Source organism: Desulfopila sp. IMCC35006 (assembly GCF_005116645.1).
GTDB lineage: Bacteria > Desulfobacterota > Desulfobulbia > Desulfobulbales > Desulfocapsaceae > Desulforhopalus_A.
Genome location: NZ_SWCM01000001.1, coordinates 1 through 461373 on the forward strand (window position 1 = coordinate 1; position 461373 = coordinate 461373).

At 50.0% G+C, this 461373-nt stretch carries 410 protein-coding genes, 2 tRNA genes, 1 rRNA gene, 5 pseudogenes and 2 riboswitches (1 of these 420 only partly in view); of the genes and pseudogenes, 177 read left to right on the forward strand and 241 right to left on the reverse strand.

What is annotated here, in order from left to right; all coding sequences use genetic code 11:
• Window positions 1–194: 194 nt before the first annotated feature.
• The 8 genes from rrf (at window position 195) to dnaE (ending at window position 11240) form a co-directional block, all read left to right on the forward strand.
• Window positions 195–311 (forward strand): 5S ribosomal RNA (rrf, locus tag FCL47_RS00005).
• Between the two features lie 254 nt (window positions 312–565).
• A complete protein-coding gene (locus FCL47_RS00010; RefSeq protein ID WP_136811293.1) occupies window positions 566–2422 on the forward strand; it encodes a fructose-bisphosphatase class III in 1857 nt (618 codons plus the stop codon).
• 17 nt (window positions 2423–2439) lie between these two features.
• On the forward strand, window positions 2440–3387 hold the full coding sequence (locus FCL47_RS00015) for a fructose-bisphosphatase class II family protein (RefSeq protein ID WP_136811294.1): 948 nt from the start codon (window positions 2440–2442) through the stop codon (window positions 3385–3387).
• A 195-nt stretch (window positions 3388–3582) separates the two neighbouring features.
• Entirely contained in the window at window positions 3583–4239 is a 657-nt protein-coding gene (locus FCL47_RS00020; RefSeq protein ID WP_136811295.1) for an NAD(P)/FAD-dependent oxidoreductase, read from the forward strand.
• Window positions 4240–4427: 188 nt separating this feature from the next.
• On the forward strand, window positions 4428–5618 hold the full coding sequence (locus tag FCL47_RS00025; RefSeq protein ID WP_136811296.1) for an OmpA family protein: 1191 nt from the start codon (window positions 4428–4430) through the stop codon (window positions 5616–5618).
• A gap of 17 nt (window positions 5619–5635) precedes the next feature.
• Window positions 5636–6490: a motility protein A gene (locus FCL47_RS00030; protein ID WP_136811297.1), complete on the forward strand. Its 855-nt coding sequence runs from the start codon at window positions 5636–5638 to the stop codon at window positions 6488–6490.
• Window positions 6491–6864: 374 nt separating this feature from the next.
• Window positions 6865–7710, forward strand: coding sequence for a pentapeptide repeat-containing protein (locus FCL47_RS24685; protein ID WP_205747159.1), 846 nt, complete (start codon window positions 6865–6867; stop codon window positions 7708–7710).
• Window positions 7711–7712: 2 nt separating this feature from the next.
• A complete protein-coding gene (gene dnaE, locus FCL47_RS00040; protein WP_136811298.1) occupies window positions 7713–11240 on the forward strand; it encodes a DNA polymerase III subunit alpha in 3528 nt (1175 codons plus the stop codon).
• Window positions 11241–11260: 20 nt separating this feature from the next.
• Here dnaE and FCL47_RS00045 read toward each other — a convergent pair whose 3' ends face one another.
• The 4 genes from FCL47_RS00045 to xerA all read right to left on the reverse strand — a co-directional run bounded on the left by FCL47_RS00045 (window position 11261) and on the right by xerA (window position 14901).
• A complete protein-coding gene (locus FCL47_RS00045; RefSeq protein WP_136811299.1) occupies window positions 11261–11854 on the reverse strand; it encodes a hypothetical protein in 594 nt (197 codons plus the stop codon).
• 26 nt (window positions 11855–11880) lie between these two features.
• Window positions 11881–13284 (reverse strand): ATP-dependent protease ATPase subunit HslU, encoded by a 1404-nt coding sequence (gene hslU / locus FCL47_RS00050; RefSeq protein ID WP_136811300.1) that lies wholly within the window; start codon window positions 13282–13284, stop codon window positions 11881–11883.
• A complete protein-coding gene (hslV, locus tag FCL47_RS00055) occupies window positions 13281–13811 on the reverse strand; it encodes an ATP-dependent protease subunit HslV (RefSeq protein ID WP_136811301.1) in 531 nt (176 codons plus the stop codon). The genes hslU and hslV overlap by 4 nt, the downstream gene beginning before the upstream one ends.
• A 139-nt stretch (window positions 13812–13950) precedes the next feature.
• Window positions 13951–14901, reverse strand: coding sequence for a site-specific tyrosine recombinase/integron integrase (gene xerA / locus FCL47_RS00060; RefSeq protein WP_136811302.1), 951 nt, complete (start codon window positions 14899–14901; stop codon window positions 13951–13953).
• A gap of 306 nt (window positions 14902–15207) precedes the next feature.
• Between xerA and FCL47_RS00065 the strand changes: the two genes are divergently transcribed.
• Genes FCL47_RS00065 through dxs form a run of 3 tightly spaced genes read left to right on the forward strand, consistent with a single transcriptional unit; the run spans window position 15208 to window position 18261 of the window.
• Complete coding sequence (locus FCL47_RS00065) at window positions 15208–15456, forward strand: exodeoxyribonuclease VII small subunit (RefSeq protein WP_136811303.1); 249 nt, start codon at window positions 15208–15210, stop codon at window positions 15454–15456.
• Complete coding sequence (locus FCL47_RS00070) at window positions 15431–16327, forward strand: polyprenyl synthetase family protein (protein ID WP_136811304.1); 897 nt, start codon at window positions 15431–15433, stop codon at window positions 16325–16327. Before FCL47_RS00065 ends, FCL47_RS00070 begins: the two co-directional genes overlap by 26 nt.
• A gap of 29 nt (window positions 16328–16356) precedes the next feature.
• Window positions 16357–18261 (forward strand): 1-deoxy-D-xylulose-5-phosphate synthase, encoded by a 1905-nt coding sequence (gene dxs, locus FCL47_RS00075; protein WP_136811305.1) that lies wholly within the window; start codon window positions 16357–16359, stop codon window positions 18259–18261.
• A 29-nt stretch (window positions 18262–18290) separates the two neighbouring features.
• Here dxs and FCL47_RS00080 read toward each other — a convergent pair whose 3' ends face one another.
• From FCL47_RS00080 to nhaD, 3 genes are all read right to left on the reverse strand, one after another.
• Window positions 18291–19040 (reverse strand): TerC family protein, encoded by a 750-nt coding sequence (locus FCL47_RS00080; protein ID WP_136811306.1) that lies wholly within the window; start codon window positions 19038–19040, stop codon window positions 18291–18293.
• Between the two features lie 148 nt (window positions 19041–19188).
• Window positions 19189–20094 carry a Tim44 domain-containing protein gene (locus tag FCL47_RS00085; protein WP_136811307.1) on the reverse strand — a complete coding sequence of 302 codons (906 nt, stop codon included), beginning with the start codon at window positions 20092–20094 and terminating at the stop codon, window positions 19189–19191.
• A 129-nt stretch (window positions 20095–20223) separates the two neighbouring features.
• A complete protein-coding gene (gene nhaD, locus FCL47_RS00090; protein WP_136811308.1) occupies window positions 20224–21657 on the reverse strand; it encodes a sodium:proton antiporter NhaD in 1434 nt (477 codons plus the stop codon).
• A 233-nt stretch (window positions 21658–21890) separates the two neighbouring features.
• On the opposite strand from nhaD, the gene nhaR reads away from it, so the two are divergent.
• Window positions 21891–22805, forward strand: a complete 915-nt coding sequence (nhaR, locus tag FCL47_RS00095) for a transcriptional activator NhaR (RefSeq protein WP_136811309.1) — start codon at window positions 21891–21893, stop codon at window positions 22803–22805.
• 99 nt (window positions 22806–22904) lie between these two features.
• Here nhaR and FCL47_RS00100 read toward each other — a convergent pair whose 3' ends face one another.
• From FCL47_RS00100 to FCL47_RS00115, 4 genes are all read right to left on the reverse strand, one after another.
• Window positions 22905–23849, reverse strand: coding sequence for a methylenetetrahydrofolate reductase (locus tag FCL47_RS00100; RefSeq protein WP_136811310.1), 945 nt, complete (start codon window positions 23847–23849; stop codon window positions 22905–22907).
• 61 nt (window positions 23850–23910) lie between these two features.
• Window positions 23911–24594 carry a methylenetetrahydrofolate reductase C-terminal domain-containing protein gene (locus tag FCL47_RS00105; RefSeq protein ID WP_136811316.1) on the reverse strand — a complete coding sequence of 228 codons (684 nt, stop codon included), beginning with the start codon at window positions 24592–24594 and terminating at the stop codon, window positions 23911–23913.
• A gap of 102 nt (window positions 24595–24696) precedes the next feature.
• Window positions 24697–25134, reverse strand: coding sequence for a hydrogenase iron-sulfur subunit (locus tag FCL47_RS00110; protein WP_136811318.1), 438 nt, complete (start codon window positions 25132–25134; stop codon window positions 24697–24699).
• A complete protein-coding gene (locus FCL47_RS00115; RefSeq protein ID WP_153306341.1) occupies window positions 25134–29579 on the reverse strand; it encodes an FAD-dependent oxidoreductase in 4446 nt (1481 codons plus the stop codon). Before FCL47_RS00115 ends, FCL47_RS00110 begins: the two co-directional genes overlap by 1 nt.
• Window positions 29580–30370: 791 nt before the next feature.
• Between FCL47_RS00115 and FCL47_RS00125 the strand changes: the two genes are divergently transcribed.
• Entirely contained in the window at window positions 30371–31258 is an 888-nt protein-coding gene (locus FCL47_RS00125) for a hypothetical protein (RefSeq protein WP_136811323.1), read from the forward strand.
• Between the two features lie 290 nt (window positions 31259–31548).
• Here FCL47_RS00125 and FCL47_RS00130 read toward each other — a convergent pair whose 3' ends face one another.
• The 3 genes and pseudogenes from FCL47_RS00130 to tatC all read right to left on the reverse strand — a co-directional run bounded on the left by FCL47_RS00130 (window position 31549) and on the right by tatC (window position 34870).
• Window positions 31549–32556 (reverse strand): NAD-dependent epimerase, encoded by a 1008-nt coding sequence (locus FCL47_RS00130; RefSeq protein WP_136811325.1) that lies wholly within the window; start codon window positions 32554–32556, stop codon window positions 31549–31551.
• A gap of 49 nt (window positions 32557–32605) precedes the next feature.
• Window positions 32606–33877: a class II fructose-bisphosphate aldolase gene (locus FCL47_RS00135; RefSeq protein WP_136811326.1), complete on the reverse strand. Its 1272-nt coding sequence runs from the start codon at window positions 33875–33877 to the stop codon at window positions 32606–32608.
• 136 nt (window positions 33878–34013) lie between these two features.
• Window positions 34014–34870, reverse strand: a pseudogene (tatC, locus tag FCL47_RS25505) (twin-arginine translocase subunit TatC).
• Window positions 34871–34964: 94 nt separating this feature from the next.
• Here tatC and FCL47_RS00150 point away from each other — a divergent pair.
• Window positions 34965–35294 (forward strand): GIY-YIG nuclease family protein, encoded by a 330-nt coding sequence (locus FCL47_RS00150; RefSeq protein ID WP_136811332.1) that lies wholly within the window; start codon window positions 34965–34967, stop codon window positions 35292–35294.
• Here FCL47_RS00150 and FCL47_RS00155 read toward each other — a convergent pair.
• The 3 genes from FCL47_RS00155 to FCL47_RS00165 all read right to left on the reverse strand — a co-directional run bounded on the left by FCL47_RS00155 (window position 35265) and on the right by FCL47_RS00165 (window position 38553).
• A complete protein-coding gene (locus FCL47_RS00155) occupies window positions 35265–36332 on the reverse strand; it encodes a hypothetical protein (protein ID WP_136811334.1) in 1068 nt (355 codons plus the stop codon). The genes FCL47_RS00150 and FCL47_RS00155 overlap by 30 nt on opposite strands.
• Before the next feature lie 172 nt (window positions 36333–36504).
• Window positions 36505–37695 (reverse strand): VWA domain-containing protein, encoded by a 1191-nt coding sequence (locus tag FCL47_RS00160; protein WP_136811336.1) that lies wholly within the window; start codon window positions 37693–37695, stop codon window positions 36505–36507.
• A gap of 15 nt (window positions 37696–37710) precedes the next feature.
• Window positions 37711–38553, reverse strand: a complete 843-nt coding sequence (locus tag FCL47_RS00165) for a MoxR family ATPase (protein WP_136811338.1) — start codon at window positions 38551–38553, stop codon at window positions 37711–37713.
• 1013 nt (window positions 38554–39566) lie between these two features.
• On the opposite strand from FCL47_RS00165, the gene FCL47_RS00170 reads away from it, so the two are divergent.
• From FCL47_RS00170 to FCL47_RS00245, 16 genes are all read left to right on the forward strand, one after another.
• Entirely contained in the window at window positions 39567–40889 is a 1323-nt protein-coding gene (locus tag FCL47_RS00170; RefSeq protein ID WP_136811340.1) for a (Fe-S)-binding protein, read from the forward strand.
• Window positions 40890–40953: 64 nt separating this feature from the next.
• On the forward strand, window positions 40954–41826 hold the full coding sequence (locus FCL47_RS00175; RefSeq protein ID WP_136811342.1) for a methylenetetrahydrofolate reductase: 873 nt from the start codon (window positions 40954–40956) through the stop codon (window positions 41824–41826).
• A 100-nt stretch (window positions 41827–41926) separates the two neighbouring features.
• Window positions 41927–44971: an FAD-dependent oxidoreductase gene (locus tag FCL47_RS00180; RefSeq protein ID WP_136811344.1), complete on the forward strand. Its 3045-nt coding sequence runs from the start codon at window positions 41927–41929 to the stop codon at window positions 44969–44971.
• Complete coding sequence (locus FCL47_RS00185) at window positions 44971–45393, forward strand: hydrogenase iron-sulfur subunit (protein ID WP_136811345.1); 423 nt, start codon at window positions 44971–44973, stop codon at window positions 45391–45393. The genes FCL47_RS00180 and FCL47_RS00185 overlap by 1 nt, the downstream gene beginning before the upstream one ends.
• 51 nt (window positions 45394–45444) lie before the next feature.
• Window positions 45445–46113, forward strand: coding sequence for a methylenetetrahydrofolate reductase C-terminal domain-containing protein (locus FCL47_RS00190; RefSeq protein WP_136811347.1), 669 nt, complete (start codon window positions 45445–45447; stop codon window positions 46111–46113).
• Window positions 46110–47033: a methylenetetrahydrofolate reductase gene (locus FCL47_RS00195; RefSeq protein ID WP_136811349.1), complete on the forward strand. Its 924-nt coding sequence runs from the start codon at window positions 46110–46112 to the stop codon at window positions 47031–47033. The genes FCL47_RS00190 and FCL47_RS00195 overlap by 4 nt, the downstream gene beginning before the upstream one ends.
• Before the next feature lie 48 nt (window positions 47034–47081).
• Window positions 47082–47465, forward strand: a complete 384-nt coding sequence (locus tag FCL47_RS00200) for a PleD family two-component system response regulator (RefSeq protein WP_136811351.1) — start codon at window positions 47082–47084, stop codon at window positions 47463–47465.
• A gap of 72 nt (window positions 47466–47537) precedes the next feature.
• Window positions 47538–48056 carry a hypothetical protein gene (locus tag FCL47_RS00205; RefSeq protein WP_136811353.1) on the forward strand — a complete coding sequence of 173 codons (519 nt, stop codon included), beginning with the start codon at window positions 47538–47540 and terminating at the stop codon, window positions 48054–48056.
• A 25-nt stretch (window positions 48057–48081) separates the two neighbouring features.
• On the forward strand, window positions 48082–48588 hold the full coding sequence (locus FCL47_RS00210) for a hypothetical protein (protein ID WP_136811354.1): 507 nt from the start codon (window positions 48082–48084) through the stop codon (window positions 48586–48588).
• A gap of 107 nt (window positions 48589–48695) precedes the next feature.
• The gene (locus FCL47_RS00215) at window positions 48696–50231 is read left to right on the forward strand and encodes a PAS domain S-box protein (RefSeq protein WP_136811356.1); all 1536 of its coding nucleotides are present in this window, start codon (window positions 48696–48698) and stop codon (window positions 50229–50231) included.
• A gap of 435 nt (window positions 50232–50666) precedes the next feature.
• Window positions 50667–52409: a 4Fe-4S dicluster domain-containing protein gene (locus tag FCL47_RS00220; RefSeq protein WP_136811358.1), complete on the forward strand. Its 1743-nt coding sequence runs from the start codon at window positions 50667–50669 to the stop codon at window positions 52407–52409.
• Entirely contained in the window at window positions 52406–53338 is a 933-nt protein-coding gene (locus FCL47_RS00225) for a CoB--CoM heterodisulfide reductase iron-sulfur subunit B family protein (protein ID WP_136811360.1), read from the forward strand. The genes FCL47_RS00220 and FCL47_RS00225 overlap by 4 nt, the downstream gene beginning before the upstream one ends.
• A gap of 186 nt (window positions 53339–53524) precedes the next feature.
• Entirely contained in the window at window positions 53525–54286 is a 762-nt protein-coding gene (locus FCL47_RS00230; RefSeq protein ID WP_136811361.1) for an AAA family ATPase, read from the forward strand.
• Between the two features lie 189 nt (window positions 54287–54475).
• Window positions 54476–55141, forward strand: coding sequence for a phosphohydrolase (locus FCL47_RS00235; RefSeq protein WP_136811363.1), 666 nt, complete (start codon window positions 54476–54478; stop codon window positions 55139–55141).
• Between the two features lie 286 nt (window positions 55142–55427).
• The gene (locus tag FCL47_RS00240) at window positions 55428–56810 is read left to right on the forward strand and encodes a sigma-54 dependent transcriptional regulator (protein WP_136811364.1); all 1383 of its coding nucleotides are present in this window, start codon (window positions 55428–55430) and stop codon (window positions 56808–56810) included.
• A gap of 5 nt (window positions 56811–56815) precedes the next feature.
• Window positions 56816–58519, forward strand: coding sequence for a nitrogen regulation protein NR(II) (locus FCL47_RS00245; RefSeq protein ID WP_136811366.1), 1704 nt, complete (start codon window positions 56816–56818; stop codon window positions 58517–58519).
• A 52-nt stretch (window positions 58520–58571) separates the two neighbouring features.
• Here FCL47_RS00245 and FCL47_RS00250 read toward each other — a convergent pair whose 3' ends face one another.
• The 16 genes and pseudogenes from FCL47_RS00250 to serA form a co-directional block, all read right to left on the reverse strand.
• Window positions 58572–59210 carry a hypothetical protein gene (locus FCL47_RS00250; RefSeq protein WP_136811368.1) on the reverse strand — a complete coding sequence of 213 codons (639 nt, stop codon included), beginning with the start codon at window positions 59208–59210 and terminating at the stop codon, window positions 58572–58574.
• Window positions 59211–59212: 2 nt separating this feature from the next.
• Window positions 59213–60493, reverse strand: coding sequence for a UDP-N-acetylglucosamine 1-carboxyvinyltransferase (murA, locus tag FCL47_RS00255; protein WP_136811370.1), 1281 nt, complete (start codon window positions 60491–60493; stop codon window positions 59213–59215).
• A gap of 19 nt (window positions 60494–60512) precedes the next feature.
• Window positions 60513–61385, reverse strand: a complete 873-nt coding sequence (gene prmC, locus FCL47_RS00260) for a peptide chain release factor N(5)-glutamine methyltransferase (protein ID WP_136811372.1) — start codon at window positions 61383–61385, stop codon at window positions 60513–60515.
• Window positions 61386–61452: 67 nt separating this feature from the next.
• The gene (gene prfA / locus FCL47_RS00265) at window positions 61453–62523 is read right to left on the reverse strand and encodes a peptide chain release factor 1 (RefSeq protein ID WP_136811374.1); all 1071 of its coding nucleotides are present in this window, start codon (window positions 62521–62523) and stop codon (window positions 61453–61455) included.
• 129 nt (window positions 62524–62652) lie between these two features.
• Window positions 62653–62880: a 50S ribosomal protein L31 gene (gene rpmE, locus FCL47_RS00270; RefSeq protein ID WP_136811375.1), complete on the reverse strand. Its 228-nt coding sequence runs from the start codon at window positions 62878–62880 to the stop codon at window positions 62653–62655.
• Between the two features lie 194 nt (window positions 62881–63074).
• Complete coding sequence (rho, locus tag FCL47_RS00275) at window positions 63075–64325, reverse strand: transcription termination factor Rho (protein WP_136811377.1); 1251 nt, start codon at window positions 64323–64325, stop codon at window positions 63075–63077.
• 564 nt (window positions 64326–64889) lie between these two features.
• On the reverse strand, window positions 64890–65492 hold the full coding sequence (gene coaE, locus FCL47_RS00280) for a dephospho-CoA kinase (protein ID WP_136811379.1): 603 nt from the start codon (window positions 65490–65492) through the stop codon (window positions 64890–64892).
• Entirely contained in the window at window positions 65489–66466 is a 978-nt protein-coding gene (locus FCL47_RS00285; RefSeq protein ID WP_136811381.1) for an RluA family pseudouridine synthase, read from the reverse strand. Before FCL47_RS00285 ends, coaE begins: the two co-directional genes overlap by 4 nt.
• A gap of 55 nt (window positions 66467–66521) precedes the next feature.
• A complete protein-coding gene (locus FCL47_RS00290) occupies window positions 66522–67001 on the reverse strand; it encodes a CarD family transcriptional regulator (RefSeq protein WP_240744084.1) in 480 nt (159 codons plus the stop codon).
• Between the two features lie 292 nt (window positions 67002–67293).
• Window positions 67294–67887: an aminoacyl-tRNA hydrolase gene (pth, locus tag FCL47_RS00295; RefSeq protein ID WP_136811382.1), complete on the reverse strand. Its 594-nt coding sequence runs from the start codon at window positions 67885–67887 to the stop codon at window positions 67294–67296.
• A gap of 157 nt (window positions 67888–68044) precedes the next feature.
• Entirely contained in the window at window positions 68045–68650 is a 606-nt protein-coding gene (locus FCL47_RS00300; protein WP_136811384.1) for a 50S ribosomal protein L25, read from the reverse strand.
• A gap of 104 nt (window positions 68651–68754) precedes the next feature.
• Window positions 68755–69693, reverse strand: coding sequence for a ribose-phosphate pyrophosphokinase (locus FCL47_RS00305; RefSeq protein WP_136811386.1), 939 nt, complete (start codon window positions 69691–69693; stop codon window positions 68755–68757).
• Between the two features lie 42 nt (window positions 69694–69735).
• Window positions 69736–69810, reverse strand: a tRNA-Gln gene (locus FCL47_RS00310).
• 98 nt (window positions 69811–69908) lie between these two features.
• Window positions 69909–70694 (reverse strand): annotated as a pseudogene (gene ispE / locus FCL47_RS25510) (4-(cytidine 5'-diphospho)-2-C-methyl-D-erythritol kinase); the annotation flags it as partial.
• Window positions 70695–70719: 25 nt separating this feature from the next.
• Window positions 70720–71049 carry a DUF1844 domain-containing protein gene (locus FCL47_RS00320; protein ID WP_136811388.1) on the reverse strand — a complete coding sequence of 110 codons (330 nt, stop codon included), beginning with the start codon at window positions 71047–71049 and terminating at the stop codon, window positions 70720–70722.
• A gap of 30 nt (window positions 71050–71079) precedes the next feature.
• The gene (gene serA, locus FCL47_RS00325; protein ID WP_136811389.1) at window positions 71080–72672 is read right to left on the reverse strand and encodes a phosphoglycerate dehydrogenase; all 1593 of its coding nucleotides are present in this window, start codon (window positions 72670–72672) and stop codon (window positions 71080–71082) included.
• A 411-nt stretch (window positions 72673–73083) separates the two neighbouring features.
• Between serA and gltX the strand changes: the two genes are divergently transcribed.
• From gltX to feoB, 6 genes are all read left to right on the forward strand, one after another.
• Window positions 73084–74568 carry a glutamate--tRNA ligase gene (gltX, locus tag FCL47_RS00330; protein WP_136811391.1) on the forward strand — a complete coding sequence of 495 codons (1485 nt, stop codon included), beginning with the start codon at window positions 73084–73086 and terminating at the stop codon, window positions 74566–74568.
• Between the two features lie 111 nt (window positions 74569–74679).
• On the forward strand, window positions 74680–76365 hold the full coding sequence (locus FCL47_RS00335; protein WP_136811393.1) for a glutamine--tRNA ligase/YqeY domain fusion protein: 1686 nt from the start codon (window positions 74680–74682) through the stop codon (window positions 76363–76365).
• A 7-nt stretch (window positions 76366–76372) separates the two neighbouring features.
• Window positions 76373–76615, forward strand: coding sequence for a FeoA family protein (locus tag FCL47_RS00340; protein ID WP_136811394.1), 243 nt, complete (start codon window positions 76373–76375; stop codon window positions 76613–76615).
• Between the two features lie 129 nt (window positions 76616–76744).
• Complete coding sequence (locus tag FCL47_RS00345; protein WP_136811396.1) at window positions 76745–77056, forward strand: FeoA family protein; 312 nt, start codon at window positions 76745–76747, stop codon at window positions 77054–77056.
• A 311-nt stretch (window positions 77057–77367) separates the two neighbouring features.
• Window positions 77368–77550, forward strand: a complete 183-nt coding sequence (locus FCL47_RS25515; protein ID WP_136811397.1) for a FeoB-associated Cys-rich membrane protein — start codon at window positions 77368–77370, stop codon at window positions 77548–77550.
• Between the two features lie 7 nt (window positions 77551–77557).
• Entirely contained in the window at window positions 77558–79714 is a 2157-nt protein-coding gene (gene feoB / locus FCL47_RS00355; RefSeq protein ID WP_136811399.1) for a ferrous iron transport protein B, read from the forward strand.
• A 72-nt stretch (window positions 79715–79786) separates the two neighbouring features.
• Here feoB and FCL47_RS00360 read toward each other — a convergent pair whose 3' ends face one another.
• From FCL47_RS00360 to FCL47_RS00390, 7 genes are all read right to left on the reverse strand, one after another.
• The gene (locus FCL47_RS00360; RefSeq protein WP_240744086.1) at window positions 79787–80965 is read right to left on the reverse strand and encodes an amidohydrolase; all 1179 of its coding nucleotides are present in this window, start codon (window positions 80963–80965) and stop codon (window positions 79787–79789) included.
• Window positions 80966–80976: 11 nt separating this feature from the next.
• The gene (locus FCL47_RS00365) at window positions 80977–81408 is read right to left on the reverse strand and encodes a DUF4177 domain-containing protein (protein WP_136811401.1); all 432 of its coding nucleotides are present in this window, start codon (window positions 81406–81408) and stop codon (window positions 80977–80979) included.
• A gap of 57 nt (window positions 81409–81465) precedes the next feature.
• Entirely contained in the window at window positions 81466–82764 is a 1299-nt protein-coding gene (locus FCL47_RS00370) for a valine--pyruvate transaminase (protein ID WP_136811403.1), read from the reverse strand.
• A gap of 50 nt (window positions 82765–82814) precedes the next feature.
• Complete coding sequence (locus FCL47_RS00375; RefSeq protein ID WP_136811405.1) at window positions 82815–83738, reverse strand: hypothetical protein; 924 nt, start codon at window positions 83736–83738, stop codon at window positions 82815–82817.
• Window positions 83739–83813: 75 nt separating this feature from the next.
• A complete protein-coding gene (locus tag FCL47_RS00380; RefSeq protein ID WP_136811407.1) occupies window positions 83814–84020 on the reverse strand; it encodes a uracil-DNA glycosylase in 207 nt (68 codons plus the stop codon).
• Window positions 84021–84032: 12 nt separating this feature from the next.
• A complete protein-coding gene (locus tag FCL47_RS00385) occupies window positions 84033–84560 on the reverse strand; it encodes a histidine phosphatase family protein (RefSeq protein WP_136811409.1) in 528 nt (175 codons plus the stop codon).
• The gene (locus tag FCL47_RS00390; protein ID WP_136811411.1) at window positions 84557–85381 is read right to left on the reverse strand and encodes a ParA family protein; all 825 of its coding nucleotides are present in this window, start codon (window positions 85379–85381) and stop codon (window positions 84557–84559) included. Before FCL47_RS00390 ends, FCL47_RS00385 begins: the two co-directional genes overlap by 4 nt.
• Window positions 85382–85598: 217 nt before the next feature.
• Here FCL47_RS00390 and FCL47_RS00395 point away from each other — a divergent pair, with 217 nt between their 5' ends.
• Window positions 85599–86726, forward strand: a complete 1128-nt coding sequence (locus FCL47_RS00395; RefSeq protein ID WP_136811413.1) for a hypothetical protein — start codon at window positions 85599–85601, stop codon at window positions 86724–86726.
• A 24-nt stretch (window positions 86727–86750) separates the two neighbouring features.
• On the opposite strand, the gene FCL47_RS00400 is transcribed toward FCL47_RS00395, so the two are convergent.
• From FCL47_RS00400 to FCL47_RS00415, 4 genes are all read right to left on the reverse strand, one after another.
• Window positions 86751–87170: a hypothetical protein gene (locus FCL47_RS00400; protein ID WP_136811415.1), complete on the reverse strand. Its 420-nt coding sequence runs from the start codon at window positions 87168–87170 to the stop codon at window positions 86751–86753.
• Window positions 87171–87285: 115 nt separating this feature from the next.
• Complete coding sequence (locus FCL47_RS00405; protein ID WP_136811417.1) at window positions 87286–88236, reverse strand: DUF4340 domain-containing protein; 951 nt, start codon at window positions 88234–88236, stop codon at window positions 87286–87288.
• Window positions 88237–88331: 95 nt separating this feature from the next.
• Complete coding sequence (locus FCL47_RS00410) at window positions 88332–91220, reverse strand: Gldg family protein (RefSeq protein WP_136811419.1); 2889 nt, start codon at window positions 91218–91220, stop codon at window positions 88332–88334.
• A gap of 111 nt (window positions 91221–91331) precedes the next feature.
• Window positions 91332–92270 carry an ABC transporter ATP-binding protein gene (locus FCL47_RS00415; RefSeq protein ID WP_136811420.1) on the reverse strand — a complete coding sequence of 313 codons (939 nt, stop codon included), beginning with the start codon at window positions 92268–92270 and terminating at the stop codon, window positions 91332–91334.
• Window positions 92271–92857: 587 nt separating this feature from the next.
• On the opposite strand from FCL47_RS00415, the gene FCL47_RS00420 reads away from it, so the two are divergent.
• From FCL47_RS00420 to FCL47_RS00435, 5 genes are all read left to right on the forward strand, one after another.
• Window positions 92858–93940 carry a transglycosylase SLT domain-containing protein gene (locus FCL47_RS00420; protein ID WP_136811422.1) on the forward strand — a complete coding sequence of 361 codons (1083 nt, stop codon included), beginning with the start codon at window positions 92858–92860 and terminating at the stop codon, window positions 93938–93940.
• Between the two features lie 59 nt (window positions 93941–93999).
• Window positions 94000–94178: riboswitch (cobalamin riboswitch) on the forward strand.
• A 396-nt stretch (window positions 94179–94574) separates the two neighbouring features.
• Complete coding sequence (locus FCL47_RS00425) at window positions 94575–95177, forward strand: DUF3500 domain-containing protein (protein ID WP_136811424.1); 603 nt, start codon at window positions 94575–94577, stop codon at window positions 95175–95177.
• Entirely contained in the window at window positions 95062–95310 is a 249-nt protein-coding gene (locus tag FCL47_RS25520; RefSeq protein ID WP_370459538.1) for a DUF3500 domain-containing protein, read from the forward strand. Before FCL47_RS00425 ends, FCL47_RS25520 begins: the two co-directional genes overlap by 116 nt.
• A gap of 138 nt (window positions 95311–95448) precedes the next feature.
• Window positions 95449–95979, forward strand: a complete 531-nt coding sequence (gene sodC / locus FCL47_RS00430; protein WP_136811426.1) for a superoxide dismutase family protein — start codon at window positions 95449–95451, stop codon at window positions 95977–95979.
• A gap of 6 nt (window positions 95980–95985) precedes the next feature.
• Entirely contained in the window at window positions 95986–96582 is a 597-nt protein-coding gene (locus tag FCL47_RS00435) for a flavodoxin family protein (RefSeq protein WP_136811428.1), read from the forward strand.
• Window positions 96583–96625: 43 nt separating this feature from the next.
• Here the strand turns inward: FCL47_RS00435 and argJ are convergent, their stop codons facing one another.
• On the reverse strand, window positions 96626–97810 hold the full coding sequence (argJ, locus tag FCL47_RS00440) for a bifunctional glutamate N-acetyltransferase/amino-acid acetyltransferase ArgJ (protein ID WP_136811430.1): 1185 nt from the start codon (window positions 97808–97810) through the stop codon (window positions 96626–96628).
• Between the two features lie 421 nt (window positions 97811–98231).
• Between argJ and cls the strand changes: the two genes are divergently transcribed.
• The 3 genes from cls to ppk2 all read left to right on the forward strand — a co-directional run bounded on the left by cls (window position 98232) and on the right by ppk2 (window position 101711).
• Window positions 98232–99737, forward strand: coding sequence for a cardiolipin synthase (gene cls, locus FCL47_RS00445; protein ID WP_136811432.1), 1506 nt, complete (start codon window positions 98232–98234; stop codon window positions 99735–99737).
• Window positions 99737–100492: a YfcE family phosphodiesterase gene (locus FCL47_RS00450; protein ID WP_240744087.1), complete on the forward strand. Its 756-nt coding sequence runs from the start codon at window positions 99737–99739 to the stop codon at window positions 100490–100492. Before cls ends, FCL47_RS00450 begins: the two co-directional genes overlap by 1 nt.
• A 265-nt stretch (window positions 100493–100757) precedes the next feature.
• A complete protein-coding gene (ppk2, locus tag FCL47_RS00455) occupies window positions 100758–101711 on the forward strand; it encodes a polyphosphate kinase 2 (RefSeq protein WP_136811434.1) in 954 nt (317 codons plus the stop codon).
• Window positions 101712–101758: 47 nt separating this feature from the next.
• Here ppk2 and secA read toward each other — a convergent pair whose 3' ends face one another.
• The 6 genes from secA to FCL47_RS00485 form a co-directional block, all read right to left on the reverse strand.
• On the reverse strand, window positions 101759–104311 hold the full coding sequence (gene secA, locus FCL47_RS00460; RefSeq protein ID WP_136811436.1) for a preprotein translocase subunit SecA: 2553 nt from the start codon (window positions 104309–104311) through the stop codon (window positions 101759–101761).
• 132 nt (window positions 104312–104443) lie between these two features.
• A complete protein-coding gene (locus FCL47_RS00465) occupies window positions 104444–104689 on the reverse strand; it encodes a hypothetical protein (protein WP_136811437.1) in 246 nt (81 codons plus the stop codon).
• Between the two features lie 13 nt (window positions 104690–104702).
• Window positions 104703–106361, reverse strand: a complete 1659-nt coding sequence (argS, locus tag FCL47_RS00470; protein ID WP_136811439.1) for an arginine--tRNA ligase — start codon at window positions 106359–106361, stop codon at window positions 104703–104705.
• Between the two features lie 6 nt (window positions 106362–106367).
• Window positions 106368–107534 (reverse strand): alanine racemase, encoded by a 1167-nt coding sequence (gene alr, locus FCL47_RS00475; protein WP_136811441.1) that lies wholly within the window; start codon window positions 107532–107534, stop codon window positions 106368–106370.
• Complete coding sequence (locus tag FCL47_RS00480) at window positions 107516–107953, reverse strand: hypothetical protein (RefSeq protein ID WP_136811443.1); 438 nt, start codon at window positions 107951–107953, stop codon at window positions 107516–107518. The genes alr and FCL47_RS00480 overlap by 19 nt, the downstream gene beginning before the upstream one ends.
• 82 nt (window positions 107954–108035) lie before the next feature.
• Entirely contained in the window at window positions 108036–108221 is a 186-nt protein-coding gene (locus tag FCL47_RS00485) for a 4Fe-4S dicluster domain-containing protein (RefSeq protein WP_136811444.1), read from the reverse strand.
• Window positions 108222–108597: 376 nt separating this feature from the next.
• On the opposite strand from FCL47_RS00485, the gene FCL47_RS00490 reads away from it, so the two are divergent.
• Complete coding sequence (locus tag FCL47_RS00490; RefSeq protein WP_136811446.1) at window positions 108598–108939, forward strand: hypothetical protein; 342 nt, start codon at window positions 108598–108600, stop codon at window positions 108937–108939.
• 34 nt (window positions 108940–108973) lie between these two features.
• Here FCL47_RS00490 and FCL47_RS00495 read toward each other — a convergent pair whose 3' ends face one another.
• From FCL47_RS00495 to FCL47_RS00510, 4 genes are all read right to left on the reverse strand, one after another.
• The gene (locus FCL47_RS00495) at window positions 108974–110356 is read right to left on the reverse strand and encodes a cobyrinate a,c-diamide synthase (RefSeq protein WP_136811448.1); all 1383 of its coding nucleotides are present in this window, start codon (window positions 110354–110356) and stop codon (window positions 108974–108976) included.
• A gap of 100 nt (window positions 110357–110456) precedes the next feature.
• Window positions 110457–111128 carry a lysophospholipid acyltransferase family protein gene (locus FCL47_RS00500; protein ID WP_136811450.1) on the reverse strand — a complete coding sequence of 224 codons (672 nt, stop codon included), beginning with the start codon at window positions 111126–111128 and terminating at the stop codon, window positions 110457–110459.
• Window positions 111125–113143 (reverse strand): excinuclease ABC subunit UvrB, encoded by a 2019-nt coding sequence (gene uvrB / locus FCL47_RS00505; protein WP_136811452.1) that lies wholly within the window; start codon window positions 113141–113143, stop codon window positions 111125–111127. Before uvrB ends, FCL47_RS00500 begins: the two co-directional genes overlap by 4 nt.
• 139 nt (window positions 113144–113282) lie before the next feature.
• Complete coding sequence (locus tag FCL47_RS00510; protein ID WP_136811454.1) at window positions 113283–113477, reverse strand: ferredoxin; 195 nt, start codon at window positions 113475–113477, stop codon at window positions 113283–113285.
• Window positions 113478–113808: 331 nt separating this feature from the next.
• On the opposite strand from FCL47_RS00510, the gene FCL47_RS00515 reads away from it, so the two are divergent.
• The 3 genes from FCL47_RS00515 to FCL47_RS00525 all read left to right on the forward strand — a co-directional run bounded on the left by FCL47_RS00515 (window position 113809) and on the right by FCL47_RS00525 (window position 116781).
• Window positions 113809–115008, forward strand: coding sequence for an FprA family A-type flavoprotein (locus FCL47_RS00515; RefSeq protein WP_136811455.1), 1200 nt, complete (start codon window positions 113809–113811; stop codon window positions 115006–115008).
• 22 nt (window positions 115009–115030) lie between these two features.
• Window positions 115031–115513, forward strand: a complete 483-nt coding sequence (locus tag FCL47_RS00520) for a hypothetical protein (RefSeq protein WP_136811457.1) — start codon at window positions 115031–115033, stop codon at window positions 115511–115513.
• A 98-nt stretch (window positions 115514–115611) separates the two neighbouring features.
• Window positions 115612–116781 (forward strand): MBL fold metallo-hydrolase, encoded by a 1170-nt coding sequence (locus FCL47_RS00525; protein ID WP_136811459.1) that lies wholly within the window; start codon window positions 115612–115614, stop codon window positions 116779–116781.
• A gap of 248 nt (window positions 116782–117029) precedes the next feature.
• Here the strand turns inward: FCL47_RS00525 and FCL47_RS00530 are convergent, their stop codons facing one another.
• Window positions 117030–117935 carry an OmpA family protein gene (locus tag FCL47_RS00530; RefSeq protein ID WP_136811461.1) on the reverse strand — a complete coding sequence of 302 codons (906 nt, stop codon included), beginning with the start codon at window positions 117933–117935 and terminating at the stop codon, window positions 117030–117032.
• A 133-nt stretch (window positions 117936–118068) separates the two neighbouring features.
• Here FCL47_RS00530 and FCL47_RS00535 point away from each other — a divergent pair, with 133 nt between their 5' ends.
• The 3 genes from FCL47_RS00535 to FCL47_RS00545 all read left to right on the forward strand — a co-directional run bounded on the left by FCL47_RS00535 (window position 118069) and on the right by FCL47_RS00545 (window position 122633).
• On the forward strand, window positions 118069–118317 hold the full coding sequence (locus tag FCL47_RS00535) for a hypothetical protein (RefSeq protein WP_136811464.1): 249 nt from the start codon (window positions 118069–118071) through the stop codon (window positions 118315–118317).
• An 885-nt stretch (window positions 118318–119202) separates the two neighbouring features.
• Window positions 119203–121098, forward strand: coding sequence for a response regulator (locus FCL47_RS00540; protein WP_136811466.1), 1896 nt, complete (start codon window positions 119203–119205; stop codon window positions 121096–121098).
• A gap of 416 nt (window positions 121099–121514) precedes the next feature.
• Entirely contained in the window at window positions 121515–122633 is a 1119-nt protein-coding gene (locus FCL47_RS00545; RefSeq protein WP_136811468.1) for a hypothetical protein, read from the forward strand.
• Between the two features lie 122 nt (window positions 122634–122755).
• Here FCL47_RS00545 and FCL47_RS00550 read toward each other — a convergent pair whose 3' ends face one another.
• The 7 genes from FCL47_RS00550 to FCL47_RS00580 form a co-directional block, all read right to left on the reverse strand.
• Window positions 122756–123520 carry a glycosyltransferase gene (locus FCL47_RS00550; RefSeq protein WP_136811471.1) on the reverse strand — a complete coding sequence of 255 codons (765 nt, stop codon included), beginning with the start codon at window positions 123518–123520 and terminating at the stop codon, window positions 122756–122758.
• A 378-nt stretch (window positions 123521–123898) separates the two neighbouring features.
• On the reverse strand, window positions 123899–124948 hold the full coding sequence (locus FCL47_RS00555) for a glycosyltransferase family 10 domain-containing protein (RefSeq protein ID WP_136811473.1): 1050 nt from the start codon (window positions 124946–124948) through the stop codon (window positions 123899–123901).
• 123 nt (window positions 124949–125071) lie between these two features.
• Window positions 125072–126034: a putative transporter gene (locus tag FCL47_RS00560; RefSeq protein ID WP_136811475.1), complete on the reverse strand. Its 963-nt coding sequence runs from the start codon at window positions 126032–126034 to the stop codon at window positions 125072–125074.
• 96 nt (window positions 126035–126130) lie between these two features.
• Window positions 126131–127546, reverse strand: coding sequence for a DUF3999 domain-containing protein (locus FCL47_RS00565; RefSeq protein WP_136811477.1), 1416 nt, complete (start codon window positions 127544–127546; stop codon window positions 126131–126133).
• A complete protein-coding gene (locus tag FCL47_RS00570; protein ID WP_136811479.1) occupies window positions 127543–130233 on the reverse strand; it encodes a DUF2339 domain-containing protein in 2691 nt (896 codons plus the stop codon). The genes FCL47_RS00565 and FCL47_RS00570 overlap by 4 nt, the downstream gene beginning before the upstream one ends.
• 11 nt (window positions 130234–130244) lie before the next feature.
• Complete coding sequence (rph, locus tag FCL47_RS00575; RefSeq protein WP_136811481.1) at window positions 130245–130949, reverse strand: ribonuclease PH; 705 nt, start codon at window positions 130947–130949, stop codon at window positions 130245–130247.
• Window positions 130950–131445: 496 nt separating this feature from the next.
• Entirely contained in the window at window positions 131446–132492 is a 1047-nt protein-coding gene (locus FCL47_RS00580; protein WP_205747162.1) for a TRAP transporter substrate-binding protein, read from the reverse strand.
• Between the two features lie 380 nt (window positions 132493–132872).
• Between FCL47_RS00580 and FCL47_RS00585 the strand changes: the two genes are divergently transcribed.
• Complete coding sequence (locus tag FCL47_RS00585) at window positions 132873–133910, forward strand: TRAP transporter substrate-binding protein (RefSeq protein ID WP_136811483.1); 1038 nt, start codon at window positions 132873–132875, stop codon at window positions 133908–133910.
• 102 nt (window positions 133911–134012) lie between these two features.
• Here FCL47_RS00585 and FCL47_RS00590 read toward each other — a convergent pair whose 3' ends face one another.
• Window positions 134013–139181 (reverse strand): RecQ family ATP-dependent DNA helicase, encoded by a 5169-nt coding sequence (locus tag FCL47_RS00590; RefSeq protein WP_136811485.1) that lies wholly within the window; start codon window positions 139179–139181, stop codon window positions 134013–134015.
• A gap of 551 nt (window positions 139182–139732) precedes the next feature.
• Between FCL47_RS00590 and FCL47_RS00595 the strand changes: the two genes are divergently transcribed.
• Both FCL47_RS00595 and FCL47_RS00600 read left to right on the forward strand, forming a co-directional pair.
• Complete coding sequence (locus tag FCL47_RS00595) at window positions 139733–140212, forward strand: YbhB/YbcL family Raf kinase inhibitor-like protein (RefSeq protein WP_136811487.1); 480 nt, start codon at window positions 139733–139735, stop codon at window positions 140210–140212.
• 146 nt (window positions 140213–140358) lie between these two features.
• Window positions 140359–140901 (forward strand): flavin reductase family protein, encoded by a 543-nt coding sequence (locus FCL47_RS00600; RefSeq protein WP_136811489.1) that lies wholly within the window; start codon window positions 140359–140361, stop codon window positions 140899–140901.
• A gap of 133 nt (window positions 140902–141034) precedes the next feature.
• On the opposite strand, the gene FCL47_RS00605 is transcribed toward FCL47_RS00600, so the two are convergent.
• The 3 genes from FCL47_RS00605 to glnH form a co-directional block, all read right to left on the reverse strand.
• Complete coding sequence (locus FCL47_RS00605; RefSeq protein WP_136811491.1) at window positions 141035–141760, reverse strand: amino acid ABC transporter ATP-binding protein; 726 nt, start codon at window positions 141758–141760, stop codon at window positions 141035–141037.
• Between the two features lie 2 nt (window positions 141761–141762).
• Window positions 141763–142431, reverse strand: coding sequence for an amino acid ABC transporter permease (locus FCL47_RS00610; RefSeq protein ID WP_136811493.1), 669 nt, complete (start codon window positions 142429–142431; stop codon window positions 141763–141765).
• Window positions 142432–142511: 80 nt separating this feature from the next.
• Window positions 142512–143249, reverse strand: coding sequence for a glutamine ABC transporter substrate-binding protein GlnH (gene glnH / locus FCL47_RS00615; RefSeq protein WP_136811495.1), 738 nt, complete (start codon window positions 143247–143249; stop codon window positions 142512–142514).
• Window positions 143250–144269: 1020 nt separating this feature from the next.
• Between glnH and FCL47_RS00620 the strand changes: the two genes are divergently transcribed.
• The 6 genes and pseudogenes from FCL47_RS00620 (at window position 144270) to FCL47_RS00645 (ending at window position 149828) form a co-directional block, all read left to right on the forward strand.
• On the forward strand, window positions 144270–145238 hold the full coding sequence (locus FCL47_RS00620; RefSeq protein ID WP_136811497.1) for a calcium/sodium antiporter: 969 nt from the start codon (window positions 144270–144272) through the stop codon (window positions 145236–145238).
• Between the two features lie 196 nt (window positions 145239–145434).
• Window positions 145435–146004, forward strand: a complete 570-nt coding sequence (locus tag FCL47_RS00625; RefSeq protein WP_136811499.1) for a hypothetical protein — start codon at window positions 145435–145437, stop codon at window positions 146002–146004.
• A gap of 302 nt (window positions 146005–146306) precedes the next feature.
• Window positions 146307–146639: pseudogene (locus FCL47_RS00630) on the forward strand (mechanosensitive ion channel family protein); the annotation flags it as partial.
• A gap of 249 nt (window positions 146640–146888) precedes the next feature.
• Entirely contained in the window at window positions 146889–147245 is a 357-nt protein-coding gene (locus tag FCL47_RS00635; RefSeq protein ID WP_136811503.1) for a cupin domain-containing protein, read from the forward strand.
• Window positions 147246–147400: 155 nt separating this feature from the next.
• Window positions 147401–148903, forward strand: a complete 1503-nt coding sequence (gene ppx, locus FCL47_RS00640; RefSeq protein WP_136811505.1) for an exopolyphosphatase — start codon at window positions 147401–147403, stop codon at window positions 148901–148903.
• Window positions 148904–149348: 445 nt separating this feature from the next.
• Window positions 149349–149828: a hypothetical protein gene (locus tag FCL47_RS00645; protein WP_136811507.1), complete on the forward strand. Its 480-nt coding sequence runs from the start codon at window positions 149349–149351 to the stop codon at window positions 149826–149828.
• 128 nt (window positions 149829–149956) lie between these two features.
• Here the strand turns inward: FCL47_RS00645 and FCL47_RS00650 are convergent, their stop codons facing one another.
• A complete protein-coding gene (locus tag FCL47_RS00650) occupies window positions 149957–151009 on the reverse strand; it encodes a GlxA family transcriptional regulator (RefSeq protein ID WP_167496304.1) in 1053 nt (350 codons plus the stop codon).
• A 185-nt stretch (window positions 151010–151194) separates the two neighbouring features.
• On the opposite strand from FCL47_RS00650, the gene FCL47_RS00655 reads away from it, so the two are divergent.
• Entirely contained in the window at window positions 151195–151647 is a 453-nt protein-coding gene (locus FCL47_RS00655) for a PaaI family thioesterase (protein WP_205747163.1), read from the forward strand.
• Between the two features lie 49 nt (window positions 151648–151696).
• Window positions 151697–152692 (forward strand): 4Fe-4S binding protein, encoded by a 996-nt coding sequence (locus tag FCL47_RS00660; RefSeq protein WP_136811511.1) that lies wholly within the window; start codon window positions 151697–151699, stop codon window positions 152690–152692.
• Window positions 152693–152822: 130 nt separating this feature from the next.
• On the opposite strand, the gene FCL47_RS00665 is transcribed toward FCL47_RS00660, so the two are convergent.
• The 8 genes and pseudogenes from FCL47_RS00665 to FCL47_RS00700 all read right to left on the reverse strand — a co-directional run bounded on the left by FCL47_RS00665 (window position 152823) and on the right by FCL47_RS00700 (window position 159568).
• Entirely contained in the window at window positions 152823–153338 is a 516-nt protein-coding gene (locus FCL47_RS00665; RefSeq protein ID WP_136811513.1) for a hypothetical protein, read from the reverse strand.
• A gap of 522 nt (window positions 153339–153860) precedes the next feature.
• The gene (locus FCL47_RS00670; protein WP_240744088.1) at window positions 153861–154445 is read right to left on the reverse strand and encodes a formate/nitrite transporter family protein; all 585 of its coding nucleotides are present in this window, start codon (window positions 154443–154445) and stop codon (window positions 153861–153863) included.
• Window positions 154445–154597, reverse strand: coding sequence for a hypothetical protein (locus tag FCL47_RS00675; protein WP_167496305.1), 153 nt, complete (start codon window positions 154595–154597; stop codon window positions 154445–154447). The genes FCL47_RS00670 and FCL47_RS00675 overlap by 1 nt, the downstream gene beginning before the upstream one ends.
• Window positions 154598–155307: 710 nt before the next feature.
• Window positions 155308–156621: a S8 family serine peptidase gene (locus FCL47_RS00680; RefSeq protein WP_167496306.1), complete on the reverse strand. Its 1314-nt coding sequence runs from the start codon at window positions 156619–156621 to the stop codon at window positions 155308–155310.
• 206 nt (window positions 156622–156827) lie between these two features.
• A complete protein-coding gene (locus tag FCL47_RS00685) occupies window positions 156828–157016 on the reverse strand; it encodes a hypothetical protein (RefSeq protein ID WP_136811519.1) in 189 nt (62 codons plus the stop codon).
• A gap of 756 nt (window positions 157017–157772) precedes the next feature.
• On the reverse strand, window positions 157773–157976 hold the full coding sequence (locus FCL47_RS00690; RefSeq protein WP_136811520.1) for a hypothetical protein: 204 nt from the start codon (window positions 157974–157976) through the stop codon (window positions 157773–157775).
• A gap of 285 nt (window positions 157977–158261) precedes the next feature.
• Window positions 158262–158369, reverse strand: a pseudogene (locus tag FCL47_RS25525) (GFA family protein); the annotation flags it as partial.
• A gap of 308 nt (window positions 158370–158677) precedes the next feature.
• Window positions 158678–159568 (reverse strand): LysR family transcriptional regulator, encoded by an 891-nt coding sequence (locus FCL47_RS00700; RefSeq protein WP_136811522.1) that lies wholly within the window; start codon window positions 159566–159568, stop codon window positions 158678–158680.
• Between the two features lie 158 nt (window positions 159569–159726).
• Between FCL47_RS00700 and FCL47_RS00705 the strand changes: the two genes are divergently transcribed.
• Window positions 159727–161184, forward strand: a complete 1458-nt coding sequence (locus tag FCL47_RS00705; protein WP_136811525.1) for an MFS transporter — start codon at window positions 159727–159729, stop codon at window positions 161182–161184.
• A gap of 637 nt (window positions 161185–161821) precedes the next feature.
• Here FCL47_RS00705 and FCL47_RS00710 read toward each other — a convergent pair.
• Window positions 161822–162169: a hypothetical protein gene (locus tag FCL47_RS00710; RefSeq protein WP_136811527.1), complete on the reverse strand. Its 348-nt coding sequence runs from the start codon at window positions 162167–162169 to the stop codon at window positions 161822–161824.
• 870 nt (window positions 162170–163039) lie between these two features.
• Here FCL47_RS00710 and FCL47_RS00715 point away from each other — a divergent pair.
• The 5 genes from FCL47_RS00715 to FCL47_RS00735 all read left to right on the forward strand — a co-directional run bounded on the left by FCL47_RS00715 (window position 163040) and on the right by FCL47_RS00735 (window position 169679).
• Window positions 163040–164263, forward strand: a complete 1224-nt coding sequence (locus tag FCL47_RS00715) for an HD domain-containing phosphohydrolase (protein WP_136811529.1) — start codon at window positions 163040–163042, stop codon at window positions 164261–164263.
• Between the two features lie 341 nt (window positions 164264–164604).
• Entirely contained in the window at window positions 164605–166830 is a 2226-nt protein-coding gene (locus FCL47_RS00720; protein ID WP_136811531.1) for a DUF3141 domain-containing protein, read from the forward strand.
• Window positions 166831–167030: 200 nt separating this feature from the next.
• Window positions 167031–167378, forward strand: coding sequence for a hypothetical protein (locus tag FCL47_RS00725; protein WP_136811533.1), 348 nt, complete (start codon window positions 167031–167033; stop codon window positions 167376–167378).
• Between the two features lie 159 nt (window positions 167379–167537).
• Complete coding sequence (gene murB, locus FCL47_RS00730) at window positions 167538–168560, forward strand: UDP-N-acetylmuramate dehydrogenase (protein ID WP_205747164.1); 1023 nt, start codon at window positions 167538–167540, stop codon at window positions 168558–168560.
• A gap of 333 nt (window positions 168561–168893) precedes the next feature.
• Window positions 168894–169679: a P-loop NTPase gene (locus FCL47_RS00735; protein WP_136811535.1), complete on the forward strand. Its 786-nt coding sequence runs from the start codon at window positions 168894–168896 to the stop codon at window positions 169677–169679.
• Window positions 169680–169804: 125 nt separating this feature from the next.
• Here the strand turns inward: FCL47_RS00735 and FCL47_RS00740 are convergent, their stop codons facing one another.
• Window positions 169805–170743: a DUF882 domain-containing protein gene (locus tag FCL47_RS00740; protein WP_167496307.1), complete on the reverse strand. Its 939-nt coding sequence runs from the start codon at window positions 170741–170743 to the stop codon at window positions 169805–169807.
• Window positions 170744–170776: 33 nt separating this feature from the next.
• On the opposite strand from FCL47_RS00740, the gene FCL47_RS25275 reads away from it, so the two are divergent.
• Both FCL47_RS25275 and FCL47_RS00745 read left to right on the forward strand, forming a co-directional pair.
• Window positions 170777–170899 carry a hypothetical protein gene (locus tag FCL47_RS25275; protein WP_255580629.1) on the forward strand — a complete coding sequence of 41 codons (123 nt, stop codon included), beginning with the start codon at window positions 170777–170779 and terminating at the stop codon, window positions 170897–170899.
• 98 nt (window positions 170900–170997) lie between these two features.
• On the forward strand, window positions 170998–171249 hold the full coding sequence (locus FCL47_RS00745; protein ID WP_136811539.1) for a hypothetical protein: 252 nt from the start codon (window positions 170998–171000) through the stop codon (window positions 171247–171249).
• 67 nt (window positions 171250–171316) lie between these two features.
• On the opposite strand, the gene FCL47_RS00750 is transcribed toward FCL47_RS00745, so the two are convergent.
• The 3 genes from FCL47_RS00750 to FCL47_RS00760 are packed head-to-tail and all read right to left on the reverse strand — an operon-like array spanning window position 171317 to window position 173626.
• Complete coding sequence (locus FCL47_RS00750; protein ID WP_167496308.1) at window positions 171317–171895, reverse strand: lysophospholipid acyltransferase family protein; 579 nt, start codon at window positions 171893–171895, stop codon at window positions 171317–171319.
• Window positions 171896–171933: 38 nt separating this feature from the next.
• Window positions 171934–172986 carry a phosphatidate cytidylyltransferase gene (locus tag FCL47_RS00755; RefSeq protein ID WP_136811543.1) on the reverse strand — a complete coding sequence of 351 codons (1053 nt, stop codon included), beginning with the start codon at window positions 172984–172986 and terminating at the stop codon, window positions 171934–171936.
• Between the two features lies 1 nt (window position 172987).
• On the reverse strand, window positions 172988–173626 hold the full coding sequence (locus FCL47_RS00760) for a CDP-alcohol phosphatidyltransferase family protein (protein ID WP_167496309.1): 639 nt from the start codon (window positions 173624–173626) through the stop codon (window positions 172988–172990).
• A gap of 153 nt (window positions 173627–173779) precedes the next feature.
• Here FCL47_RS00760 and FCL47_RS00765 point away from each other — a divergent pair, with 153 nt between their 5' ends.
• Together FCL47_RS00765 and FCL47_RS00770 are read left to right on the forward strand one after the other, a co-directional pair.
• The gene (locus tag FCL47_RS00765; protein ID WP_136811546.1) at window positions 173780–174391 is read left to right on the forward strand and encodes a poly-gamma-glutamate hydrolase family protein; all 612 of its coding nucleotides are present in this window, start codon (window positions 173780–173782) and stop codon (window positions 174389–174391) included.
• A gap of 101 nt (window positions 174392–174492) precedes the next feature.
• The gene (locus tag FCL47_RS00770; RefSeq protein ID WP_136811547.1) at window positions 174493–175710 is read left to right on the forward strand and encodes an MFS transporter; all 1218 of its coding nucleotides are present in this window, start codon (window positions 174493–174495) and stop codon (window positions 175708–175710) included.
• A gap of 163 nt (window positions 175711–175873) precedes the next feature.
• Here the strand turns inward: FCL47_RS00770 and FCL47_RS00775 are convergent, their stop codons facing one another.
• Both FCL47_RS00775 and FCL47_RS00780 read right to left on the reverse strand, forming a co-directional pair.
• Window positions 175874–176590 carry a hypothetical protein gene (locus tag FCL47_RS00775; protein ID WP_136811548.1) on the reverse strand — a complete coding sequence of 239 codons (717 nt, stop codon included), beginning with the start codon at window positions 176588–176590 and terminating at the stop codon, window positions 175874–175876.
• Window positions 176591–176947: 357 nt separating this feature from the next.
• On the reverse strand, window positions 176948–177340 hold the full coding sequence (locus FCL47_RS00780; RefSeq protein WP_136811549.1) for a Rap1a/Tai family immunity protein: 393 nt from the start codon (window positions 177338–177340) through the stop codon (window positions 176948–176950).
• 968 nt (window positions 177341–178308) lie between these two features.
• Between FCL47_RS00780 and FCL47_RS00785 the strand changes: the two genes are divergently transcribed.
• Window positions 178309–178755 (forward strand): group II truncated hemoglobin, encoded by a 447-nt coding sequence (locus tag FCL47_RS00785; protein WP_136811550.1) that lies wholly within the window; start codon window positions 178309–178311, stop codon window positions 178753–178755.
• A 238-nt stretch (window positions 178756–178993) separates the two neighbouring features.
• Complete coding sequence (locus FCL47_RS00790) at window positions 178994–179797, forward strand: transporter substrate-binding domain-containing protein (protein WP_136811551.1); 804 nt, start codon at window positions 178994–178996, stop codon at window positions 179795–179797.
• Between the two features lie 120 nt (window positions 179798–179917).
• Here the strand turns inward: FCL47_RS00790 and FCL47_RS00795 are convergent, their stop codons facing one another.
• From FCL47_RS00795 to FCL47_RS24280, 3 genes are all read right to left on the reverse strand, one after another.
• Window positions 179918–182074, reverse strand: a complete 2157-nt coding sequence (locus tag FCL47_RS00795; protein ID WP_136811552.1) for a molybdopterin-dependent oxidoreductase — start codon at window positions 182072–182074, stop codon at window positions 179918–179920.
• 86 nt (window positions 182075–182160) lie between these two features.
• Window positions 182161–183387: an FprA family A-type flavoprotein gene (locus FCL47_RS00800; protein ID WP_136811553.1), complete on the reverse strand. Its 1227-nt coding sequence runs from the start codon at window positions 183385–183387 to the stop codon at window positions 182161–182163.
• 120 nt (window positions 183388–183507) lie between these two features.
• On the reverse strand, window positions 183508–183654 hold the full coding sequence (locus FCL47_RS24280) for a hypothetical protein (RefSeq protein WP_153306342.1): 147 nt from the start codon (window positions 183652–183654) through the stop codon (window positions 183508–183510).
• A 530-nt stretch (window positions 183655–184184) separates the two neighbouring features.
• On the opposite strand from FCL47_RS24280, the gene FCL47_RS00805 reads away from it, so the two are divergent.
• Entirely contained in the window at window positions 184185–184856 is a 672-nt protein-coding gene (locus FCL47_RS00805) for an outer membrane protein (protein WP_136811554.1), read from the forward strand.
• 204 nt (window positions 184857–185060) lie between these two features.
• On the forward strand, window positions 185061–186563 hold the full coding sequence (locus FCL47_RS00810) for an MFS transporter (protein ID WP_136811555.1): 1503 nt from the start codon (window positions 185061–185063) through the stop codon (window positions 186561–186563).
• A 75-nt stretch (window positions 186564–186638) separates the two neighbouring features.
• Here FCL47_RS00810 and FCL47_RS00815 read toward each other — a convergent pair whose 3' ends face one another.
• Entirely contained in the window at window positions 186639–187568 is a 930-nt protein-coding gene (locus tag FCL47_RS00815; RefSeq protein WP_205747165.1) for an aldo/keto reductase, read from the reverse strand.
• 21 nt (window positions 187569–187589) lie between these two features.
• On the reverse strand, window positions 187590–188870 hold the full coding sequence (locus FCL47_RS00820; RefSeq protein ID WP_136811556.1) for an NTP/NDP exchange transporter: 1281 nt from the start codon (window positions 188868–188870) through the stop codon (window positions 187590–187592).
• Between the two features lie 499 nt (window positions 188871–189369).
• Here FCL47_RS00820 and FCL47_RS00825 point away from each other — a divergent pair, with 499 nt between their 5' ends.
• Window positions 189370–190251, forward strand: coding sequence for a pseudouridine synthase (locus FCL47_RS00825; RefSeq protein ID WP_205747166.1), 882 nt, complete (start codon window positions 189370–189372; stop codon window positions 190249–190251).
• Between the two features lie 38 nt (window positions 190252–190289).
• On the opposite strand, the gene FCL47_RS00830 is transcribed toward FCL47_RS00825, so the two are convergent.
• The 3 genes from FCL47_RS00830 to FCL47_RS00840 all read right to left on the reverse strand — a co-directional run bounded on the left by FCL47_RS00830 (window position 190290) and on the right by FCL47_RS00840 (window position 192113).
• Entirely contained in the window at window positions 190290–190790 is a 501-nt protein-coding gene (locus FCL47_RS00830; RefSeq protein WP_136811557.1) for a flavin reductase family protein, read from the reverse strand.
• Between the two features lie 91 nt (window positions 190791–190881).
• Window positions 190882–191256, reverse strand: a complete 375-nt coding sequence (locus FCL47_RS00835) for a hypothetical protein (protein WP_136811558.1) — start codon at window positions 191254–191256, stop codon at window positions 190882–190884.
• Window positions 191257–191315: 59 nt separating this feature from the next.
• Window positions 191316–192113: a 4Fe-4S dicluster domain-containing protein gene (locus FCL47_RS00840; RefSeq protein WP_136811559.1), complete on the reverse strand. Its 798-nt coding sequence runs from the start codon at window positions 192111–192113 to the stop codon at window positions 191316–191318.
• Between the two features lie 210 nt (window positions 192114–192323).
• Between FCL47_RS00840 and FCL47_RS24285 the strand changes: the two genes are divergently transcribed.
• On the forward strand, window positions 192324–192467 hold the full coding sequence (locus tag FCL47_RS24285; RefSeq protein WP_153306343.1) for a hypothetical protein: 144 nt from the start codon (window positions 192324–192326) through the stop codon (window positions 192465–192467).
• 40 nt (window positions 192468–192507) lie between these two features.
• On the opposite strand, the gene FCL47_RS00845 is transcribed toward FCL47_RS24285, so the two are convergent.
• Both FCL47_RS00845 and FCL47_RS00850 read right to left on the reverse strand, forming a co-directional pair.
• Window positions 192508–194790, reverse strand: a complete 2283-nt coding sequence (locus FCL47_RS00845; RefSeq protein WP_136811560.1) for a cation-translocating P-type ATPase — start codon at window positions 194788–194790, stop codon at window positions 192508–192510.
• Between the two features lie 188 nt (window positions 194791–194978).
• A complete protein-coding gene (locus FCL47_RS00850) occupies window positions 194979–197504 on the reverse strand; it encodes a cache domain-containing protein (protein ID WP_167496310.1) in 2526 nt (841 codons plus the stop codon).
• On the opposite strand from FCL47_RS00850, the gene FCL47_RS24505 reads away from it, so the two are divergent.
• A complete protein-coding gene (locus FCL47_RS24505) occupies window positions 197446–197706 on the forward strand; it encodes a hypothetical protein (RefSeq protein ID WP_167496302.1) in 261 nt (86 codons plus the stop codon). The two genes, FCL47_RS00850 and FCL47_RS24505, sit on opposite strands and share 59 nt — an antisense overlap.
• 339 nt (window positions 197707–198045) lie before the next feature.
• Entirely contained in the window at window positions 198046–198438 is a 393-nt protein-coding gene (locus tag FCL47_RS00855) for a hypothetical protein (RefSeq protein WP_136811562.1), read from the forward strand.
• A 109-nt stretch (window positions 198439–198547) separates the two neighbouring features.
• On the opposite strand, the gene FCL47_RS00860 is transcribed toward FCL47_RS00855, so the two are convergent.
• The 5 genes from FCL47_RS00860 to FCL47_RS00880 all read right to left on the reverse strand — a co-directional run bounded on the left by FCL47_RS00860 (window position 198548) and on the right by FCL47_RS00880 (window position 205445).
• The gene (locus FCL47_RS00860; RefSeq protein ID WP_136811563.1) at window positions 198548–199063 is read right to left on the reverse strand and encodes a hypothetical protein; all 516 of its coding nucleotides are present in this window, start codon (window positions 199061–199063) and stop codon (window positions 198548–198550) included.
• A gap of 14 nt (window positions 199064–199077) precedes the next feature.
• The gene (locus FCL47_RS00865) at window positions 199078–202200 is read right to left on the reverse strand and encodes an efflux RND transporter permease subunit (RefSeq protein ID WP_136811564.1); all 3123 of its coding nucleotides are present in this window, start codon (window positions 202198–202200) and stop codon (window positions 199078–199080) included.
• Window positions 202201–202230: 30 nt separating this feature from the next.
• Window positions 202231–203583 (reverse strand): efflux RND transporter periplasmic adaptor subunit, encoded by a 1353-nt coding sequence (locus FCL47_RS00870; RefSeq protein ID WP_136811565.1) that lies wholly within the window; start codon window positions 203581–203583, stop codon window positions 202231–202233.
• The gene (locus FCL47_RS00875; RefSeq protein ID WP_136811566.1) at window positions 203580–204854 is read right to left on the reverse strand and encodes a TolC family protein; all 1275 of its coding nucleotides are present in this window, start codon (window positions 204852–204854) and stop codon (window positions 203580–203582) included. The genes FCL47_RS00870 and FCL47_RS00875 overlap by 4 nt, the downstream gene beginning before the upstream one ends.
• A 192-nt stretch (window positions 204855–205046) precedes the next feature.
• Window positions 205047–205445 carry a hypothetical protein gene (locus FCL47_RS00880; protein WP_136811567.1) on the reverse strand — a complete coding sequence of 133 codons (399 nt, stop codon included), beginning with the start codon at window positions 205443–205445 and terminating at the stop codon, window positions 205047–205049.
• A 241-nt stretch (window positions 205446–205686) separates the two neighbouring features.
• Here FCL47_RS00880 and FCL47_RS00885 point away from each other — a divergent pair, with 241 nt between their 5' ends.
• Window positions 205687–205884: a heavy-metal-associated domain-containing protein gene (locus FCL47_RS00885; protein WP_136811568.1), complete on the forward strand. Its 198-nt coding sequence runs from the start codon at window positions 205687–205689 to the stop codon at window positions 205882–205884.
• A 102-nt stretch (window positions 205885–205986) separates the two neighbouring features.
• On the opposite strand, the gene FCL47_RS00890 is transcribed toward FCL47_RS00885, so the two are convergent.
• Window positions 205987–206604, reverse strand: coding sequence for a hypothetical protein (locus FCL47_RS00890; protein ID WP_136811569.1), 618 nt, complete (start codon window positions 206602–206604; stop codon window positions 205987–205989).
• Window positions 206605–206643: 39 nt separating this feature from the next.
• Entirely contained in the window at window positions 206644–206976 is a 333-nt protein-coding gene (gene yciH, locus FCL47_RS00895; RefSeq protein WP_240744089.1) for a stress response translation initiation inhibitor YciH, read from the reverse strand.
• A 173-nt stretch (window positions 206977–207149) separates the two neighbouring features.
• Between yciH and FCL47_RS00900 the strand changes: the two genes are divergently transcribed.
• From FCL47_RS00900 to FCL47_RS00910, 3 genes are all read left to right on the forward strand, one after another.
• Window positions 207150–207959: a class I SAM-dependent methyltransferase gene (locus FCL47_RS00900; protein ID WP_167496311.1), complete on the forward strand. Its 810-nt coding sequence runs from the start codon at window positions 207150–207152 to the stop codon at window positions 207957–207959.
• A gap of 170 nt (window positions 207960–208129) precedes the next feature.
• Entirely contained in the window at window positions 208130–209764 is a 1635-nt protein-coding gene (hcp, locus tag FCL47_RS00905) for a hydroxylamine reductase (RefSeq protein WP_136811572.1), read from the forward strand.
• Between the two features lie 292 nt (window positions 209765–210056).
• Window positions 210057–210836 carry an ATP-binding protein gene (locus FCL47_RS00910; RefSeq protein ID WP_136811573.1) on the forward strand — a complete coding sequence of 260 codons (780 nt, stop codon included), beginning with the start codon at window positions 210057–210059 and terminating at the stop codon, window positions 210834–210836.
• A gap of 260 nt (window positions 210837–211096) precedes the next feature.
• Here the strand turns inward: FCL47_RS00910 and FCL47_RS00915 are convergent, their stop codons facing one another.
• Together FCL47_RS00915 and FCL47_RS00920 are read right to left on the reverse strand one after the other, a co-directional pair.
• Complete coding sequence (locus tag FCL47_RS00915) at window positions 211097–213103, reverse strand: methyl-accepting chemotaxis protein (protein ID WP_240744090.1); 2007 nt, start codon at window positions 213101–213103, stop codon at window positions 211097–211099.
• A 412-nt stretch (window positions 213104–213515) separates the two neighbouring features.
• Entirely contained in the window at window positions 213516–214172 is a 657-nt protein-coding gene (locus FCL47_RS00920; RefSeq protein WP_136811574.1) for a YkgJ family cysteine cluster protein, read from the reverse strand.
• A 166-nt stretch (window positions 214173–214338) separates the two neighbouring features.
• On the opposite strand from FCL47_RS00920, the gene FCL47_RS00925 reads away from it, so the two are divergent.
• Window positions 214339–214587, forward strand: coding sequence for a thioredoxin family protein (locus FCL47_RS00925; protein ID WP_240744125.1), 249 nt, complete (start codon window positions 214339–214341; stop codon window positions 214585–214587).
• A 33-nt stretch (window positions 214588–214620) separates the two neighbouring features.
• A complete protein-coding gene (locus FCL47_RS00930; RefSeq protein ID WP_136811576.1) occupies window positions 214621–215466 on the forward strand; it encodes a sodium:proton exchanger in 846 nt (281 codons plus the stop codon).
• A 24-nt stretch (window positions 215467–215490) separates the two neighbouring features.
• On the opposite strand, the gene leuA is transcribed toward FCL47_RS00930, so the two are convergent.
• Window positions 215491–217212 (reverse strand): 2-isopropylmalate synthase, encoded by a 1722-nt coding sequence (leuA, locus tag FCL47_RS00935; protein WP_136811577.1) that lies wholly within the window; start codon window positions 217210–217212, stop codon window positions 215491–215493.
• Window positions 217213–217778: 566 nt separating this feature from the next.
• On the opposite strand from leuA, the gene ilvB reads away from it, so the two are divergent.
• The 7 genes from ilvB (at window position 217779) to FCL47_RS00970 (ending at window position 223314) form a co-directional block, all read left to right on the forward strand.
• Window positions 217779–219479 carry a biosynthetic-type acetolactate synthase large subunit gene (gene ilvB, locus FCL47_RS00940; protein ID WP_136811578.1) on the forward strand — a complete coding sequence of 567 codons (1701 nt, stop codon included), beginning with the start codon at window positions 217779–217781 and terminating at the stop codon, window positions 219477–219479.
• 125 nt (window positions 219480–219604) lie between these two features.
• On the forward strand, window positions 219605–220090 hold the full coding sequence (gene ilvN, locus FCL47_RS00945) for an acetolactate synthase small subunit (RefSeq protein WP_136811579.1): 486 nt from the start codon (window positions 219605–219607) through the stop codon (window positions 220088–220090).
• 30 nt (window positions 220091–220120) lie between these two features.
• The gene (locus FCL47_RS00950; RefSeq protein ID WP_136811580.1) at window positions 220121–220765 is read left to right on the forward strand and encodes a phosphatidylserine decarboxylase family protein; all 645 of its coding nucleotides are present in this window, start codon (window positions 220121–220123) and stop codon (window positions 220763–220765) included.
• Between the two features lie 27 nt (window positions 220766–220792).
• The gene (gene rsmD, locus FCL47_RS00955) at window positions 220793–221422 is read left to right on the forward strand and encodes a 16S rRNA (guanine(966)-N(2))-methyltransferase RsmD (protein WP_136811581.1); all 630 of its coding nucleotides are present in this window, start codon (window positions 220793–220795) and stop codon (window positions 221420–221422) included.
• Window positions 221423–221473: 51 nt separating this feature from the next.
• Window positions 221474–221998 carry a pantetheine-phosphate adenylyltransferase gene (gene coaD, locus FCL47_RS00960; protein WP_136811582.1) on the forward strand — a complete coding sequence of 175 codons (525 nt, stop codon included), beginning with the start codon at window positions 221474–221476 and terminating at the stop codon, window positions 221996–221998.
• A 40-nt stretch (window positions 221999–222038) separates the two neighbouring features.
• Window positions 222039–222452 carry a ubiquinol-cytochrome c reductase iron-sulfur subunit gene (locus tag FCL47_RS00965; protein ID WP_136811583.1) on the forward strand — a complete coding sequence of 138 codons (414 nt, stop codon included), beginning with the start codon at window positions 222039–222041 and terminating at the stop codon, window positions 222450–222452.
• Window positions 222436–223314, forward strand: coding sequence for a cytochrome b N-terminal domain-containing protein (locus tag FCL47_RS00970; protein ID WP_136811584.1), 879 nt, complete (start codon window positions 222436–222438; stop codon window positions 223312–223314). Before FCL47_RS00965 ends, FCL47_RS00970 begins: the two co-directional genes overlap by 17 nt.
• 259 nt (window positions 223315–223573) lie before the next feature.
• On the opposite strand, the gene FCL47_RS00975 is transcribed toward FCL47_RS00970, so the two are convergent.
• From FCL47_RS00975 to FCL47_RS00985, 3 genes are all read right to left on the reverse strand, one after another.
• Complete coding sequence (locus FCL47_RS00975; RefSeq protein ID WP_136811585.1) at window positions 223574–226231, reverse strand: hypothetical protein; 2658 nt, start codon at window positions 226229–226231, stop codon at window positions 223574–223576.
• Window positions 226232–226244: 13 nt separating this feature from the next.
• Window positions 226245–226850 (reverse strand): ATP/GTP-binding protein, encoded by a 606-nt coding sequence (locus tag FCL47_RS00980; RefSeq protein WP_136811586.1) that lies wholly within the window; start codon window positions 226848–226850, stop codon window positions 226245–226247.
• Between the two features lie 92 nt (window positions 226851–226942).
• The gene (locus FCL47_RS00985; RefSeq protein WP_136811587.1) at window positions 226943–227341 is read right to left on the reverse strand and encodes a roadblock/LC7 domain-containing protein; all 399 of its coding nucleotides are present in this window, start codon (window positions 227339–227341) and stop codon (window positions 226943–226945) included.
• Between the two features lie 509 nt (window positions 227342–227850).
• Between FCL47_RS00985 and FCL47_RS00990 the strand changes: the two genes are divergently transcribed.
• Both FCL47_RS00990 and FCL47_RS00995 read left to right on the forward strand, forming a co-directional pair.
• Window positions 227851–228675 carry a TatD family hydrolase gene (locus FCL47_RS00990; protein WP_240744091.1) on the forward strand — a complete coding sequence of 275 codons (825 nt, stop codon included), beginning with the start codon at window positions 227851–227853 and terminating at the stop codon, window positions 228673–228675.
• Window positions 228676–228683: 8 nt separating this feature from the next.
• Entirely contained in the window at window positions 228684–229367 is a 684-nt protein-coding gene (locus tag FCL47_RS00995; protein ID WP_136811588.1) for a YggS family pyridoxal phosphate-dependent enzyme, read from the forward strand.
• Between the two features lie 63 nt (window positions 229368–229430).
• On the opposite strand, the gene FCL47_RS01000 is transcribed toward FCL47_RS00995, so the two are convergent.
• Window positions 229431–229676 (reverse strand): PxxKW family cysteine-rich protein, encoded by a 246-nt coding sequence (locus FCL47_RS01000; protein ID WP_136811589.1) that lies wholly within the window; start codon window positions 229674–229676, stop codon window positions 229431–229433.
• 346 nt (window positions 229677–230022) lie between these two features.
• Here FCL47_RS01000 and FCL47_RS01005 point away from each other — a divergent pair, with 346 nt between their 5' ends.
• From FCL47_RS01005 to FCL47_RS01015, 3 genes are all read left to right on the forward strand, one after another.
• The gene (locus FCL47_RS01005) at window positions 230023–231228 is read left to right on the forward strand and encodes a type II secretion system F family protein (protein WP_136811590.1); all 1206 of its coding nucleotides are present in this window, start codon (window positions 230023–230025) and stop codon (window positions 231226–231228) included.
• Window positions 231229–231338: 110 nt separating this feature from the next.
• Window positions 231339–231626 carry an integration host factor subunit alpha gene (locus FCL47_RS01010; RefSeq protein ID WP_136811591.1) on the forward strand — a complete coding sequence of 96 codons (288 nt, stop codon included), beginning with the start codon at window positions 231339–231341 and terminating at the stop codon, window positions 231624–231626.
• Window positions 231627–231779: 153 nt separating this feature from the next.
• Window positions 231780–232715 (forward strand): hypothetical protein, encoded by a 936-nt coding sequence (locus FCL47_RS01015; protein WP_136811592.1) that lies wholly within the window; start codon window positions 231780–231782, stop codon window positions 232713–232715.
• Between the two features lie 19 nt (window positions 232716–232734).
• Here FCL47_RS01015 and ribD read toward each other — a convergent pair whose 3' ends face one another.
• From ribD to FCL47_RS01115, 20 genes are all read right to left on the reverse strand, one after another.
• Window positions 232735–233841: a bifunctional diaminohydroxyphosphoribosylaminopyrimidine deaminase/5-amino-6-(5-phosphoribosylamino)uracil reductase RibD gene (ribD, locus tag FCL47_RS01020; RefSeq protein ID WP_136811593.1), complete on the reverse strand. Its 1107-nt coding sequence runs from the start codon at window positions 233839–233841 to the stop codon at window positions 232735–232737.
• Window positions 233822–234301 carry a transcriptional regulator NrdR gene (gene nrdR, locus FCL47_RS01025; RefSeq protein ID WP_136811594.1) on the reverse strand — a complete coding sequence of 160 codons (480 nt, stop codon included), beginning with the start codon at window positions 234299–234301 and terminating at the stop codon, window positions 233822–233824. Before nrdR ends, ribD begins: the two co-directional genes overlap by 20 nt.
• 221 nt (window positions 234302–234522) lie before the next feature.
• Entirely contained in the window at window positions 234523–234951 is a 429-nt protein-coding gene (gene rpiB, locus FCL47_RS01030; protein ID WP_136811595.1) for a ribose 5-phosphate isomerase B, read from the reverse strand.
• A gap of 44 nt (window positions 234952–234995) precedes the next feature.
• Window positions 234996–236237 carry a beta-ketoacyl-ACP synthase II gene (fabF, locus tag FCL47_RS01035; RefSeq protein ID WP_136811596.1) on the reverse strand — a complete coding sequence of 414 codons (1242 nt, stop codon included), beginning with the start codon at window positions 236235–236237 and terminating at the stop codon, window positions 234996–234998.
• 94 nt (window positions 236238–236331) lie between these two features.
• A complete protein-coding gene (gene acpP, locus FCL47_RS01040; protein WP_136812141.1) occupies window positions 236332–236562 on the reverse strand; it encodes an acyl carrier protein in 231 nt (76 codons plus the stop codon).
• A 96-nt stretch (window positions 236563–236658) separates the two neighbouring features.
• Window positions 236659–237402, reverse strand: coding sequence for a 3-oxoacyl-[acyl-carrier-protein] reductase (fabG, locus tag FCL47_RS01045; protein WP_136811597.1), 744 nt, complete (start codon window positions 237400–237402; stop codon window positions 236659–236661).
• Window positions 237403–237405: 3 nt separating this feature from the next.
• Window positions 237406–238593 (reverse strand): electron transfer flavoprotein subunit alpha, encoded by a 1188-nt coding sequence (locus FCL47_RS01050; RefSeq protein WP_136811598.1) that lies wholly within the window; start codon window positions 238591–238593, stop codon window positions 237406–237408.
• A gap of 20 nt (window positions 238594–238613) precedes the next feature.
• Window positions 238614–239393: an electron transfer flavoprotein subunit beta/FixA family protein gene (locus FCL47_RS01055; RefSeq protein WP_136811599.1), complete on the reverse strand. Its 780-nt coding sequence runs from the start codon at window positions 239391–239393 to the stop codon at window positions 238614–238616.
• A gap of 131 nt (window positions 239394–239524) precedes the next feature.
• Entirely contained in the window at window positions 239525–240673 is a 1149-nt protein-coding gene (locus tag FCL47_RS01060; RefSeq protein ID WP_136811600.1) for an acyl-CoA dehydrogenase family protein, read from the reverse strand.
• Between the two features lie 15 nt (window positions 240674–240688).
• Window positions 240689–241663: a beta-ketoacyl-ACP synthase III gene (locus FCL47_RS01065; protein ID WP_136811601.1), complete on the reverse strand. Its 975-nt coding sequence runs from the start codon at window positions 241661–241663 to the stop codon at window positions 240689–240691.
• Window positions 241663–242694, reverse strand: coding sequence for a phosphate acyltransferase PlsX (gene plsX / locus FCL47_RS01070; RefSeq protein WP_136811602.1), 1032 nt, complete (start codon window positions 242692–242694; stop codon window positions 241663–241665). Before plsX ends, FCL47_RS01065 begins: the two co-directional genes overlap by 1 nt.
• Window positions 242695–242703: 9 nt before the next feature.
• Complete coding sequence (rpmF, locus tag FCL47_RS01075; RefSeq protein WP_136811603.1) at window positions 242704–242892, reverse strand: 50S ribosomal protein L32; 189 nt, start codon at window positions 242890–242892, stop codon at window positions 242704–242706.
• A gap of 46 nt (window positions 242893–242938) precedes the next feature.
• Window positions 242939–243454 (reverse strand): DUF177 domain-containing protein, encoded by a 516-nt coding sequence (locus FCL47_RS01080; protein ID WP_136811604.1) that lies wholly within the window; start codon window positions 243452–243454, stop codon window positions 242939–242941.
• Between the two features lie 285 nt (window positions 243455–243739).
• Window positions 243740–244189 (reverse strand): cyclic nucleotide-binding domain-containing protein, encoded by a 450-nt coding sequence (locus FCL47_RS01085; protein ID WP_136811605.1) that lies wholly within the window; start codon window positions 244187–244189, stop codon window positions 243740–243742.
• Between the two features lie 8 nt (window positions 244190–244197).
• Window positions 244198–244806, reverse strand: a complete 609-nt coding sequence (locus FCL47_RS01090) for a phospholipid-binding protein MlaC (protein ID WP_136811606.1) — start codon at window positions 244804–244806, stop codon at window positions 244198–244200.
• Window positions 244807–244864: 58 nt separating this feature from the next.
• The gene (mlaD, locus tag FCL47_RS01095) at window positions 244865–245323 is read right to left on the reverse strand and encodes an outer membrane lipid asymmetry maintenance protein MlaD (protein ID WP_136811607.1); all 459 of its coding nucleotides are present in this window, start codon (window positions 245321–245323) and stop codon (window positions 244865–244867) included.
• A 43-nt stretch (window positions 245324–245366) separates the two neighbouring features.
• Entirely contained in the window at window positions 245367–246146 is a 780-nt protein-coding gene (locus tag FCL47_RS01100; RefSeq protein WP_136811608.1) for an ABC transporter ATP-binding protein, read from the reverse strand.
• A 120-nt stretch (window positions 246147–246266) separates the two neighbouring features.
• Entirely contained in the window at window positions 246267–247058 is a 792-nt protein-coding gene (locus FCL47_RS01105) for an ABC transporter permease (protein ID WP_136811609.1), read from the reverse strand.
• A gap of 471 nt (window positions 247059–247529) precedes the next feature.
• Window positions 247530–248585, reverse strand: a complete 1056-nt coding sequence (locus FCL47_RS01110) for an ABC transporter permease (protein WP_136811610.1) — start codon at window positions 248583–248585, stop codon at window positions 247530–247532.
• Window positions 248578–249633, reverse strand: coding sequence for a microcin C ABC transporter permease YejB (locus FCL47_RS01115; protein ID WP_136811611.1), 1056 nt, complete (start codon window positions 249631–249633; stop codon window positions 248578–248580). The genes FCL47_RS01110 and FCL47_RS01115 overlap by 8 nt, the downstream gene beginning before the upstream one ends.
• Window positions 249634–250090: 457 nt before the next feature.
• On the opposite strand from FCL47_RS01115, the gene rnd reads away from it, so the two are divergent.
• A complete protein-coding gene (gene rnd / locus FCL47_RS01120; protein WP_136811612.1) occupies window positions 250091–251227 on the forward strand; it encodes a ribonuclease D in 1137 nt (378 codons plus the stop codon).
• 74 nt (window positions 251228–251301) lie between these two features.
• Window positions 251302–251793, forward strand: coding sequence for a hypothetical protein (locus FCL47_RS01125; protein WP_136811613.1), 492 nt, complete (start codon window positions 251302–251304; stop codon window positions 251791–251793).
• Between the two features lie 25 nt (window positions 251794–251818).
• Here the strand turns inward: FCL47_RS01125 and FCL47_RS01130 are convergent, their stop codons facing one another.
• Complete coding sequence (locus FCL47_RS01130) at window positions 251819–252889, reverse strand: tetratricopeptide repeat protein (RefSeq protein WP_167496313.1); 1071 nt, start codon at window positions 252887–252889, stop codon at window positions 251819–251821.
• Window positions 252890–253077: 188 nt separating this feature from the next.
• Here FCL47_RS01130 and FCL47_RS01135 point away from each other — a divergent pair, with 188 nt between their 5' ends.
• Window positions 253078–254475, forward strand: coding sequence for a malonyl-CoA decarboxylase (locus tag FCL47_RS01135; RefSeq protein ID WP_136811615.1), 1398 nt, complete (start codon window positions 253078–253080; stop codon window positions 254473–254475).
• 142 nt (window positions 254476–254617) lie between these two features.
• On the opposite strand, the gene FCL47_RS01140 is transcribed toward FCL47_RS01135, so the two are convergent.
• From FCL47_RS01140 to FCL47_RS01150, 3 genes are all read right to left on the reverse strand, one after another.
• Window positions 254618–255280: a CBS and ACT domain-containing protein gene (locus FCL47_RS01140; RefSeq protein WP_240744092.1), complete on the reverse strand. Its 663-nt coding sequence runs from the start codon at window positions 255278–255280 to the stop codon at window positions 254618–254620.
• A gap of 75 nt (window positions 255281–255355) precedes the next feature.
• Entirely contained in the window at window positions 255356–256309 is a 954-nt protein-coding gene (locus FCL47_RS01145; protein WP_136811617.1) for a histone deacetylase, read from the reverse strand.
• Between the two features lie 110 nt (window positions 256310–256419).
• On the reverse strand, window positions 256420–257418 hold the full coding sequence (locus tag FCL47_RS01150; RefSeq protein WP_136811618.1) for a YhdH/YhfP family quinone oxidoreductase: 999 nt from the start codon (window positions 257416–257418) through the stop codon (window positions 256420–256422).
• Window positions 257419–258203: 785 nt separating this feature from the next.
• Here FCL47_RS01150 and FCL47_RS01155 point away from each other — a divergent pair.
• From FCL47_RS01155 to meaB, 9 genes are all read left to right on the forward strand, one after another.
• Complete coding sequence (locus tag FCL47_RS01155; protein WP_136811619.1) at window positions 258204–258839, forward strand: TetR/AcrR family transcriptional regulator; 636 nt, start codon at window positions 258204–258206, stop codon at window positions 258837–258839.
• 76 nt (window positions 258840–258915) lie between these two features.
• Entirely contained in the window at window positions 258916–260463 is a 1548-nt protein-coding gene (locus FCL47_RS01160) for an acyl-CoA carboxylase subunit beta (RefSeq protein WP_136811620.1), read from the forward strand.
• A gap of 15 nt (window positions 260464–260478) precedes the next feature.
• Window positions 260479–260895: an OadG family protein gene (locus tag FCL47_RS01165; protein ID WP_136811621.1), complete on the forward strand. Its 417-nt coding sequence runs from the start codon at window positions 260479–260481 to the stop codon at window positions 260893–260895.
• A gap of 22 nt (window positions 260896–260917) precedes the next feature.
• Window positions 260918–261325, forward strand: a complete 408-nt coding sequence (locus tag FCL47_RS01170) for a biotin/lipoyl-containing protein (RefSeq protein WP_136811622.1) — start codon at window positions 260918–260920, stop codon at window positions 261323–261325.
• 15 nt (window positions 261326–261340) lie between these two features.
• Complete coding sequence (locus FCL47_RS01175) at window positions 261341–262504, forward strand: sodium ion-translocating decarboxylase subunit beta (protein WP_136811623.1); 1164 nt, start codon at window positions 261341–261343, stop codon at window positions 262502–262504.
• 471 nt (window positions 262505–262975) lie between these two features.
• On the forward strand, window positions 262976–263596 hold the full coding sequence (locus FCL47_RS01180; RefSeq protein WP_136811624.1) for a TetR/AcrR family transcriptional regulator: 621 nt from the start codon (window positions 262976–262978) through the stop codon (window positions 263594–263596).
• 63 nt (window positions 263597–263659) lie between these two features.
• Window positions 263660–264064: a methylmalonyl-CoA epimerase gene (gene mce, locus FCL47_RS01185; protein WP_136811625.1), complete on the forward strand. Its 405-nt coding sequence runs from the start codon at window positions 263660–263662 to the stop codon at window positions 264062–264064.
• Window positions 264065–264165: 101 nt separating this feature from the next.
• Window positions 264166–266304 (forward strand): methylmalonyl-CoA mutase, encoded by a 2139-nt coding sequence (gene scpA / locus FCL47_RS01190; protein ID WP_136811626.1) that lies wholly within the window; start codon window positions 264166–264168, stop codon window positions 266302–266304.
• 126 nt (window positions 266305–266430) lie between these two features.
• Window positions 266431–267417 (forward strand): methylmalonyl Co-A mutase-associated GTPase MeaB, encoded by a 987-nt coding sequence (meaB, locus tag FCL47_RS01195; protein ID WP_136811627.1) that lies wholly within the window; start codon window positions 266431–266433, stop codon window positions 267415–267417.
• A 359-nt stretch (window positions 267418–267776) separates the two neighbouring features.
• Here the strand turns inward: meaB and FCL47_RS01200 are convergent, their stop codons facing one another.
• From FCL47_RS01200 to FCL47_RS24510, 8 genes are all read right to left on the reverse strand, one after another.
• Window positions 267777–269738, reverse strand: coding sequence for a pyruvate carboxylase subunit B (locus tag FCL47_RS01200; RefSeq protein WP_136811628.1), 1962 nt, complete (start codon window positions 269736–269738; stop codon window positions 267777–267779).
• Window positions 269739–269779: 41 nt separating this feature from the next.
• The gene (locus FCL47_RS01205) at window positions 269780–269983 is read right to left on the reverse strand and encodes a hypothetical protein (RefSeq protein WP_136811629.1); all 204 of its coding nucleotides are present in this window, start codon (window positions 269981–269983) and stop codon (window positions 269780–269782) included.
• A 113-nt stretch (window positions 269984–270096) separates the two neighbouring features.
• A complete protein-coding gene (locus FCL47_RS01210; protein WP_136811630.1) occupies window positions 270097–270381 on the reverse strand; it encodes an antibiotic biosynthesis monooxygenase in 285 nt (94 codons plus the stop codon).
• 40 nt (window positions 270382–270421) lie between these two features.
• Complete coding sequence (locus FCL47_RS01215; protein ID WP_136811631.1) at window positions 270422–271972, reverse strand: acyl-CoA carboxylase subunit beta; 1551 nt, start codon at window positions 271970–271972, stop codon at window positions 270422–270424.
• A gap of 64 nt (window positions 271973–272036) precedes the next feature.
• The gene (gene sucD / locus FCL47_RS01220) at window positions 272037–272909 is read right to left on the reverse strand and encodes a succinate--CoA ligase subunit alpha (protein ID WP_136811632.1); all 873 of its coding nucleotides are present in this window, start codon (window positions 272907–272909) and stop codon (window positions 272037–272039) included.
• 286 nt (window positions 272910–273195) lie between these two features.
• Entirely contained in the window at window positions 273196–274353 is a 1158-nt protein-coding gene (sucC, locus tag FCL47_RS01225) for an ADP-forming succinate--CoA ligase subunit beta (RefSeq protein WP_136811633.1), read from the reverse strand.
• A 102-nt stretch (window positions 274354–274455) separates the two neighbouring features.
• Entirely contained in the window at window positions 274456–276351 is a 1896-nt protein-coding gene (locus tag FCL47_RS01230; protein ID WP_136811634.1) for a propionyl-CoA synthetase, read from the reverse strand.
• 520 nt (window positions 276352–276871) lie between these two features.
• Window positions 276872–277036, reverse strand: a complete 165-nt coding sequence (locus FCL47_RS24510; protein ID WP_167496314.1) for a hypothetical protein — start codon at window positions 277034–277036, stop codon at window positions 276872–276874.
• Between the two features lie 46 nt (window positions 277037–277082).
• Here FCL47_RS24510 and FCL47_RS01235 point away from each other — a divergent pair, with 46 nt between their 5' ends.
• The 4 genes from FCL47_RS01235 (at window position 277083) to FCL47_RS01250 (ending at window position 283487) form a co-directional block, all read left to right on the forward strand.
• Entirely contained in the window at window positions 277083–278849 is a 1767-nt protein-coding gene (locus tag FCL47_RS01235) for a cache domain-containing protein (protein WP_167496315.1), read from the forward strand.
• The gene (locus FCL47_RS01240; RefSeq protein WP_136811636.1) at window positions 278846–280258 is read left to right on the forward strand and encodes a sigma-54 dependent transcriptional regulator; all 1413 of its coding nucleotides are present in this window, start codon (window positions 278846–278848) and stop codon (window positions 280256–280258) included. The genes FCL47_RS01235 and FCL47_RS01240 overlap by 4 nt, the downstream gene beginning before the upstream one ends.
• 268 nt (window positions 280259–280526) lie before the next feature.
• A complete protein-coding gene (locus tag FCL47_RS01245) occupies window positions 280527–281126 on the forward strand; it encodes an acetate uptake transporter family protein (protein ID WP_136811637.1) in 600 nt (199 codons plus the stop codon).
• Between the two features lie 477 nt (window positions 281127–281603).
• Window positions 281604–283487 (forward strand): GNAT family N-acetyltransferase, encoded by a 1884-nt coding sequence (locus tag FCL47_RS01250; protein WP_136811638.1) that lies wholly within the window; start codon window positions 281604–281606, stop codon window positions 283485–283487.
• A 208-nt stretch (window positions 283488–283695) separates the two neighbouring features.
• Here FCL47_RS01250 and FCL47_RS01255 read toward each other — a convergent pair whose 3' ends face one another.
• The 5 genes from FCL47_RS01255 to FCL47_RS01275 all read right to left on the reverse strand — a co-directional run bounded on the left by FCL47_RS01255 (window position 283696) and on the right by FCL47_RS01275 (window position 291710).
• On the reverse strand, window positions 283696–284355 hold the full coding sequence (locus FCL47_RS01255) for a site-2 protease family protein (protein WP_136811639.1): 660 nt from the start codon (window positions 284353–284355) through the stop codon (window positions 283696–283698).
• A gap of 151 nt (window positions 284356–284506) precedes the next feature.
• Window positions 284507–286543 carry an acetate--CoA ligase gene (acs, locus tag FCL47_RS01260; protein ID WP_136811640.1) on the reverse strand — a complete coding sequence of 679 codons (2037 nt, stop codon included), beginning with the start codon at window positions 286541–286543 and terminating at the stop codon, window positions 284507–284509.
• A 94-nt stretch (window positions 286544–286637) separates the two neighbouring features.
• The gene (locus tag FCL47_RS01265) at window positions 286638–287948 is read right to left on the reverse strand and encodes an OFA family MFS transporter (protein ID WP_136811641.1); all 1311 of its coding nucleotides are present in this window, start codon (window positions 287946–287948) and stop codon (window positions 286638–286640) included.
• A gap of 684 nt (window positions 287949–288632) precedes the next feature.
• Entirely contained in the window at window positions 288633–290885 is a 2253-nt protein-coding gene (locus FCL47_RS01270) for a nitric oxide reductase activation protein NorD (RefSeq protein ID WP_136811642.1), read from the reverse strand.
• Window positions 290886–290894: 9 nt separating this feature from the next.
• Window positions 290895–291710 (reverse strand): CbbQ/NirQ/NorQ/GpvN family protein, encoded by an 816-nt coding sequence (locus FCL47_RS01275; RefSeq protein WP_205747168.1) that lies wholly within the window; start codon window positions 291708–291710, stop codon window positions 290895–290897.
• Between the two features lie 357 nt (window positions 291711–292067).
• Here FCL47_RS01275 and ffh point away from each other — a divergent pair, with 357 nt between their 5' ends.
• The 17 genes from ffh to FCL47_RS01360 all read left to right on the forward strand — a co-directional run bounded on the left by ffh (window position 292068) and on the right by FCL47_RS01360 (window position 307180).
• Window positions 292068–293423 (forward strand): signal recognition particle protein, encoded by a 1356-nt coding sequence (gene ffh / locus FCL47_RS01280; protein ID WP_136811643.1) that lies wholly within the window; start codon window positions 292068–292070, stop codon window positions 293421–293423.
• A gap of 70 nt (window positions 293424–293493) precedes the next feature.
• Window positions 293494–293745, forward strand: coding sequence for a 30S ribosomal protein S16 (gene rpsP / locus FCL47_RS01285; protein ID WP_136811644.1), 252 nt, complete (start codon window positions 293494–293496; stop codon window positions 293743–293745).
• Window positions 293745–293975, forward strand: coding sequence for a KH domain-containing protein (locus FCL47_RS01290; RefSeq protein ID WP_136811645.1), 231 nt, complete (start codon window positions 293745–293747; stop codon window positions 293973–293975). The genes rpsP and FCL47_RS01290 overlap by 1 nt, the downstream gene beginning before the upstream one ends.
• Window positions 293976–294014: 39 nt before the next feature.
• Complete coding sequence (gene rimM, locus FCL47_RS01295; RefSeq protein ID WP_136811646.1) at window positions 294015–294557, forward strand: ribosome maturation factor RimM; 543 nt, start codon at window positions 294015–294017, stop codon at window positions 294555–294557.
• A 119-nt stretch (window positions 294558–294676) separates the two neighbouring features.
• Window positions 294677–295444 (forward strand): tRNA (guanosine(37)-N1)-methyltransferase TrmD, encoded by a 768-nt coding sequence (trmD, locus tag FCL47_RS01300; RefSeq protein WP_136811647.1) that lies wholly within the window; start codon window positions 294677–294679, stop codon window positions 295442–295444.
• Window positions 295444–296010 carry an RNA methyltransferase gene (locus FCL47_RS01305; protein ID WP_136811648.1) on the forward strand — a complete coding sequence of 189 codons (567 nt, stop codon included), beginning with the start codon at window positions 295444–295446 and terminating at the stop codon, window positions 296008–296010. Before trmD ends, FCL47_RS01305 begins: the two co-directional genes overlap by 1 nt.
• An 83-nt stretch (window positions 296011–296093) precedes the next feature.
• A complete protein-coding gene (gene rplS, locus FCL47_RS01310; protein WP_136811649.1) occupies window positions 296094–296447 on the forward strand; it encodes a 50S ribosomal protein L19 in 354 nt (117 codons plus the stop codon).
• Between the two features lie 90 nt (window positions 296448–296537).
• Window positions 296538–297206 (forward strand): ribonuclease HII, encoded by a 669-nt coding sequence (locus FCL47_RS01315; RefSeq protein ID WP_136811650.1) that lies wholly within the window; start codon window positions 296538–296540, stop codon window positions 297204–297206.
• On the forward strand, window positions 297169–297540 hold the full coding sequence (locus FCL47_RS01320) for a YraN family protein (protein WP_136811651.1): 372 nt from the start codon (window positions 297169–297171) through the stop codon (window positions 297538–297540). Before FCL47_RS01315 ends, FCL47_RS01320 begins: the two co-directional genes overlap by 38 nt.
• A 103-nt stretch (window positions 297541–297643) precedes the next feature.
• On the forward strand, window positions 297644–298663 hold the full coding sequence (pdxA, locus tag FCL47_RS01325) for a 4-hydroxythreonine-4-phosphate dehydrogenase PdxA (protein WP_136811652.1): 1020 nt from the start codon (window positions 297644–297646) through the stop codon (window positions 298661–298663).
• The gene (tmk, locus tag FCL47_RS01330; protein ID WP_136811653.1) at window positions 298660–299292 is read left to right on the forward strand and encodes a dTMP kinase; all 633 of its coding nucleotides are present in this window, start codon (window positions 298660–298662) and stop codon (window positions 299290–299292) included. Before pdxA ends, tmk begins: the two co-directional genes overlap by 4 nt.
• A 3-nt stretch (window positions 299293–299295) precedes the next feature.
• A complete protein-coding gene (locus tag FCL47_RS01335) occupies window positions 299296–301023 on the forward strand; it encodes a tetratricopeptide repeat protein (RefSeq protein ID WP_136811654.1) in 1728 nt (575 codons plus the stop codon).
• Window positions 301004–301825, forward strand: coding sequence for a DUF4292 domain-containing protein (locus FCL47_RS01340; RefSeq protein ID WP_167496317.1), 822 nt, complete (start codon window positions 301004–301006; stop codon window positions 301823–301825). The genes FCL47_RS01335 and FCL47_RS01340 overlap by 20 nt, the downstream gene beginning before the upstream one ends.
• A 163-nt stretch (window positions 301826–301988) precedes the next feature.
• Window positions 301989–304571 (forward strand): TIGR03960 family B12-binding radical SAM protein, encoded by a 2583-nt coding sequence (locus FCL47_RS01345; protein WP_136811656.1) that lies wholly within the window; start codon window positions 301989–301991, stop codon window positions 304569–304571.
• A gap of 19 nt (window positions 304572–304590) precedes the next feature.
• Window positions 304591–305826, forward strand: coding sequence for a D-alanyl-D-alanine carboxypeptidase/D-alanyl-D-alanine-endopeptidase (locus FCL47_RS01350; protein WP_136811657.1), 1236 nt, complete (start codon window positions 304591–304593; stop codon window positions 305824–305826).
• 211 nt (window positions 305827–306037) lie between these two features.
• Window positions 306038–306373, forward strand: coding sequence for a cytochrome c (locus tag FCL47_RS01355; protein WP_136811658.1), 336 nt, complete (start codon window positions 306038–306040; stop codon window positions 306371–306373).
• 384 nt (window positions 306374–306757) lie between these two features.
• Window positions 306758–307180 (forward strand): DUF2231 domain-containing protein, encoded by a 423-nt coding sequence (locus FCL47_RS01360; protein ID WP_136811659.1) that lies wholly within the window; start codon window positions 306758–306760, stop codon window positions 307178–307180.
• Between the two features lie 63 nt (window positions 307181–307243).
• Here FCL47_RS01360 and FCL47_RS01365 read toward each other — a convergent pair whose 3' ends face one another.
• Window positions 307244–308479 (reverse strand): isocitrate dehydrogenase (NADP(+)), encoded by a 1236-nt coding sequence (locus FCL47_RS01365; RefSeq protein WP_136811660.1) that lies wholly within the window; start codon window positions 308477–308479, stop codon window positions 307244–307246.
• A 305-nt stretch (window positions 308480–308784) separates the two neighbouring features.
• Between FCL47_RS01365 and FCL47_RS01370 the strand changes: the two genes are divergently transcribed.
• Window positions 308785–310374, forward strand: a complete 1590-nt coding sequence (locus FCL47_RS01370) for a peptide chain release factor 3 (RefSeq protein ID WP_136811661.1) — start codon at window positions 308785–308787, stop codon at window positions 310372–310374.
• Between the two features lie 18 nt (window positions 310375–310392).
• On the opposite strand, the gene FCL47_RS01375 is transcribed toward FCL47_RS01370, so the two are convergent.
• Both FCL47_RS01375 and FCL47_RS01380 read right to left on the reverse strand, forming a co-directional pair.
• Window positions 310393–310689 (reverse strand): DUF134 domain-containing protein, encoded by a 297-nt coding sequence (locus FCL47_RS01375; protein WP_136811662.1) that lies wholly within the window; start codon window positions 310687–310689, stop codon window positions 310393–310395.
• Between the two features lie 185 nt (window positions 310690–310874).
• Complete coding sequence (locus FCL47_RS01380) at window positions 310875–311264, reverse strand: NifB/NifX family molybdenum-iron cluster-binding protein (protein WP_136811663.1); 390 nt, start codon at window positions 311262–311264, stop codon at window positions 310875–310877.
• Window positions 311265–311642: 378 nt separating this feature from the next.
• Between FCL47_RS01380 and FCL47_RS01385 the strand changes: the two genes are divergently transcribed.
• The 4 genes from FCL47_RS01385 to hemB all read left to right on the forward strand — a co-directional run bounded on the left by FCL47_RS01385 (window position 311643) and on the right by hemB (window position 317002).
• Window positions 311643–312230: a DUF4390 domain-containing protein gene (locus FCL47_RS01385; protein WP_136811664.1), complete on the forward strand. Its 588-nt coding sequence runs from the start codon at window positions 311643–311645 to the stop codon at window positions 312228–312230.
• Window positions 312231–312238: 8 nt separating this feature from the next.
• Window positions 312239–314506 (forward strand): ATP-binding protein, encoded by a 2268-nt coding sequence (locus tag FCL47_RS01390; protein WP_136811665.1) that lies wholly within the window; start codon window positions 312239–312241, stop codon window positions 314504–314506.
• A gap of 88 nt (window positions 314507–314594) precedes the next feature.
• Window positions 314595–315962, forward strand: coding sequence for a sigma-54 dependent transcriptional regulator (locus FCL47_RS01395; protein ID WP_136811666.1), 1368 nt, complete (start codon window positions 314595–314597; stop codon window positions 315960–315962).
• Window positions 315963–316021: 59 nt separating this feature from the next.
• Window positions 316022–317002 carry a porphobilinogen synthase gene (hemB, locus tag FCL47_RS01400; protein WP_136811667.1) on the forward strand — a complete coding sequence of 327 codons (981 nt, stop codon included), beginning with the start codon at window positions 316022–316024 and terminating at the stop codon, window positions 317000–317002.
• 12 nt (window positions 317003–317014) lie between these two features.
• On the opposite strand, the gene FCL47_RS01405 is transcribed toward hemB, so the two are convergent.
• The 4 genes from FCL47_RS01405 to FCL47_RS01420 all read right to left on the reverse strand — a co-directional run bounded on the left by FCL47_RS01405 (window position 317015) and on the right by FCL47_RS01420 (window position 320857).
• On the reverse strand, window positions 317015–317422 hold the full coding sequence (locus FCL47_RS01405) for a VanZ family protein (RefSeq protein ID WP_136811668.1): 408 nt from the start codon (window positions 317420–317422) through the stop codon (window positions 317015–317017).
• 11 nt (window positions 317423–317433) lie between these two features.
• The gene (locus FCL47_RS01410) at window positions 317434–317943 is read right to left on the reverse strand and encodes an SEC-C metal-binding domain-containing protein (protein ID WP_136811669.1); all 510 of its coding nucleotides are present in this window, start codon (window positions 317941–317943) and stop codon (window positions 317434–317436) included.
• Window positions 317944–317970: 27 nt separating this feature from the next.
• Window positions 317971–320145, reverse strand: a complete 2175-nt coding sequence (locus tag FCL47_RS01415; protein WP_136811670.1) for an adenosylcobalamin-dependent ribonucleoside-diphosphate reductase — start codon at window positions 320143–320145, stop codon at window positions 317971–317973.
• 307 nt (window positions 320146–320452) lie between these two features.
• Complete coding sequence (locus FCL47_RS01420; RefSeq protein WP_136811671.1) at window positions 320453–320857, reverse strand: thioesterase family protein; 405 nt, start codon at window positions 320855–320857, stop codon at window positions 320453–320455.
• Window positions 320858–321165: 308 nt separating this feature from the next.
• On the opposite strand from FCL47_RS01420, the gene FCL47_RS01425 reads away from it, so the two are divergent.
• The 4 genes from FCL47_RS01425 (at window position 321166) to FCL47_RS01440 (ending at window position 324072) form a co-directional block, all read left to right on the forward strand.
• Window positions 321166–321678 (forward strand): TRAP transporter small permease, encoded by a 513-nt coding sequence (locus FCL47_RS01425; protein WP_136811672.1) that lies wholly within the window; start codon window positions 321166–321168, stop codon window positions 321676–321678.
• Complete coding sequence (locus tag FCL47_RS01430) at window positions 321678–322964, forward strand: TRAP transporter large permease (RefSeq protein ID WP_136811673.1); 1287 nt, start codon at window positions 321678–321680, stop codon at window positions 322962–322964. The genes FCL47_RS01425 and FCL47_RS01430 overlap by 1 nt, the downstream gene beginning before the upstream one ends.
• 64 nt (window positions 322965–323028) lie before the next feature.
• Window positions 323029–323457 (forward strand): universal stress protein, encoded by a 429-nt coding sequence (locus FCL47_RS01435; RefSeq protein WP_136811674.1) that lies wholly within the window; start codon window positions 323029–323031, stop codon window positions 323455–323457.
• A gap of 201 nt (window positions 323458–323658) precedes the next feature.
• Window positions 323659–324072, forward strand: coding sequence for a gamma-glutamylcyclotransferase family protein (locus FCL47_RS01440; protein WP_255580638.1), 414 nt, complete (start codon window positions 323659–323661; stop codon window positions 324070–324072).
• 74 nt (window positions 324073–324146) lie between these two features.
• Here the strand turns inward: FCL47_RS01440 and FCL47_RS01445 are convergent, their stop codons facing one another.
• The 9 genes from FCL47_RS01445 to iorA form a co-directional block, all read right to left on the reverse strand.
• Window positions 324147–324689 carry a cysteine hydrolase family protein gene (locus FCL47_RS01445; protein WP_136811676.1) on the reverse strand — a complete coding sequence of 181 codons (543 nt, stop codon included), beginning with the start codon at window positions 324687–324689 and terminating at the stop codon, window positions 324147–324149.
• 50 nt (window positions 324690–324739) lie between these two features.
• On the reverse strand, window positions 324740–325102 hold the full coding sequence (locus tag FCL47_RS01450) for an AraC family ligand binding domain-containing protein (protein ID WP_136811677.1): 363 nt from the start codon (window positions 325100–325102) through the stop codon (window positions 324740–324742).
• Between the two features lie 239 nt (window positions 325103–325341).
• The gene (locus FCL47_RS01455) at window positions 325342–325884 is read right to left on the reverse strand and encodes a chalcone isomerase family protein (protein WP_167496319.1); all 543 of its coding nucleotides are present in this window, start codon (window positions 325882–325884) and stop codon (window positions 325342–325344) included.
• A 293-nt stretch (window positions 325885–326177) separates the two neighbouring features.
• Window positions 326178–326807 carry a LysE family translocator gene (locus tag FCL47_RS01460; protein ID WP_136811679.1) on the reverse strand — a complete coding sequence of 210 codons (630 nt, stop codon included), beginning with the start codon at window positions 326805–326807 and terminating at the stop codon, window positions 326178–326180.
• A 31-nt stretch (window positions 326808–326838) separates the two neighbouring features.
• Window positions 326839–328137: a phenylacetate--CoA ligase family protein gene (locus tag FCL47_RS01465; protein WP_136811680.1), complete on the reverse strand. Its 1299-nt coding sequence runs from the start codon at window positions 328135–328137 to the stop codon at window positions 326839–326841.
• A gap of 133 nt (window positions 328138–328270) precedes the next feature.
• Window positions 328271–328702 (reverse strand): ACT domain-containing protein, encoded by a 432-nt coding sequence (locus FCL47_RS01470; RefSeq protein WP_136811681.1) that lies wholly within the window; start codon window positions 328700–328702, stop codon window positions 328271–328273.
• Between the two features lie 11 nt (window positions 328703–328713).
• The gene (locus FCL47_RS01475) at window positions 328714–330024 is read right to left on the reverse strand and encodes a phenylacetate--CoA ligase family protein (protein ID WP_136811682.1); all 1311 of its coding nucleotides are present in this window, start codon (window positions 330022–330024) and stop codon (window positions 328714–328716) included.
• Window positions 330025–330038: 14 nt separating this feature from the next.
• Window positions 330039–330620, reverse strand: coding sequence for an indolepyruvate oxidoreductase subunit beta (locus tag FCL47_RS01480; RefSeq protein ID WP_136811683.1), 582 nt, complete (start codon window positions 330618–330620; stop codon window positions 330039–330041).
• Window positions 330620–332401 carry an indolepyruvate ferredoxin oxidoreductase subunit alpha gene (gene iorA, locus FCL47_RS01485; RefSeq protein WP_136812143.1) on the reverse strand — a complete coding sequence of 594 codons (1782 nt, stop codon included), beginning with the start codon at window positions 332399–332401 and terminating at the stop codon, window positions 330620–330622. The genes FCL47_RS01480 and iorA overlap by 1 nt, the downstream gene beginning before the upstream one ends.
• Window positions 332402–332813: 412 nt before the next feature.
• On the opposite strand from iorA, the gene FCL47_RS01490 reads away from it, so the two are divergent.
• A complete protein-coding gene (locus tag FCL47_RS01490; RefSeq protein ID WP_136811684.1) occupies window positions 332814–333485 on the forward strand; it encodes a CBS and ACT domain-containing protein in 672 nt (223 codons plus the stop codon).
• Window positions 333486–333541: 56 nt separating this feature from the next.
• Here FCL47_RS01490 and FCL47_RS01495 read toward each other — a convergent pair whose 3' ends face one another.
• Entirely contained in the window at window positions 333542–334381 is an 840-nt protein-coding gene (locus FCL47_RS01495; protein WP_136811685.1) for a rubredoxin-like domain-containing protein, read from the reverse strand.
• A gap of 160 nt (window positions 334382–334541) precedes the next feature.
• Window positions 334542–336155 carry an AAA family ATPase gene (locus tag FCL47_RS01500; RefSeq protein ID WP_240744094.1) on the reverse strand — a complete coding sequence of 538 codons (1614 nt, stop codon included), beginning with the start codon at window positions 336153–336155 and terminating at the stop codon, window positions 334542–334544.
• A 784-nt stretch (window positions 336156–336939) separates the two neighbouring features.
• Between FCL47_RS01500 and FCL47_RS01505 the strand changes: the two genes are divergently transcribed.
• From FCL47_RS01505 to FCL47_RS01515, 3 genes are all read left to right on the forward strand, one after another.
• Complete coding sequence (locus FCL47_RS01505; protein ID WP_136811687.1) at window positions 336940–339942, forward strand: chemotaxis protein CheB; 3003 nt, start codon at window positions 336940–336942, stop codon at window positions 339940–339942.
• A gap of 409 nt (window positions 339943–340351) precedes the next feature.
• Complete coding sequence (locus tag FCL47_RS01510) at window positions 340352–341887, forward strand: bifunctional GNAT family N-acetyltransferase/carbon-nitrogen hydrolase family protein (RefSeq protein WP_136811688.1); 1536 nt, start codon at window positions 340352–340354, stop codon at window positions 341885–341887.
• A gap of 10 nt (window positions 341888–341897) precedes the next feature.
• Window positions 341898–342869, forward strand: a complete 972-nt coding sequence (locus FCL47_RS01515) for a zinc transporter ZntB (protein WP_205747170.1) — start codon at window positions 341898–341900, stop codon at window positions 342867–342869.
• A gap of 8 nt (window positions 342870–342877) precedes the next feature.
• On the opposite strand, the gene FCL47_RS01520 is transcribed toward FCL47_RS01515, so the two are convergent.
• The 4 genes from FCL47_RS01520 to FCL47_RS01535 form a co-directional block, all read right to left on the reverse strand.
• The gene (locus tag FCL47_RS01520; protein ID WP_136811690.1) at window positions 342878–343105 is read right to left on the reverse strand and encodes a hypothetical protein; all 228 of its coding nucleotides are present in this window, start codon (window positions 343103–343105) and stop codon (window positions 342878–342880) included.
• 349 nt (window positions 343106–343454) lie between these two features.
• Window positions 343455–344855, reverse strand: a complete 1401-nt coding sequence (locus FCL47_RS01525) for a sigma-54-dependent Fis family transcriptional regulator (protein WP_136811691.1) — start codon at window positions 344853–344855, stop codon at window positions 343455–343457.
• Window positions 344856–345090: 235 nt separating this feature from the next.
• The gene (locus FCL47_RS01530) at window positions 345091–346212 is read right to left on the reverse strand and encodes an NAD(P)/FAD-dependent oxidoreductase (protein ID WP_136811692.1); all 1122 of its coding nucleotides are present in this window, start codon (window positions 346210–346212) and stop codon (window positions 345091–345093) included.
• Window positions 346209–347051, reverse strand: coding sequence for a rhodanese-like domain-containing protein (locus FCL47_RS01535; protein ID WP_304992058.1), 843 nt, complete (start codon window positions 347049–347051; stop codon window positions 346209–346211). Before FCL47_RS01535 ends, FCL47_RS01530 begins: the two co-directional genes overlap by 4 nt.
• A 361-nt stretch (window positions 347052–347412) precedes the next feature.
• On the opposite strand from FCL47_RS01535, the gene FCL47_RS01545 reads away from it, so the two are divergent.
• Both FCL47_RS01545 and FCL47_RS01550 read left to right on the forward strand, forming a co-directional pair.
• A complete protein-coding gene (locus tag FCL47_RS01545; RefSeq protein ID WP_167496321.1) occupies window positions 347413–347835 on the forward strand; it encodes a PaaI family thioesterase in 423 nt (140 codons plus the stop codon).
• Window positions 347836–347856: 21 nt separating this feature from the next.
• A complete protein-coding gene (locus FCL47_RS01550; protein ID WP_136811696.1) occupies window positions 347857–349254 on the forward strand; it encodes a dipeptidase in 1398 nt (465 codons plus the stop codon).
• Between the two features lie 8 nt (window positions 349255–349262).
• Here the strand turns inward: FCL47_RS01550 and FCL47_RS01555 are convergent, their stop codons facing one another.
• The 10 genes from FCL47_RS01555 to FCL47_RS01600 form a co-directional block, all read right to left on the reverse strand.
• The gene (locus FCL47_RS01555) at window positions 349263–349496 is read right to left on the reverse strand and encodes a DUF3820 family protein (protein WP_136811697.1); all 234 of its coding nucleotides are present in this window, start codon (window positions 349494–349496) and stop codon (window positions 349263–349265) included.
• An 84-nt stretch (window positions 349497–349580) separates the two neighbouring features.
• A complete protein-coding gene (locus tag FCL47_RS01560; RefSeq protein ID WP_136811698.1) occupies window positions 349581–349844 on the reverse strand; it encodes a phosphopantetheine-binding protein in 264 nt (87 codons plus the stop codon).
• Between the two features lie 134 nt (window positions 349845–349978).
• Window positions 349979–351268 carry an ABC transporter permease gene (locus FCL47_RS01565; RefSeq protein WP_136811699.1) on the reverse strand — a complete coding sequence of 430 codons (1290 nt, stop codon included), beginning with the start codon at window positions 351266–351268 and terminating at the stop codon, window positions 349979–349981.
• A gap of 4 nt (window positions 351269–351272) precedes the next feature.
• Window positions 351273–352073 (reverse strand): ABC transporter ATP-binding protein, encoded by an 801-nt coding sequence (locus FCL47_RS01570; protein ID WP_240744095.1) that lies wholly within the window; start codon window positions 352071–352073, stop codon window positions 351273–351275.
• Complete coding sequence (locus FCL47_RS01575; RefSeq protein ID WP_240744096.1) at window positions 352052–353059, reverse strand: BtrH N-terminal domain-containing protein; 1008 nt, start codon at window positions 353057–353059, stop codon at window positions 352052–352054. Before FCL47_RS01575 ends, FCL47_RS01570 begins: the two co-directional genes overlap by 22 nt.
• The gene (locus FCL47_RS01580) at window positions 353052–353495 is read right to left on the reverse strand and encodes a hypothetical protein (RefSeq protein WP_136811701.1); all 444 of its coding nucleotides are present in this window, start codon (window positions 353493–353495) and stop codon (window positions 353052–353054) included. Before FCL47_RS01580 ends, FCL47_RS01575 begins: the two co-directional genes overlap by 8 nt.
• A 7-nt stretch (window positions 353496–353502) precedes the next feature.
• Window positions 353503–354141, reverse strand: a complete 639-nt coding sequence (locus FCL47_RS01585) for an acyloxyacyl hydrolase (protein ID WP_136811702.1) — start codon at window positions 354139–354141, stop codon at window positions 353503–353505.
• Window positions 354142–354268: 127 nt separating this feature from the next.
• Window positions 354269–355180 carry a polysaccharide deacetylase family protein gene (locus FCL47_RS01590; RefSeq protein WP_136811703.1) on the reverse strand — a complete coding sequence of 304 codons (912 nt, stop codon included), beginning with the start codon at window positions 355178–355180 and terminating at the stop codon, window positions 354269–354271.
• Window positions 355119–358181 carry an MMPL family transporter gene (locus tag FCL47_RS01595; RefSeq protein WP_136811704.1) on the reverse strand — a complete coding sequence of 1021 codons (3063 nt, stop codon included), beginning with the start codon at window positions 358179–358181 and terminating at the stop codon, window positions 355119–355121. Before FCL47_RS01595 ends, FCL47_RS01590 begins: the two co-directional genes overlap by 62 nt.
• Window positions 358182–358188: 7 nt before the next feature.
• Window positions 358189–358917, reverse strand: coding sequence for a glycosyltransferase (locus FCL47_RS01600; RefSeq protein WP_136811705.1), 729 nt, complete (start codon window positions 358915–358917; stop codon window positions 358189–358191).
• 95 nt (window positions 358918–359012) lie between these two features.
• Here FCL47_RS01600 and FCL47_RS01605 point away from each other — a divergent pair, with 95 nt between their 5' ends.
• Complete coding sequence (locus tag FCL47_RS01605) at window positions 359013–359381, forward strand: hypothetical protein (RefSeq protein ID WP_136811706.1); 369 nt, start codon at window positions 359013–359015, stop codon at window positions 359379–359381.
• Here the strand turns inward: FCL47_RS01605 and FCL47_RS01610 are convergent.
• From FCL47_RS01610 to thiM, 14 genes and pseudogenes are all read right to left on the reverse strand, one after another.
• Entirely contained in the window at window positions 359262–360224 is a 963-nt protein-coding gene (locus FCL47_RS01610) for a polyketide synthase dehydratase domain-containing protein (RefSeq protein ID WP_136811707.1), read from the reverse strand. The two genes, FCL47_RS01605 and FCL47_RS01610, sit on opposite strands and share 120 nt — an antisense overlap.
• Entirely contained in the window at window positions 360224–360700 is a 477-nt protein-coding gene (locus tag FCL47_RS01615) for a thioesterase family protein (protein ID WP_136811708.1), read from the reverse strand. Before FCL47_RS01615 ends, FCL47_RS01610 begins: the two co-directional genes overlap by 1 nt.
• A gap of 171 nt (window positions 360701–360871) precedes the next feature.
• Window positions 360872–362137 (reverse strand): beta-ketoacyl synthase, encoded by a 1266-nt coding sequence (locus tag FCL47_RS01620; RefSeq protein ID WP_136811709.1) that lies wholly within the window; start codon window positions 362135–362137, stop codon window positions 360872–360874.
• 10 nt (window positions 362138–362147) lie between these two features.
• Window positions 362148–363398 (reverse strand): beta-ketoacyl synthase, encoded by a 1251-nt coding sequence (locus FCL47_RS01625; RefSeq protein ID WP_136811710.1) that lies wholly within the window; start codon window positions 363396–363398, stop codon window positions 362148–362150.
• 6 nt (window positions 363399–363404) lie between these two features.
• Complete coding sequence (locus tag FCL47_RS01630; protein WP_136811711.1) at window positions 363405–364403, reverse strand: radical SAM protein; 999 nt, start codon at window positions 364401–364403, stop codon at window positions 363405–363407.
• Window positions 364404–364410: 7 nt separating this feature from the next.
• Window positions 364411–365463: a radical SAM protein gene (locus tag FCL47_RS01635; protein WP_136811712.1), complete on the reverse strand. Its 1053-nt coding sequence runs from the start codon at window positions 365461–365463 to the stop codon at window positions 364411–364413.
• Entirely contained in the window at window positions 365464–365730 is a 267-nt protein-coding gene (locus FCL47_RS01640; protein ID WP_136811713.1) for an acyl carrier protein, read from the reverse strand.
• A gap of 8 nt (window positions 365731–365738) precedes the next feature.
• A pseudogene (locus tag FCL47_RS01645) lies at window positions 365739–366083 on the reverse strand (3-hydroxyacyl-ACP dehydratase FabZ family protein); the annotation flags it as partial.
• A gap of 283 nt (window positions 366084–366366) precedes the next feature.
• On the reverse strand, window positions 366367–367713 hold the full coding sequence (locus FCL47_RS01650) for a glycerate kinase (protein ID WP_136811715.1): 1347 nt from the start codon (window positions 367711–367713) through the stop codon (window positions 366367–366369).
• A 32-nt stretch (window positions 367714–367745) separates the two neighbouring features.
• Window positions 367746–368699, reverse strand: a complete 954-nt coding sequence (locus FCL47_RS01655; protein WP_136811716.1) for an ABC transporter substrate-binding protein — start codon at window positions 368697–368699, stop codon at window positions 367746–367748.
• Entirely contained in the window at window positions 368696–369445 is a 750-nt protein-coding gene (locus FCL47_RS01660) for an ABC transporter permease (protein ID WP_136811717.1), read from the reverse strand. The genes FCL47_RS01655 and FCL47_RS01660 overlap by 4 nt, the downstream gene beginning before the upstream one ends.
• Window positions 369442–370218, reverse strand: coding sequence for an ABC transporter ATP-binding protein (locus FCL47_RS01665; protein WP_240744097.1), 777 nt, complete (start codon window positions 370216–370218; stop codon window positions 369442–369444). The genes FCL47_RS01660 and FCL47_RS01665 overlap by 4 nt, the downstream gene beginning before the upstream one ends.
• Window positions 370215–371750, reverse strand: a complete 1536-nt coding sequence (gene thiD, locus FCL47_RS25395; RefSeq protein WP_136811718.1) for a bifunctional hydroxymethylpyrimidine kinase/phosphomethylpyrimidine kinase — start codon at window positions 371748–371750, stop codon at window positions 370215–370217. Before thiD ends, FCL47_RS01665 begins: the two co-directional genes overlap by 4 nt.
• The gene (thiM, locus tag FCL47_RS01675) at window positions 371740–372546 is read right to left on the reverse strand and encodes a hydroxyethylthiazole kinase (protein WP_136811719.1); all 807 of its coding nucleotides are present in this window, start codon (window positions 372544–372546) and stop codon (window positions 371740–371742) included. The genes thiD and thiM overlap by 11 nt, the downstream gene beginning before the upstream one ends.
• Window positions 372547–372638: 92 nt before the next feature.
• Window positions 372639–372730: riboswitch (TPP riboswitch) on the reverse strand.
• Between the two features lie 234 nt (window positions 372731–372964).
• Here thiM and FCL47_RS01680 point away from each other — a divergent pair.
• On the forward strand, window positions 372965–374902 hold the full coding sequence (locus tag FCL47_RS01680) for a potassium transporter Kup (protein WP_136811720.1): 1938 nt from the start codon (window positions 372965–372967) through the stop codon (window positions 374900–374902).
• Window positions 374903–374937: 35 nt separating this feature from the next.
• On the opposite strand, the gene FCL47_RS01685 is transcribed toward FCL47_RS01680, so the two are convergent.
• The 3 genes from FCL47_RS01685 to FCL47_RS01695 are packed head-to-tail and all read right to left on the reverse strand — an operon-like array spanning window position 374938 to window position 377725.
• On the reverse strand, window positions 374938–376242 hold the full coding sequence (locus FCL47_RS01685; protein ID WP_136811721.1) for a TRAP transporter large permease: 1305 nt from the start codon (window positions 376240–376242) through the stop codon (window positions 374938–374940).
• Entirely contained in the window at window positions 376239–376754 is a 516-nt protein-coding gene (locus FCL47_RS01690) for a TRAP transporter small permease (protein WP_136811722.1), read from the reverse strand. The genes FCL47_RS01685 and FCL47_RS01690 overlap by 4 nt, the downstream gene beginning before the upstream one ends.
• Window positions 376751–377725 carry a DctP family TRAP transporter solute-binding subunit gene (locus tag FCL47_RS01695; protein ID WP_136811723.1) on the reverse strand — a complete coding sequence of 325 codons (975 nt, stop codon included), beginning with the start codon at window positions 377723–377725 and terminating at the stop codon, window positions 376751–376753. The genes FCL47_RS01690 and FCL47_RS01695 overlap by 4 nt, the downstream gene beginning before the upstream one ends.
• Before the next feature lie 337 nt (window positions 377726–378062).
• Between FCL47_RS01695 and FCL47_RS01700 the strand changes: the two genes are divergently transcribed.
• Together FCL47_RS01700 and FCL47_RS01705 are read left to right on the forward strand one after the other, a co-directional pair.
• Window positions 378063–378329 (forward strand): hypothetical protein, encoded by a 267-nt coding sequence (locus tag FCL47_RS01700; protein WP_136811724.1) that lies wholly within the window; start codon window positions 378063–378065, stop codon window positions 378327–378329.
• Window positions 378326–378517, forward strand: a complete 192-nt coding sequence (locus tag FCL47_RS01705; RefSeq protein ID WP_136811725.1) for a hypothetical protein — start codon at window positions 378326–378328, stop codon at window positions 378515–378517. The genes FCL47_RS01700 and FCL47_RS01705 overlap by 4 nt, the downstream gene beginning before the upstream one ends.
• 46 nt (window positions 378518–378563) lie before the next feature.
• Here FCL47_RS01705 and FCL47_RS01710 read toward each other — a convergent pair whose 3' ends face one another.
• The 6 genes from FCL47_RS01710 to FCL47_RS01735 form a co-directional block, all read right to left on the reverse strand.
• Window positions 378564–379526 (reverse strand): undecaprenyl-diphosphate phosphatase, encoded by a 963-nt coding sequence (locus FCL47_RS01710; protein ID WP_136811726.1) that lies wholly within the window; start codon window positions 379524–379526, stop codon window positions 378564–378566.
• A 35-nt stretch (window positions 379527–379561) separates the two neighbouring features.
• Complete coding sequence (locus FCL47_RS01715) at window positions 379562–380593, reverse strand: radical SAM/SPASM domain-containing protein (protein ID WP_136811727.1); 1032 nt, start codon at window positions 380591–380593, stop codon at window positions 379562–379564.
• A gap of 335 nt (window positions 380594–380928) precedes the next feature.
• Window positions 380929–382410: a B12-binding domain-containing radical SAM protein gene (locus tag FCL47_RS01720; RefSeq protein ID WP_136811728.1), complete on the reverse strand. Its 1482-nt coding sequence runs from the start codon at window positions 382408–382410 to the stop codon at window positions 380929–380931.
• Window positions 382407–383192, reverse strand: coding sequence for a lysophospholipid acyltransferase family protein (locus FCL47_RS01725; RefSeq protein WP_136811729.1), 786 nt, complete (start codon window positions 383190–383192; stop codon window positions 382407–382409). The genes FCL47_RS01720 and FCL47_RS01725 overlap by 4 nt, the downstream gene beginning before the upstream one ends.
• Window positions 383170–384417, reverse strand: coding sequence for a beta-ketoacyl synthase N-terminal-like domain-containing protein (locus FCL47_RS01730; protein WP_136811730.1), 1248 nt, complete (start codon window positions 384415–384417; stop codon window positions 383170–383172). The genes FCL47_RS01725 and FCL47_RS01730 overlap by 23 nt, the downstream gene beginning before the upstream one ends.
• A 24-nt stretch (window positions 384418–384441) precedes the next feature.
• Window positions 384442–384702 carry an acyl carrier protein gene (locus FCL47_RS01735; protein WP_136811731.1) on the reverse strand — a complete coding sequence of 87 codons (261 nt, stop codon included), beginning with the start codon at window positions 384700–384702 and terminating at the stop codon, window positions 384442–384444.
• A 300-nt stretch (window positions 384703–385002) separates the two neighbouring features.
• On the opposite strand from FCL47_RS01735, the gene FCL47_RS01740 reads away from it, so the two are divergent.
• The 3 genes from FCL47_RS01740 to FCL47_RS01750 all read left to right on the forward strand — a co-directional run bounded on the left by FCL47_RS01740 (window position 385003) and on the right by FCL47_RS01750 (window position 387781).
• Window positions 385003–385683, forward strand: a complete 681-nt coding sequence (locus FCL47_RS01740; RefSeq protein WP_136811732.1) for a trans-aconitate 2-methyltransferase — start codon at window positions 385003–385005, stop codon at window positions 385681–385683.
• Between the two features lie 207 nt (window positions 385684–385890).
• A complete protein-coding gene (locus FCL47_RS01745) occupies window positions 385891–387096 on the forward strand; it encodes a U32 family peptidase (protein ID WP_136811733.1) in 1206 nt (401 codons plus the stop codon).
• A gap of 271 nt (window positions 387097–387367) precedes the next feature.
• On the forward strand, window positions 387368–387781 hold the full coding sequence (locus FCL47_RS01750; RefSeq protein WP_136811734.1) for a desulfoferrodoxin family protein: 414 nt from the start codon (window positions 387368–387370) through the stop codon (window positions 387779–387781).
• A 106-nt stretch (window positions 387782–387887) separates the two neighbouring features.
• Here FCL47_RS01750 and FCL47_RS01755 read toward each other — a convergent pair whose 3' ends face one another.
• A complete protein-coding gene (locus tag FCL47_RS01755) occupies window positions 387888–388415 on the reverse strand; it encodes a gamma carbonic anhydrase family protein (RefSeq protein ID WP_136811735.1) in 528 nt (175 codons plus the stop codon).
• Between the two features lie 362 nt (window positions 388416–388777).
• Between FCL47_RS01755 and FCL47_RS01760 the strand changes: the two genes are divergently transcribed.
• Both FCL47_RS01760 and FCL47_RS01765 read left to right on the forward strand, forming a co-directional pair.
• On the forward strand, window positions 388778–388981 hold the full coding sequence (locus FCL47_RS01760) for a hypothetical protein (RefSeq protein ID WP_136811736.1): 204 nt from the start codon (window positions 388778–388780) through the stop codon (window positions 388979–388981).
• A complete protein-coding gene (locus FCL47_RS01765; RefSeq protein ID WP_136811737.1) occupies window positions 388965–389309 on the forward strand; it encodes a hypothetical protein in 345 nt (114 codons plus the stop codon). Before FCL47_RS01760 ends, FCL47_RS01765 begins: the two co-directional genes overlap by 17 nt.
• A 118-nt stretch (window positions 389310–389427) precedes the next feature.
• On the opposite strand, the gene FCL47_RS01770 is transcribed toward FCL47_RS01765, so the two are convergent.
• The 18 genes from FCL47_RS01770 to FCL47_RS01855 form a co-directional block, all read right to left on the reverse strand.
• Window positions 389428–390138, reverse strand: a complete 711-nt coding sequence (locus FCL47_RS01770) for an ABC transporter ATP-binding protein (protein ID WP_136811738.1) — start codon at window positions 390136–390138, stop codon at window positions 389428–389430.
• A complete protein-coding gene (locus FCL47_RS01775) occupies window positions 390122–390877 on the reverse strand; it encodes an ABC transporter ATP-binding protein (protein WP_136811739.1) in 756 nt (251 codons plus the stop codon). Before FCL47_RS01775 ends, FCL47_RS01770 begins: the two co-directional genes overlap by 17 nt.
• Window positions 390864–391727, reverse strand: coding sequence for a branched-chain amino acid ABC transporter permease (locus FCL47_RS01780; protein WP_136811740.1), 864 nt, complete (start codon window positions 391725–391727; stop codon window positions 390864–390866). Before FCL47_RS01780 ends, FCL47_RS01775 begins: the two co-directional genes overlap by 14 nt.
• Window positions 391728–391730: 3 nt before the next feature.
• Window positions 391731–392591, reverse strand: coding sequence for a branched-chain amino acid ABC transporter permease (locus FCL47_RS01785; RefSeq protein WP_136811741.1), 861 nt, complete (start codon window positions 392589–392591; stop codon window positions 391731–391733).
• A gap of 89 nt (window positions 392592–392680) precedes the next feature.
• The gene (locus FCL47_RS01790) at window positions 392681–393835 is read right to left on the reverse strand and encodes an ABC transporter substrate-binding protein (protein ID WP_205747171.1); all 1155 of its coding nucleotides are present in this window, start codon (window positions 393833–393835) and stop codon (window positions 392681–392683) included.
• Window positions 393836–393960: 125 nt separating this feature from the next.
• Window positions 393961–395472, reverse strand: a complete 1512-nt coding sequence (locus tag FCL47_RS01795) for a DHA2 family efflux MFS transporter permease subunit (RefSeq protein WP_136811742.1) — start codon at window positions 395470–395472, stop codon at window positions 393961–393963.
• A gap of 1 nt (window position 395473) precedes the next feature.
• Complete coding sequence (locus FCL47_RS01800) at window positions 395474–396634, reverse strand: HlyD family secretion protein (RefSeq protein WP_136811743.1); 1161 nt, start codon at window positions 396632–396634, stop codon at window positions 395474–395476.
• 15 nt (window positions 396635–396649) lie between these two features.
• Window positions 396650–397108 (reverse strand): MarR family winged helix-turn-helix transcriptional regulator, encoded by a 459-nt coding sequence (locus FCL47_RS01805; protein ID WP_136811744.1) that lies wholly within the window; start codon window positions 397106–397108, stop codon window positions 396650–396652.
• A 374-nt stretch (window positions 397109–397482) separates the two neighbouring features.
• Window positions 397483–397755, reverse strand: coding sequence for a hypothetical protein (locus tag FCL47_RS01810; protein ID WP_136811745.1), 273 nt, complete (start codon window positions 397753–397755; stop codon window positions 397483–397485).
• 469 nt (window positions 397756–398224) lie between these two features.
• On the reverse strand, window positions 398225–399118 hold the full coding sequence (locus tag FCL47_RS01815) for a lysophospholipid acyltransferase family protein (RefSeq protein ID WP_136811746.1): 894 nt from the start codon (window positions 399116–399118) through the stop codon (window positions 398225–398227).
• Window positions 399115–399819 (reverse strand): glycosyltransferase family 2 protein, encoded by a 705-nt coding sequence (locus tag FCL47_RS01820; protein WP_167496323.1) that lies wholly within the window; start codon window positions 399817–399819, stop codon window positions 399115–399117. The genes FCL47_RS01815 and FCL47_RS01820 overlap by 4 nt, the downstream gene beginning before the upstream one ends.
• A 17-nt stretch (window positions 399820–399836) precedes the next feature.
• Complete coding sequence (locus FCL47_RS01825; RefSeq protein ID WP_136811748.1) at window positions 399837–401558, reverse strand: DegV family protein; 1722 nt, start codon at window positions 401556–401558, stop codon at window positions 399837–399839.
• Window positions 401551–402942: an AMP-binding protein gene (locus FCL47_RS01830; protein WP_136811749.1), complete on the reverse strand. Its 1392-nt coding sequence runs from the start codon at window positions 402940–402942 to the stop codon at window positions 401551–401553. Before FCL47_RS01830 ends, FCL47_RS01825 begins: the two co-directional genes overlap by 8 nt.
• Window positions 402929–404209 carry a radical SAM protein gene (locus FCL47_RS01835; RefSeq protein ID WP_136811750.1) on the reverse strand — a complete coding sequence of 427 codons (1281 nt, stop codon included), beginning with the start codon at window positions 404207–404209 and terminating at the stop codon, window positions 402929–402931. The genes FCL47_RS01830 and FCL47_RS01835 overlap by 14 nt, the downstream gene beginning before the upstream one ends.
• Window positions 404206–404874: a hypothetical protein gene (locus FCL47_RS01840; RefSeq protein WP_136811751.1), complete on the reverse strand. Its 669-nt coding sequence runs from the start codon at window positions 404872–404874 to the stop codon at window positions 404206–404208. The genes FCL47_RS01835 and FCL47_RS01840 overlap by 4 nt, the downstream gene beginning before the upstream one ends.
• Window positions 404871–405464, reverse strand: a complete 594-nt coding sequence (locus tag FCL47_RS01845; protein WP_136811752.1) for an outer membrane lipoprotein carrier protein LolA — start codon at window positions 405462–405464, stop codon at window positions 404871–404873. Before FCL47_RS01845 ends, FCL47_RS01840 begins: the two co-directional genes overlap by 4 nt.
• On the reverse strand, window positions 405464–406201 hold the full coding sequence (fabG, locus tag FCL47_RS01850) for a 3-oxoacyl-ACP reductase FabG (protein WP_136811753.1): 738 nt from the start codon (window positions 406199–406201) through the stop codon (window positions 405464–405466). Before fabG (FCL47_RS01850) ends, FCL47_RS01845 begins: the two co-directional genes overlap by 1 nt.
• A 13-nt stretch (window positions 406202–406214) precedes the next feature.
• A complete protein-coding gene (locus tag FCL47_RS01855) occupies window positions 406215–406649 on the reverse strand; it encodes a hypothetical protein (protein ID WP_136811754.1) in 435 nt (144 codons plus the stop codon).
• A 191-nt stretch (window positions 406650–406840) separates the two neighbouring features.
• On the opposite strand from FCL47_RS01855, the gene FCL47_RS01860 reads away from it, so the two are divergent.
• The 5 genes from FCL47_RS01860 to FCL47_RS01880 are packed head-to-tail and all read left to right on the forward strand — an operon-like array spanning window position 406841 to window position 412721.
• Entirely contained in the window at window positions 406841–407107 is a 267-nt protein-coding gene (locus tag FCL47_RS01860) for a phosphopantetheine-binding protein (protein WP_136811755.1), read from the forward strand.
• Window positions 407104–409290: a beta-ketoacyl-[acyl-carrier-protein] synthase family protein gene (locus FCL47_RS01865; protein WP_136811756.1), complete on the forward strand. Its 2187-nt coding sequence runs from the start codon at window positions 407104–407106 to the stop codon at window positions 409288–409290. The genes FCL47_RS01860 and FCL47_RS01865 overlap by 4 nt, the downstream gene beginning before the upstream one ends.
• Window positions 409287–410639, forward strand: coding sequence for a lipid biosynthesis B12-binding/radical SAM protein (locus tag FCL47_RS01870; protein ID WP_136811757.1), 1353 nt, complete (start codon window positions 409287–409289; stop codon window positions 410637–410639). The genes FCL47_RS01865 and FCL47_RS01870 overlap by 4 nt, the downstream gene beginning before the upstream one ends.
• A 33-nt stretch (window positions 410640–410672) precedes the next feature.
• The gene (locus FCL47_RS01875) at window positions 410673–412163 is read left to right on the forward strand and encodes an NAD(P)/FAD-dependent oxidoreductase (protein WP_136811758.1); all 1491 of its coding nucleotides are present in this window, start codon (window positions 410673–410675) and stop codon (window positions 412161–412163) included.
• Between the two features lie 9 nt (window positions 412164–412172).
• Window positions 412173–412721 carry an isoprenylcysteine carboxylmethyltransferase family protein gene (locus tag FCL47_RS01880; protein WP_136811759.1) on the forward strand — a complete coding sequence of 183 codons (549 nt, stop codon included), beginning with the start codon at window positions 412173–412175 and terminating at the stop codon, window positions 412719–412721.
• A gap of 2 nt (window positions 412722–412723) precedes the next feature.
• Here the strand turns inward: FCL47_RS01880 and FCL47_RS01885 are convergent, their stop codons facing one another.
• From FCL47_RS01885 to FCL47_RS01895, 3 genes are all read right to left on the reverse strand, one after another.
• Window positions 412724–413893, reverse strand: coding sequence for a beta-ketoacyl-ACP synthase III (locus FCL47_RS01885; protein WP_136811760.1), 1170 nt, complete (start codon window positions 413891–413893; stop codon window positions 412724–412726).
• Between the two features lie 3 nt (window positions 413894–413896).
• Window positions 413897–415192, reverse strand: coding sequence for a B12-binding domain-containing radical SAM protein (locus FCL47_RS01890; protein WP_136811761.1), 1296 nt, complete (start codon window positions 415190–415192; stop codon window positions 413897–413899).
• A 749-nt stretch (window positions 415193–415941) separates the two neighbouring features.
• The gene (locus FCL47_RS01895) at window positions 415942–418104 is read right to left on the reverse strand and encodes a methyl-accepting chemotaxis protein (RefSeq protein ID WP_136811762.1); all 2163 of its coding nucleotides are present in this window, start codon (window positions 418102–418104) and stop codon (window positions 415942–415944) included.
• A 399-nt stretch (window positions 418105–418503) separates the two neighbouring features.
• On the opposite strand from FCL47_RS01895, the gene FCL47_RS01900 reads away from it, so the two are divergent.
• Both FCL47_RS01900 and FCL47_RS01905 read left to right on the forward strand, forming a co-directional pair.
• On the forward strand, window positions 418504–421653 hold the full coding sequence (locus FCL47_RS01900) for a hypothetical protein (RefSeq protein WP_167496324.1): 3150 nt from the start codon (window positions 418504–418506) through the stop codon (window positions 421651–421653).
• A 91-nt stretch (window positions 421654–421744) separates the two neighbouring features.
• A complete protein-coding gene (locus FCL47_RS01905) occupies window positions 421745–422989 on the forward strand; it encodes an OmpP1/FadL family transporter (RefSeq protein ID WP_136811764.1) in 1245 nt (414 codons plus the stop codon).
• Window positions 422990–423150: 161 nt separating this feature from the next.
• Here FCL47_RS01905 and FCL47_RS01910 read toward each other — a convergent pair whose 3' ends face one another.
• On the reverse strand, window positions 423151–423330 hold the full coding sequence (locus FCL47_RS01910; RefSeq protein WP_136811765.1) for a hypothetical protein: 180 nt from the start codon (window positions 423328–423330) through the stop codon (window positions 423151–423153).
• Window positions 423331–423884: 554 nt separating this feature from the next.
• Here FCL47_RS01910 and FCL47_RS01915 point away from each other — a divergent pair.
• Window positions 423885–424295: a hypothetical protein gene (locus FCL47_RS01915; protein ID WP_136811766.1), complete on the forward strand. Its 411-nt coding sequence runs from the start codon at window positions 423885–423887 to the stop codon at window positions 424293–424295.
• A gap of 209 nt (window positions 424296–424504) precedes the next feature.
• Here FCL47_RS01915 and FCL47_RS01920 read toward each other — a convergent pair whose 3' ends face one another.
• The 3 genes from FCL47_RS01920 to FCL47_RS01930 are packed head-to-tail and all read right to left on the reverse strand — an operon-like array spanning window position 424505 to window position 426950.
• Entirely contained in the window at window positions 424505–425254 is a 750-nt protein-coding gene (locus tag FCL47_RS01920; protein WP_136811767.1) for a ParA family protein, read from the reverse strand.
• Window positions 425229–426788, reverse strand: coding sequence for a CHAD domain-containing protein (locus FCL47_RS01925; protein WP_136811768.1), 1560 nt, complete (start codon window positions 426786–426788; stop codon window positions 425229–425231). The genes FCL47_RS01920 and FCL47_RS01925 overlap by 26 nt, the downstream gene beginning before the upstream one ends.
• A gap of 6 nt (window positions 426789–426794) precedes the next feature.
• Window positions 426795–426950, reverse strand: a complete 156-nt coding sequence (locus FCL47_RS01930; protein WP_136811769.1) for a ribbon-helix-helix protein, CopG family — start codon at window positions 426948–426950, stop codon at window positions 426795–426797.
• Between the two features lie 277 nt (window positions 426951–427227).
• Here FCL47_RS01930 and ppk1 point away from each other — a divergent pair, with 277 nt between their 5' ends.
• From ppk1 to katG, 4 genes are all read left to right on the forward strand, one after another.
• Window positions 427228–429441 (forward strand): polyphosphate kinase 1, encoded by a 2214-nt coding sequence (gene ppk1, locus FCL47_RS01935; RefSeq protein ID WP_136811770.1) that lies wholly within the window; start codon window positions 427228–427230, stop codon window positions 429439–429441.
• 55 nt (window positions 429442–429496) lie between these two features.
• On the forward strand, window positions 429497–429691 hold the full coding sequence (locus FCL47_RS01940; RefSeq protein WP_136811771.1) for a hypothetical protein: 195 nt from the start codon (window positions 429497–429499) through the stop codon (window positions 429689–429691).
• Between the two features lie 442 nt (window positions 429692–430133).
• Window positions 430134–430586, forward strand: a complete 453-nt coding sequence (locus FCL47_RS01945) for a Fur family transcriptional regulator (protein WP_136811772.1) — start codon at window positions 430134–430136, stop codon at window positions 430584–430586.
• Window positions 430587–430887: 301 nt separating this feature from the next.
• The gene (katG, locus tag FCL47_RS01950; RefSeq protein ID WP_136811773.1) at window positions 430888–433077 is read left to right on the forward strand and encodes a catalase/peroxidase HPI; all 2190 of its coding nucleotides are present in this window, start codon (window positions 430888–430890) and stop codon (window positions 433075–433077) included.
• Window positions 433078–433325: 248 nt separating this feature from the next.
• Here the strand turns inward: katG and FCL47_RS01955 are convergent, their stop codons facing one another.
• From FCL47_RS01955 to rnc, 3 genes are read right to left on the reverse strand one after another with little or no spacing between them, the layout of a single operon-like run.
• Window positions 433326–435311 (reverse strand): ABC-F family ATP-binding cassette domain-containing protein, encoded by a 1986-nt coding sequence (locus FCL47_RS01955; RefSeq protein WP_136811774.1) that lies wholly within the window; start codon window positions 435309–435311, stop codon window positions 433326–433328.
• Window positions 435298–436308, reverse strand: coding sequence for an elongator complex protein 3 (locus FCL47_RS01960; RefSeq protein ID WP_136811775.1), 1011 nt, complete (start codon window positions 436306–436308; stop codon window positions 435298–435300). The genes FCL47_RS01955 and FCL47_RS01960 overlap by 14 nt, the downstream gene beginning before the upstream one ends.
• On the reverse strand, window positions 436308–437033 hold the full coding sequence (gene rnc / locus FCL47_RS01965; protein ID WP_240744098.1) for a ribonuclease III: 726 nt from the start codon (window positions 437031–437033) through the stop codon (window positions 436308–436310). The genes FCL47_RS01960 and rnc overlap by 1 nt, the downstream gene beginning before the upstream one ends.
• A gap of 65 nt (window positions 437034–437098) precedes the next feature.
• On the opposite strand from rnc, the gene FCL47_RS01970 reads away from it, so the two are divergent.
• Window positions 437099–437174: transfer RNA gene (locus FCL47_RS01970), tRNA-Cys, on the forward strand.
• A gap of 225 nt (window positions 437175–437399) precedes the next feature.
• On the opposite strand, the gene FCL47_RS01975 is transcribed toward FCL47_RS01970, so the two are convergent.
• Entirely contained in the window at window positions 437400–439922 is a 2523-nt protein-coding gene (locus FCL47_RS01975) for a glycogen/starch/alpha-glucan phosphorylase (RefSeq protein ID WP_240744099.1), read from the reverse strand.
• A 386-nt stretch (window positions 439923–440308) separates the two neighbouring features.
• Between FCL47_RS01975 and FCL47_RS01980 the strand changes: the two genes are divergently transcribed.
• From FCL47_RS01980 to FCL47_RS02010, 7 genes are read left to right on the forward strand one after another with little or no spacing between them, the layout of a single operon-like run.
• Window positions 440309–440947, forward strand: coding sequence for a tetratricopeptide repeat protein (locus FCL47_RS01980; RefSeq protein ID WP_136811777.1), 639 nt, complete (start codon window positions 440309–440311; stop codon window positions 440945–440947).
• A 31-nt stretch (window positions 440948–440978) separates the two neighbouring features.
• Window positions 440979–442259 (forward strand): O-acetylhomoserine aminocarboxypropyltransferase/cysteine synthase family protein, encoded by a 1281-nt coding sequence (locus tag FCL47_RS01985; RefSeq protein ID WP_136811778.1) that lies wholly within the window; start codon window positions 440979–440981, stop codon window positions 442257–442259.
• A 26-nt stretch (window positions 442260–442285) separates the two neighbouring features.
• Window positions 442286–443446, forward strand: coding sequence for a homoserine O-acetyltransferase (locus FCL47_RS01990; RefSeq protein WP_136811779.1), 1161 nt, complete (start codon window positions 442286–442288; stop codon window positions 443444–443446).
• Entirely contained in the window at window positions 443433–444062 is a 630-nt protein-coding gene (metW, locus tag FCL47_RS01995; protein WP_205747172.1) for a methionine biosynthesis protein MetW, read from the forward strand. The genes FCL47_RS01990 and metW overlap by 14 nt, the downstream gene beginning before the upstream one ends.
• Window positions 444063–444105: 43 nt before the next feature.
• Window positions 444106–445083, forward strand: a complete 978-nt coding sequence (locus FCL47_RS02000) for a serine O-acetyltransferase (protein WP_136811780.1) — start codon at window positions 444106–444108, stop codon at window positions 445081–445083.
• A gap of 41 nt (window positions 445084–445124) precedes the next feature.
• Window positions 445125–446042 carry a cysteine synthase A gene (gene cysK / locus FCL47_RS02005; RefSeq protein ID WP_136811781.1) on the forward strand — a complete coding sequence of 306 codons (918 nt, stop codon included), beginning with the start codon at window positions 445125–445127 and terminating at the stop codon, window positions 446040–446042.
• Between the two features lie 40 nt (window positions 446043–446082).
• Window positions 446083–446979: a selenium metabolism-associated LysR family transcriptional regulator gene (locus FCL47_RS02010; RefSeq protein WP_136811782.1), complete on the forward strand. Its 897-nt coding sequence runs from the start codon at window positions 446083–446085 to the stop codon at window positions 446977–446979.
• A 7-nt stretch (window positions 446980–446986) separates the two neighbouring features.
• On the opposite strand, the gene gspE is transcribed toward FCL47_RS02010, so the two are convergent.
• The 12 genes from gspE to gspF form a co-directional block, all read right to left on the reverse strand.
• Window positions 446987–448681, reverse strand: a complete 1695-nt coding sequence (gspE, locus tag FCL47_RS02015) for a type II secretion system ATPase GspE (protein WP_136811783.1) — start codon at window positions 448679–448681, stop codon at window positions 446987–446989.
• A gap of 19 nt (window positions 448682–448700) precedes the next feature.
• Window positions 448701–450965 (reverse strand): type II secretion system secretin GspD, encoded by a 2265-nt coding sequence (gene gspD / locus FCL47_RS02020; protein ID WP_167496325.1) that lies wholly within the window; start codon window positions 450963–450965, stop codon window positions 448701–448703.
• A gap of 41 nt (window positions 450966–451006) precedes the next feature.
• Window positions 451007–451696 (reverse strand): type II secretion system protein N, encoded by a 690-nt coding sequence (locus FCL47_RS02025; RefSeq protein ID WP_136811785.1) that lies wholly within the window; start codon window positions 451694–451696, stop codon window positions 451007–451009.
• Between the two features lie 4 nt (window positions 451697–451700).
• A complete protein-coding gene (gene gspN / locus FCL47_RS02030; RefSeq protein WP_136811786.1) occupies window positions 451701–452585 on the reverse strand; it encodes a type II secretion system protein GspN in 885 nt (294 codons plus the stop codon).
• A 2-nt stretch (window positions 452586–452587) separates the two neighbouring features.
• Window positions 452588–453166, reverse strand: a complete 579-nt coding sequence (gene gspM / locus FCL47_RS02035; RefSeq protein WP_136811787.1) for a type II secretion system protein GspM — start codon at window positions 453164–453166, stop codon at window positions 452588–452590.
• A 2-nt stretch (window positions 453167–453168) separates the two neighbouring features.
• Entirely contained in the window at window positions 453169–454611 is a 1443-nt protein-coding gene (gene gspL, locus FCL47_RS02040; RefSeq protein WP_136811788.1) for a type II secretion system protein GspL, read from the reverse strand.
• A 3-nt stretch (window positions 454612–454614) separates the two neighbouring features.
• Window positions 454615–455649 (reverse strand): type II secretion system minor pseudopilin GspK, encoded by a 1035-nt coding sequence (gene gspK, locus FCL47_RS02045; RefSeq protein WP_136811789.1) that lies wholly within the window; start codon window positions 455647–455649, stop codon window positions 454615–454617.
• A complete protein-coding gene (locus FCL47_RS02050; RefSeq protein ID WP_167496326.1) occupies window positions 455646–456338 on the reverse strand; it encodes a type II secretion system protein J in 693 nt (230 codons plus the stop codon). Before FCL47_RS02050 ends, gspK begins: the two co-directional genes overlap by 4 nt.
• Before the next feature lie 13 nt (window positions 456339–456351).
• Window positions 456352–456783: a prepilin-type N-terminal cleavage/methylation domain-containing protein gene (locus tag FCL47_RS02055; RefSeq protein ID WP_136811791.1), complete on the reverse strand. Its 432-nt coding sequence runs from the start codon at window positions 456781–456783 to the stop codon at window positions 456352–456354.
• A 382-nt stretch (window positions 456784–457165) separates the two neighbouring features.
• Window positions 457166–457699, reverse strand: a complete 534-nt coding sequence (locus FCL47_RS02060) for a Tfp pilus assembly protein FimT/FimU (protein WP_136811792.1) — start codon at window positions 457697–457699, stop codon at window positions 457166–457168.
• 9 nt (window positions 457700–457708) lie between these two features.
• Window positions 457709–458179, reverse strand: a complete 471-nt coding sequence (gene gspG / locus FCL47_RS02065) for a type II secretion system major pseudopilin GspG (RefSeq protein WP_136811793.1) — start codon at window positions 458177–458179, stop codon at window positions 457709–457711.
• A 350-nt stretch (window positions 458180–458529) separates the two neighbouring features.
• On the reverse strand, window positions 458530–459747 hold the full coding sequence (gene gspF / locus FCL47_RS02070; protein ID WP_136811794.1) for a type II secretion system inner membrane protein GspF: 1218 nt from the start codon (window positions 459745–459747) through the stop codon (window positions 458530–458532).
• A gap of 729 nt (window positions 459748–460476) precedes the next feature.
• Here gspF and FCL47_RS02075 point away from each other — a divergent pair.
• Window positions 460477–461373, forward strand: the 5' portion of a protein-coding gene (locus tag FCL47_RS02075; protein ID WP_136811795.1) for an ExeA family protein. Its footprint extends 168 nt past the window's final position; 897 of the gene's 1065 nt are visible here — the first part of the coding sequence; the start codon lies at window positions 460477–460479; its stop codon lies off the right edge, out of view.

A 461373-nucleotide genomic window follows, 5' to 3' on the forward strand; every position in this document is an offset into this window, starting at 1 on the left:
ATACCTACTGATTACTCTACTATTTGATTATTTAGATACTCTTAGTGTTGCTATTGCGCAGCTTTAGCAACGCTTAGAGGATCTTATCCCCAAAGGGCGACTGAAAGGAGACCTTTAGGGACGAAATTTACACTATACTCGGGCTGGGGAAATAAAGTAATATTCCCCTACCCCAAACAAATTGATACAGATTTTACGGCGGTCATAGCAAAGAGGATCCACCCGTTCCCATTCCGAACACGGAAGTTAAGCTCTTTAGCGCCGATGGTACTGCACGGGCGACTGTGTGGGAGAGTAGGTCATCGCCGTTTTTTATAAAGCAAAAGCCCCAGCAGATTCCTGCCGGGGCTTTTGTCGTTTCATGCACTGTACCTCTCTAACACTTCTGCTCCTGGTATTCAGCATCTTCAATCAGATAAAATCGTTTGATTTTATAGGCAATTTGTCAATCTTTTGCTATAGTACACTAGTATTGGGGTGAGGTTGATACATTTGGAAATAGATTCTCGTTGATATTTCTCTTCGGGTTTTGGTTTTTTTTCATTCCTGCTATATAGGTGAAAATATGTCCCTTATCCAGTCGAAAAATAATGGCACAAGTCGAATCACCACAGTTAGAGTCAGTGAGATCGATAAACTTTCCAACCAACTGCTTGATCTCGATCTGGAGCTTAATTCAAATATCCCCACCACTCTATGGATCAGCGATCTACACGGAGAAGGCGACCGTTTTAAGTCAATACTTCGAGGTAGATTTGGCATGTTGTATCAAACATGCAAAGAGGCTTTACCCAATACCTTCAGTTCCGAAAAGATCCAGTATCTGACGAAAATTATCCGGAAACAACAATATTTTGATGATGAAGATATCCAGATGGATATGCAGGACGTGATACTGTGTCTCGTCGAAATATTAAAATATAAACTCACCAATATCCGATCCCAGGAACGCGAAGTATTCCGTCCTGAGTTCCGGGATGTCATCAATCGCCTTCTTGCCGGGTTACCAGTACCAGATCCAATTTTTGAAGAGCCGATAATATCCGACAGATTGATTTCGCATTTATCCCATGCTATTCGTCAGGTGTTGCTTGATCGCATTCAGGTCCTCGGGGATGTGTTCGACAGGGGTCCTCAACCGGACAAGATTCTCAGGATTCTCTCTTCCCACTTCTATCGAAGCGGGGTTGATTACGTGTATGGCAATCACGATATCCTCTGGATGGGCGCCGCATCAGGAAATCGCTCGCTTATCGCCGAAGCATTGCGTATTACCTGCCGTTATGATCATTTTGAATTCCTTGATCGATTACGCTTCGATACTTCCAAGCTCGCAGATTTTGCCGAACGGACCTATCCGGTTGAAAAAGTAACCGGCAATTTCAAGGCAAAAACCGATAAAGGCCGGTGTATGGAAAAGGCGTTAACGATCATCCAGTTTAAACTTGAAGAACAAACCATTCGTGACTTCCCGCAATATGAGATGGCTTCCCGCCTCTGGCTCGACCGACTGGTAGACATGCTCAAAACCGGGCAGACCAGTGGCCTGAACGATACACACTTTCCAACTCTCGATTATACTCATCCAGGACAATTGACGGATGAGGAAACGCTGATAATAGATGACCTGGTCATCCAGTTCACCACCAATCGCCACCTGAAACGTCTACTCCAATTCCTGTTCACCAAAGGAAAGACGTATCATATTCAGAATAATTTCCTCAATATACATGCCCTTATTCCGTCAACCTCCGATGGTGATTTTGAAGAATTCCTGGCACGCAGAGGGAAAGCCCTGCTTAATTTTATTCAGGATACTATTGCCAGAGTCGGCGACAATTACCTCCATGGCAAAGAGCAGCGACCGGAAGATCAAGCCCTCTTTTTCTATTTATGGTGCGGTCCCAAATCACCCTTTTTCGGCAAACATGCCATGAAGACTTTCGAGCGATATTTTCTAAGGGATAAAGCGACTCATACCGAGCGAAGCCTTTTCTGGCAGGACAACATGCAGACCGATGCCTTTAAGAAAAAATTACAGCAGGAATTCGGGGTGCAGCGAGTAATTTTCGGGCATACCCCGGTCAATTATAAAAAAGGGCTGCACATGGCCAGCGAGGATGGCGTGGCGATTAATGTCGATGGAGGATTTGCCGCCGCGTATTATAACAGGGGGCATTCTCTGGTCCATACACCGCATCAGTTATACGGCATTATTCTACCGACTCCTGATGAAATGAAAGAGGCAGAGAAAAAACTTGAGTCAGCACCTCTTGATATCGAACTCATCGATGAGTTCCGTCGGCCTATGAAAATCAGGGACACTATAGCCGGGAAAAAACTCATCCAGAAACGAGACGCTATCATGCTGCGCTTATCGGAATTGCGAGAACAGAACGGTTATCACCCATCCACCTTATAAACCCTTGCTGGAAGACTATGGATACTAACTACGGAATGGAAATTGTCCGGGCCACCGAGATTGCCGCATTAACAGCTGCGCGGCTGCAAGGTCTTGGCGACCATATTGATATCCTCAATCAGACCCGTAAAGCGATCACCAAGACCTTGAATCGCCTGGCAATAGAGGGTGTGCTGATCAATGACCGCTTTAACAAACGTCCCGAAGCCTTTCAGTTGCCAGCCGTTCTCGGCAAAGGTGGTGAAAAAACCGATATCATGGCAATAGCGCTTGAAGCCTATCGCTCGGCCGCCGACGGTAAAAATAACTCAACCTCTTTTGCGGTCATTGCCAAAGCCGGCTCCATTCAATCGGTTCCCAATCTCAATATGTATAAAATTGCCGTGGGCCCGCAGGTTGGTGAGGTTATTGACATCAATCAGCCACCCATCCTCAATGTCAAACGGGTTGCCAGGGCACTCAAAAAATACACCGAAAATGTGACCGTCTGTATCCTCAACCAAACCCGACATCGGCAGCTGATCCATGAGGTCCGAAGCTGCGGCGCCCGGATTAAACTCATCGATGAAGGTGAAGTGTCTGGCTGCCTTGCCGCAATAACCGGGGAGAAGGCTGATATTTATATAGGCTACGGTTATGCCCCGGAAGCAGTGCTGGTTGCCGCTGCGATCAGTTGCTTAGGCGGTTATTTTGAAGGCAAGATCTTCTATGAGAATGATCGAGATAAAAAAGAGGCAACAAAGCACGGTATTACTGATTTCGAAAAAATCTTTCGCGCGCAGGACCTCATCAGAAGCAAAGAAGTAGCCATAGCCGCGACCGGTATCACCGACGGAGAATTTCTTGAAGGAGTTCGATTTACCGCCAATGGTGCGATAACGAGATCTTTTGTTGCCCGCGGAGAAACCCATACCGTGCGACGGCTTGAGACCCGCCATTTCTTCGACTTCAAGCCTGTATTTTAACTGAACCGACCATTCGATGTTACCTCCAGCATTGAGTTGATTGATAGCTTGCACCCATTTGCTCCTGACTGTCTAAAAAGCTCGATGCAACAACAACATCTCTTCCTGAACATCGGCAGGAATCTGCCGAAACCGTCATAAATTTCATCAAATCGTATTTATAAATACTTCTCACGTTTTATAAGGAAAAATGCCATGCAAGTCACCCAACCGCACAATGCCATATTGCAAAGAGACAAGACAACCTATGCGATAGTACCGCGTATTCCCGGCGGCCTGCTCGACCGCGGCCATCTGCGAGCCATCGCCGATGCGGTGGAAAAATACGACATTCCTATCGTCAAACTCACATCAGGTCAACGCATAGCCCTTGTCGGTCTGAAAGAAGAAGATCTCCAGAACGTCTATCGGGATCTCGGCATGGATCCGGGTAAAGCGACCGAACTGTGTCTGCATTACGTCCAGGCCTGTCCGGGAACCGAGGTGTGCAGATTTGGGGTAAGGGACTCCTTAGGTTTCGGCATACGTATTGAGAATCTTTTAGCTGACCAGGAACTGCCGGCCAAACTCAAGATCGGTGTTTCAGGCTGCCAATTTTGTTGTGCCGAGAATTTTGTTCGGGATATTGGAGTGCTGGGAAAGAAAAACGGCTGGACAATTTCCTTTGGCGGCCATTCAGGAAATCGCCCTAGAATTGGCGATATTCTCGCCACCGATTTGTCAGACGAGGATGCAATTTCATTAATAATGCAATGTATCGATTTTTATAAAAAGAACGCTCGAAAAAAAGAAAGAGCATCCCGATTCATTGAAAGAAATGGACTCGAAGAGTTTAAAAACAGTGTCCTGTGATGGGTATTGGAATGCGAGCGGATACCACAAAAAAAAAGAGAAATTTGTTCATTTTAATAATTCTGCTTTGGTTGTCGACCACTTTGACGATATGATAAAAGAGTCATGGCGAAAAGACAAAACCAACAGGTACAACTGCCCCACTGCCCCACTGCAGAGCCCGGCCCCCAATAGAGCTGAATACTATAATGACAAATGCGCATTTACCTCAAGAAGAGACTTCTGCAAATTCTTCGCAGGAGGGTCTTCTTGAGATCACCGATTTCCCGTTAGGTTCAGGCAAGAACAGGTATGCTTCACATTTTGTCAATATCGACAGACGATCTCTGAGCAATACTGTTTTTCATATAGACGACAACACCTTTACCGCCTCCTTACCACGGGCATCGCACTGGTCTATAGCCTGGTCCGATTTGATGATGACCATGTTCGTGCTGTTTTTATCCATGTTTGCTTACCAGACGGCACATCAGGAATTTCTTGCCAAAAAGACGCCTGAGGTCATTGGCGGTGACACCACTGAAGCCCTGCAGACAGTCGACTCCAGTGGCGCTACCTTCCCCTTTGCCCCCATTTCACCCGGCCTGCCGCTTATCACCGCCGGAACAATTAAAAAAGTCGAAAAGATCCAAATTGAATCAGTCGATCCGGATACCGTTTACCAGCCGGAAGCCATGCCACCACCGACAAAATCCAAATCTGAATTAAGCAGTGAACCGGTATCCTTACCGGCCGCAGACGAGGAGCAGCAGGAAACAAAGGGCCTCAGTGCACCTCCCCCCACAAACGACTCTGCCCAGAATACTCTCTCCCCGACTCCCCCGCCAGCGGCAACGATCGTCGAGCCCAGCAGCCCGGTAAGCGAAGAGCCTCAAACAGAAGAGCCTGATCGATTCCAGGAAATCTATACGCTCAGTCAGGACGCTCTCAAAAACAATAGCCTTGATAAATTTGCTGCGATCGATATTGTACCAGACAAGACCATGCGCATAATTCTCACCGGCGATCTGCTGTTTGCCGTCGGGGAAAGCGAACTGTCCGATGCAGCCAGAACATCATTGCAGAAAGTGGTCGAGGTAATGCAGCATACTCCGTATATGATTAACGTCGTCGGGCACACCGACAATCTGCCGATGCGTTCGAATCGATTCAAGAGCAACTGGGAGCTTTCAGTGGCCAGAGCGAGTACTGTGGCTCGTTTTCTTATCGATGAAATGGGCATGAACCCCAATCAATTCGTGGTCAGCGGCTATGCCGCCTATCGCCCTATTGCGCCGAATACAACTGCTGAAAATCGTGCGAAAAATCGCCGAGTGGAAATCATCGTCTCCAAAAGACTCCCAAATCCTGTGCCCGCCACGGAACAAAACCTGAAGTAACGGTATCACCAATTTTTATGAAATATAAAAACCTCGTCGGACTCATCTTATGCAGTGCCCTTTTTATTGTCGGTTTTACTATAAACGGCAATATCAGCCTCTACTTCAATCTCTCCGGACTCCTCATTGTCATTGGCGGGTCCTTATCTGCAGCCCTGGTGAGTTTCAGGCTAGAACAACTGCATATTGTGACCAAAGTTCTCAGCGCCGCCTATCGAAAACCGATGATGAAAGAAACGGAGATCATCAACATCCTCATTGATTTATCCATTCGCTCGCGCATGGAAGGCATACTGTCTCTGCAAAACAAGGAAAACGAAACAACAATCCTCTTTCTGCGCAGAGCACTCGGTTGCATGATAGATGGCTATAAAATTGACCAAATCCGAGATATCCTCAACACAGAGATGTATTTTTTCCGCCTGAGACGAGAAGATTCAGAGCGGGTCCTGCGGGCCATAGCCGACTATCTTCCGGCGTTTGGGATTGTCGGCTCAGTCGTTGGTCTTATCACCATGATTGGGGGTATCGGTGACACCTCCGTCATACTGCAGGCCATTCCTCTCGCACTTACCTCAACCCTGTACGGTCTGATTTTTTCTAATTTTTTATTCTTACCCTTTGCCGCCAACGTCAAGGAGCGAACCAATCAGGAACTTTTATTACAAAAAATCATTATGGAAGGCGTCATCTCTATCAACTCTGAACTGAATCCGGTCATCCTGAAAACCAAGCTTGAATCCTTTCTCACCCCATCGGATCGCGAAATACAACTGGTTTCCTATGCTAAAATTAAAGAGAGGTTTAATATTGAGAGGGAACAGCAAAATCAAGCAAGAAACGAGGAACTGGATAATACGCCTCTCGTTTAAGATTGAGGTGCCGTATCGGCGAGAGGAGTGTTCTCCCGCGGCACTACAAAATTGCATTAACGCTATTCCCGCACCCCGAAAAAATGCCAAAACCTCCCCCCACGCTCTCGACAACAACATACAATTTAATAGTGCGGCAGGAGACCTGATCAGAGTATGGTGACTGGTGAAATGATAGTTTCCACAACGCCTCCCAGCATGTCTCGCCGACGGAGGGAATCATCGGCCTACTCAATATATATAACTGATTTTAAAGTACATATTGATCTGCACACGGCCTGAATATTTGGTGTGCAAAATCGTTTTTTCTATGCTATTTATTTGTACTCACCACAACTGATAATTCTTCTCAGTCACTGCACAAAGGAGTTAACGTGAAATCTCGAATCTGCCGATGGTTGTTAATTTTTGTCCTCAGCTCTCTCTGTGCCTGTGCTCCTGTGACCATGCAAAAACTGATAGACGCCGGGAAAGCACAACTTACCAAATTGGAATTACAGGAATTATTGACTGACAATACTCTTCATCTTGAATCGATTGACATGGATGCCAGGGTGCACTTTCTGCCTGACGGTCGCCTCAACGCAACAAGCCTGCAAGGGGAAAAAGATTCGGGGAAATGGTCTCTTTCTGCCGGTGATGAACTCTGTATGAAATTTGTTCACTGGTATTATGGCGATCTGAAATGCTATAAGATTTTCAAGGAAAAAAATTCTTATGTCTTTTTTACCTCGAATGGCGCGCGCTCTTATACCGCAACAAGGAAACCTGATAGTAAGGCCGAGGCAACAGGCCAGTCCCTGTCCGATGAGAGCAATACGCAAGCTCTGGATCAAGAGGACTCTCCTGCCGCCCCTATGAGCAAAGAGGAACAGGAACATACCCTGATAAGCCTTGCCCGCAATTGTCCCGACTGCGATTTGGCCGGCGTCACCCTGGCCGGCGCACAGTTGGTAGCAGCAAACCTAGCCGGCGCCAACCTGTCGGGTGCAGACCTTCATGCTGCCAATCTTCGACGGGCAAATCTAGCCGGTGCCAACCTGTCGGGTGCAAACCTGACGGGAACCAATCTGGCCGGTGCAGACCTGACAGGCGCTGACCTCAGCAACGCAGATCTCACCGGGAGTAATCTCATTCGAGCCAACGTTACCGGCGCAAAACTAAACGGTGCTGTCCTTTCCGGCGCCCATCTTGGAAGTATCCAAGGATATAAGGAATAATTATGAGTGCAGGCTTTACCCATCTCCACGTTCACTCCCAGTACAGTCTGCTGGATGGAGCCATCCGCATTGCCGACCTTTTGGAAAAATGTAAAGAATACGGCATGGACAGCGTCGCCCTGACCGATCACGGAGCAATGTTCGGAGCCCTTGAGTTTTATTCCAAGGCTAAAAAAGCCGGTATAAAACCGATTGTCGGTTGCGAACTGTACATAGCCCCGGGCGACATGCGGGTCAAAAAAATAGTTGATGGAACCATCGCCTACCATATCATCCTTCTGGCCATGAATCACACCGGCTACCAAAACCTGATGAAAATGGCCAGCATCGCTCAGTTTGAGGGATTTTATTATAAACCAAGAATTGATATGGATGTGCTGCGGGAAAATAACGAAGGTATCATTGCCATGACTGCCTGTCTGCATGGCCAAGTCCCCTATCTCATTGGCAAAAATGACATGGTCGGCGCCGAAAAAAAGGCCCGGGAACTGTTGGATATTTTTGGCGACCGTCTCTATTTTGAAATTCAGGAAAATGGTATCCCGGAACAACAGCAGGTCAACGACGGTCTCAAGGTTTTGAGCGCAAAAATGGGAATCAAACTGGTTGCCACCAACGACTGCCACTACCTCAATAGAGAGGAAGCGCACGCCCATGAGCTGTTGCTGTGCATCCAAACCGGAAAGACAATCAACGACCCAAAACGTTTTCGCTTTTCAACGGATGAATTTTACTTCAAATCCCCCGAGATTATGAAGAAAAGCTTCAACCATTGCCCCGAATCCATTGCGACTACCCAGGAAATTGCGGATCGCTGCAATCTTGAAATCAACTTCGGCGACTACTATTTTCCTAACTTTCCGATACCGGAAGGAGAAACCCTCGATTCGATGTTCAAAGATGCCTGTTGGAATGGACTCAAAGCTCGCTTTAACGATATGCGTGCAGCCGGTACGTTCAACGCCGAAGTCGAGAAAATTTACACTGATCGGCTGGCCATGGAGATCGACGTCATCAGTACGATGGGCTTTCCGGCCTATTTTCTGATCGTCGCCGATTTTATCAACTGGGCCAAGAAACATCACATCCCGGTTGGTCCCGGCAGGGGATCCGGTGCCGGGAGTCTTGCCGCGTACTGCATGCTTATCACCAATATAGATCCCATCCCTTATGGCCTTATCTTTGAACGTTTCCTTAATATCGAACGAAAATCGATGCCGGACTTCGATATCGATTTCTGTCAGGAACGACGTGGCGAAGTGATCGACTATGTCCGTCAGAAATATGGTGGCGCTGATCATGTGGCCCAGATTGTCACCTATGGTTCGATGAAGGCCCGGGGAGTTATCCGCGATGTCGGGCGTGCGCTCGATATCCCGTTTGGCGAGGTCGACAAAGTCGCCAAGCTCATTCCCGAGCAGCTGAAGATGACCATCAAAAAAGCGATGGCAGAAGAACCGAAGCTCCAGGAAGCCGCCGATCACGACCCCCGCATCGCCGAGCTTCTCTCAGTTTCCAAGACCCTCGAAGGGCTGGCCCGACACACCTCCACCCATGCCGCCGGGGTAGTCGTTTCCCCCGGTCCTATGACCCAGTATCTCCCAACCTGCCGCGGAAGCAACGAAGAAACCCTGACGCAGTACGATATGAAGCACACTGAGATGACGGGTCTCATCAAGTTTGACTTTCTCGGCCTGAAAACCCTGACAGTAATTGACAAGGCACTCAAGCATATTAAAAAAGATATCGGCACAGATCTGAACATCGATACCATCCCGATGGATGATGCCAAGACGTTTGCTCTCCTCTGCAGTGGCGATGCACAAGGTGTTTTCCAACTGGAGAGTTCCGGCATGCGGGAACTACTGGTCAAACTGGCACCGGAACAGTTCAGCGACCTTATAGCGCTCGTGGCCCTCTATCGGCCCGGCCCGCTCGACTCCGGCATGGTGGACGATTTTGTCGAAACCAAGCATCGTCGAAAACCGGCAAATTATCCGCTGCCCGATATAAAGCACGTTCTCGAAGAAACCTACGGGGTAATCGTCTACCAGGAACAGGTTATGAAAATAGCCAACATCCTGGCAAGTTACTCTCTCGGCGATGCCGATATTCTGCGCCGGGCAATGGGGAAAAAAATCGCCGAGGTCATGGATGCAGAGAAGGTCAAATTCATGGAAGGGGCCCTGAAAAACGGCCACCCGAAAGACAAGGCGGAATATATTTTTGATCTCATGGCCAAGTTTGCCGGCTACGGGTTCAACAAGTCCCATTCCGCGGCATATGCTTTAGTCTCCTACCAGACGGCCTACCTGAAGGCCCACTACATGCCCCAGTTCATGGCCGCCCTGCTTTCCTGCGATATGAACAATACCGACAAAGTTGTTCTCTACATCAATGAATGTAAGGAACACAATATAGAGGTATTACCCCCGGACATCAATGAAAGCATTAAGGATTTCAGCGTTATTAACGATAGAGTTCGTTTTGGCCTGGCAGCGGTAAAAAACGTGGGCGAATCGGCTCTGGATTCCATTATTGAAGAGCGGGAAAAAAACGGCAAATATACTTCGCTCAGTGATTTCTGCAATCGAGTCGATTCCCGGCGAGTGAACAGCAGGGTCATAGAAAGTCTCATAAAATCCGGTTCCTTTGACTCCCTCGGCTTCAACCGAGCCCAATATTTTGCGGTACTGGAACAGGCAATGGAGCAGGCCAAGGCGGTGCAGCGCGACCTGCAGAGCGGCCAGATGTCTCTTTTTTCAGTTGCCCCGGAGGTCAAGAGTCAAACTCATACCGCAGCAATACCTATGCCTGACATACCCGAGTGGGAGGAACGAAAAAAACTGGCCCACGAAAAAGAGACAGTCGGTTTCTATATTACCGGTCATCCACTCGATAACGCCATCCATGATATCCATACCGTTACCGACTGCGCCATACAGAACCTGGCGGAATGGGGTGACGACCAGCCGGTTCGAATTGGTGGACTGATTCGAACCTGCAAAAAACTGAAAAGTAAAAAAGGCGATCCCATGGCCTTTCTCACCCTGGAAGACATCTACGAGTCGGTGGAGGTGGTGGTTTTTCCGGACACCTATGCCCGATGTGAAGAGATCCTTTCGTCAACCGATCCGATTATTGTCCAGGGAACGGTGCAAAAGGATGAGCGGGGACCGAAGATTATTGCCGATTCCATTGATTCTCTGCAGGACGCGAGAGAAAAATACACTGATTCGGCCAAGATAAAGTTTGAAACGGATAAGGTGTCCAGGCTGCAGATGGAAAAAGTGAAGAAAATCCTCTATCAGTTTCACGGCTCCTGCCCGATCCTGCTGACCCTGCATTTTCAGGGGCGGGGCGAAGTCGATATTGAAGTTATGAAGGACCTGACGATCAGACCCTGCCGGCAACTGACCGATCAGATCGAGGAAGTCCTCCACTATAAGGCCGTCACATTTTCCAAGAAACCAATAGCTTTGACCCCCAGAAAAAAACGCTGGGAGAATAACAATACGAAACCACACTGATTATTTCACAGCGGGTGATGCTACTCAAAGCAGAGCCCGCATTCCGGGCAGGCGCCAACCGTTGGCGAAAACCGGCAGCCGCAGGCCGGGCAGACAGTCTCTGCATCCTGAGGGTTGAACACGGCCTGGGCATTGCTCAGATCATGCATGTCCAGAGCCGTGCTCCTGATAAATTCCCTGGTAAGAACTTCGGTGGCCAGATCGATATCACCCTTTTTGATCTGCAAATAGAGTTCAGGTCCACAGCATCCCTTGGCGCAGCCACCCTCATCTGTTGCCAGAATAGCGGGAATCCGCTCACCGGCGAGAATTTTCTGCAGGGTTTTCATGTCTTTTAAGGGCCCTTTGCGGATATTGACAAGTTCGTCTCCCGGCGAAATATCCATGGATCGTTCGCCGAAGGCCTGCTGTGCCAATTGTATCCTCGCCAGCTTTTCCGTACCGCTGATCAGGGCAATATTGCAGGCCGCACATTGGTTGATATCGATTCTATACTCATCCCCGCAGGAAGGACAATAATTCAATTCGGCATCGATTCCATGCGATGCCGCGGTCTGCTCAACAGCAGATTTATTATTTTTTCCGGACTTTTTGCCAAAAAATTTCAGAAACATTCTCTCTCCACAAAAACCTGGTACTGCTACAGAATATAGCGGCTCAAGTCCTGATCCTTGACTATTTCGTTCAACCTTTCCCTGACATAGGCAGAAGTGACCACAAACGTTTCATCGGGTCGTTCGGAGGCTTCAAAAGAAAGGACATCCAGTACCCGCTCCATAACCGTGTGCAGGCGGCGGGCACCGATCTCTTCCGTTCTCTCGTTCACCTCGACGGCAATTGAGGCTATCGCTTCAATGGCGTCATCTTCAAAGATCAGGTCGACTCCTTCTGTTTTCATGAGGGCGACATATTGCTTGATCAGGGCATTTTCCGGCTCGGTCAAAATACGCACGAATTCATCCTTGCCAAGGGAATGCAATTCAACCCGAATGGGAAACCGGCCCTGTAATTCGGGAATGAGATCTGAAGGCTTGCTCATATGGAAGGCGCCGCTGGCAATAAACAGCACATGATCGGTTTTCACCATGCCATGCTTGGTGCTGACCGTAGCCCCTTCGACAATCGGCAGAAGATCACGCTGCACGCCTTCACGGGAAACCTCGGGCCCTTGGCCGCCGCCTCCTCTAGAAGCGACTTTATCTATTTCATCGAGGAAGATAATTCCCGACTCCTCGGTGCGTTTGAGTGCTTCCTTGATGACCTTATCCATGTCGATCAACTTTTCCATCTCTTCTTTCTTGGTTGCCTCGAGGGCCTCCGGCACCTTCATCTTGCGCGTTTTTTTCTTTCTTGGAAAAATCTTACTGAAGGCGTCCTGCAGATTTGACTGCATATCTTCCATGCCGGAAGTAGTCATGATCTCAACCATCGGCATCGATTTTGATTCACTTAAAGAAACCTCCAGTTCACGGTCGTCCAATCGGCCGTCACGTAACATCTGCCGGAACTTTTCCCTGGTCGAATTTTCTTCAGCATTCTCTTTTCGTACGGGAAGGTCCGGATTCTGGATGGTAAAGGAATGGGTATCATCCGGCCCGATGGTTGAAGCGGTGTTTGGTCCGGGCGGCAGAAGAATATTAAGGATCCTATCCTCGGCGTTTGCTTCCGCCACGCCTTCGATACGCTGTTTTTCCTCTTCCTTGACCATATTTACCGCCAGATCGACTAGATCGCGGACCATCGATTCGACGTCCCGACCCACATAACCAACCTCAGTATACTTCGAGGCCTCAACCTTGATAAAAGGCGACTGGGCCAGAGCAGCCAGACGACGGGCAATTTCTGTTTTTCCAACCCCGGTCGGACCGATCATGATAATATTTTTAGGCGCTATTTCTTCACGCAATGGCGACGGGACCTGTCTGCGCCGCCACCGGTTGCGCAGGGCAATGGCAACCGATCGTTTTGCGTCCGGCTGGCCAACGATATATTTATCCAGTTCAATGAGGATTTCTTTCGGGGTAAGAGATTGATTAGAGATCATATTGTTTCAACGATGATTGAATTATTGGTAAAAACACAGATATTGGCGGCGATCTCCATAGCCTCACGGCAGATCGCCTCGGCATCAAGATCGCTATGGGCAACAAGAGCAAGGGCGGCAGCCTGGGCATAAGGCCCGCCGGAACCTATGGCCAGCACTCCTTTATCTGCCTCGATAACATCCCCGTTTCCGGAAAGGAGCAGAGAATGGTCTGCATCCACGGCTATCAGCATGGCTTCGAGCCTTCGGAGAAATTTATCAGTCCGCCACTCCTTAGCCAACTCAACCGAGGCGCGCATGAGGTTGCCGTTATACTGCTCGAGCTTCTGCTCCAGCTTGTCGTAGAGGGTAAAAGCATCGGCCGTCGCTCCGGCAAATCCGGTGATAACCTTGTCATGATAGAGCCGTCGAACCTTGCGCGCCTGATGTTTCATTACGGTATTGCCGAGTGAGACCTGACCGTCCCCTGCTAAAGCCACCTTGCCTTTATGCCGTACGGCAAGAATTGTCGTTGATCGTATTTTCATGAGTATTCTTTCAAGTAAATAGGTTTTGTATTTCCGGAGAGACAATAGCACGCCCCGCTGAAAAACGCGGAGCCCGTTTCTTTCCGAAATAATCTTCCGGTAAAAAACACAAGAGAATTATTTCTAAGTCACCACGTCGCTATCTGTCCTCCGACTTAATATCTTCAATTGATAGTGGATGGGATTTGTCGTACACATCTGACAGATGATCCAGGGTCAGATGCGTGTAGCGTTGCGTAGTCGACAGACTGGCGTGTCCCAGCAATTCCTGGACGGACCGAAGGTCGGCACCCATTTCCAACAAATGAGTGGCAAACGAGTGACGCAGGGCATGCGGGGTGACCATCTGGGTGATTCCAGCTCGTTCCCCATAGGTCTTGACCAATCGTTCTACACTGCGCGTGGTCAGTCTACTCCCTCTTCCATTGAGGAACAGCGCATTTCTCTCAACAGCCCTTCCCCTTCCCGCCCTTTGCTCTATAAGTTGTAACCTTTGTGGCAGCCAGCCCCGAACCGCTTCAACGGCAGGACGGCCGACCGGCACCAACCGCTCCTTATTTCCTTTGCCCCGTACCGTAAGCACTTCCTCCGTGAAATCAAGATCCGCCACGTTCCTTGAAACCAGCTCGGATACCCGAATCCCTGTTGAATAGAGCAGCTCCAGGATCGCCCGATCCCTGGCCGCGTAGGTGTCTTTTTCAGCAGGGGCATCGAGCAGGGCAAACGTTTCGTCCACTGTCAGAAAAACCGGGATAAATCTACCGATTTTTGGCCCGGCAACACCTGCGAGCGGATCATTTTGCAAAAGTTTACGGCGTTGACCAAAACGGAAAAATGATCTGAGCGCCGATATTTTTCGGGCAACAGTAGCAGCACTGTTTCGACCATGCAAACTGACAATAAATTTTCGCACCTGAGCGGAGGTAATCTCTCCTGGCTGCGAATTCAACACCGTTTTAGCACGCTTGTCTTGCTCTCGCAAATGGTTGTGAAATTCCAGTAAATCGCGCTGGTAACCACTGACTGTATGCTCGGAATACCCTTTTTCCGTTGCCAGCCATCTTGTAAACATTTCAATAGTCTTTATCATTTCGTTCAGGTGTTAAAAAACGTCCCGCCCAAAGAACTTGACCTGGAGCGACGTATCAGTGGATATATTATATTTTACACTCGACTTCCGATCACGTACGGAATATATACAATGCATTTTCGTTATTTTTATGTTTTTTATTGAGCACGGTGTGCGAACACTCCAGAAGAGGGCATACGTTCCCTGAGAGTGTCTGTCTTCCTGGGAAAAAAAGAATATGTCCTTTGTGGTACTGAACTGGTACAGTTCTAGCCCGAATGATTAAGTGAGGCAACCTTCTTTTATTTTGAAAAGGGATGATTGATTATGGCCAAAAAAACCTTCGAGGCATCCCTTGCCCGCCTTGAGCAGATAACCGAAGAGCTTGAGGACGGCGAGCTGAGCCTTGAAAACAGCTTAAAAAAATTTGATGAAGGAATAAAGCTTGCCGGTTTTTGCGCCGAACAGCTTTCTGAAGCCCGGGCAAAAGTCGAATTATTACTTGAAAAAGACGGTAAGCTTGAAGCTCTCCCGTTTGACGGACAGGAAATTGGACATCAAGATCTATCTGAATGAAAAGCGCAAACTCGTTGAAGAGACGCTTGAAAAACTGACGCTGCAGGCGGCCGGCCCTTTCAAAAACCACATTGAGGCAATGCGCTACAGTCTTTTTGTGGGCGGGAAACGGGTTCGCCCTATTTTATGCCTTGCGGCAGGCGAAGCGGTGAAAAAGTGTCCGGCTACAGAAAAAAATTTATTGCCGGTGGCCTGCGCGCTTGAGTGCATTCACACCTACTCTCTTATTCACGATGACCTCCCGGCGATGGACAACGATGACCTGCGCCGGGGGAAGCCGACCAATCATACCCTCTATGGCGAAGCCGGAGCCATCCTCGCCGGCGACAGTCTGCTTACCTTTGCCTTTGATCTGCTGAGCGAGCCGGACTACGGGACAATGCACCCGGAGCAACAACTGAAAATAATTCATCTCATCGCCAGAGCAGCAGGACCTCACGGCATGGTTGGCGGACAGGCTCTGGACATTGCAACAGAAAACACCGAGTTTCCTTTTTCAACCCTGCAGACCATCCACAAGAACAAGACCGGTGCCCTGATCACCTGTGCCGTCCATGCCGGTGCAATCGGTGCAGGGGCATCTCCGGAGCAAACGGCGAGTCTCGTTGTCTATGGCGACAACATTGGTCTGGCCTTCCAGATTGTCGATGATCTGCTCAATGTCACCTCAACCACCGAACAGCTCGGAAAGGCGGCCGGATCTGATGCCAACCGTGGCAAAGCAACCTATCCCGCTTTTTTTGGTATTGAAGAAACACGGGCAAAAGCAAAAGAAGCTGTAGCCAGAGCCATCTCTGCCCTCAAAGGATTTAACCACAATGCCGACCCGCTCCGCGCCCTGGCGGACTACGTCTATACCAGAAGTAACTGATTGGTGTTGCAAATATTTGTTTAAAAGCTATGTCTATACCCCAACCTACAATCCAGACAACCCTGCTTGAGCGAATTCAATCTCCTGCCGACATCCGAAAACTGTCTCTTGCGCAAATGAAAGAACTGGCGCAGGATATCCGGGACAATATAATTCAGGTGGTATCACGTACCGGCGGGCATCTGGCGCCAAGCCTCGGGGTGGTAGAGTTGACCATTGCCCTGCATTATATCTTCAATACCCCCGATGACAAACTTATCTGGGACGTGGGGCACCAGTCGTATGCCCATAAAATTCTGACCGGCAGGCGCGAACAGTTTGCCACGCTCCGTCAGTACAAGGGCATGAGCGGCTTTCCTAAATTCAAGGAAAGCATTTACGATGCCTTTGAAACCGGTCACAGCTCAACCTCCATCTCCGCCGCCCTGGGGATAACGCTCGCCAAATCTCTCAAAAAAGATGGACACCGGGCAATTGCCGTTATCGGCGATGGTTCGATGACCGCCGGTCTGGCCTTCGAGGCCCTGAACCATGCGGGGCATCTCAATAAAGATCTCGTTGTTATCCTCAACGATAACGAGATGTCCATTTCCCCCAATGTCGGCGCGCTGTCCAGTTTTCTCAGCCGCAAACTCACCGGCCGGACAATGAGCCGGGTGAAGGCCCATCTGGTCGAGAAACTGCAAATCTCCGATGTGGGTGAAAACATCCTCAACATTCTGCGAAAAAGCGAGGAAAGTTTTAAGAGTTTTTTCACCCCAGGCATGCTCTTTGAAGCCTTTAAGTTTGACTATGTTGGTCCTATTGACGGCCATAACCTGGAAGACCTGCTCGAGACGCTTGAAACCGTTCGTGACACGGAACACGGTCCGGTACTCATTCATGTCCTGACCAAAAAAGGCAAAGGCTACGAGCCGGCCGAAAAAGATCCTGATATCTTTCACGGCATCGGACCTTTTGATATTGTCAGCGGCAAACCTCATGGTTCCAAAGGGGCAGTAACCTATACCAAGGTGTTTGGCGATACCATTGCCGACCTTGCGACAGGCGACGATAAAATCGTCGCCATTTCGGCAGCCATGGTGTCGGGAACCGGACTGAAGAGATTCGCCACCGAGTTTCCACATCGCTTCTTTGACGTCGGCATCGCCGAACAGCACGCAGTCACCTTTGCCGCCGGCCTCGCTGTTGAGGGATTACGTCCGGTGGTCGCTATTTATTCTACTTTTTTCCAGCGTGCCCTGGACCAGATCATCCACGACATCTGCATCCCGAATCTGCCGATTACCCTGGCCATTGACCGGGCAGGAGTCGTCGGCGACGACGGCCCTACGCACCATGGAGTCTTCGATTTATCATTTCTGCGCTTTATCCCCAACATCGTCATCATGTCGCCAAAAGATGAGGAAGAGCTGCAGCATATGCTCTATACCTCCATCTATCATAACGGCCCATCGGTGGTTCGATATCCTCGGGGGCCGGGGTATGAAGTGCCGCTGGCAACGTCGCTGCACAAACTCGAAATCGGCAAGGGCGAATTACTGCTGGAAGGCAGTGATATCCTGCTCCTGCCGGTGGGAAACAGAGTGTATCCAGCCCTTGAGGCAGCAAAAGGACTCGAAAAGGTCGGCATCAGTGCAGCCGTCATTAATCCTCGTTTCATCAAACCGCTGGACGCTGAATTGATCTGTCGATGGGCCGCCCAGACCAAACGGGTCGTGACCGTCGAAGACAATGCCCGATTGGGTGGTTTCGGCAGCTCCGTCCTCGAACTTTTCAGCCGCCGGAATCTCTACTCGGTGCAGACCTGCATGCTGGGCCATCCGGACCATTTTGTCGAACATGGCCCACAAAAAACACTCTGGAAAAACAGTTTTATCGACGCCCCGGCAATCATCCGGGCAGCAATAAAGCTGATGGGCAGAGAGGAATAACATCAGAAAATAAGCAGACTCCGCTCTGTTCAACTTTCTATCTTTTTATGCAAGGTTACCGAGCTGCCGCTTCCGCCGCGGTGAATCCGAATATTCAGCAGCTCAACCATCACCGAGAAGGCCATGGCAAAGTATATGTACCCTTTCGGCACATGGACATCAAAGCCTTCGGCGACCAGGGTAAAGCCGATCAGCATAAGAAACGACAAGGCCAGGATTTTGATGGTGGGATGAGAATCGACAAAGATTCCGATGGGCTTGGCAGCAAACAGCATGACCAGTACCGATCCGACGATGGCAATGACCATTATCGAAATGTGCTGTGCCAGACCAACTGCGGTAATAACCGAATCGAGTGAGAAAACTATATCAAGAAGGGTTATTTGCACAATAGTGCCGAAGAAACCACTGACAGTGCCTGGCGCTGGCTGGTCTGCATCGACGACCTCCAGACTGGTGTGAATCTCATGGGTTGCCTTGGCCAAAAGGAAAAGACCACCCCCGATCAACACCAGATCTCTGCCGGAAAACTCCCGCCCGAACAGCGCAAACCAGGGCTCAACCATACCGATGATCCAGGCGAGACTAAAGAGCAGCATGAGCCGGGATACCATGGCAAAAGCTATCCCCAAAGTTCTGGCCTTATCTCGCTGCACCTCTGGCAATCTGCCGACCAGAATGGTGATGAAGATAATATTATCTATTCCAAGAACAATTTCGAGGGCAAGAAGTGTGGCCAGCGCCACCCATGCCTCGGGCATAAGGAGCCACTCAACCATATTGATATTGATTCCCGGTCGTTATTTTTATATGAAGTACACAAGCATGAACTTGCGTATATTGGACAGACACCGCCCATGAAGACGTAAAAAACCAATACCGCCCGCACAAGAGCAAGAAAATGCGGTGTGCGGGCGGGGTGTAAAACTACTTTTCCTGTATGCCTTCGAGCTTCCAGTTCTGGGAACCGGTCGGTCGGGCCCAGGTCCATTCCTCGCAAAACTTGACCGGATCGGTCATGCTGCCGGAAACCAGCTCGCCACTCTTGTCATCAACCGTGTAATCAAGAAGGTTTGCAGTAAACAGCACGGTGACAAAATCCTCACCACCATCGCTGCCGGCTTGAACAATCTCCAGTCCACGAACGGCAATGGACTCCAGTTTGTTGATATGCCCATTTTCTCGCATTTCCGCAAAATGTTTCTCATATTCCCCTGCAAGCTGCTCCCCGAGAAGATGGCGGTACGAATCGAGATCTCGACGCATCCAACCGGCCTGCACCTTAAAAAAGACATCGGAAGCCACTTCCGTGAAATAGGCCGGATCGAAATCGCGATCAGTCTCTCTGATCTGGTTTATACCATCATCTAAAATATTCTCTCCGATACTCGCCGGGGCTCGAGCACTATTATCATTGCCACCGCCAAAAATACTGGATGGCGGTACGCCTTGTCTGGCATATTGATTCGTCCCATTATTGCCGACACTCTGCCGGGCTTTGGCGAATCTTCTATACAGAAAAAACGCTGCTGCACCGAGAAGCAACAGGGGCAGAATTCCCATGCCGGAGCCTGCACCCCCGAACATCGAACCAAACAGCATTCCACCAATTGCTCCACCGAGAAGCCCTCCCATCAGGCCGCGACCGAGGCCCCCGGTTGCAGGTGCACTTGCCGGAGTACTCACCGGTGCCTTCCTGGGGCTTGAACTGAACGATTTCCCTCCCATCCTGGAACGGGCATCGGCATAATCCGCCATAACCCCGCCTTCAATAAGGGTGAACGCAACAAGCAGTAAAAAAACAGGTGCGAATCCCTTCCATAAGGTTGTCATAGTCTTCTTTAATCTCCAATTATATTTGTTTTTGCAAAATCCCACACCGGGACTGTAAATGATTGCTCCCCCGTGGAGCATAATGGCTAGAATGCGCACACGGAGGCCAGGCAAAATAAAAATGGCCAGCTACATCAGCGAGCCGTTTATCAAAAAATGGACATAGATACTCGCGGCATATCCCAGGCTGATGACAGGAGTCCATTTGAGGTGGCCGAAAAAGGTATATTTACCTCTGGCGGAACCCATGAGTGCCACCCCGGCTGCAGATCCAATGGAGAGCAGGCTTCCGCCCACTCCTGCGGTCAAGGTAACAAGCAGCCACTGTCCCTGGGACATTTCAGGCATCATGGTCAGAACAGCAAACATGACCGGAATATTATCGACGATTGCCGAGAGTACACCGACCATGACATTGGCGGTTGTCGGTCCCCAGTCCAGGTACATTATCTGTGATACGAGAGCCAGGTACCCCATGAAACCAAGGCCACCGACGCAGAGTATAACCCCGTAAAAAAAGAGCAGTGTATCCCACTCGGCCCGGGCAACTCTTGCAAAAACATCAAAGGGAACAATCTGCCCGATTCGTTGCTCCGCTTTTACAGGATCATATGTTTCCCGGTCTGAGACATGTGTCTTGTTGAGATAGAAGCCGAAGATCTTCAAGAGCGACAAACCGGCCATCATGCCAATCACCGGTGGAAGTTTCAAAAAGTTATGAAAACAAACCGCGGTGGCAATGGTCCAGAGGAAAAGGGTGATAATAACCAGCGCGCCGCGCTTCAGCTTCAAGTCTTCCACCCCGGTTTCCGGCTGTTTGTCGGCGACGGCAAAACTCATAATGGTCGCCGGTACCAGCCAGTTCACCGCAGAAGGAACGAACAAAGGCAGGAATTCCTGGAATTGCAAAATGCCTTTTTGCCATACCATCAACGTGGTGATGTCGCCAAATGGGCTGAAAGCGCCACCGGCATTCGCCGCTACAACAATATTTATACAAGCCAGGCAGATGAATTTTTTATCATCCTGACCAATAGCCATTACCACGGCACACATGAGCAGAGCAGTCGTAAGATTATCGGCTATTGGCGAAATGAAAAAGGCGAGAAGACCGGTAATCCAGAACAGCTTCCGGTAAGAATAGCCGGCGTTGACCAACTTCACCCGGAGAACCTCAAACACCCGCCGCTCTTCCATGGAATTAATAAAAGTCATGGCAACAAGCAGAAAAAGGAACAACTCGGCATATTCAAGAATATTGTGCCGAACTGCCGTCTCCGCGACATGATCAATGCCGTTCATCGCATATATCAAGCCGATAATACCCCAGATAACACCCGCTGCCAGCAGAACCGGTTTGGATTTTCGCATATGCGTAGTTTCTTCCAACATGACAAATACATACGCCACGACAAAGAAGATCAGCGAGACATAACCGCCCCAGTGCCTGGTAAGATCCAAGGCTTCCCCGGCGGCTCCCGGAGCAGCCGCAAATGCTGCTCCGCAAAACCCCAGCGAGGCTGCAAGGACGGTAATAACGTGTAAAATACTTGTTCTACTCATTGGCCAACTCCTGATTCCTTTTGTTATATCATTGATGATCGCGGCTCTAAAGCATTTCACCGGTGAATAGTTATAATGCAACAATCCATCACGAATTTCTGGTAGGCTATAGAGTATAGTCAAAGAACGATTAGGTCAATTAGATAAATATGCTATGATAGTTCGAATTAACCGAACAATAATTTTTTTATTACATGGTGATACAGTCTCAATTCAGAGGGGATCACAACATTATGGAATGGCTTAACTACCATCATCTTTTTTATTTCTGGACGGTAATGAAAGAAGGCAGCATTACCGCAGCCAGCAGCAAACTCAGCCTGGCCCAGTCAACGGTGAGCGCGCAACTGTCCACCTTCGAAGAATCCTTAGGGGCAAAACTGTTCAAGCGCGCGGGCCGGAATCTTGAGCCTACAGATATGGGGCATCTTGTGTATCGCTATGCCGATGAGATCTTTTCCCTGGGACGCGAGATGATGGACGCCCTGCGTGGAAGACCTGCGACCGGCCCGTTGTCCCTGAAAGTAGGACTGGTAGACGTAGTGCCAAAACTCGTAGCGCGCAAGCTTCTTGAGCCAGCGGGGAAATTGCCCGATCCGGTTCGCCTTATTTGCCATGAAGGAAAAGACGAGCCCCTTCTTGCCGATTTGGCACTGCATAAACTCGATGTAGTGCTGACCGATACCCCGCTGCGTTCAAGCTTGAGCATTAAGGCGTACAATCACCTGTTGGGTGAGTGCGGTGTTTCTTTCTTTGGCGTAGAAAAACTTGCAAAACCACGGCAAAAAAACTTCCCTCATTCTCTTGACCAATCCCCCATGCTCCTGCCGATGGCCATGAGCACATTGCGGGGAATGCTCGATCAGTGGTTTGAAAGAATTGGCGTGCGCCCCCTGATAATTGGTGAATTTGACGACAATGCACTGTTGACAGTCTTTGGCCAGGCCGGAGAAGGGATCTTTATGGCACCAACGGTTATCGAAAAAGAGGTTGAACTCCAGTACCAAGTCCAGGTTATCGGTCGGACCAGTAAAATCAGGGAAAAATTTTATGCCATCTCAGTGGAACGTATCATCAGGCACCCTGCGGTCGTGGCTATTTCCGATGCAGCCCATCGAAAACTCTTTTTTGAGCCTGATTGCGACTAGTCTTCCGTTGCGAATATGGATGGCATTGTGAATCCTGCCAGCAGGGCCCCGGTACTTGAGCTGACCGGGCCCTGCCGGCAGAGTGTTGCAGGTAACAGGTTAACTGAAAACCGGACGCGGTAGAACTTTGGCCTGCTCCGCGATCTCGGGTACCATATGTTCCCATTCGATGGCCATCATGTGGACACCGTGCACTCCCTTCATCTCTTTGAATTCTTCGATCTGCTCGCAGGCGATATTGATGCCTTCCTGGGCGACCTTATCCTTCTCGACCCCTTTTAAACGATTGATTATCTCATCCGGAACATCCATCCCGGGCACCTTGGTCTTCATGTACCTGGCCATACCAACACTCTTCATCGGTGTGACGCCGGCCAGAATATAGACTTTTTCGGTCAACCCTTCTTCATTGGCGAGCCGGACAAACTCGCGGAATTTTGGCATGTTATAAATGCATTGCGTCTGAATGAAGTCGGCCCCCGCCTCAATCTTCTTGGCCAGACGATGCACACGCCATTCAAAGGGGTCGGCAAAAGGATTGGCGGCTGCCCCGATAAACATTTTCGGCGGTTGATGGATTTCATTACCATTTAAAAATAAGCCCTCATCCCGCATCTGTTTGACCATGGCGATCAGCTGGGTGGAGTCGATATCAAAGACGCCCATGGCATCGGGATGATCGCCGAATTGCTGGTGATCTCCTGAAAGGCAGAGCATATTGCGGATGCCTAGAGCAGATCCTCCGAGAATATCGGCCTGCATGGCCAGTCGATTTCTATCCCTGCACACCATCTGATAATTGGGTTCGAGTCCTTCCTGGATGAGTATGAGAGAAGCCGCCCAACTGGACATTCTCACGACCGCAGTCTGATTGTCGGTGATATTGACGGCATCAACGTTTCCTTTGAGAAACTTTGCCTTTTCTTTCACCTCTTCAACGTCGGTCCCTCTGGGGGGCCCCAGTTCACCGGTGAAGGCAAACTGACCGGATTTAAGAACCTTTTCCAGGTTACTTTCTGAATTGAAATGTGTTTCTGTGCTCATATAGGATCCTCTGCTTCACGATAAGGGTAAGAGGAAAAAAAGAATACGTCGTTTTATCCTGTTATTTGACCATTTTTTCGGGTTTTTTATACCCGGGTTGCATCAGGTTTCTCGGAGCTTGATCTTTCCAGCCACGGGTAGTGTTTATTTTCTTGATAGAATCCAGGCGACCTTGACCGGAGAGCCGTTCCCAGATCCTGAACCAGGCACACGGCTGATCGTTGCTGATCTCACAACTCCCTTTATTGGTGCCGCCGCATGGGCCGTTTAAAAGCCTTTTCGCGCACATGGTGATCGGGCAGATTCCACCGGTGAAGCCGAGAACGCACTGGCTGCAGGAGCGACATCGCTCCTCATACCAGCCGACGGTCTGATTTACGGCAAGACCGCTGGTGTCGACCGCCGGAAAGGTAGGGATAAGCGGATATCTTTCCGCAAGAAACTGAATACCGACGCCACAGGCCATGGACATGAGCGCATCGAATTTTCCTTCTTCGATGATGCTGTCGAGTTCGGCCAGGTACTCGCGGTCACATTGCCGTTCGATGGTGTGGCCCTGGATGTCGATGGGATCATCGTCGAGCCGTCTGGCCATCTCGAGTTCGGTATTCAGCACGGCGACCTCTTTTTCACCGCCGGTCAGGCAGACGGAGACACAGGTTCCGCAGCCGACGTTTAAAACCTTATTGTACCCTTGCAGCATCTCTTTGATCTCGGCAAAGGGTTTTCTTTGGGCAACTATCATAAAATCCTCCAATATAGACCGGGACGGATACCATCCCGGTCCAGTCAAGTGCGACCTTCGTCAATATATTTCTTAAAAGGTTCTGTCCAGGTGAATTCGCCCTTATGCTGGAGCTGCCACCTTCCTTGGTTTCGCCTTCAAGGGATTGGGTCCAAGGGACAGGATATGCTCGGTCATCTCCTGGGCAAACTTTGCAAATGTTGGTCCTTCGCCTGAAGACAGGTTATACATCCTGACCCGGTCGCCTTCGATACCGATCTCCTCCAAAAGATCATGGATATGGTTGACACGTTCCCGGCATTGGAGATTTCCCTCATTGTAATGACAGTTGCCCTCAAGACAGCCGACGCAATACACACCGTCGGCCCCTTCCTGAAAACACCTGAGCATATACATCACATCCACTTTGCCGGTACATGGGACGCGGAGTATTTTTATGTTCGTTGGGTACGTCAGCCTCATCGAACCTGCCAGGTCCGCAGCAGAGTACCCTCAGTAATCACAGCAAAACGCTACAATCGTTGGTTTAAAATCAGCCATTATATTCCCTCCGCCAGCAGAGTTTCGATCTCACAGGTAATCTGATTGTCTTCATAGTTGTTGAGGTTGATGGCCTGTCTCGGACAGACACAGGCGCAGACTCCACATCCCTGACAGAGTGCCGGATCAATCTGGATTTCTCCTGCCGCCACATTGAACTGCGGGACCTCAAATGGGCAGGACCTCACACAGGTCAGACACTTGACGCAGTGATCCGGGAACACCTCAGCCTTGATGGCCGACAGCTTGATCTCATCCTTGGAGAGAAAAGTAACGGCCCGCGCTGCAGCGGCATTCGCCTGGACGATGGCCTCGGAGATCAGTTTCGGTCCATGGGCGGTACCGCATAAGAAAACCGCGTCGGTTCCCATATCCACCGGTCTCAGCTTGACGTGGGCCTCAAGGAAATACCCTTCGGGGTTGGCGTTGAGTTTCATCTTGCTGGTCAGTTCATCGGAAATGTTTGGCACGACTCCTGCGGAAAGTACCAGTACATCAGCACATATCTCCACGTCTCGCTGCAGGATATGGTCTCTGACCGTCACCAGCACACCTTCGTCTGAAGCTTTCGCCACAGGTGGGTTTTCCTTATAGTATCGGACAAAGATGACGCCCTGCTTTCTGGCCTCGGTGTAATAATCTTCCATCTGGCCATACAGGCGCATGTCGCGATAGAGAATAAACACCTGGGTATCCGGACTGCTTTTTTTGATAGCCAGCGCATTTTTTACCGCCGATTGGCAGCAGATCCTCGAGCAGTTGGGCCTCTCGTCATTGCGCGAGCCAACACATTGAATCATAACGACGGAATCCAGATCGGAGGCACCCTTTTCCGCCAGCCTGTCGCCCAGTTGGGTTTGGGTGAGCACCCGGTCGTCTTCCCCGTAGAGGAACTCTTTGGGGGTGTATTCCTTCGCCCCGGAGGCAACGATGATGACACCGTGCTCGATTTCCTGCGGTTCTGCCAGACCACCCGCGCGAACCATGGTCTTGAAGTTGCCTTGAAAACCTTCAAATCGGGCAATCTGTGAATTGGTGAGAACGGTGATTTTCTCATCCGATTTAACCGCCGAGGCAAGCTGATCGACATAGGTCCTGACGTCTGCACCCTCGATGGTGTGGTGCAGCTTCAGGCCCATACCGCCCAGTTCCCCCTGTTTTTCCAGCAGGGTGGATGAAAAACCCTGCCTGGAAAGATCGAGAGCGGCATTCATACCGGCAATTCCACCACCTACAACAAGGGCATGCTTGTTGACCGGAATGACCTTGCCATGGAGCGGCTTTAACTGGACGGCACGGGCAACTGCCATACGGACCAGATCCTTGGCCTTTTCGGTGGCGAGTTCCGGATTATACGCGTGCACCCAGGAATCCTGATTCCTGATATTGGCCATCTCGAAGAGATATCTGTTCAGCCCGCATGCTTCAAGGGTTTCCATGAACATCGGCGCATGGGTTTTCGGACTGCAGGAGGCAACGACCACCCGGTTCAGTTTTTCCTCAAGGATCTTATCCTTGATCTTGGCCTGGGTATCCTGGCTGCAGGTAAAGAGGTTGTTATCGGTAAACACTACTCCCGGCAGACTCTTTGCGTACTCCTGTAAGGCGGGAACATCAACAACGCCTGCAATGTTGGAGCCGCAGTTGCAGACAAAGACACCGACACGTGGCTCCTGGCCGGAGATATCGATCTCTTCCGGTATTTCCACAGTCTTGGTGTCCGTACCCCGCGCCTCGGCTATCACACAGCCGGCAAGGCCCGCCGCAGCACTGGCTTCAGTCACTGAGGCGGGAATATCCTTTGGTCCCTGGAAGGTGCCGCAGGTAAAGATGCCCGGACGCGAAGACGCAAGTGGTGCAAAAGGTTCACTTTCGATGAATTTGTTCTTGTTGACGTTTATCTCCAGCTTTTTGGCCAGTTCGATGGTTTCGGCAGGAACCTCCAGACCAACGGAGAGAACAAGCATATCGAACTCTTCTTCCATCATTACGCCATCTTCGTTACTGAACCGCAGCACAAGATTTCTATTCTTCGGGTTTTCAGTCACCGAATGAATTCTGGACTGCACAAAACGGATCCCTTCCCGGTTTCTGGCACGGTTGTAATACTCTTCGTAGTCCTTGCCAAAAGAGCGGATGTCCATATAGAAAATGGCCGCATCGAGATCGCCGCCGGCGTGTTCTTTGGCAATCATTGCATCCTTTATGGCGTACATGCAGCAGACGGAGGAACAATAACTGTTGCCGCACTTATTGTTGTCCCTTGAGCCAATACACTGGAGCCAGGCTATTTTCTTAGGCTCCTCGTGATCAGATGGCCGGACCAGATGCCCCAGGCAGGGACCGCCGGAACTGAGCAACCGCTCGAACTCCAGGCTGGTCACGACATTCGGATTTTTCTTGTACAGATAGATATCTGAAAGAGGCGTCGGATCGTATGGCTTGGCACCGGTGGCGAGAATGACGGAACCGACCGCAAGGTCCTTGTCAACTGCTGCCTGGCTGTGATCAATGGCGCCGGCAAGACAGGCATCCAGACACTGGTAACACTCTGAACAGATACCGCAGCTCATACATCGGTGTGCTTCCTTCTGGGCCATTTCCTCGTTAAATCCATAGGCAACTTCGAGGAAATTGCCGGCACGTGCCTCGGGGGCAAGATGTTCGGCCTTTATCCGTTCAATAACCCCTTCACCTTCAATTGCAGGTCGTACATATTCCCAGACCTTTTCACGGCCTTCTTTCAGGTCCATGTTATTTATAAAACGATCGATGGAGATAGCCGCTTCCTTACCACAGGCAACCGCGTCGACCACGGATTTGGGTCCATAGAAGGCGTCGCCACCGGCGAAAACCCAGTCGATGGGGGTCTGCAGGGTGACAGGATCCGCCTCCAGGCCGCCTGGCCTCGAGATGGCAATCCCTTGATCGGCGAAGCCTTCAAGATTGGCGCTCTGGCCGATGGCAATAATGAGGGTATCAGCATTAAAGGTTTGACAGACGCTCTCGTCATATGCCGGATTGAAGCGGCCGTTCGCATCAAAGACCTGGGTGCAGCTCTTAAATTCTATGCCGGAAATTTTCTTAGTAGAATTATCCAGGAAGAGATTTCTGGGGCCGAAGCTGTTGACAATCTCGATATCGTCTTCCAGTGCCTCGGTGATCTCATATTCCCAGGCGGGCATTTCTTCGCGACGTTCCAGGCAGATAAGCGTTACCTTCTCGGCGCCAAGCCGTTTGGCAGTCTCGGCCACATCAACAGCGACGTTGCCGCCGCCCACGACCACGACTTCCTTGCCAACCTCAATTTTTTTGCCTTTTGCGGCATCGCGCAGGAAATCAACCCCCTGCAGGACGCCCGCGATATCTTCGTTTTCAATACCTAGTTTTCTGCCGCTGTGCAGGCCGATCGCCAGGAAAGCGGCAGAATAGCCGTCTGCTTTCAGGCTTTCCAGGGTGATATCTTTGCCGAAGGTAACACCGCATTTAATTTCGGCACCCATCTTTTCGACCACCTTGATTTCGCTGGCCAGGATGTTCCGGGGCAGACGATATTCAGGGATGCCGTAGCGCATCATCCCGCCCGTCTCGTCCTGCTTTTCGAAAATAGTGACATGATATCCTTGTCTGAGCAGTGCATAGGCGGCAGTAACACCCGCCGGACCAGAGCCGATGACCGCAATTTTCTCACTGCGTTTTGCCACCCTGGGCGCGGGTATGTACAACTCACCTTTTTCCAGCTCATAATCACCCAGGAAACGATGCAGCTCACGGACCGCAAGTGACTGGTCCACCTGGGCACGGGTACATTCACTTTCACAAGGATGGTGACAGACCCGGCCACAGATTCCCGGAAACGGATGCTCTTCCTTGAAAAGCTTCAAGGCCTCGTCATGCCTGCCATCGTTGATCAGGGCGACAAATCCCTGGATGCTGACATGGGCAGGACAGGTGGCCTTACAGGGGGCGGTTCCTTCTTTGTTGATACTGAAGGATCCTGGGATTGCCTGGGGATACTGCTTGTAGATTGCTTTACGAAAATCGAGTCTTTCGTTGTACTCGTTCGGGACGGAGACAGGACAGACCTTTGCGCACTCGCCACAGCTCGTGCATTTCAATGGATCTACATATCTCGGGGTTTGATGAATTTTCGCAGTAAAGCTTCCCGGCTCGCCTTCGATGCCCAGAAGCTCGGTGTTCGTTAAAAGTTCTATATTAAGATGACGGCCGACCTCGACCAGTTTGGGTGAGATGACTCACATTGCACAGTCGTTGGTCGGGAAAGTCTTATCAAGTTGTGACATGACTCCGCCGATGGCGGCGGATTTTTCTACCAGGTAGACGTAATAGCCGGACTCTGCCAGGTCAAGCGATGCCTGCATACCAGCAATACCAGCTCCAACAACCATAACCGATCCACTTTTCCCGTTCGTGCCAAATCCCATTGATGACTCCTTAAGTGCTTATGGTTTAGATTTTGCGTATACCGCTCAATTGATTTTTTCCGCTGCAGTGATCTCTTACGAAATATCACCTATTTTCGCAGATAGACATCCTGCCAGGGTGACCTCCTTTCTGATCGACAATTTTTTAAAATACAATGGGGTGATATACCTTGTCTTTCGAGCTACCCTGATAATGAGCTTGCCCGACCATTGCTCTTCAGTCTCTGCACCTGATGCTAGCTTAAAATCAGCTCTATATCAATATTTTTTATACATTGGCGTCAATTATCTTAATTTCTTTTTGATTCAACTATCTATCTATCATTTTGATGGATCGCCAAAAATGCCCGGGATTGATCTGCCTTCCGACGCATAGACCGCAGCAGGAAAAAGGATCGAGACTTCAGAGAATTAAAAAGGGACAGTCCTGCTGCACCTGAGCATGGATAATTCTTGAAAATCTCTGTGCGGCGGAAATTATCTGCTATTTACCTGCGGATTTTTAGGCTAAGATTGACTCAAGCTGTATTGTTCAACGGCCGCCCTACAAACGTTTCTGAAAACGTGCTGTCTTTCGTTATACAACCACAAAAAGTGTAATACTGAGAATCGTATGCAACGTTGACGAACTGAAGGACTCTCCGCTCATACCAGCAAGCGCGGTGAAAGGAATCTTTTTCAGGCGAGCCAAATGCGCTCGCCGCAATTTCAACGAGAGCAACTGAAGTTTGTTCACGACTAGGAAATTAAGCAATATCGGCACATTTCTAACCATCCGAGCAGGAGAAACCATGACACATTATCTTCAGGCTTTTCAACCGTGTGAGAATGATCCACTTACCGTACTTGTGGCAAGAGAGGAGGATCTTCTAAGAAATGACAGCACCACCACCATTAAGTCTAAAGAGAAGGTGATTCCTTATCCCGATATCTGCAAAATCATATTTGGTGACGGATTTTTGTTTCAGACCCTGACGCCGCATGAAATGAATATGCATTCGTTAGGTGAGCGTTTAACCCGTTTTGCAACACGTCCGTTTCATGCTCCTTCTTTGCTTGAATTTATGGCTGTCACAAAAGAACTGCTCGGCGGTCGAGAGCCTAAATCCAACGAATATTCTCATCGATTTTATCAAAATGGCGGGCGTTCCCCTGCTGCTTTCCGTGTACATAGGCGCTACGGGGATGACGTCATTCTCTCCAACGAGCGGACACATTTCGTCGGCGATGTCATGCTGCTTGGTACTTTTATGGAGATGGTAAAAGCCTTTAATCGATTTGGTGCCAATACCGATTTCAACTTGGATTTTGTCAGTGAATTATCACAAGCACGACGCACCATTGAAGCAGAGGCTGGCGTAACTTCGGTTTTTCATGAAAATTATCGCCCAGTTGTTTTGACTATGCCATATTTTGACGGGGAGCATTGGTCGCAGCCTGCTCCTGTTTTGCTGCAGCCAGGTGATGTAGTGTGGAACACAAACGCCGAAGCCCTTTATCTTCTGAATGAATTTAAAGTATCTCAACCTGCAGCAGAGATTAAAACTGCTGTGCCAAATCGCACTTTTGTTAAGACAACAAAAAATAGCTGCAGCGCCACCACGCTGGTAGGCTATGGCAGAAACATGCACAATATTCTGCGTTGCGGCACGCGAGCCGTTCTTTTTGGCCCCAAATAACGTTTTTACGATCATTGGCAATTGCCCGGCAGGCAAATCTCTGCACGGCCGGTGGAATTACTTGAATTGACGAAAATTAATGAAGCAAGGACAAAAAAGGATTCTTGCGTCCAGGTTATGACAAGCTTACCTTGTCGTTTTTAAGGCACGCAAAGATTGACGGTTATTGCGAGCCCGATCCGTCTCAGGCTTCACGGAGTAGGCCGGTCCACCGCACAGGAAAAGGCCCGCCCCCTTTCAGGAGCAGGCCTCATTGGAAGATACATCCAAAAGAGATAATTGTAGATCGATTACTTATAATAGTCTTTATACCAATCGACAAACTTGCCGATGCCATATTCAAGCGTGGTGGATGGTTTATACTTAAAATCTGCAACCAGATCGTCGACATTGGCGTAGGTGGCTGGAACATCACCCGGCTGCATGGGCAGAAAATTTTTCTCCGCTTTTCGACCAAGGCAATCCTCCAGGACTTCGATATAACGCAACAGCTTTTCCTTGTTGTTATTGCCTATGTTATAGACCCGGTAAGGACAATAAGATGTTGCCGGATCTGGAGCATCGCCATTCCAGGCAGAAGCGCTTTCCGGCACCCGCTGGACGACCCGGCAAACCCCTTCAACAATATCATCGATATAGGTGAAATCACGTTCCATTTTACCATTATTAAAAACATCAATAGGCCTGTTTTCGAGAATCGCCCTGGTAAACAGGAAAAGGGCCATGTCCGGTCGTCCCCACGGCCCATACACGGTAAAAAACCTCAGCCCGGTAGTGGGCAGATTGAAGAGATGACTGTAGGTATGGGCCATTAATTCGTTGGCTTTTTTCGATGCCGCATACAAAGACACCGGGTGATCCACATTATCATGCACAGAAAACGGCATTTTCGTGTTGGCACCATAGACCGAACTCGAGGAGGCGTAGACCAGATGCTTTACTCCTGAATGTCGGCACCCCTCGAGGATATTGACAAATCCTACAATATTGGTATCCACATAGGAGTGGGGATTGATCAGCGAGTAGCGGACTCCGGCCTGGGCTGCGAGATTAACAACCGCATCAAAATTATATTTCTGGAAAAGGTTTTCCATCGCCTTTCTGTCAGCAAGCTCAAGATTCACATGGGTAAACCCAGGACCTTCAGCAAGAGCGGCCATGCGGTCTCTTTTCAATTGCGGGTCATAATAGTCGTTTACATTATCCACCCCAACGACTTCTGCCCCCCCGGCAATCAATTTTCGGGCTAAGTGCGCCCCGATAAAACCGGCAGCCCCGGTAACAAGTATTTTTTTCATCTCTTCCAGCGTAAGTAATTTTTAACAATCAGGACGGGTACCATCCAGCTCAATCATCAAAATCGCCTGGAGGTCCGGCATCGACAACCAGCGCTTTGGCCCGTTCAACGATCAGCTCTTTCGTCCATTCCATAGGATTTTCCAGCTGTTTTCCTTTCGGTCCCAGGTCAAAAGAACCTGCCTGCAAAATCAATTCCTTTGCCAGAGTGGCGGTACCCTCGGCGTTAAATACCTTGGTCAACATATTGTAGACGAACTCTTCCACTGCCTTGCTCATTCGCTCGCGAACAGCCCTCTCCTGAGCCAGGAGCAGGTTTTCAAAAGGCAGGTTGAGGTTTTTATAGTTGCCGCCCTTCCAGCCTTTTTCAGCAGCATATCTGGTCATCCTCTGCCACATTTCCTCTGAGACGCCCTGACCGGCAACTTTTTTAAAATTCCCGTCGCCATCCAGGATGGCATTACCGTAATCATTGACCTCCACTCCCCAGGAAACCATCTGCAGGGCGGTGGCTACATTGGCCTTGGTAGTATGCGTCCCCGCCGCAATTGCCCGCAATTTATCGGAATTATTTCCGGAAGTTCCATGCTGGGCTCCGGAGACGCCATAGCGCGCGATGGCCTCATGGATTCTGGCGGTCAATTCGACCTGAATACCCTGGCCGCTTGCTTCCAGTCCGTGTGTCGATCCGTTGTTTAAGGCGATCCAATCAGCAAAAATACCATGGGCATTAAGCCCTTTTATCAGAAACGAAGCATCATCCACGGTGGAAAGACCCTGGTCACCTTTAATCTCCCCCACTTCCGTCTCGAGACCGGCCCATATGGGAATACAGGGATTGAGTTCAAGGTTGGCCAGAAGATTTTTATCGTCCGGCATATGTGATGCATCAACCGCAATGGAGGTTATCCCCGCATCAAACATGGACGGTATTTCCATTTTTGCAAACGGTATATCGGCTTCACTTTTTATGCCGTAATGATCGGCATGAATGGCCACCGGAATGGTGATACCCAGTTCATTGCAGATACAATCCACATGCAGGGCAATATTGTAAAAATTGGTTGGGCAGTAATTCGACTCGGAGCGGGCTATTTCGATAAGCAGTGCAGCGTCGGCACGCTGTGCAGCCATAAGGGCACCGCGTATGATAAAGCTGTTGCGGCCATTAGCCGCAATAGTCATGGCCCTGCCCTTTTTCACCAGTGCCTGATCAATCACCTTACCACTGACGATCAGGGCCTGCGAATGAGGAAAACGTTGAGTAATATTAGGGGGTCTGCCGATCTGAATCAATTTTTCATACTCTGCATTTTTACCCATAAAATACCTCCATTCGTTTTTTCCATTGATCTTTTGGTGTCAACATTATCTTTATCGATAATATGAGCAAAACCTGGCCCAAAGCTCCATTAACTATTAATGCAGACAAGGTGAAAAATCCAGTTAGGAAATCCTTTTATTCTGATATGTTCTCAGGGGGCGGTGAGGCATCGCCAAAGCCGGAAAAACCTTTTTTACCAAACAGCCAGACGGCCAGGACGCTGATTTCGTAGAGGAACATGAGCGGAACAGCCATCATCAACTGATTGACCACATCGGGTGTCGGCGTCAGGATGGCGGCAATGATAAAGTTGACAAGGATGGAATATTTGCGGTTGCGATTCAGAAAACCGACATCGACGACCCCTATCTTGGCCAGAAAGACCATGAATATCGGCATCTCGAAGATAGCACCAAAGGCAAGCAGGAGCCTGGTCGCCAGGGAAAAATACTCGCTCACCGCCGGCATGGAGGTGAGAAACTCGTTATTATAGCCGACCAGAAATTTGAAAGCGGGCGGAAAAACAATAAAATAACCAAAAGCAGCCCCGCCGATAAAACAGAAGCTGGAAAGAACGGAAAACGGTATGACCACCCGTTTTTCATGGCTGAACAGGCCGGGTGCGACAAAGCGCCAAATCTGCGAAAAAATGACCGGACAGGCGAGCAGAACGCCACAGACGAGCGCGAGCTTTAGATAAAAAAAAACCCTTCCTGGTACGAGGTAAAGATAAGCGATGTTCCTTTCGGCAGGACTTCGGTCAATGGTTTAAAAAACCAGGTGCCGATGGGCCGGATAACGGCATAGGAGAGACAAAAGCAAATAAATACGGCGACCAACGAAATAATAAGACAGGAACGCAGCTCTCTGAGATGTTCAGTCAACGCCTGTCTCTGAAAGTTTTCACTATCATCTTGCTCTATCATGTGTTCATATATCCTGAAAATTGACTTTTCATAACTGCCGGTTACGGAAAATGACTTGAATACCATCTGCGATTCAATTTGGCAAGATGGACCAGGCAAGGTTTATCCTTTTCTCAAGCTACAGCCATTCAACCAGACTGCATACCCAGGCCCGAATCCAATGAATGAAGCAGAACCAAGAACCAGCAGCGAGCCTGCACCAGCCTGGCATGTCTATATTGTCTGCTGTAATGATAACTCATACTATACCGGCATCACTACCGATCTCATGCGCCGGATGGAAGAACACAATTCAGCCAAGAAGGGTGCGAGATATACCCGCACCCGACGTCCAGTAGAATTAGTCTACTTTGAAAAAGCGCCTTCCAGATCGATTGCAACCAGACGAGAACTGCAGATCAAAAAGCTGCCTTTGAACAGCAAAAAACAGCTAATAAAAACATGCCCGCCCAGCAGCTGGTTAACCATAAAAAGCCCGGATCTTCTCTGATACCCCTTTGGTCAACGCCAGCACCTTACGCGCCTGCTGCTCTGAAACAGTTCCGGTGCCACAGCTTGGCGTAATCAATGTCTGCCGGTACACTACTTTTTCATCAATGCCGATAGCCTGCAATCGACGGGATTGTTCAAACCACTTCTCGACCAGGGAATCGACTTCTTCAATGTCGATAAACTCGGGCGTCGTCGGCACGATGCCGGTGGCCAGGATCCCGCCGCGGGCAAAAAAATCGGCCAGCTGCTTGGAGTAGAGGATCAATTTATCAAAATACGAATAGGCATCGTAGCTGATGATATCGACGCCTGAATCAAACAGCACCGGCCATTCAGTGTTGGCACAGACGTGCACTCCCGTCAGCCCGTTTTCCGCTCGAACAGCAGCAAAAACCTCATGAAAAGAGCTAATAATATCTTCATTGGTGATGGTGATAAAGGCTGAAGAACCAAGTCCAGCCAGGCCCGGTTCATCAAAAAACATTATCGGTCGTCCGCCAATTTCAGCCATTTTTCTGGTCTGCCATCTTGCTTTCAGGGCCAGGTGCTTTACTGCGGCATCACGAAGCTCATCATTATAAAAAATAGCCCTCCCGGCCTGATCGACCAGCCCGGTACAAAAAGTGATCGGCCCGGTCGTCTGCCCTTTCATGCCAATCAGTTGTTCCTTTCGCTTTTCAGCTTCCGCCAGAAAAGTGTAAAACCCTCTGGCCACTTCCCGGGAGATTTGAAAACGTGACCCGTCAAGGGACGTCTGTCCTTCGGAAACCAACAGAAATTCCTCATAAAAAGCGAGCAATTCTGTGGCAAAGCTCTCGCTCTCCGTATCTATGTATGTTTTTCCATTTGCCTCCCTGATACCGGGCAGGCCGGGGATAAACTGGAGAATCATCCCCTCCTCCTTATACACCGGCAACTGGGGCCACAAAGGAATCTGGGGGGTAAAATCAAAAATTAATTCAGTCGCTTCACTATGATCTTTCAGGGGAAGACTGCCAATGAGAAGCGGCAGGCAGTTCGGCATAAATTGTAACATATTCAGAAACCTTCAGGAAAACTGTTAACATTGAGGTAAATACAATGGAGAGAATTAATAATGCCGAAAAAGGAAATGTCACCCTGCAAAACGGCTCAAATCATTTTGTGAAGAAACTTTTGCCGCAGTAATTGTGGGCGGGGTTCTTCCACCGGTGTCGACGCAATGCACCTTACTTGCTCATAAGATATTGCACCCCTTTCTCTAATCCATCCAGAGACAGTTCAAACATAGGAATAATGGACTGGATAACCTTGATGCTCTGGGTGTACGGCCAGTGATTACTGGGAATGGGATTAAGCCAGATGGTTCGCGGAAAACATCCGGCAAGAAATTTCAGCTGTTCGAGAGACGGCCTGCCGCTTCGTTCAAAAGCATAGATTGAGCCATCAGTGGACATTAATTCATAAGGGGCCATACTTGCGTCGCCAACTATGATCATCCGGGTATCCGGATCCAGTTTGGCAAAATCCTGAATCTGGACAGCTCGCCGGTATCTGGCCGGATCCTCCCATAAAAGATCATAGATGGTATTATGGAAAAAATATGTTTTGAGATCCTTGAACTGCGACTTTGCATAGCTGAACAGGGTCTGCACAAGATCAACATGGGGTTCCATCGACCAGCCGCCATTGTCAATAGCCAGGATAATTTTTAACCGGTCGACGATCCCCCGCTCAAAAATCAGTTCAATCTCCCCACCATTGCGCATGGTCTGATAAATTGTTGCATCGATATTGAGTTGGTCCTTAGTCCCCTGCGGAACAAGATTGCGCAGTCTTTTAAGCGCCTCACCGATGGAACTTTTGGTCAGGACTCCATGCACCGAATATTCTCTGTACCGCCGCTCGTTGGCTACTTTCACCGCCGATTTGTTTATTGACCCCCCGCCCACACGCAGGCCACCGGGATGAAGTCCCGAATGGCCAACGGGCGAGGTTCCTCCGGTGCCGATCCATTTGGATCCACCGTCATGTCTCCCCTCCTGATCCTGCAACCGTTGCTTGAAATAGTCCAGCAGTTCCTCTGGGTTCATCCGGCTAAGTTGTTTTTCATCAACCCCCAAAGCGGCAGCAAGCGATTTAGGATCCTTAAGCCATTCATCCAGCATACTTCTGGCAAGCAGCTCAAGAGCCGCTTCATCCACATCGGGCAACTCGGCCCCGGCAAAAATATGGGCAAAAACCTGATCATAGAGATCGAAAAATTTCTCACTTTTGACGAGGATCGTTCGCGCGGCGGTATACAGGTCGTCTATGGAGTTGACCAATCCACCTGCCATGGCCCGGTGCAGAGTGAGATAGGACGTCGGACTCACCGGTATGCCGACCTCTTTCAACTTATAAAAAAAATCAATAAACATGACTCACCTTCCGCATCAGAAGATACGTTTTTTGAGCAGGCTGCCAAAGGATCGTTGATAATCACCACTTTTCTTGAAGAGAACCCCGAGGTAGGGGATTTCTTTCTTCAGTCGTTCGCCATCATGAAAATCGGGGTCTGCCGCCAGTGCCCGTATCCAGTTGATCAGTTCACGGGTAGCCGGTTTTTTCTCAACACCTTCGATATTGCGCAGATTATAAAAGGTATGTATGGCATTCTCGGCGAGCCTCTGGTCAATTTCAGGAAAATGAACGTTTATTATATTACGCATCATCTTGGGATCAGGAAAAGCGATATGGTGGAAATTACACCGCCCGAGAAAGGGATCGGAGAGATCTTTTTTGGCATTGGAGGTGATAATAATCACCGGCCTCTGCCTGGCCCGTATCGTTTCATCGGTTTCGATGATATCAAACTGCATCTGGTCGAGGACGTCGAGCATATCATCCTGAAACTCCGTCTCAGCCTTGTCGATCTCATCGATCAGCAGGACACAGCGTTTGTCCGCGGTAAACGCCTGGCCGATCTTGCCCATCTTAATGTATTCATTAATATTGCTGACATTTCTGCTGGAATCACCGAAGCGACTGTCGTTCAGGCGAGTCAAAGTATCGTACTGATACAGGGCCTCCACGAGCTTCATGCTCGATTTGACGTTTAAAATAATCAGCTGCATCCGCAGCGTCTCGGCGATAGCATGGGCAAGCATGGTTTTGCCGGTGCCGGGTTCTCCTTTCAGCAGCAGGGGCATTTCCAGCACCATTGATATGTTCACAATTTTTGCCAGTTCCTGGTCCAGAACGTATCGTGCAGAACCAGTGAAAGGATTTTTGTTCATGTCAATCCTCAACGTTTATATTATTTTATCAATCGGTCATCTATAGAGTGGCCGCAACGAACAGGGAAGCTCCCTCCAACATACTACCATTTCATGTGCAGCTAGAGGTACCATTTACCACCATTATTTTCGACCATGTTCTTGCTTTTCAAATATATTCATTTTTATCTATAATATTACTGATAAAGAACCGGCAACTACTATTCCCGGTTACCTCTAACCAATGAAACTGCTCTGTATCACTTAAAGAATAAAGGATATAGACATTAAGCAGCTATTTATTTTTATGTTTTCACTAAAGATAGCGAACTGTTGCCGATTTTCAGACTATTCCATAGGCATTGACTTTTGATTTTCCTATTTGTAGATTCAACTTCTGCTAGAATTTTGCAAGTGGGTACTAAAAAGTAAACGACCGGTTCAATGCAGCTGATCGTTTAACTATCGAATTTCACTTGACTGATCGGAGAGCAAAAAAATGCAATATCACAGTTCAGCAAACAGGGCCTCGGTTTCTCGGAAGGCACTCTTTTTACTGACATCTGCATGCATCCTCTTTAGCCGTATTTCTTCCCTAGCACTCTTTTTCATCCCCTCTTCCCTGCAAAAATCCTTTCCCGAAAAAATAATAGCTTTCAGACAAAATGCTGCGGACACAGTCAATTCTTTTAAGACGTGCAGCATTTCGGTCTATAGAACTCTCATCGCTGATATATTGCTGACAGGTAAAAATACTTTTACTCGCTCGTCCGTCCTACCGATTGCACGACAGGACAAAAAATATATATACAGGACTTTTTTGAGAGATTCTTGAACAAGTACATGCGTACAGTAAAGCTTTTTTGCGACGACAACCATAACCTAAATCTGCCAGACAACCCACGCCAAACAAGGAGGATTATTGTAAACATACTGGCAAAAATCATTCTCAAACCACAGTCGAATAGTGCCTGCGAGCGGTTTGGCCGTCTCGCCGACAATGCGTAACTGGATAGGAAAAAAGGAATAAGTCAATGTCAGAAAGCACCATCAAAATCAAAGGAAAAAAGCAAAGCTCCTTTCTAGACAAGGTCAAGGAGATCATCCCGGACGGTGGAAATCTGAATCTCTGCCTCACATGCGGAGCCTGCGCTTCAGGCTGCCCTGCAACAGGGCTGGCGGATATGGATCCACGAAAATTCCTGCGCATGTGCGCCATGGGAATGGATAAGGAGGTGACCACCCATCCATGGGTATGGATGTGCACAATGTGTCAGCGCTGCATCTATGTCTGTCCAATGAAAATAGATATTCCTCAACTCGTCTTTAATGCCCGCGCAGAATGGCCTCGTGAAGAACGGCCGTCAGGTATCATGAAATCCTGTGATATGGCACTCAGAAACGAATCCAACAGCGCCATGGGTACAGCCCCCGATGACTTCATCTTCGTAGTTGAAGATGTACTCGCTGAATACAAAGAAGCCCAGCCCGAATTCAAGGACATGGAAGCCCCCATCGACAAGGAAGGCGCTTTCTTCTTCGTCAATCAGAACTCACGGGAACCGGTCACCGAACCTGACGAAATGGTTCCGCTTTGGAAAATCCTGCATCTCGCCGGGGTTGACTGGACATATGGCAGCAAAGGATGGGCCGCCGAAAATTACTGCATGTTTCTCGCAGACAATAAATGCTGGGAAAGGGTAACGAGGGTTTCGGCCAACCAGGCCGATGCATTAGGGTGTAAGGTCTTTCTCAATACGGAGTGAGGACACATAACATTCTCAGTCCGGGCCGGACTGAAAAAATTCAATATTGATCATAAATTCGAAGTAGCTTCGATCTATACCTATTATGCAAAATGGATTCGGGAAGGACGACTGAAAGTCAGCTCCGCCTGGAACAAGGACCGCAAAATCAAGTTTACAATTCAGGATCCCTGCCAAATTATCCGTAAAGGCGAGGGAGATGTTGTCGCCGATGACCTGCGATACGTCATCAAATCGGTGGTCGGGGAAGAAAATGTCATCGAGATGACCCCAAACAAATCGAACAACTACTGTTGCGGTGGCGGCGGCGGTTTCCTGCAATCAGGTTTCACTGAGGAACGCCGCGCTTACGGCAAAATCAAATTCAACCAGATTATGGAAACCGGGGCGGATTATTGTATTACCGGGTGCCACAACTGCCATGCCCAGGTGCATGATCTTGGTCATCACTTTGGCGCCAGCTACGGTACCGTGCACATCTGGACGTTGATCTGCCTGTCTCTCGGAATCCTTGGTCCCAACGAACGGTCCTATCTCGGAGACGACCTGAAAGATGTAGACGTGTTTCACCCGGAGACTTCCCTGTATTAATGATGCACAATTTAATCCAGGGCTAAATAAACTGGTTTGCTCTGACTAGGAGGGAAATAAGCCTATGAGTTTTCAAAAACGATTAGCGGCAAAAGAATTCGCTGTATTAGCCGAAATGCACACCCCGAAAGGTATTAATATATCCAGATTGGTCAACGATGCCCGCCGTCTGAAGGGCAGAGTCGATGCAGTTGTTGTACCCGACATGGACAATGGAATCATGCGGATGAGTGCACTGGCAGGCGGTGTTTTACTCCAGCAGCAAGGCGTTGAAACAATCATGCACATGTACTGCCGGGATCGCAACAGGATGGCCCTGCAGGGAGATGCTCTGGCTGCCCATGTTCTTGGCATCCAGAATATTGTCGTGGCCGACAGCACGGATATGAACGAAAGCGACCACAGTGATGCCACCCCCGTCAACGATCTGGATGAGGTTCAACTCATCGAGGCCCTCATGGGCCTGCAGACAGGAAAAGATATGAGTGGTTTCGATCTGGACGGCGCTCCCGATTATACCATCGGCTGCACCTTGACCCCATTTACCGACGACAAGGGGAGAGATGCCGCCCTGCTGACCGCCGAAAAGAGGGTGAAAGCCGGAGCGGGTTATATAATTGTTCCACCGATCTACGATGTGCCTGGCAGCGCCAGCCTTCTTGCGAGGGTAAACGAACTTGGCGTGCCGGTTATTGCCACGGTTTTTCTGCTGAAATCATTGGCGATTGCTCAGTATATCACCAACAGTGACCCAGGTGCCGGGATAAGCAGCGATATGATACGTCGTATCCGCAAGTCTCCCAACCGGGAACTGGAAGGAATTAAAATTGCCGGAGAAACAATCCTGGCATTAAAAGAAAATACCCAAGGCGTTTTAATACAGACACTGGGATGGGAACATAAATTGCCCGAAATCCTTGATGTTGCCAAAATTTGATTGTTGAGATGACGATTTTCAAAATACCATCGCAATTTATCCAAGGATTGACCGAATAATTCGTTTAACCCTGCTCAACCTGTGACAAGAAAAGGTAACAATGCAGAATTCAAATACAATCGAAACCCAAAATAACAAAGTACTCGTTGTCGGTGGAGGTCTCGGTGGGATACGAACGGCTCTGGATTTAGCTGAAGCAGATAAAGATGTCGTTCTTGTCGATAAGGACTTCACTGTTGGTGGTCTTATGACCCAGTTGGATAGAACATTTCCAACCAATAACTGTGATCTCTGCACCATCGCCCCCCACCTTTCCGAGAGCAACCGCCAGGAACATATCGAACTCATGACTATGACGAGTGTCGACAATGTCACCGGTGAAAAAGGTAACTTTTCGGTTACTCTCATAACTAAACCCAGATATATCAATCTTGAAAAGTGCACCGCCTGTGGGGAATGCTTGAAGCAATTCCCCGAGTGCGTACGATTTAACCCCGGCCTAGACCATCGGGCGCCAACCTGTATGCGCTACCCCCAGGCAACACCTCAGGCGTTTTCCATTGACCTGGCAAAATGCACGGATGTGCAGGCGCTGGTCAAGGTTTGCCCGGCCGGGGCCATAAACCCGGACGATATGCCCATCAAACGAGAACTCAAATGCGCCTCAATTGTTTTATCACCGGGGGCGGATCTGTTTGATCCCAGCGCACTTGATTATCTTGGGTATGCCAAATTTCCCGATGTCGTCACCAGTCTTGAATACGAAAGAATCCTTTCTGCCTCCGGACCAACAGCCGGCAAGCTCCTCTGCCCGTCTAACGGCAGACAACCTAAAAAAATCGCCTGGATTCAGTGTATTGGCTCCAGAGGGCTGCAAAAAGGCGCCGGGGCTTACTGCTCCAACGCCTGTTGTATGTTTGCGTTAAAAGAGGCAATCATAACCAAGGAACGATTCCAGGAAGATATCGAAACAACTATCTTCTATATGGATATGCGGACCTTCGGAAAAGACTACGAACTGTACCTGAATCGAGCCAAGGATGATTATGGCGTGCGTTTTCTACGCAGCCGCCCCCACTCCATTCTGCACCACGAAAATGAAGAGAATCTGACCCTCACCTATACCCAGGATGACAGCACCAAACAGTTCGAAGAGAAATTCGACATGGTCGTCCTCTCTACCGGTTTTAAGACCTCTGAGGATACACGGGCACTTGCCACCAAAATAGGCCTTCAGCTCAATGATGACTTCTTCCCGGTAACCGATGGCTTTAATCCCGTCGCCACTACCAAACCGGGTATCTATGTTGCCGGAACCTTCCAGGGCCCGAAAGACATTCCGGACACCATGGTCCAGGCCAGCGCGGCAGCCTGTATGGCGGGCGCCGATCTGCCCTTCTTTGCTAAAAAGCAAGCAGCAGAGAAGGAAGAAGAACGGGCCAGAGACATCAGCCTTGAAGAACCCAAAGTGGGAGTCTTCATCTGTGACTGTGGGGAGAATATCGGCGGGGTCATCAATGTCGAGGATCTGGTCGAAGATGCAGCCAAACTCCCTTACGTGGCCGTGGCCAAAGCAGAAGGGCATGGCTGCAGCCGGATCTCCATGCAGAACATCCGGCAGACCATTGAAGAGGAACAACTCAACCGGGTCGTAATCGGCGGCTGTTCTCCGCGAACCCATCTGACGAAATTTCAGGACCTGCTCGGTAAAGCGGGACTCAATAAATACCTGGTGGAAATCGCCAATATCAGGGATCAGGCGACCTGGGTCCATTTCGGTATGCCCGGTGAGGCAACGACCAAGGCCAAGGAGCTGATCAAAATGGCTGTGGGGAGCGCGGTCAAAGCGCAACCTCTGGCTGACCAGAGCCTGCCGATGAATAAAAATGTCCTGGTAGTCGGGGGTGGTGTTACCGGAATGACCGCTGCTCTGCGCCTGGCCGATCAAGGATTCCAGATTTATCTGGCAGAAAGAAGCGACAAACTCGGCGGTCTGGCCAATAAACTCATCAAGACTCTGGAAGGTGACGATGTCCAGGCCTTTGTTGCCGACCTGATAGCGAAAGTCCAGAATAACAAGAAAATCCAGGTCTTCACCCGGGCATTAATCGTTGACCACAGCGGCATGCCGGGCATGTTCAAAACCGGCATGCAGAGTGGACCGCAGATGTTCTATCGACAAATCGATCATGGCGTGACCATTCTGGCAACAGGGGCACTGTCGAATCGCCCGTCGCAATACCTGCTTGACCAATCCCCGGCGGTCAGAACGCAACTGGAAACCCAGAAGTTTGTTTATGACAATCCGGATGCCGTAAAAAAATGGGAAAATGTGGTGATGATTCAGTGCGTTGGATCCCGAACCCCAGAAAACCCGAATTGTTCCCGCATCTGTTGCCAGAACGCTATCAAAAATGCCCTGGCAATTCTTGCAATCAATCCCGAGGCACGGGTCTTTGTCCTCTATCGGGATATGCGAACCTATGGTTTTCAGGAAGAGTACTACCAGAAAGCGAGAAGCCAAGGAGTCCTCTTCGTCCGCTACGACCTGGACACCCCGCCGAAGGTACAAGCTGCCGGCGATCAGGTTGACGTCACTTTCCATGATGCAATTCTCGGCATGGAAATAACTGTTACCGCCGATAACCTCAGCCTCAGTACAGGGATGATCGCCGATAACGATGCCACCGAGGAACTGGCAATGGTCTTCAAACTGCCCCGGACTGTCGACGGATATTTCCTGGAAGACCACGTTAAACTGCGACCGGTCGATATGTCGGTTCCCGGCTTCTTTGTCGCCGGCACTGCGCATTCTCCTAAACTCATCAGAGAAAGCATCACCCAGGCCAATGCAGTGGCAGCCAGGGCCCAGACAATGCTGGCGAGAGATAGTATCAATCTGGGAGCTGCATCGGCAAAGGTTGACGGCAATTTATGCGCCGCCTGTCTGATCTGCGTCAGAGCATGTCCGTTTGATGTTCCCTTCATCAATGCCGATGGTTATTCCGAAATCGATCCGGCCAAGTGCCATGGCTGTGGGATATGTGTCTCGGAATGTCCGGCCAAAGCCATTCAACTGATGCAATTTGAAGACGACAGAATTCTTGCAAAGGTAGAACAACTTTTTGAAAGGATAAATGCATAATGGAAAATTTTGAACCGGTAATAGTAGCTTTCTGCTGCCACTACTGTGCCTATACTGCCGCGGACATGGCCGGAAGCCAACGCCTGCCATATCCGCCGAATGTTAAAATCGTTCAGATCCCCTGTTCTGGCAAGATCGATGCGCTGCATATCGTCACCGCTTTTGAAAAGGGGGCCGATGGTGTCTACGTAGCAGGCTGCCTCGAGGGCGATTGTCACTTTAAAAATGGCAACACCAGGGCTGCGCGAAGAATCGAATTTGTCAAAAAATATCTTGAAGAAATCGGCATCGAAAGCGAACGGCTGGAAATGGTTAATGTGTCCGCTGGAATGGGACACCGCTTCGCCCAGGTGGCGACAGAGATTACCGATAAAATTCGTAAACTGGGCCCCAGCCCGATAAGGACAGCCCTGGCCCAATAGCCGACATCGTTTTTGTGTTGACGGTATAAAAAATAAGGAGAGTGAACCACCATGATCACTGCTGAACGAAAACCTTTAGAAGAACTTATTGAATACATAAAGCCTTTCAAGCGCATACTGCTGCTTGGCTGCAACGAGTGTGTAACGGTCTGTGCCGCAGGAGGCAGAAAGGAAGTAGGACTGCTCGCATCCGGCCTGCAGATGGCCATGCTGAAAACTGGCAATAACATTGAAATCCGGCAACACACCCTGGAAAGACAGTGCGATCCGGAGTACGTGGAGGAACTGGTTCCCATGATCGATAGTGCCGATGCGGTCATGTCCATGGCATGTGGCTGCGGAGTCCAGCAAATCGCTATGCGTTTTAAGGACAAACCGGTATTTCCCGCAGTGAACACCACCTTTATGGGCGCTTCCGAGCGGCAGGGGGTGTGGGCGGAAAGATGCCAGGGTTGCGGCAACTGCCTTCTAGGCATTACCGGTGGTATCTGTCCTATTGCAAGGTGCGCCAAGCAGCTGATGAACGGTCCCTGCGGCGGTTCAACCGGCGGAAGATGCGAGATCAGCGAAGACGTGGACTGCGCATGGCAGCTTATCTGGGACAGGTTGAAAGCCCTTGGCTTGCAGGACAGATACTTAGATATCGTTCCAGCGAAAGATTGGCGGACGGGTGGCGGTAGTGGTCCAAGAAAGATTATCAGAGAGGATTTGGCAGAATGAAAACTGAAAGCAAATTAGAAAAAATTTTAGCAGCGGGACATCTGGCAGTTACCTCAGAGTGCGGGCCGCCACGCGGAGCTAAATTCGACGAAGTCGTCACCAAATCAAAATACCTCGAGGGTATTGTCGATGCGGTCAATGTGACCGACAACCAGACGGCGATGGTTCGCATGTCCAGCCTGGCGGCCTCGGTTATTATTAAACAGCAGGGCTTGAATCCTCTGTTTCAGGTTACCTGCCGAGACCGCAATAGATTGGCCATGCAGGCCGATATAATCGGTGCCTATGCATTTGGTATCGACACCATGCTCTGTCTCTCCGGCGACCATACTAAATTCGGCGATCATCCAATGGCCATGAACGTCCACGATATCGATTCCATCCAGATGATCCAAATGGTCAAAGATATGCGAGATAAAGGGATATTTCAGGGAGGTGCGGAAATAAAAGGTGCGCCCAAAATGTTTATCGGTGCCGCCGCCAACCCCTTTGCCGACCCGTTTGAGCTGAGAGTTATGCGCCTTGCCAAAAAGATTGCGGCCGGGGCCGATTTTATCCAGACTCAATGTATATTCAATGTCGATAAGTTTGAAAAGTGGATGGAAGGCGTTCGCGCCAAAGGACTGCATAAAAAATGCTATATCCTGGCGGGCGTAACTCCCTGTAAATCACTTGGTGCAGCCCGATACATGGCCAACAGGGTGCCTGGAATGGATGTACCAAAGGAGATCGTCGACCGGATGGCTTCCGTCCCTAAAGAAAAACAGGCGGAAGAAGGCGTTACCATCTGTGTAGAAACCATTGAAAGACTGAAAAAAATCGAGGGTGTCGCCGGTTTTCATATTATGGCCATTGAATGGGAAGAAAAAGTTGAAGAAATTTGTAAAAGAGCAGGACTTCTTCCCCGACCTCAGGTATAAATAATATATGACTTTTTCAACCAATAAGCAGATGGAGGAGAATTACACATGAGCGATAAAAAACTGATTCTTGTGGTAGATGACGATACCGATCTCGTGGAAATGGTCTCCATGAAGTTGGAAAACGCCAATTTTCGTGTTGCCAAAGCGTATGACGGTTTTGAGGCTATGGATCGCATTAAGGAAGAACGCCCTGATCTGATCATTCTCGATGTCATGATGCCGCGAAAAGACGGATATACATTGTGTGATGAACTCAAAAATTCTGATCAATATAAAAGTATTGTTATTATCCTGCTGACAGCGGTTACCGAAGCCATAAAATCGACCAACTACACCCATATGGGTGGCAAGACGACTCTGGCTAACGATTTCGTGCCAAAGCCCATAGATCTCGACAAGCTCATGGAAATTGTTCAAGACAATCTGTAGTTTTTCTGCTGTTCCCTCCTGCAGAGTGTAAGCCCTGCAGGAGGGAACAGTTTTTTCTTTATGGGCAAGCCAATGGAAAAGGACCAAAAAGTTCGCATTGGTGGTATCAAGTTCAGTGAAGAACTGATACAAGTGACTGTTGCTAAAAAATCCCCGGACGATCTCTCCATTTGCCGCCTGCTGCACCTGATAGCTGAAAAAAATATTAATATTTCTTTCCTCTGTCACTCAGTATTTACCAGAACTCCTGAGACCATTTTTTGTGTGGAAAGTTCAGAGCTTGATGCAATCCGTAACATACTCAAGGCTGCTGCTTTTCCAGATGAGCACTTCGACATTATCCGGTCCGTCGGCACACTGACTCTATTTCCTCATCGCAACGAGTTGAAACTGCTGGGCCTTATCATCGATCTTTTCGGCGCCTGCAATTTCCCTGTTTATTCTTTCAGTACTTCTATTTCAGCAATCGCGCTCAATACAGATTTCTTGTCTCTCGACAATATTGCCAAAAAGTTACAGACTGTTCTTCTTCTCCCGGATAATCATGCTCCGTTTCGCCAGGGTTTTCGGGTAACCCAGATACAAATGTAAGCCTTTCATTTTGGGAGAGACCTGCGTGGAAACAATTGCAGTATACAGGGAAGAACAGGTTAAGGTGTACGGCATCACGGAAAAGGCCGATTTCGCGCTGGCGATTCTCCATTTTCCCGGGACAAGTATGGCGCTCTGGGGTCGGCGAATTATGAGCCTGGAGCAATCTCTGAATCGATTTGAACTCGTTACCTGCCACACCGGCAACAGCAGAGCAGTAGAGTTGCACATCCTCTTTGACCCAAAATATGCCGACACCTTGCGCAATACCGTAAATGCCCTCATAAAAGAGGAAAAGAACACGGCATTCACCCTGAAACAGCCGGTGGATGTGTTGTTTCTATTTGGTCCTCATTTCCAGGATAGATACGGTATCGTCGATATTGCCTTCAACGCTCTCAGGAAAAACGACGTCGAGATTCTCGTTTCTGGTTGCGCCGGAACCAGCATGTATTTTGTCACGTCGAAAAATGAGGGGCGCAAAGGTTTTCATATTCTCGCCGATACCTTTCTTATTCCAACGAGAATATAGCCTTCATTGCAGGAACCAGGCGACGGAAAATCTTCGAAATATTCGAACAACAGAACTGTGATTCATCATACTTCCCGCTCCTTAAACACCGCACCACATGCAAGCCAATGAATGAAGCCAATGATTTTGACATAAGTGAAGTTGACTGGAGGGTCGGGGTCTTCGACGCTCTGTCTTTTCCAACCCTTATATTAAATACCGACAGCACTATACTTGCTGCCAATAAAAAGTTTTACGAGCGAAACAACGCGACCAAGACGCAAATTGTCGGCAGAACCTGTAAGGAGATTTTTTCTGAAGACAAATCGCTGAAACATCTGTCCTGCTCGGGCAGCAACTGCCCTCTTCAACGCGTCTTATCTTCAAAAGCAAACCAGTCCGTTGTCCATAAAAATGTTGCTGAAGACGGGGAAATCGTCTGGGAGGAAAGGGTTTTTGCCCCGATCTTTGGCAGCGACGGGGAGGTGAAATATGTCATTGAGAGTCTTCGCGATATAACAAAAATCAAACATCTTGAGAAAAAATACAGTGATGTCAGGGAACTGATTGATAAAGTAGTACAGAGTTCTGTCAGTGCCATCATGGCCGCTGACCGCAAGGGTGAAATCATCTTGATGAATAAAGCTGCCGAGAATCTTTTTGGTTACTCGGTTCAGGATGCGAATTTAGTCAATATTGAAGATTTTTATCCTCCCGGAACCGCCCGCGAAATCATGAAAAAGCTTCGCGATAAAAATATTGGGGAAGCGGGCAAACTCCCCAGCACCCAGGTCAAGATTATAAACAAAAAGGGTGACCAGATACCGGTTGAAATGACCGCGGCAATTATTTACGAAGATGGACACGAGGCGGCCACCGCGGCAATTTTTAATGATCTTCGGGAGAAACAGGCCGTCCAGAAAAAGCTTGAAGAAACGGAGATTCAGCTCTTTCAATCGGAAAAACTGGCATCTCTTGGCCGGTTGGCGGCTGGCGTAGCTCATGAGATCAACAATCCCCTGACGAGCATCCTGCTCTACGGCAATCTGATGCGGGAGAAACTGGAAGCCAATCATCCCTTGAGCAGCAACCTCAGCTATATCCTCGAAGATGCCGAGCGATGTAAGGATATCGTCAAGAATCTCCTCGCCTACAGTCGTCAGACCCGACCGGCAAAAAACATCTTTTACCTGAACAACCTCATAAGTGAAAGCCTGCGCCTGATTCGTGACCAGAAGCTCTTTATGAACGTGAAAATCATTAAAGACCTCGACGAATGTCAGATTCTCGTCAATGCCGACAAAAATCAGCTCTGTCAGGTCCTGATCAATCTGATCATTAATGCCATTGACGCCATGGAAGGTAATGGAACCCTTACTCTCAAGACCTATCGTGACTCACAGGCAGGCAAGGCCTATATTGAAGTGTCCGATACCGGCAATGGCATCCCCCAGGAAAACCTGGCGAAGGTATTTGACCCATTTTTCACCACCAAGGAGGTGGGCAAAGGAACCGGACTCGGACTCAGTATGGCCTATGGTATTCTTGAAGAGAATCACGGCAAAATTTCCATAAAACAGACCGGTCCCACTGGAACGACCATCCTCCTTGAACTACCGGAAGAAAAGGTGACGAACGGATTCCAGTTCATGTCGATAGGTTGAATTTCTTTATGACTGCACCATATACTGGAGAAGGGGTCTGGAAATCCCCTCGCGACAATTGAGCATTCCGAGATGTTCATGATCAATTATTTTTATACCGGCGTGAATGACTGCTCGACGCATGTATTAAAAAACGGTATAATCTGCACTACCTACTGCACCTTATCGGCAGGTAGCTATAAAGAAAACACACTTCACAGTCAAAAACGTTTCAAGACAGAGAAAAGAAGGAGGCAACACCTATCACGTGCGAACTAAATGAGTACCTTCCAGATTGTGTCCTCTTTCCCAGCCAGGAACGGATCGATCTCAAGGTATAGAGCCCAACTATCTGGCCGTTTTGCGGAATCGGGGGCAACAAGTTACAATCGCGCAGTGAAAAACCGATAACCAATTCCAATCACAGGAAAAAGACAAGGATATAGAGATTGAGCCATGAATACTAATACACTTACTATGCTATTGGGTTTATCTGTCAGTATCTGTCTCGTTGGTTTGATTATCAGATTAGCTATCTGGTTCTCCCAAGGCATACGTCCTTCCCTGTCCGCCCCCTCTTCCCCTCTCAGTGCCGTCAATCGAATAGGTGCTGCAACCCACGGAATACTCAGAGTAATTTTCAGTTCCAAAAGCCTTCTCGTGCTGAAATCTTTTTTTGTCGATCTCCTCTTTCAAAAACGCATTTTCGACAAGAGCTATCTCAGGTGGGCAGCCCATACCCTCATTTTCACGGGTTTTATCCTGCTGTTTTTCATGCATGCCCTTGGGTCGATTGTCTCCCAGGCCATCTTCAGTGATTATTACCCGACACTCAACCCCTTTCTCTTCTTGCGGGATTTTTTCGGGGTGATGGTACTTGTCGGCCTCGGCATCGCCATATACCGGAGAATATCTCTTAAACCGCAGCGAATGCGCACCTCTGCAGGCGACTGGGCAGCGATTGGTTTTATCGGGGTCATTATCCTCTCCGGCATGCTGCTCGAAGGTGCTAAAATATCGTCTTTTACCATATACCAGAACATGGTCGACGAATATGCCTCGCTCGATGAAGAAGAAGGAAGAGCCCTTGAAGCATTCTGGGTTCAGGAAAATGGAGTGGTTTCGCCCAATATTGCCGGGCCGATTGATCCGGAGTTGGTCGCCCGCGGCCGCGAGGTGAACTCGGATAGCTGCATTACCTGTCACGCCTCGAACAGAACCGCCTTTGCCAGCTTCGCCATGGCCACAATCACCCGACCGTTTGCGGCAGTGGTTGGAGATTTCAAGGCGACCACCATGCTCTGGTATCTCCATATCATTGCCTGCCTGTCCTTTTTAGCCTGGCTGCCGTTCAGTAAAATGTTTCATATGTTAGCCGCCCCCGTCAGCCTTATCACGAAACGGGTAACCGGAGATGAAATAGACGAACCGGCGAATGTACTCACCGCACAGATGGTAGGGCTGTCCGCCTGCACCCATTGCGGAACCTGCTCCCTGGAATGTTCGTCGAACATGTTTTACGAAACATTCCAGAACGATTTCATTCTGCCATCCGAAAAGGTACAATATCTGAAAAAATTTGCCGCGGGTAAAGAGCGCGATCCCGCGATAATAAAGCGCATGCAGCAGGGACTTTATGTCTGCACCAGCTGCGATCGCTGCACCACGGTCTGCCCGTCGGGGATCAATCTGAAACAACTCTTTGTCAGCGCGCGTTACAGCCTGCTTGAATCGGGTACCCCCGAAACAACCATGCTCAGTCATTTCTCCTTTCCTCTGGCGTTGGCGCAGAATTTTGTCGACGACCACATAAAGGCCCTCAAAAAGGTGACTGATCTGTTTAAAAAGAACTTTCAGCATCTTGCCGATCTTTCGGCGCCACTCACTCTGGGCAAAACGACTGGACTCGAAAATAACACCTACAAGAGCTGCTACTCATGCCAGCGCTGCACCAACGTCTGTCCGGTGGTCAGAAGCTATGACAATCCGGTGGAAGCCCTGGGCATGCTGCCCCACCAGATCATGTTCAGCCTGGGTATCGGAAATACGGATCTGGCCATGGGGGCGCAGATGATCTGGAGTTGTTCCACCTGTTATCTCTGCCAGGAACATTGTCCTAACCAGGTCCAGCTTTGTGATATTTTTTATAATCTCAAAAACAGTGCCATCAACAAAATGGAGGCTGCAGCGAGCTCATGAAATACGCATTTTTTCAGGGATGCAACATTCCAATCCGCATAAAGCAATATGCAACATCCACCGAAGCCGTACTCAATACATTCGGTGTAGAACTGGAGGTCGTTCCTGACTTCAACTGCTGCGGTTATCCGGCACGAAATGTGGACGAGAAGGCATATCTCCTGCCTTCTGTCCGCAATATGGCTATTGCCGAAAAAATGGGCCTCGACATTGCGGTTATTTGTAACTGTTGTTTTGCCAGCCTGCAGAAAGCCAAAAGTGTCATGGCCGGCAACAGCAGCCTGCAAGATGAATTAAACGGCTTTCTTAGCAAAGAATCATTGCAGTACAGCGGTAAAGTGCAGATAAAACATTTCTTAACTGTCCTCTACGAAGATATCGGGATCGAACAAATTAAAAGCCGCCTGGTCAATCGAATCAAAGACCTGAACATCTCGGTCATTCACGGGTGTCATATTCTGCGCCCCCGAGAAATCACCTCCTTCGATGACTCTTTTGTCCCGCGGATAACCGACGAACTTGTTCAGCTTACCGGAGTTACCAGTCTCGACTGGCGTGGTAAACTGGAATGTTGCGGTGCAGCCCTTGCCGGCATCAACACGGAGCTCTCACACAAACTGCTGCAAGAAAAAATCTCCGGTGCAGAGGCGGCCGGGGCCAATTACATTACCCCAGTCTGCTCCTATTGCCATCTGCAATTTGACACAACCCAGAAAACTCTCCATGCGGCAGACCCGGCCGGCAAACTCCTGCCGGTGCTGCTCTACCCACAACTTCTCGGTCTCTGTCTCGGCATTGATGAGCAACTCCTGGGAATTCACCAGAACAGTACAATAGGAATAGAAGATATCCAGCACCTGAAGTCCCTTCTCGGTCCACCGGGAGAAGAGAAGAAAAAGGCCAAGAAAAAGGCCGCAGCTGCTGCCTGACCAAACATCTTCTCCACCTGCAGTTTCTATCACCAACCACCTCTCTGATTCATAGCGTGACGAGGTGGTTTTTTCTTTTTTTTTCTCTGAAAATGTTTACTATTACCCGGGAGTTAAAATAAAGGTCTAATGTAGCCCACTACAAGTAAATTTTTATTTGCTTGGTACTTTTATCTGGAGATTTGTATGAGCAAGATTATCGCATTTGCTGGAAAAGGCGGCGTCGGCAAAACCACCGTTGCATCACTGGTTGTTCGTTACCTCGGTGCGGCGGGGAAAGCACCAATTCTCGCCGTCGATGCCGATCCAAACAGCAATCTCGGAGAAACGATGGGATTGGAAGTCCCCAGCACTATTGGAGATATTCGTGAAAACTACATGAGAGACCCGCAGGGAATTCCCTCCGGAATGGATAAGGTGAACTATCTTGAACTTCTGATCGAGCAGGCGCTTATCGAAAGACCTCAATTCGATCTTCTGGTTATGGGACGGCAGGAAGGACAGGGCTGTTATTGCATGGTCAATAACATCCTTAATAATTTCACCGACAAATTGAGTGCCCATTATAAATATATGGTCGTCGACAACGAAGCCGGTATGGAGCACCTGAGCCGACGCACCAGCGGCGAGGTGGACATGCTGTATCTCGTCACCGACTACTCCCTGCGAGGGTTGCGGGCAGTTCGGAGAATAAACGACATGCTGCAAAGCTTAAAGCTCGATGTCAAGAATACTGCAATTATCGTCACCCGGGGTCCGGAAAAACTCGGGGATGCTTTTCTCGCTGAAGTTGCCGAGATAGGACTGCCCGTCGCCGCCGTCATTCCCAATGATCCGGCACTGCTTGAATTTGATATGGAACGTCGATCCCTGCTGGAATTGCCCGATACTGCTCTCTCTGTCGCCGCAGTGCAGGAATTGATGGAACAACATTGTCCTGTCATGTGATATTTTCCTGCTTCTTCGTGGAAGGGAAATATGGCGTCCGCTGTATTTCCCTTTTTTTTTCTAAAAAATCAATTCTTGACCTAGGTCAAAGGCATTTCCATAGTATCCAGGTACACTTTTTCCATCAGAAACTTTTACGTGGGGAAACTGCGAGCGACGGTTGGCAACAAAAGTTAAAGGAGAGTTGGTATGAAATGCCCGGGCCAGGATACGAAATACTGGAAAGATGATGCAATATTTGAAGTTGCTTGTCCCAAATGCGGTACGGCGATTGAATTTTATAAAGATGACACCACCAGAAAATGCGGACATTGCGACCATCGCCTGGTCAATCCGAAGATGGATTTCGGTTGTGCATCCTATTGCCAGTTTGCCGAACAGTGCATGGGCACCCTGCCTGAAGAATTTATGGGATCGCGAGAAGATCTTTTGAAGGATAAAGTCGCCGTGGCTATGAAACGGTTCTTCCAGACTGATTTTAAAAGCATCCGTAAAGCCACCAGCGCTGCCAGGCACGCAGAGAATATCGGAAAAGCAGAAGGTGGAAATCTTGCGGTCATTCTCTGTGTTGTCTATCTCCACGGTACAGGATTAGAAAATGCTCGTGCTATCCTGCATCAGGTCGGGGCGAGCGAACCCCTGATCCAGGAGATCTGCCAGATTCTGGGAACCCAGACCGAACTGGCCCAGGATGCACCATTAACCGCCAGAATTGTTCACGACGCAGTCATGCTGCAACAACTCCAGAACGACCTTAAGAAGGGACGTATTGCCGTCGAAACCGCACAGAAACAGCTCCAGGAAAAACTGTACACCCAGGCAGCCAGGACCATTGCTGTGGACTGCATCCAATAAAGATCTCACCTCCCCCTCCTGGGCATTCCAACCGGCATCAACAGCAGATGCCTGTTCCATAAGATACTTGCAAAGTCTCCTGGCTGAACTGTAAAGGATTGTCGCAGACAACTGCAGCAATCTTTTGCAGCTGCATGCGTTTTCCACCGGTACTTTTTTATCAACGCCTTGTCTCTTCCCGCTATTTAAGATATTATCAGAATATATCTTGATAAGTTAAATGGGCAGAGAAGAGATCCGCCGCAACACCTGACTTACATTCACCTCCATATTTTCAAAGGTGGCCATGGCCTCAGTATTAATTGTTGACGATGAACGCAGCATGCGTGATTTCCTGAAAATTCTTCTTGAAAAAGAAGGCCATCAGGTGACAACTGCGGACAGTGGCACGCGTGCTCTGGAAACGTTAAGCAAACTGGCAGTGGATGTCATTGTCAGTGATATCCGCATGCCCGGCATGACCGGCATCGAACTGCTGGAAACGGTCAAGGAACACACACCTGAGTTGCCGGTAATTATGATTACGGCCTTCGCCTCGCCCGACGATGCGGTGCTGGCCATGAAAAACGGGGCCTTTGACTACATCAGCAAGCCTTTCAATGTCGATGAAATTAAATCCGTCATCGAGTCGGCAACAAATAAAAACCTCAGCACCCAAAAAAACCAGGAACTCAGCACAACATTTCCAGAAATTATCGGCAAGAGTCGGGAAATGTTGAAGATATTTGACATGATCAGACGGGTTGCGCCCACGCCGGCCAATGTGCTTATCTATGGCGAGTCGGGAACCGGTAAAGAACTTGTCGCCCAGGCCATCCACGAGCACAGTAAAGTGGCCTCGCAGAATTTTGTCCCTATAACCTGCAGCGCCATCCCTGAAGATCTGATGGAGAGCGAACTGTTCGGCCATGTAAAAGGAGCTTTCACCGGCGCCATTAACGATAAATCCGGTCTTTTTAACGAAGCGGATAACGGCACGGCTTTTCTTGATGAAATCGGGGAATTGACACCCATAATTCAGACAAAACTCTTGCGCGTGCTGCAGGAAAGGGAAATTAAACCGGTGGGCGGAACCCGGACAAAAAGCATCAATGTCCGCATCATTGCCGCGACCAACAAAATTCTTGAAGATGAAATCAGAGCCGGCAGGTTCAGGGAGGATCTCTTTTACCGACTGGCGGTTGTTCCCCTGCGTGTGCCATCTCTCCGGGAAAGAAAAGACGACGTCCCGCTTCTGGTCGACCATTTTCTCAAAAAGTATTCCCGCCGTCTGGGCAAACAAATTCAGGAGATGTCCTCGTATGCCATGCAGGTGCTGATGAATTACAATTTTCCAGGGAACGTCCGTGAACTGGAAAATATCATTGAACGTGGCGTGGCTCTGGAGAACTCCAATATAATTCTTCCGGAAAGTCTGTCCTTTGCAGGCGGCATGAAGCAATCGCAATCGGAAACTCCTCTGCATCCCGCCAATTCTCTTATGCAGGCAGCCGAAAGTGAAGAAGAGCTGTATGATCTCGGCATTGAAAGAGTTATCGCCAATCTCGAGAAACGCCTTATTTCCCACACCCTCACCAAAACCAACAATTCGAAGATGAAGGCAGCAGAAATGCTGCAGATCAGTTTTCGATCGCTGCGCTATAAAGTAAAAAAATATGGTTTAAGCTGATTCCTATGGATTTTTCCACTCTGTTAGACCGCGCCAGAAATACCATCAGTACCAATCAATTGCTCAGAAACCAGCTGCTCTGGATGCTGCTGCTGCGGATAATCTTATATACGTCGCTGATGGCTCTGAGTTATATGTTTACAGGTACTCAGATAGAGATCATCGTTCTGCCTGCGAATCTATTTATTCTGCTCCTGCTGGTCGTGTACCTGACCACAATTGTTTCGGCTTTCTGGCTCCTTATTTATCAAGGCAGCCTGCGTAAGTTTGGCTTTATCCAGACCCTCATCGATACCGGATTCGCCGCGCTGCTCGTCTTTTTTTCCGGTTCTTCGAGTTCGATTTTCAGCTCTGTATTCTTTTTCCCTATTGTCGCCGGAGGACTGATTCTGCCAAGAAAAGGAGGGCTTATTGCTGCAGCTGCTGCCACACTTTTGTTCGGGGCAATCCTCTTTCTGGAGAGATACGGGTTGTATCCCGCATATCTCGTCGAATACCTGCAGCACTCGACGTCCTCTCCCTTGGTAATCCTCAACAGTTTTTCAGTACACGGCCTGACATTTTTCCTGGCGGCAATATTGAGTGCCTTATTCGGCAAGCGTCTTCTTAAAACCGAGCATGCGCTGAGTGATTCGTTGAAAAATTTCGATCGACTGGCCATTCTCTACAAACAGATATTCGACAATATTTCCACGGGAATAGTCACTATTGACGGACAGGGAATCATCACCTCCGCCAATGCTGCCGTCGAAAAAATAATTGGCAGCAGTAACAGTCCGCTGACGCTTATCGGACAAAACCTGGCTGACATTTTTCCGCGAATCGAATTGACCAGGGAAAACCAGAGACTGACAACCGATTTTCAAAAAGATGATGGCTGTACCGTTCGCATAGGCTATGCCCATATGGTCATCCAGGGAACCGAGAAAGAACAACTGGCCGCAGAACCGCCGCATAAGATTATAACCCTGCGAGATATCAGTGATATAGAAAAGCTGGAACAGCAGGTTCGACAAACAGAAAAACTTGCGGCGATTGGGATGATGAGCGCCAGTATCGCCCATGATTTTCGCAATCCACTCACCGCTATATCCGGATCGGCCCAGGTTTTGGCGAAAGAATTTTCGGCTGAGGGGGCGAAGAGTTATGCAAATTTTCAACTCACGAATATCATTCAAAGGGAGTCAAATCGGCTGATCACCACCATTGCAGATTTCTTGCGTTTTTCACGGCCGGAACATTGTCACTGCAACTGGTTTTCGCTCCGCAGTTGCCTTGATGAAGTCATGCAGGTCCTGCGAGCCGACCCAGCCTGGCCGAATTCGGCAAAAATCATTCTCGATTTCAAGGGAACCGTAGATATATGGGCAGACGAAAAACAAATGTTTACTGTTTTTAACCATCTTATCCAAAATGGTCTGGCTTTCTGCCCGGAAGGGAAACAGCGTATCGTCGTGACAGCCAATGAAGTGAGAACAACGGACGACCAAGAGGCCATTGAAATCTCAATTAAAGATAACGGACCCGGACTGGATGAAAGCAAAAAAGGCCAGATATTCGAGCCATTTTTCACTACTCGTGCCGACGGAACCGGGCTGGGACTGGCTATTGTAAAGCAGACCATTGAAGAACATCACGGCACCCTGACGGTGCAAAATGGTGCCGCAGGGGGAGCAATATTCACGCTTCAGCTGCCTCTGCCACAATAGGGGGAGATGCGACAGCACGCAACGGCAAAATTGCTGGTAAAAAGGCGGTTTGTTAATTTATCTTTCTTGCCGCAACCTGCAGAAATGGAGCGTCATCGCCAATCCTGAACTGTTCACTCTTGATATAAATCCTGCCGGTTCCCTCTGGATCGACGGCCATAATTTTACCGCCAATCCAGACTTTCTGGCCGGTTTTCAAGTCATGAAGCTCCGGGTAAAGACGCAGGTCTATCTCACTTTCGATGACCACGCCGAAACCATTTTCCGACACATCCAGGACTATACTCCTTCGTCCGTCTTGGGTTTCCCGGATGGTAAAAAAGTATGCCGGCCACAACACCGGCATCTGCTTTATTTTCTCATCGATTACATCCGCCTTCAAATGCTCCATCGATGCCAATTTCTGCAGGAGTTCTTCAGGAGACGGCTTGAGAAAATACGCGGTGGTTTCTGGAGCTGCAGCCCTCCCGGGTTGCGCTTCCTTTGGCCCTTTTTCCCGCCGGCTGGTTTTCAGTTCAACACTTACTGATCCGGCCGCAGTTGGCTGAGGTTCTTTGTCCTGCTTGTTACTCTTCTGCAGATACATTCCGCCTCCTATAAAAATAACGAAGGCGATCCCCAGTCCAGCAAGAGCAAATCTCTCTTTATATTTTTTGATGAATTGTATTAAAGAAAGAAGTTTGTTACGCATTTCTATTCCTGTTCTTTCCAGACTTTTGCCCCCAGGCCGGTAAGTTTGTCAACCAGGTCTTCATAGCCGCGCTCCAGATGATAAATACGGGAAATTTCTGTTCGGCCAGAAGCGGCAAGACCGGCAATAACCAGGGAAGAACTGGCACGAAGGTCGGTCGCCATCACCGGTGCACCTTTCATACCGTCTATTCCTCCACCGGTGACAACGGCAAAGTGTCCATCAACCCTGATCCGTGCTCCCATACGATGCAGCTCGGCCACGTGCATAAACCGGTTTTCGAAAATCGTTTCATTAATAACGCAGGTGTCTGAACTGAGTGTCATAAGGGCCATGAATTGCGCCTGCAGATCTGTCGGATATCCCGGATATGGCATGGTCTTTATATCAACATTGCCGATGACCCGCCGCTTATCCGCTCTCTCAGGCCAGCCAACGGCAATGGTTGTCTCGGTTTCGGTAATTATCAGGCCGACAGCCCGAAGTTTTTCCAGAAGCGATGGCAGGTGAGCAGGGTTACAATTGGTTACCGTACCGGTGCCTCCGGTCGCTGCAATGGCAATAAGATAGGTGCCCGTTTCAATTCGATCCGGAATTATTGAACAATCGGCAGGAATGAGATTTTTCACACCATGAATCGTCAGCCTGTCAGTGTCTTTTCCCTCAATCCTTGCTCCCATACCGTTGAGCATATCGATAAGATTACCGATCTCCGGCTCTCGTGCGGCATTTTTTAAAACCGTGGTGCCTTCAGCCAACACCGCAGCCATGAGAAGATTCTCGGTACCGGTCACCGAAGGGACATCAAAGTAAATGACATTACCGCGCAGGGGGCCGTCTATTCTGGCATCGACATAGCCACCTTCCAGGGTGCAGGTCACTCCAAGACGCTCAAGGCCCATAATATGAAAATTGATAGGTCGAGCGCCGATTGCACAGCCCCCGGGCAGGGAAACCTTGGCTCTGCCAAACCTGGCCATCAGCGGCCCCAGAACAAGCACCGACGCCCGCATCGTTTTTACCAGGTCATACGGTGCTTCAGTATGATCAAGGTGGGTGGTGTCCAACATCAGAACGTCACCGGTTCTCTCACTCTTCACCCCGAAATTTTCCATGAGACGGACGAAAGTACGAGTATCCCGCAAATTAGGCATATTGCGCAGAAAATGTCTTCCGGGAGCGAGTAATGTAGCAGCCATAAGCGGCAAGGCTGCATTTTTGGCACCACTTATTTTTACTTCGCCATACAGTGGTTTTCCGCCTTCAATAATTAGTTTTTCCATTGTCTACAACCAACTCCTGTCATTGTCCAAGCCGCACATGAACAACTCGCTCACGTCCGGCATAATCGACCAGTATTTCAACCTGTTGATAACATCTTCCACCGACAACATCTTCTGAAAAAAACTTTTTTATCTCAGCTCCCTGGTCCGCACCAATTTCGATAAAACATTGTCCCCCCGGACAGAGAACCGTTGGTAGTGCATCTCGAATTTGTTGTATTAATTCAAGCCCTCGTACACCGCCATCAAGGGCTAGATGCGGCTCATGTCCAGCAACTTCAGGCATTAACGAATGTCTCACATCAAAACTACTGATATAAGGAGGGTTAGCGACGATCAAGGAAAATGTTGCACCTGCAGAGAACGGGGCGAGAAGATGTCCCTGCACGGGCAAAACCTGTGACTCGAGACGGTGCCGGCGGGCATTTTTTCTGGTCATATGAAGAGCCTTAAACGAGATGTCGGAAGCGATTATCTTTTTGCCGGATTCTTTGGCCAGGATGGTGGCTATAACTCCGCTGCCACAGCAGAGATCGAGAATATGCCCTTTTTGAAAATTTTCAGTATCGGCAAGCGCAAAAACCCGGTCCAGCAAAAACTCGGTCTCAGGTCGAGGGATCAGGACATCCGGAGTCACATGAAAAGGTAAAGACCAGAATTCCTGTTCACCCAGGATATAGGCCAGCGGTTCTCTTTTTTTCCGGCGTTCCAGCAGCGACAGATAGTTCTCACAAATTGCCGGATCCACCTCGCAAGCTCCATCGAGAAAAATCCCGGCTCTTGTTTTTGCCGTGCAGTATTCTAACAGCAGCCGTGCATCCAGTTCATATTCCGTTACTCCGGCAAGCTCTAATTCTGTTTGTCCATGATGAAGGAGTTCCAGCAGGCGCATCTCATTGCCAAGATAAAAATTTACAACTGACCGGGCAGTTGAACAGGGAGCTGTATCTGTGGATCATTTACTGTATATCTTTTAGCTTTTCTGCCTGATCATGGGCAATGAGAGGATAGATAACGTCTTCCAGCTTACCGCCCATGATCGCATCGAGTTTATAGAGGGTGAGGTTGATCCGATGATCAGTCATCCGTCCCTGAGGAAAGTTATACGTACGAATCCGTTCACTCCGGTCGCCACTGCCGATCTGGCTTTTTCTATTTTGGGAAATTTTATCATGGCGCTCTTGTTCCAGCTTGTCAAGCAGCCGCGCACGGAGCACAGTCAGGGCCTTGGCCTTATTTTTGTGCTGTGATTTTTCATCCTGGCAGATAACCACCATTCCCGTCGGAAGATGCGTTACCCGTACAGCAGAATCCGTGGTATTGACTGACTGGCCACCAGGCCCGGAAGAACGAAAAACATCGAATTTCAGTTCATGCATATCGATTTTCAAATCGACTTCGTCCGCTTCAGGCAATATCGCAACGGTGACAGCCGAGGTATGAATCCGTCCCTGGGTTTCTGTCTCCGGGACTCTTTGCACCCGATGTGCGCCACTTTCGTATTTAAGTTTTGAGTAAACCTGATCTCCGGTTATCAGCGCAATTATCTCTTTAAATCCGCCAATATCCATAGGATTTGAACTCATAACTTCAACCCGCCAGCCCATATCTTCGGCAAAGCGACTGTACATCCGAAAGAGATCACCGACAAAAAGAGCAGCTTCATCTCCGCCAGTACCGGCCCGAATTTCTAAAAAAGTGTTTCTTTCGTCGTTCGGATCCTTGGGAAGCAGGATGATCTTCATCTCCTGATCAAGCTTTTTCTCCTTGGCAGACAGCTCCTCAAGTTCAGCTTTAGCGAGTTCTTTTAGATCCGGATCCTCCTCTTCATCATGGAGTATCTGTCTGTTTTCTTCGATCTCTTCCTGAACTTTGATGTATTCCAGATATTTTTTGTTCAGTTTAACGAGATTAGCATGTTCCCGAACAACTTTCTGATATTCCTTCTGATCTTTAACCAGGTGAGGATCAGACAACCTGCCTTCAAGATGAGATATTTTATCGTCAAGATCAGCAAATTTTTCAAACATAGCATTCAACCAGAAGAACAAGAGAGAAAAATAAAAAGGTCCACAACCATGTCAAGCATCGTTGTGGACCGAGTGGGGTGAAACTGTTTCTGCCGTCAGCAATACTCACCGACCAAGGCAATGTTGGAATTAAGATTTACCCTTCTCTACAGCGGCAAAATGTTTCGCATAACGCTGTTTGTACTTCTCGATACGACCGGCTGAATCGATAAGCTTCTGCTTACCGGTAAAAAACGGATGGCAGGCGGAACAGATCTCAACTTTCATCTCTTCCATTACCGATCCCATTTCCACTTCATTGCCACAAGCACATACAGCCTTAATTTTATGATATTCCGGATGGATACCTTCTTTCATAGCTTTTATACCTCCAACTCGCCGATACGGGCGATGATCAATTAATATACATTTTTCCAATATTTTCAGAACACAGGGGAAACAGATTACTCAAAATACGGATTTTTTTCAACAGTTAATAAATAGGCGGACACAAGTGATCTCCACACTAACACGCGCGATTTATGTCCTTTGACAAGTCATTACCGGTGCCGTCATCCGTTCATTGAGTCAAGAAAATCATCGTTGGTTTTCTGGTGCTTAAGCTTATCGATCAGAAAATCCATACAATCGGCTGGATTCATGGAATTAAGAAGTTTTCTGAGTATCCAGATCCGATTGAGGGTCTCTGGTTTCATCAACAGATCTTCTTTTCTGGTACCGGAACGTTTCAGATCAATGGCGGGGAAAATTCGTTTATCGGCCATCTTACGATCAAGAACAAGCTCCATATTACCTGTTCCTTTAAATTCCTCAAAAATTACTTCATCCATACGACTGCCAGTTTCGATAAGCGCAGTTGCCAGAATAGTCAGGCTGCCGCCTTCTTCAATATTTCTTGCCGCACCAAAGAAACGCTTGGGCCGATGCAGGGCATTGGCCTCGACACCACCGGAAAGAATTTTACCACTGGCTGGAGTCACGGTGTTATAGGCCCTTGCAAGCCGGGTAATACTGTCGAGGAGGATAACAACATCTTTTTTATGTTCGACAAGTCTCTTGGCCTTTTCAATGACCATTTCAGCAACCTGAATATGGCGTTGGGGCGGTTCATCAAAAGTTGAGCTGACTACCTCGGCGGTTTTGACACTTCTGGTCATCTCCGTTACCTCTTCCGGGCGTTCATCAATCAGCAGAACAATAAGATACACCTCCTTGTGGTTGCGGACGATGGAGTTGGCAATTTTTTGCATCAGCACAGTCTTGCCGGTTCGGGGCGGAGCCACAATCAATCCTCGCTGCCCTTTGCCGATAGGGGCAAACAAATCCATAATTCGCATGGACATGTTATCGGGTTGCCACTCCAGGGTGAAAGGGACATTGGGATGCAACGGCGTCAGGTTGCCAAACAGGGTTTTTTGCTTCGCGGCATCCGGTGGGTCGAAGTTGACGCTGTCAACTTTCAACAGGGCGAAATACCTCTCCCCTTCTTTTGGTGCACGAACAAGCCCTTCAATGGTATCCCCGGTTCGAAGATTTAAGCGTCGGATTTGCGACGGCGAAACATAAATATCGTCAGGTCCCGGTAGATAGTTGTAGTCTGGAGCCCGAAGAAAACCGAAACCATCTGGTAGGATTTCCAGGACACCGCTGCCCCGCATTTTCCCATCTTTGACCGACTGAGCTTTTAAAATAGCAAAGATCAGTTCCTGTTTCCGCAATGAACTGTACCCCTCGACTTTTAAAGAACGAGCAAGCTGTACCAGTTCACCGATTTTCATCAGTTTGAGTTCCGCCAGATTCATTAACCTTCTTCTCCTTTGTGGGATTATTGGCAGGATATTAGGGAAATACCACGTGTAACTTGGACCCTATGGACGAGCCGTCCAATATTGCCGGTGTACATTATATTCAGACTGCTCTATCTATGCCTTTGGCAAGACACAGTGCCAGGGCAGAGTCAACAGCAATTCAAATCATAGCTGGTTATAAAGATATTCTTTTGAGCTTTTTCGTCGCTTAGATTAAAAAGCAGAATGGAAAATGGCCGGATCTGTGGAGAATCACACTACTGAATTCTGCAGATCTTCAGGACATTAAAATCGGAACAATCTGTTCCGAAGTAATTTTAGCAGGATCCAAAGAAACGATTAAGCAATGACAGGAATTTGAGTTTTAAAAAACATCGATTCTCTTATACGTTTTCAGATCTGTGCTGTCAAGCTTTTTAGCACCTTGCAGCGTATTCTCTACGTTTATTGCGTAAAAAACATTTTGTTTCAAGGTACTTATCTCTATAAAAATGACCTAAAAGAGTACCCCGGCTGTTTATAACCATCCCGGATCAGGAGGGCTAAAGGTATAAAAAACTACTCTGTTGAGTCCACCCTAAGCTTTTTGGACATCCATGCTATCTGGTGCACTGTACTTACAAAGGTACCAGAATTATCAACTATAAAATCGGCATAATCAAGTTTTTTCTTGATGGGAACCTGCGCATTTAAAATCTGTCTGATTTGCTCAACCGGCATCCCGTCCCGCATCACCACCCGCTGGATACAGAGTTGCTCCGGCACATAGACCACGACGCAGATATCAAATGCATCCTGCCATCCGGCCTCATAAAGCAAAGGGACTTCAACAACAAGAATCTTGCCGTGTGTAGAAGATATTCTCCCCCGAGCGGCGATTTGCCGCCGAACAATTGGATGCAGAATATTTTCAAGCCGATTCCTGATCGAAGGATATGCAAAAACCGCCTCGCGCAATTGCACGCGGTCAATAATTCCATCGCTCTGGATGTAGCGTTCATTAAAGACACGACGAAATTCGGCATACCCTTCTGTCCCGGGCAGCATCTGTTCGCGGCACAACTGATCAGCATCGATGAGTTCAGTGGCAAGATCCGCGGCAATAATCCTACTGACAGTTGATTTGCCGGTTCCCAACCCACCGGTTACCGCGATATTCACTCATTTTCCTCCACTGCAGACGCCCCCAAACCTTTTAAGATATCGGTAAAATCAGGCCAGAGTTCGGCTTTTTTATCAATGACTGCATCGGTGACGGGGTGACGAAAAACCAACCGTGATGCATGCAGCAGCTGACGGGGAAAAAGACGATTGTCTCTGCCGGATCCATACACTGTATCACCGACGACAGGACAACCGAGATGGGCCATATGGACCCGGATCTGATGCGTCCTCCCGGTCTCAATTACCACTTTTACCAGACTGCATGCAGAGTTGAATTCTTCGAGCACCTGCCAGCTACTGGCAGCGTGCTTTCCTCCGGTCTGGCGAATTGCCATTTTCTGCCGTTGCACCGGATGGCGGCCAATCGGCGCAACGAGTCGACCATTTTTTTCTTTAAGAACACCATGCACCAGCGCCAGGTATTCTTTATGTAACTGATGATTTTTAAATGAATCAACGAGCAGGCGATGGACATTTTCTGTTTTAGCAACAACCATTATACCGGAAGTATCTTTGTCAAGTCTATGGACAATTCCAGGCCGTAAGCTGTCACCAACATCGGCAATGGATCGACAATGATGCACCAATCCATTAACAAGCGTCCCATGATGATTTCCACTCCCCGGATGAACGACAAGCCCGGGAGGTTTTGAGATGATCAGCAGAGAATCATCCTCAAAAAGGACAGGAAAACTGATGTGTTCAGGCAGGACATCAATCTCTTGTTTGCCCTCAACACTACCTTGTAAGGTTTCGCTTTCTTTGAGCCGATAACTACTTTTGCGGTGCACGCCATCAACTAGAATCAATCCTTTGCGAATTGATGCAATAATCAGTGCTCTCGATGTGGAGGGAAGATGCTGGGCCAGGAACTGGTCAAGACGCATCCCTGACAGTCCAGTATCAATCGTCACCTGAAAATTCCGGTTCGACCGGCTGGATCTGCACAGAGCTGCTTCTTTGGTTTCCATACAATTACTTCTTATGCAACCGCGATAGAAAAAATCTTGGAATGATGCTGAAATTTCAGGAAAAAATTGCCTCGATAGTTTTGCTGACGCTTGCTTCTTCCGTGTCTTGCGCAAGTGAAAGTTCCTTCACTATGAGGTTTTTTGCGGTATCCAGCATTTTCCTTTCACCATAACTGAGATCCTTGTCAACACTGAGCAGGAAGAGATCACGCAGCACAATAGCCACCTCATGAACAGAACCAGTCTTGATCTTTTCCATATAATCACGGTAACGACGATTCCAGGTCTGGGTACCTAATTCTACGGAACGATCGGCCAGAATATCAAGAACAGTCCGTACCTCATTTTTACCGACGATCGCCCGCAGACCGACATTATCACTACTGGCGGTAGGAATCATAATTCTCATACTATTATCAAGAATCTCCAGGATATAAAACGACTGGTCAATCCCTCCAATAGTCTTTGTTTCAACAGCTTTAATAACTCCAACACCATGGGCCGGATACACAGCCATATCACCTTCAGTAAACACAGATCTCTCCTTTAAACACAAAACGCCTTGCACAAGGCTGAAAAAGATAAACTAGAAAAGCACAAGACAACGCAGTAATTTGCCATACAAGGGGGAAAGCGTCGGACTATAAAGGGTTGCACCTTTATTCCGGCATTTTTGATATTTTTCTGCAGCGGGTGTTATCACAAACAACCAAATTTGGGATTCAATGGAGATACTATAACACGTTTTGCACCAAATTGCCGTATTTTTTCATGGTATCGAGAGAATCAGCTGGCGAGACAAAAGAACTGCTTAACGGAGCGAGGACCTACTTGAGACTATTGAGCAGATTCATCGCTTTAGCCACTTGGCCTTGCAAAAAGAGATGAATACCGGCCGCGAAACTATCGTACCTGGATTGCAAAACCTCCAGTTCGCCGTCGGTAAAATTGCCTAAAACATATTTATCCACAGGAAAGTCTGGATGAACGTCTCCATTCCCAGGCCGGCCAATGCCTATCTTTAAACGATAAAATTCAGGGGTTCCGAGTGATTCGACAAGCGATTTTATACCATTATGTCCACCTGCCCCCCCTCCTTTAACGAGCTTGATCCTTCCCGGCGCCATATCGAGATCATCATGAACAACCAAGAGTTGGTCAGGAGTGGTTTTATAAAACCGATAAAACTGTCCCACTGCCCTGCCGCTTCTATTCATAAACGTTAATGGTTTTATGAGATGAACCTTCTCCCCACCCATTGGCAAAGACACACACTGAGCCTGCCATTTCTCCAGAAAATCCGATGCATTCCATCTTCTTGCCAATTCATCTACCACAAAAAAACCGACATTATGACGCGTACCCTGGTACTGGGCTCCAGGATTACCCAGCCCGACAATGATAAAATCTTGCTTTTCCATGAATTCGAGAGGAATCTTCGTTGTCACGAGAATATTAATGAATAAAGGTCCGGGAAATTAACATTTCCCGGACCTTTATCATTTCCGTCACCACGCATGCCGTTGCCTGAATTGTCAGGCAGGCAGGTGCTGTTCTTCGCCCGTGGGCAACCGACCGTTATTTCTTGCCGTTTTTCACGGCTTTTTCCGTTGATTCTTCAACCTTCTCACCAGGTTTGATAATCGAAATAATGACAGTTGCAGGGTCGGTGATCATCTTCACACCTTCGGGAATACTGAGGGCTGCACAGGTGAATTGCTCTCCTATCGCCAGGGGGGCGATATTGACAACACATTCATCAGGTATATCAAGAGGTTTTCCTTTGAGCACCACCTGATTGCAACCGACGATCATCTGCCCGCCCAGATCAACGCCCTTGGCCTTACCCGTAAGTCTTACCGGCACAGTAAAAGCACGGTCTTTCTGAAGATCGATTTCACAGAAGTCGACATGAATAAGCGTGTCACGAACGGGATCCGTCTGAACTTCACCGACCATAACGGTTTTTGCTGATGCACCCTCGACATTCAGGGTAACAACAGTGTTTTTACGGTAAAACTCGAGCAACTGGGCCATAAGTGTCTTCGTGTCAAGCTGGAGTCTTTGCGCCTCAGCACCTCCACCGTATACCACAGCAGGAGTCATTCCCTTCATACGCAGCTGCCGCATGGGCCCCTTACCTGAAGTATTTCTAACAGAAGCGGATATTTCGACCTGAAGCATTTTTCCTCCTTTGCTAAACAGTCGCGATTACAGTTTGACGGCGACTGAGCAGAATATGATAAATTTTAACTAATTTTAAACTATTGTAAGATACAAAACGTCGGTTACACAAAAAGCGAACTGACCGAATCTTCATTGTGTATTCTGCTGATCGCATCGGCTAGCAGCGATGAGACAGAGAGAACTTTTATCTTGTCACACGCTATGGCATCCCCCCGCAACGGTATGGAATTGGTAACGACAAGAGATTTTAAATCAGAATTGCATAACCGCTCAATGGCCGGACCGGAAAGAACCGGATGTGAGCAGCAGGCATGCACTTCTTTGGCTCCGTTTTCCAACAAGGTTTTGGCACCAGCACATAAAGTACCGGCCGTATCGACCATATCATCCATCAGGATAGCGGTTTTGCCCCGGACATCGCCGATAACATGCATCGCTTCACACTCATTCGGCTTATCCCGACGTTTATCAATAATAGCGAGTCCGGAATTCAGTCTTTTGGCAAAGGCCCTGGTCCGCTCAACACCGCCGGCGTCAGGGGAGACCATGATGACATTGTCGTCAAAGGTTTGCTGGATATACTTCAAAACGACAGGTGCGGCATAGAGATGATCCACTGGAATATTGAAAAAGCCGCCGATCTGGCCTGCGTGAAGATCCATGCAGAGAACCCTGCGCACCCCCACGACCATTAACATTTCCGCCACAACTTTCGCTGTAATCGGCACACGAGGTGCATTTTTTCTATCCTGCCGGGCGTACCCGTAATATGGCAGCACAGCGGTAATCCTGCGCGCAGACGCTCTTCGCAGCGCATCTACCATGATCACCAGTTCCATCAGATGATCATTTACCGGCGTGCAGGTCGGTTGAACGACAAAAACATCCGTTCCCCGAACATTTTCTTTTATTTCAACAAAAATTTCCCCATCGCTGAATTTTCTAACTTCTGCTTTACTCAGGGGTATTTTAAGATGAGCGGCAATCTCCTCAGCCATTATTTTGTGAGCATTGCCTGAAAATATTTTTAAATCTCGCATCGCTTTTTGATGTATTCTAATAGTCTGAAAACGTATTATTGATGGCTGGGGCGGCAGGATTCGAACCTACGAATGCCGGGATCAAAACCCGGTGCCTTACCGCTTGGCGACGCCCCAGTACACGCTCTAGATAAAAAAACCTTCTCTCCGTATTCCTGACGGAATGCACCAACAATACGTTGTAAATCTGAACCGAACGGTTTTTCTGTATCTGGAAAAACGCCAAATACAGTCGGCCCGCTCCCGGACATCAAAACCTGTGATGCACCAACGGCCAGCAGCGATCTCTTCATCCGCTCAATTTCCGGATATTGAGCATTAGTGACCTGTTCCAGGTCATTATGCATCTCCTGCAGAGAAAGAGGCACTGCCTTGTACTTTTGAAAGCATGACAATTTAGAGGTTTTCGACAGGCTTGTCAATGTTAAATTTTGAAAGACCCAGGCGGTGGAAACAAAAAAATCCGGATTCACCACCAAAAACGAACAATTACCAAGAGATTCGACCGGATACATTATATCGCCGATGCCGGTCGCAAAAACGGCATCATGGTCAACAGCAAAAAAAGGCACATCAGCCCCCAGAGGTCGAGCCAATCCTATGAGTTGTTTTTCCGAAAACTCCCGGTCAAAAATAGTATTCAGACCACGCAGCACCGCCCCTGCATCGCTGCTGCCGCCACCGAGTCCTGCAGCCACCGGGATATTTTTCTGCAGACGTATCTGCACTCCATATCCTGTGCTCTTTTTACTCGCCTGCAAAAAAGCGACAGCTGCCCGCACTGCAAGATTAGTCGCATCAGCTGGAATGGACGCATCGTCGGAAAAAAATTCCACCCCGTTACCAGGATGCAGCGCGAGCTCAATCTGGTCATACAGGTCGATCTTCTGCATCCAGGTTTCCAGGTCATGATATCCGTCTGCACGCCTGCCCAGGACTCGCAGCAACAGGTTTATTTTTGCCGGTGCCTGCACAGATATGCGTTGATTACCCAGGGCCATTTCCTCGATTTTACTGATAACAGTGCTATTTTTTTACCGCTTTTACAAAACGGATTTTAATATCGTAGAGGATGTTTTTCAGCAACTCCTCTTCATCCTTTGACAGATTTCCTTTGGTCTTATTCTGAATCAAGGCCAGAGTATCGATCGCATGTTTGGCCAGGTCGAGATCGACTATTCTTTTCCCAGTAGACGGGTCGGCGATCTCACCCAGATGATACAGCGCAGAGGTATTCAACGACATTACAAAAGCAGGAAACGTCACCTCTGGCATGACACACCGCCCCTGTTTATCGGGCACTTTACCCTCGCCACATCCACATGCATCTTCCTTTTTACTCACATTTTCGACCATAAACACACTCCCTCACTCTTTTTCCATTCCTTACAGGTTTGTCAGATCCAGCACCTGCGCTTTGGTTATATCTTGCAGGTCCTCAACCTTGGCAAGCAACTCTTTTGATACCAGTTCATTCGTACTGAGGAGAATAATGTTTTGATTACTTTCCTCTTCCCGGCCTACGGTCATCCTGGAAATATTGACGCCGGAGCGGCCCAGGGTGGTCCCCAATGCCCCAATGACTCCAGGTACATCGTTGTTGAATACCAGCAACATCGGCCCGGACGGCAAAGCTTCGAGTCGAAAAGAGTTCAAACGAACCAGGCGGGGCTCATTGCGGCCAAAGACTGTGCCAACCAGCGTATTCTCCCCTTCATTGGTTGTCACCTTTATCGCCAGGGTGTTGACAAAATCGTCAGCTTTCTCGCTTCTCGATTCAATAATGCGAATCCCCCTTTCTTTGGCGATTATCGGCGCATTAACGAAATTGACCGCATCTTTCAAGATTGGCGTAAACAGTCCTTTCAGAAAGGCCACGGTTATCGGACTGGTATTCAATTCAGCCAGTTCACCACTATATTCTATGTTGACCTCCGCCACACCTCCCTTGGCGATCTGCATATGCATGCAACCGAGCATTTCGCCAAGCTTCAGATAGGGTCCTACCTGGGCCAGGACATCGTCACTGACCGAGGGCACGTTGACCGCATTCGTCACCGACCCCTTGAGGAGATAATCGGCCATTTGCTCGGCAATAATCAGGGCAACGCTCTCCTGTGCTTCATTGGTCGAGGCGCCAAGATGCGGTGTGCAGACAAAATTGTCCAGAGCCAGAAGAGGACAATTTTCAAGACTGGTAGGTTCTTTACTGAAAACATCAAGAGCTGCACCGGCAATTTTATTATTTACCAGGGCCTCATAAAGGGCTTCCTCGTCACAGACACCTCCTCTGGCACAATCTATAAACATGGCGTCGTTTTTCATGTTCTCGAAAAAAGAGGTGGAAACGATATTTTTTGTTTCCTTGGTCAGCGGGACATGTACAGAAATATAATCTGATCTTTTCGCCAGCTCTTCCAGGCTGACCAACTCGACGCCGATTTTCTCGGCCATCTCTTTGGGCATATGCGGATCGTAGGCAATAGTCTTCATTTTCAGCCCTTGCGCCCTGCTGGCGGCGATCCCGCCAATCCGGCCGATCCCGATGACACCAAAGGTCTTACCGGTAACCTCCCGGCCCATAAACTTCTTCTTCTCCCATTTTCCCTGTTTCATGGACATACACGCCTGGGGAATATTCCTCGACAATGCCATCATCATTGAGATGGCATGTTCCGCGGCGGTCGTTGCATTGCCGTCCGGAGCGTTCATTACCACGATACCTTTCTGGCTGGCCGCAGGGACGTCGACATTATCAAGGCCGATTCCGGCCCGGCCGACAACTCTCAGTTTATGCGCCATCTCCAGAATGTCTGCGGTAACTTTAGTGGCACTGCGTATAACCAAACCGTCGTACTCGCCGATTATTTTCTTCAATTCCTCCGGGGCAAGTCCGGTATTGACATCTACCTCAAGACCCGCCTTACGCAGGACATCTACGCCAACCTGGGCCAGGTTGTCACTGATCAGTACTTTCATTTTCTTCATTTCCTCTGTAAGAACCCGTCTCGACTTTCCCCATCCAGTGGCAGGAAAAGCACCGTTATTTATCTTACGCAATACGCAACATCGATCGCATGTGTGGAACCAGAAAAAATCAGCAGGTAACAACGTTTCAGCAACGAACGAAAAACTATACATAGTTACCCTGCCGAGAACAACAAAAAAACCGTAGCTGTCCATGACCCCAAAAATGACGAGTAACTGCCGCCGGTTGACAGAACATAGACCGCGTGTCCGTAATAATGTTGAACATTGAAGTGGAAAAAGATATATAACAGCCAGATGCTCTTGTTGATGGGATCCACTTGCACCCCACCAAAACACTTCAGCCGACACCACCTTATTTTTTTACTAATGGCTCAATGAGCTGTGTGAAGGATTTACTTTATGACAGAAACACGATTACGTTTTCCACCGAGCCCCACCGGATACCTGCATATCGGTGGCGCCCGAACAGCACTCTACAATTGGCTCTACGCACGACAAACCGGGGGTAAACTCATTCTTCGTATTGAAGACACCGATACCGGCAGATCAAGCCTTGAATCCATTCAGGGGATTATTGAAGGGCTCGAATGGCTGGGCATCGATTTTGATGAAGGGCCATATTTTCAAACCGATTTTGAGGCTGAACACATCGCCGCCGCGCAGAAACTGCTGAATCAGGGTGCCGCCTATAAATGTTTTTGCACCAAAGAAGAACTCGATGCAAAGCGTGAAGCAGCTCTTGCCGCCAAAAAACCGCTGGGGTACGACCGCACCTGCCGGAATCTCTCAGCCGACGAGGTTGCTGAGAAAGAGGCGGCGGGGCTTCCATCTGTTATTCGGTTCAAGGTTCCCGAGCGAACGGGCACCCTTGGCTACGATGACAGAATTCTCGGGCGAATTGATACGAACTACTCGGAGATAGATGATTTCGTCATCGTCCGCTCCAATGGGAAACCCCTCTATCTCCTCTGCAATGTTGTCGATGATATCCGTGACCGGATCACCCATATTATCCGTGGTCAGGATCATATGACCAATACCCTCAAGCAGATCCTGCTCTACGAAGCGCTTCGGGCACCGCTGCCCGTCTTTGCCCATATGCCGCTCACCCTTGATACCAAAAAGGCGAAAATATCCAAACGCAGTCATGGCGAAATAGTCGCCGTGCAATTCTACCGCGACTGCGGTTTTCTTCCCTGGGCGTTCAATAATTTTCTCGCCCTTCTTGGCTGGTCCGCCGGCAATGATCAGGAATTTTATTCCAAAGAGGAACTTATCCGGGAATTTTCCCTCGAACGTATCAATAAATCGAGTGCAATTTTTAACTTCCAGAAAAACGATCCGAAATTCTTTACGGACCCGAAAGCTATTTTTATCAATGAGCATTATCTGCGAACCATGGATATTGGCGAGCTCGGTAAAATGGTCAAAAAAGAGCTTGAATCGGCCGGGCTCTGGAAGGATGCCTATGACACAGACCAGAAGGAATGGTACCTGAGCACCCTTGACCTTATACGCGATCGTTTCCATACTCTCAAGGATTTCACCTCACTGGGAAGGGCTTATTTTGCCGACGATTTCGAAATTGACCCAAAACCCCTTGCCAAAAATGTGTTGAAATACGAAGAATTGCAGCAATGGCTGCCCCAGCTGGCCGATAGATACGAAAAACTTGCCGAGTTTTCCTTGGAAGAGACGGAACGGGTGGCCAGAGAGCTGGCCGAAGAACTGGCAATTAAACCGGGTGTGATCATCAATGCGATGCGCACCGTAGTCACCGGCCAGCTCGCCGGACCTTCGATGTTTGACATAATCATAACAATCGGCCGGGAGAAGATAGTCCGCAGACTCCGGGATGTTGGCAAACTTTTTGGACAAGAATAAATAGCTTACCCCGCCAGAAAACTTTGCGGGGTAGGTTCCTTCACGAAAAAATTTTCCTGCAAAAAACATACGGAATTTTTTTTTATGTCTCTAACACACAAGTCATTCGTCATGGAAATATTAGAAGATTCAGAAAAGAAACCATTGGACTTCATCCGCCAGATCATTGCCGACGACCTGCAGAACGGCAAACACCAGAAGATCGTGACCAGGTTTCCTCCGGAGCCAAACGGGTTCCTGCATATCGGTCATGCAAAATCGATCTGCCTGAATTTTGGCGTCGCCGAGGAATATGCAGGTACCTGCAACCTCCGCTTTGATGACACCAATCCCAGCAAAGAGGATGTCGCTTACGTCCAGTCCATTGAAAAAGATGTGCACTGGCTTGGATTCGAATGGCGGGAAAAGGTGCTCTATGCCTCGGATTATTTTCCGCAACTCTATGACTTTGCGGTCGAGTTGATTAAACAGGGCAAAGCCTATGTCTGTGAACTGCTGCCGGATGAAATACGGGAATATCGGGGTACCCTGACCGAACCGGGCAGAGAGAGCCCTTATCGCCAGAGGTCAGTGGAAGAAAACCTCCAGCTCTTCACGCAGATGAAAAACGGCGAGTTCAGCGAAGGAACGCACGTGCTCCGGGCAAAAATCGATATGGCTTCGCCGAACCTGAACATGCGCGATCCGGTGATCTACCGGGTCCTGAAAGCACACCATCACCGGACCGGCAATACCTGGAAGATATACCCGATGTACGACTATACCCATTGCCTTTCCGATATGCTCGAAGGTATCACTCATTCCCTCTGCACCTTGGAATTTCAGGATCACCGCCCACTTTACGACTGGGTTCTGGACACCCTTTCCACCCCCTGCCATCCCCGTCAGATTGAGTTTGCCAGACTCAACCTGACGTACACGGTCATGAGCAAACGCAAGCTGTTAAAAATGGTTGAAGGCGGGTTTGTCGACGGATGGGATGATCCGCGCATGCTGACCATTTCCGGACTGCGCCGGCGCGGTTACACGCCCGCCTCGATCCGTAATTTCTGCAAAACCATTGGAATTGGCAAGAGCGAAAGCCGGATAGATATGGGGGTGCTGGAAAATGAAATTCGATCCGATCTCAATCTTCGGGCGGAGCGACGCATGTGTGTTCTGGACCCGGTGAAAGTAATACTCGACAACTACCCGGACGACCTGGTTGAAGAGATGACCGGTATGAACCACCCCCAGGCTCCGGATATGGGTGAACGGGCTATCCCTTTTGCCAGAGAGATTTATATCGAACGTGAAGATTTTATGGAAAATCCCACCAAAAAATATCACCGGTTAGGACCCGGCCGGGAGGTACGCCTGCGGTACGGCTATCTTATCCAGTATGTCTCGCACAGCAAGGACGAGGCCACCGGCAGGATCACCGAAATCCACTGCACCTACGACCCGGAGACCAAAGGCGGTACCGCCCCCGACGGGAGGAAGGTGAAGGGCACAATTCACTGGGTTTGTGCCAAAAAAGGATTACCGGTAACGGTCCGTCTCTACGACAGGCTGTTCAGTGTGGAAGATCCGGAAGCTGACAAGAATATCGATTTTCTGGAACACCTCAATCCGATGTCTAAAGTGATCATCTCAGACGCCATCGCTGAACCGAGCCTGGCAGCATTACAACCGGGCGAAACAGTACAGTTCGAGCGGCAGGGTTATTTCTGTGCCGATTCCGTCGAGTCGATTGCCGGCAAACCGGTGCTGAATCGGACAGTGACCCTGAGAGATTCCTGGGAGTCTAAAAAATAAGGATAAAATGGTACTCATCAATTTACGCCAGATGGCCAAACATCAGTCGGGAACGATCAAATCGGTCAAGGTCGGCGGAGAACTGGGTCGTCGAATACGGGAAATGGGTTTGGTTCCCGGGACCGAAATCACTATTCAGGGCAGGGCTCCGCTTAACGATCCCGTAGCGCTTCGAGTCATGGGCGGCACCCTCACCCTGCGCAATAATGAAGCCGATTATATCATGGTAGAGACAGAACCCGAGGATTGACAGATCGTAAACAAAACCGCTCTTAGACATCCCTAAAAATATTGCGACCTCTTGAAAAATATGTTGACCTCGGTTATTGTTTGGTGTACCTAAAGGTGACACTAATGGTGACAATTACTGGAGAAAACAATGCCTGGTAGAAAACGGAAAAATGGTGGTTGCTGCTTTACCGACAAGATCAGGAACTGCTTTGCCCGGGAACGATGTACTAATCTGATCGCACCACTTTCGACACGGGCAAGAACTGGCCGTATCAAAGTCTGCAAAGTTACCGGCGACAGAAAAATTTGTGCCCGCATGGCTGCCATGGGCCTGTATCCCGGAGTCGAAGCCGATGTGATATGTTCCGAGACCGGCAGCCAGTGTCTTCTCAAGATCAACGGCGGTACCATCAGTGTTGGCCCCGAGGTTTCCGATAACATCCTGGTGACAAGTCTGTAAACGATACCCATCATACGATGTACACAAGCTCCGTGTTGTTCGGGCTTTTTTTTTCCCCGGCGAGTTAGGGTTCACTAATCCGGCCAAAAAGCGTTGCGGGATGAGTTTTAATACTCGCTTGCCGGGTGCTCAGTTCAGTACACCTTTGAGGGGTGTAAATACTTTGCGTACAGATTGTTTCTTTCAAAAAACCAACAAATAAACAGTAACGCACCAATCCCGCCCAAACGCTTTGCGGGATAAGTTCCTTCACGAAATAATTTTCTTTTAAAAAGAACAAGAAAATTATTTCTAAGTCACTAAAAGATATCATGCTTGAAACAATTATTATCTGGACGATTATTGCAATCTGCGCTTTTTTCACAGGCCGAAGATTCTATCGCCAATGGAAGATTGCCACCAGCAAGGACAGCAACATTTCCTGCGGTCAAAGCTGCACTTGCTGTAGTGATTCATCCTGCAGCAGTCGAAAAAAATCCGAAGACAACAGATAACCAGCCAATGCAGCTATTAATGGCCCTAGCGGGCAATCCCAACGCCGGGAAAACGACCCTTTTCAATCAACTTACCGGCGCCAGACAACATGTTGGCAACTATCCCGGTATTACCGTCGACCATAAAGAAGGTATCCTTACCCACCAGAATCGGAAAATAACCCTGACAGATCTTCCCGGGACCTATTCAATGACAGCCTATTCGGCTGAAGAACTGGTGACCCGTGATTATCTGGTCAATGAACGTCCACAGGTGGTTATCAACATTGTCGATGCATCTAATCTCGAACGAAACCTTTATCTGAGCTGCCAGTTGCTCGAGCTGGGCGTTCCTTTGGTGATCGCCCTGAATATGATGGATGTGGCCAAGGACCGGGGTATTGAAATTAAAGCTGAGATGCTCGCCAATCTGCTTCAGGTGCCGGTCATCCCCATCATTGCCCGATCAGGTTCGGGTAAGAAAGAACTTCTCGACGCCTGCGTGCATTTAGCTACTGAAGAAACGCACTGGCATCCGCGGGATATTTCATACGGAAAAGATCTCGACACCACCCTGGCCGAACTTGTCGCAAAAATTACCGAGACATCTCTGCTCATTGAGACCTACCCGGCCAGATACACAGCCATCAAGTATCTGGAAAATGATGACCAGATCCTTGAGAAAGGACGCAAGAGCGACCCTGTCACCGCCCAGTTACTGGAAGAGTTAGTCAATAAGGCCTCTGCCCACACGCAGAAGACACTGGACGTATTCCCCGAGGCTATTATTGCCGACCATCGCTACGGCTATATAAAATCAATACTGCGACAGGGGGTTGTCAGTCATAAATTTGATACCGACCGGCTCTACACCTCCGATAAGATCGACAAAGTACTCACTAACCGACTTGTTGGGCCGGTCATTATGCTGCTGATTCTTTTTGCGGTCTATCAGTTTACCTTCAGTTGGAGCGATATCCCCGTCACGTGGCTGGAAAATGCCTTCGGTTGGCTGGGGGATCAGGTTGAAAACACGCTTCCCGATGGCCTGCTCAAATCAATGATTATTTCCGGGGTCATCGACGGGGTCGGCGGGGTTCTCGGGTTCGTGCCGCTGATCATGTTTATGTTTTTCAGTATCGCCATCCTGGAAGATTCCGGATATCTCGCCAGGGTCGCTTTTATGATGGACAGGATTTTTCGGATTTTCGGCCTGCATGGCTCCTCGGTTATGCCCTTTATTGTCTCCGGCGGCATTGCCGGGGGCTGCGCCGTTCCCGGCGTAATGGCCACACGTACACTCCGTTCGCCAAAAGAACGTATGGCGACCCTGCTCACCGTCCCCTTTATGAACTGCGGTGCCAAACTCCCGGTCCTGGCCCTTTTGATTGGCGCTTTTTTCAGCGAGAAAAAGGCTATGTATATGTTTTTATTTACACTGCTTTCCTGGGTTGTCGCGCTGGTAGCTGCCAAATTCCTCCGCTCCACCGTTCTGCGCGGCGCGCCCACTCCTTTTGTCATGGAGCTCCCACCTTACCGGTTCCCGACACTGCGCGGCCTGCTCATTCATACCTGGGAAAGAACGTACCAGTATATCAAAAAGGCAGGGACGGTTATTCTGGGCATATCTATCCTTTTATGGGCGCTGATGACGTTTCCGGCGCTCCCCGAAAACAAAGCTGCTCTTTTCGAACAGCAGCGTCAAGCGGTGATGCATGATTCCAGCGTGGAAGCCCCCAGCGAAAAAATTAATCTTATCAATAATGCTGAGAGTAAAGCGACGCTCAAAAATTCCATTGCCGGGAAATTTGGCAGCTCTCTCGAACCTGTAACCAAACTGGCTGGTTTTGACTGGCGAACTAACATCGCCCTGATCGGCGGATTTGCGGCGAAGGAAGTTATTGTCTCAACCCTCGGCACGGCCTATTCGATGGGCCAAGTGGATACGGAAAAATCGGAATCCCTTGGCCAGCGCCTGAAAAAGGATAAGAACTGGAACAAGGTCGTCGCCGTTGCAGCGCTTGTGTTCATCATGTTTTATGCGCCCTGCCTTGTTACTGTGGTCTGTATTGCCAAGGAGTCATCCTGGAAATGGGCGGCATTTTCGATGATTTTCAACACCATATTCGCCTTCAGTATGGCGGTTTTCGTGTATCAGGTGGGGATGTTTTTCAATCTCGGCTAGCTGCTCTGCCGAAATAAGGTGCGTGCCGGGGAAGACAATCACCGGCACCCCTCTTTCTTACTGGCAACCGTATCAGCCCCCAGTGCCAACAAGCCACTGCAAGGCGGCGCACGCCAGCCAGGCAGCACCCACCGGCAGGACATTTTCATCGAAGTCAAAACTGCTGCTGTGGGCCGGACCTGTCGCCACGGGACCTTGTGCTCCGAACCGAACCAGACAGCCGTCAACAATCTGTTGATAAAACGCAAAATCTTCGCCGCCAAGACTCGGCCGTCCCTGAGACAGAATTCGTTCTTCACCAATCACCAGCCGGGCGGCACGCCGCGCCACCTGTGTTGCCGCCTCCGAATTGGCGACAACGGGCAGACAATCGCCAAACTGAATGGTGATCTCGACCCCGTACTGCAGGGCCACCCCATCACACATCCGTTGCAACCCGCGCAGAATACGGTGCCGCACCTCATGATTACTGGTGCGTATCGTCCCTGCAATACAGGCCTCTTCGGCAATAACATTATTGGCCTCGCCAGCCTGAAACCGACCGATGCTTACCACAGCCGACTGGTTGGGATCGGTTTCCCTCGAGACCAGGGTCTGCAGGGCGGTGACCAGATACGCCCCGGCGACAATGGTATCCCGCGCCTCATGTGGACGGGCAGCATGTCCGCTTTGCCCCAGGATGCGGACCAGAAAAGGATCGGCAGCGGAACAGATAACCCCTTCATCAACAGTTATCGTGCCGGTCGGATAATGAATGTCGATATGTCCGGCAAAGATCGCATCAATGCCTTGCAGCGCCCCCTCTTCTATTATCTTTTCAGCTCCGTTGCCGTTTTCTTCTGCCGGTTGAAATATAAGCGAGACACGGCCGGCCAGTTCTCTTTGGCGTAAAAGTGCTGCAGCGCCAAGCAGCATCGCCACATGGCCGTCATGACCGCAGGCGTGCATGACTTCAGGTATTTTAGAGGCATAGACGACTGTTTTCTTATCCTGTATCGGCAGAGCATCCATATCTGCTCGCAAGCCTACATGTCTGCCATGTGCAGAATTGCTGCCGAGGGTCGCTACCACTCCGGTGCCTCCCCACCCGCTGCGGTAGTCGATATCCAGCTGCGCCAGTTTTTCCTGAATAAGTGCCGAAGTCCGGTGCTCTTGATAGCTGAGTTCGGGATTCTGATGGAGTGTTCGGCGAATCCCCCGCATCCACTCGAACAACTGTTCATCAACCACCGGCACCATCTCGGTGTCCATTGCCATTCCCCCTATTCTATACGGATCGAGCCAATATCGACCGGTTTCACAGGACTGACTGCGTCATTTGCGGTCTTGTCCTCCTCGATTTCAAATTCATCGAGCAACATCGCTTCCGCCACGTCATCATTGCGTATTGGCAGGTCGACTCTCCTGCCTGCGGTCGGTTTTGCAATCGGCACTTTGTCTTGCAGCACCCTGGGCGATCTGCTTGTTATTTCCGAGGCTTGACGCGGGGAAGAGGAACTCCTCATCTCCATGTCAAGCGGCTGCTTGAAGATCGCAATCAGCCCATCCATCGTCTCGAGCACAGACACCAGCTCCCACCCCGCTTTGCCGTATTGATTCAACGACAATTCTATTTCCGGTTCATCAAGAAAAGCACTGCCCAGAATACCTTCTTTTTTCAATTCGTAATGTACAGTTTTATAACTCCAGCGCATAACCGATCATCCTGTTTTAATAACCTGAAAACTCAAAATTTAAGAAAAAAAATAAGCTTAGATTCCATCATTACTCGACGCACCTTTACAACCTGTTTTGTATGCCTCCCCGACTACCTCGGCTATGATCGCCAACCCTCGACGCACTTCATCATCGTCCTGAGAATAGGTCACTCTAAGACATTCGTCTTTATGTTGCCAACTTTCACTCAGGCCGGGAAAAAAATAATGGCCGGAAACCACCAGAACACCATGTTCTTTCAATCTCTGGTAGAGCTCCAGACTGGTAATGGGTAAATTTTCAAACCATAACCAGAGGAACATGGCCCCCTCCGGGATATGGATGCGACAGGGAATACCAACAAATTTTTCCTTAACCACAGCCACAGCCCTGTGCATCTTTTTCCGGTAGAAAGGCTGCATGAGCTCTTTACTTACCGCGGTCATTTCACAACTGGTGACCAGACGTTCTGCCAGTACTGCGCCAAAATTAGTCGGTGTAAGGGACATGATGGCATTCATGCTCGTCAGGGCACGAACTATTTCTTTTTTGGCGACCACAATACCCGTCCTGACGGCCGGCAGGCCCAATTTAGAAAGCGACAGACAAACAACGAGATTGTCATTCCAGATCGGTGTGGCCTCAGTGTATATCATGCCCGGAAAGGGCAGGCCATACGCGCTGTCAACGATCAACGGAATATTATGCAAGGCGGCCAGGTCTGCGAGTTTTCGCAGTTCTTCATCAGTTACTACATTGCCGGTTGGGTTGGTCGGCCGGGAGATGCAGATGGCGCCGATAGTCTCATCGATCTGAAGATTTTCGAAATCAATATGATATTTGAAAAAACCGTCGTCAAGCAATTCTATTTTGGGCTTGGTGGAGAGAAACAGATCCTCCGTCAAACCGAGATCGGCATAGCCGATATATTCCGGGGCCATGGGCAGACAGATTTTTTTTTCCGCCACCCCTGCAGTGCCTTCCGGCATGACCCCGGCAAAAAGATTAAAAAGCATAAAAAAGGCAGTCTGGCTGCCATTGGTCAAACAGATATTTTCCGGACCGACAGCCCATCCCAGCTCTTTTTTGAGCAGAGCCGCCAGACCCGCACAGAAGTTTTTTTCCCCCTGGGGAGGGGCATAGCTGCCGACCAGCTGCTGAAAACTTTTACTGTCACTGCATATCTCCAGAAGCTGCTGACGCATGATCTCCTGAAACTCCGGCACCAGACCGGGGTTTCCACCGCCCATCATAATCATGTTTTCATTGGCAAGCCTGGCCTCGCCCAGATCATCCATCAGGGAAAGAATACCGGCATTACAGGTCATTTTCCGGCCAAATTTTGTAAAATTCATAGCTGTGTCATTTGATTTAAAGATTCAGAAATTGCGGGAGATCAGGTTCACTATAAAGAGCTCAGCCGTCTTACCGCAAGAACATGCAGCAGGCGCACCAGTAAAAAAGTGACGATAAGCGCAAAAACAATCCTGCCCCATAAAATTCCACCTATTTTTCCGCCAATGGCAGCCATCAGCAGGGTATCTTCAACCAGACCATGGCAGAGCGCCAGCAGGACCATGGAATTAAAGACCTCTTCTCTGGCCATCTTGCCGGTACTGGTCTCTCGAATTATCAGTGCCCCGCCATAGCCAATACCCATGATCATACCAACAACGGTAATCGGCGCTGCCTGCCGGCTCATCCCGAAAAAGGGAAGCACCGGCGCCAGGATCATTTCAAAGAGTGCAAGGATACCAAGGACTTTAAAGATCCGCATGCAGATGATTATACAACATATAATCAGAATTATCAGTCCCTGGTTTTGCAGCAGCCCCAGCGCCCAATGCCAGAGGTCCTCGGATTTTGCGGATGCCTTGAACAGCAGGCTTGCCTTTTCCTGCCAGAGACCAAGGCCGAGGCAGAACCGGTTGAGTATAAAGGCATAGACCACCGCACCGACCAGGCGCAGAAGACTGATCGGCATAAGGTTCGCCCCGGCCCGCTTGCTGACACTGAGCTCAATCGGCAGAGAATGGGCAATAAGAATAGCGGAACAAAGTACCGTTACCTGGGCACTGGTCAGGGCAAGCCCGGGAGCCAGGACCGCAAAAACAGCAATGCCGCCATATATATTCGTGAGCATTGCTGTCGCCCAGACCAGCCCGAGTGAACCGGGCAGACCAAGAAGATTCATCACCGGTTCCAGTATCATGCTCAGATAACCAATCAAGCCAGACTCCTGCAATATTTTGGTTATGAGGGCGACCGGAATGGTAATGCGGATCAACTCCCAGCTGGTCAACCAGGTTTCCCGGAGAAGTGATCCCACTGCTGCTTGCAATGTGCTGCTCAGTTTGTAGTTATTATTGGACATTCGAAGACGATGGGCAGTTCGCGGCATCGCTCAGGCAAGTTTCTTTGATCCGGACGGATTAAGATCCCTCTTTTTCGGGGAGTAGAGCTGACAGATCATACCGGAGTTTTTAAACACCACCCTGCCCGGACTGACCTGGCTTTTAAAGGCCATAGCCCGGCAGCCGTAGGGCCTGCCAGGATCATGGGTGATAAAATAATGCACGCACTGCAAGCAATGCGGGAGCTTTTCTACCATTGCTGTGTCCTGTCAAACAATCATTTGAGTATAATTTCTGGTTATAAACATATCATTTTTCGGAAAATCGAAAAACAACAATCTCCCCCTGCCACTTTCAGGGGTAAACCCGTCTGCTCCGGAATATTCCACGCCAACGATTCCGCAGGTCGGAACATTTCCGAGAGGTTTCCCGGTGAGATGCTCGGCAAGCTCGGTCATGGTATTATTATGACCAACCAGAAACACCGTATTCACCTTGTGCAGCAGATCCTCGAGCAGCTGCAGGTGATACGACAGCGATCCAAGGTAGAGTTCAGGATAGTAACGGATGTCCTTTGTGTTGTAACCGGTCCCTGTTGCCACACATTTGGCGGTCTTTTTCGCTCTTTTGGCCGGACTGGCAGCTATCAGTTCAGGATAAATTCCTGCCCTGGCCAGGCGGTCGGACATTTCCGTACAATCCTCCTTGCCGCGTTTATTGAGCGGTCTTGCAAAATCGTCCAGCTCGAGATTCGACCAGCTTGATTTAGCGTGGCGAATCAGATAGAGTCGCTTCACAATTGTTCTCCTCGCTGCAAAATTTCCTGCCAGAGCTCGTTATACTGCACTGCCGCGAGTGACGTTTTGCCGTCACTGCCGACCGGGTTGCGACACAGCCCCATTTTTTCAATCTCGGCCATAAAAGGTATACGCGTTGTTAGAAAGAGTGGATGATCCCCATACTCGTCGAGAAACAACCTGTGCATGGTTTTCCTTTGCTCCACCATGGAAAAAAATGCACCAATTTTTTTTTGCTGCACCCTTTTCTTTTTAAAGAGCTTCAACAACCGTTGCAGCGCCAATATCGAAAGAGATGTCGGGATAACCGGAGTAATGACCAGATCCGCAGCCTCAATGATATTTTCCCCGAGGATTGTCAATGTCGGCGGACAATCGAGAACAAGGTAGTCATATGCAGTCTGCAATGGAGCAAAGAGACCGAGAAGTGCATTACTTCTCCCTTCTTCTCGTATCCTGCCGAGTGCCAGATCCAGGTTACGAAACGAAAAATGGGCCGGGAGAAGATCAAGGTTGGCAAATTCAGTCTGCTGGATGTATTTATCGAATTTTCCGGCCAGCAGTTTGCTGCTGTTATACTTTTTCTTCGGGACAATCCGGAAATAATAGGAGGCAGCCCCCTGGGAATCCATGTCACAGAGCAACACCCTCTGGCCGGATTGCGCGATGACAGCGGAGAGATTAACTGCCGTGGCTGTTTTCCCCACTCCCCCTTTGCCGCTATAAATCGCCAGTATTTTCATAAAGATGGTTGAGGATAAAAAATCTTTTGCATGGATTTTGAAGGTGAGTTTCGTCAGATGCGGGATGAAAACTATCATTTGTATCAGGGAAATGCGAGTGAAAACGTCGCCTCACCCATGATCGAAGAAGCACAGTCAAGATTGATTCTTACTATTGATTTATATCTTGCTTACTGACAAAACAACAGGAAATGTATAGAATATAAATGGTTGTCAGTCGCACTCACTGTATCAAGAGACCTGATTCGTTGTCACGATATTATCTTTACACTCAAATAAACAAGCAGGATACTTTATGCTATATCGTTATATTTTCGCGGCATTGTTACTCTTTGGATCAATCACCAATGCCACCGCAGAGGAGACGCAAACAGTTCCCGAACGCATTTATCCCGGCCTGGAATATGTCCTTTCCCTCACCCACTCTTCAGCCAATCTTGACCCTAAACAAGTATCGGGGCTGATTCATTTTGTTGGTGCCATGCCTGCCGATTCCGGTATGGCTCTAAAAGATCGACAGGGAGCCACTGGAGCATTCTACGCCTTTTCAATCAAAAGCGATTTTAATCAGGTACTCGACTATGTCTATAACCCGGATATTCCCCTCTATGTGACCATGCCCTCGTCACTCAAACAGCATGAATGGCTGACTCCGCAAACGGTAAAAACCCTGCGGCAGTTGCCGCGGCAGATAAAATCAGCCGGCGACATCCGTCTGCTTCGTGGCCGGGATCGCGAGATCATCAGCCCGGACACCAATACCGGCGGCTACTATGTATACGAGCAGGATCGAATTGTGACAGTTCTGCCCGGCCCAACCGGGCCGGTACTTATTTCTGTATCAAGCCAGAACAATTTATCCGAGGTAGGCAGGAAAGGATGCATCGTCGGTAACGACAAAGACTGGAACTATCTGTATTCCAAAGAGACCGGGCTGAACACCTTCGGGCTTGGCTGGGTCGAATCGTACATGTACTCGGCGCAGTCGGTCATTATATATGTTACCGATACTTCAGCAAATACAATCAACGTAGGCTCATTCAAGTGGTTAAACGGAGGATGGGCCAAGATGAACATGGTCAACTCGAACCACATCCTGAAGGGCATCAAGCGTTTTGCCTCGGATTTCAAGCAAGTACTGGAATCTCCTGGTTTACCCGAGCCGCTGGTAGTGGAGGACACCTACAGGAAACTGCAGAAGAGCAGTATTGAGGGACTGCGTCAGATGGCAACGCCCTATTTCAAAGCCCTGATGCATTCGGATGCTGCGGCCGTGCAGGCCAATCCTTTCAAAAGCCTTCTCTCATCGGGAACGTATCTGCAACAGATGAGCCATGAGGACCTCGTTCAGGTGCTGCTGCTTGAATACGTCAAAGTCTGGATCGGCAAAAAACCGCTGGTTCGTCTGGCCTCACTGCAATAAAACCCAGCAGCGGGGGAAGTCATATTATTTTCGATTCCGTTGTTTTGCATGATAGAAATCCGGATAAAGTTTCTGGGTACACTCAGGACAGATCCCGTGAGAAAAGCGGGCATCCGAATGTTCCGTGATATATTTTTCCATATGTTCCCACTGTTCTTCCTGATTCTTGATTTTTTTACAATTGGCACATATGAGAAGAAATCCTTCCAGCATCCTGATTCGCTTATAAAGGTTTCTCAGCAGCAGCACCTGTGCGACAGTTATTATAAAAAAAATAATCAACTCAATGAAAATCTCGCCTATTCTCTGGGAATATAAGGTTGGTGCATCATGAAAAAAATAATGCGGCAGATCTAAAAATTCGTTTCCCAGAGTGAGCAGCAATAAGGTGACGACGATGGCAAATTGAGAAATTGTCAACATACGCAGGGTTCTACTCTTCATACCGAAGTCCTTTTCGTCTTCCGCTTAATCTGTTTTCTTGCTGTACGTGCTCCGGTACGCATTCGCTCCCCGGGAGGGGGCCTTGCAGCAGGGCAGGCCCCCTCGCCAGGACAGGTTATTTTTGATCCGGTGCGTTGCTGACTTCTCCCGTCACTTTGGTCCCCTCGATGAGTTTTTCACGGGTCATTTTCTGCAGGTTTTCAACCGGCAGAGCATGCACCTTAAAATACAGGTTCCGATCAGATGCCTTCAGCACGTAATAATCGTCTTTCCCTTTGCCAAAAAGATACTCTACATTCCGGCCATCTTTTCTGACGGTTGTAAAACCAAATACCGGATTGCTGAAAAGCCCAGCCACCTGTTTTGGATCAAGGACATCCTGAACGGCCAGACCGCAAGCGCTGGTCACCAGGGCATCAACCTCCTTTCCGTTTATCTTTTCGCCTTCCTTCAACCCTTCAAGCTGCCAGCCCTCTGCCGTTTTTTTCAGTTTGATATCCCCGACAGAGAGCCCGACGAGATCGGCATCCTTGATGGTTGCGACAGAGGTGTCCAGCCATTTGTCGGCAGCCGTTTCCAGCTCAAAGCTTGAAAGCGCGATGGTGATGATGGCGTTGCTGTCCGCCCGCCGTGCATGCACCTGGCGAAAAACCGGTGCAGTACCGACATAAAAATCAGCCAGTGTTTTGTCGGCACCCTGCAGGACGACATGATCGGCAAAATTCCCGGCGTCAACCTTAAACCGCTTGGCTGCATCGGTCGAAGTGGCAACAATAAAGCCCTGCTTGATCCCAGCGAGTTTTTCGACAAGTGCCTTGACCTTGTTTCCGCTGACCGGCGCCGAAAAGTGCTCCGGCATAAGCCACCCGGACGGATCCTTCTTAACGACTATTGTTTTCCCTTCTCCATCGGTGATTTGCAGCGATTGCACTGCATCCGGCGAAAAGTTGAGAAACAGTGTGTCAGGAGTATTGGCCTCGATCCCCTTGCTGCCCATGTTCAAGACCAGCACCAGTCCTACCTGAACGAGAAGCAGCGCCAAGGCTGCTGTGATCATTTTTTTCATTGGTTATCCTCCAACTCCGCTATAAAGCGCAGGATTTTTTCAATCCCCGTGCTGAGCGGGGATACATTTCTTTTATCAACAACCCCTCCTGCAAGCTATTGCAGGAGGGCCGGATAGTGTCGCCTCGCTCTTTTCGTCATTGACCGACGCACCAGCCAAACCAGCAACAGGCCAAGCAGGGCCAACCCATAGTTCAGATATTCCCAGAAAAACTGGACGTCTCTGGTCATGGGCAACAGGGTGCGCGAAAAATGCCCTCGACCACGGATAGCCAGGAGACCACGATCCTCCAGCGACCAGTCCACACTATTGGCGATCAACTGGACCGGTCCAAGATAACTGCTGCGCAAAACACTGGAACCGATGCTGAGAATGGTATCGTTTAAGAAACTATTCGAACTAAACAGAATAATACGCGCCGATTCGGGTGATTTGTCGATCTGCCGACTAATTATCTGCTGTTTGGCTTGTTTATCCTGTCCTGTCGCCGCATTCTCTTCTTTATCATCAGGTTTATTCTTCTCAGCGAGAAGCGGAGAAGGTTTTCCGGCAAAAAATGAAGTGAATCGTCCCTCCACCACCATCCCGAGAAGCTGTTTTCCTTTTTCACTGCCGGGGGCAAAACCCATCTCGCCGTAGGCGGCAAAATCGGGCTGGACGTCGGTTGAACCGGAGAGCCAGCTGCCGGCTGAACTTTCCAGCAACCGCGTGACCTTCCGTTCTTTGTTCTTATCCAGATCAATGCTGATTGGGGAAGCCCAGTTCATGGTCAACTGGTTTAGACCGGAAACCATGCCGTTTTCCCGGTTCATGCCGTCTGGACGAATATCGACAAAATACGGATAATTGACCAGCTGGATCTCCTGGATGGTAGCCCCTTTAACCTGGCGCTGCACAGGAACCGGAAATGCACTGTTTTTCGGGTCAAGCACCATTTCATCGCCAATGGAGATACCCTGGAATTTCAGCCAGGACTCCAGACCCGACGGTTTTTTAGTAACGCTGAGTTTTTGTTCCAGGTCTAGTGCAAAGGGTGAGGTAGCCAGAACAACAGTGCCACCTTCCATCAGGAACTGATCCATGGCGAAAAGCTGTTTCTCATCGACAGATTCCGGGCTGACGACCAGCAAAATGTCAGTATCGTCAGGTACGCGACCGTTCGCCAGATCGGTGTCTATCACGCCATGTTCCTTGGCGAGCAACTCCCGCAGCACTTCAAACTGAGGTCCCCTGCCCGGCATGCCATACTGGGGCATGGGTGGGGTCGTCTTCGGCGTATCTAAAGCCACTGTTTTGGTAAAGCCGGTGGCGAATCGCTTCAAACCGGTCGAAAGGGATCGCATTAGGCCTTCTTTGCTTAAATCTTCCGGCAGGGTCACTTCCACCACCCGGTCGCCGCTTTTCAGCGTCATATAAAACCAGAAGCTCTGATCATCAAATATAGAAGCCGCCATCGGTCTGAAGCCGTACTGGTCACTGATTTTTTTGGCCACGGCACCGTTGTCGGCATCAGGATCGACAATCTCACTGGTAAAAAGACCTTTGCCCTTTTTGTCCATTTCAGCAAGAATGGTCTGCAGTTCACCTTTTAGCCGGACCAGTTCTTGTGGTAATTTTTTGTCAGATGACATGTAGCCCGTAAAGCTGACTGGTTTACCGATGTCGGAGAAAAGATCCCCGCCGCCCTGATAACTGTACAGCACCTTCTTTATGGCGCGGGTAATATCGTACTCCGGGTTGCGCAATTCGACGTTGAGATCCCGCTCCCCATTGCCTTTCACCTCGATCAGGTCACGAAAGCCCAGCGTTTCAAACTGGTCGCCATACTGGATAAGCACGTCAAAATAAGAATTGGTGACCGAGGACTGGTATTTACTCGCCGTCTGGAATGGCACCGGGCGGATACCGTATTTCTGTGCCGCCTCCTGCTCCAAATCAGGATGCTCCAGGGGATCAATAAACTCGACATGAACCTTGTCACCGCCAGCCACCGAATACTCACGCAGCAGATCACGGATCCGGGGGACCAAAGGCGCCAGCAGAGGATGCGTCTGGGCGGAAAAATAACCGCGGATAAGCAGCGGTTCCTTTAATTGAGCAAGATAGTTCCGGGTGGTCGGCGAAATGGAATAGATATTATCGGTGGTCATGTCGGCGCGGAGCACATTGATGGGCGCCAGCCAGAAATTGGCGATAAGAAAATTGACGATGACCAGCCCGCTGAGCAGCCGCCAGCGAGTATGACGAATATTGGCCGGGTTGTCGGCCCAGCGGATCTTTTCCAGTCCATAGACATTGAGAGTAAGAAATACCCCCATCAAGGCGAGATAGTAGTAGAGATCCCGCAGATCGATCACCCCGCGGGTGATTGAGGCGAACCGTGATCCGGAGCCCAGCATCTGCAGGATCTCCGTTCCTCGGTTACCGAAGAACGATACCAGCGTATCCGAGCCAATCAGATAAAAGATTGAACAGATAAGGACGGAAACGATCAGACTGACGATCTGATTGTCCGACTTGACACTGACATAGAGACCGATCGAGATATAGGCCGCCGCAAGAAAGAAGGTGGCCAGATACCCACCAAGAACAGGTCCCCAGTCCAATGGCCCCATAAAACTTACCGTCACCGGAATCGGCAGGGTGAGCACCAGAGACAAGACAACAAGGCTGAGACAGGCAAAAAATTTACCTAAAACCAGCGCCAGGGGCGATATCGGGGAAGTGAGCAGCAGCTCCAGGGTACCCGATCGCCTTTCTTCGGCCCAGGAGCGCATGGTCACCGCCGCCGAAAGAAAAATCAACAGTATCGGCATCCAGGTAAATAGTGGACGTATTTCAGCTATATTACTGGAGAAAAAAGTTTCGACCCAGAAAAAAACAAAGAGATTTACCGCCAGAAAAACCCCGATAAAAATATAGGCAATCGGCGAACTGAAAAAAGAACCGAACTCTTTTCGAGTTATACGAAAGACATTTTGCATTATTCATCACTCCTATGAAACCCTTAAAAATTCTTATCTTTTTTCCGACCAAAAAAAGGGCGGGAAAAGTGAGAAAGAAATTTACGAAGGTGCATATCCCGTTTTCAGGGGTCAACCACTTATTTCGGCGAATACCGTTTCAAGATTGCGCGATTCGAACTGCATACCGTAGAGCCGGTAGCCATTTTCCTGGAGCAGCGCGGCAATTTGCGCAGCCGTCTCCTGCCGGTCTTCACCGGCTGCCACCGTCACCGCACAACTCGTTGTCGAAGGCGCATGGTTGCGCTGAGCATGATTGGCAACAAGAGTCGAGGCAACGCCAGGACACCCTTCAATCAGTGACCGTGGGTCACCATGTTTTCCGCCGAGCTGCACCAGCAAACGCCCCTCGGTCTGCAGTTCATCGAGCCTTGCGTCAAGGGCCTTCTCGCCGTTTTTAAGGATAATAACTCTGTCGCAGATGGCCTGCACCTCCTGGAGGACATGCGTGGATACAATAACCGTCGAAGACCTGGCCAGGTCGGTGATCAGCGCCCGCATATGCTGGATCTGGGTTGGATCAAGACCATTGGTCGGCTCATCGAGAACGAGGATATCCGGCTCATGAAGAATTGCCTGGGCGACGCCGGTACGCTGCCGGTATCCCCTGGAGAGAGTCGCTATTGATTGAAAAGCCTTTTCCTGCAGTCCGGTCCGACGAATCGCCGCGACGACAAGCGGGCCTCGCTGTCCCTCGGAGAGACCGTGCAGAGAGGCCATGTAATCGAGATACTCGACCACCGTCATGTCCGGGTAAACCGGACAGTTTTCCGGCAGGTAGCCAATGTCTCTCTGGATAGCCAGCCGATCGCTGCCGATCTCTTTGCCGTTGACGACAATGGTACCCTCCGTTGGCTCGAGATAACCGGTGATCATCTTCATGATTGTTGTCTTACCGGCACCGTTATGGCCGAGGAGTCCGACAATTTCCCCGGACTGTATTGTCATCGAGACGTTGTTCACCGCCTTGAAGCTGCCATACTTTCGAGTTACATTTTTAATCTTGATCATTTTCTGACTCCACACATAATTCGTCAATTGCAACCATCATTTCAGTGCCTGAATCTTTGAACCCGGCGATAAAAAAAGAGAACCCGGGAGACATTAAAACCAAAATCCAAGACACTTACATCCCCGGCAGGGTGTCAGATAGCTCGTCTGCCTTTTCCTGAGACAATGTCCGCGCAGCCGCCAGACAGCAAGAAGCCACTCCCGTTTTTTACCCCGGAGAAACCGTCACGCCGTAGTACAGTTCGACTGTTCAACAGGATACAATAATATCCCGGGCAATATACCTATCGATCATTACCCCAATCTTGCAGAAAGATTACAAAGCTGTAATCTTCACGACATAATACCGGCGCCCCGGAAAGAATCCGGTAAACGATTCAGCAAGAGTGAACAAAAACCCACCACAGGATAAAAAAGACAACATTCGCACCAAAGCCTGATGCGTCCATGCATCCTTAAAAAAATTGTAATTGACCATCCCCCCATCGTCGAATAAGGTGGACTGCTTTTATTGTCTTTTTTTTTCATAATTTGGCGTATTTTAAGATGACACTCTTGAATACGTCATAAGCTATTACACCTGTCGAATGGCCCGATCACTTCCCTCGCAACCGTCCCCCCAGAAAAGACGACCTGCTCAGAAACGCGCGAAGGCTTCCCCTTCCGCCAAGAGGAAGAAAACCAGCAGAAAGAAAAAACCGCAGAAAACCCTGCTGCAGGATTTTCTGTTTATCAGCCTGGAGTGTCTCGGTCTGGCGGCAATCGGTATGGCCGCCATTATCATGCTGCTCGGCTATGTCGGCAACCGGTTTTCCGGCACCGATTTAATGCACAGTCTCCTGCCATTTGCCAGTGGAATTCTCGGTTTTATTGTCATCGCCTCCATCCTGCTGAGCGCCTGGAAGAGAATCCGGAAATGGCTGCAGGCCAGATCGCCCAAGCTGCCCCCGGCCATTATGCTTGGCATGACACTTCTGGTGTGTGTGTTTATTCCGCACGGATATTTTACGCAGGCCTTTGGCTATTATCGCACTCTGGTAGGCGGCAAAGAAGAAGCAGGCCGGGTCGTCCTCGCCCATCAGGTCTATGCAGCCTATCGCCGCCTGGACACCGCTCCCCTGGAGAAGATGATCAGTCGTGCCGAGCAGTTCAAAAAGGCGATCCATGAGGCGGCAGATGCCTATGATATTGATATCGATCTCCTCAAGGGTCTTGCCGCCGCCGAATCTTCATATCTCCCGCGAAAAAGTATGGATGGGGGACATGGACTTTTCCAGATAACCAGGATACCGACGGCTGTGGAAGAAGATGTCAACAAACTTTTTCCGTCAGCCGAACGCGACATGAACGATCCACGCTACAATGCCTTTCTCGGTGCAGCTACTCTGCGCTACTATCTGACCGAGATGAATGAAGATCTCTTTCTCGGATTGCTCGCGTATAATATCGGTCCAGCCAACGGCGGCCTGCGGTTTATCATGCAACAGTACGGAGTTACCGACTTCACTACCATTCAACCCTATCTGCTGCGGCTGCCCAGGGATTATCCGATACGTGTCCTCGCCTACGCGCTTGCTTTCAGGATAGACCGTAAGGAAGGCCGATTGCTGGCTTATGCGGAAGGCAAAAACGCAATGTCCATTCAGGCGCTGGGGATCCCCGGACAATAGCGGGGCAAGACCATCAACGGATATTTGACAATACCCTTTGACGCCAATTCAATACTTTAGTATGCTTTCATCTATAAGGTGTCGATAAGACAAAAGAGGGAATCCGGTGTAAATCCGGAACGGGCCCGCCGCTGTAACCGGGGACAATTCCTGCATATGCCACTGAGAACAATCGGGAAGGCGCAGAGAAGAGGACGATCCGGAAGTCAGAATACCTGCCTTATAAAAACAACTGGCCTTCGAGGATACGAGGCCTGACGTTGCATCTGTGGAGAAATCAGGGCCCCCGGATCAATTAAATTGGTCTGGGGGCTTTTCGTTTTGAAACAGCTTCAGACCTTCACACTCAATAATTGGAGGAAACTGATGACAAACAATGAACTGGCATTCGCCAAACAGGCGGCCCTGGCGACGAAAGACTGGGATACCTACCAGGCAATCTTAAGAAAATGCCTCTCCAGGAAAAACTGTAAAAAAGTCGCCTAGGAGATGCAAGATCACTCCCGTTAATGATATTGCGGGAGTGATCTGAAAGACTATCCGCCCTGGCATTTTTGGCCACAGTCCGCCTGTTTTTTGCCGCTATCGTGATTATCATCCACTTTACCGGATAAAAAAACGGAGGCGGCCCAATATGCATATTTCCAACCCTAAGATCACAACAGAGCTATCCGAAGCCGGGGAAACCGCCAGGCAGATGAAGATTGCAGCAAGCGCCTTCCTCAACAGCCTGGAAGCGGGCCAGCGTCGGCAGGCTGTTCTTCGGCTTGATGACAATGCGCGCACTTGCTGGGATTATCGTCCGGTACCGCGGAAGGGTCTGCCATTTTCCGAAATGGACAGCAGCCAGCAACGCCGGGCCTTTGCTTTGCTGGCAAGCGGGATGAGCCGCAGCGGCACGCTTACCGCCCTCAACATCATGAGCCTGGAAAAAATCCTCGCCGACCTGGAGGGTGCATTGAACAACCATATCCGCAATCCGGAACGCTACTTTGTAACAATATTCGGCGACCCGTCATATGATGCAGCCTGGGGATGGCGAATCGAAGGACACCATCTGTCGGTGAACTTTCTGGTCGTTTCTCGGGCGAATGGCCCCCCAATTGGCCGACAATCAGCTCGTGTCAATCGAAAGACAGGGCATCGACTGCATTCATTTTGCCTGGGCCGGTTCAATGCAGCCGGGAGAGCCCCACGACTACCGTCTGCATGGGCCGACCTTTCTGGTCGAGTATGACAATACCCAGGACAAGGCCAACCATATTCACAGTGTCTGGCGCGACCTCGAACGGGACTGGGGCGATGATCTGCTGAGAGAGCACTATGCCAGAGCTCACGAGGCTGAGTCCCTGAGAGAAACCACAAATTGACCGGATCCAAAACTGTATTACTGTTGTAATGAGGCCGCATGACAATTCTGCAATGCGGGTTTCTTGGCCAGAAACACCAGGAATTTTCTCCATTTCCGTAACTATGAACATGAACGCAATATACATTTGAGGTACACCATGAAAATCAAGATTGCAGGTCTTTTTCTTTTTGCCTTTGCAGCCATTGCTGCCTCGGGTGCCCGGGCTGCAGAATCGGTTGTCGATATGTATACAGTGACACCGGTGGGAACCGAAACGAAGATAGGTACAATCACTATCAGGGATACCCAGTATGGCACTCTTTTTATCCCGCAGTTATGCGAGTTATCGGAGGGCTTGCATGGTTTTCATGTACATGTAAATGGCAGTTGCGGACCTGGCGAGAAAGATGGCAAGATGGTGCCGGGGTTGGCAGCCGGGGGCCATTTCGATCCCCAGCAGACCAACAGTCACAAGGGGCCGTATGAGAATGGCCACCAGGGGGATTTACCGGCCCTCTATGCCGACAGTTCCGGTGCTGCCATTCATCCGGTACTGGCTCCAAGAATTCACCTGTCTGAGCTGAAAGGCCATGCTCTCATGATCCATCAGGGCGGCGACAACTATGCAGACAGTCCCAAAGCTCTCGGCGGGGGTGGGGCCCGCGTAGCCTGCGGCGTGGTTCAATAGAAAATTATGACCAATATACTTGCAATTAACGGTGCGTATCGGCACCATGGAATGACTGACCAGACCGTCGAGATTCTGAAGCAGGCAATCGAGGCAGCCGGCGGTACAGTTGAGGTGATCCATCTGCGCGAACATCCTGTCGAATTCTGCCTCAATTGCCGGGAATGCACACAATTGCCGGGAGACACACCGGGGCATTGTGTACTGGAGGACGGCATGCAGGAGCTGATCGACAAGATAGAACGGGCCGATGGCTACATTCTCGCCTCACCTACCAACTGCGGGTCAACTACTGCACTGTTCAAACGTTTTATGGAACGACTGGTGGTCTATGCGTACTGGCCCTGGGGCATGAACGGACCACAATTGCGCAAAGCCAGGGGCCCAAGGAAAAAAGCAGTGCTTGTTTCCTCCTGTGCGGCACCTGGAATTCTGGGCCGATACTTCTTTGCAACCCGCAAACAGCTTACTCTGACGGCAAAGACGCTAGGCGCAGACACTGTTGGCGTTCTGTTTACGGGGTTGATCGGCAAAGAACCGAGCCCCAAAATTACCGCCCGACTGCAAACCAGGATCCAGAAATCAGTTGCAAAGCTGATTTAAGTAAAACACCGAAAACTCTTCAGCCACGTTTCCTCGCCTGCAACTAAGAGCGGTAATCGGCATTAATCTTGACATAATCGATAGAAAAATCGCAGGTAAATACCTCTTCACAACCGGGGCCATCTTTCAGATCGATACAGACCGCGAAGCTTTTCTCCTTTAAGATTAACGATGCCGCAGCCTCTGCCTCCTTGCCAAGCGAAAGCCCATTCTTCACGAGCAACACATTGCCAAAGGCCAGGTCGACTCGATCAGGAGAGAACCGGACGCCGGACCGGCCCATGGCCGCAAGAATTCGTCCCCAGTTCGCATCTTCGCCGAAAAAAGCCGTTTTTACCAGACTGGAGGTGCCGATGGTCCGGGCAATTTTCTCCGCGTCCTTATTCTCTTTTGCGCCGCAAACCCTGATCGTGATTGTTTTGGTAGCCCCTTCCCCGTCGCTGACTATCTGCAGGGCCAGATCTTTTAAGACATTCTCCAATGCATCCTGGAAAAGCTGCTGTTCTTCAGGAGAATCACCGTCGATCCATGGGTTTTCCGCCATTCCGTTGGCCATGACCAGGACCATGTCATTGGTGCTGGTATCCCCGTCAATGGTTATGCGATTAAAGGTACGGTCGGCTCCTTTGACCAGCGATTTGTGCAGTTCCGGGAAATTGATCCGGGCATCGGTAAAAATAAAGGCCAGCATGGTCGCCATATTGGGCATAATCATCCCCGCCCCTTTGGCCATACCCATAATTTGCACTTCCTTACCGCCAATAGTTACCGTGGTCCGGGCAATCTTCTGCACCGTATCGGTGGTCATAATCGCCTGGGCAACCTGCTCAAAATTATCGCCGGATAGGCCTGCGACCAATGCCGGCATACTTCGTTCAAAGGCCTCAACATTCAGCGGCTCGCCGATCACCCCGGTTGAAGCAACCTGGATTAAATCACCGGCAATCCCCAGTGCCTCGGCGGCCAGGCTGCTCGTGGCTTTGGCCGCCTCCATGCCCTTTACACCGGTACAGGCATTGGCACAGCCGCTGTTGACTAAAATCGCCTGGGCATGGCCACTTTTCAGCCGTTCTTTGTCAAGAATAACCGGGGCGGCCTTCACCTGATTGGTGGTAAAAACTCCCGCTGTCACACAGGGGATGTTACTGTAAATGAGTCCAAGATCCAGCCTGTCGGCATACCGTATGCCGGCCTTGACTGCCGAAAAAGAAAAACCCTTTATCTTCATAAAAATCCATCCCTTGAATAACTTTCCACAAACTCTTCATCGCCTGCGGAAAACTTTCCGAAAACATACCCAGCCGGGAAATAACGCATATTCCAGTCCGCACTCCATGACAACAACAAAATACATCTACCACTTATCCATCTGATTATGCTACTTTAAAATAGCAAAAACCGCGAACAGAATGGATAGACCTGTTGTTAACTGGCGTGGGTACAAAAAAATGCAATTCCCAGCAAATATAACAAGCAGACTTAGTTACAACAAACAACATGGTTTCCGAAGCTTACTGTTCTTTTCCTCATTTTGTCGAACAAAAATATTCTGTAAGGCACGAAAACCTCAGGGAATCATTAACAGGAGCACCCGATGAGCGAGAAGCAAAGACAGTCCCTGTGTATTGCCCGTTAACCGGGATCAGACCATGAATTTCCAAGAACTCTATTCAAGTTACACCCTGTATTCCGCGCTCGTACTGCTGGCTGATTTTTTTATCCGCATTGGCCTTTCAGTCAGGGTTATCATGCGTAAACGCCCCTACGGTGTTTCCCTGGCCTGGCTGGTTGTCGTACTGGTGATTCCTTTTCTAGGCGGTTTTTTATATCTGCTTCTGGGCGAAAACCGCCTACCTGAAAGACGGAAGGAACGGGCTAAAGCGTCATACGACACCTACCTCGGCTGGCTGCAGACCCTGCAGGCAAGAACGCCGGTCTCCTGGGATAAACTCAATCTGGAATGTTTTCCTCTGCACCGCCAGGCAGAGACCCTGGTGGGCATCCCGACCATGGCCGGAAACAACCTTACCCTGATCACCCACCCTGATGAGATCCTGAGCAACATAACCGAAGCGATCCTCCACGCAACCTCCACCTGTCACATGCAGTTTTATATCTGGCAGGAGGGCGGCAGGGTGGACAAGGTTGCCGGGGCCCTTTTCAAGGCGGCAGCCAGAGGAGTAACCTGTAGAATACTCCTCGACTCCATCGGCAGCCGTGACTTCCTAAAAAGCAGGACTGCGGCTGCAATGCGCCAGGCCGGCATAAAAATTCAGGAATCACTGCCCGCCGGAATTATTAATGCACTGTTTTCCAGAATGGATATCCGGAACCATCGAAAGCTGGTCGTAATAGATGGCCGGATCGCCTTTACCGGCAGTCAGAACATGGTGGACCCCGAGGTATTTAAGATCGATGCGGGAGTCGGGAACTGGGTCGATGTGATGGTCAAGGTCGAGGGTCCGGTCGTTGAATGCATCGCCGGCACCTTTATCAGCGACTGGGTCCTGGACACGGATACGGACCATTTTCACTCTGAACTTTTACTGAAAGATATTGAAACTGCCGGAAGAATCTCCGATGTACACGCTAACCCCGTCGCCGGAGAATCGGCGATCCAGCTTGTCCCATCCGGGCCTGGCCTCGTGCCGGATGCGATTCACAACCTGCTGCTGACGACCATTTACGCCGCCAGACGCGAATTGATAATGACTACGCCCTATTTCATCCCCGACGAGCCGCTGCTGGTCGCCCTGAAGGCTGCCGCCCAGCGTGGGGTTACCGTTAAAATCATTATTCCCCTCAACAATGATTCCCTGCTGGTCAAGTATGCCAGCCGTGCCCGCTACCAGGAACTTACCGAATCAGGGGTACAGATTTTTCTTTTCCATGGTGGACTTCTCCATTCCAAGACGATCACGGTGGACCATGATTTTTCTCTTTTTGGCTCAGTCAATCTGGATATGCGCAGTTTCTGGCTCAATTTCGAAGCAACTCTTTTTGTATACTGTAAAACGTTTACCGAAAAGCTCCTGGCAATTCAACAGGAGTATCTCGACCAATCGACCGAACTTGACATTGAGACCTTCTCGCAACGAGGATCCTGGGAAAAATTTAAAGAAAATTCTGTACTACTTGTCTCCCCACTGCTCTGATGACTATTCGCATACTATTGATTTCTGATATTCACGGCAACTATCCGGCACTCAAGGCAATTGACCAGCGCCTGAACACGTCTGGTTTTGACTACATCATCAATTCCGGCGATTCCCTGGTCTATGCCCCTTTTCCTAACGAAACGGTCAGTTGGTTAAGGGCGCATCAGGCCATTTCTATCCTCGGCAACACCGATCAAAAAGTGATCAAACTCATCTCCGGCAAAAAGATGAAGAAACCGGGAAACCCTGAAAAGAGGATCATGTACACCACAACTGCCGAAGCACTGGATGATGCCGGCCGCAGTTACCTTCGCTCTCTGACAACCACCACCAAACTCAAGATCAAACTGCGGCATCCGGAAAAAACATCCCCAAAACACCAGGTGAAACTCGGCATCTTTCATGGCAGTCCTGCTGACCATGACGAATTTCTTTTTGTTGATACGCCAGACAGCAGATTTCTTGAGCTGGCCGGTCTGACCGATTGCCAGATCGTGGTGACGGGTCACTCCCACTCGCCGTACCACAAGACGCTGGCAAACGTTCACTTCATCAATCCCGGCTCGGTAGGCAGGATGTTCGACGGCAATCCAAGTGCGTCCTTCGCTACTCTGGAAATTAGCGAGAAAACCATCACCGTGCAACACTTCAGGATAGCCTATGCAATCGACAAAGTTGTTATGAAAATCAGAGAAAACAATCTTCCTGAGATATACGCCACCATGTACCAACAAGGCAAAAAACTTAATTGAGCATTTTATTTTGTGATTACCACGAAAATTCAGCTACATGGGGATATGAGGTGCCCTTTGCACGGGTGTTCCGCAGCCTGGATGGCTACGGCCAAGCCCCCAGGGATGGGTTTATGGCGTCCCGTGCAAAGGGATCCTCATATCCCTCTGGACCTTCTAAGCTGAACTTTAGAGGTAATCACATTGTATTTTATGTAAAATTTTTGTTATCGTGTTGCAACGCGCACGTTTTACATCCCCGACCATTTGCAACGAGGAGCCGACTATGGCCAAAAGCAAAGCTAGCAAGAATGACAAAAACAACAAGAGTGGCAAAATTGGCAAGAATGGCAAGACTAACAAGAACGAGCTGGATCAAGTCAGACTGCTGGAAGGGACTGCTTATAAAAATATCGATAATAAAGAAGGAAGCGATAAGACCTCGATCTGGGTGAGCAACACCCATCTCTTGTATGAGATAGAACTGAAAAAACTACAGATCGAACTGATGAAACTGCAAACGACGATGAAGGCCAACGGCCAGCGAATGCTGATTATTTTTGAAGGTCGGGATGCCGCCGGCAAGGGAGGCACCATAAAAAGAGCCATCGCCAACCTCAACCCCCGAAACACGAGGGTCGTTGCCCTGATGAAACCCAATGAGACGGAGTCAAGCCAGTGGTACTTTCAACGGTATGTCGCTCATCTTCCATCAGCCGGCGAAATAGTCATTTTTGACCGTTCCTGGTACAACCGGGCAATGGTCGAACCGGTCATGGGTTTCTGCACCGACGAGCAGAATAAACGTTTTTTAAAAGACGTACCGATGTTTGAAGAAATGCTGGTGAAAGACGGGATAATACTGTTGAAATTCTATTTTTCCGTATCAAAAGACGTGCAGAATAAACGATTCGAATCACGCAAAGTCGATCCCTTAAAGCAATACAAGCTCTCCCCGGTCGACAATCTGGCCCAGGAATACTGGGACCAATATTCTGTGCGCAAATTTCAGATGCTCTCGGAAACCAACCGGACCATTTCCCCCTGGACCATTATTCGCTCCAACGATAAGAAAAGGGCTCGAATCAATTGTATAAAATACATCCTGACCCAGATGGATTATGACAAGAAGCTTGGGCCTGAGGAGCTTACCCCAGACCCGGAAATTGTCATCTCAGGGATCGACGAACTGAAACATATGGAAGACAACCTGATGTCGCCGGAAAAACTCCACGGTTGACAGAAAGGCCTACGGCCTGTGCTGCTGTTGATCGGCCGGCTTCAGCCTCAGGCCTCTTTACCGCAGCATTTTTTATATTTTTTTCCTGAGCCGCAGGGGCAGGTGGCATTTCTGCCGATCTTTTCGCCATCACGCCGAACCGGCTGGGCAGCTGGTGCCTCTTCCGCTGCGCTCGCCCTGTTCAGGCGCATCTGCTCCTGCTCATGACGCCGGCGCCGCTCCTCTTCCAGACGTTCCACGTCATCTTCACTGACGACGCGAACCCGCATGAGACTGGAGACCACTTGCGACTTGACGGTCTCGACCATAGCGCCAAACATCTCAAATCCTTCACGTTTATACTCGTTCAAAGGATTTTTCTGGCCGTAGCCCCGCAGACCGATTCCTTCTTTCAGATAGTCCATGGACAGAAGATGATCCTTCCAATGGCTATCGACAATCTGCAGCAGGATCAGTTTCTCCAGTTGACGCTGGGTCTCGGGACCATTAATTTCATCCTGCTCTTTGTAGGCCTGCTTGATAAAATCGAGGGTCTTTTGGGTGAAGGTGTCAAACTTCAATCCTTCCAACTCCTCTTCGGGCCACTCAGGCACATGGTGGAACAGTTCCCCCATCCGGGTCTTGAATCCCGCCCAGTCCCATTCCGCCGAATCGATACGATCCTGATAGAACTCTCCGGTGACAATATCCACCAGGTCTTCAATCATATCCTGGACGACCTCACTGACATCGGCTTTTTCGAGAACATCCCGTCGCTGCTGATAGATAAGCTCGCGCTGCTTGTTCATAACATCGTCGTATTCCAGCAGATGCTTACGGATATCGAAGTTATGTCCCTCAACCTTGCGCTGCGCATTCTCAATAGCCCGTGAGATCATGTTATGCTCGATGGGTTCATCCTCTTCCATACCAAGCTTATCCATGATGCCGGTGATACGGCCTGAGCCGAAAATACGCAGCAGATCATCTTCCAGAGACAGAAAAAATCGCGAAGAACCTGGATCTCCCTGCCGCCCGGATCGACCGCGCAACTGGTTGTCGATACGCCGGGATTCATGGCGTGAAGTACCAAGGATATGCAGTCCGCCAACCTCAACGACCCCGGGTCCGAGCTTGATATCTGTTCCTCGTCCGGCCATATTCGTCGCAATTGTCACCTTGCCCAGTTGTCCGGCTCCGGCGATAATCTCCGCTTCACGCTCATGGTGTTTGGCATTTAGAACCTCATGCTCAATCTTTTCTTTTTTGAGCATATTGGAAATTTTTTCCGACACATCAATAGAAATGGTTCCGACCAGAACGGGGCGTCCGGCCTTGTGCAACTCGCTGATTTCTCGGACGACTGCCCGATATTTCGCCGCCTCATTCTTATAGATGACATCGGCATAGTCGTCGCGCACCATCGGCTGGTTGGTCGGCATGACCACGACATCGAGATTATATATTTTCTTAAATTCCGGGGCTTCCGTGTCAGCGGTACCGGTCATTCCCGCCAGTTTGTCATACATCCTGAAATAGTTCTGAAAGGTAATTGAAGCAAGAGTTTGATTTTCCTGTTCAATTTTCACTTTCTCCTTGGCTTCCAGCGCCTGGTGCAGGCCGTCGCTATACCGCCTGCCTTCCATGGTTCGACCGGTAAATTCATCAACAATGATGACCTGATTGTCGCGGACAATATAGTCGACATCGTTTTTAAAAAGGATGTGGGCCTTCAAGGCCTGATTGAGATGGTGGAGCTTTTCAATACTGGTCGGATCATAAAGGTTTTCCACTTCGAGGAGCTCTTCACCAAGAGCGACACCTTCTTCCGTCAGGGAAACCTGTCGCGCCTTCTCATCAACGGTATAATGCTCGTCTTTCTTGAACTTCGACATGATCCGGTTGACGTTCTTGTACAGATCGGTGGAGATATCCGCCGGCCCCGAGATAATAAGCGGAGTCCGGGCTTCATCAATAAGAATGGAATCGACCTCATCAACAATGGCAAAATTAAAGCCGCGCTGGCAAAACTCAGCCAGTTCGAACTTCATATTGTCACGCAGGTAGTCAAAGCCAAATTCGTTGTTGGTACCGTAGGTGATATCCGCCCCATATGCCGCCCGGCGCTCGGTATCATTTAAGCCATGGATAATTTTACCAAAGCTCATGCCGAGAAAGGTATACACCTTGCCCATCCACTCACTGTCGCGCGCTGCGAGATAATCATTGACGGTAACGACATGCACACCTTTACCGGTGAGGCCGTTGAGATACACCGGCAGGGTCGAGGTGAGGGTCTTCCCCTCACCTGTTTTCATCTCGGCGATCTTGCCTTGATGCAGGACTATGCCACCTACCAGCTGAACATCGTAATGACGCTCGCCAAGAACCCGTTTTGCTGCTTCACGCACAACGGCAAAGGCCTCCGGCAACAAATCATCCAGTGGTTCACCCTGGGCAATTCGTTCCTTGAACGAAACGGTTTTTGCCGCCAATGCTGCATCGTCTAGAATCTCGATGTCCTTTTCCAGCTCGTTGACTCGCCTGACTAGCGGGTTAAGCTGTTTGAGATATCTGTCATTACTGCTGCCAAAAACCTTGGTGAGTATTTTTCCGATCATTATATTTTGCCGTTGGTAGTGGTCCGTAAAAGGTCCGTACAACCGTCTCCAGATGTTTTTTGTGAAGCCGAATTGGTAATTGCTGGTCTTCTATTATACACAGATCTTAAGGAGAGTAAAATTCAGTGCCCCTTATTCCGCTTTTTTAACAATTTTCTTTTCCGCCCGAAGAATGAGCGGCCCTATTTTTTTGACAGGCTCATGAGCGACTACGTCGTTTTTTTCATAGGATGGCAGCAGCAGCGACTGACCGGTCCAGACCCCAAGCAGGAACATCCACAAAAAAAGACAAAAGACGATAACGCCAATGCCGGCTATCGCACTCCTGGTTAACTCGAATTTGAGTTTTTTTGCCTGGGTCCTGCGCTTTACTGCCATCCGGTATTCCCACCTACATTCTCTGCGGAGCTGACAGTCCAACAATATCAAGCCCGTTTTTCAAGACCACCTGCAGTGCTTTTATCATACAGAGCCTGGCTCGACTGAGGGGAAGATCATCGGTTATTACCTTGTGTTTGTTATAATAGCTATGCAGCTGACCGGCAAGTTCCATAAGGTAAAAAATAATCTTATGCGGGGCCAGCTCCAGGGCGCTCCCTTCGATGGTAGAAGGGAAAGTCGACATAGTCTGGAGCAGTTTGAGTTCTTCCGGCTCTGTCAGGAGCCTGGCCTCGTCCGCATCATACTGCGGCTCGGCAAATCCTTTTTCCGTCGCCTGACGCAGTATAGCACAGAGACGGGCATACCCATACTGCACATAATAGACCGGGTTTTCCTGACTTTGTTTTTTAGCCAGTTCCAGGTCAAATTCCAGCTGGCTGTCCGCCTTGCGCATCATAAAGAAAAATCGAACAGGGTCGACGCCAACCTCATCCAGCAACTCATCGACAGTAATGAAATTGGCCTTACGGGTGGACATTTTCACCTGTTTCCCATCCCGGGTCAGGGTCACGAACTGATGCAGGACGACGGTTATCTTGTCCGGATCATAGCCCAGCGCCTTTACCCCCGCAAGAACATCCGGGACCGTGGCAATATGGTCGGAACCAAAAATATTTACCAGCCAGTCAAAATTTCGGCGAAATTTTTCCCGATGATAGGCCATATCCGGCAGCCGGTAGGTCGGCTCACCGGAGCTCTTGATGATAACCCGATCCTGTTCCTGCCCGAAAACGGTGGTTTTAAACCACACCGCATTGTCCTGTTCGTAGACATACCCCTTGGCTTTCAGCTCGGCCACCACGTCATCGATAAGCCCGTTTTCATACAGGGAATGCTCATTATAATAATTGTCAAAAACAATCCCCATCCGCTCGAGGGTGGAGGAAATGTCTTTAAAAATATATCGTTCGGCCTGTTCTTTGAACGGCGTGACATCGGCATGGTCTTTCAGTCCATCGCCCTGTTCGTCAATCAGCGATCTGCTGATGTCGACAATATATTCCCCCTGATAGCCATCTTCAGGAAAAGTAAATTTTTCACCGAGTAATTCAAGGTACCTGGCACGGGTCGACTCGCCGAGAACACGCATCTGTCGACCGGCATCATTATAGTAATACTCGCGGAAAACATCATGCCCGGTGGCTTCGAGCAACCGGGCGATGGAATCGCCGAGAATCGCCTGTCGCCCATGGCCAATGCTGAGCGGCCCGGTAGGATTGGCGCTGACAAATTCAACCATTACCTTGCGTCCGGCTCCGACGCTGCTTTTCCCGAATGCGGCGCCTCGGTCAATAATCTTAGGAATCAATCGCCGCCAGACATCGTGGTCAATAAAGATATTCACAAAACCTGGTCCGGCAATCTCCACTCGTGCGATGAGATCGGTATGGCTCGATAGTTGTTCGGCCACGAGTTGCGCAATTTGCCGGGGATTTTTCTTTTCGATCCCAGCCAGCACCAGGGCCAGGTTCGTCGAGAAATCGCCCTGCCCTTCATGTTTAGGCAGTTCTACGGTGAATTTCCCGGCGGCTTCATCTGACCACAGGCCCTCTGCAACACCATGTGCAAAACAGTCGTCAAGCACCTTTTTAACTTCTGAACGGATCATTGATCTCTACTCAATATATTGTCGTTGATTGTTATTACCCAGCAGACAGAGAACCTCATAACTGATGCTGCCCATTTCCTTTGCTATGTCATCGGCGGTGATGGTCTGCTGCCCCTGTCGTCCGAGCAGAACGACCTCATCCCCGGCGGCAACATCTGTCAGACCGGTGACATCGATCATGCACATATTCATACAGATCCGGCCGACAACCGGTACCGGATGACCATGCACCAAGACCTTCGCCCTGTTAGACAGCAGCCTTGAAAAACCGTCCTCGTAGCCAACCGGCAGTACGGCAAGAGTTGTCTGCCGCCTGGTGCGAAAGGTGTGACCATAGCTTATTCCCCTTCCCGCCGGCACGGTTTTTACCTGGAGGATTCTCGAGGTAAAGGACATAGCCGGAATCAATGCAGTGCAGCTGGGACCCTCTCCACCGTCAGAACCGGCAGGATGATAGCCATAGAGAGCTATCCCGGCCCGTACCATATCACACCAGGTGTCGGGGAAATTAAGCACTGCTCCGGAATTGGCAATATGACAGAGAGTTGTATATCTGTTTTTCAGTGCGCGGCAGGCGCCTGCAAACTGGGTAAAGTTTTCCCGGGTACTCTCGGCGGCGGGATTATCCGATTCCGGGAAGTGACTCATCAGCCCGTTAATCTTTATGCCCGGCAAACTGGCAACAGTATCGGCAAATGCGGGTATGTCAGGGGGGAAGATGCCCAGACGGCCCATTCCCGAATCGACTTTGATATGGATGCCGATTTCCTGTCCCAGAGCCACCGCCTGTATCGACAGAGCCTGAGCCGCAGCGTAGCTGTAGATAACCGGGGTAAGCCGATACTGAAAAAACAGACCGGCATCGATTTCCACAAAACCGATTGTCACATATATATCACCCTGTATCCCTGCCTCGCGCAGCAGAACAGCCTCGCGCAATTCAGCAACGCCGAAGGCAGTACATCCGGCGTGACTAAAGGCTTTGGCTGCCATCACCATACCATGGCCGTAAGCATCTGCCTTCACCATGGCCATCACGGGAACCCCTGCACCTGTTTTTTGCTGGATAAAGGCGTAGTTTTTTCGCAGGGCGGAACAATTTATTTTTATGCTATTAAAGGAGTAATCGTACATAACAGTAAAATGAGGGATGGTTACTTTCCCTGCAGCCAAGCCCTCCAGGCAAGTCTGCTGGACACCAACATTGCCCAGCCGATAGTGATATATAGAAAACCAAGAAACTTAATGGGCAGAGAAGAATTGCGCAAGATAACACCCATCCCCATCATGCACAATACCAATATCCATGTTTTAATGGAGTAGACTGCACCAAGACATGTCCCGTCTTTAAAAGTGAGGATGCGGTCGATACCCCGACGGGCAGATTTATCCAGGACAAAAACCGCTTTCAGGCTGCCGATGACGATTGCCGGAATCACAACGACAAAGGCCTGCCACTCAGCCAGCTGGCTCAGGCGATACGTGCCTTTGGCAAGCAGCAGAACACCGATCGTCGTCCAGAGAGCAGCCGACAGCAGCAGATGGGTACGCGTAGCAACCCCCGGTTTGAAACGAGCCAGACCTTTAGTCATTTGCAATGCACCATGTACAAATAGAACAAGCCCATCTCCTTTGCAGGAGATGGGCTTGTTCTGTTAAAAAACCAGGGGGATATCAGACTTCGTTTACAGTGATAGCACCTTCAGGACATACTTCAACACAGGTCTCGCAGCCGAGACATTCGTCCATCTCTACCGGCTCTGCTTTACCATCTACCATCTCAAATACCTGAGCTGGACATGCTGCTACACACTCTTCGTCGCCACTGCACTTGTCTTTGTCAACTATTACTTCAAACATGAATTACCTCCGTAAAATGTGATTGAGAAAATAAGTATTCATCATACTTAATTGGCTATCCGAACATCGTTTTACATCCGTTGTTACGTGTCATATTGGATTAATTCACGGCCAGATTTTTGTCAAGCAAAAACGGCGAGCTGATTTCCTGCAAGCCACAAAGAGTATTTCCAGTAAAAAACATTATGTTTCAATAAATTACACCATTATCTTCCTGCCATTGCCAGACGGGCGATGATGAATAACTGTTGACCTGAGCACTTTTTTTTTTATATAGTGCACCTTCGTCTTACCAGCCCTCCTCAGGGAGGATTCAAGGTCGGCACCGGCACAAAGTCGGGCGAAACCACGTTGCCAATAATTATATGTATATCTCATGAAAGAAAAAAAACCGAAAAAAACAATCCAGGCAGAAAAACGCGAACAGGCCATGATCGAAGGTATCCTGGAGGGAAGTCCGGACGGGATCGGCGTCGTAGTCGTGCGCCTGGAATGTGGCTGCAGGAAAATGGCGGCCGTATCCAAAGAGGGGGATCCCGCTTCGGAAATCATCATGTACCGCGATCAGGCGCAAAGTATCTGTGACAAATGCAAAGAAGACAATGGCAGCTTTATGCGTACCAGAGAATCTTTTATACACTGGGTCGAGCCGGCACCAAGTGCAGAAAAACAGAAGGAAATCAGCCTGAAAGTGCTCGGCTCTAGTACCGCCCACTGATCTCCGGACCACTTCCTGCCGAAGAATCAACCCGTTATTTCTGGACCGCCCGACACCTTTGCACAAAAGCCCCAGCCCATTCGGGCGTCCCGTCGGCATGGATATGGGTGTATAAGGCCAGGACGTTGTTGTAGGTCAAGCCGTCCCACCCGTCAATAAACCCGCGGCCACGGACCATTTTCAGGATAAGCTGGTCGGAGCTCCCTCGCCAGTCGAGAATTTTCGAATAGCGAAACTCGTGGCCTTTAATATCAACCCCCTGCTTGTAAAAACCATTTTTTTTGGCAACATGAAAAATGGTATAGCCATGGGCCTGAGGTTTCGCCGACATACCAAAGCGTACCGGGAAAATACCGACCAGCGGAAACTCTTCCCCATCAAGCACGATGGAATCACCCAGATACATCAGGCCACCACACTCCGCATAAATCGGCAGACCGTCTTCGGCCGCCTTTTTAACCGATTGACGAAACGAAGTGTTGGCCGCCAGCTCCCGGGCACTGGTCTCAGGAAAACCACCGCCGATATACAGGCCATCGAGCTCGGGGAGGCTGCTGTCGCTGAGCGCATTGACGTAGACCAACTGGGCGCCGGCCATTTCCAGTGCTTCCAGGTTCTCTGAGTAGTAAAACTGAAAAGCAGCATCCTGGAGAACACCGATTCTCATCTTTGGCGACGTCGCTGCCGACAGCTCATTCTCTTTCCCGGCAACAGTCTGATCAGCCTCTGGAAGGATTTTCATAATCGACTCGATGGATCCAAGGTCGACATTTTCTGCTATCAGATCGGCGAGAAATCCGAGCGCCTCATGACTGTCCGTATATTCCTGATGGGGAACCATTCCCAGGTGCCGCATCGGAAAGATATCTCTCTTCAATCGTGGTATCGAGCCGAGTACCGGAATACCGGTATAGCTCTCCACCGATTCGGTGACCAGCAGACGCTGTCGCTCTGTCGCTATCTGGTTGAGCACAACACCTTTTATATCGAGTCGCTTATCGAACTGTTGACAGCCGAGCACCATCGCTGCCACTGTTCTGGTTGTCTTGGTACAGTTGACGACCAGAATCACCGGCAGATCAAGCGTCAGGGCCAGTTCCGCGGTGGAATAGCCCCCCAGGACATCGACTCCATCATACAAGCCCCTGTTGCCCTCGACAATGACCAGTTCTGCGCCGTCTGAATGCACCATAAACGAGCGATGAATGGCTTCTCCGCTCATAAAAAACGGATCGAGATTGTAGCATCTCCTCCCGGCGGCAAGCTGCAGCCATCCGGCATCAATATAGTCCGGCCCCTTTTTAAACGGCACAATACGCCGTCCCATCCTGGCAAATGCAGCGGTAATTCCCACAGAAACTACACTCTTTCCCGATCCGCCGGCGAGTCCGGCAATTACCAACCCTTTCTTTTCCATGTATACAATCCTTCCTTCTCTGTTACTGCGCATCCAATCTTCTGCGGGATGGTAGATTTACCGATGTTCTTGACTCTATTGCAATCAATTTAGCAAATTTTCAGTGTGCTGCCTTTGCATATTTTCCCCATGCGTGATCATAGAGGGTATTCAGCCGTTCCTCCAGATACAATCGATATTCCTCAAGCCCTTCCGGCGGTAATCCAGCCGGGACGAAAAGCGGTTCCCCATAATAATAATCGATGCGGGAGAAAGGTTTTGGAATAATCGTCCTGTCCCAGGAATGAATGGTAAAATAGCTGGATGCTGCATAGACCATCGGCAATATCGGTGCACCTGTCCTGGAGGCAAGAAGAATGGAACCGGCCTGCACAATCCTGGGCGGCCCCTGAGAACCATCCGCCACAATTGCCGCATTGCTGCCATGGCGAACTGCCCGCAACATGGCCTTCAGTCCCTCCACACTTTTATGATTTTTTGATCCCCGCACCGTATCAAAACCAAACTTTTCAGCCAGCCTGGCAATGTATTCGCCGTCTCTGCTGGCGCTGACCATTGCCGTACCGGAATAATGGCGCATCTGATACAAAACGAAAATTATCGAATAATGCCAAAATGTGGCTATTGCCGTCTTATCTTTTTCTGCCGCATGAAAACAGTACTCTTGATTGTGGATGGTGACTCTGCAGCTGCCAAACCATAGTCGCATCAACCAGGCGAAGGTTGTCGGTACTATACCGAGCAGTAGATTATTAATTTTCCCCTCAGTCACCCTATTTCTATCTCCAGCAGACGAATCTTCTTTATTTTATCACGCAGCTCCGCCGCCTTTTCGAAGGCCAGCTCCTGAGCAGCCAGAAGCATTTCTTTTTCCAGTTTCTTGATTTCTTTTTCCAAGTCCTTTACCGATGTAAAAACCGGCAGTTCTTCGGCAAGCGCAAGCAGGCTTGCATCCATATTTTCCATTGTATAGCCGGAATTATGTAAATGCTGCTGCATGGTATCCTTGACCGACGAAATGATGGTCTGCGGAGTGATCCCGTTTTTCAGGTTATACTCTTTCTGGATCAGTCTCCTTCGCTCGGTTTCATCCATGGTATATCGCATGGAGCCGGTTATATTGTCGGCATACATAATCACCAGGCCATCGACATTTCTGGCGGCACGGCCGCAGGTCTGGATGAGCGATCTTTCCGACCGGAGGAAACCTTCCTTGTCGGCATCAAGGATTGCCACCAGAGAAACCTCGGGAATATCGAGACCTTCGCGCAACAGATTGATGCCGACCAGCACGTCAAACTCCCCTTTACGCAGGGCCTGGATGATTTCTATACGTTCAAGGGTTTTTATGTCGGAATGGAGATAGCGCACCCGGATACCGAGATTTTCATAGTACGTGGTAAGATCTTCCGCCATTCGCTTGGTAAGCGTTGTCACCAGCACCGCCTCGCCGCGGTTGGCCCGCAACCGTATTTCTTCAAGCAGATCGTCGACCTGGCTGGTGGCGGGCCGGACTTCGATTCGTGGATCGAGAAGCCCGGTTGGCCGGATGACCTGCTCAACCACCCTGCCCTGTGCCTGTTCCAGTTCATAAGGTCCGGGGGTGGCCGAGACGTAGATCACCTGATTGACCCGTCCGGCAAATTCATCAAAGCGCAACGGTCGGTTATCAAGCGCTGAAGGGAGGCGAAATCCATAATTGACCAGGGTTGTCTTGCGCGATCGATCCCCATTGTACATGCCATTCAGCTGGCCAATGGCTATATGGCTCTCATCGATAAAAAGCAGATAGTCCTCGGGAAAGTAATCGAGCAGGTTAGGAGGCGGAACGCCTGGTTTTTTCCCGGTCAGGTGGCGACTGTAATTTTCTATCCCGTTGCAATACCCTAATTCCTGAATCATTTCCAGATCAAACATGGTCCGCTGGTCAAGACGCTGGGCCTCTACCAATCTGTTTTCCTGATACAATGTTTCCAGGCGCCCGGACAGCTCCTCCTTGATTGTCTCGCAGGCAACCTGTAATCGATCTTTCGAGGTAACAAAATGGCTGCCGGGAAAGACCGTATACTCCTCAAGTTTCTCCAGGACCACTCCACGCAGGGGATCAATAATGACGAGGGCCTCAAGGGTATCACCGAAGAACTCAACCCGGATCGATCTTTCCTCTTCGTGGACTGGGAAAATATCCAGCACATCGCCGCGCACCCGAAAAGTGCCACGGTGAAAGGAGATATCATTGCGCTCGTACTGCATATAGACCAGACGTCGCTGAATCTCTTCCAGAGGATACTCATCGCCGACCCGGAGGAACAGATGCATATTCTTGTATTCATCCGGGGAGCCTAAACCGTAGATACAGGAGACCGAGGCAACAATCAAGACATCTTTCCGGGTAAGCAGAGAACGTGTCGCCGAGTGACGCATCTTGTCTATTGCATCGTTTATTGAGGAATCCTTTTCGATATAACTATCCGACTGGGGAATATAGGCCTCTGGCTGATAATAATCGTAATACGACACAAAATACTCAACCGCATTGTCGGGAAAGAGTTCTTTAAATTCACTGAACAGCTGGGCAGCCAGGGTCTTGTTCGGCGCAATCACCAGAGTCGGCCGTTGCACCTGCTGGATAACATTCGCCATGGTGAACGTTTTGCCTGACCCGGTTACCCCGAGCAGGACCTGACTTTTCACGCCGGCCTGCACACCGTCAGCCAACATGTTAATGGCTTGCGGCTGATCACCGGAAGGCTGGTACTGCGATAGAATTTTAAATGGTGTATCCATAAAATGTATTTGACCTGCTCAGCTCATACCCGTTCACCAGCCATGAATGTATTGTATTTTCCCTTGATCGGATCCGATCGGGCAAAAGGAAGGAATAATCCTACCAGAATCTATTTATTTTATCCACTGCGGCAAAGAGTCAGTCCTCCCAGCTAATGCAGTCTTCCGGACAGTTTTTTATCGCCTCATCGACAAGATCAATGGGATATTCTTCCCTTTCGATGATCTCCATCAATCCAGTTTCCCGGTTATATCTGAACACCTTCGGGGCAATTTCGACACAGCCCAGGCAGTTGCTGCAAAGACCAGGATCGATTGAGGGGTATTTTTTCATGTGCGGCACATTTTCTACTTAAGATCCCCAGGCCGGCTGCTCGATACTTTCACGTACAGTTATAACGGCAGGAGAGGGACCTGTCGGCTATTTTACAGTAGCAACAATCAACAGGTAAGATTATAATAATCATTATCATTTTATTAACAAAGAAGGAAGACGATTCTTATGATATTGTCGGCCTTTTATGGTAATAATTTTTTTCTGTCCTATATCATAAATATAGAAAAATACAAGGAACCGGTTGCTTCCATAAGGCCAACTGTATACACTGAGGTCGATTATACCGGCTCGAATTCAACAAATCAGATTACATATTCTTGGAGTAGAAATGAGTAACACGGAACTGGCAAAGGGAATTTACTGGGTAGGAGCCGTCGACTGGGACGTCCGGGATTTTCACGGCTACTCAACCTATAAGGGAACGACCTACAATGCCTTTCTCATTGTGGACAAAAAGGTAACCCTGTTCGATACCGTTAAACGTTCCCATATGGGTGAACTGCTGTACAATATACGGGCAATTATCGACCCGGCTAAAATTGATTATCTGGTAGTTAATCATGTGGAAATGGATCACTCCGGAAGTCTGCCGGAAATGATGGATATAATCAAACCGGAGAAACTGTTCTGCTCACCGATGGGCCAGAAAGCTCTTCTTGATCATTTCCATCGGGAGGACTGGCCGTATGAAGTGGTAAAATCCGGAAGCGAAGTGAGTCTTGGCAAGCGAACCATCCAGTTCCTCGAGACCAGAATGCTTCATTGGCCGGATTCAATGTTCAGCTATATAAAAGAAGACGGCATTCTTTTTTCAAGCGATGCCTTTGGGCAGCACTATGCCACCAGCGAGAGATTCGATGATGAGGTGAATCTGTCGGAAGTCATGCAGGAGAGTGCCAAGTATTATGCAAATATCCTGTATCTTTATGCCCCGCTCATTAAAAAACTTCTGGCTTCGGTCGCCGAGATGAACCTCAATATCAAAATGATCGCCCCCGATCATGGCGTTATCTGGCGAACGCATCAAGACAAGATCCTTGAGGCCTACGATAAATGGAGTCGCAATGAAGCGGACCCAAAGACCCTGGTAATCTATGATTCCATGTGGCACTCCACAGAGAAAATGGCCCACGCAATCGGCACAGGACTCCGGGAAACTGGAGTGAGCACCAGGATGATTAACCTCAAGGTGCATCATCGCAGCGATGTCATGACCGAGGTACTGAACGCCAAGGCAGTCGTTATCGGATGCTCGACCCTGAACAATGGTCTGTTGCCGCGCATGGCCGGTTTTCTCATGTATATGCGCGGTCTGAAACCGACCAATAAATTCGGTGCCGCCTTTGGTTCCTTCGGCTGGAGTGGTGAGGCGGTCGGCCTGATAAATACGGCATTGCAGGACATGAAAATTGATGTCATCGAGGACGGTGTTCGGATTAAATATGTACCGGATGACAGAAAACTGGAAGAGTGCATGGAGATGGGCAGGCGAATCGGCAAGCGCGTAATCGAAAGTCTCAACCATTAAACCCTATTAACTACTGGTAATCATGAATCAGATCTCCCAGCACAATATGCTTCTGGTCGGCGATTCATTCGACCACTGCCGAGAGCAGGTACATAAATTTTTTGACCTCACCTCCCTGGTCGTATATGACTGTATCGAGGCTGTTAAGGCGCAATCTTTTTCCAGCCTCGATGCAGACTTTCTTGACCGTATTCTTGCTGCGGAAGAACATAACCGACGGGTTGTACGAAAACTGATCAACGAGCTCGTACAGGCTAAGATCGAGAGAACAGAAGATTTCCTGAATATAGAGCAAGGATATCTGAGCAAGACTTTACATATTATGACCCATTTCCTCGATGGGTTTATCGGCGTAGATTCATATTTTTACAATCTGATTGACGACAGTCACTGGCTCCCTCCGGCCACTGCCCGGGCAATTCGCGAGAATTCACATCACTACTGGCTGCTGCATGTTAATTGTTTTGCAACAACCGCGGAGGAAGCAGGATTTTTACGCTTTTAATCCCGGTATATCCTGCATTGAGTATAGTCGAACGACTCAGTTTTTTTACCATACTTCCACAAGACTCTTTTCAAAAACGATAAACCGAAGGAGATCAAATGAGCATATTCACCTACACCGCAACAGAACTTTATGCCTGGCTGACAAGCAAAAAAGACATAGTAGTTCTTGATGTCAGAAATAAAGTCGATTTTGGCCGATTCAAAGTCGAGGCACCCTATCCGTTCACTATGCAGAACATTTCCTACTTCGACTTTATGGAAATTGAAGAGGAATGTGTCGCCAAGGTGATCAAAAACAAACCCGTCCGCATTGTCTGTGCCAAAGAAGGTTCTGCCAAATTTGTAGCAGAAATCCTGGACAAGCACGGCATTCAAGACGTTGGTTATCTTGAAGGAGGCATAAAATCCTGGGGCAACCTCCTGGTACCTGTACTGCTGAATCCTGGTGAACCCTTTCAGTTATACCAGTTCATCAGGCCGGGTAAGGCATCAGCAAGCTATGGCCTGCAACATAGCGATGAACTTATGCTTTTTGATCCAACCAGAAACATAGATTTTTATCTTGAATTTGCCCGGCAGAATGGCTGCACCCTGATTAAAACCTTCGAGACCCACCTTCAGGCCGACTATATTGCCGGAAGCAGGATGCTCTCAGAAAAAACCGGGGCGGAGTTTCTCGCCAACGAAAACGATTTTGCCGGGGCAAACATCACCTACACCCATTTGCAGGATGGGGCTTATTACAGTTTTTCCCGCCCTGGTCCAACCGTTCAGTGTATCTTTACACCCGGGCATACCCCGGGATCAACCAGCTATATTATTGACAATCGCTTCATGATTACCGGCGACACCATGTTTATCCAGTCGATCGGCCGTCCTGATCTTGGCGGTCAAGTAGAGGCGTGGTCTGACAAGCTGTTTGAAACGCTGCAGAAGGTCAGGGCATACAACGGCGATATGGTAATTCTTCCCGGGCACTATATGAGCTGGGAGGAGGCAAACGATAAACTCGCCTTTGCCTCAACTTTGGCAGAAACGATGCTGTTTAATAAAGCTATCTACGCAATTAAGGATAAGGCGGACTTCCTTCGTTTCATTAAGAGTAACATGAGAAAACAACCCGATGAGTACGCGATGATCCGGCGCATTAACGCCAACCTTGAAAAGGTTGACGATGAAAAAGCCGAGGAACTCGATCTTGGCAAGAATGAATGTGCTGCCACCGCATATGCAGCCAAACAGAACGCCGCCGAGGCGACCAACTAGAGCCGGCTCACTTTTGCTTGCCAGACCGGAGAAAAGAATTTTTAAACGCATCGTGGTAAGCAGTTAGAAAATCAAGATTCTGTTCAATGCTCCTAGAGCGGGGCGCTTGACCGCACAGCTTCAGTTGGCATCGCTTTACAAATAAACAAAAAAAGAGCCCATGGTGTGTCGGTAAACACACCATGGGCTCTTTTATTTCCCTCAGCAGCAACTCCGTTCGGAGTCGCTGCCCAGAGTGTTGGCCTTACTTACATGGCAGGCGTAAATTCAACCCTTCTGTTTTTGCTTCGATTTTCTGCGGTATCATTAGGATAAGCAGGTTTTGACTCGCCATATCCTACTGCTTTCAATCGATTGGCCTCGATTCCTACTTTGTTAACCAGATATTTCATGACCGCATTGGCGCGTCTTTCAGAAAGTTTCTGGTTATACTTGTCAGTACCTACACTGTCAGTATGACCGTCAATCTGAACTCTCATTGTTGGATAGTCATCGAATATCTTTTTGGTCTTATCCAATTCAGGATAGAATTGCTTTTTGATGACTGCCTTGTCAAAATCAAACAACACCGCGCTTGACAATGCCCAGCAACCTCTCTCATCGACAGCTATACCTTTAGGTGTACCAGGACAGGCATCTTGATCATCGCAGACGCCATCACCGTCTTCGTCTGGACATCCTGCAGGAACAACAACCGGAGCAGCTACTTCTGGCAAGGAGTACGCGCTGAGAATTTCATTCCATTCCTTGCCATCATACGCAACAGAATCTTTACCAAACACAATCTCGCCATCTTTGACAGTGGCATAAGAAGAAACCCCGCCCAACTTGCTGGTTACGTCTTCCGGCGTAAGCAGGAGGCCGTAAGCGGTGAGGATGGAGTGGTACTGGACAGGAGTGTAGGCAATAGAATCGTTATTGAAGACAACGTTATTATCGGCAACTTTGGCATAGGATGTAGGAACTGTGGATACTGCTTCTGGCGCCAATTTCAAGCCATAAGCTTCCAGCAGTTCGTTAAATTTATAACCTGACGCATAAGCTGTTATGTCCTTCTCAAAGGTCGGAGTAGCACCTTGAGGCAACTCAATAGAAAATGCAGGCACACTGATAGCGAGCATAGCCAGCAAAGCAAATAATGTTTTTTTCTGCATAATAATTTCCCCAATTAATTTTTAATAAATAAACCAAAAGACAACTCTAACACGACGTAGCAAATCTAACAGTATCCGTCATAAAATGCAAACAACAAATCAAACTGCACCCATATCAAAAAGCAATTCATAGATGATTAACGGTACTCAGAAAATGTTCCCTGCAATACCAGCAAATTGTTTTCCTTCTGACTCTCTTCCTCCAGCCCTGACTCTTTTCAACAAAACAACCTTAATTACCGGTGTTCTTCCTGCAAATTGGCAAGATTCGTATCTTTCTCGCCCGACGTCTCTCCTTTTCCCACCTCCTTTCCTGATCTATACATTTGCTTTTTGTGCACAAAAAATAAAGCCGACCAGCCTGTGGTTAAAAACAGGATAAGCAGTGTTGATTCAAAATCCAGCCATTTTTAACAATATTAACAAAAGGTTTTGACAAACAATCAAGACAAAACCAAGCCATAAACCTCATAATTGGTTGAAGCACCAGGAAACCGACCGTGGTAAGGCTATCTCTGATGTGGTGCCGATTATTATTAACAAAGAAATTGTATATGTCAACAAACCTCATCAAAATTTTACAGAGAGATAAAAGATAGGATGCACAAGGTCCTTTTACCTCGAAACGACCCGGATTTCCACAGTTTTCTTGTTCTCCTGAAATCTACGAACGAACCCGTACCACCAGTTAGAACACCAGTCGCTCCTGGGGTCAATGTCAGCGAGTGGCAGGAAAACGCTACCGGCACAGAATATCATCTTGACAGCAGGAATAAAGCCGGTGATAATTATTATTAAGTTTTTAAATATATGCCAAAACACTCTTTTTTCTCCAAAGACAGACCAGCCTCCAAACAATTCCAGACAGCTCGTACTGACTTTCCGGCAATCCAATTACGCTAACGGGGATGAATCCGGAAACCTGCCCCCCTCCCCGAGGGGTTCTCCTTGCAATATTTTGATAATGGTGAGGGCAGCGTGAGACATTGTATTACTTGCAAAAGCGCCAGAAAGCAGCCGCTGCTGGTACATGAAACACGGAATAACAAGATACCGGCATCGGTTTGCGCCATAAAACCGACCTGCACGTCACATTTCAGACGGTTGTCTTTTAGGTACTTGCATCAGAGTACCAGGCCCTCGCTACTAGACTGGCGTCAATTATGATATACTGTTGTACAATCGGGAAGAGGGAAATCTATCAATTGACTTGTTACCACCGCATATTTTTTTCATTACGAACTTCCTGAAAATTCTGGAGATATAGATGCACCCATTTTGCTACCGCGGAATCCGTGAAGGTCAGGACAGCGAGACCCTGAGGAAAATTGTAATGTTGAATATTTTTCTCTTTCTAGGAGCTATTCTGCTCTTGATTATGGGTATTGTTGCCCTGGCGCAGGATGCCCATCTTCTTGGTATTGCCGATTTTCTTGCTTCCTCCGTCCTGTTTGCTCACCTGGGTTACCTCCACCATACCGGAAACGAGCCCGTGGCATCGCGTTTTGGCGTGGCTACTTTGTTCCTTTTTTTCTGTTATCTGTTTCTGATCGGTGGCGTGCACACTACATCGTTCATGTGGCTCTATACCTTTCCGCTTTTTTCCCTCTACCTGCTTGGATTACCGCGTGGCATGTGGACGACGCTTCTGCTCTTTTCTTTTTGCACAGGATTTTTATTTTTTGATTTGTTTTCCGACAACATCAATGTCTACAGCAAAGATTTTGCCATTCGTTTTATCCCTTCGTATCTACTGGTCAGCGTCCTGGCTTTTTTAGTAGAGCACAGCCGGGCGGCAAGCAGGAATGCACTTATCGACAAACAGCAGCTCCTCGCCGGCACCATCAACGAACTGCAGGAAAAAGAAAAGGAACTGGAAGAGGCGAGAAACCAGCTGGAAAGAAGAGTCGCCCTCAGGACAGCGGAACTTGAGGAAGCCAATGAACATTTACGAATTGAAATGGAAGAACGTAAATGGGCCCAACAGGAACGTTTGCGCCTGGAGTCGGAACTGCTCAGGAGCGAAAAAATGGAACTTCTCGGCCGTCTGGCCGGTGGAGTCGCTCATGACCTGAACAACGTACTGTCCGGCATCGTCAGTTACCCAGACCTGCTGCTGCACAGACTACCGCCTGACAGCGATATGCGCGGCCCTCTCCAAAACATACGTCGAGCCGGAACCCGGGCGGCGGTAATTGTCCAGGATTTGCTGACTCTGGCTCGACGGGGAATAACTGCCAGAGAAAAAGTGCAGCTCAACGATGTGATCAATGCCCATCTCCAAAGCCCGGAGTTTATAAATCTACAGAAAAACTATCCGGACATCACTCTTGAAACAAAGCTCGCAGCCGATCTCCAGACTTTATCGGGCTCCCCTGTCCATCTGGAAAAAGCGGTCATGAACCTGCTTATTAATAGTTATGAAGCGATAGAGAACCAAGGCAGCATCTCTATTACAACGGAAAACAAGTACGTCGATACCCCCATTAAAGGATACGACACGACCGTTCCAGGAAACTATGTCGTTCTGACCATCAGCGACACCGGCATGGGCATTCCCGAGGACAATCTGGCGAAGATTTTTGAGCCATTTTATACCAGCAAAATCATGGGACGCAGCGGTACCGGATTGGGCATGACCGTAGTTTGGGGGACGGTTAAGGATCACGAAGGGTATCTGGACGTGAAAAGTGTTCCCAATAATGGTACAACCATCACAGTCTTTCTTCCTGCCCTTATGAAGGAAGAGGATGCGACGCAAGCGGCAAACATCACGCCGCCCGCACATAAACAGGGTGAAGGGCAAACAATCCTGCTGGTCGATGATGACACAGAACAGCGGCTGCTGGGAAAAAGCATACTGACCATTTTGGGGTACAGGATAGAGACTGTTGCCAGTGGCGAGGAAGCTGTGGCTTTTCTTAAAAAGAGAGCAGCCGAGCTGGTACTTCTCGATATGATCATGGAGCCTGGCATGGATGGACTGGATACCTATCGGCAAATTCTTGCCGTTCGCCCGGATCAGAAGGTCATAATAGTGAGCGGCTATTCGGAAACCAACCGAATCAAAAAAGCGATGGAACTCGGGGTGCACAGTTATGTCAAAAAGCCCTATGGCATGGAAGAGCTTAACACGATGATCCAGAATGTTCTGGCAGACTGAGTATCATTTTCTGCTAAACGAGCAGCACCCAATCCATAGCGCTCCGACCTGTTCGAGATATCCTTACCGGCTTAAGAGCCAGCTTTGACGCATCGGCGATACCGGAGCCCACCAATTGTTGGCAAGACCAGATGGCGTATGCCCCCTGGTTGCATACTGCAGGCCTTTTCGGGGTCCTCTCCCCTGTTCGTTCTATCTTTTCTCTATTCAGGCCGCATTATCTGACGATAATACGGTTTTTTTTTGCCCAGCCATTCCCCTCGAAACGTCCACTTTATTGTCATTACAGTCCGTTAGTTATATATAACAGTTAATCCTTCTCTTACGAATTGCCGATAAACTGTATGTAGGGCGAATTTAAACTTTATCCGGACAATCATTGTAATACTGATACACCATCAGCAAAGGAGAACAGAATGGACAAATACATGCGACAACTCAGTTTTCTAGTGTATGCTTTTTTACTGAGATGGCCTATCTGGCTGCTCATCTGGTTTATCGGCTGCAGCGGAAAACTGAAGACCCTCTTTCTCATCTACCCAACAGACAACTCAGAGTGCCTGGATTTCTGTCCTAACATTAAATGGTTACGAAATTTCTTTTCCGGCCGCCCCACTCCGGCCGGTCTCATCATGGATGGATGGCGTCCAATTGGTATATATCTTGTCATTCCTGATTCGTCGATGGAGTTAATGCGAAAAAAAAGCCGGCCAATGGTTGAGACCATTATCAAACGCATGCTCTGGGTCAAAAAACTCACGGGGGCAGAAAACATAGGATTAGCCGGTCAGCTCGGTCCGATTTTCGAAAAACGCCACGGCATCTCCATGGAACCACCCTTTTACAGCAGCACCTACGGCAACATATTCAGTATTCAAAAGGCAGTCGGCCATCTGGTAAACAGTGCCCAAAAGAATCCCTGGCAGGTTGCAGTCTCTATAATCGGCGGTGGACTGCTCGGGGAAGACCTCATGCAGGCTCTCACTGCTGATGGATACCAGATGTCGATTGTTGACGTCAGGTACACCAGAAAAGGAGATGTCAAGTTGATGGATGGAGAGGACGCAACCCGGCAACTGGCCGGGGCCGATCTAGTTATTAACCTTCTTCCCCGAGGCAAGGACTTCATCGACTGTGACCTGCACCGGAAAATCCCCAAGACAGCCAGTATTATTGATTTTTCACGTCCACCAATCCCCAAAGACGCGGTACCTCAGAATGTGGTTATGGGCAACAGGGTACAAAGCAGCGGCATTCGCTTTGTCATGAGGCTTCCCGGTGGCTGGAGGCGTCATGAACTGCCCGCCTGCTCCATGCCGTCTCTGCTGGCCTCGCTTGCCGGATTACCCCTGCGAACCATAGAAGATTTTCGTCTCGCCGCAAGACAGTTCCAGTTTCACACAGCACTGGCCGGCGCGCCTGTTCCGGCCTACAAAACTGCATGGAACAAATTTAGGGATCTTGCGGCAGTCCATCCAGTCACTGTTCGTTTTATGTTGTTAGTGCTGCGAAGCCGCCAGGCCTTCAGCAGATAAAACAAAATTTCCTCAGTTTGGTGAAGATGTCGAAAAGCTGTAACATTTCGACATCTTCACCAAATACGTTCCATATATACCGGCTCCTTACAAACATTCACCAGGAAAATGGTTAGATACATCTATTCGCACCAATATTCAGCAATCCATTTTGTTGGTTTTACCGTTTTATACCATTTCTTATACCAAGGTACAGGCGAACCCCACACACCAGCTATCGCTTGAGGTGGATTTGGATCACCATGAAACGCAATAATTTTAGCTCCCTTGGGTATTTTGCTTTTCTTCGGGGTAACAAAGCTATTTAAAATTCCACCGGGCATACAATGTGCTTTAAAACTGCGGACCCACTCGACTGGATACCATTCTGAATTCTCTTTTCCAAGCGCCTGAGGTAGAAAGACTTGCTCAGTTTCGTAGTTTTCATATACGGAAGCCGGGTCTTCTTCCCATTGCTTCAGTAACTGACTATATTTGCCCATTTCAAAATAAATCACAGAACCTTGTCCTATCATTCGATTAGGCTGAGACCAATTTTCAGCCATGCACAACTTGTCAGAGTAAGTAAAAAAACAATCAATATTGTCAATAATTACTACATCAAGATCTAACAACAATACCTTACCGGAAATATCATGATATTTCTCTCCAAATAAAGCCAATTTGCGCCAACATAAACATTTTTTCAAATATTCAGATGGAGGCTCTTTGAAAACCGGTAAGGGTAAAACCTCAATGGCCGGGTTGAATCCATCAGACACCTCAGTTAGACATATAAAACGAAATGGTAAGGTAAGATTTCGTCGCACCATATGATATAAGTTATTGACGTAATCAGGACTAAATTTAGTTCCCCATTTTATACAAATAACGTTTACCGGCTTCATATTATTTCCTCTTTTTAAGCAAAAATGTCTTGATAGGGAATAAGCAGTTAATTTTTATAACCAGGTCAATATAAACTAAAATATAATGTGATTACTCCTAATGTTCAGCTACTGAACCAGGGTGTGGGCTGTTCGTTTTACGGGTCTCTGCAGCCAAGGATGGCTGCAGCGAAGCCCCCAGGAAGGGTTTACGGCGTCCCGTGAAAAGGGCTCCTCATATCCCTATGGACCTTCTAAGCTGAACTTTAGTGGTAATAGCAAAATATAATCCAACACACTGGAATCATTTTGTTCTCATCATGAAACAGCCTTATAAAATATTACCCTTAATTACAATTAAATACGCATAGGCTCACATAACAATTCCACACCATTTCGCTAGGCATCTGTCCCTTTGTTTTTCGATGTACCGACGGCACGGTGATATGCCTTGGTCATCACCTTTTCCAGCAGACTGCGAATACCGGCCAGCGGTTTTCTGATTCGCAGGGACTGACGGTTGTAGATAACCTTGCCAAGGGTCTTCCTGGTAATCTTTTTTTCCTGCTCGCATATTTTATTATCGAGAATAGCGAAAAGATTCTCTTTTTGTAAGACAAGACGTCTCGCCTCGATGATGTAGGGCAGGCGGTCCTGATATTCGTTGTTGGCGAGATGGCTTTGGATAATGTCTCTCGCCCGTTCATAGTTGTTAATATCGATTGGGATAAAGCTTTCCTTTGGAAAATAATCGGCTGCATTCGGGGCGCCATGATAAAAGGGCAGGGTATAACCGAGAAAAGCGTCGGGCAGTTTTTCAGTCAGATGATGCCTGTAAACATAATTTTCTATCGCAATATGATACATGTAGGAATCGAGAGCTTCAGCTTTATCGACCATATGCTTCACCCCATGCCCAAATACTTCCAGCTCAGGAATATCGGTTTTAAGCCGTTGGGTAAAATCAAATCTGGTAGAATGCAGAGTTACTTTTCCTTTTCGCTCGGAACAGACTGTTGAAATTTTTTTGGATTTCAACGGGGGGGGTTCGGCAGCCATCTGGTCCCAGGTAATATGATCACCCTTGCCAAATGGAAGGCCATAAAACCACATCAGTCCGGGGTGGGTATGCATCACATTGGGATGCCGCATTGCCCAGGGTTCCTGAAAAGTGAGAATACAACCGAACTGTCGCAGATAATCCCGACCAAAAACGGTAATCGATGACGGTTCTCCGGTCAACAGCATGGTCCGCTCCCGTGGGCAGCACAGTTTCTCCTGCGAAAAAAAATCATCACTTTGCGGAATGTCGTGATACACCACCAGCCAGTCGTAGTCGGTACAATCGACGTCAAAATCAAAAAGACAATTTCCCCACTGCGGAAAAGAGTCGGGAAATTGCCTGATATAGCCTTGCGCGGAAACACCTCTTTTCAACCCTCTTTGCATGAACTTTACTTTGATAGAGGGTTTTCCCCATAGGGGTTTTATTATTTTCTGCATGTCACGAGAAAGGGTCGGGTTTGAATTTTTAAAATCTCTGCGGCAAGAGTTCAGACCCAGCCCCAAGGATTAATAATTAATATTTAATTCGAACTCTCTCAGACGCTTATGAATTGAGCGAAGTTCGGTAATAGTTGTCCAGTTGGCAATAAAGATGGAAAAAGATTCCCGCACCTTGCTGAAAGCATTGGAAACCTGGACCAGCACTCCCAAGGTGATCAGGCCGGTAAAAAGGCCCGGTCCCATAATCAGGTAAGGAACGATGACCATCAGTTGTTCAAAGAAATTAACCCAGATATCAAAATATCCGTAGTGCAGAAACAGCCGGTGATAGTTGAATTTCAAACCGACAAACAGTTCGGTGATGGTCTCGGTTTTCCCGTAATGTATCTTGTCGTCTTCAGCGTAAACCAGTTCTTTTCGAAATGCTGCTTCTACTTTCTGGTTGTTATACTCTAAGCCCGGCAACTTAATTCCCACAAACCAGGAAATAAGCAGGCCGCCTACCGAAACCAGCAAAGCGACCCAGACCAGGCTTCCCGGGATGTCTTTGATATGCTCAATCTCAACCCCTTTGCTCAGACTCCAGAGAATCGGCAGAAAGGCAAAGAGGGTCATGATCGCCCGAATCACCTGCAAACCAAGGCTCTCAAAAATTCTGGCAAACCGGTAGATATCTTCCTGGATACGCTGACTGGAGCCCTCTACTTCCTCTTCCACCTTCTGCCATTTTTCCACATAGGAAAAAGTCATCGCCTCGCGCCACTTAAAGGCATAGACCCGAGTAAAATAGGCGGTCACCGTGGCAATCAACACATAAGGAAAGGCAATCTTCCCAAAGATGAGCATTTGCTCCCAAAACTCACTTATTTTATGTTCGGTGGCTTTTTGGAGAATATTATAAAAACTGCCGTACCACTGATTCAGCCTAACGGTCAATTCCACCTGGACAAACAGGGCCAGGAGCAAGGTCAGTCCACCACCATAGGCCCAGAGGGACCATCTTTTACTCTTAAAAAACGATCTGAACATTCTGTGTAATCCTTCGTGAAAAATCTGGAAAAAGCCTGCTTTTTTATTGCAGAGATGCAGAGTGGGGGCAAATAAGACAACAACAATAATCGGTTATCATTTTCCGGCCACTGTTTTTTCGTCGGCACCCTTCATTTCTTTGATGAGACTGCGGGCCATGAAAGCAAGCAGACCAACACCGAGGACGAGGACTGACCAGAGCAGCCATTTTTTCCAGGGTAACGGTTGCGCTGGATTCTGCAGGGCCAAGGCGCCGCTCAGGACAACCCTTTTGCCTATCAGAGCCCGGCTGATCGCCTGATTCGCCGAATTTCTCGGTATTGTCGGCAGAAGCATCCCGGCATCAGGATTTTTACCCTGTTGCGCGAGTGTACCGCTGCCAAAGGCCAGTAAATACGGGGGCGTCCCTCTGCCAATAAAAAATAATTCGCTCGGCTGCCAGCCCAGTTGCAGGATGAGTTTTCCTTTGCCCGTTTGCAGGCCCGCCCCATCCTGCTTGACCACCACCCGCCACAGTGAATCGGCGGTTGCCGGAACATCGCATGGTTCATTGCGTATTGCATTTCCCTCAACGCTCAGATCGTGGAAGACCCCTTCACAACGTGTCTGCCATCCTGTTTCTGCATCAGATCTGGATTGCACAGAAAGCAAGGCCACAGAGTTTGTCTGGGGAAAACGTATCTGCACACTGCTGGTCGGCAGCCGGTAGCCGGTGGCAAAATCGACCGTCAACCGGTTATCTTTGTTCTGGAGTTCTCCATTGTCAAGGGACACCCAATGACGCTTTCTGCGCGCCTCGATGATTTTCGAAAAACCGGTAACTTCAGTTAAGTTTAATGGCCAGGGTGATTCCTGCCAGGTCAGTTTCAGATACTTCATCGGCCATTGCGGCAATTCTATGGTACGTCGTTTCACCTGCTGGCCCCCGAACTGCAAGTCGGCAAGCGCTGCCCGTGGCACCAGGGGTGTCCAGCGTTCCAGATCGTTACTCTGTTGAATAATCACCGTAAACACCGAAGAATCGGTATCATTTTGCCAGCTGAAGGCCAGCTCCGACACCTCCTTTTGGACATGGCTGAGATCGAGCAGATACCCGGTGATCTTTTGGTCTGCCGACTCTCTGAGTGGATCCGATTTAATATTGACAATGGCTCCTGTTGCATCGCGGGCAACCTGCAGAAAGATTCCTGCAGGATTATTTGCCGGTGACTCCTGCTGGAAAAGAGGAAAAAAGGCTATTGTCTCTTTTTCGCGCAGGGTTGCCGGATCGACGGCAACAGTACGCACCTCATGCGGCACAACCTCCCCGGCGCCATTGAAAACCCGGACATCAGCCAGCTCCGCACTCTTAACCGTACGATAAACCTCCTCCGGCAACTCGACGGAATACACTGCATGGGTACCGCTCGTTTCAAGATAATATCCCGCCGCAAAATCACGAGAGGTGATTTCTCCGGCTTCAAGCTGTCCCGAACTACAGACTAAAACCAATACAAGCAACAGGTATCTCATCGAGAATTTCCCTCAGTTTTAGGAGGCAATGGCGAAAAATAGCCGATAATCAGCATGAGTACACCGACAACCAGAAAAGAGATGATCCGCGCGATGGTCCCGGTTCCGGAGAGATCGACCGCAAAAAGTTTCAAGACAACCATGCTGAGCAGGATGGCACCAACGCCCCAGAGCGCCCTGCTCCCCTTCCTGGTGGCCCAGACGGTCATGGCCATGGCACCAAAACCCCAGAGTGCGGCAATAGCCGCCTGAAAGATCACGGAATGGTACAGTGAATCAGGAAAATACGGAATACCGACATAAAAGTGAACCGAACGGGCAACCACACTGTTTACCCAGCAAAAGAACAGCACCCCAAGCCCCCAGAAGGATTGTTTCTCAGGCAGACGTTTTATGTAATAGCCCGCCTTCTTACGGCGCAGTACCCACAACATCAGGACGATGAGGACAATCAGTCCGGACAGTTCTATGGGGTTGAAAAGTGTAATATAGGGCAACGGCAGAGGGTCACCGGCAATACGAAATGACTCGACCAGCCAGAGCACAAGACACAAAGCGGGCAGCACCCCGCCCATGCCCAGGTAGTCGGATGCATACTTGCCTGCCGGCCAGGATGTTCCTTTTCCCAGTTGTAGAAGCAGCAGCAAAAAAATGCTGGGGACCAGGGCCCAGCAGATCGTGGTCCAGACCTCACCGAGCCCCGGCAATTGATGCATTGCCCAGGCTCCCTCATCACAGAGGACAAAGAGCAGCAGCCACATTGTACCCAGGTGCCAGGCTACCAGGTTGCGTGTGGGCCAGTTACCGGCAAAGAGATACAGAATCCGGTATTGCACGACAAAGGCAATAGTCCAGGCCAACGCCCCCCAACCGGCGAATAAATGAAACCGCGAGGAAAAGTCGGCAAAACTCATGAGCGCAAGCAGAACCATGGCCGGCAATTGCAGATACAAAGCCAGCTCTAAGCGCGGCCACGCGAGCTTTTTGCAGGCCATACCTGTGAGAATGGAACCGACGCAGCAAAACAGCAGAAAACCGTTCTCCATGCCGATATGGGCCATCTGCTTATCCACTTCACGAAGACCGCCGACATACCACCAGATAAGTCCAAGAATCATCAGCGGCAGGAGGAAATACCGTTCCCATTTCTTCAATTCATTTTGATAACGATCCAGAAAATAACTGGAAAAAAGAGCCGCCAGGGCGAGCAGAGCGCAGCCAAGAAAATATTGATTGGCAAAAGGCACTGCGAAAAATGGATACCAGACCGAATCCAGAAAAATATATGCAGCTGCTAATTGCAACACGATCCCGAAATGGCGGGCAAGCACACGCTTCTGCCTGAGCCCGACCCAGACCATTCCGGCCCCCTCAAGAGCCCATATCGACGCCGACCATTGTCCGTCAAGAGCCAGTGGAATCGCCAGACTGCCAAAGACTACCCCCAGGGCCAGAAAAGCCTCGCACAAGAGATGCATTGACTGGCTGAGCCTGCGCCATAACAAGGTAGCCAGACTCAGGTAAAATAACCCGAGGGCCAGGGCAGAAAAGGCCATGCCATAACGCAGGTCTCTGACCAGAAAATACTGCAGCGAAGACACCACCAGCGGCAGACCGAATACCAGCGGCCCATCAATGAACCCCCGGAGATTAATCGGCTGACGCTGGGCAAAGAGGATGGAAATGACGACATAAAATACGAAAAAAAGCACCAGAAACGGCTCTGTCGAGGTGAAGTATCCCGGCTGGTAGCCCGAGCTGCCCCAAAGTGTTCCAATGGCAAAGGTGAAAATAAACCCGATCAGGTTCAATTCCCGCCAGGATGCAAACCAGGCGATCCCGAGAATGCCGCAATTGAGCAGGGCATAATAAGAAAAGAGCATAACGTGACTGCCGCCGCCGGTGGACATCAGCACCGGAGCAAGGAAACCACCGACAATGCCAAACACGGCAAGATATTTAGCCTCCTGCAATACCGCCAGCATGCCCGACAAGGCGACAAGGCCAATCATTACGGCAAGAGAAAGGGTCATCGGCAGAAAGTTGTACAGTCTGGCCGCGGCGAAGACCACTAGATACAAAATGCCCACGCCGCCTCCCTGGAGCACAAGGCCATAGCCGGCCCTGGATTGCCTCAAACGCCAGCCGATTCCCAGCACGGCCATACCACTCACGGCCACGCCGATCAAGCGCAGTTCAATGGGAATCATGTTGCGCTGGGCCGCATATTTCAACAGAAAAGCCACCCCGAAAAATATGATGATAATGCCAATCTTGAGCACCAGATTGCCGCTGGTAAAAAAATGGCTGATTGTTTCCGATAATTTTATCGCCTTCCCCCGATATCTCGCTAAGAAACGATCAAAGAAAGAAGCTGGCCCAACCGGTGCCAGACGATCCGCCTCTTTTGCCGGAGGCACCATACCAGGTGCCGTTGCAGCCTTTTTACGCAGTACTTCCTGCGATGCAACGGCTTCCGCTGCAGGTGGCGAAAAGACAACTTCATGCGGGATCCTGTCTTCTAGTGATTTTTCTGACTGTACCGATCTTTCAAGAGAGTTGACTCTTTTGCGCAGAGCTAAAACTTCAGCAGTCAGAACACCAATCAGGCCGCCCATGATGAAGCCGCTCAAGCCAAAGCGCAAGATTGCCATAAAACCGATGGCTAAACCGAGAATCAGATGCATCGTATCTCCTGCTACGCCTTATCCCGCCAGAGCAGGAAGAGTTCTTCGATGCCTTTTCTGGCATATCCGGCCATGGCCAGGTATGCAGCGTCGGCAAAGGGCTGACCTTCCGCCGAGGCCTGGATCTCAATCCATCGCCCATCACCGGCCATGACAAAGTTGGCGTCGGTTTCGGCCGACGAATCTTCGCTGTAATCAAGATCGAGGAGAGCTTCACCTTGCAGAATTCCGGCAGAAATCGCGGCCACGGGCATAATGGGCGGGAGTGTCTCCAGGCGGCCAGCGGCGACAAGCTTCTGCAGGGCGTCTCGTACCGCCAGAGCTCCACCGGTAATCGAAGCCGTACGCGTTCCGCCATCGGCGTTCAGTACATCACAGTCAACCCGTAGCGTTCTCTCCCCAATAGCGGTCAGATCGACCATCATCCTGAGACTCCTGCCGATCAACCGTTGAATTTCCATGGTTCGGCCTGACTGCCCCTTGGTTTCGCGTCGGTATCGACCATTGGTCGCACAGGGAAGCATGCCGTATTCAGCGGTTATCCACCCCTGCCCGCTGTCCTTGAGAAAAGGAGGCACCTTTTCTTCCACTGAAACCCCGCAGATAACGTGGGTGTTGCCCATACGGATGAGCACCGAGCCATCGGCCTGATACTGCACCCCCCTCTCGATCGAGATGGGCCGGAGGCTATCGGGTTGTCTATTATTGCTTCGCATATTGTTCCTCTGAAAAATTATGGATGAAGGCATCGTAAACAGCTCAAAATACGGCTATCTGTTTTCCGTGCACCGCGTATGGGAAAAAGATTGTATCTGGTAATGCAGAAGATTGTACGTCTTCTCTCGGATAAACGCAAATCAGGCCCGGTATGGATACATACCGGGCCTGGGATAAAGCCGTACAAATATCAAGCTTGGCCCCGCCAAAAAGCATTTTGATTACCACTAAAGTTCAGCTTGGAAGGTCACGTGGGTTATGAAGTGCCCTTTGCATGGGTGTTCCGCAGCCTGGATGGGTGCGGTCAAGCTCCCAGGGATGGGTTTATGGCGTCCCGTGCAAAGGGCACCTCATAACCCCATATAGCTGAGGTTTAGTGGTAATCACAAAAAGCAGTGCGGGATTTTTTTAATACTCGTTCGTCGGATATTCTTTACCATCCCCCCTTCAAGGGGGGATAAGCTGCTTTACGAAATGTTTTACGAACAGTACAAACTATTCCTGCAATATTTTCCGCACCTTATCCAGGTACTCCTGGCCTATCTTCGGGCCCCACTCTTTATATACGGTTTGACTTTCGGCGATCATTTTTTCTTTATCCGCCGGCTTTAATTGCAGAAACGTAACACCTTCCGCCTTGGCGGCAGCGATCTGCTCCAGCTGCTGCTGCTTGGTGCGCGTTCTGGCAACGGCACTCTCCTCCTGCACTATTTTCAGGAGAAGCTGCTGTAAATCTCCGGGCAATTTATCCAGCCATTTTTTATTGATGATATGGACATACAACCCTTGGGCATAATCGAGCTCGGTATAGTATTTGGCAATGGTGAATTTTTTAGAGATATTGCAGACGATCGGGGTGTGATCAAGACCGTCGATGACTCCAGTCTGCAGTGCCTGGGGGACATCAGGCCAGGGCAGGACCGCGAACTTAAGCTTCCAGGCTTTGTATGTGTCGATATTGACCGGGGCCTCGGCGATACGAAAGTTGACGGTTCTTGCCTCATCCATGGTGGTTACCGGCCGGGTGGTCGCCCAGCCGTAGCTGCCATATCCCGTAAAATCAATGACCTGAAGCCCTTTAGCTGCCGGGGCATCACGAAAGGTATTCCACAGTTCCGGGGTAGCCCTGAATTTGTCCAGTTTATCAAAGGTATCGACAACATAGGGAAGATTGACGACACCAAGTTCGGGCGCAATATTGGCTGCGGCAACGGAAGAACTCATCATTCCCTGAATGGCGCCGAAACTCAGCTTATTCATTACGTCCTTCTCACCGCCAAGTTGACTCAACGGACGAAAATCGACATACAGTTGCCCTTTAGATTCTTCCCAGACTCGATCGCGAATGCGAAAACCGACAGCAACCCCTTCGATTGCCGGATGACCGACACAGGAGAGAAGATAAACATACTTCGCTCCAGAGGGGTCAAAGGAGGGCTGCCATTTTGCCATAGGGTCATCTGCACCTGAGGCGGGCAAGCTCAAAAAACTCCCAAGTATAACAATCATGATACCGAGACTCGTCATTTTCAGCGCTGTCATTGTTTCACTCCTTGTTTTTGAGGTACAGAACAAATATGCCAGGCTGAAGGTAACGGAATGGTGCCTGATTTTGCAACTAAATTCGGCAATCATTTCGAGGTAACTATCTAATAAAACGACATATCGACAGAACTACCCGGCCATTGACATTCACCAATTACTCTATTTATCATAATTTAATTAGACCACAAGCGCATAAAACCTAATTATATTCTTATTTTTTAAGTTTTAGACGCATTAGATTCAACAAAATGGTTTACGGATATTGCTTATTCATGTTATTGAAAAGGTCATCAATTAGAGGACATATCATTTCACGAAAATATTGTCGGGATGATTTGCACCGGTCCTTACCCTATCCACAACAAGGAGGCTCCATCATGAAGAAGCTGTTCACTGTTCTGCTGATAGCATGCTGCCTGCCAGCTATAGCCCTGGCCGCAGATGTTAAGAAGAATCCTCTGGAGGCCTGGCAGCCAAAGTTTGACCCAAGTGGTGCTGAGTACACCTATCTCCTGTCAAACGTCTCCCATCCGGTTATCGAAGGAGTCGGTGCGGGATATCGTATTCGCGACAAGGTATGGGAAAAGTCGGGAGGCCGCCTGTATGTCGACTTTCGTCCCCTGCTCCAGCTCGGCGGCGAGAAGGATGTCATCAGCAAGCTCAAGCTGGGCGCCATTCAGGGAATGATGAGTTCTTCCGTTGCCGCGGCCAATGTCTCCGACCTCCTCGGCATTGTCAATCTTCCGTATGTTATCGATACCTTTGACAAACTGGACAAATTCAGACACACCCCCGAACTCTGGCAACCCTTTGCCGACGGAGCCTTAAAGCAGGGCCTCATAGTCGCGGATATTACCGGATACGGCCCCTATGGCTGGGCAAGCACCACCCCGATAAGAACCTTAGAGGACGCAAAGAATACCAATTTCCGCATTGCCGAGGCCCCGGTCAATACCGATATCTACAAGGCCTGGGGCTTAAAGTTTACCGTCATGCCCTGGGGGGACGTCCCACAGGCCCTGCAGACAGGGGTTATCACCGGTCTGGACCATACTGCCATTGTCTGCAATATCACCAAGAAATTCACCATCGCCAAAAACTTTACCGAGCTAAACTATGCCCAGGGCTTATTCGTTCACTTGATCAATAAAAGATGGCTGGATAAATTACCGAAAGATCTTCAGGAAATTCTGCTGACCACCATTGCCGAAGAAAGCGAGAATACCCGGGCCTTAACCCGCCAGCAGCATGATGCCCAGGTGGCAAAAGCAAAAGAGGCCGGAGTGGAATTTATCAAGCTCTCCGACGATGATATCAAGAAGCTGAAAACCATGGCCGAGCCGGTATTGCAGGACTGGGGCAAGAAGATCGGCCCGGACTACCTTGCCAAGGTACGTAAAGAGCTGGGCACCTGATTTTCATTAACTTTTCAGGATAGAGTTCACACCTGGTTCCCATGCGCCGCATGGGAACCACCTTTCACGTATTTTTCACAAATGTTGCGAAACCATCAAGCTTCACCGGGTTAACTCGACTTCAACTATCGGCACCTCCCAGTGATCACCATAACAGCTGTTGCTGAAGCGTTTATCCGCACTATCCGTTTTATACCGCCGAACCATGGCAACCACCCTGCCTGCCCGCACGAAGTCCACCTTTCCCTGCAATTGTGCCTGTGCACTCTTTGACAGTCGGGCAACCGACAGCCCTTCGCCATTGACCAGTTCAAAATGTTCCTTTCGTTTCGCCAGCTGCAACCGATCTCCGGCCTGCAACTGCTGCAAGGCTCTGCGTACCTGATGGTTGACAGGTTTTAATCCGGCAAAGTCCAGAAAAAGATCGGTCAACCCCAGCAGACGGTATTGTCTGTTGATGGGCTCCTTTTTCTTTATGGGCGCAGCCTGGCGGGCTATTAAATATTCCCCGGCAATCGCGCTCGCGTGGGGATTGTCCATGCCCACCGGATTAAAAAGATGCAGTGTCTGCCTGGCACGGGACATGCCGACATAATACAACCGGCGCTCCTCTTCCATCTCCGTGCCCTGCTTCTTCTGCCAGCCATGGCCCAGCAGAAAAACATGGTCAAACTCAAGGCCTTTTATGGAATGAACCGTGGAAAGAAAAATGCCGTCGGAAAGATTTTTCGAGCGGCCCTGATCGGAGAGCGCTTCATAAAAATAGTCTTCTACAACTGGAACGGGCTGCGGGATATCGCTTGTTTCCTCCCGCCATTCACCTATCAGCCTTCTGAGATTGCGCTGCCAGATCGTATCGGCGCTAGCCTCAGCCGGAACAAAGGCAAGAAGAGACCCGGCCGTTCTGCTCTGCTGCCTCGTTTCCCGCAAGTGGTCAAGCAGCAGGGCGTTTTCCCGGATTTTCGTCAGACGGGGAAACGCACTGCTGCGGCCCCAGTTTAAACTGACCGGAATGGCCTCCTGCTCGAAAACCGTCCGGACCATATCGAGCCCCTGCCACTCCCGGGCAAGAACGGCACATTCGCTGAAAGCAAAACCACTCTGCAGCCGCTGCAGACGCCGCATCTCCTCGAGCAGGGTCCAGGCCTGATCTTCCCTGCTGCCGACATTGATGCGCTGTACCTTCCCCCTGGTGAGCGGATCATTGAGCTGCCAGTTGCCGCCGGCCGGCAGACTCAGCCTCGCTTCATTAACCTGCAGCGACTGCCCGGTCTTCATCCGATCGCTGTTCAGGCTGATAAGTCCATTTGCCGCACTAATGATATTGGCGGTCGATCGATAATTTTCGATGAGGTAATGGATCTCCGCCTGGTAATCCTCCTGGAATTTACGGATAAACCCGACATTGGCCCCCCGGAACCGATAGATATTCTGGTCGTCGTCCCCCACGGCCAGGATGGTCATCTTCTGATCCTTTTCTTCCAGGGTCTTGCCGGCCAGCAGGGCGACAAGCTCATACTGCTCGGCATCGATATCCTGATATTCATCGACCAGGATATGGCTGATCCTGCCAACCAGTGCATATCTGGGTGGAACAGCGCCGAAACCTGTGGCATCTCCCTCGCCTTGCAACAGCCGTATTGCATCCTGGATAACCGAGGAAAAATCAATTTCCCCGCTACTGTCCCGGCTGGCACCAACCAGAGACCTGCCGGTCAGGCGCAGGGCCAGGCCGTGAAAGGTAAGGGTCGTGACGCGGGACATGTCATTGCCGACCAGATCCCGCATCCTCCGGCGAAGACTCATCACCGCGCTGCGGTTAAAACATAAAACCAGAATGGACTCGGGCTTCACTCTTTTCACCCGAAGCAGATACGCCACCCGATGGGCGACGACCCGTGTCTTGCCCGAACCCGGGCCGGCGAGAACCAGCATGTTCTTATCCGTTGCCGCAGCGACGATGCGTTCCTGGCGGTCATTTTTCAGATCATCGACAATCCTGAGATACGACTGTTCGCTCGTCGCCCTCGCCAAATATTTTTCCTTGCCCGGGAAAAATCTCTGAATGAAATCCTCTTTATCGTCATTGAAATAGGAAGCAACCAGGTTCATGGCCACACTGAGCTTCTCCAGCGCCCGCCTGGCATACTCGTTCATCACATGAATCTGGAAATTACGCTCGCTGTAGTGGGTTTTCAGCGGAGAAAAATCGGCTCCGGAATATCGTTTGCCTTTCGCTTCCGGGTTGATGCGGATGGTCATGGCCTGGCGGAAGACGGCCAGCCCCTGCTGGAGTTCGATCACTCCCTGCTCGTGCATAAAGGTCAGCGCCCGCTCTGCCGCGGCAAGAGGGTCCCGGAGCTGGGGCAGAAGCAGCAGATCGGTTTTCAGGCCGGCAATCACTTTTTCCAGGGTGAACTCGACCAGAAGACTGGCGTTTGGTTTGGCTGATGGCGCAATGGCGCCGACGATTACCTGCAAAGCGGCAGCGGCGGCAAGCTGCCGGATACGCACGGTCTGCAGCAGCGAGTGGTAGTCGCGATGCAGCCACAGGGTGAACCGGTTGTTTCCCGAAGCCCTGAGGGAAAGGCTGCCGCTCTGCCCGGCCAGTCCCTTGCCGTCCCGGGAGAGGCCATAGAGGATGAGTTTCAGGATGTTTGGGTTGCTGTTTGCAAAGCCCCGGTCCAGCAGCTGCTGGTTTACCTGGCGAAGATCGATTTCGAGAGGACTCTCGACTTCGGCCTCCGGTGCCGTTTCCTGCAGAACATGCAGAAAATCATTTTCCAGCCCAATTATCTGCTGCAACTGTTTTTCCGCACTGTTCTGCACTTTAAAGCGGACATAGGCAGAGAGCATCGTCTCCTTGGAGAGCAGCCCCTGCTCGGCCATATCTTCCATGGTTCGGATAACACGCAGGGTTTCCGATTCGGACACCGGATCCTCGGGCGTGGCGGCAAAAGAAGACTGACCCGCCAGTTCATCGGCACTGAATGCCCGGTTTGGCCGCCGTTCCATCAAAAGGGCCAGAATCGCCAGCCATCTGGCCTGCTGCCGCCTGGAAAGGCCCATTTTAGCCATTTTTTCAGTTGCCTCATCCAGGCTGCGAACCAGCGGTTTGCCCTGAAAGACCCGGGTCTTATTTTCGTTACGTTCAAGAAAGCCCGCTCGCTCCAGCCAGGAAACGGCAGTGTTCACCTGGGTTACTGCATCGGGATGGTCTGCCATATCCATATCGACCACATCAAGGCGCAATAATTCACCGGCGGTCAACACCACCGATTCTTCACCTTTCGCGGCATAGCGCAGACCGCGAAGAAACTGAGCAATCTCGCGTTGGGTCAGGCGGGAGCTGCTGGAAAGACGAAACTGCCCTTCTATATCCTGCTCGGCAAAAATGAGGATACACTCGGCACCACTGCGATCCCGACCGGCCCGGCCGGCTTCCTGCAGATAGTTCTCCAGCGATCCCGGGATATCGGCATGAATCACCAGCCGGACATCGTCCTTATCGATGCCCATGCCAAAGGCGTTGGTCGCACAAATAACAGGAGTAGTCCCTTCGATAAAATTTTCCTGAATGCGTTTTTTCAGTGAGGGCTCGATACCGGCATGAAAGGCCTCTGCCGTGTACCCGGCGAGCTGGAGAAATTCCGCCAGTTTTTCGGTGTTTTTCCGGGTCGCGCAATAGATGACCACACTGCCGGTTCCCTGATATCTCGCTTTCAGCAACTCGAGGATTGTCTGGTTCTTTTCATGCTTTTCCACCGGCCACACTTCATAATGCAGGTTGGTTCGTTCATGCCCTCCGGCAAATTGGATGATTCGCAAGCCAAGTTGGCTCTGGATGATGTCGATAATTTCGGCCCGCACATCCTTTTTCGCGGTGGCGGTAAAACACTCGACCGGCGGGATGACGGTGGTTTCCTTTTGGGCAAACTCGCGAATAAACCGGATGGCGTAGAGATAATCAGGCCGGAAATCATGTCCCCATTTGGACAGGCAATGAGCTTCATCAAAGACCCAGGCACCGATTTCCCGCTGGCTGATGGTCTTAATAAAGGAGTGATTGCGCAGCTGTTCAGGGGAAACAAACAGAATCCCGACATCGCCAAGACGAACCGCTTCGATAACCTCCCCGCGCTCGGGCATGGTCAACATGCCGTAGAGGGCTGCGGCAAGCTTTGTACCGGTCTGTTTCTGAAAATTATCCACCTGATCTTTCATCAGTGCCTGGAGAGGCGAGATAACGATGGTCAGCATGTTGCGCCGCTGATAACGCATCAGGGCGGGCAGCAGATAGCACAGCGACTTCCCGCCTCCTGTTGGCAGCGTGGCAAAAATCGACAGATTTCTGGCGGCGGCTGCCACTATTTCGGCCTGGAGGCTTTTGCCGTCCCCGGTGGCCGGATCTGGCCGGAAGTCCTCGAAACCATAATAATTGTGCAGATACGCCCGGGGGTTGTGGTGCTCCCGGCAATAGCTGCAATCGCTTCTGCCGCAGCTGTTCTCCCGCAGTTGATCGAGTAAAACCACCACTTCGGTAAAACGATGCCGGACCCAGGGCGGCAGGACGGAATTCCCGCCAGCAACCGTCAGCCAGGCAGTTATGTAGGCAAGCGGTGTATGGCTCAGGGTCCCGTACAGCAATCGCTCGACAATATTTTCCACCCCACTCCTGCAGCCATGTTTTACCGCCAGCCAGGAAAAGGATTCATACAGATCATCTCCTTCCAGAAGAGGAATACCCATTGCTCCCAGAGCCGCAGCCGTGCCGGCAAGATTTTCATCCTGCTGCAAAAAACTTCTGTAGAGTATCGGGGCATCGGAACCTGCAGTCATCTGGGCGGCAAAGGCGCCCCACTGCTCAATAAATATTTTCCCGGCCAACAGGGCATCCTGTACCGGATCATTGATACTGTCCCGCACCAGCTGATAATCTTTGATTAGACGGTGGTAAGGATTTTCCGGGAAGGCCAGCGGCGAGAGATAGAGGGTGTCAATTGCCGGTTTTTTCAGGAGCTGCAGAAAAGGAGCAAGCTGCCGAAGCCGCGGGATGTCATGGTCCAGGATATTGTGCCCAAGAACAAAGGGTGCGAAACGGCCAAAGGCATCAAATTCCTGCAGCTGCTGCAGCGATATTTTTTTTCCAGAACTCATCAGAAAAGATTTTCCCTGGCAGGAAGCACCAATCGAATAAACAGTGTTGTTCTCGTTTATTTCGATATCAAAAAGAAGGCACTGATGCAGGAAATCCTGAGGTTCTCCGGACATTTTATATGAGGCGGCCATGGTATTGATTAGTATTGCAACATCCTGCTTTAGGTTTACCGCACTCAGTGTCCAATATCGATGTTTTTATTGATCTTCTTTCAAAATATAAGGTGAGGCGGCTCTGGGTTCAATTCGACCAACCGGCTCCTTGGAGATCAAACCACCCTCCCGCTATCTCAAGGATTCGGATGAAGAATGTGTGACGAACCGCCCTGCCAGGCAGACTGGTAAAATTGCCGAATAAGCAATTGTAATACTAAATTGTAGGTGGTAAAAATATAACCAGAAGTAATCACACAAGATACTACGACTTTGTCGTGGTACTCCATTATGACCGCGGCGACATTACCTGCCAATCTGTAGTTTTTTGTAATTGCTGGATAACAATAGTTCGGATCTAGTTGAATTATATGGAATTTTGGCCCAGATCAGGTGAGTCGAGGGCTGACTTGCCCCCTCATACAACTACATAGTATACAAGGCATCTACGGCTTGCAACCTCCAGGCAATGGAGTTGACAGGAAAAAACACAGACAAAAAGGAGAGACATCATGGTTTTTGCACCGACAAGAATGCAGTTAAAAAGTGATGCATTCAAGCAGGATACTCTAATACCATCCAGATTTACCGGAGAAGGAGAAGATGTTTCACCAGCGTTGACCTGGGAAAATCCGCCTGATGGGACAAAGGCCTTTGCCGTTATCTGTCACGACCCGGATGCCCCTCTGGTAAGCAGCAGAGGTACCTATGGTTTTGTACACTGGGTGCTGTATAATATTCCCGGAGACGTGCAACATCTGGATGAAGGCACGCATTTGTATACCAACGGTATTACTGATTTCGGCAAAACCGGCTATAACGGCCCCATGCCGCCCAATGGGCACGGCCTGCATAATTATTATTTTTGGGTACTGGCACTGGATAAGGCAGTCACCCTGGCACCGGGATTGAACCTATGGCAGCTTCTGGAAAAGACAGAGCCACATCTTATCGGAATGAACCGCCTGGTGGGGCGTTATCAAAGGGATTAAGGGGACTAAAAAATCGAGCGAAATAGTTGAGACAAAAAAGGACAGAACGCATTAATCCTCATATTTGCCTATAGTCCATACCTCCTGATTTACCTGGAAAGACTTAATGAAAATATGTGGACTTGGATACCCGAACGGAGATGGACATGGAAAGTCTGCAGATGAGCAGGGTATTCACACTGATAGAACCGGGACCGGTTGTCTTGGTAACTACGAATGACGGCCAAAAAGACAATGTGATGACCATCACGTGGACCATGGTATTGGACTTTACAGCAGAGTTTGCCATTACCACCGGACCATGGAATTATTCATACATCGCACTTCAAGAATCGAAGGAGTGTGTAATTTCAATCCCAACGGTGGACCTCATTGATACCGTTGTTGGAGTGGGAACGTGCTCTGGGGCTGATACGGATAAGTTTACAAAGTTTAAACTCACTCGCTTGAAAGCCAAATATGTTCGGCCCCCAATCATCAAGGAATGCCTCGCAAACATCGAATGCAAGGTTGTTGATATCTTGACTCAATACAACATCGTTGTGCTTCAGGGTGTTGCAGCATACTTTGACAGTACTCGAGAGGAGAAAAAAACGCTCCATGCTGTTGGTGACGGCACATTCATAGTAGACGGACGCAGAATCGACAGAAAGAAGATGATGCAGGCCAAACTTCCAAGTGGAATCTAGCTGTTTGTTAGCCGAAAATATGGTGAGAAGTTACTGGAAACATGGGATTTTAAAATAAGACGGAAAGAGTCAAAAGCAGACCTCTCCCCCCCTTTTCCTTGCTAAACAGAATGGTGTATCAGCAGAGAGTTCTCTACGAGACAACCCTGACAAGAAAATCTTTAAGCCGTGGATGTTCAGGGTTCGTGAAAAACTCCTCAGGCGGTTTATCCACCTGGATAACACCTTCATCGATGAAGACGACTCGATCAGCGACCTCTTTGGCAAAACCCATCTCGTGGGTCACCACCACCATGGTCATCCCTTCAAGAGCAAGTTGTTTCATTACTTCAAGCACTTCACCAACAAGTTCCGGATCCAGTGCCGAGGTGGGTTCGTCAAACAGAATTGCCTTAGGCTGCAAGGCAAGAGCCCGCGCTATTGCCACACGCTGCTTTTGCCCACCAGAGAGCTGGTCTGGGAAGTTTGTATCCTTATCACTCAAGCCCACTTTGGCAAGAAGTGCTTGCCCCAATTCATTTGCCTTGGCTTTATTCATTTTCCTCACCTTTATAGGTCCAAGAGTAATATTCTCAAGCACCGTCATATGAGGGAAAAGGTTAAAATGCTGAAACACCATGGTAGCTTCTGTGCGAACCATATTGATATCGGTATGCTTGTCCATAATATCAAAATTGTCTACCAGAATGGTACCGCTTGTTGGTTTTTCAAGTTTATTTATACAACGCAAAACAGTTGACTTACCAGACCCGGAAGGGCCGATAATAACCACAACCTCGCCTTGCGATACCTGAAGATTTACACCGCGCAACACCTCAATTTCCCCGAATGATTTATAGAGATTTTGAATTTTTATCATATTTATCTCCCCTCTATTTTCATACGTTTTTCAAGTATCTGTAAAACCTTCGCAATACTCATAGTCATGGAGAGATAAATAAGGCCGACGGCAAGATATACCTCAAAAGCCCTGAAGTTAACTGCGACGATCTCATCACCCGTTCGTAATAGCTCCCCCACACCGATAATCATCAGCAATGAGGTATCTTTAAGGCTGATAATAAATTGATTACCCAAGGGAGGCAACATACGCCTGAATGCCTGGGGCCAAATGATATAACGCATTGTTTGCATTGCATTTAAGCCAATGGAACGCCCTGCCTCCATCTGCCCGGTATCAATCGATTGCACTGCACCACGCACAATTTCAGCTATATAGGCACCTGAATTCACGGCAATAACAATAACACCAGCCCCCATGGCCGGCAGTCTAAAGCCAAACGCCATTGGGAGACCGAAATAGAGAAACATCGCCTGCACCAGCATCGGTGTGCCTCGTATCGTCTCTATATACAATCCGGCTATTTTACGAACGATCCATGATGGAGACAATTTCATCAGACCAAAAATAGCGCCAAGAATAAAACCAAAAAAGAGCCCAGCCACGGTGAGATAGACAGTGAGCTCAGCACCTTTTAAAAGCTGAGGGATTGATTCAACAATAATTGATGGTTCAAAATTAAATGCCATAATGGATCTCTATAAGAAAAGAAAAAGGGGGCAAAGTGTGACAACGCACTCGCCCCCTAAGTAGGATGAACCGTCTTTACTTAGCGAGGAGCAACACCAAACCATTTTTCATAAATCTTAGCGTATTCACCATTAGCTTTTAATTTAGCAAGGGCTGCATTGACCTTCTCAACTACTGGAGAACCCTTAGGAAATCCAATACCGTATGGCTGACCTGAATAGAGATCGCCCACGATTTTAACTTTGCCAGCACCGCTCTTACTCAGAAAAGATTCAACGACAGGCTTGTCAAACATAACGGCATCAACACCACCTGTCATAAGCTCCATGAACATTGCATTATCATTTGGGAAAAGTTTTAGCGCGGTCTTCGGCGATTTTTCTTTCAAGAAATCAACAGTGGTGGTTCCTGTTTTAGTCGCCACGGTTTTATCAGCAAGATCGGCTAATCCTTGAATGGAACTGTCTTTTGGCACAAGAAGAAGAAGGCCTGAATCATAATATCCGTCGGAAAAATCAATAACCTTTTTACGTTCATCGGTGATTGACATACCCGCAATACCTGCATCTAACTGGGAAGATTGAAGACCAGGTACGATTCCCTTAAACGCCATTGGCTGCAACTCATAATCAAGGCCTGCTTCCTTTGCTATTGCTGCCCAGAGCTCCACATCAAAACCGACGTGCTGGCCAGTTTTAGGATCTTTAAATTCAAAAGGAGGGAAGTTCGTATCCGTGGCAACAACGAGTTTTGCGGCAGAAGCTGAACTTACCAAAACAGCAAAAACAAGAAATGCAGTTAAACATAAATTCTTCATAACAACTCCTCATAGTGTCTGGTTTTATGTACGGTTCAACAGGAAAATATCGCGGTTTAAATAAGCTGTTTTCCTATTGTGATTGGCGGCAATCCTATCGTATTACAGGGGAATCGTCAATTTCTTTCGCCTCGGAAAAGGGAGGCCCCTGTCTAGATTTACTGGAAGGTTTTTCCCGTGAAACAAAGAAAGATCCAGGGATTAAAAGCTCAGGCAACCTGAAATGTTTTGAATTTTATGGTCAAGATTTCCGATACAACCCAGGACTTTTTTCTACGACTGGTTGTACGTTAATGCACTCTAACAACATACCGATTTAGCTAATGAATTATTGACTTACCGAGATTTTTCAGATATAAAGTTTAACCATAAAAAATCTACAAACCGTCAGGCTTATTCTGCTGCTCTTTACGTATCCTTGTACAACAACAAAGCATTAGACACAGCCTTAACTTCTCCACAAGAATTCAAAGCAATTTTCAAGGAAACCTATATTTCAAAGGATTCTGAAGGTACAATACAAGGAAAGCTTACCTAATGTACGAGTCGATCTGATTATTAAATGTTCCGCTGTATGGTTCACAAGAAGAATAAGACTATGTGATTACCACTAAAGCTCAGCTCTATGGGGTTATGAAGTGCCCTTTTCACGGGACGCCATAAACCCATCCCTGGGGGCTTGACCGCAGCCATCCAGGCTGCGGAACACCCGTGCAAAGGGCACTTCATAACCCTCTGGACCTTCTAAGCTGAGCTTTAGTGGTAATCACATAAGAGTATGCGCGATTATTTCAAGGAAAGGGCCGTATCTGTCTGCATTGCGTCGTTTGGGCTTTAAGAGCTACTCTATCAATATTGGTTTTAACCGTAACGGGAGTCCAGATCTCTTCTCTCTATTTACTCTCTCGTTCTTCATCATTTCTTTACCAGACGAAGGTACCTGTTGGAGAAGGGCTGCTTTCAGACCTCTGAAGGGCAACAGGTGAATAGCGAAAACTACAATCAAGGAAACATGAAGCTTTGACTTTGCCTATTTTTGCGTTGATTGCAGGCTTGGCACTCCTCGTCTGGAGCGCCGACCGTTTTGTAGAGGGCTCAGCCTCTACTGCACGACATTTTGGCATGCCACCACTTTTGATCGGCATGGTTATCGTCGGATTTGGCACTTCCATGCCAGAAATGGTGGTATCGGCTCTTTCCGCATTTCAGGGAAATCCAGGAATTGCACTTGGCAATGCCTACGGCTCAAACATTACCAACATCGCCTTGATCCTCGGTCTTACTGCGCTCATCAACCCGATAGCCGTTCATTCGCAGGTGTTGCACAAGGAGCTGCCTATCCTCACCGCCATTTCAATCCTGGCCGCCTGGCAGCTCTGGGATGGCGAAATCACTCGTTTCGACGCCTGTATATTGCTCGGTGTATTCGTAGGATTAATGACGTGGACCGTATGGCAAGGCTTGCGAAAGAAAGATGATACCCTTGGTAAAGAAATGGAACAGGAACTGGATGTACACGCCATGCCATTGCCTCGGGCGGTCTTCTGGCTTTTGCTCGGTCTGGTTTTGTTGATTGTCAGCTCCCGCATCCTCGTGTGGGGTGCAGTTGAGATCGCCCATGGCTTTGGTGTTAGTGATATGATCATCGGCCTGACCATTGTCGCGGTCGGAACGTCATTGCCGGAACTGGCTTCGTCTATAATTGCCACCCGCAAAGGCGAGCATGACATTGCTCTGGGAAATATTCTAGGCTCCAACCTGTTCAACACATTAGCCGTGGTAGGGATCGCCGGGACGATTCATCCAATGACTGTCGGGCCTGAAGTTTTTTCCAGGGACATCCTGGTCATGGTTGCGTTAACCGTATCGCTATTCTTCATTTGTTACGGATTCAAGGGTCCTGGTCGTATCAACCGCGTTGAGGGGGGAGCCCTGCTGATCTGCTACATCGGCTATACCGTTTACCTGATGAGCACGGTCTTCCGATAATTCGCCCAATTCATCAGCCTCCGTTTTCGAGAATACCAAAAAATATGAATGAAGCTAAAGAAAGTCGGGTCGTTGCGTGACTAATCTGAGAGATAAAAATATCCCTGGATGTGCATTCAGCCAAAGTCCAGCCCTAGACCTGGAAACTTAAAAACAAACATAGCTCCCACTCACACAACCCAGAAAGGAGGAAGAGATGAAATATTTTGCCCACTTTTGCTTCATGTGTATGGTCTTGTGCCTCGTTTTTTTATCAGGCTGCTCCATTAATGCAGGCAAGATGGTCTCCAATCGTTTGGATCCTGAAAATATGGCGAGTAAATTAGGGACGCAAACAATGGATCTCTCTGTTGATGGCAGATGTCCGGAGACCAGATCACTTAGAGTGGTAAATGGAGAATCACGCACTGAAGAGTACTGTATCGACAAAGCCATGGGAGGTTGCAGATGGTATGTGATACCAAAGGATTTCACGAATGAAATTATAAAGTATGTTGAGAACAGGCTTAGCGCAAGCAGGATAAAGGTTGGTTCAGGCAGTGATATCGTAGTTTCCCTTGAAGAACTTCAATCCCAGGAAGGCGTTTGGTCCTTTGGGTCAATTTGCAAAATTAAAATACATATTCCCGAGATACATTACACGCAGACCTATGTTGGTGAATCCGGGAGCGGTCTCGGAGATCTCGCTGCGGCATATGCGATCCATCTTGCAGTTGATAATTTTTTCAAAGATCCTGTCTTTCAAAATTATTTGAAGTGTCATTAGAAATTGCAAATTCTGCAATACTATGGCGAATTTTCAAGAGACGAGGCACCGTGCACACTATCCCTTGCAGTGCCATCACCACAGTAAGTAATAAAACCAAAGATTTTTCGTATTGTGTTACCTCATTACCCCTAATGTTCAGCTCCTGAACCAGGGGATGAGCTGTTCGTTTGTCGGGACGCCGTAAACCCATCCCTGGGGGCTTGACCGCAGCTATCCAGGCTGCGGAACACCCGTGCAAAGGGCACCTCATATCCCCATGTGCTGAAGTTTAGTGGTAATCACATTATGTTCTTGATGTTGGAATAGGCTATCGTGAAAGCGTGGACGAGGTAATAAATGTACTGAAGGAGATCGGTGCCGAGCTGCAGAGCAATCCCGAATATGGCCAGGTAATTCTGGCACCAATCGAAGTGCTTGGTGTTGATTCCTTTGCTGACTCTGCGGTCATCATCAAGGCGCGGATCGGGACCGTCGCATCAAAACAATGGTGGGTGGGCCGGGAATTCAACCGGCTTATGAAAAATAAGTTTGATCAACTCGACATTGAGATACCATTTCCGCATCAGACTATTTATTTCGGGGTCGATAAGAAGGACAATGCACCCAGCGCCCATGTCTCTGTCCAGTCCTGATCCTCAGGCAATGACGCTTAAGGCGGAGCGCTGCAACTATCAATCTGTATTGTACCGAGCGTTTTTTCTCTTTGTCCACTATACATTTTGCCATGTACCATTCCTTTCACCATCAGTGCTGCTTATGATGAAGTACAGCGAATAGATACTGAGAAAAGACACGAAGACAAGGCCATGAAGGCAAACGGCAAAGCCCCAGTTTCAATTTGTGGTATTATCTAGCTCTGGCACGGCAGAGAGGAGGGCACGATGGAAAACGAACAGGTCGCACCTGAGACGAAAGGCGTTACGGTGCAGTTACTTTCAACGGTTGACCTTGGCCCTGAAATTGAGGGGATGGCAGGGCGTGAGCTTCGAATGCGTATGGTGACCATCGAGCCCGGAGGCGTCTTCGGCCCGGTTCACGACCATAAAGACAGACCAGGCACCGTCTACATACTGCAAGGAACAATCACTGACCACCGAAATGGAGTCAGTACCGACTATGGACCGGGTGCGGGCTGGCCCGAGGACAGGAACACCACACACTGGCTTGAGAACAGAGGAACGGTTCCGGCGGTGGAGATCTCAGTCGATATAGTCAGGCAGCAAAAAGGTCCGGCTTAAATACGAATGCACTCCAAAACAATTATAATTGTCGCCAAACACCCATCCCTGGGTGCTTGACCGCAGCCATCCGGGCTGCGGAACACCCGTGCAAAGGTCACCCCATGTCCCTCTTGACCTTCTGTGCTGAACCTCAGGGTTTCATCAAATTTTCTATGAATGATCAACAGCAATCACCACAATATTTAGCCGCCATCGACCTGGGCTCCAACAGCTTTCACCTGGTAGTCGCCCGCATTGAGGACGGCCATGTTCACATTCTTGATAGTTTAAAGGAAATGGTACGCCTGGGAGGCGGTCTTGACAAAAATGGCAGATTGACTGAAGAAGCACGTGTCCGCGCCCTTTCCTGCCTTGATCGTTTTGCGGAACGGGTGCAGAAATTACCCCAGGGCAGTGTGGCGGCGGTGGGCACAAATACCCTGCGCCAGGCAAAAAATTCCCGTCAGTTTTTACAAAGCGCAAGTGAGGTTCTGGGCCACCCGATCTCAATAATTGGGGGAAAGGAGGAGGCTCGCCTGATCTACCTTGGTGTTTCCCATTCGCTGGTGGCGGGGGATGGAAAACGGCTGGTGATGGATATTGGCGGAGGCAGTACTGAATTGATTATCGGTGAGGGTTTCGAACCTCTGCATCTCAGCAGCCTCGAAATGGGCTGCGTGAGCATGAGTCGCGCATTCTTTCGAAATGGAATGCTCAGCAAGCAGAATTGGGAAAAGGCGAAGATTGCCGCTCATCTGGAATTACGCCCGGTACGACGCCATTTTCGAAAAGTCGGCTGGGTCTCTGCCACCGGGGCATCCGGAACAATCAGGGCCGCGGGAAGCATTGTGAAAGCGCTTGGACTTGAGACCTATACTATCACCCGGGACAGTTTATACGAAATCCGGAATAGAATGATAGCGGCCGGACATATAAAAAATCTTGATCTTCCCGGCTTAGACAGTGATCGTCAACCTGTTTTTGCAGGAGGACTGGCCATCCTTATTGCCACCTTTGAGGCACTGCACATTGAAACCATGCAGATTTCCGAAGGCGCCTTGCGGGAAGGCCTGCTGTACGATCGCCTGGGCCGCATTCAGAGCGAAGATACCCGTTTGAAAACGGTTTCCAGTGTACAGCAACGGTTTCAAATCAGCCAGAACCATGCGCGACGAGTGAGCTTAACGTCACACCGTCTTTTAACCGCCTGTGAAAAAGCCTGGAACCTGCGGCTGGAAGACGCCGAAAGACTGCACTGGGCAAGCAGCCTGCATGAGATTGGGCTTGCGGTTTCGTTGAGTGGATATCAGAAACATGGCGCGTATCTCCTGTACCACGCGGATCTTCCCGGATTTTCTTTAGAGGAGCAGGCCTGGATGAGTGTTCTGGTGCGTTGCCATCGTAAAAAAATATCGAAAAAATTATTCGAAGGTTTACCGGAAAAGGATCAAGAGACCGCCCTGCGGCTGGCAATTCTTCTTCGTCTCGCCACCCTGCTCCATCGCTCCCGTAAAGACGAGACGGCAGTTATTGAGCAGGTGATTGCCAGTGAGAATAATTTAACCCTTCAATTTGTACCGTATGAGCTGATCAACCATCCCCTGCAACGAACCAGCCTAGAGCAGGAAGCCAAATATTTAAAAAATGTGGGCATCAATCTCAAATTTACCTCATAACCCGGCCAGGCGGCAATAACGGCAGCCCCCCCCCCCCTTTTCGACAGGCTGAACTGGAGGGGTAACCAGACTAATATTTATGGCAGCAGGATTGTGCTCCCGGAAGTTTTCCTGGTTTCATGAAATATTTTTCTTGATCAGGAAAAACGCCTTCTGTTCTGCTGCTTTGCAATATGGCTTCGAAAAGATAGTCATAAGTTGGGCTGGGACTCAGATCATTGAGAGGTCGCTATTTTGCCAATTGTGCAAAAATACCACGTGGGAAAATTGAAGCGTTTTATGGGCAAATTATGCTAAAGTGTCCGGGTCTCAGAGTGTCATCTTCGCCGACAGAACCTCTGGACCTTCATTTATATGATATGTTTCATATGATTATAAACCTGTAAAATAGAGGATTAGTCGCAAATTATTAACTTGAAAAGTACTAGGCTGATGGAGGTTGGATGTGGATATCGTGGTAAATATGTTTGTAGCACTCTGTGTTGGAGTATCGTACGTCGTGGGGTATCTTCTTGCTGTTTTGTCGTTATTATTCCTTATTACCTGGATAATAGACGATAAACTGAAGACAAATTGGTCGTCGAAGTTGTTCGGTTTGTGCAATCAATATTGGTCAAAGAGTTATGAAAAAGCCATTTGTCAAAAATGCGAAGGGCTCAACAATGTGGATCTTGATATCATCGAGGATAAATACTGCTCTCAGTGCGGCAAAGAATTGCAAAAAACGAAGACCAGCACATACGATCTGAAGGTAGAAAAAATGACCCAGAAGATCCTGCTTTTTGCATTGGTAACCGGCGTACTGTATAGCATCAGTTTTGCACTTTTTGTTATCTTTGTCATAATATCCATTGTCGCGTACTGTTTTTATTGTGCAGCAGGTTCGAATGCACCAAAGGAAGAAGACGAGCTGATGGTGAGATGATGGTGCGGTGGGCAGGCTTCAATTAAAAGCACAGCCTGCCCATCAAGCTTCTTCCTCACGCTTTCTACCCAGCGGATGAAAAACATGGTCTTTTTTAATAGACCTGCCGTGGAAAGTGCGGGTCAGAACTAAGCTTTACGACTGCGCCATGTTTTCAAAACTGCACATGCCGAAGGATCTCGGGTGCCGCTGGACGCTGCACCGTCTCCACGAGTAAATCTGCTTCGATATTCGCTGGGTGACAGGCCGGTTGCTTCCTTGAATAATTTTCTGAAACTGCTGCTGTTTTCATAGCCTATCCCCTGGGTTATCTCGTTTACCGTCTCCAAGGAAGTCTCCAGGCAGTCTTTTGCCCTTTCGATACGAACCTGCTGCAGATAGCTCAGAGGTGTTTCATCCGTGGCTTTTTTAAACCTGCGGATAAAGTGCCTGGGGCTTATCCCCACCTCTCTGGCAAGGTCTTTCATACTTATGGCATCGGCAAAATGTGCTTCTATCAGTTCCTGGGCGCGCAATATTTCCTGGTCACCATGACCCTTGTGGACATTAAACACCGCATAAGGGGACTGGCTTGCCTTGCCAGGATCGACGAGCAATGACTTCGAGCATTGCGCCGCAAGGTGCGAGGAACCGAAACTCTCAATCAGATGCAGCCCCAGATAGTAGAAGGCCGAAACAGAGCCTGAGCAGATCAAACCTTTGTCCCGCGTGAGGACTCGATCCGGCTCCAATAGGACCTTTGGATAACGACGTTTGAAGAGTTTCGAGTAAAACCAGTGTGTGGTTGCCAGTCTGCCATCCAGCAACCCGGTCTCCGCAAGAACAAAACTCCCGGTGCATACACTGGCAATCGTCACCCCTTGATCATACCTGGCAACGATCCAATCGAGCAACGAGGTGGCATTAGCAGGAAGAAGATCGGCGCTGGGAAGATATGGTGGCACGATAACCACGTCGGTTTGCTGGGAATCGCGAAACGCACCTTCCGGCAGGACCTGAAAACCACCACTTACCTTAACTGCCTGTCCATCCTGACTGAGAATCCGTGTGGTGAAGAGCGGTTCCGACCAATCCCCAGTGTTTGTTGCATGCCATCGATTAGCGATAGTAAAACTGTCAATCAGTCCCGAAATTCCAGAAAATTGACAGCCTGTATCGACGATAAAGGTGATGTCCGCCATGAATCCTCCTGATGCGTTACCGCGAGAAATTAATTTTAAAAGGTCTTTATCCCATCTTTCTTCCAGTTTAACCGAGGCCAGCTTCATTATGGCATTTTTGGATCGTTTTTTGTCAATTATGCCACTTCTGCCAGGCTCAAGCAAATGATAAAATCATTCCAACATCAAGCCAGAGGGAGAATACGATGAAAAAAGATGATCAAATGGTTCAAGCAGATTTAAAGGGATTGGACATTCTGCAGTCAATAGTGGATGGCAAAACACCTATGCCACCGATGGCACAGACTATCCCTATGTCCATTATTTCAGTAGCGCCTGGTTCGGTTTTTTTTACGGCAATCGCCGGAAAACAGCACCTTAATCCCATGGGCGGAGTGCATGGCGGTTTTGCTGCGACGGTTCTTGACTCGGTAACCGGCTGTGCGGTGCATAGTTTGCTCGAATCGGGCATCGGATATGCGACGGTTGATCTGAACGTCAAAATGGTTCGGCCCGTCCCGCGCGACAGAGAAGTGACCGCCATAGGGAAGGTTATACATATTTCCGGTCGCCTGGCAGTTTCTGAGGGAAGGTTACAGGATGGGGATGGTAAGATACTCGCCCATGCGACAGCCACCTGCATGATCCTTCGTGGCTGAAAACACTGTCGAAAGTTTTTCTGGAACACAACGTTACAAGGAGCAAACCATGAATCTAGACAACCACCCAAGTGTGGCAGCCTTTCGACAAAGGCAGCGGAATAATCGATTAGAAGCAATGACTTTGCCACGGCTGAAGGCAATCGTCCTGGAAGCCGGGGCTGATGATGTCGGTGCCGTAGAAATTGATCGACCGTCTCTTCAAGACCAAAAGAAGGCGATCCTCCATGCTTTTCCACGAGCAAAATCCCTTGTCAGTTTTATTTGTCGGATGAATGAGGCGCAGATTCGATCAAACGACAGATCTTTGGTGGATGGAGAGTTCATAGCCTATGATGCGGAAATGCTGCATATCTCCCGCACGGTCGTTAAAGCATTAAGGAATGAAGGGATCACTGCCGTTACTCCTTCCGAATCCTTCCCCCAGGATATGAGTAAATGGCAAGGCAGGATGTTGACGGTTTCACATAAACCGGTAGCGGAAGCGGCAGGCCTCGGCCTGATAGGCCATCATCGACTGCTTATCCACCCCATATTTGGCAGCCATCTCTGTTTGGGAACGATAATCATAGATACAACCTTGGACATCTATGATCAGCCCATCGACTACAATCCGTGCATCGGCTGCAACCTCTGCGTCAGTACTTGTCCAACCGGAGCAATAGCTCCAGACGGGTCTTTCGCATTTGCCAGGTGCCTGGTTCATGCCTATCGGGATCGCCTGGGAGGTTTTTTAAACTGGGTGGAATCCCTTGTCACCAGCCAAGACATGGTGGAATATCGAAAAAAACGGACTGACGGTGAAACAATGGCTGTCTGGCAAAGTCTCACCTATGGCGGCGGATATAGATGCGGCTATTGCATGAGCGTCTGCCCTGCAGGTCTGGACTTGCTCGGTCCCTATCTCGATAATCGAAAGGAATATTTACAAAGAGTTGTCAAACCGCTTCAGGAAAGGAACGAAAACATCTACGTCCTTCCCGGCCAGGATCAAGCGGCAGAGGTCAGCAAGAAATTTCCGAATAAAACGGTGCGGCCCGCCTGACTTGTTCAGACAAACACGAGCAAAAAACAATGGCTTAACGTGATAAAATCACAAGTCAGGGTGGCCTCCATGATGCCAGACACAGATGTTCATGACGAGAGGTATGTGCACCAGGAAGTTCATGAGAAATTTATCCGACAGCGTCGACAAAACGATTCTCAAGTTCTTTCCTTGCCGTCTTCACTTTGGCGATCAAAGCGAAAATCTCACTCCCTGCACCATGTTGCTGTCCCATGAGGGCGTCTTTCTGGGCCGCACAGATATACCAGGTGCAAATAAACGGCCGTTCCCGGCGATTGAGACAGCATCCATGGGGAGTGAGATGCACACAGGTGCCGTCTGCTTGTCTGGTTACCTGTTGCTGGGGCAGCCGGTTGTCGGCCAGGTAGATGACAAGGAGATCTCTCAAGTCGTAGCATACCGTTGCCACGGTGCAGCAAATTGTGGTACAGCGGCAGCAGGTAACAGCCCCAAGATTATCCAACTGTCCATCCAGCTCTGCGTACCAGCCCTCAATCTGCCTGACAATTTCACGCAGATGTTCCACTTCCCCGCCTAGACCTGCGACCGCGGCAGTCATCGAGACAACCACCTGGGACCACTCCTGCCGGTCTTGCCAGGGTATCCATTGTCCTATCGCGCCCATCTCTCTCCTTTTTCATCCTGCAGGCGGATCAGTTTGGCCCGCAAATCCACGTCGCTTTTGGGCAAGGGAACACATCCGTCTCACCCCGCACTCCATGCAGGCTAGCCTTACCTGGCTGATTCTGCAAGATCTTATTCGTCCAGCAACCACCCTTATGGCCGGTATCCTGCCTTCCAGGTCAGTCATATGCGGAGATCGAAGGCCATGCCAGCCCCGCACCTTTCGCCAACAAAATAACGTATTTCATTGCACATCACATTTTTCATGTATCGTTTGACGCTTTGAAACGTTTAATAAACAGAGCGGGACAATTCATGGAGAGAAAAATGATTTATGTCAGACAAGAGTGAACTGTGGAGGCGGCAATGGAAACCAGAAATGTTCCTTATTTGATGGCGACAGCAATTTTTCTATATTCGGCAATTATATGCAATGCAGCGGAGCAGCAGCGTGACAGATTGCACCTACGTGCAGATGATCAGGTCCTGCAACATCAGGAAAGAGAGACGCTTCGCCATGAAATCAAGACGGGGACAAACAATTCAGGCATGCAGCTGCAAAATCAGAAGAGAATCCAGAGCGAGTGGAAAATAAACGAGGGAGAAGCGGCTGGACCGGCAGGTAAACAAAACCCAGGAGGCCCAGGTGGCCCAAGACACAGAAGTAACAAGGGAAGTGGAAAAAGATAAAGACGGTGAAGCTGTGGCGTATATTATTGAGAAAGAAAGCGCTCCAGGTCAGCGTTGAAAGATTGACACCTGCAGGAGGCAGACATGCCCAGCGTGAGAGAAAAATACCGCTTGGGATGAAATACATATTTGCGACACAGTGTTCAATACCAATGGCGACGAAACCCATTGTCGGGAAAAAGATAGCGAATATTTCACCGATCACCTGGCGGGGTGCCACAGCCATCCAGACCGCGAGACACACCATCCAGTTACAGCCGACAGCACGTACAAAAGCTTCACCTACGTCCAGATTAACCTTGGCCACCGCAATCTTCACCGCCGCTTTGCCCAGCGCATTGCCTCCGGCTTTCCACAACCCTGAAAAATAAAACAATAGCGCAAGCAGGATTGCACCCAGAAAATTGGCAACATACACTATCCGGTCATCATCAGTACCGGCGTTTCCGGCCGGTGTTTCTTCGCCCAGTAAATCAGCTTAAATCCGTCCTGCTTTGGCATTTTTATATCCGTATTCATGGCGACAAAAACATCGGTATCGAGAACCGCCTTCCGGGGAGAAATTGCCAATTAACAGTGACATCACTAAAAGGCTGGCGATGAGCCGAAACCGGGTCGAATGTATCAGGTTGATTAATTTCAGCCTCACAGGCCTATTTCTCACAGGTCCTATTTTTGTGCCTTGACCATTCTTCAATCTGACTGCAACTACAATTCAACTGAGCAGATCTGAACAGACATGAGGTGACATTTTGACAGGTGTTCCGCTGCCTGGATGACTGAGGTCAAGCTTTCCAGGGATGGGAACATGGCGTTCCGTGCAAAGGTTATCTCATAGCCCCAGGTGTCTGAGGTTGAGCGGCAATCATCTTTTTGCATGTATTATGGCATCAAGGGTGACGGCAATTATACTGTTTGATATAGAGCGGAAAACTGGAAAATAACTGGGGGGAACTGTTCGTGTCAAACTATCTGATACCGTGAACCGTGCAGCAGATACTACAAACCAATAACACGGGAACAACTGACTCCAGGCGTTATATCCGTTCCAGACTGCTCAAAAAGGGGGCGTCGCAAATGACAGACAATTCCCTGACCGATTTGTCCGAAATTGAAATTCCCGATCACCCACAACTTCGATTCAGCCCAGAATAGCGAATTTTAGTTGTTATTTCTATAAATAATCAATTGCACTGATTACACAATTGATTGAAACATGGAGTTGGTCTTTTTTTGCTATTAAAGGGAAGCACGACAGAACTTACAAAACCAGGCCATCCCTATTCTGATACTCCCCGCGCAGCCTTGAAAGCGGCATAGGGGCTGGCTACAGAGGTGCCTGCGTAGGAGAGATCGTTAAAGTTGGCCAAGGCCGGTTCGTAGCGCTCAACAAAATTGCCATAGTTGGTATTTTCCCACTGGCTTCCGTCAGGATTCAATCCCCCCACCGCGATGACCGAGCTATATCCCGCCGGATAAACAGGCGTACCGGTTGGTTCGTTCCCGGCAGCCGCATAGAGCCTCATACCGTTCTGGGCGGCAAAATTCATGGTGTTTTCCAAAAATTGGCTGCGAACCTCCGACCCCCAGCTCATACTGATAATTTTCACCCCCGAGTTGACGGCATATTCGAGGGCGCGCATAATGGTGTCGGAACTGGTCATGCCGTTTTTGTCCAGGGTGCGGACGGAAAGTACCGGAACTCCGCTCTCGGCAGCCTTCGCGCCAAGGGGTGTAATGGCACCGGCTGCAATAAGGGAGGTCAGGGTTCCGTGGCCAGTGGGATCGCTGATTTCGGCGGTGGGGTCAAGCGCATCGTAGGTGCCTCGAATAAAGGGAGAGTCTGCGTAGGCTGGATCGAGGCCGGAATCAAACACGGCAATAGCGGTCTCGCCGGGAAGCAGGTTGAGGTTGATTCCCTCAGCAATTCCCGTCAATGGCAGGATATTGCTGGCAATCGTTGGAAACGCCAGGTTTGGTTCGGTGGCCGCAACGCCGCCGTGTGCCTGGGCAATACGTATGGCCTCTTCAACCGACATGTCGTCGTTCAGTTTAATGCGGTATAAACCGGGCGGGTCGATCACTTCGATCACGGTCCCATTAAGCCTGCTCAGCAGTGCCTTCAAGTCATCGATGGAGGATTCCTGGTTAAAGCCCACCATTATTTCTCCACGGATGTATTGTACGCCATTCTCACCTTCGACCACATCGAGTACTTTTCCCTGCGGGGATAAACGGCAGGCAACAGACTGCTTACCGTCAGAAAAAATTCGTATGGAAGAGATTTGAAAAAGGTCACCGAGAGGGCTTTTCTCCGATCTCCATTCAAGCATATAGCTGTGCGGGCTCGCCAACTGCGCGATGAGCCGGCCGACCTCCGCATTTTTCCAGTCCCCGGAAATACGGTGCAGCGTAAGTGATGGATCAACCAATACTTCCACCCCTCGCTGCTCGAAGAGCTGCAGAACCTTTGGAAGCGGGACGTCATCAGCCTTAAGCCAGGCCCGGTCTCCTTCGATCCGCAGTGATGCGGCCGAAAGAACCAGAGGCACAAGCAGGATGCCAATGACCGCCACCAGACTTCGCCTGACCATTATTGCTATGGACCAGCTCCGTTTTGCTCGGCTTGTTTGCGAAAATATCATAGATTGGGGAGAAGTTACACCGAGAGAAAAATTATACGCCGTGGTATCGGCAGAAGACATATAATTCATGCCGAAGCCGACGGACTTAACCCGTGTTTCCACGGCTGATCAGGACTACGCCAGCTTGGGCGGTCTGGACCTTGTTGTCGCACACTTCAGTCATTGTTCCCCTCCTTTGCAACCACGGAAGACAGCCCGCCCTTGCGCAGGGACAGGGCCTGCATGGCCTGTTCCCACTCGCCGGACTTGAGCCGGCTTTCCTCAACTATCTCGAAAAACTCACCCTCCCCCAAGACAAGGTCCTGCAGCTGTGGATGGTTTTTGCGCAACAGCTTCACGGACAAGTGAGCCTCCTCCGATCCCGATGCTGTCAGCCAAGTGAGGAGATGGCGATCACCGTTCCTGCAGATTTTGTACAGTAGATATCGCTTGCCCATATCGATAAGACCTCGTCGTCTCTCCGTGCCATTAATTGTTCTTTTATGGATGATAAGGGAGCCGCTTTTTACAAGAGACCCGAAAAATTGGCTCCAGCATGACGCGGCCATTATAATAGACAAAAAATGTAGCCGTTATCTCTCCGTAGAGCAATATTTTTCCAGTTACATGGCCATTACCATCGAATCTCTGCTGGTGACATGCACCAAAGCCGGTGCGTGGAGCTCACGGGTGACAGATTATGGGATGGCAGAAAATTTCTGACCATGAATGTATCGGATGAATACAATCAGGAAGGTATGGCCTGAGTCTAAGGAGCGCCAGAAGACAAGTAAAACAACGCTGGCACGGCAACCTAACAGTAAAAATAGCTATAATGCAATCTGCAATCTACATGTCCGAAACCTGCACAGTAAATGAGAACACACTTCTTAATGTTGAAGAGATTTTGAGATTTATCGTGGCATGTTAACGTTTAGACCACCGGCGCAAGGAAAACTATCGGGTGTAAATCAGGCTTCCCCCGTCCCCCCCTTGCGTCCGGTGAAGCGACGGGTCATGAAAGTACAGGAATGTCTGATTGCCGACAGACGAATATGGGAACCCGGTTTTGAGAAACGAGCTCTACAATCGTCACAACCCAATAAAATTACACGATCATTTTACGATTCTTTCCTGTTTTGGACTTCAGGGTTTTCCTCGGTTACGCAGCCATCGTGCCCCGTGCCACACTTATTACAGTTAACGGTCACTTTATCCTTGATGTCGCCATATTTTTCCCGGTATTCATCAGGTGTCATATTGCATATAAGGCCACATCCGCATTCAGGGCATTCCGATTTGATCTGGTATCTTTCCTTTGCCATGTTTTACCTCCTTCGCATTGTTTTTTCTATTTTTCCTGCCACGGGACCATTACGTCCAGACTTTGCACCGCATTCCGCCGTCCTTCGGTAGGAAGCACATTAACCGATTTCACTGAACCAATTGAATTTACATAATAATTCTATCAAGACTGCTTTCTCAGTGCATCCAGCTTTTCCCGGTCATACCCATCAACAATCAGATTATCCTTTTCAGGCCGATCTCACAAGATTTTCTTTGTACTCTCAAATGTGCTCACATGATAAGAATTCTCTATTTAGAAAAATCATAGCGGGCCAGAACCGATTACGTCTGCAGATAGAACAGTTGCACCGGTACGAATTCCGGGTGAAATCCAGTTCTGCCTCAAAGCGAACCTCGCCACAGTGGCAGCTACCTTCTTAGGTCTTTAACATTACACGACTCCTGAATTATTTTGCAGCACAACAAATTAGAACCCAGAAGCGGGATGTCTTTCAACCCGAGGAGGATTTTGCAGAAATATCCAAAAATTAATGGGTATCTAATCAAATAACATGCAGTGTACCAGCAATATAAGGAGACCCAATACATGTCCCACGTTACATTTCAGATGCTGCTAATGTATTTTTCAGGGCATGAACCCTGCTCTAATTTCCCCATTCATTGCCCACCTCAATTCAGTCTTCGTCAGATCGTCCTTGTGTCTAGTTTTTGATGAGTTTCAGGCACATGCATCCCGAATGCACTCACGCAGCCAGCGATGCCCTAGATCGCTGTCCAGCCTCGGGTGCCAGAGCATTGACACAGTGAACTCCGGTGTGGAGACAGGTAAGGTAAAGCTATGCATTCCGGCGCGCAGATTTCCGGTGTGGCGCTCGGGAACACTGGCTATCAGATCAGAGGTTCGAGCTAAAGCCAGTGCGGTTGAGAAGCCACCGACGATTGAAACGACGATTTCCCGCTCCAACCCAAGCGGCTCCAGGGCTTCATCAATGGGTTCCTTATCGATATTGCGACGTGAGACGCAGATATGTCTACCGGCCGCATAACGGGTGGGAGTTATCTGGCCTTGCGTCAGCAGATGTCCGATCCGCACGACGCCAATATATCGATCTCGGAACAATGCCTGCACACGCAGTTCAGGACTCGTGGTATTCTCCACAACGCCTGTTTCCAGATCGACGGTCCCGTCGCGAAGTGGCGTGCTGTCTTTGTTTGGCTTCTGCACGAAGCGCAGCCGCACCCCGGGAGCTTCCCTGCCAATGCGGGCGATAAGGCCCGCTCCGAAATTCTCCACAAAACCTTCACTGGTCCGCAGCGTGAACGTTCGGATGAGCTGTGGAAGATTGAGCTTCTCGGTCGGGCGTAGAACCTCTTTTGCGCCCTGCACGAGCTGACTGACCTGGTTGCGAAGTTCAAGGGCTCGCGGTGTGGGAACAAGACCGCGTCCAGCCCTGACCAGGAGTGGATCGCCTGTTGTGTCACGCAATCTCGCCAAGGCCCTGCTCATCGCAGACGGGCTCAGCTGCAATCTTTTTGCTGCGCGCGCAACACTGCCTTCTGTAAGCAGCACATCAAGGGTAACAAGCAAGTTGAGATCAGGTTTTGACATACATCAACTATAGCACGATCCGACAGATGGCGTCAAGCGCACGAGTAAAGTGCAAACCGTGCGTATTCCGCCGCGTCATACAAGAGACTATACTCTGTGTCAGACAGCTCATTTCGGGCGTTACCGAAAATACAGTTCAACAGAAAACGGAGTATATCATGAAACCAATAATTACCCAAATAGATGGCCCAGTAGCTGGGAATGCGGAACGGACCTCTTCGGCTCGGTGGGCACTCGTCAGCCTTTCATTATCCATGTTGCTGTCCTCCCTCGACACCAGCATCGCCAATGTTGCCTTGCCGACATTGACACAGGCGTTCAACGCATCTTTCCAGGAAGTTCAGTGGGTTGTAATCGCTTATCTCCTCGTCATCACTACCCTGATCGTCAGCGTCGGACGGCTCGGTGACATCATTGGCCGCCGCAGGCTGCTGCTCGCCGGAATCATCTTGTTCACGGTGGCCTCGGTATTGTGCGGGGTCGCCCCCACACTCTGGCTGCTGATCGCTGCCCGGGCGGTGCAGGGCCTCGGCGGGGCCATGATGATGGCTCTCACCATGGCAATCGTCGGCGAGACGGTTCCAAAGGCAAAGACAGGCAGCGCCATGGGGCTCCTCGGAACGATGTCTGCGATTGGCACAGCCCTCGGTCCTTCGCTTGGCGGCGTCCTGATCGCAGGAATCGGTTGGCGTGCAATCTTTCTCGTCAATGTGCCGCTGGGCATGCTGACTTATTTCCTCGCGCATCACTGCCTGCCCGTTGATCGCCGTGGGCCCAAGTTTGCTCGGGCCGGATTCGACAATGTGGGCACACTACTGCTTGCTCTGACGCTCGCGGCTTATGCACTTGGTGTGACGATTGGCCGCGGCAGTTTCGGTTTGCTCAACATAGTTCTGCTGTCGGCTGCTGCCTCCGGAATCGGCCTCTTCGTGATTGCCGAGGCGAGAGCAGCATCTCCTCTAATCCGATTGGCTGTATTCCGAGATCCATTGCTGAGTGGGAGCCTCGCCATGAGCGGGCTCGTCGCGACGGTAGTAACAACAACGTTGGTCGTTGGACCGTTCTATCTCTCACTTGCACTTGGCCTTAATGCGGCTATGGTTGGATTCGTCTTATCTGTCGGTCCACTTGTCGCCGCCCTGACTGCTGCGCCAGCCGGGTATTTTTCAGACCGTTTCGGCGCACACCGTATGACCGTCATTGGGCTTATCGGAATGACAGCTGGCTCCTTCATTCTATCCATGATACCGGCAAGGCTGGGCATTTTCGACTACATCGTCCCAATCGCCGTTATCACTGGCGGTTATTCGCTGTTCCAGACGGCCAACAACACCACGGTCATGGCAGATGTCCGCCCGGACCAGCGAGGGGTAATTTCAGGCATGCTCAACCTGTCGCGCAATCTCGGGCGCATTACCGGTGCCTCCCTTATGGGCGCTGTGTACGCGCTTGCATCGGCGACAAGCGACATCACAACAGCGCATCAAGAGGCTGTTGCCACCGGCATGCGTGTCACGTTCACAGTTGCAACAATTCTGCTCGTTGTCGCGATGGCGATCGCTGTTGGAAGTCGTTTTTTGTTCAAACCATCTTCGTCCCCTGAAGACGCGTCATAACTCTACCCGACCTGACCACCTGGACGGAGTAAAGAGAGATTTTCCTTGGAGCCTGCTTGGTTAGTAGCTGAAGGACTCTGTTCTTATATTCGTCAAGAGAACGCCACAATTCATGAGAGAGTGGTCATATCGGCCATGAACGATGGTAGCCCGCAAAGACAGACGGTATGCAATGCGATATTTTCTATCTGCGGGAGTACCACTTTACAGATTTATCGCCCCCTGCCCAAGCTTCAAACTGCTTGGCACAGGGAGCGGGTGCATCTGACACGAACATAGACAACGATGAAATGAAAGGTTTCCCTAAGAATCGACGAACAACCGGCACCTCGCTGTTCCTCAAACAAAAGAACATCTTAATCTCTGCAGTGAGTTGTCTTCGCTCTATACCCTCTGCCATGGCCATGAAGGGAGTTACCCCAACCCCAGCGCACACCCACAGCATTCGAGATACTGTCAGATTGCCGTGCAGGTTGAAACAGGTGAACTGCCCCCCAGATCCTTTAAGTCTGATTTGCAACGCGTTCTTTATAGGTGATTGAGTTTTACCGTTGGAAGGTTTGGGGTTGGCAAGATGTCGTCGAAGAAATGCAGACACCACTCCCTGGCGGGTCGATTTTTACGGTACACTCGATACTTATGGCAGAAGCAAAAACCCTTTTTTTAACGGAGGTGCAGAAGATACAGTAAATGTCCGGATAAAATCGTCATTGATAAGTTGAGGATTTCCGTCATTCATATGAGTATACTCCCGGTGCAATGAATCTGAAAAATCGAGTATCACATATTGACCGGGCAGGCAAGATATCGGCTTATCCAGTGAGAGTGTATACGTACCAATATCGCCAGCCAGTTTGTGTGCATCTACCAAAGTTGCACCGATTGAAAGCTCTTCCCCCGCTGTTCCCATGGCAAGAAGTTCTTCAGGCAAATATCGGACTGGGGGCTTATAGGGAGAAAATTGTACCTCTGACTGTTGTTGCACATTCAACCCTCGTGCCACAAACACATGCCCGGTAATGCGCAGTCGCACAAGGACCTTAACCCGGGGTATCAGTTTTTCAGCTTCTTCGCCAGAAACGACATCTGCCTCGCCGGTTACATATTAAACATCACAGAAGTAAAGGAGGGGAAAACAACGCCGGCGACGTGATCAGTTTGAATATTTCCTAAGGTAGAATAAATCCGGTTCCCCGAATACTCCGGAAAGTAAAGCGTCGAACCATCGTCACTGCAACGAACAAATCCAGAAGGCGACGCGAATTACCCAGAGCTCTCCTGTGAATTCTGACTCAATGTGTATTTCAGCGGATAGAGATTTGTCATGCCAAGCATCAATTTGGGAGCATAGCACGTAAAGAAAAACTATTCCTGAAATGCTCCTGCCATAAGACGAGTACAACACCTCTGGCACCATACCCCATACGTTAAGATAGCTATATGCGATCTTATCCGCGATCACAATCTCGATCTCTCCAATCGATCCTGCAAATACCGATTGAAAACATCTGCAATTTCGTGGTGTTTCCCCTCTATTTCCAAGAGGTGGAGATTTCACTTCGCTGTCTTGGAGACCAGCACTGTACGCTGTTTAGAGCAAAACCCCGATACTTGCAATTGTTGACTGCAGAAAACAGGCGTTTGACTTCTTCGTTATCGAACATTGCCGGCAGGCTCTTGCCAACAATTCGTTACCAGCCATGCAAACCAAAAATCTCCGCCAGGGCAGTTTCAGCAACTTTTTATTCACAGCCTTCATCGCTTCACGGTGACACCTTTCGTTTTTCACAGAAGAGAGGTAGACTACAAAAATTCAGATCGCTTGATATAAATTTTAAAAACCCAGGGAAACGCAATGCAAACAGATCTCAACCAGGTGGTTAGAGCCTTTTCCCGCGCCGTAGATCTCGTTGGAGTAGATGATATGCAGCACGGCAAACGGGTTGCTTTTATGGCTTTGTCCTGTGCTGAAAACATGGGAATTTATCAAACCGAATCCGCTGCACTCTGCAGACTAGGCCTTCTTCATGACTGCGGGGTGTCGTCCACCAAGATACACAGAAAACTGGTCGGCGAACTCGAATGGCAAGGTTCGGACCTGCATTGCCAGATCGGCGCGATGAGAATGCGGCAGTTTTCTCATTTTGCCTCCATGGCCGACGCAATCCGCCATCATCACACCCGATGGGAGGACCTTAAAAATCTTCCCATCCCCGAAAAAACCAAGATACATTCGAATCTTATCTTTCTTGTTGACCGGGTGGATGCCTTGGCCGCTCTCCATCCTGGTCCTCATCTTTTGGCAGCAAAAGACGCAATTTGCCAGAAGGTTTACGATCTTCGCAACAAATATTTCCATCCAGAACTTGTCGATATCTTTTTAGCATCATCGAGCAGTGAGGCTTTCTGGATCACCATGGAACCAATCTACCTCGAAGATTTTATGGCCCAGCGGCAGGTCGATCTCGATGAGATCACCGTTGATACTGACGGAATGAAAGCGATTGCCAGCCTTTTGGCACAGATTGTCGATGCGAAAAGTCAATATACCGCAGAACATTCCTGCGGTGTTGCAAGCCTGTCTCGGCACCTGGCGAAAAAATGCGGCACATCCGAAGAGATCTGCTTTAAAATCGAAGTTGCGGGCCTGCTCCATGATCTTGGCAAACTGCAGGTCTCGGATGAAATACTGGAGCTAGAGGGACCTCTTAACCACGAAGAACTCGGTATCATGCGCCACCATAGCTATGTTACGTACCAGATACTCAAGAACATTAGAGGCTTTGAAGACATTGCCCTGTGGGCGGCCAATCACCATGAAAAACTCGACGGAAGCGGGTACCCGTTCCATAAAACGGAGAAAGATCTATGCCTTGAGTCGCGGATCATTATTATTGCAGATATTTTCCAGGCCCTCGCCCAGAATCGCCCCTACCGGAAGCCTCAATCCCTGGAAAAGATACTCGATCATTTGAAAAAAAGAGCAGCTCGAGGCCAGTTGGACCGAGAACTGGTCAACCTCGTCGATTCTGACAGGCATGCCTGTTATGCCATGGCGACAGCCTCAGAGTCAGGTTGATAAACAACCTCACACCAATAAATCCACAGGACGAACGTGTTGCATACAAGTGAGTTGAGTGTTGGAAATGCTATTTCATTGATTGCCTTATCCAGTGTGCCATCTCTGTCAGTCTTTATAATCTCCGGCTGTCTGGAGCAAATGTTAATTTCGTCTCTTTTTGCAGGTAAAAAAGATAGCGTGTGGAGCAATGGCACTTATAATCTTGATTTGATGTTCTTTTGCTGCCAGGCATTATGCCGGCAGTTATTTATACCGGAACGTTGTTTTACCGCTTAAAAAGGCAATCATTCTTAATGATTTCCTTTACTCTTATCTCTATTTAAAGAAGAGGCTAGGTGATGGAAAGATTGCAATCTGAGCCAACTTGGAATTTCGATATATTCTCCGGATCGCAGGCTTATGATTATATGGTTGATCGAACACAGCGTACGGTGTTGTTCTGGGATATATTGCGTAAAAGAGGAAATAGCTATCTGACGCACCTGGAGAAAGGACAACCTCCCTTACTGTTATTTGATTATGAGGAAATCATGGATGGCCGGCTCTTTGAACATCCAGTAAATTACTCACTCGTGCACATATTGGACCGACGAATACTGGACAGACGAAAAAGCGTAAGACAGGATGATAAACAGAGCCGGGACAGGCGGCAGACCTACAGAGGCAAAACCATAGACAAGGATGGTTTTCCGGCCCGGCCTATTGTTGTAATTGATCCCCGTGCGGGACACGGCCCCGGCATTGGCGGTTCAAAAATGGCCTCGCAGATCGGGATCGCGCTGGACTATGGACATCCTGTTTATTTTATTTCTTTTTCAACAGATCCGGAGCCTGGACAGACCATCAGTCGCGTCCATAACGCAGAAATTCGTTTTTTGGAGGAGGTTGTAAAAAGACACCCGGATGCCCCTAAACCTGCAGTGATAGGGAATTGTCAGGCAGGATGGGCGACGGCGCTGATTGGAGCTGATCGCCCTGAGCTGACTGGCCCTCTGGTTTTCAACGGATCACCTCTTTCCTATTGGGGTGGGGTCGATGGGGCCAATCCTATGCGATACAAAGGTGGTTTGACCGGAGGCATCTGGATGACCTCCCTCTGGTCTGACCTGGGTCACGACAAGTTTGATGGAGCCAACCTGGTTGCAGGGTTTGAGGACCTTAACCCGGCCAATACCTACTGGACAAAATACTACCATCTGTTTTCCCATATCGATACGGAGGAAAAAAGATTTCTCGATTTTGAGAAATGGTGGGGTGGTTTTTTCAAAATGAATACAGAGGAGATCCATTTTATTGTCAACAGCCTCTTTGTTGGCAACGAACTGGAAAAAGGGCAGTTGAAACTGGACGACGGCCGCATCATTAATTTAAAAAATTTCAGGGCCCCTATTTTTGCCTTTGCGTCAGCAGGCGACAACATTACTCCACCGCCACAGGCTCTGAACTGGATCTACAAGGTGTATGGTACCACTGACGAGATAAAACGCTGCGGCCAGGTCATCATCTATATGGTTCATAAAAACGTGGGACATCTTGGTATATTTGTTTCAAGCAGTGTAGCAAAAAAGGAACATCATCAGATTCTTGGAAGTATGGGGTGGATAGACTATCTCGCTCCCGGGCTTTATGAAATGGTGATTGATGATGTTGCCGGTACGCCCGACCTGAATGATTATGATGTTCGATTTGAAGAAAGGAAGATGGAGGATATTCTACAATTCGATGATGGCCAGGAGGACGAGGACCCCTTTGTGGCCGTAAACACCATATCCAGGTTCAATGATGTGGCTTACCGTATGCTTGTCAGACCTTGGATACGGGCAGCCATCAATGAACCGGCTTCTGAATGGTTGCGACAGCTACATCCTCTTCGAATGCAGCGTTACATGGTGTCTGATGCAAATCCTTTGTGCTGGCCTCTCAAATGGATGGCGGAACAGGTGGCTGCAGAGCGCCAAACAGTTAAATCCAATAACCCATTTGTACAACTGGAAGAAATGTATTCCGACTCTATAAAACGAAGTCTGGACTATGTTAAAGAGATGCGTGATATATCGCAGGAAATGCTCTTTAAATCACTTTACGCAACGCCGTGGATGGAAAATGTTTTTGGTGTCGGAGACCAGGCAGCAGGAAAGGAGCTGAAACCGGATGAAGAACAATTAAGCAGGAACAGCAGGGAAAAGGCCGAATTGCGAAAAGATGCAGACAAAGGTGGTTTTGTCGAAGCGAGTATTCGCGTCATGGTGGCAATTGCCGGAGCAGGAAAAAATCTTGATATCAGAGAATTTCAGGCAGCTGAAGACATTATTCAAAGCAGCAGGAGATTAAGCGAAATATCCCCTGAAAAATACAAGCAGATAGTGAAGGAACAGACGAAGATTTTGAGTAGTGTTCCCCGTAATGCATTAACTTCGCTAAAAAAAATGCTGACAACAGATGAGGACAGGAAAAAAGTGTATGCCATTGCAGAGCGCATGGCGGACAGTGATAAAAACTTAGGAGAAAATGAAAAAAGACTGCTGGAGATTATACGTCGGGTTCTCTTTAAAGACGCCAAGTAACCGCCATGATGACGCAAGTCATATTCTTCCAGAGTCACTCTTCTGGAACATGCCTGTTTACTCCCTCCCGCATCAGTATATCTGATAAGCAGGGAACTATGGATTTTTATGATTGCCCCTCAAACTCAGCCTGTCGGAATGGATGGGTTTAGGTGTCCCGGGAAACGAACTGAACATCAGGGGAAATAAGGTAGATTTTGTTGACGATTGAAATGGGACAATTGGAGGATCGCCCGACGGAGCTACAACTGCTTCCAAACATAGCTTGCAAACTTTTAAAATCAGACATGGAGGTTCGTATGGAAAAAAAATTGACAACCCTATGTGTACACACTGAAAAAGATTTTAAGCAACAGGGAAAAGCTGTCAGCAAACTGGCAAAGAAGCAAGGCCTCATTGCCATTACAAATCGGCTGTCACTCTTTATAGACAAAACCTGCCGTAGATGGTGGTTCGCCGATAAAAAAACCGGACTTCTCCTCTCTGCAGAATATGGTTTGACCGACAGAGAAGCAATTAACTTTCTCACCAACGAAATTTCAATTTAAACTCCCCTCTTCCATTCGGCCTGATTATTCTTCTCTGGCGAAAGATCAGGCCTCTTTTACGACTGCTGAACAGAAAGCAGCTCAAGGGGCAGGAATTATGCCATATCAGATGCAAACGGAAATCATCTGAAGTAATTCTACCAACTGCGTGCACAAGAATTGAATATTACAATCCGTGAAAATTTTTCATTAAAAAAATATAACACCTTCGGAATCGAAACTTCAGCAAAGTATTTTGTCGAAGTTCATTCATGTACCGAGTTAAAGCAACTTCTTACCGATTCTTTCTTTAAAAGGAAAAAGAAGCTCATTCTCGGGGGCGGCAGTAATATTCTTTTCACCAAATATTTTGACGGCTTAGTCATTAAAAAAATTTCAAATGACATTAAAATTATTGCAGAAAACGAAGATGAAGTTGTAATTGAAGCCTCCGCCGGAGTCATCTGGCACGATTTAGTTCTCTTTTGTGTTGAAAGAAATTTTGGTGGGATTGAAAATCTTTCTCTCATCCCAGGGACCGTCGGCGCAGCACCTATTCAAAATATAGGAGCTTACGGGCAGGAATTACAAAATGTTTTTAATTCATTGGAAGGAATTACTCTTGACAATTTAGAGGAAAAGATATTCCAGAAAAAAGACTGCAACTTCGGTTACAGGAATAGTATTTTTAAATCCGCTTTTAAGAATAATTTCGTAATTACAAAGGTAACTCTAATTTTAAGCAAAAACCCCGTTTTAAATATCTCATATCATGATTTACTCGACCCGATAAACAAACTTGATAAAAATAATTTATCTATAAAGGATATATGTAAAATTGTTTCCGAAGTCAGAAGATCAAAATTACCTGACTATAAAATAACAGGCAATGCAGGCAGTTTTTTCAAAAACCCAGCAATACACAGTGATAAATTTATAACTTTAAAAGAACAGTATCCGAATATTACTGGTTACAGATCATGCGATAATAAAGTGAAAATATCCGCTGCTTGGCTGATAGAACAAGCGGGATTGAAAGGGAAAAAAGTGGGCAACACCGGCATCCATGTTAATCATGCTTTGGTCATCGTTAACTACGGCAACGCCAAAGGCGAAGAAATCAGGGACTTTCAAAAATACATAAAAGATATAATTGCTACCAAATTTGGCATTGAATTAGAGGAAGAGGTCAATATCATTTAACTTGTTTTCCATCATAAAACGAGTCATTTTGTTCTCAACCTGGGCGTTTGATACATATAACCGCTGTCATATAGTCGATTTTCCGAAGATTAAATTCTGCCAACAACGACGAGTCAGGGAGAAGGCCTTTTCCGGATGGAAACTAACCAGATTTTACGCTGATGCGATTATAAGCACCTTATTCCCCGAGGGTTGCGATAAAGATTCAAAATACCCTGCGCCGGTTTCTCGCTTGGCATATCACCAGTATCATGGTCAAATAAAGCACAGCACAAACAGTACATCAGAGCGCTATTTACGACAATCCGAAAACCCAAAAGCAGGACAATTGACATGAAAATCATGATTTGTGGCAAAGGCGGGTGTGGCAAAAGCACCCTTACCGTCCTTCTCGCCAGGGCACTGGCCGGAATCGGCAAAAAGGTGCTGGTGGTCGACGCTGATGAATCAAACCTCTGTCTTCATCGACTCCTCGGCATACATCAACCCGAGATCATGATGGATGCCATGGGCGGGCGAATAGGTACGCGGGAAAAACTTAAACAGGCTTCTGACCATCAGCATGAGGATGATTTTTTCAAACAGGTTATGACCTTTGATAACCTGCCGGCCGAATGTGTGACCGAGGCAGACGGCATCAAGCTTCTGGTGGTCGGCAAAATCAAGGAATTCGGCGAAGGCTGCGCCTGCATGATCGGCGGCATTTCCAAGGCTGTGCTCTCACGTCTGCAGGAAAAAGAAAATGAAATCGTGCTTATCGACGCCGAAGCAGGGTTGGAACATTTTGGCCGACAGATCGACAAGAGCTGTGACCTGGTACTATGCGTTGTTGATCCAAACTACGAATCGATCCAGATGGCCGATCGCGCTCGGCAGATTGCTGAGGGGGCAGGCGTCCAAACCTATTTCATCCTCAACAAAGTCGACGACAATGTGCGTGAGATAATGACCAGCAATCTCGAGTCACAACGGATCATTGCCGCAATCCCCCACAACGAGGAAATCTTTCTCCAAAGCTTGACGGGGCAGACACTCACTGCGGGCATGCCGCAGATCGAAGCCGCCTGCACATTCATCACCAGCTATCGCAAGCCGCTCTCTCTGAATATGAAGATGTAATTTACGCAGGACAAGACGGAAGGTAAAACAGCTCTGCGGCAAAGGATACAGGAAACGTAGCTATAAATGGCCGGCAATGGGAGCTCAGCAGGGTTGAGGTGGACAATGTTGAGGCATCCCCCACTTCAGCGGAAGACCTCAATCTCCCGCGAAATCAGTCGATCGGGCATCTGCGGAAAAGGCTTTTGACAGAATTCCAGCTGAACCTGGTAGCGGCCGGCCTGCAGAGTCGCCGGCAGCGAAGTGAAGAGAAAGCGGGTGTCCTTACGGTTGTTGAACTGCAGACATGGAGCATCCTCAATACCGGTGCGCAATGGAAGCCGGATCCCGGTCGGTGTCGGATTGCCTGCCTGGAAAAGCTCAGCAGTATTGCGCACGCCAAAAGCCAAGGTGCTGATTCCTGACAACGACAGCCTGAGGTTCTCGTTTGGGGGATAGCGATCATAAAGGGTGCTCAGGTAGATATTTTGATTATAATCCGGTTTGGTGGTCCTGGTGCCGGAAGTGGCCGCTTCCCAGAAACGCGGTCGGCCGTCATCGAGATGAATGGTCCTGCCACCATAATGCCCTACCCCGCAGCAGTCCATCGCCCGAATCGTTTCCCATAGCATTTTGCCATCCACCCCGTCGATCCGGAAATCAAGCGCCATACCATCCATATGGGTGCTGGTTCTCGCCGCATTGGCCCCCTTTTTACGGATCTGCTCGTTGTATTCGGGACTGCGGTAGGCGGACTCGATGTAAATCGTTTTTCCCGGAGCGACAAGATCGGCAAAATAGCTGAGCATAAAAAGCAGCCGCGGAGAAATATGTTCGCCCTTGGCAACGGTGGGAAAACCGAACACCCGGTCAACCGTTTCCAGGGCACTTTCGTTGATCTGGCCGTCTCCGGTCAGCAGTTCGACTCTCGCATCTCGATTGTTGCGCAGATTTTCCAGATGCAGTACGCCGCTGCCCATGAGGAAGAAGCGATCTTTTTGCGCCGCTGCTGCCGAGACATGTACACCAGACAGGCAGATCATCAAGACAGACAGAGAGAGCAGGAAGCGAATAGTCTTATTCATTTTTTTATGTTGTGGTGATGATGAGGAACAATCATGTGTCCGGTGCCTCGTGATTCGCAAGGTAATATTGTCGACGAAACGACGATTGTCACCAGCCACTTCCATGGCGATCTTGACGCTGTATTGTACCGCTACCCCACCATTTTTTTCTTTTAAAGTAGCAGACCTTGTTTCCTGGCTCGTGGTCGATGGTCGATATATATTGCACAGGATAATGTGGCAATAAGACCTGTAACGAACACGGAGACAAGAACATGTTTATGACCGCCAGCAGGATAAAAATCGATGGCAAGCCTTTGTTAAAGCTCAACATTCATGAATATGACAACGATGACATCCCCTTTTTAGACAGTCTTGGCATTGACCAGCTCGAGGGTGACGCACCGAATTGGAGATATATTCACATTCATAACCAGGAAGATTTTCTCAGTACCCGTTCTGCAATCCTTGAAAGATACAAGGTGCTCGCAGAAAAAGGCCCGAAGGTCTTCCTTGAGGCAAAATAGACAGGAAAATTGCGACGCTCACCTCTTTTTTACCTTGGTATTGTTTTTTCTAAAGTTGTTGTCGATCTCACAATCTGGATAATCCCAGCACTTTTTCCTCCAGGGCCGCGACCAGCTTTTTCCTCCCCCCTGAACCCTGTTCTGCCAGGTAGTCTTTGCCATATTCCGGCGACGTGCAGGAGATACCAATGTTAAAAGGTATGGGGACAAATCGCCCACGAGGCAGTGTCTTTTCGATACCTCTTAAAAGAACCGGATAAACCGGTATCTCCGGAAACTCCATCGCTAAAACACCTACACCCGTTTTAAATCGCGCCAGAACACCAGGTTTTCCGCGTGTGCCTTCCGGGAAAATTATAATCGAACAGCCATCCTGCAACGCTTGCCGAAGAGGCTGCAGCGCCTCGTCGACTTTCCCAGAACCTCGATCCACCAGGATCAAATTTAAGAACAATCGACCGAGAAAGCCAATACATCCTTTTGAAAAATAATCCTTTGCCGCAACAATCTTTACCTTGTGCAATCTACGCAAAGGGAAAAGGCGCAAGAGCACTAACGTATCCAGATGCGTATTGTGATTCGCAACAATGATACATTGCTCATCGTCTACCTGTTTCACCGGTGATACACCAAAAACAATTGTCAAAAAGAATCTTCCTACTGCATGAAAAATTATGCTAACCATTAGAAATAAGACCAATATATGAGATGAAAAGTAACAGGGATTGTAAAAACTAAACTGTCAACCCTGTCGATGATGCCGCCATGGCCCGGTAACGCAGTACCGGAATCTTTCACTCCGGCATCTCGTTTGACCATAGAAAAGGCAAGATCACCAAACAGCCCTAAGATCCCAATTGAAAATCCAACAAACGCGCAATACGAGTATGTTATTTTTCCATCAGGGAATACCGGTAATATTGGAACAAATAAAAGTGCTAATGCGGCAATAATGAGCGCTGACAAAATCCCAGCCGACCAGGTTTTCTTCGGGCTTACATCAGGGGCAATGCGAAGTTCAAGCCCGCGTTTAACTTGACTGTCTGCCATTTTTTCAGCTAGCACTGCCAATCCCTTGCCAACCCAAAATGAGAGAAGATCTCTTACTTCAGTGAGCGTGAAACAAAAAAGAAGCACAATTGCACCCATGTTTATCATGAAAAGACAGTGCCCGAGATTGTGCACAAAAAACATGAGCCCTAAGCTTAACACCCCTAGCGACTTCATGGTCCCTTTAGCCCTGTTTTGAAGGATCAAAAGGATAGGCATTAAAAGAAAAAGATACACTGGAATCAAAATAACGAATAAATTATACCATTCAATATAGCAGACAAATATTACTACCGGGATTGCGGCATAACAGAAAAAGACGGGCAACCTGTCGGCAAACGCGAGTTCCGCCTTGTCGTTGGTATCGGCCATAGACAGCATGGAAAAATATTCTCGAAGAGCTGCAAAGCAGAGAAATCCAAGGAAAACAAACGACACTATTTTATGAGTTGACAGCGCCAGCAGAAAGACAGCAACCATCCACCACCAGGTCAGGGTGCGATCACGTATTTCTTCGGCCATTAAAGACTCTCGCCACTGCATCACCCGCCATACTATGGAGAAAAAGAGCAACAGGCCAACAATTACACCCATTAAAGCAAGCATGCTGACATCCCCGTCTTTATACAGCATACCTGCAGACAGCCCGATTAATGCAGATAACAATACCATGTGTAACGGTTTCATATTATTTACCTATCCAAGTATACGACTCATAGGATTCATCCTCCGATGCGATCAAGATCTTTCGGACGCGAACTATGCTGGTCAAAAATACGAAAAATGAGACAATTATCAGATAGGCAGCAATATCTTCAACTCGTGATGGAAAGAAATATAACAACAGCGCCAGTCCACCCATCCAGACTGCTCGATCCGGCTTGCCTCCCAGAAAGGTTTCATGCCGGCGAACCCCGCCAGGCAGCCCTTTCCCCAACACCCCGACATATTCTGCCATCCATGCCAAAATGAGAAAAAGCGTAAGAGAAAGGTGCGGAGGATTCGGGATAAAAAACAAGCAACCATAACAGATCGTATCGCCAACGATATCCAGTCCTTCATTGAATAATTCACCGGCGACACTGCCTGTGTCGTATTCACGGGCAAGCATCCCGTCCAGTGCATTCATAGCCATACGCAGGACCAGAAAAACCGGAACCAGAAGCAGCAGCCATTGGTATTTACCATACGTGAGGCCAACATAAAAACCGAAGGCAGTCAGGACAACAAAACAGAGTCCCAAAACGGTTGCCTGATTAGCAGACATCCAGGCCCCTGCCATCCACCGTACCACCTTTTGAAAATTCCCCTTTTGAAGATAGAGCATGCAACCTCCCTGATAAAGTTTTTGGTTCATCATGGAGAAAGTGTATACTCGACCTCTTACATAAATCTCAGCGCTGCTGAATTACGACCAAAAGCGATAAATTATTCTCTGACCTGTGTAGGGGATGCAGCTCTTTTCAGAACATACCAGATAATGGATAAATACATTAATTACCAGCAACTTGCCTCACGAGAGCAGGAAGGCCGGGACTACCAGATCCGGTCCTGGGATCGAGGTTCCAATATTCTGATCTTTGGCCCCCATGCCGGTGGGATTGAACCCGGCACTTCTGAGTTAGTAACGTCGATCGCAGATCAGGACCTGTCCTGCTACCTCTTTGAAGGGATTAAGGCAAAGGGCAACGGAGAGTTGCATATTACCAGTACAAATTTCGATGAACCGCGAGCACTAAGACTGCTCAAATCAAGCAGCAAGGCCATCGCATTTCATGGTGAACGAGGCGATGACCTGGCGGTCTACTTTGGTGGTCAAGACGAAACCCTTTGGCCACATATCGACTTTTTTCTCCAGGAGGCAGGGTTCCATACGGCAAAACACGATAACCCTCGCTTACAGGGAACTTCGCCGGCGAATATTTGTAACCGTTGTGTATCTGGTGCCGGCCTGCAACTGGAGATATCACGAGGATTGCGCCGGCGGTTCTTCCACTCTCCGGGCTTTGCTGGCCGGAAGCAGAAAACTGAGGAATTTTATCTTTTTGTACATGCCGTACGAGAGGGGCTGCTGCGGGCCAACGCCTTCTAACCGCCTGTTTGGTGTAAGGCATATTGAGCAGCCCTGCAACGTGTCGAGGGTAAACACATGTGTTGCATAACGTTGCAGACACGCATTATCAATAGGGGAAAATGAGATCAACTCCTTCACAATCGGTTTTGCTGCACCGGCCTTTCATGTTTTATTTATGCGCTCGTGCCATCACCTATATGGCATTCCAGATGCTTGGCGTAGCCGTGGGCTGGCAAATTTATGCAATTACCGGCAGCGCCATGTATCTCGGCCTCGTCGGGCTTGCGCAGTTTTTACCGATGTTTCTACTAACCCTCGTCGTCGGTCAGGTTGCCGATCAATATGATCGGCGGAATATAGCTCGCACCTGCCAGGTTATCGAAGCGATTGCCACTGGTGTTTTGGCCCTGGCAAGTTTTTCCGGCTGGCAAAGCAAAGAGAGCATACTTTTGATGATCTTTATAATCGGTGCCGCTCGCGCCTTTGAAGGCCCCACTCTGCATGCATTACTGCCGAGACTGGTCCCGGCAAATATCTTTCCCCAGGCTGCAGCCTGGTCAGCATCTGCCATGCAGACCGCTACAATTATCGGTCCGGCTGTCGGCGGGTTTTTATATACCGCGGGACCAACCGCTGTATATATGCTGACCGGGACGGCCTTCCTTTCAGCCGGCCTGTGTATGACCTTGCTAAGGATCGAACGTCAACCGTTGAAGCATGAACCTGTCACTCTCAGGTCCGTATTGGCGGGTATTTCGTTTATCCGAAGTCGCAGGGAGGTTCTCGGCGCAATCTCCCTGGATCTCTTTGCCGTCCTGCTTGGCGGGGCAACTGCCTTGCTGCCCATTTATGCCCGGGATATTCTGGCCACCGGCCCATGGGGGCTCGGCCTGTTACGTTCCGCCCCCGCTGTTGGCGCCCTGACGATGTCGATATTCCTGGCCCGTCGCCCTCTTCGCCACCGCGTCGGCATAACCATGTTTCGGGCCGTTGCTGTCTTCGGTGCAGCAACAATTCTCTTTGCTGTCTCTACCTCGTTTCTGCTCTCTTTTGCAATGCTCGTTATCCTGGGAGCATCGGATGTCATCAGCGTTGTCATTCGACAATCTTTGGTGCAGCTCAAAACTCCCGATGAAATGAGGGGAAGGGTCAGTGCCGTCAATTCCATGTTCATCGGCACATCGAACCAACTCGGTGAATTCGAATCAGGTGTGACCGCAGCCTTATTCGGCCCAGTTCCTGCCGTGCTGCTGGGTGGCATCGGCACAATTATCGTGGTGCTCGTATGGATACGGCTTTTCCCGCAATTAGCGGCTGTTGACACCCTCGAGACATGAAAAACAATGGTGCTTCTGCAGTTGCGAGACTCTCCTGCTGCGAAGCCTTCCCTTTCCCCCAGGGAAAAGGATCTGGAAACATTTCTTTAGTTCAGCCGGCTGAAGCGAGCTTTAGATTTCAACCTATGTTATTGCACTTATTACTTCAATCCAGAATTTCCATCTACAAGTCAGGATATAACAGTGTGAAACAATCAGGGCAGATCCCATGGGTCAGTTTAGCCTCTGAGTTTTCATTGAGATAGTCCTCCATTCGATTCCAGTCTCCCTTTTTATCCCGGATCTTTTTACAGCCAGCACAGACCGGTATGATGCCTTTCAATATTTTAATCTCTTTATGTGCACGCTCCAGCTCCTCCTTGTCTCTGATCGTCTGCACAAGCAGCTTGTCCTTCAATCTTCGCTCCCGGAGATATTCCCGAAAGACGACATAGATTATCAGGCTGTTAAAAAACAGGCACACAAAAAGAGAGACAGCTATGTCAAGAAACTGCTGTGTTTTAGTTTCGTATCCAATCAGAATAGATGGATAAAAGTAATCGATCCCCATCAGTCCAGCGAGGGTGGTAAAAATAATCACAACGAATACGGGAAAAGGCTTCTTTAACAAGAGAATCCCGATCGTCATCAAAATGAAAATAAAATAGGGAGTCGCCCCCCTCGTCCCATCGTTAGCTATCCAGGTAACAATCATGAGCACAAAGAAATAGAGTATAACTGGCTTAACCAGCATCTGATATTTCCCCGTTTTATTTGAGTACAGGAGGGCAATAATGGAGAGGAACACCACTGTAACGGAACTGGCGGTCAAGATAATATGGTCATGAAGGATAATGCAGTATGTCGTTGTAATGATCGCAGCAACCAATACCAGAAACATCACCAAATTAAAGATCCTGTTTTCGAGAGAGTATGTTTCTGAATCACAAAAAAAATGGTTCAGCGTACCGATTATTTGATATTTTCTCATAAAGATAATAGCCTCACAGACACGTAAAAATCTGCAGGAGTCGAATCGGTGTAAACCGGTTGCTTTTTAAATTATATAGATCAACGATCTGTATCGCACATCAGGATAGGTTTATCCGATCTGCTTGCCTTTTCCAACGTTTTTGATTGAGAAATGCAAGTCCGGATATCGAAGGATTGAATCGCATAGATAAAGAAGCGTAAAGAAAAAGTATCGTGCCCCATTTATTCGTGAGAAATTCAGGTTATTGATACATCGATGCCGATTTTACTTACAAGGATAAGCTTTTACTAAGGCATTTATGACAACAGCAAAATCTGGTTCGTGCAGCACCTCAGGATGTTCATCCAAATATTTGACAACAACTCTTGCAGCCTCTCCGTTAGTTATGTCTGAATTTGGAGTGCAGAAAAGAGCCTTGTTGCGAAGAGATACCTCGTATAATTTATTGAGACTGATTATTCCTTGCAGCAACCCGAAACAATACATTGAATTCCCAGCGTCAATACTCCCTTGCATGTCGGCTGTCATTTTCTTCCCATCCATTATATTTACTGCGAGACTGCATTGTGCCAGCAAGTCGTTGCCATCGTCAGCCAGGGCCAGGTTCGCTAAGAGCAACAGCCATGCAACAATCGATACGAAAACATTTTTTTTCATTGTTCTCTCCTTTCAGGATTAACAGGTTTGTCGTTTGATTCTGGATACCTTAACCAGAAAATCAGATACCAGAAAGTAGATTTCACCAGCAAGGTGAATACGTTCGCTTTGCACCTTTCAGGAAAAGATTGTGGTTTTCATAGAAACAAAGAGCCTGCATTTCGTGTTCGATTTGGCGATTTGATGCGATCTTCCGGAAGTCATTTCTGTAACATTCCTTCTTTTTGGTAACCATTACGTGCAAATTGTCTTTACTGTAGGATCTTTTTTCTTGCCCCATAAAACTACTAACACACTGAATTTTAATACAAATACCCCACAGACAGATTAGTGGAACAAAAATTGCTTTGAGAGTATCGGGAACTCAAGTAACGCTGGCACTAGACTTGGCTATCCAGAAAAGTTTCTGATTGCCCCTCAACCTCAGCCTGTCGAAATGGAAGGGTCCGGGGTGTTCGTTTTACGGGTCTTAGCAGCCATGGACGGCTCCAGAAAAACCACAGAAACGGGTGTACGGCGTCCCGGGAAACGAACAGCCCGCCCCCTGGTTCCGTTGCTGAACACTTGGAGGGCAATCAGAATTTACAAGGGTGATCAACATGATAACAATCAGAAATGAGAATTGCGATGTTCAAGGAAATTGCACCTATCTGGTAGAAATTAACAAATTTCTCATATGTAAATTTGAGCATAACTCGTCAGAAGGACCTGCGGAATGTCTGAAAAAAGCAGCCCATGCTATGGAACTCAACCAATGGGCCGAATTTGAGATAATGAACGACTCTAAAGGTGGATAGGAGCGGCAATCCGACTCGAATAAACATGCTTTATCTGTAAAAGTATATTTTCGTGACAGATGCTGCTCCGGCGTCAAGCACGAATTAATTTATTGGAGCTTTACCGGTGTGTTGCGTTTTATTCTCCGGTTAACCACACATCAATATATTGACAATTACCTCAAGGAATAAATGGAACGAAAAACGGGATACGGCAAAGACGTTTTCAATATGTTGGGCGGAGTTGAAGGAGTACGAGCCCTGGCGAACTGCTTTTATGATATCATGGACGATATCCCTGAAGCCCGAAAAATTCGAGATATGCATCCAAAAAATCTGGGGCCGACACGTGAAAACCTTACTCTTTTCCTGTGTGGTTGGCTCGGGGGCCCATCTCTATACAAAGACAAATATGGTTCAATTAATCTTACCAACCACCATGCCCTCCTCCCAATCAATGTTGCCGAAAAAGAGATGTGGCTGACATGTATGAAACGGGCTCTTGAGCAACAGCCTATAGAAAATGATCTGAAAATATTCTTACTCGAACGTTTTCGAATGCCAGCTGAAAAAATTTGCGCCTGGTGCCAAAAGCAGCTTTTACAAATTGCCCATTGCGAGAGCCGCCCACCATCATAATTTCCAACCAAGATCTGATCAGAGACCATTCCAGGGAGCTTGACCGCAGGAATACCCGTGCAAAGACCACCTCATATCCCTCTATAGCTGAGGTTTAGTCGTAATCACAACTACCTAAATACTAACTATATTCTGTGCGTTTTTTCTATTAAATCATTGTCATATAAAGCCACGTCAGTTAGATATTATTTCAGTAGAAATGCAGTATTTTTTTATAAACCTCTTAAAGGAGAAGTGAATGAAGAAATTATGGATGTTTGCAGCAATAGCACTGGCCGTGCTGACGTTTACCACAGGGTCTGTATTTGCCGAAGACACCCTTTCGAAAATTCAGAAAAGGGGTGTACTTCGGATAGGTACGGATCCCGGCTATATGCCTTTTGAGTTAATTAACAGGAAAGGAGAGGTTATTGGTTTTGACATCGATATGGCCAAAATGATGGCCAAAGCCATGAAAGTAAAGCTGGAAATTGTCTCTACAGCCTGGGATGGAATTATTCCGGCATTAGTGACCGATAAGTTCGATATAATTATGGGCGGCATGACTGTTACTCAGGAAAGGAACCTGAGCATGAATTTTTCCACCCCCTATATCCTTATAGGTCAGTCGATTCTGCTTAAAAAAGAGCTTGCCGGGAAAGTGAAGTCATATAAAGATTTAAATGACCCTCAATATACCGTTGCCGGGAAGATTGGAACAACGGGTGAGATAGCCACAAAGAAACTGATTGATAAGGCCAAATATATATCTTTTGACACTGAGCAGGAGGGGGTAATGGAGGTTATAAACGGAAAGATCGACGCCTTCATTTATGACCTGCCGTTTAATTCTATTGCTGCAAACCAGAAGGGTCAGGGAAAATTAGTCCATCTTGACCAGCCATTCACGAAAGAACCGCTCGCCTGGGGGATTCGCCGAAGCGATCCTGATTTCCTCAACTGGCTCAATAACTTCATGAGTCAGCTCAAATACGATGGCAAGTATGATGAAATATACAACAAATGGTTCAAGGAAGATGCCTGGTTAAAGGAAATCCAATAACCAAGGATTCCACCTCCACAAACAGCCCTTCCCAAAAGCCTTACATTCATTACCGGCACCCCCCTGAAGAAGATGGGCGCCGGTATACAGAATCAATCCACCGGCAAGACGAGAAATTAACTACCTGGTTTCATTCCGATTTTTTGAAACATTACAAAGCAATGCTTTGTAAACCGGAAAACCTGAAATGGGATCCCGATTCTCATAATCCGTAAGAATATTGACATTGGCCGCTTGCCATTCTTTGGGACCAAGTGGACCACCTCCACCCATATTTGCTTCAATCACGCCAGGTACGATATCTTCAGTCACATACGCCCAAAAATGAACTTTCCCTCGTGGAGATTCGATCAGCACCTCGTCACCATTTTCTATATTTCGTGGCTTTGCATCCGCGGGATGGATCCAGACCAGAGGCCTGGGCTGCATTGTAATCAGGCTCTTCACGTTCAGATGCTGGCTGCGAAACGTTGACTGCATCCTCGCACCGGAATTAAATACAAGCGGGTAGGTTTTTGCCAGCTCTACGGCTCGCATTGGACCTTCTGAGGGTTCGGTATAAACAGGCAGAGGTTCATAACCATTCTCCCGAAACCATTCAGAGGAAAACTCAAATTTTCCGGTTGGTGTAGCAAAACCGGGTTTGCCATCACGGCGCAGTTCCCCGGTTTCATACTTGCGGTATCGCATTTGCGGCGCTGCCAATGGTACACCAGCAGGATTTGCCTCGAGTTGCTCCAGAGTAATTCCTGTACCCTGTAAACCACGGCGGATTTTTTCCTCGTCATTTTTGGGCCAAATATGTCCATAACCAAGACGGTCGGCAAGTCCCGCAAAGATCGAATAATCTGAACGGGAATCGCCCAACGGTTCAATTACCTGCTTTCTAAGCTGTACCCAGCCATCATGAAACTGATACGAATCGCTCTCGTATGGAGTCGCCGCGGGTAAAAGCAAGTCTGCATACCTGGCATCAGCGGTGGGAAAACGATTGACAACAACCAGTAAATCAAGGGCAGCAAGCGTTTGTTGCCAAAGTTTGGAATCAGGCCACGACGTGATCAAAGAGGAGCCGCTGACAATAAGCCCCCGTACCGGATATGGGTCGTTTCTGAGCACAGCCTTAGGTAATTCAATTGCATGCGCTTCATTGCGAAGCTGATAATAAAGGGGATACTCTGCAGCACCGAAGGGAAGTTTACTCTGCGCGGGTGGTTCGGTAGTGGTGCGATTATGCTGAGTGCGATCTGGCATTTTGAATATCTTCCCGCCAGGTACGTCAATATGCCCAGCCAAGGCCTGGATAGACAGAACTGCACGAATCGACTGCACCGCCCCGTCGGAATATTCCAGTCCAGTATACATAAGGATTGAGCAGCCCTTAGCAGTACCGATAGCGTTGGCTAACTCAAGGATCGAATGAACAGGCACGCCGGTGATGGCCGCAACATGCTCCGGCGTGAAAGTCTGTACATATTGAGCTAACTCCTCGAAACCATGGGTCCATTGCTTGACAAATTCATGGTCATACAGTCCCCGGCTGATCATGACATGAATGATGCCAATTGCCAGAGCCCCGTCGGTTCCCGGGCGAATGCCTATCCATTTGATTTTTCCCGCTTTGGCAGTCTCGCTGCGGCGATGATCAATGCTTATCACCGGTATCCCGGCTTTCAGCGCCTTTCTGATATATTTCATCTTGCCAGGGGGCGAATCCGTTGCCGGATTGGCCCCCCAGATCAATATGAGATCGGCGTTACCCGGATCGTCGTCGATATGCCGATAATGTTGACCGAAACATGCATGCGGTGCAATCATGCCATATGCGACGAAACAAAAAGCCCCGACACCGGTGGTATTGGGTGAACCAAAAGGAAACAAAATAGAACTGGCAGAAGACTCGCTCGTACCTGCCGGCGGAAAAGTTTCCTGGATACCGAATTCAAAATTGCCTCGCCCCGTGTACATACAAATAGCTTCCGGACCAAATTTTCTTTTGATTTCGTCAAGCTTTTCAAGCCAGAAATCATATGCCTGGTCCCAGCCTATTCGTTCAAAACGACCTTCTCCGCGTTCACCGATGCGACGCTGAGGATAGAGCAATCGATCCTTGGAATAGATAATTTCCTCAGCATGTGCACCGCGGTGGCAAATAACGTTGCAAGGATGGTCTTTAAGCCGAGTCTGTCCTGTAATCATTCCATCAACGAGATGAACATTAACACCGCATCCTGCATCACAAATGCCGCATACCGTGGGGATTATCTTTTGGTCCATAAAAGCCAGTTTGGAGAGTGTTGGTCTGATCGAAAGTCACAAAAGAGGGATTGTCAGGTGCTGACTTCCCTCCCGTTGCTCTCCTTCTATTTGGTAAACTCTATCAACGTATCGCAGTAACTTTCCAAAGCCTCCCGGACAGCCTGCTGATCTTCTTCCGTAGGAGCTCCCTGCCATTCATAGTGGCCGAGAATATCCCAGCCGGATTTTTCAGTTTTTGCCTCGAAATCCCTTTGTGCGCCGCCAACCCATCCGTAAGAACCAAAGCGGAACACCTTCTTGTTGGTGACTTTTTTCACCATCATCTCTTCAATGGTATGCGCCATCGGAGGAAACATTTTGTATTCATAGGTGGGCATGCCGAAAATCAAGCCCGCTGATTTCCAGGCACTGGCGAGAATATACCCAATTTCATCTTTCGGGACCTGAAAGATATGCACCGGTATATTCCTTTTCCGCAATACCTCAATCACCATATTCAGAACCTGCTTGGTGTTGCCGTACATGCTGCTCCAGACAACCGTTACTTCCCGTTCCGCCGGCCCTTTGCTGTAGGACGCATAACGCCTGTAATGCTCGATGATAACCGCAGGATTTTCCCGCCAGATGATTCCATGGGACGGACAGATCACCTTTATATCCAGCCCTTGCAGCTTATCCAGCCCCTTTACGACGAAAGCGGAAAAAGTGGCAACAATGTTGGCATAATAGCGCAAGGCTTCGTTCTCGAAAAACTGATGCTTTTCCTGAGAAATCTGGTCGTCGAAAATCGCATGCTCGTCAATACTCCCGTACGATCCGAAAGCATCACAGGAAAACAGAATGCCCCTTTTTCTCTCATAGGTCATCATTGTCTCGGGCCAATGAATATTGGGCGTATCAAAAAATTGCAGCTCATAATCACCAATTTCGAGGACCATGCCATCGGTAATCGCTATGGCTCTTTCCGGGGGTACTGCGGAAAAGGCCTGCAAGAGTGGAATTGCTTTTTTGGTACAATAAATGACCGCCTTGCTGTTCTTGGCGCAAAATTCACGCAGCCATCCGGAATGATCCGGTTCCATATGATTCATGACAATGATATCGATATCTTCTATACCCAGCGCGACCCCCTCCATCTGATGGGTAATCTCCCTGGGAAAATCAAAGATATTCTGGGTCAGATCGATGATGACATTTTTTTCCCCCTTAATCAGATAACCGTTAATGGAAATACCATGGGGAATGGGCCAAATACCTTCGAACAGGTAGGTATTGTCCTCAATATTTGTCGACAGACGATAAATATCATCAATAATTCTATGAATTTTCATTGTTTTGTTGCTCTACTGTCAAAAGTTAATAAATTATTACCCGGCAACTGAACAGTAATCAATCAGCGGATAATGCGACGGGACGATCATTTTAAATTTTGTGTACCACGACAGTTCAGCTCAGATGGTTGAGAGGGATATGAGGTGACCTTTATACGGCTGTTCCGCAACCTGGATGGCTGCGGTCAAGCCCCCCAGGGATGGGTTCATGGCGTCCCGTGAAAAGGTTGCCTCATATCCATACAGTTGAGGTTTAGTCGTAATCATATTGTAAATTTGCAGTTTCCGGTCCGGTTATCATGCCCTGGGCGAGCGATATCGGATCCCTCGGGGAATGCACTTCCCGGTACGACGAAAATCACGAAAATTTTAATCATTTTCTTCGATATGAACAAGCCGGTTTTTCGCCCGAGGGCTTGATCAATTTACTTGAGACACCTAACTAAAAAGGGTAATTTATTGCTAATCGCTCAAAAGGTGATGGCTGAGGCACATTTAACAATCTGATTACCCCTCAAGCTCAGCTTGTCGAAATGGAAGGGTGTGGGCTGTTTGTTTTACGGGTCTCTGCAGCCAAGGATGGCTGCAGCGAAGCCCCCAGGGATGGGTTTACGGCGTCCCGGGAAACGAACAGCCCACACCCTGGTTCAGTAGCTGAACTTGAGGGGTAATCAGATTTAACAATAAGAGAGTATCTTGCCAAAGACTTACGCAGCTGCTGGAGTGTGTTATTGCAGTATTTGCTAACACATCGTGCAGCATCAACGAAAACAATTTTGAAATACAAGGAGGGAAAAATGAAAAAAACCTACCTGGTTATGACAGGATGTCTGATGTTGGCAGCTGCTTCTCCGGCTTTGGCAGCGGATGGATTGTATATGGGATTTGAGGGCGGTGCCAGTTTTCTAAACGATGCTGACTTTGTCGGTACCGGACAAAGCACAGGCTTGTCATACACCACAGAGTACGACACTGGTTATGTTATCGGCGGTTTTCTTGGCTATCAATATCAGTATATGCGGATCGAAGCTGAGCTTGCGTATCGGCAGAATGACCTGGATGACCTGAGCAACGTCACGGTGGCCAATGTCGGGACGGTTCCCAGTTTCGCGGCGGCAGGTATTGGGATCAGCGGAGAGACTAATGCATTCAGTGCAATGGTCAATGGTTATCTGGACATACATAACTCAAGCCCTTTTACCCCCAGCATTATGGCAGGCATTGGGTTCGCCAACGTCGAGCTCAACGATGTGAGCTTTTCTTCCCCCTCTGTGACTTTATCGGCTGTCGATGAAGATGATACAGTGTTCGCCTGGCAAGTAGGTGCCGGCCTGTCCTATGCTTTTAACGAGATGGTCTCTCTAAGCATCGATTACCGCTACTTCGCAACCAGCGATCCTCAATTTGCAGACGTTGATCTGGAATACGACAGCCACAATATCATGGCAAGAGTTCTTTATCATTTCTAAGCAACTAATTTCCCTGATAAAAAAGAGGTGGGTTGCAAAACCCGCCTCTTTTTTTGGCAAACTCTGGCACAGGCCGTTAACTCGTGGTACCACGAAAGTAAACAAGCCGATACGTGGAAAAGGAGCTGCCAATACCGTTCCGCGAGGCTCTCGTAAATATTCCGTTTTGAGATAACTCCGGTCAACAGGACAACGTATAGAGCTATGCAGGAACACACGTCGCAGAAAAGACCCTTTATCATTATCGCTGCGCTGCTGGCACTCTTTCTTGGTGCCTTGGATGCCCTGATCATCAGTGCCGCTATGCCTTCCATCGTCACCGATCTCGGAGGGCTGACCCTGTACAGCTGGGTCTATTCCGCCTATTTTCTTGCCCGCGCAGTTTCCTTGCCGGTATTCGGCAAACTGTCGGATCGCTACTCCACCAGAGGGCTTTTTCTTTTTTCCATTACCGTTTTCCTGCTGGCCTCGCTTGCCGCAGGCGCCGCCCCGTCGATGTTTATTCTCATTGGCGCCAGGATCTTTCAGGGGATCGGCGCCGGAGGAATATTTGCCCTGGTATATATTGTACTCTCGGATATTTCACCCCCGGATGAACGCGGCAAGACCCTGTCGCTGGCCAGCTCAGTCTGGGGCATTTCATCGATTATCGGTCCAACCCTGGGCGGTGTTATCGTCACCTATATCTCCTGGAGGTGGATTTTTTTCATCAATGTGCCGCTGGCGCTCGTTTCTCTTGCAACCATCGGTCGCTGCCTCCAACATCAGGCACGCACTCCGAAAAAAGTCCGGTTGGATATTGCCGGCATTACCTGCCTTTCCGGTTTTATCCTTTGTTTTCTGACAATCTTCATCATCGGCGGAAGGGACTATGGCTGGTTGTCCGGCCAAATACTGGGACTTGGCGCCCTGTCGGCGATTTTTGCCGTGCTTTTTATAATCATTGAAAAACGGGCGGCAGATCCGGTACTCGATCTGCGCTTTTTCGCCCGGCCAGTCTTTGCCCTTGGCAATGGCGCCGCATTTTGCGCCAGCTTTGCAATTTTCTCACTCTTTGCCTATGTTCCGCTCTTTATCGAAGGGGCACTGGCCAAAACACCTCTGCAGGTGGGAGTAACCATGCTCTTTTTGAGCCTTGGCTGGTCAGCCGGCTCTCTTGTTCTCGGTCGATTCGTCGACGGCACTGGCAGCAAGCAGGCCGCCGTACTGGGTGGATTTATACTGGTGATCAGCAGCGCGGCCATGCTGTTTTTTAGCCCGCAGACCTCTCTGGCCGTCTGCTCCCTGGTCTTTTTGCTGGCCGGTCTCGGCATGGGCTTCGTCACCCTGTCGACCCTGTTGCTGGTACAGGCGGATCTTGCCAAGGGCAATCTGGGAGTGGCGACGTCCTTTCACCAGTTTTCCAGAACCCTTGGCGGAACGATTGGGGTGGGGATCTGCGGTGGTGTGGTGACAACCGGCTTGCTGCATAATCTGCAGGAGTCTTCGACCATGATACCATCCACAGTTATGGATGCTTTGCACAAAAGCATGGAGAATCTCTTTCGTGAAGAATTCAGACAGATGCTGAATGAGCAGAGTATCACTCTGCTCGCACTGGCAGTATCGCACGCAATGTCCAGTGTTTTCTGGATTATTCTCGGAGCGACGCTCCTTTGTCTTGTTTGTACAGTGTTGTTGCACAAGCGAGTGTGCACAGGCCGATAAGAGAACGCCTCCACACCAGTCCATGTCCTGAGCATTGCGCTTGATGATGGACCCTGTCAGCCAATGTGGGCTTTGTCAGGTCAACGACTCAAAATACTCAATCATCTTGATGCGTTGTTTGGCCGTTGGCATTTGGCCCCGGCCCGCCTGCATGTTATCCTGCATATGCTTCACCTTGCTGGTCGCCGGAATAGCGCAGGTTACAGCCGGATGCGAGATAACAAATTTCAAAAAGTACTGTCCCCAGCTCTGGCAGTCTATTTCTCCTGCCCATGGCGGCAGCGGCTTTCCCTTTACCGCACGAAACAGACTGCCACGCTTATAGGGACGATTGACAATGACGGCTATGCCTTTTTCCTGGGCAATCGACAGCAAGGATGATTCGACTTCACGATTGCCTATATTGTAGGTAAGTTGAACAAAGTCAAAATCATTCTTTTGCAATATTTGCCTGAGCTCGTCATGATCTCTGCCATGGGAGGTCGTAATACCGTAATAGCGAATCTTGCCCGCAGCTTTCATTTCTTTGAGGGTTTTCAGTTGCGTTTGCCAGTCAACCAGATTGTGGATCTGGATCAGATCAAACCTCGGTATTCCCCATCTTTGCCGGGATATCTCCATCTGCTCGATTCCCCTCTCCCTGCCTTCAATCCAGACCTTCGTCGCGGCAAAAAGATCGGTCTTTCCTTTCACCCCCGGCAGCAACTGCCCGATCACCTCCTCTGCAGATCCATACATCGGTGAAGAATCGATCATTCCACCTCCCATATCAAAGAAAACCTGGGTCACCTCCTGCAATCGTGCAAGCATTTCGGCATTACCCTTCGCATCAAAAGTACCGGAGGTTCCCATACCGATTACCGGAATTTTTTCAGCTGTTTTGGGAATAGCCTTGCGAAGCGGCAGTGTTGCCGCGGTTGAGATATCAGGTAAAATCATTCCTGCAGCCACCATTCCGGCCAGACCTATAAATTGACGTCTGTTTATATATGTCTTTTTTTTCATTTTCTGCACCTCGCCACAGAGCTATTTATTGTCGGCAATTTTTACCTGCTGCCGCCCCAGACCAAAGGCAATAAAGGCCCAGATCAAGGCCAAAGGTACCGCAATCAATGCAACACCGGATATATTCATGCCGAGACTTCGCATTCCAGCATATACCCAGGCGCTTACTGCGTCGCCTGTGCGATAGACAAGGGTATCTATTACATTCTTCGCTTTGTACTTCTCCTCCCGACTCAAGACAACGTAGAGCATTTCCCGCGCGGGCCGCATCACCGCATAATTTCCTGCGCGTCGAATTACCTGTACCACCAGTAAAACGGACAACACCGGAACAATCCCAAGCAGCGCAAAACCTGCAGCCAGCAGCACCGGAACAATTGCCAGGACAACAGCCAGCCCGAACCATTTCACCAACCGGCCTGTAAGAAATATCTGCAGGGCCAGCGTCACCGCATTCACCGCAAAATCAATGGAGGCAAACACCGCAGTGCGTGCTGCTGAATCAACGAATGCATCGCGAATAATCTGCGCCTGCATTAAATAGAGAAAGGTCGAAAGAGTTGTATACAGGATCATCAGCAAACCAATGCCCGCCAGATACGGGGAACGAACAACCTTTGTTATCCCGGCCCAAACGCCACCGCTGATCAGTTGCTCTTTCTGCACAGCTTTCAGCTGCTCTCCTCCCGAATTCCTCGCCTCAGACCACTTTGACAGCCTGGCAATGCACACGACTGCCCAAAACAGAAATAATGCCGACACCAGCAATAAGTTCCTGGCGCCAAGAGACTGGACCAGCAGAGCGGTGATCGCCGGACCGGCCAAAGCCCCGACGGTTCCCCCCGCGGCAATAACGCCGAACAGCCTCTTGGCTTCGGCATTGCTGTAGATATCCGTCATAAAACTCCAGAAAACCGAGACGACGAAAAGGTTGAAGACACTGACCCAGATGAAGAAGGCTCTGGCCATATACGGGGAGGGAGTCTCTTTATCCATCAGGCCATAAAAGGCCAGCAACATGGCAATGAAAGAGAGATAGATATAAGGAAGAAATATCCGACGGGGGAACCGCGAACTTACCCACCCGAAAAGCGGAACAACGGCTGTCATAACCAGAAGCGTTCCGGTAAACAACCATTGCAGGTTTTCCACACCACCGAGAATACCCATTTCATCGCGCATGGGACGGATAATGTAATAGCTGCACAACAGCGCAAAAAAATAACTGAACGACCAGAACAGTGCAGATCCTTCCCCAGGTTCAATATCTATAGATTTTAGAGCTCGTTGAACAATCAGCATTGTGGCTCCACGTTGAGGCGTCGAGTGCAACGGGTTCGCTTGCCAGGATTGCAAAATGCGAGGAAAAATCAGCACAGTCCCAACAATTTACAAGGGCATTTTCGGTAAATGAAATTTTCCGACTCCGGGTAGCCGCACCAGAAAATTCCACGATCTTGACACAACTGAGAAAAAAGATGGTAATGTTTATACAGGAAGCACTCAGGACCAGTCCTCATGGCAAGCCAGGAAACCATGGTCAAGTGCCTGAATGGCAACACGTACTCTTTTTGCCAATGAATTATATTACAATGTGAGACAATAAAGATGGTCTGACGGGCCGTCAACCGCCTAGAAGCAAAGCGTCTCTTTTACGATCTCCACGAAAGATACATTTGCTCAAAGCCGACGTCCCTTCTCGCATCCGGTCGCTTAGAACAGGAACTGCAATACAGGTTTTGCTGCGTCAACTGGAGTCAATCAGTTGCAGACAGGAAAGAATCAGATAAAGGATTGATAAGTGGGCATTCCAGCAGGTGCGTCGATAGTCTCCATGCCGGATACGGGAAAACCGTATCCGACGTTGCTTGCCTTTTTCACCAGGCGTTTCCCAAAAATTCCGCAACAGGTCTGGCGGGAACGGATTATAGCAGGCAAGGTGCTCACCGAAACGGGTGAGCCGGTTACCCTGGATACCGCCTATATGCCTAATAGTCGAATGTTCTATTTCAGGGAGGTGAGAGAGGAACCAACCATTCCCTTTGCAGAAGAGGTGCTTTTTGCCAACGACCACCTGATGGTTGTCTGCAAGCCTCATTTTCTCCCCGTCAGTCCAGGTGGGCCCTATGTTCGTGAAACGCTGCTCAGCAGGTTGAGAGAAAAGACAGGCAACCCTTTTGTCTCCCCCATCAATCGCATCGATCGGGCAACGGCGGGCCTTGTGCTCATATCGGTCAACAAAGCGACCAGAGGGCTCTATCAGCAACTGTTTATGCAAGGGCTGGTGCGAAAAACATATGAGGCGGTGGCAGATTTTCGAGAGGATGCAGGGCAGAGCGAATGGCTGGTGGAAAACCGGATTGAGCAGGGAGAGCCATGGTTTCGGATGCAAACCTGTGCCGGCACTGTCAATGCCCGGTCGCAGATCCGGCTGATCGAGTCAATGGGAACACGGGCCCGTTTTCAGTTGTTTGCTTTAACCGGCAAAAAACACCAGCTGCGCATACATTTAAGCGGGCTCGGTTTTCCCATTGTCAATGACCGCTATTACCCGGACCTGCTGCCGGAGCTTGATGACGACTTTGACCATCCTCTTCAGCTCCTGTCGCGGGAAGTTGCTTTCCGGGACCCGGTTACCGGCAAAGAGATGTCCTTTGCATCGACAAGAGATCTGATCCTTTAACCAGCTTGCTCTTTACGACAAAAACCGGATTCGGGACATCAGGTGATTTCGTAACAGGCCACTATTTCGCCGAAATAGAGCGTGTGATAATCTTTATTGGGATAGAGCTTTTCCAGGGCTGGGTCGAGGAAAGCGTTATCCATTGCCGATTTATAAATGATTTTGCATTCATAGTGGACGCCGGGAATATCAATGATGGGCGATTCGACACATTTCGCCTTTTTTTGCTGCAAATTACATTGTTTAAATTTATCAAAATCTCTGCCCGACTTCGTCCCGCAATAGGCAATGGCCTTGTTGTATTCATCGCCGGCAGGAATGCTGACCGTAAAATTGTCTGTTTTTTCCAGCAAAGCAAAGGTATGCCTTGAATCTCTCACGGCTACCATAAAAACAGGCTTTTGCCATATATATCCGATTGTCGCCCAACCGATTGTCATGGTGTTGACCGCGCTGGCAGCCTTAGCGGTTAGAAAAGCCCCTGTTTTGATCCGTTCCATCAAACTGTCGGCTTGTTTAAGATACCTACTTGCCTGCATAATCGTTTACCTTCTCATTAGAGTTGCAACATGCCTTATGGTTATTTTGCTCCTTAAAAAACAGGGCGTCCCGACAGGTGCGAACAGATCTTTATGAACAGCCACACCCGCAGGAGCCTCCACAGCCACTGCTTGCTTTGGCGATTGACTGCACCACTTCCCGGTTATCGGCATCGATTACGGAGGCAATTTCAACCTTTAAGTGGAGCGCTTTCGGGATGATCTGTAGCCCAAGGGCCTGGTGCAGCGGTAAAAAGAGATGACCGAAAAAATCATGCGCCTCGGAGTCGGCTACGGTACAGCTCACCCTTGCACCTTCTTCCTTATCCTGCAGAACCTGTTCAAACGGACAGAGTCCACTCCCGGCTATACCGTGAATAAAGGAGAAAGACACAGGCTTGCTTCCTGCACCCTCATCTATAATTGAGAGTGTCACTTTTTTTAAAGCTTGAATAGTAGCTGTCAATGGTCTCACCTCAAGTTTGGTATGGTTGTCTTGCCGCGACCCACAAATCTTGGCATCTGTTATAGATATATTCTCGGTTCCTTACGCTCAGCACAGTTTTCATAGAGCCACTGTCTCTTCTGCTTGATAGGATCAGCGGCAATCGTCAAAGCGTCTTCCGGGCAGTTTTTAATGCAGGCGCAGCAGAAAATGCACAGATCCTGGTCTATTGCTATCTGCGAATCGAGGGAAATTGCCCCTGTAGGACAGGCAGGAAGGCATATGCCACACTGGGTGCATTGAGCCTCGACAACTTTGGGGGCAAAGGGTATTGCTCCGACCCCATCTTTATAGGGACGGTTGCCCGGAACGTGTACACCTCGCCCGGTTGTCACATCGTTGATGTCGGCAATTTTTTCGCGGATTTTTGCCCCAAAGGCATTGGCTGCCGCAAGATCGACGGAATCCGGTCGACCTGCCCCAACAGGTGTAGCCGGTCCGGAATACGAATGCTCCCCGATAAATGCGCCGGCAGCCAGGGGGATCAAAGCCGCGTTCTCGGCGATATCTTTTAACTCAAGCAGGGCATCTTCGAACTCTCTGTTCCCATAAATTACCACAATAACCGCCGGACTGCTGTTTCCTTTTATAGCGGCTAGTCTTGTGGCGGCAAGGGGGGCGACCCGACCGGCATATACCGGAACCCCGATAACCGCCAGCTCGTCGGCGGCAATCTGCAGGGTAGAAACCGCGTCAGGATACGTGAGATCAACAGTGTCGGCCGGAATATCGCCAATACCGGAAGCTATGGCGTCGATAACCCTTTTGGAGGTTCTGGTCGGTGAAAAGGAGATGAGCCGGATCTTTTTAATTTTCATACGATTCCTATTGGTTGAGTTATGTCGAAAGGGGAGCTGCAACCTCCGGTTTATTCACGTAAATAAACGCTTGTGTGATATAAGGATACTAATTATACTGGGTAGTGTTCGTGAAGAAAACAATTTCTACTCTCGAAAATCGGGAAGAAATTCTGGCCTCTTTTCAGTGCCCCTTTGAGGGGTATACGTACTTAACAAGGAGAACGGATCATGCCACTTGAAAATAGTACCGCACCGGCACAACCAGCAACTGAAAAGAAAAAAAAGCCCGCCTGGTACGATTGGCTGATCGATATTTTCAAAATGTTACTGGGATACAATTACTTAACCTACGGAACAAAGAAAAAGTTCTAACTCCGGCAAACAGTACTCAGACATCGCACCACCAACAATCTCAAGGCCCCTGCTCATCCGGCTGGTACCACCTGAGTCGCAGGGCATTGCTGACCACCGAAACGGAGCTAAGAGCCATTGCTGCGCCACCAATCATGGGGTTGAGTGTTGGTCCGCCGAAAAGGGCCAGCACTCCCGCCGCCACCGGAATGCCGACAACATTATAGGCAAAGGCCCAGAACAGATTCTGGCGAATGTTGTGCATGGTCGCCCGACTGAGACCGATGGCCCGACCGACCCCGGCCAGATGACCGTTCATCAGAACAATATCCGCTGATTCCACAGCCACATCTATTCCCGTTCCCATGGCGATGCCGACATCGGCTCTGGCCAGGGCAGGCGCATCGTTGATGCCATCCCCGACCATGGCGACGATTTCACCGCTTTTTTGTAATCTGACGATTTCCTCTTCCTTGTTATCCGGCAGGACACCGGCGACAACACGGCTGATTCCGGCCTGAGCAGCCACCGCCTGGGCCGTTTTTTCGTTATCCCCGGTGAGCATCACCACCTTAATGCCCATTTTGCCAAGATCCCGGATAGTTTTCTTTGCTTCGGCCTTCAACGGGTCGGCAATGGCCAGCAGCCCTGCGAGCGTCTTGTTAACCGCCAGGAACAACACCGTCTTGCCCTGATCGGACAGCTCACCCGTCTGTCTTTCAATCTGGTCGCCCAACCCCTTGATTGCATTTTCCCTGAGAAACTGAATATTACCGAACAGCACATCATAACGATTGCCATCCAGCTGCATGGAAGACGTAATGCCGCGGCCGGGGCTTGCCGAAAACGATTCCGGTTCCGGAACGGCACAGCCCTTCTTCCCGGCTTCGGCAATAATCGCCTCGGCAAGGGGATGCTCCGAACGGCTCTCGGCTCCCGCGGCAAGACGCAGCAGCAATGTTGCATCATACCCGTCGAACGCCATAATATCGGTGACCGCGGGTCTGCCAAGGGTGAGTGTCCCGGTCTTGTCAAAAACCACGCAGCTCACCTTCTGGGCAAGTTCCAAGACTTCGCCACTCTTGACCAGCACACCCAGCTGAGCTCCGCGACCGGTGCCGACCATTATGGACGTCGGGGTAGCAAGTCCCATGGCGCAGGGACAGGCAATCACCAGCACGGCAATAAAAATACGCAGGGAAAAACTGAAATCGGCATCGCCAAGGAAAAACCAGCTGAGCCCGGCAAGTGCGGCTATCACTATCACCGTCGGCACAAAATAAAGACTTATACGATCAGCAAGATTGGCAATCGGGGCCTTGGTTCCCTGGGCGTCCTGCACCAGTTTGACAATTCGGGCGAGCATGGTATCCCGTCCGACTTTTTGCGCCTGCATGGTTAACGCGCCATTTTTATTGAGCGTTCCACCAAATATTTTGTCGTCTTTGCGTTTCATGACCGGCATGCTTTCACCGGTGAGCATTGACTCATCCACCGCCGATTCCCCGTCGACGATTGTCCCATCCACGGGTATTCGTTCCCCGGGCCGGATCAAAAGACGGTCATCAACCCTTATTTCCGTCACCGCCACCTGACGCTGACCGTTTTCCTCGAGCAGAGTAGCCGTCTCCGGGGCGAGCTGCAGCAGCTGTTTGATGGCATCAGTTGTTCGGGCCTTGGAGCGGGCCTCGAGATATTTACCTAAGGAGACCAGGGCAATCAGCATGGCTGCCGATTCAAAATAGAGGTCATGGGCCCGGGCAGTCGGATCGAATCCTAAGCCGATCTCCACCAGATTCCAGGTGGAATAGACAAACGCCGCCCCGGTTCCGATGGCAATTAAAGAGTCCATATTCGGTCCGCCGCGCAGGAGAGCCGGGATACCGTTCAGATAAAAATTCCTGCCAAGATATAAAACAGGCAATAGCAGCAAAAACTGGACAACGGCATGGGTAAAAGGAGAATGATTTGGATGTACCGCCTCTGGCAGGGTAATACCGAACATGGTGGCCATCGACAGGCTCATGATAAGCAAGGCCAGTACAAAGGCAGGAATAAGTCGGTTCCGCATGGCCCGCAGGCGCTCATCTGCCTCTTGCGAGGCCCCGGTTGCATCATCGTCCGCGGTGGCGATCTCGGCGGAAAAACCAAGCCCGGCAATCGCTTCCTGTATTGCGGTGCTGGTGATCGCCACCGGATCATAGACAATCTTCGCTTTTTCCGTGGCTAAATTGACCGAACATTCCGTAACTCCTCCCAGGTTTCCGACCACCCGTTCAATGCGTGCGGAACATGCAGCACAATGCATGCCTTTAATATTGGCTTCAAAATTTTCTATTGCCATGATCGAGAGCTTCTTGCTGTGATAATTTAAGAATTTCCTTCAATATTTATGCTGTACAATAAAGGTAATTCTTTGACGAAGGATATCCACTGAAAAATTATAAAATTACGCTGCTGTCCCGCATCAGACAGCCAAGTATTGACTCTGAGTAAAATGGCACTTCGAGAGATGCCATGGCCAGACTTTTTTCATCCTGTCCCTAAATCTAATATTTCCCGTACTTTGTGCGCCAGATCCTGAATCAAGAAAGGTTTTTGCAGAAAATGCAAGCTCTTATCCTGTAAATCCTGATGTGTGATGATGTTGTCCGTATATCCCGACATGAACAGGCATTGCAGATCAGGTTGAACAGCCCTGAGAAGATCGGCGAGATCTCGCCCGTTCATTACCGGCATAACAACGTCTGTCAGCAGCAGTTGAATGCTTTTCGCATGTTGCTCCGCCAGTCTGACCGCGTCCTCAGGTGAATTGGCAGCCAATACCGTGTAACCAAGCTTTTCAAGCATTTCCCTGGCCATTTCCAGCAGGCTCAGCTCATCTTCTACCAGCAGCACTGTTTCACTGCCGCGGGCAAGAACTTCCTCTTTTTTTTGCGCAGGCGAATGTTGCGCATCACCTCGGAATCTTGGAAAATAGAGGCTGAAGGATGTACCATGGCCGACCTCGCTCTTCGTGGTAATAACTCCTCTATTTTGCTGCACAATACCGTAAACAGTAGACAATCCCAGGCCGGTTCCTTTATCAATTTTCTTGGTCGTAAAAAACGGTTCAAAAATATGGGCCAATGTCTCCTGATCAATACCGGAACCATCATCACTTACTGTGAGACAGACATAGTCACCGGGTTGGCAATCAGGAATCATGGCACAGGCGGCTTTATCAAAAGAGGCATTTTTCGTTTCAATGCATATTTTGCCGATGCCTTCAATCGCGTCACGGGCGTTGACACACAGATTGGCCAGAATTTGACAAACCTGATCGGGATCAATTTGAATCGGCCACAGGTTGCTGGCTCGCATCTGTATCAACTCAATATCTTCGCCAATAAGGCGACGCAGCATAGTAAGCATCTCCCCCAGCACTTCGTTGAGATCGATCACTTTAAGCGCGACCGTCTGTTTCCGCGCAAAGGTGAGCAATTGTCGCGTGAGATTCGCGGAATGTTCGGCGGCCTTGCCTATATCAACGAATGTTTTATAGAATGGATCGGACGGTTGAACCTTCAGCAGGGCCAGCTCCGTCTTACCGATTATTACGGAGAGCATATTGTTAAAATCGTGCGCGACCCCACCCGCCAACTGACCAACAGCCTCAAGTTTTTGCGCCTGAATCAATTGTTCCTGAAGCACCTCGCGCTCGTACTCCGCCTTTTTCCGATCGCTGATATCGGTGACCAGGGATTCGATGCGAATTGGCTCGCCCGTGGGGCTGCGAATGAGAGACATATTCATAACGACCGAAATCATGGTTTTATCGCGCCGAAAGAACTGAACCTCCCGTCCCTGGACCTTGCCATATTCAAGAAGAAGCGCAATAATTTGCTGTCGATCTTCCGGAACAACATAGAGCTGCGTATGGATGTCTGTCAGGGCTGCCGCCATCTCTTGAAAAGAGTCATATCCCAGCATTTGCATGATAGCAGGATTGGCATTGAGCACCCGACCATCCAGGGAGGTCTGCACAATACCCAGCAAAGAATTTTCGAAGATACTCCTATAGTTATCCTCACTCTGCCTCAGCCCGCGCATGGTGGTCTGCAGGTTCGCCGTCATGGCATTAAAGGCATCGGACAATGTGCCCAACTCATCATGAGATTGTATCGCCAACGCCTCCATTTCCAGGTTTCCTGCAGATATATCCTCAGCTCGAGTTGCCAGCAGCTGTAGAGGTCTGGTGAGATTTTGGACCGCGAGCAGAATTGCTGTGCCCACTAAAACAATGAACAAACAGGTAAGACCAGCCAGCAGCTTGATCATTTTGATAGCAGGCGCATACAATTCAGCTTCCGGCAAAACGGTGGCAACGGACCATCCGGCAATCGGAACAGGCTGGAAAAAGGCCAACATAATCTGCCCTTTATCGAAATACCGAAACAAGCCCGAAGAACCTGACAGCATCTTCGCACCAAGTGCCTTCATCGAGCTGTTTTCGAGCTTCATAATATTGGACTGCATGATAAAATGTGCCTCAGGATGAAAGATAAAGGTGCCATCCTTCGCCAGGACAAAGCCATAGCCGGTTTGGCCGGCGCGCAGTTCTTCGGCTATCTTTTGAATATACTGCAGAGAAATGCCGGCGCCAATCAAGCCTTGCGGCTGTCCCTGTTCATCAACAATAGGAGATACCATAAATATAGTCGGTATACCGGTCGTTCGAGATATCAACGGAGGCGTTATCTGGGTGGGTCCTCCGGCCATAATAGATTGGAAATATGGTCTGTTGCGGATATCACCGATAAAGATTTCAAAACCATCGCCTTTTGGCTGAATAGTGTGGTATTCGCCATGACGATTTGCCGCATAAATATCCTGGAAAATATCGGGATGTTTGGCATGAAGGATTTTATGCCGGTTAATATTCTGGCTGTCAAGCAAACTGAAATCCCGATTAACCCCTTGCGCCGCAGGAGTGGCAGCAATTGTTTCAGGCTCAATCATGATTGTTGCGAGCCACCTGTTTATGCTTTCAGCACTTTTACCAACGGAAGCCAGCATACTTTTCGATAATGCATCTTCAATAACATTTTCAATATACCAATACGCCCCTAAATTAAGAGAGAGAAACCCCGTCACTACTATAGGCATAACCCATAGTAATAATTTGACTTTGAGCGAGGAAGGTTGGGGAAAAATGCAGCGCTTTGATGTGGACATATGTGGTGAGCAAGGTTTAAGCAGTATCGCTAAACAGGAGTGAGAATATATAAACAGGTTGAATTATGTGCACAGTATAGCATCTAACTCCTTCCTTCAATGCAATCGATATAAATCAGGACATATAATTACAGTGCACAATTAAATAGATGCCTACCAGGGGCACAATCAATTTCATCTATGAATATCCTTTGCAGATACAAGTGGAGCAATAAAATGGCTGCACCACCGCAACAAATCAGCTATCATACCTGACAACGGAAGAAATGACTGCGGACCTCTTCCGTTGCATGCGCACCGTGCTCTTTCGGCGGCGCCTCGACGCTAGATTTCAGGTGACACTTTTGCTTGACACAATCAATAATCGAATAAAAGACCAGACATGAACACCCCTTCTTCAGATAAACAGAATACAGGTAGTCCGGGCGACAACGAGGCCACACCGGATAGAGTGATGCAGGACGTCTTTGAAGACACTGCGCTCAGCACCTATCGCTACGTGCTCATGGCCACTGATACGGAAGTCCCCGGTGAAAGGGTACACCTGGAATCAGAGGAAATTCATCTCGGAGACGTGGTTGAGATTGAAGCAGATAACGGCAAGAAGGATTATTTCAGTGTCGACCATATCAATGTCGATCAACATCATGACGGCGAAGTAACCACCGTTTATCTTATCCGGGCGCGTAACAGTCTGTGGAAGTCACTGCTGCTGCTGGCGATACTGGGAGTAAGCTGGTATATAATTGATTTTATATTAAATAAATTTCTTTAAATTTCTCTTCCTGCAAAGATACGACAAAAAGAAGCAGGAAGAGAAAGCTGCCGTAACAGCCACAAGGGATTCCTCTCATAGATGAGGCTCAGAGCAGATAGCCTGGACTTTACATTGCACCATGCTTGTACCAGAATTTGACGGTGTGCTTTCCGCCCATATCTTTAAAAAGACAGATCACTCCCCATTGCCCATGTTCATCTATGGTAAAATTGGCAGCAAACACCCCGCTGCCAAAATCCTTCAGGTCACCGATCTGCTCTTTGCCAGACGGCGCTATAAGCTTTACTTTACCAACAACCTGAGCAACCGGCTGCCCGTCTTTCATAAATGAAACCATCACATGATGGGTACGTCCTTCCGGATCAGACATATTCATGCTGGCCAGTTCCATGATCTGGAATTCGGCATGGATGCCGTCGACCATTACCGCATGTTTGAAGGTTCCTCCTTCCTGACTTGAACCATGATCCATCTGGCTATGATCCATGCCCCCCATTTTGGGCCGGTCCATCGTTGCCTGGGTTTCATGCTGGGCATGGTCAGAGCTCTTGTTGTCCATCGCCATGGCACTGCCGACCACAAAGACACCACAAAAAACCAACATCATTACTGTTTTTTTCATAACTTTCACCTTTTTCATTTTTTTGACTCCGGTGGCTTTTCGGGCAAGCCGACGCCCTTCCAGAGCCCGTAAATAGCCGGAACCACGACAAGGGTCAATACTGTAGCACTGACCATACCACCAACCATCGGGGTAGCGATTCGCTTCATCACCTCGGACCCGGTACCACTGCTCCACATGATCGGTGCAAGACCGGCTATGATCGCGACAACAGTCATCATCTTCGGTCGTACCCGCAGTGCGGCACCGTGCTCAATGGCCATGTTGAGATGCTCTCTGCAAAAGGAAGCACCGTATTCCTCCCGGTATTTCCGGTACGAAATATCGAGATAGATGAGCATCACCACCCCGGTCTCCGCCGCCACCCCGGCGAGAGCAATAAAGCCGACGGCGACCGCGACGCTCATATTGTAGCCCATGAAATCCATCAGCCACAGCCCTCCGGTCAGGGCAAAAGGCACGGACAGCATAACGATGAGGCTTTCGGTAATATTGTTAAAATTGAGATACAGCAGCAGAAAGATGATAATCAGGGTCGCCGGTACCACGACCTTCAGTTTCTGCTGCGCCCGAATCATATACTCATACTGACCGGACCAGACAATACTGTATCCCGGTGGAAGACTGATTTTTTCCGCCACCGCCTGCTGGGCCCTCTTGACATACCCGCCCACATCGCCCCCGGTTATATCCACATAAACCCAGGCATTCTTTCGGGCGTTTTCGCTTTTAATCGACGGTGCACCCTTATGGATGACAATATCCGCCACCTGGGTAATGGGAATCTGTGCTCCGCTCGGAGTTGGGATAAGGATGCGCCTCAGTTTCTCCGGGGTATCGCGCAGCTCGGACCCGTAGCGCAGGTTGACCGGATACCGGGCCAGACCCTCCACCGTCGAAGTAATATTCAAACCGCCGATAGCGGTCGTGATCACATCCTGCACGTCACCGACCGTCAGGCCGTACCGTGCCGCCTCCTCCCGGTTGATTTTATAATCGAAGAAATTGCCGCCGGTGACCCGCTCGGCATAGACACTGGTGGTACCGGGGACTTCTCTTATTACCGCCTCGACCTTCTCACCGATCTCGGAGAGGGTCTGCAGGTCATCGCCCATCAATTTCAAACCCACCGGCGTTTTGATCCCCGTGGAGAGCATATCTATCCTGGTCTTGATAGGCATGGTCCAGGCGTTGGTCAGTCCGGGAAAATGAATGGCTTTATCCATTTCATCAACCAGCGACTGGATGGTCAAACCTTCTCGCCACTCGGACTTCGGCTTCAAGGTAATGATTGTCTCCAGCATGGAAAGTGGCGCCGGGTCGGTTGCCGTCTCAGCCCGTCCCGCCTTCCCTGTCACATTTTCCACCTCCGGAAAGGACTTGATGATCCTGTCCGTCTGCTGCAGCAATTCTTTGGCCTTGGTGATGGAGATGCCCGGCAGGGTCGTCGGCATGTACAGCAGGTCGCCCTCGTTCAGCGGCGGCATAAATTCAGAGCCCATCCTTTTATAGGGGATCCAGGCCAGAGCCAGGGCCACAACGGCCAAGGCCACCACCAGAAATTTTACTTTCAAGACCAGTTTGATAATCGGGTGATAGATCCAGATGAGAAATCGGTTCACCGGGTTTTTATGTTCCGGCATTATTTTACCGCGGATCATATACCCCATCAGCACCGGTACAAGGGTGATAGCCAGGAATGCTGCGCCCATCATGGAATATGTCTTGGTATAGGCCAGCGGACGAAACATTCTGCCTTCCTGGGCTCCCAGGGTAAAAACCGGCAAAAAAGAGACGGCGATGATCAGCAGCGAGAAAAAAAGCGAAGGCCCGACCTCCACCGAAGCCTCCCGGATGATCTCCCAGTGATCTTTTTTGCCCTTATCCTGTTCCAGATGTTTATGGACATTTTCCACCATGACGATAGCGGCATCGACCATGGCGCCGATGGCAATGGCAATTCCGCCCAGGCTCATGATATTGGCATTGATTCCCTGCCGTTCCATGATCACAAAGGCGACCAGCACCCCGATTGGCAGGGTGATAATGCCGACCAGGGCGCTGCGCAGATGAAAAAGAAAGACGACGCACACCAGGGCGACAATCAGACTTTCTTCCAGCAGGGTTCGTTTCAGATTGTCAATCGCCCGGAGGATAAGCCCGGACCGATCATAGACCGGCCGAATGGAAACACCTTCCGGCAACCCTGATTTAATCTCCGACAGCCGTTTTTTGACTTTGTTGATGACCGCCAGGGCATTTTCGCCATAGCGCATCACAACAATACCGCCGACTGCTTCCCCGGTCCCGTTAAAATCAATCAACCCGCGCCGCAGCTCGGGGCCAATGGTGATCCTCGCTACATTTCTCAGCAACACCGGTGTCCCCTTATCGGAGCTGAGCGGGATATTCTCCAGGTCTGCAATGGAATGGATATAGCCCAGGCCGCGCACCATAAATTCGGTTTCGCCCATCTCCACCAGCCGTCCGCCCACATCGTTATTGGAACGCTGGATGGCCAGGCGCACTTTCTGCAGGGGAATATTATAGGCCAACAGTTTATTGGGATCGACCATCACCTGGTACTGCTTGACAAAGCCGCCTATGGACGCCACCTCGGAGACCCCCGGTACACTGGTCAGTTCATAGCGCAGAAACCAGTCCTGGATCGAGCGCAGCTGCTGGAGATCGTGGCGATCGCTTTCCACCAGGTACTGAAAGACCCAGCCCACTCCGGTGGCATCCGGTCCAAGCGTCGGAGAAACACCCTTAGGCAGCCTGCCGCTAATGGAGTTCAGCGCTTCCAGTACCCGGCTTCTGGCCCAGTACATATCGGTGCCGTCCTCAAAGATGACATAGGTAAAACTCATGCCGAAAAAGGAATAGCCCCGCACCACCTTGGCAAAAGGCACCGCCAGCATGGCGGTGGTCAGGGGGTAGGTAACCTGATCCTCGACGACCTGGGGTGCCTGGCCGGGAAATTCGGTAAAGATAATGACCTGCACATCGGAAAGATCCGGAATCGCATCGAGCGGAGTTTTCAGCATCGCCAGGATGCCTGCGGCTACCACAAAGATAGTCAACATCAGCACCAGAAATTTGTTGCGGATGGAATATTCAATTATTGCCTTAATCATCGAGAGTATCTCCTGTCAGGCGTCGTGGCATCATTTATCCATCTTCAGATTACTCATGTCGAGATCACTGTCGTCCATCTTCATCTTGCTCATATCAAGATCACCGGCCGATGGTTGCACGAGCGGCTTGTCACTTCGAGGCTCCAGCATCTTCTGGATAGCCTCACGCAATCGGGACTCGGAATCAAACAGAAACTGGGCCGAGGTGACAATGGTGTCGCCCTCTTTCAACCCATCCAGAACCTGAAACGTATTGTGCTCCCCTTCCACCCCCAGCGTGACCTTGCGCGGTGCATATTTCCCATCGCCCAAAGCGACGAACACCACCTTGCGCAGCCCGGAATCGATGACCGCTTCCTGGGGGATCACCAGAGCCGCCGGATCGATCAGAGATTGAAGATAAACATTGGCATACATTTCGGGTTTCAGCAGTCCTTCCGGGTTATTGAAGGCCAGCCGGAGCTTTACCGTACGGGTCTGTGGATTAAGATAGGGATAGATAAAAAGAACGGTTCCTGCAAAGTGTTTGCCGGGCAGATAAGACAATTCCATCCCCGCCGGCATCTCTTTTTTGACAAACGGCAGCTCGTATTCATAGACCTCGACATCCACCCAGACCCTGGAGAGATCGGCGATCTCATATTGATGCATGCCGGCCTTGACGAAATGACCGGCAAGAGCGTCCTTTTGAATGACCACCCCGGTGGCCGGCGAATAGACGGTAATATTTTTTTTCACCGTGCCTTTCTTTTTCAACTGCCTGATCTGCTTCTCCTCAAGATCCCAGTACTCCAAGCGCTGCCGGGCCGCCTGCAGCAGTCTGTCGGCATTTTCCCGCACACTCGGATACGTGCTGGCCGCAAGACTTGCGGCCTGGGATTCGGCCAGCAGATATTCCTGCTGGGTGGTATAGAGCTCGGGGCTGTAAATATCGAAAAGAGGCTGCCCCCGGGTCACACTTTCGCCGACAAAATTGACATACAGTTTTTCGATCCAGCCATCAAATTTCAGGTTGACGGCATATATCCTGGTTTCATCATAGGTCACCGTACCCAGAGCACGGATCGACTTTGTCAATGCCATTCGCTTGACCGTCGCCGTCCGCACGCCCATATCCTGCTCGGTCACCGGATCGATTTTGATGGTCGATTCAGGAAGTTTCTCACCGTCTTTTTCCTGATAAACAGGGACGAGATCCATCCCCATGGGGGATTTTCCGGGCTCCTTGCGGATATAGGTCGGATCCATCGGTGCAACCCAGTATTTTATGACTTTGCCGTTCTTGGGATCGACGTCACCGGCCTTCAATCCAGCCAGGGTCGGCGGCAGAGCTGCGCCAAAGATAAACCATACGGCAATCAGTGTCTGGACTATCGGTTTCATTGCACGCCCTCCAGAGACGACAGCCTGGTGCCGACAATCTCTTCCAGTTCTGCCTGTTTCTTATAGATCTGAGATTTGTAATTTTCTGCCTTCAACTGAAAGCGCATCAGTCGGATACGGGCAGCGAGCATGGTATTAAACTCAACTTTGCCAACCGAGTATGCCGCCAGAGAGGCATCGGCGAGCTGCGCTGCCTGTACAGACAGGGCTTCATTAAACAGGGAGTAATTTTCTCTTGCTCCGGCAATCTCAGCCAGCACTCTGTCAATACTTTGCGGCAGAGTCTGGCTGAGCCCCAACAGTGATTTTTGTGCCGCGGCAAAACGCTTTTTGGCCGCGGCGAGTTTGCTGTCCTGACTGGTTGACTGCCAGAGCGGCACCGTCATGGCCACTGAGGCCGAGAGAAAATCGGGTCGATCTTCACGCTGGCCATAGCTGAGCTGCACATTAAAGTCAGGAAGATAGGCTTTTTCGGCCAGCTGTACCTCAACTTTAGCCCGGTCTCTTGCCACCTTTTTCTGCTGAACCAGTGGATTACTCTGGAGGGCGGCTCGGTTCAGCAGGCCTCGATCTGGAATTTTACCAGGTTCATCCAGGGCCAGGGGCCCGATGTGGTCGAAAAACTGACCTCGATTGAGCAGACTGCCGATCTGCGTGCGGATAACCTGCTCACGACTCGCCAGATTTACCCCTTCATCGAGAAGCTCAGAATGCTGCACCTGGCCGGCCAGAATATCCTGCTGCAAGCCTTCACCGGTGGCGTACCTTGTTTCCGCCACTCGAAGCATCTGGGTAACCAGGGCCTTAAGTTTTTCATTAATTTCCAGGCTCTTTATGGTATAGCCAAGGTCATACCAGGCTCCAGCCAGTTCTTTCGCTATCTCCAGTTTCCTGCTCCGGACCTGGTATTCCGCCTCCATAGCCTTGAGCTGACTGACCTGCTGCCGAAGATCAAGGGTGCCGAACCAGGGAAATTTCTGGGAGGCAAACAGCTGTTTCTGGGTCATTGGCTCCTGGTCAAAGGCAAAACTGTCAACCGGGAGATTGGCAACGCTCACTCCAACCACAGGGTCCTGCAGCGACCCGGCAAAAGGGGCTTCAGCCCGCAATGCCTGCGCATTTTCCGTCATACTGAGAAGTTCCTGATTGTTCTGGTATGCCTCTTCCACAAGCATGGCGAGGTCCGGTGCCGGTGCGGCAGCCTCGACAATAACAGCCGAAACGATGACCATACACACCACGACCAGCAACTGCCTGACAATTGCAATCATACACCCTCCTTTTTCTAAAAGCCTGGGCGACACACCTGTTGAGACATAGGTGCCGTATCATAATTTCACGATAAAACAGGGTAAAACTACAGAATGGTATCGAAACAACTGTTGTCAATACCTTGTCGCAACATCCTGTTTTTTCGTTGTAATTACTTTGTCAGATACATCTGAAAATATATGATAAAAACATTAAATGAGGAAGGTACAATGGAGGGTGTAGAGAGGTGCGGAGGGGAGATGAGCCAGCAATAATCCGGTGCGCCGTAATTCCGGTTTTATCGGCTGCATAATTGGCGAAAAGGAAGCTTCCTCGATCATCCCGCTAAATTCCAGAGATAATGAAGTTGAAACAAGGGCAGTATCTTTTGCGGCAATCGCCCCCCTGCAGCTGTTGAGCAGACAGCAACCCTGTCCGGAAGACAGATCATCGCCTGAAGCAGTACGCATTCCTGCTGTATGTTGCGTACACATACAGTCGGCCATCGGCATCTCTTTATGGCAACAGTTCGACAGCCTGCTTGCAGAGCTCAGTCCGACTAAGGGAAATACCAACAACAGGACAATAATAAAATACAGCACTTTTCGCATCGGCTCTCCTCTTGACATATTGCACATAGTAATTCAAATACGACATTGTGGCAATAGGACGGAGTGACTTTTACCAGCCGAGATTATCATGCAGCACAAGATATAGGGACCCACGGCGCCGGTGCCTGCATCGTGCACGACACTCGACATTCAGCACTGGTAATTTCAGCACAAATGATTACCATGCACTGCTCAGTCACAGAGCGGCGGCATACAGAACAGGTAACCTTTGGAGAATAAAATGGAAAACATTAAGATTAAAGGAATGAGCTGCCAGCATTGCGTTGGCTCAGTAAAAAAAGCCCTTGAAGCGGTCCCCGGCCTCTCACAGGTCAGCGTAAATCTTGACAAGGGAGAAGCCACCTACACCAACAACAATGTCCCCAGGGAACAGATCAGAGCGGCCATCAGCAAAATCGGTTTTGAGCCGGGCGAATAAAGTCCGGATAGGTTCAAATATTTTTTTATCCACATTCTATGACAATTCCGCCATCGCCAGAATAAACGCAGGATCAATGGTCGATGCAAGTTGTTCTATTGTTTACTGACTCGTGCCTTCTTCACTATTCCCATCATTCACAGGCTGATCGGCAGGACCATTCTCCTGCGGTGCATTTATTTCCTGCCCGGCAGATTCCTCACCGGCATTGACCGGCACTTCAGAAGGACCAGGTGCCTGCAATTCCGGCTGAGGATGATCCTGCGTTTCCGGCGATGCAGGATACATGTTCACAGGCTGTGCTGTCTTGCTTCGGCTGAGAACCCATATTTCGGCAATCTGTTTTGCCGCCTCGCTTCCCGCCTCCGCATTGGCCGGTCGGGTAGCAACCGACAAGGATTGATTGATCGTCAGGTTTTTCAGGCATTTCAGCAATGGCATATCGGTAAATGTCATGGTGATCGGCTCCGTCAGGTCCCCATGAAAATGCGCTTTGAAGCCGAACTCCTGTTGAATGCGCTGCAGCACATCGATAAGTGGAACATCAACCAGTTCGGCAGAGATCAACTGCTCCTGAAAAGTTATATCCATGGTCGGTGCTGCGGAAGGCTCGGCTGCCCAAGCCGGATTTATCTGGCCGGCAACAAATCCAAAAAAAATGGCGCACAGCCAGGTTTTCAGCAAGAAAAGAGATGAAACTTTTATATTCGATACGGTCATGACGATTCACCACGTTGAGATCTTCTGTTCACACCACATTCATCCCCCTGAGCGCTTTACCTGCCAGCCCCGTTTTGGCAACTCTAGACAGAGCATCTCCCGGTGATCCCCTTGAATTTCAATGCGGCCCTCTTTCACCGTACCTCCGGAGCCACACTTCCGTTTCAGATCCTGGGCCAGGGCTTGAAGCCCGGTTGCATCGAGGGGCACTCCGGAAATTATCGTCACCCCTTTTCCTTTCCGCCCCTTGGTCTCCCTGCCAATTCTGACGATGCCATCTCCTGCAGGGGCAGATTTTTGCGGCTTGCTGCCGGCTGGCCGGATCCTGCCGTGGTCGGTGGAATAGACTGTTGGATGCTCGTTCTTTTTCAATTCTCCCCCCTTCTTCAGTAAGAATTGACAATTTGATCAAAACAGAAAATAGTAGCCGCGAAGTAAATCGGTCCCTGCCCTTCCTTTCTTGTCCGGTCAAGCTCCATATGCTATCGTGGCCGACCAATAATAACAGGATAGAGAGAAAACAGCTAGCGGCAACCTGGAGATCTATGGTTACAATATATCAGGACTACGATGATGAACCCGAGGATGTCTTTCAGCCTCTGCCTGAACAACTTGCCAGTTCGTTCTACGCCCTTGAGATGGATGGCTACACTGCGGATATGAGCTTTTTCAAACCTCGTTTACCAAAACAGGGCGCTATCCTTGAGCTTGGGTGTGGTACCGGACGCATCGCCCGCAGACTGGCAGGAGAAAATTGTCCTGATCGTCTTGTTGTCGGCATAGATATCTCCCTGCCCATGCTGCAGCTGGCCATGCAGGCAAACCACTTCTGTGCGGACAAGCTCCGCTATATCTGCATGGATATGGCCCGACTGGCTTTTCTGATTGATTTTGCCGCAATCCTGATTCCCTACAATTCGCTCAATCTACTTGGTTCCGAAGCGCAGATTATGCAATGTCTGGATCGCTGCAGACATTTCCTGCAGCCCGGAGGCAAACTTCTGGCCCAGCTTTTTGCTCCGAGCAAAGAATTTATCCGGCAGCAAAAGACCTTCCAGTTTCAGCTGTTCGATCGCCCTGAAGGGGGGAAACTTATCAAAGAGATATGGAAACACTATATTCCGCAGACCCAATCGGTGCAGATAGAAGAGCGATTCCGGGTGCGGCCGATGCAGGCAGGCAAGGCGAACGAGGATTGGCACAGCATCTATACTGTCGCCGGGTTCTCTGCCGATCGATGGCTCGCTCTTTTCAGCAAGGCCGGGTTCGCACGGGTAGATATCTTTGGCGACTATTCCGGCGGATGTTATGACAAGGCAACGTCTTCCACCCTCCTTGCTGTCGCCACATTGTAATATTAAAAAAAAAGACTATCTTCTTGACCTAAATCAAAGATACGGCAGTGTATGTCGTGTATCCTCATTCTAACATCGATTGAGAAATGCAGCTCTCGCCTTCTTAATTGACCAATCCATCTAACAAGTATTCAGATAAGGAATACATAAACTCGACTCAGGAGGGTACCATGTTTTGTAATCAATGCGAGCAAACTGCCAAGGGAACCGGTTGTACCAAGATCGGCGTATGTGGCAAACCAGGTGATGTTGCAGCACTTCAAGATCTTCTAACCTATGCAGTGCAGGGCTTATCTCTGGTAGCCGTAGCCGGAAGAAAAGTCGGTCTTATCGACAATGCCGTCGACCGGTTCAGCCTCGAGGCCATTTTCTCCTGCCTTACCAATGTCGATTTTGACCCGGTTCGTTTCCAGGAGTTGATCAAAAAAACCGTTGCCTTACGTGACGCACTCAAAGTGAAGGTCATCGCCGCCGGCGGCAGTGTCGACTTCTCCGCCCCGGCCGCGTCATTTGCCCCCGCTGCGACCCTTGACGGCCTTATTACCCAGGGGCAGGATCTTGATTTCATCAATAAACTTGACGAAAACGAAGACCTGCGTTCTCTGAAACAGATCACCGTTTACGGTATGCGCGGACTTGCCGCCTACGCCGACCATGCCGCCATTCTCGGCCAGGAAGATGATTCCATCTATACCTATATTCATGAGACCATGGCGGAATTCACCAAGAGCGGACAAGGCCTGGAACAACTGGTCGGCCTGGCCATGAAATGCGGTGAAGTCAACCTCAAAGCCATGGAACTGCTTGATGCCGGGAATACCGGGACCTATGGTCATCCAACCCCGACCGAAGTACCTCTTGGCGCCAAAGCCGGCAAAGCAATTTTAATCACCGGCCATGACCTGAGAGATCTCGAATTATTGCTGAAACAAACCGAGGGCAAAGGTATAAACATATACACCCACGGTGAAATGCTGCCCTGTCATGGCTATCCGGAGCTGAAAAAATACCCCCATTTCCATGGCCATTTCGGCACCGCCTGGCAGAATCAGGCCAAAGAATTTCCCGAGTTCCCGGGTGCCATCCTGTTCACCACCAACTGCATCCAGAAACCTGCGGACAGCTACAAAGCGAACGTCTTTACCACGGGTCTGGTCGGCTGGCCGGAGCTGGTTCATATTGGCAGCGACAAGGACTTCACCCCGGTCATTAACCGTGCCCTGGCACTTCCCGGCTTCTCTGCGGACACGGATAAAGGCAGCGTCCTGGTAGGATTTGGCCGCAATACGGTTCTCGGTGTCGCCGACAAGGTGATTGAGGCGGTAAAGAGTAAGGCGATTCGTCATTTCTTCCTGGTCGGCGGCTGTGACGGCGCCAAACCAGGCCGTAACTATTACACCGAATTCGTTGAAAAAGTGCCCAACGACTGCATGATTTTAACGCTTGCTTGCGGTAAATTCCGGTTCTTTGACAAAAAGCTTGGCGATATCGGCGGCATCCCCCGCCTTCTCGATGTCGGCCAATGCAACGACGCGTATTCGGCAATCCAGATCGCGGTGGCCCTCGCCGGTGCTTTTGAATGCGGCGTCAATGACCTGCCGCTGTCGATGATACTATCCTGGTATGAGCAAAAGGCAGTAGTTATTCTGTTGACCCTTTTCAGCTTAGGGATAAAAGATATCCGCCTCGGACCCTCCCTGCCGGCCTTTATTTCGCCAAACGTTCTCAATGTGCTGGTAGAAAACTTTGACTGCAAGCCAATCGCGGCAACACCTGAGGAAGACCTGAAGACCATCCTCGGATAATTAATTATCCTTCCTGCTTTCAGGGCGTGGCGCGGTATCGTAATCGATGCCGCGCCTTTTTTATTTCAGCCTTACTCTTGCCGTACAATTTTCACTTTGACCACAATTATGCCGAAAAACCTTTATTTACTTCTCATCACTTGACCCAGATCAAGGATTTCTGGCTGTTCAGTGTTATTATTGAGACATAAACATTGCTTGTCTCCCCCGGAAAGACAGATATTGAATGGTCCCTGCGGGAAAAGCAGTCTACGACGATAGTGTTCTTCAGCCAAAAAAGAGGATAAAAGATATGAAACAGGTACGAAATATAATACAAATTGATGAAGAGTTATGTGATGGCTGCGGACAATGTGTGCCCGATTGCGCCGAAGGTTCGCTGAAGATTATTGACGGCAAAGCCAAACTTGTGGCCGACAAACTCTGTGATGGTCTGGGAGCCTGTCTCGGTTCCTGCCCGACCGGAGCCTTGAAGGTCATCCAGCGGGAAGCCGACGAATTTGACGAGGAGGCCGTAGAGATCTATCTGGAGCAGGAAAAGAAAATGGCGAAGACCCAGCAACCACCGACAACAATGGACTGCGGCTGCGCTTCGACCCATATCCAGTCATTTCCCCGTGCCGCAGCATCAGGCGGGTCGTCTTGTCAGTCTGCGAATATGCCAACAGAGCTTTCCGCTACAAAAACCGGCAGCTCCGCACTTTCCCACTGGCCGGTACAGATTCGCCTCATCCCTGCCAATGCACCTTTCCTGCAGAATGCCGATCTGCTGGTCGCGGCGGACTGTACAGCAGTGGCGGCTCGACACTTTCAGGAAAAATATCTGGACGGAAAAGCAGTAATGATGGGCTGTCCCAAGTTTGACGATGCAGAGAGTTATATCGAAAGATTTGCCGAAATTATCCGCAATTGCCACTTAAAAAGCCTGACAATTCTCATAATGGAAGTCCCGTGCTGTTCCGCCATGAATGTTATCATCAAAAAAGCAATCGAAAAAGCAGGACAAGCCGTGCCGGTGGAGCAGATAACCATCTCGACGAGAGGGGAAGAAATCTCGAGAAAAACCTGGTAACAGGGGGCAGGAAGCGAAGTTGGTAAAGTTTCAGATTCCCAGCAATGGGAATCTGAAACCAAACAAGGATGCTCCGCTTTGAATTACAGACCATCTTTTTTGTATCGTGACGTTGAACCTCAGCCTGATTCGGGTCAATCCCTGGGTTTCTAAGCTGCCAAGCAGCTCATTTGCGCAGGGGTCTCTCCGGTGACCCTCTCTGTGCAGTGTTCTGCGGGCAAACGAATGCATTCCCGCAGAACAGATCGAGTGTATCCCTATCAAACTTTAAATTTGCCAACTATCGCACTGAGTTCTTCTGCACTGGAATAAAGATCCTGAGCGCTGGCTTTCACGTCGTTGCTGCTTTTCGATATATTACGTGAGGCTTCAGATACTTCGGCAATATCCTGGGCAATACTCACTGAAACGACAGAACTCTGACTGACATTTTCATTTACCTCCTGGATACCCTGGCTGGCCTGGGCGATATTATTGGCAATCTCCTGAGTTGTGACGGCCTGTTCCTCTACTGCCGTTGCAATCGTTGCCACGATTTCATTAACGCCCGTCATGACTCCACTTATCTGCCCGATCTCAGTTTCCGCAGATTTGGTGGTGCTTAAAACATCAGTAATAACCGCTTTAATATCAAGCGTAGCTACGGCAGTTTGTTTTGCCAGTTCTTTAATTTCATTGGCGACAACCGCAAAGCCTTTCCCTGCTTCTCCCGCCCTGGCCGCTTCAATGGTTGCATTTAAGGCCAGGAGGTTGGTCTGCTCGGATATTTCAGTTATAGTTTCAGCTACTTTTCCTATCTTATTTGCCGCCACGCCAAGTTCGTTCATTTTTTCATGCGCACTTTGTGACTGGCCAACCGCTCCGCTTGCAACACCTCGAGCTTTTTCTGCGTTTTCTGCAATTTCTCTGATGGTAGCACTCATTTCTTCAGACGCCGCTGCAACCATCGATAAATTGGTGGAAGATTGCTCCATGGCCGCAGCCACAGTGTTAATATTGGCGCTCATTTCCTCAGATGCTGTAGCGACATTGGTCGAACGTTGCGAGGTATCTTCTGCCCCAGAGAGCAGATCATTGGAAATCTGGGCCAGCTTTGTTGAGCTCTCACTTACGTGTATTGAGTTGATCGATATCTGTTTAATAATGACCTGAAGTTTTTCAATAAACAAGTTAAACCATATGGCCATTTCGCCAATTTCATCCTTTGACTTAACAGCGAGCCGCATAGTGAGATCTCCTTCACCTTCGGCAATATCTTTCAGGCCGGCTACAGCAGCATTAATTGGCCGAGTTATGCTTTTCGAGGAGAAATATATTAAAAACCCAACCAAAAGCTGCGCGCCAAGTATAACAGCGATGAGGCTGTTACGAATCGCATTCGGCGATTTCAAGAATTCTTCTCGGTTTTGGGTCACCGCAATGCTCCAGCTTTTAATAGCAACAGGTGCATATCCAGCGATTTTATCGACACCTTTAAAAGTGTATTTTTGCACCCCTTTTTTCCCGGAGAGCATTTCCGTGGTAATGTGTTCCATCCCTTGCAAGGTCTTCAGGTCGAGGTCGAGAATAAACTTCTCATTGGGGTGAGAATTGATAATGCCGTTTTTATCAACCATAAACGCATAGCCGGTCTCTCCAATCTTTGCACCGGACACGATATTAATGAGTAAATCAGCTTTGACTGACATCCCAAACACACCCAGAAACTCCCCGGTACTGGATTTAACCGGGGCACAAACAACATAGATCATTTTTCCGGTGGATTTTGATTTTACGATTTCACCAGCGACGGTAGTTCCGGTCTTTTTGACTTCTTGAAAATAGTCACGACTCGAGATGTTCGAGCCTTTATATTCTTTGCCATCTGCAAGCTCGCCTGTTACCAGCAGACCACTTTCGTCCGTAACAAAAATACCCAGATAATTTCCGTCAAATACTTTGAATTTCCGCTTCATATCCTGCCTGAGCGAGGCTAAGTCTCCAGCAGCTCCTGCAACACCCAGTTCCTTAACTTTTTCCAGCACTCCAATCACATGTTCATCAGTGGCAAATGCACTGGCCGTCACCGTCTGCAAACGGATGGTTGTCTCAATTGTCTCGGCAAGTTTTTGAGCGTGCTCCTGCGCATTTTTTTCTGACAACTCCGACAGAGCATGGGTCGACTCAAAAATAGAAACTGCACCTACTATCAGCAGTGGGATCAGCACGGCAATACATCCGCCGAAAACGAGCCGGAAGGTGATGGAACGGAAGTTAATTTTTTTCATTTTTTCTCTTCATTAAAAATAATTATTAAACATGATGGTAAAACAACCACAATTGAACCGTAAAAAATTGTAGGTTAAATGCTTACAGAATACAAATTTTATTTCAAAAACATACTACAAATGTCCAACACACTGTAATTCAAACATTATTTGCAATTTTCCAATATCACACGCAACAGATATCCGACAATAGCAGCCTCAAAAAGGCTTACACATGATTCGATGCACAAGAAATAGGCAGAAGGGGTTGGCGAGTTTGAGGCTCCCCCTCAAAGGGAGGTCGAAACTGAAAGACAGGTGGATACAATGGAGGAACGTAATCCCTCAGGATGGACTACATTTTGTCAGAAATGTACGATCAGGCAGCGACTGATAAAAAAGCACGGTGAAGAGATAGAGAAAAAACGGAGCGCTATTTACCCCAGATAAGGCGAAATCCCGATGACGATTCAGTGAGATTTACGCCCAATGGCTGCAGAAGTTGGAACAGTGGCCTGCCAAAATAGAAAAGCTCCTCACTCACTTTCAGCTGAAAATCGACAGTGACCCGGGCTCGAAATTTCAGATCGCTCTGCACCCGCCGCTCCAGTTCATTTTTCTGTTCCCCCGACAAGTGACTCAGGTGGGATTGGAGATATCCCAGATCATCGCAGGGACAGATTCGTTCATGTTCCCTAATAAGGGTAATGAGCGGGTCGTCTTTATCAAGAATATCAAAGCGGCTGAGGGTATCCTTTTCCATGAGAGCGGAAATCTCCCCGATATCCCAGCATTTGAGCACCCGGCAGGCATAAGGCCTGTCTTTATAGACTGTGCAGCCCTGCGTATCGTCATAAAAGCAGCACTCCCACTGCCTTTTCTTGCCGACCAGTTTGACCAGTTCAACGCTCACCGGCTGGATTCTTTTGGCCAGGGGATTGTGGACCAGCTCGCCTTTTCTGATGGTGATCAAGCTGCTGACCGGTATTCTGCCGCTCCTGATCAGGTCGAGATCCTGGCTATGTAAAGCGGGCCCTCCCTGCTTACAGCAGGTGCCGCATTGTTTGCATGTCGTCTGTTCGGTTGTCATGGGTTTTTATGTTAAGACCGTATTTTTTTTGCCCCGGTGCCATGCAAATCAGACAATTTTCAGTCTTTTGTTGTGAAAAAAATCGAGATTCGCTATGGTTGGAGCATATTATTGTTTTACTGCGATGAACTCCCGTCCATGTTTTCCAGTTCCTGCCCAACGTACCATGCACATATGCCTCTACAAATCTTCGTTTTGCCCACGGTGTTATGTAACTAAAAAATATCTCCTCGAGATAACTGCACAGCATCCGGATATAGACGTGGAAATAATCGATGTGGCAACTGAACCACGACGAAGCTGGAATGAGGGGGTCAGGATGATCCCGGCACTCAAAATCGACGGCGATATTTTAAGCGCCCTGTTTATCAGCAGAACCGATATTACCGATTTCATCAACAAACATAAACGCTGATCTTACTCTCCTCCACAGCCATTTAACAGTCTCTTGAAGAAATTTCTTACAAACTCCCTCGGCATTCTCGATCTCGTCGCCTGGGCTCTGGTCCTCATTTTTTTTCTCGGGAGCGCCCTGTTCTTTGCGGGAAATGTTCCGCTTGCCGCGGTCGGCGCAGCGGGAATAATTGTCGACATGCTCTGTATCGGCTTTGCCATCGAAATACTCATAGAATGTCTCAAAAACAACAAGAGTATTGGCACATTAACCGGATTTATCACCAACGGTCCCGAAGCCGTTTGCCTGCTGGTTGGACTGCTGGTCGGCGACATTGTCTTTGCTGCGTCGACCCCGCTCGGATCCAATTTTATCAACCCCATACTGCTTTTTATTGCCGCAGGCATCTGCAGGCAAGTAATACAAACCTTTGCCATACATCGAATTTATACGGCGGTGACAGTTGGCAGCACGGCCATCTTTGCCGGCAGTTTCTTTCTGCTGAATCCCTCCCACTATATTTTCTGGTTGTCTGGCTGTGTATTGACCACGCTTATTTTATTCTTTTTTCGCCCCAAAGAAGAAGAGATACAAGAAAAAGAAGAGCACCACCACTTCAAGCCGAGCTACTGGATCATCCCGGCGATACTGGTCCTGACGGTATCCGGTTATTGTCTCGATCCGATTGTGTCCTTTGCAGCACACCACTCCCATGCCCCCAAAGGCGTCATCGGCTTTGTTGTTCTGGCCACCCTGACCAGCTGGCCGGAGTTCAAATCGTGCCTGGTTCTGCTCAACAGAGGCAAGCCACTGGCGGCGATACTCAATATAACCGTGTCGAATATAACCAACATATGGCTAGCCGCGATAGGCATCGCCACCTACCTTCTCGTTAAATAATTATCAGCCGGGACCAGAGCCGCGTCAATCTACGACAGCGGGTTCCGCTCTCTTGTCATGCGCATGTTTTTCCAGACGATTCAAACTGCTCAGGACCGCCTTGATCGAGGCAATAATTATATCGGTATCAACTCCAGTGCCCCAGCTGACCTGGCCGTTTGGTAACTGAATCTCGATATACGCTGCAGCCTTCGCGCTCGAACCGCCGGTTAAAGCATGCTCGTGGTAGCTGGTCAGCGTAAAATCGCCGGTCACCTCTTTTTTCAACGCCGAGCAGAAGGCATCCAAAGGACCATTACCGGACGCGGACACCATCATTTCCCGACCATGAACCAGCAGCGTCGACTCAACATCCGCCTGTGATCTTTTTTCTCCCTTATTCATATGTCGTTTAACGACATGAAAGGTATTGAGTTCATATGGAGAATCCAGAGCGAGATATTCGTTTTCAAATGTCTGGAAAATTTCACTGTGCAGCAATTCCCTCCCCTCTCTATCGGTAACTCCCTGGACAACTTTACCAAACTCCGGCTGCATTTCTTTCGGCAACTTGAAGCCAAAATCTTTTTCCAGCACATAGGCGACGCCGCCTTTCCCCGACTGGCTGTTGATGCGAATAATCGATTCATAGGTTCGCCCGACATCGGACGGATCGATCGTCAGATAGGGCACTGCCCATATGCCCGATTCCGTTTCCTCATATTCATGCATGCCTTTATTGATCGCATCCTGATGGGAGCCGGAAAATGCGGTATAAACAAGCTCGCCGGCATATGGATGTCGTGGGTGAACAGGCAGGCGGCAGACCCTTTCATAGATCTCAATCAGACCGTTAATATCGGTGATGTCAAGCTCCGGATCGACACCCTGGGTAAACATATTCAAAGCAAGGGTGATGATGTCAACATTACCGGTTCTCTCACCGTTGCCAAACAAGGTTCCTTCGACCCGCTCTCCTCCGGCCATGAGTGCCAGCTCGGTTGCAGCAACCGCACAGCCACGGTCATTGTGGGCATGAATACTTATTATAGCTGCATCTCGCCCGGACAGGTTGCGGCAGAACCACTCTATCTGGTCGGCGTATATATTGGGACTGGACAACTCGACTGTGGCAGGAAGATTGATAATTATTTTATTGTCTGGAGTCGGCTGCAGAACATTCATCACCGCTTCGCATACTTCCAGCGCAAAGTTTAACTCTGTACCGGTAAAACTCTCGGGGGAATATTCGTACCGAAAAACAGTTTCAGGATATTTTTTCTGTTCCTCTTTGAGAAGGTTTGCGCCGTGGACTGCGAGTTCAACAATCTCTTTTCGACTCATTTTAAAGACTGTTCTTCGCTGTAAGGTGGAGGTGGAATTATACAGATGGACGATAGCCTCTCTGGCCCCCGCGAGCGATGCAAAGGTTTTCTTGATCAGCGGCTCCCGTGCCTGAGTCAGTACTTGAATGAGCATCCCTTCCGGGATAAGATCTTGTTCAATAAGCAATCGGGTAAATTCATACTCAACCTGGGAAGCGGAAGGAAAACCAACCTCTATTTCTTTGAATCCAAGGCGGGTGAGCAGGCCAAACATTTCCAGCTTTTTTTCAAGACTCATCGGCTTGACCAGGGCCTGATTGCCATCTCGCAGATCGACGCTGCACCAGATGGGGGCCTTTTCTATCCTCTTTTCCGGCCAGGTACGATTCGGCAAATTAATCGTTGGATAGGGTCGATATTTTTTTACCAATGCAGGGTTCATATTTTCTCCTCGACAAGTTGAGTCTGGTAATTGACAATGACAAAAAAAAAGAGGCCACGGTTTTTCAACCGTGGCCTCTTGAGGTATGTCTTGCGTTTTAAATAAAACTACAACTCCTCCTCAGCCACGGAATCCGGCAACAGTAGACCACAGAGTAGAGCCAGGAGTGAGAGGAGTGAGTTTTTCGCGTGCATGTAGAGAGATTCTCTTAAATGTTAATCAAATGCTTCAATCGTCTCAGAGTAAACATCTTCAACCGAAGATGTCAAGCTGGTTTTTTGGTGCGTGCACAGATAACCGGTCGCTCTGCGTTCTGCACCTCTCACGAAGCGGTACCGTTTTTTTGCCGGAGGCTCTTATCCGTCAGAGTGCCAGACACAGGCAGATATGAACACAAGGCGTGCAGACTGCATACATTTTCGGGCCGCCGTCCCCGGATCCCCCTTTGCCGGTTGACAGATCGACTGTTGGCAGATATATTTTCTGCTCGCTCTAAATTCATTGGTTTTTCAACATGTTCTTCAACACCAATGAAAGTTTCATAATCATTATAAGGAAATACGTTGATGGGGAAAGTTACCGGCTCCCAGGCAGTCGTGAGATGCCTGCAGGAAGAGGGTGTGAAAATAATTTTTGGTTACCCTGGTGGCGCGGTCATTGATCTGTACGACGCCCTGATGGATGCCGATATTGAAAATGTTCTCGTTCGCCACGAACAGGGCGCAGTCCATGCTGCAGACGGTTTAGCCAGGGTGACAGGTCAAGTCGGCGTTGCCCTGCTCACCTCGGGCCCGGGAGCGACAAATGGTGTCACCGGAATTGCCACTGCCTACATGGACTCCATTCCTCTGGTTGTTCTCACGGGTCAGGTACCTCGGGCACTCATCGGCAACGATGCCTTTCAGGAAGTGGATATTGTCGGCATCACCAGGCCGTGTACAAAACACAACTATTTAGTCAGTAAAATTGAAGACTTAGTCCCAACTATCCGGGAGGCCTTTCATATTGCCCGCACGGGCCGTCCCGGTCCGGTGCTGGTAGACCTGCCCAAGGATCTCCTGGCCAGTCAACTGACATACCCGGAAAAAAAGGATGTTAACATGTTGAGCTATCAGCCAACATACAAACCGCATCCGATCCAGATTGAAAAAGCCTGCAAGAAAATTATAAAAGCCACAAAACCGGTGCTCTATGTAGGAGGTGGCGTCATCTTATCCGATGCGTCCAGGGAGTTGACCGAACTGGCCATAAAGCTCAATATCCCGGTAACCATGACCTTGATGGGCCTTGGTGCTTTCCCCGGTACCCATGAACTTTCCATGGGCATGCTTGGCATGCACGGGACGTACACGGCGAATATGGCCGTTGCCGAGTGCGATCTTTTAATCGCCGTCGGTGCCCGTTTTGATGACAGAGTTACGGGTAAATTGGCGGAATTCGCCTCTCAGGCCGAAATCATCCATATAGATATCGATCCCACCTCCATCAGTAAAAATGTTAAGGTCCATATTCCCATAGTGGCAGATTGCAAAAACGCTCTTACCGCCATTAATGACTGGTTTGCTACCAAAGCTAATATTAATCTGGAAGAGGAAGCGGCAAGACACAGACCGTGGTTTGACCTCATCCGCCAATGGACCATTGATCACCCACTCTGCTACAAGGAAAATAACGACATCATAAAACCACAGTACGTTATTGAAATGCTCCATAAATGTACCGGTGGCCAGGCTATAATAACAACCGAGGTCGGCCAGAATCAGATGTGGGCGGCCCAGTTCTATAAATTCGATCATCCCCGGCATTTTGTTACCTCCGGTGGCCTCGGTACCATGGGCTTTGGCCTTCCGGCTGCCATTGGCGCGCAAATGGCCTATCCGGATAAGACCGTAATCGACATTGCCGGGGATGGCTCTATTCAGATGAATATTCAGGAACTGGCCACGGCCAGGCAGTATAAGTGTCCGGTCAAGGTCGCAATATTGAATAACAGCTATCTCGGCATGGTACGCCAGTGGCAGGAGTTGTTCTATGCCAAACGATACGCTTCAACAACCATGGATGTCACTCCTGATTTTGTCGATCTGGCCAGGGCCTACGGCGCAGTCGGCCTCAGAGCCACGACAAAAAGTGAGGTGGAACCGGTGATCAAAGAGGCCCTGGCAACCAACAACACGGTTATCATGGATTTTAAAATTGAAAAGGAAGAAGGTGTCTACCCCATGGTGCCTGCCGGAAAATCGAACACCGAAATGCTGCTCGTTTAGTGAATTAGAAATAATTTTCTTGTGTTTTGTACAAGAAAATTATTTCGTGAATGAACTTATCCCGCAAATCTTTTGGGCGGGATTAGTGATTTATATTTGAATTTATTACATCCAGGATCATGTAGATGAAACACACAATTTCTGTACTTCTGCAAAATAAACCGGGAGTACTCTCCCGGGTAACCGGCCTGTTCAGTGGTCGTGGCTTTAACATCGAAAGTCTGTGCGTGGCAGAAACACTTGACCCTGGCGTTTCTTCTCTCACCGTTGTCTCAAGAGGGGACAATTCCGTCGTTGAGCAAATTACCAAGCAGCTGCATAAGTTGATCGACGTCATTAAAGTGACGGATATCACCGACAAGGAATATGTCGAACGCGAAATGGTACTGATCCGGATGAAGGCAGAAGCCCATACCCGGGCCGAGGTACTGCGGGTTGTCGACATTTTCCGGGGCAAAGTTGTCGATGTTAGCGCGAAGAGCTATGCGGTAGAGCTGACGGGTTCGGCATCAAAAATCCAGGCTGTCATTGACATTCTGCGCCCCATAGGCATTAAAGAAATCGTACGAACCGGCATCATCGCCATGTCTCGGGCAAATAAAACCAAATAAGACACTTTTAAAAATAAGGTATACATTGCAATGCTTACTCCACAAGTGCCGGTAGCCAAGGAAGGATATCCATTCATCGGCTTCGCGGCCTTTTGTACTCTTGTCCTGGCTTTATTGGGTCTGCCCGTTGCTGCGACTCTTGGCTTTATGGCCACCACGTTCATCCTCTGCTTCTTTCGAGATCCGGAACGCTTAGGACCGACCAGCCCTGAGGCGCTCGTCTCTCCTGCTGATGGGAAAGTCATCCATGTCGAAAAGATTCCGGACAATTCTTTTACCGGGGAAGAAACGCAGAAGATATCTATTTTCATGAATGTTTTCAATGTCCATGTCAATCGTATCCCCTGCCAGGGCCAAGTCGAAAAAGTAATCTACAAACCCGGTAAATTCTACGCAGCAGACAGTGTCAAGAGCGGTCTGGAAAATGAATATTGTGCAACCGTTATAACCACTCCCGCAGGAAAGACCCTGGCATTTGTTCAGATAGCCGGCCTGATCGCCAGAAGAATTGTCTGCTGGCTCGAACCTGGCGATGCAGTGGTCCGGGGCAGACGGTTCGGCCTCATTCGGTTCGGCTCCCGGGTTGATCTCTACCTGCCGGTTGAGACGGAGATCATTATCAAAGTGGGCGACAAGGTTCGTGCCGGGGAAACTGTTCTTGGCTATCTCCAGTAATTGTCAGCATAATACGCTCCCCCTTACTTGCTCTGCACAAGGCAGAAAATCTTAACGGTCGTCGGACATTTGAGAATTATTGGCGGAACGGCGAAAGGCCGTAAATTAGTACCTCCTCCCCTGCACGAAAAAAGTATCCGCCCTACCTCCGATAGAGCGCGAGAGGCTCTTTTCAACATACTTGGCGATGAGGTCCGGCAGGCGAAGGTTCTCGATCTTTTTGCCGGCACCGGTGCTTTGGGACTCGAAGCTTTTAGCCGTAACGCTCAATTCGTCGTATTTATAGACAATAATGCTTTGGCATTGCAATTGATCAAAAAAAATATTCTCCTCTGCCTCACCGGATATACAGGAGAGGGTGAACTGCGTGTTGTCCAGCATGATTTGACCAGCAATATCCCGCCGCACAAGTTACCCAAAGAAACCAGGTCAGGATTCGATCTCATTTTTGCCGACCCACCCTATGCTCAGGACATATCTTTTTCTATACTTGAATTCGTAAACAATAGTAGCCTTTTAGCTCAGAATGGCCTACTTATAGTTGAGGAAAGGCGTACAGTGGAATTACCAGCATGTCTGACAAAACTTGAACGAACCGACAGACGCGTTTATGGTCAGGCAGCGTTTACTTTTTATAGAAAATCCGGCAAATTGTGACAACACCTGATAATTTTAATCGTCCCCATTAATTCTAGACAAGAGAGTACAATGACCGGCCAGCAAATCCACAAACCATCTATCGCGATCTACCCGGGAACATTCGACCCGATCACCAACGGGCATATCGACATCATTGACAGGGCACTCAATCTCTTCGATAGCTTAATTATCGCGGTTGCCGTAAACTCTGCAAAAGATCCAGTATTTACCCTGAAAGAACGAATCCGGATGATTGAAGAATCATTTGAAGGCAGACAGCGAATCCAGGTGCAATCCGTTTCGGGGCTACTTGTCGACTATGCCTATCAGCAGAACGCCAAGGCTATTGTTCGCGGGATTCGTGCCGTGTCGGATTTTGATTATGAATTCCAGTTGGCCCTCATGAATCGAAAACTCAAACGGGAAGTCGAATCGGTGTTTCTCATGCCCGGTTTCCGCTGGATTTACATCAGTTCATCGATCATCAAGGATGCTGCGCGAAACGGCGGGGATGTCAGCGACCTGGTACCCAGCCACGTCAATAAGATGCTGATCGACAAGTTTTCCTCAGTCAAACAGACCATGAGAGCATAACCAGCCGAATTGTTCTGTTTTTCTCTTTACTCCCCGAGCTATGAAAAAAAATCACCAGCCACCTGAAAAGGGCAATACCCGAAGGACATTGCTGACCTTTTTGGGCACCTTAGCATTCTTGTACCCTGTTTTGCAATTTGCCGGATTCAAAATTCCCAAAAAACCAACCTATGTCAATATCAGCAAACCCGTACCGGCAACCGGTTATCTCGTCACAACGGGATTCATTCTCTTTGACCGGGATAATAAATGCTGGGCACTTTCCCGTACCTGTACCCACCTTGGCTGTAAACTCAATTACCAGGAAGATAAAGATATTTTAGAATGTCCCTGCCACCAGAGTCGCTTCAACGTCGAAACAGGACAAGTTGTAAAAGGCCCTGCCCAAAAACCTCTCACCTTCTTACCGGTCGAGAAAAGACAAGACGACCCGCTCTATGTTGTTACTACCTGACCCTCTTCAGCGCCCCTTCAGCCTGATCAGCCGACATTTTTCCGCCGTAAAAGACATTAAATGGGGCGCATGGGCACTGACAGCCTTCTATCTTTCGCTACTCTCGGGCATCGTTGTCGGCTTGCAGTACGATTATCTCCACCCCTCCTATGCAACTGCCGCCCTCGATCTACTCGCCCCCTATGGCCGTTTCTTCAGGTCGCTGCACTTCTTTACCAGCCAGTTTTTCTTTTTATTCAGCTGCATTCACCTGCTGGCTGTTTATCAAAAAACCATGAAATACAGCATTGCAGAATGGCTGCTGCTGCTCGGCACCCTTCCTCTGATCCTGCTGCTCCTCTTCACCGGTTATATCCTGAGAGGAGACAATACCGGTTCCTCCGCTGGCTTAATCGCGGAACATATCATCCTGGCAATACCTGTTGTTGGCCATGCGCTCAACAATCTGCTGTTTGATATATCAGCCGATGGTCTGCGAAAAGTATACATCCACCATGTTATCGGTCTTGACCTTCTCTTGCTGATTTTTGCCTGGAACCACCTCCGCATCTACCGAATTAAAATTCGTGACCACCTGCCAATCATAGGCTTGATGCTGATTTTTTCGGTGTTCGTCAGTGCACCATTTGAACCGGACCGCCTCGGGATAAGCTATATATCGGGCCCCTGGTTCTTTCTTGGTCTTCAGGAACTGCTGCGTTATATGCCACCGCTTGCCGCTGGCGTGGTAATACCGGGAATCTTTCTTCTGGCATTATTTTCCGCGTATCCAACGAATAAATATCTGCGGAGTATTTTGATTGTGCTTGGTGCATCACTGATTTTCTACACAGTTTTATCAGCAATTGCCTGGATGAGATAACCTGATCGTTAAAAAAATTGTGATTACCACTAAAGTTCAGCTTAGAAGGTCCAGAGGGATATGAGGTGCCCTTTGCACGGGACGCCATAAACCCATCCCTGGGGGCTTGACCGCAGCCATCCAGGCTGCGGAACACCCGTGCAAAGGGCACCTCATATCCCCATGTAGCTGAAGTTTAGCGGTAATCACAAAAAAAGTGGGTTATTTTCTCAGAAGAAAATAACCCACTTCATGCGGTTCCGGTAATTCTGCTGGAGATTCAGGAATCTTTCAATTCTTTGCGCAACTCGGCAATCTCATCTTGCAAAGTCTGCCGTAACGTTGAAATTTCTTCATGGAGTCCCTCGTCCTCTGTTTCTATTTCTTCCCCTGCAAAAAGCGTTTCTTGCACTGCATCATCACCCATCGACTCTTCTGCCGCATCTTCGTCAACAATCGTCAGTTCAGCTTCGTTTCTTGCAACCAGCTCTTGGAATAGTTGCTCCTGCCACTTCAGAACCTTGTGTGTCTCAGACAGTAACATTTCCTGATTATAGAAGACATTATCATTCTGTAATGTTCCCAACCCAGTACAAATGGATTGCAATAATTTGTAGGCCTCGGTACTTGAATCATAGCGATTCTGATCGATATGTCTGACAACCGTCGAGAGAAGCTGTAAAAAGGTTTTTTCAAGTGGTTTATCTGCCAGGTTCTGATACAGATTGTCGATCTCCTGCCAGAGGCTGGCGATAACCCTCTCATCGAGTTCAACACCCAGGGCGTCGACACAACTCTGCAGCGACTGAAACATATCAGAGCGCTCAGTGGAATCCGGCAGGCTGATGTTGTCTCTATCATGTGTAATCCCAGCCGGCTCATCCTCTTCCTGAACAAGCTCGAAAACGACTTCCTCCTCAAAATCCTCGGCAATCGGAGCAACCACCTTCTCTTCAGCAGGTGCACTGTCAGCAGCTATCTCCGGTTCTGTCTCAAGGAATAAATCCCCATCTGTCTGCACAACATCTTCTTCGAGATCAAAAAAGCTATCGAGTTGCTCGTTGATTGCAGCGATATCTGCCTCTTGCTCAATTTCAGCCGGCATGTCAAAATTGTCAGCACCAAGGCCCTCTGCCGGGCTTTGCGCAAAATCGTTGTCGGCATTCAATGCATCAAGCTGTCCTGCATCTTCGATCTCATTTGTATTTTTCTCGTGCTTCGCATCAACGGCAATCGAGGCCGCCTGATCGTTTTGCACATCGCCGGCAGGAGTTGGCGATAAGTGCGAGGCAATCTCTTCGTCGAAGAATCCACCAAGTGTTCCAGCAATTTCATCGTCAACAGATACACCAGCTGTCGATTCCTCAAATATCGCCGCATTGTAGATACTGACTTCATCATTTGCGGCAAGGGCCGGAGCCAGTTTGCCACCCATAAGCGGAAGGGCCTCTTCATCTGAATCGTCATCGGCATCGGTTTCGACATCGACCCCCTGAAGCGCTATGTCCGGATCCAATTTACTGAAATCAAACCCAGCCTGTTCGGTATCATCATCCTGAGCTTTTGCAGCCACGCTCGTATCACCAGCATTTTCAGCAGGCCAATCGATACTCTCTTCCAGAACGAGCTCATCTTCAACCGGCAAGGCTGTCTTTTCCAGGGCCGGCGAAAGTTCAACATTTTCATCTTCCTCAATCACACTGCTTAATGCCGGGGTCAGGTTGCCTCCAGCAAAGGATAGCCCATCTGTCTCCTCTTCGTCATCTATCTCCACATTCACCCCCTGAAGGGGATCTTTTTGCATTTCTCCATCGGTTGCAGTCAAAACTCCGGGGTAGTTCTGAGCTTCCAGGTTCTTAACGCTTTCCCCCAAAAAGAAGCTATCCACATGGTTATCGATATTGCCGGAACTCTCAAGCCCAAGAGCCTGTGCTTCTTCTTCTGCCTGAAAACCTTTAACATCTTCCTCAGGAAGATCGGCAAAAGCTGGTGCCAAGGTAATCGAATCAGAGGAAACCTCCCCATCTTCTTCCGTCTCATCTTCATCCCGGCTGATTGCTTCCGCAGCAATTGTCGGTCCGAGCAGGGCTTTAAAAGCGTTAAATTTTTCTACCGCCGGGACGAGGATAGCTTTCTCCTCGTCCAGCTTCCTTGGGGTTGCAACAATTTTCTCGAGGCTGTCATAAAACAGATGCAATAATTTGAAGGCGTCTGCATGAGCATTGCTTTTTTTCAGTTTGATATAGGCGGCAAGAGTGCCTATCCCCTGCAGAAGAATGAGTTTAGGCCTGCTGCCTGAAAATTTTTCATCAAGCCGGACAACTTCCTGCCGTAATGCATTGAGATCCTGGTCTGTTATCTCCCAGTCTATACCAAGTACAATGGCTTTGAGAGTCAGCAGATCCTTGTCGCTGCTGATATGTTCAACTCTGTTCTTTTGTTTCGGTTGCTCAGGTTGCATTTCCATGTCCGCCACCTGGGGATTTTGACCGATATGTCGCTTAAGACTCTCAAATCTTTTTACGTCTTCGATCAAAATTTCTTTTTTCTGCTCTTCGGTCAGATCGTAGGAGGAGACAATTTTTTCAAGATTATGGTACAGCGTGAGCAACAGCTTAATAGCACTGGGATGAGAGTTTGCTTTCTTCTGATAGATATATTTACTTATTTTTTCAAGAGCTTGTACATATACCAGGTTGATTTTCTCGCCTGCCCAAATATCCCTCAGATCAATCAGTTCCTCATTGAACTGCATGAGAATTTCATCGGTTATTTCCCAATCAATCGAGAGAATAAGGCTCTTTAAACGACTAATCGGCGATTCATCATCAGTTGCAAATTCAAAAAAATCAACTGAACCAGTGTAATATGAATCGTCATAATCTTCGGTGCCGACGGTTAAATCATCGTCATATTGGTTTCCGGTATACTGTTTCACCACAGCGCTCTCTCTAGAGTAATTTTTTCTGTATTGAAATCACCGATGAAGATATAATTTTCTTCAGTGTCGCGGCGACATTATATCCGGTAATTGCGCTTGCCTCAAAATAGGGCACTTTTAATCTGCTGTTCAGATCATTCTGCAAAACCGAGGTCGGTAAAATTGGAATTCCGTGCTCTTTGAGATCAACTTTATTGTACTGCATAACGAGAGGTATTCTGAAGATACTCTCCTTGTACGATTGGAGATTTTCATGCAGCTGGTTTAAAGAACGGATGTTTTTCTCGCGTTGTTTTTCCATCGCATCGGCCACGAAAACTATCCCGTCGACCCCTCTCAAAACGAGCTTTCGAGTCGCATTGTACTTCACTTGCCCCGGTACGGTATAGAGCTGTATCTTGATATCGTACCCTTTGATTTTCCCCATATCAAATGGGAGAAAATCAAAAAAAAGCGTTCTATCACCGTGTGTTTTGAGACTCACCATCTCGGACACGATCTGCTTGCGGTATGTGCGGTTGATGTATTCAAGATTGGTAGTCTTCCCGCACCGGCCTGGTCCGTAGTACACTACCTTAACTTGCACAACCTTGTCTTTTAAGTTGATAAAACTCAACGTTCTGCTCCCTATCCATTTTCCATTTGGAAAAATCCAGCCATTGATTGACGACTCCGGGTAAGCATTCGGGGTAGCGAAGCTGACCGAAGCTACTTCTTGTCCCAAATATTTCTAATTTTTTCGATAACATCAACAACATTCAACCGAAGAAAACCAAGAGATATATCTCGGCCGAACATAGAAATAAGCAACAGTTCGTCGTCGATTTTGCTGAAATGTATATTTGAGTCCTTCCCTTTATGAAACAACAGAGAGAATTCCTGCTCACCAACAAGTTTGGCCATGGCATCGACCGTAGCAAAATTGCCTGCCGCCAATGCCGCGAAGGAATAGACGTCGTACTTGTTTTCGCCATTATCTTTGGCAGTAATAATATTTCCAGCCATGTCTATTATAATGACACAATCAACTCCGAGTTTTATCAGCTTGTCTGACAAAATTGCATCTATCTGCTCGAGTTGCTCTTGACTGACGATCCCATAATTCATGCCACAAACCTCATTGTAAATGTTGGTCGCTGGATTCAGCTATTTCGAAGGCTAATATACATGTAAGATATTTTATCTTTGCAAAGTATGTCAAATTTTATTTTGAAATGACAGCATATCTACACAGAAACGTCTCCTCATCTCACAGAATGTTCTCCTGCATGTCCCCAATAAGTGATGTTTTTCCCCAACCTAAGTAAAAAAACACAACAAATTATTGCTCTTATCAGTATACGATAGATTTTTTACGATATGAAGGTATATTTTGGTGGTCTTTCTTTGACGGACTCCTCGAGACCCCACGATACATTTTCTTTACACCTCGGATCAAACGAACAGAGTTACGTCATCACCTGATGTATCATTTACGACAATGCATATTTTCACCATCCCAAAATGATGCATACTATTGACAGTGTATTCGCCAACGACTCCAATCAAGCTCTCCGGGGTGCAGATGACTCCTTATTTTCAGTCAATTCCATCGCCCCACAGCCAAAGGACATAATGTGAAAAAAACAGCTGCAACACCGCCACAGCTTACCCCTGCCGTTCAATTGATAGATACCCACTGTCACCTGGATATGTCCGCATATAGTGCGGACCTCGATCAGGTACTTGACCGGGCATTGGCCAACCATATAAAAAGAATTGTCACCATAGGAATTGACCTGCCGAGTTCCAGAAATGCTGTCGCCATTGCCCGAAAGTACCAACAGGTCTCGGCGACCATCGGTATCCATCCTCATGATGTTGACAATATCCAAGACATCGACTACCAAGAACTGGAGCGGCTCTATGCCGATCATACCGAACATATAGTCGGTTTTGGAGAAATCGGTCTGGATTATGTCAAACAACACTCTGCCCCCTCCCGGCAGCGGGAACATTTTCGGCGACAACTCGATCTGGCCAATAATCTGAAACTTCCCGTGGTAATCCATAACCGGGAGGCCGACGATGACACCCTGAGCATTCTGAGAGCAGCCAAACCGCTCGATTACGGCGGCATTATGCACTGCTTCTCAGGCGATGTCGTTTTTGCACAGAAAGTGTTGGATCTTGGCATGATTATCTCGATTCCCGGGATTGCTACATTTAAAAATGCCTCTGTGTTGCACGATGTTATCCGGTACATTCCCCTTGTATCGATGGTTCTTGAAACCGATGGACCATTTCTCGCACCCCATCCATTTCGCGGAAAAAGAAATGAACCAGCTTATGTGGTGTATACTGCCCAGAAAGTTGCAGAACTCAGAGCCATAGATATGGAGAAGGTCAGCAGACAAACGACCGCAAACGCTGAAAAATTGTTTAACTTCAAAAAGGTATGACGACGACAATGATTGCTGAAAATATAAAGAAGATACGAGAAAAGATCGCTGAGGCAGCAGACAAGGCCAACAGATTGCCGGATACCATAAAACTTGTCGCAGTCTCTAAACGATTTCCCGCTGAAAAGATTAACGAAGCATTTGCGGCGGGTCAGATAATTTTTGGAGAAAATTATATCCAGGAGGTGCAGGAGAAGAGACCACAGGTGCCGTCTCGCGTTGTCTTCCACTTTATCGGCCATCTGCAAAGCAACAAGGCCAAGATAGCCGCAGCGACGTGCGATATGATAGAGACGGTGGATGGACTGAAACTCGGCAAAGCTCTCAATAACCATCTGCAGGCCTTAAACAGAACCATGGACGTACTTGTCCAGGTGAATATCGGCGACGAGGCGCAAAAATCTGGTGTGAAAAGCAGTGAAACTGCAGAGTTGCTCCGGAATTTAAATGAGCTGCCGAGGATCAGGGTATGCGGCCTTATGACCATGCCCCCCCTGGTAGAGAACCCGGAGTTGTCACGACCACACTTTTCCGCTTTGCGATCACTGAGTGAGAAACTTATGCAGGAAGGTCTTTTTCCATCAATCGAAAAACCGGAACTTTCAATGGGGATGTCGAGCGATTTCCACATTGCCATTGAAGAAGGTGCCACTATTGTTCGCGTAGGCACCGCCATTTTTGGTCATCGGTAACTAAAAACGGCAAAAAAATAGGGCCTGCATAAAGACAGGCCCCATTTTCTGATTGTATGTCGACTACTTTCTTTTTGAAGCCCGTTTTGCAGCCTTCAATGGGTTTATCCTGACTTTGATTATGTTAATTTCAGGTTTTGCATGGGTCGCAAAATTGCAAAAGCCCAGTTTCCACTTTGCTGCTGGGTTGAGATAACTTTTGCAATACTGCACTGCTTTCTCTTCAACAATACGTCCGCACCCTTCACACTTATCTATGACAGGCTGAAAACGACCATCACTGTAATTTACTGTGGCCTGATTCTGCATGTATTCATCCTCCGATCGGTCAATCAACTTACCGGCGCACCTACCGCTCACGCCAGGAACAACAGTCGCGGCAAAACAACGACTGACATGGTTACATATTTGGGAACTTTTAAGTATACCAAGGTGCGTTACTGGAGACAAGCTTTTTTATATATCGGGATGCGGTTATTCGGCACCGGCTCTTTTTTGAAGTCTCCTTAGTTCTCTGCAAAAGGAACAGCACATAAATGTGTCCACTCTTGTATTCTGAAAAATCTTGATATACAATCGATATTATTTAGTGTTTGTAGCAAAGATAACGAATTGATATTTTTATATTACGAGTTCCGCAAAATCGGAGACGAAAATGCCTGTTTATGTATGGAAAGGGAAAAACTCCTACGGTGAAAAAAGAAAGGGAGAAGTAGAAGCACTTGACCTGGCAGCAGCAACAGCCCAGGTGAAGAGATTAAGAATTGCCAATCCTGTCATCAAGGAAAAGCCCAAAGATCTTTTAGAAAATATTTCATTTTTTAAACCAAATGTAACCGGCAAAGACATAGTGATTTTCACCCGGCAGTTGTCAACGATGATCAACGCCGGGTTGCCTTTGGTCCAGGGCATTGAAATATTGGAAAAACAGCAGAGTAATTCAACCTTTAAAAAAGCACTCGCCGACATTCGCCAGGATGTCGAGGCTGGATCTACACTTGCCGATTCCATGCGTAAAAAACCTAAAGTTTTCGATAACCTTTTTACCAACATGATTGAGGCGGGTGAGACCGGCGGTATCCTTGACACCATTCTTGGACGACTTGCCACATTCATGGAAAAATCGATGCTCCTGAAAAAGAAAGTCAAAGGAGCCATGACTTATCCCACTATATGTCTGGCCATTTCACTACTCATCCTGGTCATTATTCTCGTTTTTGTTGTTCCTGTTTTTACCACAATGTTTGAAGATTTTGGCTCGTCTCTCCCACTGCCGACGCAAATTGTTGTCGATCTCAGTGACTTTTTCAAAAATAATTTTATTTATATAACAATAGCATTATTCATAATGGTGATGATTGTTAAGAAAATTTATGGCACAGCCAAAGGCCGCTTAGCGATAGACAAAGGATTACTGCGCGCTCCGGTTGTCGGTATTCTCCTCAGAAAAGTGGCCGTGGCCAAATTTACCCGAACTCTCAGCACTATGCTGCAAAGTGGCGTGCCTATCCTTGAAGCCCTGCAGGTTGTGGCGAAAACTGCCGGCAATAAAGTTATTGAAAACGCGGTATTCCGGGTCGGTGATTCTATCGCAGAGGGACGTCCGATAGCGGAGCCTCTCGAGGAATGTGGCGTATTCCCCAATATGGTTGTACAAATGATAAACGTCGGTGAGACAGTAGGCGCATTGGATACCATGCTGGAAAAAATTGCCGATTTCTATGATGAGGAGGTGGATCAGGCAGTAGATAATCTCACGGCCATGATCGAGCCTTTTATGATGGTATTTCTCGGGGGAATGATTGGAGGTCTTGTGGTCGCGATGTATCTGCCTATTTTCAAAATCGCTTCTGTTGTGTAAAGAACCATTTGGTAAAATGTTTGTTTTTTTACAGAAAGTTTGACTTTTTGTACCAAAAGTTTATGATTAGAGAAAGATTCGCAACTAAAACAGACAATTATGGGGGAAATATGACTCTTACCAAGGCAGACCTCGTGCAGCAGGTCTACAAAAATCATGAGGGCTTAACGAAGGCTCAGGCAACTGACTCAGTAGAGGCCTTTCTTCGTATCTCAAAAAATTCACTGATAAACGGGTCAGATCTTCTTTTAAGCGGATTCGGCAAATTTAATGTCAAGCACAAAAATTCAAGAAGAGGCCGCAATCCACAGACCGGCGATGAGTTGACCCTGGACGCGCGCCGGGTAGTCACTTTTAAGCCGTCTGGCATTTTGCGCGAGAAAATCAACGAAGGTTGATGCAGCTTTGATATAGAGAATCTACATTTCGTCTCCTCCTTCTGGTGTACATCTCAATTACCCTGAATGTGAATCGCACACTCAGGGTAATTTTCAAAATAATTTCGCCAACTCCAGCAGCCCTGGCCGCCAACTCCTTCAAGTGCATATATCATGTTTCTCTCCCAACAGTCCATCCCCTTGGAGGCGATCAGTCCAACCATTGCTGAATGGAACCTTCACCCCTGGGAGTGTCGAATCCTCCCGGAGGAATTACACGCCAGCCTGGCAAGTTGCGGCATCCTGCATCCCCCGCTTGTCATTGCTGATTCCACCAGGACTTTTGCCGTAGTCTCCGGCGTAAGACGAATCGAATTCATTAGACAATTCAGCCCGCTATCACAAGTTAACTGCCTGGTTATAGATAAAAATGCACCGCATAATTTCATTCTCGATCTCCTCCTCGTCGAACAAAACTCAGCCGGGCCACTCTCTCTTGCTGAAAAAGCCCGTTTTATCGAGATAGCCTGCCGATTGTCGGTGCCCGAAGAGGTAATGAGGGACTTTCAGAAAAAGCTGCAGCTGAAAGGAGGACGTTCAACCATCCCGAATTTACTGAAAATCCTCGATCAGGATGAGAGTATTATCCAGGATATCCATGCCGGACGGATCCAGGACCGAATGGTCACTGAACTTCTTTCCCTGCCGAAAAACGGCGATAGACTGGCCATGGCACTCCTGTTCAGGAATTTACGCATGGGAGATGGCCAGCAGAGGAAGTTTTTCAATCTTATTCGTGATATCGCCTGCCGGGAAGGTGTATCCATCAGTGCATTTCTGCAAAAATCAGATGTTGTCGAGATCCTCGAGCATACCATGATGAACATCCCGCAGAAAATACAGCATCTTGGGAATATGCTCCAGCATGCAGTTGCTCCGACCTCTGCGCTGGCCGAAGAGGCCTTCGCACTGCAAATCAAAGGCCTGCAGCTGCCGAGCAGCTATACGGTCTCTCACTCCCCATTTTTTGAAAAAGACGACGTCACCCTGTCAATTACTTTCAAAAATCTGGCAGATTGCATTCGATACCTCAATCAGGAACAAAATTAAGAGCAGACGAAGCCCCCTGCTACCGATAGCAAACCTTACCTGAGAGCATTATATCGTCACCAAGACGTTTATGGCTGAGGCCTGCCAGATACGGGGCTACATCTCGATGCTGCACCTGATAGCCGTCAATTAAGGGAACGCCCTGACTGCCCGCAAAAAGCGGTGCATAAAATAGATGCGCATAATCAAAAAGTTTTTCACGGAGAAACGCGCCATGCACCATTGCTCCCCCTTCAACGAGAAGGGAGCAAATATTTTCCTGTCCGAGAACTTTTAACAGCGAACGCAGATCTACGCCGGTTTCCGTCCGGGGGAGTTTCAACAATCTTATCCCGATCTCCTGGAATGCTTCTTTTTTTGCATCTGGTGCATCTGTTGCACAAACGATCCAGGTTGGTGCCTTCGATTCAAGATGATATACTCTGGAGGCAACAGGGGTGGCCAGATCGGTATCGAGGATAATCCTGATCGGATCTTTTGCCGACCCGCGCCCTAATCTGGTGGTAAGCGAGGGGTTGTCGATCTCTACTGTTTTCCTGCCCACCAGAATGGCATCAACCCTATCGCGAAGCTTATGCACCGCTCGTACCGATTGCGCGCCGGTAATCCAGCCAGTCTGGCCGGCCTGATAATTGAGTCGGCCATCCAGACTGACTCCGGCTTTCATAATTACCCAGGGGGTTCCTTCGGTGATATGCTTGACAAAAGGATGGTTCAGGGCCGCACATTCCTGTTCCAGAACACCACTGATGACTTCAATGCGGTGACTTCTTAAAAATTCGATGCCGCCGCCATTCACCAGGGGGTTGGGATCGGTCATGCCGATTACCACCCGCACTATGCCGGCCTCAAGTACCGCCCGGCTGCACGGCGGTGTTCGTCCGGTATGATTGCAGGGTTCAAGGGTAACATAAAGAGTTGCCCCCCGCACCGAGGCAGCGGCGTTTCGCAGGGCATGTATTTCCGCATGCGGCGTCCCTGCTTTCTTATGGTACCCTTTGCCAAGTACCTTCCCGTCTTTGACAATCACCGCACCGACACAAGGATTAGGTGAGGTTCGCCCAAGGCCTTTGGCGGCCTCTCTCAAGGCCAGACGCATAAAATGATTATCCTGTTTTTCCTTCATCTATCCCTCTGGAATCAAGGAGTGTCTTGAGTTCTTGCATAAATTCGTTGACATCTTTAAACTGACGATACACTGAGGCAAACCGCACATAAGCAACTTCATCGAGCAGAGGCAGCCCTTCCATGACCCATTCCCCCACTACCTGGGAAGGAATTTCTTTTGCCCCGTAATCCTGTAATTTATGTTCGATATTATCGGCGAATTCATCAATCTTATCACGGCTGACCGAACGTTTTTCGCAGGCTTTTTCAAGCCCGACTATAAGTTTATGCCGGTCCCATCCCTCTCTGCGCCCATCCTTTTTAACCAACACCGGCAACATGACCTCAAGCCTTTCATAGGTCGTGAATCGCTGATCACAAGCCAGGCACTCTCTTCTTCGTCTGGTAATCGTCGCATCTTTATTGAGACGCGAATCAATCACTCGATTGTCCAAATGCTCACAATACGGACATTTCATCGAACACCTCTCCACAAAACAAATATTGGGCCGCTGATTGCCGGATTTTCACCCCTCGACAACAGCCTCCTCCCGTTGATCTTTTATATTACATCACCAACCGACTGTCCTGCCTGAAAAATGCAATGGCAGAAAAAAGAGAGAACCATAGAAAACAGTACAGCCGATTCTGCTGAGGCGGAATCGGCTGTACTAAAGATCAACAATTGGTGTATCGCATGCTACGCACTGAATTTGGCGACTCGCTGCTGATGACGTCCCCCGGAAAATTCAGTGTCCAGCCAGGTCATGACCATCTGCAGAGCATTGTCCGTATCAAGTACTCGGGCACCAAGGCAGAGGATATTGGCATTATTATGTTCTCTACTTAATATTGCCGTAGCGACATCAAAACAGTTCGCAGCCCGTATATTTCTGTGTCTGTTTGCGGCAATAGACATGCCTATCCCCGTACCACAAACCAATATCCCTCGGTCGCACGCCCCAGTTACTATAGCCGACACGGCCTTCTCGGCATAATCCGGATAATCTACCGAATCAACCGAGTCACAACCGACATCGACGACAGCACGGCCCGACTGGAGGAGTTTTTCCTTAATGATTTCTTTCAAAAGAAAACCACCATGGTCGGCAGCAAGTACTATTTTCACTGTTTTCCCCTCTTACGAAGATACATGAAGCTTTCCTCTCAAGCTCACCCGTCGAACCTTTTCATGGCCACAACCGCATTCGTTCCGCCAAAGCCGAAAGAATTGGACAGCGCGGCGCGGATATTCATTTTTCGCGCCACTTTGGGAACGTAGTCCAAATCACATTCCGGGCTGGGGTTTTCCAGGTTTATGGTCGGCGGAGCAAGCTGATCATGCAGAGACAGTGCCGTGAAAACCGCTTCAATGCCGCCTGCTGCGCCAAGCATGTGCCCCGTCATCGATTTGGTGGAACTGACAGCCAGCTTTTTAGCATGGTCCTGAAATACAGTTTTAATAGCCTGTGTTTCACACTTATCATTTAGCGGCGTTGAAGTGCCATGGGCATTAATATAATCAATATCCTCAGGCGCCAGTTCGGCGTCGGCCAGCGCCATTTTCATAGCCCTCATCCCACCTTCACCATCTTCCGGAGGCGCTGCAATATGGTAGGCATCACTGCTCAGACCATAGCCGCAGATTTCGGCGTATATCTTCGCCCCACGGGCCAGGGCGTGTTCATAATCTTCCAGAATAAGCATACCGGCCCCTTCCGACATAACGAATCCGTCACGATCCATATCGAAGGGACGAGATGCCTTTGTCGGCTCATCGTTTCGCGCGGACAGTGCCTTCATCGCCGAAAAACCGGCAACTCCAAGACCACAGATAACAGCCTCTGTCCCGCCGCTCACGACCATGTCGCACATTCCGTACTTGATATGCCGATAGGCTTCGCCAACGGAATGGGTGCCAGCCGCACAGGCTGTGGTAAGGGTAAGATTCGGACCTTTAGAATTGAGAGCCATGGAAATCTGCCCGGACGGCATGTTGGGGATAACCATGGGAATGAAAAAAGGCGTAATTCGCTTGGGCCCCTTTTCAATACAGACACTATGATATTTTTCAATGGTTGGTAAGCCACCCATGCCGCAACCGGTGATCACGCCGACTCTTTCACAGTTTTCTTCGGTTACTTTGAATCCGCTGTCCTCAACCGCCATCTGGGCTGCGACGAGACCATACTGCACAAAAAGATCCAGATGCTTTGCCGCTTTTTTGTCAAAAAAATCATCTGCCTGAAAATCCTTTACTTCCGCAGCAATCTTTACAGCGTAATCACTGGTATCAAATCGAGTTATCAGATCAATCCCACTGACACCGGAACAGATATTTTGCCAACTCTTGCTGACACCAGTACCAAGAGGTGTCACTAATCCTACTCCTGTAACTACTACCCTTCGCTTCACAATAATTACTCCTTTTTTTATTATTACTGTCGCACCGTGTAAACGGGGGGTATAAAAATTGCTGCTCTCGCTGCTCTGAATGTTCAGCCGAAGGCTATTTCAACTTTTTAACGTAATCTATAGCATCTTGAACAGTAGTGATACCTTCAGCGTCTTCATCCGGAATTTCAATATCGAAGCCCTCTTCCATGGCCATTATCAGTTCGACAAGGTCAAGAGAATCGGCGCCAAGATCATCAACAAAGGATGCATTTGGCACAACTTTATCACTTTCAACACTTAACTGCTCAACGATTATATCTATCATTTCCTGTTCGATTGCCATCATCCTACTCCCTTACTTGAAATTAGACATAGTTCAAAATAACCATGTGCAATGATTTTACTTTACTCAAAAGACTGCATTTACTGGAACAACCTGTTACATATACATGCCGCCATTGACATGCAGAGTCTGACCGGTGAGATATCGCCCGTCTTCAGATGCGAGATAGGCAACGGCTCCGGCTATATCCTCTGTTCTGCCAAACGCGGCAAGGGGAATTTCCGCTTTAATCTGTTGCTGCGTCTTCTCGTCGAGAAGATTGGTCATTTCGGTCTCAATATAACCAGGCGCCACACTGTTTACGGTAATATTTCGAGAGGCATACTCCCTGGCCATCGACTTGGTGAGGCCGATAAGCCCTGCTTTGGCCGCAGAGTAATTCACCTGCCCGGGGTTGCCGGCAACTCCTGAAACCGAGGAGATGTTAATAATCCGCCCCCATTTTTTCTTCATCATCGCCCGCGATGCGGCTTTGGCACAGAGGAATGCTCCCTTGAGATTGGTGTTTATAACCTCGTCCCACTCGGATTCTTTCATTCTGGCCATCAGCCCATCTCTGGTGATCCCGGCATTATTTACCAGGACATCAATTGATCCGGCCTCGGTGATAATCTTTTTGCACGCATCCTGAACCGCATTGCCGTCAGCTACATCAAAACCGATGATCTCCGCTTTACCACCGGCCTGCTGGATAATTTGCTGCGTCTCTTCAGCTGCCGCCGACCGACTTACATAGTTGATATAAACCAGGCACCCCATCGAAGCAAGGCGAATACAGATGGCCCGACCTATACCACGGCTCCCGCCCGTTACCAGGGCGATTTTTCCTTCCAGGCTCATGATTTAGCGGCGCTCCTCTATTTTTTTGATCAATTTAGGTATGATTTCAAACAGGTCGCCCACAATCCCGAAATCGGCAACATTAAAGATTGATGCATGGGCATCCCTATTAATGGCAACGATGGTTTCCGCCGACTGCATCCCCGCCACATGCTGCACTGCGCCGGAGATACCACAGGCTATGTACAATTTAGGGGCGACTGTTTTGCCGGTCTGGCCAACCTGGTGTGGATAAGGAATCCATCCGGCGTCAACCACCGCCCGTGATGCGGATACCTTTGCGCCCATCGTGTCGGCAAGTGCTCTGATCAGTTCAAAGCCCTTGGCATTTTCCAGTCCTCTTCCACCCGAGACCAGAATATCTGCTTCCTGAATATTGACGTTGCCGGCTTCCTCCACCACAGATTCCACCACCTGAACCCGACTGTGCAACTGCTTCTCGGTCAGAACCACATCAACAACCGTTCCCGTGCGAGCACCATCAAACGGCAGTTGCTTCATCACTTTCGGGCGTACCGTTGCCATCTGCGGTCTGGTTGATTCACAGACAATGGTCGCCATGATATTGCCGCCAAACGCGGGACGAGTCTGCAGAAGCGCACCGTCCTGCTCACGTATCTCAAGTTTGGTACAGTCGGCGGTAAGCCCGGCGTTGACAAGTGTCGCAACGCAAGGGATGAATGACCTCCCGATAGCGGTGGCCCCGGCCAGAACAATTTCCGGGCGGTACTGCCGAATCACATCGGCGGTTACCTGACTGTAACTGTCATCTCTGAATTCCCCCAGTGCTTCATGCTGCGCAAGGTAGACAACATCAGCACCGTGACCGATAAGCAGCTGCGCCGTCTCTGCAGTTTCATGTCCGAGAAGCAGAGCGCTGAGCAGGACGCCGCGTCGGTCGGCGAGTTGTCTTCCAATACCTAAGAGTTCAAGCGACACCGGAGCAAGTTCACCATGCCGGTATTCACAAAAAACCAGGACACCTTTCCAGTCGGCAAGATCTTCCTGGACCTGCTTGTTCTGCACCTCAAGGCTGAGTGCCTGGACTTCACAACTTTCAACACACGCACCACACAGCGTACAGCTGTCGCCGACCACAGCCAGGCCGTCTTCAATGCTTATAGCTCCAAAGGGGCAGTTGTCTTCGCAGATCCCACAGCCAATACAAAGCTCTTTATTAACTTTCAACATATTTTTTAAACTCCGCCCTGTCACAGATATGGGAGCAACTTGTCAACAAGTTGATCAAGCTGTTCATCCAGTGTACCGGTAAGTACCGATCTTCCCCCTCTGGTTTCCGGCGGGAAAACGTTGACAACCTTGGTGGGAGAACCCGGCAGGCCAATACAGGCGGCATCAGCGCCGATGTCTGCCGCACTGAGCCGGAGAATTTCGGCCTTTTTAGCCTTCATTTTCCCTTTGAGTGAAGGGACACGGGGTTCGTTGATATTTTTGACCACTGTCAGCAATGCCGGATAGTCCACGGCAACCACATCGTAACCGTCATCCATCATCCTTTCGACAATTAGCCCTTTATCACTGCTTTCTCTTACTTTCTGGACACAGGTGAGATAGGGTATATCAAGGCGAGTGGCCAAGCCCGGACCAACCTGGGCAGTGTCACCATCGATGGCCTGCTTGCCGCATAAGATAAGATCGAAGGCGCCTATTTTTTTTACCGCATGTTCAAGAGTATAGGATGTCGCCCAGGTATCAGCACCGGCAAAAGCTCTGTCCGAAACCAGAACCACGCTATCGGCTCCGCAACTGATCGCCAGCCGGAGAATTTCTTCCGCCTGCGGAGGACCCATCGTCACGACGATGACCTCGCCGCCATGTTTTTCTTTAAGACGAACGGCTTCTTCAAGGGCGTGCTGATCATACGGATTCATGATCGACTGCACCCCTTCTCTTGCGAGCGTATTAGTTACTGGATCAAGACGCACGTCACTTGCATCCGGAACCTGTTTAACACATACGATTATTTTCATGCACCAACCTGTAATAATAAAAATAGCAGTATCCGACTGCGCCGCAACCGCCCTGCAATCAGATTTTTTCCGCGTCTTTCGACATCTGCAAACAATTGCCTATGCGTCGATCTACTGCCGTAGGAAGAGAATCAAGAATATTCTTTGTTTAATTCCTGGCCGATTACATTGCGCTGGATCTGGTTCGTTCCCTCGTAAATCTGTAAGATTTTTGCATCTCTCATCATTTTTTCGGCAGGATATTCACACATGTACCCATAACCGCCCATGACCTGTACGGCATCGGTTGCGACCTTCATCGCCACATCGGTCGCATATGTCTTGCACATCGCCGATGCCTTCGACATATCCTTCGGATGCGCCTGAATATGTCTTGCCGCAGCGTAGACCAGAGCGCGAGCCGATTCGATACCTATCGCCATATCAGCCAGCATATGCTGCACCGCCTGGAATGCAATAATCGGTTTACCAAATTGTTGCCGCTGCTTGGCATACTTGACCGCCTCATCAAGCGCTCCCTGCGCCAGACCAACTCCGAGAGCGGCGATGCCAGGTCTTGACAGATCCAGAGTTTTCATAACGGTAATGAAACCGGTTCCGGCACGACCGATCAGCCGATCCTTTGGTATACGACAGTCCTTAAAAATGAGCTCCGTGGTCGAAGACGCCCTGATACCCATCTTCTTTTCCTTCGGACCACAGGAAAAACCCGGGTCTCCTTCTTCCACAACAAACAGAGATGCCCCACGCGGGCCGCGACTCCGGTCGGTAATTGCCACGACTGAGTAAATCTGCGCCTCCCCGCCGTTGGTGATCCACTGTTTCGTTCCATTCAGCACCCACTCGTCACCGTCAAGCACGGCTGTGGTCTGTATACCGGAGGCATCCGACCCGGCGTTTGCCTCGGTCAGACCGAAAGCCCCGAATTTTTTGCCGGTTGCCACATCAGGAAGATACTTCTGCTTCATCTCCTCAGAGCCAGCAATGATAATGGGGTAGACACCAAGAAAATTGGCGGCGAATGCAGTCCCTACGCCGATACATCCGCGCCCGAGTTGCTCAACGGTAATGGCAATGTCCAGACACCCCCCCCCAAAGCCACCATACTCCTCGGGAATCGGCACGCCAAAAAGATCGGCCTGGGCCATCTCATTGAGAATCTGTCGGGGAAATTGATGTTTTTCATCGAGTTCCGCGCGGATGGGTATTATGCGCTCGTCAGTGATCTGTCGGGTGATATCGACAATCATCTGCTGTTCTTCGGATAAGAAATAATCCATTCTCATATCTCCTGTTTACCACTTAATCAGGGTTGCTCCCCAGGTAAATCCACCACCGAAGGAACAAAACAAAATTGTGTCGCCTTGAGTAATTAAACCGCTGCTGTTAGCTTCATCAAGGGCAATTGGGATTGACGCAGCGGATGTATTACCATACTTGGAAACGTTTATAAATACTTTACTCTGCGGGAAATCAAGCCTATCAACCAGCTTAGCAAGAATTCGCATATTGGCCTGATGCGGAATGACAAGACTTATAGATTCTTTATCGATGTTCTCCTTGACGAGAAGCCTGGTGACGGCATCTTCCATGGCTCGGACCGCATGTTTAAAAACCTCCCGTCCCTCCATCTGGATATAAGCACCATTATTGCCTTTGACAATCAGGTCGGGGTTAGAGCTTTCGGGAGCATGCATATACAGCAGTTTCCACAAACTCCCATCGGAATGCATACTCGACCCAATAACTCCGCGGTCACTGTCAGAATAGCCGCAAACTGCGGCACCGGCGCCATCGCCAAAAAGGATACAGGTATTTCTGTCCTGCCAGTTCAGGCGACCGGAAAGGGTTTCTGCACCGATAACCAGAACTTTCATGTCATGATTGGCCCGGATATACTTATCAGCCAGATCCAGACCGTAAAGAAACCCGGAGCACGCCGCATTCAAGTCGAAAGCAAAGGCGTTGGTGGCACCAAGTTCTTTTTGCACATAACAGGCACTGGACGGCATGAGCATATGCGAACTGATCGTTCCGACAACAACAAGGTCAAGCTCCTCGGCTGACACACCTGCGGCCGCAAGCGCCTTCTCGGCAGCCTTGGTAGCCAGCTGATAGGTCTTTTCTCCCTTACCGCCGATGCGTCTCGTTTCGATGCCGGTTCTGGTCTGTATCCATTCAGCACTCGTATCGACCATCGATTCGAGTTCCACATTGGTAAGAACCTTTTTTGGTAAACATGAACCGGTCCCCAAGACAACAGTTCCCATTACGTCTCCAAATTTACGATGTTCTGTTCAACGAAATTGCTGGTGGCAAGACTTTCCAGAATATCCTTATTGATATTTCCCCGAGCCATTTTGGCAGCTTCAAGAATGGCATTTTTAATCGCGTGCGAACTGGACTTGCCATGACATATTATGCCTATACCATCAATACCAAGAAGTGGTGCCCCGCCATATTCCGCATAATCGACACGCTTTTTAAAAGATTTAAAGGCATTCCTTGCCAGCAGATAACCAATTTTAGCCCACATCGATTTGCAGATTTCATCACGCAGCATCTGCATGGCAGCCTCGGCAAGGCCCTCACTGACTTTCAGACAGACGTTGCCGACAAAACCGTCACAGACGATAACATCGACTTCGCCCTGAAAAACGTCACGGCCTTCGACATTGCCGATGAAATTCAGAGAGCTGTTTTCTAAAAGAGGATAGGTCTCTTTTATAAGGCTGTTACCCTTGCCGGTTTCCTCGCCAATCGACAAAAGGCCCACTCGGGGATTTTCCACGCCGGTAATACGGGAAAACGCCGAGGCCATTATGCCGAATTGAAAGAGATGCTGTGGCCGGCAATCAACATTTGCCCCTATATCCATCAGCACGACTGGTTTTTTAAGGGTCGGAAAAATCGACGCGATACCGGGGCGAGAAATCCCCTCCAATCGACCAAGTTTGCGGGAAGCTGCGGCTAACGTTGCGCCAGAATTACCAGCGCTTACGGCAGCATCAGCCTCTTTTCGGCGCACAAGATCGAAAGCAACCAGTATCGAGGCGTCTTTTTTCTTTCGAATCGCATCAACAGGATGTTCATTCATATCAATCACTTGCGATGAATGAACGATATTGATCAGCTTCGCTGTTTTGCTATCAGGAGCCAGAGTCTCGAGGTGTTTACTTAATATCCTCTCGTCTCCTACCAGAGTTACACGCAAATCCGTCTTTCTGACGGCAAGCAGAGCCCCGGCAATCAACTCCTCTGAGCCATAGTCTCCCCCCATGGCGTCCAGGGCTATTTGCACACTACTCTCCTATTCTACTGCAGTATCGAGTGAGTAAACAGTTCTCCCTTTATACTTGCCGCAACTGCCGCACAGACGATGCGGCTGCTTAGGCTCACCACAGTCTGCACAGAGGGAAAGCCCCGGTGCGGTCAAAAAATCATGGGACCGTCTTTTGCGGGTACGGGAATGGGAGTGTCTTCTTTTTGGTAAAGCCATTGTATCCTCCGAATCAGGTATGTTTCATACCGTTTTATTAATTTTATCAATCATTGGTGAGTTTTTGTAGAATAGCAAACGTCGACCCCACTTTATTAGAAGTACAACGACAAGCCTCACTATTCAGCACAACCCCACATCCTGCGCAGATACCTTTACAATCTTCACTACAGAGCGTCTTCAGCGGGAAAGCCAGGTAGGCCTGCTCCCGCAGAAGCTCATCTACATCAATTTCCGGTTCCTTGAGATAAAGAGTAACGGTATCTTCGTCACTACACTCAGTCTCACGTAATTCAGTGACCTGTTCTTCCCTGGTTGTAGCAAGATATTCAAACTCACAAGACACTGCTTCTTTGACCTGTTCACGACACCTGTCACAGACAGACAGGCGCTGTCCCTCCAGCGTCCCTTTCAGCTCTACTGTCTCGCTGTCTCGCCTGGAAACACGGATACGAGCGGTAGCGTTGAGGAGAGATACCTCATTTCCTGAGGGGAACCAGCTCGTGTCGCGTATCGTAAAGAGATGAGATTTGCCGGTGATTTCTTCAAAAAGCAGTATCATAAAAAACACGTTCTCGATCTGTCGTGAATCGAAAAATAAAAGAAAGGAAAAATAATCAATTTATTACGGATTGGAAAGGAAAAAACATCACAGCAAAGAAAATCAATCCACCGAAAGTGAAATAATCATGGAATATCAGACCATTGATACCACTAAAGCACCTTAAAAAAAATATTCAGCCGAGGCAGCTGTACCGTACATCTTATTTTCTTGTTTTTTTGTGCAGGGTACAATCTGACGAATACAATAAGTATCCCGGATCGTTGCTCGTTTTCCTCTCAGGGGCTAGAGCACATGAACCAGGCGCTCAGAATTTTTTTCCAATCGCAACGACACTCTTTTCAGCAACCATTTCAATAACTTGATTGCAAGAGCAGGATCATCGCCAACCAACTTCTCGAACGATTCATGGGACAGGGCAAGCAACTCGGAATCTTTCACCGCATTCAAGGTGGCGCCGCGACTGCTGCCACTAAGCAATCCCTTCTCACCAACAGGAGCGCCGGGGTCAAGCAGGGCAATAACTTGGGTCCTTTCCCCGAAACCCGTTTTATTTTGCACAGCCACCCTTCCAGACACAAGAAAATAAAGACACTCAGCAGGGTCTCCCTTCTTAAATAACTCGCTGCCGGCTCCAAAGGATACTTTCTCCATGACCGTCAGCAGGGTCTCTGTCTCGGCTTTTTCAAGAAACTTGAAGCAGCACTCCTGCAACGCAGCACTATATTCAATCATAAGCTGGCCTAACGCGCCCCAACGAGAAAAGAACGGTTTTTTTCCTGCAGCACCTTGACGAGTCCTTCATATTTCTGCGTGCGCAGTATGGATTTAAACTGCTCCTGATAGTTTCTAACCAGGCTGACCCCTTCAATGTTGATGTCGTAAACCATCCACCCGGAGTCAGTTTTTTTCATGATATAATACACGGGAATTTTTGCATTGCCGTTCTGAATAAGCGTCGTCACCTGCGCCCGGTCCTCTTTCACTATTTCGCCAACGAACTCAATAGTCTGCCCCGAATAGCCTTCGAGCTTACCAATATATACATTTTCCAGCAATTTGGTCATAAGGGTCGTAAAATTATCTTTTTCCTTGTCATCAATCTGCCGCCAGGTCGGTCCCAGCACGCGCTGCGACATCTCTCTAAAATCAAAGCCACGCTTGATAAGTGACATGATCTTTTCCCGTCGCTCGACCTTGTGCTCATCGCCCTTCAATTTCTGATCTCCCAACACGGCCATCAAATCGCCGAGAACAGGCTTAAGCGCTACAGTAGGGCTCGTCTCTGCCGCCCAAACCATGCCAACGGACAAACCACACAGAACAATAGACAGTAAAAGTATCTTTTTCATTTTATATCTCAGCAACTCAAAATTTTTTATAGGAGGTGGAAAACATTCTCTGTAATTATTAATTTGACTTCACGCTGCCAAAAGCGAATTTACTGATAAGCGATTCTATATCCACGGATGACTCGGTATCAACGATCATTTCCCCAGGCTGAAAAACATCTTCATCGCCCCCCAGGCCGAGCTGAATATATTTATCACCGATGATCCCCTGCGACTTAACAGAAGCCATCGAATCCTTTGGCACCTTGACACTGTTATCTATCTGCAGGGACAAAATCGCATAAGCGTCTTCACCAAGTGATACAGCGCTGACTTCCCCCACAACGACACCGGCTATCTGCACCGAAGCGCCCTTTTTCACTCCGGCGACATTATTAAATTGGGCTTTCAGAGTATATGTCTTGCCGGCGGTCAAAAAAGGAACCTCGCCCAACTGCAGAGCGAGATAACCAAAGGCGGCAAAGCCAATGAGTATAAACAGACCGACAACCATCTCTAAAGTATTATTTTTCGTCATTGAAAGTCTCACAAAAGCTTATGTTTTGAGATAAACGCCATCATTATTCCACCAGGTGACTCTGATAGATGTCTCCCATCGTTGTACGCACGAATTCCTGGATATACTCCTTCTCAGACCACTGGATTTTCTCAGGGCTGTCAAAAACATCCATCTTCCCATTGTTCAATATGATAACCTGATCGGCCAGATTAAATATTTTCGGAACATCATGGCTGACGATCACCGAAGTAAAGCCAAATTCAGCCTGAGTCCTGGCAAAGAGATGATATATATCATGACTCATGACCGGGTCGAGGCCGGTGGTCGGCTCATCATACAGCATGATCGACGGCTTGAGCTGCATGGCGCGGGCCAGGCCAACTCTTTTTTTCATACCGCCACTCAGTTGCGCCGGATATTTTTCTTCGTGCCCGGTAAGCTCGAACTGAGCGAGCGTCGCGGCGACCTGCTCCCCGATCTGCGTTTCACTTTTATCGGTCAGCTCTCTCAGCGGCAAAGCAACATTTTCAAAGACGCTCAGTGAATCGAAAAGTGCCGATCCCTGAAACAACACGCCGAATTGGGTACGGAGCTGCTCAAGCTCTGTCCCTCTGGCCCAGGTAACATTTTTATCATGGACAAAAATTTCCCCGGAATCAACCTGCATAAGTCCTAAAACAAGCTTCAGGGTAACGCTCTTTCCCTGACCACTTCCGCCGACAATGACCGTCGTTTTTCCGGCCGGAATTGAGAAATTCACCCCGTCGAGGACGTACTGTACACCGCCATCTCTTTTGGCAAAACTTTTTACCACATTTTTAAATTCAATAGCAGCTTTCATTTTAGTGCCTTACTCCAGAAAGTCCAAAAAACAAACATAACAAAGAGCAGATGTAGCATTCATACCTTAAGATACCACGAGGGCACTTGTCCCGGTATAGTCCCATTCCACTTCCCGGCGTTAGAGGAGCACCGCTGTCAGCAGATAATCGAAGACGAGAACGGAGATAGAGGAATATACCACAGCCTGAGTGGTAACCCGGCTGACACTTTCGGCCCCGAAGCCTGCGCCGCGTATTTCCCGGACAAAAAATCCCCGTCCTGAGCAGATCCAGACAACCAGCAAGCCAAAAACAAAGGATTTAATAATGCCCACCTTGAGATCATGATTGGTAACACTGGTCGTCATGCCTTCAATAAAACTCCCCGGGCTGACGCCCATCATTTTAACCCCAGCCAGGTAGCCGCCACCAATGCCGACCACATCAAAAACCGCCGTCAACAGGGGCATAGCAACAAGCATGGCAAGAAACTTCGGCGTAATAAAATATCGAAAAGGATCAATGGCCATGCAGTCCAAAGCATCAATCTGCTCGGAAATCCGCATTATGCCAATCTCAGCACACATGGCGGAACCGGCACGCCCGGCTACCATCAGAGCCGTCAGCACGGGCCCGAGCTCCAAAATGAGAGTCAGGGAGACAGCCGAGCCAAGCATCCCGTCTGCGCCAAATTTATTCAGCGAATAGTAGCCTTGAAGTCCCAGAACCATCCCGGTGGATAAGGCAGTAAAAAAAATCACCACCAAAGACCCCGCGCCGATAAAGTGAACCTGACGTAACAGCTCAATGAACCTGAATGGCCGCCTGAATGCTCCTCGGATCGATTTCAGAAAAAAAATCGCCATCTTCCCGAGATCGGTCAGTACATAAAGTCCGGTATCGCCGAGCCGTACGAGTGAATTACTTTTCATGAACTTTGCGTCCCTGATTATTCGAGGGGGATAAGTGCCTTGATCGTATATTCGAGATATTGATGCTCAAGGTACGCCCTTTTGTGTATTTTTTTTTGATGAAAGAATTTACTGAACAAGCCACTCACCCCGCAGAAACATTTTGCGGGTACTCTTTTTAGTACTCGCTTGACGGGTATTCTTTTCAATGCCCCTTGAACCAAGGGTGTCCGTCACAATTCCCCTTGGTCCCTTGCACCAAATCTCTAATCCCGCCCAGAAGCATTGCGGGATAAGTTCCTTCACGAAATAATTACCTGGTAAAAAACACCAGGTAATTATTTCTAAGTCACTAAAACACATCGGGCCGTAAGATATAAACAGACTGACAAGAAGTCAATGTCTAGAAAATAAGGCAAATCAATCCAGCCCCGTCAGACCCTGAGACAGAAACCATGCAATCCCACCATAATTTCCGGGAGAGTGTGGACCTCAGCTTTTTCTGGGATCGTATGTTTCCCGCAAGGCTTCACCGATAAAAATAAGCAAGATCAACATCCCAACAAGAACCGTAAATGCTGATAAGGAAAGCCACCACGCCTCGATATTGGCTTTTCCCTGGGCGAGCAGTTCCCCAAGACTGGGCGTGGAGGGCGGGACGCCAAGGCCGAGAAAGTCAAGGCTGGTCAAGGCCAGTATCGCCGCTGAGACCCGAAACGGAAGAAAGGTGATGACCGGCGTTAAACCATTGGGCAGGAGATGTCGCCACATAATAGTCACGTTTTTTACGCCCAGGGCCCTTGCCGCATTCACGTATTCAAGATTTCTGCCCCGCAGAAATTCTGCCCGGACATAATCGGACAAACCCATCCAGCTGAAAAGAGACAGCAAAATAAGCAGCAGCAGAATAGACGGTTGAAATATGGAGGCAAAAATTATCAGCAGATATAATTCCGGCATAGCGCCCCATATTTCTATGAATCGCTGCATCAAGAGATCTATCCGGCCGCCGAAGTAGCCCTGGATTGCCCCGGCGAAAATACCCACCAGGGTCCCGGTAAAGGTAAGCGCCAGGCCAAAGAGGATGCTCACCCGGAAACCGTAGATAATTCTGGCCAGGACGTCTCTGCCCCGGTCATCCGTACCAAGAAAATTGGCCATGGATGGAGGTGAGGGAACCGGACCGACAATCTCCTGATTGATAGTATTGTAACTGTTTTTATTGAGAGGAAAGAGCACGAAATTGCCCGGTTCCTGTAATTTTTTGCGAATAAACGGATCTCGATAATCAGTTTCCGTCTCAAAGTCGCCACCAAAAGTTACCTCCGGATACGACACGAAAATTGGAAAGTAAAATTTTCCGTCATATTTAACCAACAACGGCGAGTCATTGCTGATCACCTCGGCCAGTAAACTCATGCCAAACAATACGGCGAACAATACAAGACTGTAATATCCACGCCGGTTGCGTTTAAACCGTTGCCAGGTTCTGGCCCTGCGCTTTGCCAAGGCCTGTTTCAGTTGCCCCTCCGGATGTGCCCTATTCATCTAATCCCTCAAAACTGATACGGGGATCAACCAGCACATAACTCAGATCGGACAGCAAGCGGGAGATTAATCCAATCAGGGTGAAAAAATAAAGGGTGCCCAGGACTACCGGATAGTCTCGATTGACAACCGATTCATAGGCAAGCAGTCCCATGCCGTTTAATGAAAAAATAGTTTCAATGAGCAGACTGCCGGTAAAAAAAGACGCAACAAAATAACCGGGAAAACCGGTTATGATAGGAATGATCCCGTTTCTAAAGACATGCTTGTACAACACCTGATTCTCGGAAAGGCCCTTGGCCCGGGCAGTCAGTACATATTGTTTTCGAATCTCTTCCAGAAATGAGTTTTTAGTCAGCATGGTCATCACCGCCAGACTGCCGATAGCGGTTGCAGTAATTGGCAGCACCATATGCCAGAGATAATCAAGTACCTTCATGCCAAGACTCAATTCATGCCAGTTATCTGAAACCAGCCCCCGAAGCGGAAAGATAGACCAGAAACTGCCGCCGCCAAACAGGACAATCAACAAAACCCCCAGCACAAATCCGGGGATGGCGTAGCCGACAAGAATGACCGAAGAACTGATTATATCAAAGCGCGAGCCGTCGCTTACCGCCTTTTTAATTCCCAGCGGCACGCAGACCCCGTAGACAATCAAAAAACCCCATAGTCCAAGGGACATGGAGACGGGCATCCGGGACACGACCAGTTCAGCGACGCTTTGATGGTAGTAATAGGACGTACCAAAATCGAAAACCAGATAACTCCTCATCATTTTGACAAAACGTGTCACCGGCGGCTGATCGAATCCATAGAGTTTTTTCAGGCGGGTAATTTTCTCATCATCAAGCCCCGAATTGCCGCGATAGAGATTCGTGGAACCGGCTCGCACCTCCCCACTTCCGCCACTGATGCCCTCAATCTCACCGATCATTTTCTCTACCGGCCCCCCCGGAACAAACTGAGTAATGGTGAAGGTGATCACCATTACTCCGAACAGGGTCGGTATCATCAGCAGGATTCTTTTCAGGATATATACGATCATGTTATTCTCACAGGGACTTCTGCCTCAAGTCATATGACTTCCAACAATGTGATTACCACTAAAGTTCGGCTATATGGGGATATGATGTGCCCTTTGCAAGGGACGCGATAAACCTATCCCTGGGGGCTTGACCGCAGCCATCCAGGCTGCGGAACACCCGTGCAAAGGGCATCTCATATCCCTCTGGATCTTCTAAGCTGAGATTTAGTGGTAATCACATCCAACAATAAGAAAAAATAATACAAATAGACAGCATAAAAGAAGAATATTTCTTGTCTTTTATCAACCTTTATGTCTTTTTAGGAAAAGACTGTCAGAAAAATGCACAAGCTCCCCGGGGGAATTGCCCGGCATTATCATTTTCCCTCCTGCAGGCGCGGGGGCTTTTACCCTCATTCAATGATTGCCCTTCGCAAAAATCGAACAATCATTATTTAATTACTCATCAGAAAACGGCATGAACAAACGGACTCCCTTAATTGAAAGCGAAACAGAGCTGGAAAAATTGGTGCATCGGGCCAGAAAAACAGATGCCGTCGCCCTGGACACGGAATTTGTATGGGAACGAACCTATTACCCGCAACTCGGCCTGATCCAGATCGCATTATCCGACGAGGACTGCTCTCTTATTGACCCTATCGCTATAAAAAATTTACAGCCGCTGGGGCGACTTCTTTCCGACCGGGGGGTCATTAAAATTTTCCACGATGCACCGCAGGATCTGGCGATCCTTCAGCGGGCGACGGGAGCAACGCCCCAAAACATATTCGATACGCGATTAGCCGCCGGTTTTTCCAACCTGCCCGCCACTCTTTCCTTAGTGCACCTGGTGAAAGAGTTGCTCGATATAACTCTTTCCAAAGAGGAGACAAGGACGAATTGGCTGCAGCGGCCACTAACCGTTGACCAGGCACGATATGCCCTCGATGATGTTCGATATCTCAGGGCAGTGCGCGTGCTTCTGTTGACGCGAATCATTGGCCCAAAAATAAAATCCTGGCTCCAGGAAGAGCTGAACCTGCTCAACAATCCAGCCTGCTATTCCGGGCCGCCCGACAACGAGCGATATCTCAAAATCCGCGGCAACACCCATCTTGACCGACAGGGACTCGCCATTCTCCGGAACCTGACTACCTGGCGAGAGGGGGTAGCAAGAAAACTGGATCGGCCGCGCGGCCATGTGATTAAAGACACCGTTCTAGTTGAGATCGCCAGACTGAAACCGGTGACCCCCATTGATCTGAAACAACAAGCCGGACTGTCCGAAAAAGCCACTGCAAAATATGGTGAAACCCTGGCCGCAATTGTTGCAGCAACCTTGACACAACCGGAATCGACATACCCCGAGCCGCATCAAATTATACGACTGAGTAAAAACGACCACAGCAGTATGGAACAGCTGAACAACCTGATCGCCCTGAAATGTGAACTGCTGGGCATTGCCCCGGGACTTGTCGGCAATGTTTCCGAGCTCAAACGTCTGGTAAAAACACTTAACACCACGCAAAAGGAGGAGCCGGAGCAGTTACGCCAGACGGACGGCTGGCGTAAACATTTTCTTGAGGATTTTTTCAGACAGAACAGAAAAAAATGATTACTCATCTTGGCTAAAAGACTGCGATAAAAAACAGTCTGTCAAACATCATTTCTTTTTCTCAGGAGAAAAACATGCGAGCATTCCCACTCTTCAGATCTCTGTCTTCCTGCATGCTGGTGGTCAGCATCTTCTGTCTGTCGACACTCGCCGAAGCGACAGAACGCCCCGGCTATGCCGGATGGGAAAAAGGGTCTGCGTATAATGGACATTACAACTACAAAGAACGGGATTCCCTTAAGGGTAAAGTTCTGCAATTTATGGAAGTCAGCCCCCTGCCGGGTATGGACCCGGGCACGGCCTTGATACTGGAAGAAGGTGGCGAAAAAATTACAGTGCACCTCTGCCCTGCGGCATTCAGCAGCCCTGAGGAGACAGGTATTCGCAAGAATGTTTCAACCAAAGTGAGCGGAAGCTGGGCGGTTATCGATGGAAAAGACGTACTGATGGCCGCCAAAGTCAAACAGGGTGACAGCTTTGTATTTAAGGTCCGTTTGACCAAAGACGGTACACCTTTCTGGAGCTTGAGTCCGGAAGAGCTGGCAAGAGAAAAAGCTGCCGATTAAGACCACAGGAATCAACACAGCACCATCAGGGGGAAGGAGGAGTGACCGCCGAAGGGGTACAGGCTTGTGGATTTTCTCGACACAAAAATTGCAAATTCCTCTTCGCCACCTCGTTCCCCCCGCTGGCGGCAATTGTCCACCACCTGAAGGCCTGCCGCGGGTCTTTTTCAACCCCTACTCCCTTGGCGTAACAGTAGCCCAGTCTGCTCTGCGCAAGTACAAAGCCACGCTGCGCGGATTGCATCCACCAGGAAAAAGCCTTCTTCTCATCCTGTTCGACCCCTTCCCCCTTGGCCAGCATCCGCCCGATATTATATTGACCGAAAGGATCACCATTTTCGGCAGACTTCCGATACCAGTATGCAGCCCTGGCATCATTTTGCTCAACCCCGATCCCCTTGCTGTAACGCCAGGCTACAGTATTCTGGGCCAGAACATATTCCAGGACGGCAGCCTTTTCATACCATTCGAAAGCCTGGGTGCTCGACTGTTTTGTTCCTGACCCGTTATCGAACATCATCGCCAGATTATATTGAGCACTGGCAACCCCGGCCTCGGCAGCCTTCTTGGTCCAATAGAACGATTTCTGTGCATCTTGGGCCACCCCCTCGCCGAGATAGTACATATTGGCTACCTTGAGCTGCGCGTTCTGGTTGCCGTTCCTCGCTGCCAGGAGAAACCACTCAAATGCTATGGCTTTGTCAAGTTCAACCCCTTCACCGCGATAGTACATCCAGGCCAGATTGCTCTGGGCGACATCATCACCTTTTTCCGCAAGTTTACTGAGCCAGAAATAAGCTTTCTGTAAATCTTTCTCTGTGCCATCGCCAAAAGCATACATTTCGGCGATTCGCCTCTGCGCCTCGACCGATCCTTTTTCCGCGGCCGATAAAAACCGATTGAAGATTTCAGTCTTTTCCGGATCCTGATTATTTTCGGCATCTACCGGAGAATGCGGTGCAAGCGATGGCTCAGCGCCGGCTTCTGCTCTCACCGCCTGTTGTCGATCTGCCTGGGCGAAGCTTGTTTGACCCAACGCAGGGACAACCGTCGACAGCATGCCTGTCAAAACCAGAAATATCGTTTTTTTCTTCATAAATCGGTTAACGTTCCTTTCATGCATCGAGATGCCGAAGCGCAGCTGAAGTCCAGTCAGATTGTTAATTTATTGTAGTTGTTTCCAAGAGATGATAGGATATATTTTTCCAATTTCAACTTTTTTCTCCATCAAAGACCCCATCGAGTTACGCTGCTGCAGCAGCACCATACCCCGGAGGAGGAAACATGTTTGACAGCGATGAACCCTTGTGGGATAGAACTTTACGCCGCATTCGTCTCATCTGGCCTCTTGGCGACAACGCGGTGTTAAAAAACTCTGTCGACCCCAGTCTGCCTAAAAGTGATTTGCAGAAATTACGCCAGAGGATCAATGGCTGCCTTGAAAGCCGCGGCGGTGAAGTTTCCGCCAGGACAAGGGCCGCTGAGCTTGGCGAAGCCTATCTCATCCTAAACAGCGAGGGACGAAAACGCTTTCTCGAGCTCCTTGCCGGGGAATATGACGTCGATAACTTAGCGGTTGAAGAGATAATCAAACAGCGCCTGGAATGTACCGATAAAGAAGAGTGCAGAAAATTGAATCTCCAGCTGCGCAACCTTCTGGTCTCCCCCCGCACCAAACTCCTCCGGCAGTTTAATGAACTGCAGGAAGGGGTGAAATTTCTCGTCGACCTTCGCGCCGAACTCCTCCCAATTGCCAGAAACAACCCTGAACTGATACCGCTTGACCAGGATATCCACCGGCTGCTCTGCTCCTGGTTCGACGTTGGTTTTCTTGATCTCCAGCGTATAACCTGGAACACGCCGGCTGTACTGCTTGAAAAACTTATTGAATACGAAGCGGTACATGCCATTCAGTCCTGGCACGATCTGAAAAACAGATTACGCGCGGATCGGCGCTGCTATGCCTATTTTCATCCCCGCATGCCACAGGAGCCGCTTATCTTTGTTGAAGTTGCTCTGGTTAATGGCATCTCATCTAACATCCACGACCTGCTGAACCAGGACAAGCCGGCCATTGATCCCCAGAAGGCTGACACTGCTATTTTTTATTCAATATCCAACTGTCAGCAAGGCCTGGCCGGAGTCAGTTTCGGTAATTTTCTCATCAAGAATGTGGTTAAAGACCTGAGCATCAAGCTGCCGAACCTGAAAACATTTTCCACGCTGTCTCCTATTCCCGGTTTTCTTTACTATCTCAAAACATTCCGGGATGACTGGGACTTTACCGACAAAGAGAAAAAACTCCTCGGTGAGCCGACGGACGAAAAAGATCCAAAGGATCTCTTCATCGAAAGGGTCACAGCGATGAATGCCGAACAGCCTGTCGCCAAGGAGACACCACTCGGTCCAATTCTCCTGCGCCTCTGCGCCCGCTATCTGCTCACCGCCAAAAAAGGAGCGCAGGCATTCGACAGGGTGAGCCATTTCCACTTATCCAACGGCGCGCGGATCGAGCGAATCAACTGGGCAGCGGACCTCTCAGAGAAAGGCATCACTCAATCCGGCGGCATTATGGTCAATTATCTTTACAACCTCGCAACAATTGAGAAAAACCATGAAAACTATACGACCAGCGGAGAGATAGCCGCCTCCTCGCCGGTGACGAAAATAGCAAAAGCATAGCACAACATTCGCGGGGCCGAAGCCCCGCACGATAGGTGATTTTCTTAACCACAGTCGTACAGTCGCGCCCAGCAGCTCTCGGTTCATGTGTCGCAGGGGATCAACCGCCAGGAACGATGGACAGCCAGATCAGATTTGCCGCTTAAGGTTGTACACTAGGCAACTGATTGAGATACCATTCCATGGGATCGATCAGTTCAAAACCGGCACTGAGCAGCTTCTTTTTTACGTTGATAACATTATTGGTCAGCAGATAAGGGAAGATCGCCCGCTTGTCCTTGTCCCAGACTCTGGCCACCAATACACTGCCGAGAGAAATATTCTCTTCAGTTATAATATCAACAATTTTCTTCATCTGCCCCCGCTTCTCTTTGACGAGGATACACAACAGACTGCCTGGCTCGTCGATATTCATGATGTTGACAAACGCCGAAAGCAGATCCCGTGTTGATAAAATTCCCTTCAGGTATCCCTCTTCGTCGATAACCGGCAAGGCACCGACCTTCTTTTTCTGCATGACCAGCAGAGTATCCTGCAGGGTGTAATAGGCATAAATAGTCATCGGGTTTCGGGTCATTATGTCACCGACAAGATGATTGCCTATCTTCCCCCGGGTGATCTCATAATCGGGTTTTTTCAACAAAGTTGACGGCATAGCATCACGCATATCCCGGTCAGAAACGATACCGATAAGCTTTCCTGCCCCGTCAATGACCGGCAAATGGCGGATGTTTTTTTCCACCATCAATTTTTTTGCCTCAAAAATCGTCATTTCAGGACCAGCAGTAATGAGGTTTTTTGACATTCTATCGCCTACAAACATAATACCTCCAGAAATTGGTCTTTATCTCAGTAATTGATGCGCCTTGATGTACGTTCTCTACCTGATTGCCGCCAGTATTTTAATGTGATTTTCAACCAATATCGGTAACACGTCCAGATTATAGCCACCCTCAAGAACCGAGACAACCCGACCATTGGTAAATCGATTAGCCAGATTCATTATTACTTCAGAAACAAAATCATAGCCATCGGTTGACAGGTTGACACCAGACATCAGATCGCTCTCGTGGGCATCAAACCCGGCTGAAAGAATGATGAATTCCGGGTTGAACTGTTTAACAGCCGGGACAAGGTCCTGCATGATCAGACGGCGATAGTCCTCATCGCCTCTTCCCGGCAGTACCGGTGAGTTGACGGTACAGCCATCGCCCTCGCCAATACCGACCTCAAATTCTCTACCGGTTCCCGGATAGGCAAAAGAGGGGTGTTCATGAATGGAATAGTACAACACAGTGGGATCCCGATCAAAGATATGCTGGGTGCCATTGCCATGGTGCACGTCAAAGTCGATAATAGCAACCCGCTTAAGATTGTATTCACTCTGCACATATCTGGCACCAATCGCCACATTATTAAAATAACAAAACCCCATGGGCTTATCGACTTCTGCATGATGGCCGGGCGGACGGACGGCACAAAAGGCATTGTCGATTTCACCTTTCATCACCATATCGATGGCCTTCAACACTCCACCGACAGCCAGAAAAGCAGCATCATACGTGTCTCGACAAATGGCGTTGTCCGGGTGCTCAAATTCATGCAGCCCGGAGATGCAGGCCTCATCGAAGCGCATGATATAATGAATATTGTGAACAGTCTCGATCCATCTCTGATTCGCTTTTTCCGCCGGTATGAGGGTAAGTTTTTCCCATAAACCCGTCTCAACGAGTCTCTTGCGGATCGCTTTCAAACGTTCAGGTGATTCAGGATGAAACCCGCCCGTATCGTGCAACAAAAATCTATCGTCGTACACCAAACCAGTTCTTTTCATAAAGTCGTCCTGTTTCTAAATGAGCATTTTGCGATGTCATATGTGCCGGACACTCGATTTTAAAACAACTTTTAGTAGCTTGAGACAGATCTTACTGCCGTATTACACAATCAGGAATCCATCCTGACGATAATCCTGCCGGTCTGCCCACCCTTCAGGATCAATTCAATTTCTCCATCCAGTTCCTCCAGTGAAACTTCACGGCAGAGCTTAGCCAAAACGGTCGGTTTCCAGTCGGTGGCCAGATGCTGCCACACTTTTTTTCGTCGCTCCATCGGACAGTTCTGGGAATCGATACCAAGCAGGGACACCCCACGCAGGATAAACGGAAAAACATTTAAGGGAAGCTCCGGCGACGCTACATTGCCACAGCAGGTGACAACTCCCCGGAGATCCGTACTTTTAATGGCCGATACCAAAATATCGCCGCCGACAGTATCTATCACTCCTGCCCAGATTCCTTTTAAAAGCGGACGCTCACTCCCTGCCGTCGCCTCGGCCCTGGAAAGAATTTTCCGGGCGCCAAGGCCGGTGAGAAACGGCACGGCCTCAGCTTTTCCGGAGACTGCCGAAACGGAATAGCCTAGTCCGGCAAGAAGAGCGACCGCAAGACTGCCAACACCGCCTGTGGCTCCGGTAACCAGAATATCCCCTCTATCGGCCGGCACACAGTGTGTTAAGGCCATGACCGACATGCCGGCGGTAAAACCAGCTGTACCGAAAATCATGCTCTCCCGGAGATCCAGTCCAGTGGGCAGGGGCACAACCCAGGCAGCCGGCACCCGGATATATTGGCCAAAACCGCCAGCGGTGTTCATGCCGAGATCATAACTGGTAACAATTACCTTGTCTCCCGGACTGAATGCTTCATTGCGACTCTCTTCAACGACTCCCGCCGCATCGATGCCGGGGGTATGGGGATATTTTCTGGTCACACCCCGGTTACCGCTGGCCGACAGAGCGTCTTTGTAGTTAAGAGAAGACCACATCACCTTTATCAGAACTTCGCCATCCGGCAACTGATCAATCGTCTTCTGCTGAATTGACCGGGAGAACTGCTTTTCGCCGGCTTCTTCAACCACCATTGCCCTAAACGTTTTGACATTCATAACATGCGACCTCTTCCTGAATTTGCACAACATCCCTGATGTCCATTCGATCATTCCACTTCAAAAAGCAACGCAGCGAGCATTGCATTTTTTTGTATTGATCTGCGTCCATCCGTTTTGATACACTCGTGAAATGCGAGTTTTCACTCACCTCTCCTCTTCTCAGGATGTGCCAAAATGACAGAACAATTGTAATTGAAGGGCACTTCCTGTCCTCGCATGAAGTCGCAAATGTATCATTTCTACGATATATCAGCTTTGAACTATAGCCGAGGAGACAGTTTGAGAATAGTAATTTTTTCTTAAAATTCCAAACAGGCAAGCCTCGCCGTATTTCCTGGCCCAGGCACTGTGTGATTGCAATCCTTTGACCCGAAAGTAATCTTTCACCAGTGCGCGAAGGCAAACCGAAGGGGATGGCAGGAGCAGGTTCCACTTCTGCGGTACGCCTCGAATATGTTGTCTTGCGGTGATAGAGTGGTGCACGTCAGACGGAATCTTCATTCTCCCTTTGATATCATTTTCCCTTGACAAACAAATTCAATATACATTAAAAGAAAGCGTAACATCGTTACTCCAAATCCAGACAATTATTCACATTTATATATTTTTACCTATTAATATTAGAAAGTTAAATAAAAAAAACATTTTTTCAATCAACCCGTAAACGCTCATCTGGAAACTCTCGTTTCCATCGTAATTTTTTTTATTTATGTATTTTTTTGAATATCTTACCAGTAAAAAATCAACAAGAACCATATCCCCATGAGAACAAGCAAGTAACAATGTTAGATGAACTTAACCCGGAAGTACGGGAGCGACTGGAAAAAGCAGTGATGGAAATTTTCTCCACTGCCGATTTCCACAAAGCCAGCATACGCGTCATTGCCGAAAAAGCAGGTGTGAGCTTTACCACCATTTACAAACATTATGGCAGTAAAGAACGACTTCTGTTCGCTTTTGTTAATATCTGGATGAGCGAACTCACCGAACGTATTGCCGATCACCTGAACGGCATTGAAGACCTGAAGGAAAAACTGAGGAAAGTATTTTGGCTGCACCTGGATTATTACGAAAGAAATGAAAAACTTGGCCGCATTCTCTTCATGACCCTGCCAATGCAGACCTGGATGACAGATGAATCTTTTGATCAGAAAAAGAGGGTGAACCTTATAATAGAAGTACTGAAAAAGGGGCAGCAGCAGGGAATAATCAACCCGAACATCCGGGCTGGCTCACTTCTCGACTTTATGCTGGGATTCATCCAGCGCCTCTTTTTCATGTGGATAATTCGCGGCAAGCAGGAAAGCCTGGTCGAGAATGCCCACAACCTCTTCGAAATGGTCTGGCAAGGCATGGCCAACCCTGCCATAGTCAGATACATTAAACCAACGGATATACCAAAAAACCAGAAACAGTAGCCAACAGTCATTGTCCAGCCCTGGCAACGGATAAAGGCTGGCGATAGAGACAAACCCAGATCAAGGAGCACAGAACATGTCTTTGGATAAAAGAACACTCTTGCTGAATAAAAAGAAAAAAATAGCTCTAGGAGGAGGGGAAGCACGAATAAAAAAGCAACATGCCAGTGGTAAAATGAGCGCAAGAGAACGCCTCCTTCACCTCTTTGACCAGGGTACATTCATTGAACTGGACGCCTTTGTTAAAAACCGATGTACGAGATTCGGCATGGACAAACTCGATTTTGAAGGAGAATCCGTGGTCACCGGATATGGACAGATCGAAGGCAGAGTAGTCTTCGCGTTCTCCCAGGATTTCACCATTACCGGAGGTGCCTTAGGTGAGATGCATGCCCGAAAAATAGTCAAGGCCATGGATGGCGCAGCCAAGGTTGGTGCACCTATTGTCGGGCTGAACGATTCGGGAGGCGCCAGAATTCAGGAGGCGGTCGATGCCCTGTCCGGGTACGGCGATATCTTTTACCGAAATGCCATATACTCCGGAGTCATCCCCCAGATCTCTGCCGTTATGGGTCCCTGTGCCGGCGGAGCAGTATATTCCCCGGCACTTACCGATTTTATCTTCATGGTCGACAAGACTTCACAGATGTTCATCACCGGCCCGCAAGTAATTAAAACGGTAACCGGAGAAATCGTATCTGCCGAAGAACTCGGTGGAGCGATGACCCACAACAGCGTCAGCGGCAATGTCCACTTCATGGCCGATTCCGAGCAACAGTGCCTTGCCGACATCAGGAAACTGATCCAGTATCTCCCCTCAAACAGCATGGAGAAGAGCCCTGTCAAAGCCTCAGGCAACGATATCAACAGACAAATCGAGGAACTGGACGACCTGATCCCGGAAAATCCCAACAAACCCTACAATATACTTGATGTAATTCACCCAATCATTGATGATGGGGAGTTCATGCAGTACCAACCCTACTTTGCCACCAACCTTATAACCGGATTTGCCCGGATCAACGGCAAATCGATCGGCATTATCGCCAACCAGCCCAATGTCATGGCCGGCTGTCTCGACATGAACGCCGGTGACAAAGCATCCAGATTTATCAGAACCTGCGATGCTTTCAATATTCCTCTGCTGACCTTCGTCGACGTTCCCGGTTTCCTCCCGGGTACGACCCAGGAATATGGCGGCATTATTCGCCACGGGGCCAAAATTCTGTATGCCTACAGCGAGGCCACCGTCCCCAAAGTCACCCTTATTACCCGTAAAGCTTACGGCGGAGCATACGTTGCCATGTGCTCTAAATCCCTCGGGGCCGATATGGTGTTCGCCTGGCCATCAGCCGAGGTTGCGGTGATGGGTTCGGAGGGTGCGGTGAACATCATATTTAAAAACGATATCGCGCAGGCGGAGGATAAAGTCGCAACCAAGCAAAAGATTCTCGAAGAGTATTCCGCCGAGTTTGCCACCCCCTACAAGGCTGCGGAACGAGGGTTCGTTGACGATGTTATCGAACCGCGCACCTCACGCCAGAGAATTATCGATGCCTTCAATATGCTCGAAGGAAAACGGGAAAAACGTCCTGCAAAAAAACACGGCAACATACCACTTTAACAGGAGAAAACGATTATGACCGTTACTGAATTACTGGCGAGCTTTGCCAATCCCGACACCATGCACGCCCTGTCTATCACGGACAAGCTTCTGGCAGGCCTGATAACGACCGTACTCGGCATGGGCATCACCTTTGCAGCACTCATTATCTTGCAGTTCATCATTGCATGGATGGACAAAATTCTCAACAGGCAGGAAGCGGAAGCAATACCGGCGACAGCAACCGTACCCACAACGACAAAATTGCCTGCTACGCAACCGGAACACGCTCCGGACGACAAGGAACTGGTGGCGGTAATCGCCAGTGTTATTGCCATGAAAATGAAAACGTCGGTTGACAACATTGTCATAAAAAACATCGTCAAACTCGAGGATGTCTCCCCGGCCTGGAACCGGGCCGGAATTCTTGAGCAGATGAACAGCAGATTTTAAATAAAAACCGGAGGTCAAGCATATGAAAATGTTCAGAGTTGTCGTCAACGGGAGTGAATACAAAGTAGGCATTGAAGAACTGAAGGAAGAACATACACCCCAGCCAGTGCAGCCCAAAAGCGCACCCCCCGCCAGGCAGACTGAGCCGCCCCCCGCACCAAAACCGCAACAAAAAGCTCAGCCGGCATCAGGGGGCACCGATGCAGCGTCTGCAGGCGGGACCATTGTCGCGCCGATGCCGGGAACTGTGCTGCAAGTTGCAGTCGGCATCGGCGACACGGTGACAAAAGGCCAAACTCTGCTTGTCCTTGAAGCCATGAAAATGGAAAACGAAATCATGGCCCCGGCCGACGGTATCGTCAAAGAACTCAATGTAACTCAGGGCGTATCGGTCAACGCCGGCGACATCCTGGTTGTTCTGTCACTTTAAAGGGAGATACCTACCATGCTGGAAGCACTTCTCGACTTCGCCAAAAGCACCGGATTCTACGGCCTGACAATAGGGGCGATACTTATGGTCGGTATAGCCTGCATTTTATTGTATCTGGCAATTGTAAAAAAGTTCGAACCTCTGCTCCTCGTGCCAATTGCCTTTGGCGTTTTACTGACCAATCTCCCCTTCGCTGACCTAATGGCCGAGCCGGTGATGGAAATTAAAGAAAACGTCATCCACACCATTCAACCCGGCGGCCTGCTCTATTATCTGTTCCAGGGCGATCACCTGGGGATTTTCCCTCCCCTTATCTTCATGGGTGTCGGAGCAATGACCGACTTTGGACCGCTTATCGCCAATCCCAAATCACTCCTGCTCGGCGCGGCGGCTCAGTTCGGCATTTTCATCACCTTTATCGGCGCCATTGCCTCCGGCCTCTTTACCGCACAGGAAGCTGCTTCTATCGGGATAATCGGCGGAGCCGACGGTCCTACCGCTATTTTTCTGTCCTCGAAGCTGGCCCCGCACCTGCTTGGACCCATCGCCATCGCCGCCTACTCCTATATGGCGCTGGTGCCGATAATCCAGCCGCCAATTATGCGTTTGCTGACCACGCAAAAAGAACGGGTCATCAGAATGACGCAATTACGCGATGTGACCAAAAGAGAAAAAATTCTCTTCCCGATTATCGTCACCATAGTGGTGTCACTGATGGTGCCTCCGGCGGCAACCCTTATTGGCATGCTGATGCTCGGCAACCTGTTCCGGGAATCGGGTGTTGTCGGTAGACTGGAAGATACCGCCAAAAACGCACTTATCAATATCATCACCATCTTTCTGGGAGTAACAGTTGGCGCAACAGCTACTGCCGAGCAATTCTTAAAAATTGAGACCCTTGCCATTCTCACCCTTGGGGTAACCGCTTTTGCAATAGGCACAGCCTCCGGCGTTCTCCTTGCCAAACTGATGAATAAACTTATGAACGTGCGCATCAACCCGCTGATCGGTTCGGCCGGTGTTTCCGCGGTACCTATGGCGGCAAGGGTATCTCAGGTCGTCGGCCAGAAAGCTGATCCGGGCAATTTTCTTCTCATGCATGCCATGGGACCTAACGTTGCCGGCGTCATAGGCTCAGCCGTTTCTGCCGGAGTATTGTTATCGTTATTCGGCAACTAGGACCTCGCAGATTATTTTCTTATCTTTATAAGAAAATAATCTGTTGCCTGCTCTGCAACTTTTTCTCAAGGGCGTATCAATACTCCCTGCCGTTATCTTACTTACCCGACAACATCCCGAGGCAGAATCTCGGTCGAGGCGTGCGGTAGCGCACCATCGACGTCGCATTGATTCGCCTGAATGCCCTCTCACTCGTCACCGCAAATGAAAAATAGCAGGAACAATTACAGCTTTTTGCTTGTAAAGTTTTCCGCAATACATTACAACACAAGTGTAACAATGTTATCCGCCTGATCTGTTTGACTTGGAATAGCATATTTTTTATACGGCAATTCGGCGAATTAACTTTTTCAAAGAGCAATAACGACACTACATCGTCAACATTCAGGCTGGCTCCCAAAAGGGGTGATAGGCGGATTTTTTTTTCACGATAAGAACAAAGTTTTTTAACTCATAAACCAATAGTCAGATATGCCAGATGAACTGAACGGCGATATACACAGGCGGCTCGAAAAAGCGGTTCTGGAGGTTTTTTCCAACTCCGACTTTCACCGTGCATCCATTCGCGATATTGCCAACAAGGCTGGAGTCAGCTTTACCACAATATACAAGCACTACGGAAGCAAAGAGCGGTTAGTTTTCGCATTTGTTGATATCTGGATGGGCAAACTGACGGATCGAATTGTTGACCACCTGCAGGGCATTGAAAGTATGAAAGAAAAGCTGCGCAAAGTTTTTTGGTTGCAGCTCGACTACTATGAACGCCATGAAGGATTAGGCAGAATTGTCTTTATGACCCTGCCGATGAAAACCTGGATGGCCGATGAGACTTTTGACCAGCCCAGAATGATGTCACTTATGATAGATGTTCTGCGCCAGGGACAAAAGGAAGGCATCCTCAACCCACATGTTCGCGCCGGTACCCTGCTCGATTTTCTTATGGGTTTTGTGCAGCGCAGCTTCTTTATGTGGATTCTCCGGGGCAAAACCGGCTCACTCTCCGAACAGGCAAACATAATGTTCGAAATGGTCTGGCAGGGCATGAAAAATCACCCGCAACAACTAAACCAGGGGTCCACCCCTGAGGATTGATATACTTGAGTTACGGTCACAAAAGGCAGACGCGATAGACAAATTTTACTTTTGGAGGATTCAATGAAAATATTGAAAATCGATCATTTAGGCATAGCAGTAAACAGTATAGATGATGGAAAAAATTTCTGGTCCGAGGTACTCGGTCTCAAATTTGAAGGCGCAGAGACAGTTGATACGCAAAAGGTCACTACTGCTTTTTTTCCAGTCGGCGAAAGTGAGGTTGAGCTTCTTCAATCAACTTCCCCCGATGGTCCGGTTGCTAAATTTATTGAAAAAAAGGGCACTGGCTTCCAGCATGTCGCGTTCCGGGTCGCCAACATTGAAGAAGCACTGCAGGAGCTTAAAGACAAAGGCATACAGCTGATTGATCAAGAACCAAGAATCGGAGCAGGCGGGGCCAAGATCGCCTTTCTCCACCCCAAGGCCACAGGTGGTGTGCTGGTGGAGCTTTGCGAACGTTCCTAGTATGCAGAGTCCTACTCCCTAACGGGGATAATGATCTTATGCAATAATTTCATCAAAATAAGAACAAGGCATGTATCTCTAAGTCACTAAAGGAGCAACTGATGTCAGAGAATCCAAAATTACAGAAATGGGCAGAACTCGCCTCCAAGCAAATGAAGGGCAAATCCGTTGACAGCCTCGACTGGATGACCCCGGAGGGTATAAAAGTAAAAGCGCTCTATACCGCTGAGGATCTTGAAGGGCTTGAAAATATCAACACCATGCCGGGCATGGCCCCCTATACCCGTGGCCCCATGACCACTATGTATGCGGGACGGCCATGGACCATTCGTCAGTATGCCGGTTTCTCCACCGCCAAAGAATCAAACGCCTTCTACCACAAGGCCCTTGCTGCCGGGCAGAAAGGGCTGTCGGTTGCCTTCGATCTGGCAACGCATCGCGGCTACGATTCTGACCATCCTCGGGTCGCCGGAGATATCGGCAAAGCGGGTGTAGCCATAGACTCCGTAGAAGATATGAAGATTCTCTTTGACGGTATACCACTCAACGAGATGTCGGTTTCAATGACCATGAACGGCGCCGTCATTCCAATTCTCGCCGGGTACATTGTTGCGGCGGAAGAACAGGGCGTCAGCCATGACCAGTTATCCGGCACCATCCAAAATGATATTTTAAAGGAATATCTGACGAGAAACACATATATTTACCCACCGGGGCCATCCATGCGGATCATCTCCGACATCATGGCTTTTTGTTCCAAGAATATGCCCAAATACAATACGATCAGCATCAGCGGCTACCACATGATGGAAGCCGGTGCCAACAGTGTTCTCCAGACGGCCTTTACCCTGGCTGACGGCGTCGAATATGTCCGGGCTGCACTGAAAAGTGGTATGGATGTCGACACCTTTGCCCCACGGCTCTCCTTCTTTTTCGGTATTGGCATGAATTTTTTCATGGATATCGCCATGCTGCGGGCAGCCAGGTTCCTCTGGCATCGATTGATGAGCGAATTCAAGCCGAAGAACCCGAAATCCTCCATGCTGCGCACGCATTGTCAAACCTCGGGCTGGAGTCTGACCGAGCAGGATCCCTATAATAATGTGATCCGTACCACCCTTGAGGCCATGTCTGCGGTCCTTGGCGGCACGCAGTCGCTGCACACCAACTCCTTCGATGAAGCCATCGGGCTGCCCACTGATTTTTCCGCCCGTATTGCCAGGAACACTCAGATCATCATTCAGGAAGAGTCACAGGTCTGTCACGTTATCGACCCATTAGGCGGATCATATTATATCGAATCCCTGACAAACAGCATTGTCGAAGAGGCACAGAAAATCATCGATGAAATTGCCGGACTTGGCGGTATGGCCAAAGCAATTGAAAGCGGTATGCCGAAAATGAGAGTCGAGGAATCAGCTGCCCGCAAGCAAGCCAGAATTGATCAGGGTCTGGACGTAATAGTCGGAGTCAACAAATACAAGCTGGCTGATGAAAAGATAGACTTTGAAGTCAGGGAAGTGCCGGCAACCGTCCGTGATGAGCAGATTGCCAGGATCAAGGAAATTAAGGCCAGCCGTGATCAGGCCACCGTTAAAAAAGCGCTTGACGATCTCACCAACGCCGCGAAAAATGGCGGCAACCTGCTTGAAGCAGCCCTTCCTGCAGTCAGGGCACGAGCCACTGTCGGCGAAATTTCCGATGCAATGGAAGCGGTCTTTGGCCGGTTCGTTGCCACGACACGGTGTATTTCCGGGGCCTATTCCTCAGAATTCAAAGCAAACGACGACACTATCACGGCCATCAAAGAGCGAACCAACAAGTTTCTAGAGAAACAAGGTCGACGACCTCGACTGCTGGTGACGAAGATGGGCCAGGATGGACACGACCGTGGCTTCAAGGTTATCGCCAGTGCCTATGCGGATCTTGGATTTGACGTGGATATCAGTCCAATGTTCCAGACCCCGGAAGAAGCCGCGAAAATGGCCATTGAAAACGATGTCCATGTCGTTGGCGCATCAAGTCTTGCCGCGGGACATAAATCACTCATTCCCGCACTCATCAAGGAACTGAAGAAAATCGGCGGCGAAGACATTCTGGTTGTTGCCGGCGGGGTCATCCCCCCGGCTGACTATGACTTTCTCTTTGAAGCCGGAGTCAAGGCTGTATTCGGGCCAGGAACACCGATTCCGGTGTCCGCCGACAAGACTCTTTCCCTGCTGGAGGAGAAATATCGTTAGCAGCAACGCTTAACAGCACAACGGGCCCGGCGGTTTTCCCTCGCTTGATCGCTGGGCCTGTTGTGTTTTTTCGCACCAGTGGCAATACGGCCGTCCAATCACCATTTTTAAAATCAAAGTTTCCCCATGCTTAAAAGCCCCCACGAATATGTTGATGGCGTACTGAACCGGGATCGCCTGATGCTCGCCAGAACCATCACCCTTATCGAAAGCACCCTGCCCGCTCACCAGGAATTAGCCAGGACAATTGTCGACCTGTTGCTCCCCCATACCGGCAAAGGATTCCGTATTGGCATAACCGGTGTTCCTGGAGCTGGAAAAAGCACCTATATTGAAAGTTTTGGCAATATGCTCACAGAACTCGGCCACAGGGTTGCGGTGCTGGCTATCGATCCGAGCAGCAGCCGGAGCGGTGGATCAATCCTCGGAGATAAAACGCGAATGGAACGGCTGGCAGTCAACGCCAATGCTTTTATCCGCCCTTCTCCGTCAAGCGGCACCCTGGGTGGAGTAGGTCGAAAAACCAGGGAAACCATGCTGGTCTGCGAGGCTGCCGGCTACGATGTAGTCATCATTGAGACCGTTGGCGTCGGGCAATCAGAAACAACCGTCGCATCAATGGTTGATTTCTTTCTGGTGCTCATGATCGCCGGGGCAGGTGATGAACTCCAGGGAATAAAAAAAGGTGTGCTTGAAGTGGCTGACGCCATCGTCATCAACAAGGCAGACGGCGATAATATCCTGCGCGCTGAAATTGCCCGAAAAGAATACCAGACCGCTCTGCATATGCTGATGCCGAACAGCCCAAACTGGTCGCCGCCGGTCCTCACCTGCAGTTCCCTCGAACATACCGGTATCGGCAAAATATGGGAGACTATCCTTGACCACCGTAAAAAACTGAGCGACAGCGGAGAGATGAGCAAAAAAAGAAAACACCAGGCGCTTGACTGGATGGCTTTTCTTCTGGAAGATGGTTTACGCCAGTGGTTTTACAGCGATCCCCAGGTGAAAGCAGCTTTGCCCGGCTTACGGGCTGAGGTAGAAAACGAGAAGACATCGCCTACGGCTGCAGCGGATACATTGCTTAGATTTTTGCAAGTAAACAACAGGTAGTTAAGGCTGGTCTTTTTGATTGCGGCCAGCTCTGTTTGTTATACCATCCTGAGTATTGAATATGCTGTTCAGCGATTCTGGCAATTTCCCCGAAGATCTTCTGCTGGCCAATATCCTAAACCTTTCTAGTGCCGCCCCTTCACCTCGTCACCGACATCCACCGAGTTTTCCACCAGGAAGCAATCCGTATCAAAATGTGGAGTGTGCCCGTTCGACTCGTTAACAATCTTCTCGACCTCACAACTCGAATAATTTCGTCCAGAGAATTCGACCGCCTCCGAAGGGAGGCATAAGACTTGCCACGAGACACCGCAAGGTATTTTCCTGCGGTGTCTCGCGTAAAGGTGGGACAAGATAAATCAGCTTATGACACAGAGCACAGCGCCTTTGGCAACCGTATCTCCACTGGCAAATTTAATGCCGCTCACCGTTCCGTCACAGGGTGCGGTCAGGGCATTCTCCATCTTCATCGCCTCAAGGACGACCAGGGTGTCACCCTTTTTAACCGCATCGCCTGCTTTCTTCTCGTATTTAACGATCATACCCGGCATAGGAGCAAGAAGCAGGGTTCCACCCGCCGGTGCAACCGGCTCTGGAGCCGGGGCCTGGGCCGGAGCTGCTGCCGCTGGTTGCGCAGGGGCTGGGGCAGGAGCCGCTGCCGCCCGTGGAGCCACAGGAACAGCCTGCATATCCCCGGTTGGATCCACTTCGACATTGAAATACTCGTTGTCGACAAAGACATTGAACGTTCTCAGCGCCGGAGATTTCGGCGGAGTATCTCCTTTTGGCTCGATCAGTTTACCGGCCTTGGCCTTCTTGATCAGTTCGTCTCTTTTCTTCACCTCTTCCATGGTAATTGGCTTCACGCTCGCCGGTGGCTCGGATTTACCGTATTTCCATTCGAGGAATTTTTTTCCGGTAACCGGAAATTGGGCATAGAGGATCAGATCATCCATATCTACGGCCAGATCGCCAATCTCGGCTTTAGCCTTGTCAAGCTCCGGCTCAAGAACTTCTGCCGGACGACAGGTAATCGGCGTTTCTCCACGGGGGTATCCTTTCAGAGCTTTTTTCTGGAGTTCGGCATTAATCGGCACCGCAGTTTTCCCATACAGTCCGTAGCAGAGATCCTTCACCTGTCCGGTGATCATCTTGTAGCGCTCATCCGGCGTATCATGCAGGACATTATTGACCGTCTGCACACCAACAATCTGACTGGTAGGCGTGACAAGTGGAATTTGGCCCAGATCCTTACGAACCCTCGGCAGTTCCTTATAAACCTCATCAATCTTATCCAGAGCATCCATTTCACGCAGCTGATTGACCAGATTCGACAACATTCCGCCAGGAGTCTGGTGCAGCAGAACATTAATATCAATAATTGAGACCTTGGAATCATCGAGCAGGTGTTTGTATTTCGGCAGCACCTCTTTTTCTAAAATCTCGTTGATAACCGCCAGTTTCTTAATATCAAAACCGGTATCACGACTGGTGCCAAGAAGGGCCATGACCAGTGGTTCAATCGCTGCGTGGGATGTCCTGTAGGCATAGGGCGTCATACAGGTGTCGAGAATATCTACCCCTGCCTCGATCGCCTTCAAAAAGGTCATCGGTGACATACCTGAAGTAAAGTGGCTATGCAGATGAATGGGAACCTTGACCGCCTTTTTCAGGGCCTTGATCAACGGATACGCATCATACGGGGCCATCAGTCCGGCCATGTCCTTGACGCAGACGGAATCGGCACCCATATCTTCCAGAGTTTTCGCCCTGTCGACGTAATAATCGAGGTTATAGACCTCGCCGCCCAGGCGAGGCTCGGTGAGGGTATAACAGATACAACCCTGGAAATGCTTGCCGCTTTTCTTGATCTGCTTGACAACCGTCTCAAAGTTCCGGTAGTCGTTCAGGGCATCAAAGGTCCGGAATATATCCATGCCGTTTTCTGCCGCCCGATCAACAAAGGCATAGGCCAGATCGTCTGCATAATTTCGATAACCAACAAGGTTTTGCGCTCGCAGGAGCATGGAGAACGGGGTCTTTTTGATGTAGCGCTTCAGGGTGCGCAGTCTCTGCCAGGGGTCCTCATTGAGGAACCGGTGCATGGTGTCAAAGGTCGCACCACCCCAGGTTTCGATAGCCCAGAAGCCTATTTCATCCATCAGTTCCGCCACCGGAATCATATCTTCTGTCCGTCCGCGAGTCGCAAAAAGCGACTGATGCCCGTCTCGAAGCGACAGATCCATTATTTTCACAGGATTCTTAGCCTTAGGCCGGTCTGCGGAATAATTCAATGGGGTCATCTTGACTTGATCACTCATTCTATTTCTCCTATCACCTGATCTTTAAACTGTAGATTCTACTAAAAACGAGTAAACGTTCTTAATTGGATTAATCTCCGCATGGCCATCATTTCCTGACTACCACTTTGTGCCCACGGACTGTATGCGGTGCCGCCAGTCTCCCGCACGGGAGCCTGCTGTTCATATAAAGCTGCCTCTTCCTGTTGAAGATAGAGACTTACAGCAGCCAGGGCAGCGGCCATTTTCTTTTTTTTATCTGCCATCAACACACCCACTGATTATTTTGTCTTAAGGTCATCTTCTTCAGCTCAAGAACCTGTACCTTGGGTGGCATAAAAGATTCGATCCTTTCGCCTTACACCGGCGAAAGACAACTTTATGCGCTATACATAGCATAGTCGGTTTCCTGACCAAGCAGTTTGTCTATCTGCATCTGAATTTCGATGCGCTTGGGGTTATTCACCCAGCTGTTCCAATCTTCAACCGAACGCCAGGTGCTGATCACCATGCACTCGTCCTTTTTATCTATCCGAGTAAGGGTTTCACCTGAAATATATCCAGGTTGTTCAAGGGTAAGCGCGCGCAATCTTTTCAGAAGAAGGGTCAGTTCGACAGCATTCTGATCCTGCACCTTCCGTTTTATAAATATTTTCACTGTCATGTGCATCTCCTCTTCTATGATCGACTAGATCTCAAGTCAGTTATAATGGTATATTGCCGTGTTTTTTCATTGGATTGGTGTCACGCTTATTCTGCAACAACTCCAGCGCCCTGATGATTCTGACCCGAGTTCTGGCCGGTTCAATAATATCGTCGATATATCCTCGCTGGGCAGCGACATATGGATTTGCGACAGTGTCCTGGTACTCTTTTTCTTTTTCTTTGAGAAAGGCGGCAGGATTTTCGGCCTTTTTGGCTTCTCGGCCATACAGGACGCCTACCGCACCGGTTGCGCCCATTACGGCAATTTCCGCACTGGGCCATGCATAATTGATATCTCCCCGGAGATGCTTGGAGGACATGACGCAGTAGGCACCACCATAGGCTTTCCTCGTGATAACGGTAACCTTGGGGATGGTAGCTTCGGCGAAGGCATAGAGTATCTTGGCGCCATTCCTGATAACCCCGCCATATTCCTGTGCTGTTCCCGGCAAGAACCCCGGAACGTCGACAAAGGTCACCACCGGAATATTAAAACAGTCACAGAACCGCACAAACCTGGCACCCTTAACCGACGAATCGATGTCAAGCACCCCGGAAAGATGTAAAGGCTGGTTAGCGACGATACCGACACTCATCCCGTTGTACCGGGCAAAGCCTACAATCAGATTAGGGGCGAAGCTTTCTTTAACCTCAAAAAAGTCACGATCATCGATAGTCTGGAGAATAATCTCCTTCATGTCGTAGGCGGCGTTATTATTGTCCGGAAGTATCGAATTGAGCTCGACAGAGTCACGGTTTCTTGGATCGGCGCAGGGTATGCAAGGCGGGTTCTCCATATTGTTCTGGGGCAGGTAAGAGAGCATTTTTCTAATATACTCAATTGCATCAGCACCAGAAGTTGCGGCATAATCAGAAACGCCGCTGCGACTGGCATGCATTGCCGCTCCACCCAATGCTTCGGTGGTAACATCTTCAAAGGTCACCGATTTAACAACCTTTGGCCCAGTGAGAAACATATAGGACTGATTCTGAACCATTATGACAAAATCGGTCAGCGCAGGCGAATACACCGCTCCCCCGGCACAGGGACCGAAAATAGCCGATATCTGTGGCACGACACCGGAAGCCATGACGTTGCGCTGAAAAATCTCCGAATACCCGGCAAGGCTCTCGATGCCCTCTTGAATACGGGCTCCACCAGAATCGTTCAGGCCGATTACCGGCGCACCGTTTTTCATGGCAAGATCCATTATCTTGCAGATCTTTTCCGCAAATGTTTCTGAAAGAGAACCACCAAGCACCGTGAAATCCTGGGCAAAAACATAAACAATGCGACCATTTACAGTGCCATGCCCGGTTACCACGCCATCACCTGGAAAGACTTGCGTCTCCATGCCGAAATCCCGGCATCTATGGGATTTAAACATATCGAACTCTTCGAACGATCCTTTATCCAGCAGCAGGTCAATGCGTTCCCGGGCAGTCATAACCCCTTTTTCATGCTGCTTGTCTATCCTTTTCTGACCACCACCCAGTCGGGCTTCCGCCCTGAGTTTCTTCAGGTGATCCAATTGGTCATTTGTCTTCATCGTGTCTCCTTGAAACAAAATTCACAGTGCACTTCGCAGCTCACCATCATTTCCAGCCAGATAATCAGGAAAAAGCTTCCTTACATAATTTGCCTAAAGAACCGAGATCTTCACATACATAGAGGCCGCACTGCTGCATGGCTTCGATCTTTGCTGCTGCCGTACCCTGTCCGCCGCTGACTATCGCACCCGCGTGGCCCATGCGCCTGCCTGGCGGCGCCGTCAGTCCGGCAATAAAGCCGACAACTGGTTTTTTCATATTGGCCTTGATCCAGGCAGACGCCTGTTCCTCAGCGTTGCCGCCGATCTCACCAACCATGACCACCGCCTTCGTCTCCGGATCTGCATTGAAGGCCTCTAAACAATCGATAAACCCCGTACCGTTTACCGGATCGCCACCGATACCCACGCATGTTGTCTGACCAAGTCCGACCTGGGTCAACTGGTGCACCACCTCATAGGTGAGCGTGCCGGAGCGGGAGACAACACCGACCGGGCCGCCGGGCTTATGAATAGCACCAGGCATAATGCCGATCTTGCATTGCCCAGGAGTAATAATCCCCGGGCAATTCGGCCCGATAAGCCGGGTCTTTTTCATTGCCAGATAATTTTTTATGCGCAGCATATCCATAACCGGAACACCTTCGGTTATGCAGACAATAAGTTCCACCCCTGCGTCTATTGCCTCAAGAATCGCGTCGGCTGCGAAAGGCGGAGGGACAAGTATCATGGAGGCGTCGGCACCGGTCTTTTCCCTCGCTTCCTGTACGGTATTAAAAACTGGTACCGAGTCCATACTCTGACCACCTTTGCCAGGCGTCACCCCTGCAACAACGTTTGTACCATACGCGATACACTGCTGGGTATGAAACTGCCCTTCCTTGCCGGTAATACCCTGAACAAGGACACGTGTTTGGGAATTAATTAGAATGCTCATTTTTTTCCTTTGCGAGTATATTTAATACATACACCTTTTAAAAGTCAGGTGAGTTTCCTTTAACCGCTTGCCCCGCCACCGGCACATCAAAATTAGTTGATTGAAATAACAGGTTTTTTGATGTCATGTGGGTCCTGTCTTGAGACTCTCAACAAACATAAAAAGAAACACGTCGCCGAACACAGGAGGCGGACATCTTTTGCTTATCCTCTTCAAGCTTTTGTTTTTTTGTATGTTTTGTCGTTGGATTTTCCCGGATGGTCTCTTCGGCCAAGCGTATTTTCAATCAGGCTACGAGTTCTGCGACCTTTTTGGCAGCATCGGCCAGATCGGTTGCATTGATTAATTTCAGACCTGACTCACTGAGTATTCGTCGTCCTTCCTCAACATTGGTCCCTTCCATTCTGACCACGACAGGCACCGACAATTTGACTTTCTCCGCCGCCTGAACCACTCCCTGTGCCAGAACATCGCAGCGCAGTATGCCGCCAAAGATGTTGATCAAAATCCCCTTCACCTTGGAATCGCTCAAGATTATACGAAAACCATTTTCCACCATCTCTGCATTGGCACCGCCACCGACATCAAGGAAGTTAGCCGGCTCAGCACCTGCCTGCTTGATGATATCCATGGTAGCCATGGCCAGGCCGGCGCCATTGACCATGTTGCCGACATTCCCGTCTAGATTGATATAATTCAGGTTGTATTTAGCTGCTTCCGCTTCGGCAGGGTCATCTTCGTTCGGATCGTGCATGGCAACAACGTCGGGGTGCCTGAACAAGGCATTAGAATCTATATCGACTTTGGCATCAAGGGCAATAACCCGATTATCATCCGTGATAATCAGAGGATTGATCTCGACCATGGAGCAGTCATAATCAACAAACAAATTATAGAGATTTTTCAGGATTGCCCCGAACTCTTTCATAACCGCTTTATCGAGCTGCAGACCAAACATGACCTGACCGACATGATATCCCCTGATACCGGTAATCGGATTCACGGGAACTTTGATGATCCGTTCAGGGGTTTTGGCGGCAACTTCCTCTATATCCATACCGCCATCCTGGCTCGCAACGATGGTGATGGTCGCGGTACTGCGGTCAGGGATAATGGACAGGTAGAGTTCTTTTTTTATCGACAATCCTTTTTCAACCAAAATCGTTTTAACCACACGTCCTTCCGGGCCGGTCTGCTTGGTGACCAGAGTCATACCAAGTATTGCCTGTGCAGCCGTTGTGACTTCCTTGACTGTCTTGGCTATTTTCACACCGCCGCCCTTACCCCGCCCCCCAGCATGAATCTGAGCTTTGACAGCAACCGGAAGGCCAAGATTTGCAGCAGCCTTTTCAACACCCTCTACAGTAGTACTGACACCGCCTTCGGGAGTTGGCACCTTATACTTACGAAAAAGTTCTTTTGCCTGGTATTCATGGATTTTCATAAACACTCATCCTGGAATTCGGAGCAGGAGTTCTCTCGGGCCCCTTAAAGTTAAAAAAAAGGCAGCTGCCAAAAAGCAGCTGCCGGTTGAAGTATGCGTAAACTATTTCTTGGCGTAACCCATTTTTTTCAGGGTATCGGTGATTTCATTAAGAATTGTCGGATCGTCAATGGTTGACGGCACCTTATAATCCTTACTGTTGGCGATAGATCGCATGGTACCGCGCAAAATCTTACCCGATCGGGTTTTCGGTAACCGTGCAACCTGGCAGGCATCACGGAAACAGGCAATCGGACCGATAGATTCACGGACCATCTTGACCAGCTCAGCCTTGATTTCATCTCCAGGACGGGTGACCCCGGCCTTGACGACAAAGAACCCGACGGGCAGCTGACCTTTCATTTGATCATCAGCACCAAAGACGGCACATTCGGCGACATCGGGATGGTTGGAGATTATCTCTTCCATTGCCCCGGTTGACAAACGATGTCCGGCGATATTGATAACATCATCCATTCGTCCCATGACATACACATAGCCATCTTCATCGATGTATCCGCCATCACTGGTATCATAGTAGCCGGGGAACTTGGTCATATAGGACTTGACATAACGGTCGTCGTTGCGCCACAGCGTCGTTAAAGTCCCCGGAGGCAGCGGCAGTTTACAGACGATATTCCCTTCTGTTCCGGGAGGTACTTCCTTGCATTCCTCGTCGACGACCATAACTGCATAGCCCGGCAGTGCCTTGGTGGGCGACCCTTCTTTAACGGGAAGCTGTTCGATACCGCGGCAGTTACCGACGATTGCCCAGCCGGTTTCCGTCTGCCACCAGTGGTCGATAACCGGCACACCAATCATATCTTCCGCCCAGTGCAGGGTGTCGGGATCGGTTCGCTCACCGGCAAGATAGAGGCATTTAAAACAGGAAATATCATATTTCTTGATGAAATCCCCGTTTGGATCTTCTTTTTTAATCGCCCGGAACGCGGTAGGGGCAGTAAAAAGAGTCTTCACTTTATGCTGGGAAATAACCCGCCAGAACGCTCCGGCATCGGGGGTTCCCACCGGCTTCCCTTCATAAAAGACCGTGGTGGAACCTTGCAGCAAAGGAGCATAAACAATATAGGAGTGACCGACAACCCAGCCGACATCCGACGCCGACCACCAGACCTCCCCGGGGTTGATGTCATAAAGGTTTTTCATGGTCCAGTAAAGGGCGACTGCATGACCGCCATTATCTCTCAGCACGCCCTTAGGCATTCCGGTAGTACCTGAGGTATAAAGAATATAGAGTGGATCGGTGGCATCGACCTCGGTGCATCCGACCGGCTTGCTCTTGCCTACCAATTCTTTCCAGTCTATATCGCGTCCCTCAACCAGGGAGGCCTTGACGATATCGCGCTGAAAAACGACAACATTTTTCACTTCATGAGTAGATTGCTTGATCGCACTGTCTACCAGCGGTTTGTATTCAAGAGTTTTCTTGCCTTCAATCGCCCCGGATGCGGTAATCAGCAGTTTCGGCTGGGCATGATCAATTCGGATAGCCAGCTCATGGGGTGCAAAACCGCCAAAAACGACCGAGTGTATTGCACCCAGCCTGGCACAGGCCAGCATGGCCACGGCAGCCTCGGGGATCATCGGCATATAAATGACGACGGTATCGCCTTTTGCAACGCCAAGGCTGGCCAGACCACCGGCAAATGTTGCGACCATGCCCTGCAGTTCTTTATAGGAGATTTTCTTAATGGTATTCGTAACAGGACTATCGTAGATGATTGCGGTCTGGTCGGCTCGCCCGTTTTCCACGTGACGATCAACCGCATTATAACACGTGTTCATCTTGCCGCCGGGAAACCATTTATAAAACGGAGCATTGGAACTGTCTAAAATTTTTTCGGGTTCTTTGTACCATGTGATATCCTTAGCTGCTTCTGCCCAAAACTGCTCTGGATTTTCAACACTTCGCTGAAACACCTCATCAAACTTACCCATAACCACTCCTTTTGGTCTGAATTTTAGTCCATCCACCAGTCTCAATTGCATTTTATACTGCATAGGACATCATTGTTCAAGCGTTAAATCAAACATTGTTACACAACTACCAGCAGTGAAATACTTTTCTATTTGTAATTTATTTTTACTTACAATATGTTAGATAGAGGATATACACCTCAAACGATTTGAATTTTTTTTCCGCTATTAGAAACAAAAGAGGACAATGTTATTACCTTGAAAACCATATATATATTTGTTTTATTTATATTTATTGTTAACCAAAACTGCACGGCGGACAACAAACAGAACAATGTTACACCTATCTGTTCTTTCCAAATTGACTTTATCGACATCTTCAATTAATTTTATCGAAATGAATAAGAGTACTTCTACCAACCTACTAAAGTTGGCCAAATTAACAGATTGTTATTTTGATGTTCTTTCCGTATCAATCAGCTGTTTTCCGTCGCCAAATATTTTTCAGAAAAGTGCCGGGCCAGGAAAAAGACAATGGACGTCATAATTTCACCGCGGAATATCGTTCTGCTCTTAATGTTCCATATAATTTCGCCTCTTTGATATCAGCCGTGACAGCAATGAAAATCCCTGCAAAATCTTTTTTGCCAAATATAGTTCCTGCGAAAATTTTCATGCCGGTGCTTATGTCGATGTTTTTGTTCATCGGGACATTTTTTGGTTACATACTGCCAAAGGTAGAGGCCCATCTCATGGAACGAAAACGGGAAATGATTCACGCGTTGAGTGAATCAGCCATGAGTTCCATCCGGTATTACGCCGAACTTGCAGATAACAAATCGATTACCGTTGATGAGGCAAAACGTCAGGCAGCAGCCCACCTCCGCCGACTCCGCTATGGACCTGAGGGAAAGGATTACTTCTGGATCAACGACACCCATCCAACAATGATCATGCATCCGTATCGCCCGGATCTCGAAGGAAAAGATGTCACCGACACCGAAGACCCCGCCGGCATGAAACTCTTCCAGGCATTTCTGGCAACTGTGAAAGAAACTGGGGGCGGATACGTCAGGTACCATTGGCAATGGCAGGACGAACCTACACGGATTTTTTCCAAGATCAGCTATGTCCAGGAATACAGACCCTGGCATTGGGTGATCGGGACAGGGGTATATGTGGAAGACGTGCGGGCGCAGATTGCCGCAATAACCAAACGCATGACCTTTATTTTCCTCGGCATCCTGGCCATAATTTCCATACTTTCGGTCTATATTATCTGGCAGGGTGCAGCCGGCGAAGCCCATCGGCTGGAAATGGAGGAATCCTTAAGGAAAAGCGAGAACAAATATCGACTGCTGGCCGAAACTGCCCGGGAGATTATCCTGCTTTTCGACTCCAATCTGCAGATCAGCTATGCGAACACCGCGTGGAAAAGAATAAGCGGCTACCTGCTGTCGGAAATGAAGGATATGAACATTACCGACATGATCCCCCCTGAACAGCAAGAACCTTTCCAGGCAAAAATCAACCAGATAAGCAATGACCGGCCGGACGACTACCTACTGGAAACAACATTTATCTTAAAAAACAAACGGACTATTACCGTTGAGGCCACCTTTGCAAAACTTGAGACAGCGGATCAACTTTCAACCTTTCTCATGACGGCCAGAGACATTACGGAGAAGAAAAAAATCGAGGCCCAGACCAAAATGCAACAGGAACAGCTCATGCAGACTGACAAAATGATATCGCTTGGCACCCTGGTCTCCGGTGTCGCCCATGAGATCAATAATCCCATTTCCTCTGTCATGCTTAACATTCAGGTATTCGATAAATTATGGCATGCCATCCAGCCTATTCTTGATAATCACTATGAGGAGAACCAGGACCTGGAGGTCGGGACCATGGCCTACCCGCAATTACGGGAAAGAATGCCTCGCCTTCTTCTGTATTCACAGGAAGGAGTGGAGCGGGTCAAACGTATCGTCGGCGACCTGAAGGAGTTTTCCGGGCATAAACCCTCCGATCTGCGTGAAACCGTAAATCTGAACCAGGTGGTGGAAAAGGCCGTCGGCCTCATCTCGAGTCTCATCAAAAAGGCGACCTGCAATTTCCAGGTTGTCTATTCGGAAAGCCTGCCGACCATCCAGGGCAATAGCCAGAGGCTGAGCCAGGTCGTCATCAATCTGGTAGTGAATGCATGTCAGGCACTTACCGACCCCAAACAAAGCCTCTCCATTACAACGGGATACATCGAAGAATCAGAAGAAATATTTCTGGAAGTCCGCGATACCGGGCCGGGTATGGCACCGGAAATTCTCGCCCGCATTAAAGATCCATTTTTTACCACGAAACGCGACAGCAGCGGAACAGGGCTTGGACTTTCCATCTCGGATACAATAGTACGCAACCATGGCGGCTGGCTTGACTTCAGGTCCATTCCCCAGGAGGGTACAACCGCGACGATTCTGCTGCCACGCTACAGCACCGATGAAGTCGTAGGGAGAATGATATGAACAAGAGACTTTACCCGGCCGATCCAATTCTGGTGATCGATGATGAAGAAGCAATCCTTCTTTCGGTTGACACAACCCTGCAGCTTGCCGGAATTAGCAACGTGCTCACCTGTGCCGACAGCAGACAGGCGATGTCCATCATCAGCCAGCGCCCTCCAAGTGTTATCCTGCTCGACCTGAATATGCCGCATCTCGACGGGGAAGCAATTTTAGAACAGATAACCAATCAGAATCCACAAATTCCGGTCATTATTATTACCGGTCGAATTGATGCCGAAACCGCGGTTGAATGCATGAAATCGGGTGCCTTTGATTATATAGTCAAACCCGTTGACGAGAATCGTCTCATCGCATCGGTTAAAAAAAGTATCCAGTACGGCGCATTACATCAAGAAAACATAGCTCTCAAGGAACAGTTGCGTGAGGGCCAGCTGAAACACCCCGAAGCTTTTGCCAAAATTATCACCAGTTCACCTAAAATGCTCCTGTTGTTCAACTATGTTGAATCAGCAGCAATGACCCCAGAGCCGGTTCTTATCCGGGGAGAGACCGGCACGGGAAAAGAACTGATCGCCAGAGCCATTCACCAGGTCAGCGGTATTCCCGGAGAATTCGTCGCGATCAATGTTGCAGGTCTTGACGACAACGTCTTCTCCGACACCTTATTCGGCCATGTCAAGGGGGCGTTCACCGGCGCCGATACTGACAGGCCTGGCCTCATTGAAAAAGCCGCTCACGGTACCCTTTTTCTTGATGAAATAGGCGACCTGAGCCCGATTTCCCAGATCAAACTGCTTCGCCTGCTCCAGGAAAAGGAATACATGCCGCTCGGTCGAGACACCAACAAGACTAGCAGCGCCCGCATCGTCGCCTCGACCCACGTAGATCTCTGGGACTTGCAGCAGAAAGAAATTTTTCGCCAGGACCTGCATTACCGGCTTCGAACCCATCGGATCATTTTACCACCACTCAGAGAACGTAAAGAAGATCTTGGCGAACTGGTCGACCACTTTGTCCAGTGTGCTGCAGAAACCCTCAAGAAAAAGCAGCCAAGAATCCCCGAAGAACTGATAGCCCTTCTGGAATCATACAATTTCCCCGGCAATATCAGGGAACTACAAGCCATGGTCTTTGATGCCATAGCACAAAACAGCAATGGAATTCTCCCCCTCGCCGTCTTTCGCCAGCACATCTCCAGAACACAGCAAGACGAAGCAAAACACCATACGCGCGACGCGAAAGGTGGTATCCCAATCACCTTTGCCGACCCCCTCCCGACCATCAAGCAGGCGACTCGACTGCTGGTGGAGGAGGCTATGCACAGAGCAGGAAACAATCAAACCACCGCCGCGTCCCTACTCGGCATTTCTCAACAGGCCTTGAGTAAAAGACTCAAAAACCTGGAGTAGCCGGGAAAGCCCTACAATTTTAATTGTGACTACAATCAAAATTGTTCTGTGCCCGCACGTCACAACCCCCCCGGTCGTCATGCGTCTCGCTCGGAATACTACAACTTTAATTGTACACCTTCCCTCCAGGTTACATCACCCTATCACATTGATATTAAACATATTTATACGTATACCACATCCGGCATAGTGTTTGCAATTCTACCGGTGTTGCACACGAGGCAAGAGATGTTTTAATTATTCAACATTTTAGGACGAGGAGAAAAACATGGCAGCCAGTCAAACCCAGACGGGAAACCCGGCAGTAGTAGGACTAGCTGGATTTGGACTCACCACCCTTATTCTGCAATTACATAATCTCGGTCTGTGCGGGGTAGGCCCGGTAATCGCCTGCGGTATTATTTTTGGTGGATTCGCTCAGCTCTTTGCCGGATTCCAGGAATTCAAGGTCGGAAACAACTTCGGTTACAGTGCATTTTGTTCATATGGAGCGTTCTGGATTGCCCTTTGTATCATCTTGCTGTTCAACAAATTTGATATTTACAAATCGAGCCCAACCGATGTGGGATACTTTCTTGTGGTATGGACTCTCTTCACTATGATTCTGTGGGTTGGTGCCATGAGAATTCACGGTGCCATGGCCTCAACGTTCACCCTGCTGGTGGCGGGATTTATCCTTCTCGATCTGGCCCATTTCGGATATCCGGCAATGACCCAGGTTGCCGCTTATGTATTAATCCTGTGTGCTTTGAATGCCTGGTACATGATGGCTCATGTTATCTTCCTGCAGGTTTTTGGCCGCAACGTTCTCCCTGTCGGAAAGCCATGGATTGAACCAAAACCGGTGCAGCAGACCCAGACAGCTTAGCAAGCAACGACAAACAGATCCATTAAGGTTCGAAAACGGGCTAAAAAAGGCAAGCAAATATTCATCTATCGGAAAAGGCGGCACGTATCATCCACCAGACTCCAGTTTTACTCATACAGGCGCCATCAGAACAAGCCTGTTTACAATAGCCGTCCAATCGATACGTTGAAACTGTAGCCTCGTAGCAGGCTTGAATTTTCGAACCTGAGAAGCGGTACCTGGAAGCATTCTCTTCCAGGTACCGCTTTTTTATTTCGTCCCGCCCCCTTGACAATATCGGTTTGAGTTGTGATTGCTTTCTCTGTAATCGAAGATTATCATAGAGTTATAATGATGTTCATTCTCCGTTTATTTTCACAATAAACTTCCGAAAAACAATGACTTTGTTAACATTATGATGTAAGCACGTCACTTTCGGCTTACCAGACCTTTGTACAGTATTGCTGTTTTTACCATATATCACAAAAGGAGTTCAACATGCCTAATACCCAATACTGGGCGGATACATATTTAGAGAAATTAGTCAGTCCAGCAGAGGCTATTGCCCGCATTCGATCAGGGCAGCGGGTATTTATCGGTTCCGGCTGCGGAGAACCACAGATTCTTGTCCAGGAACTCGTGAATAAAACATACAATTTCAGTGGCCTGGAAATAGTTCGTTTACTGGGCCGCGAAACTGCATCCCTTACCGCCATTGCCGATAAAACGAAAGACACCAACCTGAATATACGTTCGATTTACCTTGGTTCGACGAAATCGTCATCCATCGCCCTGCAGAGACGTTTCATAACACCGATGAACATGTCCGACGTTCCCAATCTTTTCATAACCCGCAAAATGCCGTTAAACGTGGCCTTAATCCAAGTATCTCCGGTCGACGATTTCGGCTGGATGAGTCTCGGCATTTCTGTCGACGTCACGTTGGCAGCCGCCCGTTCCGCCGATTTTGTCATTGCCCAGGTAAACCCCCGGATGCCCAGGGTTATGGGACAGAGTTTTATTCATGTCAATGATGTCGACCTCATCGTTGAGCATGAAGAGGACTTACTTTCGGTCCCATCCTCAAAAATTTCCTCAGAGGCAGCTACCCGTATCGGCAGCCATATTGCACGGTTGATTGAAGATGGCTCAACCCTGCAGATTGGACTGGATGCGGCCTCTCAGGCTACGGTGCATGCTCTCTCCAACAAGCATGACCTGGGTGTGCATTCCCAGTTTCTAACCGACGACATCATGCATCTCTACTCCACGGGAAATATCAACAACAAGAAAAAAGGTTTCAACGACGGTAAAATGGTCGCCTCAATGGCCATAGGTACGCACAACCTGTACGAATTTCTCAACGATAATCCGGCGATTGATTTTCATCCTTCGGATTACGTCAACGATCCCTTCGTCATCTCCCGGCACAACCGGATGGTTTCAATGAATGTCGCACGCATGATTGACCTTACCGGCCAGGTAACAGCCGAAGCATCTGCGGCCACTCGATTTGCCGGAGTATCCGGCATTCCTGATTTTGTCCGGGGCGCCAGACGGTCACCCGGCGGAAAATCCATTCTCATGCTCTTTTCTACCTGCCAGACGGAAAATGGCCTGCAGTCGAATATTGTACCGCATCTCAACGACTATGTCGTGGTGGTCCCCCGGGGCGATGTCCATTATGTAGTTTCTGAATACGGTGCCGTTAATCTGTTTGGTAAAAGCATCCAGGAGCGTGTCGTTGCCATGATCAGCCTGGCCCACCCTCAATTCAGGGAAGAACTCTTTGAAGCAGCAAAGGAACGAGGGTTGATAGGTGCAGAACGAAGTCTCGGCGAGGCGGCCAAGGCCGTTTACCCCATCCAGCTGGAAGAGACTCTGAAAATTAATGGGGAAACAATTACCATACGGCCGTCCAAACCGGTAGATGAACGCCGCATTCAGGAACATTACTACAGCCTGCCCAAAGAAGATGTCCTGACCAGATTTTTCTGCCAGAAAACCATCTTTGCCAGACCGGAAATGGAAACCCGCTCACAGACCGATTACATTAAAGACCTGACGCTTGTCGCAGTCGTCGGTGATTTTGGGTTTGGTCGGGTAGTGGCGGTTGCCGAGAGCATGAAACTGGATAATGAGAATTTATCCGAAGTGGCCTTTTCGGTCAGTGAAGGATATCAAGGCAAGGGCCTCGGCACTTTTTTCCTGAAAAAACTGGCGGCAGTTGCTCGGGAAAATGGCATTGCAGGGCTGGTCGCCTACACTTTTCCGACCAACAAGGCAATGATACGACTTTTCAAGACCTTGCCATACAAGGTAAAGACCGTCTACGAAGATGGCGACCTGGTGCTGAGCTGTCGTTTCAATGAACTTGCGTAAATTCCTGCTTCTTCAACGCCCCTGCAGAGGTAGATGTGCCTTACAGATTAGTTGCTTTGCAGCAAACAAGAAAAAAAGAGAACAATCTGTAAGTCACGACCCCTGCGAAAAAGATCGGGATTCCGTTTCGTCCCTGTGCTGTGCGGGGGATAAGTTCCTTCACGAAATGTTTTTTTTGTCAAAAAACAAGAAAAACATTTCTATGTCACTATAAATCAAGGATAAAACCTGTAATGGCTGCAACTATGGGATTAAAAAAAGAACTTACCCCTTCCCAGCCGCTCAGCCTGATAAGAAGAAAGATACCGACAATAAGATAGGGCCCTGCAAGACAGAGCATTTTTTTTGTCTTCTCCAGCAATTGGCCATCGGGGAGGATCGCCCAAAGGAGCGCAGAACCAGGTAGCGGAGGTATGATGATCAACCCATAAATCGCCATGGTTACATTCACCACGACGATTGTCGAAAAAACCCTGTCGTCAAAATTATACTTGCCGAGCAGCCAGGACAGACTGGCGGCAATGTTGGCCATCATAAAATTCGCCAGAGGCCCGGCAAGTCTACTCAAAACAAGAAAAAGCCGAGGAAAATTTTTGAAATTTCCGGCGTCAATAGCAATTTCTTTCGCCCACCCAAACCCGGCAATAAAAAAATTCAGCGTCCCGAGCAGGCTCATGTGCATAAAGACATTGAAATGGAACCTGTCTCCGGCACCCTGCCGTGAATCGCCAAGCAAAGTAGCGGCAAACGCCTGCCCTTCCGCACTGACAATAATAGCGGTAAGCATGGCAACACAAAAAATTACCACATCTTCGGCTACCAGATGAGAATAGTTGATAAGATACGGCAGATAAAAATCCCGTCCCATAATTCCCCTTTTTAAGGCCAGTTCATCCGTTAAGGAGTGCACTGTACCGTAAAACTGCGCAAAACACAAAAAAAATGGCGGAAACCCTGAGGGCTCCCGCCATCTCGCAACTACAGGTGGATGGATGTAGATGCTACACTGCTTCCCAGTACTACTTGCCTACCATTTTCTGAATCTGCTCGACAATCTCAGGATTTGCCAGCGTCATAACATTGCCGACATCGCCCTTGTTTGAAATCGCCCCGAGAACCCTTCTCATAATTTTACCTGATCGGGTTTTTGGCATATCGGGCACTATCCAGACGTTTCGGCATTTTGCAATCTTACCGATCTGGAAGGTGATCGCATCGGCGATTTTTTTCTGAATTTCCGCAGATGCCTCAAAGCCCGGCTTCAGCGAAACATAGACCTCGGGCTCCTTGCCTTTGATCTCGTGATTGACCGGCACAACCGCGGCTTCCGCAACCTCTGGAACGGTCAGACATACGGATTCGATTTCCTTGGTACCGAGACGATGACCGGAAACGTTAATAACATCATCAATACGGCCGAGAATACGAACATAACCATCCTTGTCCATGACCGCCGCGTCACCTGTCAGATACGGCCAGTCACGCCAATCCTTGCTTTTGGGGTCTTTGTTATACATACCGAAATAGGTATCAACAAATCGCTGTCTGTTGCCCCAGATGGTCTGGAAACATCCCGGCCATGGATTCTGGATACAGATATTACCGGCTTTGCCGGCACCAGCCGGGATTTCAACACCATTTTCATCAAAAATGATCGGATGGATTCCAGGAACGCCAGGTCCGGCGCTACCCGGCTTCATCGGTGCTATGCCAGGCACGGTGGAGCAGAGGAAGCCACCGGTTTCGGTCTGCCAGTAGGTATCGACGATAACCGCTTTGCCCTTGCCGACTTCTTTCTCGTACCACTTCCATACTTCGGGTTCAATCGGCTCACCGACAGTCGTCATATGCTTGAAATTGTAGGTGTACTTGGCCGGCTCGTCCGGTCCTATCTTGCGCAGGGCACGAATAGCGGTCGGGGCGGTGTGGAAAATATTGACATCGAGTTCCTGAGCAATCCTCCAGGAGCGTCCGGCATCGGGATAGGTAGGCACTCCTTCGAAGATTACCGAAGAAGCGCAGAGCGCCAACGGCCCGTAAACGATAAAAGAGTGGCCGGTAATCCAGCCGATATCGGCCATACACCAGTAGACATCCTCGGGATGAATATCCTGGATGTATTTCGACATGGCGGTGACATAGGAAAGATACCCGCCGGTGCTGTGCTGGGCGCCTTTCGGCTTACCGGTTGTTCCACTGGTATACATCAGGAAAAGCGGTTCTTCCGCCAGCATCTGCTCCGGCTTGACCCGCGCGCCATAATACTTCTTCAGCTCATTATTAACTATGATATCGCGGCCTTCATGCAGCTCAGAGTCAGAAGAATTCTTACCTGGATAGCGCTGCCAGATGAGGAGCTGATCGACTTTCTGCCCGTCTTTAGCCGCCAGTTCACAGGCTTCGTCATCGACCGCCTTGTGATTGAGCAGCTTCCCACCACGATAATAAGCATCCATGGTAATAAGCACCCGGCTGTTTGAATCAACAACCCTGTCGGCACAGGCACTGGATGAAAAACCACCAAAAACCACCGAGTGAATAACACCCAGCCTGGCACAGGCCAGCATAGAGATGGGCAGTTCGGCCGACATCGGCATATGAATGGTGACTCTGTCGCCTCTTTTCAGGCCTGCAGTGTCTCGCAACAGGGCGGCAAACTCGTTGACCCGAACATAGAGCTCCTGATAGGTGATATGCTGAACTCGTTCTTCTTCCAGCTCAGGAACAAAATGGATAGCAGTCTTGTTCTTATTTTTATCAAGATGCCTGTCGATACAGTTATAACTGGCATTCAGCTTACCGCCTTTAAACCATTTCCAGCAGGGCGCATCACTTGTGTCGAGTACTTCATCCCAATACTTGTACCAGGTGAGCATCTCGGCAAACTCAGTATAGCAATCGGGGAAATTGTCCAAACTGAACCGATCGAAGACGGCTGGATCGGTGAGATTTGCCTGGCCAATGAATTTCGATGATGGATGATACAACGCTTCTTCTGTCCAGTGAACCGCAATTTCCGCCTCGGAAGTTTCAACAGATTTACTTTCTTCACTCATATTCAACACTCCTTGTAGATGGCTTTTTTATTCTCAGTTGGGAAAATAAACTGCACTGATCCCAACAAGACCTGACTCAAGAAAATGATTTTATTTAGGCAGTTGCTTTACCAACTCGCTCTTCGTCCGTATGCATTGGCCGCCTGGTCATCTGGGCAAGGACAACACCGGCAATCAACAAGCCGCCGGAGATATAGAAGGCGTTGTTCAGGCTGCCGGTAACATCCTGGATAGTTCCCCCCAGTCTGGCCATGAAAAAGCCGAGGCCCCAACCAATAAATACTAATCCATAGTTCATACCAAGATTCTTCGGACCAAAAAAATCAGAAGTAAAGGATGGCATCAGTGCAAGTCCCCCACCATACTGCCAGTAGGCTATTCCCACGGCGAGGAAAAGAAGCAGCAGATTCTGGGTACTGATTATATAGGGCAGAGAAAAGAGGCACAGCGCCGAAATACCACAGTTGAGGCAATAGGCGTTCAAACGTCCTATTTTATCCGAGTAGAACCCGGTACCGACACGGCCCAAGGCGTTGACCAAACCACCAAACGACACAAGAATCCAGCCATTGGCGACGAAAAAATCCATGCCTTTGGCAGTTTTCATTAACAAGCCGTTGGCATTGGCAATAATCAGCAAGCCGGACTGAGTTGTCAGGATAAACATGACAACCAGGGCATAAAACTGCCAGGTTTTCAAAACATCGGAGGCTTCCCAGTTGGTAATTGTCGAATTGGCCGTTGCCACATTGCCACCGGAAAGGGTTGGAGGCTTATAACCTTCGGGTGGCGTCTTCAACATCGATCCGGCAATAACAACAACTGCGGCAAAAAACACGCCAAGACCGACGAAACTGCCCGTAATGCCGTAGTTTTTAATGAGGTATGACCCAAGAGCACCGATATACAGAGCAGCACCACCGTAGCCACCAACAACGATACCGGCAATCAAGCCACGCTTATGAGGACCAAACCATTTCAGGGCTGCAGGTGTAGGCGCCGCATAGCCGATACCCATTCCGATGCCGCCCAGGATACCAAAACCGATCATGATGCCGGTGTAACTCTTCATGAGACCGGCAATTATACAACCGGCCGCCAGGGTTAATCCACCGAGTATTGCGCCAAATTTAGGGCTGATCTTATCCTGAATACGTCCACCGGGGATCATCAGGAGGGCAAAGATGATGACACAAAGAGAAAAGGGAGTTGCTGCCTGAGCATTGTTGAGATACACCCACCCAGCGTTTATTCCCTCCATTGTCTGGCCGGCCTTATCAACATCTACAAGAGCAGATTTCCAGATACTCCAGGCATATAGAATACCAAGGCATAGGTTAATTGCCATTCCGGCAAAAACCGTAACCCAAGCTTGAGTCGGAACTGTTTGATTCTGTTGCGACATTTGTATCTCCTTATTGAAATAGTGATCAGGATATTGACAATCACTCACCCTTACTTCAGCCCAATGTTCAATTATTTATGACATTTGAATTTACAATGAGTGATTGAATGGCACACAATGAATTGCGAATTCATTTTTCACCTTCGCTCCCTGTCGGCACCTCCTTTTATTAAAATTTAGCTGGGCTGTGTAAGTACACTGAAACAAAGTGACATTCGTAAAGTTGTTACCGGAACTGACATTGTGAAACTGAACTAACCCTTTATCAATTTTATTTAATCAATATCCAAACATTACTCAAGATAAAAATAGCCTTCTTTGCACATTCGTCATTCATTTGTAAGGAAACCCTAATTTCAATAAAACACCTGAAAAAACATTACCCTGCTCCCACCATAAAGAACGGATTAACTGCAATTTACCTTAAATCCGCTCCGTCTGTCCTGACGACACGAACAAGTGATAATTATTGTTAGAGATTGAGCAGAACGACTGCATTCAGGTACGAAGAGGAATACCGAAACGTTGCTAAGCCGGCGAGTATCGGCCTGGCTCACGCGAATTCCAGGTTTTTGCGGGGATTATCAAAGTCTATACTGCCTCAAAAGACAGAAGCTTGTCCGGCCAGACGCACAACCGCCTTCAGCAGCAGATCCTGACGGGGGGGGTGCAGAATCTCCAGGATCAACTGGTAAGCAACCGATACATTTCAGCTATTTTAGAGGGAAGGGAAAGAACTTCATCGACAAAGATATAATTTCCTCTGCCGAACATATGGGCAAGATAGTCGTGTGCAGATTTGTCAATAGTAATACAGAAAGGATACACTCCGGTACCTCGAGCCTCTAACAGTGCCTTCCTGGTGTCCTCGATTGCGTACTGCCCTTTGTAGTCGTCATAGTCTTCCGGTTTACCATCGGAAATCACCACCAGCAAGCGGACGGTGCTCTGCGTTGCCTGTAATTTTTTTGTCAGATGACGTATTGGCGGGCCCATCCGGGTATATTCTTTCGGGCTAATGGCAGCGATTCTCCCCTGCACTTCGCCCCCATACGGTTCGTCAAGGTGCTTGACGTGAAAGAGCTCACTTCGCGAACGCCTCATTCCGGAAAAACCATAAATTGCATAGCGATCCCCGACCACTTCAAGTGCATCGGCAAGAAGAACCAGAGCCTCTTTTACCGCAACTCCCACCCACCCTTCGGTCGAGTTGGACATATCAACCAGAAACATGGCGGCAATATCCCTCTCGTCTCTTAAGAGCTGGATAAAAAGACGATCCGACGGGGCAATGCCGGCCCGGGTATCGCACAGCGCTTCGATATGGGCATCGAGATCAATTTCGTCACCATGCCGACGCCTCCGGACATAGCGGTACCGGGTTCGTAACATTTCGAACTGACGCCGCAATTTATGCAATTGCGGCTGATATTTCCTCAGTGTTTGCGCAACAAAACCGGATCGAACCGCAGGAAGCGTTTTTTCTGTCAGAGAACACCAGCCGGCCCGATAACCGGCCCGCCGGTAATCCCATTCATCGTAGCTATGGACATGCGCCGGGACGAAACTGTCGGTTATCTCTTCAAGAGCCTCAACCTCCTGCCTGTTGACCCCTCTTCCGGCCTGTCCTGCTGCAGCCTGGACATAAGCTTCGGGAAGGGTCCCCAGGTCGTCCTCGATTGCCTTGATCAGCGCGGCCAGTTCTTCGGGTACTTCAAGCCCCTCATTATCAAGGAGGATAGGGGTATTGCTGCGTTTTTCCGGATCGTTCCGCTGCTTTCCAATTAAGAGCAGGCTTTGCTGCACACTATCCGGCACATTACCGACCTTGTCTTCTTCATCCTTTCGTGCAGCCTGTTGATCAAGCAAACCGGCGAACATCGCTACAAATTGTGCTTTGTCTTCCTCCCGGCGCAACCTGATCGTTTCCCCGGCTCTGGCAAAATCAAATTCTCCGAGGAGCAGGGCTGCAGGCCCAAGGGTGTACGTCCCCGACAAGCCGGAAAACATTTCATAAATTTTCGGTAATCCCTCAAAAACTGGTATATGCAGTGCATCGGCGAGCGGTTTTCCGGGGAGCTGCGACTCATTTGCGGATGCGCCATGCATATTCTCTTTGTCGCTGACCCCCTGCAGCAACAGATGGCGAAAGGCAGCACTTCGCTGCCTCGCAGTACCGCCGAGGGATATTTTACCTATTAATTCAACACAGAGCTCCCGACCCCGCCGGACGAGTCCCGGCAATGCAGTTTCAAGAAATCGAAAAACATGGATAAACTGCAACACCGAAAACAGATCCGCAGCCAGTTCCCCATCCGGATACCGGTCGAAAAATGGTCGCCGCACCCTGCTCGGTGCAGACATCTCGGAGTAAATCCTGGACTCAACATGCCCCCACTGCAGACTGATCAGAAATTTATACAAGAAAATGTTGTGCTCCAGGCTTGGAAAAATTTCCAAACTCCCCGGCAAATAAATAGTCCTCGTATCAGTTGACGGCAGCTGAGCTTCCTCGAAATTAAACGATCGGCCAGAGATTCCTCGTAGATAATGGACCATTCTGGTGGAAATGTCAGTAAAAGCCACTCCTGCCTCCCCCCGCATCGGACCAAGGAAAAACTTGTCGACATCGGCCATGAACTGCCGCGCCCCGAGCAAGCCCTTACTTTCATACAATCCAAGAATCTGTCTGACCCACTCACCGAGCAACTCTGTTGAAAAAAGTTCTGCAGACAAGGCTCGTGCGGCATGCGTTAAATAGGCAAAACAGAGACTATGGCTGACCGGCCATATCGCTCCGACCTGCATCAGGATCTCTTCTGCGGTCGCTTCGTCCAGCTCGGCCAGCTGATCGAAAATCTCATCAACCTCCCATACATCAGGCCGGGACGGCAACACTGCGGCAAAAAATCTCTTTTTCTGATCAGCGATTTTCATACAATTGTACTAGAAAAGAGAAAAAATCATTTCATCCATGGCAGCCAGCAACTCGGGGTCGTCAGTCAGGCTTTCGATCATTCCGGACCGACAGGCGCTCACTGTATCGATACCTGCTTTGATTAACATGACCGTCTGAATAATCAACCTGGTTGAAGCCCCTTCGGCAAGTCCCGACTCCTTGAGACTTCTAGTCATTGCCGCCAGTTTCACCATCTGGATCGCATTTTTTTCATCAATGCCACTTTCCCGCATGACAATCTGTTTTTCCAGCTCCGCTGGAGGATAGTCAAAACTGAGTGAAACAAAACGCTGCCGGGTAGAAGGCTTCAGGTCCTTCAATACACTTTGATATCCGGGGTTGTAGGAGACCGCCAGCATAAACTCAGGTGGCGCGGCGTAAAGCTTGCCGATTTTTTCAACCGGCAGCTCCCGTCGATCGTCAGTCAACGGATGAATAACGACGGTGGTATCTTTCCGTGCTTCGACAATCTCATCCAGATAACAGATCGCCCCTGCGCGAACGGCCAGAGTAAGAGGCCCATCCTGCCAGAAGGCCTCATTTTTCTTGACTAAATATCGACCGACGAGATCGGAAGTAGACAGGTCGTCGTGGCAGGAAACGGTGATGAGCGGCCGGTTCAGTCGCCAGGCCAGGTACTGCATGAATCTTGTTTTGCCACAGCCAGTTGGCCCTTTCAGTAACAGCGGGAGATGGTTCACACTCGCCGCCAGACCAATTTCAATTTCATTTGCCCTGGGCAGGAAAAAAGGCTCGACACTTATACGATGTTCTTCCAGCCTGCATTCCATTGCGTTATTCATACTCTTCCTCATTATTAAAAGTGACTACAATGCCATAAAGATATGACACCTTACGACAAGGGACAAGACAGAGCGAAGAGGAAGGCTTTTTCCCGGGGAGAAACAGCAGGTCTTACAAAATGCAGCGCAGACAAAGGGCAGATATCGAGCCATTTTTTTAGGCACTGCGCGTTCCTGTCTTGACATCCATTTAAATACCAAGTATTTTTCTTCTCTTTTGATTTCAAAATTATTGACGCCAGCATAGCCACCACCATTCGCAGGAAGAATATTATTTGTGGCGGCGCTGCAGAGGTTCAAGACAAGCCGGCACCCGGAATAAGTATAGATACGCTCATTGTGCAGCGATAAACGACTATGTTTGAAAACTTAACAGACAGGCTGGAAGGGGTATTTAAAAAACTTCGCGGCCATGGCAAACTCTCTGAAGAGAACATCGATGAGGCAATGCGCGAGGTGCGCACCGCACTGCTGGAAGCCGATGTCAACTTCAAAGTAGCTAAAGATTTTGTTGCAACTGTTACAGAAAAAGCCATAGGCCGGGAAGTATCGAAAAGCCTGTCGCCGGGCCAGCAGATCATTAAAATAGTCCATGAGGAACTGGTTACTCTTCTGGGCGGCGACACAGAACAGATCGATCTGGACGGCAGGCAGCCTGTTGTTATCATGATGGCCGGTCTGCAGGGTTCGGGTAAAACCACCACCTCCGGCAAGCTGGCTAAATTATTAAAGGACAAAGGGCGCAAACCGTATCTGGTACCCGCCGACATTTACCGTCCTGCTGCCATCGAACAGCTTCAGGTACTCGGTTCCAGACTTGGTGTCCCGGTGCATCCGTCCACGGCCGACGTGCAACCAGTCGACATCTGTCGCCAGGCAATGAACGAGGCCGCAGCACATAATTACGATACGGTCATTATCGACACTGCCGGGCGCCTGCATGTTGATGAGACCCTGATGGGCGAACTGCAGCAGATTCAGGCGGCTGTACCACTGTCGGAAATTTTGTTTGTGGCCGACTCCATGACCGGCCAGGATGCCGTAACCGTTGCCGACAAGTTCAATACTGATCTTGAAATAACCGGTATCGTTCTCACCAAGATGGAAGGCGACGCCCGTGGCGGTGCAGCACTCTCAATAAAACACATCACCGGCAAACCGATTAAATTTGTCGGCGTCGGCGAGGGGCTGGACGACCTTGAGGTTTTTCACCCGGAAAGGGTGGCCTCCCGTATCCTCGGCATGGGCGATATTCTCAGCCTCATCGAAAAGGCTGAAGCAGTTGTCGACAAAAAAGAAGCCGATAAGCTCGCTGACAAGTTACGCAAGAACCAGTTCACTCTGGAAGATTTTCTTGACCAGATTCAGCAGATCAAGAAAATGGGTTCACTGGAACAGATCCTCGACATGGTGCCTGGTATCAATAAGCTCAGACAGCTGAAAGATGCCCCGAAACCGGACGAGAAAGAGCTGGTCAAGACAGAAGCCATCATCCGGTCAATGACCAGAAAAGAAAGACAAAATCATCAAATCATCAATACCAGCAGAAGGACCCGTATCGCTGCCGGCTCCGGCACGACCATCGGAGATGTCAACCGGGTTCTTAAAAGTTACTCGGAAATGTTGAAGATGATGAAAAAATTTCGTGGCAAACCGGGAGCGATTACCGGCGTAAAACGAAGAAAGATGCCTAAAGGCATGAAAAGAAGATAGATACACTCTAAAAAACACATTAGAGAAAACATTGTAACAACATACACAATCAACCGGAGGATATACCGGAATGGCAGTACGTATTCGATTAACCCGATTAGGCAGAAAGAAAAAACCTTTCTATCGCATTATTGTCGCCGACAGTGAAAGCAAGCGTGACGGCAAATTTCTCGATGTCATTGGCACCTATGATCCGCTTCAGGATCCTGCGGCTATCACTATCAATAACGATAAGCTCCAGCAATGGCTGGGCCGCGGTGCCCTGCCGACTACAACCGTAAAGAGTCTGCTCAAGAAAGCTCCGGTTGTCGCTCAGCAGTGATGGAAGAACTGATAGCCGTTATCGCCAGATCCCTGGTTGATCAACCGGATGCCGTCAGGGTCACACGAACGGATGAAGAAAACAATGTGACCCTGGAACTGGCTGTAGCTCCGGAAGATCTGGGTAAGGTCATTGGCAAACAGGGACGAACAGCGCGGGCATTGCGATCCTTGCTGGCAGCTTCCGCGGCAAAAGTTGACAAGCGATCACGACTTGAGATTGTGGAATAAACGGAATTTGCCCGTCGTATCATAAAGGCAATTGGTGCAATGACCGAAATTTTCTCCTACCCATCAGACAAGTATGTACTACTGGGCAAAGTGACCAGTGCACACGGCCTGGGCGGGGATGTGAAAATTTTTTCCTTCTCGGGGCAGCCTGAAAATTTTTCCGGGTACAAAAAGGTTGTTCTGGTCGATACAGCCGGGAACCTTTCTCAGCCTCTGGCTGTGGAGAAATTCAGAACCCAGGGGAAAACTGTTGTTGTCCGCCTTGCCTCGATCAACAATCGGGAGCTTGCGGAAAAAATTGAAGGTCAAGGTGTTCTCCTTGCTAAAAGTCTTCTGCCGGAGACGGGCGAAGGCGAATATTACTGGTACCAGTACGAAGGCAAACTGGTCGTGGATCAGAGCGGACTGACCATTGGCCGAATTACAAGTCTCTTCAACAACGGTGCCCAGGATATTTTGGTCGTTCAATCGGGAAACAGGGAAATCCTGATCCCGGTTACCAAAAGTATCATTGTCAAAGAAACGGACGAACAATTGGTTGTCAACCCGCCACCGGGGTTACTGGATCTTGGCGATGAGTAATACAATTCAATGTAACCGCGACAATCGGGAAGCAATCCGGTTTTTTTTTAATATTCGTTTGTCGGGTGCTCTGTTTTGCACCCTTTTTGCAAGATGTAAGCACCTTTTAAAGTCGATGCATGATTTTTGATATTGTTACAATTTTTCCCGACCTTCTCGATTCTCCTCTGCAGGAAGGAATTATCCGAAGAGCCCGGTTGAAAAACCTGATCGATATCGAAATTGTCAATCTCCGCGATTTTGCAGAGGGGCCGCACGCAATGACCGACGATCGCCCCTTTGGCGGCGGTGAGGGCATGGTGATGAAACCGGAACCACTTGCGGCAGCTGTTGTGAGCAGACAGAATATCGGCCCGCAACCAAAGGTAATTCTGCTCAGCCCGCAGGGTCGCAGGTATGACCAGACGGTTGCCGAAGAGTTGGCGAAAGAGGCCCATCTGGTGCTGGTATGTGGTCGTTACGAAGGAGTTGACGAACGGTTTCGCGAGCAGTATGTGGATGATGAAATTTCCATCGGTGATTTTATTCTCACCGGAGGTGAGCTGGCGGCGATGGTAATTATCGATTCGATTACCCGTCTGCTGCCGGGTGTTCTCGGTTGTGCCGAATCAGCGGCCAAAGATACCTTCAGCAGAAATCTGCTGAAACACCCGCAGTACACCAGGCCGCAGGAATTCGAAGGACACCAGGTCCCGGCAGAACTGGTATCCGGCAACCATGCGGCAATTGAAGCATATCGGTTTATCGCCTCCGTCAAACGGACACTGGAACGGCGCCCCGATTTGCTCAAAAATGAAACATTTAGCGCAGATGAGATGGCATTGCTGCACAAGCACAATCTTTTGAGGCTGGTACAAAAAAATGCAGAGCCATCGAGAATGACATAATGTGTCCGGATCTGTCTTCGGTAAACATCGCCCTCATACACCACCCGGTGGTCAATAAAAGAGGCGAAATAATAGGTTCGGCAGTAACGAATCTCGATATACATGACATAGCCAGGACGGCCAAAACCTACGGAATTGCCAATTATTTTATAACGACTCCGTATCAGGACCAGCAGCAGCTGGTCAGGGAGTTGCTGGCACACTGGCAGACCGGGCATGGCGCTGCATACAATCCGGCCAGAAAGGAAGCGCTGAGCATTGTTCGGCTTGCGACATCGCTGGAGGAAGTGATTACAGTCCTCACCCAGCAGTACGGTCGACGCCCGATGATTGTCGCAACCAGTGCCTTGTTGGGCGATAACAGTCTCGGCTACGAGGCTCTTCGCCAAAAGATTGTTCAGGGAGAGCCGGTTCTACTGCTTTTTGGCACGGCACATGGTCTGGCCCCGGCATTGCGCGGGCAAACCGATGCCACTCTTCCCCCCATCAGGGGCGGAACGGAATACAATCATCTTTCGGTTCGGTCAGCTGTGTCGATCATCATTGACAGACTGCTCGGATCTTGAGAATATAAAAAAGTATTTTAACAATCGTATTAACTTATCAAGAGGATTCATACCTCAATATACTTCAACCTACAGAAGACGCTATGAGCACAATTATTGACAGAATCAACCAGGAACAAATGCGCCAGGACCATCCCGAATTTCGTCCCGGTGATACCGTGAAAGTACATATCCGCATCATTGAAGGCGGTAAAGAAAGAGTCCAGATGTTTCAGGGAGTAGTAATCAAGCGCAAACGCGGAACCATGGACGCCAGTTACACTGTGCGGAAAATTTCCCACGGTGTCGGCGTAGAAAAGACCTTTGCGTTTCACAACCCTCGCGTCGAGAAAATTGAAGTGGTCACTCGAGGTCGTGTCCGCCGTTCACGTCTCTTCTACCTGCGCAACCTGACTGGTAAAGCTGCACGTATTCGTGAACGGAACCTGCCGCGATAACAATACAGCGAAGAAAGCATTCGGTTCTGACCCGGCTCCCTGCCGGCAGTCGGGACCGAGTGTCGGCAGATCACAAAGACTGCCTCAATAATGCACACACTCTTGCCCGAAATCAGCCTGGACTCGGATAACTACAGTCTCGAGCGATTCCTGCATACAAAGGGCTTTTTGTGCGTAGCCGGTTGTGACGAAGCAGGCCGGGGACCATTGGCCGGACCCGTCGTTGCCGCCTGTGTTGTTTTGCCACCTGAATGCGACCATTCCCGGTTTGTCGATTCAAAAATCCTGACCCACCGCAAACGAGTCGAACTGAAAAGCCTCCTTCATGATCTTGGTGTCTCTTTCGGTATTGGTATTGTATCGGAACAGAAAATAGACCAGATCAATATTCTTCAGGCCTCGCTGCTGGCAATGAAACGGTCGGTGGAAAACCTTACGGGTCCTTCTCCTGATTTCATCCTGATCGACGGCACTTTTACGATCCCCATGAATACCCCCCAGGCTCCGCTGATAAAAGGAGAATCGAAAAGCAGCTCTATTGCCGCCGCGAGTATTCTGGCAAAAGTCGAGCGAGACCGTATTATGGTCGAATGCCATCAGCGCTACTCAGCTTACAGTTTCCACAAAAATAAAGGGTACCCCACCCGGGAACACCGGCTGGCCATTCAAAAACACGGGATCTGTCCGATTCATCGTAAAACGTTCCAAGGAGTCAGAGAATATGTTGAACCGTCGGCAGCGTCTGGGCAAAAGCGGTGAGGAGACAGTCGCTCAATACCTGAAAAATATGGGCTACACGATAGTCGTCGTAAACTATCGCTGCAAGGTCGGTGAAATTGATATTATCGCCAGAGACGATTCGGTTCTGGTTTTTATTGAAGTAAAAACAAGGTCCGGCCTGGACTACGGATTTCCTGCCGAGGCCGTTACGCCAAGAAAACAGAGGCAGATCAGTCGAGCCGCTCAGTGGTACCTGACAGAGAAGCAGCTCCTTGATGTACCAGCAAGATTTGATGTTATCACCGTTCTCGGTCTCGACCCGGCAAATTATCAGATTGAGCACATCAACAACGCATTTGATCTTTGCGAATAATCAATGGCTGATTACCATATGGGCTGGAGCAGTCTGTTCGTTTCGGAGAGATGATGATCATCCTCTCTAGGCATAATCGTTTTTTCAATGTACAGTGTCTGGTATGACAATAATAGGAATTACCATGGGTTGTCCCGCCGGGATAGGCCCTGAAATCATACTTCGCTCTTTTGCCGGCAAGACCTTTGTCGCCGATATCCAGCCAGTGGTTCTCGGAGACATACATGTTTTGCAAAAGTGTGGAGAAACACTCCAGCTTCCGGCGCCCTGCGTCGAGTGGACGCCTGGCACGCCCCTGCCTGATGCGTCAGGCGGCAACTGTATCCCGGTTGTACCGCTTTCTTCGCTGGCCTCGGAGGATATAGAATGGGGACGCCCCAACAAGGCCACCGGCCGCGCCATGGCGCATTACATCGAAGCAGGGGTAAAACTTGCACAACAGGGCGTAATCGATGGAATTGCCACCTGTCCCATATCCAAGAGCTCTCTCAATGATGCCGGATATCATTTCCCCGGCCACACGGAAATGCTGGCGAGTTTGACCAAGACCTCGTCTTTTGCCATGATGATGGCGGGCAGCAGACTGCGGGTCACGCTGGTCACCATACATTGTCCACTCCGAGAGGTGGCCGATCGTCTCACCATGCAGGCGGTCGACCGCATGATCCGCATTACCCATAAGGCCCTGACCGTCGATTTTGGTATCTGCGATCCACAGATCGCCGTTGCCGGACTCAACCCCCATGGCGGCGAAAACAGACTTTTCGGCAGTGAGGAAGAGCAGATCATAGGGCCCGCCATTATGCAGGCCCAGAAAGAGCATATCGGTGTTTCAGGTCCTTATCCGCCGGACACGGTTTTTTTCAAAGCAGCCTCAGGAGCATTCGACGCAGTTGTCTGCATGTATCACGACCAGGGTCTTATTCCTTTTAAACTCCTCCATTTCGATGACGGCGTCAATATTACTCTTGGTCTGCCTATAGTTCGTACTTCCGTCGATCACGGTACAGCCTACGATATTGCCGGCAAAGGTCTGGCCAGCCATCGAAGCCTGGAAGAAGCGATCAAACTGGCCGCGTTCATCAGCCGCAACCGAGCCATAGAGCAGGTAAGAAACACATGACGACCGAGGCGGTAAGAAAAGGACTTTTGATCGTATTCGAGGGCACGGACGGCACCGGCAAATCAACCCAGGTACACCTGCTCAGCCACTATTTGCAGGACCGGGGATACCCGGTCATCGCAACCCGTGAACCAACTGAAGGACCATACGGTAAGAAAATACGGTCGCTGTATATGCATCGCAACGCCTACAGCCGGGAAGAGGAACTCGAGCTGTTTCTCGCCGATCGCCGGGAACACGTGCAGCAACTGCTAGACCCTGCTCTCGCCCAGGGCAGAATAATCCTCTGTGATCGGTATTTTCTGTCCACCGCTGCATACCAGGGTGCCAGGGGGTTTGATCCGGAGGAAATCCTGCGCAGGAACCGTTTTGCCCCCGATCCGGACCTGGCCCTGCTTTTCCAGGCTCCCCTCGACACCGGATTGCGCAGAATTACCTCCGGCCGGGGGGAACAGCTCAATGATTTTGAACAGAAAGACAGCCTCAACCAGGTGGCAGCCATCTTTGCATCCATAAAGCGACCGTACATCCAGCCCATCGATGCGAGTGGATCGATTGAAGAGGTGCACGAACAGGTGCTTAACCACGTCACCCCGCTCCTTCCCGCATTTTCAGCAGCTCAGGTTTAAACCATGACCCATCGCTCTCACCTTTTACTCGTTTTCAGCTGCTGTCTTTTTTTCGTCTCCTGTGCCATCAAACAGCCGGCTTCGCCCCAGCCTGCGCCAGAAAGTACGACGTCACAATCGGAAGAAAAAGAACCAGCCGATCTGGCCTGCGCTTATTTCTATTTTCTCTGGGGCACCCACGCCGAGTTCGACGAACAGTATTCGGAGGCGCTTGAAGCCTACGAAAAAGCTTTGATCTGCGACCAGGATGCAGAATATGTGAAAGAGAAAGTTCCGGTACTCCTGCTCAAAATGGGTGAATTTGACAAGGCTACGGATTGGCTGGCCCAGGCTATTATCGACAATCCTGACAATATTACTTACCGGCTCCTCCTGGCCAGTCTGTATATCCAGCAGGAAAAGGTCGAGGAGGCTATTGTCCAGTATAACAAAGTGCTTGAAAAAGATCCCACCAATGAAGGAGTCCATTTACGTCTGGCCCTGCTCTATACGCATTCTGGAGACTACCAGAAAGCCGAAGAAATTTTCCAAAAGTTATTGAAGCATGACGTCGATTCCTATTTTACCCACCTTTCTTATGCAAGATTGCTCAAGCAGATGGGAAAATTCTCCGAAGCGGCAGTGGAATACGAAAAAGCCCTCGATTTGAACTGGTCTAAAGATCTGGCCTATGAAATTGGCTACCTGTACGTCAGTCACGAGATGTTCAGCGATGCCCTGCGCATTTATACGACGATAACCGACGATGACGCATACGATGAGCGGGCGGGACTCAGTCGCATTCAGGCCCTGGTCGATCTGAACCGCGAAGATGAAGCCCTCAGGGAACTGCATAATATTCGCCTCTATACGAAAGACAAGGCCAATATCGACCTCATCATTGCCAAACTGCTGCTGCGCAAAAAGGAGGTCGTTCAGGCCAAAAAAATCCTCACCAGTCTCGCAAAGGAAACCAACAGTTCCGAAGCCAGATATATGCTGGCGCTGCTCGCCTATCAAGAGGAAGACTACGCTGCAAGTCTCGCCCAACTCGCCCGCATAGATCCGGAAAGCGACAACCTCGAAGAGGCGGTGTACCTGCAGACTCGAATCCACCAGAAACTGGGTAACATCGATGAAGCCATAAGGCTTTTGAAAAAACACACCGAAACGGAAATCGGCAGAAGCCCGCTGTTCTTTGCTCTTTTGTCTTCACTGTATCAAGCAAAAGGGGACAACCAGGCGGCCATGACCTTAATGGAAAAGGCGGTCGATCTCTATCCGGAAAATCAGCAACTGCTCTTTGAGTATGGCCTCATCCTGGAAAAAACCGGCATGTCCGACCAGGCGATCGAAGTGATGGAAAAAGTACTGGAACTGCAGCCGGATCATGCCGAAGCACTGAACTATATCGGCTATACCTGGGCCGACAAGAATATTCATCTTGAAAAGGCTCTCGAATATATCTTACGCGCGGATGCACTGAAACCGAACAACGGCTTTATTATTGACAGCCTGGGCTGGGCCTACTACCGGCTTGGTAATTTCAAGCAGGCGGTACGAGAACTCGAGCGTTCGTTAAAATTGATTCCGGACGATCCGCATATCTACGAGCACCTGGGCGATGTATACCGCTCCCTGCACAGATTTCCAGAAGCCTTGAAGGTCTACAAAAAGGCCTATCAGTTGTTTAAAGATGAAAAAGATAAAGCCGATATCAAACAAAAAATCAATGCTCTGGAAAACCGATAAGCCTTCACGCCTTCATATCCGGCACGCCCTGCTCTTGTGCTTTGCTGCATTTGTTCTTGCCGGGTGCGCCTCTTCGCCGTGGACTGATCCGCTGAAAGAAACGGAGGCGGACGCGATCGCTCATCAGGTTGATGCACTCGCGGCGCGAGATGCAGCCTGCGGCAGGACGCTTGAAGGTGATCTGGTTCTTTTTTACCAGAGCCCCCTGGGCAAGAAAGCACTGGAGGGGTTTCTCCAGTTTTCCATGCCATCCTCATACAAATTTGTGGTTAGCAATCCTTTCGGCCAGCCGGTGCTGGTTGTCGCCGGGAATCAGGATTATTTTGAAGCGATTAACACGTTAACGAAACAGTATCTTACCGAAAATCTCGCCTCATTCGGTCTCCGCAATGATATTCCGAGCCCTTTTTTGAAAAGCGACTGGAGCTCCCTGCTCACCGGAAGGATGCAACTGTCCAGCCGGTCGATCATCGATATCCGCAATGACCGCGAGGCTCGAGGGGTATGGCTTACATTTCAGAACAAACAACAGGCGGGTGTCTCACATCTGCTTTTAGACCGTGAAAAGGAGATCTTTCTGGTATATATACTGGAAGACGGCAATGGGAAAAAGATAGCCGAGATCACCTATGGCAAGAGGATGCCCGCTGATACCTGCCACCAGCCTCTCGAGATAAACATCGCCGGACTTGATTACGGCACAGAAATACACATCACTCTCGATAACGTTATTCTCAGCGAGCAAAAGAAGACCTACCGACTGCGTCCCCCAGCCGGATACACGCGGCAGTACAAGCCCTGATGCATTGCGTTTTTTTGCGCAAACTCATTTGACCTGACACTCAGCCTGTTGCACGACCGATTGTCAAAGGATATACCACCGATTCTCCATTCTACTGCTGTAGCAATAGCAACAACGATACCCAATCACAGATTCCTCTCTGGCAATTTTCTATGGATTTCTCATGACAGATCGAACAATTCTCTCTTCTATCAATCGTCCCGGCCGTTACCTTGGCCATGAATACAACGCCGTCGGCAAGGACTGGCAATCGGCCCAAATCCGTTTTGCCCTGATTTTTCCCGATCTTTACGAGATAGGCATGTCCCATCAGGGGCTGCAGATTCTTTACCACTTATTAAACGATCGAGAAGAGTTTCTGGCCGACAGATGTTATTGTCCGGATATCGATCTGGAAAACATGCTGCGCCAGAAAAAAACAGTCCTGACCAGCCTTGAATCGGCCCGTCCGCTTACCGATTTCGATATCCTGGGCATCACCCTGCCCTACGAGCTCTGCTATACCAATATCCTGACGATTCTCGACCTGGCCCGGATCCCCCTGTACTCCCGAGACAGGGACAGTTCGTTTCCGCTGCTTCTGGGCGGAGGTGCATGTTCACTCAATCCCGAGCCGGTGGCCGATTTTTTTGATGCTATTCTCCTCGGTGACGGCGAGGAGGCAATCATCGACATCGCCGAGTTGCTGGCGGCACATAAAAACGACCAGCTGGCCAGAAAAGATCTGCTCGATCTGCTTGCCGAAATTGACGGGGTATATATTCCGGCGCATTTCGACCCGGAATACAGCCCGGATGGAAAAGTGCTGACCATGCACCGAATAGGCGGCAATAAGGATCACATTTCCCGTAGAATTCTCCACGATCTCAACCAGATTGATCACCTCAAACGTCCGCTGGTACCGAATGCCAAAATCGTTCACGACCGGCTGGGTATCGAAGTAGCACGAGGCTGTACCAGAGGCTGCCGTTTCTGCCAGGCTGGGATTACCTACCGGCCAGTGCGGGAGCGCAAGCCTGAAAAAATAATGGAACTGGCTAAAGATGGTCTGGCTGCTTCAGGATTTGAGGAACTGGCCCTGCTGTCATTATCCACCGGCGACTATTCCTGCCTGGAACAGACCCTTCCGCAGCTGATGGACAGCTTTGCCGACCGGTTCGTTTCGGTGGCCATGCCTTCCATGCGAGTGGGAACACTGACCCCGAAGATTATGGAACAGGTAAAAAGGGTTCGAAAAACCGGCTTCACGCTTGCACCGGAAGCAGGCAGCGAACGACTGCGACGGGTCATCAATAAGGGCATCACCGAAGACGATCTCATCGCCACCTGTGAGGAGGCCTTCGCTCTTGGCTGGCGGGTCATCAAGTTCTATTTCATGATCGGTCTGCCAACTGAAACAGACCAGGATATCGATGCAATCATCCAGCTGGTACGCAAAGCCATGGCCGTGCAAGGTGGCGGGCGCCCCGGTAAAGGCAAAAAACAGATTACCGTCAGCGTCGGTACCTTTGTGCCCAAACCGCATACCCCCTTCCAATGGGAGAGGCAGCTGAGCGTGGAAGAGAGCACTCAGCACATTCGTCGGTTACAAAACGGCCTACCGACAAAGGGATGCAATTTTCGCTACCATAGCCCGCAAATCAGTTACCTGGAAGGGGTCTTCTCCCGCGGCGACCGGCGCCTTGCCAAGCTCATGGAACTCGCCTGGCAGGCTGGTGCCCGTCTTGACGGGTGGGATGAGCATTTTGACCTGACACGCTGGCAGAAGGCGGCAGAGCTGTGCGCCCTGAACCTTGACGATTTTCTGAGAGCCAGGACCATGGACGAGATCCTGCCATGGCAGCATCTGCAGACGGGTGTCGACCGGCAATTCCTGCAGGACCAACTGGCCAAAGCACAAGACGAAATCTACACCCCTGACTGCCGCTACCATGCCTGCCAGAAATGCGGCCTCTGTGATTTTAAAACACTTATGCCCATTGTCTATAATCGGCCAGATAACACGGCAGAGGCTGCACCGTTGTCATCTGTTGCAGAGCAATCGGCCGACAAAGTACAACGCCAGGTTGCCGGCGCAGCCGACTCCGGACATTTCAAATATATGGTGCATTATGCCCGAACCGGCGAGGTCTGTTTTCTCGGCCATCTGGAGATATTGCAGATTATCTTTCGCACCCTCCGTCGTGCCTCAATTGTCACCAACTTCAGCCAGGGATTTAATCCGTCCCCGAAAATCTCCTTTGGGCCGGCCCTGCCGGTCGGCACAGAGAGCCTTGCCGAGTTTATCATTATGGACCTTCCCGCACCTCTTGGGGATATGCAGGCGATTATGAACAGAATCAATGACAAACTCATCCCCGGCTTAAGGGTAACCGGGATTGAACTCCATTCCGGCAAGGTTCCCCAGAAAATCGGTATTACCTATAGTCTTACTCTGCCGACAAAAATGACCGAAACGGAAAGAAGAAAGGCAGAAGAATTTGTCGCCAGCGACAGTTTCATCATAGGGAAGACCAGAAAGGGCAAAACCAGCCAGATTGATATCCGGCCGCTGATTACCACATTTTCTCTCGAAATCGATGGCGACGCCGAGATTGTGCAGATGGAAATGGTCTCGGCCAGCGCTGAACCCGGCATCAAACCTCTGGAAGCGCTGACCCAGATACTCGATCTGGACCATGAACGCAGCCTGCAGACGAGAATTGTTAAAACCGGCTGGCATTCTCTGGATGCAAAAAAATCATAACCATGATTGAAAAACTCAGATGATGCATTCTGCACAAAAAAAGATCTCCGGCAAAAGACTCTGCTGCTGCCTGCTTGGACTGATGCTGCTGCTTGAACCATTTCGCGCCGGTGCGACCTCCGAAATCGAGCGAATTATCGATAACGGCGGCTACATCGTCCACGGCGGCACCACTTTTCTCAAATTCAAGGAGCAGAATCTTTTTATTCCCGCCTCCACGCTCAAAATTCTTACCTGCCTCGTTGGTCTGAAAAATCTTGGCAGGGAATACCGCTTCGAGACGCATTTCTTTCTCGACAAGAAAAACAATCTCTATATAAAGGGCTACGGGGATCCCCTGCTGACCTCTGAGGTTGTTCGTGAAATAGGCCATACTCTTGCGGGGATGGGCATCCGCAGCCTGGCGGCAGTGTATCTCGATACGAGCAGCTTTGCCTTAAAAGGAGAAACTGCGGCAGAGGAGAACTCCGATAATCCCTATGATGCGCCCAACGGCGCCCTGGTGGTAAATTTCAACGCCCTGCCGATAAAGATAGCAAGAGACCAAACCATTACCTCGGGCGAACCGCAGACGCCGGTCATCCCCCTGATGGCGCAGGCGGCAAAACAACTTGCTCCAGGGATGCATCGTATCAATGTCAACACCCTCTTGTCTGAGGGGCAGCGCACGCCTGCTCTGCGCTACACCGGAGAGCTGTTTGTGGTTCTCCTCAGAGAGGCCGGCATAACCGTCCCCGGATATAACATCAAACCGGTTCCGCCCAACCTGCAGCCGATCTATATACACCGCGGCGAAAAATCGCTTGAGGAAATAATCAGAGTATGTTTGAAAAATTCCAATAACTTCATCGCCAACCAGATTTTCCTGGCCTGTGGCGTTAAAACATATGGACTTCCGGCGACCTGGGAAAAATCCCGGCAGGTTTTTGCCGCTTTCACCCAAAAAACCTTACAGCTTGGTCCCGATAAAATCATCGTGAAAGAGGGCTCAGGACTCTCAAGACAAAACAGAATGAGCCCTGCAGCGCTTCTTGCAATCCTTGATCTTTTCAAGCCCTATAGTACACTGCTCAAGCGACAGAACGACATTCTGCTCAAAAGCGGGACCATGAAAGATATATACTGTTATGCCGGCTATTTTCCCAAGGGAGACGATTTAATACCTTTTGCCATCCTGCTTAATCAGCCGAACAACAACAGATCCCGGGTCCTTGAAATTTTGCATGCCGCAGTCAGTCAACAGGGCAGCCATTAGTACCTGATGGATTTTTTTTGTTTTTTTGCAAGAAGATAATCTCTAAGGTACTGACCCCGCACGGCACGGGACTGAAAAAAGCTACCCGGCAAGCGAGTACTGAAGAGAGCACCCGGCAAGCGAGTACTGAAGAGAGCACCCGGTTTTCTTGACATTTACCGGGATTAGAATCCGTTTAACGTATCTGAATGAACAGCTTAAGGAGACTGGAATGTTACCCACATTAAACCCGCGCACGGCAGCCATAGGGCTTCTTTTTCTCGGTCTTGTCTTCTCCGCCGGGTGCAGTGCCCCTCCGGGAAATCCCGCAGATGGCAAAAGATGGTATTTGATGAACAACTGCTCTTCGTGCCACGGTCCGCATGGCAATGATGGAAGAGCAGTGAATATTGCCGGAATCGACATGAACTTCGGCAGTTTCGTGCGAAAATTAAGGACAACAGATGCCCCGATTATGCCGCCCTTCCCCGAAGAAAAAGTGTCCAAACAGGATGCCGCAGATATATATGCCTACCTGCAATCGATCACGCCGAAAACAGATCAATAGAGAAATAACCCCGCCCAGAAGATTCGCGGGGCTTTTTTCAGTCCCCGTGCATTGCGGGGGTAAGTTCCTTCACGAAATAATTTTCTTGCAAACAGCGCAAGATGTTTAATAGCTGCTCACTAACCCCGCCCAAAAGATTCGCGGGGTAAGTTCCTTCACGAAATAATTTTCTTGCAAACAGCGCAAGATGTTTAATAGCTGCTCACTAACCCCGCCCAAAAGATTCGCGGGGTAAGTTCCTTCACGAAATAATTTTCTTACAAACAGCGCAAGAAAATTATTTCTAAGTCACTAAAAAACCTATCCGATTTTACTGACAATGATTAGCATGAAAAGAGGAGCAGTTTCCCTCTTATAATATAAGGAAATCATAAGGAGAATCGTATGGTAGAAAATTTGTATTCGTTTCTGGCAAAAATCGGCTACAGTCACCCTCTCCATCCGATGCTCACCCATATACCGATGGGAATGATAATCGGCATGGTGGTCTTTTCTCTTATCGGCCTCATCTGGAAAGAAAAAAATTTTGGTCAGACCGCTTACTACTGTGCCGTCTTTGCCCTGGTGGCAATACCGCCGGTTATCAGTGCCGGTATTCTCGACTGGCTGCATTTTCAGGAAGGAGAGTGGAATACCTATATCATCATCAAGATGGTCCTGGCAGCAATTCTGACCCAGTTGCTGATTTTTGCCGTCATCCTGAAAAAAAGAGGCGCCATGCCTGGCAAAATGTTCCTGATCTATCTTCTCTGTCTTGCCTGTGCCGGTGGCCTGGGATACTGCGGTGGGACGCTGGTGTACGGCTGAGTACCTGCAAAAACTCTCTCTTCCCGGCTTCTATAGCAGATTAAGCCGGGAAGATGGCTTCTTTTAGCCGTTGCTGCTTAGTTTCTGCTGAAGATTTTCATCAAGAGCATCGAGAAACTCCTCGGTGGTAAGATAATCGCTGGCCTGCATATTTTTGCCATGAATGCTCAGTGCCAGGTCTTTGGTCATCTTGCCACTCTCAACCGTTTCGACACAGACCGCTTCCAACGCTTCACTGAAGGCAATCAGTTCAGCATTGTTATCCAGTTCGCCCCGAAAGGCCAACCCTCTGGTCCAGGCAAAAATGGAGGCAATCGGATTGGTCGATGTCGACTTGCCCTGCTGGTGCTGTCGATAGTGCCGGGTAACGGTACCGTGGGCGGCTTCGGACTCCATGGTTTTCCCATCGGGGGTGACCAGCGTTGAGGTCATCAGGCCAAGAGAGCCAAAACCCTGGGCCAGGATGTCCGACTGAACATCCCCGTCGTAGTTTTTACAGGCCCAGACGAATCCCCCTTCCCACTTGAGAACGGCAGCAACCATATCATCTATTAATCGATGTTCATAGCTGATGCCGAGAGCGTCCATCGGCTTTTTGTAGGTTGACTGGTACACTTCGGCAAAAATATCCTTAAACCGGCCGTCATATTTTTTAAGAATGGTATTTTTGGTGGACAGGTAGAGCGACCATTTTTTGTGCAGCGCCTGGTTAAAGCAGGAATGGGCAAAGCCATAAATCGACTCATCGGTATTGTACATGGCCATAGCGACCCCGCCGCCCTGAAAATCGTATACGTTGTAACTCTGTACCTCGCCGCCCGAATCGGGGGTAAAGGTTACGGTCAATTTACCTTTTTCTTTGACGACAAAATCGGTCGCCCGGTATTGATCGCCGAAGGCGTGACGCCCGATACAGATCGGTTTTTTCCAGGTGGTTACCAGGCGCGGAATATTGCCGATCATGATCGGCTCACGAAATACCGTCCCGCCAAGAATATTCCTGATAGTGCCGTTCGGCGAAAGATACATTTTTTTCAGCTTGAATTCTTTCACCCGTGCTTCATCAGGGGTAATAGTGGCACATTTAATACCTACCCCGTACTTTTTGATGGCATTGGCCGAATCGATAGTAATCTGGTCCTCTGTTTCATCGCGTTTTTCTATGCTGAGATCGTAGTATCGAATATCCAGATCGAGATAGGGCAAAATCAATTTATCCTTGATGAACTGCCAGATAATGCGGGTCATTTCGTCGCCATCAAGCTCAACGACGGGATTGGCTACATGAATTTTTTTCATAGTTATAATATGCGGTTAAAGTTGACACAGGGGGAAGAGGACCATTTTACATACACATGGACGCCATCATACAGGCATTCGTTAAAAGTTGCCAGTATCCCGCACCGTTCTGACTGGGCCGTATTTTATTTCCCTAATGTTTTCGTTTTCTGTTTGCATTATTATGAAAAGGACATAAACTGTACAGTTTGCCTCTGCCCTCTTCGACAGCAGGATCACTCTCTCCCCGCTGAAAAGCGCGGGATACGTTCCTTCACGAAAAAAATTTCTAAGTCACTACAACCCTAAGTAATTTTTCATATGTTATGAGCAAACAACTCACCCAGGAAATAGCCAAACGACGAACCTTCGGCATCATCAGCCATCCAGACGCCGGCAAAACCACCCTGACGGAAAAGCTACTGCTCTTCGGTGGTGCCATCAATATGGCAGGTGCCGTCAAATCCCGGAAAGTCGAGCGCAAAGCGACCAGTGACTGGATGGCTATCGAGCAGGAGCGGGGTATCTCCGTCACCACTTCAGTGATGAAATTCACCTATCGGGATTTCGAGGTCAATCTCCTCGATACTCCCGGCCACCAGGATTTTTCCGAAGACACCTACCGGGTCCTGACCGCCGTTGATTCCGCGGTCATGGTTATAGATAATGCCAAAGGGGTCGAGGCGCAAACCGAAAAGTTGATGGAAGTGTGTCGGATGCGCAACACCCCGATCATGACCTTTATCAATAAACTGGATCGTGAGGGTCTTTCGCCTCTCGATATCATGGCCGAGATAGAAGAAAAGCTGCAGATAGAATGTACCCCCCTATCCTGGCCTATCGGCATGGGCAAGACCTTCAAGGGTGTGTATAATCTCTATAAAAAGACCCTGCACCTCTTCACTCCCGGCCAGAACACCAGAAACGTCAAAGGGATTCTGATTGAAGACCTGAATGATCCACAGGTAGACCAGCTGCTCGGCAAACAGGCGGCCGATGATCTTCGCGAAGATATCGACCTGCTGGACGGCGCCGCCAATCCATTTGAATACGAACACTATTTGCAGGCCAGCCAGACACCGGTCTTTTTCGGCAGTGCCGTCAACAATTTCGGTGTCAGCGAACTGCTCGACTGTTTTGTCGAGATGGCTCCACCGCCAGGCCCTCGCGAAACGGTGACACGCCTTGTCGCACCAGACGAAGAGGACTTTTCCGGCTTCGTTTTCAAAATCCAGGCCAATATGAATCCGGCGCATCGGGACCGTATTGCTTTTTTCCGAATCTGTTCCGGACAATTCACCCGCGGCATGAAAGTAAGACACCATCGACTGGGCAAGGATATAAACCTGGCCAATGCGACGATCTTCATGGCCCAGGAACGAGCCAACGTCGACGAGGCATGGCCCGGAGATATTATCGGCCTGCATAACCACGGTACAATTAAAATAGGTGATACCTTTACGCCAAAGGAAGTACTCAAGTTTACTGGAATCCCCAATTTTGCCCCGGAACATTTTCGACGGGTATTGCTCAAGGATCCGTTAAAATTGAAACAACTGCAGAAAGGTCTGCTGCAGCTTGCCGAAGAAGGAGCCATCCAGGTGTTTCGTCCGCTGATCGGTTCGGACTATATTATGGGGGCCGTTGGCGTATTACAATTTGAAGTCACCATGGCCAGGCTGCTCAACGAATACAGCGTCAAGGCTATTTACGAGCCGGTGGACTTTCAGGCGGCACGGTGGGTCCGCTGCGATGACAAGAAAGCTCTGGCTGAATTCGAACGAAAGAACCAGTCCGCACTGGCTTATGATGGTGAAGGATTTCTCACCTATCTCGCGCAAAATGAATGGATGCTGAAATACTTCATGGAAAAATGGCCCAATATCACCTTCGATAAAACCAGAGAAAACATCTAGCGCGTCCTGCAGTCAAACTTACTCACTTGCCTCATCTTCGTCGACAAAGATCAGGGCGTGCCCCGCAGTCACTGCCGTTGCCGTTTTTTTGCGGGCGACGGTAATGATTCGCTGAATGGTTCCCCGGGAGACGCCCATACACCGGCCAGCCTCCTCCTGGGTCATCCCTTCCCCGTCACATAGTCGCAGAGCCTCCATTTCATCCCGGTGCAATTCGATCTTTTTGAGTTCAGTCAGAGGAGTCCCCGTCGGCTTAAAGGCTCGACCGCAAAACCTGCCCTGACAATTTCTTATTTTTTTAGGTCGTGGTGACATAATGTTTAACTCTGCCCGCAAAAGGTGTCTCAGTTGATTATTACCTGATTGGATTCGCTGTTACACGACAGCTGTTAAGTACAAAAACACAGAAAAAATTCTACCGGTCAAGGCCCAAGAGATGCTGAAAGAATCGGCATCTCCTGGCCAGGACCTGTATCGCTGACAGGCAAAAGTTTGCGCTATCAGTGGTGGCAGTTCCCCGATCCTTTGCAGACCTGATCTGCGTGCATCACCGGCAAGGAATCGGTTGTCAAACCGTTAACGACGTCCTGCACGGTTTGCAGACGGTTGCGATCGGCAAAATAAACAGTAATGCCGGCATCGGCAAAACCGCGCATTGGCCTTGCCCCCATTCCCCCGACGATTATCGCTTCTGCGCCGGCATCCTGAAGAATTTTTACCGGAACCATGCAGCCTCCAGCTTCATGGTCGCCGTTTTTTATGGTGGTAACATCTTTGATAATTTGTTTTTCATCGATATCGACCAAGGTAAAGATATCACAATGGCCGAAGTGATCCGAGCGCTGAGCCTGAAGACCACCCGGAGAATCAGTTGGAATTGCTATACGCATGTAAGTTCATCCTTTTCTTTTGAAATTTTACTCTTGAACAACAACCGGTCGGGACGGGATGCCCTGACCGTTTTGAACATATGCACAATATAATATCCCCGCTCCGGTGTCAAGCAACCATGTCGAAATTCTCTATGAAAGCGTTGCAGAAAATGGATCAGGAAGTGGAGAACAAGCAATAGACATCCAGAACAAGATCAAGTAAATTAGCATCAACTAAGTTTGGAATTGTACCATTGAAAAGGTAAAACCGAAATAAAAAACAGCGTCAGGCCCCCAGGACCACTCAAGCCGACATGACATTTTTTCCATTGACAGGAGGCTTTGCAGCATTCGTCCTCCATTAGGCAACCCCGTTCTCCTAAAAAGTAATGCACCATGCACGGTAAGCGTATACTGTATCAGCTCATTTTCATTTTCCTGATGATCGTTCCGGCAGTTGCCGGAACTGAAGGCAACGCCGAGCGGCAGGCAACCATCGATGAATTGACGGCGACGACCACGGAGAAATCTCTCATCGTCTTCGGTACCCTTGAAAACAGCTTCACCTCGGAGATGATAGAGATACTGCACAGCGGCATAGCACTGCGTTTCTCTTTTTTTGTGGAGCTTTACAAAGCAACGGATAAATGGCCGAAAGAGCTCGTCGCAACCCGCACTTTTCAGCATATAATGACCTTTGACACCCTCAAAGAAAACTATAAAGTCACCCTTGAGGAGGACAATAACACGGTGCTCTCCTTTCGCTCTCTGTTTGAGGCGCAAAAGGTCATCAACGATATCAACGGAGTAAAAATTGTCGATTTAAAACAACTCCTGCCGGACAACAGGTATTCACTGAGAATAAGGGCAGAACTCTACCAGAAAACACTCCCGCTCAGCCTGCACAACATCCTCCCCTTTCTCTCCTGGTGGGACGTTAAAACCGACTGGCACTCCATCACCTTCACCTACCAGGCCTCCTAACCTTGACCATGGAAAAAACTCTCCCCGGAGGCAAACCGAGCAGCAAAAGGCCCTATACGGAAAAACAGATCCGGCAAAAGCAGAAACTGATCCGCCGCGTCATCATCATCTGCCTCCTGCTTATTCCCTTTTTTATCTGGCTGCAAAGCCAGCTGCTCAAGGGTCAGGCGGACTTACCGGTCAATAACAGTATCCTTATCTTTGCCCTCATCAACATCAATGTTCTGCTGGTTTTGTTCGTGCTCTTCCTGGTCTTGCGCAACCTGGCAGAGCTGTTATTTGAACGAAGAGTCAATCGCCTTGGCAACAAGCTCAAGACAAAACTGATCGCCTCTTTTCTCTCCCTCACCCTTATTCCGACCATACTGCTTTTTTTTGTCGCGCTGCAGTTTGTTTCAACCAGCATGGATTACTGGTTTAATGCGAGCATTGAAGCTTCTCTGACCGAATCACTCAAACTCGCGCAATCCCTGCTTCGGGAAAAAGAAGATCAGGTGACCCTGATGAGTAAAGGTATTGCCGAGCGGCTGAAGGGCCTGAATGTGGCGGCCTATACCTCCGAGACAATCAGCCAGACACTGGAAAATCTTCTCACCTTTAATCCGATCAACGGTCCGGACAGCTTGACCCTCATTACCAATGACAGCAATCTCGAGATAAGCGTGAAGGGGCCGCAGCTTCGCGGGATCATTCTTCCCCAGATCGCTTTAGCCACCCTGAACAGGGTGCGCAACAATGAAGGGCATGAGATTCTGATTCAAGAGATAAAAACCGGGGACCTGATCAACTGCGTCACCGAGGTGGAATTAGGCAGCAGTGGATTCGGCCGAGCGGTACTCATCACCTCTCTTTTGATGAAAAATGAGCAACTTGCCCGAATGACCACCATTTCCCAGGGCATCGAAGGCTACCGAAAGCTGAAACATTTCAAGGAGCCTTTCAAATTCTGGCTGCTGACCATTCTGCTCATTGTTACCCTGCTGGTCATCTTTGCCGCAATCTGGTTTGGCCTCTATATTTCAAGAGGCATAACCGACCCGCTGGAAAAACTGGTGCTGGCGACCCGGAGAGTGGCTGACGGTGATCTCGAGTTTGTCATGGAACGGGAATCAAAAGACGAAATGGGCCTGCTGGTCGATTCGTTCAACCAGATGACCCTCAATCTCAACTCCAGCAACAAAAGCCTGGCGGAAACCCATACCGCCTTACAGAAAAGCTCTCAGGAATCTGAGCAGCGCAGGCGGTATACGGAAATCATCCTGCAAAATGTATCGGCGGGGGTTATCTCCCTTGACGAACAGGGCCAGATTACCACCATCAACCGTTTTGCCGAGAAACTCCTCAATATCGACAAATCGCATTTCGTCGGCCTTAATTTTCGCGATGTTCTGTCATCCCATCAGGCAGCAATCATCAATGGTTTTATCGAAGAACTGCAGATAACCGGCAAGAGCACCGTTGAGCAGCATTTAAAATTAAACGTGCTGGGCAAATACTATTCCCTGCTGGTCAACTTCACCCCGCTCAAAGATGAAGAGGGGAAACCGGTTGGTTTTGTCCTGGTGTTCGACAACCTCACCAAGCTGGAAAAGATGCAGCGAATGGCGGCCTGGCGGGAAGTGGCCAGAAGAATTGCCCACGAAATAAAGAATCCGCTCACACCCATTCAGCTTTCCGCCCAGCGGCTTCGCCGCCGCTATCCGGAAATCCTCAATGAAGAAAACAGTATTTTCGACCAGTGCACCAACACCATCATCACCCAGGTGGATGAGCTCAAAAGACTGGTCAGCGAATTTTCCCAGTTTGCCCGAATGCCCAAGGTCCATAAATCCCCGGCGAATCTGACCCACCTGGCCAACAACACCCTGTTTCTCTATCAGGAAGCACATAAGAACATCTCTTTTTCCTGTTGTGAGGAAACGCCAATCCCGATATTCAGTTTTGACCCCGAACAGATCAAACGTTGTCTGATCAACCTGCTGGACAATGCAGTTGCAGTTTTACCCGGTGGCGGTACAATAGACATCGTCCTCTCCCTCGATCAGGACCAGGAAAATGTCTTTATCAAGGTGCACGACAGCGGACCGGGCATTTCCAAAGAAAATAAACTGAAGCTTTTTGAACCCTATTTTTCGACCAAAAAGACAGGCACCGGGCTCGGCCTCGCTATCGTCTCGACAATTGTCGCCGATCATAACGGTTATATCCGGGTGCAGGACAATACACCGACCGGATCGACTTTCATCATTGAGCTCCCTCTCCTTAACAGGCAATAATTATGCACCCGGCTGGAACAACAGGGCTCACCGAGACAACCGTTCATCATGCTGATTCTGCGCCGCACAGGGAGCTGTTACAAGAAAAATGAGCAAACGCATACTCATAATCGACGATGAACTCAGTATCCGCGAGACGCTGACCGGAATACTTGAGGACGAGGGGTTTGCCGCCACCGGGGTTTCCTCCGCCGAGGAAGGGCTGGAACTGCTCGATACCATGAATATTGATCTTGTCCTTCTCGATATCTGGCTGGGCGACAATATGGACGGCATGACCGCTCTTGAGAAAATACATGCGCGGCACCGGATCCCGGTTATTATGATTTCCGGTCACGGCACCATCGAAACTGCGGTCCAGGCCACCCGTAAAGGTGCCTTCGACTTCGTCGAAAAACCCCTTTCCTATGACAAAATAATCCTGGCCATCTCCAATGGTCTGCGCTTTGCCAGGCTCGAACAGGAAAACCTCCTGCTGCGCCAGGGCTCGGAACAGCAGCCGATTCTCACCGGAGAATCGGCGGCCATCAAGGCTCTCAAAAAACAGATTGAAATGGTGGCCCCTACCGACGCCTGGGTCCTGATCAGGGGCGACCACGGCACCGGCAAAGAACTGGTAGCGCAATCCATCCATCGCGCCTCGCGTTCGAGCGAGCAGCCGATGATCGAGGTCAATTGCGCGGCCATCCCGGAAGAACTGATCGAATCCGAACTTTTTGGTCATGAGAAAGGCTCCTTTACCGGCGCCCACGTAAGCAAACGGGGCAAATTCGACCAGGCCGACGGCGGCATTCTTTTCCTCGATGAGATCGGTGACATGAGCCTCAACACCCAGTCCAAAATTCTGCGCATTCTGCAGGAACAAAAATTTGAAAGGGTCGGCGGCAATAAAACGATTAAAGTCAATGTCCGGGTCCTCGCGGCCACCAATAAAAATCTTGAAGAAGAAATAGAGGCCGGCAATTTCCGCGCGGATCTCTTCTGGCGGCTGAATGTGGTGCCCATTCATGTGCCGAAACTGTGCGATCGAATCCAGGACATCCCCCTGCTGGTCGGGGAGCTGATGAAAATTCTCGTGAGTCGAGGGCTGAAACCGAAAGATTTCAGCGCCGATGCCTATCAGGCCCTGAGGGAGCACCATTGGCCCGGCAACGTCCGTGAACTGCGAAACTTCATCGAACGGCTGGCGATCATGTGCCAGGAACCGACAATCACCGCGGCGCATGTCCGGTCGTTTCTCAACCCGGAACAAAACAGCAGTGCTGTCAGTCATGCAGCCAGCATCGATCCTTTTTTGTCAGCCGATTACAAAACGGCCAAACGGCTGTTTGAAAAAGAATACCTGCAGCAAAAACTTTTACAAAACGATAATAATATATCCAAAACAGCTGAACAGGTGGGACTGGAAAGGAGCCACCTGCACAAGAAACTCAAATCCTTTGCAATTATAAAATAATCCCGCCAAAAAGCTTTGCGGGACTATTTCCAAGTCACTCATCCACATTAGAGGAACACATGGTTTTTCCAGAATACAGACCCAGACGACTTCGCCGGAACCAGGCCTTTCGCAGCCTGATCAGAGAAACGCAACTCACCGCCGACCAATTTATCTATCCCTTGTTCGTCATGCCCGGCAAGAAAAAAAGAGAAGAAATTTCTTCTATGCCCGGCGTGTTCCGACTGTCCGTTGACATGCTCGAGACAGAAGCAAGAGAGTGCCTGCAACTGGGCGTCAATTCGGTGATTCTTTTTGGTTTACCGGAAAAAAAGGACGCGGTCGGGTCCGGAGCTCACGCCAAAAACGGCATCATCCAGACGGCCATCAAAGAGCTGAAAAACAAGGTCCCCGAACTGCTGGTCATTACCGACGTCTGCCTCTGTGAATACACCGATCATGGCCATTGCGGCTGTCTTATCGACAATGATGTGGACAATGACGCCACCCTGGAAATTCTGGCCAAAACAGCTCTGTCCCACGCCCAGGCAGGCGCCGATATGGTCGCACCCTCGGACATGATGGACGGCCGGGTAGCTGAAATTCGCGCAGTGCTTGACGAGAACAACTTCGAAAGTGTGCCGATTATGTCCTACGCGGTGAAATATGCGTCGGCGTTTTATGGTCCCTTTCGAGATGCCGCAGACTGTGCACCGCAGTTCGGCGACCGGAGAAGTTATCAGATGGACCCGGCAAACAGCCGGGAAGCATTGCGGGAAGCGACGCTCGATGTGGATGAGGGGGCCGACATCATTATGGTAAAACCGGCGGTCGCCTATCTCGACATCATCTCCCGGCTGCGCGACGAATTCGACTTACCTATCGCCGCCTACCATGTCAGCGGCGAGTATGCCATGATCAAGGCCGCCGCGGAAAAGGGCTGGATCGACGGCGACCGGGTGATGGAAGAGACATTGCTGTCTATAAAGCGGGCAGGTGCCGATATTATTATCACCTACTTTGCCAAAGATATGGCCAGAATCCTGCAAAGCAGGCGATAGGCTGCAGTGTACTCAATGACCTTGGAGAAATGCAGTCGATGATGCTATTCTAAGCCGCCATTTTCTCCAAAGGCCACAGACCACTACCGCACCACCGCCATCGGCCATAAGATCAAAGACGCTGGCGGTTCTGCCGGGAATAAAGGACTGATGAAATTCATCAGAAATCCCGTAGAGCAGGCAAAAACAAACGGTCAGGATAATCACCCGGAGGGGCCTGGTGCTTTTCTGTCTGGCACTGACGGCAAAAAGCACCGTGGCCGCCAAGAGTCCATAGGCAGCAAGATGGGCCAGCTTATCCAGACCGGGCAGGGCAGGCAGCGGCAGACGATCCCCCGTCTGATGTGAGAGATAAAAAATGGTTCCCATGGTAAAAATCGCGGGAACCATTCGCAGAGCTGCAGCAGCTTTTCCGTCCATCGGTCGCCTGACTATTCCGGAACCGGCAAATGGACTTTTTCAAGCTGCTCTTTACTGAACTTGCGGCGGATCTGCTTTATAGCGGCAGCCAGCTCCCGTGCGGGGGCATCGTCCAATGTAGCAACACGCTTATCGGCATAGGCGGTTATCTGCACCTCTTTGTTGTGCACGACAAAGGTATGACTCCAGTTAATTTCGATGGTCTCCGAATTCTCGTCGATGGGCGCTTCCAGCGGTTCGCCGTTTTTGGCCACCTGAACACAGTCGCAGTCGGTCATTTCCATGACCCAGGCGTCTCCTTTGGCCGTTGAGAAAAAGAAAAAGACTCCGAGTTCCCGGAACTTTTTCCGATGCCGCAGGGCGTCCTGCTGGATCGCCTGCACCGCACCCATCAGAGTGATTCTCAACGCCTGTTCGGGAGTCAGCCGGGGCTGTACGCCCTGTTCTTTCAGGGCGCAACAGTATTTATATTTTTTCCCACTCTGGCAGGGGCATTGCTCATTTCTGCCGATTTTCGCCATAAAGACCCCCAAAATATATTTTTGTTTTTATGAACATTTACTATAACCACAATCATGACAGGTTTCGCAGCCCTCTTCAAAGCGAAGCGGTCCACCACATTCCGGACACTCCGAGGAAAAGCCCTGCTGCGTACCGGCCAGGAAAGACTTGAACAGCTTGCTTAGTTGGGCAGGCAGATCCTGCATATGGCCGCTTGACCGATCAAGCTGTTTAATGATTTCATCCATCGGTACATTAAAGCGTAACGCCAGGGAGACCAGGCGACAGGTGGTTGTCCACATCGTCGATTTATCTTTCAGATCGACGCGATTGTCGAACGGGAATTTGGCGAAAACCTCCATCGGTTTTTCGTTTTCGTCAAAACAAACGATAATATAGACTGACTTCTGATACTGATCCTTCACCCGATATCTTTTGGCATCAAGGGTATCCGGCAGATTCTGTTTGACCGGTCCCCGTTCAGAGACGACTGCCGTTTGCTGATCCTTTTCCGAGCCTTCCTTGGTGTTGAGCACCTGATGGTCTCTGGAACCGTCACGATACACGGTGAGGCCTTTACAGCCAAGTTTATAGCCACTGATATAGGCCAGTTTCACCTCTTCGCGGGTGGCGTTGTTGGGCAGGTTGATGGTTTTCGAAATGGAGCTGTCCACCCCGCTTTTCTGGAGCACTCCCTGCATTCTGATATGATCTTCCGGCTTGATATCCTGGGCCGTGCAGAATATTTCCTGCCACTTCACCGGGATTTCGTCATGCCCCATGACCGTGCCGCTGTCGGCCACCTTGCTCATCAGTTCCGCCGAATAAAAACCCTCCCGCCGGGCGACCTGCTCAAAATACCGGTTGACCATGATCAACCGGTCGCCGTCCATCACATGCTTTACCATAACAATGGAAAAGTAAGGTTCACAGCCGGAAGCGCAATCAGCGATCATTGATACGGTTCCAGTCGGCTGAATAGAGGTAAGCGCCGCGTTCCTCCTGGGTTTATAGGCATTGACCGCACTATCATACGCAGGAAACGGTCCCTTTTGCTGAGCGATTTCAATCGAACGCTCTTCCGCAGCATCCCGGATAAAACGCATTACCTCGCCGGCTATTTCCCTGCCCTTGTCGCTGCCATAGGGAATTTCCAGCTGGATGAGCATATCGTGCAGCCCCATTATTCCCAGACCGATTTTCCTGGTCTTCAGGGTCATCTCTTTGATTTCAGGAATCGGAAAGCGGTTGCAATCAATAACATTATCAAGAAAGACCGTGGCCGAACGGACGATCTGCTTCAGCCTTTTATAGTCAATCTTGCCTTTAACAACAAAATTTGCCAGATTCACCGAGCCGAGATTGCAGCTCTCATAAGGCAGGAGCCACTGCTCGCCACAGGGGTTAGTCGCCTCGAAATCACCCAGCTGCGGAGTCATGTTATCCCTGTTGGCGGAATCGATAAAGAGGACTCCCGGTTCGCCATTATGCCAGGCGAGATCGACAATCTTTTCATAGACCTTTCTGGCATTAAGCTGCTTGACCACCTGACGGGTAGACGGCTCAATCAGGTCGTAATCGGCATCATCTTCCACCGCCTGCATAAAAACATCAGTGATTGCGACACTGAAGTTAAAATTATTAAAGCTGTTCTGATCTTGTTTGGCAGTGATAAACTCCATAATATCCGGATGATCGATTCGCAATACCCCCATATTGGCACCACGTCTTTTACCGCCCTGCTTGATGGTTTCAGTGGCCGCATCAAATACGGCGGCAAAGGACAGAGGACCTGAAGCCACTCCCTGGGTTGAACGTACCGACGCATTTTTTGAACGGAGACGGGAAAAGGAATAGCCGGTACCTCCGCCTGTTTTATGCACCAGCGCACCGTTGCGAATAGCGGTAAAGATGCCATCCATGGAATCGTCAACCGGCAGGACAAAACAGGCAGAAAGCTGCCCCAGGTCCGTCCCGGCATTCATCAGACAGGGGGAATTTGGCAGGAAGTCGAGCCGGTAAATCATATCAAAAAATTCTTCCTGCAGCTGTTTATGATGTTTTTGATCTTTATCGACATCCGCCACCGCGTTGGCAACGCGACGGGTCAAAGCTTCCCATGTCTCGATGGGGTTGCCGTTTGAATCTTTCAGATAATACCGTCTTGCAAGTACCGTTTCCGCAGTACTCGTCAAAACCTGTTTGGTTAAGTCAGGTGTCATGCAGCCCTCTTTCAGTTGGATAATTTTACGATCTGGGGTCTCTTGTCTGTGAGAAATGTGCTCAATTCAGCGTCCAAAAAAGGGTATGACAATCCACTTTTCGGGCCAAATTCACATATATTTGCACAGGCTTTTATACACCACATTTATGGCGGGCTCAAGACCAATCTACAACATATGGTATCTTTTACCAAGAGACACCCAATATCGGGGGCTTCACAGGAAATTATTTTTTTCAAGAAAAAAATGGTGCGTAGTTTCTTTTTTTGAACAGTCACGGCGATGTCTGCCGTCTACCGAATCTGTCTCACCCAGCCTTGGCCATTCGCGCCCGCGCCCCTTCCATCAGGCGACTCTTGTCGACAACAGCCCGGCTATGTTTTCCGCTGGCCACTTTGCCCGCTCGATCAAAAACTTCCACTTCAAAGAGATACAATTTCCCGTCAAGCTCAGTAAATGTTGCAACAACCCTGATCTCTTCTTTCACCGGAGTTGGCGCAAAATGTTTAATATCAATACCAACACCAACCGAGAGTTCTCCAGGTTTCAACAACGGTTTCAGCAGCCGGGCAGCGGAGACCTCCATCAAGCCGATCATTTTCGAGGTGGCCAGCACCTCCGGAAATGCATCCTCAGGCCCCACCGCAACCTCACTGGCCAGATCAGACTGTTTGACAAAGTAGACCAGTTCTCCTTTAGCACCCTTTTCCATACAATGTCCTCCTTGTAAAAATAATTGATATCGGGATCCACACTTTCTGCTGCACACTTTTATTTACCGTGCAGCACGCAGAATGTAAAGCCGATCGACGAGTCCAGCAAAACTGGAGAAAGAATCATCTTGCCAGGCATCTTGCCTGATTAACTGCGCATAATAAATAATACATGATGCTTGCAATCGCGCCACAGGTGGTTTACGCTCTGCTGGGAATTCAAACTAACCCCCCAACTTTGTTAAGCTTTACGAGATACTTCTGGTAGAAAATTAACTTTACTGTCACTTTTAATTAATTATTGGATATGTTGACAAAAACATTCAGAGCCATCGACAGGGTTATGCTGCAAATCGAAGATTGGTCGCTCTTTATCGCGGTCTGTGTCGCGCTGTTCACGGCCATGGCCAATGTAATTCTGCGCAAGGCTACCAACGACATGAATCTTTACTGGTCAGATGAAGTGGTACGCAAGGTCATCTATTTCTCGACGTATATCGGTTGTGTTGCGGCGGTCCGCAGCCGTTCACTCATTCGTATTGACGCACTGCCGCAAATGTTGCCGATTTTGAAAAAACCGCTCAACTTCTTTTCCCATTGCATGGTGCTCGTCTTTTCCGGGGTGATGATTTACCTCGGGACGAAAATGACTCTCATGCAATACCAGGATCAGTATGCCCAATCGGCAACCCTCCAGATTCCTGAATATTTTTTCTACGCGGTGTTGCCTGTCATGGGATGTATGATGTTTTTGCGGACCCTTATCGTCATCTGGGAAGACTGGACCGGGACAGCAGAGATTACCGGGGGTAATAAGTAATGCACAACAGTTACCTGCTTATATTTGCTCTGCTGCTCGGGTGTCTGGCATCGACTGTACCGGTGTTCATGTGCCTTTTCTTTACCGGCACCATCGGTCTCGTTTATCTGGTGGGTATTGACCCGCAGATTGTCGTAGAGGTGCTCTATCGCAGTATGGACAAGTTCGCCCTGGTAGTGGTGATGTTTTTTGTCCTCTGTGGCAATATCATGACCACCGGGTCGATCGTCGAAAAACTGATTAAAACGGCCAATGTGCTGGTCGGCTTTCTGCCGGGAGGACTGGCTATGGCCGGTATCCTCGCCTGCGGTTTTTTCGGGGCCATCTCCGGCTCAACCGTTGCCACCGTTGTAGCCATCGGCGGGTTCATGATCCCGGCTCTCATCGACAACGGCTACGAGGAACGGTTCTCCGTCGGCCTGATGACCACCGCACCTATCCTCGGCGTCGTGATTCCCCCATCCATCTCCATGATCCTCTATGCCATGGTCAGCAATGACCAGCTCGAGGCACTTTTCCTGACCGGTTTTATTCCCGGCGTCATTATCATGGTGGCAATGAGCCTGTACGCCTATTTTGTCTGCAAAAAAATGGGTATGCAGCAGCGGCCGAAACCTTCATTGCACGAAGTTATCGCCGTCCTCAAAGAGAGCATCTGGGCACTGCTGCTGCCGGTGATCATCTTTGGCGGCATCTATTCGGGTCTTTTTACTGCCAATGAAGCAGCCGTTGTTGCCTGCTTTTATGCTTTTTTTGTTGAAATAGTTCTGCATCGGGACATGAAACTGCACGATGTCAAACGAGTAGTGGTCTCTTCCGCGGTCACCTCGGCAACGCTATTGATTATCGTCGCCGGCGCCTCGGTATTTGGCGAATATTTAACCTTTGAGCAGATTCCCGGAAAAATTGCCACGGTAGTCGTCAATAATATCGCATCACCCTGGATATTTCTGCTCGCGGTAAACATCCTGCTGCTGTTTATCGGCATGTTTATGGATATCATCTCCGCGACCCTTATTCTCACCCCTATCTTTTTGCCCCTCCTGTCAAAATTCGGCATCAACTCCATGCACTTCGGGCTCATTATGACCATCAATCTCGGCATCGGCTACTGTACCCCGCCGCTGGGGGTCAGCCTCTACATTTCCGGCGCAACCGTTGACCGGGATATAGTCTATGTCACCCGCGCTGTTCTGCCTTTTCTGATCATCCAGATCGCCATTCTTTTTGTCCTTACCTTCTGGCCTGATCTCGTTTTACTGCTTCCCCGCTTTGTGTATGGTTGACATACTCCAGGGAAGGGCTTACTGATGATGAGAGACTGCTTACAACCTCAACGGGGAGGGTGACATGACACCGAAAATATTAGTGCCGATCAACGACTCACCTACGGCGAAAAGAACCATTGACAAGATCATTGAACTGCAGGACCGCTTTCCTAAAAAACTGACCCTGCTTTATGTGATCAACAGTACCCAACTGGCTTATCGGATGATCCCCGTTTTTCAGGTGGACATGGTAAAAGAAAACGCCACCAGAGCAGGCAGAACTCTTCTGGAACAAACCGATAAGAAATTGCAGAAGGCCGGTTTCACGAATGAACTTATGCTTGAGTTCGGCGAACCCAGGGACATAATCACCCATACGGCAAATGTGCAGGATTTTCAATTACTGGTTATTGGCCGCCATGAAGGTGGAGGAGAAATACGTGACGTACTGTTCGGTTCCGTGGCCAATCATGTTTTACATAATGTGAAATGCCCGGTATTGCTGTTCTAGGGGGTTAGTGAGTTAGAGAATAATTTTCCTGGCATTCCACAAGAAAATTATTCTCGTAAACGAACTATCCCCGTCAGGGGATTGACTGTCTGTCGTAAACGAACTATCCCCGTCAGGGGATCGCTGGCATAACACTTATTTTCTTTCCACATCCCACACCAGTGAGTGGTCACAACAAAAAATTCATACAATTACCTTACCATGATCCATCTGTTCACTTACGGGTCACTGATGTGCAGTGACATCATGTACCGGGTTGCCGGCTGTAAGACCGGTTTCACCCAGGCCAGCCTTTATAATTTTTTTCGTTCAAAAATAGCAGGCAGAGAATATCCCGGGATTATCCCGCAACAGGGAGCAATGGTTCCGGGTGTCCTCTACTTCGATATTTCAGCTGAAGCGCTGGAACGACTGGACATTTTTGAAGGTGAGATGTACCAACGGCAGGAAGTGGAAGTTATAAACGATACGCATGACTCAGTCACAGCAATGACCTATATAATCAAACCGCAGTACAGAGGCCTGTTAACCGACAAGGAATGGAGTTTCAGCGAATTCCTGGCCGTCGGCAAGGAAAAGTTCGAAGAGTCCTACTTTGGCTTTCAAGAGATTTAGTGCCTGCTCCTGACCCCCGGTTGCCGGGGATAGACCAAACCAGGCAGAACCAGTATTTGCAGTCTGTCAAAAAGCTACCACTGCAGCCCGGACAGGTCGGTAACTTTCGCGAACACCGCGGCAAGGGCAGCCATATAGGCTCCCTGTACCTGGGCTGCATCTATGAGTTGATCGCCATAACTGAGGTTGCGGGTAGCGCACCCGTCGGCAACGACAATACAACTAAGACCTTGATCAAAGCCGGCACGCACGGTAGAGTCAATGCACATATGACTCATGGCCCCGCACACAACCAGCTCCTGAATACCATTACGCTGCAGGTCGGCGAGCAAGGTCGTTTCTCTAAAACTGTTGGGGAAATGTTTCGTGACAACCGGCTCCCCGGCCTGCGGGGCGACTGACCGATGGATATTCACGCCATCTGTGTCAGGCAGAAAAAACGTTGCGCCTGGATTCTGGGCAATATGCTGGATGTGAAATACAGGCAGACCCCGTTCACGAAACCCGCTTAACAGCTGCACGACAATTTCAGCAGCATCCTCAATGCCGACAAGCTCCATTCTTCCGCCGGGGAAATAATCATTTTGCATATCAACGACAAGCAGCGCCCGTTTCATACCTTACTCCATTTTTTGGTTTTCCATGCCGCCGAATAGAACTGCCATCCTCATTTGTCCCTATGCACAAGAGCGGCGGTGAACGCAGGAAGACACACTGCGATATATTCAGCGCCGTCTTCTGCAGGAGTGCTGTACTGTACCCACTCTCCCGCTTCAACAATAATAGCTTGACCAGCCCGCACTTCATAAATCCGATTCGCTGTCTTTACCTGCAACATACCCCGCAGAACCACGCTGTACTCGGAAAACTCCGGGGTCTGCCCGGGCTCAAGCCACCCTGCAGGACTCTTCATCCGGGCAAGACTGACCTCTGCTGTATCGGAATTTACCGTGCCAATATATTCTTCTATTATTTTCGGTTTATTACCTGCTGCTTCAATCACTATCGGCTGATCTATAAATTTGGCCATGAGCTCTCCTTATTTTTAGAGGGCAATTGCTTTGTGCCACCCTCAGACCACCTTCAATCAACTGATAATATATACACACTCCAACATCATTGTGCTGCAGTTCTCTGCATTTTGTTATTTGCCTGACAACAATTGTATTGAAATAAACAAAAATACTTTTCAATCCTCAAAGACAGAAGTGTTCAGTCCGGCGGAGATCTTGTGCGTTATTTTTCTGGCGGATCTCATTTTCGTATGCTCTACCGATTGGTTGCGAGCAGATCGCTCCGCAGATTTTTATCAATAGGAGCATCAGCTCCCAGCCAGATTCCAAAGTACAATCTGGCAAAATCAACTGACGCTATGCTGACCAGTTTTTCACTGTTCAGAGAAAGGGTTGTAGTTCTGCTGGGGGCATCGTAGCAGAGAGAGTAGCTGTCACCTTCCTGAACATCCCTGTATTTCGCATGCAGGACCTCAATATGCTGCTGAACCGACTGTAGCGCCTCTTTGCTGTGCTGACGCTGCAGAACCATTTCCGCGCCACGAATAAATTTGTCCCTGGTGAGAGATACCGCATAGTGAAGATTGAGACATTTGGATATATCCTTATCAAGGATCTGATCCCCTGTTCCTTCCCGACTGGCCGACAAGCTCGCATCATACACCTTAATTATGCCCATATATCGTATTTCGCCGCTGCCTATTGGTTTCAACCCCGATTGTATACTCGTCTGACTGGCCAGACCAGATCCTGCCGTAAACATCAGTACAACAAAGAGACTCAAAAGATACAATTTCATTTTCCATCCTCCGCAGATCGCCTGCAAATATTGCATGTCTTTCGGTATAACAGGTGAAACGATATGTACCTGAAGGGGCCATTTCAATAAGCGATCAAATGGAGTAAATCAATAGCATAACCTATCATTAACGGCAGGGGGGTCGTGCATGAAAATTCGTGAGGACGAGGGGTACTGCAACAGGAGGGGAAAATTATCGACGAGAGTTCGGCAGACTCTGTTCAGTCACACCACCTGTAAAAAATAGTGTGATAAATATTTTTCTGCAGCTCCAGAACAGATGAAACGGGACATTAGCTGGTCTTACTCATCAGCACCTTGATGCCCAGCAGGATCATGGCCCCGCCAAGCAACCGGTCAATCCAATGCCCTGCTCTTTGAAAGCGGCAGTTTACCGAGGGGATGGAGAGGATGAACACGACAAACGAGAACCAGCATAACTGGAGGAACATGATCCATAAACCGAAAATAGCAATCTGATACAGGGGCATATCAGGAGCAAGGACCAGGGTGAAAAGCGACAGAAAGTAAATGGGTGCTTTGGGGTTCAAGGCATTACACAGGAATCCTGCCCCAATTGTACGAAGAGTTGACTGCTGCGGGCGTTGTATACCCTCGATTCTCTGGCCGGCCGATGCCTTAGCCCGCAATCCCTTCATGCCCAGATATATCAGGTAGCTGCCGCCGACAATCCTGACCCACCAGAGCAGCTCGGCGGAGTGGGCAACAACCGCCGCGAGTCCGAAGGCCGAGTAGGCGATATGCACGGAGAGCCCGAGGGCAATTCCCAGACTGCACAACAGGCCGGTGCGCTTGCCGTTGGCCAGGGTCTGCTGCGATACAAACACAAAATCCGGCCCGGGGGACGCTGCCGCCAGGGTGTGCACCACTGCCAGCACCAGTAAGCCATGAACTATATCCACAGGTGTTCTCCCGGCAGTATTCAGCGTGCCATTACAGTTGACGCTTATCGATTACCCGGTCGCCTTTGCCGTTAAATCGCTCCAGGGATCGTTCCTCAACAAGCTTAACCGCCACCCCGATACCGAGCTCGGAGGCGAGGCGTTTTTTTATGTTCTCTACCAGGGCCCGCTGTTTTTTCATCTCATCGAAGAAAATTGACTCGACGACCTCGACCATGACCGTCATCCGATCCTCATTATTTTCTCTTTCGACAATCAATCGATAGTGCGGCTCGGTACCTTCAATCTCAAAGAGAACCGCCTCAATCTGGGTCGGAAAGACATTGACGCCTTTTATGATGAGCATATCGTCGGAACGGCCCATCATCCTGCTCATCCGCACAAAGGTTCGACCGCAGGGACAGGGTTCGGGGATCAGCCGGGTCAGATCGCGGGTTCGGTAGCGGATCACCGGAAAAGCCTCCTTGGTCAGCGTCGTGAGCACCAGCTCGCCGACCTCACCCGGCGCGACCGGTTCAAGGCTTTTGGGATCGAGGACTTCGACGAGGAAGTGATCTTCGTTGACATGCAGGCCGTTGCACTCTTCACACTCTCCGGCAACACCAGGCCCCATAACCTCGGATAACCCATAGTTATCGGTGGCCTTTATCCCCAACCGTTCGTTTATTTCAACCCGCATGGCTTCGGACCATGGTTCGGCACCGAACAGACCGTAGCGCAGCGACAAACCGTTGGGATTAACCCCCATATCCATCATCACATCGGCCATCTTCAGGGCATAGGACGGAGTGCAGACCAGCGCGGTGGTCTTGAAATCCTGCATGATCTGGATCTGCCTTTTGGTGTTCCCTGAAGAGATCGGGATCACTGAGGCACCGAGTCTCTCCGCCCCGTAATGCAGGCCAAATCCGCCGGTGAAAAGGCCGTAGCCAAAGGCTATCTGGATAACATCATCGGGGGTAACCCCGGCACCACAAAGAATCCGGGCCACCAGATCCGACCAGGTATTGATATCGTTTTTGCTGTAGCCGACCACCGTCGCCATCCCGGTGGTTCCTGAAGAGGAATGCACCCGGACGACATCACGCAGCGGCACGGCAAAAAGACCGTAGGGGTAATTGTCGCGAAGATCCTGCTTTAAGGTAAAGGGATACTGTTGCAGCTCCTCAAGCGAGGTGAGCTTTTCCGGATCAAGCCCAAGTTCGGTAAATTTATTCCTGTAAAACGGCACGTTGGTTGCGACCTTTTTCAGGACGTTTTTCAACCGTTCAAGCTGCAGTTTTGCAAGATCGGGCCGGGGCAGACATTCTTGTTCTTTTTGCCAGTACATACAAATTTTTATCGTTCAGATGAGGGGGGATTCCCGTTGAGCATAAACCGTTTATAAGGCAATCAACCCGCCAAAAAGCTTTGCGGGACTCTGTTCCGTACCCCCTAGAGGGGTATAATTTATTTCTAAGTCACTAAAGAGCGCAGATCTGTTCTCTACTGAGAATGGTAACGCCTTTTTCTTTCAGCGCGGCAATCGCCTCATCCATCTTTTCAAAGCGAAAGATCAGCACCGCATTCTCACCGGTTTTATTGACAAAGGCATACATGTACTCAACGTTGATGTTGGCAGCGTGGATAATTTGCAGCACCCTGGCCAACCCGCCGGTTTTATCCTCCACCTCGACGGCGATAACCGTGGTCTTGCCAACCGTAAAGCCGTTTTCTTTCAATACCGATTTGGCCTTTTCGACATTATCAACAATCAGGCGCAAGATACCGAAATCAGCGGTATCAGCCACGGATAGCGCCCGGATATTAATGTTGTTGTCCGCCAGAACAGCAGTGATCTCCGCTAGTCGACCTGATTTATTTTCCAGAAATACGGCAATTTGTTCTACCAGCATAGCAACCTCCCTCAAATTTTACGGTTATCGATAACCCGCTGCGCCTTTCCTTCACTGCGCTGGATGGTCTTCGGTTCCACCAGTTTCACCTTACAGGTCACCCCGAGCAGATCTTTTATTTCTCCCTGGATGTGTTTGGTCAGATTTTCAAGCACCCTTATTTCATCGGAGAACACCCCTTCACTGACCTCGACCTGCACCTGCATGGTATCGAGATTTCCTTCCCTGTTGACGACAATCTGGTAATGGGGTTCAACGCCGTCGACGCTCATCAACACATTCTCGACCTGGGATGGAAAGACATTCACCCCGCGGATAATGAGCATATCATCGGTACGGCCGGTCACTTTTTCCATACGCACGAGGGTCCGGCCGCAGGCACAGGGCTCGTAGAACAGCCTGGAGATATCTCTGGTCCGATAGCGAATGATCGGAAAAGCCTCTTTTGTCAGAGTAGTGAAGACCAGCTCCCCTCTTTCACCCGGCGGCAGCACCTCGCCAGTATCCGGATCAATGATCTCCGGCAGGAAGTGATCCTCAAAAATATGCATCCCCCGGGTCGTGTGCAGACATTCCTGGGCAACGCCCGGTCCCATCACCTCGGAGAGTCCGTAGATATCGGTTGCCTTGAGGTTTAACTTGCGCTCGACCTCCTCGCGCATATTTTCGCTCCAGGGTTCCGCGCCGAAAATCCCCACCCGCAAGGACAGAGACTTCGGATCGATATCCATGCTGTCCATGGCCTCAGCCAGATTGAGGGCATAGGAAGGAGTGGACAGCAGCACGGTGGAACCAAAATCCTTCATGATCATGATCTGCCGCTTGGAGTTGCCGCCGGATGCCGGAATCACAGTGGCCCCCAGCCGCTCGATGCCGTAATGGGCGCCAAGTCCGCCGGTGAAAAGGCCATAACCATAGGCGTTATGGATCATATCGCCTTTAGTGGCCCCGGCGCAGCAGAGTGCCCGGGCCATAACCCCGGACCAGGTCTTAATATCATTGGCGGTATAGCCGACCACAGTTGATTTGCCGGTGGTGCCGGAGGAGGCATGGACCCGCACCACCTCGTCAAGCGGCACGGTGAAAAGGCCGAACGGATAGTTATCCCGGAGATCATTTTTCACGGTGAAGGGCAGCTTGGACAGATCAGCCAGGCTTTGAATATGCTCCGGCTTCAGTCCAATGGCATCCATCTTGCGCCGATAGGGTTCTACCGTCCGATAGACCCGGGCGACCAGATGTTTTAAGCGGCGCAACTGAATGGATTCCAGCCCTACCCGGGGCAATGTCTCAATCTCTTCTTCCCAGTATATTTCCGACATAGCTATCACCTTGTTTATTGACTGACTTTTCGGCCAGCAGCAAAGGCCTGCAGATTCACGTCCCTGAACCGTTCCGGCACCCGGGTACGGATAACTTCCTCATAAATGGCCGGATCGATCGGTAAAAACGTAGAGAGTGCGCCGACCATAACCACATTGGCCGTCTTTATCTCTCCGACCTCCCGGGCGATATCAAAAGCATCGACCGGCACCACGACGATATCCCGCTCGGTGAGATGGCGCAGCACATCCTTGGGATACTCCGCCAGACCGGTGGCAACCGAGGGCGGCAGAATCTTCTGGGTATTGACAATCACCTTGCTGCCTTTATGTAGGAAAGGCAGATACCGCACCGCCTCCATCATCTCAAAGGCCATCTGAATATCGGCACAGCCCGGTTCAATGAGCGGCGAATAGACTTTTTTGCCGTAGCGCAACTGGGCAGTAACCGAGCCGCCGCGCTGGGCCATACCGTGTACTTCACTTTTTTTGGCATCGTATCCTGCCGACAAAAGAGCGTAGACCGTTATCTCACTGGCGAGCAGGATGCCCTGGCCGCCGACCCCTGAAAAGAGGATATTTCCCGTCTCTTGCATTATTTCCCCTCTCCTCTGGTGATAGCGTTGAATTTACAGAGCGATGCGCACTGACCGCAGTCATTACAGAGGATCTCATCGATCTTGGATATGCCTTTCTGGTTTTTTCGATAGCCGCGCTGCTCCGCCTCCCCTTCCGCAAAAGGAGTCCAACTGATGGCCGGACAACCAAGACGGATACAGGACATACAGCCGACACAGTTTTCCTGGTTGGTAAAATAGGACACCGGTTTGCGCTCTTTCATCTCCGGCAGCAGCACGCAGGGTGCCTCGGAGATGACCACCGAGGGTTCTTTCAGTTCCACTGCTTCCTTTAAGACTTTCCGTGTTTCAACCACGTCATGGGGATTGACCTTGTAGACATGTTTTACCCCGACCGCCCGGCACAGGGCTGCCAGATCAATTGAACTTGCCGCCTCGCCGCGGATGTTGTAGCCGGTGGCCGGGTTCTGCTGCTGCCCGGTCATGGCGGTAATGCGATTGTCGAGTATAATCAGCGTTGAAGCGGAGTTGTTGTAGACCGTGTTGATCAGGCCGGTAATGCCGGAATGAATGAAAGTGGAATCGCCGATAACCGAAACGACCTGATTATAGCCATCCTCGCCCAGTGCCTTGGCCATTCCGTGCGCAATCGGCACCGAAGCACCCATACAGACACACGAATCCATGGCCGACAGCGGCGGTAGAAAACCTAAGGTATAACAGCCGATATCACCGGAGACAAAGACCTTCATCCTTGAGAGGTTAAAGAAAATCCCGCGATGCGGACAACCGGCACACATATTCGGCGGCCGGTTGGGCAGCTCAACCGGGGCAAACAGTTCCGGCCCCGATCCGGGCGTGATCCCCTGGCGGACAATAGCCGTGTTCAACTCTCCCTGGTTGGGAATACAGTCCTTGCCGTGACAGGCAATGCCCATGGCCTTGATATGTGTTTCGAGGAAGGGGTCGAGTTCCTCCACGATATAGAGTTCATCAACCATTGCGGCAAACTGGCGAATCTTTTTTTCCGGCAGCGGCCAGCACATGCCGAGCTTTAACACAGCGGCTTGCGGGAAAGCCTCTTTGACATAGAGATACGAGACTCCGGCGGTAATAAACCCCCTTTTCGTGTCCCCTTCTTCTATCCGGTTATAGTCGGCGGTTTCCGCCAGCTCGCGACATTTTGCCATCCGCTCTTCGACCACAACCCGGCGCTTGCGGGCGATAGCCGGCAGCATCACCAGTTTACCGGGGATTTTGTTGATACCGCAGGCAGGATGGGAGGTATTCATCTCTCCTTTACTCACCACCCCCTTGACATGTGCCACCCGGGTGGTGATACGCAGCATCACCGGACTATCGAGATCTTCGCTGAGATCAAAGGCCAGCTTGACCATCTCCTTGGCTTCACTCGGATCGGACGGCTCAAGCATCGGCAGCTTGGCAGCAAAGGCGTAATTTCGATTATCCTGTTCGTTCTGGGAAGAATGCATTTCCGGGTCATCGGCGGTGACCAGCACCAGCCCCCCGCAGACACCGGTATAGGAGGCGGTAAAAAGAGGATCGGCCGCCACATTGACGCCGACATGCTTCATGGTGGCAAGAGCCCTGGCCCCGGCAAAAGAGGCGCCGATGGCAACTTCCAGACCAACCTTTTCATTGGGTGCCCATTCGGTATACACTCCCGGATATTTTGAGAGGTTTTCCATGATCTCCGTCGAAGGAGTTCCGGGATAGCCGGAGGCAACCTTCACGCCGGCCTCATAGACGCCAAGGGCAATGGCCTCATTGCCGGACATCCAAAGGGTATTCTCATTTATTATTGTCACAATTTCTCCTGATTTATCTAGCCGTCTCTGAAGCTCACTTCAACTTTTTACAATTTCATCATAAACAGCAAGTATAGCTTAAGCGTTTTGGGCCTTGCACCTTCCCTGAGAGGGACCTTCTTTACTATAGAATGACTGAGCAAACTACCCTGAAACTCTCTGTGCAGGCAAGGTTTTTTTTGTCTGCCGAAAGAGCGGTTGCACCCCGCCCCGTCAAACCATTGACAAAAAATTGCCTGACAGCTCGGGATGGATCGGTGAACTCTTGTTTTTCTTTACTTTGACAACTTCGGTAACTACCGTATAATAGACAAAAAATCACCTTGCAGTTCATTTTATATGCATGCAAAAAAAGTTTTACAACCTTCTCAGGGAGACTCCTATGTATATCGGCAGAATCATGCACACCGACCTTATCACCGTATCGCCACAAACCACTCTCGTGGAGGCAAAAAAACTAATCCAGGAAAAACGGATAGATCACCTCCTGGTCGTCAACGACAAGAAGAAGCTGGTGGGCATCGTTTCCGACCGGGATCTGAAACAATACTGGGCCTCCCCGGCGACCTCGCTGTCCACCCACGAACTCAACTACCTGCTGGATAAGGTTCTGGTGTCCATGGTCATGATCAAGACAGTGGTTACGGTGGCAACCAATACCACCATCGAACGGGCCGCGCTCATCATGCAGCAGAATCGTATCAGTGCGCTGCCGGTAATGGAGGATGACGAACTCGCCGGCATCATCACCAGCACCGATGTCATGGGGGTTCTGCTGCAGGCTATAGGCATCAGCGACGACAGCATACGCCTCAGCGTCTTTGTCCGGGACAGCATCGGTAAGCTCGCCGAGGTCACTGCCTGTTTAAAAGACGCAGGCGTCAATCTGCAGAGTCTTTTTTGCTGGCCCGAATCGAAATTAGAGGGGATAACCCAGATAGTGATGCGGGTTACCAGTCAGGATGGCGACAAGGCGATTTCTGCCCTGACAACAAAAGGATTTAAGGTAAAAAGCAAATACGAAAAGGATATTACACCTTTCTTACCCGCTTGACCGAAACAGGTTCCCATTGATTCTGGTTCCCATGCAGTGCATGGGAACCAGAATAATCAACCCCTTCTGCCAAAGAGCAGCTTGCCGCCAAGAAAACCAGCAATACCTGCCACCGCCAGCAACCCTGCGGAAAGTCCGAGATAAATAAATCTGGACGGCGAACCTGCAGCCACAACCTGCGGGTCGATGAGACGCCAGAACACCAGCACGCTGAGCAGGGCCAGCACAATCAGACTGCAGGTGATCTTTGTGATAAAGATTGCTGATTTTATCCCTTTATAGCGTTTCTGCCATTCGATAAAGCCGGTCAGCAGAACAAGGGGCAGTGTAACCAATACAAATATCAGGTTATAGTAGGCGGCAGTTTCCAGCGGAAGAATGTTGAAATAGACGGACAGGCCGAGAAACACCACAACGGCCGGTATCATTCCGTTGGGGAAATGGACAGAGATCGGATGCAGGTGATGCTTCAAAGAGAAGTTGGCAAATTTTTCAAAGAGAGAGAGTGACTGTTTCTGCCCTTTGCCTGCGCCAGACGCCATGGCAGAGTCTATTTCTTCAGCTTTAACCTCGGTCAGGGCCTTGCCGTCCGCATCGATCTCAACGAACATTTTTTTCGGGGCATCACAAACGGGGCATTTTTCCGGGGGTTCCACTCCGGTGTGGATATAACCGCAGACGGTGCACCGCCATCTTTTTTCAACGATTTTTTCCTGGACGGCAGCAGGCTCCGGTTTATTCTCCTGGACGGCGGCAGTATCCGGCTTGTCGACAGTCTTCTGTTCCTGGTTCAAGTTCTTGAACATCTTTTCCGGAGCCTCGCACACAGGGCACTTTTCCGGTGGTTTCTCTTCTTTGTGAACATACCCACAGACACCGCACTCCCAGCTATTCATATGCTCTACCTCTAAGGTTCAGGCCGCTCTGAACAAAAGTCATCCTGTTCGAGGCAGCCTTTAATGGAAAATCTGCTGTTAAACGTCTCTCTTTTTAAGGGAAATCGACGGGAAGATCAAGGGCAGATTATGCACGCCCCCATCATTTCAAGCTCAACCGCTACTCTGACACCACCGCGCTGATTTCAACCCTTCTATTCATGGTACGGCCTGCTTCCGTATCATTGCTGTCAACCGGATTGCTGTTGCCAAATCCCTGTGTGTTTAATTTTTCGGGAGACAGATTCTGCCCCATAAGAAAGCTTTTCACCATATTAGCCCTGAACTCGGAAAGCTTTTTATTATAGTCCTGGTCGCCGCTCGAATCCGTATAACCGTAGATGTTGATGGTCGCTTCCGGATGCTGCTTCACCACGTTGGCGAACGCCTTCATCCTTTCAATATCGGCCACGCTGAACAGATTCGAATCGTATTTAAAACGTATTACCAGGGCTTCTTTAGGTAATGCAGGGCTCTGGGCCTGGTCTTTGCTGCCCGCTGTACTCATACTTTCGGCAAGGATTACCGGTTGAACCTTGAGCTGATCGGTCGGGGCGGAATCGGCAACGTTTTTACCGGGCCCCGCAGCGGCTGGCTCAGCCGGGTTTACATTTTGCGCCGGCTTGATAGATTTTTCCGGCGACGAAGTTGCCGGGGCAACAGATGAACCGGCACCGGTGCTACTCACTGATGGAATTGGCTTTGCCTTTGTTTCCGGAAGCATCCCTGCTCCGGATGAGGCAGCGACAGGCCCGCTGTTTTGTTCCTGAATGGCGGTAAAATGGGCGGTGGCTTCCTTAAATCTTTCGTTGGTATAATACATGAAATAATAGCTGCCGGACAGCAGGAGGACAATCAGCAACAGAAGTGCAAGCACCGGCCAGGACAAAGACAGTTTCATTGTCTTTGCAGGCTGCGCGGCGACTCCCGACGCCGGGGCGGCTGGCGGCTGGGCGATGCTTTGAACATCCTCACTCTGCCCTCTGCGGTGATCGGGTATCTGCAGTTCCCTGGCCGATTCCTTGACGATGGAGCCAGTTATAACCAGCTGTTCTTCGGCATATCCGCTCATTAAACAGTGATCGCAGAGGATATTGATTTTTCGAGGAAAGCCCTGGGAAGAGGCAAAGATTTCCTTGATGGCGGATTTGTCAAAAAGTTCTGCCGCCGTCCCGGCCATTTTCAACCGGTGGCGGATATATTCGCCGGTTTCTTCAACTGTCAACGGCTCAATATAGTAATTTAAGGTCAGCCGCTGGGCGATTGCCCTGTTCTCCGGACGCCGTATCAGCTCATTGAATTCATACTGTCCGACAAAGAAAATATTGAGCAGCGGGTTACTGTCTTTGGTGACAATGTTGGACAGGAGCCGCACCTCTTCGAGCAGTTCCTGCGTCAAAAGCTGGGACTCGTCAATTATAAGCAGCACCTTCTGGTTATTATCATAGGCTTTATGCAGGAACCTGGTAAAGCTCGACAAAAATTTCCCCTTACTTTCAAACTCGCTACCAAGATCGAACGCGGCCGCGATATAATTGAAGAAATCCATTTTATCCAGACTCGGATCCGGTACCGAGGCATAGATTACGTCTTTTGATAAACTCCCGATCAAAGCATTAATCAGAGTTGTCTTACCGGTCCCCACATCACCGGTCAAAAGCAGGAAGCCTTTGTTATCAAGGATGCCGTATCGCAGGGTAGCTAAAGCCTCTTTATGTTTTTCCCCAAGCCACATAAAATATGAGTCCGAGGAAATCTGAAAGGGCTTCATTATTAAATGATAATATGCTGTATACATAGTTCGCTGAAAGATTCCAGGTAATGGTTTGGGGTCGAGAGGCGCATAATGCCTCACCTTCTTACTTTACCGATTGTTTACTTGTCCTTTGGGCAAGAAAACAATTTCTCTACAGGTACTAACCCCCCGCACAGCACGGGGGCTGAACTGAGCACCCCTCGATGGGGCACGCAGAATCCCGGCTCTCTGCCCGTCTGCCGAGGTCGTATATGCTAGAATTCGGTCGATGAAGCAGCATCGCCGGCCGTATCACACCTTGCATAACAATAACAGGATGATCAGGAGGATGTCACTGATTTTGTCGAGTTTACCATATCCAGTTCATGCATCGTGCACAATATTTTTCCTGATTAACGAACACGAAATCCGATGTTGGAAAGTGTGTTTTTCGGTTATCCTGCCAAGAGAGCGTGACAATCTGCTTTTTCAATGGCATCGTAACTGGTGTGGTACATGACACTACAAGACCGGAAATTGACGGATTGCTGTTATCGTTATTGCCCGAATGTAATCGCCTGGAGTCGGAAGCATTTCGGGCATGCCGGTATTGCAACAGTACACGGTTAAAAAGGTATTCCCCCCGGCCTGACGCTGGCCAGTTCCGCTAATGGATAAAACAGAGGTTATCTGCACACTGACTCGACACACGGTAGAGATACACCTGTTACCCGGTATCTGCCGAGTTGCACAACCAATTCTTGAGACAAAGGCTGCACCCGCCATGGCCATACCAAAAAAAAATGCACGCACAGAAAACAGGGCAGCAACAGAGCCCGCTCCCTCCTCGAAATCGACAACCGGGACGGATAGTGCCCTGGAAAATATCTTTCCCATTGTCGGCATCGGCGCATCGGCCGGTGGACTGGCTGCCTTTGAGGCTTTTTTTTCGGGGATGCCGACACAGACTGACCCGGGCATGGCCTTTGTTCTGGTACAACATCTGGCACCGGATCATAAAAGTATCCTGACCGGACTTATCCAGCGCTATACCCGAATGCAGGTTTTCGAGGTGGAGGACGGGATGGTGGTCAAGCCCAACTGCGCCTACATCATCCCGCCGGGACGCGACATGGCTTTTCTAAACGGCTCCCTCCAGCTGCTGGAACCGTCCGCCCCGCGCGGCCAGCGGCTGCCGATTGACTTTTTCTTTCGCTCGCTCGCGCAGGACCAGCGGGAACGAGCGATCTGCATTGTCCTTTCCGGTACCGGCAGTGATGGCACGCTGGGCGTTCGGGCCATAAAAGGTGAGGGTGGAATGGTCATGGTCCAGTCCCCAGACACCACAGAGTATGACGGCATGCCCTGCAGCGCCATTGCCACCGGGCTGGTCGACTATCAATTGGCACCGGCCGAGATGCCGGCGCAGTTGATGGCCTATGCGGCCCATGCCTTCGGCAGGAGTCATCAGGGGACGATTGTCCCGGCGGCCATGGCCGAAAACTCCTTGAAAAAGATTTTCATCCTGCTGCGGGCCCAGACCGGTCATGATTTCAGTCACTATAAACCAAGCACCATCAACCGGCGAATTGAAAGACGCATGGCCGTCAACCAGATTGAGGCATTAACCGATTACATAAAATTTATGCAGAAGACGCCGGCGGAAGTCGAGGCGCTTTTTCGCGATCTGCTCATTGGCGTCACCAATTTTTTTCGCGATCCGGAAATTTTCAAGATTGTTGAAGACAAAATCATTCCGCAACTGTTCATCGGCAAGTCGCCGGGAAGCGCCATCCGTGTCTGGTCGCCGGGCTGTTCCACCGGCGAGGAGGCCTATTCCATCGCTATCCTCCTGCAGGAACGGCTGGAAGCCATGAAAAAAAATTTCAAAGTGCAGGTTTTCGCCACCGATCTTGACGCACAGGCGATTGCCACGGCCCGCACGGGACTTTATCCAGCAAGCATCAGCTCCGACCTGAGCCCGGAACGTCTCGCCCGTTTCTTTGTCAGCGAAGCTGACGGCAGCGGCTATCGCATCGCCAAGGGGATCCGTGACATGCTGGTATTCTCCGAGCAGAACCTTATCAAAGACCCACCATTTTCCAGACTCGACCTCATCAGCTGTCGTAATCTGTTGATCTATATGAGCAGTAACCTGCAGAAAAAGCTTATTCCTCTTTTCCATTATGCCTTAAATCCTCAAGGCATCCTCTTCCTCGGCAGCTCAGAGACGATCGGTGATTTCAGCGATCTTTTCACCGTGCTGGACCGCAAGGCAAAGCTGTACCAGCGTAAAGAAGACCTCCGCACGGACGGAGACAGATCTTTCAGCAGATTCCTGCCGCCGATGTCGGCCCCGGTTCACATTGCCGCAAAAACGACTCTCCCCGCCAAGTTGCAGCTGCGCGAGCTCACTGAGCGAGCAATCATCAACCAGGTCACTCCTGTAGCTATCCTCATCAATGGCCAGGGCGACATCCTCTACCTGCATGGGCGGACAGGCATGTATCTGGAGCCGGCGCCAGGTGAAGCCGGCGTCAACAACATTCTTAAAATGGCCCGTGAAGGACTGCGGCGGGAGCTGACGACGACGCTGCACAAAACGCTCGGACAGGATCAAAGCAACCGCTGTTGCGGGTTACGAGTCAAGACCAACGGCGACTATACTACGGTGAACCTGTCGATTCACCCGGTGGCAGCAGAAGATGCGACTAAAACAGCCGAGCAACGACTGTATCTCGTCACTCTGGAAGAGGTCCTCCCGACAGAACAATTGCCGCAGCATCTCCCTCCGGCGATAACCACAGACCTGAATGGTACAGACATTGAAATCCTCAGACTTAAGCAGGAACTGCGAGCCAAGGAAGAATATCTCCAGACCACCAATGAAGAACTGGAAACCTCTAACGAAGAGCTGAAATCTTCCAATGAGGAGATGCAGTCGGTCAACGAAGAACTCCAGTCAACCAATGAAGAACTGGAGACGTCCAAGGAAGAACTGCAGTCGGTAAATGAAGAACTTGCTACGGTAAATGCGGAACTGCAGACGAAAGTTGCCGATCTCACCCTGGCTAATAACGATATGAACAATCTCCTGGCAGGAACAGGCATCGGCACGGTCTTTATCGACCATAGCCTGCACATCCTCCGTTTCACCCCCGCCGCCACCAAGATCATCAACCTGATACACAGTGATATCGGCCGACCGGTCGGGCATATCGTCTCGAATCTTGTGGGGTATGACCGCCTGGTCGCCGATGTCCGGGCCACCCTCGACACGCTCATGCCGATCGAAGCCGAGGTGCGAACCGTCGAAGACAAGTGGTACACCATGCGCATCCAGCCTTATCGCACACTCAGCAACGTGATCGAGGGGGTGGTCATCACTTTTGTCGACATCAACACCGCAAAACAGATGCAGCAAGAGTTGCAGCGCAGTGAAGAGCGGATGCGCGTCGCCCTGAACGCTTTCCCGATGACCGTCTTCAACCAGGACAAAGAGCTTCGCTACACCTGGATCTGCAATACGGACGCCAGGTTGTTCCCCGGAGAATCTATCCTGGGCAAAACCGATCACGACCTGCTGCCGGCAGACGAGGCCGAGAGATTGACGGCCTTCAAGCAGCGCGTGATGCAGAACGGCAAGGGGGATCATCGTGAGATGGCCACTGCTGTGAGCGGCCAGACGCAAATTTATGAGCTGACAGTGGAGCCGCTCTACGATTCTTTCGGCGTGCTTCAGGGTATCACCGGCGCGGCGGTTGCAATCGTGGTTCGTCACCATTAAAACCAGAAAAATCCAGAAACAGAACACAGCGAAAAAACTCATCCCGGCGGACTGGCAGCCAATCGCTGAACACTTTTGCGGTATCAGGGCAACCGATGCCCGGTGCGGCACAGTGGACAAAAACATCGATGAACTTTGTGATCCCTTTTATTCCACCAAATTCAGCGGCAGAGGCCTTGGATCAGCTAGAGCGGCCCGAGGCGTTTTTGCATAAATCATACACCTCCCGGAATTTACCCGAGACGCTCAGGCAAATACTGCATGACACGATGCCGGCCGGGTCATTTTTGCGCCACCATGATAAATAATTATTGTCGACAAGGGATTCTCAGGCTAGGTTCAATGAGTATGAGTAAAACAGTTGCTATCGTTACATTTACACCGTACATGACCGAAAGGACCAAAAAAAATGACTGAAGAAATAGAGCACAAACTAAAAACACGCCATCTCCGCATTGAAGACTTCCCGGTATTGCACGATCTGGCCGTGAAGGCGTATAAAGAGGTCGCCACCCCCTGGACAAAAGAGGAAATAACCCGACTGATTACCCTCTTCCCGGAAGGCCAGATCTGTATAGAAGACAACGGCAAGGCTGTCGCCATTGCCCTGTCGGTGATTATCGATTTCAGTCTTTTCGGCGACCAGCACTCCTATCACCAGATTATCGGCGGCGGTAACTTCAGGGCACACGACCCGGAGGGGGATTATCTCTATGGCATTGACGTTTCCGTCGATCCGGAATACCAGGGCATGCGCCTCGGCCGCCGGCTGTACGAAGCCCGGCGGGAACTGGCGGAAAGTCTCAATCTCAAAGGCATTCTGATCGGCGGCCGTATGCCGGGTTATGGCAAATATTCAAAGGAGATGAAAGCCCAGGAATATATTCTCAAGGTTAAAAAAAGAGAAATATACGATCCGGTTCTCACCTTTCAGCTGTCCAATGAGTTCCATGTCCGCAACCTCCTCGACGACTACTGGCCGGGGGACCATAGGTCCCGCGGTAATGCGGTCCTCATGGAGTGGATCAACATTTATTACCAGAAGAAAACCAAGCTGATCGGCAAAACCAAATCCATTGCCCGGCTCGGAGTCGTCCAGTGGAAAATGCGCCGTTTCGATTCGTTTGAAGACTTTATGCAGCAGTTCGAATTTTTTGTCGATACGGTGAGCGATTACAAAGCCGACATAGTCCTCTTTCCGGAGCTTTTCAATGCACCGCTCATCCATCAATACGAAGGCAATAAACCACCTGAGGCCATGCGCATGCTGGCCGGCTATACGGAACAGATGCGCATCGCCGTCACCGAGATGGCCCTTAAATACAATATAAATATAGTCGCGGGAAGTGTCCCCGAGGTGCAGGAGAATGGCAAACTGTACAACGTCAGCTTCCTGTGCCGGCGCGATGGCACCTGGGACAGCCAGGCAAAACTGCATATTACCCCAGAAGAAGCTACTTCCTGGGGTATTTCCGGCGGCGATGAACTGAAGGTATTCGAAACTGATGTCGGCAAAATTGGCATCCTCATCTGCTATGACGTTGAATTTCCCGAACTGGCCAGACTGCAGGCCCTGAAAGGCATTAAAATGCTGCTGGTCCCGTTCTGGACCGATACGAAGACAGGCTTTCTTCGGGTAAAGCGGTGCGCCCAGGCCAGGGCTATCGAGAACGAGTGCTATGTGGCCATTTCCGGCAGCGTTGGCAACATCCCCAAGGTCGAAACCCTGGGCATCCAGTATTCGCAGTCGGCAATCTTTACCCCCTCGGATTTTTCCTGTCCCCACGATTCCATAGCCGCAGAAGCGACACCGGGGATAGAGACAACTTTAATTGCCAACCTCGATCTTGATCTGATCAAAGAAATCAGGGCACAAGGTACCGTTAAAAATTTCGAGAATCGACGAACCGACCTGTATACCTTGCAGTGGGTCAAGGATAAATGATGAGATCATTTTGCAAGAAAAAGGCTTGATTCACGCCATTCTTTTCGATGGCAAAGGCGGCGGCCGGGAGCTTGGCTGGCAGGAGATTGCCGAATGGTCACCGGAGCAGGGCGTCCTCTGGATGCATTTGTCCTGCACCGCTCCGGAGGCGATCCGCTGGCTCGAGGAGCAGAGCGGACTGGAAGCGCTGCTCGTTGACGCGCTGCTCAGTGAAGGAACCAGACCCCGGTCAACGGTGATCGGCGACGGGGTCCTCCTCACGCTGCGGGGGGTCAACCACAACCCCGGCGAAGACCATGAAGATATGGTGTCCATTCGCATCTGGGCCGAACAAAAGAGGATCATTACCACCAGAAGGAGAAAACTGCTGTCCGTCACCGGGCTTGTCGGCAGTTTTTCGGCCGGCCAAGGCCCGGCCACCAGCGGCGAATTTATCAATACCCTGGCTGAACTCCTGACGGAATATATTGAAGAAACGGTGGAAGGCATCGAAGACCAGACATCGGAGCTGGAAGAACAGGTGGTGGTTGCCCATGATCGAAAATTGCGTTCCAGGATATCCGGTCTTCGCCGCCAGGCAATCATGCTGCGCCGCTATCTGGCCCCGCAGCGAGAAGCGTTTACCCGAATGCAGGTTGAAAAAATTCACTGGTTCAGCGAACAGGACAAAAGACATTTATACGAAACTGCCAACAGTCTCATCCGCATCGTCGAAGATCTTGATTCTCTCCGGGAGCGGGCTAATGTTGCCCAGGAAGAGCTGATCAATCTTCTGAGCGAACAGATAAATTCCCGAATGTATACCCTGTCGCTCGTCACCACCATCTTTCTGCCATTGAGTTTTTTCACCGGCCTGCTGGGCATAAATGTCGGCGGTATCCCCGGGGCAGCGAACCCATGGGCTTTTCTGATCGTTATCGCCCTGCTCCTTGGCGTCTGCTTCGTCCAGTTTCTCTATTTCCGTAAAAAACACTGGCTCTGATCCGGCCGTCAGTCGTTAAAGAGCTTGTCCCCATAGTAGTCATCCGGATCATGATCCACTTCAAGCATGGTAAGCTTCACCGGATCTTTTGAGGAGAGCACATATTCCGTCCCACATTCATAACAGACAATAGCATCGCCTATACTGAAATAATATTCAATGGGGATATATTCCATGCAGATGGCACATTTCCCGAACCGCTCCCGTTCCCCTTGCTTTTTCGTAACCTTTGCCATGGCATCCTCCTTGTTTGGGTACAGATCATGAATAGTCTCAACCATTCTATTATACAAAAAGTGTGCCAGAGAATATTTTCAATTATCGAGAGGTGCTGACAGCTCTGCCTTGACGATTCTGTCGTAAAAAAAGGGAGCGCCCAACAATTTTAAATGTATTAGCAAAGAGATAGGTGGCCATGGTTATTTTTTAGTTTGCCCGGATCAGAAAAGATTGCCGCCTTTTTCGCCTTACCGGATAATCCCTAATCGACAACGCAGGTTCCGATTGATCTGGTCAAATCATCCACACCAGCATCTAACTATCTGTTATAAAGCTTCTTTCTCACATTTTTCCGATATGAATTAATTATTCCGATTTTCTAAAATCCTCTTTCTTCAACCCATATATTTTCATCTTGTTATAGAGAGCCCGGGGGGTCAAGCCGGCTAATTGCGCCGATTCCCCGATCCGTCCGTCGGTATAATCCAGCAGCTCAACCAGATACTTTCGTTCTGCTGCCTGGGAAAGATTGGTTTTATAGGACTTCAGGGTTGTTCCCGGCCGGAAGGCGTGCTCGCTCAAATCCGTCCCGGAGTGCTGCGAGCCGCCCAGGGGAAGACTCGGAATATGAATGAGATCAGCACTGATAGTTTCGCTGTCGGCAAGCATAACCGCCCTCTCGATTACATTTTGCAGCTCCCGTATATTGCCGAACCAGGGAACCGAGAGGAGAATCTTCTGCGCCTGCCGGTCCAGTCTTTTAATATAGTCCCGCCCATCTTTTTTCTTTTTGCTGATAAAATGCTGGGTCAAAAGGGGAATGTCTTCAATCCTGTCACGAAGTGGCGGAAGATGCACTTGAAAAACCGACAACCGATAGTAGAGATCGGAGCGCAGCCGCCCTGAATTAAGAAGTTCGAACGGATCGGTATTCGTCGCCCCGATCACCCGGAAATCAGTGCTGACCTCGCTATTGCCGCCAAGGCGCTGCAGATTTTTTTCCTGCAGCACACGCAGCAGCCGCACCTGCATAGCCGGGGACATCGACTCGATTTCATCGAGAAATAAAGTTCCTCCGGCAGCGTGTTCGATCTTGCCGATACGCCGGCTGGTGGCGCCGGTGAAGGCACCTTTTTCGTAGCCGAACAATTCAGATTCCAGCAGGCTGTCCGGCAGGGCGCCGCAATTCACCGCCATAAACGGCCCGGACCGGCGCCGGGATTCATTATGGAAGATGTTGGCGAGCAGTTCCTTGCCCGTTCCCGTTTCGCCGTGCAGGAAAATCGGGGACTCCGTGGGAGCGATGTCTTTTATCAGATCCAGCAACTGCTCCATCAATGGGCTTTTGGTGACGATTGCCTCTCGCCCCGGCGGTGTCTGGATATATCCTGCCAGATAACGCTCTCTGTTTTGTTCGCGGAGATCGCGCATCAGCTGCGCAAAAACGGCAGCACAGCGGCCGAGATCCTTTTTGGCCAGCATATTCACCTTGCTTGGCTGACTCGGGGCGGTTACTGCTGCGTGGTCAGCCTCACCATAGAGGAAAATATGCGGCGTGTTGTGGGTTGTCGTCAGTTCGGCGAGTTCAATCTCGCCAAACGCAGGGTGTGATGCTTCAATTATCCACACATCATAAATACGCGAAAAAGCAGTCGCATAAAACTCGGCGGAAGAATTAACCGCTAAAAATCGACAGGGCATCGAGGAAAAATCGGCGATCAGCTTTTCCCGCTCTTTTTCCAGACCAAATATCAGAATATTGTACATTTTTTTTGGATTACCTCTCAAGCTCAGCCTGTCGGAATGGAAGGGGGTGGGCTGTTTGTTTACCGGGTCTCTGCAGCCAAGGATGGCTGCAGCGAAACTCCCAGGGATGGGATCACGGCGCCCCGGGGAACGAACAGCCCGCACCCTGGTTCAGTGGCTGAGATGTAGTGGTAAGCACATTTTTTTTATCCGGCAACCCTGTAAGCCACGGGACGTGAAAAGAACAGCTATACAGTTAATGGCGCTGGAACGTTTCTATAAACTTGCGGTCTATCCGATCCTTGATATAAAAGGCCAGCTTCCCCGAAAAAGTCACGAACCACTTGGAGAGAATACCATCGCCGTCGCCAAGATTATAGATCAGGAGATATTTTCCGCCAGGAATGAATTTTTCCGGATTTTTGCCGTCAAGACTGGCCATCAGGTTGCCATACAGCACATTGTTCTGACGAACCGCGTACACTCCCACCTTATCCAGTGGCTGGGGCACAAAATGGATGCAGTCTCCGCCGCCGAAGATATTTTCATAGCGGCTCGAGCGCAGAAATTCATCGACCAGCAGCCCGCCATCCGGGCCAATCGGCAAGCCGGATCTGGCAAAAATCTTCGATGGCTTGACCCCGACCGCGGGAAAAATAACATCAGCCGGATAACTTTCACCGTTTTCCAGCAAGAGGTGATTCCTCTCGATCTGCTGCACATATCCGGCCTCTATTATTTCAATACCTTTCCCCACCAGGATTGTCCTGGCCAGCTTGCGGACCTTGTCCGGCCGGCCGGACATGAAATTGCGGCCGCCAAAGAGCTGGATCTTTGGCATATGACTGCCCTGCTGTTGACACAGCTGGTGAATATTACCGGCAATCTCAATGGAAGAAGGACCGCTGCCGACCACGGCAACGGTTATTTCCCGCGCGGCTGCAAGTTCGAGGATCCTCTTTCTTGCAACCAGCAGTTCCTCTATGGGTTTGGCGGTGAAAATATCTTGCGATTCTCCTTTGATCATCTCCCGGGGCACATACGAACCGGCGTTGCAGGATAAAACGTCATATGGAATTTCTTCTTTACTCTCTTCGAGGAAAACCAGCTGTTTATGCGGATCGATCCGGTAGGCCTTGCCAAGAATAAAGGTGCCGCCTTTTTCTTCAACCAGCCGACGGGTGGCAAAACGGATGTCTTCAGGCCGATAGGTTCCCCCGAGCATTCCCGGCCCCATCCCACTGTAATAATGGTACTCGGAAGGTTGGATCACGGTAACCGCATAGCCTTTTGCAACAAAGGTTTCCAGCTTGGCCAGGGTTACCATATGGGCATGGCCGCCACCGATGAGCACGAGTTTTTTCGCTTGTTCAGTCATGTCAGATCCTGTTGTTGATCGATATAGCTGCTCAGCCGGGCAATATGACTGCGCTCTTCATCGGCAATCTGTTGCAAGACCTTTTTGGTCTGGTGGTTATCGCTTTGCTCTGCTGCGCGCAAATAGAGGTCAAGAGCCTGTGCTTCAATGGCCAGCGCCATGCCAAGCACCTCCAGTTCCGAATCATAATCAATATGGTAGAGCTGCAGATACTCTTCGGTGCTCAGGCCGCCTTCCATGCCCGGCTCGACAATTTTTTTGCTGAACTCGGTCGCCGTCATGGCCGAACCGGTCATGTCCCGATACAGTTCCACCAGCCGTTCCTGATGCAGGATCTCAATATCCGCCAGCTTACCGAAAAGTGCCTTTGTCGACTCCCTGGAGGTTTGCGCCTGCATGGAAAGATAAAATTCCCGCAATCCCACTTCCAGGCCAAAACCGACAACAACCGCTTCTTCGGGACTCTCCTCCCTGGAGAAAAGATGCAGTCCTGTGTCTTCGGCGCCGACCGCGACCTCCTTGTTCCAGGCCTTAATTCCTCCGGTCAGATTATACACTTTGCTAAAACCTTTCCCGGCAAGCATCTGCGCAGCAACCCGGCTGCGTCCGCCGCTCGCTCAATAAATGACAATGGGCTGCTCTTTACCAAGTTCGTCCAATCGCTTATCCAGATCACCCAGCGGAATGAGTTTAGCTCCCGGCAGATGGCCATGGGCATACTCTTTCGGTTGACGTACATCGAGAAAAACAACATCACGGCCAGGCGTCTCTTCGGCAAGCTGGTGCGCTTCCTGCCAGTTTATCGATGTTACCGGAGTAAAAAACTGCATCCACTTCATATTGTCCTCCATTGATAATGTTTTGCATCCATGAACAGGTTATACAATGATATCCCTATCGACTGCTCGAATTTTTCGCCTAACCGATGAGTAAAGATCGCCCCAGCAAGAACTGAAGAACGGTGTAGACGAGATATTTTTTTGATAGACATCAGAATTTTCGACATAATTTTTCTCCCTTGGGTATACTGTTTCTGAAAGAGAGATGGACACAATTTGTGCATATGCTATATTTGATCACTTTTCCAGTTGTGTCAAGCAAGCAATTAAACAAAATACTTTAATTGGTACTCCACCAGCGATACATGCAGACGAATTGCCCGACGTCGCCTTTCCCAATACATCATTTTCCCGAAATATCATGGAACAAACTGACCCCTCAACTGCCCAGACAAGCCACCGGTTCTGTCTTATGTGCGGACAGGAAAATCCCTTTTCTTTTGGCCTGAAATTCAAAAAAACCGACGATGGTGCCGTATCAACGACTTTTACCGGCAACAGGAATCTGCAGGGTTACACCGGTGTTATGCATGGCGGTGTCCTTTCGGCCCTGCTTGATACAGCCATGGCCCAATGCCTCCTGCATCAGGATATCGAAGCGGTAACCGGCGAACTGACGGTTCGCTATCTCGAACAGGTGGCCTGCGATGGTACTCTGGATATCAGAGCCTGGATTGATTCATCACTGCCACCACTCTATCATGTCAGATCGCACATCCGGATCGGCGACAGAATAGTGTGCAAGGGCAAAGCCAGATTCATGCAGCGAGACCATCGTCTATAAATGAGCAACAGGAGAAATACCATGGCGGATGCAGCGAAACGCAACAGCTATCTGGATGAAAACCAGAACCGATTCATTGAACAATTACAGCAATGGCTGGCAATACCAAGCATCAGCACCCTCTCCGAGCATAAAGCGGATGTAGCCAGAGCTGCCGACTGGGTCCGGGAAAGATTGCAGGCCATTGGTTTTCCCGAGGCAAAAACCATCGCCACGACGGGACATCCGTTAGTGTATGCGGAGTCGATGCTGGATAAAAACACCCCCACCCTGCTTGTCTACGGGCACTATGACGTGCAGCCGGTGGACCCCGTCAAAGAATGGCAGACCCCGCCTTTTGAACCAACCATTCGCGATGGAAACATTTACTGTCGCGGGGCAAGTGATGACAAGGCCCAGGTCATGCTCGTGCTGGCAGCTCTTGAAGCATGGTTCGCAGTGAACGGGGCCCTGCCGATAAACGTCAAGATCCTGCTTGAAGGGGAAGAGGAAGCGGGCGGCGCTTCGATCACCAGATATGTGCAGGACAACCCCGAACTCCTGCAGGCCGACGCCGCATTGATTTGCGATACCCATATGGTGCACCCGGAGCAGCCTTCGCTGGTGACCAGCCTTCGAGGCATCCTCTATACTGAAATTACCGTATCCGGTGCGAAAACTGATCTCCATTCCGGAAGCTACGGCGGCGTGGCGCCTAACCCGATTCATGCACTCTGCATATTGATAAACCGTTTGAAGGGTGAAGACGGGGTTATCCAGATTCCGGAACTTGCCGCTGCCACCCCAACCCCCACGGCTGCCGAAAAATCTTTTTTACAGGAAGATCCTCTGCACATTCAAGACGCCCTGTGCACCGAAATGGGGGTAACAGAGCTGGTAGGTGAAAAGAACTATCCGCCTCTGGAGCGGTTAGGGGTGCGGCCGACCCTGGAGGTTCACGGGATTCGCGGTGGCTTTACCGGAGAAGGCGCCAAAACCGTAATTCCGGCAACGGCACTGGCCAAGGTGAGTTTACGCCTTCCGGCAAATATCGATCCAGACGACGCATTTACCTGGCTGCAAAAAGCGGTACGCCGCAACATGCCGGCCGGCCACCGGGTGCAGCTCACCAATCTTCATTCGGGGAAAGGTTTTTATATCCATCCCGACAGCCGCTATATTCAGGCGGCGTCCCAGGCCCTCGAGTCGGTCTACGGCACCCCGCCGGTATTTATGCGGGAGGGCGGCTCAATTCCTATCGCCGCACTTTTTGATACGATCCTCAAAACTCCGGTGGTGCTGATGGGTTTTGGCCTGCCCGACGATACCATCCATGCCCCCAATGAGAAATTCAGTCTCGATCAGTTCAACAAAGGCATGAAAACGGTTGCCGATTTTCTGGGCAGACTGGCGGGCCAGCCAACTGGCCCGGCAACTTAAAGGAAATTTTACCGGCTATTGCCTCTGAGCGGCTCAAACAGATACTCCAGGCCATTGGCCTTGATCTCATAGACGATAGCCAGCATCTGGCCCAGTTTTCCTGCCGGAAAACCTTTCCCGGCAAACCAGACCACGTAGGGTTCTGGCAGGTCGATCAGCAGTCGTCCGGCATATTTGCCAAAGGGCATTTTCATTTGCGCCAGCTCAAGAAGCTGTTGATGATCAAAAGGTATTTCGCTCATGTCAGTGCATCCTGGGAAGAATTACCACTACCACGACAACCTTTGCTGCGGCAGATACCGCGGGTAGAGTTCCAGACTCCCTGCTCAATGGGCCCTGTTGCTGTCAACATACTGAGCCAGCGTCGCCAGGGATTGCAGAACAGTCCGGCTGGTGTTTTCCGAGTCCATCCTCACCCCATATTCCCGCTGAATGGTTACCGCAATTTCCAGGGCATCAAGAGAGTCGGCACCTAGTGGAGACTCCGGGCCGATCAGGGGGGCATGGCGATCGATCTTGTCCATTTCCACATCATCAAAATTACAGGTGGTGCAGATCAGTTCCAGCAGTTCTCGTTCAAAAGGTTCCATAAGAAGTTCAATATATTATTTCACTAACCCCGACAAAAAATTTTGCGGGTTAAGTTCGTTTACGAAATAGTTTTTCTATAAAAAACACAAGAAAGCTATTTCTGATTCACTAAGATTGTCAAGTTACAGGGTTATTATCGCGTTCGCGCCAGCTTCCAGGCAAAGAGGATACAGAGAAGAAAAAACAGCGTCATTCGACCGAGGTCATCGACAATGGCGGCCCCGCCATATCCCCGCACCAGCAGGTCCTGGAAAGCCGTCAATCCCCAGTTCAACGGCGATATAATACTGATCTGCTGCATTGTCTGCGGCATGGCATACACGGGAACCATGATTCCCCCGATGGCAGCAGAAGCGACTACCACCGTCGACCCCAGGGTGGATGCCTGTTCATAGGTTTTGCAGGCCATCCCCAGGACTATACCAAAACCGCAGGCCGCAAGACTGGAAAAGAGCACGGTAAGCAGCACAGCGAGTGGATGTCCGGCAACAACAAACGCCGGAAGCCCGATATATGGAAACAAAAAGACACCGATCAGGCCAATAAGCAGGAACTGGCAGAGGCAAACCCCCATATACGCCACGACCTTCCCGGCAAAGAGGAGCAGATGGGAGACCGGCAGAGAGGCGAGGCGAATCCATATGCCCGACCTGCGCTCCTGCAGAATTGCGCCGGCAATGGGGATGGCGGTAAAGAACATGCCAAAGAGCGCCCAGGCCGGAACATTTTGCTGCACGGGATTATAGGGGGGAGTCGTTCCTGCTCTTGCGCTATCCCCGCCGTCCTGCAAGGCAAACAGCTGCCGGCCGAAAAGAGCCGCGAGTCCTGCCGTCGGCAGCGGTCCAGCGTCCCTGGCGAGGCCGAATTGGCCAACTATTTCTGTTACTTTGCGCTCAAGAACGGTAATTTTTGCCTCCATGGCAATAGTTTCCAGGGCCATCTGCAACTGGGCGGTCAGACCGGAACGAAGACCGGGCATGATCCCCGGGTCAAAAAAAACATCCACAGGAATCTTGCCTGGTGCATTTTTCATATCATCTGCTTTACTCTCTTCCAACATGCCCTCTGTTCTTTGCTGCAGCTTGTGTGAAGATTTTTCCGGAATAACGACACCTACCTGATAGTCACCGGCAGCGACCGCCGCCTGCAGTGCATCACTGTTTTTCTGCCGTTTGTCCCAGACAACTATCGCAAAATTATTGTCCGACAACCGGCCGCGCAGGGAATTGCCAAGTCCTCCCTCATCCAGATCGAGAAACAGCAGCCGGGTGTTCTTCTGCCCGGTGAGCTCCATCACATTTTCCTGCACAAGGGTGATGACTATAACCAGGATCGCCGGCATAAGGAAAAGGACCAGCAGACCGGTACGATCCCGTTTCAACAGCAAAAGTTCCTTGCCGGCAGTGGTAATTATTTTGCGCATCGCATTACGTATCCCGAAGCTGCTTACCCGTCAAATCCAAGAAAAGCTCTTCCAGATTCCGGCTGCCGCTCTGCTGCAGAAGTCTATTGGGTTTGCCCTGCAGAATAATTTTACCGCCATCGATAATGCCTATCCGGCTGCAAAGCTCCTGTGCCTCCTCCATGTAGTGGGTGGTATAGAGAATTGTTATCCCCGCCAGATTAAGCGCTGTCAGCTGTTTATGAATCAAATGTCTGGACTGGGTATCGATACCGACGGTCGGTTCATCGAGAAAGAGAATTTGCGGAGCGTGCAACAGTCCGGTGGCGAGATTGAGCCGACGCTTCATCCCCCCGGAATAGGCAGAGACCAGCCGCGTCGCCTGGTCGGTGAGGCCGGCGAACTGCAGACACAGGTCAATTCGCGCTTCGAGCAATTTCCCGCCAAAGCCGTACAGTCTGCCAAAAAACGATAGATTTTCCCGGGCAGACAGCTTGTCATACAGCGCAATTTCCTGGGGAACTACGCCGATAATCTGCCTGATTTTATGTGCCTGCCGACGAAAATCCATACCCATTATGGAGACGGTACCACTGTCGGGCGGAAAGAAACCGCTGAAGACCGAAACCGCCGTGGTTTTACCGGCGCCATTTGTGCCAAGCAGCCCAAAAAACTCGCCTTTATTAACCTGCAGATCAAAATCATTCAAGGCGGGCCGGCTGCTCTTGTTATAGCGTTTAACGAGCGAATTGGCTTCAAGTGCGATGCCGGACTCTTTTTTATACAGGGAGGGGTTGCGGGCATTCATGACTGTTTTTTCACCCAACCTTCCAGCTCTCGGAAGAAGTTTTCTTCCAGAGAGGCACATTGCCGAATGCTCTCTGCCATAACCGTGTAGGTATCTTCCGGCCGGGCACGATTTTTACATATGCGGGCGGCAATAACCGCAAATTGTCGCCAGCTGTCTCCTGCCTGGGTCAATAGCGCTGCATAGTCAGCCAGGGATTGATCCTCCAGGACAACTCCACTCTCCTGAAGAAAAGCAGCATACATAAACCGAAAACCGCCGCCACCGGTACCAATTTCCTCCTGCATGCGTACGACATGACCGACATGCAGAGCAGCGTTTTCTTTACCCAGCCGATCAGGCCATCGTTCCAGTCGATTGGCCAAAAAGCGTATGCCCTTGACACCTATCAAAGGGAAAGGGCTGCCAAGCATCATTTTACAGACCGATCTGATACCCTTGACGATAAGGGACCGTCGCTCGAGATTTTCGGGCACTCGAGTCAGATAATACATTTTCCCTTTCGGCGCGAGGGCTCCTGAAGCGAAGCGAGCTCTCGCCAGGTCTTCACCGGGACAACGCACAGGCCCCGGAAATACCGGATCACTGATCAGGTACTCATCCCCTTCTTTGCCGTAGACCACGAGGTTATGGGCATTAAAATGAAAACGCAGGGCGCTCGGGAAATAAGGCAGCCAGTAGACACCGGTCTGCAGTCCCACCGGGATTGAATGAGCCAGGGCATCATCCAGCGCCGCCATAGCCTGGCTTTTATCCCGAAATTTTTGCTGGTGCATGCTGATGCCGGGAATTCTGCTTATTCGTTTCAGGATATGCCCGGCAGCGGAACGATAGGTAACAAGCGGCAGACCATTGAGCCGGATAAAAGGCAGGTAGCCAAAAAACAGCCCGCCGCCGATACCAAAGGCCATGGCTTCGGAAATTTCAATTCCCTTATGACGGAGCAGACTGGCAGCGACACCGCTTTCGCAATGGGCAGACTGGGTATGGGAAAAATCAGGCAAAGGGCCGGGCCTCATCCGCATTTTGTTTATAAACAGGCGGTCGCAGTCGGCCTTCCCGCAGATCATCAAGGGTAACCTTAAACGTCTCCCCGTATTTTTTTAAGGTGCCGACACGCAACCGCTTAAAAAAGAAAGGTATCATATGCAGACGAACCGACCAGCGAGACTGGCCGGTATAACTGGCAAGCAGGCTGACATTCATTTGATTGGCCGTCATATAATAATGCAGACAGCTCGCCCGGCCAGCTGCAACTTTCGCCTTTGCTACCTTGATCTGCCTGTCTATTTCGGCCCATGCCTGGCGATTGACGATATCCACGGGATGCCACATGGAGCCGGCAACGAGCTCGTGGTTTCCCCGGTAGTTCTGGACATAACTGACAATTTTTACGCCACCGGTTATCCCGTTATCTGCAGCGTGAGTGTGGTTATCCATGCGTTTTCTAAAAAGTGAGCCCGAGCAAGAATTTCAGCGAGTTAAGGGGTTCGTTGGGTTCCTCCGTACCTGCATTGGAAATATGATGATAGCGTACTTCAAAAAGGATCTGATGGGCGGTATCCCAGTCATTTTTCAGACCGATGCCGAATTGATAATTACCGTTGAGATCGGCACCCATTCCCTCGATATCGGCAAAACTATACACCGGCCCACCGCCGGCAAACAGATACGGCTGCCATTGCTGCGCTGAAGTAAAGGTGTAACAGGCGAGAAAATTCACCCCGACCATAGCCGAGACATCAGGACTGACGACAAAGGAAACCGGCAGCTCCACCAAGAGCGAATGATACCCTTGATACCAGCCGGAACCAATGTCATCGACAATATGATGATTATAGCGGGGAATCAGATCAATGGTTTCAACGCGCTGGGAGGTATCCCCCCAACCTGGAAAACTCTGGCCATAGCCACTGATGATGGCCCAGTTGTCCCGGGATGTGTCCAGACCGTCGGCATCGGCATAACCGGGCAGAAGAAGACTGCAGAGGAAAAAGACGCCGATCAGACGGACACCGCCAATTCCACTATTATGAGCGGCCCGGTTGATTCTTTCTGTCACTGGTGCAATGGACGGGATCATCATTTTTTATCCGGTAATTGATTGGGAGATCTGAAAAAACAACTGGTGACAGATTCTTTATACTGTAAGCAGAAACAAATTTGCAAGAGTATTGCAGGGTACTTTGCAATGCACCTGGAGGCCCTGCGTTTCATCCATGCTTGCCGAGTGCTCCTTTCAGCCCCTGCAGGGGGATATGTTCCTTCATCACCGGACGCCCGATGATTTGCGCCAGGGTAACGACATCAACAGTTCGGGCCAGGGTGGCAAATAGAGAATCGAGTTCTTGTTGCCAGTAGTCCGACAACGCCTGCCGGCAGGGCGGGAGGTCATGGAGCATGATTATATCTCCCGGTTGCAGCCGGGAAAGAATTTTTTCGGCCAGGTTGTGGATATTTCGGTTTCCCCGGTCAAAGGCACGACAACTGAAAGTGACCGTAACAAGCCCTTCTGTTGCCAAGACGTTGACCACCCGAGGACTGGTAATCCCTACCGGTGGACGAAACACAAGCGGCTGCACGCCATAGGCCTGTAAAATTGTCTGGGTGGCATGAATATCTTTCTGAACGGTCTTCCAGCTTCGCAGCATCAAAAAATTATCGTGCTGCCATGAATGATTGCCGATGGTATGCCCCTGAGCTATGATTTCTGCAATCAGTTCAGGATATTTGGCTGCTTTTTCACCCACTACGAAAAAAGTGGCCTGCAGCTTGTGCCGTGCCAGCAACTCAAGCAAAACAGGAGTCGAGGCGGGCGATGGTCCATCGTCAAAGGTCAGAGCAACCCCCTGAGATCCCGGCAGGCCCCGACTGATAACCGGCAGGAAAAAACTATATTGCGGGAAAAACGGGGCACAGAAACAGAGAGCAAGAAACACAGCCAGGGGCACCGCTGCGAGAAACGGATGAATGAACAAGAGCAGGACTGCACCGCCCAATGCGATCATGCCGGTTTTCTCGGCAGCAGAAAAAGATGTCTTAGGCGTATTGTCCGGCACCAGCTCACTCTTTATCAGCCCGGCCGACGATCCAGACCAATTCCGGATTCCCCTCCGAGACTTCATGTATAGAAATCATGAAACCAGCTTCCTGCAGCATTTGTGCAATTTTTTCCCCTGAACGGTACCAGGGATTTCTGCCGGCTATTTTTATCCGCCGGTCCTCCAGGTGCCATGACCACGATGGACGGCCACTCGGCATGATGACAAACCTGGTCACCAGAATACCCTGATGGTCGAGTGCCATATAACTTTTTTTAAAAAGAGTCGACACCGTTGCATCATCCAGGTGGTGCAGCATATCAAGGAGCAGAACGACATCGATCGGCCGGTCAACAACGGGCAGATCCGGGGCCCAGCCAACTGTTATCCGGCCACGCTCGCCGGCACCGATGGCAGCCACCCTCACCCGCTCGGGATCCGGATCGATACCATAAACCCGGGCTTGCGTAAAATACTCCAGACACCAGCAGGCCGGGACACCATAACCGCAGCCAATATCGAGCATGGTCGCCACGTGCTTACGCTGGGCCAACATTCGCGGCAATTCCTTGAACATTGGATCAAACTGCAGCTTGAAGCGGACAAACATCCTTGGATACGCTTCCAGCATTCGGAAGCGATGCCGAATTCGACAGGTAATATCTCTGTTGTCCAATTGCATACTGCTTCTTTTATTTTCGCCGGCAAGATATCGATCGAGCAGAGGCGGCAGCAACAGGAATGTCCCCAGCAGAGAATAACCAATGCCGAGCAGAGAGGTAATGCCAACACTTTTCAAAACCGAGTGTTCGGCAAAGCAGAGCACACCAAAACCGATGAGCGTAGACGCACCGGACATAAACACGGCGACACGCACCAGAACATACGACGGGTGACTGACATCACGGTATCGCTGGTGGGCCCGGACACAGAAAATGGCATAATCAATGCCCATGCCGAGAATAACAATGGACAGCATAAGCGACGGAATATCAAGAGGATGATGCAGAAGTCGCAAAGTCCCCAAGGTACAGATATAGGCAAAAACCGCCGGCAGCAAGGTAAGCAGAGTAAGCCGCAGGTTAAGATAGAAAAAATACAGCAGCAGAGCCATACTGACCGCAACGATCACCAGCATGGTGGTAAAGCTTGAAAAGAGGATATCCGCCAGCCGCCTGGTAAAAAAAGCGGCCTCGAATATACTGGCATCTTTACCGTACGATTGTTGAAAATCGGCTCCGTCATACTTTTTTCCGGGCAAAAGAGTGACAAACTGCAACAGACCGGATTCTTTGCCATTATGCAAAATACCCAACAGATTATAGTATTTTTCCGGGATCGGGTGAAAGGACGCAGCATACCCAGGATCGAGCAGAGAGAAAAAACCGGCAAAGGCATCGGGGGTAAAGCCAAACTCAGCGCCGGCATTGCTGAGCGCCTGCTCAATACGTTTGCTCCTGCCGTCGCGCCAGAAATTCTGCCAGGCCTGCAGATTCAGAACCCCTCTTTCCCTGCCGGGAAAAATCATCGAGGGCACAAAAGCGGCCCGCAATACATCTTGGTCGATATCCTGTTCAATTTTGGCCAGAAGCTTATCGTTTTCCCGCTCGATTTCCGTTATACCACCACCCTTTTTCATCAGCGTAATCCGTTCGCCGATGCTCCCCCATACCCTGGAAAACAATGCATCGGCGGCCATCGTTTCCTCCGTCACCGTGTTCATGCTCTCAAGACTCACGGCAAACTGCGGCCTGGCAAAAAAGAGCAGGCCAACTGCCAGCAGAACTGCTGCCACGAAACCGGGCTTACCGCTGTTATAGAGAGAGTTGACCAGCCCGCGAAGAGGGAGAGCGCGGTCGCGGCCCGGCGGCATAGTTGGAAAAATCCGTGGAAAAATCGAGTGAATAAACAAAAACGAAAAAAAGATACCCAGGGCGGTGAATTGCCCCAGTTCAGTAAAAATTGGAAATCCGCTGCAGCTGAGAATGACAAAGGCCCCGATGGTGGTAACGACCGCCATAAGACCGATAGCCCGCACCTCGGAGGAGGCATCCCGCCCTTTGGTCTCATGACTGCGATCCAGAAAAAGCAGATAGGCGATGCCATGATCGACGGTGATGGAAATTATCGCCCCGCCAAACCCCAGCACCATAACCGAGATCGACGAATGGAACAGCGAGTAGGCAAAAAGAGCGGCACCGGTCCCGGCAAGAGCCGGCACCAGCGACAACAAGCCCAGCAGGGGCCGGGAAAAAAGCACCAGCAGGAGAAGTCCGACCCCAACCGTTGCCAGCACCAGAGCCAGCTGTACATCGTGGCGGATGATACGTTCGTTGTCCAGAGCAGCCCGGAAGGCACCTACCGGGGTAAGGGTTATCCGTCGTCCTGACGGATTATATTTCTCATTGAGAATACGGGAGCTTTCAGCTATCAGGCCGGCAATCTTCCGGGCAGAATCGGTGTCGGTGCCTGTTGCCAGCGGGCGGGCGGTCACCAGCAGATGTTGTCCGTCAGCGGAGAGCAGCGCACCCCGAAAAAACCTGGTATTGAGCGAGGGGGCAAGCGGCGCCAGTCTGGCCAGGACCAGATCCTTTAAACCAAGCGGATCAAGCCCGATGAACTCGGCCTGTCCGATGCCCTCCATGCTGTTCAGGTCCTGATATAATTTTTGTATCCGGGTCTTGATCTTTTCCGCCGTCAGCAGAGGCGCGACCATTTGGTCCAGTTCCTCCCCGGAAAAGAGCAGTGGCAGGTTTCGTGCGGCATACAGGGCCATATCCGGAATAAGCTCACCGAATTCAGCACTCCCCACCTGGGCAAAAAGCCCGCTGTCCTGCATCTTTTTTTCAAGCAGCGTACCGGCCTCAACCAGAGTATCCGGATCGTCGACATCGAGCATGACGTCGACTGCAATCTGATCATGGATGGGATGGTGGGCAAATATTTCAAGACCATCGGCGATGACTTTATCTCCTGACGGCAGGGAGCGAACCACATCGGTATCGAAGTCCAGGCGCAGCAGTCCTATGCCTGCCAGAGCAGACACCAGCAGGGAAACTATAAGAAGGAGCCGGTAATTGATCATTTTTCTGTTACAATGCCTTGAAAGCCAGCAGGGCGACCGCCAGCAGGAGGAAAAAAGCAAAAAACTGCAGTATCACTTTATGATTCTGATAAAATTCGTTGGCCTTCTGGATAAAGGGCAGTCCGCCACAAATCCTACGTATCCGGTCGATGACCAGCGTCCGGTTATCTGAACTGGCCGGCCACTGGAAGGCGCACATGGGGTATAAAGCATAAAAATCCTGGTTATGGCGGCGCAATAGCTCATCAAAGGGGATATTGTCCCACATCTCCATGGCTATTTTTTGCGCAAAAGATCGATTCAGGGCATAGGCATGGGCCAGGCAACGATAGGTAATATTAACCAGGTTCTTCTGCCCGGTTTTCCCGCTACCGTCGGTAATGCAGCCAAGAAACAACGCATTCCAGTTGCCAACCAATCCCATGTTGTGGCAGGCGCTACGTAAAACGTCCGGATTAAATCGCTGGAACAGAATATCATCTTCAAAAATAAGAATATTTCGAGCTTTTGCAGCAAGCCCTCTGTTCAGACAATGCATATGCGAGTCAAAAATACCCTGCTCCGGATTTTCCGGATGTTTTGCCACAATAACAAACTCGACCCGATCCAAGAGACCAACCTCGGCGAACTGCTGCCGGGCATGCTCTCTCCGGTCCGTACGTGTGTCAAGGGAAATGCAGTAGATTTTATCGAAAAAGTCCCAGCTGTCGGGCTGCATGGTTATATATTGACTCACGCTCTTTTTTATTTATTTGCGTTTGATTGATAGCTATTCTGTTGTATATTCCAGTTGTAATCAGCAACGGCTTTTACTCTTTATACGACTGCACCATGACACGCATAATCAGGCATAAAATATTACAATTCGGCACGACCGACTATGTGCGCTCGGCAATCGCCGAGCAGGCCGATCTTTCTGCATTCAAAGAAAAACCTACCCCAATGCTGCTGGTCGGTGTCTTTGCCATCGGAGTCAGTTTTGTCATCGGCTGGCCGGCAATTGCCGCTCTTGGCGCCTTGTCGATTAAGATCCACAATCCCTGGATCGTCGCGGTTGGCGGACCTCTCACCTATATCCTGTCACACCTGGTTTTTCTCTTTGGCATGTACCTGTCCGGGGCAGTGTATTCGCTCATCCTGCTGCGCTGGCTGACCAGAATTTCCATGGAGAAGCTGCTCGCCTGGGCCGACAACAGCTAGTTTGTCTCTGTTTTTTTTAAGGACACTGCTGACATCCCGCATCCTCAGGCCGTCTACCGTTTCATACAACTGGCCGCCGTCATCCCAGATAGCTAAATCAAAATTCAACTCACCGTCTAAGCAAGGGGTCTGTCTGACCCTGGTAATGTAAGACGAACCCGGCTGCGTTGGTCGAAGCACGGTGCGTCGCCTGAATCCCACCGGAAAAGGGACAAAATCAACCGTCTGCTGTCCCAGCACACAGGCGGCATGCAGGGCACCGTCCAGCGGGAAGGGTGAACCGATTGTTTTTTGTATTGCGTCATTTGAACAAACCGGAAACCGGGGGGCTCGCAACTTGCCCCAGGCCTCATGTTCAAAAAGATGCAGTGCCTCCTGCAGCGTCCGGTAGCTCGGCCCAAAGGGCACCAGCTTGCGGTAGAGATAGTCCACCTTGACCTTGATTCCACGGGCTGTCGGTGGCCCGGCAGAAAAATTTATCCTGGGCGAATTATGAATGCTGTCTGGCACAGCTCTGGAGAAGAATATCTTGCAATGTTCTTTGATCCTGCTCATTGCTTTAAACTGGCTCCTGCTGAGCAGCTTTGCCTGCACCCGGTCATCTGGATGGGCGGAACACTCAATCAGGGTGGACAGGGAAGCAGCGTCGGGAGCAATCTCCAAAAATTTGGCAAAGCAGGCATCCTCCATAACGTTGATGTTGATTCCCGGGTAGGCTGCAGCCACATGTGCGGCCAGCTGCAGCATGCCCTCCACCGCAGGCAGGACTATCTTATCGTTAAAGATGTGATCCTGAAACCAGGGTTTAACCGCTATGATGCAAGGAAGACGACCGGTATCCATCAGCAGGGAAACCCATCCCAGAGGCTGATGGTTTTTTGATCAATTTCAACAGGGAGGCCGTTGCCGTTGACCGCGCAGTGTCTGGTCATGCCGGTGCAGGAAATTTCACCGCCTTCCGCCTTGGTGATGATATAATCAAACTGCACCTTGACCATCTCCAGCTTGGCGGGCCGAGTATGAATATATATCAAATCGTCATAAAAAAGCGGGGAATAATAGTTGAGCTCCGTCTTGATAATGGGATAGACATAGCCGCTTTCTTCAATTTTTTTATACGGATACTGCGCTTCGCGCATAAGCGATGCGCGGCCGAATTCAAAATATTTCAAATAATTGGCATGGTAGACGGCCTGGGAACGGTCGGTATCGACATAGAGGGTGCGCAACTCGGAACGGTGCCAGACAATGCCGCTGTTGCTGTCTCTGACATAGCAGGGATTATCCAGAAATTGGGGGATAAATGGTTTGGGACGCATTAGTGCCTTACTCCTGAACCTAAGTCATTACTAAAAAAGCATAGATGTACATGTAACATTACCAACTCCAACAAACCACCAAACCACCAAGGCACTTATCCCCCATTTGGAAGATTGTAAAAAATATACCGCAAAAGTGACAAAATAAAATCCTGCCGTTGTGCCGAGGGATCACACACCTCGAAAAACGATACAACAGTTGGTTCCACCAAAGCCAAATGAATTCGACAGGACAAATTCATGGGCATGGTTGCGGGCGGTGTTGGGGACCACATCTATATCACTGAATGCAGGATCGGCGATATGGTTAACAGTAGGCAGCACTATCCCCTGGCGCATGGCCTCGATTGCCAGCGCCGCCTCAATGGCCGCAGAGGCGCCGAGGGAATGGCCGACCTGGGATTTATTGGCCGATACCGGTATCTTCGACACCTCTTTGCCGAATACGGCGCGCAGGCACGCAACCTCGGTGCCGTCCCCGGTGGGTGTTGAGGTGCCGTGGGCATTCACCGCCCCAATGTCGGCAGCGGAAATTTCCGCATCGGAAATGGCGTCATGCATGGCCCGGATAATAGTCGTGCTGTTTGGCCGGGTGAAGTGATTGGCATCGGAGTTCCAGCCGATACCGGCAACCTCTGCTTTTGGGGAAAGCCCCAGGGAATGGACCGCATCCTCCGCTGCCAGCAGCAGCACACCAGCACCTTCAGCCAGTATAAACCCCCGCCGATCGACACTAAACGGCCTGGATGCCTGGGTCGGATCGGTTGCTGCGCGGTCTGTCGGGCCAACTTTCAACGTTGCCTGCATATTGGCAAAGCCTTGGATAATTTCCGGAACAAGGCACGTTTCGACGCCGCCGGCCAGGATGAAATCGCAGTCCCCGTCGCGAATCATCCTCGAGCCGACAGCGATGGCATGATTGCCCGAGGCGCAGGCTCCCTGGGGAGAAAAAATAGGCCCGGTAAACCCCATAAGCATCCCGGCTTTACCGGCAGGCAGATTGGCGCACACATTGGGCAGCAGATAGGGGCTGACCTTCAGCGGCCCCTTGTTGACAAAATTATCCATGGCTATCCGATAGGAATCGGTACCGTTCAGCGCCGAGCCGATCAGGCAGCCGGTCCTGGGACCGGTTTCCTCGTTTATTTCCAGCCCGGCATGCAGAAGGGCCCGCCGGCAAACCTCCATGGTCAGAAACACATAGGCAGCATTCCACAAAGAGGCCTCTTTACGGTTCACATACGATAACAGACTGGGGTCCCAATCGGGAATTTCGCCAACCACATTCGCCCGGCTCGGCGTCTCGCAGCGGGTCAGCCGACGAAAACCGGCCAGTCCGCCCAGCGCCCCCTGCCAGGTTGCGGCAAAGGTGTTGCCAAGTGCGGTAGCTGTGTCATAACCGACGACAAAGACTCTTCTGTTTTGCGGTGCCTTCATATTTTTTGAGTTATCTACTTTTCTTAAAGACCGCGCAGGCGTTGCAGCCGCCAAAACCAAAAGAATTTTTCAGGACAAATTCCTGGTCCAGGGTGCGCTTCCCCTCGGCAACACAATCGATCTCTATTTCCGGATCCGCAGTGTAATTGATGGTTGGCGGGACAATATTGTCCGCCATGCCCAGCAGGGCGAAGATGCTTTCAATGGCACTTGAAGCCCCCATCGCATGACCGATAAGCGATTTATTGGCACAGACCGGTGGTGATGAATCGCCAAAAATGGCTCTGATGGCGTCGTACTCAACCTTATCCCCTACCCTGGTTGACGCCGCATGGGCGTTAATCGCCGCGATATCGCCTGGTGCAAGTGCGGCATCGGTCAATGCATCCTGCATACATTTTTTTATGGTGGCAAAATAGGGTGCGACAAAATGATGGGCATCAGAGGTCATCCCCCATCCGGCAATCTCGGCGCGATACGGCAAACCATGCGCCTCGGCGAACTCCCTGGTGGTGAGGATCACCGCCCCCGCACCCTCGGAAATGACAAAGCCGCGACGATCTGCGGAAAACGGCCTGCTGGCCGTTTTCGGCGGATCGTTTTCCCGCCCTTTAGGCGGGTTATACACCCCGTTCATGGTATGAAATCCGGCAACGATAGGTTCAACCAGCGCGAAGTCGACTGCCCCGCAGAGAGCGACGTCGGCCCGATTCTGGGCAAGAAACATGGCCCCGACAAGCATCGATGTCAAGCCGGTGGCACAGGCGGTTATCGTCGAGGTAATCGGCCCCCGCGCCCCGGTCATAATGGCGATCTTGCCCCCGATCATATTGATGCAGGAGTTGGGATTCACATAAGGAAGAGGCAGTTTATTTTCCGCCTGCAGTTTTCGATCAGCGCTCAGAACCGCGTCGAGTCCGCCAATGGCTGAACTGTAGGTAACGGCTGTCCGAAGAGCAACATCCGGCGTCAGCTCAATTCCGCTTCTGCTGAGCGCTCTGGCCACAGAGAGCATGGAGTACTTGAAGACCGGGGAGCTCCAGGCCGCCTGATGCCGGGCCGATAGAAAAGGATAGTCTTCAGCGTCTATATCCGGCACCTGACCGGCAATATGCACAGGGAAATTTTCAGCAAGCACAAAGCGGGTGAGTGGCCCGATACCACTTTCCCCGGCAAGGGCCCGCTGCCATTGCTGGTCCAGGTCGCTGCCCAAAGGAGAAATGGCGTCGTAGCCGACGATGACCGCATCTTTTCCTCCCATAAAAACTTACCAGGGAATGAATTGATAGAGCTTGGCAAACATTTCATAAACCTCTATCCAGTTCTGCAGGTCTTTGGTCGTCTTGATATGGGCCCGCTTGTTGACCATGACCCAGCTCATATGGGCGGCGCCATCCTTGCAGGTACTACAGTCACGGGTTTCCGAAGTACAGCAGCGATGCATGGTATGCAGATCGGATGACCACCGAATAAAATTCGTCAACCGCTTGGGCCGGGGTTCTCTCTTGTCGATGGGCTCCGTCACTGAAGGGCATTCCATCCAGCCGAAAGGCCGACCGAGCATCCTGCCGGTGGTAATAATCTCGTGGTAATACCTGGAGGAGATCACCGTCTCTGGATATTTGTCCAGCATATCGTCCATTTCCGCCCGCACCGCGATCAGCTCATCCGGCTGCCAGGAAAAACCGTCCACTTCCTCGTCATTGGACAGCAGCTGCATATGCACCTTCAGGCCGACATCTTGTATCTTACGGATGATTTTTTCCGTTTTGCCAAGTTGTTTCGGGGTGATGGTATAGAGATAATAGGCATGGGGATCGCCGGCATAGTTGGCGCTGGAAATCTTGAAGGTGTCCTTGCCGCGGAGCAGTTGCTCGTCTTCCGCGTCACCCCATAAAGAGAGCCCGACCATCATGTCCGGAAAACGGTCTCTTGGCACCTTAATCAAACCATTGGTGGCGCAAAAAGTCGGTAATCGTTTATAAAACGCCTCGACCCTATCCAGGCACAGCGTTGGTTCGCCGCCGATCAGGATCGCCAGATTGACACCGCGCTCCATCTCTTTTTCGACAAAACCGTGCCACTTACTGATATCTTTTTCTTCGGATGCCACCTCATGTTCCCCTGAGGAAAAAAAGAAACATCCCTTGCAGCGCAGGTTACACCGATCGGTCACATCATAGATGGAACTGCGGATGTTGAGCCTGGCAATTTTTTTATACCGCTCGAACCAATGATCATCGAGCAGGGAGCTGACAGTTATCATAATCTTACTACGTATTTAAAGGCGGATTGATGAAGTCGGCACAAAGGTTCGGTCCCTTATCATAGCCTCTGACCCAGACGGCAAGATAAGTATCGACATAATCGAGCCAGGCGGAAAATGTCACGGGATCTATCGCATGCCGATACATCCTGGCGGTGACGACGGCACTTCCAGCCGCATAATGCCGGCAGTCATCACAATTGGTATCAGGCACACAGCAGGCGGCGTCACGATTCCACTGCAGATCAGTGCGATATTGCCTGAACGATCGGCCAAGACCAATATCCGTCGAAGGATTCATCCGGGGATAGGTACAGGAAAAGAGATCATGCAGACCCTTCTCCGAGGTGTGAGCGACAATGTTATAGGTGGAGAAGAGCACGGTTTGCGGATATGCGGTGAGCAGTTCGTGCATCATCGCCCGTGTTTTCTGCAGCGATGCAGGGCTATGACAGAGCTGACCGGTATATCCGACCGGCGCAGAAAACATATTAAAAGTTATCTGCTGCCCGTTTTCCGCGAGCAGCCTGGTCACTTCCCGGGCCTCATCAATGTTAAAGGGGGTAAAGGTATAAACAAAGACCGCCCTGGGATCATCCTTATAGTTGGCCATCTGGCGGACCAGCATATCCGGGGCTTTGCGAATAGCCTGGCTGGTTTGATCATTGCCCCATACCGAGATATGGATTCGGTAATCTATCTCCCGCGGAATCGGCTTCAGACCGTTTGTCGCAATGGCACCAAGGGGAATAACGTCATAGCAGACCGCACACAGTTGCGGCACCAGCGAGGGTTCCGCCCCGGCCAGCACGACAAAGGTAATGCCCCTTTTTTTTTCCGACACGAGCAGTTCCCGCCAGGCGGTCGCATCGTTATTTTCATCGGCAAACTGTTTGTCACCGATAAAATAGTAACACCCCTCGCAGCGGATATTACACCGGTTACTCATATCGTAGGTGGATTCGCGCAGGAAGAAATAACGCCGAACCTTTTCCCACCGTTCTCTGATTACCGGATCACCAATAATATCAGAGAAGCTGTATTCTACTTGAGCCGACATTTATTCGTTACTATTGAGTTTTTCGTCAATGTACCGGGCAATGATTCGAACAGTCGTCAATTTGGGATAATCGTCTTCATCGATTCGAATCTTATACTCATCTCGTAAAAACAATGCGACCGTTGCCATGTCCATGGAATCGATGCCGACTTCGTCCACGAGGTCAAGATCAGGATCGAAGGTCTCGGGGGTAACATCTTCGAGCTTGAGTTCGTTGATAAGTATTTCTGCTATGCGGGTAATGGTACGGCTAATGTCTTTGCTCATGAATTTTTTTATTTATTCGTTATTGTTTCGTTTTCAGTGAAATACATCCAGCCGGAACAGACATCCTCACCCCCGCTGGTAATCTTGAAATTATATTGATCTTTTTTATTACCGCAGGTGACGTGAATATCAAGCACTTCTTCAGGTCTGACGATCTTTCTAAACTTAACCCGGCTGAGCCCAGTCATGCGCACGTTACCTTGTTTTGACTTGGCAACAAGATCCGCAACCATCTTCAACTGGGCAATACCAGGTAAAATCGGATCATCAGGAAAGTGACCGGAAAACCAGGGGGAATGGGCAGCTGTTGTCACAGATGCGGCCATTTTACCTTCTTCCATTTTTTTTTCAACCTGTGAATACTGTGTCGAATACTATCAAAATTGATTCCAGCGTCATACTGAAACGCATTTTTATACCATTAAGGCCGGGAATACACAACAGCTTACAGCTTGAAAACTGTACAGGTTGTGCAGTTTTCCGGTCAGTGGATAACGATTCATCTCTAAATCGAGTTTGATGTTTTACGATCTCGACGAGTTTTTTCAGGCGCATACCCTCTTGGCAGCATGAACGACATGTGCTTGCAGACGATCACCCCCCTGGCGCCCCGGGTCGCATCCATTGCCCTCTGCCTCAACAAACCAGAATAATCCGCATATCCATGACATTCGTATGCGTCGGTCCGGTTTTATACAGATCGCCCAAGGTATCAAAGAAATTATAGGAATCGTTATTTTCAAGATACTCCTGCGGATCAAGTTGCTGCCGGGCAGCCCGTTGCAGCGTCAGGTGGTCGGCAAAGGCCCCGGCTGCATCGGTGGGACCATCGCTGCCATCCGTTCCGGCACTGAGTACAACAATAGCATCCATCCCTGGTATGGCAAGCGCTGCGGCCAGGGCAAATTCCTGGTTTCTGCCCCCTTTGCCGGATCCCTTGACAGTGACCGTTGTTTCCCCGCCGGAGAGCAGACAGGCAGGTTTGGCCACGGGATGATCGTGCAACCGTGCCTCCCGGGCTATTGCCATATGCAGCGCGGCCACCTGGCGGGTTTCCCCCTCCAGCTGCGAAGAGAGCAGCAGGGTATTATAGCCGAGTCGCTCAGCTTCCTTCCTGGCTTGCAGCAGAGCATTAAAATTGCTGCCGATGATGACATTTTGGGTCTTTGTAAAGATGTCCTGGCCGGCCTTCGGGGTCTCCGGAGCTATTCCGGCGACACCAGATGCAATATGAGCCAACACCCTGGGCGGGATCTGCTTTTCAATACCATATTTATGAAAAATTACCCGGCAATCGACAAATGTCGTGGAATCAGGGACACAGGGCCCCGAAGCAATACTGTCCAGATCATCGCCAACCACATCCGATAAAATCAAGGTCACGAGCGTTGCGGGATAGACCGCCCGGGCAAGTCCGCCCCCTTTTATAACCGAGAGATGCTTTCTTACCGCATTCACCTCATGAATAGTTGCGCCGCAGGCAAGCAACACCCTGGTTGTCTCCTGCTTGTCCCAAAGAGTAACCCCGGCAACGGGGAGCGGCAGCAAAGCGGAGCCGCCGCCGGAAAGAAGACAGATGACCAGCGTTTTTTCATCGGCGGAAGAGGCCAGATCATATATTGCCCGGGCAGCAAGATGCCCGTTCTCATCGGGAACCGGATGACCGGCTTCATGAATTGTTATTTTCTGCAGACGCTCCAGGTGAGCGTATTTTACCGAAATTATCCCTTCAGAAAGATGCTCACCTAAAATTTCCTCCATCGCCCGCGCCATTGAGGCTCCAGCTTTTCCGGCCCCTACCACAACCACCCTGGTAAACAGAGCAAGATCATATCGGCAGCCATCAACAAGCAGTACACCATCTTCAAGCCGGCAATATTTTTTAATTGCCGCACCGGGAGCAACCGCCTGGAGGCCCGCTTGAAATATCGCCATCGCATCCCGGCGCTTGTCTAAAAGTTGTGAGTGCTTGGTGTTGTCCATAAAGAAGAGCCTCCGTTAACAGTATGACTTCTCTAGGGAAGTTCAACCGCCCAGGTGGCCAGCGGCGGAATATTTTTAACCGTCCCCTGCTCCTGTAAAAACTCGGCGAAGCGCTTATATCTATGCTGATCCAGGGCGCCGGGGCGCAGGGCAAAACGCGGCAGGGTATCTCTCCAGGCGCGTCGGTTCAGTTCATCATCAAGGCTCTTCCTCTCGCCCTTGATGAACAATTGCCAGCTTTCATCCGGATGATTGACTAAATACTGCACGCCTTCCTCCAGGGCATCGACAAAATGGCGCAATCTGGCATCGTTGATTCGATCTTTATTCGCCACCAGAATCAACTCATCGTAGGCGGGTATGCCATTTTCTTCAACATAGAACGGTCTGCCGGGATGTTTTTCGATGTCCATCTGGTTCATTTCAAAATTTCTAAAGGCGCCGATCACCGCGTCGGCCTGGCCGGTAAGCAGAGATGGCGACAGGGAAAAATTGACATTGACCAGCTTCACATCGGCCAGGCTGAGTCCAGCTTTGGCAAGCATCACCTTAAGCAGCACGGTTTCAAAACCGCCGACCGAATAGCCAATGGTTTTGCCCTTCAGATCGGCCAGGGAGTGGATCGGGCCATCGGCCAGGACCACCAGGGCATTAAGCGGGGTGGCAATCAACGTTGCGATGCGCACCAGGGGCAGGCCCTGATCAACCTGCATCTGGTGCTGATGCTGGTAGGAGACGGCGATATCGGCTTTCCCCGCGGCAACCAGCTTGGGTGGATCGTTTGGGTTGGAAGGGGCAATAATTGTAACATCCAGGCCATGGTCGGTAAAATATCCTCTCTCCAGGGCGACATACAAGGGGGCGTGATCGGGGTTGACAAACCAGTCCAGCAGGACAGTCACTTTTTCCAGCGCCATCGCCTGCGTTGCCGCTCCGGTCATAAGGAGCATCAGGGTGAGTAAGAGCGTCATGCCTGTTTTTTTCATTGTCGGATTCCTTTTTTATCCCAGAAAATGAGCTTCTCCATGGCAAAATCAATGATGAAATAGAGAAGCAGCGAAACCGCGGAGAGCAGTGCCAGTGCCGCAAACATAAGATCAATCTGCATTCGCGCGTTGGCATGCAGCATATAAAAACCAAGTCCGGCGCTCGAGCCGACCCATTCGCCAACGACGGCTCCGATAGGCGCCACTGCGGTTGCCACCCGCAAACCTGAGGCAAAGGCGGGGAGCGCCGAGGGAATGACGATAAAGCGCATTATGGCCAGCGGCCGACCGTCCATAATGCGCGCCAGTTCCAGCAGCTGCGGCTCTGTTCGCTGCATGCCGTAATAAAATGACGAGGTTACCGGAAAAAAGATGATGAGCACCGCCATGGCCACTTTCGATGCCATACCATAGCCAAACCAGAGCACAAGAATGGGCGCGAGCGCAAAAACGGGAATGGCCTGGCTGATGACCAGCACGGGCAGCAGCCAGCGCTTGAGCAATGGTGACAGGGTCATTGTTAGCGCCGCAGCAACTCCTAAAAAACTGCCAAGGATTATGCCGAGGATTATTTCCGTCAAAGTAGTCTGCAGGTGGTGCAGCAACAATGACCAGTGACTGATTATGGCATACAATACCGGCAGCGGCCCCGGCAGGATATAATGCGGAGCGTCGGTAACCAGGACCAGGAGCTGCCAGAGCAGCAAGAGGCCACCGCCGAGAAGTGTCAGCCTGATTGCCTTCACCGGTCGCTCTCATCCATAAGCTGACTGAGTAAACCACTCAGGTTGGCCTGAATTTCCGGATCGTCCATGTTTCTTGGCGGTATTCCGGCAAGGGCAACGACGCTTTTCACCTGGGCTGGCCTTTTAGACAGGACCACAATGGTCTGCCCCATCCGCAGGGCCTCCATCGGATCATGGGTTACCAGCAGCACCGTCGCCTGACGGGTCAGTCTGGCGGAAAGATCCTGCAGTTTCATCCTCGCCAGGGCGTCGAGGGCGGAGAAAGGTTCATCCATCAGCAGCACCGGCCGGTCTTCCATAAGGGTTCGCAACAAGGCGCCCCGCTGGCGCATCCCGCCGGAGAGAGTCGCCGGCAGGGCATCCTCATATCCGGCAAGACCCGCCTCGACCATCAGGTGTCGCGCCTGGCGGCGAAGGGCTGCTGACTCCTCATGGCGCAGCTTTGCGCCGAGCAGGATATTATCGAGGAGCGACAGCCAGGGAAGCAACAGATCATTTTGGCTCATCCAGGCGATTTTGTTTTTCTCGGCCCCGGAGTCAATGGTAATTGTCCCTTGATAGCCAAAAGAGGTGGTACCGGATATCAGCCGCAGCAACGTTGACTTGCCGCAGCCGCTGGGGCCGAGAACGCAGGTGCATTGTCCTCCCACAACCGTCAGGGACAGCCGGTCAAAGAGCGGGAGACCTGCGAGGGTAAGAGAAACATTGTCAAAGACTATTGCCGGGGCCTGTTTATGATTCTGGGTGCGTGCTGCCAGGCTGTCAACCCTCACTGCTTTGTCTGCTCGAATTGATAAAAATGATGGACCGGACCATGTCCCTTGCCTATTGTATAGCCGGCACCGGCAGCAATTGCCCCGGTAATATATTGTTTGGCTTTACGAACGGCGGTGATGATGCTGTCTCCTTTGGCAAGATTTGACGCGATTGCCGAAGACAGGGTGCAGCCGGTGCCATGATTGTTATTGGTCGCAATCCGTTTGGCGAAGAGAAAAATCATCTCCTCCCTTTCGCCCAGGTACAGACAATCATCGCTATCCTCCCCTTCAAGATGCCCCCCTTTGATCAACACATTGGCACATCCCAAACGGCACAGCTCTTTCGCAGCCTCGTAGACCATGTCCATGGAGGTGATTTCACGGCCCAGGAGTACCGATGCTTCCGGCACGTTCGGGGTGAGAAGGGTGGCCATGGGAATTAAATGGCTTTTGAGAGCATCAATAGCCTCATCCTGGAGGAGTTTATCGCCGCTTTGCGCAATCATAACCGGGTCTAAAACAATATTGGTAACAGCAAATTTTTTGAGCTGTTCTGCGACAGTCTTAATCAACTCCGGCGAGAAGAGCATCCCGATTTTCACAGCGTCCGTACCGATATCGCCAAACACCGCTTCCATCTGCTGCTGGACAAATGGGGTAGGCACGCCATGGATACCGGTGACGCCGACAGTATTTTGCGCCGTCAGCGCGGTAATAACGCTCATACCGTAACAGCCGTTGGCGCCTATGGTTTTAAGATCCGCCTGAATCCCTGCCCCCCCGCCGCTGTCTGAACCGGCGATGGTCAAGACCCGGTGATATTTTTTATTAGCGACTGTTTTCATGCTCTTCCTGTTGATAAATGTTAGCGGAGGGCTTGCAACACTGGGCAGCGCGTCAGGCTCCTGCCGGAGAAGCTGCTTCAATTCGGCCGCCGCCGTCTCAGGACACGCCGCAGCAACGATTGCCGAGACAACCGCCGCACCATCCGCTCCTGCCCTTACTATATCACGGATATTGCCGACATTGATACCGCCAATGCCGACGAGCGGGATTTTGACGGCCCGGCGAATCAGGCGAATCCCTTCAAGCCCCAGGGGTGCGGCGATGTCCATTTTGGTATCCGTGGTAAAGACCGGGCTTATGCCGATGTAGTCCGCGCCTTCCTGTTCAGCGATAATTGCATCATCGACATTTTCCGCGGAGATACCGATAATCATCTTTTCCCCGACCAGACGCCTCGCATCAGCAATCGACATATCGTTCTGGCCGAGATGGACGCCATCAGCTCCGATTGCCAGAGCCACATCCAGCCGATCATTGATAATCAGGGGAATTCGGTGCTGCTGCAGGAGCGACTGGAGGCTGCGGGCCTCGTCCAGAAACTCCCGGGTGGAACAATGCTTCTCCCGCAGTTGGACGCAGGTGACACCCCCGCGGATTGCGGCACCGACAATGTCCACAGTAGAGCGACCCTGCGACAGGCTTCTGTCGGTCACTAAATACAAGGAGTAATCAATCTTGATCCGGGCAGAGTCAGCCTTCATAGATGCGACATCCCTTGGCAAGCTGTTCCGGCGTCATGATATAGAGGGCATCCAGAAGGTGCATCATAAAGGTACCGGGTCCATGAGCGGCCTTTGCCGCCATCTCTCCCGCCAGGCCGAAAAATGCCAGGCCGGTTGCGGCGGCACTCAGGAAGTCGCTATCCACTGCGGCGAAGGCACCGATCACAGCGGTCGCGGAACAACCCGTTCCGGTGACATACGGCATCAGGGCATGGCCATTGGCAATATTGATGACACGGCTGCCGTCGGTAACCAGATCTATCGGCCCGGTAATCGCCAGAATGGTGTGTAACTCTTTTGCCAGCAGGCAGGCACTCGCTGCCGCATCCTGCACACTATTGGTTGAATCGACACCTTTGGTCGTCGTTTTTTGACTGCCAAGAGACATTATTTCCGAGGCATTGCCACGAATAACACTGACCATGGTCTTGTCTATGATGGTCCCGGCTGCGGCCGTTCGAAATGACGTCGCCCCCGCGCCGACCGGATCCAGTATTATCGGCTTGTGCAATGCCGTCGCCCGTGCCCCGGCTATTACCATGGATGCCACCCAGTCTTCAGTTAAGGTGCCGATATTGAGAACAAGGGCTCCGGCAAAAGCAACCATATCCTCCACCTCGTTTGCAGCATGGGCCATAACCGGCGACGCGCCCATGGCAAGCAGGACGTTGGCGGTATAATTCATCACCACGAAGTTGGTGATATTATGGATTAGTGGTTTATTTTCGCGAATACGCTGCAGATTTTCCGCAGCCTTCAGGGCAAGATTGACCATAGCATGACTCGACCGGTAAAGATGATAGACGCTTTCGCTGGTTTAGCAGGAAGAAAGACCGGGCGGGCAGATCGAAGAAATGAGAAACCACAAGAGACATTTCTGCAATTCCCTACGCTGGTGTTATCCAGGTCAGGTTCAACGGGTATCTTCTCAGGCCACAGCGCCACCCCTGCAAAAAATAGTACGCACGCATCTTTAGGTGAATCTAAATGCAATGTCAAGGCATTACTTTTTTGACCTGCCCAAGCAATTGCTTGCCGACTCATCCCCCGAGGAGGTATATTGCGGGGAAAATGAAAAAGCCGACTCCCCCGGTACATTCAAAAAAAGCTGGCACGCTGTTTAGTACCCCTTTGAGGGGTATTCTTTTCAATGCCCCCTGCGGGTGCTCTGTTCGGGACCCTGGAGTTGTGTAATGGTACATTCAATTCCGCCAACCGTCCATAAAGACCAGTCCGGCGCCACTTCCTCACCCACCTCCTCGTCGGCCAAACCAAGACTGACCGGTCTTGCCCTGGGAGCACTTGGTATTGTTTACGGTGACATCGGCACCAGCCCTTTGTACACGATCAAGGAATGCTTTTCGGGCGAATTCGGGGTGGCAGTCACTCCCGCCAATATTACCGGAATCCTGTCGATGGTCTTCTGGTCACTCATTATCGTCGTCAGCCTGAAGTATGTGAGCTTGATCCTGCGCGCAGACAACAAGGGTGAAGGCGGCACATTCTCACTCCTGGCGATGCTGCGCGGTAAACTGCGAAACAACAGAAGACAATGGGCTGTGCTCACTATTCTGGCCGCTTTTGGCGCGTCATTGCTCTATGGAGATGGAGTCATCACGCCTGCTATCTCGGTGCTCTCGGCAATTGAAGGATTGAACATGGCCACCGATGCAGTGGCCGATTACGTTGTCCCGACAACCTGCCTGATCCTCATTGTGCTCTTTTCGGTGCAGCGGTTTGGCACCGCGGTCATCGGCAGAATGGTTGGTCCGGTGATGATTGTCTGGTTCACGACCCTTGGTCTTTTAGGCTTGCGGGCCATTGCCAGTCATCCGGAAATTCTTGCTGCTCTGAATCCGGCATGTGCGGTTAATTTTTTTGCAGTAAATCATATTCATGGCATAGTTTCTCTCGCCTCAGTAGTTCTCTGTATCACCGGTTGTGAAGCTTTATACGCCGACATGGGCCACTTTGGTCCTCTGCCAATCCGGCTTTCCTGGTATGGCATTGTTCTGCCGGGCCTGGTCCTCAACTATTTTGGTCAAGGCGCGCTCCTGCTGCATGATCCGGATATCGCCAACGTCAATCCTTTTTATGCTCTGGCGCCAAAATCTATACTCTATCCGCTGGTCGGCCTGGCATGCATTTCTACCATCATTGCCTCACAGGCGTTGATTTCCGGTGTCTTTTCTCTTACGCAACAGGCCATACAACTGGGCTTTGCTCCCCGCATGCGCATCATTCACACTTCGGAACACTCCAAGGGGCAGATTTATATACCAACCGTCAATTGGGCGGTCATGATTGCCACTCTGACCCTGGTGCTGGTATTTGAAAAATCGAGCGGCCTGGCGGCAGCATACGGTTTTGCCGTAACTGCCACGATGACTGTCACCTCACTCATGTTTTTTCAGGTCACCCTTGTCAAGTGGCACTGGTCACTGTGGAAAAGTGCGTGCCTGCTCGGCTTCTTCCTGTTCTTCGATCTGGCCTTTTTGGGGGCCAACGTCCTCAAAATACCGGACGGTGGCTGGATTACAATCTGCATCGCCACCGTACTCGCCACGAGCATGATTACCTGGCGTGACGGCCGGGCCCTGCTCGCCAACCACTACCGTCTGATGCGGTTGCCGACCGATGTTTTCTTACGGGATATCGTGGAACACAGCCCTCCACGAATCACCGGCACCGCTGTCTTCATGTCGATATCACCGGATGGCATCCCTTATTCTCTGGTGCACTATCTCAAGCACACCGAAGCTCTGCATGAGCGAATTCTCCTGCTTTCCGCTGTATCGATCGAAACACCGACGGTCGTAGCCGACGACCGTGTCACCGTAAAAGATCTGGGGGAAGGCCTTTATCGAATCACCGTCGGGTATGGTTTTATGGAATCACCGGATATATCAAAGGTCATCGAACAGCTCAGCGATAAAGGCCTGTCTGTCGATATCTATTCCACCTCGTTTTTTCTGGGTCGTGAAAACCTTTTGGCAACTGGTCCTGCAAAAATGGCCCAATGGCGAAAGCACCTTTTTATCTTCATGTCCCGCAATGCCTGGAATGCCAGCTCGTTCTTTAAATTGCCGCCAGACAGGGTGGTAGAACTGGGGAACCAGGTGGAACTGTAAGCCTGCCAAAAAACTCTGCGGGATGTCGATGATTTTCAGGGATAAACGATCGAAGGCAGCCAAAGGGTAAGGGGCGGCCAGAGGCTGGTCAGCACCAGAACAAAAAAAGCGGCCAGGACAAAAGGCAGAGCGGCCTTCGACGTCTGGCTGAGCGTCGCGCCGGAAATGCCGCAGCTGACAAAAAGACAGATGCCTATCGGCGGCGTCAGCATGCCGATGGCCAGATTCGTGACAATCAGCACCCCGAACTGGGTTGGATCGACTCCCAGCTGCGGGGTCAGGGCAATCAGCACAGGAACAAGAAGGATCAGGGCCGCCGTGGTTTCCATGACACAGCCGATTACCATCAGACCAGCCATGACCAGCAGCAGTAAGCCCCACGGGGGCAGCCCGAGATTCATCATCACCGCACCGAGCAGCTGGCTGGTCTGCTTCATCGCCACCAGCCAGGTAAATACCTTGGCCATGGCAATGATCAGCAAAATAGTCGCCGCAGTGATCTGGCTACGGAGAATCTGACCGGGCAAATCGGCCCATTGCAGCTCACGGTTAATCGCCAGACTGACAAAAAGCGCATAAAAGACAGCAAGTGCCGCCGCCTCGGTGACGGTCACAATACCCGTCAGAATGCCGCCAAGGACAATAACCGGGGCCCAGAGCGCCCAAAAGGCGCGGCGAAACGCCTGGCCTACTCGCGCCAGGGAAAAACTTCTGCGACTGCCGTAGCCCATGCGCCAGGATATCCCCGCCGCGATGAGCATCAGCACCAGGCCTAGAAAGATGCCGACTATCATGCCGCCCATGAACAGTTTGGCAATCGACACATTGGTCAAAAAACCGAAAATGACCATCGGGATCGACGGCGGGATGATAACGCCAAGGGCGCCCCCCGCAGCCACCACAGCTGCGGCAAAGGCCGGAGGATATCCCTGGCGGACCATCGCCGGAATAACCACCGCCCCGATGGCCGCGGTATCGGCGGCAGCCGAGCCGGAAATTCCGGCAAAGAACATTGAGGCGACAATGCTGGCACAGGCCAGGCCACCCGGCATCCATCCCACCAGGCTGTCGGAAAAATCGATGATCTGCCGGGAAATCCCGCCTCTTTCCATGATCGCCCCGGCCAACATGAACAGGGGCACCGCCAGCAGATCAAAGGAATCTACGCCGGCAAACAGCAGTTGAATAATAGTCTGGCCGAGGGCGGCAAAAGGTACCGTTGCCGGGAACACCCCGGGCGTCAATATCAGGCCAATGGCTGGAATACCGATGGACAGCGCAATCGGCATCCCCAAAGCAATCAGAAGAAACAGCAGGAAAAACAGGACAACGACGCTCATGGCTTTCTGCCTCGCACCGTCCTGACCATATCGGCTGCGGTGTGCAGCACCAGAATTGCAGTGGCCAGGGGAATGACAGCAAAGGGAATGGCCATCGGAATCTGCAGGGAGGCAGTGCTATGGTGCCAGGCCTTGACGGTATACATCACCCCAAACCAGGAAAGCGCCGTAAAACAGGTAAAGGTCAGCACCTGCAGAAACACCAGAATTATTCGTTCGCAGTTTGGGCCAAACCACTGACCGACCCCCCGCAAGCCAATAAAGTTAGCCCGTTTGTACGCTGCGGTGCTGCCGAGAAAGGTTATGGTCACCAGGAGATGACGGCTCACCTCCTCCGACCATCCCAGTGACGAACCAAGATAACGCCAGATAACCTGGGCAAAAAGGATCAGACAAATAGCCGCGCCGGTAACAACCAGAAGATGTTCCACCAGCGTGTTGACCATACTGCTGACCTTCTCAATGAAGCTCAGATCAGCGGTTGCCGGACCCTTAACTTCCGCTTTGTTCACTTCACCGCCTGTTGTATCTGTTTGACAATCTTTTTCGACTCTGCGTCCAGACCTGCCAGGACCGGCTCGGTAGCCTTCCGGAAAGCGTCCATATCCGGATGTTCTTCAATCTCCATGCCGGCGGCCTGCAGTTCCGCCAGCTGCCTGGCTTCGTTGTCCCGGATAAACGCACGCCCGCGCAGCGCGGCATCGCGAGCGGCATCGAGAAACACCTGGCGATCTGCTTCGGGAAGACCATCCATAAACGTTTTGTTGCCGATAAACACCAGCGCCGAATAGACATGACGGGAAAGAGTCAGGTATTTCTGCCCCGCTTCGTTCAGTTTGGCCGCGTAAATAACGGCAATCGGGTTTTCCTGACCATCGATCACGCCCTGCTGCAGGGCGGTAAAAATTGGCCAGGCCATTGGGGTGGGATTGGCACCGAGGGCGCGCCATATAGCCAGATGGGTAGGCGCTTCCATGGTCCTGATTTTCATGCCGGCCAGATCCGTGGGAGTTTTGATCGGTTTCTTGGAATTGGTCACGTTACGGAACCCATTATCAAGAAAATGCAGTACGGTAAAACCCTGTTTATCGAGACGCCCGGCCAGATCCTGCCCGATAGGACCATCGAGGACGGTATCGGCCGCCTGATAGGATGGGAAGAGAAAGGGCATCTCCAGGGCTTTTATCTCCGGGACAAACGCTTCAATCGGCCCGGTGGTGCAAACCGACATCTGCGTGGTGCCAAGCTGTATCTGCTGCAGTACCTGGGTCTCGCTCCCGAGCGCGCCGGAATGATGCACAACGATGTCATACTTGCCGGGTAATTTCTTTTCCACATCCTCCTTAAACCAGTTGGCGGCCTGAGTATGCACAAAGGTTGGGTTGACAACCACGGCGATATTAACGGTTGTCTTGGCAAACGCCGGGCTGGAACAGAACGCAAGACAGACGGCTAAGGTCATGAAAGTTGTTCGGATACGCATCGAGGCCTCCTTGTACGGTAGTTGATAGGAAAATCGGGCAATACCACGCGAGCAGAGAAACAGGGAGCCACGTTGCCTGCCGTCACAATTTACGCCACGCCAAAAGCCGAAGGCGGGTGCCGAAAAAACTATCCTTTCCTAATAATTTTCGCAAGTTCTTTACGCTCCTTTTTGATGCGGAATGCGGCAAATCTCTTGGCAACAACGCGCCTTGTTCTCGTGCGAAAAATTAGCCGGCAGGATCTGGCCCTTGCCGCACCCATTATTTTATTGCAATCAGCGCCGCAATTATTACAATTACCATTACAATGGTAAACATAAGAGTGGAGGCGACAGAATGTCAGTCAAAACAGAACGAATCACCATCTTGGGAACTCCTGATTTTAAAGCCTTTCTGACCAGGGAAGCGAAAAAAGAGGGGGTCAGCTTATCACAGCTCGTCCGGGAGCGTTGCCGGCAAAAACCGGCCACTACCGAAGATGAGGAATTGCTGTCTCTGCTGGTGGCGGAAGTGGTTCAGGCAACCGCCAAAGCTAAGGTATCGCTCGAGCGAGGTCTGGCGGATGCCGAGAAAATCCTGACCGAAATAAGAAAAGCGGCATGAGTACCTTAAAAGACGTCATTGCGGCGATGAAAGAGGTTCTGCTCTTAACCGACAAGGTAGAACGCGCCGGCAAGGTCCTCACTGAAATATCGCAGGAGTTGCGGGAGCACGACCGCAGGCTGGTTCGCCTGGAAACGCTGGTCGAAGTTGCCAGATCTCAAGCCAGGCTGACCGGCAAAGCAAAATAACGCGGCGGAAAACGCCTTGATTCAATCCTGCAAAGGCGGCACCGCCTCAAATAACATTGGTCGCCAGCAAGACCGCAGTAATCAGCGCCAGCGCCACCCGGTAATAGCCGAAGATAGCCAGGCCGTGGCGGTTCAGATAAGACACCATCCATTTCACTGAAACCACCGCGGCAATAAAGGCAAAAAACACCCCGATAGCCAGGGACTGCGCGTCAAAAGTCTGCACCATGATCTGCCCATGTTTGAGGGCGTCATAGGCAGTTGCTGCACCGAGGGTGACCACCCCGAGCAGAAAGCTGTATTCGACGGCGGCGGGCAGACTCAACCCGACCAGTACGCCGCCAACAATGGTCACCAGACTGCGGCTGACCCCCGGCCACATGGCGATACACTGGGCAAAACCAATGATAAGCGCCATTTTCCAGTGCAGGCCATCAAGTGTCCCGACGGTCTGTTGTATACGGGTTGATCTCTGCCTCCGGAAGCTGACCGCAAGGATGGCCAAGCCTCCCACCAGCCAGGCGATAACCACCGGCCATGGGCCAAAAAGATAGGCCTTGATAATTTTATTGAACAGCAGACCGATGACCGCTGCCGGCAGAAAGCCAACGGCCACATTGATAAATAACCGCAGCCCTTCCGGACTGCGGCCAAGCAGCCCTTGCAGCATCTGCAGTACCCGGCGAAAATAGAGGCCAAGCACGGCAATGATCGCGCCCGCCTGAATACAGATGGTATACGCATCGACTGCCTCTTTATCCCGTTCCTGTTCGCTTGCCGAAAGGGTCTTGTTTTCACCAATGCCCATAATCTTTTCGGCCAGAAGCAGATGCCCGGTCGAACTGACCGGCAGGTATTCCGTCACGCCCTCCACGATGCCAAGAACAATGGCCTGCCCGATGGACATCTCTTTTTTGGCGGGAACAGTGGATTCACTGCATGCGATGTGGGCGCTGGAAACTATGACAAAAAACGCCGTCAGCAAAAGGAAAACTGTATATTTTCTCATAATCGTTGCGTTGTTTCCCAATGGGAAAAAAGGAATTATTTGCCGGCAGCATTACGCCAGCAGGTAGGATCGGCAGCAAGATAATCACCGGTGAGCTGATATGCTGCGCCACGGCAGCCGTAACACTCGGCCGCCTTTTCACAACTCTTGCACTCCCCTTTGATCATTTCGCGGTAATTTTTCAGATTATTGACGACTTCGCTGTTTTTCAGGATATGGCCGAGTTTGTTCAGACGGATATTGTCAAGAGCAATGGTCACCCCGACACAGGGCATAACATCACCAACCGCTGTCACTACGCAGGATACCTGGTGGCGCATACATTTATTGCCAACCAGCGGCGGCTGCGGGTCCCAGTTGCGATGAAATTTTTTCTGATCGATTGCCGAGAGCTGGCTAAAGAGCTCTTTGAGTTCTTGTGGACCGACACCCAGCCAGCTGTTTTCCAGAGCATTGGCCTGTGGAGTAATAATCTCAAAATACGGCTCAATATTTTCCTCCCGCAGCCACTGCCACATGGCGGGTAATTCTTTGATGTTTTGTCGACAGATAACCGTGCTGACGGCCAGAAAAAGTTCCTGAGACGGATAACCAGCCTCCTGCAGGGCGGACAGGGCCTTATTTATTATGTGAAAGGCGCCTTTTTTCCCTGCCAGCTTATCCTGAACCTGCTCATTTCTTGAATTCATCTTCAAGGCAATCCGGACTTTATGTTCCGCCAGAACAGCCGCCAGCGCTTTATCTATCCCGGAACCATTGGTGAACATTTCAACATCAAGGCAATTCTCAGCAAGAAAGGCCAACATCTCGACAAGATGCGGATAAATGGAGGGCTCGCCGCCCAAAATGATAATTTTTCGTGCCCCCAGCTCTTTGGCCTGGAGGATAACATCTTTGATTTCAGCTCTGGAAAGCTCATTGCTGGTGTCTACTTTCTCATCGACATAACAGTAGGAGCAGCGAAAGTTACAGACCCGGCTGAATTCTATCTCCATGGAAAGCAGCCGGTCCGCCGCCACCGCCTCGCGGATCTGCTGTTCGGTGAAATCAAGATTATATATTTGCATTGCGATTACAGCCTGCCTGTGGGGTTCATAACAATACCCCCTTCAGGGATGCACTCCGTTGTGGATTTTTTTGTTGTACACGTAAGAACATATTTTGTGAGCGATTCAGCCCGCCCAAAAGATTTGCGGGGCTCTTTTTAGTACTCGCTTGACGGGGATAAGTTCCTTCACGAAATAATGTTCTTGTAAACAGCACATTATCTGTAAGGTACCGAGTCAGTACTATGAGTTATTGAATGCATTATAACATCGACCCCGCCCAAAAGATTTGCGGGGTAAGTTCCTTCACGAAATAATGTTCTTGTAAACAGCACAAGAACATTATTTCTAAGTCACTAAAGATCCATAAACCTGTTCATATTCTCCCATCTTCGCACTTCTTTTTCGTAACGTCCTGCCCAGCCGTACTTCTGCATTGCTCTTTTATAATAAATTTTCAAAAAAGGTTTGAAAATAAATCGCCAGATAGATATCCAGAGCCAACCCTGCCGCTTGACCGCAGCCGGGGGATCCCACCAGCCCAGAACCACCTGACGCTGATACCAGAACTGATATTGGAGTTGCCCGGAATCGAGATATCTGGTCCGTACATTGGCCCACAGTCCGTTGTACTTTTTATAATCATCCAGATTGGTTACAAGGTTATCCTCAAGAAGCTGCCGGCGTATCGCAGTTTTTGGATACGGAGTCAGAATCTGGCAGTACGCGGCATCGGCATGAATCGACTTAAAAAATTCATAATTTTCCCGGATAGAGTTTTCATCATCTTCTGGAAAACCAAAGATAAGTCCACCGACCACCATCATGCCATATTTATGACAGTTTTCTATGGCCTTCTTCGAATACTCGACTATATCGCCTTTGCCGGCAGCGGACAGGTTTTTTTTCGATCCATTCTCAATACCGAGAAATACCGAGCGAAACCCGGCCGCACCCATCTTTTTGACCATTTCCTCGTTTTTGGCCATGGTGACGCAATCGGCCTGGACGAAGATCTTCAGGCCCTGGTACTGCCTGGAGATAATGGCGTCACATAACCCGATAACCCGGGCCGGGTCGAGAACCATATTATCATCGGTGATAAATATGGTTCTGGTTTTTCGTTTATAATAAATATCATCAATATCCTCGAGTACCCGGCTGATGGGAAAAGTCCTGAATGTCCGGCCGTACATATGCCGCATGGAACAGAAGTTACAGGAACGGGTACAGCCGCGCGAGGTTTCGATAAGCTCTATATGCGAGTGCACCATATGGTAGCCCCGGGTTAACCTTCGCTTGTCCCGGATCGGCAGTTTCAAGGTGGAGAGATCGACATTGTCCCCCTGTGGATTGTGAACAAAGGCTCCATTTCTTTTATAGGACAAAGAGGCAATATCGGCAAAGTTGTCATCTCCCGCCAGGGCGTTTACCAACCGCCGGCAAGGCTCTTCCCCTTCTCCCCGAACAATGAAATCGATCCACCTGGCCTCATCAGAGGCAACAATCTCCGCATACATCAGGGTGGCATGATAACCGCCGACAACTATTTTGACTCCGGGCAGAAGCTCTTTGATCAAATGGGCGATTTTCGTGCAGGTATCATACTGCCAGGCCATGGCGGAAAGGCCAACCAGATCGGGCACAATTTTTTTCAGTACCTTGCTGAGATATTTTCTGATCGAGCGGCGTTTGCGGACAAGATCAATGAGAAAGACCTCGTGCTCCGCATCGATATTTCCGCCGATACTGGCTATCCCGTGATTTGGCAGGTGCACTGCCGCCTCATGAATAATGATCGGCACCACATCCGGCATGGAAATCAATACAACTTTCATGCCTCCATCCTTGCGTAAGCCTGCTGCACCCGCTGCTCAAGCTGTGCGGCAGAAGGACGATCATGGCCATAGTCAGGCCTGATCCGGTCGATGATTTTGACACTGATGGTGTTTTTTATCCGGGTGTTAAACAGGAACCTGCCTGGGGTAAAAAGCTTATCGGTATTTTGTATCTGCAGGACATAGATGGGCGCCCGGCACATCCGGGCGATCTTAAACGCACCCCTGTTCAATGGGCCCAGTTTCCCGTCCCGGCTTCTGGTTCCCTCCGGAAAGACAAACAGATTGCCCCCGGACGCCAGGAACGCGGGCATCTGTTCCATCTGCTCGATCATCATGTTCGAGAAGCGCCCTTCACTTGTCGCGGGCAGATAGCCGGATTTTCTCATTATCCAGCCAAAGATCGGCATGCCGAAAAAACGCGATTTAACAATCGTTTTATGGTGCTGAAAAAGAGCAATCATGAGCAGCGGATCGAGGTAGGACAGATGGTTGCAGACAATGACCGCAGAGCGGATTGCCGCCACCTCATCGTCGATCAAAATACGATGACCCGGAGCGGTGACCCTGACAATTTTAAAAAATATTTTGTAAAATTGATTAGTTATTTCTTGAAACCGGGCCTGCTGCTTGGCTGAAAAAGCGGCAGCACCATAGCGCCAGGAAAAAAACAGGAAGTACCCAAAGATAAACCAGGCCCAGCAGGTAAGAGTTGCCCAGCAATCGATGCACCGATCCAGCCAGCGCCCGAGATGATTGTTACGAGCCTGCGTAGCTTCCATTTTTTATAAGCAGACAGGTATTCACTCCGCCAAAGGCGAAATTTTGAATGGCTGCTATCCTCGTTTCCGTGTCGGTGATTTCCCGGGTGTGGTGCAGCATATTGCAGCGCTCATCGACATTTTCCAGATTGAGAGTAGGCGCGATAAAGCCCTGCTCCATCATATAGAGGGTTAAGATGGTCTCAATCACCCCACAGGTTCCCATGGTATGGCCCATATAACTTTTCAACCCGGTAACCAGCGGCCGATCCCCGTAAACTGCAGCTATGGCCTGAGACTCGATCACATCGCCCATCTTCGTGGCCGTGGCATGGGCACTGACGAAATCGACATCCGCGGGCTGTATCCCCGCATCGTCCAAGGCCAGACGCAGGGTCGCAGTAATGCCATCCAGATTAGGCAGGATAAGATCACCGCCATTATTATTGCAGGCAAAACCGATCACTTCCCCAAGAATGGTCGCACCGCGCCTTTTCGCCGATTCATACTCTTCAAGAAGGACCGCGCCGCCGCCCTCGCCGACAACCAGGCCGTCTCGATTGACATCAAAGGGCCGGGGCGTGCAGTGCGGCGTCGCATTATAGCTGACCGAACAGGCAAGCAGGTTATCGAAGACCGCCACCGTGGTGGTATCGTATTCATCGGCACCACCGCAGATCATCGCATCCTGCATGCCATACTTGATCGATTCATATCCATAACCGATCGATTGACTGCTGGTGGTGCAGGCGGTCGAGGACGCAATAATCCGCCCGGTGATGCCAAACATTCTGGTAATGTTCACCGCCGTGGTGTGCACCATGGAACGAAGATAGTCAACGGCACCGATGGACGAAAACTTTGAGTCAAGATCGTTAAAAAAAGTTTTATAGATTTCACGCTGGACGGTCGGGCTGCCATGGGTCGAGCCAAAGGCGACACCCATCCGGCCGGAGGTAATGAACGCCTCGTCCAGCCCCGATTTTTCCAGCACGTCTTTCGCCACCTGGCAGGCATAAAAGGCAACGGGTCCCATGGTTTTGCGATATTGCCGGGTAAACCCGTACTCGATGGGATAGTCGACGGTGCCGAAAACGCGGGAATGAACATGCCTGGTCAGCAGACCGTCATCGCGCAGTGTTTTCACCCCGGATCTACCGGATCTGAGACTTTGTATAATATCGTCTTTAGCGTAGCCTATGGGGGTAATGGCGGAGCAGGCAGTTATAACAACACGTCGTTTCATGGGTGCAGGATTGGCTGAATTACCTTATGCCAGATTGCGGGCTTTGTTTATTGCTTCTATATAATCAAGGATATCATTGATCGTCCTGATAACCATGGCCTTTTCTTTTTCTTCCCGGGTAAGGGAGAACCCCAGGATGATTTCTATTTTCCCCAGCAGTTCAATGGCATCGATGCTGTCAAAACCATGATCGTCGCGCAGATTGTCTTCCAGGCCAGGTTGGTCAAATTCAAAATCTTCGGTCAGGATGGTTATGATTTTATCTTTTAATTCATTTCTGGTCATAACATGTGCTTTGTTTGACTATTACTTTCTTTAATTTGAAAAAATTATTAGGCTTCTTTCACCTGTTCACCGGAAAAACAAAAAATCCGGCATACCCTCAGGACTGCATGCGTTATCAGTGCCGGATATGCGCGAATGAGGTCAGTAAACTGTATGACTGATACGTTTAAAGGCCGAAGACAAAACAGATTCGGTGCTGGTGAACGTTTACGATTCTTTGAGGTCACGATACTACACAGTTTCATGTAAATTCCAAAGAAAATATTGCCCGACAGAAGCCGTCTGAGCTGAGAAAATATCATGAATCGCATTCTTGAACCGGAACTGATGAATAGTTTAGAGCAGACGGCTGCCTATGCCGGGCCCGACATGGACAACGCCTGCTGGCTATTTGTCCAGAGCTTTCGTAAATATTTCCGTAACTTGACACCCAAAGGCACAATCCTTGACCTGGGCTGCGGTCCGGCCACCATCCCGGTGCGTCTGGCCAAATTGTATCCGGACTATGAGATACACGGGGTGGACGGTGCCCCGGAGATGCTGGCCCAGGCCGGTCTGGCTGTTCGACGGGAAGGACTGCAGCAGCAGATACAGCTTTTTCATGGTATCCTGCCGGACAAACTGACCCTGCCGTATAAAGGGTATAACAGTGTCATTTCCAACAGTTTTCTGCATCACCTTGCCGACCCGGCAGTGCTGTGGCAGGCCATCCACGCATACGGCCTGCCCAATGCGGCCGTCCTCGTTATCGATCTTGTCCGGCCGGAAGATCCGCAGCAGGCTCAGCTCGTGGTCGACAGGTGTCTGCCGGAGGCACCGCCAATGTTACGCCAGGATATGCTGCTTTCACTCCATGCAGCCTTTACCATAGATGAAGTCCGCGCCCAGCTTGCGGAGGCGCAACTTGAAAAAAATCTTACGCTCACCATGCCAACACCGTTCCAGTTTGCCGCCTACGGCCATCTCGGACTTGACGGCTGAGGCGGAATCGACCTGAAAATACCCAGGCTATATGGAAAGAAAGTCGGGATTATGCTCTTGAATGAAACAATAAAATAATCTGCGAGATACTAAACAGTTCCCGATTCATCGCCTACTTGGTATGTTACATACTGAGTGCGCACAAGAAATCAATTTCAAAGTATCCTCCGGCACATATATTCATCCGATATACACATGGGGAGTTGCATGAAACTGAGCGTCGCTGCGAATTGGGATATGGAGCTGCTGAACGGGCTTGCCGATATCCCGGAAGTCACTTCCGTCTACGCCAAAATGCCTTTTGATGTTATAGGCGGAGGCAGAGCCGGAATGGTCCTGCCGACAGTCGACTGGGATTCGGCGGCGGCCTACGTGCATGCCACCCGGCAGCGCGGTCTGTCGTTTTGCTATCTTATTAACGCGCCTTGTCTTGGCAATCTGGAACAAACAGAGGCAGGAAAGAATCAGATACTCACCTTCATTGACCAGCTGGTTAACATAGGGGTTGACAGCGTATCAATTGCCAATCTGGCAGTCGCTGCCCTGGTGCGCCATAACTTCCCCAACCTGCCGATCCGGGGCAGCGTCCTGAGCTGGCCGACGAATCTGCCGCGACTGAAGTACCAGGAAGGACTGGGAATAGATCCACTCATCATTCCCTACAGTGAGTTCAATCGTGATTTCAAAATGCTGCATAAAATCCGTGCGGGACTCTCCTGCGACATGCAACTGTTCGTCAACGTCTCCTGCATCTACAATTGCCATTACCTGGCGGAACATGCATGTAGCGTCGGCCACGCATCGCAACTCGCGGAAAATGGCCGACACCCCCATTCCTTTCTTGATTTTTATCTCTGGCAATGTACCCGCCGACGCCTCCTGCACCCCGAACTGTTTCTCATGAGCCGGTGGATCCGCCCCGAGGACCTGCATATCTATGAAGCCATGGGCTTTGATGAATTTAAGATTATTGACCGATCACGTTCGACACCATGGCTGCTGCGTGCGACCAGGGCCTATGCCGCCCGGCATTACGACGGCAACCTGCTGGACATCCTTTCCCTGGAAATGCTCGGCGACCCGAACGGCTTTCATCGTGACATAGAAGAGCAGGTACGGCAGCGAATGCGTTACTATACAACAGAGGAGAGGCATCTCATGTCGCGCATGCTGAAGCTGAGACGTCGCCTGCTGAGCTTTGATATCCGTATTGACAATGGTGGGTTAACCGACTTCCTGGATGGTTTTCAAAAGATTCACTGCGCCGAAACCTTTTGCGAGGATTGCCGCCACTGCCACCGATACGCCAAGCGGGCTGTCTTATTTGACCGGGCCGAAGCCGAGGTATTGGCCAGCGACATTGACAAATTCCTGGAAGATTTCCTGAGCATAAAATGTACAGCAATGTGTTAAAAACCTTTTCCGCAAGGAATTTCAGCTGTGTCTCTTGTGTAAAGAAGGCTTGAGCCCTATGGTATTGATGGCCCAGTAAAATCTTACCAAAACCCTCCCCTATAACACTTCCCGAGGGTGCAGGGGTACTTTTCACTGAGGCTATCTTGAGATTGGACTTGGGCGATATACTCATGCTTGAACTATCTACCCGGTATGCCTGGTGGATTTTTGCGACGTTAGCATTCTACTGCTGTCAAATCTTATCAACCATTCTACAGGAGGAATAGGTATGTATGATCGACGCGATTTTCTCAAGACCACCGCAGCAACTGCAGTCTCCGTCATGGCTTTAACTTCCGCCCCCCTTGCCTTTGCATCCGGTTCAACTGAATACAAAAATGTCATCTTTACCAAGGATGACCCCGGCAAGTGGGCAGGAAAGGAGGGCATTCATGTGCCAATGGTCACCGTCGCAGAGAACAAAGTTACCGTGGCCACCACGAAGCATCCGATGTCTGAAGCTCACTACATCGTCAGGCACACCCTGGTTCTTGCCGACGGAACCTATGTCGGGGGAGAAACATTCACCCACACCGATAAAGCGGAATCGACCTATGAACTGCCCGCCGGTTACAAGGGCAAGATCCACGCCACCAGTTTCTGCAATCTGCATGATTTCTGGCTGACCGAGACAACCGTCTAAAGCAGCCTGTATCGATCGCAATGCAGGAGGCCATGCCCCGGCATGGCCTCCTGGTCTGTTTTTGCCCCTGTGCATATTGAAATGCCAGGCAAGTTTACCGTCTCTTTTAGCTTCTATTGTCCCAAAAGAGTCCTTTTTTAAACCGGCGACCATTTTGTACATAGTGTTGTGCCTGTGTTTCGAGGGCCTGTTGCTGCTCTAAACTCAGCGTACGCTTTATTTTTGCAGGAGATCCCAGCACCAGTGAACCATCAGGAATTTCCATATGCTCTGTAACCAGCGCATTGGCACCGATCACACAGTGGCTGCCAATTTTTGCACCATTTAACACCACGGCATTTATACCCACCAGGCTATACTCCCCGACAATGCAGCCATGGAGCATCGCCTGATGCCCAACTGTTACACCCTTGCCTAAGGTCATGGGATACCCCGGATCGGTATGCAGGACTGCACCATCCTGAATATTGCTGTCCTCACCAATATGTATTAACTCCGAGTCACCACGAATCACCGCATTAAACCAGATACTCACATCATTGCCGAGAGCTACATTGCCAATTACCGCCGCACTCTCTGCGATAAAATAATTCTCAGGCAACTGCACCTGTTTATCATCGAGTTGATATATCACTCTCAGATCCTCCAGTATTTTTATTTTTGGGTCGCCCATAATAATTGCACTACAGTCCTTTCATTTGCGAAGCTGCATCATAAACCGTATTGACCAGGTTCACATTGTATGTTCCGGAAAAAAGAACAAAAAAACCGGAAAAGACTACTTTTTCCTCCGAACAACAATACCACATTGTGGCCATCTCGTTGAAATACCGCACGCAGTCGATTAATAAAAAGCAGGCATAATTATTGCATTTATACTTTTAAAACAACTCGCAACACCACCGCAACTCAAAAGAATTTCCTTTCATATCTCCTGATCGTTTTCAGTCCCAATTTGATATGAAATATAATGTAACCCAATAAAGGGGAGGCAAGATGAATAAAGTATCTATTTTGTGGATCGCACTGGGATTATTAATTTTAATACTTGGCTCTAGTGCAGGTTTGGCTCTTGTGGCCAAAAAACTCATTCCAGAATCTGCGGCGATGATTCTTTTTGGAATGTGTTTAATTGGTTTTGCTAAATTAAGGTTTGTTAAGGTAAAACAAAAAACTGCCGATCATGAAAAGCGAACCTAGGAAAAGCAAACGAGTGCATGTCAACACCGGTATTGTAAAAACTCCAGCTGGATTTTGCCAAATCGTCAATCTCAACCCTGATGGCCTTTCGTTCAGATGTCTCAAAAGATGTTTGTTCTCGCAAGAATGGTCGTTGGATATTTACGATACTTCAGGCCTGAACCTTGAGCACTTGCAGGTCAAGAAAATCTATGAAAAACAGCTGAGTAACCTGGAAACACCAGTCCAGTTTACGATGCTGGTTGGCGTAGCGTTTCAGAATCTAACACCTTCACAAAAAAAACAGCTCATTTTGTACCTGAGGCAAGTAGAAGGATCGCTGAAATAAGCATTCAGAACAAAATCCAACCTCACCCCATTCCCCCATTGGCCATTCCACGTTCCACCACGCGGCACTTGACTCGCTGAAGCTCGCCGGGGAACTTCCCGTTACACCAACATATAAATCATGGCTGATTCAATCCCAGATAGGCTTTGATCAGGGCTGGATCCTTGCTGGCCTCTTGCGCTGTACCCTGCCAGACATCCCGTCCCGACTCCAGGACACAGATGCGATCGGCGACCTCCAGAGCCCGGGTGGTATTCTGCTCCACGAGCAGAATAGTAACCCCCTCCCGCCGTAAAGCACTGATCGCCTGGTAACAGAGATCAATTACCTTGGGCATGAGACCAAGTGAGAGTTCATCGATGATCAGCAGATCGGGATCCGCCATCAGGGCACGGCCAATGGCCAGCATTTGCTGCTCCCCGCCCGAGAGCTGGGACGCCTGCTGGTTCCTGCGTTCCTTAAGCCATGGAAACAACTGCATAACCTTGTCGCGATTGTTGGCCCATCTGTTTTTAGGCAGGGTGTAACAGCCCATCGCCAGGTTGTCGCTCACACTCATATCAGAGAAAAGTCGTCGCCCCTCCGGGACCAGGGCTATTCCCAGCCGTACGCGTCTGGCAATCGGCAGAGCGGTAATGTCCAGGTCTTTGAACAGAATTCTGCCGGACTGTACCGCCACATGCCCTGCTATCGCCATGATCGTGGAACTCTTGCCGGCACCATTGGCGCCGATAAGGGCGAAGATTTCTCCCCTGGCAATATCCAGTGACAGATCCTCGATTACCTTCAGGTTGCCAAAGCCGCAACATATTTTATCCAGACGCAGCATGATAGCCCTCCCCGAGGTAGGCACTTCGTACCGCCGGATCGTGCATAACCTTGTGCGGCAGCCCCTCGCCTATCTTGCTCCCATTATCGATAACCACCAGCCGGTTGCAGATGCGAATCACCTCACTGAGATTATGCTCGATGAGCAGGATGGCGTGACCGAGCTGATTCAGCTCCACCAGTTTATCGGCAAGCCGCCTTGCTTCAAGCTGGTTGAGGCCGGCAAGAGGCTCGTCCAGCAAAAGAATCTTCGGCTCCAGTGCCAGGGCTCTTGCAACCTCCAGCCGCTTCAGGTAACCAAGAGGCAGATTGGCAGGCATAGCTCCAGCTACTTCTTCGATGCCGAGGAGCTGCAGGATTTCCAGTGCCTTCTCCACTTCTTTTGTTCTTGAATATTTAAAAATAGTGCGCAACGGATTAGCGGTCTTGGCATAACCGGCGACAAAGGCCACGTTGTCAAGAACAGTCATGGAGCGAAATGGACGGACGATCTGCTGCGACATACCTATGCCGCAGCGTATGCGTTCGTGGGGTGGTTTTCCCTGCAGAGACATATTTTCAAGCCGGACTGTCCCGTGCACAGGCGTCACGGTGCCGGTGATCACCCGCATCAAGGTAGTTTTACCGGCACCATTCGGGCCGATAAGGCCCAGAATATCTCCTTTTTTCACTGCAAAACTGACCTCGCTCAGCGCAATAACTCCACCAAAAACCACGGTGATGGCCTCAACCCGAAGCATGGGATCCCTTTTTTATTACAGAGCTATACATTCTGGTGAAAATACCACTTAAACCATCCGGAGAAAAAAGCATTATTGCGCAAAGCAGGCTGCCGTAAACCAGCAGTTTATATTGATCGATGAACTGAAACCACATGGGAAAGATGCTCAGCACCGCAGCGGCGAGAATTACCCCCCAGACGGATCCGGCACCACCGATCACCACCATGGACAGGAGGGTTATGGATTCCACGAAGCCGAAACTCTCCGGATCGATAAATTTGACATTATGGGCGTACAGGGCACCGGTCAGACCGGCAAAGGCAGTGCCAATAGCAAAGGCGATAAGTTTAAAGCGGGAGACATCGATACCCAACAGACCGGCGGTATCCTCATCATCCGCCACCGCATCGAAGGTAAAGCCCATCCATGTCCGTTTTAAATAGATGCTGAACAGGGCGAGAGCCACGGCCAGCAGCAGCACCAGCACCATATAGCCGAGCTTGCCCAGGCCCGGGTCGGGAATCATGGCAATGCCCATTTCCCCTCCCAGAACATCCTGTTTTCTCACGATCCCCAGAAAGAGAAAACCCACTCCCATAGTGGTTATGGCCAGAAAATCATGCCGAACCCTCAGGCTGGCAAAACCGACCAGAACTCCAAGCAAGGAGGCGACAAACATCCCTGCCGGTACAGCAATCCCAAAGGGCACCCCGGATTTGGTCAAAAGAGCCGAAGTATAACCACCAACGCCAAGAAAGGCTGCATGCCCGAGGCTGATCTGACCGCAGAAGCCGACGATGATGTTCAGGCTCAGAGCTCCGAGGATGCTGATCCCCATCATGGTCAACAAACTGATCTCGTATTCCATCTGTTACCCCTTGGCGAAGAGCCCGGTTGGCTTTACCATCAACACCAGAATAAGCAAAGCAAAGGCGATGGAATCCCGATCCAGGTAATCGCCCAGATAGAGCGTGCCGAATGTCTCGGCAACACCAATGACAAGAGAGGCGATAAAGGTGCCGCGGACATTGCCAAGCCCGCCCAGAACGATAATTGCCAGGGCTTTGTAACTGGGCACGCTGCCCATGGTCGGCTCGACCAGATTGTTCATCAGCGCCACCATCGATCCCGCCCCGGCAGCCATCGCCGAACCGATGAAAAAATTGAGGTATCGCACCTGCAGCACATCAACCCCGAAACTCTGCGCCATACCGGGATCGGTTACGGTGGCTCGCCAGGCAATGCCGATGCGGCTATATTTGGTAAAAAGAGTTAGACCCGCAATAAGCAATGCGGCCAGGAGCATCGCACCGATTTCACATTGACGAAGATACGTGCCGCCAAAGGCAAAGGTATCCTGCAGAGGGGCATCAATGAAAGTGATGCCATATGGTCCGAAAATAATGCGATAGATCTCCTCCATGGCAATGAAAAGGCCAATAGAGGCAATCAGTGCAACAAACGGCGGCCGGTTCAGGATGGGTTGATAGATAAGACGGTAGATGACCATACCCACCACACCAACGCCAAACATGGACACCATTAATCCCAGAGTAAAACTTCCAGTGGCATTAGTGACAAGCACCGCCACATAACCGCCCAGCGTATACAGACCGGCGTGGGCCACATGCAGGATGCGCAGGAGACCGTAGACGAGAGTCAGGCCAATGGCGATCAGGGCATAGTTTCCACCCTGAAGGAGGCCCTGCATGAAAAGATCAAAAAACAGCATGGTCCATGTCTGCCTTTTATAAGATCAAAACTGGTCAACTATGCCGGAAAGGCGATCAACCGAGAGCCTAGCCGGCACATCATGCAGAATTATTTGGTCGGAGGGGCAAGAAGCCTGGCATCATCTATGACGGCAAAATGGCGGAACTGGCCGTCTCTGACGATCTGCACCTGCACATCTTTAATGATTTCACCCAAATCGTTAAAAGAGATCGTTCCGGTGGAGGCGGCCAGGTTGGTCTTTGCCATACAATTTCTTATCGCCGTCCTGTCTACACCGCCGGCACACTTGATGGCCGCAGCGGCCACTTTCACGGCAGTATGGCCAGAGGCTGCAACCATATCGGTCTTACGAATAAACATCTTCTCGTACTGCGTTATAAAGTCCTGGGTTTCCTGAGATGTGGAATCCCTGTCGAGGGAGGTGGTTATAATTACCCCTTCCGCCGCCGCTCCGGCAATATCAATGAAGGTCTGGGTGTCGAACCCTTCCTGGCCGATAACGGTAGCGTTAATCCCGGCAGCCCGCAACTGGGTCACCAGAGGCCCTGCGGTGAAATAGTAGCCCGTGGCATAAATAACATCCGGCTTGTCAGCCTTGACTCTGGCAACGATTGGACCAAATTGCCGGTCTTTCATGGTATATGGATACTCATGGACGATGGTTATTCCGTATTCCTTGGCCTTTTCCTTGAATCCTGACGCCAGGGACTCGCCAAAATCATTATTGAGAGTAATGAGCACTGCCCGTTTCTTATGGAGAATTTCACCCGCCAGTTTGGCCCCGGCCCGTCCCTGAACTTCACCAACAAAGGAAGTTCGAAAGACATAGTCACCTGCCCGGGTAATATCGGGATGGATGGCGTAGGCAGAGATATAGGGCACTTTGGCCGCCTGATAGACACCGGCAGCTGCTCGTGTCGCCCCGGAGTAACTGCACGAAATACCGACCGCGACCTTGTCTTTTTCGATAAGCTTAGTGGCTATGGCCACAGATTCCTTGGGGCTTGCCTGGTCATCGTAAACAATAAGTTCCAGGTTCCTGCCGTTTACACCTCCCGCCTTGTTGATCTGGGCTACTGCCAGTTTGGCACCGTTCAAGGCGGATTCACCGTCGGAGGCGGCAAAGCCGGTGAGGGGCACGTTGATACCTAAGTTGATCAATTCGGCAGCCATTACGTTCATGGAGAATGCTGCGGTTACGGCGAAGAGCAAGAACCCCTGGAACATTAATTTGACACCCATGGCCATACCTCCCATTGCAAAAGTTTATCAAACGAGACAACTTTGAATCAGGCATTCAGAACTTAAGACCTCGACTAAGCATACAAACACCGAAGCCATAGCGCACTAAAAACTGACAGGGAAAATCAACCCGCTTTACGCTTGAGAATAAGCAACAGGGGAATGGAGGCGACGGTAATCCACATGATCAACCTGAAGTCATTGAGATACGCGATGGTCAGAGCCTGCCTCGTCACTTCACCATTTAAGGCAACGGTGCCGGCGGTGGTTGTCCAGTCCCATATCTGCGGCAGGTTTTCCGGGGCGAGAGCCGGACGAAACGGCTGCATTGTTTCCGCCAGGAAGGCGTGATTTATCTGGGTGTTCCGGGCAAGCATCGTTACCACCACGGAGATCCCGATGCTGCTGCCGATATTGCGCATCAGGCTGTACATCGATGTCCCTTCATTGCGAAAATGCGGCGGCAGCGTCGCAAAGGTGCTGGTGCTGAGCGGCACAAAAACAAAACCAAAACCAAGCCCCTGGATAACTCCGGTCCAGACGATGACCGGGATGGAAACCTCGGTGGTGAAATGGCCCATGATAAATAAGGCCAGAATTGTCAGGCTGAGACCGGTGAGAATAAGCAGGCGGATATCCACCCTGCCGATGAGCCGGCCCACCAGCATCATCGCAAACATGGTCCCCATTCCCCGCGGTGCCAGGACATAGCCGGTCGTCACCACGGGAAAGCCCATCATCTGCTGCATAAAAGGAGGAAGCAGCGCCAGGGTGGCGTACAGAGTGATACCAATGATAAAAATGTAAATAAGGCCGACCACAAAGTTTCGATCGGCGAACATGCTCGGCTGGATAAATGGCTGGTCGGCACTGAAGGTGTGTACCAGGAACATATACAGAAACAGCAGAGTGGCGACGCATTCGATAACAATTTCCAGGCTGGAAAACCAATCAAGAGACTGACCGCGGTCAAGCATCAACTGCAGGGCACCGATGGCACAGCTGAGCAGGACAAAACCAAAGTAGTCGAAATTGCGGCCACTGTCAGTCTTACTCTCGGGCACTGAGGCCATGATTCCGGCAAAAGCGATCAACCCGATGGGAAGATTAATATAGAAGACCCAGCGCCAGTTATAATATTCCGTGAGATACCCGCCCAGGCTTGGGCCGATAATCGGCCCGACCATAACTCCCAGGCCCCATATGGCCATCGCCGAACCATGCTTTTCGCGGGGATAGGTGTCCAGCAGTACAGCCTGGGAAAGCGGCACGAGCCCTGCCCCGAAAATGCCCTGCAACAGACGAAAAAAGACAATCTCGGTAAGGGAGACGGAGGCACCACAGAGCATCGAGGCCACGGTAAAACCGACCACCGAGGTGAGAAAGACCTTTTTTCGCCCCAGCCTTGCCGCCAGCACGCCGGTAACCGGGGTCATAATAGCCGCGGCAACGATATAGGACGTCAAGACCCAGGAAATCTGGTCCTGGGTGGCCGACATCCCCCCCTGCATGCTTGGCAGGGCCACGTTGGCAATAGTGGTATCGATTGCCTGCATGATGGTCGCCAGCATAATCGACACCGTAATCAAGCCCCGGGCAGGGGCCTGATCGACCGCTTGTACTCCTGCAGCTGGCATACTAATGTCTGGCGCCTTGTGGTGCGGCCACGGCTTCTCTTGTTATGCCGACTGCAGCCAGAACTTTGCCGACCAGAAACGGCAGGGGTCTCTGGTAGGTGGTATCAATGCTGATCTGGGTGCTCATCCCGGAACGGAGTACCTGCTCCCCGTTCTGCTCTTCGACCCGGATTCGCACCGGAATCCGCTGGACGACCTTCACCCAGTTACCGGTGGCGTTCTGCGCGGGAATTATGGAAAATTCACTGCCCGTGCCAGGACTGATGCTCTGCACAGTGCCGGCAAAGGTGTGGTCCGGATAGGTATCGACGTTAATATCTACTTTTTGCCCCGGATGCACATGGGTCAATTCCGTTTCCTTGAGGTTGGCTTCAATCCAGAAACTGCGGTCGGCAATAAGGCTCATGACCGGCGTGCCCGGCGCCACATGCTTGCCAGGCTGAGGAATCTTACTCACCCGGCCGCTGAAAGGCGCGACGATGGTTGTTCTTTCCAGATCGAGGGCAGCTTTCTCCACCACCGCCTTGGCCAGCCGATAACTGGCCACCTGATCGGCGGAAATTTCCGGGTCGCCCTCCAGGCCCGCCAGGATCTGTTCCATCTCGTTCTTGATGATTGCAAAACGAAACTGACTGACCTGCAGGCTGTGCTCCGCATCATCGAGCCTGGCCCTGGCCACCGCCTGACTCGATTCGAGTGTTGACTGCCGCACAAATTCTTTGCGGGCAAAATCGATATTACTCTGGGCCAGCCCGAGTTCATTTGTCTTCTGCCGATAGCTGCCTTTCTGCATTCGGATCTCGGCTAATGCCCCCTGGAAACTGGCCTTTGCCTGTTCCAGGGCGATAACATAGGAACGGTCGTCAATTTTAAAAAGCGGGGTACCCTGCTCTACATGATCGTTTTCCGCGACCAGCAAGGCGACGATCGGCCCTGAGATTTCCGCACTGATCGCCACCTTGTCGGCTTGAAGGTAGGCATTGTCCGTTTCGATAAATCGGCCCCCGGTCAAATACATGTAAGCGCTGACAACAGCGACCGCGAGAGGACCGAGGATCAGGAAAAAGCGACGCTTAAAATGTTTCTTTCTGGCCAGGGAATGCGGCGTGGAAAATTCGTCCGGTGTTTCCTGATTTTTCGGGGTTATTTTTGGCGTGGACATGGCGTGGTATTGGTTTCATTTATTGAAATTGGCTTTCATTTTCACCAGGGTTTCAAGAAGTGCATCCAGCTGTTCTTCACTGATTCCCTGCAATGCCTTCGCGCGGATCAGTTTAAATTCTTCGCGCATGGTCTTAAAAAGAGGCCGGGCTTTTTCCGTCAGATGCAGCTGCACGGCGCGTCGGTCCTTCTGATCCGGCAGGCGCACGACCCATCCAGCTTCGGCAAGCCGATCGATCAGCCTGGTGAGGGTTATCGGTTTTACTTCCAGTTGATCAGCAAGTACCGCCTGATTGCAGCCTTCCTGTTTCGCTATATGGACGATTGCCCGCCACTGGACCTGGGTAAGCCCCAGTGTTTTTGCGCGTTCATCAAAATCTCGCCGCATCAACCGGGAAACCTCATAGAGAAGGAAGCCGATGCTCTTATCAGGATCAAAATATTTCATGACAGGTGTATTATCAGGGATACGCATAATAAGCAATGCTTACTAATCTGGCCTTGAATTTACCAGAGCACATGGCGTTGTGTCAACAACCTGTCATCAAGCCAAGGCAACGGTCACTACCGTGGCGGCAATTGGTCTCTGCCAATGATGATCCGAGGCAAATGTTATACGGTGACAGCTCAGGAGATGGGCATGTAAGAAAAGAAACACAAAAAGTTGCGGAAAAAACAATTCCCCGGCAGGCAGAGAGGCCAAACCAGACGGCAACTGGGATTCGATCCAATAAGAATCGAGATCCTGCCGGGGACTGCGCACAAGGCACACGTAAAAGAACAACAGTCTTATCGAACGTGATGCCTGGTCGGATCAAACGCCGGCTGCTTATTACCCGGCAATTGCGTTTACTGGCACGGAACTACTCGACGAATGCTGTCTTTGGTCCATATTACCTGATCATCCGGTGTTTTGCCGTCGGCATTCCACTTTTCGGTTACCTGCAGACAGTAGGAACCCAGGTTGAGGATCTCCGGTCCTTTAGCATCCGGCATGCCGCCGCCTATACGCATCAGATCCGGTTTGGCTGATGTATAGTTAGGGTTTATAGTGGCGGCACCGCAACCGCTGAGGGCCACGGCAATACCTGCATAAACGAAAAACGCACAAATCCTGTTCATGATATGTCCTCCTGGAAATCGATCTCTTTTTTAAAAAACAGTAAATCGAGATTTTCGAATACCGGAGCATGGAGACTGCCGGGTTCTCCCCGGCAACCAGCGCCGCATGGAACATCCGAATTTTATCGACAGATCAGAAACGTACAAGGAGCCATCGCACCACCATTCCCCGTGCATCACTGTTGTCGCCCGATCAGGATCCAGACTGTATCAGAAGGCGCATTGTTTAGAAATATTTATTTGCATGAGCTGTTGCAATATTGTTGAATCGCTGGACTTGACAAAAAAAACATTTTTCCTGCAAGGAACCAGACACAGTCATCCTGAGTGAATATTGCCATGGTGCCGATTCTGAATACGGGCTGTCCGCAAAGTAAAGAAACAAAAACCCGAATTGGATTTCCGGGCATTTACCGAACAAGCATCCACTCCCCCTTTGCCAGAACAGCTTATGGGAAAAAGTATTCGGTCAAGCCACTCCATCTTTGATCTCATTCCAGAGAAACCGATCAAAATGATACCATTCAAAGGGGTGATGCCGCAGGGCTTGTTCCAGAAAATCAGCATACTGCTGGGCGGCATGGGCAATGGCCTCACGTCTCTCCCGGCGGGATGCGGGCAGGATTTCAATGGGATCGGACAGGGTAAAATGATAGCTGTTTCTGCCAGTGCGAAAGGCGAAAAACACAAAAAGAGGTGCTCCGGAGACCAGGGCAAAAACAAAAGGTGCCTCGGGCAGATAGGCATCATGGCCGAGAAAGTTTACCCGCACCCTGCGCTGATCGTCCCGCCAGACGATATCTCCGGCCATGGACACCAGGCCCCCGGCCTGCAAAAACCGAATCCCTTCCACCGCGGAAAACGGTGAACTGCTGTGCTGGTCTGCACCGATGATTGTCACTCCGGATCGGCGCAGCTCCTCTTTCTGCACGCGCTCGATGCCTTCTTTTTCTTTAATGCCCATATAGAGCAGCAGCTGCAGATCGTCTCTCTGCTGCTTTAGAAGCGTGGCGGCGATCTCCCAATTTCCGAGATGAGACATCAACAGAATGCCCCCCTGATTCCCGATAACCTCTGCCAGTTTTTCCCAGCCTGAAGAAGTAAAGGAAACGGAGGTCTTCCTTGCGGCCAGAAACCTGTCAAAGTGGATGGTCGTGAAATTCTGGTATTGGACAAAGGTGCACCAGAGATGATACAGCCTCGATCGCTCGGGATAAAGCACAGCATAAAAGCGGCGGCTTTCCGGCACCCGACTGGAAAACACAAAAAAACCGGCAGCAATAATCCGGGAGACGACGGTAAAAAGCCAGGCCCCGCAGAGACCGGCGGTGGTGTTAAGCAGCCTGTACCAGTTGCCGTTCATGGTCGAAATATCCGGAAAATACGGGCGAAAATCAGTCTGCTGAACACGGCGGAGTTACGATGAAAATCAAGCCAGGGCCGAAAGTGACTCACCCGCTCGCCCTTTGGCTGATAGATAACCGGCACCGGAACTTCCTTTATTTTTATCCCCCGCTGCCGGGCTTTGACAAGTATTTCCACTTCAAACTGGTAACGCCTGGCCTGGACAGCAAGCTCCAGCACTTCAGGGACTGGGTACAGACGGAAGCCGGACTGAGAGTCTTCAACCCATGGCCCACCGGCTGCCCATACCCAGAAATTGGAAAATTTACGGCCGAACCGGCTGGTCCAGGGCACATTTTTCCTGCCGTCCATCCCCTCCCGTCTGCCGATAACGATACACCGCTCTCCTCCGCTGACTGCATTTTGCAATTGTATGGCATCTTCAGGGTTATGCTGACCGTCCCCGTCCAGGGTGATTGCATAGTCGCAGCCTTCTTCGCGTGCCGCCGCAAAACCAGTGAGAAGCGCTGCACCCTTGCCTTTGTTGGCGGAGTGATGCAGGATACGTATGCCGTCAATTGCCGCGATACTCTCGGCTGTACCGTCTGTCGAACCGTCATCAACCACGAATACCGGCAGGCCGAGTTGAAGCGTGCGGTGGATGACGGCACCTATCTGCCGGCCATGGTTGTAAACGGGGATGATGACGGCTGGTTGCATAATTTCCGGGCTAAGGATTACAATGAGTCGATTTCAGCGGCCGCAAAAGCAAGCGACCAGGTTCCCGGTCCCATATGCACCCCGGAGGTAAGCGACAAGGGAGTCAACAGGATTTCTGCCTGCGGCAGCAGAGCCCTTACCTTCTGTACCACGGTATCTGTAACCCATGCCCGGTTATCCGAATACTGGAGCATAACGAGAGGTGCGGCGGTGCGATCAAACCGCTCGCCGAGCCTGGTCATGGCAAAGGAGAGTTGTCCGCTTCGGCTGTGGACCACGCCAACTTTCCGCACCCCGTCGCCGGTCGGGCTGACAACCGGTTTCATTGACAGCAGATCGCCGAAAAAGCCGCCCGCTTTCGATACCCTGCCTCCGGCCACCAGGTACTTCAGTTCATCAATAAACACATATTCGCGGCAGGCTGCCATGGCCTTCTGGACAAAGTGAAGGATCGCATCCTCGCTGCTGGCCTTGCTTGCCTTCCGGGCGGTGAGCAGGGCGATGAGCGCCAGCCGTCCGGAGGCCGCACCGGTATCGACTACCGTCAACAGGTTTTCGGGATCGTGGTCTTTTTTCCAGGCCATGGCAGCGCCGTAATTCCCGGTAAAAGCGGAGCCGACACAGAGATACAGGCATCGGCCAAACTGCTGGCAGATGCTCCGGTAGTGCTGATGTCTCTCAAAAGTGGAGGCCTGGGCGGTGGTTACTTTATGGCCCGCCCGCATCAGGGGGTAAATATGATCCGGACGGTACAGACTCTCCGGCCGCGAACTCTCTCCGGTTATAATATAGCTGTCCAGCAGGGTGATTCCATGGGCGGAAGCCATTTCCCTGGGAATCGATCCCGCGCCGTCGGTGACAATATGCAGAAGAGTTTTTTCAGCCGGCTTAAAAGATTGCTCCGCGCCACCCTGGTCAATTTGCGAAGCAGACCATTGCACAATATCGCCATAGGAGCCAAGCCGTCCACGCAAACGGTCCGGATCCGGACTATGGATATGGACCTTCAGAAGAGATTCATCTTCCACCGCCACAACGCTGTTGCCCAGTTCGGCAATACTGTCTCTGACCGCTGCATGGTGATCAGCCACCCGCAGGACCACATCGACGCAATAGCAATCGGTCGGAACCGGTCGATACGAGTTGCGGATCACAAGCTTTCCGGCAAAAAGCTCCAGAATCGAGCGATTGCTGTCTTTCTGCCCGGTGAGATGGCCGAAAAAGCCGTCAAAAAAGAGGTACATGGCCAGAGCGCCGGAATCCACGACGCCAGCTGCCTTGAGATCCGGCAAGAGCTGCGTCGTTGCATCGACGGCCTGTTGCAGCTCAAGCCTCAGCGGCAGACAAATATTGTCCAGCCGGTCATGGGCGGCGAGGACCTGCGCGAGGCTGTCAAAAACGTTCAGCATTGTTCCGGCACAGGGGGTAGAAACAGCCCCCCAGGCTTTTTCCCGACCGGAGGCAGCTTTTTCAGCCAGCTCGGCAGAACTCTGTGCCTGGCAGAACTCCCGGAAAAAAGCCGCGGCAATATTGCCGGAGTTCCCGGTCGCACAGCGCGCCAGCTGCTCATAGGCTGTCCTGCTGTTCTTCTCAGGATCACGAAACGGCGCCAGACTGATACGCAGATTGGTACCGGTATCGCCGTCGGCGACCGGGTAGACATTGATCCTGTCGAGAAGATCGGCCCAGGCGGAAAGGCAGGCATACCCCGCGGCAAAGCTTGCCTCCAGACTATTCATCGTGCATGAGCCGAATTATGGTCGGCCAGTCATATTTGCCGTTATTTTTCATCGGAATACGCGCCACCGTTTTGATGCGGCGCGGCAGGGCATAGGGTTCGAGCGAGTCGCTGAGAGACTTCCTGATCCGCTCGATATTGACTGCATTCCCCTGGACCAACGCGCCAATCTGGTGTTCACGGCCGCCAGCCTCAGGGAGCGCCATGACCACGCAGTCGGTAACGCCGGACTGCTTTTTTATGAGCAGGCTGATTTCATCCAGATCGACCCGCTTGCCGCCAACCTTGGTCACGCTATCGGCTCGTCCCTGCAGGGAGAAATTGTGCGTCCCCCTGGCTTCAACCCTGTCTCCTGCAATGAAAAAGCCATCGTTATCTACCGGTAAATCGGGGGAAATATACGGCGAACGTACGGCAAGGCGAGACTCGACAACTTTCCAGTCAATAGTCGGAAACGCGGTGAAATATTCCTCGCCAAGCGATCTGTTTCTCGTCGCAATGCCCCCGGTTTCGGTGGAACCATACACCTCCACCACCCCTTTATTATTGGTCCGGCAGAATTCTTTATTATCAGCCGCATCAAGCATGCCGGCTGAGGAAAAAGCCAGCCGCAGCGATTCAGGCAGTCGAACATCCCGCAGGACCCGGTAATGGGCCGGAACACTGGCCAGCAGGGTGATGTGGTGCTCCTTAGCAACACGAGCGATTTCGCTGGGAAAGGAAGGCATGCTTTCCACCACAGTCGCCGAGGACACCAGCGGCAGGACCACGGAGAACAGTAACCCGTAGATATGATACGGCGGGATAGTGGCGAGAATGCAGTCACCATCCGTCACCCCATACCGGCTCGCCAGGAAAAAGCCTTCACCGAAGATATTAACTCTGGTTTTGGCCCAGATCTGCGGTTTGCCGGTGGAACCGCCGGTAAAAATATGCAGCAACAGCGACGACGCGGCCTGCATCCCTCCATTGGCCGGGATTTTTATCGATCGATCCGTGCCTTGACCATCCTGGCCAGTTTGTGGACAGATAACCCGCACCCCGGCGGGAAAATCCCTTGGCACATCGCTGATGGCAGCTGTAAAACCGGTGGTCTGCTGCATCCTGGCAAAAGCCCTGGCGGAAAAAGCATGGGGCAGCAGAAGGCTTGGCCCGCCGGCCAGAGAGGCCAGCAGCGCCGCCGCCAGAAACGCCTTATTATCGGCGGCAAGACAGATGGCAGCTCCCTGCTCCGTATCAGCAAGCTGACGGCGCAGCCAGGCCGCCATTGCATAGACCTCACCAAAAGTGGCACCAGCGCTGACAAACTCCTTATCCGGATATTTTGGCCCATGGAGCAGGGCCTGAAGCGCCCGTTCGGTGTCCAGTGGATTAAGAGTGTTCATCGGTCCTGTGTACCGCCCTGCCAAACGATTGGGTGCTGAGGCTTCTGTCCCGGGGCTTGAAGGTATCCCCTTCCATCTCTTTTTTTACCACCTGTTTAAAGAGCTTGGCCATTTTTATCGACTGCGGTTCATCCTGATAAAAGGTGTTCCAGGCGTAATCAAGCAGCTCCTGCAGTTTTTCCGGGCTCATATTTTTGGGCTGATAAACGACCTGGTCTGCTGAAAAATCATTCCAGTCCCGGGACAGGATACGGTGCTGCTGGTTGAGCTGCGTATAGGCCTTGGTGTGGGGAAACGGTGTCAACACCGTAAATTCAGCCAGATCCAGCTCGATCTCGAGCAGAAAATCGATCAACTCCTTGATGTAATCCTCGGTATGACTGTCCAGTCCCAGCAGGATGGTTCCTTCCACGCCAATTCCATGATCATGGTATCGTTTTATCCTCTCCCTGATATAATCGGAGGTGTCGAACACCGCCTGGTAAACATACCAGGCACCCGCCTGAGCGGCCAGATCGAGGACCTCGGGCTTGTCTTCGATGGGATGCGAACACCAGTGCTTTTTCAGGGGAATCATTTCCCGAAAAAGATCCATCTCCCATTTGGTATCCTGGGCCAGAGAATTATCGACGATAAAGAGCCGGTTATTGTCTATTCCGGCCATCTCCGCCACCGCTGTTTCGATGGGCCGCGGCCGGAAAGCCCTGCCGCCCAGATACGACACGGCGCAGGGGTAGCAGTTAAAACGGCAGCCGCGGGAGGCATGCACCAGATCGACCATCTGCACGCCCTTGTAATTATACAGCCTGCGATTGAGAATATCCCGCCGTGCCGGGCCAACCAGCGCGATATCGGGGCGGTTGTCGATAAAATCATAAGAGGGCTGCAAGTCGTTCCGCCTGAAGTCGGCGAGCACCTGCTCCATTCGTCCTTCAGCTTCGCCGAGAAAAACCGCGTCGGCATGGGCCATGGTTTCCTCGGCATGGAGCATGGTGGCGATACCGCCAAAGATAACCTTGATGCCTTTTTTCCGATAGGTATCGGCTATTTCCCAGCCCCTTTTGACCTGGACGGTGAGCATCATGGAGATGCCCACGAAATCGACTGGATCATCAAAATCTATTTCTTCCAGGTTCTCATCGACAAAATCGATATCGACATACTCGGGCAAGGTGGCGGCAAAGACAACCGGTCCATGGGGAGGCAGATGAAATTCAGTCTGCCGGTCGAGCTTGGCCCATCGGGGATAAATCAGTTTAAATTTCATGGTACATTATCTGCACGTATTAAAGTCATCTTCAAGGTATAGCCGTTCCGGCCATAGGTTTTCAGCTCAAGATACTCGGGGATATTACCTGATCCTTTTTTCCTGCACGATCGGCCGATAATGGACCGCTGCAGCAGCTCTGCACTATACCCATTTATCTGCCAGCAGTCATCGGCAGTTCGTTCAACGTCGACCACCCCGCCACGCACATCTTTATAGCGACACACCGGGGCGGCATCTGCCGACTGTCCCGTCAGCACGGTTCCGGAGGGCGGCTGAAAGATTGCCCGGATATCGCCAATCAACCCCCGGGCAAACCCGGGCTTATCAAAGGGGGGGATGGCACGCCGGATTTCAACGCTTTCTTTCCCCCGGTAGACTGCTTCAAACAGGGTGAGCCCTTCAACGGTAACCAGGGCGCAGCCAATAGTACTGCCGTCTATGGTGGTTACCCCGATGACCGGAGGCCCAGCCCCGTCTTTCATGGTAAATTCGATGGAGTGGACAAACTGCCATTTTCCCTGGGGAAAAATGTCCGCGCAAGCAATTTTTTGTTGTCCATCGTCGATCGTCCGGATCAACCCGGGCAGCTGCATCCGCTTTTCCGCAGCACATCCGGACAAAAAAAACAGCAGCACGAGCAGGATGACGGGGACATTCTTCATTGTACGGTAAAAACGGCGACGGGTATCTTCCTGTTCAGTACCCTTTTGCTGAAACGCATCCTCGTGTATGAGTCGGGACCTTCAAAGATAGTAATCCCATCGAGGTTGCCCTGCTGATCGGCAAGGGTCAGCTCAATGCGACTGATCACCCCGGCAAGCTCCTGGCTCTTAGGGGTCAGCAGAATGGTCCGATCGGTTGGCCGCGCGACCTGGAACATCTTGTTTTCGGTAAAGCGGCCATCAAGCCAGTTACTGATCTCGGCCAGAACAACCTGCATGGCACCAAACTGCATCCCTTTGTCTTCAACCAGGCGGCCATCCTGCTCGACAAATTTTTTGACTTCGCCATCGTGCATAAGCAGAATGGACCGAATGGGACGTGCATACTCCCAGCGCAGGGACTGGGGTCTTTGAAAGGCGAAGGTGCCGGTGGAAATAATCGGATGGGTGAGAATTTTCAGGTGTTTTTCCTGAACAAAATCAGCCTGGACGGATTGCAGCGGAACCGGTGTCAGCTGAGCAACGGCACCGGCAGGGCCTGCAACCAGAAAAAACCACAGCGCCATTATCAGCAAAAGAAGCAGCTTCATTAACACATCCCGCCATTAACCGAAATGACCTGGCCGGTCATATAGGAAGCCGCATCGGAGCAGAGAAAGCTCACCACCCTGGCCACTTCTTCCGGCCTGCCGATACGGGCCATGGGAATCATTGCCTTGATCTGAGCCTTTGGCGCATGCTCGATCATATCTGTTTCTATCAGCCCCGGCGCCACCACATTCACCCGGATACCGAGCCTGGCGACCTCGGAGGCGACCACCCGGCTGGCCGCATTCAAGCCGGCCTTTGCCGCCGAATAGTTGGCCTGGCCGCGATTGGTCGTAAGGGAGCTGGCGGACGAGATGGAAACAATGGCGCCTTTTTTCCGGCGGACCATCTGCTCGAGCACCGGCCGTGTCATGTTATAAAATCCCTTCAGGCTGGTATCGATTACCGATTGCCACTTTTCCGAAGTCATCATCAGAAAAAGACCGTCGGCGACGATGCCGGCGTTGTTGATCAGGATATCGATCGAACCGAGCCGCCCGGCGATATCTTCAACCACCTGCTGGGTAACCTGACCGTCGCGTACGTCAAACTGACAGATCTCGCCCCGTCCCCCAGCCTCTTCGACCAGCGACAGCGTCTGCTCCGCACCCGGCTTGTCCGCCATATAATTGATAACTGTATAACAATCTGCCCTGGCCAGTTCGAGGCAGACAGCCCGGCCAATCCCCTTGCTGCCACCGGTTACTATGGCGATTCTTTGATCTTTTTCTGCTGTCATATGCATGGAGGCCCTAAGCCTGAAAGAGCTGTAGAGTCATTGAGCCGATAAGCCTGCCGTCGAGATGCTGCCGACATGCCACTTCCCGAAGACTCTCGAATTTATAACTGTTTTCGGCACTGCTGATAATTACACTGCCAAGCGGCAGATAATCGATAAAGAGTTCCGCCTTTTTGACACCCACCAGCCAGCCCATCTTGTTTGAGTCAAGCCCTTTGGTCTGCACCCTGTCCCAGCCGTTGCACACTCCGGCCGTCTGCGCGGCAAGCTCGATCAAGATCAGTGGATGCACCCCACCGTCGTCGACCATGGGCCATGAATCGGCAGCTCTGCACAGCGTAACGGCGTGTTCGGCGTCAACTTCAAGAATTTTTTCCACCAGCATCATAGGACTGCGATGGGGCAGTAAATCCTCCAGGGACAGGTCGGAGAGTGTTGTCTTCTGCATGTTTATTCAATTGCGAAGATACCTTAAGATTAGTGAAACCGCCACCAAATCGGACAAATTCATGTTGGAATTATATTGGATTATTGGCATTATGTTGCTTCCTGATTGAATGCCAGGACAATTTTCATAAAACCCGGACGGATCTGTTCCCGGTTTTATTACTGCAACCAAACCATAAAATCAAAAAAATTATGAGTGACCTGATAGAAGAATTGAAAGTCAAACTTATTGAAATCCTCAATCTGCAAGATGTGACCCCCGAAGATTTCGATGCAAACGCACAGCTGGTCGGCGGGGAGCTCGGCATTGATTCCATCGATGTCCTGGAAATGGTGGTCATGGTGGAAAAGGATTACGGGATCGTGATCAACAACCAGGAAATGGGTGAGAAGATATTTTACTCACTGGCCAATCTTGCCGATTATATAAAAGAAAATACCCCGGGTGCAGCTTCTTGACGGGAAAAACCGTGTACCTCCAGGCCGCCGGGATAATCAGCGCGCTCGGCTCGGGGCTGGGCGCAACAGAGCAGATCCTGCGCGAGAACCGCTCGGCAATTAAACCGCTTGCGCTGTTTACCCCGCTGCATGGTGCACCTCTTCCTGCAGGGGAGGTTGGTGTTGATTTTTTCGATCAGCGCGATCCAGCAGCCCTGCCCAGAACACACCGCTTAGCCCTCGCTGCAGTCAGACAGGCCATGGCCGATTCAGCTCTCCTTCACCCGCCCGAGGCCGTAATACTCGGCACGACGACCGGCGGTATTCTGACCACGGAACAGCTGCTGAAAAATAAGTCCCGGCAGAAAGAACTGTATCAGTACCATGGGCTGCATAGCGTCGCCACCTGCGTTGCCAGAGAGTGCCACTGCACAGGCCCGGCACTGGTTGTGTCCACCGCCTGTTCGTCCGGAGTCGTGGCGATTGCCCTGGCCCTGCAGATGCTCCGCAGCGGTCTGTACAAGACGGTTCTTGCCGGAGGGGTCGACTCGCTCAGCAGGCTGACCTACTTTGGTTTTCACTCTCTGCAATTGGTGGATCAGACAGGCTGCAAACCTCTAGATCAAAACCGCCAGGGTATGGCGGTGGCTGAAGGTGCTGGAATGCTCCTGCTCACCACCGAAAAACCGGACAACTATCTGGCCGAAATTCTGGGTGCCGGCCTTTCCTGCGATGCCTATCATCCTGCCGCGCCACACCCGGACGGCCAGGGGGCCTTCACGGCGATGCAGAACGCGTTGACCGATGCCGGACTTCCCCCGGAGGCCATCAGCTATATCAATCTGCACGGCACCGGCACGCCGGATAACGACCTGGCGGAAGCCAAAGCCGTGCGTCGTCTTTTCGCCACGGTACCGCCGCTTTCCTCTATAAAAGGAGCATCCGGCCACAGCCTCGCTGCCGCCGGGGCCATTGAAGCGATAGTCTCCACCATCGCCATAGCTAAAGGGTTGATGCCGGCCAATACCGGCCTGCAACACGTCGATCCCCTGCTCGGTGTTTCGCCGCTGGTAAAGCCGCTTGAGGCTCCGGTACAAACCGTTCTCACGAATTCCTTTGGCTTTGGCGGCAACAACGGCTCCCTGGTTATCGGCGCACCCAATGGTTCCGTTTCGAGAGCCGCCTCCCCCCAGGTTGCAGCACTGGCCATTCATGGCTATTCCTGCCTGAGCGGTGCAGGCGATACCCCTTCGACCATCAACCGACTGCATGCCGGCGGCTCCGTTGCCGGGATGACGGAAATCGATACTCTTTCCAGAAATCTGCCCTCCCGCCTGGTCCGTCGCCTCAAGCGGCTGCCGCGTATGACGCTCTCTTTAGCGGTACAGGCCCATCTGGATTCCGACCTGACTGAGCTGAAACCGGGTTCTGTTTTTATGGGAACCGGTTGGGGAGGCCTCTCCGAAACCCACGATTTCCTGGCCCGCCTGGCGGAATCCAAGGAGCAGTTTCCCAGTCCCACCGACTTTGTCGGATCGGTGCATAACGGACCGGCCAGCCAGGTTGCGATCATGTTTGGCGCAACCGGCCCCAATATTACCACCAGCGGCGGAGATTATTCGTTTGAACAGGCCCTCCTGGCAGCGCAGCTGATGTTTGACGACCAGGACAGGCCGGCTCTCGTTCTTGTGGCAGAGGAAGGGCATGAAACATTTTCACCGCTGTTAGATGCGTCAATAAATAACGAATCTGCTCTCGCGGATGGCGGTGGTGCGTTTTGTGTCAATCGGGACCGAAAAGGCGCCATCTGCTGTATTTCCCTGCCGTTTTATAAAAGCTGTGAGGCAGAGAACGTAATCACCGATCTGGTGAAGACGCTTGACGCCAGGGCAGGACGGCGGGATTACGCCCTCATTCTGGCAGGGATTCCTGCAGCGATGCACAGCCAGGCAGCGCCACAGCTCGAAGAGTTTACCGCGCTTTTGCAAACATCTGCCCCTATTGTCCCTTATCGCCAATTGACCGGACAGTTTGCTTGCGCGTCCGCAGTAGCGACAGCTCTTGCCGTGTCACTTTTCGTCTCGGGAACTATTCCCGGCACTCTGACGGGAGGACCTGACATTGCCTTAACAGAGTCTTGCCACAAAATTTTAGTGTTGGGCCTGGGACAGTACATTACCGCGATAGAACTTTGCAGACCATGAAAATACTGCTCGTCTCCCCCAACACGCTAACCAACCCGTACCCGGTATATCCCATCGGACTTGATTATGTCGCCGGAGCCATCTCGCCGGTGCATGAGGTGCGCCTTGCTGATCTCAATGTGCATTCTCTGGATGATCTTGACGAAATACTGCTTGCATTCAATCCGGACATCATAGGGTTTTCCTGCCGCAATATCGATAACATGGAAGCTGGCGGATCCCGCTATTTTATCGATGAGTACCGGAAGGTCGTTGTCCGGCTGCGGAAAAGCTCAAAAGCTTTAATTATCTGCGGCGGCAGCGGATTTACCATCATGCCGAAGCAGATCATGACCACCCTTGGCGCCGACTACGGTATTATCGGCGAGGGGGAACGATTCGGCCTGCTGGTCGAGGCCTTAGCCAGGGGAGAGGAACCGACCAGGCTCCCCGGAGTGATTGCTGCCGCCGCCAGACAGGCGACAGCAACCCCGCCTCCATGGGATGGCCCGATAGTGCGAAATTTTCAGGGCCATGCCGACCACAATCGTTTCTATCTCGAAAAAGGGGGAATGCTTAATCTGCAGAGTAAGCGAGGCTGCTCCTTTCACTGCATTTACTGCTCCTACCCGCATATCGAGGGGCGCAAACACCGCCTGATCGCACCGGAGAAAGTCGCCCGGATGGCCCTTGATCTTCAAGAGTCCGGCGCCAGATATTTCTTTGTCACCGACTCGGCGTTTAATTCCGATATCAGACACAGCCTCGCCGTGGCCAGAGCTTTCAAAGCAGCCGGAATTTCGATCCCTTGGGGCGGTTTTTTTGCCCCCGTCAGGCTCCCGGCTGGTTATTTTTCAATTATGGCCGATGCCGGTCTTTCGCATGTTGAATTCGGCACAGAATCGCTGGCAGACGCAATACTGAAAACCTACCGTAAACCGTTTACCGTTCGTGATGTCCTTGCCGCCCATCAACAGGCCCTTGATGCCGGACTGCATGCCGCCCACTATCTCCTGCTGGGCGGCCCCGGCGAATCCGCCGCCACTGTCTCAGAGACTCTGGATAACATCGATAAACTCCCCCGAACCGTACTGTTTTTTTTCATCGGCATCAGGATATATCCCCAGACAGAACTCTATGATATCGCTCTTGCTGAGGGCAAGATAAGTGCGGCCACGAATTTGCTGGAGCCAATTTTTTACCAGGCCGACGACATTGACCGTCAAAGCATCGAGAAACTTGTCACTGCACGGGTTGGCAAGCGCGTCAACTGTGTTGTCGGCTCCGGTGACGCAGGCGAGATCACCCCGGTCAGCAGGATGTATGCCCGCGGCTATACCGGACCGCTCTGGGAGCATCTTATTCGTTAGCATCAGCAGGTCCTTCAACCCCACATCAGGCTTATGACAACTCGCGCAGCTGTTCCCCCTAAAAAAGTACTCATTATCGGCTCCGGCATCGGCGGCCTCAGTACGGCAATAATCCTGGCTGAACTAGGCTTTGACGTCACGGTGCTGGAGAAAAATCATCACCCGGGGGGGGTGATGCGCAGCTATACCCGAGACGGCATCGAGTGCGGGGTCGGGGTGCATTATCTGGGCTCGCTTGATAAGGGCCAGATCCTCAGGACTTTTTTTGATTATCTCGGTGTCACCGAGGCAATCCCTCTGACCCGAATGGGCGGCAACGGCATTATCGACCGGTATATTTTCACCTCTCCCGCCAGCCGTCTGCCGCACTTTGATCTGCCGCCTGGAATGGATGCATATGAAGAAAATCTCATTAGGGCATTCCCAGCAGAACAAGAGAAGATCGCCAGAATAATGGACCCGGTACGGCAGGCAGCCAAACAGCTGCATGCGCTCGATTTTCTCTCTACCCCCGACGACAATTTTACGCTGCTTGATCACTACGATCCATTCGGGGCCGTACTCAGCAATCTCGGCTGCTCGGCAGAGCTGCGCAACGTCTTGTCCGTCCCCTCTTCCTGGCTGGGCGTGCCTCTTGACGACTGCCCGGCCTACTATCACAACATGGCGCTGGCCTCCTATGTTTCCTCCTCATGGCGCCTTGAGCGCAACGGAGCCCATATGGCCGACGTCTTCGCCGAACGGCTGGTGGCTCTGGGTGGAAAGATTATCACGGACGCGGAAGTGAGCCGAATCGAGGTCGATTCGCGGGTGGTCAAAGGTCTGCACCTGCAATCGGGGGAAAAGCTGCCGGCCGAACTCGTCATTGGCGCAGTGCACCCGAAAATTGTGCTGCAGATGCTCTCGGCACCAGACGTCAAACCATCTTACCGAAAACGGATAAGCACCTTGCAGGATACCCATGGCATTTTTTCGGTCCATGTCAGTATCGATGCAGAGAGTCACCGGGAAATTCCCCATAACATCTTTAAAATAGAGACGAGCCAGAGAGGCGGTATCTCGGATCTCAAATACTATCAAATCCGCCGGAGCGAAAAAAAAGGCCGGAACCTGCTGTCGATTCTCACCTCCGGCATGGATGCATTATGGGCCCCCTGGGAAGGGACCCGCAGCGGTCGCCGGGGAAGAGAGTATCTGGAAGCAAAGGAAAGATACGCGGCAGAGCTGGTAGAAGAAGCGGCGCAGATGTTCGGCGCCTTGAAAGGGGCAAAAGTCATCGATGCCAGCACCCCTCTCACCATGCGGGACTGGGTCAACAGTCCCGGCGGCAGCGCCTACGGGGTCCTTCGTTCCTCCAGTCAGATGCTGGCGACCGCCCTGTTAAATCGGACTGCCGTGAAAGGATTGTATCTGGCCGGGCAGAATGTCATGGCCCCCGGCATTATCGGCACCATTATGGGTTCTTTCAGTACGGTAAAATTGATCCTCGGGCCGGATGAATTTAAAAATCTGGTCCGATTGTAAGGAGTTTTTGTGATACGAATCAGTCTGTTTATCCTTGGCACTCTCGGCTTTCTTCGTTTTTCCTGGCGACCTCTGCACAATCCTGGATCACACGGTTTCTACCGCTTTTTTGTTTTTGAAGGCATCTTGTTGCTGGTCCTGCTCAACCACCCTCACTGGTTCAACGACCCCTTTTCAGCAATGCACCTTGTGTCCTGGTTCTTTTTGCTCGTCTCGATTTTTTTTATTATCCAGTCGCTTCTGATGCTCAGGAGTAAAGGGGGGCATGCCAGGCGCGAAGAAATGCCGGAAAACCTCGCTTTTGAAAATACTGCCCATGTTGTGGATACAGGCCTGTATCGCTATATTCGACACCCCATGTACAGCTCTCTGCTTTTTCTCGGCTGGGGTGCGTTCTGTAAAAATATTACCCCATTGAGTATGGGCCTGGTTCTTTTGGTGAGTGGCTTGCTCATCGCTACGGCAAAGGTGGAAGAGCGGGAGAATATTCAGTTTTTTGGCAAGAAATACGAGGAGTACATGCAGCGAACCAGGATGTTTATCCCCTGGCTGCTGTAAATTCACACAACCGTCAAAGAAACCCAGCCAACTGCAAATCGGCCGCTTTCCGGAATCATCCCCAGTATCCGATCTCCTTTTTTGAGTCTGCCCGAAGAAAATAGCTCCTCCAGCATAATATAAAAAGAGGCCGAACCAGTATTTCCCTTGCTGGAAAGGTTGGAAAACCAGCGATCTTCCGGAATGGGAAAACCGATCTCTGCCAGCCCGTTCATGACCGGCTCTTTAAAGTATTCGGAAGAATAATGCGGCAGGAACCAGTCAACTCCAGACGGCTTGAGACTATGCTTGACCACCAGCCGGGGCAGACTCTCACCAATGGTCGCCCGAATTATCTCCCGGTTCAGCAGGCGGGCATCCTGTTTAATGGTCATGATCCCCTGTTTTTCCAATCCGCCGTTCCTGGCATACTCGCGCCAGCCGGTGAGGCTGCCATCTTTCTGCTTCACCGCTCCCGCATACATGCAGGCTTCTAATTGATGGGCATGGGAGATAATTTCAATCCAGTCGATCCTGAGGCTCGGTCGCCCAGCTGCCGGCTTGTCTTCGATCAACACCGCACCGGCACCATCGGAGAGCATCCAGCGCAGAAAATCCGCCTCAAAGGAAAATGCCGGGTGACGTTTCGTTTGGTTTTTTTCAAACTCTTTATTTTTGCTGCTGCCACTCATGGCTGCAAAAAAATCACCCCGCAAAAAGGTACACGCCAGCTCCGAGCCCGTAGTGACCGCGTTGGCGGTCATCCCCTGGGCCACCGAAAGCGCGCCGAATTTCATGGCCGTAATACCGGAGAGACAAATCCCGGCGGTAGAGATGACCTCACACGGCCCCGCTCCAGCCAGTTCGCCATGCACCATGGAACCGTGTCCCGGCATAAGCTGATCAGGCGAGGAGGTGCCGCAGCAAAGACACTCCAGCCACAGGGCAAGCTGGTCGTCACCTGGCCGTAGACGACGAACCGCCTCTGCCGCCAGCTGGGCGTTTGTATAGGTGATTCGGCCAGTTTGGGGATCCATGGCATAATACCTGGTCTTGATACCGTTGTTGCCAAGGATAATCTGCCTGGTTTTTGCCGAAATATTACTGACCGCCCCGAGATAGTCGTCCAGTGCCCTGTTGTCCACCGGTTCGCCGGGCAGCACAGAAGACACTGCGGTAATAAAAGCATTCATCAATTAAATCCGTGCATTCTTATGACTGGTGGCAAGCAGTTCGGCGTAAAGCGTATAGAACTGTTTTTCCGCAAGCTTTGTTTTGGTAACGGCATTGGTCAAGGTGTAATAATCAAGATTATGATTAACAATGCTGTTTTTCTGCTGCGGATAAAGGTCGGTACCCGGTAGTGGGGTCATAACCGTAATCATCGGCAGATCAACCGTGTTGTTGTCAAGATACTCGCCGAGACGGGCGAAATCGGCCTCATCATAATCGGGTGCGATGATAAAATCTCCAACAATCGTAATCCCCATCTCCTGCAGAATGGTGATGGCTTCGCCATTAATGCTCGCTTTGTTCGCCTTATTCATGACCGAAAGGGACGCATCACTGATCCCCTCAAAACCGATGATCACCGCCCGCAGTCCGGCCTGCTGCCATTGCCGAACCATTTCCGGGTACTGAACGACCGTATCCGAGCGTATATCAGCCAGATATTGCTTGTGCAGATCGGCGTCAATGAGAGCCTGCCCCAGGGCCTTTGCCCGTTCAATATCTCCGAAAGTATTGGCATCGACAAGCCTGATGACCGGAATATCACCAAGCAGCCGGATATCCCTCAGCACCGCCTCAATCGATTTAGTCAGATACCTGCCACCGGTCTGCCCCTTGATGCAGCAGAAAGAACAGCGATGCGGACAACCATAGGCGGAGGCGACAAAACCCATATTGATGTTCAATTTTTCCAGGACATAATGATGACGATATTGGCTCACCAGATGATAGGCAGGCGGTCGGTCATCAACCAGATCAATGACGGTATTGCAGCAGTCCGGCCGCCGAAGATCAGCCCCTGGATTCGTCTTGAGCAGACCCGGTATGCCCCGGTCGGTCTCATCTTTTTCCAGGCTCGAGACCAGATCGGCAAAGACTTTCTTGCCCAAACCAACGACTATAAAATCAACCGCCGGATGATTAAAAAACGAGGGATCATTGCTTGCATGAACCCCTCCAACCACGACAACTGACGCACAGCAATCTTTGATCTTTGCGGCCAGGTGCAGCATGGTATTTGCTTCACAGGTTACCCCGGTAATACCAACCACATCCGGGATAAAACCGGCCAACAAGGCATCAAGCCCATCGGGGTCTGCCTTCAGATCAGCAATTCGCACATCATGCTGGAGCAAATTGCCGGCAAGTTCCTCCAAGGCAAGCGGCTCGCCCCGAAAAATCTGCTTGAGCGAGTCTATGCCATAGCGTTCCTCCGGAATACTGCGGCCGCAATTGGGAGGATTAATGAGAAGAATGTTCATGATTTATCGATAGGTTGTCTATGATCGTTGCAGTAGAATCAGGGTCATCCGGCATCCACCTCCAGCAAATGGGAAAATAACCAGGGCTTTTTTCAGTACTCCAGGGACAGAAGTACTCTGATATAAAATATCTTCTTGCGAAACAACAAGAAAATGTTCCGGCACGCAATTATCCCGCCCCAAAAGATTTACTGGTGTTCTCTTAAGCACTTGATCGACGGGTGTATGCTCATTGAAACAGCAGATTTTCTTGTGACAACCTTGCATACTCTTTCGTGATTATCACGAAAATTCAGCTGAGGAGATCCAGAGGGATATGAGGTGCCCTTTGCACGGGTGTTCCGCAGCCCGGATGGCTGCGGTCAAGCCCCCAGGGATGGGTTTATGGCGTCCTGTGCAAAGGGTATCTCATATCCCCATATAGCTGAGGTTTAGTGATAATCACAAGATATTCATATTCTGTCACTGCATAATCCCGCCAAAAAGCGCTGCGGGATAATTTTCAATACTCGCTTGCCAGATACTCTTTCCAGTACTCGCTTGACGGGTACTCTTTCCAGTACTCGCTTGACGGGTACTCTTTCCAGTACTCGCTTGACGGGTATAAGCTCATTGAAACAAGCTATGTTCTTGTAACAAAAGCACAAGATATTCTGTCACTGCATAATCCCGCCAAAAAGCGCTGCGGGATAAGCTCATTCACGAAATAATTTTCTTGTCAAAGGCACAAGAAAATTATTTCTAATTCGCTAAATTCTAAATTTTTCGATCAGATTTTTCAGAGATTGCGACAACAGCCGCAGCTCTTCGGCATTTTGCCGCACCTCACCGGTTCCCGTCGATATAGCACTGACCGTGTTGTTTACCTCTGAAATATCTGCAGAAATCTGCTGTGACACGACAGAACTCTGGGCCACATTTTCCGAAACTTCGCTGATTCCCTGACCCGCCTGGAGAATATTCGAGGTCAATTCGGTCATCGTTGCATTCTGCTCATCGAGTGAAACGGCAATACCTGACACTATTTTATCAATTTCTGAAATAATATCGGATATTTTCTTAATTCCCGTCACCGTAACTCCGGTGGAGTTCTGAATGCCGTCAATGCGCTTTTTAATCTCGCCGGTCGCCCCTGCGGTCTGTCTGGCCAGGTCTTTAATTTCGTTTGCAACAACTGCAAATCCCTTGCCGGCCTCTCCAGCCCGGGCCGCTTCAATGGTGGCATTTAACGCCAACAAATTGGTCTGGGCGGAGATCTCGGCAATAGTTTCTGTCACCTTGCCAATATCGAGTGCGGCACTGCCCAGTGCATCAACCTTTGCAGAAATATCAGCCGCCTGAAGCACTGCATCTCCGGTTATTTCCTTGGCATTCATTGTCGATCGCTGAATATCGCCGACATTGGAACCTATTTCTTCAGTGGCGGTGGTCATCACGTGAACATTGGCCGCCGCCTCTTCAGTTGCGGCTGCAACTGAGGCCATATTGGAACTCATCTGTTCCGTAGCAGCGGCTACCGAATTGGACCGCTGAGCGGAATCGGTCGAACCGGATTCAATCTTTTCGGATATTTCCACCAGCGACTGGGAAGAATTGTTAAGGTTGCTGCAATTGCCGTTGACATCTTGAATAAGGATACGAACATTGCCGATAAAGGAATGCATATAAGCGCTGAGCTCTGAGAACTCATCGCGGACAGCGCTTCTGAACACTCCCTTGCATTCGCTGCAGGAAGTATATTCACCTGTAACAATTTTCGGACATTGAACGTTTATGGAGGCCGACCCGGCTTCTTCCCAGCAATACCCTTCTTTACCAAACATGGAACAATCTGTCTTGTCACACTGCATTTTCTCAGAACAATTTACGGGCAGAATTGAAGTGACATCAACCTCCCGGGATAAATCGCCGCGACTGGCCAGCTCAAGCACGTCATTCATTCTCTGAATAGGTCGATCAATAAGTCTGGTAAAGAGGAAATAAACAAAAAATTGAATGACAACAAGAGCCGCCACCCCGAAGGCGAGCGAAGTAAGCGCTGTTTTTCTGGCGGCAGCGAGACCAGCACTGATGTCTCTGGGCATGGCCAGAACTCCCACCCCGGTACCGGAATAGTCTTTTATGGGCATATACGCCGTCATGAGTTCCCGGCCGTCTTTTGCAACCCGCTGTACCTTTATGGTATCCGAGACCATTACCTCTTTTAGAAACGGAAATTTCTTTTCCGGAATGGTCATGTCGTGGGTCTTTGCCTGGTATTTAAACCCGTCCCCATCCGGCATGATCACCGAGAGATCGTCGTGGATACTCGCTTTAATCTGTGCCAGCAATGCATCATTTATCGGTGCGCCGAATTCAACCGACCCGGCATGTTTTTTATTGAGATACAGAACAGGAACGACTGCACGAATTGATAAGCCGGCATCACCAACCTCGATCCCGACGACATCCTTTTGATTCTGGTTTACCTGAACGACCGATTTTCTGAAGCTGGAAAGATCATCACCAAACTTTTCCGGCTTTTGCAGACGTAAAAAAGAGGTTGCCGGCGGCAGATGAAAATGAAAGACATTGAGGTCAATTATTTTTTGTAACCCCGCATAAAGCGGCGCAGCCACATTTAACAGTTCTTCTCGGCTCTGGTACATCACATTATCCTGGATTGACGGCATTCCTGCCACCGTATGCGCCAGAATCCGCAACTGCTCGGCCTTATCGACGGTAATGGTATCCCGGACCTGGCCAATTTTTATCGTCAACTCTTCCGCCAGTTTCTGAGAGGTATTATTGAGAGTTGCCCGGTATGAAAGGATGCTCGGAACTGCAACCATCAGGGTAACCAATACGCCCAGTGTGGTGAGCAACTTGGTTTTAACTTTAGAAGGCATGATTTTTTTGATTAATGACACCACGTACTTTCTCCTGTTTACAAAATATAAAATCACCAAATACCTGCTTCAATTGCATACAATCGTATCACAGTTTTTTATGGTTAAAAAATTATATTTCCCCCTCCAGATTGCTCCACAATCCGGGATGGCGAATTTTTTAAGGAAGAAGCCGCAATTAGCCGAACAATTCCACCCAACCTCGCCTCGACTGCCTTTGATTGAAATGGCTTTTTCATATGCCTTCGAATATTTCAAAATACTTGAACATGATGCGATTATCTGTTAATCAAAAATCATAATTGAAAAGATGCGGTGCTATGCCTTTTGGGACGCAAGAAGGTCCTCTTACGAACTCCCTCAACCCATCGCCAATCCTGCTTTATGAGCTTACCCCGGGCAAGCATAAGCAAGACCTCTCCGTTGATACTTGGTGAAATTGTACGCCGTGAACGGCTGTTTGCCCTTCTTGACAGAAAGCTGCCGACAAGAGCATTCTGGATCTCCGGCCCCGGTGGTTCAGGAAAAACAACCTTGGTTGCAAGTTACCTGGAAGAAAGAAAAGCACCTTGTCTCTGGTACCAGGTCGATGCCCTGGATGGTGATCCTGCCACTTTTTTCTACTATCTCGGCCAGGCGGCATCAACTCTGATGGAGTATCCCCATCCGCCAATGCCGTTGCTCACCCCCGAATATCTTCCGAACTTAAAGACCTTCATCCTCCGCTATTTCGAAAAACTGTATCAGCGAATACGACCTGATTCCTGGTTGATCTTCGACAATTTCCAGGACGCACCGGAGCACTCCCCCCTGCTGCAGATTCTCGCAGCTGCGGTTAAACAGCTTCCCGCGCATATCGTTCTCACCATAGTCAGCCGCAGTGTTCCGCCGCCAGCCATGTCACGATTTATCGCCAACAGAACCATGAAACCTATCGGCGGAAAGCAGATACGATTTTCTCCGGAAGAATTCAGCGCATTTCTCGATTTCAACGGCACCAGGATAGCTGAAGAAGAATCAAAACGATTGTACCGGATAACTGAAGGATGGATCGCCGGAGCTATCCTGTGGATTCTGCATTGTGAAAACCAGGCTCCGGCCGGTACATTCCCTGCCGGGCGTACCCCGGAAAATATATTTGATTATTTTGCCACCGAAATACTCGAAAAGGTGGCATCGCCAATACGATCTTTTCTCCAGCAGACATCTCTTCTGCCTTTTATGACGGCAGAAATGGCCCGCGAACTCACAGATATGCAGGCAGAAGAAATTCTCGAGACCTTAAACCGAAAAAATTTCTTTGTTGAGAAGCGCCAGCTGCCTGCCACCAGCTACCAATACCATCCTCTGTTCCGTGAGTTCCTGCAAATCACGGCAGCTCGGGAATACCCCTCCTTCACCCTGCAGGAAATGTATGTCCAGGCAGCGGAGCTCCTCCACAGACATGGTTGCCAGGAAGAAGCAATCGATCTTTACTGCAAGGCCAGGGAATTTGCACCAATGGCCGCAATCGTTGTCGAGGTGGCCCCTGCCCTGATCGCCCAGGGACGATTCACAACGCTCTCTTTTTGGATAGAAACATTACCGGCAGAATATACCGAAAAAAACCCATGGCTGCTTTTCTGGCACGGTTTGGCCCAGATGGCCTGCAATCCTCCGGTCAGCCAAACCCTGTGCACCAGGGCCTTTGAGTTGTTCGCCATCAATCAGGATATTCCGGGGCAAATCCTCAGCTGGTCTACCTGTGTTGAAATGTTTTTTATGCTGCGCAGTGGTTTCACCGAGCTGGATCTATGGATTAAAAATGGAGAACGACTGGGTGAACTTCTGTCACGGGAGGACTCTCCCCCCGACCTTGCCGGTCGTTTTTGCTCAGGAATGCTGATGGCCCTGTTGCTTCGTGATCAGGGACATCCCGATCTTGAGAAATACCAAAACAAGTGTGAAGCACTGCTGAAAGATTGCCGCGACCTGCAGGTCACCTGCAACATCTTAAAAAACCTTTTCTGGTCTTATCACTGGATTGGTCAGATTGATAAGGCTCAGCTTGCCGTGGCAAAACTGGAGGCTTTACAGAATGTTGAAGATCTGCCGCCGATGGCCCGAATCACCTTGAGCGGCATCTTCACCTTAGCCGGAGTCATCGCCGGCGACCATCCGCAATGCCTCTCCAAGGCCAGGGAAACACTGGCACTGGCAGATAGTACCGGCATCCATGTCTATGATTTTATGATGTATGCCTACATTTCCTACACTATGCTGGGAACAGGCGAGCTGGGCCCGATCCAGGCGACCCTGGACAAAATGAAAGAGACTCTGATGCCCTTTGCCGTCTGGGACCAGGGGCATTATCATTTCCTCCAGGCCTGGTATCAAATGCAGGCTGGCAATTTGCTGCAGGCGAAGAGCGAGATGACAACAGCCGCAAAAATGATCGAAGGCTGCGAAAACCCTTTTACCATCGCCCTCAGCCGAATCCTCCAGTCACAGCTGCTGCTTGAGCTGGGAGAAGCAATTGAGGCCGAGGAAGTATTGCAACTGGTATGCAACGAAAAAAGACTGGGAAACAGCAGAGCCATTCATTTTATCGCCAGTTTGGCCCTCGCTGATTGCGCGGCCATCCAAAACAACCAGGAAAAAAAGTATCTGCAGATGCAAAAAGCCTTTTCCATTGCCAGGAAACATGGGCTGTCAATGCCGTTTGGTCTCTGCCACCGAAGACTCGCCGCCCTGTGCGCCTGGGCTCTGGATGCAGAGATCGAAACGAGCACGGTTATGGAGGTCATCAGGCGCTGGCATCTCCGACCGCCCGATCCACGGATGATCAGCGACCGGTGGCCCTGGCCGATAAGGATCTACACCCTTGGCAGGTTCGCCGCCCATTGTGAAGGCGAAACGTTTAACACGCAGAGCAAACTGCCCAAAAAACCTCTGCAGCTGCTGACCTTTCTTATCTCTGCCGGCCGGGAGGGCATTTTCAGGGAAAAAATTGCCAGTCGTTTATGGCCGGACTCCGACGGCGACCGGGCAATGCAGAATCTCAACACCACCCTGCATCGCCTGCGAAAACTCCTTGGCAGAGATGAGGCTGTAGTTCTGAAAAACGGTCAGCTCATCTTAAACGATACAGTCTGCTGGGTTGACAGCCACCATTTTATCTGGCTGGCACAACAATCTAAGATCACGTCAATTACTTCCAACAACAGGGAATATCTTGAGAGAGCACTTGGCATGTATCAGGGACCATTCACAACCGGTCATGAAAATATACCCGTAGCCGTCAGTTACAGCGGACAGATCGAGAAACACTGGCAGCACCTTCTGGCCGCCGCCGTCCCTCTCTTCGTTGAAACAACTCTTGCTCACAAAAGTATGCTCCAGAAAGCCTTGGCTGCAGAGAGTACTGCGACAGCTGTTTTTTCAATTTTAGTGAATGATTTCAAAAAAATGGAGAAAAAAGATGAAGCCTTTGCCATTATACAGAGATGTCACTCTTTACTGGCCGAGCAGGGCATCAGCTACAGTCCCAAGACAATGGCTCTCGTAAATGGATACAGAACGAAACGGGAATAAATGTCTTGAGACAGATCGATGCTTCTTTTCACAACGGGAAATAATCTGTACAGCGCGAATACGTTGCAGCTAGAAATGTGAGGGTACTACCATGTCTCCAGCCAGTCTGTCGCTCGCATATTGCCTCGCTTTGCTCTGGTCTCTTTTGTTCGTTTCTGCGGTTTCGGCAGGAGGCCCGGCGCATGGCGGGAAAGGTGCCGGCATGGGTACCGCGTTTGCCGCCGTTGCCGACGATCCTTCTGCAATCGCTCACAATCCAGCCGGAATTGCTTTTCAGAAAGGTACCAGTCTGTATCTCGGAGGAATGGCTGTCGCTCCTGAAACCCGTTATGAAAGCGACAATGGTTATAGCGAAGAGACGAAGTCACAGATCTTTATCGCCCCGCATGGTTATCTGAGCTCGGAGCTGGAATGGCATGACGTGACCCTGGGGCTCGGCCTCTTCTCACCCTTTGGCATCGGCGGCAGGACCTGGCCGGACCAGGGCATGATCCACTATTTTTCCAAGGAAAGCCTCATTGCCACATTCATGGCCAATCCGGTCATTGCCTGGCGCCCGCGACCGGCATTGTCAATTGCCTTTGGGATTGATTACCTGTGGGCCTATAATCATGCGACACAATCGGTGAACCAGTCGATATTCCAGGCACAGGATGGAGAAAGCAGTCTTACCGCCGACGGTGATGGATGGGGGTGGAACGTTGGCCTGCTCTGGCAGGTGAACTCGCAATACACTCTTGGCGCGGCCTATCGGAGCGGGATTGCGGTTGATCTCGGCGGGAATATCAAGCTGAAGAATATTGCGCCGGCCCTGCAGCCTCTTTTCCAGGGCCCTGAAATCAGCAGCGACGCGCACACCAATATCGATTTTCCAGAAATTGCGACCCTGGGTATAGCCTGGCACCCCACCACTCGCTGGACGATCGCTGTCGAGGGAGAATGGGTGGGCTGGTCAAGTTTCCAGCGTCAGATTATTACCGTAGATCAACCCGTCGCAGATGCCGGCTTTGATGATATGGAAATCGTCCAGAACTGGCGAAATAGCTGGATCGCTAAAACAGGAGTGGAACTGAAGATTGATCACACCTGGGCCCTGCGGACGGGCTATGCCTACCTGTCCACCCCCGTTCCCTCGGCAACTCTTTCTCCGGCAAATCCCGATGCACACCAGCACAATTACTGTTTTGGTGTCGGGTATACCCGCGACAGATTCACCCTCGATCTGTTTTACGTCTTTGCCAGATACCAGGACCGAAAAGCAACCGGCGATTTCCTCAACGGTGAATACAGCAACCAAAGCCATTCAATCGGTTTCAGTACCGGATGGCGGTTTTAGTGACTTAGAAAAAATTATCTTGTGTTGTTTACAAGTTAATTTTTTTCGTGAAGGAACTTATCCCGCAACGCTTTTGGGCGGGATTATCACCTTACGCCTGAACTACTATCACTTTTTCCATTACCCTTGAAGGCTTGCAAGTCCCTTGTGCGGATCGGTACTTATGCGGTAATCGGTATGCTCTTTTGTTCGACGGTCTCTGCATCTGGCGACAACCGTTTTTGGGGCACCAGCACCCTTGTTATAAGCCACAGACCCCACATCGCCAGAGGCAGTAAAACATTCAACACAACGGGCAATAACAGCAAAAACACGATTCCTTCCTGATACATGTAAAACATGGCTTCCCCCTCCTTGTTTTATTCATGACCATCGGCTTGATCGATTGCCGATTCCTCCCTATATATGAAAGATAGCAAGGGGCCAATTACAAATAGATTACAGATCGAATAAAAAAGAGCTGAGGGGCAATAATTCTGTAAATTTTCCTGATTGCCCCGCATGTTCAGCCACTGAACCAGATTGTGGGCTGATTTTTAGCGGAAGGACCAGTCTGAACGAGCACCGAAAATAGCATTTTCTCAAAAAGAAATTGTGATTACCACTAAAGTTCAGCTATATGGGGATATGAGGTGCCCTTTGCACGGGTGTTCCGCAGCCTGGATGGCTGCGGTCAAGCCCCCAGGGAAGGGTTTATGGCGTCCCGTGCAAAGGGCACCTCATATCCCTCTGGATCTTCTAAGCTGAACTTTAGTGGTAATCACAAAAGAAATTGAAAAGGTTACTGTGTAAAAGATACAATAGTTAGCGAAAATAACCGTTACCCAGTGCGTCGCCTTGATCTGGAGAATTTCTCCATAATCGACCTGGCCGCCTTACGAAAGAGGCAAAGAACATGTCTAAAACACAAACCTTCCGAGTGGTCGGTGGACGTATACATTTCAAATGTCATGCATGCCAGGCCAAACGCATGGTGACAATTCCGCCAGGAGTTCGACAAAGATCCATCCGCTGTCACAAGTGCGGCGAGTCCACCCGGGCAAGTTTCAATCGCCGTTTAGTGCTAAGAGAACAACAGCGAGGCAAGGTCCTGGTTTCGACCACCGACTGCAGCAACATTGAAGTTGATCTCTATGATATATCTCTCAACGGAATCGGTTTTGACGTTTCCCCCCGGGATATCAGGAAAATGACGATCGGAGCACAGGTCCAATTCAGATGCACCTGGAATCCGAGGCTGTTAAGCCAGGGGCGCTATATCATCAGGTCAATCAAAGGTCGACGGATCGGCGTTGAGAGGGGTTAGTACCCTACGGATTGCTTTCTTATTTTTTCAGTGGGGCGGGAAAAACACCCCCAAAAGAGCCATTAAGCCTTAGGGCAATTAGAACAGCGCTCCCCTTTCTTCTTCTTGAATTTTTCACAGCATTTCTTTTTCTTCTTTTTTTCTTTTTTTTCTTTTTTCTTGGCCATAACAAATCCCCTGTATCGTGCCGAAAGAAAAAACTTTCGTTGTCACTTTGTTTGTATTTTTTTTTCTATCTCATGCCAAATATCCTGGTACGCCTTTGCGGCGAAATCTTTGCCGGCATAGGTTAACACCGGAGCCCTGTGCACACCCATTTTCTCAATTTCGGTTGAGAAAGGAACATAATTCTTCAATAAGCTCTTATATTTTTTACGCAAGGCAACCATGGTGTCTTTGTGCAGTGTTTTACTCTTTTGCACCATCGAAAAAAACGGCAGGAGTTTTTTGCGCTGATATTCGTTCTCTTTGAAAAAACCATTCAGCTGTTCGAATGTACGGACGGACAGGGTGGTAGGAATGACCGGGACAACAATTTTATCGGCAGTTTTGAAGACATTTTCAGAAAGAAGTGAAATGTTCGGCGGACAATCCAGAATGACCACGTCGTAGTCACTGTCTACCTCCCGCAGGGCCTTTTTCAACCGCGAGCGGCTGTTGTTCATCCGCGACAGAAAAATATCGAAATCACGATAGGTGAGATTTGCCGGCAACAGGTCGAGATTATCAAAATCACTCGCCCGGATGGCGTTCAGAAAACCTTTCACATCCTTGAAAAAGGCTTTATTCTGCAGTTTTTTCGATGGTTTTACCCGAAAATAAAAACCTGATGCGCCTTGAGGATCAAGGTCGCATAACAGCGTTCTTCGACCTTCCAAAGCACTGGCATAAGCAAGATTTACGGAGGTTGCGGTTTTACCGACGCCCCCCTTGTTACTGTAACAGGCTATTATTTTCATCGACACCTTCCTCGATCTGGGGGGTATGAAACAGTTTGGTAAATGCAGCACGGGTTTCCGGGCTGTCAAAACGGGCAAAATTTTTCATCACCTGACGTCTTTCCTTCTTTTGCAGCCGATGAAGAATGGCAGTGAGCGCTCCCACACTCTCTGCAACCTTCAATTTAGCACTGCCGAATTCCGACATTTTTTCCTGCAATATATGTCTGAGCGATGTTTGCTGGACCGAATAATCATTAAAATTGCCGAGATTATCCTGAAGAATCTTGAGAGCCTTTATCAGGCTCACAATCTCGTCTTCCGGGAAAAGAGGCGTGAAAAATTCCATCAGATAGCGCAGCTTCTTACAATTAATCCTCAGTTGATGGATGGCACCATCCTCAGTTTGCGCATCTATATCCCGGGCGATTTTACATACCTTGTCATAACGTTTGCAAATCAACCTGCAGGCAAATGCCATGCTGTGCTCCTCTGCCTTTGGACCTGTCGCAAGATTTGACCCGTTGGTAAATATTTTTTCGAGCCTGCCGATTTCTTTGCGATAGCTTTTACTGCGCATGACCTTGATCACGTCTGAATGTTCCTTTTTTCGCTGTTCAGCAAGATAATCAAACAGTATCGCCAGACCTTCATGGGTATCAGCCGGAACGAGACTGAAATAATGCAACTTATTGAGCAGATAGACATCCAGATCACGCAGGGCGTTGGTTTTCTGCATCAGAGAGGAAAAATCTTTTTTGAGCTGTGCTGTCTCTTCCGGACTATACACTCCGGTAAAAAGACTCAGCACTGACCTGACTTTACGCAGACTGACCCGATAATCATGGAGAAATTCCGTGTCGTAATCGTCAACCAGCCCTTTCTCGTTGGCGCGTGCGGTCTGCAGGAAAACTGAGATTATGGTTCGCGTAGTATCCTTGACAGGAGCTTCCGGGTGGAGCTCAATCACTGGCTTTGCGGTGTATTTCCCCTGTTTAATGGCTAAAACCCGATACACCTGGCCTACACTTTGACAGGAAATTGCGCCAATTCTTTCCAGGGAATGGCGAAGGTCGTCATGGGCCTTACGGTAACCGCGCAAATACTCGGTGATGCCGATTCCCACCGATTTTCTGCCGTGACAGATAGTCAGGTGATGCAGTCGGGCACGGGTTTTGCCTTCGTCGTCAAGAAGAAGGCCATGCAAGCGGCAGAGACCGACACTGGCTACCGGCAGAAATGCGCGAAGTTTGGACAGTTGCTGCAGAAAAGCCGTTACCGGTCCCACCGGCAGATCGCCGGCAAAGGACCACGTCTCAGGTGCGGCCTGCTGCAGCAACCGACCGCTCTGCAGATCGATAAGCAGCAACATATCGCCGTGCTGAAAGAGTATTTTTGCCGATTGAAACACCTCGGCATCAAAGGTATCGAGAAGAACCCCTTCCTGCTGCTCGTCCTGCCCATAAGAAATCTTATATGGCGGTGTATCGGGTAAAGTTTTTTGTAGTTTTTTCTGATTCAGCGCTGATGGGAGGAGATAGATAAAAGGGTCCATAGCCACTCAACTTTTTACTTTATATTGTTTTATGTATTCGATCACCAATGACTCGACAATGGCCTGAATACTGGTATCCTGCTCTATCGCAAGCAGCTTGAGTTCTTTCAAGACCTTTGGATCAAGGCGCAGGGAAGTACTTTTTTTCTTCTCTTTGGTCATTATTGCTTATCCCTCGATACGAATTTTGGTATCATGACGTCATTACACCATAACAGACTCCTTATCCCACCGCAATCACGCTCTTCCTGCTGGAAACGAAAAAGCAACGCTCCTGTATCTTGCTGCAACGAACAATTTCAGTACATCCATCGTGTCATGGCGACACCGACTCCTGTTTCTTTTATCTTGAAGATCTGCTACCATACGATATGAAGGACAAAGAGCTCAAACAACTCATGTGTTTTATTGACAACTCTACAAAAACCACCAGATGACTATGGCTCAGCTAACTCCAGTAGACAAAAAGACAACGGACAAGATCCCCGACGACCGGAAAATTCCTAACATAATCGACCTGCAAGCCTCGGAATGGTATCTGAACAGGGAGTTGACCTGGCTTGAATTCAACAAAAGAGTTCTGCACGAAGGCCAGGATCCGCGTAACCCTCTGCTGGAAAGGGTGTTTTTCCTGGCAGTGGTCGGATCGAACCTGGACGAATTCTTTATGAAGAGAATCGGTGGACTGAAACAGATGGTGGGAGCCAGTGTCAAAAGCCTGTCCCTTGATGGCCGTCTGCCTCAGGAACAGATCGATCTCTGCCATGCTGTCGTCCGGGATATTCTTGATCAGCAGCTCACCCTGGAGAACGATCTCCAGCGACTGCTGTCTCGAAAAAACATAAAAATCAAAAAATACAAAGATCTCTCGAAGGAAGATAAGGAAAATATCGACCAGTATTTTCGAAATGAAATTTACCCCTTGCTGACACCTCAAGGGATGGATCCTGCCCACCCCTTCCCTTTCATCTCCAATTTATCCGTCAATCTGCTGGTCAGCGTGCGCTATCCGGAAAGCGATCACAGCTATCTCAACCGCATCAAAATCCCTACCAGCTCGGACCTGCCGCGATTCATCCGGATAGGCAAGGAACATGTCTATATTCTTTTGGAAGACCTGGTCGCCAACAACCTTGAACTCCTGCTCCCCGGTATGGAGGTCGAGACCTGTGAGACCTTCCGGGTAACCCGGAACGCCATCACCGAAAGACACGAGGAACAGGCGAATGATCTGCTGGTAGTGATTGAATCGGCCCTGCGGGACAGAAAATTTGCCGAAATCGTCCGGTTGGAGATAGGCAGCGGCATGCTCGAGCAACATAAAGGCAAACTGGCGGCAGAGCTGCGCGTTGACGAGGCGAAGGATGTCTATGAGGTGGACGGCATCCTGGGCCTGCGCGATCTGATGCAGATTGCCGCCATCGACCGCTCCGATCTGCACTTTGCCCAACATCACCCGGTGGATAACCCTGAGCTTTTAGGCGATGACCCGAACATCTTTCACACCATCAGGGAGCACGGCGATATCCTCCTGCAGCATCCCTATGAATCTTTTGATACCTCCGTCGAACGTTTTCTGCGGGAAGCAAGCACGGACCCGAAGGTCATGGCCATCAAGATGACCCTCTACCGAACGGCCAAGGATTCGAAAATTATCCAATACCTGATCGATGCGGCCCAGAACGGCAAGCAGGTCGCGGTGGTGGTCGAACTGATGGCCCGATTTGACGAATCGGCCAATATCCGTTGGGCCGGTTTTCTTGAAGAAGCGGGCATTCACGTCACCTATGGCGTCATTGGTCTGAAGACCCACTCCAAGCTCATTTTTGTCATCCGCAAAGACTATAACGGGCTGCGGCGATACGCCCATATCGGTACCGGCAACTACCATGCCGGTACCGCCAGAGGCTATTGCGACCTGGGGCTTATCACCTGCGATCCGGAGATAGGCGCCGATTTGACCGAGCTGTTTAATTATCTCACCAGCGGCTATACTCCTATGCGCCGTTATACCAAACTGCTGCCTTCACCAAAGATACTGAAAAAGGCTTTGCTCAACAAGATAGCACGGGAGATAGAACATCAGAAAAAAGGTAAGAACGGCCTTATCCAGTTCAAAACCAATGCCCTGGTCGACAGAGATATCGTCGAGGCATTGTATCGTGCCTCCCAGGCCGGGGTCCATGCCGATCTGATTGTTCGTGATTCCTGCCGATTACGCCCGGGTATTAAAGGGTTGTCGGATAATCTCCGAGTTATTTCGCTGGTCGGTCGATTTCTCGAACATAGCCGTATTTTTTATTTTCACAATAACGGCGACGAAGAATATTATATCGGATCCGCCGATCTGATGATGCGCAACCTGGAAAGCCGGGTGGAGGTATGCGCTCCCATTACTTCCCCGCAGCACAAGGCGCTGCTTCGGGAGTTGCTTGACCTGCAGTTGACCAACACCAGAAATGTCTGGGAAATACAGAGTGACGGTTCCTCGGTCCAGCTCAAGTCGGAGAGTGAAAAAGGTGCTACCTGTATACACCAGCACCTCATCGCGAGAGCCGAAAAAAGAGCCGCTGCCGGTCGACTGGCCCTGGCCAAAAAAAGAAGCAAAAAGAAATTGCCCAATCGGTATAATCCAGAGATGATGAATAAATAGACAGGGGGTTTCCAGCTCCACCTGTATTCCAGTATGCTGGAGTACAAAACACTCTTTGTCTGAACAAGCGCATCTCTTCAAGGCTTTTCGAGCAGCAGGCCGAACACTCCTGATCGGCCGAGGAACTCTATCCCTGGCACAGCAGGCATGGCGTACTCGAACGGCTTTTGCCGCCCGGCTCAAGCCGCCAAAAAGTGTTACTCTGTGCCTCGGCCGTCGGCTACTACGGCAACGGGCGGGAACCGGATAGTTAATGAAACAGCATCCCCGGGAAACGATTGTATCTCGGAAGTCTGCAGGCTTTGTGACCCTGTTCTTCCAATACAACTACTGACACCACAGTTCGACAGTCCTGCGATTTTTAATTATCTGGCTCTCTGAGCGATGGATCGGGGGTAATGTTTTCATGGGAAAGCAGGCCTTTGAGGTCGATCCCGAAGAAATTCGATCTCAGCTGGCAGAGAAAACTGCACATACCCTATCACACTTATTGATCTTTATGTTCACCTGAAAATATTTTCCGGCTTTGGTTACCTTATTGTAACCAAAAATTATTCACCAACATTTATCAAACGTTATCAATATGTTATCCAGCACAATCCGGTTTAATCAGTCAAACAGACAACTCTTGACTGTTCTTCTGATGATGGTTAACATGCACTTAGGAATCGATTCTTAACAAGCAGGTGATCATGACAATAAAGAAGAAGGAAATTGAAAAGCGAATGCAACTCTTCGAAACGGTTTGCCGCGACGAAGGAATCAAGTTGACCCACCAGCGCATAGAAATTTTCCGTGAAGTTGCGCAAACCGAGGATCATCCAAATGCGGAGCAGGTTTTCCAGCGTATCAGGGACCGAATTCCGACAGTCTCGATAGATACCGTCTACCGGACTCTCTGGCTGCTGAAAGATCTTGGGCTGATAGTAACGCTTGGTTCGAGCCGTGAACGTACACGGTTTGATGCAAACCTGAGTAACCACCATCATTATGTTTGCGACCACTGTGGATACACTCGTGACTTCGTCAGCGATGATCTTGACAATATCACACTACCCGATTTAGTGGGCTCTTTTGGTGAGATTGATGCAACGCACGTTGAGGTGCGAGGCCTCTGCCGACAATGTGTTGCGAAAGGCAGGTAAAAAATTCTGATCGCTGGTCCGCGAAAAGTATGTCTGTCGGGGTTGGATTTGCCTTATCGATTCCGGGGCTCACTCTCCTGGTGGCCGATGGATATCGCGTTGCGGGTAATGTCTTTTGTTGATTGGTTGCGGTTCTGAGACGGCACAAGGAAAAAGATCGTAGAATTCGCACCACCCGCTTCGCTTATATAAAACGAGCAACGAATTTCCAAGGTGCTAATCACCAACACATTGCAGGCACCACTGCACTGTACTCCCAGCAGTACAGTGAATACGTTCATAAAAAACTGGAGGTGACTTTATGAGTGACGAAAGCAAATGCCCGGTAACCGGTAGAACAAACAAACATGTAGTCGGCGGCAGGTCGAATCTCGAATGGTGGCCGAATCGGTTAAATCTGGATGTTCTGCGTCAACATTGCCCTAAATCCAATCCGATGGGCGAGGATTTTAACTACGCTGAAGAGTTCAAGAGCCTGGACCTCGCCGCGGTGAAAAAGGATCTGCATAAACTGATGACCGATTCGCAGGACTGGTGGCCGGCGGATTACGGCCACTATGGACCTTTTTTCATTCGCATGGCATGGCACAGCGCAGGGACCTACAGAACCGGTGACGGCCGCGGCGGTGCGGGGACCGGCAACCAGCGCTTTGCCCCCGTCAACAGTTGGCCCGACAACGTCAACCTCGACAAGGCACGAAGACTGCTGTGGCCGATCAAACAGAAGTATGGCCGGAAAATATCCTGGGCTGACCTGATGATTCTGACCGGCAATGTCGCGATGGAATCGATGGGTTTCAAGACCTTCGGTTTCGCCGGCGGACGCGAGGATATATGGGAGCCGGAGAAAGACATCTACTGGGGTGCCGAAGAAGAGTGGCTGGCGACAAGCGACAAACCCAAAAGCCGTTACTCCGGTGAGCGCGATCTCGAAGACCCCCTGGCGGCCGTGCAGATGGGACTGATCTACGTAAACCCGGAAGGCCCGGACGGCAACCCGGATCCGATCTTATCAGGGCGTGACGTTCGAGAGACGTTTGCCCGCATGGCAATGAACGACGAAGAGACCGTTGCGCTCACCGCCGGCGGACACACCTTTGGCAAGTGCCACGGTGCCGGCGATCCTGCGCTGGTTGGGCCTGAACCGGAAGCTGCGGGCCTGGAAGAGCAGGGACTGGGCTGGAAATGCAGTCATGGTACCGGCAAAGGTGGCGACCAGATTGGCAGTGGCCTGGAAGGCGCATGGAACCCGACCCCGACCAAGTGGGACATGAACTATTTCAACGTGCTTTTTGGCAACGAATGGGTACTGACCAAAAGCCCGGCGGGCGCTCAGCAATGGACACCGAAGGAGGCGACTGACAAAAACATGGCTCCGGCCGCTCACGATATGAAAAAGCGGGTTCCGATCATGATGACCACCGCCGACATGGCAATGAAGATGGACCCTATTTATGAACCGATTGCACGGCGCTTCCATAAAAATCCGGAGGAGTTCGCCGACGCCTTTGCCCGCGCATGGTTCAAACTGACACACCGGGATATGGGGCCTCGCACGCGTTATCTCGGCCCGGAAGTCCCGCAGGAAGAATTGATCTGGCAGGATCCTATCCCCGCAGTCGATCATGAACTGATAGGTGAAAGTGATATAGCCGCCCTGAAAAGCAAGATCCTTGCTTCTGGTTTGTCGATCTCCGAGCTGGTTTCAACTGCCTGGGCATCGGCTTCCACCTTCCGTGGTTCCGACATGCGCGGCGGCGCGAACGGTGCCCGCATTCGTCTGGCACCCCAGAAGGATTGGAAAGTCAACCAGCCGGATCACTTAGCGAAGGTGTTGCATAAACTGGAAGCCATCCAAAGCGAGTTCGGCAAGAAGGTTTCCATGGCTGACCTGATCGTTTTGGCAGGATGTGCCGGTGTTGAGCAAGCGGCAAAGAATGGTGGTCACAACATAACGGTGCCCTTCACGCCGGGCCGCATGGACGCCTCGCAGGAGCAAACCGACGTTGTGTCCTTTTCCGCTATGGAACCGGAAGCAGATGGTTTCCGCAACTACCAGAAGGCCAAATATTCCGTATCGGCTGAAGAAATGCTGGTCGATAAGGCACAGTTGCTGATGCTGACCCCGCCTGAATTGACGGTTCTGGTTGGCGGCATGCGGGTTCTCAATGCCAACTTCGAACAATCTCAGCACGGCGTCTTCACCAAGCAGCCCGGGACACTCACCAACGATTTCTTTGTCAATCTGCTCGACATGAACACGACCTGGAAGGCAGTTTCTGAAGACAAAGACCTGTATGAAGGCAGCGATCGCGCAACAGGTGCAGCGAAGTGGACCGGCACCCGTGTCGATCTGATCTTCGGTTCCAACTCTGAACTTCGCGCTCTGGCTGAAGTCTACGCCTGCGCAGATGCGAAGGAGAAGTTTGTCCAAGACTTCGTCGCAGCCTGGAACAAGGTAATGAACCTGGACCGCTTCGATCTCGCCTGATCGTGGTAAAAACGGTTTCGAAGATCTGGAAAGCATTTTCTGAACTGCCAAACCGATAGCCGGAAGGAACGATTACCGCCCTGTATTTGGCGGACGCTCCGAACGTTCATTCAACCTTTTGGCAATACTGGCAACACATGAGCCCGGCGTTTCAACTCAAGTTGAGACGCCGCGCTTTTTGTCAGGGTGCTGCAGCTTAATCCAGGCCCGGAGAGTTTTTTCCTCCTGCCCAACACATCGACACAACTTCAGCCAGGATTCAACTCACCGTCGATTGCGTCAATTTTTTGTTGCGCGACTTCCCATTTTTCATACCAGCGCTCCAAACGGCGCTTGCATTCTTCGTACTCTTTGCTCGCCTTGGCCCAGCTGTTTTTGTCCGAATAGAGCTCGGGATCGGCCATTAAAGCCTCGAGATCTTCTTTCTGTTGTTCGTAGAATTCCACCTTTTTCTCTGCTTCGCTCAGCTGTTTCAGCCAGGGACCGGCACGCCTGCTCCGCTCCTGACGCAGCTGGGCCTCCAGTCGCTTCTTCTCTTTGCGGCTGTCTTGAGAATCCGCGGATTTTACCGTATTTTCCGCCTCAGCCTGCCGGTCATTGGCCGCCTGCTCTTTTTCCTGCTCCCGGAGCTGTTCCTGCTTTAGCAGATAGTCTTCAACGCCCCCCTCGTACATGGCGATATGGCCATCTTTAACCTCAAGGACCTTATTGACAAAGCCTTCAAGGAAATAGCGGTTATGCGAGACCACCACAATGGTTCCGTCATATTGGGCCATCGCCTCCTGCAGAACGTCCTGGGAGCTCATATCCAGATGGTTGGTGGGTTCATCGAGCAGCATGCAGTTTGCCGGTTTGGCGATCATTTTGGCCAGGGCCAGCCTGCTTTTTTCACCGCCGGAAAGAACGGAAACCTTTTTATCGACATCCTCGCCCCGAAAAAGAAAGGCACCGAGCAGCGAACGGGTCCGGGTGATGGTCATTTCCTCTCCGGACAGCGCCATGGTTTCGAGAAGGTTCAATTGCGGTGAAAGCTCCTGGGCCTGATGCTGGCCAAAATAGGTAACCTTGACATTGGCGCCGAAGCGAATCTCACCGGTATCATGTTCAATCTGTCCGGCCAGAATTTTCAGAAAGGTTGATTTTCCGGCACCATTGACCCCAACCACCGCGACCTTATCGCCACGGCTCAACAGCAGGTCGACATTGCTGAAAACCTGGCGACCGTCGTAACTCTTGCTGAGGCCCTCAACCGTCAGCACATCTTTGCCCGATGGCGGGGCTGGCGGAAATGTGAATCGAATCTGCCGTTCTTCTTCAGATAATTCAATGCGCTCCAGTTTGTCCAGTTGTTTGACCCTGCTCTGTACCTGTCTGGCCTTGGTCGCCTTGGCCCTGAATTTATCGACAAATCGCATGGTCTGCTTGATCTTGGCCTGCTGATTATCGTAGGCACCTTTTTCAATGGCCCTTCGCTCGGCTCTTTCCTTCAGGAAAAAACTGTAGTTGCCTTTATAGACATCTATGCGGCCAAAACTCAGTTCCCAGATCCGTTCAGTGACCTTGTCGAGAAAGGTGCGGTCATGGGAAATGATCACCATCGAGCCGTTATAATTTTTCAGGAACTGCTCCACCCAGGTCAGCGAATCCAGATCCAGGTGGTTGGTCGGTTCATCAAGCAGCAGCAGCGAAGGGGCTTCAAGCAGCATCTTGGCGAGTTTTAACCGCATCTGCCAGCCTCCGGAAAAGGCGCTGACCGGTTTCTCCATATCCTCCCGGCAAAAACCAAGGCCAAGCAGTATCTTTTCAATCTTCCCGGCAATGGCATAGATTTCACTGGCATCGAGCTGATGCTGTATCTCGCCCTGCCGCAGCAGAACGGCCTGAAACTGCTCGGAGTGCGGGTCCATCTTGTCCATCTGTTCGTGGAGCTGTGCTGCTTCGGCCTGCAGGGCTAAAAGCGGGGCAAAGGCGGTTTCCGCTTCGGCATAAAGGGTACGTTCAGAAGACAACTCCGATGACTCCTGGGGCAGATAACCGATGGTGAAATGCTTAGACCGGGTGACCACACCATCGTCGGTTGCCGCTATGCCGGCCATAATTTTTAAAAGAGTCGTTTTCCCGGCACCGTTGACCCCGACCAGACCAACACGATTTCCTGGGTGCACCTGGATGGACACATCATTGAACAGATGTTTTTCCCCGTAGCGAATGTCTAAATGATTAACCGACAACATATTCTATACTTCCCCGCACCATTTCTTCGTTCGGCACTATTGTAAAGAGGCCGGAAAAGCCAAGCTCTGCCAACCTTTTGATATTCTGTTTTTTCATTCCTACCACCGCCGACACATCTCTTGGCGAAACATGAATGAACAACTTCTGCGGAGGCTGCACTGTGGCAAGCCTCGCCCGAATCTTTTTCAACCAGAGCCTTGATTGCACCAGCTCGCCAAAGGCGGGATGGTATGGTCCAGCAATGACACTTTCGGCAAGCGAAACGGAAGGCTGCAGTCCCATCCGCACCACCTTGATTCCGGCTCCGGTCAATTTCTGAAAACATCTGGCGGTGAGGGCAACAGCTTGACCTAAGGAGAGCGGTCGATACCTGTGCGCCTGGTACAATCTTTCCAGTCCGGAATCTTTAACCACAATGGCCGGGTAGAGTCGAACGAAATCGGGCTTAAGGCCAATAACCTCATCAATCCCCCGCAGAAACGAGCCACTGGTCTCGCCGGGCAGGCCGGGCATCAGCTGAAGCCCGACCTGCATCGATGTTTTCTTAAGCAGGGCGAAGGACTTACGGACCTGCTCTGCGTTATGCCCGCGAAGAGAGGTTTGCAATACCCGGTCATTAAATGACTGCGCACCCAGCTCGACAACCCCGACCTTATATTCGAGCAGCCGTGCGCATACCGCCGCATCAATACAGTCAGGCCGGGTCGACAATCGAATGGATTCGACTTTTTTATCCCTGATATAAGGCTGGACCGCCGACAACAAGGCAAGCTGCTCTCCGACCGGCAAACAGGTAAAGGACCCGCCAAAAAATGCCACCTGAACCTGGCTGCGCCTCCCTTTTCGCGCGAGCCACTCGTCTATCGTCCCGGCCACCGCCACCCTCGCCGGGTTATTTCTGGCCCGGCCGGAAATTTTCTGCTGATTGCAGAAGAGGCAGTCATGCGGACACCCGCGATGCGGAATAAAGATCGGGATAATCAGCATCGCAGCCATTACATACTGTTCTCTGCGAGGCTTGCCAGGGCAACGGCCGCCGCCCGCTGCTCTGCTTCCTTTTTCGATCCCGCCTGCCCCGTCCCAATCACCTGTTCCCGGAAACAGACGGCAATGGTAAACACCTTCTGGTGTGAAGGTCCCTCTTCGGCGTCTACCCGATAGGTCGGCGCCTCATTGTACTTTTCCTGCAGGGCTTCCTGAAGACGGCTCTTGGCATCGGCCAGCAGCAATTCCTCCCTCTTGCCTTCAATTTCCGGCAGAAACAAACGTTCGACGACTTCACTGACAGCCAGGTAGCCGCCATCTTCAAAGACGGCACCGATAACCGCTTCGTAGGCGCAGGAAAGAATCGACGACTTCGAGCGACCATGCGAGGCATCCTCCCCTTTGCCGAGAGCGAGATAATCCCCCAACTCGAGGGATCTGGCCATCTTCGCCAGATACTGTTCATTGACCAGCGACGATCGCAGCCGGGTCAGCTCCCCCTCACGCATCTGCAGGTACCGATGAAAGAGAATATGGCCGATTACCAGATCAAGGACGGCGTCGCCGATAAATTCCAGATTCTCGTTGTCTTGTCCCCCCTGCCCCTGTTCAAAGGCAAAAGAAGAGTGGACAAGCGCTTTTTGCAACAGCCGCAGATCGGTGAACCGATAGCCAAGTGCCTTTTCCAGAATACCCAACTGTTCTTTGTTGATTCGCACCAGCGAGTCAATATCCATACCCATTCAATATTTTTCCTTGTTAAAAAATTCTGCTGTGGTATAAAGATGTCCTCTAAACAAAAGGCGGCGTAGCCAAGTGGCCAAGGCAGTGGTCTGCAAAACCATTATTCATCGGTTCGACTCCGATCGCCGCCTCCAGCAAATTCAAAGGGATTACAGAGTTCAATCTGTAATCCCTTTTTCTGTTCCAGTGCCATTTTTTCTGGCCTTTACAACCGTACAGATTACCTTCCTGTTTTTTGCAGGAAGGTAATCTGTACGGTTCTTATCCCGGCTTATTTCCCGTTTACCGAGGGTAAATACTCGATAATCACCCAGAGGTCAAGCCGGATGGTCACCGGCCAGGTTATACTCTATGGCACCTCACACTACTTTTTGAGGGGCAGTCTTTTCGACCGGAATAGACCAGATTTCCTCGGAATATTGTTTAATGGTCCGATCTGAGGAGAACTTGCCCATTCTGGCGACGTTGAGAATAGCCATTCGTGCCCAGGCTTCCGCATCGAGAAAGGCGTCGCTTACTTTGTTCTGGCAGGCGATGTAGGCCTCGAAATCGAGAAGCAACAGATACGGATCATGCTTGTCCATCAGGCTGTCGACCAGGGGCTTAAACAGTTCCTTGTCCCCATTGCTGAACGAGCCGTTCTCGATAGATTCGATAACATTTTTAATACTGTCGTTGCGTTGACAGACCTGCCAGGGCGTGCAGCTGACATTTTTCCTCTCAAACTCCGCCTCCTCGGCGGTCATGCCGAAGATAAAAATATTTTCTTCACCCACCTCTTCGCGAATCTCAATATTGGCGCCGTCCAGGGTACCAATGGTCAGTGCGCCGTTCAAAGAAAACTTCATATTACCGGTACCCGAGGCTTCCGTTCCGGCAGTGGATATCTGCTCGGAAAGGTCGGCCGCCGGCATGATGATTTCCGCCTGAGAGACATTGTAGTTGGGCAGAAAGACGACTTTCAGCCTGTCCTTCACCCGAGGATCCTTATTGACCACATCGCCAATGGAGGTAATCAGCTTGATAATCAGCTTGGCCCGCCAATACGAGGGCGCCGCCTTACCGGCAAATACGGCAGTCCGGGGGGCACAACCTTCGGCTTCGCCGTGGATTATCCGGTGATAAAGATGGATGAGATGCAGGGCATTAAGCAGCTGCCGCTTATATTCATGAATTCTTTTTACCTGAATGTCAAACATGGTGGCGGGATCAACCACTATTTTGCATTTCTTTTTGATATAATCCGCCAGGTTCTTTTTGTTATTCAACTTGATCCGGCGCCAGTCGCTGAGAAACTCAGGATCATCGACATACGGCTCCAGACCACGCAATTGATCAAGATCGGTGATCCATCCAGCGCCGATCTTCGACGAAATCAGCAGGGCCAGCTCCGGGTTGATATCAAGCAGCCACCGACGCGGGGTAATCCCGTTGGTTTTCGAGTTGAATCTGCCGGGAAAGAATTCATTAAACCCGGGAAAGATTCGTTCTTTGAGCAACTGGGAATGCAATTCCGCCACCCCATTGACGCTATGACTGCCGATTATTGCCAGATAGGCCATCCGGACCATTTTCACCGGACCTTCCTCAATAATGGAAAATTCCTGCAGCTTTCTCTCGTTGCCCGGATATTTCTGGGCGACTTCGTCGAGGAAACGACGATTGATTTCATAGATAATCTGCATATGACGCGGCAGCACCCGTTCCATCATTTCAACAGTCCAACGCTCCAGAGCCTCCGGCATCAGGGTATGGTTGGTATAGGCAAAGGTATTGACGGTGATTTCCCAGGATTCCTCCCAGCCCAGTCCTTCGATATCAAGAAGAAGACGCATCAACTCGGGGATGGCAATGGACGGATGGGTGTCGTTCAGCTGTACGGCAACCATTGAGGTGAATCGATCGAAACCGACATGTTTATTCTTAAACCGCCGCATGATGTCGCCGAAAGTCGCCGCAACAAAGAAGTACTGCTGCTTCAGGCGCAGCTCCTGGCCGGCATAATTGTGATCGGGAGGATACAGTACCTTGGAGATCGTCTCGGAGCTGACCTTCGATTCAACGGCACCGATGTAATCACCTTTACTGAAATCGGTGAGATCCAGCTCCCGTGAGGCAAAGGCCGACCAGAGCCGCATATTGATGACATGGTCGTTTTTATATCCGGGGATCATAATATCACTGGCCTTGGCCATGACATCTTTGGTGTTGACCCATTTACACCGGAATCTGCCGTTCTTGTCCTGATAGCTGGCAACATTGCCGAAAAATTGAATCTGAAAAACCGGCATCTGCCGTTCAAATTCCCAGGGCGTACCGTTCAACAGCCAGTTATCCGGACCTTCAACCTGATAGCCATCGACCAGCTTTTGAAAAAAGAGACCGTATTCATAACGGATACCGTAGCCGTAAGCCGGAATTTTCAAAGTCGCAATGGAATCCAGGAAACAGGCGGCCAGGCGCCCCAGGCCACCGTTGCCCAACGCGGCGTCCTCTTCCTGATTCCTGATTTCCGTCATATCGAAACCCAGTTCTTCGACTGCCTGCTTGGCATCTGCCAGAATGCCCAGATTGGTCATACTGTTACAGAGCGATCTGCCAATAAGAAACTCCAGGGAGAGATAATAGACCCGCTTTTTTTCTTTGGCATAGATCGATTTCTGGGTGGAAATCCATTTCTGCACCATCAGATCCCGCATAGTATAAGCAAGAGCGCGGTAAACATCCTGGGCCCCGGAACGCTCTGGATCCCGGCCCTGGAAACTCATCAGATGGTGAATTATGTTTTCTTTAATGGCGTTCACGGTCGAGGGAAACGCGACGGTCGGCCAGGTGGCCCCGTCCTGATCTGTCTGACTCTCAACTCTATCCATTACCTTCATGTTTAATCCTCCGACGGATATATACTGTACTTTCAGCAATTAACTGAATAAAAGAGACGTGCTCATCAAAAGGAAGACTCCCGTCGCGACTATCTATCTTGCCCACTGGACAAACTCCCGAAACGGATATACCTATTTTTCACTACGGTTTAGTAGACGACATGATGACTATGATAAGGTTCATGCGGAAATTGGCTACATCTTCCGCGCATTTTGACACCTTTCTGGTGATAATGTCCAGTTTTTACCATCGTTCGTGGCTACATATTGAATCAAATACTACCGTGTGGTATACAGCAGGCATATCATCAACCGCCTGTCACTCACGGCTAGGAGAAATATCGTTATATTTCTGTTTATTACCAACCTTTTAAACTAACACCGTCATGACTCAAAATCGCAAAGTCACCGAAGAAGAAAGTTCCCGAAAACAAGGGAGTTCCCCCCAGAAAAGCCACTTGGTCACCTGGTTCATTATTTTTGTCGCGGGCTTTCTCGCCGGAGTGGCGTTTACCGTGTACAAAGGAAAAATCATCGGCCCGGAACAATCGACTCCCGGGGTGGTCCAGCCTCAAGCACAAAGTAATGGCAGCAGTCAGGCAATCAGCGACCTGGAAGCCGAGGTTGCCGCCCATCCCGACAATTTCGAGAACTGGGTTCAACTAGGCCACCTGTATTATGATGCCGATCAACCGAAAAAAGCTATCGCAGCGTACACCAAATCCCTGGAACTGCACGCAGGCGACGCCAATTTACTCACCGACCTCGGCGTCATGTACCGACGAGTGGAACAACCGGAAAAAGCTATTGAACTCTTTGACCAGGCGATAAAGCAGGACCCCAACCATCTGCCTTCCAGATTTAACAAAGGCATAGTGTTGATGTACGACCTCAATGACCCCAATGGCGCCATCGCCGCCTGGGATGGCCTTCTAGCCATTAATCCGGAGGCAAAAACTGCGAGTGGGGAGCCCATCCGCGAGTTTGTCGAAAAGATTAAAGCCGGCCTGCCCAAAAACAAATAAGTCTATCATACTGGAAGAGGAAAAGAAAATTATGAAATTTGCAACTCTCGCCCTGCATGCAGGCCAGAAAGTGGACCAGGATACCCTGTCCAGGGCCGTTCCCATTTACCGAACTGCGGCGTATATGTTCAAAAACACCGAGCATGCAGCCAATCTCTTTGCCTTAAAAGAACTGGGAAATATCTATACCCGCATCGGCAACCCGACCCAGGACGTTCTGGAACAGCGCATGGCGCAGCTGGAAGGCGGCGCGGCATCTCTCGCTCTTGCCTCGGGCACGTCGGCTATTTTTTACACCATAATAAATATCTGCAGCCAGGGCGACGAGGTGGTTGCCGCCAATAATCTGTATGGCGGGACATTTGTTCAATTTAATTCCATCCTGCCGAAACTCGGCATCAAGGTGCGAATGGTCGACCCGACAAACCCGGACAACTTCAAGGCGGCCATCAACGAGCGAACCAGGGCTCTGTACTGTGAAACCCTGGGCAACCCGTCACTGAACATGATCGACCTGGAAGCCCTGGCGGGTATTGCCAGGGAACACAATATCCCGCTGATCGTCGATTCAACCTTTACCCCGCCATGCATGTTGAAACCGATCGATTTTGGTGCCAATATTGTTATCCACTCCCTGACCAAATGGATCGGCGGTCATGGCACCGCCATCGGCGGAATTGTCATCGACGCGGCCAATTTTAACTGGCAGGACCCGAAATTTACCCTCTATAACGAGCCGGACGACTCCTATCACGGCCTGCGCTATGCCCATGATCTGGGCGATCTCAATCCGGTAGCCTTTGCCCTGCGCATGCGGCTCGTACCGCTCAGAAATCTCGGGGCCAGTATCAGCCCGGATAACTGCTGGGCATTTTTACAGGGAATTGAGACACTTAGCCTGAGGATGGAGCGCCACTGTGAAAACGGGGCCAAAATCGCCGATTATTTATGCCGACATAAAGGGGTCGAATGGGTTTATTACCCCGGATTGAGCGACTCCCCAGGCCATGACCTGGCAGTGAAATATTTGCCGAACGGCTTTGGCGGCATGGTTGGTTTCAGCATCAAAGGCGGCATTAAGGCCGGAGCAAAATTCATCGACAGCCTGAAACTTATTTCTCACCTGGCCAATGTCGGAGACGCCAAGTCCCTGGCCATCCATCCGGCATCAACCACCCATTCACAGTTATCTCCAGAGCAGCTTAAAGAGTGCCATATTGGTGAGGGATTGATTCGATTATCCATTGGCATTGAACATATCGATGACATTATAGCGGACCTTAAACAGGCTCTGGCCTGTGCAGCAGCCTAGAGCGTCGGGGACGGAACAAGTACGAGATGAATGACACAGTAACCAGCAGGGACAGTTCCGTCGGGATAGTAGAGAAAAAATACTATTCTTTCGCCGAACCGCCCGATACGCTCACCCTGGAAAGCGGTGCGCATTTAGGCCCGGTGACCATTGCCTATGAAACCTACGGCACCTTGAACGAGCAAAAGGACAATTGCATCCTGCTCACCCACGCTTTTTCCGGCGACTCCCACGCAGCCGGCTTCTACGCAAGTGACCGGGATGGGGACAAACCGGGCTGGTGGGACTTTCTGGTCGGCCCCGGTAAAGGGATCGATACCGACCGTTATTTTGTCATCTGCCCCAACATCCTGGGCAGCTGTATGGGCTCAACCGGCCCCAGTTCGATTAACCCGGAGACCGACAAACCTTACGGCCTCGATTTTCCGATGATGACCATCGGCGACATGGTGGTCACCCAGAAGGCCCTGATCGATCACCTCGGCATCACCCGCCTGCTGGCGGTTATCGGTGGATCGGTCGGCGGCATGCAGGTGCTCGAGTGGTGTGTCCGCTTTCCGCAAATGGTCCGGGCTGCCGTACCTATTGCGACCACGATGCGCCATTCTGCCCTGGCTATTGCTTTTAACGAGATTGCCCGGCAGTCGATTATGGCCGACCCAAACTGGGCGCAAGGCAATTATTACGGCGGGCAAAAACCGGATATGGGCCTCTCCGTCGCCCGGATGGTCGGCCACGTAACCTACCTCTCCGATGAGGCACTGCGTCGAAAGTTTGGTCGGAAACTGCAGGACAAGGAACATTTTTCCTTTGGCTTCGGCGGAGATTTTCAGGTGGAAAGCTATCTGCGCCATCAGGGCTCCAAATTCGTCAGCCGCTTTGATGCCAACTCGGTACTGTACATCACCAAGGCTGCTGACTATTTTGATGTTGTCGATAAGATGAGTAAACCTGCCCCGATTGCCGGCGCCGAAGAACAAAACAAGATAAAATACCTTGTTGTTTCATACAGCTCCGACTGGCTTTACCCTACGTATCAGGCAAAAGAGCTGGTGCAGACCCTGAAGCGCTGCGGGCAGAACGTCAGTTTTTGTGAGATAGAAGCGGATTGCGGCCACGATGCCTTTCTTATTCCGGACCAACGGTTCACCACGCTGATCAGGGGGTTTCTTGATGGTATCTCCTGATCCGGCAGATATTCGTTTTGACCTGCGCATAATCTCTTCGATGATCGATCCAGGGACCCGGGTGCTCGACCTCGGCTGCGGCAACGGCGATCTGCTGGCCTGGCTTGCTGTCGGTAAAAATGTCATCGGCACCGGAATAGAGCAGGACAAGGAAAAGGCGGCACACTGCATCAGCCGTGGGCTCAGTGTCCTGCAGGGAGATCTGAACGAGGAGGTAGAAGACTATCCCGATTGCAGTTTTGATTATGTCATCCTCAGCCAGACCCTGCAGCAGGTGTTTGAACCGGCACGCCTGTTACACTCCCTGGCCAGGATCGGGCGAAAGGTGATCGTCAGTTTCCCAAACTTCAGCCATTATTCCATTCGGCTGCAGCTTTTATGTAAAGGATGCGCCCCAAAAAACGACCAGCTGCCCTATTCCTGGTATGACTCACCGAATATCCGGGTTATCACACTGAAAGATTTCCGCAAATTCTCCCGCGATGTTGGTTATAATATATTAAAAGAAATCACCATAAAAACGGATCCGACCAGCAACGAAGGGTCGATCATCCGTTTTTTCCCCGACATACGATCAACTTACGGCATTTACATAATTGAAAAAATCAGAAAATGATTCTTTCCAGACCGCGTTTAATTCAACAGAAAAAGCATTCGTCATGTTAAGAAAAAACGTTTCCGTAATCGATACCACCGCAGTTTCCGCGCTCTGCGACCATATTGAGATAACCAATTGCAGCCTGCACGACAAAGTTCCCAAAGTCGTCACTGAGCTGCTGTCGTCCTGGAGTACCAAAGAATGCTATGACCACATCAGTCCGGTTTCCATTCCCTCCCAGGAAGAAACTATCGGCATTGTCGAACAGGCCAAACGGATTCTCTTCCCCGGATTCTTCTCCCACACCAAACTGCATGCCTCCAACCTTGAGTATTATATCGGCAAGAAAACCACCGACCTCTACGACAAGGTCTCTGAGCAGATTACTATGGCAATCCGCCATGACTGCCGGAGGAATGAACGCCCCTGTACCAATTGCGAGGCATACGGGCATAAAAAAGCCCTGAGCTTTATCCAATCCCTGCCCAAAGTGGCGGCAATGCTGGCCACCGACATCCGGGCCGCACTGCGGGGCGATCCGGCGACCAAAAGTCCTGACGAGGTGATCTTCTGTTATCCCGGACTGTTAACCACCTTTATCTTTCGTCTGGCCCATGAGCTCTACCTGCTCGAGGTACCGATCATTCCCCGGATCATGACCGAATACGCCCATAGTCAGACCGGCATTGACATCCACCCCGGCGCCTCTATCGGTTCGGAATTTTTTATCGATCATGGCACTGGTGTGGTGATAGGTGAGACCACCATAATAGGCAATAATGTACGTCTTTATCAGGGGGTCACTCTCGGGGCCCTGTCTCTTCCCCATAACGCCGGCGAAAAAATGCGCAACAAAAAACGTCATCCGACCATAGAAGACAATGTTATCATTTACGCCAACACTACCGTCCTTGGCGGCGATACTGTTATTGGCGAGGGGTCGATTATCGGCGGCAATATCTGGCTTACCGAAAGCGTGCCACCCGGCACCAAGGTGTTGATGAAAAGGCCGGAGCTCATTTATTCGAACTCTCATTAAGGATTTTTTCTTTTCCCCCCTGCATCCCGGAGGTTATACTGATGGCAAAAACTATACTGGAAAGTATCGGCAATACTCCCCTTCTGACCATGGCCAATTTTTCTGCGGGTACCGGAGCTCTGATTCTCGGCAAACAGGAATCTCGTAATCCGATGGGCAGTGTCAAATGCCGTATTGCCGTGGCGATGATCGAGGCGGGAGAACGTGACGGCAGTATAAACAGAGACACGACTGTGATTGAGCCCACCAGCGGCAACACCGGTATTGGCCTGGCCTTTGTCTGTGCCCACAAAAATCTCAAACTGATCCTCACCATGCCGGAAAGCATGTCCATTGAACGAAGAAAACTTCTCACTCACCTCGGTGCAAAACTGGTGCTGACCCCTGCCGCAGATGGAATGAAAGGGGCGATAGCCGCGGCCAAACAGCTTGGGGAGGAAACGACTAACAGTTTTATACCGGACCAGTTCAGCAACCCGGCCAACCCCGCCATCCACCGAACCACCACCGCCGAAGAAATCTGGCGGGATACCGATGGTAAAATCGATATTTTTGTCGCAGGAGTCGGCACAGGTGGTACAATCACCGGAGTCTCGGAAGTGCTTAAAAAGAGAAATCCGGCCATGCAGACTATTGCAGTCGAACCACAGGACAGCCCTGTCCTGTCCGGTGGCAAACCGGGGCCGCATAAAATCCAGGGGATTGGTGCCGGTTTTATCCCCGCCATTTTAAACCGCGACATTATCGACGAGGTAATCACCGTCAGCAACGACGATGCTTTTGCCGTGGCGAGAAAGCTTGCAACCAGTGAAGGAATACTCTGCGGCATCTCCTGTGGCGCAGCAGCACATGCAGCGTATTTAGTTGCCGCTAGACCTGAAAATAAGGGCAAGGTAATCGTGGTTATTCTCCCCGACACCGGTGAGAGATATTTAAGCACGCCTTTGTTCCAGGAGTAGCATGTGGACGGAATTATAAAAATCAAAGTATTGCAGATATATGAGGGAGCAGGCTATCGAAACTCGACACCTTAAAATATTCGTCACTGTCTATAAGGCGCGAAGCTTCACCAAGGCAGCAGAAAAACTCTTCACCAGCCAGCCGACAGTAAGTGAACATATGCAAAACCTTGAGGCTCGGCTCAACTGCAAGCTCTTTGATCGACTGGGCAGATCGATTCTGCCGACCGCAGAAGCAGAAATCCTGTATCCGCGAGCAATAGCTATCCTGGAGGACCTGCAGAGGCTGGAAGAAGAGATTTCCGCTACCGGGAAAAATGTTGGCGGGGAGTTGATCCTTGGTGCCAGTACCATTCCCGGTGCGTATATCCTGCCGGGAGTGGCGGCTTCTTTTAAACACGAATTCCCGGACATCTCTTTTGAAATACAGATCAACGATTCAGCAAAGATAGTCGAAGCAGTTGCCGGGAATGAATTGCTGCTTGGAGTGGTTGGGGCAAAGATTTCATCGTCTAAGGTCCGTTACCAATCGTTTGCTGAAGACGAACTGATCCTGGCCGCCGCGCAGGACAACCCTGCCCCGGCCGAAATCACTTTACAGGAGCTTTGTCATCTGCCGTTTATTATCCGGGAACGCGGTTCAGGAACCAGAAAAAGCACCGAAGTACTGCTGGCCCGACAACAGCAAACCCTAAGCCAGCTGAATATCTGTGCAACGCTCGGGTCGAGTGCGGCGGTCAAAGAAGCAATCAAAGCCAATCTGGGCGTTTCCGTAATCTCCCGGCACGCCATTCAGGACGAACTGACAAGCGGTAAAATAAAAGAAATCCATATCCCCGGTCTGACCATGAAAAGAAATTTCTATGTCGTTACCCCGACCAGGAGAACACTGCCCAACCATTATCAGGAACTGCTGCGAAGACTGTTAGGCAAATAAGCGCCGGCTACGACTGGCAGACCCGATATACTTCCTCGATAGTCGTCACTCCCTGCAAAACCTTCATAGCGCCGTCTTTCTGAAGGGTGATCATGCCGTTTTTGATCGCCTGCCTTTTGATCTGGTTGGCGTCTGACGTCTGCAGGATCAGGGCCTTCATATCCTGGGTCATGAGGAGCAGCTCAAAAATACCGCACCGGCCCTTATAGCCGGTATGATAACACTTCGCACAGCCTTTGCCGCGGTATGCCTTCCGGCCGAGGCTTTCCTCTTCGGTAAGGCCGATCCGCTGGAACATCTCCGGAGTTGGACTGTATTCCTCTTTGCAATGGGGACAGATAATACGAATCAACCGCTGAGCCAGAATCGCATTGACCGAAGAAGCGATGAGAAACTGTTCGATTCCCATATCCCTGAGTCGGGTAATGGCCCCTGCCGAGTCGTTGGTGTGCAGGGTGGAAAAAACCAGATGCCCGGTCAACGCTGATTGGATGGCAATTTCGGCGGTTTCCGTATCGCGGATCTCGCCAACCAGAATAACATCCGGATCCTGCCGGACGATGGACCTGAGGCCGGAGGCAAAGGTCAGATCGATCTTGGGATTGACCTGCACCTGACCGATCCCGCTGATGCGGTATTCGATCGGATCCTCAACCGTGATAATGTTGATATCCGTATTGTTTATCGAGGAAAGTGCCGCGTAAAGGGTGGTGGTTTTGCCCGAACCGGTCGGTCCGGTCACAAGAACAATACCGTTTGGCGCTTTAATCTCTTTTTGAAAAGGAATAAACCGATCCTCCGGCATACCAAGATCGGTAAGAGAGATCATCACCGTCGATTTACGCAGCAGGCGCAACACCACCCGCTCACCAAACGCGGTGGGCAGAGTCGAAACACGGACGTCGATCTCCTTGTTGGCAATCTTCAACTCAATCCGGCCATCCTGGGGCAGTCTCTTCTCGGCGATATTGAGCTTGGCCATTATCTTGACCCGCGAGATGAGCGCCGACTGCACATGTTTCGGTGGACTCAGCATGTCATGGAGAATACCGTCCAGCCGCTGCCGGATCTTCAGGCTGTTCTGATAGGGTTCGATATGAATATCCGAAGCATTATCACGTACCGCCTGAGAAAACATCAGATTGACCAGGCGGATCACCGGCGAATCGCTGGTATCGTCAAGCAGATCCCCGATCTCTTCTATCTCTGAAAACAACCGCTCCGGATCTTCTTCATCATCAATATCCTGCATGACCTCATCAGCCGAGGTCTGCTTCATATCATAGGCAAAATTGATCGCATTCAGAATAAGATGGGCCGGTGCCAGCACCGTCTTATAGGTACCGTCAGCCAGAATTCGACGCAGATCGTCTAGTGCCTGAAAAGATGTGGGGTTATTAATGGCGAAAAACGATTCCTGGGCAGTGACGATAGGAACCATTTTATGCTGTTTGAGAAAACTGATGGAAACCTGGTCGGTGAAATCGGTTTTAATATCAGACGGCAGAGATTTGCGCACCTCCATATCAAACATTATGCCTAGCACCTGCAACACCGTCAGTTCGTCAAGTTCACCGTTTTTGACGAGTATCTCCCCGATGAGGTCATCACCCTCTTTTTGAACCTTGAGCGCCTGCTCAAGAGCTGTTGAGGCCAGGCCGAACTCATCAATTAATATCTCACCAAATTTCTTTATGCCCATTGCAACCACAATCCCTTCGCTACTTCGTCCGCAAAATTCTATCTATGTTTTCCTGGGCCAGTGTCTTCAGCGGCACTGGTTTTTTGTCCGGCTCGCTCGAACTGTTCGCAACCGCGTCGGAACTGCCGGAAGCCACTGCCTGATACATCTCTAATGCTTTTTTCGGCTGCCCCTCTTTTTCATAGACAACACCCATATTCATCAGGGCAAAGGGGTTAGTCGAGTCAATAACCAGGGCTTCAGTAAAAAATTCTTTGGCGGCAGCCGTATCCCCACTTCGCAATTTTTCATAACCCATCCGGGTCAGAGACATAGCATGTTCAAGATTTTCCTCTTTATGCAGTTCCTGTTGCACCGCCGGTAGCACCTTGCCCATTTCGTCTTCCTTTTTCAGGCTAACGGCCGCCATTTCCGCGGGATTACGAACAATACGCGGGGTGATAAAGATAAACATATTCGTTTTTTTGCTGCTGGTAGTGTGTGTCCTGAAAAGCCAGCCAAGCCCGGGGATATCACCGAGAATCGGTACTTTATAATTACTGTCAGAGGCATCATGACCGATTATTCCACCTATCACGATGGTGCTTTTATCGTTTAAAATAACAGTTGTGGTAGCCGTACGTTTAAACGTGGTCGGAGTGGCGGTTGTATCCTTTGCCCGCACCACTTCCGTTTCAATTTCAAGACGTAAGACATTTGACTGATTTATATGGGGAGTGATAGAGAGCTTTGTAGCGACATCCTTATATTCATACTGGGTGTAATCCTGCAAACTGGCAGTCGTATTTTGACTGGTAATAAACGGCACGTTCTCCCCGACAGAAATCTCCGCCTTTTTATTGTCCATGGTCAGGATCTGTGGGGTAGAAATAACATTGACATCGGAATCTGATTTATAGGCTTTTATCACCGCACCAAGATTGGCAAAGGTCACATTACCTATCCTCACACCCTGTTTGAGTATCCCCAGAGTTAAGCCTGATCCAGCAGACAAGGCAGTATTACCATCACTGTCAACAAGATTTGTAAAACCATCGCTCCCACTGAATCCGGACAACAATTGACCTGTTCCACCAGAAAATGTTCCATCAGCTGTCCATTCAACACCGACCTCAAACGATTTATCCGCATCCACTTCCATAATCAGGGCTTCCAGATAGACCATCCTTCTCGGGATATCCAGCTGTTTTATCACATCCTCCAACACTACATATTCGTCTTTAGTAGCTCTGATTATCAGGGAATTCGTTTCCTCATCCGCCATCACCCTGACATCTTTGGAGATGGCAGCAGCTTTCCCCTGCACCGTCCCCGTTCCACCTTTGGCCATCGTTTCCGGCAGATCATTAAGAACTTTCGCCATATCCACGGCATTCGCATTCTGTAAATAATAGACCCGGATATTGCCTTCGGCTCGCTCTCCTTTTTTATCAAGGGTGGCGATCAGGCTTTTTACCCGGCTCATCTCGCTGCCACTGGCAAGGACAATCAGCGCATTCACCCGTTCATAAGGGACTACTTTTACTGCTTCCCCAAAAGATCGCGCCGCACCACCCTGCTGCGCACCGGAACTTTTCTGATAGACAGTGGTGAGTATCTTGGCAACAGCCTCCGCCGATGAATTTTCCAGACGAATAAAGGCAACTTCCTCCTCGCGGGATTCGACATCAAGTACCTTGATAATAGACAGCAATTTTTGAATATTGGACATTGTCTCGGTGATTATCAACATCCCCGACGGGGCATGGGAAATAAGGACCGAGGTCTGCGATACCAGTGGCGCCAGCACCTTTTTCATCTCATCGGGAGAGGCGTACTTCAAGCGAACCAGTTGGGTCACCACCTTATCCTGCGGATTTTTCGATTCTCCGGTATTGAGCATCTCCACATTCTGCGAGCGGGCCCGGGCAGATGGCAGTATTTTTATAACAGAGCCCGACTCGACAGTGGTAAAACCATGTACTTCAAGTACCGATTCGAAGACCTTGTACGCTTCTTCTTCAGAAATTTTGGTGGGAGACAGAATGGTCACATTTCCCTGCACGGCTTTATCGACCACAAAATTTTTGCCTGTCAATTCACTGATGTATTTGATAAACAATTGAATGTCGACATTGTCGAAATCAATGGTTATGAAGCGCTGACCACTCTGATCGGCCTCAGGGAGCGGCTGCGGCAACTCTTTTGCGTAGAGGCTGCCGTCCGGTACCAGGCCGAGACAAATCACCGCGCACATCACCGCGCCAATCACCGTGTCAATGAACGAACGTTTAACCATGCTCATGGATAATTCACCTTCATTTTCATAATTGTCATATCGCCGGCTCATTGCTTTCTTATTATTCGAGACGGACGAATTGCTCTGGGTCGATTAATTACTCTTCTTGGTGTTCCCCTTGGCGATACCTGTTGGCGGTATTGCTGCCCTGTTCCTGATCCGGGTGACATCACCGGAGGCAACCGCATGGATCCGGCTTGATTTTGCTGAACTGGTGCCACATAGGTCGATCGAACCTTGGCTGCCTCACTCATATCAAGCATTTCATCCTTGCCATTATAGGCAAGGATAACCTTTCCCCGGAGGATTTCTTTGATAATGGCCCCCTGAATAGCATCCCCCGCTTCATACAGTTGCTGTTTCTTCGTGGTTTTATCTAAAATGATGGCTCGATCGGTATCCTTCCCGCCATTGATGGTGCCCATTAGGACAATATTCAGGCTTGTCGTCTGAAGATCTTCCGTGCTCTCCGTGGCTGCGGTTGCAGCGGTCTCACCCTCTCCCGGAGGCGGTCCAAAAAGGTTTCTTTGCAGAATAACGGTATAGTCGTGCTGCGGGTTTTCTCCTGCCGTGCCGACCTGCTCCGCTTGCACCGATACAGTTTCGGGTATCGCTGCTTCTTTGCCAGGCGCACTCAAGCCAAAATGTTCCAGAGCCTGATATCCACCCTCAACAAGGCCAACACAGAGCAGGGTAATGAGAAGAAAGGGTAATATATCGGTGATGCGAGCGGCCATAGGATCACGTACTGAATCTGAATAACGGTCTTTGCACGGTGCCGCCCAATTTAAATGGCAGTACCGTCATCTTGTATCTCTGCAATAAACTCTGAACAGCCTGTTGCTCTTGCGGATTGCTCCTTAGAAAGCCTTCATCGGGCTCCATATGGCCACTAAGAGAAATATTGCTGTTCAAAAAAGGAGAAGCGAGACGCAGCTCCCCGGTAAAATCAGCAAGAATCTCCCTGCCGAGAAATTCTCCTTCATTGAGCCTGACAACACCTTTTTCATGGGTCACACGCATTGCCAGTTTATCGAATTCAAGAATCGAGAGGTTCAGTATCGGCTGCAAAAGCGAGATATTCCCCGCAGCAACCTCAACGATCCCTTTGCCATTACCATCGCCGGGGGCGCTGGTCGGCGCTTTGTAGTCGCCGGAAAATTTGACGATACCCGATATTTTCCGTTCACTGAGACCTATACTCTTGGCCAGATCCCCGACCTGAAGTCCTTCTACAAGGATATTGGCCAACGCAAATGAATGAGCCCGGCGGTCGAAATCGAGGTCAGCCGCAAACAGGCCTGAGTATATTTTTCCATTGAGGGAGAAGGTACGCCAGAATCGCCGCGAGTTGGCAGAAATCACCAGTTGATCGACAACCATGGCGGTTTCCTGTCCGTCTATAACCCTATTGAGAGCGATATTTTTATAGACCGCCGAAAACGGAAAACGGTAGCCAATCTGGTCAATAGTGCAGGTTGACTCCGGCAAAATATTCTTGATGCGCCGTTCACAAAACTGCTTGAACTGTTCTGCGGGAAACCGAACATACAGCAGCACGGCGGTGAGTAAAACCGCATACACTATATAAATAAAAGACCGGAAGGAGAAGATGGAGTGAATCATCCCTAACCCTTTTTCTCAAAAGTTACGACCTGCAGGATGGCATCGAAAAAACCCTGCGCGTCGCCGCTTTCCTGAATGGAAAATCTTTTTATGAAAACAACCTCTTGTTCGGATTCTATTAAACGGAGAAAACCGACAAGATCGTTCAGGGAAATCTGCTGCAGCTTCATCTCGACCATTGCTTCATTCAGTTCATCACCGTCAATTGTCGAGGGTTTCATATATTTTATCTGCTTTTTGACCTTCGCCCGGTTTGCCTGTTGATCAAGAAAGGTAAACAGAGTAAAGCCGGCACCGCGCTGATTAATTCTGGCCTGAATGGTACCTTCCTTGCTTTTTAAGGTCCGATACTCCTGCTGCAAATTTTTAATTTCAACCAATTCCTGCTTCTTTCTGGCTATCGATTGCAGCAGATTATTCCGCGCGTCGATAACCGGCACAACAACCAGCTGTACCGCCAGAAAGCACAAGACAAAACCAATTCCTCCGAAAAGAACCCACTTTTCTCGACTGTTCAGCTTGTCAATTCCTGATTTGGTCCGGATATCCTGCAGGAGATTTCTGTTAAACCATGAAGCCATAATTATTTCCGGGCGAGTTCCAGTTTAAGTTCAAAATTCACCTCATCCCCTTTGATAGACTGATTGGCCGAGCTGATGGTAACATCCTTGAAATACGGTGACCTCTCGAGGTCTTTCTGAACATTATCCACTGTATTAAAATCCCCGGTAACAGCTTTCAGCCGAATCGTATCCATATCTGCGACCATCCGAACGACTTTTACCGGCTCCTGAGCCGGAATTCGGATCGAGAGCTCGGTAAGCAGTTCGATGATAGTGTAACCGGCACCATTCGCACCACCCGGGCTATACGTTGCCCTGATTTCATTGTTTTTCACCTGCAACTGCTGCACTGGGTTGACTACCCGGGTCACTTCCGGAAGGGTTTCGGTAAAGACCGCGGCTATCTGCCGGCGCAAACTCTCCTGCTCTGCGGTCAACTTTGAATATGTATATCCCACATAAATAAGGCCGCACACAATAAGCAGCGCTGCCGGCAGCGCGGTTTTCAGGATAAGACCACGGTATTCCAGTAAAGATTTCTTTTTTCTAAAATCGCCGGTGCGAAAGTTAAATCCTCCACTCTTTTTACCATTTTTGTAGACCTGTGCAAGTACTCTATCCATCAGCTCAGGTTTATAGCGGGTTTGAATATCCGGTTCAATCTTAACCAGAGGCTGACTGCTCTGCTGAAAATGGGCCATTTCAACGCCGCCCAACCTTGACGCCAAAACCGGCGAAGCAGTGGCGATCCGGGACTCTGATCCGGTCAGAAAGATCTTATAATTAGGATCCCCCGTGTCCAGCAATTGACAGGCAAGCACGGTCTGGCTGACATACTGGACGAAGGTATCATCGGCCACCGGCAGTCCGTCCGCTTCCGGCTGAACAGCCAGGGATCGTATAAGAGCCACCTGCTTGTTCACAACAATAAATAAACTTGCCCAGCGGGCACCACTATCGATCAGGACAAAGTTTTCCTCCGGCCCATCAGCAATCTGCAGCGCAGTCGCAAGACCACTGATGCCGATGCTGTCAGGGTTGAGTCCGGCTGCAGTCAAGACGCCGAGATGACTGGCCAGATAGTCCCGGTTTATCATCGCCGCGACAATATCCGTCCCGGACGATCCGCTTTTCGCCACAATGAAATCGATGAGCAGACTGTTGATATCAACCGGTGACTGGTCGGCCAGCTCAAAAGGTAACGCCTGACCTATCTTGCTGCGATCCGAAAAAGGCAGGGTTACATTTCTGAAAGAAAAGAGCTCGGCACCAAAGGTGACCAGACAGGGCCCGCCGGTAAACCCCGTCTGCTCTTTGATCTGGTCGAGCGCTTCAGCAAAAGACTGATCCACTGCGTCAGCGGCAGCACAACCGGTTACCAGAGTGATCCTGGAGCTTTTGTCTACCACTACGGCGGCTAAAGCATCTTTATGGATATCCAGGCACAACAAAAGATCAGCCATACATTACTCCATTTTTCGGCCAAACAGTTTTATTTCGTTTTCTTTCAAGCGCTCAGCCACTACCTCCACCCTGCGGGCCAGGGAATCGAGGGTACCGGTGGCGATTATCTGAAAATAACTGCTCGTCGTGGTCAACAATTTTGCTTCCAAAACAATGTCTCCCGGCCAGCCATCGACTTCTTTATACCAGTTCGGCTTTTCCAGGCTCTCCTTATGCTCCGGGCTCTTTCTGTACGTATCGAACTTTTCTAACAGCTCATCGCTGATAAGGCTATCAAAACTTTTAATGACAGCAAGCGGCGCAGTGTTAATATTGACTTGCCCATCATTACCGTACACTGTCACATAATCGGCAAGCCCTTTATATTCCCCTGATCCAAAGAGCAGCTCCGGCGTAATCCCCTTGATTAACAACAGCTCTTCAATATATTGTATCGGCCCGTTTCTTGCGCTATACGGCTGTGCAAGAGACTGATAATAGCTGTTCTCGGCGCCAAGATCAGATTCCTTGTCATCTGCATCGATCCAGTCAACTACGGCATCGAGTATGCTTCGCGCTTCGGTTTCATCTTCTATCGGAAAAGCCCCGGACAACAGCAGATTCAAAAACAGCTGGCGTATCTCACTCTCCGAGTTACTGCTGCCGGCAGCCCCTGTGGTCTCATCCTTTTTCTGGACCAGACTATTTATCTGCAGCAAACCGGTCAGATCGACAATCTGTACCTGCAGGGAGCCGGAGGGAAATAAATTTTCGACCGGTTCCTGGCCAAGAGTCGCCCAACTCTCCACCAGCGAATCACTGGTGTTTTCTGCACCATCGTTCTGCAAAAGGGTCAGCGCGATATTTACTCCAGAATCGGCAATTGCTCCCAGCTGCGTTTCCACCTTGAAATTATTGGCCACAACGAATTGTTGCCAGGTCGTTTTGTGGAACTGGATAGTCACCGCGACAAGCAGACTAACGGTCATAATAGTCACCAGCAGCGCCATGCCCTGCTCATCGTGCCCGACAGCCTTATTATTCTTTAAAGACTTCATCCCTGCTTTTTCCAGGGCTGTGGCAGGGCGACTGCGGTCTTGAAAACGGTGCTGTTTTCACTTTTGGCCGACTTTGCAAACCGGAGTTCTATAGCGACCACGGCAGGAAATTCCTGTTCCTCCGGCGGGGTTGGCGGGTTGGTCGGCACAACTTCATCGACCTGCCACTCTTCTGATTCGCGACCGTCCCGGTCTAGATAAGTAAAGCGCATTTCCAGCAGGCCTTGACATATGAGATGTTTTTGCCCGTCTTTTGCGTCGGCGAGATCTTCCAGTTTGACCCCGGGCAAAAGAATAATTTCGGTCCGGTAAAGATTGAGCAGCCCCGTATCCATGTCGAGCTCCGACTGGTACTGGATCAGGATATTTCCGGTAAAGGCGTCGGCTTTCCGCAAAACAAGATGCGCTGAACTGACAAAGGAGAGATTGTCACCGACAAAATCAGCGTACGCATGTTGTTCTCCGAGAAATATGCTTCCGGGAACGGTAACAATAGAGCGCAGATCTTCATTCAGCCTTTCGACAACAACCCGGGCTTTATCAGCGACCTCCATCTGATATTCCGAGCCATGGACAATATTGAATGTCGCCCGGTAAGCACCATATACGGAAGATATTACGATGCCGAAAATAGCAATGGCTATGAGCAGTTCAATAAGAGTAAAGCCACTCTCGGGTGTTTTCGGCAAAAGATTCTGCACTTTATCCCTGCCAACGACCATAATAGGTAAGGGTGTAGCTGAACTTCGTCCCGGTCCACAACACCGTCAGTTCAACCTTTTTCAGCGGGTTTTCCATTTTGGCCAGGTTGGCCAGTGCATCGATGCCATCAAAAGTTGCATTTTCGGTCTCTAATTTCCAGGTATATCCCTGAAACTCCTCACCAAAATCTCCTTCATCGTTGCCCGGAGCAACACTGGCCCCCTCCAGTTCAGCCAGTTTCCCGGACGCCAGCATCGGCGCGACAATATCAAAGTTCGCTTCTGTCGCATGGGAAAGACTTTTTGATTGCGAACCGAACAGAGCAACCAGGGCAATAGCAATAATAGACACGGCAATCATTACCTCAAGCAGGGTAAAAGCCTGATTATTGCTTAAATTAGGGAAAGAACAACGATTCCTCGGTATAACCATAGATAATCCACGATGGCGTTGTAACTCTCAGAGAGACCTTAGATTTACTCCCGCCACAGAGCTTTGCGGGATTTTAAAGCGCAAGATGTTTCATTACAGACCACTAATCCCGCCTAAAAGATTCGCGGGACTTTTTTCAGTACTCCCTTGAGGGGTGCTCTTTTCAGTACTCGCTTGTCGGGTGCTCTTTTCAGTACTCGCTTGACGGGTATAAGTTCCTTAACGAAATACTGTTCTTGCAAAGAGCGCAAGATGTTAATTGCAAGCCACTAATCCCGCCTAAAAGCGTTGCGGGACTCTTTTCAGTACTCGCTTGACGGGTATAAGTTCCTTAACGAAATACTGTTCTTGCAAAGAGCGCAAGAACAGTATTTCTAAGTCACTAAGGAACAAGGTCATCGGCCACCAGAGCGGTATCTAAAAACGGATAAAAATGTACATTCAGATGATTTCCCTGATCGTCCTCGATGCGGATAATCGTATCGATCAGATAACCCTGTTTGCTGATCCACACGGAGTTATTATCCTCTGCCGCACCTTCTTCACCTGCCAGCCAAACACCCGATATTTTTACCGATTCTGGAAGCAACAGCTGGCCGGATGGCAGATTTCCAAGGTCTTTTGTCTCTTTTTCAGCGACATCCTTTTCATACCAGATACGATTTTCAAGTCGACTGAAATGTAGGAGATACGGCTGCTGCGTCCGAGCTGCCAGCTCCCGCACTCCGGCGACCATGCCAATTATTTTTCTGGTCGTCGCCTTCAGAGGATCAGTGAAAAAAGTGTTGCGCAGCGACGGGATGCTCACTGAGAGCATGATACCTATCAAAAAGACGACAACTACCATCTCTATCAAGGTAAACCCCTGTTCCTTTTCTCTCCTGCCCCAAGCCGTCCTCTGCAATGGCCGTGACATAATGCGCTGCTATTCGATTTCCCAATTATTTATATCTTTACCGTCCCCTTCGCCTCCAGCTTCGCCATCCTTGCCATAGGAACTGAGATCAAAATCGCCATTGAGCCCGGGACTGAGATAGATGAAATTGTTTCCCCAAGGATCAACAGGAACTTTGCTTTTGTCAAGATAGCCACCCTCTCGCCATTTGGCCGGCAACTGCCCGAGGGTTGGAGCTTCTACCAGAGCCTGAAGCCCCTGCTCCGTTGACGGGTACACACCGTTATCGAGTTTATACATTTTCAACGCGGTTTCTATTCCCTGGATTTGCAGGGCAGCTTTGGTCCGTTTTGCCTCCTCGGGATGCCCCATGATCTTCGGGCCGATATATCCAGCAAGAATTCCGATTATGACGAGCACAACCAGAAGTTCGATAAGAGTAAACCCTGCTTCGCAGGCCTTCTGCCGCCATTTCACATCTTGTTTATGTTCAATCTTCATTCGAGAATATCCTGTATTATGCCATTATTTTTCCAGCGTTTTCGCCGAACCGACTGCCAAAATATACACAAACTCCGCCAAAAGATCCATCACTGAATCGACAAGCAGACAAGCGGTCCCCTTCAGTATGTTAAATTAATAAAAAGATCAAAAATCTTTCTAATTACCCCTCAAGTTCAGCTACCGAACCAGGGTGTGGGCTGTTCGTTTCCCGGGACGCCGTAAACCCATCCCTGGGGGCTTCGCTGCAGCCATCCCTGGCTGCAGAGACCCGTAAAACAAACAGCCCACACCCTTCCATTTCGACAAGCTGAGCTTGAGGGGTAATCAGAGAAATCTTTACGACCCCATCAATGTATCATCTGGTTCATTTCAAAAATCGGCAGCAGAATAGAGAGCACAATAAAGCCGACAGCCATGCCCATAATGGCGATCATCAGCGGTTCAATCAGCGATGTCATACCCATGATCGCCGTCTCGACCTCTCTTTCGTAGGCTTTGGCAACCTTGTCCAGCATAACTTCGAGATTGCCGCTCTGTTCTCCCACGGCAATCATCTGGACAAACATCGGCGGAAACCATTCCGAATCCGACAGCGCATCGGTCATACTCTGCCCTTTTTGTATTTGTTCCATCGCCTTATCGATAACCCTCGCAACGTGCACATTATTGACCAGAGTGCGGACAATCTGCATCGAGGTCATCAACCCGACCCCACTTTCCAGCAAACTGCCCAGGGTGGAAGAAAATCTGGCCAGAATAACCTTCTGCATGACAGGTCCGATGATAAACACCTTCAATTTGAACAGATCCCAGAATGCACGACCGGACGGTCGCACGATAAGGGCACGAAGAGCAAAGAAGACCAGGGCCAGAAAAATGAAAAATGCCCACCAGTACATCTTCAGAAAATCACTCATCCCAATGAGAAACAGAGTCGGTAAAGGCAACACCTGGTCCATCTCGTTGAAGACCTGGGTAATATTAGGGACGATATAGGTAATAAGGATAAACAGGATCGCCGAACCTATAACAGCCATGAAAATAGGATAGACAAGCGCCGCCCGCAATCTCCCCTTCAATACCTCCTGTTTTTCAGCAAAATCGGCAAGCCGTTCCAAAACTATGTCGAGTGCGCCGGAGGCCTCACCAGCCCGCACCATGTTGATAAAAATAGAGGAAAACAATTTGGGATGCTCGCTAAAGGCAGTAGTCAGCGTATTTCCCTCGTTGATCGAACCCTTGATCTGGGCAATAACTTTCTTCAGTATCGAGTTACGGGTTTGCGCAACCAGCGAGTCAAGACACTGCACCAGCGGTATCCCGGCTCCGAGCAAAGTCGCCAGCTGCCGGGTCATGATGCTGATTTCCTCCGACTTTACCCGCTCGAACAAGCCGATACCATGTCCTCCGGCCTTCCCTCTTTTACTTCTGCTCACCGCAATGGAAACAGGATATCTCCCCTGTGAGCGAAGTTTCGTCCGGGCCAGAGCTTCACTGTCCGCATCGACAATGCCTTTAATATTTTTCCCCTTTGCATCAAGCGCGTGGTATTCGAAGACTGGCATAGAGATTTATTATTGAAAGTTATGACAACGGATAGAACCCCGTCGAAAAGCGTTGCGGGATTTTTTTCAATACTCGCTTGACGGGTACTCTTTTCAGTACTCGCTTGACGGGTGTTTTTTTCAATACCCGTGCTGCGCGGGGACTCGGTTCAATACCCCCTTGAGGGGTGTAAGTTCCTTCACGAAATACTGTTCTTGCAAAAAGCGCAAGCTGTTTCATTACAAGCCACTAATCCCGCCCAAAAGCATTGCGGACTCTTTTCAGTACCCCCTTGAGGGGTATAAGTTCCTTCACGAAATACTGTTCTTGCAAAAAGCGCAAATTGTTTCATTACAAGCCACTAATCCCGCCTAAAAGCATTGCGGACTCTTTTCAGTACCCCCTTGAGGGGTATAAGTTCCTTCACGAAATACTGTTCTTGCAAAAAAGCGCAAGCTGTTTCATTACAAGCCACTAATCCCGCCTAAAAGATTCGCGGGATAAGTTCCTTCACGAAATACTGTTCTTGCAAAAAGCGCAAGAACAGTATTTCTAAGTCACTAAACAAGTATTTGTATACGTTAGAGTTATTCGCGAGAAAAGCAACAGCAATCAAAGAAAAATGGTAATTAATTATAATCCACCGTATAGTATCAGGTCAATTGTGAAAAGAGAATTCTGGAATACGCCGCCCCGGCGAATCCCGAATTTATATGTCTGTTGCAGATTTTAATGATTGATGCGAACCCATGTATACACGCTATTTCGGCCTGACTGAGAAGCCTTTTGCCATAGCGCCCAATCCGCGATATCTCTTTATGAGCGAGTTACATCGGGAGGCCATGGCCCATTTGCTTTACGGAATCAGCAGTGAGGGCTGTATCATACTGCTGACGGGTGATGTGGGGACGGGAAAAACTACGGTATGTCGATGCCTGGTCGACCAGTTGCCGGCAACGACCGACATTGCCATGATCTTAAATCCCAAGCTGACCATCATGGATCTCTTCAAAACCATCTGTGAAGAATTGAAGATTCCCGTGCTGGATGCTTCCCCTACGGTAAAGACCTATGTCGATCTGTTGAACACCTATCTGCTTGACGCCCACGCCAGGGGGAGAAATACCGCCCTCATTATCGATGAAGCGCAAAACCTCGACGTTGAAATCCTGGAGCAACTCCGTCTTCTTACCAATCTGGAAACAAACACCAACAAGCTGCTCCAGATAGTCCTGATCGGTCAGCCCGAACTGCAGCATATTCTCGCTGACCCCAAATTATCACAGATAAACCAGCGCGTCACCACCAGATACCACCTGGGACCGCTCCAGCCCGCCGATATCGAAACCTATATTCAGCACCGCATTGCCATAGCCGGCGGCAACAGCCGAAACGCTCTTTTCTCCAAAAGGGCCATCAGGTATTTGGCAATAATTTCCAGAGGGATCCCACGGGTGATAAACCTCCTCTGCGACCATTCCCTCCTCGGCGCATATGCCGACAATCAGGACCATGTCAGTCTCGATATCATGCGCAAGGCAGCTCGCGAGCTCGCTACTATAACCAGCCCCAGACACAGCTCAAGAAAAGCAATGGTCGTGACGCTGGTCCTCATATTACTCGCAGTCGGGATACCGGCGGGTCTC

What these genes read in the sequence shown, in the direction of transcription:
- FCL47_RS00010 (WP_136811293.1), top strand. Translation starts at nt 566, where the DNA reads ATGTCCCTTATCCAGTCGAAAAATAATGGCACAAGTCGAATCACCACA.
- FCL47_RS00015 (WP_136811294.1), top strand. Translation starts at nt 2,440, where the DNA reads ATGGATACTAACTACGGAATGGAAATTGTCCGGGCCACCGAGATTGCC.
- FCL47_RS00020 (WP_136811295.1), top strand. Translation starts at nt 3,583, where the DNA reads ATGCAAGTCACCCAACCGCACAATGCCATATTGCAAAGAGACAAGACA.
- FCL47_RS00025 (WP_136811296.1), top strand. Translation starts at nt 4,428, where the DNA reads ATGACAAATGCGCATTTACCTCAAGAAGAGACTTCTGCAAATTCTTCG.
- FCL47_RS00030 (WP_136811297.1), top strand. Translation starts at nt 5,636, where the DNA reads ATGAAATATAAAAACCTCGTCGGACTCATCTTATGCAGTGCCCTTTTT.
- dnaE (WP_136811298.1), top strand. Translation starts at nt 7,713, where the DNA reads ATGAGTGCAGGCTTTACCCATCTCCACGTTCACTCCCAGTACAGTCTG.
- FCL47_RS00045 (WP_136811299.1), bottom strand. Translation starts at nt 11,854, where the DNA reads ATGTTTCTGAAATTTTTTGGCAAAAAGTCCGGAAAAAATAATAAATCT.
- hslU (WP_136811300.1), bottom strand. Translation starts at nt 13,284, where the DNA reads ATGATCTCTAATCAATCTCTTACCCCGAAAGAAATCCTCATTGAACTG.
- hslV (WP_136811301.1), bottom strand. Translation starts at nt 13,811, where the DNA reads ATGAAAATACGATCAACGACAATTCTTGCCGTACGGCATAAAGGCAAG.
- xerA (WP_136811302.1), bottom strand. Translation starts at nt 14,901, where the DNA reads ATGATAAAGACTATTGAAATGTTTACAAGATGGCTGGCAACGGAAAAA.
- FCL47_RS00065 (WP_136811303.1), top strand. Translation starts at nt 15,208, where the DNA reads ATGGCCAAAAAAACCTTCGAGGCATCCCTTGCCCGCCTTGAGCAGATA.
- dxs (WP_136811305.1), top strand. Translation starts at nt 16,357, where the DNA reads ATGTCTATACCCCAACCTACAATCCAGACAACCCTGCTTGAGCGAATT.
- FCL47_RS00080 (WP_136811306.1), bottom strand. Translation starts at nt 19,040, where the DNA reads ATGGTTGAGTGGCTCCTTATGCCCGAGGCATGGGTGGCGCTGGCCACA.
- FCL47_RS00085 (WP_136811307.1), bottom strand. Translation starts at nt 20,094, where the DNA reads ATGACAACCTTATGGAAGGGATTCGCACCTGTTTTTTTACTGCTTGTT.
- nhaD (WP_136811308.1), bottom strand. Translation starts at nt 21,657, where the DNA reads ATGAGTAGAACAAGTATTTTACACGTTATTACCGTCCTTGCAGCCTCG.
- nhaR (WP_136811309.1), top strand. Translation starts at nt 21,891, where the DNA reads ATGGAATGGCTTAACTACCATCATCTTTTTTATTTCTGGACGGTAATG.
- FCL47_RS00100 (WP_136811310.1), bottom strand. Translation starts at nt 23,849, where the DNA reads ATGAGCACAGAAACACATTTCAATTCAGAAAGTAACCTGGAAAAGGTT.
- FCL47_RS00105 (WP_136811316.1), bottom strand. Translation starts at nt 24,594, where the DNA reads ATGATAGTTGCCCAAAGAAAACCCTTTGCCGAGATCAAAGAGATGCTG.
- FCL47_RS00125 (WP_136811323.1), top strand. Translation starts at nt 30,371, where the DNA reads ATGACACATTATCTTCAGGCTTTTCAACCGTGTGAGAATGATCCACTT.
- FCL47_RS00130 (WP_136811325.1), bottom strand. Translation starts at nt 32,556, where the DNA reads ATGAAAAAAATACTTGTTACCGGGGCTGCCGGTTTTATCGGGGCGCAC.
- FCL47_RS00135 (WP_136811326.1), bottom strand. Translation starts at nt 33,877, where the DNA reads ATGGGTAAAAATGCAGAGTATGAAAAATTGATTCAGATCGGCAGACCC.
- FCL47_RS00150 (WP_136811332.1), top strand. Translation starts at nt 34,965, where the DNA reads ATGAATGAAGCAGAACCAAGAACCAGCAGCGAGCCTGCACCAGCCTGG.
- FCL47_RS00155 (WP_136811334.1), bottom strand. Translation starts at nt 36,332, where the DNA reads ATGTTACAATTTATGCCGAACTGCCTGCCGCTTCTCATTGGCAGTCTT.
- FCL47_RS00160 (WP_136811336.1), bottom strand. Translation starts at nt 37,695, where the DNA reads ATGTTTATTGATTTTTTTTATAAGTTGAAAGAGGTCGGCATACCGGTG.
- FCL47_RS00165 (WP_136811338.1), bottom strand. Translation starts at nt 38,553, where the DNA reads ATGAACAAAAATCCTTTCACTGGTTCTGCACGATACGTTCTGGACCAG.
- FCL47_RS00175 (WP_136811342.1), top strand. Translation starts at nt 40,954, where the DNA reads ATGAGTTTTCAAAAACGATTAGCGGCAAAAGAATTCGCTGTATTAGCC.
- FCL47_RS00180 (WP_136811344.1), top strand. Translation starts at nt 41,927, where the DNA reads ATGCAGAATTCAAATACAATCGAAACCCAAAATAACAAAGTACTCGTT.
- FCL47_RS00185 (WP_136811345.1), top strand. Translation starts at nt 44,971, where the DNA reads ATGGAAAATTTTGAACCGGTAATAGTAGCTTTCTGCTGCCACTACTGT.
- FCL47_RS00190 (WP_136811347.1), top strand. Translation starts at nt 45,445, where the DNA reads ATGATCACTGCTGAACGAAAACCTTTAGAAGAACTTATTGAATACATA.
- FCL47_RS00195 (WP_136811349.1), top strand. Translation starts at nt 46,110, where the DNA reads ATGAAAACTGAAAGCAAATTAGAAAAAATTTTAGCAGCGGGACATCTG.
- FCL47_RS00200 (WP_136811351.1), top strand. Translation starts at nt 47,082, where the DNA reads ATGAGCGATAAAAAACTGATTCTTGTGGTAGATGACGATACCGATCTC.
- FCL47_RS00205 (WP_136811353.1), top strand. Translation starts at nt 47,538, where the DNA reads ATGGAAAAGGACCAAAAAGTTCGCATTGGTGGTATCAAGTTCAGTGAA.
- FCL47_RS00215 (WP_136811356.1), top strand. Translation starts at nt 48,696, where the DNA reads ATGAATGAAGCCAATGATTTTGACATAAGTGAAGTTGACTGGAGGGTC.
- FCL47_RS00220 (WP_136811358.1), top strand. Translation starts at nt 50,667, where the DNA reads ATGAATACTAATACACTTACTATGCTATTGGGTTTATCTGTCAGTATC.
- FCL47_RS00225 (WP_136811360.1), top strand. Translation starts at nt 52,406, where the DNA reads ATGAAATACGCATTTTTTCAGGGATGCAACATTCCAATCCGCATAAAG.
- FCL47_RS00230 (WP_136811361.1), top strand. Translation starts at nt 53,525, where the DNA reads ATGAGCAAGATTATCGCATTTGCTGGAAAAGGCGGCGTCGGCAAAACC.
- FCL47_RS00235 (WP_136811363.1), top strand. Translation starts at nt 54,476, where the DNA reads ATGAAATGCCCGGGCCAGGATACGAAATACTGGAAAGATGATGCAATA.
- FCL47_RS00240 (WP_136811364.1), top strand. Translation starts at nt 55,428, where the DNA reads ATGGCCTCAGTATTAATTGTTGACGATGAACGCAGCATGCGTGATTTC.
- FCL47_RS00245 (WP_136811366.1), top strand. Translation starts at nt 56,816, where the DNA reads ATGGATTTTTCCACTCTGTTAGACCGCGCCAGAAATACCATCAGTACC.
- FCL47_RS00250 (WP_136811368.1), bottom strand. Translation starts at nt 59,210, where the DNA reads ATGCGTAACAAACTTCTTTCTTTAATACAATTCATCAAAAAATATAAA.
- murA (WP_136811370.1), bottom strand. Translation starts at nt 60,493, where the DNA reads ATGGAAAAACTAATTATTGAAGGCGGAAAACCACTGTATGGCGAAGTA.
- prmC (WP_136811372.1), bottom strand. Translation starts at nt 61,385, where the DNA reads ATGCGCCTGCTGGAACTCCTTCATCATGGACAAACAGAATTAGAGCTT.
- prfA (WP_136811374.1), bottom strand. Translation starts at nt 62,523, where the DNA reads ATGTTTGAAAAATTTGCTGATCTTGACGATAAAATATCTCATCTTGAA.
- rpmE (WP_136811375.1), bottom strand. Translation starts at nt 62,880, where the DNA reads ATGAAAGAAGGTATCCATCCGGAATATCATAAAATTAAGGCTGTATGT.
- rho (WP_136811377.1), bottom strand. Translation starts at nt 64,325, where the DNA reads ATGAATCTGGCGGAACTCAAACTGATGAAAATCGGTGAACTGGTACAG.
- FCL47_RS00285 (WP_136811381.1), bottom strand. Translation starts at nt 66,466, where the DNA reads ATGGAAACCAAAGAAGCAGCTCTGTGCAGATCCAGCCGGTCGAACCGG.
- pth (WP_136811382.1), bottom strand. Translation starts at nt 67,887, where the DNA reads ATGGAAAAGCAAGATTTTATCATTGTCGGGCTGGGTAATCCTGGAGCC.
- FCL47_RS00300 (WP_136811384.1), bottom strand. Translation starts at nt 68,650, where the DNA reads ATGCTTCAGGTCGAAATATCCGCTTCTGTTAGAAATACTTCAGGTAAG.
- FCL47_RS00305 (WP_136811386.1), bottom strand. Translation starts at nt 69,693, where the DNA reads ATGCGAGATTTAAAAATATTTTCAGGCAATGCTCACAAAATAATGGCT.
- FCL47_RS00320 (WP_136811388.1), bottom strand. Translation starts at nt 71,049, where the DNA reads ATGGTCGAAAATGTGAGTAAAAAGGAAGATGCATGTGGATGTGGCGAG.
- serA (WP_136811389.1), bottom strand. Translation starts at nt 72,672, where the DNA reads ATGAAAGTACTGATCAGTGACAACCTGGCCCAGGTTGGCGTAGATGTC.
- gltX (WP_136811391.1), top strand. Translation starts at nt 73,084, where the DNA reads ATGACAGAAACACGATTACGTTTTCCACCGAGCCCCACCGGATACCTG.
- FCL47_RS00335 (WP_136811393.1), top strand. Translation starts at nt 74,680, where the DNA reads ATGGAAATATTAGAAGATTCAGAAAAGAAACCATTGGACTTCATCCGC.
- FCL47_RS00340 (WP_136811394.1), top strand. Translation starts at nt 76,373, where the DNA reads ATGGTACTCATCAATTTACGCCAGATGGCCAAACATCAGTCGGGAACG.
- FCL47_RS00345 (WP_136811396.1), top strand. Translation starts at nt 76,745, where the DNA reads ATGCCTGGTAGAAAACGGAAAAATGGTGGTTGCTGCTTTACCGACAAG.
- FCL47_RS25515 (WP_136811397.1), top strand. Translation starts at nt 77,368, where the DNA reads ATGCTTGAAACAATTATTATCTGGACGATTATTGCAATCTGCGCTTTT.
- feoB (WP_136811399.1), top strand. Translation starts at nt 77,558, where the DNA reads ATGCAGCTATTAATGGCCCTAGCGGGCAATCCCAACGCCGGGAAAACG.
- FCL47_RS00360 (WP_240744086.1), bottom strand. Translation starts at nt 80,965, where the DNA reads ATGGACACCGAGATGGTGCCGGTGGTTGATGAACAGTTGTTCGAGTGG.
- FCL47_RS00365 (WP_136811401.1), bottom strand. Translation starts at nt 81,408, where the DNA reads ATGCGCTGGAGTTATAAAACTGTACATTACGAATTGAAAAAAGAAGGT.
- FCL47_RS00370 (WP_136811403.1), bottom strand. Translation starts at nt 82,764, where the DNA reads ATGAATTTTACAAAATTTGGCCGGAAAATGACCTGTAATGCCGGTATT.
- FCL47_RS00380 (WP_136811407.1), bottom strand. Translation starts at nt 84,020, where the DNA reads ATGGTAGAAAAGCTCCCGCATTGCTTGCAGTGCGTGCATTATTTTATC.
- FCL47_RS00390 (WP_136811411.1), bottom strand. Translation starts at nt 85,381, where the DNA reads ATGATAGTTTTCATCCCGCATCTGACGAAACTCACCTTCAAAATCCAT.
- FCL47_RS00395 (WP_136811413.1), top strand. Translation starts at nt 85,599, where the DNA reads ATGCTATATCGTTATATTTTCGCGGCATTGTTACTCTTTGGATCAATC.
- FCL47_RS00400 (WP_136811415.1), bottom strand. Translation starts at nt 87,170, where the DNA reads ATGAAGAGTAGAACCCTGCGTATGTTGACAATTTCTCAATTTGCCATC.
- FCL47_RS00405 (WP_136811417.1), bottom strand. Translation starts at nt 88,236, where the DNA reads ATGAAAAAAATGATCACAGCAGCCTTGGCGCTGCTTCTCGTTCAGGTA.
- FCL47_RS00410 (WP_136811419.1), bottom strand. Translation starts at nt 91,220, where the DNA reads ATGCAAAATGTCTTTCGTATAACTCGAAAAGAGTTCGGTTCTTTTTTC.
- FCL47_RS00415 (WP_136811420.1), bottom strand. Translation starts at nt 92,270, where the DNA reads ATGATCAAGATTAAAAATGTAACTCGAAAGTATGGCAGCTTCAAGGCG.
- FCL47_RS00420 (WP_136811422.1), top strand. Translation starts at nt 92,858, where the DNA reads ATGGCCCGATCACTTCCCTCGCAACCGTCCCCCCAGAAAAGACGACCT.
- FCL47_RS00425 (WP_136811424.1), top strand. Translation starts at nt 94,575, where the DNA reads ATGCATATTTCCAACCCTAAGATCACAACAGAGCTATCCGAAGCCGGG.
- sodC (WP_136811426.1), top strand. Translation starts at nt 95,449, where the DNA reads ATGAAAATCAAGATTGCAGGTCTTTTTCTTTTTGCCTTTGCAGCCATT.
- FCL47_RS00435 (WP_136811428.1), top strand. Translation starts at nt 95,986, where the DNA reads ATGACCAATATACTTGCAATTAACGGTGCGTATCGGCACCATGGAATG.
- argJ (WP_136811430.1), bottom strand. Translation starts at nt 97,810, where the DNA reads ATGAAGATAAAGGGTTTTTCTTTTTCGGCAGTCAAGGCCGGCATACGG.
- cls (WP_136811432.1), top strand. Translation starts at nt 98,232, where the DNA reads ATGAATTTCCAAGAACTCTATTCAAGTTACACCCTGTATTCCGCGCTC.
- FCL47_RS00450 (WP_240744087.1), top strand. Translation starts at nt 99,737, where the DNA reads ATGACTATTCGCATACTATTGATTTCTGATATTCACGGCAACTATCCG.
- ppk2 (WP_136811434.1), top strand. Translation starts at nt 100,758, where the DNA reads ATGGCCAAAAGCAAAGCTAGCAAGAATGACAAAAACAACAAGAGTGGC.
- secA (WP_136811436.1), bottom strand. Translation starts at nt 104,311, where the DNA reads ATGATCGGAAAAATACTCACCAAGGTTTTTGGCAGCAGTAATGACAGA.
- FCL47_RS00465 (WP_136811437.1), bottom strand. Translation starts at nt 104,689, where the DNA reads ATGGCAGTAAAGCGCAGGACCCAGGCAAAAAAACTCAAATTCGAGTTA.
- argS (WP_136811439.1), bottom strand. Translation starts at nt 106,361, where the DNA reads ATGATCCGTTCAGAAGTTAAAAAGGTGCTTGACGACTGTTTTGCACAT.
- FCL47_RS00480 (WP_136811443.1), bottom strand. Translation starts at nt 107,953, where the DNA reads ATGACTAAAGGTCTGGCTCGTTTCAAACCGGGGGTTGCTACGCGTACC.
- FCL47_RS00485 (WP_136811444.1), bottom strand. Translation starts at nt 108,221, where the DNA reads ATGTTTGAAGTAATAGTTGACAAAGACAAGTGCAGTGGCGACGAAGAG.
- FCL47_RS00490 (WP_136811446.1), top strand. Translation starts at nt 108,598, where the DNA reads ATGAAAGAAAAAAAACCGAAAAAAACAATCCAGGCAGAAAAACGCGAA.
- FCL47_RS00495 (WP_136811448.1), bottom strand. Translation starts at nt 110,356, where the DNA reads ATGGAAAAGAAAGGGTTGGTAATTGCCGGACTCGCCGGCGGATCGGGA.
- uvrB (WP_136811452.1), bottom strand. Translation starts at nt 113,143, where the DNA reads ATGGATACACCATTTAAAATTCTATCGCAGTACCAGCCTTCCGGTGAT.
- FCL47_RS00510 (WP_136811454.1), bottom strand. Translation starts at nt 113,477, where the DNA reads ATGAAAAAATACCCCTCAATCGATCCTGGTCTTTGCAGCAACTGCCTG.
- FCL47_RS00515 (WP_136811455.1), top strand. Translation starts at nt 113,809, where the DNA reads ATGAGTAACACGGAACTGGCAAAGGGAATTTACTGGGTAGGAGCCGTC.
- FCL47_RS00520 (WP_136811457.1), top strand. Translation starts at nt 115,031, where the DNA reads ATGAATCAGATCTCCCAGCACAATATGCTTCTGGTCGGCGATTCATTC.
- FCL47_RS00525 (WP_136811459.1), top strand. Translation starts at nt 115,612, where the DNA reads ATGAGCATATTCACCTACACCGCAACAGAACTTTATGCCTGGCTGACA.
- FCL47_RS00530 (WP_136811461.1), bottom strand. Translation starts at nt 117,935, where the DNA reads ATGCAGAAAAAAACATTATTTGCTTTGCTGGCTATGCTCGCTATCAGT.
- FCL47_RS00535 (WP_136811464.1), top strand. Translation starts at nt 118,069, where the DNA reads ATGATTAACGGTACTCAGAAAATGTTCCCTGCAATACCAGCAAATTGT.
- FCL47_RS00540 (WP_136811466.1), top strand. Translation starts at nt 119,203, where the DNA reads ATGCACCCATTTTGCTACCGCGGAATCCGTGAAGGTCAGGACAGCGAG.
- FCL47_RS00545 (WP_136811468.1), top strand. Translation starts at nt 121,515, where the DNA reads ATGGACAAATACATGCGACAACTCAGTTTTCTAGTGTATGCTTTTTTA.
- FCL47_RS00550 (WP_136811471.1), bottom strand. Translation starts at nt 123,520, where the DNA reads ATGAAGCCGGTAAACGTTATTTGTATAAAATGGGGAACTAAATTTAGT.
- FCL47_RS00555 (WP_136811473.1), bottom strand. Translation starts at nt 124,948, where the DNA reads ATGCAAAGAGGGTTGAAAAGAGGTGTTTCCGCGCAAGGCTATATCAGG.
- FCL47_RS00560 (WP_136811475.1), bottom strand. Translation starts at nt 126,034, where the DNA reads ATGTTCAGATCGTTTTTTAAGAGTAAAAGATGGTCCCTCTGGGCCTAT.
- FCL47_RS00565 (WP_136811477.1), bottom strand. Translation starts at nt 127,546, where the DNA reads ATGAGATACCTGTTGCTTGTATTGGTTTTAGTCTGTAGTTCGGGACAG.
- FCL47_RS00570 (WP_136811479.1), bottom strand. Translation starts at nt 130,233, where the DNA reads ATGCATCTGATTCTCGGTTTAGCCATCGGTTTTATGGCAATCTTGCGC.
- rph (WP_136811481.1), bottom strand. Translation starts at nt 130,949, where the DNA reads ATGCGAAGCAATAATAGACAACCCGATAGCCTCCGGCCCATCTCGATC.
- FCL47_RS00580 (WP_205747162.1), bottom strand. Translation starts at nt 132,492, where the DNA reads ATGACAGCGCTGAAAATGACGAGTCTCGGTATCATGATTGTTATACTT.
- FCL47_RS00585 (WP_136811483.1), top strand. Translation starts at nt 132,873, where the DNA reads ATGAAGAAGCTGTTCACTGTTCTGCTGATAGCATGCTGCCTGCCAGCT.
- FCL47_RS00590 (WP_136811485.1), bottom strand. Translation starts at nt 139,181, where the DNA reads ATGTCCGGAGAACCTCAGGATTTCCTGCATCAGTGCCTTCTTTTTGAT.
- FCL47_RS00595 (WP_136811487.1), top strand. Translation starts at nt 139,733, where the DNA reads ATGGTTTTTGCACCGACAAGAATGCAGTTAAAAAGTGATGCATTCAAG.
- FCL47_RS00600 (WP_136811489.1), top strand. Translation starts at nt 140,359, where the DNA reads ATGGAAAGTCTGCAGATGAGCAGGGTATTCACACTGATAGAACCGGGA.
- FCL47_RS00605 (WP_136811491.1), bottom strand. Translation starts at nt 141,760, where the DNA reads ATGATAAAAATTCAAAATCTCTATAAATCATTCGGGGAAATTGAGGTG.
- FCL47_RS00610 (WP_136811493.1), bottom strand. Translation starts at nt 142,431, where the DNA reads ATGGCATTTAATTTTGAACCATCAATTATTGTTGAATCAATCCCTCAG.
- glnH (WP_136811495.1), bottom strand. Translation starts at nt 143,249, where the DNA reads ATGAAGAATTTATGTTTAACTGCATTTCTTGTTTTTGCTGTTTTGGTA.
- FCL47_RS00625 (WP_136811499.1), top strand. Translation starts at nt 145,435, where the DNA reads ATGAAATATTTTGCCCACTTTTGCTTCATGTGTATGGTCTTGTGCCTC.
- FCL47_RS00635 (WP_136811503.1), top strand. Translation starts at nt 146,889, where the DNA reads ATGGAAAACGAACAGGTCGCACCTGAGACGAAAGGCGTTACGGTGCAG.
- ppx (WP_136811505.1), top strand. Translation starts at nt 147,401, where the DNA reads ATGAATGATCAACAGCAATCACCACAATATTTAGCCGCCATCGACCTG.
- FCL47_RS00650 (WP_167496304.1), bottom strand. Translation starts at nt 151,009, where the DNA reads ATGGCGGACATCACCTTTATCGTCGATACAGGCTGTCAATTTTCTGGA.
- FCL47_RS00655 (WP_205747163.1), top strand. Translation starts at nt 151,195, where the DNA reads ATGAAAAAAGATGATCAAATGGTTCAAGCAGATTTAAAGGGATTGGAC.
- FCL47_RS00660 (WP_136811511.1), top strand. Translation starts at nt 151,697, where the DNA reads ATGAATCTAGACAACCACCCAAGTGTGGCAGCCTTTCGACAAAGGCAG.
- FCL47_RS00665 (WP_136811513.1), bottom strand. Translation starts at nt 153,338, where the DNA reads ATGGGCGCGATAGGACAATGGATACCCTGGCAAGACCGGCAGGAGTGG.
- FCL47_RS00680 (WP_167496306.1), bottom strand. Translation starts at nt 156,621, where the DNA reads ATGGTCAGGCGAAGTCTGGTGGCGGTCATTGGCATCCTGCTTGTGCCT.
- FCL47_RS00690 (WP_136811520.1), bottom strand. Translation starts at nt 157,976, where the DNA reads ATGGCAAAGGAAAGATACCAGATCAAATCGGAATGCCCTGAATGCGGA.
- FCL47_RS00700 (WP_136811522.1), bottom strand. Translation starts at nt 159,568, where the DNA reads ATGTCAAAACCTGATCTCAACTTGCTTGTTACCCTTGATGTGCTGCTT.
- FCL47_RS00705 (WP_136811525.1), top strand. Translation starts at nt 159,727, where the DNA reads ATGAAACCAATAATTACCCAAATAGATGGCCCAGTAGCTGGGAATGCG.
- FCL47_RS00715 (WP_136811529.1), top strand. Translation starts at nt 163,040, where the DNA reads ATGCAAACAGATCTCAACCAGGTGGTTAGAGCCTTTTCCCGCGCCGTA.
- FCL47_RS00720 (WP_136811531.1), top strand. Translation starts at nt 164,605, where the DNA reads ATGGAAAGATTGCAATCTGAGCCAACTTGGAATTTCGATATATTCTCC.
- FCL47_RS00735 (WP_136811535.1), top strand. Translation starts at nt 168,894, where the DNA reads ATGAAAATCATGATTTGTGGCAAAGGCGGGTGTGGCAAAAGCACCCTT.
- FCL47_RS00740 (WP_167496307.1), bottom strand. Translation starts at nt 170,743, where the DNA reads ATGAATAAGACTATTCGCTTCCTGCTCTCTCTGTCTGTCTTGATGATC.
- FCL47_RS25275 (WP_255580629.1), top strand. Translation starts at nt 170,777, where the DNA reads ATGTGTCCGGTGCCTCGTGATTCGCAAGGTAATATTGTCGACGAAACG.
- FCL47_RS00745 (WP_136811539.1), top strand. Translation starts at nt 170,998, where the DNA reads ATGTTTATGACCGCCAGCAGGATAAAAATCGATGGCAAGCCTTTGTTA.
- FCL47_RS00755 (WP_136811543.1), bottom strand. Translation starts at nt 172,986, where the DNA reads ATGAAACCGTTACACATGGTATTGTTATCTGCATTAATCGGGCTGTCT.
- FCL47_RS00760 (WP_167496309.1), bottom strand. Translation starts at nt 173,626, where the DNA reads ATGCTCTATCTTCAAAAGGGGAATTTTCAAAAGGTGGTACGGTGGATG.
- FCL47_RS00765 (WP_136811546.1), top strand. Translation starts at nt 173,780, where the DNA reads ATGGATAAATACATTAATTACCAGCAACTTGCCTCACGAGAGCAGGAA.
- FCL47_RS00770 (WP_136811547.1), top strand. Translation starts at nt 174,493, where the DNA reads ATGAGATCAACTCCTTCACAATCGGTTTTGCTGCACCGGCCTTTCATG.
- FCL47_RS00775 (WP_136811548.1), bottom strand. Translation starts at nt 176,590, where the DNA reads ATGTTTCTGGTATTGGTTGCTGCGATCATTACAACGACATACTGCATT.
- FCL47_RS00780 (WP_136811549.1), bottom strand. Translation starts at nt 177,340, where the DNA reads ATGAAAAAAAATGTTTTCGTATCGATTGTTGCATGGCTGTTGCTCTTA.
- FCL47_RS00785 (WP_136811550.1), top strand. Translation starts at nt 178,309, where the DNA reads ATGGAACGAAAAACGGGATACGGCAAAGACGTTTTCAATATGTTGGGC.
- FCL47_RS00790 (WP_136811551.1), top strand. Translation starts at nt 178,994, where the DNA reads ATGAAGAAATTATGGATGTTTGCAGCAATAGCACTGGCCGTGCTGACG.
- FCL47_RS00795 (WP_136811552.1), bottom strand. Translation starts at nt 182,074, where the DNA reads ATGGACCAAAAGATAATCCCCACGGTATGCGGCATTTGTGATGCAGGA.
- FCL47_RS00800 (WP_136811553.1), bottom strand. Translation starts at nt 183,387, where the DNA reads ATGAAAATTCATAGAATTATTGATGATATTTATCGTCTGTCGACAAAT.
- FCL47_RS24280 (WP_153306342.1), bottom strand. Translation starts at nt 183,654, where the DNA reads ATGATTACGACTAAACCTCAACTGTATGGATATGAGGCAACCTTTTCA.
- FCL47_RS00805 (WP_136811554.1), top strand. Translation starts at nt 184,185, where the DNA reads ATGAAAAAAACCTACCTGGTTATGACAGGATGTCTGATGTTGGCAGCT.
- FCL47_RS00810 (WP_136811555.1), top strand. Translation starts at nt 185,061, where the DNA reads ATGCAGGAACACACGTCGCAGAAAAGACCCTTTATCATTATCGCTGCG.
- FCL47_RS00815 (WP_205747165.1), bottom strand. Translation starts at nt 187,568, where the DNA reads ATGAAAAAAAAGACATATATAAACAGACGTCAATTTATAGGTCTGGCC.
- FCL47_RS00820 (WP_136811556.1), bottom strand. Translation starts at nt 188,870, where the DNA reads ATGCTGATTGTTCAACGAGCTCTAAAATCTATAGATATTGAACCTGGG.
- FCL47_RS00830 (WP_136811557.1), bottom strand. Translation starts at nt 190,790, where the DNA reads ATGCAGGCAAGTAGGTATCTTAAACAAGCCGACAGTTTGATGGAACGG.
- FCL47_RS00840 (WP_136811559.1), bottom strand. Translation starts at nt 192,113, where the DNA reads ATGAAAATTAAAAAGATCCGGCTCATCTCCTTTTCACCGACCAGAACC.
- FCL47_RS24285 (WP_153306343.1), top strand. Translation starts at nt 192,324, where the DNA reads ATGCCACTTGAAAATAGTACCGCACCGGCACAACCAGCAACTGAAAAG.
- FCL47_RS00845 (WP_136811560.1), bottom strand. Translation starts at nt 194,790, where the DNA reads ATGGCAATAGAAAATTTTGAAGCCAATATTAAAGGCATGCATTGTGCT.
- FCL47_RS24505 (WP_167496302.1), top strand. Translation starts at nt 197,446, where the DNA reads ATGATTGTTGCGAGCCACCTGTTTATGCTTTCAGCACTTTTACCAACG.
- FCL47_RS00850 (WP_167496310.1), bottom strand. Translation starts at nt 197,504, where the DNA reads ATGCTGGCTTCCGTTGGTAAAAGTGCTGAAAGCATAAACAGGTGGCTC.
- FCL47_RS00855 (WP_136811562.1), top strand. Translation starts at nt 198,046, where the DNA reads ATGAACACCCCTTCTTCAGATAAACAGAATACAGGTAGTCCGGGCGAC.
- FCL47_RS00860 (WP_136811563.1), bottom strand. Translation starts at nt 199,063, where the DNA reads ATGAAAAAAACAGTAATGATGTTGGTTTTTTGTGGTGTCTTTGTGGTC.
- FCL47_RS00865 (WP_136811564.1), bottom strand. Translation starts at nt 202,200, where the DNA reads ATGATTAAGGCAATAATTGAATATTCCATCCGCAACAAATTTCTGGTG.
- FCL47_RS00870 (WP_136811565.1), bottom strand. Translation starts at nt 203,583, where the DNA reads ATGAAACCGATAGTCCAGACACTGATTGCCGTATGGTTTATCTTTGGC.
- FCL47_RS00875 (WP_136811566.1), bottom strand. Translation starts at nt 204,854, where the DNA reads ATGATTGCAATTGTCAGGCAGTTGCTGGTCGTGGTGTGTATGGTCATC.
- FCL47_RS00880 (WP_136811567.1), bottom strand. Translation starts at nt 205,445, where the DNA reads ATGCGAAAAGTGCTGTATTTTATTATTGTCCTGTTGTTGGTATTTCCC.
- FCL47_RS00885 (WP_136811568.1), top strand. Translation starts at nt 205,687, where the DNA reads ATGGAAAACATTAAGATTAAAGGAATGAGCTGCCAGCATTGCGTTGGC.
- FCL47_RS00890 (WP_136811569.1), bottom strand. Translation starts at nt 206,604, where the DNA reads ATGACCGTATCGAATATAAAAGTTTCATCTCTTTTCTTGCTGAAAACC.
- FCL47_RS00900 (WP_167496311.1), top strand. Translation starts at nt 207,150, where the DNA reads ATGGTTACAATATATCAGGACTACGATGATGAACCCGAGGATGTCTTT.
- hcp (WP_136811572.1), top strand. Translation starts at nt 208,130, where the DNA reads ATGTTTTGTAATCAATGCGAGCAAACTGCCAAGGGAACCGGTTGTACC.
- FCL47_RS00910 (WP_136811573.1), top strand. Translation starts at nt 210,057, where the DNA reads ATGAAACAGGTACGAAATATAATACAAATTGATGAAGAGTTATGTGAT.
- FCL47_RS00915 (WP_240744090.1), bottom strand. Translation starts at nt 213,103, where the DNA reads ATGAAAAAAATTAACTTCCGTTCCATCACCTTCCGGCTCGTTTTCGGC.
- FCL47_RS00920 (WP_136811574.1), bottom strand. Translation starts at nt 214,172, where the DNA reads ATGACAACCGAACAGACGACATGCAAACAATGCGGCACCTGCTGTAAG.
- FCL47_RS00925 (WP_240744125.1), top strand. Translation starts at nt 214,339, where the DNA reads ATGCACATATGCCTCTACAAATCTTCGTTTTGCCCACGGTGTTATGTA.
- leuA (WP_136811577.1), bottom strand. Translation starts at nt 217,212, where the DNA reads ATGAACCCTGCATTGGTAAAAAAATATCGACCCTATCCAACGATTAAT.
- ilvB (WP_136811578.1), top strand. Translation starts at nt 217,779, where the DNA reads ATGGGGAAAGTTACCGGCTCCCAGGCAGTCGTGAGATGCCTGCAGGAA.
- ilvN (WP_136811579.1), top strand. Translation starts at nt 219,605, where the DNA reads ATGAAACACACAATTTCTGTACTTCTGCAAAATAAACCGGGAGTACTC.
- FCL47_RS00950 (WP_136811580.1), top strand. Translation starts at nt 220,121, where the DNA reads ATGCTTACTCCACAAGTGCCGGTAGCCAAGGAAGGATATCCATTCATC.
- coaD (WP_136811582.1), top strand. Translation starts at nt 221,474, where the DNA reads ATGACCGGCCAGCAAATCCACAAACCATCTATCGCGATCTACCCGGGA.
- FCL47_RS00965 (WP_136811583.1), top strand. Translation starts at nt 222,039, where the DNA reads ATGAAAAAAAATCACCAGCCACCTGAAAAGGGCAATACCCGAAGGACA.
- FCL47_RS00970 (WP_136811584.1), top strand. Translation starts at nt 222,436, where the DNA reads ATGTTGTTACTACCTGACCCTCTTCAGCGCCCCTTCAGCCTGATCAGC.
- FCL47_RS00985 (WP_136811587.1), bottom strand. Translation starts at nt 227,341, where the DNA reads ATGAATTATGGGATCGTCAGTCAAGAGCAACTCGAGCAGATAGATGCA.
- FCL47_RS00995 (WP_136811588.1), top strand. Translation starts at nt 228,684, where the DNA reads ATGATTGCTGAAAATATAAAGAAGATACGAGAAAAGATCGCTGAGGCA.
- FCL47_RS01000 (WP_136811589.1), bottom strand. Translation starts at nt 229,676, where the DNA reads ATGCAGAATCAGGCCACAGTAAATTACAGTGATGGTCGTTTTCAGCCT.
- FCL47_RS01005 (WP_136811590.1), top strand. Translation starts at nt 230,023, where the DNA reads ATGCCTGTTTATGTATGGAAAGGGAAAAACTCCTACGGTGAAAAAAGA.
- FCL47_RS01010 (WP_136811591.1), top strand. Translation starts at nt 231,339, where the DNA reads ATGACTCTTACCAAGGCAGACCTCGTGCAGCAGGTCTACAAAAATCAT.
- FCL47_RS01015 (WP_136811592.1), top strand. Translation starts at nt 231,780, where the DNA reads ATGTTTCTCTCCCAACAGTCCATCCCCTTGGAGGCGATCAGTCCAACC.
- ribD (WP_136811593.1), bottom strand. Translation starts at nt 233,841, where the DNA reads ATGAAGGAAAAACAGGATAATCATTTTATGCGTCTGGCCTTGAGAGAG.
- nrdR (WP_136811594.1), bottom strand. Translation starts at nt 234,301, where the DNA reads ATGAAATGTCCGTATTGTGAGCATTTGGACAATCGAGTGATTGATTCG.
- acpP (WP_136812141.1), bottom strand. Translation starts at nt 236,562, where the DNA reads ATGGCAATCGAACAGGAAATGATAGATATAATCGTTGAGCAGTTAAGT.
- fabG (WP_136811597.1), bottom strand. Translation starts at nt 237,402, where the DNA reads ATGAGCCTGGAAGGAAAAATCGCCCTGGTAACGGGCGGGAGCCGTGGT.
- FCL47_RS01050 (WP_136811598.1), bottom strand. Translation starts at nt 238,593, where the DNA reads ATGTTGAAAGTTAATAAAGAGCTTTGTATTGGCTGTGGGATCTGCGAA.
- FCL47_RS01055 (WP_136811599.1), bottom strand. Translation starts at nt 239,393, where the DNA reads ATGAAAATAATCGTATGTGTTAAACAGGTTCCGGATGCAAGTGACGTG.
- FCL47_RS01060 (WP_136811600.1), bottom strand. Translation starts at nt 240,673, where the DNA reads ATGGATTATTTCTTATCCGAAGAACAGCAGATGATTGTCGATATCACC.
- FCL47_RS01065 (WP_136811601.1), bottom strand. Translation starts at nt 241,663, where the DNA reads ATGGGAACTGTTGTCTTGGGGACCGGTTCATGTTTACCAAAAAAGGTT.
- rpmF (WP_136811603.1), bottom strand. Translation starts at nt 242,892, where the DNA reads ATGGCTTTACCAAAAAGAAGACACTCCCATTCCCGTACCCGCAAAAGA.
- FCL47_RS01080 (WP_136811604.1), bottom strand. Translation starts at nt 243,454, where the DNA reads ATGATACTGCTTTTTGAAGAAATCACCGGCAAATCTCATCTCTTTACG.
- FCL47_RS01085 (WP_136811605.1), bottom strand. Translation starts at nt 244,189, where the DNA reads ATGATTGAATATAGTGCTGCGTTGCAGGAGTGCTGCTTCAAGTTTCTT.
- FCL47_RS01090 (WP_136811606.1), bottom strand. Translation starts at nt 244,806, where the DNA reads ATGAAAAAGATACTTTTACTGTCTATTGTTCTGTGTGGTTTGTCCGTT.
- mlaD (WP_136811607.1), bottom strand. Translation starts at nt 245,323, where the DNA reads ATGACGAAAAATAATACTTTAGAGATGGTTGTCGGTCTGTTTATACTC.
- FCL47_RS01100 (WP_136811608.1), bottom strand. Translation starts at nt 246,146, where the DNA reads ATGAAAGCTGCTATTGAATTTAAAAATGTGGTAAAAAGTTTTGCCAAA.
- FCL47_RS01105 (WP_136811609.1), bottom strand. Translation starts at nt 247,058, where the DNA reads ATGAAAAGTAATTCACTCGTACGGCTCGGCGATACCGGACTTTATGTA.
- FCL47_RS01110 (WP_136811610.1), bottom strand. Translation starts at nt 248,585, where the DNA reads ATGAATAGGGCACATCCGGAGGGGCAACTGAAACAGGCCTTGGCAAAG.
- FCL47_RS01115 (WP_136811611.1), bottom strand. Translation starts at nt 249,633, where the DNA reads ATGATCGTATATATCCTGAAAAGAATCCTGCTGATGATACCGACCCTG.
- rnd (WP_136811612.1), top strand. Translation starts at nt 250,091, where the DNA reads ATGAACAAACGGACTCCCTTAATTGAAAGCGAAACAGAGCTGGAAAAA.
- FCL47_RS01125 (WP_136811613.1), top strand. Translation starts at nt 251,302, where the DNA reads ATGCGAGCATTCCCACTCTTCAGATCTCTGTCTTCCTGCATGCTGGTG.
- FCL47_RS01130 (WP_167496313.1), bottom strand. Translation starts at nt 252,889, where the DNA reads ATGAAGAAAAAAACGATATTTCTGGTTTTGACAGGCATGCTGTCGACG.
- FCL47_RS01135 (WP_136811615.1), top strand. Translation starts at nt 253,078, where the DNA reads ATGTTTGACAGCGATGAACCCTTGTGGGATAGAACTTTACGCCGCATT.
- FCL47_RS01140 (WP_240744092.1), bottom strand. Translation starts at nt 255,280, where the DNA reads ATGTCAAAAAACCTCATTACTGCTGGTCCTGAAATGACGATTTTTGAG.
- FCL47_RS01145 (WP_136811617.1), bottom strand. Translation starts at nt 256,309, where the DNA reads ATGAAAAGAACTGGTTTGGTGTACGACGATAGATTTTTGTTGCACGAT.
- FCL47_RS01150 (WP_136811618.1), bottom strand. Translation starts at nt 257,418, where the DNA reads ATGAATGTCAAAACGTTTAGGGCAATGGTGGTTGAAGAAGCCGGCGAA.
- FCL47_RS01155 (WP_136811619.1), top strand. Translation starts at nt 258,204, where the DNA reads ATGTTAGATGAACTTAACCCGGAAGTACGGGAGCGACTGGAAAAAGCA.
- FCL47_RS01160 (WP_136811620.1), top strand. Translation starts at nt 258,916, where the DNA reads ATGTCTTTGGATAAAAGAACACTCTTGCTGAATAAAAAGAAAAAAATA.
- FCL47_RS01165 (WP_136811621.1), top strand. Translation starts at nt 260,479, where the DNA reads ATGACCGTTACTGAATTACTGGCGAGCTTTGCCAATCCCGACACCATG.
- FCL47_RS01170 (WP_136811622.1), top strand. Translation starts at nt 260,918, where the DNA reads ATGAAAATGTTCAGAGTTGTCGTCAACGGGAGTGAATACAAAGTAGGC.
- FCL47_RS01175 (WP_136811623.1), top strand. Translation starts at nt 261,341, where the DNA reads ATGCTGGAAGCACTTCTCGACTTCGCCAAAAGCACCGGATTCTACGGC.
- FCL47_RS01180 (WP_136811624.1), top strand. Translation starts at nt 262,976, where the DNA reads ATGCCAGATGAACTGAACGGCGATATACACAGGCGGCTCGAAAAAGCG.
- mce (WP_136811625.1), top strand. Translation starts at nt 263,660, where the DNA reads ATGAAAATATTGAAAATCGATCATTTAGGCATAGCAGTAAACAGTATA.
- scpA (WP_136811626.1), top strand. Translation starts at nt 264,166, where the DNA reads ATGTCAGAGAATCCAAAATTACAGAAATGGGCAGAACTCGCCTCCAAG.
- meaB (WP_136811627.1), top strand. Translation starts at nt 266,431, where the DNA reads ATGCTTAAAAGCCCCCACGAATATGTTGATGGCGTACTGAACCGGGAT.
- FCL47_RS01200 (WP_136811628.1), bottom strand. Translation starts at nt 269,738, where the DNA reads ATGAGTGATCAAGTCAAGATGACCCCATTGAATTATTCCGCAGACCGG.
- FCL47_RS01205 (WP_136811629.1), bottom strand. Translation starts at nt 269,983, where the DNA reads ATGGCAGATAAAAAAAAGAAAATGGCCGCTGCCCTGGCTGCTGTAAGT.
- FCL47_RS01210 (WP_136811630.1), bottom strand. Translation starts at nt 270,381, where the DNA reads ATGACAGTGAAAATATTTATAAAACGGAAGGTGCAGGATCAGAATGCT.
- FCL47_RS01215 (WP_136811631.1), bottom strand. Translation starts at nt 271,972, where the DNA reads ATGAAGACAAATGACCAATTGGATCACCTGAAGAAACTCAGGGCGGAA.
- sucD (WP_136811632.1), bottom strand. Translation starts at nt 272,909, where the DNA reads ATGAGCATTCTAATTAATTCCCAAACACGTGTCCTTGTTCAGGGTATT.
- sucC (WP_136811633.1), bottom strand. Translation starts at nt 274,353, where the DNA reads ATGAAAATCCATGAATACCAGGCAAAAGAACTTTTTCGTAAGTATAAG.
- FCL47_RS01230 (WP_136811634.1), bottom strand. Translation starts at nt 276,351, where the DNA reads ATGGGTAAGTTTGATGAGGTGTTTCAGCGAAGTGTTGAAAATCCAGAG.
- FCL47_RS24510 (WP_167496314.1), bottom strand. Translation starts at nt 277,036, where the DNA reads ATGAACAAAAACATCGACATAAGCACCGGCATGAAAATTTTCGCAGGA.
- FCL47_RS01235 (WP_167496315.1), top strand. Translation starts at nt 277,083, where the DNA reads ATGGAACGAAAACGGGAAATGATTCACGCGTTGAGTGAATCAGCCATG.
- FCL47_RS01240 (WP_136811636.1), top strand. Translation starts at nt 278,846, where the DNA reads ATGAACAAGAGACTTTACCCGGCCGATCCAATTCTGGTGATCGATGAT.
- FCL47_RS01245 (WP_136811637.1), top strand. Translation starts at nt 280,527, where the DNA reads ATGGCAGCCAGTCAAACCCAGACGGGAAACCCGGCAGTAGTAGGACTA.
- FCL47_RS01250 (WP_136811638.1), top strand. Translation starts at nt 281,604, where the DNA reads ATGCCTAATACCCAATACTGGGCGGATACATATTTAGAGAAATTAGTC.
- FCL47_RS01255 (WP_136811639.1), bottom strand. Translation starts at nt 284,355, where the DNA reads ATGGGACGGGATTTTTATCTGCCGTATCTTATCAACTATTCTCATCTG.
- acs (WP_136811640.1), bottom strand. Translation starts at nt 286,543, where the DNA reads ATGAGTGAAGAAAGTAAATCTGTTGAAACTTCCGAGGCGGAAATTGCG.
- FCL47_RS01265 (WP_136811641.1), bottom strand. Translation starts at nt 287,948, where the DNA reads ATGTCGCAACAGAATCAAACAGTTCCGACTCAAGCTTGGGTTACGGTT.
- FCL47_RS01270 (WP_136811642.1), bottom strand. Translation starts at nt 290,885, where the DNA reads ATGAAAATCGCTGATCAGAAAAAGAGATTTTTTGCCGCAGTGTTGCCG.
- FCL47_RS01275 (WP_205747168.1), bottom strand. Translation starts at nt 291,710, where the DNA reads ATGAATAACGCAATGGAATGCAGGCTGGAAGAACATCGTATAAGTGTC.
- ffh (WP_136811643.1), top strand. Translation starts at nt 292,068, where the DNA reads ATGTTTGAAAACTTAACAGACAGGCTGGAAGGGGTATTTAAAAAACTT.
- rpsP (WP_136811644.1), top strand. Translation starts at nt 293,494, where the DNA reads ATGGCAGTACGTATTCGATTAACCCGATTAGGCAGAAAGAAAAAACCT.
- FCL47_RS01290 (WP_136811645.1), top strand. Translation starts at nt 293,745, where the DNA reads ATGGAAGAACTGATAGCCGTTATCGCCAGATCCCTGGTTGATCAACCG.
- rimM (WP_136811646.1), top strand. Translation starts at nt 294,015, where the DNA reads ATGACCGAAATTTTCTCCTACCCATCAGACAAGTATGTACTACTGGGC.
- trmD (WP_136811647.1), top strand. Translation starts at nt 294,677, where the DNA reads ATGATTTTTGATATTGTTACAATTTTTCCCGACCTTCTCGATTCTCCT.
- FCL47_RS01305 (WP_136811648.1), top strand. Translation starts at nt 295,444, where the DNA reads ATGTGTCCGGATCTGTCTTCGGTAAACATCGCCCTCATACACCACCCG.
- rplS (WP_136811649.1), top strand. Translation starts at nt 296,094, where the DNA reads ATGAGCACAATTATTGACAGAATCAACCAGGAACAAATGCGCCAGGAC.
- FCL47_RS01315 (WP_136811650.1), top strand. Translation starts at nt 296,538, where the DNA reads ATGCACACACTCTTGCCCGAAATCAGCCTGGACTCGGATAACTACAGT.
- FCL47_RS01320 (WP_136811651.1), top strand. Translation starts at nt 297,169, where the DNA reads ATGTTGAACCGTCGGCAGCGTCTGGGCAAAAGCGGTGAGGAGACAGTC.
- pdxA (WP_136811652.1), top strand. Translation starts at nt 297,644, where the DNA reads ATGACAATAATAGGAATTACCATGGGTTGTCCCGCCGGGATAGGCCCT.
- tmk (WP_136811653.1), top strand. Translation starts at nt 298,660, where the DNA reads ATGACGACCGAGGCGGTAAGAAAAGGACTTTTGATCGTATTCGAGGGC.
- FCL47_RS01335 (WP_136811654.1), top strand. Translation starts at nt 299,296, where the DNA reads ATGACCCATCGCTCTCACCTTTTACTCGTTTTCAGCTGCTGTCTTTTT.
- FCL47_RS01340 (WP_167496317.1), top strand. Translation starts at nt 301,004, where the DNA reads ATGCTCTGGAAAACCGATAAGCCTTCACGCCTTCATATCCGGCACGCC.
- FCL47_RS01345 (WP_136811656.1), top strand. Translation starts at nt 301,989, where the DNA reads ATGACAGATCGAACAATTCTCTCTTCTATCAATCGTCCCGGCCGTTAC.
- FCL47_RS01350 (WP_136811657.1), top strand. Translation starts at nt 304,591, where the DNA reads ATGATGCATTCTGCACAAAAAAAGATCTCCGGCAAAAGACTCTGCTGC.
- FCL47_RS01355 (WP_136811658.1), top strand. Translation starts at nt 306,038, where the DNA reads ATGTTACCCACATTAAACCCGCGCACGGCAGCCATAGGGCTTCTTTTT.
- FCL47_RS01360 (WP_136811659.1), top strand. Translation starts at nt 306,758, where the DNA reads ATGGTAGAAAATTTGTATTCGTTTCTGGCAAAAATCGGCTACAGTCAC.
- FCL47_RS01365 (WP_136811660.1), bottom strand. Translation starts at nt 308,479, where the DNA reads ATGAAAAAAATTCATGTAGCCAATCCCGTCGTTGAGCTTGATGGCGAC.
- FCL47_RS01370 (WP_136811661.1), top strand. Translation starts at nt 308,785, where the DNA reads ATGAGCAAACAACTCACCCAGGAAATAGCCAAACGACGAACCTTCGGC.
- FCL47_RS01375 (WP_136811662.1), bottom strand. Translation starts at nt 310,689, where the DNA reads ATGTCACCACGACCTAAAAAAATAAGAAATTGTCAGGGCAGGTTTTGC.
- FCL47_RS01380 (WP_136811663.1), bottom strand. Translation starts at nt 311,264, where the DNA reads ATGCGTATAGCAATTCCAACTGATTCTCCGGGTGGTCTTCAGGCTCAG.
- FCL47_RS01385 (WP_136811664.1), top strand. Translation starts at nt 311,643, where the DNA reads ATGCACGGTAAGCGTATACTGTATCAGCTCATTTTCATTTTCCTGATG.
- FCL47_RS01390 (WP_136811665.1), top strand. Translation starts at nt 312,239, where the DNA reads ATGGAAAAAACTCTCCCCGGAGGCAAACCGAGCAGCAAAAGGCCCTAT.
- FCL47_RS01395 (WP_136811666.1), top strand. Translation starts at nt 314,595, where the DNA reads ATGAGCAAACGCATACTCATAATCGACGATGAACTCAGTATCCGCGAG.
- hemB (WP_136811667.1), top strand. Translation starts at nt 316,022, where the DNA reads ATGGTTTTTCCAGAATACAGACCCAGACGACTTCGCCGGAACCAGGCC.
- FCL47_RS01405 (WP_136811668.1), bottom strand. Translation starts at nt 317,422, where the DNA reads ATGGACGGAAAAGCTGCTGCAGCTCTGCGAATGGTTCCCGCGATTTTT.
- FCL47_RS01410 (WP_136811669.1), bottom strand. Translation starts at nt 317,943, where the DNA reads ATGGCGAAAATCGGCAGAAATGAGCAATGCCCCTGCCAGAGTGGGAAA.
- FCL47_RS01415 (WP_136811670.1), bottom strand. Translation starts at nt 320,145, where the DNA reads ATGACACCTGACTTAACCAAACAGGTTTTGACGAGTACTGCGGAAACG.
- FCL47_RS01420 (WP_136811671.1), bottom strand. Translation starts at nt 320,857, where the DNA reads ATGGAAAAGGGTGCTAAAGGAGAACTGGTCTACTTTGTCAAACAGTCT.
- FCL47_RS01425 (WP_136811672.1), top strand. Translation starts at nt 321,166, where the DNA reads ATGTTGACAAAAACATTCAGAGCCATCGACAGGGTTATGCTGCAAATC.
- FCL47_RS01430 (WP_136811673.1), top strand. Translation starts at nt 321,678, where the DNA reads ATGCACAACAGTTACCTGCTTATATTTGCTCTGCTGCTCGGGTGTCTG.
- FCL47_RS01435 (WP_136811674.1), top strand. Translation starts at nt 323,029, where the DNA reads ATGACACCGAAAATATTAGTGCCGATCAACGACTCACCTACGGCGAAA.
- FCL47_RS01440 (WP_255580638.1), top strand. Translation starts at nt 323,659, where the DNA reads ATGATCCATCTGTTCACTTACGGGTCACTGATGTGCAGTGACATCATG.
- FCL47_RS01445 (WP_136811676.1), bottom strand. Translation starts at nt 324,689, where the DNA reads ATGAAACGGGCGCTGCTTGTCGTTGATATGCAAAATGATTATTTCCCC.
- FCL47_RS01450 (WP_136811677.1), bottom strand. Translation starts at nt 325,102, where the DNA reads ATGGCCAAATTTATAGATCAGCCGATAGTGATTGAAGCAGCAGGTAAT.
- FCL47_RS01455 (WP_167496319.1), bottom strand. Translation starts at nt 325,884, where the DNA reads ATGAAATTGTATCTTTTGAGTCTCTTTGTTGTACTGATGTTTACGGCA.
- FCL47_RS01465 (WP_136811680.1), bottom strand. Translation starts at nt 328,137, where the DNA reads ATGTACTGGCAAAAAGAACAAGAATGTCTGCCCCGGCCCGATCTTGCA.
- FCL47_RS01470 (WP_136811681.1), bottom strand. Translation starts at nt 328,702, where the DNA reads ATGCTGGTAGAACAAATTGCCGTATTTCTGGAAAATAAATCAGGTCGA.
- FCL47_RS01475 (WP_136811682.1), bottom strand. Translation starts at nt 330,024, where the DNA reads ATGTCGGAAATATACTGGGAAGAAGAGATTGAGACATTGCCCCGGGTA.
- FCL47_RS01480 (WP_136811683.1), bottom strand. Translation starts at nt 330,620, where the DNA reads ATGCAAGAGACGGGAAATATCCTCTTTTCAGGGGTCGGCGGCCAGGGC.
- iorA (WP_136812143.1), bottom strand. Translation starts at nt 332,401, where the DNA reads ATGTCCGGCAATGAGGCCATTGCCCTTGGCGTCTATGAGGCCGGCGTG.
- FCL47_RS01490 (WP_136811684.1), top strand. Translation starts at nt 332,814, where the DNA reads ATGTATATCGGCAGAATCATGCACACCGACCTTATCACCGTATCGCCA.
- FCL47_RS01495 (WP_136811685.1), bottom strand. Translation starts at nt 334,381, where the DNA reads ATGAATAGCTGGGAGTGCGGTGTCTGTGGGTATGTTCACAAAGAAGAG.
- FCL47_RS01500 (WP_240744094.1), bottom strand. Translation starts at nt 336,155, where the DNA reads ATGTGGCTTGGGGAAAAACATAAAGAGGCTTTAGCTACCCTGCGATAC.
- FCL47_RS01505 (WP_136811687.1), top strand. Translation starts at nt 336,940, where the DNA reads ATGGCCATACCAAAAAAAAATGCACGCACAGAAAACAGGGCAGCAACA.
- FCL47_RS01510 (WP_136811688.1), top strand. Translation starts at nt 340,352, where the DNA reads ATGACTGAAGAAATAGAGCACAAACTAAAAACACGCCATCTCCGCATT.
- FCL47_RS01520 (WP_136811690.1), bottom strand. Translation starts at nt 343,105, where the DNA reads ATGGCAAAGGTTACGAAAAAGCAAGGGGAACGGGAGCGGTTCGGGAAA.
- FCL47_RS01525 (WP_136811691.1), bottom strand. Translation starts at nt 344,855, where the DNA reads ATGTACAATATTCTGATATTTGGTCTGGAAAAAGAGCGGGAAAAGCTG.
- FCL47_RS01530 (WP_136811692.1), bottom strand. Translation starts at nt 346,212, where the DNA reads ATGACTGAACAAGCGAAAAAACTCGTGCTCATCGGTGGCGGCCATGCC.
- FCL47_RS01545 (WP_167496321.1), top strand. Translation starts at nt 347,413, where the DNA reads ATGGAACAAACTGACCCCTCAACTGCCCAGACAAGCCACCGGTTCTGT.
- FCL47_RS01550 (WP_136811696.1), top strand. Translation starts at nt 347,857, where the DNA reads ATGGCGGATGCAGCGAAACGCAACAGCTATCTGGATGAAAACCAGAAC.
- FCL47_RS01555 (WP_136811697.1), bottom strand. Translation starts at nt 349,496, where the DNA reads ATGAGCGAAATACCTTTTGATCATCAACAGCTTCTTGAGCTGGCGCAA.
- FCL47_RS01560 (WP_136811698.1), bottom strand. Translation starts at nt 349,844, where the DNA reads ATGGAACCTTTTGAACGAGAACTGCTGGAACTGATCTGCACCACCTGT.
- FCL47_RS01565 (WP_136811699.1), bottom strand. Translation starts at nt 351,268, where the DNA reads ATGCGCAAAATAATTACCACTGCCGGCAAGGAACTTTTGCTGTTGAAA.
- FCL47_RS01580 (WP_136811701.1), bottom strand. Translation starts at nt 353,495, where the DNA reads ATGGATAACCACACTCACGCTGCAGATAACGGGATAACCGGTGGCGTA.
- FCL47_RS01585 (WP_136811702.1), bottom strand. Translation starts at nt 354,141, where the DNA reads ATGATGATCCCGTCCATTGCACCAGTGACAGAAAGAATCAACCGGGCC.
- FCL47_RS01590 (WP_136811703.1), bottom strand. Translation starts at nt 355,180, where the DNA reads ATGAAGTCTCGGAGGGGAATCCGGAATTGGTCTGGATCGTCGGCCGGG.
- FCL47_RS01595 (WP_136811704.1), bottom strand. Translation starts at nt 358,181, where the DNA reads ATGATCAATTACCGGCTCCTTCTTATAGTTTCCCTGCTGGTGTCTGCT.
- FCL47_RS01605 (WP_136811706.1), top strand. Translation starts at nt 359,013, where the DNA reads ATGACACGCATAATCAGGCATAAAATATTACAATTCGGCACGACCGAC.
- FCL47_RS01610 (WP_136811707.1), bottom strand. Translation starts at nt 360,224, where the DNA reads ATGGATACCGGTCGTCTTCCTTGCATCATAGCGGTTAAACCCTGGTTT.
- FCL47_RS01615 (WP_136811708.1), bottom strand. Translation starts at nt 360,700, where the DNA reads ATGCGTCCCAAACCATTTATCCCCCAATTTCTGGATAATCCCTGCTAT.
- FCL47_RS01620 (WP_136811709.1), bottom strand. Translation starts at nt 362,137, where the DNA reads ATGAAGGCACCGCAAAACAGAAGAGTCTTTGTCGTCGGTTATGACACA.
- FCL47_RS01625 (WP_136811710.1), bottom strand. Translation starts at nt 363,398, where the DNA reads ATGGGAGGAAAAGATGCGGTCATCGTCGGCTACGACGCCATTTCTCCT.
- FCL47_RS01630 (WP_136811711.1), bottom strand. Translation starts at nt 364,403, where the DNA reads ATGATAACTGTCAGCTCCCTGCTCGATGATCATTGGTTCGAGCGGTAT.
- FCL47_RS01635 (WP_136811712.1), bottom strand. Translation starts at nt 365,463, where the DNA reads ATGTCGGCTCAAGTAGAATACAGCTTCTCTGATATTATTGGTGATCCG.
- FCL47_RS01640 (WP_136811713.1), bottom strand. Translation starts at nt 365,730, where the DNA reads ATGAGCAAAGACATTAGCCGTACCATTACCCGCATAGCAGAAATACTT.
- FCL47_RS01650 (WP_136811715.1), bottom strand. Translation starts at nt 367,713, where the DNA reads ATGGACAACACCAAGCACTCACAACTTTTAGACAAGCGCCGGGATGCG.
- FCL47_RS01655 (WP_136811716.1), bottom strand. Translation starts at nt 368,699, where the DNA reads ATGAAAAAAACAGGCATGACGCTCTTACTCACCCTGATGCTCCTTATG.
- thiD (WP_136811718.1), bottom strand. Translation starts at nt 371,750, where the DNA reads ATGAAGGCTGACTCTGCCCGGATCAAGATTGATTACTCCTTGTATTTA.
- thiM (WP_136811719.1), bottom strand. Translation starts at nt 372,546, where the DNA reads ATGGTCAATCTTGCCCTGAAGGCTGCGGAAAATCTGCAGCGTATTCGC.
- FCL47_RS01680 (WP_136811720.1), top strand. Translation starts at nt 372,965, where the DNA reads ATGGTACATTCAATTCCGCCAACCGTCCATAAAGACCAGTCCGGCGCC.
- FCL47_RS01685 (WP_136811721.1), bottom strand. Translation starts at nt 376,242, where the DNA reads ATGAGCGTCGTTGTCCTGTTTTTCCTGCTGTTTCTTCTGATTGCTTTG.
- FCL47_RS01695 (WP_136811723.1), bottom strand. Translation starts at nt 377,725, where the DNA reads ATGCGTATCCGAACAACTTTCATGACCTTAGCCGTCTGTCTTGCGTTC.
- FCL47_RS01700 (WP_136811724.1), top strand. Translation starts at nt 378,063, where the DNA reads ATGTCAGTCAAAACAGAACGAATCACCATCTTGGGAACTCCTGATTTT.
- FCL47_RS01705 (WP_136811725.1), top strand. Translation starts at nt 378,326, where the DNA reads ATGAGTACCTTAAAAGACGTCATTGCGGCGATGAAAGAGGTTCTGCTC.
- FCL47_RS01710 (WP_136811726.1), bottom strand. Translation starts at nt 379,526, where the DNA reads ATGAGAAAATATACAGTTTTCCTTTTGCTGACGGCGTTTTTTGTCATA.
- FCL47_RS01715 (WP_136811727.1), bottom strand. Translation starts at nt 380,593, where the DNA reads ATGCAAATATATAATCTTGATTTCACCGAACAGCAGATCCGCGAGGCG.
- FCL47_RS01720 (WP_136811728.1), bottom strand. Translation starts at nt 382,410, where the DNA reads ATGAAAGTTGTATTGATTTCCATGCCGGATGTGGTGCCGATCATTATT.
- FCL47_RS01725 (WP_136811729.1), bottom strand. Translation starts at nt 383,192, where the DNA reads ATGGAAGCTACGCAGGCTCGTAACAATCATCTCGGGCGCTGGCTGGAT.
- FCL47_RS01730 (WP_136811730.1), bottom strand. Translation starts at nt 384,417, where the DNA reads ATGAAACGACGTGTTGTTATAACTGCCTGCTCCGCCATTACCCCCATA.
- FCL47_RS01735 (WP_136811731.1), bottom strand. Translation starts at nt 384,702, where the DNA reads ATGACCAGAAATGAATTAAAAGATAAAATCATAACCATCCTGACCGAA.
- FCL47_RS01740 (WP_136811732.1), top strand. Translation starts at nt 385,003, where the DNA reads ATGAATCGCATTCTTGAACCGGAACTGATGAATAGTTTAGAGCAGACG.
- FCL47_RS01745 (WP_136811733.1), top strand. Translation starts at nt 385,891, where the DNA reads ATGAAACTGAGCGTCGCTGCGAATTGGGATATGGAGCTGCTGAACGGG.
- FCL47_RS01750 (WP_136811734.1), top strand. Translation starts at nt 387,368, where the DNA reads ATGTATGATCGACGCGATTTTCTCAAGACCACCGCAGCAACTGCAGTC.
- FCL47_RS01760 (WP_136811736.1), top strand. Translation starts at nt 388,778, where the DNA reads ATGAATAAAGTATCTATTTTGTGGATCGCACTGGGATTATTAATTTTA.
- FCL47_RS01765 (WP_136811737.1), top strand. Translation starts at nt 388,965, where the DNA reads ATGAAAAGCGAACCTAGGAAAAGCAAACGAGTGCATGTCAACACCGGT.
- FCL47_RS01770 (WP_136811738.1), bottom strand. Translation starts at nt 390,138, where the DNA reads ATGCTGCGTCTGGATAAAATATGTTGCGGCTTTGGCAACCTGAAGGTA.
- FCL47_RS01775 (WP_136811739.1), bottom strand. Translation starts at nt 390,877, where the DNA reads ATGCTTCGGGTTGAGGCCATCACCGTGGTTTTTGGTGGAGTTATTGCG.
- FCL47_RS01780 (WP_136811740.1), bottom strand. Translation starts at nt 391,727, where the DNA reads ATGGAATACGAGATCAGTTTGTTGACCATGATGGGGATCAGCATCCTC.
- FCL47_RS01785 (WP_136811741.1), bottom strand. Translation starts at nt 392,591, where the DNA reads ATGCTGTTTTTTGATCTTTTCATGCAGGGCCTCCTTCAGGGTGGAAAC.
- FCL47_RS01790 (WP_205747171.1), bottom strand. Translation starts at nt 393,835, where the DNA reads ATGGGTGTCAAATTAATGTTCCAGGGGTTCTTGCTCTTCGCCGTAACC.
- FCL47_RS01795 (WP_136811742.1), bottom strand. Translation starts at nt 395,472, where the DNA reads ATGCCAGCTGCAGGAGTACAAGCGGTCGATCAGGCCCCTGCCCGGGGC.
- FCL47_RS01800 (WP_136811743.1), bottom strand. Translation starts at nt 396,634, where the DNA reads ATGTCCACGCCAAAAATAACCCCGAAAAATCAGGAAACACCGGACGAA.
- FCL47_RS01805 (WP_136811744.1), bottom strand. Translation starts at nt 397,108, where the DNA reads ATGCGTATCCCTGATAATACACCTGTCATGAAATATTTTGATCCTGAT.
- FCL47_RS01810 (WP_136811745.1), bottom strand. Translation starts at nt 397,755, where the DNA reads ATGAACAGGATTTGTGCGTTTTTCGTTTATGCAGGTATTGCCGTGGCC.
- FCL47_RS01815 (WP_136811746.1), bottom strand. Translation starts at nt 399,118, where the DNA reads ATGAACGGCAACTGGTACAGGCTGCTTAACACCACCGCCGGTCTCTGC.
- FCL47_RS01820 (WP_167496323.1), bottom strand. Translation starts at nt 399,819, where the DNA reads ATGCAACCAGCCGTCATCATCCCCGTTTACAACCATGGCCGGCAGATA.
- FCL47_RS01825 (WP_136811748.1), bottom strand. Translation starts at nt 401,558, where the DNA reads ATGAATAGTCTGGAGGCAAGCTTTGCCGCGGGGTATGCCTGCCTTTCC.
- FCL47_RS01830 (WP_136811749.1), bottom strand. Translation starts at nt 402,942, where the DNA reads ATGAACACTCTTAATCCACTGGACACCGAACGGGCGCTTCAGGCCCTG.
- FCL47_RS01835 (WP_136811750.1), bottom strand. Translation starts at nt 404,209, where the DNA reads ATGAAATTTAAACTGATTTATCCCCGATGGGCCAAGCTCGACCGGCAG.
- FCL47_RS01840 (WP_136811751.1), bottom strand. Translation starts at nt 404,874, where the DNA reads ATGAAGAATGTCCCCGTCATCCTGCTCGTGCTGCTGTTTTTTTTGTCC.
- FCL47_RS01845 (WP_136811752.1), bottom strand. Translation starts at nt 405,464, where the DNA reads ATGAAGCTGCTTCTTTTGCTGATAATGGCGCTGTGGTTTTTTCTGGTT.
- fabG (WP_136811753.1), bottom strand. Translation starts at nt 406,201, where the DNA reads ATGACAGCAGAAAAAGATCAAAGAATCGCCATAGTAACCGGTGGCAGC.
- FCL47_RS01855 (WP_136811754.1), bottom strand. Translation starts at nt 406,649, where the DNA reads ATGCAGAAGACAACACTCTCCGACCTGTCCCTGGAGGATTTACTGCCC.
- FCL47_RS01860 (WP_136811755.1), top strand. Translation starts at nt 406,841, where the DNA reads ATGAGTGACCTGATAGAAGAATTGAAAGTCAAACTTATTGAAATCCTC.
- FCL47_RS01870 (WP_136811757.1), top strand. Translation starts at nt 409,287, where the DNA reads ATGAAAATACTGCTCGTCTCCCCCAACACGCTAACCAACCCGTACCCG.
- FCL47_RS01875 (WP_136811758.1), top strand. Translation starts at nt 410,673, where the DNA reads ATGACAACTCGCGCAGCTGTTCCCCCTAAAAAAGTACTCATTATCGGC.
- FCL47_RS01885 (WP_136811760.1), bottom strand. Translation starts at nt 413,893, where the DNA reads ATGAATGCTTTTATTACCGCAGTGTCTTCTGTGCTGCCCGGCGAACCG.
- FCL47_RS01890 (WP_136811761.1), bottom strand. Translation starts at nt 415,192, where the DNA reads ATGAACATTCTTCTCATTAATCCTCCCAATTGCGGCCGCAGTATTCCG.
- FCL47_RS01905 (WP_136811764.1), top strand. Translation starts at nt 421,745, where the DNA reads ATGTCTCCAGCCAGTCTGTCGCTCGCATATTGCCTCGCTTTGCTCTGG.
- FCL47_RS01910 (WP_136811765.1), bottom strand. Translation starts at nt 423,330, where the DNA reads ATGTTTTACATGTATCAGGAAGGAATCGTGTTTTTGCTGTTATTGCCC.
- FCL47_RS01915 (WP_136811766.1), top strand. Translation starts at nt 423,885, where the DNA reads ATGTCTAAAACACAAACCTTCCGAGTGGTCGGTGGACGTATACATTTC.
- FCL47_RS01920 (WP_136811767.1), bottom strand. Translation starts at nt 425,254, where the DNA reads ATGAAAATAATAGCCTGTTACAGTAACAAGGGGGGCGTCGGTAAAACC.
- FCL47_RS01925 (WP_136811768.1), bottom strand. Translation starts at nt 426,788, where the DNA reads ATGGACCCTTTTATCTATCTCCTCCCATCAGCGCTGAATCAGAAAAAA.
- FCL47_RS01930 (WP_136811769.1), bottom strand. Translation starts at nt 426,950, where the DNA reads ATGACCAAAGAGAAGAAAAAAAGTACTTCCCTGCGCCTTGATCCAAAG.
- ppk1 (WP_136811770.1), top strand. Translation starts at nt 427,228, where the DNA reads ATGGCTCAGCTAACTCCAGTAGACAAAAAGACAACGGACAAGATCCCC.
- FCL47_RS01945 (WP_136811772.1), top strand. Translation starts at nt 430,134, where the DNA reads ATGACAATAAAGAAGAAGGAAATTGAAAAGCGAATGCAACTCTTCGAA.
- katG (WP_136811773.1), top strand. Translation starts at nt 430,888, where the DNA reads ATGAGTGACGAAAGCAAATGCCCGGTAACCGGTAGAACAAACAAACAT.
- FCL47_RS01955 (WP_136811774.1), bottom strand. Translation starts at nt 435,311, where the DNA reads ATGTTGTCGGTTAATCATTTAGACATTCGCTACGGGGAAAAACATCTG.
- FCL47_RS01960 (WP_136811775.1), bottom strand. Translation starts at nt 436,308, where the DNA reads ATGGCTGCGATGCTGATTATCCCGATCTTTATTCCGCATCGCGGGTGT.
- rnc (WP_240744098.1), bottom strand. Translation starts at nt 437,033, where the DNA reads ATGGATATTGACTCGCTGGTGCGAATCAACAAAGAACAGTTGGGTATT.
- FCL47_RS01975 (WP_240744099.1), bottom strand. Translation starts at nt 439,922, where the DNA reads ATGAAGGTAATGGATAGAGTTGAGAGTCAGACAGATCAGGACGGGGCC.
- FCL47_RS01980 (WP_136811777.1), top strand. Translation starts at nt 440,309, where the DNA reads ATGACTCAAAATCGCAAAGTCACCGAAGAAGAAAGTTCCCGAAAACAA.
- FCL47_RS01985 (WP_136811778.1), top strand. Translation starts at nt 440,979, where the DNA reads ATGAAATTTGCAACTCTCGCCCTGCATGCAGGCCAGAAAGTGGACCAG.
- FCL47_RS01990 (WP_136811779.1), top strand. Translation starts at nt 442,286, where the DNA reads ATGAATGACACAGTAACCAGCAGGGACAGTTCCGTCGGGATAGTAGAG.
- metW (WP_205747172.1), top strand. Translation starts at nt 443,433, where the DNA reads ATGGTATCTCCTGATCCGGCAGATATTCGTTTTGACCTGCGCATAATC.
- FCL47_RS02000 (WP_136811780.1), top strand. Translation starts at nt 444,106, where the DNA reads ATGTTAAGAAAAAACGTTTCCGTAATCGATACCACCGCAGTTTCCGCG.
- cysK (WP_136811781.1), top strand. Translation starts at nt 445,125, where the DNA reads ATGGCAAAAACTATACTGGAAAGTATCGGCAATACTCCCCTTCTGACC.
- FCL47_RS02010 (WP_136811782.1), top strand. Translation starts at nt 446,083, where the DNA reads ATGAGGGAGCAGGCTATCGAAACTCGACACCTTAAAATATTCGTCACT.
- gspE (WP_136811783.1), bottom strand. Translation starts at nt 448,681, where the DNA reads ATGGGCATAAAGAAATTTGGTGAGATATTAATTGATGAGTTCGGCCTG.
- gspD (WP_167496325.1), bottom strand. Translation starts at nt 450,965, where the DNA reads ATGAGCATGGTTAAACGTTCGTTCATTGACACGGTGATTGGCGCGGTG.
- FCL47_RS02025 (WP_136811785.1), bottom strand. Translation starts at nt 451,696, where the DNA reads ATGGCCGCTCGCATCACCGATATATTACCCTTTCTTCTCATTACCCTG.
- gspN (WP_136811786.1), bottom strand. Translation starts at nt 452,585, where the DNA reads ATGATTCACTCCATCTTCTCCTTCCGGTCTTTTATTTATATAGTGTAT.
- gspM (WP_136811787.1), bottom strand. Translation starts at nt 453,166, where the DNA reads ATGGCTTCATGGTTTAACAGAAATCTCCTGCAGGATATCCGGACCAAA.
- gspL (WP_136811788.1), bottom strand. Translation starts at nt 454,611, where the DNA reads ATGGCTGATCTTTTGTTGTGCCTGGATATCCATAAAGATGCTTTAGCC.
- gspK (WP_136811789.1), bottom strand. Translation starts at nt 455,649, where the DNA reads ATGAAGTCTTTAAAGAATAATAAGGCTGTCGGGCACGATGAGCAGGGC.
- FCL47_RS02055 (WP_136811791.1), bottom strand. Translation starts at nt 456,783, where the DNA reads ATGGTTATACCGAGGAATCGTTGTTCTTTCCCTAATTTAAGCAATAAT.
- FCL47_RS02060 (WP_136811792.1), bottom strand. Translation starts at nt 457,699, where the DNA reads ATGTCACGGCCATTGCAGAGGACGGCTTGGGGCAGGAGAGAAAAGGAA.
- gspG (WP_136811793.1), bottom strand. Translation starts at nt 458,179, where the DNA reads ATGAAGATTGAACATAAACAAGATGTGAAATGGCGGCAGAAGGCCTGC.
- gspF (WP_136811794.1), bottom strand. Translation starts at nt 459,747, where the DNA reads ATGCCAGTCTTCGAATACCACGCGCTTGATGCAAAGGGGAAAAATATT.